We start from the raw sequence: 461373 nt of genomic DNA on the forward strand, positions 1-461373 counted from the left end.
TATTTGATATATTTTAAAAGAAATGCTTGGTAATAGAACATATAGTATAAATATTTATATTAAAATGGTTATTTTTAAGTGTAATCTTGTAAATTCCAAAACATAATCAAAATTTTTTATTAAAATATTAAAAACTTATTAAATTAAAAGTTAATAAGAATTTTTGTTGTGTATTTATATTAAATGTTCTTATTGATTTTTTCAATATTTGTATTTTAATTGAAATTAATTTAATTTAGTAGTAAAATGTATTTACAATTGCATATAATTACAGTTATTTCTTGTCTATAATTTGAAAGAAATGTTTAAAAAGTAATTATATCCTCCGTTTTTGTTACCGTCCCAAATGTTAATAATTCCTATTATTAGAAATTCAATTGAACAACATGAGCAAAGCCTAGGCTTATTAGGTGATAACTTATCTATTATTAAATTGAAAAAATCTAATAATAATTCTATTTTAAGTTTTCGCGAGGAAGATATTAGTTATGCTGATCTTAATCGTGCAACTTGAATTAAAAACTTTAGAATTGGTGATGAATACTTAATCAACGGAGAACTTCGTGTCTTAAATGAAACTGAAATTTATGATTTATCTTTTAGAGTAAAAACATTACCAATATCAAGTCTTAATACAATTGCCAATATTGGTATTAATAAAAATTTAAATTTAAATAATAAAATTGTAAGTTATAGTGACAATACTTTGAAAGAATAATTTCTTAAAACAATTAAAAATATAAAAATTCTTAATATTAAATTTCTCTCTCTTTTAAAATTAAAAAATAATAAAGAATTGTCTAAAGTATTTTAAAATTCAAAAATTAGATAAATATTCTTTATTTTTTTATTTTTACATTATTTCATTGGTTGGTCTAATAATAATTTCATTTCAAGTAGCATCAGCGGGTAATTCAATTGCTTGTTTTATTGTTAGTGCTATTCGTTCGGCAGATATGCTATAAGTTTTATAATATTCTTTAAATTCAGAACTAAATTCTTTATCAGTTACTCTATTCAATAATTCAGTATTGGTGGTTAGCCCTAATTACTGGACCATATTTTGATAGATATTTCTAAATTTTTATTTGTAATATTGGTGGTTTTAAAAATTTAGAATGTATTCTTTCATAATTATAAAACATAACATATTGATTTACATCATTAATAGCTTCATTGATTGTTAAATATTGATTTGAGTCTTTAGGCAATCATTCTTGAGATAAATGTGAAAATCAATTTTCAGATATGACATTACCGCCAATATCATATGGTTGTTTTTTGCTTAAAATTATTTGTTTGTTTTTTGCTCATTTTGTAATTTCTTGACAATAAAATTCGTTGGCGTTATCTGAATGTAAAATAACGTTTTTTATTTGATTTCAAGAAAATTGGTTGTTTATTTTTTCAAGTGCAGGAAGAATTAAATCTTGATATGATTTATTTGAAAATGTATTATAACTAACAACATTATTTGAATAAAAATCAATAATTACAAAAAGATATAGTCAACCTTCTTTGGTGTTTATTTGTTTAGTATCCATTGATCAAATTTGATTTGAAGCGGTTGTACTTTTGTAATCTTTGTTTACTTTATCCATTGTAGGTATTCACTTATTTGGATTTTTTTTGTTTTTAGGATAGTTATTTTTAGTTTGTTTTAATCCTTGAATATTGTGTTTTTTCATAATTTTTCGCATTTGTTTTGTTGATAATTCTATATTTAAAATGATATTTTTCTCTTGTTTTAATCACTCTTTAAAAGCTGAAAAAATTCTTAAATATCCATAAATTCTACCTTTTCTTGTAGAATGAAATTCGATTAAAAGTTGGCATAATTCTTGATATTTATGATTGCAATTAATAATATGATTTTTTTCTTTTTTAATAAGTTTTTGTTTATTTTTTAAAAAGTAATATGTTGATCTGTTTAATTGAAGATATTGACATAAGTTTCTAATTGAATATTGATTTTTGCAATCATCGATAATTTTAATTTTTTCTTTGATATTTAATTTGTTAATTATTAATGCTATTTGTTTAATTTTATCCATTAATAAAAATCCTTTCAGGTCAAAATTAGTGTTCATTATATAACACAATTGTTTTTAGAATACATTCAGATTTTTTAAATTAATGGTCTAGTAAAAAGGGCTAAGTGGCCCATCCAATTTATAATAATGTGAAAGTGATATTAGATAAAAATATTTTTTGTAAATCTTAATTTAAGTCTATAATTGAAAAAAAGAATATACAATAAAAAAATAATGCCTGCATAAAAATATAAATTTTTCTAATATTTTATTTTAATAATGTTTAAAAGAAAACTAAGTAAAAACAATTATTTTTTAAAATATTATCAATATTATCAATATTATCAATAGTTAAATTTGTATATTATAATGATTTTATATATTTATGTTATAATCAAGAAAATTATCATTACTATTAAAAATAAATCAATATTGGAATTTTTTAAATATTAATTTGTGGGTGCTTTAATGACAAGAATGGAAAAATATAAAAGTTTACGTGAACAAATTGCTAAAGAAATTAAAGAAAATAGTAAGCTTTGAGAACAAGAACAAAAAATAGAAAATTATTATCAGCAACTAATAAAAATTGATAAATCATATTTTGAGCCAATTTTTCAAAAATTAAATTCTGATTTAAATTTAGTTAATTTTGAAAATTATTTTATTAAAAATAATGAACAACATTTAGATGATAATGATAAATTAATATTGGAAAATATGTTAGAAAATATTAATAATATTTTAAAAAAATATAGTGAAAATATTGATTTTGAAATAGTTGATGTGCCATTAATAAGTACTAACTTAGAATATCAAACGTTAATTAATAGTATGCATAATAAAATAAATGAATTTCAAAAAGACTTAGAAAGTAAAATTCATGATGTCAAAAATTTTGTTAAAAATTTAGAATTTAAATATAAAAAGTATAAAATAAATAATAGTGATCTTAATAAAGAACTAAAAGAAATTAATCAAGAACATAATAATTTTCAAGATGAATTACAAAAAGTTAAAATTAAGAATAACTATAAGTGAAGTTTAACAGTATTTAGTATTATCATTATTTGTTTAATTTTAATAGTCGTGTTAGTATTATCATTAATATTATTTATTAAGTAGAGAATGGAGAAAAACAATGTACCCAAAGATTAATATTGCAATAGATGGTCCAGCAGCTAGTGGTAAATCAGCAGCTGCATATTTGCTTTCTAAAAAAATTGATTATCAATTTATGGATACAGGAATTATGTATCGTAGCTTTACTAATTATTGTTTAAAAAATAAAATTGCTTTTGAAAGTGAAGATTTAATACTTGCAGCATTACAACTTTTTGATATAAGATGAGTTAATGGTCATTTTTTATTTAATGATCAACCACCAACAGAAGAAATTTATGATAAAAATGTTACTAGTAAAGTACCAATAATTGCTTCGTTATCTGAAGTTAGAAAAGTTATGGTTGCTAGAATTCAAGAAATGGTTAGAAGTCAAGGCTTTATTGTCGTTGGCAGAGATATTAGTAGTGTTGTTTTACCTGATGCTCAATTAAAGATTTTTTTAACTTCTAGTTTACACGCTCGTAGTGAAAGAAGATATAAACAGTATATTAAAGAGGGTATTAATATTACACAAGAACAAGTATATAACGATATGGTAATTCGTGATAATGTTGATAAAACTCGTAGCACTGGTCAACTAGTAATTGTTGAAGATGCAGTTATTTTAGATAATAGTGATTATAATTTACAAACGACCGTTGATAAATTAAAAGTTTTATATGATAATTACTTTAGTCATAAAAAATAATATTTTAAATATAAGGATTTGAATAAAATGAATAAGTTACCAAAAGTAGTAATTGTAGGACGCCCTAATGTTGGTAAATCTTCAATTTTTAATCGTATATTACAAAAAAAAGTAGCAATAATTGAAGATATGCCTGGAGCAACTAGAGATCGAATTTATGGCATTGGTGAATGATTAACACAAAATTTTGTGATTATTGATACGGGTGGTATTACTAAAACGATTACTAATTTTACTCAACAAATCAATCAACAAGTTAATATTGCTTTAGCTGAAGCTGATATTGTTTTATTTGTTTGTTCTTATCAAGAAGGTTTAACTCACGAAGATGAAGATATTGCCAAATTATTATACAGAACTAAGAAACCGGTTATTATTATTGCAAATAAATATGATAATGTTCAAAACGATAATGATAAAATTTATGATTATTTAAAAGTTGGCTTTGGCGAACCAATTTTAGTATCTGCTAGTCATGGTGTTGGTTTTGGTGATTTATTAGATATGATAATTACTAAGTTACCAAAAGAGGTTCATACAGAAAAGAAAGAACATATTAATTTAGCAATTATTGGTCGTCCCAATGTTGGTAAATCAAGTTTAGTTAATACTATTCTTCAAGAGAATAGAGTTATTGTTTCACCAATAGCAGGAACAACAACTGATGCTATTGATAGTAATTTTGTTTATAATAAAAAACAATATTGTGTTATTGATACTGCTGGAATTCGTAGAAAAGGAAAAATTACTGAAGATTTAGAAAAATATAGTTTAATTAGAACTACTAATGCTATTGAACGTAGTGATATTGTTTTGTTTTTATTAGATGGTAGTGTTGAAATTCAAGAACAAGATTTAACAATAGCAGGAATGGCAAAAAATTTAGATAAGCCAGTTATTATTATTGTTAATAAATGAGATTTAGTTAAAAAAAATGAAAAAACAATGCAAGAGTTTACTAAAAAAATAAAAGAAAAATTTAAATACCTTGAGTATTCTTTTGTTGTATATTTATCTGCTTTAGAAAATACTAGAATTCATACTTTATTTGCTACTATTAATGAAGTATTAGTTAATATGAATTTAAGAATTAAAACAAGTATTCTTAATGAAATAATTAATAAAGCTCAATTAATTAATGAGCCGCCCTACTTTAAAGGTGGTAGATTAAAGATATATTACACAACACAGGTTGAAAAAAATCCGCCTACTTTTATCTTAATGGTCAATGATCCACAACGATGTCATTTTTCTTATGAACGTTTTTTAATTAATCAAATTCGTGAACGATTTGGTTTTCAGGGTGTACCAATTAAATTAAGATTTAGAATGCGTAAGTCATTGTATAATAAATAATAAAAAAGTGTAAAATTTTGTGATTATATTTATTTAAGAAAAATTTATTGTATAATAATATTTATTAAGATAAAAAACTAATGATTAGAAAGTGTAAATGATTATGCTAAATTTTTTAACATTAGAGTCGCACAATAAAAGTTTATCAACATCGGCAATGTGAATAATGTTTATCATTGGTTTGATTTGTATTGGTATTATTTTTCTTGTGTTTTTTTTATTTAAAAGAAAATTACGTAAAGAAAGGAGCCTGATTAACGAGCAATTTTTATTTAAACCAAAAAAAGTTACATATCAAGTTTTTCATTTTTGAAATAAAGCTCTTTATATATTTTTAATGTTTTGTGCAACAGTTGGTGCCATTGTGCTATTATCAGTTTCAATAAGTTCAATGTTTTAATTTTGAAAAATTAAGAAAAAGTTTTAGGAAGGGGTTAAAATATGGGTTTAGTTTTCTGAAAAAAACATAAAGAGAAAAATCAAACAAAAAATAGTAATATTGAATTAAAAACCTCAAAAGAAAAAAGTCCTTGAAATAATGTTTTAAAATTTTTACAAGACTTAGGTAAAGCATTACAATTTCCAATTGCAGTATTACCATTCGCTGCTATTTTAAACAGATTTGGAGCATTAGGGCTTACATTTACTACTACAACTGATGCTGGTGTTATGCATGTTACTAATGAAGTGGGTTATTGAATTTCATATATTATTCAACAACCAGGAAAAATAGTATTTGATAATTTACCATTATTATTTGCTTTAGGTTTAGCATTTGGTTTAGCTAAAGATCATCGTGGTGAAGCTGCATTAGTTGGAGCAGTATTTTATTTGGCAATATCTGCAATGACATCAATTGAACATTCATTACCAGAAATGTTATATAAAAATGTTTTAACTTTTACATCAAGTAAAGGTGAAAAATTTTCGTCATTATTTTATGTAGAAGAATTTGGAACAGATGGTAAAACTATTATCGGTGGTATTTATGTATTAAACATTGGTGTTTTTGGTGGAATTGTAGCGGGGTGTTTATCTGCAGTTTTATATAATAAATATAAAGAAATTAAACTTCCTTAAGCATTATCATTCTTTGGTGGTAGAAGATTTGCACCAATGGTGGCTTTAGCAATAACTATTCCCACTGCTTTGGCATTTGCTATTGTTTGACCATGAATTCAATTAGTATTAATGAAATTTGGTCAATTAGTTGCTAATCCAAATAATCCAGCAGTTGCTATTCCAGGAACAGCAGTTTATGGAATATTAAATCGTTTATTATTACCTTTTGGATTACATCAAATCTTAAATACTTTTTTTTGATTTCAATTACCAATTAATGGTCAGATAATATCTCCAATTACAGGTGCTGCATCTGGAACAACGGAATGAGTAAATGGAGACATTAATGCTTTTACTAGAGGTATTGAAGGATCTGGATTTTTTCAATCAGGTTTCTTTCCTATTATGATGGGTGGTATTCCCGCTGCTGCCTTAGCTATGATTATGGCAGCTAAAAAAGAAAATAGAAAAATGGTATCAGGATTTTTAGGAGGAGTTGCTTTAGTTTCTTTTATTAGTGGAATCACTGAACTAATTGAATTTTCATTTGTATTTATTGCTCCATTATTATTAGTAATTCATGCCTTATTAACAGGGATATTTATTGCAATAACGACAGCATTACATATTCAAGTTGGTTTTGGTTTTAGTGCTGGAATTATTGACTATTGCATTTCTTTTGCTCAATCATGAGGATTTGCTAATCATGCTACAGGTGCTTATCATATTACTTCAAATCCACTATGAGTATTATTATTAATTGTGGCTGCTGGTGGAGTTTATTTTATTGTATTTTATACATTAATTACTAAAATGAATATTGAAACACCAGGAAGAGAAGAAGATTTTGGTGTTGAAGAAAATAAAGTAACAACAAAATCAGAGTTAAGCAATAAAAATCTTAAAAGTGATAAATATACATTAATGGCAACAAAATTAATTGAAGCAATTGGTGCAGATAATTTTGTTGAAATTGATAATTGTGCTACTAGGTTACGTTTGATTGTTAAAGATACATCACGTGTTAATTTGGCAAAAGTTAAGGCCGCAGGAGCATTTGGTACTAAAATTTTGAATAAAGAAGCTTTGCAAATTGTTATTGGTACCGATGTTGAACATGTAGCCAATGCAATAAAGGCACAGTTACAAAATTCAGCAACTTTGAATATTAAAACTAAAGTTAATCTATAATTAAAAGTGATTATTACAATATAATATTAAAGCTACTAAAGCTCATATAACCATTTAATGGCTATATGAGCTTTTAATTGATTAAAAAAGATAGGAGTAAAAATAATGGCAGTAGGTAAACATTTAATTACTAACATTTTACAAAAAATAAAATCACAAGTACCAACATTAACTAAAGAAGACATTATTACTGCGCTTAATATTATCTATATAACTTGTGCAGAATATAATGCTATTGATAGTTCTATTAGTAATATTGCCAAATATTATCAACAAGAAGATGAAAAATTTGATAGTCAATTGTTTAGAAAAAATTTGCATAGTTCTTTGCAATATATTGATCAAGACAATTTATACAGTTTGAAAAGTTTGATTTCAATTATTTTAATAATTAATGTTTTTAATCATCCTTTATTATTTAGTGATTTTAGTGATTTTATTAAAAAAGATATTACTAATATTGAATTTATGAAAACAAAAATAGAAATCCTGAAAAATGATAATATTTTTTTATTAAAAAAATTAGTTCGTGCAAGGACTTAAATAAGCTAAATAAATTAAGAGAGCAATTAAATAATAATTTTGAAATATTAAAAAATTTTAAAACAATTTGTGAAAATCATCAATTAGGTGTATTAAATATTTATAACTTTATTGCTAATCAATCAAAATATTTTGTTACTGATGAAGATTGTGATAATAAAATTAGTTTAACAAGTAATGAATATGAAAAAATTAAGGAGATAATGTCAAGAGAAAATAAATTTAAGGATATTTTAGTTAAAGATAGTAATTCTGAAATTCCATATAAATTAAATATTGAAGAACTTGATAAAATTTTTAAAAAGGAAGTTGTAAATTTATTCGATGAATATGAAAATAAAATTTGTGATTTTAAAAATAATAAATCTAAAAAAAATGAATTAAAAATTAAGGGAATTAAATTAAAAATTCAAAATATTTTTGATTTGTCAAAAATTATTTTTGAAATGTTTCAAAAACCAGTTACTTCTTCATTGCCTTTAACGAAAATTGTAAATCAAATTTTTGATGAAAATGATTCAATGCAATATTTAAGCGAAATTGAAAAAAATATTGATAGTAATATTGAAATGATTAAAAAGTTAAAACAAAAATTGCAAGAAATTTTAAACGATAATGATGTTTCAAAAAAGGAAACGTTAATGCAAGTAGAAAGTTTTAATAATTCTCATAAAACAGAAACAAAGAAAACAAATGTTAAAAAAAGAAAAAATAAGAAAAAAGACAACAAAAAAAAATGAACATTTAAAATTTATTAATACTAATGAAACAGATAATTCAGAATCATCTACAACAAGTAGTTCAACGTCTTTACTTGAAAAAGATATTACTAAAATTAATGCTATTTTAGAAGAAAAGGACATTAAAGAACAAAGTATAAAACAAGAAAATGATGCAAAAGAAGAAAAAACAGAAATTTTAAGTCAAGATCAAATTTTACAAGCAAAAATTAATCAATTAGAAGCACAATTAAAGCAAACACAAGAAGAATTGGATAAAACAAAAGTTAAATCTGCAGAAGAAACAGCAATATTAGAACAACAATTAATAGCAGAAAAGCAAAAAGTACAACTATTAATTGATGAAACTAAATTTTTAGTTTCTAAAGTTGCTACTTTAGAAAGAGAGAAAACAAAGTTAGAAAAAATTAAACAACAAAATAGTGTAAAAATAAATCAAATAGGTAATAATTTAGAAAAAGTGCAAAAAAAATTGAGAAATATTCGTGATCAAAAAAATAAAAGTATTGAAAGATTAATAAAAAAAGAGTTCGCGTTAGTTTCAGAAAAAGAAAGATTAGAAAGTAGAAATTATAAAAATAACCAAGATTTAGAAAAATTAAATCAAGAATTATCAAAAACACAACAAACATTAATAACAGTAGAAGATAAAAATCAAAAATTGGTTACGGAAGTTAATCAATTAAAGGAAGAAAAAATAAAACTAGAAACTATTCAACAAGAAAATGGCATGCAAATAAAGGAGAAAGAAAAAAATATTTCTTTACTAGAAGATAAATTAACAAAGATTGGTAATCAAACAACTGAAAAAGTTCAAAAACTACTTAAAGAAAAAAAACAATTAGTTTTAGAAAAAGAAAAGTTAGAAACTTTAAATAAAAAAGGTAGTCAGAAGTTAACAAATTTAAATAAAAAAATACAAGTGTTATCACAGTATAATCAAAATTTAGTGGCATTTACTGATAGTTATGATATAAAATCTTGTATTCATATTAACCCAGTTATTGAAAAAAAATAGTATCAAAAACATTAGTAGTTAGTGAAATGATGGAAGTAGTTGCACCAGTATCAGTTTTAGTACCTACAGGTCAACAATTTTCAGTTTCAACTGAAAATTGAGAAGACGTTCATATTGCTAATGAATTAACACCAGGATTTTGTTTACAACCAAAATTATTTACAATGTAATTAGTATTATTATTTCGTATAAATAAGAATCATTAAAATTATGTTATAGTTTATATAGAGGTGACCATATAGTGAACAATGAGGTACTAAAAACAATTTTATTCAAGAAAGAAATAACTATCAAAGATAGAATATTATTTAAAACAATTTTTGAGGTTTTAAGTACTCTTTTTACTAATGAAGATGGTGTATCAATATTAAAAAGTGGTTATAAAATAAATGATTATCAACAAGTTTGATTTTTAACGATTAGTCCAAATAGCGAAAAAGAAGAAGTAATTAAAACAGGATATGCAAATTTTTTGTCAGAAGATTGAAATGTTATTTATCAATTTAATAGTACCAGTACAAGTGAAAAAAGAAAACAATTGGGTGAAAAATATATTAAAGATAAAGTAGAATTTGTTACTTTTGTAAAAATAAAAGAAAAATCAAAAGGCATTGGTTATCATTTTATAGGTATATTTGTTTTTGATGATTATCGTAACAAAGATTATAAAACAATGGTTTTTAAAAAAATTAAAGATATTTATAAAGATATATGTTTAGTTTGATTTTCACTTTCTTCTTCAAAAATAGTAATATTATTAAAATTAATTTCTTGTATCTTTTTTTTCAATGGTTTTGAAATAATTTTTCTATTTGAAAAAACTGTTGATGTATTTTTAGTTGGTTGTTCAACAGCTATTATTTTAGTAGTAGATGTAGTAGTTTGATAATTAGTAGTGGGGTAGTACATATAGTTTGAATCCATAGGTTGTAAATATTGATATTCATTATCAAAATTATTACTAAAGAATTTAATACAGCAGTTTCATAACATTTTCTTTTTTCCTTTTCTTTTTGAATATTTGAACACTATCTAAAACTAAATAATTGCATTATTTAATTTTAATAGTTTATAATTATAATAATAACAAAGTTTATTTAAAGGTGAATATAATGTTACGTAGTAGTAATATTTTAAAAATTAATAGTATTAATAATTTTGAACAATTATTTATTTTTTTTGGTTTACCAGTTCTTTTTTTACTTTTAATTATGAAATTAACTTTTTTAATTACTATTAATTTTCATAAAAATAGTATTAATAATAAAAAAATATTTAATAAAACAAAAATCATTATTCTTCAATTTAGTTTATGATTTTTAGCACAATTTTGTTTATTTTTATTACCAGTTCAAGAAATGGTAATTAATATAAATTTTTTAGATTTAGAAAGTTTACCAATGCTATCATTGATTTCGATTTTACATTTATTTATTTGTTTTAGTTTTTTAAGCCGTAATAATAATCAAATTATGAAAGTGATGCGTTTTACTATTTTGTGAATTATTATAATTGCTATTATTTTACAATTTAATTTTACTATGATTAAAATATCATTACCATCAATAAATAACTTTATTTCAGTACTAATTTTAGTGTTCTTTTACTATTGATTAGGTTTCTTTTCATGAAAAATGTTTAGTGATAATTTATTTACAATTTTTAATTTAATTAAAAAAACTTGAGTAACATTATTTAGTAATTCTTCATTACCCAATATTATTAATAAACAATTTCCAGTAAAAGCATATACTAAAACTAAAATTATCATTTTAACATGGCAATTTAAAAAACAAATGTTTACTAATTTTGACTACCAAGTTTCTATTACTGATAATAATAAAAAACTTTTAATTGCTATTTTTAAGAAGAATTTAACTTATTTTTTAAGTGCCCAATTAACACTACTTATTACTAAAACTATTCAAGATTTAAAAACTTTAATTAATGGTTGAAAAATGGCTTTAATTCAATAACTTTTTTTGTTTTAAAATTTAAAAGAAAGGAAGAACGAATATGAAAAAACAATCATTTTTGCTTTTTAAAAATGCGTTTAAACAAGCATTTCGTAATAAAATTCAATTAGTTGGTTTAATTGTTTTAGTATTATTATCATCAACTATTTTTTCATTAATGCAAACAAGTTTAGCAAGAATTTCTGATGAATATTCAACATTAGTTGCAAAATCTAATTTACATGATTTTGTTATTGATTTATCTAATACTACTCCAAAAACTGTTTCTAATAAAATCTCAACATCAACAACTGCTGTTGATGAAAAGAATGATTTTGATATTAACAATATTGCAAATGATGCTGGTAATGAATTTATATGAGATCGTGTTGAAGGCAGAACTATGCAATTAGATAATAATAGTAATCCTAGAATTTTAAAAATATTAACTTATAATCAAGATGCTCGTATTGATAAATTAATCATTAGTGATGGTTATCAAATAGGAGATAGTAATAATCCAGATAAAACTCCAAGTTGAAAACAGGTAATTATTAATAAAGAATTTGCTCAAAAAAATAATTTGCATATTAATGATACAATTCGTGTGCAATCAGATCAATTAGGAAGTAGTTTAAAAGTTTCAGGATATGATTTAAATGATGCTGCTTATAGTAGTTATAATTGATTAAAAATTGTTGGATATGGTGTATCTGCTGATTTCACAACCCCAATTATTGATCAAACTACACCAATTCCAAATAAAACTCGTGAAGGTTTATTATACGTTGATCCAATGCAATTTGGTTTAAGTAAAAGGTTAGAAAAAAATAATTATATTTGATCATATGATAAAGCTAATGAAAAAATCACAATTTCTTCTGATAATGATCGCGAAATTTATTTTGTTGGAAAATCAACAATAGGTAAAATTAATGATATTAAATTAATTTCACAAAGTTTAAGAAGTAAATATATTAATACTATTGATTCTGATGCTGCTTTAGTATATAAGTTAGGAAATAATAAGTATACGTTTAATAATCGTACTGCTACTTTGAATGCAACTATTATTGGATTTAAAAGTTTATTAATTGGTTTATTGTTAATTGTTTTAATTATTACAGGAATTACAGTAATATTAATTACTTATAAAAATATTGATAATTCACGAACACAAATTGGAATTTTAAAATCATTAGGTTATAGTAATATTAAAATTTTAATTACATCTTTAGCTTATCCAATGGTAGCAGCACTTATTGGTACTATTTTAGTGTTTTTACCAGCAAGTGGTTTACAAGTAATTATAGTTCAAACATTTGCCAACTATTTTAATCTAGATTTTGGTCATTTTATTTTTAATGGTTTAGGATTTATATATTGTTTAATTTTAATATTTGGTTTTTTATCAATTATTGCATGAGTTATTAGTGCTTTAACAGTTATTAAAAAACCAATAGATTTAATTAAAAACGAATCAGCTACTATTAATTCTCGCTTTAGTCGAATTATTAAAACAAAAAGTATTAATCGTGGATTTTTAACAAGATTCCGTTTATCACTATTTACATCATCAATTGGAAAAATGGCAGCAGCATCATTAACTATGTTTTTAGGAACAACTTTAATGACAACATCTATTATTGGTCCAAAAATTATGGCTGATAATAAATTACTTTCTTTTACTGGTATGAATTATCACTCCTTAGTTGAATATGACATTCCGACTTATAATTCTCCATATAGTTTTTATAAAACTTATAATCCAAATAATAAAGATGATTGAACTTATACTTCTACTGTTGATAGTACTACTGGTGATACATATTGACATCCACCACGTTTTGATAATTCTGGACCATTAAATGATACTTTTGTTAAAGAATTATTAGAAAATAATATTAATGCTGAAGCATATGCTCCAATGTCAGATGAATTTAATCCCAGTGCTGCTATTAGTGATTTAGGATATACTGGTTTAACGTATTTAAATAGTAAAATGCTTACTAAAAACTTTTTAAATGGATTAGATTCTAGTGATATTAAAGATGCTTCTGTGATTGTTGGAATTATGGTACAAATGGCTTGACCAAATGCATTACCAATGTATGACACAGTTTTAAAAAATACTAATATTAACAGTTTTTATAGTGAGAATACTTATAATATTATTAGAAAATTTTATCAAAACTATCGAACAACAGTGGCAATGAATATTAGTGGTACGATTTCGAAGACTGGTAAGATTAGTACTAATCCTAATGATTTAGATATTACAAAATTCAAAGATTGAGCAAATAGTAATATTCCTGCTTACAAAAATGCCTCAAGTAAGGGTCCTACTTTTATTAATGATATTGATAATTTAAGTTTTGATACTAACGATAAATTATATCCGTGACATTTAACTAATGAAACACAATTATTGAATAATAATGCATCTGAAATTAGTGACAAAGAGCGTGATAGTTGAATTAATAAAGTTGGAATTTGATTTGGTGCTTTATTTTATAATAGAATGGGACAAACTGTAGTGCAAGGTGCTTATACTAAAAGCCCATATTTTATTCGTCAAAATATTGCCAAAGCTTATAGTGATCCCAATGCTCCTTTTAATGTTGCTTTTAATGTTGTGCCTTTTGATAAAGAAACTGATGAATTAGGAACTTACTTTATTGGTACTCCTGAAAAATTATTTAAACAGAACAAATATTTAATGAAAGTTTATGGTTTACAAAATCAACAACAGTTAGGCAAACCTTCAATGATGCAATTATATGATGCTGGAGGTTCTTCATTAAATCCACTTTTAGAACAAGAAAATAGTGATGATAGTATTAGTCTTGTTATTAATCAAACAATTGCTAAACAATTAAATTTAAAAATAAATGATGAATTTAAAATGAGTAGTAATGGTAATACTATGAAATTTAAAGATAATAATAAATTGAAACCTTTTGATTTGGATAAAATTAATATTGATAACGTTGTTGGTGATAGTAAAAATGTTAATAATATAACATTATTAAAACAACAAACTGGTTATACACAAGTTGATGAGTTAAAGGATGAGGCTTATGTTAATGCGGGTATTAATGCTACAAATATGTTAAAAGAAGTTGCTGCTGGTAAGGTTGTTAATTCTTATAATGATAAGATAAGTTCTAAAACACCAACGTATAAAGTAGTTGGTATATATAATGGTTATGGTCAACCTAATGCTTATATTAGTAAAACTAATGCTGATAAAGTTTTATCATTTAATAAAACAAAAGAATTTTTATTTTTATTATTTAAAAAAGAATGAGAAGACAAAAAAACAACTTGTGATGTTGATTTTGGTAAATTAAAATCATTTAATGAATATCAAAATTTTCTTAATCAATTAAATGATCCCGTTATTTATAAACTTAATCAAATATTTGAAAATGAAAATCCAATCTTTAATTTTAAATTTTCAAATTCGCAATCATTACCAGATATAACTAATTCATTTTCAACTTCGCAAATGTATGGAGATTACAGTGCTTTTGGTTTAAATGGTGGTACTGATGGTTCTGGTACTTATCAAGGTTATGGTGCAGGTAGTGCTGTTAATATTACGCCACAAGATATCCATCATCAGTTGTTAAATCAAATTACTGCTTTAGTTGATACAGTATTGGTTGCATTTATTATCTTTTCATTAATCATTTCGTTCTTTATTATTTTATTAACAAGTAATTTAGTAATTTATGAAAATCGTAAAACAATAGCAACAATGAAAACACTTGGTTATAGTGATGCAAAAATAACTAATATTGTTATTGGTATGTATTTACCAGTGATTGCTGTTATGTTTGTTATTGGTTTTCCTGTAGGATGAATAATTGTTAAGTTTATTCTTAACTATTTAGCTGCTAATACAACATGGGTTTTACCATTATTCTTTGTTTGATGATTACCGCTTGTGGTTGGTTTAATTGTCTTTGGTATTTATGCAACAACCTTTATTATTGATTGATATGCCATGAAGAAGATTAATCCAATTAAAACTTTAAATGAAATTGATTAAAAGCAGAAAGGAATAAAAACATGAAAAATGATAAAAAAAACACTAAAAATTCAAGTGAACAAGTAACTAAAAATAAGTTAGAATCTAGTTTTACAAAGAAGTCAGTATCTAAAACCGAAGGTACAATACCACCAGTAACTCATAAATCTCATGATAAACCAGAATCAAAGGAAGAAATAGAAGCTAATAAAGCTAAATTGCAAGCTTTTAAAGATAATCAAAAAGCAATTAAAAAATTAACAAAAACTCATTCAAAAGAAATTTTAGCAGGTAAAATTATATCAATGACTAATAATACTCCTGATACTCAAACTAATGTTATTGAATTATTTGATGTTAAAAAATCTTACTTAACTGGAGACTTAGAATATGAAGTATTAAAAGGAGTTAATTTAAAAATTAAATTAGGTGATTTTGTTGTTATCTTAGGACCATCGGGAAGTGGTAAGACAACATTATTAAATATTATTTCGGGATTGGATAAACCTAATACTGGTGATGTTTTTGTGGCGGGATACAATTTATCTTTATTAAAAGATAGTCATTTAACTAAATTTAGACGAGATAATGTTGGTTTTATTTTTCAACAATACAATTTATTAACTAACTTAACTGCTCGTGAAAATGCTGAAGTTGGTGAAAATCTTGCTAAAAATAAAAATAAAAATATGAGTATTGATGATATTTTTCAAGTTATTGAAATGGATGAACATATGAATAAGTTTCCAAGTCAATTATCAGGTGGACAACAACAAAGAGTATCGATTGGTAGAGCACTAGCAAAAAATCCGACAATTTTATTTTGTGATGAGCCAACAGGAGCACTTGATGAGGAAATGGGGCGTAAGGTGTTAGAAATTTTATTGGATGTTAATCGAGAATATAAAACATCAATTATTATGGTTACTCATAATCCTAACTTCCAATATGTTGCAAATACTGTTATTAACGTTAAAAATGGTAAAATTATTAGTGTAAAGAATAATGAAAAACCAATGAAACCAAATGAAATAAATTGATCATAAGAAAAGGATATAGATGGGGGTTGATTTAATAAATATAAGAAAAATGCATAAAAATATGCATTTTTCTTATATTTATATAGAGTAAATACTTGTATAAAGAAAAAAATATTAAATTATAAGAATCTAATAGAAAATACTATATTTTATTTAGTTTAATTATTTTTTAGAAAGAAAAAGGTGCAAGGTAATGAGTATTGGTTTAATTACATTTATTATATGAATATGTTTAGTAATTTGAATAGTGTTTTTAATTTGAGGTATAACTTTATGTAATAGTAATAATGCATTAGGCATCATATTATTATTTTTAACATTAAATTTAATTGGTTTAATAATAGGAATTTCTTTATTATATAATAAAAATAAGCAAAATGTAGATAACAAAAAAAATATTAATAGTAATATTAAAATAGAAGAACTAAGTTAAACATTCCTTTTTAGAAATTTTAATATTAAATTAAAAAATCATACCTTAATTTAATACAATTAAAAATAAAATAATAATAAATATTATCATATTAAAGTATGACTTAAAAATATTTAAATGAAACTTGCAAAAAAAGTAATTATTTTAACAATGATTGATAAATTATTCAGATATTTTTGTTGAAGATAAATCATAAAATTTACCTTTAATAATATATACTATTGTTTCACAAATGTTAACTAAGTGATCACCTAGTCTTTCAATATATTTCAACTGTTGCATTGTTGATGTATATTGAGAGAGTTGATCATTATTTTTGTTTACTTTTAACATATTGACAATGTTTTTCATTGATTCACGAAAACGATTATCAATATCGATATCATATTCTGCTGCTTGATAAGCTTTGTTAATATCATTTTCATTTATAGATTCACCAATTAAATCCATCATTTTAAATACTTTTTTCATTAATCCTGATAATTGAGATGTTAATTTAATTTCTGGTTTATATTTGACATTAAATTTGGATAAATTTTTAGCATAATTTGAAATACGTTCTAAATCACGAATAATATTCATATAGCCAATAATAGTACGTAAGTCAGTAGCAAAAGGATTTTGTTGAGCAATACTTCAAATTGCAGTAATTGTTAAACTTTCAGCGACTGTTCTAATTTCTTTATCGGTTTCAACAATTCTTTTTGACATATCAAAATCTTGTGTTTCCATTGCTATTAAAGCGTCTTTATGTTCTTTTTTTACTTCTTTTAATAAAGTTAATAAGTTTTGTTTTAAATTTATGATATCTAAATCAAATCTACGGTTAATTATTTTCATTTTTTCCTCCTTTCTCTATAATTAATTATATATATTTTTAACCAAATCTGCCGGTAATATAATCTTCTGTTCTTTTATCTTTTGGTCGTGAAAATATTTTTTTAGTATTATTATATTCAATGACTTCTCCATTTAAGAAAAAAGCAGTTTTATCAGAAATTCGTGCTGCTTGTTGCATTGAATGAGTAACAACAATAATTGTAAAGTCTGATTTTAAATCATTCATTAAGTCTTCAATTTTAGATGCGGCAATCGGATCTAGAGCTGAAGTTGGTTCATCCATTAATAGTACTTCTGGTTTTAGGGCAATAGCACGAGCAATACATAAACGTTGTTGTTGGCCACCTGATAATGATAATGCTGAATCAAATAAGTGTTGAGCAACTTCATCTCATAAAGCCGCTTTTTTTAAAGCATCTTCGACAATTTGATTTAGAATCTTTTTGTTTTTAATGCCTTGATTTTTTGGACCATATGCAACATTATCATAAATTGACATTGGAAAGGGATTAGGTTTTTGAAATACCATTCCAACTTTAGTTCGTAATGAAATAATATTTTTTTTATTTTCATAAATATCTTCATTATTGAATAATATTTGTCCATTAATTTTAACACCATCAATTAAATCATTCATTCTATTTAAAGTTCGTAGTAATGTTGATTTGCCACAACCACTTGGTCCAATAAAAGCGGTTACTTGATTACGACTTATTTCTAAATTTATATTAAATAAAGCCTGTTTTTTACCATGATTATAGAAGAAATTTAAATTTTTAATAGTAAAAACATAATTACTTTTTGGAATATTTTCTATATTTGATAAATTATTTGATTTGTTATTTGGTTTTTTCTTAAATTTATCTTTCACTTTTAAAAAGTAAGGTTTAATCACATTTACTTTTCTTTTTTTATTGCTATTCGCTGATTCTTTCTTGCTTTCATTTTTTCTTTTAATAATTCAATTGAGCATTTTGTTTTCACCCCGATTCCTGTTGTTAAACTTTTTTCAAAATGTTTTGCTATAAAATTTAAAATAAATATTAGTATAACTGTTATTAGTGCTGTTTGGTACATCATTCCTAATTTATTAGGGTCATTTGATTCTTTATTAACTAATAAAATATGGGTTGTTAAAGTTTGTCCTGAACTTAAGAAACCTTTATTGGGAAAAGCAACAGTGCTTCCTAATGTTAGATAAACTGGTGCTGATTCACCAATAATTCTACCCATTGATAAAATCATACTAGTAATAATGCCACCAATGGCAGCTGGAATAACTACTTTTCTTATTGTTTCAAATTTACTAGCACCTAGTGCTAATGATGCTTCACGATATTCAATAGGTACTGATTTTAATGTATCTTCTACTGCTCTAATAATAAGTGGTAAAATAACAATTGTTAATGTTAAACTAGCAGCAATTGCTGAGAAACTTATTTGTAAGAAAGTAATAAAAAAAGTAAATCCAAACATACCAAAGATAATTGATGGCGTAGAAGCTAAGGTATTTAGCACAAAACGTAATATTGAAGCAAATCAACCATTTTTGGCATATTCGTGAAGATAAATTGCGCCAATAATACCTAATGGCATAGCAATAGTAATTGTTGTTAATACCAATAAACATGTCATTGTGATAATTGATAAGTAACCTTCATCACCGATTGTTCAAATTAAAGCCGCAAAATTAAAATTGAAAACGCTACTACCAGCATTACCACTAATGTTGAAGATACCATTAATAATAATATCACCAATAATTCAAATAATTAATCCCATAGTAATAAAACAAGCTAGCCCCATAAAGAATAATCGAAAATAGTCTTTAAAGTGTTTTCAGCCTTGATTTTTAATAGTTTTTTCACTAATAGTTAACATTAGTTGATTATCAGATAGATTTATTTTTTTTAAATTATAATTTCGTGGTTTTTTATGACCTTTTGCTTTTTTATCACTACGTTTATAAATTATTAAAACAATAAAGTTAATGATTGAAACTATAATAAATAAAAATAAACCAATTCCATATAATGCTGATATTTGTTGAGAACTAACTGCTTCTCCAATTTCTAGTCCAATTACTCCCGCTAAAGTAGAAATTGAACTAAATAAAAATGCAAGTGGACCATGTGCAAAATTGGGGGTTAGAGTACTATTACCAGCAATCATGACAACGGCCATTGTTTCACCAATGACTCTTCCAAATCCAAAAATTATTGCACCAATGATTTTGGTTTTTGCCGCTTTAAAAATGACTTTAAAACTAGTGTCAGTCCTGCTAATACCTAGTGCTAATGATGCATATAGATAAGATTTTGGTACTCTAGTAATAGCATTAACAGATAATGAAATAATTGTTGGTAATGCCATCATTGATAAAATAAAACTTGCTGTCATCATATTTTCTTTGGTTGGTGCTCCCATTTTTACAAAAATAGGACCAATGGTCATTAAACCAAAAGCACCAAAAACAACTGAAGGAATACCAGATAATAATTCTACTAAAGTTAATGTTGTTTTTTTTAATTTTGGTGGTAAAAATTCACATATAAATAATGATGTTAGTAAACTTAAAGGAACAGCAAGTATCATTGAAAATAGCGCAACTCAAAAAGTGGCAACAACAAAGGCAATAATACCAAAACTATTAGCACTAGGTAATCATTTACTATTTCCTAACATTTTAAATCAATTAAGAAAACTCATATTACTAAATGTTTGGCCGATAATAAAACCAATTAATAATGAAGCGGCAATTAGTGCTAATGAAGATATAGACAATACACAAATTTTAGCAATCAAATCATAAGTATGTTTTTTTTGTTCACTAATAAAAACATTTTTTGGATCATGATTTTTATTAAAATGATTAAAAGTTATTTTATGTCAAAACTTTTTAAAAGATTTGGATTTCATTTATTAATACTCCTTTATGGAAAATTGTTTAATCACTGATTTAAATCATGATTTAATTTGTCAGTTAATGGTACTGCTGATTGTGCGTATTGAGCTTCTGAAAAAGCAGGAACTACGTATTCGTTATGACCTGGATAGCCAGGAATAAACAAGAATTTTAGAAATTTAACTAAAGTATTAATTTGTTTAAAATTTTTATTTATTAAACCTGTAAATGGTCGTGATAACTGATAAGTACCATTTTTAATGGTATCTAAACTTGGAGCAATTTTTTCTCAATTAGCAATATGAATATTAGTGAATTGTTTATTTGAATCTAATTGTTTTTTATCTGAATATGAACTATAACCAACACCACCACTAGACATATTAAACATTTGTGTACTTGAATTAACGGTTATTGCTTGTGGATAATATGCTTTTGAATCACCCAGAACTTTTTCATTAAAAACATCTCGTGTTCCTGAACCATTTTCTCTAGTATAAGGTAAAATTTTGAGGTCACAAGTTGGTTTGATTCAACCTTGATTTGGTTCTGAAGTATTTTGTGGAAATAAATCTCTTCAGAAAATAGACGATTTTAAATACATTTTTTTTACTTTATCTTGTGTAAAATTTAGAGGTTTATCATTACCTAAGCAATCTTTTGGTAAATTATAAACTAAAATCATGCCATCTTTTGATAAAACAAAAGAAATTAAATTATTATTAGGAGTTGTATATTCCTTTGAAAGTCAGCCAATACCAAACATATTTTTATTAACGGGAATTACTGCTGCATCTGAACCTAAACTGTTATAAGTAAAATCTGCTTCTTTATGATTATCAGGATAGTCTTCCATTAATGTATGCATTAAAGGTGCTACTGAAGTTGAACCACCCATAATAAAATAGGGTTTATGACTAACTAAAGTTACAATAAAAATACTAATCATTGTGATTAATCAAAATAATGACAAAATTCTTTTTTTTAGCATATAAATCCACCCAACTGAGAGTTTTCTTTATCATACACGTATTATAACAATATAATTGATAAAAACTAGAAAAATTATTTCATTTTTATAAAAAATGTAGGTTCTAGACTATATTATTAATATTTTTTAGTAATTAAAAAATGGTATTAAGTTAACTTAATACCATTTTATTAAATATTTTTAATTTAATATAAAAAAATAAAAGAAAAGTATTTCTTTCTTTTATTAGTATTCTTTATTTATATAATTCAAAAGATAAAATAACTTTATTTTTTATTATCTAAAGCATTATTTTTCTTTAAAGTTTTTAAAGTACGAGCACTAATCATTAAAGTTTTTCCACCAATTTTTACTGGTTGTAAGTTTGGATTTCATTTTCTTCTAGAAGAGTTCATCGCATGCGAACGGTTGTTACCAGCTAGTGGACCAATACCACTTAAAGCACATTTTCTTGCCATAGTTATTTTCTCCTTATTAATGTTTTAACTAATAAATAATACCATATTTATTTATTTATTTTAAAAAAAATTAAAATTTATTTATAAAAAATTGAATATTTACTAGGACATTATTTTAATAAGAAAAATTTAAATTATATATTTTTTTTAAAAAAATAAAAAATATGTTATAAATAAACTATATTATACAAATTTTTAAGAAATCTTGGAGGAAAAAAATGAATTGTATTATTTATGCTGTGCAAATTGATGATGAAAAAAAGATTGGTTTACATGCACGACCAATAGCCAAAATTGCTGCTGCTATTAGTAAGTATAAAAATATTGAGGTAGAAGTCATTAAATTACCTGATAATGCAGATATTACGAAGCCAGTAAAACTTACTGGTAATGAAACTAAAGTTAAAGCTAAGTCAGTTCTTAATTTTCTAGGTTTACAAGCAAAAAATTTTAGTAAAATTGCTTTTATTATTACAAAAATGGATGAGAAAGAAGAAGATAAAAAACTTGAAGAAGTTAAAACAGAAATTATTTCTTTATTAAAAGAAGAAAAATTAATAAAGTAAATGGTTTTAAAAAAAGTATTCTTTTGAATACTTTTTTTAAAACCATTTATCCTTATGATATAATTATTTACGTTCTTAAAATATTAAATTATATAAATGGAGGCATTTAATGAGCGAAATTAACAAAAATAAAGAAATAATAATTTCAGAACAAGGTTTAGAAAAGTTAAAAACTGAATTATATAAACGAATTAATGTTGAACGTGAATCGATAAAAGAACGATTAAAAGCAGCTAGGGCTGATGGTGATTTATCAGAAAATGCTGATTATACTAGTGCGCGTGAAGAGCAAGGTAAAAATGAAGCACGCATTCAAGAACTTGAAACGATTATTACTAGTGCTGTTATTCTTGAAGAACAAAAACAACGTAAAAATAGTAATATCAAAGCAGTTCGTGTTGGTAGTTGAGTAACAATTGTAAAAATTAAAGATGGTAAAATTGTTTCTGATTCAGAAGAAAAATTTAAAATTGTTGGAAGTATTGAAAGTAATCCATTTGAAGGATTAATTTCTAATGAGTGCCCATTAGCAGTATCAATTATGAATTGTGTTGTTGGTGATATTGTTGATATTAAAGGTATTAAAGAAACATATAGGGTAAAAATTATAGAAGTAAAAAATCAATTATAAATAATTTAATTAAAAATGACCACTAATAAATAGTGGTCATTTTTAATTATTTATTAATTTATAATTGAACAGAATGATAATTATAAGTTTTGTTTTCTTTAGTATCTAAATTACTTTGTTGTTTGATTTTTTCAAAATTATTATCTGGGATTTTTAAACAATCATTTAGTAATTCTTTTATGTTAGAATTTTCAATATTAAAGTTTTCACATATTTCTTTTAAAGAAAGTTTAGTTTCAAAGTATGTTTCATCATTTTTAATAGTTATACCTTCTTTAATAATTTTATTTTTTAAGTCATTAATTTCAGTTATATATGATGAATTTGGTAAATTAAAAGTTGCTGTTATTACTCATGGGATATCTATTTTTTTAGATGCAACTGCATTATGGTAAGCATTTTTTAAAAATTCTTGTAATTCTTTAGAAAAAATGGTTGCTTTTGAACTATTGTAAATTGAGTGTTGAACATTAATTAGATCTTTTTGATTATAATCAATCATTATTTCTAAATTTAAACGTTTACTTTTTAATTTAAAAGCTGATAAATCAATTTTTACTTATATTAATTATTTTTTACATTGTTTTTATAATTTCATATGACTTTGGCATATAAATATCCTTTCTTTTTTTAACTTATTAATAATTATTTAATACTAAATTAATTATATATTATGTTGGATTTTAATGTAGTAATAGGAGTTTTAAATAACATTATAAGTTTAATTTAAAAAGATATTATTAAAATATTATTATTTTAGAATAATAAGTTATTTGGTGTACGAGGAAAAGGAATAACATCTCTAATATTATTAATACCAGTAATAAACATTAAAAATCTTTCTAGACCTAAACCAAAACCAGCACTTGGTGCATATCCATATTTTCTTAAATCAAAATATCATTGTAGATCATTACCCTCAATTTTGAATTGGGTTTTATTTTTTAGTAATTGTTCATAATTATCTTCACGAACAGAACCACCAATTAATTCACCAATCCCTGGCACTAATAAATCCATAGCTGCCACTGTTTTTTGTTGTGGATAATTACTATCAATTGGATTAAGTTTCATGTAAAAAGCTTTGATGGTTTGTGGATAGTTAATAACAAAAGTTGGCTGTTTAGTTATTTCTTCACATAAATATCTTTCATGTTCTGATTGTAAATCAATTCCTCATTTAATTTCATTAAATTCAAATTTTTTTCCTTTTTTTTGTGCATTTAAAAGTAATTCAATTACTTCTGTATAAGTAATAACTTTAAAATCAGATTTAAAATCGGCAATTTTTTCTAATTTTTCAATTAGTGATTGTTCATTTTTAGTTTCTTGTTTTTGTTCTAAAAATTTTAATTCAGAATTACAATTATTTAGAACATCTCTAATAACAGTTTTTATTAGTTTTTGGGCTAGTATAATATTATCTTGTAGATTACTAAAGGTAAATTCTGGTTCTACCATTCAAAATTCTGCTGCATGACGTGTAGTATTAGATTTTTCAGCACGAAATGTTGGTCCAAATGTATAAACTTTTTGTAAAGATTGAGCGTAGGCTTCAGCATTTAACTGACCACTAACAGTTAATGAGGCTTTTTTCCCAAAAAAATCCTTTTCATATTTATCATTAGTTATAGTAGTAACAATAAAATTTTCACCAGCACCTTCAGCATCATTAGCTGTAATAAGAGGACTATGTAGGTAAATAAATTGATTATTATGAAAAAAATTATGAATAGATCATGATACTTGAGCACGAATTCTAAATAATGACAAGAAAGTATTAGTACGAACACGTAAGTGTGCATGTTCACGAAGAAATTCATTTGTATGTTCTTTTTTTTGGATTGGATAATCATTAGCGCATATGTTGTAGACAGTAGCAGTAATTACTTTTAGTTCAAATGGTTGTTTCGCATTTGGTGTTAAAATTAAATTACCAGTAATAGTAACAGCACTACCAGTAGTAACATTAGTTAAATTGTTAGTATTTTCTAAATTTGGATCATATACTACTTGTAAGTTATTAATTGAAGAACCATCGTTTAAATCTAAAAACCCAACTTTTTTACTATTTCGATTAGAACGAACCCAACCGTTAACAGTTACTTGTGTTGGTATTTTTTTAGTTTTATCGTTACTATTAATAAATAAATTATTAATTGTGTAAATCATTATTGTTCCTCCTATTTATTTTTATATAATAAATAAATTATATATTAACTATTATCTTAGTAGGGAATTATTTATGATTTTTTTCATTAATATTTGGGATAAATTTTATTTTTAGTTAGTATAAAATTTCAAATTGAATTTTAAGTTAATGTTATAATATTACTTATAGTAAAGGGGGTTTATTATGGGCAAATTTTTAAAGTTAATTACTAATGGCTTTATGACAGGTGTTAGTGAACCATGATGTAATAATGAAGGAGTTGCAGTTTTACCTGGATGGGGCCACTTACAATTGAATTAAGCAATTTAGTAATTCAGGAAGTTTTAAAACTAAAGATAATCGTTCTTTTGAAGAAAATGAATTAATTAAATTAAGAAAAGAATTAAAGCAATTACGAATGGAAAATGATATTTTAAAGCAAGCAGCACTAATAATAGGCAGAAAATAGAAATTATTGTCAAAAATAAAGCTAAATATAAAATTCGCACAATGTGTCGTTTTTTAAAAATATCTAAATCAACATATTATTTTAATTTAAAGAAAAAAGAAAATAAAATCAAAAATAATATTTATGATGAAGCTGTTATTAGTGCTTTTAAAGAAAATAAAGAAGTTTATGGTACTAGAAGATTAAAAAAAATTCTAGAAAACCAAGAAATTTATTTATCGCGCAGAAAAATTAAAAAAATTATGAATGAACATAATTTAATATCAAAATATACTAAATTATCATTCAAAAATCATAATAACAAAGTTAACGATAGTCAAATAACTAATCTTGTTAATAGAAAATTTAAGAATAGGATTAAAAATGAAGTTATTGTTAGTGATTTAACTTATGTACAAGTTAATGGTAGGTGAAACTATATTTGCCTATTAATAGACCTATTTAACCGCGAAATTATCGGACATAGTGTTGGAGTTAAAAAAGATGCATCATTAGTACATCAAGCATTTATGCAATCAAATCGCTGTTTAAAAGATATTCAAATATTTCATAGTGATCGCGGTAATGAATTTAACAATAAAATTATTGATAAACTTTTACTAGCATTCAACATTAACCGTTCTTTAAGTAAAAAAGGTTGTCCTTATGATAATGCTGTTGCTGAAGCAACTTTTAAAACTTTTAAAACCGAATTTATTAATGATAAAAATTTTACATCATTAATCCAATTAAAATTAGAATTATTTGATTACATCAATTGATATAACAATATAAGAATTCACAGCACTTTAAACTACTTAACTCCAGTTAAATATCAACAACAAATGTCTACCAAAAAATAGTCCTAAAAAGTGTTGCCATTCCAATATTTATAGACTTGGTAGTTACTATGCTAATAAAACTTCAATAAAAATATGACATTTTTATGCTGTTGATTTATCTAGTTTGAATTTAGATTTAAAGTTAAGTTATTTTGGTAAAGGTGATGGTAGTATTGGTGAAAATGGTATTAATGGTATTTTCATTAATGAGAGTGAACTAGATAAAGTTAATGATGCACTTACATTGGCAATTTATGGAAAATTACGATTGAATAATACATTAGTGAACATAAATAAATAAATAAATTTAAAAGGAAGAAAATATGTTTAAAGATATAAAATTTAGATTTATAAAAAGAAAGAAAAATATAAAAGAATTTTTATTATCAATACCCAAAGATCTTAATAAAATTCCATTTTCTGCTAAAGTAGCTATTATTTGTTTAGGGATTTTTATGTTATGAAATACATTTTTTGATTTGAATCATTTTATTAATCCTAATTTATATCCTTCGGTTTGAACTATTGTAAATCGTCAAGCTTATCATCCTTGACAGCAAGTATTATTATTCTTAAATGGTATTGCTGCTTTTACTAATGTTATTTGTATAATTTTAATTTCATTTGGTAAAATTTCTAATTTTTTTTGAGGCTTTTTTGCTGTTAGTATTTATGGTTGTATTGCTTTAGTTTGAGATTATGTTGGTGATATGCAGTTGAATTTATTTTTCTTTTTGCCTTTTCAATTTATTGGCTATAGTTTATGGAAATTTCATTTAGATTCACAACAAGAAATAATTTCTAAACGTTTAAATTTAAAAACAAGTATTGTTACTATTTACTTTGCAATTGTTTTATCAGTATTTTTTTATTTTGAAATTCCTGAATTTTCACGTGTAATTTTAGGGAAATATGATTTTGATGGTAATACTTTTCAACAAGTTTTACCACATATTCTAGATTCATTAACTAATTCTTTAAGTATTGTTGCGCAAATACTAATGTTATTACGTTTTCGTGAACAATGAATTTTTTGAATAATTGTTAATATTTTTCAAATAGCTATGTATTCGGGAGTTGCTCATAATCGTTTGGATGTAAATCTTTTATTAATGTGAATTGTTGCTCTTGGTAATTCTGGTTTTGGTTTTTATCAATGATTTTTTGTAAGAAGTAAAGAAAAAGTAGTAGTTAAAAAAGAAACATATGAGCAGTAATAACTTTTAAATAAGAAAAATAATAATTTAGAAAATAAGTTATTATTTTGTATAATAGTTTGTAAAGTATAAAATAATTATCAAAGAAGGTTATTATGAAAAAAAAAGTATATATATTAAAAAATTTAGATGACACTAATACTCTTGCCAAAATAATTGCTAAAATTGCTAAACCAAATTTAATTTTATTATTAAATGGTCCGCTTGGTAGTGGTAAAACGCAAATTACTAAATTAATTGGTAATTTACTTGGAGTTAAAAATATTATTAATTCACCAACTTTTATTATTTGAAATAAGTATCAAACTAAATATGAATGAAATTTAATTCATATGGATGCTTATCGTTTAATTAATCCTCATTTAGAAGAATATTATGAAATAATGATGAATAATTTTATGATAATTGAATGATCAGAAAGATTAAAAATTAATTTTAATAATTATTCATATATTGCTATAGATTTTAAAATTATTGATATTAATAGTAGACAGATAGTTATTAATACTAATCTTCTTACAAAAGAGGAAGAAAAGTATTTATTTGATGCATTAAAAAAAATATAGAATTTTTTTTATACTTGTATGTGAAAGTAATTAAGCATAATACTATTAATAGTACTTTGACTAATTAGACCAAGTTTTTGATATTGTTTTAATACTTCTAAAGTATAATTATTATCATCAACAGGATAATAATTATTTAAACCCCAAAGTAAACCAGCAAATAATACTAATGAACCAATAGCAATTGGACTAAAAGCATAATACACAGTTATTTTACGATTATGATATCCGATTAAAGAAGCAAATAATCATCCTGTGACAAAAGCAATCATTCAATATAATAATGTCACTACTTGTTGATCAGTTATAAATCAAAATATTAACATTAATAAAATAGTTGTAAAGAAACGACTCATAATTGGAGTTTTAAATAATTTATAATTTCAAATGAAAGGTAACATTGCTCCTAATGAAATTACAGGAAAAACTCAAAATCCTGACATGATATTAATATTATCAACAACACTTTGTAAAATACCGGTTAGAATCATTGCACCAATTCAAATGAAAATTGCTTTTCATCATCCATAAAATCCTTCAACAAATCTACCAACACGATAAAACATTCAAAGTGAAAATATTAAATTAATAGGAGCTGAAGGATTTATATCATTACCAGCAAATGGATAAATTAATCACCTTCAATATTGATAAGCACCAAATATTAAGTTATGATAATTGGCACCAAAAAGCAAATGTTGTTGTTTATAATCTAATGCTAATCAATCATCTTGACTAAGATTTATAATTACTAGAAAAACAACAAGTGTAATAATAGGAATTATAAAAAGAAATCAGGTAACTGCCAAATTAGCATTAGTACATTTTTTTAATGTTTCGCTTAAGTAACGACGGTTTTGAAAATTAACTTTTTTTCAATTATCACTTAAAGTTCCAGTACCATTATCTTCATTAGTCTCTTCATTATTTTCGGTTTCAGTTTCAAGTTGGGGTAAGTCTACCTTAATAAATTTAGTAATACTAGGATAAAATTTAGATAATTCTTGAACAATTTTGTCACTAGTAGCAATAATAACATCAACCGCTGGTGACATTCGATTTTCGTTTTGGTTATCATCATTTAAAATAACCATTAAATAACGAATATCTTTAACACCTTCATCTGCTAATTGTTTATGTAAAATTTCATAAACTTCATCTTTATTTTTTAAATGGTGAGGATTAAAATTATTTTCTTTAATAATTTTAATGATATGATAAGTATTACTATCTTTATTAGTTAGATATACTTCACCTTTAACATGTAGTTTTAATTCTTTAGGAACATTAAATGGTCGATAATCTTGATGACTAATAAAATAATCAACTAATTGTAAACCTAAAATATCTAGAATATTATCATCCATTATTTAACACTTTCCTTTCGTAATAATTGTAATTTATTTTCAAAAAAATCAGGTAAATTACATTCAAAAGTCATAACTTTTTTAGTTGTGGGATGAGTAAAAGTAATGACTTTAGCATGTAAGTATTGTCCAATATTAGCATTTTCCAATTTAAACTTGCTGTATAAAGGGTCATTTACAATTGGATGTTCAATTCACTCAAAATGAACACGAATTTGGTGTGTTCGACCAGTTTCTAATTGACATTGAACTAAAGTATAGTCTTTAAATCGCTCAATAACTGTAAAATGAGTAGTTGCTTTCTTACTATTTTGTTCATTGACCATCATTTTTAGACGATTATTATTGCTTCTAGCAATAGGCGCTTTAATGGTTCCTGATCTACCTTTAATTGTACCATGAACTAATGCAATATAAATTCGTTTAATTTCATGTTTTTGTAATTGTTCTGCTAAAATATGATGACTAATTTTATTTTTAGCTACTAATAATAACCCTGTCGTTTGTTTGTCAATACGATGAACAATGCCTGGACGTAAATTATTTTCATCAATATTTTCAATTTTAGATTGGAATAATAATCCGTTAACTAAAGTATTATCTCAATTACCTGCTCCTGGGTGGACAACCAAATTATTAGGTTTGTTAATAACAAGAATTTCATTATCTTCATAAATTATTTCAAAATCAATTGCAGTTGCTTTTAAAGTGTTCTCTTTTTCATTTTTAATAATAATATTTATTTCATCATTATTTTTTAATAATAAGTTAGCTGATGAAATAGTTTTATTATTAACTATTACTTGCCCATTAGTGATTAAATTTTGGATAAAATTTCGTGAATAATGATGTTCTGTTAATATCATTGCTAAATATTTGTCGATGCGGATATTTTTGTTTTGATGATATGTTAGTTTTATCATCTTTTGATTTTCTATCATTGATGATTGTTGTGAATGTTCCGTTGTTGACTTCATTATTGTGTTCTCCAAACTTTTCTTGATAGGCATTAATTATGGTTCCAATAATTATTTGTAGAATAATAATTGTGATACCAATGGTAATAAATATATCCGCAGTATTAAAAATAGTATATGGTGGGAATAGTTGTCATAATAAAAAGTCAATAACACCACCATTATGTAAAAATCTATCGGTTAAATTACCGATTGTTCCTGCAATAACAAAACTGAGACCTAGTGCTCTGTTAATAGATTTAGTAAATAATAGTCAGGTGCTACTAGCAATTGCTACTAGAAAAGCAAAAGTTATTAGAAAGATTTTTTGATTTTGAAAAAAACTAAAAGCAGAACCATAATTAATAATAAATTTTAAATTAATAAATCCGGGTATGAATTTATATTCTTCACCAACTTTTATTCCATTTTGTACTGCTAATTTTATCATTTGATCAGTGACAATTAGAATAATAATTGCACAAAAACAAATTATTTTAGTTAATCATTTTCAATCACGTGTTTTTAAATGATTTTTAATTGCTAATCAAGAAAATTCCATAATTACTTCTTTCTAAACTAATATTAGTTATTTACATTATTAAGGATAACACTTCAAAACAACGATTACAAACATCTTCTTTTGTTTCATTAACAATTAATCAACAGCGAGGACATTTAGTACCCTCTTTTGTTTTAACATTAATAGTTCAGTCATTAACGTTGCTATTATTATAATTAATATTAACTTCACTAACAATTAATAATTGTGCTAATTCTTTTTCATCAATTGTTGATAAGATATTATGATTATCTTTAAAAATAATAGTCACTATTGTTTCTAAGGCTGTTTTAACAATTTTGTCTTTTTTAGCTTGTTCAATAACTTTATTAACTTCATTTTTAAAGTTAATAAAATATTCTCATTTTTCCATTAGTTTTGTTGGTTTGTTTAAATTTCATGGTTGTGGAAATTTTTTTAAATGAATAGAATCACTGCTTGTGTTTAAATCTTTTTTAGTTAAACTTTGGAATGCTTCTTCAGTAGTGTGTGGTAAAATAGGGGCTAATAAACCAATTAAAGTTTTTACTATTAAAAACATTGTCATTTGTACTTGTTTTCTTCTAATGTCATTTTTGCTATTAACATATAAAATATCTTTAGTAAAATCACAATAAAAAGCAGACAAATCATTAGTAACAAAATTTAAAATTAAATGATAGATAGTATTAAATTGGTAAGTTTGATAATTTTCATTAATTTTAGTCACTAATCCGTTTAATTTATTTAAAATATATTGATCAACTTCTGATAAACTATTAATAATTTCTTCTTCTGTTTTATTTTTAATAGTTTTGATATCTAAATCAAATAAATTACCTAGTAAGAAACGAAAAATATTTCTGATTTTACGATAGTTTTCACTAACTTGTTTTAAAATTTCAGTACCAATTCTTGTATCATCAGTAAAATCAACACTGGCTACTCATAATCGTAAAATATCAGCACCATTAGTATCACAAATTGATTTAACACTAATAACATTACCAATTGATTTTGACATTTTATTGCCTTTAGCGTCAGTTACAAAACCATGTGCCAGCAAGTTTTTATAGGGACTACTATTATTAGTAATAGTTCCTGTTGTTAAACTTGAATTAAATCAACCACGAAATTGATCATTACCCTCCAAATATAAATCTGCTGGTCAAGGTAAATTATTATTTTTAATAACTGCCAAGTGGGAAACGCCACTATCATATCAAACATCCATGATGTCTTGTTCTTTATAAAAAATACCATTTGGACTATCTTTATGTTGATATTTAGGTGGTAATAAATCTTTTGCTTCTTTTTCGAATCAAATATTTGAACCATGTTTAGCAAATAAATCAGCAACATGATTAATAAGGTTTATATCCATGATTGGTTCTTTTTTTTCGGTGTAAAAAATTGGAATTGGTAATCCTCAAGCACGTTGACGAGAAATGCATCAATCATAGCGATTATTTGTCATTAATAACATTCTTTTTTTTGCTCATTCAGGAACAAAATTTACTTTATTAATATTTTTAGTAAGTAATGGTTTGATTTTTTCAATAGCGATAAATCATTGTAAAGTAGCACGATAAATAACGGGTTTTTTAGTTCGTCAATCATGTGGATATTGATGTTTAAATCATTTCATACCAATTAATGTACCATTATTTTTTAAGCGCTCAACAATAATTTTATTAGTATCATCATAAAATTTATTGACTAATTGTTCATCATTGATTTCTGCTGTAAATTGACCTTGATCATTAATTGGACAAAGAATTTTGATATTATGTTTTAATCCTAAATCAAAATCTTCTTCACCAAACGCTGGAGCAGTATGAACAATTCCAGTTCCATCATTTATAGTAACATGAGAACCATGAACGATTGGAGTTTTTCTTTGATATAATGGATGTAATGCTGTTAATCCAATTAAATCTTTACCAGAAATTGTTTTAACAATTATAAAATCGGTGATGTTGTTTGCTTTAGTAAAAGAATCAATCAATGGTTGTGCAATAATATATTGTTGTTCATTAGTTTTAATAATACTATATGTAAATTCTTCATTTACTGCTAACATTTGATTGCTAGGAATGGTTCATGGTGTTGTTGTTCAAATTATTAGTGAGGTAGGTAAGTTAAATATTTTTTTTTCATCATTTAGTAAAAAGGCAACATAAATAGCAGCACTAGTTTTTGTTAAATATTCAACTTCAGCTTCAGCTAAGGCACTTTCGCTTGATGGTGATCAATATACAGGATATAAATTACGATATACTAGTTTTTTTTCTACCATTTTAGCAAAAACTTTAATTTGTTCAGATTCATATTTTTTATCATAAGTAACATAATGATCTTCAAAATCTGTTAATAATCCTAATGTTTTAAATTGATTAATTTGATTAGCAACTTGCAGTTCTGCATATTTTTGACATTGTTTTCTAAAATCTGATACTGCTATTGTTTTACGATTAATTCCCGAGTTAGTAACTGCTGTTTCAATAGGTAAACCATGCGTATCTCAACCTGCAATATAGGGTGCATAATAATTGCTACTATTATAATAGCGAACAATAATATCTTTTAAAATTTTATTTAATGCATGTCCTAAATGTAGATCACCATTAGCATATGGAGGTCCATCATGAAGAATAAAAGTTTTCGTAGATTTTTTATTTTTGTTAATTAGTTGTTGATATATTTTTTGGTCTTGTCAATATTTTTGTAGTTGTGGTTCTTTTATAGTTAAATTAGCACGCATTTCAAAGTTAGTTTGAGGCATTAATAATGTATCTTTATAGTTTTTATTCATGTATATTATTCTCCTTTAAAATAACAAGTTTTATTTGTACTAATTATTCTTTTTTATTCTTAAATCATTATACTAGTAATTACTTGAAATTTGTATAATATTTACTTTATTTTAATAATAAGAACCTGTTTGGAATCTTTTATAAAATAACGTAAAATGACTATATATTTTAAGATAAGGGGTATATATGCATAAAAATTATCCAAGTCATGTTACTAAAGAACAATTTGAGAACATAAGATCAATTTTAGAAAATAACAAAAAGAAAACAAAACCAAGAAATTTAGATTTATATGAAGTATTTTGTGCAGTTTTATATGTATTAAAAAGTGGATGTCAATGAAGAATGTTACCAAAAAATTTTCCAAAATGACAAACTGTATATTATTATTTTCAAATTTGAAGTAAAAATAGTGATAAAGAACCTAGCACTTGACAAGTAATTTTAAAAAAAATTAGTTAGAAAAGTTCGTATCAATAATGGTAGAAAAGAACAAACTAGTTTTTGTATAATTGATTCACAAAGTGTTAAAAACACAGATACTGCTAAAAATAAAGGTTATGATGCTGGTAAAAAAATTTCAGGAATAAAGCGTCATATTGCTGTTGATTCTCAAGGCTTACCACATGCAATTTACATAACCACAGCAGAAAAAACAGATCGTAACAGTGCTATAATAATGATTGAAAATGAAAAAGAAAATTTATCTAAAGTTCAAAAAATACTAGTAGATGCTGGTTATACTGGTGAAAAATTTGCTTTTAAAATCAAAACAATCATAAATGCAAATGTTGAAGTTATCAAACGTAATGAATTACATTCTTTTGTAGTATTGCCAAAAAGATGAGTTGTAGAACGAAGTTTTGCATGATTAGAAAAATGCAGAAGATTATGAAAAAATTGTGAAAGAAAATTAAATACTAGCTTACAAATGGTTGTTCTCTCATTTATTTCAATTTTATTAAAAAGATCCTAAACAAATTCTAAGATTTTATAAAACTTAAAAGTTAAAAATATTACTTTTAGTGAGTATTATTTTATAATAAAGTATAAACTTATTAAAGTTTATAAAAAATATTTTTAAAATTTTAAAAAAGAGGTTAATGAATAATGTTAAAAAATTTTGGGAGCGTGTCGAAGATGTCGGTAACTAAAAAGTTTTAAAAATAGCTCCTTTCTTTTTTTTACCCTTGAATTAAAAATAAATGACAAAAGACGAGAATAAAAATCTTGTCTTTTTTTGTAATTGTAAAATTTTAAAATTTTTAATAACCGTCTTTAGCACTATTATCAACACGTGTTAGGGAACTAAAAAAGTGAACTACAACACAGTTGTTAAAAATAGTAGCTAGCATGTGGACTTGCATGGATAAATAAAAAGTGGAGTGATACCTAATAAAATATACTAACCAGTAATGGTAATTCTTGGGGTGGGAGCGAATTGGAAACTAGTATATATAGACCTGTTGTAGGGACCTATTGTATTAATTCTATTCTTTATTTAACCAACCTTGCCACTCCCCAGTGAGCAAGTGTTGGTTTTATTTTTTATTTTTTTTTGAAAATTTTTTTGGGCGAGAAAATAAATTTCAAACTTGTAAAAAAAATTGAGCGGTGCCGGTTCAATTAAAATATTAATTTGTTAAACACAAATTAAATAAATATTGAATCGAATGCCTCAATGTTTTTTAAAATTTCACAATTTATTTTTGAGCCCAGTTTTCATTGAATGAATAAAACGAATAGTAGTATTATTAATAATCTAAAAATCAAAATATATGTTCTTTATGCTAGAAGCAACAGAACATATTAGGAAAGGATTATTATGCAAATAGAATTTAAAAAAGAACAAATTGTTAAAGATAAACCACAATCTATTCTTATTGATTATGTTGAATATAAATTATCACTTCCAAAATGAATGATTAAAAATAATTCTTTTATTATTGATAACAGTTACACATATTGAGTTTTTAATTTAGAAAATATTAAAAGAGAACTAAATGGTAATGAATTAATAAAATTATTAGAACCATATATTAAAGACCAAAAAATAACTGTTAATAAACCAACGGCTCCAAAAGAATATTATCTTAATGATATAAAACTTGAACCACGCCACTTAGCCCTTTTTACTAGACCATTAATTTAAAAAATCTGAATGTATTCTAAAAACAATTGTGTTATATAATGAACACTAATTTTGACCTGAAAGGATTTTTATTAATGGATAAAATTAAACAAATAGCATTAATAATTAACAAATTAAATATCAAAGAAAAAATTAAAATTATCGATGATTGCAAAAATCAATATTCAATTAGAAACTTATGTCAATATCTTCAATTAAACAGATCAACATATTACTTTTTAAAAAATAAACAAAAACTTATTAAAAAAGAAAAAAATCATATTATTAATTGCAATCATAAATATCAAGAATTATGCCAACTTTTAATCGAATTTCATTCTACAAGAAAAGGTAGAATTTATGGATATTTAAGAATTTTTTCAGCTTTTAAAGAGTGATTAAAACAAGAGAAAAATATCATTTTAAATATAGAATTATCAACAAAACAAATGCGAAAAATTATGAAAAAACACAATATTCAAGGATTAAAACAAACTAAAAATAACTATCCTAAAAACAAAAAAAATCCAAATAAGTGAATACCTACAATGGATAAAGTAAACAAAGATTACAAAAGTACAACCGCTTCAAATCAAATTTGATCAATGGATACTAAACAAATAAACACCAAAGAAGGTTGACTATATCTTTTTGTAATTATTGATTTTTATTCAAATAATGTTGTTAGTTATAATACATTTTCAAATAAATCATATCAAGATTTAATTCTTCCTGCACTTGAAAAAATAAACAACCAATTTTCTTGAAATCAAATAAAAAACGTTATTTTACATTCAGATAACGCCAACGAATTTTATTGTCAAGAAATTACAAAATGAGCAAAAAACAAACAAATAATTTTAAGCAAAAAACAACCATATGATATTGGCGGTAATGTCATATCTGAAAATTGATTTTCACATTTATCTCAAGAATGATTGCCTAAAGACTCAAATCAATATTTAACAATCAATGAAGCTATTAATGATGTAAATCAATATGTTATGTTTTATAATTATGAAAGAATACATTCTAAATTTTTAAAACCACCAATATTACAAATAAAAATTTAGAAATATCTATCAAAATATGGTCCAGTAATTAGGGCTAACCACCCACTAACATTTTATGAACAGCATAATAGTTGATTTATGGGTGAAATAACTGATAACAAAACTAAAATTACTAATCCTTGTTTTAAATATAACATTACGTGAGAAGAAAACAGAAAAGGTTTTAAAATAAATAATCCATATAATCATAATGATTTACCAATTAATTATATAGTTACTTCGTATAAGGAAATTTCAACTCATAATGAAAAAGTATTTTTGTTGAACATGTAAACAACATAAATTAGATTATTTATTCTTTAATACTAATGATATAAAAACAAGAAAATATTTTTTAAGAGATAAAAATAGTAAAGCAATTTGTTATGACTGTATTTTAAATATTAGGTTAAGTAGGAGATATAAGTATGGATAAAGAAAAACCATTTTCTTGCAAAGACCAAGAAATTATTAATGAATATAATAAAAAACGTAATCAAGAAATAATAAAAGAACATTTAAATAATATAAAAAAATTAAGAGAAAATTTTAAAAAAGAAATAATTAATGAATATAAAGAAAAATTAATTACATATTTAGAAAATAAAATTGAAAATGATGGATATAGAAGTGCAAATAATGATGCCATATATTATTCATTAATTAAAAAAATCAATAATGGTGAGTTTGATTAATAATGCAATATGAATTAATTATTGGAATTGACCCTGCTGGAATTGGTAATAATGGAATTGTTATTTATTCAAATGAAACTAATAATATTGTTTTTAATGAAACATTTAAAACTAAAACACTTTTAGAAAGCAAAAATATGTATAAAGAATACTTCTTATTAACTAAAAAACATTTTATTAATAGCAACAAAATATTAGTTATTGTAGAAAATTTCTTTTTAAATTCAAAACAATTATTAACTAATCCATTAGCAACTCCTAAAATTATTGGTGCATTAATGGTATTAGTACAAGATGTTATGAATTGAGATTATCAAGAAAGTGAACCAAAAAATAAAAATAAAATTGAAAATTATAAAGGAAATATAAAATTATCAAAACATGAACAAGATGCATATAAGCATATTCAATATTATTTAAGGAATTATAAAAATGAAGGATAAAGCAAATTATGTCAAATTAACATTAAAACTTAGTAATACTATTGAAGCAAAATATTACGAAAAAGGTAATAAAGAATTATATTATAGTGTTCGTGGTCAATGAAATGGATTAAACTATGTTACTTTAATTTTTAATAAACCAAAACTTTATAACCGATGTATTTTATTAAACAAAAATGATGAAATTATAGTAACTGGTGAAATCTTTAATAATTGAAATATGAATATAAATCGTGCATTTTGTTCAATTAATGTTAAATGATTTAAAAAATGAAAAGAGTAAAAAATGATATTATGAAAAATTTTATTAATAGTACCAATATTAATAACAAGTATAACACTAATAATAATTTTAATATTTATTATTAAAGAATTAAAAAATGAATATAAAATATTAAAAATATTAAATGAAATTGCTAATCAAATTGAAAATAAGGAAAGTAAATAATGAAATGTTTTCTTTGTATGGATGGAGAAATATATTCTCCAAAAACCTTATATAAAATAAAAAAACTGAAAAATTTAATTTATAAAGATAGAGATATTGATAGTGAAGATTTTAAAAAAAGATATGAATATCTTTTAAAAAAATTAGGTGACATTGATAAACAAATAATTTTAATAAATTTATTAATAAATCAAGAAAAAAAATATAAAAAGGAAAGTAAATAATGAATAAAGAAAATATACCATGTTGTTTTAGTGAAGTTAATGAAGTTGGTAAACATATAACTAATTGTAATAATTTACCAACAAAATTAGATAAAGATAATGTACAAGTAAGATATTTTTGTGAAGAACATATGATAAAAGTTGAAAATATAAGAAGAAAAATGGCTCAAAAATATATTAATGAATATAAAGAAAATTTAATTAAATATTTAAAAAATGAGTATGAATGAATTATTAAAAATACCAATGAAATAAATGATGATTATTGACACGGATATGCACAAGGAAAATTAAATTTTATATCTTTATGAGATGAAAATATTAAAAAGGGTGAATTTGATAATGAATAAAGAAAAATTACTTAAATATATGAAAGATATAATTAAATGAACTAAAAAAATCAATTATACAAACTCTAATTTTGACAAAAATATTTTAAATTTATTAATTGAAAAAATAGAAAATGGAGAATTTGACTAATGATAATATTACCTACTTTGTTTGAAAATAAAGATGAAATTGAAATATTATCACCATTTCCCAAATCAATTCATACAAGTAATGATATTAGAGCAATTATTTTAAGACAATATCCAAATGTTAAATCAAAACACATAATTGTTTCTGACCCCGAAGGTAATGTTGCATTAATAGTTGGTGATAATGATGTTTATCAAGGTTGAATTAAAGTAACAATTAAAAAATTAGAAAATTAAGGGAGAACAAATAAATGCAAAAGGAAAAAATTAAAATTAGAAATTATGAATTTGAATTAAATTCTTATGTAGTAGATTCCTTATTAGATGTTATAAGAGAATTGATAAAAACAAATAAAGGAGAATAAAATGCCAAACGAAAATACACAATCAAATTATACTTTAACTAAATTAATTAGAACGGTAATGTTTAGTAATCTGTGTAACTTACAAAAATAACTATGTTTAATTAGTTCTAGTAAATATAATTAATTTTCTAGAAAGAGTGAGTTACAGATGGCTAAAAAGCAAAATATTAATAACAATGATCCAATATCACAAGCAGTAGATTTATTATTAGAAAATACTGAAGATTTAACAACAGTTTTTAAAGAGGGAGGATTATATAAAGAATTAACAAAAAGATTAGTAGAAAAAATGTTGAATTCTGAGATGCAAAATTATTTAGGATATGATAAGAATCAACATAGTAATAGTGACAATGCTCGTAATGGTATAAGTTCAAAAAAATTAATAACCCAACAAGGTAAAATTGAAATTGATGTACCAAGAGATCGTAATAGTAATTTTAATCCTGTAATAGTTGCAAAAAGACAAAGAAGATTTGATGGTTTTGATCAACAAGTTCTTTCTTTATATGCAAAAGGTATGACATTATCAGATATTAGAATGCAATTACAAGAGTTATATCATGGTGCTGATATTAGTGAAAGTGTTATTAGTCAAATTACTGATGATGTTATTGATGACGTCAAAGCATGGCAAAATCGACCATTAGATAGTGTTTATCCGATTGTTTATTTTGATTGTATAGTAGTTAAAGTACGACAAGATAAACGGATTATTAATAAATCAGTTTATATAGCTTTAGGAGTTGATTTAGAAGGTAAAAAAGATGTTTTAGGTTTATGAATTAGTGAAAATGAAGGTTCTAAATTTTGATTAGCCAATTTCACAGAAATGAAAAATCGTGGCTTAAATGATATTCTGATTGCTTGTAGTGATAATTTAACAGGCATGTCAGAAGCAATACAATCAGTTTATCCTAAAACCGAACATCAATTATGCATCGTTCATCAAATTAGAAATAGTTTGAAATATGTCTCATATAAGCATAGAAAATCTCTAGTTGCAGATTTAAAACCAATTTATACTGCATGTAGTGAAGAACAAGCAATGCAAGCTTTAGAATCATTTGAAAATAAATGAACTAAACAATATCCACAAATTGCTAAATCTTGATATAAAAATTGAGATAATTTAATGGTTTTTATTAGTTATCCTGCAGAAATAAAAAGGGTAATTTATACCACAAATGCTATTGAATCTGTTAATAGTCAATTACGAAAAGTCATCAGAAATAAAAAAGTTTTTCCTAACGATATGTCAGTTTTTAAAATATTTTATTTAGCAATTGACAATATAACAAAAAAATGAACAATGCCCATTCAAAATTGAAATACAGCAATTGCTCATTTTATGATAAAATTTGAAGACAGAATTAATCTGAATTAGTAACTTTGTAAAACAAAGAAACACAGATTATTAAAAAGCCTCATTAGAACTGGTATAAGTCCAATTTGTGCAATGATTGGTACAAGTGCTTATTATGGTCAAGTAATTTCAAATCCAGTATTAGGTTCAATTAATAGTTTATTATTTGGTAAAAAATTAGGTTTAGATATATGAAATTTAAATCAAAGACCAAATACTAAAACTAAATTAATTAATAGTAGTAAAAAAATATTACTAGGTTTAGGAACAATTGGTTTAGCAAATTATAGTAAATGAACAGAAAATAATATTACTCCAATTATTCCAACAACACCAACTCCAATAACTACTACAACTACAACTGAGGGTCCACCATGATTATTATTAGATAGACAAGAACATCAGTCATTAATGGATTGAGATACATATATTAGTTTAAATGCTTATGGTATTTCAAATCTTATTAGTGGATTAACTGAATTAATACCTAATAGATTTGAAAATATAAGAACCTGTTTAGAATCTTTTTAATAAAATTGAAATAAAGGAAAGAACAACCATTTGTAAACTAGTATTTAGTTTTCTTTCACAATTTTTTCATAATCTTCTGCATTTTTCTAATCATGCAAAGCTTCGTTCTACAACTCATCTTTTTGGCAATACTACAAAAGAATGTAATTCATTACGTTTTACAACTTCAACATTTGCATTTATGATTGTTTTGATTGCAGAAGCAAATTTTTCACCAGTATAGCCAGCATCTACTATTATTTTTTGAACTGTAGAAAGATTTTCTTTTTCACTTTTAATCATTATGATAGCACTATTACGATCTGTTTTTTCTGCTGTAGTTATGTAAATTGCATGTGGTAAACCTTGCGTATCAACTGCAATATGACGTTTTATTCCTGAAATCTTTTTACCAGCATCATAACCTTTATTTTCAGTAGTATCTGTATTTTTAACACTTTGCGAATCAATTATACAAAAACTAGTTTTTTCTTTTCGATGATTCTTAATACGAATCTTTTTAACTAATTTTTTTTAAAATTAATTGCAATACACTAGGTTCTTTATCATTGTTTTTACTTCAAATTTGGAAATAATAATATACAGTTTGTCATTTTGGAAAATTTTTTGGTAACATTCTTCATTGACAACCACTTTTTAATACATATAAAACTGCACAAAACACTTCATATAAATCTAAATTTCTTGGTTTTGTTTTCTTTTTGCTGTTTTCTAAAGTTGATTTTATGTTCTCAAATTGTTCTTTAGTAACATGACTTGGATAATTTTTATGCATATATACCTCTTATTTTAAAATATATAGTAATTTTACATTATTTTCTAAAAGATTCTAAACAGGTTCTTACAATTATAGAAGATCAAAAGATAAGTAAACTTAGAGAAGAAATTTTTAATTTTACAAAACAATTAGAAGATGTCAAAAGAACAAATGATGATTTAAATAAAAAATTAACTATTATTAGAGAAAATCTTTTTGAATTAGAAATTATTCAACTTAATCCATTACTTGATGATTTAAAACGTAAAGAAAGAAAAATGGAAATGAATAAAACTAAGAAACAAAATACAACCGATAGTGAATTTAGAGAATATTTTGCGCTTAAAGAAACAATATCAGATAAAGAATTAGAAATTGAAGAACAAAGAAATATAAAAAAAGAATTGAATAATAATATTGAAAAAAATAATTCTAAAATTGAAGAATTAGAAAATACTATAAGCAATTTAAATAATCAACTAGATAGTTATAGTGATGATTGGATGCCGTTATCATTAAAAGAAAATATTAATAGAAGAATAGAACTACAAAGAAAAATTGATGAAGAAAATTTAACTGAAGAGCAAAAACTAGAAATATTTTCTAATATTTCTAAGTTAAAAAAAGAAATAAAAAAAGAATGAAATATTAAAAGTCAAAATGTTCAAAAAATTTATGAAGAAATTTTTCCAATTGAAGATAAGATATTTTATATAACAACTGTAGTTTATAATGATGAATCAATTTTTGAAGAAATAATATATTTTGATAATAATGAAAAAAATGAGGTTGAAGTTTGAAAACAAACTAAAAAGTACCAGAGTATTGAAGAATATAAAAAAAGCACTTGTTTAATTGATAAAGAAAATGCAAATAATATTAGTACAATGCCAGTTAAAGAATTATTAAAAGAACAAATGGAATTAAAATCAAAGCCATCTAAAACGGAGTGAAAAGTTTGGGTTATTATTTTAGTCATTACTATTGTTATTGCTGTTCTTCCAAATTTGCTTTCTGTGATTTTAGCTCCTTATTTGGCTGCTGCAGTAGTGGCAACAATTAAGATTGATATTGCTATTGCTTCAGTTTTTATTAGTGGAGGTTTTAAAGCAATTACATCAGTTTTTTCAACTGCATCAAAAAAAGTTGAATCATGAATTTATAATAAAATATTTAAAAATAATAAAGATAAAAAAGAAAAAGAAAAAAAAGAAGTTAAATCAGTATCTAAGGATTTAACAAGTGATAAATTAGAAACTAAGTTAGAAACACAATTTAATATATTAAAACAAGAACTGGATGGTAGAAAACTTAAAACTATAAATGAACTAATGAATGATAAAACAATAATAAATTTTGAAAATAATATAATTCCAGTTGAAAATCAGTTTGATGTAGATAAAGCTAATTCTATGGACAATATGCAACCTCCTACAAATGTAAGACAACGACGTTATTCATTTTAAAATATAACGATAATTAGTTTAATTATTCTTACTTAATTAAGTAAGAATAATTTTTTATATATTTTTATATATATTTTTAATAAAAAATATATAATTTTATTGAGTATTTAAAGGTAGAAAAAATATTCAAAAAGTGAAAGGAATAATAAATTAAAACAAGAAGCACATGCTAAAAATGCTGATAAAATAAATAAAGCTTGAGGAGAAAAAAATGAATCTGAAAGAAGAGAAAGAGTTTGTAAAAATCTTGAGTTAGATAAATCAAAAATAAATAGTGAATCTTCTTCAAGTGAAAGTAAAAACTCTAGTAGTAAAAACAGTAACCAGTTATAAAAAAAACAATTTTTTTAATTAAAATAAACTTCAATATGAAGTTTATTTTAAATTTATTTTTTTAATCTTAATTAAGATATTGATGAAATTAGCATTTATGTTATTAAAAATAGTGTTTATAACTTAAAAGATATATAATAAAAAATTATTTATTTAATCTTTTGTAAATTTTTCTTGATTTTAATATATATATATCATATAATATACAAGCTAGAATAAGCCAAAGACAGCAACGGACTTTTGTCTTAATTATGTTGCTCAGGTAATTTCCATCATTATATATGCATGTGATTTACTCGGTTTTGCTCCGAGTTTTATTTACTACTTATTGCTAGTTATTTCAGAATAATAAGGAGGTGTACTTATGCGCCCAGCAATGGTTGAAAAACAAAAAACTATTGATTTAATTGCTAAGCAAATTAATGATTCAAAAACAACAATTGTTGTACAATATCAAGGTATGAATGTTGAAGAAATTAGTTCTTTACGTAAGGAATTAAGAGCTAAAGGTGCAACATTCACTATTTATAAGAATAATTTAGTTGCTCGTGCTTTAAAAAAAGAATATTCATCGCTTGAAAGTAGTTTAGTTGGCCCAAATGGTTTTATCTTTGGATTTGAAAACGACTTAGAAACAGCTAAAATAGTTTCTAATTATGCTAAAATTAATAAATTATTAGTATTAAGAGGTGGCATTTTTGAAGGGAAAGTTATTGACCAAAGTGAGTTACAAAAAATAGCTTCATTACCATCAAAATTAGAATTAATTTCAATGTTAGCTTCTTGTTTACAAGCACCAGTTCGCAATTTGGCTTTAGCAATTAAAGCAGTAGCCCAACAAAAAGAAAACGCATAATTAACACTTATTAAATAAAAAAAATATGGAGGAAAAAATAATGGAAAATATTACAAATAAACAAATTATTGAACATGTTAAAACAATGACAGCAGTTCAATTAAAAGAATTAGTTGAATTAATTGAAACAACTTTTGGAGTAACTGCAGCAGTTGCTTCTGCACCAGCAGCAGCTAAAGAAGAAGCAACAAAACCATCAACAGTTTCTGTAATCTTAAAAGAAGTAGGAGACAAAAAAGTTGATGTTATTAAAGCAGTTAAGGCAATTGTTGGTGGTACAATGTCTTTAATGGATGCTAAAAAAATGGTTGATGCAGTAGCAACAGGACCACAAAAGATTTTAGAAAATATTGATACAGCAAAAGCAACAGAACACGAAGCAACGTTAAAAGCCGTTGGTGCTATTGTTGAAGTTAAGTAGTTCAAATATTAAAAATTTATATGAAAACCAGTTTTAATTAATACTGGTTTTCTGTTTGTTATTTAACTAAAAATTATCAACTTAAAACTTAATATTTTATCAAACTAATTAGTAATTTAATACTAATTAACTGAAATCAAATTATTTGATTTTAATAAATTTTTAAAATTGGAGATGAACCAATGTCATATACTACAAAACAATTTGGTCATTATGCTAAAAGACGTGACTATACTAAAGTATCAGGAAATTTAGAACTTCCTGATTTAATTTCAATTCAACGTGATACTTATAAATGATTTATTGATACAGGAATACAAGAAGTATTTAATGAAATATTTCCGGTAACTGATAATGATAATCGTATTATTTTATCATTGATTGATTGAGAATTTCGTAAACCAAGAAGAACATTAAAAGAAGCAAAAGATGAGTCAAAAACTTATGAAGCACCAATCTATACAAAATTATCTTTATCAATTCATGAAAATAATCGTAATTTAACTATTGCTGCTAAAGATAATATTTTAGATTATTTAATGCGTTGAATTAAAGACCAATTTGGTATTAAAAACATTAATGAACCAAAAGTTAGCGATAATATATATTATTTTGAAGAAAAAAATGTTCATGCTAATAGTGAATTTTCAACTATTGAAGTTACTATTAAAAGTAGAGAAGAAGATGTTTTAATTGTTGATTATACATTAACTCGTGAAGGAGATGTATTTTTAGGTGATTTTCCATTAATGACACAAAAAGGAACCTTTATTATTAATGGAAGTGAAAAGGTTGTTGTTTCACAATTAGTTCGTTCACCAGGTGCATATTTTAAAATTGAAATTGATCCAAAAACCGGATTATATAAATTTTTAGGTGATTTAATTCCATCACGTGGAACTTGACTAGAATTTGAAACTGATTCTAAACGTAATAAATTAGTTCGTAATAAAAATGCAATTAAAGATATTATTCAAGTTAAAATTGAAAAATCACGTAAAATTGCAGTAACCACTTTACTTACTGCCTTAGGATTAACTAAAGATGATGTTATTAATATAATTGGTAAAGATGATGTTTTATTAAATACTTATGAATATGATGAACATCAAAATTGACCAGCAGCAGTACAAGAAATTTATAAAAAAATTAAAGCCGGAGAAACTGCCAGTGTTGATGGTGCTGCAAAATTTTTAACTGGATTATTATTTGATTCAAAAAAATATGATTTAACAAAAGCAGGAAGATATAAGTTAATTCAAAAATTAGCTATTACAGATCGTGTTTTAAATTACACTCTAGCTGAAGATATTAAAGATATTAGAGGTAAAGTTGTTTTATCCAAAAAAACAGTAATTGGTAAATCACAATTAGAAATTCTAAAAACAGTATTAGAAGAAGGAGCATGTTTAGTACCTTTAAAAACATCAATTAGTGATAGTGAACCAAAACATTATGTGCAGTTAATTAAAGTTTATAATGATAAAGAAAGATTAAATGAAGTTATTAATGTTGTTGGAATTAATCCTAAATGTAAAGAAGTAATTATTACTATTGCTGATATTTTAGCAACTCTTTCTTATATTTTAAATTTTGTTCATGGTATTGGTAATGCTGATGATATTGATCACTTAGCAAATCGTCGTATTCGTACAATTGGTGAATTACTACAAAACCAATTTCGTATCGGGATGGGACGTATTGAAAAAAATGTTAAAGAAAAAATGTCAACTACTGATAGTGATAAAATGAAACCAGCAAATATTATAAATAATAAACCATTAACAGCTGTTATTGGTGAGTTTTTTAACTTATCACAATTATCACAATTTATGGATCAAACTAATCCATTAGCAGAATTGGCTAATAAAAGACGTTTAACTGCTTTAGGACCTGGTGGATTATCACGTGATCGTGCTAGTTTAGAAGTTCGTGATGTTCACTATTCTCACTATGGAAGAATTTGTCCAATTGAAACTCCTGAAGGACCTAATATTGGTTTAATCAATAATTTAGCCACTTATGCTCGTATTAATGAATACGGTTTTATTGAAACACCTTACCGTCAAGTAATTGCAGGTAAAATTACTAATGAAATTAAATATTTAACTGCCGGTGAAGAAAAGAATTATATCATTGCACAAGCTAATATTGAATTAGATACTAATAATGTTATTAAAAATAATAATGTTATTGCTCGTAGTAATGGTCAAAATATTATTGTTGGACCAAACGAAGTTGAATATATTGATGTTTCACCAAAACAAATTGTGTCAATAGCTACAAGTTGTATTCCCTTTTTAGAAAATGATGATGCTAACCGTGCTTTAATGGGTGCTAATATGCAACGTCAAGCAATTCCATTATTAAAACCACAAACACCAATTGTTGGTACGGGTGTTGAGTATGCTGTTGCTCGTGACTCAGGATTAGCTATTGTTGCTAATTTACCGGGAGTTGTACAATATGTTGATTCTCATGAAATTATTATTAAATCAGAAGATGAAATAACAACTTATGAGTTAAGTCGTTTTGAACGTAGTAATCAAGGAACAGCAGTAACTCATGTGCCATTAGTAAAAGTTGGTGATAAAGTTGAAGTTAATCAAATTTTAGCAGACGGACCTTCAATGAAAGATGGTGAACTTGCATTAGGACAAAATGTAATTATTGCTTTCATGACTTGACATGGTTATAACTATGAAGATGCTATTATTATTAGTGAACGTTTAGTAAAAGATGATGTTTATACTTCAATGCATATTGAAGAATATAATTTAGAATGTCGAAAAACAAAACAAGGTAAAGAAGAAATTACACGTGAAATCCCTAATACTTCTGAACAATCAAGACGTTATCTTGATGATGAAGGAATTGTTTTAATTGGAACTGAAGTTAAAGAAGGAGATATTCTTGTTGGTAAAGTTACACCAAAAGGTCAAACACAATCAACTGCTGAAGAAAAATTATTAGCAGCTATTTTTGGTGAAAAATCACGTAATGTTAAAGATAATTCATTACGAGTACCTAATGGTGGTGCTGGAATTGTTCAAGGTATTAAACGTTATAAACGTGAAGATGATTTTGACTTACCTTCAGAAGTAGAAGAAGTAGTTAAAGTATTTATTGTACAAAAACGTAAAATCCGAGAAGGAGATAAAATGGCTGGAAGACACGGAAATAAAGGTGTTATTTCTAAAGTCTTACCAATTGAAGATATGCCTTTCCTAGAAGATGGAACACCAGTTGATATTATGTTAAATCCATTAGGAGTACCATCGCGGATGAATATTGGACAAATTCTTGAATTACACTTAGGAATGGCTGCTAAAACTTTAGGAATTAAAGTAGCAACCCCTGTTTTTGATGGTGCAAAAAATCAAGACTTGTTAGATATTATGAAAGAAGCAAAATATAATGACTTTGATAAATTAACATTATATGATGGTTTAACTGGTGAAAAGTTTGCCAAGAAAATTTCAGTTGGTGTTATGTATATGTTAAAACTATCACACATGGTAGATGATAAATTACATGCTCGTAATGTGGGCCCATATTCATTAATTACTCAACAACCATTAGGTGGTAAGGCACAAAATGGTGGACAAAGATTTGGAGAAATGGAAGTTTGAGCATTAGAAGCTTATGGTGCTGCTCATACTTTACAAGAAATCCTAACTATTAAATCTGATGATATTAAAGGTAGAATTAAAACTTATGAAGCGATTCTACGTAATAAACAAATTCCAACGCCAGGTATCCCTGAATCATTTAATGTTTTAACAAAAGAACTACAAGGTTTAGGAATAAATATTGTGTTAATTGACGAAAAAGGTCAAGAACAAAAAGTTGTAACTTACGATGAAGAAGTCGAAAGTTATCTTGAGGATTAGAAAAGGAGTAATAAATATATGCAAATGCAAAAAAATTCAAAACATTATACTGCCATTAAAATTTCTCTTGCTTCTCCCGATCAAATTCGCTCATGATCACATGGAGAAATTACAAAGCCAGAAACAATTAATTATAAGTCATTAAAACCTGAAAAAGATGGATTATTTGATGCACGAATATTTGGACCAACTAAAAATTATGAATGTATTTGTGGTAAATATAAGAAAATAAAAAATAAAGGTAAAGTTTGTGAACGTTGTTTAGTAGAAATTACTGAAGCAATTGTTCGACGTGAACGTTTAGGACACATTGAGTTAGAAGAGCCAGTAACTCATATTTGAATGTTAAAGGCTTCTCCTTCAAGAATTGCGTTAGCATTAGATATGAAAGCTAAAGACTTAGAAGAAGTAGCATATTTTGTTTCTTATATTGTTTTAGATCCAGGGACTGCTAAAGGTTTAAAACAAAAAATGATTATGGATTTAGGTAATGCTAAATCTTCAACTGATACTCGTAATCGTTTACGTAAAGTATTTGCACAAATTTTAGAACAATTAGAACCTTCTTCTTTTGCTTATACTCGTGCTCAAATGTTAACTGATACTTTAGCAGATACTTCACGTCCATTTTCAATGGATGAATGTGCTCAATTTATTACTAAACATACTGGAACAAAATTTGGAATTGGTGCTTCAGCTATTGAGTATTTATTAAAAAATATTAATTTAGAAAAAGAATTTCTTGCCATTAAAAAACAATTGACAAACAAGAAATCACAAACTGATCGTAGAAAACTAGAACGTCGTTTAGATGTTATTGATTCATTTGCTAAATCAGGAAATAAACCAGAATGAATGGTATTACACGCTATTCCGGTGATTCCACCTGATATTCGTCCAATTATTCAGTTAGATGGTGGTCGTTTTACAACATCAGAAATTAATGATTTATATCGAAGAATTATTATTCGTAATGAACGCTTAAAAAAAGTAAAACAAATGGGAGCACCAATCTTAATTATTAATAATGAAAAAAGAATGTTGCAAGAATCAGTTGATGCTTTATTTGATAATGAACGTAAAGCACGTCCAGTAACAGGAAGAGATAAACGTCCATTAAAATCTTTAACTTCAACATTAAAAGGAAAACAAGGACGTTTCCGTCAAAACTTATTAGGTAAGCGTGTTGATTATTCAGGTCGAAGTGTTATTGCTGTTGGTCCGGAATTAAAAATGTATCAATGTGGTATTCCTCGTGATATGGCAATTATTTTGTTCAAACCTTTTGTTGTGCAAAGATTAGTTCATCAAGAATTAGCTTTAAATATTAAAATTGCTGAAAAATTAATTGAAATTCAAGATGAACGAATTTGAGATGTTTTAGAAGAAGTAATTAAAGATCGTCCTGTCTTATTAAACCGTGCTCCAACTTTACACCGTTTAGGAATTCAAGCATTTGAACCAATTCTAGTTAAAGGGAAAGCTATTCGTTTACACCCACTAGTAACTCCTGCTTTTAATGCTGACTTTGATGGTGACCAAATGGCTGTTCACGTGCCAATTACTCAAGAAGCAGTAGCTGAAGCAAGAAGTTTAATGTTAGGTTCAAAAAATATTTTAAGTCCTAAAGATGGTAAACCAATTGTTACGCCAACTCAAGATATGGTTCTTGGTAATTATTATTTAACTATTGAAAAATTAGATGAATTAGGTCAAGGTTCAATTTTTAAAGATGTTAATGAAGCAATTAAAGCTTATGATACAAAACAGGTTTCATTACATGCTATTATTGGAATTCGTGTTGCTAGTTTAGGTGCAAGTAAATTTGCTGCTACCGATCAAAATAAATTTTTAATTACTACTATTGGTAAGATTATTTTTAATCAAATGTTTTCAGAAAGAATGCCATTTATTAATCGCCCAAATATTATTAATTTAACTGAAACTCATAATGAAGATTTAGTTGCAACTGATGTTGATTTTCGTGAATTTATTAAAAAAAGAGTTATTGTTGAACCATTTAAGAAAAAAGCTTTAGCAGATATTATTCATAAATATTTTAAAACTTTTGGAACTCAATTAACTGCACAAATGTTAGATAAAATGAAAAATCTTGGTTTTAAATTTTCAACAATTTCAGGAACAACAATTTCTGCAGGCGATGTTGTATCTTATTCAGGTAAAACAAGATTATTTAAAGAAGCAGATGAATATGTTAAAACAATTAACAAGTTTTATAAACAAGGTATGTTAACTAATCGTGAGCGTCATTACCATATTATTAATAAATGAAGTGGTATTAAAAACAATATTCAAGTTGAACTAGAAACAGTTTTAAGAAAAGATATTGAAAATCCAATCTTTATGATGTGAGATTCAGGTGCTAGAACTAATATTAGTAACTTTACTCAATTAGTAGGGATGCGTGGTTTAATGAATAATCCAAAAGGAGAAGTTATTGAATTACCAATTAAATCTTCATTCCGTGAAGGATTAAATGTTTCAGAGTTCTTTATTTCTACCCATGGTGCTCGTAAAGGAATGGCAGATATGGCGCTTAAAACTTCTGACTCAGGTTATTTAACAAGAAGACTAGTTGACGTTTCACAAGATATTATTGTTACTGAAGAAGATTGTAATACCGGTAATGGCTTTATAATTAGTGACGTTGTTGACCAAAAACGTAATAATATTATTGTGCCGTTACGTGACCGTTTATTTGGACGTTTTGTTCAAGGTGATGTTGTTGATAGTAAAAATAATGTAATTGTTGCAAATAATGAATTAATTACTGAAAAATTAGTAGAAACAATATTAGAGGCAAAAATTACAAAAATAAATATTCGTTCAGTTTTAACTTGTGAAGCAAGTTATGGTGTTTGTCAAAAATGTTATGGTATTAATTTAACAACAGGTTCTATTGTTGCTATTGGCGAAGCAGTTGGAATTATTGCGGCGCAATCAATTGGTGAACCAGGAACTCAACTAACGATGAGAACTTTCCATACTGGAGGAGTTGCTGGTGGTAGTGATATTACCCAAGGATTACCAAGAATTAAAGAATTATTAGATATTACTAATCCCAAAGGTGCTGTTGCTATTATTAGTGAATTTGATGGTAAAGTAACAGATATTCGTGAAGAGCAAGGAATTTATACAATTACTGTAAAGTCAAAACTTGACTATAAAGAATACAAAACTCAATATAATGCGCAGGTAAGAATTAAAATTGGTGATAATGTTAAGATTGGCCAAAAACTAACTGAAGGTGCAATTAATATTACACAATTACTAGAAGTAGCAGGAATCATTGAAGTTCAACAATATATTTTAAAAGAAGTACAACGTGTTTATCGTTTACAAGGAATTGAAATTTCTGATAAGTATATTGAAATTATTGTAAAACAAATGTTGAATCGTATTTTTGTAGTTGAAGGTAATGATTCACCATTATTGCCTGGAGCGATTGTTGATATCAAAGAATTTAAGAATGTTAATGCCAAAATTATTGTTGCTGGTAAAAAACCTGCTTTTGGTCATCCAATTATTTTAGGGATTAAAAAAGCACCATTAGAATCAGAATCATTCTTGGCTGCTGCTTCTTTCCAAGATACAACAAGAGTATTAACTAATGCTGTTATTAAGTCAAAACAAGATAATTTACGTGGTTTAAAGGAAAATGTTATTTTAGGAAACTTGATACCGGCCGGTACTGGTTTAATGCCAACTGAGAAGTTAATAGGTATGGGTAATTCTTCACTTGAAGAAGAATACTAAATTAAATTAAAATAAAAAGTGAGAATAAAATTCTCACTTTTTATTTTAATTTAATTTTACTAGTTGTATGGAGGCTTTTTAATAATCTGTGTTTCTTTGTTTTACAAAGTTACTAATTCAGATTAATTCTGTCTTCAAATTTTATCATAAAATGAGCAATTGCTGTATTTCAATTTTGAATGGGCATTGTTCATTTTTTTGTTATATTGTCAATTGCTAAATAAAATATTTTAAAAACTGACATATCGTTAGGAAAAACTTTTTTATTTCTGATGACTTTTCGTAATTGACTATTAACAGATTCAATAGCATTTGTGGTATAAATTACCCTTTTTATTTCTGCAGGATAACTAATAAAAACCATTAAATTATCTCAATTTTTATATCAAGATTTAGCAATTTGTGGATATTGTTTAGTTCATTTATTTTCAAATGATTCTAAAGCTTGCATTGCTTGTTCTTCACTACATGCAGTATAAATTGGTTTTAAATCTGCAACTAGAGATTTTCTATGCTTATATGAGACATATTTCAAACTATTTCTAATTTGATGAACGATGCATAATTGATGTTCGGTTTTAGGATAAACTGATTGTATTGCTTCTGACATGCCTGTTAAATTATCACTACAAGCAATCAGAATATCATTTAAGCCACGATTTTTCATTTCTGTGAAATTGGCTAATCAAAATTTAGAACCTTCATTTTCACTAATTCATAAACCTAAAACATCTTTTTTACCTTCTAAATCAACTCCTAAAGCTATATAAACTGATTTATTAATAATCCGTTTATCTTGTCGTATTTTAACTACTATACAATCAAAATAAACAATCGGATAAACACTATCTAATGGTCGATTTTGCCATGCTTTGACGTCATCAATAACATCATCAGTAATTTGACTAATAACACTTTCACTAATATCAGCACCATGATATAACTCTTGTAATTGCATTCTAATATCTGATAATGTCATACCTTTTGCATATAAAGAAAGAACTTGTTGATCAAAACCATCAAATCTTCTTTGTCTTTTTGCAACTATTACAGGATTAAAATTACTATTACGATCTCTTGGTACATCAATTTCAATTTTACCTTGTTGGGTTATTAATTTTTTTGAACTTATACCATTACGAGCATTGTCACTATTACTATGTTGATTCTTATCATATCCTAAATAATTTTGCATCTCAGAATTCAACATTTTTTCTACTAATCTTTTTGTTAATTCTTTATATAATCCTCCCTCTTTAAAAACTGTTGTTAAATCTTCAGTATTTTCTAATAATAAATCTACTGCTTGTGATATTGGATCATTGTTATTAATATTTTGCTTTTTAGCCATCTGTAACTCACTCTTTCTAGAAAATTAATTATATTTACTAGAACTAATTAAACATAGTTATTTTTGTAAGTTACACAGATTACTAAACATTACCGTTGTATGTTTTAAAGATACGATAAATATATTTCTGGACATTCTTGTGTATAATTAATTTTACCAGAATTTATAAATTTTTTTGTTTTTTTATTAAACTCTTGCATTGTTTTTTCAGATTTTTCTTTTGCTTCACATTCTTCTGAATTATCTTTTTTATGGAGATGTATTCTTTTAAAATTTTCGTCTTTCAGTATACTTATTTCTTGTCGTTCACTACCAATTCCACTATCTTTACTATTATGTTTTAAAGATAATTTTCTTAAAAGATTACTTTTATTATCATCTTTAGTAAAGTCCATTGTAATTTCTTGTAGTAATTGATTGTTAATTTCACTATCTTGACTTGAAGTTAATATTACATTATTTATTTTTTCCTCTGATTTAGAAGCTACTACAATATTACTATCATCATCTTTGTTAAAATCATTATCTTTATTTGAAGTTAATTTTGCATTATCTATTTTTTCCTCTGATTTAGAAGCTACTACACTATCACTATCATCATCTTCGTTAAAACCACTATCTTGACTTGAAGTTAATTTTGCATTATCTATTTCTTCGTCTGATTCAGAAAGTATTTCAATATCACTATCTTCTTCTTTAAAACCATTATCTTTATTTGAAGATAATATTGCATTATCTATTTCTTTTTTTTCATTAAAAACAGTATCTTTAGTATTATCTTTTAAAACAGTTGGTTTTAAAAAACTAGGGCTGATAACATTTTGATAAAACATTTCTTCTTTTTTATGATTAGATTGAACTTTATCAAGTAAATTTTTAAGAATTATTATATCTGAAAAGATTTCATCATAAGTAGCAATAATTGCATGTTTATTTATTACGGTTTCATATATTCTTTGACCAGCATTTTCTTGGGTGATTAAAGAAGAATAATCACAAGTGTTATTAAAATTACAATTTGTTTTTGCTTTTTTAATAAAATCAGCAGTTAAAAGTATTATAAAACTATTTATCTTCTTTCTTCTATTTAAACTTCCATATTTATTTAATGAAGCTTCAATTTCTCAGTCAATATGTTGTCTACATTTTGTATGTATTCCTAGAATAAGAATAGTAATAGTTGTATCTTTTAAATGATTTTCTCTAATAGTTTTAGCGATTTTATTATTTGATCATGTGGTATCAATATCCCCTATTTCTACAGACATGTCTTTTATATTTAAATAATTAGCATACTTTTTAATTAACTCTGCTAATTGGTTTTTTTCTTCTTGTTCTCTTAGATGATGATATGAAATAAAAATTTTTCTCACTGTTTAACTCCTTTTTTTTAACATTATTAAAAATTATGTTTTATAATTTTTTTGATTATAAAACATAAGTCTTAATAGGTAATTTTAAAGATATTGTTTTAAAAATTTAAATTTGTTTTTTACTTATATTTTATTTAAACATTTAATATTTTAATCTGTGTAGTTTAATAATTTTTTGATTTGTTCATTAGTTGCAGTTGAAAGTGAAAGTATTGAAATAAAATATAAGTATTTGTTTTCTATTAAATCTTTTCTAACTTTATCAATTTGTTTTCAAAAATCTTCGATTTCTTTTTTGCTTAAATTTTCATCATTAATGATGAAATTACCATTAGTGTCTATTTTTGTTAGTGATCTACTAGCAATTAAGATTGGTCTGATTTTTAAATTAATAATTTTAAAAATTACATCTGTTACTAAGTTATTGTTATCGGAAGTTAATAATATTTGTTTACTTTCATCAAAAGTATTTTTAATACTTTTAATTGCTTCAGAAACTCTTCCTTCGGATTTATTTACTAATATTGAACTTGTCAAAATTATAAAAAAATTTCAGGCAATTTTTGTTGGTTTTTTATTAACTCCACTTTCTGATTTTAGAAATTTTTTAAATAAATTTATATCAACATCTCTAATAAATATTTCTTTAAAATATTTTCTTAGTTTTATTTTTAATTCTTTTTTCGTTCCTATGATTTGACTAAAATCATTTGAAGAAAGTATTCTTTTAACTTTGTTTTTTTGTTTATAATTTAATAAAAATTTTATTAGTAAAAACATTAAAAGTAATATGAAAAAAATAAGTAAAGCGATACTTGAAATATAAGCTATTCAATTAAATATTTTAGTTGTAGTCAATTTGCTTTTCCTTAGTTTTATCCATAAAATGTTAAACATAATAGTATAAAAAATACATAACTTTTATATTTATAATTTGGGGTATTAGTTTAAAAAAATAAAAAGATTTAGTATTATAATTTTTTAATTAAATAGTTACTTGTTTTCTGTTAGTTATTAATTTTATTTTAGATTCTTATTAATATTTGTTGAAAATTATTATGATATTAATAATAATATTCCATTTTAATTATATACATATATAATTTAAAAAATCTATTAAAAAGCAACATAATATAAGAATTTTTTAAAAAAATTATTGTTATAATGCTTCTTTTTTATGTATTTTATACTGATTTGTGTAGTTTAATAATTTTTTGAGTTGTTCATTAGTTGCAGTTGAAAGTGAAAGTATTGAAATAAAATATAAATATTTGTTTTCTATTAAATCTTTTCTAACTTTATCAATTTGTTTTCAAAAATCTTCGATTTCTTTTTTGCTTAAATTTTCATCATTAATGATGAAATTACCATTAGTGTCTATTTTTGTTAGTGATCTACTAGCAATTAAGATTGGTCTGATTTTTAAATTCATAATTTTTAAAATTACATCTGTTACTAAGTTATTGTTATCGGAAGTTAATAATATTTGTTTACTTTCATCAAAAGTATTTTTAATACTTTTAATTGCTTCAGAAACTCTTCCTTCGGATTTATTTACTAATATTGAACTTGTCAAAATTATAAAAAAATTTCAGGCAATTTTTGTTGGTTTTTTATTAACTCCACTTTCTGATTTTAGAAATTTTTTAAATAAATTTATATCAACATCTCTAATAAATATTTCTTTAAAATATTTTCTTAGTTTTATTTTTAATTCTTTTTTCGTTCCTATGATTTGACTAAAATCATTTGAAGAAAGTATTCTTTTAACTTTGTTTTTTTGTTTATAATTTAATAAAAATTTTATTAATAAAAACATTAAAAGTAATATAAAAGAAATAAGTAAGCTAGAACCAGAAATAACACCTATTCAACTAAATACTTCATTTTGACTCAATTTAATTTTCCTTTCAAATAACATGAAATATGATATTGATATTTAATCTTAATTATACATATACATAATAAAAAATAAATATTTATTAAGTGTATTTTACAAATTTTTGAATATGTGAAAGGGTCACCCCTAAGTTGCAAAAAACAATGCTTTAAGAACCTGTTTAGAATCTTTTTAATAAAATTGAAATAAAGGAAAGAACAACCATTTGTAAACTAGTATTTAGTTTTCTTTCACAATTTTTTCATAATCTTCTGCATTTTTCTAATCATGCAAAGCTTCGTTCTACAACTCATCTTTTTGGTAGTACTACAAAAGAATGTAATTCATTACGTTTTACAACTTCAACATTTGCATTTATGATTGTTTTGATTGCAGAAGCAAATTTTTCACCAGTATAGCCAGCATCTACTATTATTTTTTGAACTGTAGAAAGATTTTCTTTTTCACTTTTAATCATTATGATAGCACTATTACGATCTGTTTTTTCTGCTGTAGTTATGTAAATTGCATGTGGTAAACCTTGCGTATCAACTGCAATATGACGTTTTATTCCTGAAATCTTTTTACCAGCATCATAACCTTTATTTTCAGTAGTATCTGTATTTTTAACACTTTGCGAATCAATTATACAAAAACTAGTTTTTTCTTTTCGATGATTCTTAATACGAATCTTTTTAACTAATTTTTTGGGAGCGTACCGATGTTGTCAATAATATTCAAATTTGTCTTAAAATTATAAAGTTAGACGAGAATAATTTTGAATTCAATATGCAATTGTATGTTAATCTTAACACTTGAAAAATATTAGTCAACAATAATACTTACTTTGTCATTATTTAGTGATAATTTCCTATTAGTTATCGAGTGAAAATTTCCCAAAAAGTGAGGTTAAATATACTTGGTGATAAATATGGAAAGAAGCATGACTATGAAAGAAAAATATAAATATAAAATTATAAATGACATTATTATTAATAAATTATCTAAACATCAGGCCAAGAATAAACTTAACCTAACTATTAGAAGAATTAACCAATTAATTAAAATTTTCAATAGAGAAGGTAAAGTTGGTTTTATTCATAAATCTAGAAATAAAATTTCTAATAAAGTAACAAAAATTGAAATCAAAAATAAAATTATAAACTTATATAAAACAAAATATTATAATTTTAATTTTCAACATTTTCATGAAAAAATAATTAGTGAAGAAAAAATTAAAATTTCATATAGCACACTTTATACTATATTAATCAAAGAAAAAATTATTTCACCAAAAAGACATAAAAATAAAAAAAATAACTTACATCCAACTAGAAATCGTAGAACAAATTTTGGTGAATTAATTCAAATGGATGCAAGTAATCATCATTGATTTGGTAATGATAAACCAAAAGCATTTTTACATGCTGCAATTGATGATGCTACAGGAAATATTGTTGGACTATGATTTGATCATCAAGAAACATTAGATGGTTATTATAATGTTTTTTATCAAATTTTAACTAAATATGGCATACCAAAAACATTTTATACTGATAACAGAACAGTTTTTGGATATAAGAAAAAAATTGATGCAGGAAATATAAATACAGAAAATGATACTTATACTCAATTTCAAAAGTGCTGTAATGATTTAGGTGTTGAAATAATTAGAACTTCAATTCCACAAGCTAAAGGTAGAATCGAACGCTTATTTGGAACGCTTCAAAGTCGATTAATTAGTGAACTTAGACTTAATAAAATTAAAAATTTAAAAGAAGCTAATCAATTTCTTAAAATATACATAAGTATTTTTAATAAACAATTCGGTTTTCCTATTGATGATAATAAATCTGCTATGATTAAAGCTCCTATACAAGAAGAAATAAATATTTATCTTTCAAGATTTTCTAAAAGAAAAACAGATAGTGGTTCAACTATAACATACTATGGTAAAAAGTATTTTTCTTATAAAAATAATAAAGTTCAATATATACAACCCAGAACTGACGTAATTGTACTTAAATCGTTTATTAATGAGTTATATCTTAGTTATAATAATCAAATATATCAACTAAAAGAAATACCACTAAAGCCAATTATCAAAGAAGATTTGATAAAAACTAAAAAAGTTTATATACCAAATAAAGACCATCCTTGAAGATATGGTTATTAATAATACATAATTAAAATTAGGCAAAAAATAGAATTCTATAAGAGATTTTATTTTTTGAATACTAAATCATATAAATTTTTAAATCATTTGTATATGAGCAAATTTGGTGTCTTAAAATTAATTTTAAATATATAAAGATATTACAATTGTAATATCTCGTTTTTAAATTTGTGGCAAGCTTGGTTTATATCCGCTTGTTGAAGATTGAACTTGTAAATCTGTTGAATTTATTTCTGAAATATTTAAATTTGATTCCATTTTGTTATTTAGATTTAATTTTCCATAAATTGCTAAACTTAAGACATCATTACACATATCTAAAATAGTTTTATTAATAAATTTAGCAAAACTTTTTTCTTCTGCAATAGAACCATCACCACTTCCCTTATAAGTTGCATTCAAATCTAAATTCGTATTTGTCAAATCAATTCCATATAAATATCATTCTTTGGTGCTGATTTTGTTTGCATAATGTTTTCCTAAATAGTAAATTTTGTCTTTTTTGTTAGTAACATTAATGCCAGTTTCTTCTCACATTTCATCAATAACTGTTTGATAATGAGTCTTATTTTCAACTCCACCAGTTATAGTGCTATATTCACCTATTTGCTTATTTTTAAATAATGGATTGTATTCTTTATTTAATAAATAATGATATTCATTATCTTTTAAAACATAGGGCAAAATGGCAACTCCTTTATTATTATTTCAAGGTTCTTCAACACCACAGTAAAAGTCTTCTTTAATTAATTTTACAAAAGTAGTTCCTCCATTTGTACATGTACCATTAAAAAATTCTAAATTTTCTAAACCACCATTAACATGTCTTTTTTTATTATACTTTTTATGACGATGTTTATGATTAAAAATTTCAGGTTGTTTTAAATTAATTGGTAGTTGTTGTAAATTAGTTAATGATTCTTGTAAAGTTATTGAGTTAGTTAATGATTTTATTGGCATAGATTGTACTTTTTGTTTTTCATTATGAAATAAAGGAATACTTAATATTCATAATTTAAATAAATAACTTGGATTAAAATATTTCATTTTAATACCTCTTTCAAAATAAGAATTAATAAAAATATATCTAAAATTATATATTGATTTTAACATTTTTTTTAATTTTGTAGAAAAATAGTGATATTGATAAAATTTAATTTTAATTAATGATTTTGGGAAATTTTTACTCGATATTGACACAATAATACTTACTTTTATAAGTCAAAAATTCTTATTAAAGTTTACTTTAATAAGTTTTTAATATGTTATAATGTAATAAAGTCCTTTAAGATAAACCGTATACCGTTATGATTACTAAGCGTATGTAAAGTACGTGGTCTCTTAGGCAAATCCCTTAATTAGGGATTTTTATTTTATAATAATTGTACTGCTGTGTTTATTTGATAGCATTTAAAATTAACCATTTTTGTATACATATCAATGTTATAAGTTCTATCACCAATCATATGCTTTAAAATTTGTTTAATATTAGTTTCAGTAAAGCAACCAATATTTTCAACTAATGCTTGGTTTAATACACCATCTTTGGCATTAATAAAATAACCAACTTTTAATTTTTTATATTTTAAAGTTAATAACTGTAAAAATTCAATTAATTCATAATATTGACCTTTTGCAAATAAATTTATTGCATTTTGATAGTGTAAATTAGCAATTTTATCTTTTTTTCTTCCTGCCATTATCCCAAGAAATAAAACATGAAAAGCATGGAATTTATCTAAAATAAATTTAGCATTTAAAATTATAGCAGTTTTTCTAATTCATTTTGCACTATCGCCACAAACTATTAAATTTGCTTGGTCAAAGTTTTCAAAATATAAATGACCATATTTTTGAATAAATTTAGCTGTTTTTTCTGCGCCAATTTCTGTTTTTGATACTCTTATTTTACAAACTGCTCTTTTATTAATTAATTTTCCATTTTTCTTTTTACCAGTACAAAATACTAATAATCTCATAGAACATTTTTTACAATTTTTAGTATTGTGTTTTTCATTAAACTTAAATTTTCTATGTCCATCATCAATATTTATAGCTAACGAAAGTAATGTTTACTCATAAATAATGTAAAATAATAATATGTAATTTAAACAATTCTTGCACTTACAAGTATAATTCAGCAATAATTAAAATAGATTAGGAAGATTAAATTATGCCAAAACCATACAGTGAGGACTTACGAAGAAAAGTAATAGAAGTTTATGAAAGTAAAAACATGAAAATTAAAGAAATTTGTAAAGTGTTCAATATCACTAGAAAGACTTTATTTTTATGAAGAAAAAGAAAGCAAAAAACCGGAAATATAAAACCAATTTTGAATTATCAAAAAGGACATAGCCACAAAATAAAGGATTTAGATGAATTAAAAAATTATTTAGCAGAAAATAAAGATGTTACAGTTCAAAAAGTAATTGAAAAATTTGGTGATATGACAAAAGAAACAGTTTATAACTATTTCAAAAAACTAAATTATACATATAAAAAAAACTTTTCTATATGAACAAAGAGATAAAAATAAACAAGAAGATTTTTTAAAAGAAATAGCGAAAATAATGAATGAAGATTTGGTATATATTGATGAATCTGGAATTGATGATAATGAATTTTATAAATATGGTTGGTCTGAAAAAGGTAAAAGATTATTTGATAATAAACCTGCATATAAAATAAAGAGAATGAGTATAATTGGTGCACTAAATAAAGGTAAATTAAAAGCTCTATGAGCATTTGAAGGACATTGCAATAGTAAAATTTTTGAATCATATGTTAAAAATATACTAATTCCAGTATTAAAGTGTGGACAAATTATAGTTTTAGATAATGCGACGTTTCATAAATCTAAAGCAACAAAACAATTAATTGAAAATGCTGGATGCAAACTATTATTTCTTCCACCATATTCTCCTAATTTAAATCCAATTGAACATTTTTGATTTGCTATAAAACATAATATAAGAAAAATATTACCAAATTATTGACCAAATATTAAAAACGCGATTGATTTTGTTTTTCAAGATATGAGTAAACATTACTTTAGTTAGCTATATATATAAAGTTTGATTTGGTTGCAATAGTATTTTAGGGATATTTGCTTTTGGTAATTCAAATTTTTGATATGTTCTACAAACTGTACTATTACTTATTAAATCTTCAATAAAAGTATCACAAACATCACGATATTTTTTATCATCAGCAAAATATTTTAAAATTTGTTTAATAACATCTGGTGCTAATTTACTATACTTTTTAACACCAAGATAGTTATCTAGCAATGAAACAAATTCCTTTTTTTGTGTTTTTGGGTTATAATGTATACAAATACGTCGTTTATAATTTAATAAACCTTTTTTTGTTTTTAATTTTCTTTTTCTAAATCTATATGATTTATATTCAGATTTATCACATATACTTCATAAATAATCATCTATTTTTGCAAATAATTCTTCTGTTTGTTGTAAATTTAATTCATCTTGATTAAAATAGTGTTTGTCTCAATCAAAATGATTAGGGAATGGTAATATAAAAATTTTTAATGTTCCTTTCTTTTTTAAATAATTTAATTTTAACTTATATATGTTAATTAAGGAGTAAATATGGCTTTTATCACTAGTTATGCACAATTAAATAAAAAATATAATCTTAATTTTAGTGATAATAATTATGGTTTTAGTTGAGATATTTTTAAAGCATTTGTTGGTGATGAATGAGCAGAATATTTTACTACTAATTGTTTTTATCGTTTTATACCAACAGCACGTGGAACAAGAAAAACTTGAAACTGCTTAGCATTTGATTTATTTATATGTTGTAATTTTAGTGATAGTAGTGTTCAAGAAGTAAGACGCTATGAAAATACTCATAGTGAAACTACAATTGGCGCTTTAATGAATGTTTGTCAAGTTTTATTAGATACATATAATCTTAATTTATTACCTAATAATCCACATGGTATTAAATGAAAAATAACTAAGGATGGTGGATGTATTATTTTTCCTAATAATCAACAAATTGACTTTATTGGTTATGCTAATGGTAATAAAATTTTTGGAAAAGAAGCCGGTGGTTCAAGTTTTTTAGGTTCAAGAACAGATGAAATTATTATGGCAGAAGAAAAAGAAACATTAACTGATAAAGAATTAACATATCGATATGAACGTTTACAAAACTCTATGTTTAGAAGTAATCGTATTAAAGTATCAAATGAACCTATTAAAGAATGAAGTTGAACTTTTATTGATAAAAATATATATAGTCCTACTTTTGGAAAATTAATTACTCGTTATTTTTATAAAAGTTTCTTTATTACTTTTACATGTAATCCTTATGATAAATATCATCCATTTTATTTAAAATACTGTACGCCATTTTTACCATTAAATGATGAAATAATTAAAAATCTTAAAAAAGTTGGCAAAATTTATTATGAAAATCAAGATATGTTTAGTGGTTTAGGTTTATTTGTTTTAAGATTTACTATTCAACCATTTTGAAATAAATTACCAGATATTCAAAAAAGAACATTATTAGAAATGAAAAAAAGTAATCCTGATGAATTTAATACTGTTTTTTATGGTTTTGAATTTTTAGATAGTGATGCAACAATTTTTCCATTTCAAAAAGTAGTAAAATATTGAAAAAAATATGATTTAAAACAATTTTATAATCAAGAAAAAGATATGTATAAATTTGATTTTTATAGTGTTGGTATTGATTGAGCTACGGGACCAAAAGACCATACTGTATTTATGATAATTGGTTTTAAAGAATATAATAATACTGGATATTATGACGCTTATGTTATTTGTGAATTAGTAGTTACTCCAAATGATTTTATTAATGAAAATGAAAAAATTAATGCTTATGTTAATGAAATTTTAGGATTAATGGATAATTTTGAAAATTTTGAACAAGCAATTTATTTTTATGATGATAAAGCAAGAACAGCAATGGATTGATTAAATCAAAAATTAATAGATGAACATAATATTATTTTAATAACACAAACTGCTATTAAACATGCTTCAAATTTAAATCAAGAAGCAGGATTAACTAATAGAGTAGTTTGAATGAGAAATATTATGAGTTATGGAAACTTTTATGCAAATAAAGATGATTTACCAAAAACTACTCAATGTTTAGAAGAATTACGTTATGATGAAACAAAAACTAACATTCCAGACAAAAATATGTACCAAGACCCATATGATGCTTTGTTTTATGCACTGTATCCATATAAAAATGTAATTAGGGGTAAAAATAATGCTACTGTGAAAAAAAGTATCTTCACATTTGCAATATAATAAACAAGTGACCTATAATTAATATTATAGGTCACACAAAATAAACGCCTTTAATTTAGGCGTTATTTTGCATTTAAAAGTATATTTGTAAAAATGATGAAAAACAGTATAATTTAAAAGTAAAATCAAGGAAAAAAGGAGAAATTTAATATGAAAACATGAATAAAAACAAATTTAAGTAAAATTACATTAGCATTAGCACTAACTGGTGCTACAACTGGAACAATAGGATTAATCATGGGGGGGTGCTTACTCATAATATAGGTACTAATGTTAAATCCTATTTAGAACCAAATGGAGAAGTAGTATTAGGAACAACAACTATTTGATGAAATAAATGGGATAGTCCTAATAAAACTGAATTATATTTTGCTAAAGTTAAACATCATGATGAAGATATAAAATGAGATGGTACTTATACAGATAATTATTTTGAATAATTATATCTCTAAATTTATATAAGAAATGTTTTCATTATATTTATCAAATAAATTAATATTTTGTAAGTTTATTTCTTGTTTATCTGTTATTAAAATTAAATTATAATTACCAGCACCAAATATCCCACTAATTTCAATCCGATTTAAATTATTAATGGGATTTTCAATTTGTAATTCAAATTCAATATTATTATCAATTTTTAAAATTTCTTTATAAAATTCTAATTTAGAAAATAGTCGAGATTTATTTGAACCATATAAATTTAAAGCATTTTCAATTTTATTATTACTAATAATTGTTCTTGTAAAGTATTTTCCATATTCACCATTAGCTAATGTTCAATCAGCAGGAATTAATGAAGGTATATTATTACTTTCTAATTCGTTTGTAATTGATAATCAATTAAATTGATTATCATCAAGTTTAAATAATTCATTTTGACTAATATCATTATTTTTTAATTTGATATTATTAATATCGGTCAAATCAAAATATGAAGATTGTAATATAACTTTTATATCTTTATACTCTCAAATTTTATCTTCATTTTGATGTATTGGTTTTGATTTTAATTTGAAAAAATAAGGTAATAAAATTTTATTATCATCATTTAAACCTTTATTAATTGACATACTTGAATAAATATATTTTGATAACATTATAAATATTTGTTTAAATATTTTAACTTGTAATAAATTTATATAATTTGGATAATCTAATTCTCATTGTTTAAACAAATTAGTTATTACTTCATCAGGTTTTTGTCCTTCAAATTTTGCTCTTAATTTTGCTATATCATTATCGGGCTTACCAGTTTTATCATTATATTTAGCACCTTCAAAATTTCTATTATAATTATAGGTATAACTTAGCATATCTAATAATAATTGTTGTAAACTATCAATTGGTGGTTTGTCACTTATTTCAACTTCAATATCATCAAATTTATCATATGTAGCAATACTTGTATATTCATTTCCAATTGGACCACTATGAAATTTCCATACTTCTTTATCTTTAAGTTCTTTCTTTTCTTTTAATGGTCATTCTCCAAAAGAGTAAGAACTTAAAAAATATCCTAATCAAGCGTGTGTAACTCTTGCATTTTTGATAATTTCTTTTCTTGTTTCTTTACCTCCACCAATAGCAATTAAATCTAATACTGATTTTTCTTGGCCTATAAATTGTTTTGCTAAATTTCAAGGTAATATTTGTTCACTAAATCATTGTTCTAGTATTCTAACTTTTGGTTGAGTTTCAATAGGCATTGATAATAGCGGAAATGCTATCTTATCTTTGACAAATAACTTTGGGTATACTTCCATATTGTCAACTTCACCAAGTACCTTTATATTGCCAAAAATCATGCTTCTAGGAGCTTTAATTTTTAAACCAGTTACTTTTGTATCTTTATCTAATGGTTTTTGTAATTTAATAATGATTGGATAACCATCTCTTGTTTTAAAATCTTTAATTTTAATAATAGTAATACTTTTAGTACTTCTAGTTTTTGGATTTTGATAAGGTTGAGAATAATTATTAATGATATATAAATTATCAATATTATTTTCACTTAAAGGTTCATTAATTGAAACTGCATATAATTTAAATTGATTTAATAAATTTATTTCTTGAAATATTAAATTTTTAATATCAGTCATACTATATTCAATTGTATTATCATTAATATTTGTGCTAGCTCTTTGATTTAATTGCATAGTAAAGTCTGATGTTTCAGCAGCAGTAGTTTTTAATACCTTATCAATATCAATAAAACCTATTTTAATAGTATTTGCTGAAAATTTTAAAGTATTATTTTCATTATTTTTAAATAAACGTTCAATTTCATAAATATATAAAGTTCTTAGTTTAAATTCATCATATGCTCTTTTAAGCTCAGGGTCACCTTTGCTACTCATAAGATTAGTAAAGTCATAAGGAATATTATCAATTAAATAATCATTTTCTACTTCTGCTTGATTAAGTTTAGTTTGTTTCTGTGGAAACTTCGTTTGTGGTTTGTTGTTGTTTTCCATTGTTCTCTCCTATTAATTGGTTATTTTCGGGATTAAATAATTTTAATTTAACTATTAAATTATTAATTTCTTGGTCATCATTAATATTAAATGTTTTACTATTTAATAAATCTTTATCTAAACGTACTAATATTTGAATAAATTTAAGAATATCAATATTAAATTGTCATAATTTTTGTTCAATATAATTAATGGTTGAAATATTTACTGCTGTACTTTCGGGTACTGATTGTTGTGCAGATTTCTTTTGACTTGGTATATGAATACCACAACGTTTAAATATTTCATTAACATTTCAATCATATATATCAGTTAAGTTTTTACCTTTAAAGTTGCTATTTGTCATATTGATATTTTCGTTTTGTTCATTATTATCTCCACCACTTTTAAATATGTAGTTTTTAGTAACCAAAGTTCTTACTGCTTCTTCTAATGCTGATTGAACATTACCATAAGTTTGACTAAATATAAATTTAGGTGAATTTAAAATGGTATCTAAAACAATTTGTTCATAAATAACATCTAATGCTTTAATTTTATCCATTACTTTATCACAATCTGCTAACTCATTTGCTTTATTTCGCATAATTGCTATTGGTATATAGTTAATATTTAGTGTTTGTTCTTGTGCTAAATTAGGATTATTACTATATGTTCTAAAATCTAATGGAAATTGTTTTTTATTATCACTAATACTATAAATTGCACGATTAATAGTTACTTGTTCATTATTTAATGTATAAACTTCAAATAATCTTACAATTTGTGCATTTTGTTGATAACTATCATAAAAAATAGTACATTGAATTAATTTACCAGTAATATCATAAACTCTTTGTTGGATATCTACTACTTGAAAATATAAATCATCATTAGCAATAAAAATTAAATAACCACTAATTCCTAATTTACTTAATTTAAAAATAGAATTTCAATTTTTTCTATAAAACTCTTGTTTAATTAAATATTGTTTAATAGTTTCATTATTAATATCTAATGGAGCATTATATAAATTAGCATTATTTTCTGCTACAAAATCAGTAAAATAAGTTTCATGATTAAAATCATTAAAACCAAAATAATTTAAAATGGAAGCATGTGTACTTTTATTTTTATTATTTAAAAATTTTACTTTTTCATTTTGATTATCACTAATATTACTTTTTTCTTTTCTCTTAAATGGATTTAACATAATATTCACCACCTTCTTTAAAATATTTGATTAATTTTTAATATGATTTTTACAATGATAAATATAATTAAACCCGCTGTTGCTGACGATAGAATTACTCCTATTAAACCTAAAATAATTTTTATAATTTTAAAAAACATAATATTATTCCTGTAATTCTTCTAATTTTCATACATTACCTTTTAAATTACCTTTTCCAGTATAAATAGTAATCCATTTTGCATGTTGAACTGATAAAATTACTATATTAGCACTATCATTAAATGTTTGTATTTGTACACCAGCAATTTTGTTATCCGTTATAATAAATTCTTGAATAGTATAAACTGGATTATATATACTTCAAGAATAATAAACTCTATAATGTTTATTCTCTTGAAAATCATAAGTAATTTGTCAATTATCTCATTTATTTTTTTCTCTTGTTCCTACTTCTTTTCATTGTGGAATATATGGTGTTGGATTATTTTTTAATTCAATATCAAAAGTATTTTCTGCTAATTCATTTATATTTAAAGAATTAGAATTAATTTTTAAAGGTTTTTCTATATCAATTTTTTCAGGTGCAATAATATTTAATGTATTACTAGTAATTTGATAAGTATTTTCTTTTAATTCTTCAAAACTAAATATAGCACCACCATCAATTTCACATTTAATAAATAAACTTCACTTATTAGATTTAGTATAATCAGCATTAAGAATTAAAGAAGCATCTTTATTATCAATTTTACCAATTAAAAGAGTTCATGTACCAGTTCCAACTGCTTTTGCTGATTTAAACAATAACATTAATGGATAACCATTTTGCTCAGGTGCATTTCTGTGTCATGTTATAAATACACGATATGTTTTATTAAGGTCAATATTAAAATTATCTCATGTTCTATTATCAACTTTCTTTCCTATTACAACTCAATTTTCTTTATCTTGCTTTTTATCTATTTTATCATCTATATATTTTTTATTTGGAATATCTAAATCATCAGTTATAACTGGATTATTTCTATAAATTAAAGTTTTACCACCAACATTAGTTTTAATAATTTCATTAACTAATCTTCTAGTACTATCTTTATCATCTTTATTATTAAATATCTTATCTTGTAAATTATCTATTTTATCTTGTTTTTTATTTACACTTTCACTAATTCATTGTTTAATAACTTTATTAGGTGGTATTCCTAAATCATCACCAAATTGACCAGTTGGTAATTTATTATATTTTAATTCCCCATATGTTATATTTTCATTTATTAATAATAATTTATCTTGTTTTTTATCATGTTTTTCATCAACATATCTTTTATTTACAGCATCTTGTGGTTGTGTAGGGTCTGCTATATCAACAATTCTAGTATTATTTGAAGTAATAATTCTTTTGTCTTTTGGTTGAATAATATTAGATGAATTAGGGTTTACTTCTCATAATGATTCACCACTACCACCCGTAGCACTAATAGTATTAGTTTTTTCATCAATTTTAATATTTTCACCAGCAATTAATTTATTTTGTTTTTTATTTAATAAATTATTAGTTTCTAGTTTTGTATAATAATCACGTTCAGTACTTTCTTCTGCTATAAATTCAGTTGGTGTACCAGTTCCTTGATATTGATATATATTATGAATTATTGGTGTATACTTTTTTTTACTATTAGTAGCAATAAACTTTATTAAATCAACATCATATAATAATGTTACTTTGTCAATATTTACATCAATATTTTCAATTATTATTTGTTTTTGTTCTATTTGAATATTAGTAATTCTTATATTAGATTTAGTTAATTTATTATTACTTATAATAAGTTGATTACTATCGACAAAATAATATGTTCAATCAATAATATATCATGTATCTATTTTAATATTTTCATTTTTAACTTTTTTTCATAAAGGACTAGTTTCAATATTAAATCAATTATTTTTAACATCATTAATATTTTCGTTTGCTTTAATTAATTCACTATTTAATTTGGTAATTTCATTTTCATTAGTAGTAATTCGTTTTTGTTGTTTAGCAGAAAAATCACAAGTTGGTGCATGTGTATAATCACCAATTTGTGGATTATTTTGTAATGCTTCTGGTGGTAATGTACCAATTTCATCAGGTCAATCTAAAGTCATTGTTTCAGTTTCTTTATCGTAATCTGTTGCAACATAACCTTTATTAATAAATTTACTAACAGGACCTCTATATATTTCATTTTCATTATCATCAACTAAATCATCATATAATTTAATTTGTTTTGATAATGTAAATTCTTTTTGTTCATTAATTAATTCATCAACTTGATTTCTAGTATAAAATGCTTTTAAATCAATTTTTTCAATATCTATTTCATCATCATTATAATTTGATAATATTTGTTTTAATTCTGTTAGTCTTGCCAATATTTTCATTCTACTTGGTGCTAAATCTCAAACATTAATTGTAGGAATACTATTTGCACTAAATTGACTACCATTATTAAACTGAATAGTAGCATCAACATTAAATTCAATTGGTGTACGATTAAATACTCAATGTTCAGCGGTTACAAAAACCATATCTCTTAATGTTTCTTTAATTAATTCATCTTTAAAACTATCAAAAGGAAATTTAGATAAAATAAAACCAAGATAAGCATTAATATCATTTTGAGCACGAATAGCAAAAGTTTTAAATCAATCATTAACATTTGGTCATGTTTGTATATATTGCTGTGGTGTTTCTGTAATTTTTCCAGTTAATGGATATCAGTTATTATAATTTTCTAGACTGACACCAGTTCAAAGTTTATTAATCATATTTTATCATTCCTTAAAAAATGCTTTTTTATAATGTTTAGTTTTTGTTTTAGTTTTTCTATGTGATATATGTATAATTTCTTTTTGTAATTTCTTTTTACCTTTTTTTACAACTTGACTATATGCAAATTTTTCTAAATGATGTAATAATCCAGTACCAAATACAGTATTTACTGAAAATTTTAAACCAACACTTTTAAATGATTTATTAATATTTTCAATAGGATTATTAATAACATTTGCTACTTTATGATAAGTTCTTACGATTCTAAATATTTCTCTATATACTTTAAAACTATCTCTAATTATTTGTTGAACAACCGGTGGAGCAAATGCTATTGCTTTTAATCATTTATTTTGATTAACTCCATAACCAATGTATCAACCACTATATCAACGATATCAATGGAATGGATGTATTTGAGTAACAAAAGTTTCTGCCTTAAGAATACTATCAACAACTGTAATTGGTTTATATTTAGGATTACGATGATAAATAGTAATTGCACATTTATCTAATGACAAAGGTTGAATTTTACAACCCATAAATACTGGTGAATTTAATGGAATTAATTGTGCATGTCGAATTGCTCTTTTTTCTGCACTACTAAATAAATCAGTTGCTTTTTCTTTTAATTTATTAATTTTTTCATATGCTTGTTTTTCTAACTTTTCAAATTTTTCTTGTAATTTATATATACTTTCTCGTAATTTTTCAAAATATGGTGTATTTTTTCAAAATTTATTTAAACCTTTTTTAAAATAAAATCTAATATCAAAATATTTAAAAAATTTATTTGCATTTAAAACAAACTTATGGATTGAACTTTTTTTAAAATTAAATTTAATAGCATTAGCACGAATTTTTTGTAAATCTAAGATTAAAGTTTTTCCATATCTATTTTCTGCATGTATTGTATGAACTAAATTTAATCAATCATGTTGGTTCATAAATAGTACTTTTTTTAAATCAGTATTATATTTTTTTAAAAAGTTATTTGCTTTTTCAATATCTTTAATTTTAAATTTTGGAGTTAATTGAGGACTTAATTTTATTAATGTATTTTGTAATAATAAATAATCTTTTAATTCTTCTGCTTCTAATTTTTGAAAATTATTTTTATATTCTCTTTCAGCAACAAATCCTAAATTTTGTATTATTGTTTCACGATTAGGAGCAAAACTATAATTCATTAAATAACGTTTATTACCAATAATTTTATCTGTTAAAATTTCTTTTCCACTTACTTGACTAATAATTTCTTGTAAGTTTTTTGCTTCTTTAACACCAATTTGTTCTAATGTTTTAGTTTTTTGTGCTAACTTAATAAATTTAGTTGTACGATAACCACGACTAATTTTATTAAGTCCAGCAAATGCAGGTAGTATATTAAAGAAAGTATTTAATGGTGTTACATTTCCTTTTAAATAATCATAAACTTGATTAATAGTAAAATCAGTTAAAAATTCTACACCAACAGCACTAATACTAGCAACTAAATCACTTGCACCTAACCCAAGTGCTACGCTTTCACTTAATCCACCAGTAAAAGGAGCAAGTGCTACTGCTATTACTTGTACACCAATCATTTCTAAAATTTCTCATCAAAAACTTTTATTTTCTTGTTGTTTACTTGTTCTAGTATGTTTTGATTTATTTATGTTTAAAAGTATTGCTGTATTAGTTGTACCGATTGGCATGATATTAATGTCCTTTATTTAAGAGTTATTTTAATTGGATTTGTTGTTCCTTTATAATTTAAGTCATTAACATTTGCAGTAATAGTTATATATAAGTCACCTGCTTTTTGTTTTTGATTACTTACATTAGTTTTTCCTTGTGCATCACTAAAATATTTAATAGTTGGATTTGTTAAATTAGGATTTAATGATTTAAGTTCATTAGTACTTTTTATTTGTGTATTTAATTCACTATTATTGTTATTAACATTTGCAGTAATATCAGTTGTTAAACTTGTAATTTTAGTTTTTAAATCAGTTTTATCTGTTTTAATAATTCCGCATAACATTCATCTTGATGTTGTTTCATTATTGGAAATATAAGGTATTGATTCTCCAACAACTTCACCAGCAACTTTATATGCTCTTCCTGCTTTATCATCTTTAATAAAATCTACATAAATAACTGTTCTTTCTAACATATATCTTTTCATTGCTCTTGGTGTTGCTAAAACAAAAGTCATTAATTGTTGTTCATTTTTATCATTAGTAAAAATCATATAATCATCAAGAACGATTTCACATAATACACCCTTTACATATAAATTATTTCCATTTAAACGTAATTGTTGAGCTAACTGATTATCGGTAATTAAACCTTTATTATCTGCTAAATAAACTAAACTATCATAAAGACCATTAGTAATAAAAAATTTACTATTTGCAATGTTTCTAAATTGAAATAAAGTATTTCAAGCAGATAACATTGATTTTAAATATCCTATTGGTGTTGTATCTTCAATATCTATTTTAGTAGCAGATTTTGCAATTGCTTGTGTATCATCAATTGCTAATTTATCTGCTAAATCATTTGCAACTTCATATTGCATACTATCTAATAAATTTTGTCCATTATTTGCATTTAAATCTACATCTGCAATAATTTCTCCTGCAAGATATTTTTTAGTTATTTTTTTACTAATTTTATCTGTATCAACATATGGTAATTCATATCTTTTACTTTTATCATCTCAAGCAATAATTTTCACTTCTGGTTTTTTTGGTTTTTTAACAATAAACTCAATATTTACTGAGTCAACAATTTCAGTAGGGAAAAAGTTTGCCCATGGACTATTTGAAATTTTAAAAAACTCTATAAATTCTGGTGCTTCTACTAATCTCTCTGTATTGTCTAAATTTTGATTAAATGGTACTGACATTTTATTTCTTCCTTTCGTTTATAAATAATTTTTCTTTTTATAATTAATTAAAAAATTTTCTTTATCATTTGTTTTATTATTAATAATTATTTGTTTATTGCCACCTGTATTAATTATTTCTTTAAATACTGGTTGTTCTTTAATCATTTTTTTAATAGTTTCTTCAATTTTTGAATTTTCTAAATTATTAGTTTTAAATTTTAAATAATCATAAAATTCAGTTTTAACTTGATATTTTTTAAATATATTAATAATTTCTTTTTCTTTAATTTCTTGATTAAGTTTATTTAACTTATTTTCTGCTTCATTAACTTTATTTTCTATTTCTTGTGAAGAAGCATTGTTTTCAATTAAAGGTTCAGTTGTTTGTTGAACATTATTTTCATTTTCTAACATTTAACATTCTCCTAATCTTATCCCAATAATCAATCTTTAACTAATTGTGGCATTTCACTTATTAGTTTTTTATAATCATTAACAGCATTTTCTAATATATCAATATCAGAAAATTTAAAACAATTTCCTATATCTAAATCAAAATCTCTATCAATTTTGATATTATCTTTTCTATATTTTTCATTAAATTCAATTTTTGTCATATTATTTTTCTCCTTTATTAATTTTTTCGTTTAATTTTGCTAATTTTTTTTGATGTTTTATAATTTTGTTATTTGCTCTAACATGTTTTGGAGTTGTGATAAATCTTTTTAATAAAACAATAATTTCTCTGCAAATTAATGTTCCAACACTTGTTCCGATAATTATTAATTCATGTAAAAATTCTTTCATTTCAAATTTTCCTTTCAACTATTTATTTTCCATTTCACTTTCACTTTTTAAAATAAATCTAATAAGATTATCAATTTTTTTATTTAATTTGTTACTTAATTCTTGTTGGTTTGAAGTTGCAATACCATCATATCTATTAACTAATTTATTTCTTAAATCTAATGCTTCATTTAATCTTTCATAACCAAATTTAAGCGTTTCTCTTTTCTCTTTTATAATTTTTAAATCTTTTTCCATATCTTTATTCATAAATTACTCACCTCCTTTATAAACTCATGTGATTATAATCTCAATTTAATGAAGCATTATCGTGATTTAATGCTACTTCGCTCATATTATCACTACCGTATTGACTAGTTGTTTCACTATTAATTGTGAATCTATTATCATTTACTAATCTTGCAGTTTCATCATTAAATGATGTTTCTTGCATTTCTTGAATATGATTTGTAGTTTCCATAGGTAGTAAATTATGGATTATTTCACTTGCACCAGCAATAATAGTAGGTACTGCATAAGCATTATTAAAATCATTATTAATTCCCATTGCTACACCACTTGATATTAAACATCCACCAGTTGCCATATTACAAATCTTTCTTATTGTTTCAAATTTATTAGGTATTAACTCAGTTAATCCACTAATAAGATTTGAAATACCATAAGCATTTAAACTAATATATGTATCTCAGTCCATTAATGACTGATTTTCTTGTTTATTTAATAGTAATCATGGAGGACCTTCTGTTGTAGTTGTAGTAGTTATTGGAATTGGTGTTGTTGGAATAATAGGACTAATATTACTTTCTGTTCATTTACTATAATTTGCTAAACCAATTGTTCCTAAACCTAATAATATTTTTTTACTACTATTAATTAACTTAGTTTTAGTATTTGGTCTTTGATTTAAATTTCAAATATCTAAACCTAATTTTTTACCAAATAATAAACTATTAATTGAACCTAATAGTGAATTGTTCATTACTTGACCATAATAAGCACTTGTACCAATCATTGCACAAATTGGACTTATTCCAGTTCTAATTAATTTAGTTAAAGTATAATTATTTGTTTCCATTTTTAGTCTCCTTGTTTTTAATTTTTTCCCATTTTTGGTCATTTTCATCTCATTTTTCAAATTTTTTATTTATTAAGTCTAATTTGAATATTGGCATTTTCTATTCTCCTTTAATTTGTTTTTATCAGTTCTCTTATAACATCTAATAAGGAATCTACTACATAAGAATTTAATTCAAATTCATAATTTCTAATTTTAATTTTTTCCTTCTGCATTTATTTATTCTCCTTTAATTTGTTTTAAATCATTTAATAGTTCTATAAATTTTTTCATCTCTTTTGAATGATAATCAATGCTTCAATAATCATCATTTCAATTAAAAATTATATGTGTATCTGAATGTAAAAATTCAACATTATCAATAAAAAATAATTTTTCATCTACATTTCATTTAATTAAAAATTCGCGTTTAGTCATATTTAATCTCCTTTAATTTTCTAATTTTTTAATTGTTACTTTAATTCAACCTTGATAAACATCATTATCACCAACTATTAATGCAACATTACTTTCGGGGTCAGAAACAATTATGTGTTTTGATTTAACATTTGGGTATTGTCTTAAAATAATTGCTCTAATATCATTACTTGTATGAATTGCTTTTGGAAATGGTGATAATATTTCAATTTCATCTTTATTTTCAAATAAAGTAGGCAATATTATCATTAGTCAAATTCACCTTTTTCTATTTTTTCAATTAATAAATTTAAAATATTTTTGTCAAAATCATAGTTTGTATAATTAATTTTTTTAGTTCATTTAATTATATCTTTCATATATTTAAGTAATTTTTCTTTATTCATTATCAAAGTCTCCCTCATTAATATAAATCTGAAGATTAAATAAAACACTTTCTTTTCCTATTTTAAATAAATTACTAGAATTAGATTCTTTATTTTCTTTTAGAGTTGTTATAATAAAATTAATTAATTTTTCTTTATTAATACAATTTTTATGTCTTGATTTATTAATTTCATCAACTTTAATTCTATGTTCTTTACAATATGCTCTTCCATATTCATCAAATTGCTCATCTGTCATATTTTCACATTGTCTTTGTCTTTGTTCATTTTTAATTTCATCATAATATGGTTCATGAATAAATTTTTCAAATGTTATTGTTTCAGTTCATGTACATCTATTCATTATTTATTCTCCTTATTTGATTATTTTTTTTCTAAATTTTTTGCAATTGAATTTAATAATTTTAAAACTTTATATTCATTTTTTAATTCTTTAATAATAAATATTAAAAATATTATTAGTGTTATGCTTGTTATTAATATTGGTACTATTAATAAAATTTTTCATAATATCATTTTTTACTCTTTTCATTTTTTAAATCATTTAACATTAATTGAACAAAATGCACGATTTTTTTTAATATTTAAAGTATTAAAGATTTCACCAGTTACTATAATTTCATCGTTTTTGTTTAATAAAATACAGCGTCTATAAAGTTTTGGTTTATTAAAAATTAAAGTAACATAGTTTAATCCATTTCATTGACCACGAACACTATAATATAATTCTTTATTACCTTTTTCGTAATATTTTGCTTCAATAGTGTTACTAAGTTTTACTGTTAATTTGACATAATTTGTTTTATCTTTCATTTTTATAATTTCCTTAAATAATTATCAAAAATTAATATTTTTTTATGATTTTTTAAATAATATTGAATATGTTTATAAGCATCTTGTTCATGTTTTGTTAATTTTATATTTCCTTTATAATTTTCTATTTTAGTTTTATTTTTTGGTTCACTTTCTAGATAATCTCAATTCATAACATCTTGTACTAATACCATTAATGCACCAATAATTTTAGGGGTTGCTAATGGATTAGTTAATAATTGTTTTGAACTTAAAAAGAAATTTTCTACAATAACTAATATTTTTTTATCAATAAATTTTTCTTTAATTAATTGCAATTTTTCTTTATACATATTTTTAGTTCATAAAACAGTTAATGTATTAAATGTTTCATTAAAAACAATATTATTAGTTTCACTTGAATATATAACCATTCCATTATTACCAATTCCAGCAGGGTCAATTCCAATAATTAAGTCATATTGCATTATTAATCAAAGTCTCCATTTTTAATTCTTTTAATTAATTCATCAATACCTTTTATATTTGGGTCTCTATTTGAAGATAATAAAAATTGTTTTCCATTATAAGCATTTGCTCTATTATTAATTAAATATTTAATTAATTTTTCTTTATATTCATTAATTACTTCTTTTTTAAAAACTTCTCTTAATTTTTCTATATTATTTAAATGTTCTTCTGTTATTTCTTTACTACTTTTTTTATTATATTCATTAATAATTTCTTGGTCTTTAACAGCAAATGGTTTTTCTTTATTCATTATTTATACCCCCTACTTAACTTAACATTTAAGATACAGTCATAACAAATTGCTTTACCGTTTTTGTCTCTTAAAAAGTTTTTTCTTGTTTTTATATCATTAGTATTAAAGAATAAATAATCTAATTTATGTTGTTTACATGTTCAACAAAAATACTTTTTCATAATAGTTCTTTCTAATATATTCTTTATGCTACAAGCAACAGAATATATATTTTTATTTTTATATTATTAATACTATTAGTTTTATTCATTCCAGCAATTCTGGGCTCAAAAATAAATTATGAAATTTTAAAAAGAAATCGAGGCATTCGATTCAATATTTATTTAATTTGTGTTAAACAAATTAATATTTTAATTGAACCGGCACCGCTCAATTTTTTTTACAAGTTTGAAATTTATTTTCTCGCCCAAAAAAATTTTTCAAAAAAAATAAAAAATAAAACCAACACTTGCTCACTGGGGAGTGGCAAGGTTGGTTAAATAAAGAATAGAATTAATACAATAGGTCCCTACAACAGGTCTATATATACTAGTTTCCAATTCGCTCCCACCCCAAGAATTACCATTTCTGGTTAGTATATTTTATTAGGTATCACTCCACTTTTTATTTATCCATGCAAGTCCACATGCTAGCTACTATTTTTAACAACTGTGTTGTAGTTCACTTTTTTAGTTCCCTAACACGTGTTGATAATAGCGTTAAAGACGGTTATTAATTATTAACTTTCTCCTACTTGGTCACTGCGTGTAGTAGATATTTAAAGAATGTTAATAATAAAAATTTTAAAATTTTACAATTACAAAAAAAAGACAAGATTTTTATTCTCGTCTTTTGTCATTTATTTTTAATTCAAGGGTAAAAAAAGAAAGGAGCTATTTTTAAAACTTTTTAGTTATCGACATCTTCGACACGCTCCCAATTTTTTTTAAAATTAATTGCAATACACTAGGTTCTTTATCATTGTTTTTACTTCAAATTTGGAAATAATAATATACAGTTTGTCATTTTGGAAAATTTTTTGGTAACATTCTTCATTGACAACCACTTTTTAATACATATAAAACTGCACAAAACACTTCATATAAATCTAAATTTCTTGGTTTTGTTTTCTTTTTGCTGTTTTCTAAAGTTGATTTTATGTTCTCAAATTGTTCTTTAGTAACATGACTTGGATAATTTTTATGCATATATACCTCTTATTTTAAAATATATAGTAATTTTACATTATTTTCTAAAAGATTCTAAACAGGTTCTAAGTTAGTAAGGAGACTCTTTTTATGACAAGATATAGTAAGGAACTAAAATTAAAAATAATAGAACAATATTTTGCTGGTAAATCTGCCACAACATTAAGCCAAGAAAATAAATTTAGTAGAAAGATAATTTATATTTGATTTATAGCACCTAATTTACTAAAACAATCTGATGATAGCATTAGTTTTATTTTTAATAAACCATTAGAAAAAATTGCTTTAGATATTAGTGAATTTAAAATGGTGGTTAGCCCTAATTACTGGACCATATTTTGATAGATATTTCTAAATTTTTATTTGTAATATTGGTGGTTTTAAAAATTTAGAATGTATTCTTTCATAATTATAAAACATAACATATTGATTTACATCATTAATAGCTTCATTGATTGTTAAATATTGATTTGAGTCTTTAGGCAATCATTCTTGAGATAAATGTGAAAATCAATTTTCAGATATGACATTACCGCCAATATCATATGGTTGTTTTTTGCTTAAAATTATTTGTTTGTTTTTTGCTCATTTTGTAATTTCTTGACAATAAAATTCGTTGGCGTTATCTGAATGTAAAATAACGTTTTTTATTTGATTTCAAGAAAATTGGTTGTTTATTTTTTCAAGTGCAGGAAGAATTAAATCTTGATATGATTTATTTGAAAATGTATTATAACTAACAACATTATTTGAATAAAAATCAATAATTACAAAAAGATATAGTCAACCTTCTTTGGTGTTTATTTGTTTAGTATCCATTGATCAAATTTGATTTGAAGCGGTTGTACTTTTGTAATCTTTGTTTACTTTATCCATTGTAGGTATTCACTTATTTGGATTTTTTTTGTTTTTAGGATAGTTATTTTTAGTTTGTTTTAATCCTTGAATATTGTGTTTTTTCATAATTTTTCGCATTTGTTTTGTTGATAATTCTATATTTAAAATGATATTTTTCTCTTGTTTTAATCACTCTTTAAAAGCTGAAAAAATTCTTAAATATCCATAAATTCTACCTTTTCTTGTAGAATGAAATTCGATTAAAAGTTGGCATAATTCTTGATATTTATGATTGCAATTAATAATATGATTTTTTTCTTTTTTAATAAGTTTTTGTTTATTTTTTAAAAAGTAATATGTTGATCTGTTTAATTGAAGATATTGACATAAGTTTCTAATTGAATATTGATTTTTGCAATCATCGATAATTTTAATTTTTTCTTTGATATTTAATTTGTTAATTATTAATGCTATTTGTTTAATTTTATCCATTAATAAAAATCCTTTCAGGTCAAAATTAGTGTTCATTATATAACACAATTGTTTTTAGAATACATTCAGATTTTTTAAATTAATGGTCTAGTAAAAAGGGCTAAGTGGCAAGTGGCGGATAAGGTAAATTAAAATTATCCAATTCTTTTCTATCATTAAATATAAATCCATTTTTTAAATAAAAACTGTATGGAATGGCAACCTTTTTTAGGACTATTTTTTGGTAGACATTTGTTTTTGATAATTAATTGGAGTTAAGTAGTTTAGAGTGCTATGAATTCTTATGTTGTTATATCAAATGATATAATCAAATAATTGTAGTTTTAATTGGATAAATGATGTAAAAATTTGTTATTAATAAATTCGGTTTTGAAAGTTTTAAAATTTGCCTTAGCAACAGCATTGTCATAAGGACAGCCTTTTTTGCTTAAAGAGCGGGTAATGTTGAATGCTAGTAAAAGTTTATTAATAGTTTTATTATTAAACTCATTACCGCGATCAGTATGAAATATTTGAATATCTTTTAAACAGCGATTTGATTGCATAAATGCTTTATGTACCAATGATGCATCTTTTTAGTACCTACACTATATCTCCAATAATTTCACGGTTAAATAGGAAAGGGTCGCCCCTAAGTTGCAAAAAACAATGTTTTAACTTAGTAAGGAGACTCTTTTTATGACAAGATATAGTAAGGAACTAAAATTAAAACTTAGATAAAAAAATATTTTTTGTTAAAATATAATTGATTTAATTTGATTTATGAAAGAGGTAATGATTATGAAACAATATTTAGATTTATGTCAATATGTTTTAGAAAAAGGATATAAAAAAGCTGATAGAACAGGCACTGGTACTGTTTCTACTTTTGGTTATCAAATGCGTTTTGATTTACAAAAAGGTTTTCCCATATTAACTACAAAAAAAGTTCATTTTGCTTCTATTGTTCATGAGTTATTATGATTTATTGCTGGTGATACTAATATTGAATATTTAGTTAAAAATAATGTTAGAATTTGAAATGAGTGACCTTATAAGAAATTTATGGAAAGTAAAAAATATCAAAATGAAACTTTAGAAGAATTTGTTGAAAAAATTAAAACTGATCATCAATTTGCTCTTGAATTTGGTGATTTAGGACCTGTTTATGGTAGACAATGACGTAATTTTAATGGTGTTGATCAATTGCAGGAGTTAATAGAAAATTTAAAAAACAATCCTTTTTCACGAAGACACATTTTATCAGCATGAAATCCTGCAGAAATTAAAAATATGGCACTACCACCATGTCATACTTTAATTCAATTTTACGTTTCTGATGATAAAAAATTATCTTGTCAATTATATCAACGTAGTGCAGATATTTTTTTAGGAGTTCCTTTTAATATTGCTTCTTATGCATTATTAACAATAATGTTAGCACAAATATGTGGCTATCAGCTAGGAGAATTTATTCATACTTTAGGTGATGCTCATATTTATAGTAATCATTTTTCACAAATTAATGAACAATTAAGTAGAAAACCAAAATCATTGCCAATTTTAGTTATTAATAAAAATATTACTAATTTATTTAATTTTAAATTTGAAGATTTTAAATTAGAACAATATGATCCATATCCGTTGATTAGAGGTCAGGTTGCAGTATAATGGTAATTTTAGTTTGAGCAATGACCAAAGAAAAGGTAATTGGTTTTAATAATAAATTGCCCTGAAAAATTAAAGAAGAAATGCAATATTTTCAGAGCATTACTTTAAATAAAAATGTATTAATGGGTTCAAAAACTTTTGAAAGTATTGGCAAACCACTAAAAAATCGTTACAATATAGTTGTTACTAATCATCAAGAACGTTATCAACAATTTCTAAATGATAATAATATTACTTTCACAAATGATATTATTTCATATTTAAAACAATATCAAGGTAATAAAAAAAGAGATATTTGTATTATTGGTGGTGCTGAAATTTATAAGCAGGCATGAGATTATGCTGATTATTTATATGTTTCAGTCATTAAAAATTTATATAATGGTGATCTTTTATTTCCTGTTAGTAATTTTTCTGATTTTAAATTAATCAAAACAACAGAATTTGCAGAATTTGTAGCGAATGTGTATCAAAGAAAGGAAAAAAAATAATAATGAACATTTGAAAAGCAATTTTAACTTGACCTTATTTATTACAAACTTATAGTAAATCAGGTTCAATGACAAGAAAGGTATTAAAAGACCCAAGTTTAGTTTCTGAAGCAAAACGATATATTTGATTGAAAAAACGTGTGCGTTATATTAAATGATTATATAATATTAAATTAACCGTTCATAACATTGAAAATTGACCAAAAAGAAAAGGTTGTGTAATGGTTGCCAATCATCAATCAAATTTTGATCCATTATTAGTATTATCGGTAAATGATTATAGTTTATATGCACCTTTAGGTTTTATTGCAAAAGAAGAATTAAAAAAAAGACATTTGGCACGAAGATTTATTTTTTTAATTGATGTTTTATTTATTGATCGTAATAATCCACGCACAGCCATTACGACTTTTCAAGAAGCAAAGGAATTAATTAGAATTCCGCGTACAATGATGATTTTTCCAGAAGGAACAAGAAGTCATCAACAAGAAATGCAAGAATTTAAAGCAGGTGCTTTTAATATGGCATATCAATCTTATGTACCAATTATTCCTGTTACTATTATTAATTCTTATCAAATTTTTGATCGAAAATATAAGGGCAAAAAAGATATTCATCTTATTTTTCATAAGGCAATTGAACCAAGTGAATTTATTAAATTATCTACTGATGTATTATCAAAGCAAGTATTTAATATTATTAAAAAAGGAATTGATGATTTTAGCAATAATAAAATTTAAGTAGTAATAATAAAAGGTTGTTAGTTAACAACCTTTTATTATGTTTAAGAGTCAATAATTAATTTCTGATGTGATTTTTGTTTTTTATAATTACGTAAATTTTTTACTGATGTAATTATTAGTGAAGAAGATGTATATCAAATTATTACGATAATTAATCATAGTAGGATATTAATAAATTGTTCTTTATTTAAGCCAAGACTATTTTGTAATAATAAAAATACACTTAAGTAAGCACAAATAACACCAATTGATCCACCTAGTGTGAAAGCAATTGGTGGTTTAATTTCATAGTTTTTATCTTTAATAAAACGTGTACCAGCAACTGGCATTAAAAAAGCTGCAGATCCCATCATAATTGGAAAAGCACATTCAGCGTTAAGACCTAATAAATAAGTAGTTGCCATTGCTGGAGCATAAATACTAATGCCTAATGCCATGAAAGCACCAAGGATAAAGAATATACTAATACCAACCAAATATTTTCATCAAATATCAAGACTATTATTATTACCCGCTGTTGGCATAATTCCAATTTGTTTTTGACCTAAAAGCATGATAATTGAAACAATAAATAATAGAACACCAATAAATAATTGTGATCAACTAAGTTTAATTTTATTTGCGATAATGGCGCCTAAATAGGCACCTAATGTTGCAGCAGAAATTAATGAAACTAGTGTTGGTCATGCTACTTGAATTAAAGCAATAAAAATAATTGCTTCTAAGCAAGTAGGAATACTATGACCAACATTCATAATTCCTAAAATTTTTTTATCATTACGTACCTGTTTTGTTAATTTTAATAAAATAATACTTACTGCAAATGAACCAATACGAATTGTGTCACAAAAATCAGCAATAAAACCAATTATTCCTAGTTTTCAAAATCGTTGTTTAAAATTATCTTCAAAATTATGGATATGTTCTTTATCAAATTGTGAATAACTATTTTTTATAAGATATCATGTAAAAATTGCTACTATTATTAACAAAATAGTAATAAAAATAATAGCAACAATTGAGGGTTTTCAAATATTTGTTAAAAATAAAGTAAGTAATAATACAAATAAAGAAATAGGAATTATTAATAAACTATAGTATATTGTTTTTTTATTCATAGTTTTGTTCCTTTTTCTTTTAAATTTATTTTTGTGTTATTTAGAATTTTATCATGAAAAAATAGAAAAAAATATTATTATTTTTTAATTTTTATATTTCTATTTTTAAAAATTATATTTTTAAAGAATTTGATTTATCACATTTATTTGGTAAAAGATGATTTTGTAAATCTGTAGAATTTATTTGTTCTTTTCAAGAATTTGATTCATTAATTATTTTTTGTATTTCTAAATGTCCATTTCTAGTAGCTCATGTTAAAGCACTATCACCATTAGCATCTAAATGACTAATATCTACACCATTTTTTATTAAAGTGTTAACTACATCTAGGTGTCCTTCTTTGGCAGCTCATATTAGAGCATTATCACCAAAGTAATTAATATGATTAAGGTCAATTCCATTTTTTATTAAAGTGTTAACTACATCTAGGTGTCCTTCTTTGGCAGCTCATATTAGAGCATTATTACCAAATTTAGTTATATGATTAATAATATCACTATTTTTTGTTAATAAAGTATCAACTATTTTTGTGTGTCTGTTTCTGGAAGCTCATATTAAGGCATTTTCACCAATATTATTTTCATGATTAATGTTAATATCATTTTTTATTAAAATTTTAACTATATCTAAGTGTCCATTTTTAGCAGCTATTATTAAAGCAGTATTATTAAATTTAGTTCTATGTAGAATTACATCAGAGTTTATTTTAATTTAAGTATCAACTATTTCTGTGTATCCGTTTCTGGTTGCTATTATTAAAGCACTATCACCATTACCATCTATGTGATTAATATCAACATTTTTTGTTTTTAGGAAATTGATAACTATTTTTGTGTGTCCGTTTTCAATAGCTAATATTAAAAACGTGTTTTTATTTTTGTCTATATAATTAACATCAGCATTATGTTTTAATAAATTATTAATTATTGCTATGTGTCGATTTTCGGTGGATATTGTTAAAGCAGTATCACCAAAGTCATTTATATAATTAATAATATCACTATTTTTTGTTAATAAAGTATCAACTATTTTTGTGTGTCTGTTTCTGGCGGCACATATTAGAGCAGTATCATCATTTGTATCTTTATGATTAATATTAGCACCATGTGCTAGTAAAGTGTTAACAATTTTTGTATAACCATTTTCAGCTGCTCATATTAGAGCACTATCATTAAAGTTATTTGTATGATTAAGGTCAATTTCATTTTTTATTAAAGTGTTAACTACATCTAGGTGTCCTTCTTTGGCTGCTCATATTAGAGCACTATTTTTGTTTTTATCTACATTATTAATGTTAGCACCATATGCTAGTAAAATTTTAACTATTTCCAAATAACCTTTTCTGGCGGCTATTATTAAAGCAGAGTCACCAAGGTTGTTTACATGATTATTAACGTCATTATCTTTTGTTATTAAAACTTTAACTGTTTCTGTGTGTCCGTTTTCAGTAGCTCATATTAGAGCAGTATCACCAAATATATTTGTATCATTAATATAAGCACCATTTTTTAATAAAGTTTTAATTGTATTTACATGCCCATTTTGTGCTGCTGATATTAGAGCAGTATTACTAATTCAATTTTTGTGATTAATAATCTTACTATTTGTTGCTAATAAAGTGTTAACTACTTCTGTGTGTCCATTTTTAGCAGCCATTCTTAAAGCATCATCACCAAAATCATTTATATGGTTAATATTAGCGTTATTTTTTAATAAAGTTTGAACAATTTTTAAATTACCATGTTCAGCAGATATTGTTAATGGACTATTACGATGTTCATCTACATAATTAACATCAGCGTTATTTTTTAATAAAGTTTGGGTTAATTCTAAATCATCATGTTTAGCGGCTTTAATTAATTTTTCATTTTTATTAATATTTATAGTTGTATTTAATTTAGATATTTCTTTTAAATTAGACATTTTTTTCTCCTATCAAATTAAAAAACCTATTTATTTTAAAACTAAAATAAATAGGTAAAAACTTATATTAAGTTTGAAAAAATTATAGCATAAGATTTATTTCTATAGTAAATATAGATAATTGCTATTTAAAATTGCAAACTTTAAGATTAATTAGCTGTTATAATCATTTTTTAAATACTTTAATATATCCCATTTTTATTAATTGACTTAGCACACAATAAGTCATGATTATTCCTAAAACAATTGGAATATAGACTGGCGGTGGTCCTACCATATTCATTTGATGACCAATGTAAGTATAAGGTAAACTTAATCCAATGGTACAAATAACAATTGCCATTATATTTACTGGTCAAGTACCACGACTTTGAATAAAAGGAATTTTTTCAGTTCTAAACATTTGTACTATTAATGTTTGCGTTAATAAACCTTCAATAAATCATCCTGAGTTGAACATATTAATATTTTCTGCAGAAGTATTAGCAAAGACACCAAATCCAAATCCTAAAATTGCAAAAGTAGAGATATCAAAAATGCTACTTATAGGTCCATTAATAAAAGCAAATGGTAACATTCCTTTTGGATTTCAGCGTTGTGGTTTTAATAAAAATGATGGATCAACACGATCAAAGGCAATAGTAAATTGTGAAATATCATATAATAAATTTTGAAATAATAATTGTACTGGTGACATTGGTGCAAAAGCAAATCATGCTGATGCTACTAGCACACTAAAGACATTACCAAAGTTAGAAGCAATCGTAATTTTAATATATTTTAAAATATTACCAAAAATGCGACGACCTTCAATAATCCCTTTTTCTAAAACTAATAATGATTTTTCTAATAAAATGATATCTGATGCTTCTTTTGCAATATCAGTAGCATTATCAACAGAAATTCCAACATCAGCATTTCTTAATACTAAAGCATCATTAATACCATCACCCATGAAACCAACGACGTGATCATTACTTTTTAAAGTTTGAATAATCTTTGCCTTTTGTAATGGGTTTAGTTTAACAAAAATATTATTATTTTCAACAATTCTTTTTAATTCATATTCAGTTAGGCCAGTTAATTGTTCACCAGAAATTAATCCTTTAATTTCTAGATTAACACGATTACAAATTGCTCTTGTTACTAATTCATTATCACCAGTTAATATTTTAAGATCAACACCATGTGTTTTTAGCAATTTGATCATTTTTGTTGCTGTAGGTTTTGGTGTATCAAGAAAAGTTACAAAACCAAGAAAAATTAAATTTTTTTCGTTTGTTTCATTATATTTATTATTAGTAAGATTTGTATCTTCATATGAGACACCTAAGACACGTAATCCTTGTTCATTTAATTTTGTTATTTTTTTATTAATCATTTTCATTAAATCAGAATTTAATGGTATTACTTTATCTTGATAAACTATACGATTACATGTATTAATAACTTCTTCAATTGCACCTTTACAAATTAATTTTTTATTATTTAATTTATCTTCTAAAACAACTGTTAATTTACGACGATTAAAATCAAAAGGAATTTCATCAATTTTTTGATAATAATTACTTATATTTTTTAATTTATTTTTTTCTCCAAATTCAAGTATTGAATTATCCATTGGATTTTTTATTCCTGTTTGAAAATAACTATTTAAATAAATAAACTTAATTAAATCATTATTTGTTTTATTGTCCAATGTTATATGGTTGACTACTTCAATATTATCATTAGTTAAAGTTCCTGTTTTATCAGTACATAAAATATCAATTGCACCTAAATTTTGAATAGCAGCTAGTTGTTTAACAACTACTTTTTGTTTACTCATTTTACTAGCACCTCGTGCTAGATTAGAGGTAACAATCATTGGTAGCATTTCAGGAGTCAAACCAACAGCAACCGAAATTGAAAAAATAAATGCTGCAGGTCAATCGTTTTTTAAAAGGCCATTGATAATTAACACAATGGGTACCATTACTAGCATAAAGCAAATTAACATTAAAGTAACGCGTTTAATTCCTTTGGAAAAACTGCTTAATGGACGTTGTTTATTTATTGTATCAGCAATAGTAGCGAAGTAAGTGTTAGTAGCTGTTGCTATAACAATAGCAATTGCACTTCCAGAAACAACACTTGTTCCCATAAAACAAATATTTTGTAAATCAAATAAGTTTTGATATGCAGGATCGTTAATAGCGTGTTTTTCAGTAGGTAGTGATTCTCCTGTTAATGATGATTGATTAATAAATAAATCGTTGCTTAATAAAATTTTTAAATCAGCAGGAATTAAATCACCAGCTGATAAATAAATTAAATCACCAGGTAACAATTCATTAACATTTATTTCTTGTGCTTGTTTAATTATTTTAATTGAGTTTTCTTTAGTAATTTGATTAATGTTTATATTACGAATAACAGTAGTTGTATTTTTGACCAAAATTGTTAAATGTTTAGTAATAAAAAAAGCTCGTATTGATTGAATGTAAATTAGGGTTCCGCTTAATAAAATCATAGTTCCAACAATAATAGCGGCAACCAATGAATAAATTGAAGTATCATTTGTTGTAAAATATGAGAATAAATTATAGATAGTAATAATTGCTAAAATTATATTGAATGGTCCAAAATATGCTTTTAAAAATTCTAAAATTCAATTAAATTTTGTATTTTTTAAAGTATTAATACCATATTTTTTTCTTCTTATTTCAATTTGGTCTGTTTTAAGACCAAAATTATGTAAATCTAAATTTTTTAGTAATTGTTTTTGGTTAAATTGTGCAATTTGTTTAATATAATCACCATTTGTGTAAACTAATGGTTTTTTAAAACTAAATTGTAATTTAAAATAAATTTTGTTTAAAAAAATCTTCATAATTTCTTTACCTCCTTATTTTTCTTATTTTAAGACTTTTAAATAAGGATTTAGAAATTTATTAACACGCTAAAAAAATATTTTTTTAGTAAAAATACTAGGAGAATATTTGACTGAATCTTTATTTAAAAGTACACTTTTAAAATTACTAATTTTTAAATTAGTATTATTTTTATTATTATAAATGGAATCGCTGTCAGTCATGATATCACTCTCCTTTATCCTTTGACATTTTAACATGTTTCTCTTTAAAAAGATAACTTTTTTTAATTTATATAATTTTAGGAAAAAGATGATTACTATAAAATATTCAAATTTATTTTATGTTATTATTAATTAATGTTACGTGTTACTTTAATAATTAAAATAATAGGAGGTAAACATGAATACATTTGTAATAGTTGGTATTATTATAATAGCTATTGCTATTATTAGTTTTATGTTATTATTTAAAATTATAAAATGACTTGCTATTTGTATTATTGTTGGTGGTATCATTTTGGCTGCATTATTTTTTGGTTTTTGTATATGACCATTAGATAATATTCATTTTACTAATTTTATTAATATTAATAAAAATTAAAATAATAAATAATAATTAGTTTAAATTTTAATTATTGACTATAATATATTTTTGAATAAGAGGTAAAAAATGGAACGAATTAAGCAAGCACAATTTTTAACTAGTGCTATTAAAGAAGAACAATGGCCGCAGGATGAAATTCCTGAATTTTGTTTTGTTGGTCGCAGTAATGTTGGTAAATCAACATTTTTAAATACAATTTGTAATAATGGTAAGTTAGCTAGAGTTTCACAAACACCTGGTAAAACACAAATGCTAAATTTTTTTACAATTAATAATAATATTTGTCGCTTTGTTGATGTTCCTGGCTATGGTTTTGCTAAAGTATCAAATGAAAAAAAAATCCAATTTGCGACAATGATGGATGAATATTTTCAGTCACGAAAAAATTTAAAAGCAGTTTTTTTATTATTAGATTTAAGACATGCACCCAGTAAAGATGATATTGATATGTTGGAATATTTACAACATTATCATTTAAAAATTCATTTAATTGCTACTAAAGTTGATAAAGTTAAAAATAGTCAATTAGTAAAAAATAAAAAATTAATATTATCAACTTTAAAACTTAGCACTAATACTCCTATTATTTTATTTTCTAGTATTAGTAAACAAGGAATTGATTTAGTAATTAGTAAATTAGCAGATGATGTTAATACTGATGAAGTTGAAGTAGAAACTTAATAGTATAATATTTGTTGCTATAAAAAAAGATAAAAGTTGTTTAATATGTATATATTCTTATCTATAGCTAACGAAAGTAATGTTTACTCATAAATAATGTAAAATAATAATATGTAATTTAAACAATTCTTGCACTTACAAGTATAATTCAGCAATAATTAAAATAGATTAGGAAGATTAAATTATGCCAAAACCATACAGTGAGGACTTACGAAGAAAAGTAATAGAAGTTTATGAAAGTAAAAACATGAAAATTAAAGAAATTTGTAAAGTGTTCAATATCACTAGAAAGACTTTATTTTTATGAAGAAAAAGAAAGCAAAAAACCGGAAATATAAAACCAATTTTGAATTATCAAAAAGGACATAGCCACAAAATAAAGGATTTAGATGAATTAAAAAATTATTTAGCAGAAAATAAAGATGTTACAGTTCAAAAAGTAATTGAAAAATTTGGTGATATGACAAAAGAAACAGTTTATAACTATTTCAAAAAACTAAATTATACATATAAAAAAAACTTTTCTATATGAACAAAGAGATAAAAATAAACAAGAAGATTTTTTAAAAGAAATAGCGAAAATAATGAATGAAGATTTGGTATATATTGATGAATCTGGAATTGATGATAATGAATTTTATAAATATGGTTGGTCTGAAAAAGGTAAAAGATTATTTGATAATAAACCTGCATATAAAATAAAGAGAATGAGTATAATTGGTGCACTAAATAAAGGTAAATTAAAAGCTCTATGAGCATTTGAAGGACATTGCAATAGTAAAATTTTTGAATCATATGTTAAAAATATACTAATTCCAGTATTAAAGTGTGGACAAATTATAGTTTTAGATAATGCGACGTTTCATAAATCTAAAGCAACAAAACAATTAATTGAAAATGCTGGATGCAAACTATTATTTCTTCCACCATATTCTCCTAATTTAAATCCAATTGAACATTTTTGATTTGCTATAAAACATAATATAAGAAAAATATTACCAAATTATTGACCAAATATTAAAAACGCGATTGATTTTGTTTTTCAAGATATGAGTAAACATTACTTTAGTTAGCTATATTTATTTATATTGATTATAAACCAGTATATTTATAAATTGTATATGATAGTTTGTAATTATTAAAAATATCAATATTCAGTATAGAATAGAATATAATAATAATTAAATTTAATATAAGTTTTTAACTCATTATTTTGATAAAAATAAATGAGTTTTTATTTGAAAGGAAGATTAAAAGAAATGCCTATAAAAAATGAAATTTTACAAAATCTTGAAGCAAAATCAGAAGAAAATGTAGAACAAAAACCTACAAAATGAAAAGAGTTTAAAACAAAACATCGAACAACCGCAAAAATTATAAAAGTCACTAAAGGTGTTGTTGCTGCTGCTGGTGGTGCCTTATATATTAATCCTATTGCTCAAATGAGCGCTTTAGTTACTGCTACTGTTGCGGGTGGTGTTAGTGTTGTTAGTGACCGTTCTGAAGAACAATTAGAAACTGATATGATAACTGCTGCTAGTGCTGGTGCTGTTGGTGGGATTGTCAATGCTGTAATATTACTTGTTTGTATTCCTGTTGGTGCTGTTGGTGGTGCTATTACTTTTGGCATAGATGCAGCAAAAAAATTTGATGAAAAACAAAGAAGACAAATTGAAGTTGACAATGATAAGTTTGCAGATAAAAAAACCGCTATAAATAATATAGATTCACAAATTGAAGTAAAAATAGAATCAAAGAAAATCGCCAGTTTATAATTAATTTTTAGATTTAAGATAGTCTATGTTATAATATAAATATATTACTTTTTAAGGTAATAAATCGCCAATCATGTTATTGGGGATTTAGTGTTTTTAATATTTTTTAACATTAAAATGTGTATAATTTATTTTTGTATATATTGTGTGTTAAAAAATAATAAAAAAGATTAAAATATTAAAATTTGAGGAGATGAAGTTAATATGAATAATACAAGTGATATAAATGATAATTTTGTTATTAGTAGAGCAGTACTGTCAGATGTTTCATGTACCTCTTGTGCTAGTGTCATCAAAAGACATTTTACCAAAGAAGATGGTATTACTGTTAGTATCAATTTTGCTACTAAAAAAGCACAATTTAGTTATGATCCTAAGTTTTGAAATGAAAAAAAATTAAAAAAGCAATGCATCATTTAGGATATGAAATTTGTAAGTTTGAAACTGAGATTAAAGATATAAAAACGAGTCACCAAGTTGATATGAAAGATATTACAGATGATCATAGTAGTCATAGTCATCATAGTAGTCATAGTCATAGTAGTGAACAACATCAATCTCATATGTCAGAACAACATCATAATCATCAACATAATGTTAAATTACGTGATTTAATTGAACTTATTATTGGTTGAATATTGTTACTACCATTATTATTAATTATGATACCTAATACTTCATTTTTTGATAGTTTACGTAATCCTTATGTCCAACTTGCACTAGCACTTCCAATTCAATTTTATTTTGGTCGTAAATTTTATATTGGTATTTATCGAGAATTAATTAAACAAAAATGACCTGGTATGCATACTTTAGTAGCACTAGGAACAACAACGGCATTTATTTTTTCTATTTATTTAATGATAATTAATAAAACCGAACACTTATATTTTGAAGTTAGTGCTTCAATTATTATGATTGTTTTACTTGGTGATTTAATTAGTGCTGTTGCACAGAAAAGGGCTACTAGTGGCTTAGAAAGTTTAATGTCATTAAAACCAAAATCAATCTTAAAATATGATTATAATACCAAAACAGAAACTTTTATTAATATTGAAGATGTACAATTAAATGATATTTTAATTATTCGAAAAGGTGAAAATATTCCTACTGATGGTCAATTAATTAGTGAAGAAGCATTTATTAATGAATCAATGTTAACTGGTGAATCGCAAGTTATTACGAAACAAGTTAACCAAAATTTAATTGGTGGAACTAATAATGTTGGTGATAGTTTTAGGATGAAAGCAACTAAAATTGGTAAAGACACAGTATTAGCAAGTATTATTAAGGCAGTTGAAGATGCACAATCTCAGAAACCAAAATTACAAAAATTGGCTGATAAAATTTCTGGGTGATTTACACCAACTGTTATTTTAATTGCCATTTTAGTTTTTCTTATTCGTTATTTTGCAGTAGGTAATGGTGTGCAAGAATCATTAGAAATTGCAATTGCAACTTTAATAATTGCTTGTCCTTGTGCATTAGGGATTGCAACACCATTAGCAGTTGCTGTTGGAATTAATAAAGCAGCAAAAATAGGAATCATTTATAATAAGGCTAGTGCTTTTGAAAAAATTACTAAGATTGATACCATTTGTTTTGATAAAACAGGAACATTAACTACTGGTAATTTGGTTATTACTAAAATTTATGGTCAAGAAAAACATGTTAATAAGGCAATTGCTATGGAAAAACATTCAACACATCCTTTGGCTTTAGCTTTTTCTTTATATGCTAATACTAATAATGTTGGACAATCATTGACAATTACCGAAGTTAAAGAACAAATTGGTTTTGGTATTAAAGCAAAATATCAAACTGAAGAATTACAAATTTCATCACTTGAAAATTTACAAAAAGCAAAAATGCCATTTAGTCCATTTCTAAAAACATTTGATTTTGAAACAGTTACTCCTAGCCAGAAAGTATTGGCATTGGCAATTAATAAAGTTGTTACTAATATTTTTATTTTAGAAGATGAATTACAAACAAATGCATTATTAACAATTGAAAAAGTTAAAAAACAGGGAATTGAGGTTATTTTAATTAGTGGTGATAATGAATCACAAACACTTGCTATTGCTAATCGCGTTGGGATAGAAACATACTTTGCTAATGTTACACCACAAGGTAAATCACAAATTGTTGCTGATTTACAAGCAAAAGGGAAAAAAGTAGCGTTTGTTGGTGATGGTATTAATGATGTTATTGCCTTAGAACAATCTGATTTAGCAATTGCAATGGGATCTGGTAGTGATATTGCTAAAAAAATTGGTGATATTACTATTCTTGATAATGATATTAGTATTGTTTATAAGGCTATTGTTTTAACTAAAAAAACTAAAAATAATATTTGAATGAATTTTATTTGAGCATTTAGTTATAATATTATCATTATTCCATTAGCTGCTGCCGGATTTATTATTCCACCGTTGGCTGCAATTGCGATGGCTCTTTCTGATATAACTGTTGTTGGAAATTCATTAATTTTTAAATGAAGAAAATATAAATATTAGATAATATATAAATTAATAATAAATAAAAAAGTACTTTATTTTTTTGAAAGGGGAAATTTAAATGGCTAGACAAAATGAAGAAAAAAGAGCAGAGCTTGATCAAAAGATATCTATTTTACAGGAAATGATACGTATTATAGAAGAAAAAAATAATGTTGAACCAAACCCTGATGAAAAGTTGATTAGAATTAATCAACTGATAATTGATGATTATAAGAACAAACTTTCTCTATTAGTAAAAGAAAGAGAAAATAATGATTGAGAAACAATTAATTTAGAAGATATTGATAAACCTTCAACAAGTCAAAATAAATGAAATTTATCAAAAATATAAAAAAAGTTACCAATTAAGGTAACTTTTTTTATATTTTTAAAAATTAAAAGGTAATGTTTAGTAATCTGTGTAACTTACAAAAATAACTATGTTTAATTAGTTCTAGTAAATATAATTAATTTTCTAGAAAGAGTGAGTTACAGATGGCTAAAAAGCAAAATATTAATAACAATGATCCAATATCACAAGCAGTAGATTTATTATTAGAAAATACTGAAGATTTAACAACAGTTTTTAAAGAGGGAGGATTATATAAAGAATTAACAAAAAGATTAGTAGAAAAAATGTTGAATTCTGAGATGCAAAATTATTTAGGATATGATAAGAATCAACATAGTAATAGTGACAATGCTCGTAATGGTATAAGTTCAAAAAAATTAATAACCCAACAAGGTAAAATTGAAATTGATGTACCAAGAGATCGTAATAGTAATTTTAATCCTGTAATAGTTGCAAAAAGACAAAGAAGATTTGATGGTTTTGATCAACAAGTTCTTTCTTTATATGCAAAAGGTATGACATTATCAGATATTAGAATGCAATTACAAGAGTTATATCATGGTGCTGATATTAGTGAAAGTGTTATTAGTCAAATTACTGATGATGTTATTGATGACGTCAAAGCATGGCAAAATCGACCATTAGATAGTGTTTATCCGATTGTTTATTTTGATTGTATAGTAGTTAAAGTACGACAAGATAAACGGATTATTAATAAATCAGTTTATATAGCTTTAGGAGTTGATTTAGAAGGTAAAAAAGATGTTTTAGGTTTATGAATTAGTGAAAATGAAGGTTCTAAATTTTGATTAGTCAATTTCACAGAAATGAAAAATCGTGGCTTAAATGATATTCTGATTGCTTGTAGTGATAATTTAACAGGCATGTCAGAAGCAATACAATCAGTTTATCCTAAAACCGAACATCAATTATGCATCGTTCATCAAATTAGAAATAGTTTGAAATATGTCTCATATAAGCATAGAAAATCTCTAGTTGCAGATTTAAAACCAATTTATACTGCATGTAGTGAAGAACAAGCAATGCAAGCTTTAGAATCATTTGAAAATAAGAGGCTTTTTAATAATCTGTGTTTCTTTGTTTTACAAAGTTACTAATTCAGATTAATTCTGTCTTCAAATTTTATCATAAAATGAGCAATTGCTGTATTTCAATTTTGAATGGGCATTGTTCATTTTTTTGTTATATTGTCAATTGCTAAATAAAATATTTTAAAAACTGACATATCGTTAGGAAAAACTTTTTTATTTCTGATGACTTTTCGTAATTGACTATTAACAGATTCAATAGCATTTGTGGTATAAATTACCCTTTTTATTTCTGCAGGATAACTAATAAAAACCATTAAATTATCTCAATTTTTATATCAAGATTTAGCAATTTGTGGATATTGTTTAGTTCATTTATTTTCAAATGATTCTAAAGCTTGCATTGCTTGTTCTTCACTACATGCAGTATAAATTGGTTTTAAATCTGCAACTAGAGATTTTCTATGCTTATATGAGACATATTTCAAACTATTTCTAATTTGATGAACGATGCATAATTGATGTTCGGTTTTAGGATAAACTGATTGTATTGCTTCTGACATGCCTGTTAAATTATCACTACAAGCAATCAGAATATCATTTAAGCCACGATTTTTCATTTCTGTGAAATTGACTAATCAAAATTTAGAACCTTCATTTTCACTAATTCATAAACCTAAAACATCTTTTTTACCTTCTAAATCAACTCCTAAAGCTATATAAACTGATTTATTAATAATCCGTTTATCTTGTCGTACTTTAACTACTATACAATCAAAATAAACAATCGGATAAACACTATCTAATGGTCGATTTTGCCATGCTTTGACGTCATCAATAACATCATCAGTAATTTGACTAATAACACTTTCACTAATATCAGCACCATGATATAACTCTTGTAATTGCATTCTAATATCTGATAATGTCATACCTTTTGCATATAAAGAAAGAACTTGTTGATCAAAACCATCAAATCTTCTTTGTCTTTTTGCAACTATTACAGGATTAAAATTACTATTACGATCTCTTGGTACATCAATTTCAATTTTACCTTGTTGGGTTATTAATTTTTTTGAACTTATACCATTACGAGCATTGTCACTATTACTATGTTGATTCTTATCATATCCTAAATAATTTTGCATCTCAGAATTCAACATTTTTTCTACTAATCTTTTTGTTAATTCTTTATATAATCCTCCCTCTTTAAAAACTGTTGTTAAATCTTCAGTATTGGAATGGCAACACTTTTTAGGACTATTTTTTGGTAGACATTTGTTGTTGATATTTAACTGGAGTTAAGTAGTTTAAAGTGCTGTGAATTCTTATATTGTTATATCAATTGATGTAATCAAATAATTCTAATTTTAATTGGATTAATGATGTAAAATTTTTATCATTAATAAATTCGGTTTTAAAAGTTTTAAAAGTTGCTTCAGCAACAGCATTATCATAAGGACAACCTTTTTTACTTAAAGAACGGTTAATGTTGAATGCTAGTAAAAGTTTATCAATAATTTTATTGTTAAATTCATTACCGCGATCACTATGAAATATTTGAATATCTTTTAAACAGCGATTTGATTGCATAAATGCTTGATGTACTAATGATGCATCTTTTTTAACTCCAACACTATGTCCGATAATTTCGCGGTTAAATAGGTCTATTAATAGGCAAATATAGTTTCACCTACCATTAACTTGTACATAAGTTAAATCACTAACAATAACTTCATTTTTAATCCTATTCTTAAATTTTCTATTAACAAGATTAGTTATTTGACTATCGTTAACTTTGTTATTATGATTTTTGAATGATAATTTAGTATATTTTGATATTAAATTATGTTCATTCATAATTTTTTTAATTTTTCTGCGCGATAAATAAATTTCTTGGTTTTCTAGAATTTTTTTTAATCTTCTAGGGTGGTTAGCCCTAATTACTGGACCATATTTTGATAGATATTTCTAAATTTTTATTTGTAATATTGGTGGTTTTAAAAATTTAGAATGTATTCTTTCATAATTATAAAACATAACATATTGATTTACATCATTAATAGCTTCATTGATTGTTAAATATTGATTTGAGTCTTTAGGCAATCATTCTTGAGATAAATGTGAAAATCAATTTTCAGATATGACATTACCGCCAATATCATATGGTTGTTTTTTGCTTAAAATTATTTGTTTGTTTTTTGCTCATTTTGTAATTTCTTGACAATAAAATTCGTTGGCGTTATCTGAATGTAAAATAACGTTTTTTATTTGATTTCAAGAAAATTGGTTGTTTATTTTTTCAAGTGCAGGAAGAATTAAATCTTGATATGATTTATTTGAAAATGTATTATAACTAACAACATTATTTGAATAAAAATCAATAATTACAAAAAGATATAGTCAACCTTCTTTGGTGTTTATTTGTTTAGTATCCATTGATCAAATTTGATTTGAAGCGGTTGTACTTTTGTAATCTTTGTTTACTTTATCCATTGTAGGTATTCACTTATTTGGATTTTTTTTGTTTTTAGGATAGTTATTTTTAGTTTGTTTTAATCCTTGAATATTGTGTTTTTTCATAATTTTTCGCATTTGTTTTGTTGATAATTCTATATTTAAAATGATATTTTTCTCTTGTTTTAATCACTCTTTAAAAGCTGAAAAAATTCTTAAATATCCATAAATTCTACCTTTTCTTGTAGAATGAAATTCGATTAAAAGTTGGCATAATTCTTGATATTTATGATTGCAATTAATAATATGATTTTTTTCTTTTTTAATAAGTTTTTGTTTATTTTTTAAAAAGTAATATGTTGATCTGTTTAATTGAAGATATTGACATAAGTTTCTAATTGAATATTGATTTTTGCAATCATCGATAATTTTAATTTTTTCTTTGATATTTAATTTGTTAATTATTAATGCTATTTGTTTAATTTTATCCATTAATAAAAATCCTTTCAGGTCAAAATTAGTGTTCATTATATAACACAATTGTTTTTAGAATACATTCAGATTTTTTAAATTAATGGTCTAGTAAAAAGGGCTAAGTGGCCCCATCCAGTATTTTCTAATAATAAATCTACTGCTTGTGATATTGGATCATTGTTATTAATATTTTGCTTTTTAGCCATCTGTAACTCACTCTTTCTAGAAAATTAATTATATTTACTAGAACTAATTAAACATAGTTATTTTTGTAAGTTACACAGATTACTAAACATTACCGAAAATAAATGAACTAAACAATATCCACAAATTGCTAAATCTTGATATAAAAATTGAGATAATTTAATGGTTTTTATTAGTTATCCTGCAGAAATAAAAAGGGTAATTTATACCACAAATGCTATTGAATCTGTTAATAGTCAATTACGAAAAGTCATCAGAAATAAAAAAGTTTTTCCTAACGATATGTCAGTTTTTAAAATATTTTATTTAGCAATTGACAATATAACAAAAAAATGAACAATGCCCATTCAAAATTGAAATACAGCAATTGCTCATTTTATGATAAAATTTGAAGACAGAATTAATCTGAATTAGTAACTTTGTAAAACAAAGAAACACAGATTATTAAAAAGCCTCAATTAAAACTTACCTTTCTCTATAACCCTACTAGGTAAGTATTTTGATTATACTTTATCATTGTTGATTTGTATAGCAATTTTAGTGTTTTTTTAAAATTTTAATATTTTTTTATATTTAAAAGAGTCAGATTTAAAATCTGACTCTTTTAAGGAATTATCTATCTATCTATTTTTTTTTAGGATTTTCTTTAGCATTAGCTCATAATGCTGCTGCTTTTCCAAAAGCCTCAGTGTGTTTTAATTCTGGGTGTTCTGCTTTAACTTTTGGCAATGTAGCTTTCATAAAAATATTAAAAACAGTAGGTTTTTTGCTGCCATATTTTCCTTCTCCTTTCACTTTTCTTATATTATTATTATTATAATATATTTTAATTATTAGTGTGTTAATAAACTATAAGAGTATATTTTTAAAAATATTAAGTTTTTATTTTTTAAAAACATAATTATTAATAATATATCCAACTCCATGTTCATCATTATTTGGAGCAATAGTTTTACCATATGGTTTTAAAGCAATATTAGCATTTTCCATTACTATTGGATGACCAGATACTTCAAACATTGGTAAATCATTAAATCCATCACCAATCGTTAATGCATCTTTAGTGTCAATATTTAAATGATTACATAATCATTGTAGTGCTGAACCTTTATTAATGTTTTTATTACCAATTGAAAAAACATTTGTATGATATTGAACAATTGTTAAATCCGGAAAGTTAGTTTCAAAATTATTAATGAATTTTGTAATTTCATTAGCCTTTCAATATTTTTCTAAAATAACCATTACTTTTGAAATTGGCATTTTAATATCAGTACTATTAGTTAACTTAATAATTTTAATTTGCAGATTTTCAACTCATGTACTTCAACTATTAGCCGCATGGTTAACATACAAAGTATCAATACTATTAAAATGTAAAATCATTTGTTTATTATATTTGGTTAATCATTCATAAAGTTTAATTGTTGTTTCTGAATTTAATTGTTGTAAATAAATTCATTTTTGTTTAGTATATGATCAAATTTCAGCGCCATCATTACCAATAATATAACCATCATATTTTTCAGCATTAATCATTTTACCAACACGAATAGCATTTTCACCATATCTACCTGTATTAATTACAACTTTAATATTATTTTTTTGAGCTTTTAAACAAGCATTAAGATTAATTTCACTTAAGGCACTGCCACTATCAAATAAAGTACCATCTACATCAGTAAAAATTATTTTTACCATCAATCATTTCCTGCTTTCTTTTTTCTATTATTTTATTAATATTATAAAGATAAAATAATAAAATACTATATATTTCCATAGAATAAAATTTCTTAAATTAAAATAAAATATTATATTTTAAATATAATATTTTATTTTAATTTTTATATAATAAAAATTTCAAAAAAGAAAAAACCTTTAATGAAAAACATAAAGGTTAATAAAATAATGTATGGTGCGGAACAAGGGACTTGAACCCTCATGCCTTTCGGCGCCAGAGCCTAAATCTGGTGCGTCTGCCAGTTTCGCCAATTCCGCATTTTTGGTGTCCCGTATAGGCCTCGAACCTACAACCCTCAGATTAAGAGTCTGATGCTCTGCCAATTGAGCTAACGAGACATCTAGGGGAATAAAAAACAAGTAATTATAATACTTGCAGTCTAAATATTAATTAATGGTGACTCGTACGGGGATCGAACCCGTAATGTAGGAATGAAAATCCTATGTGTTTACCAATTCACCAACGAGCCGTAGAAAACAAGAGTTTAGAATAATGGCGCCCAGTATAGGATTTGAACCTATGACACTTCGATTAACAGTCGAATGCTCTGCCGCTGAGCTAACCGGGCATTTACTAAACCTTAATTATTATATTGAAGAAAAGTATAATTTGCAATAACTAATAAAGTTTTTTTTATTTTTTTCTTGATTACGGCAATGTATATGATTTATTAATCATTTTTTTAAATTAAATATAATAATAACTTAAGTATTATTTGTAATAATGAATACTATTAATGATAAAATTAATTAGAAAGAAGTAAACATAGAAATCATGTAGAATTACATTATTAATATAAAGGGGTTTTAATTTATGAAGTTATTATTAGCAACATTAAGTTTTTTAACATTTGGAACAACTGTAGGAACTTTTGGAAATGTATTAAGTACGAATCTAAGCAAAATAAATAATAGTATTAAAGAAACTTATACTATAATTCCTAATTCATTTAGTTTGAAAAGTGAATTAAGAAAAGAAAAAATGAATACTGATAATATTGATATTGATATGTTAGATGGAATGACAAAGGCTATTATTCGTTATATGCCAGATACAACAGATTTACCTTTTTTAGTTAAAGAGGTTAATTTGCTTTGACTAAGTAATGATATTAGTCAAATAATAACTAAAAAAGCATTGCCTTATAGTAAAAGTTTTGAAAAAAACGGAATAGTTGATAAAGATTTAATTTTAGAAGCAATTAATATTATGAATGGTACTAAGTTTTCTAATAATGATTTAGATATACTAATTAATCAAGATAATAAAAATATTTCTTTAATAGCAAAAAGTAATAGTCACTTTCAAGGGAAAATAGATATTTTAAATAAGCCAGTAGAATTTTCGGATATTTTTTATGAACAAAATCTTGGAAAAATTTATTTTAATACTGATATGTATGAAAAAAGCACATTCTTACATCCAACAAGTCAATTTGGGAGATTTGCAACAGTTATGGAATATTTGGGAAATCGTAATAAATTAATAAAATTTTATGAAAATGAGATTACATCTGCTTTAACTAGTTCAGCATTAAAAATATATGAGTTAAGTTTTCCCAATTTTAATAATGAAGGAAAGATTGAATTTAGTTTTGCAATTGAAAATATTATGAATTATTCATCATTTAAAGCAAACTTTTTACCATTACCAACAGAAAATAATCGATTTTTTATTAACTACCAAGGTAAACAACCAAAAAATGATGAAGAAATTGACATTAAGTTAGAAGGATTATATACAGAAAATAATAAAAATAAATTATTTTATGATGTTGTAGTAAAGACACTTGGTAAAAAAATTGCTGATAAGTATAAAGATATTTTATATAATGAATTTCTTATTGAGAGTTTTAATAAAAAATTAAAAACTGCAAAAATAACTCCTAAACCAGGATCAAAAATATTTGCTTTTTCAACAAAAGTATCAGAAAGTTATACAGAAATACCTTATTATAAGTTAAATATTTCATGATAGCATAATTAAATTAATATAAATCCCTAATTATTTAAATATAGATTCAGGAGATAAAGTTATGAGAAAAATAATTAGATTTTTTTTAAATTATATTTTGGTTAGTGCAACAACAATAAATGTTATTGCTTGTAGGTGAGGTTGTACTAATAATGATTATGATTTAGCTGATGAAAATGAGCAAGATATTTCTGGTAATTATATTGTTCCTGATATCAATAAGAGAATTAATAAAGTAGTAAGTGATCGCATAAATTTTATTGAAGGTGAAGATGCTGCCAGTTTAAAACAATGATATTTAAAAAATCCGCAAAATTGATTTAATAAAACTAGTAAAAAACTAAACTTTGTTACTAATTTAGAAGAAAAAATTCAATATCAGGCAAAAAAAGAATCGATTAATGAATTTAACTTGTTAGCAAATAATAAGAGTAATTTTACAGATTTTTCTGATTTACAAAATCAAATTAATACTACTAATCTTGGCAAAACTTATACAAATGTTAATTGGGATACATTAATTAATTCATCTACAATAAATGCTAATGAAAAAGCAGAGATAAAAGATAAATTAGTTCGATTTTATAATATATTTGCACAAATTTATGGTAAAAAAAATGTTCTTAAACTTTTATATCGAGTGGCTAAAATTAATAAAAATGGCTTATTTGGTTTTGTTAAATCTGGTTATGTTTATGATTCACAATTTCAAAATTATTCATTAGTTCAAGTTATGGCAATAAATCCAAATTCTCTTAGTAAAAGAACTCAATATTGGCAATATGTTAGTGGTTATAAAGCTTCAAAAAGTATTATTAGAACAATTGTTCATGAATATGGTCATGCTTTAGGCTCTTTTATTCGTTTAAATTTTCAAGGAAAACAAAGAATAAATTCACTTGCAGATAATGATCCTAAAAAATGATGAAATAATTATTTTAATTCATCTTATTTATTAAAAGATAATCTAGAAAAAGGAGAAATAACTGATGAAACTAATTATATGATTTCATCATTAGCAAATGGTACAAAAATTAACGATCCAATTTATCAAAAACTTTTAGCATATGGTATTGTGAGAAGTGAATATGGCCGAGAATCACATCTTGATTTATTTGCCGAAGCCTTTGATCAGTGAATAGATACTGAAGAAAGTCAACGTAATATTGCATGAGAAAAATTATATAATTTTTTTAGAATTGATTTGCCTAGAATATTATAAAAAATATGAATCTAAAATTTAAGTTCAAATTAATAAAAGAAAAAATAAAATATCTTATTAGAAACAATAAGAATTTATATAAAATAAATTTTATAATTTTCTTGAATTATTCTTAATTTCACTACTTAAAGTTTCATTATTTAAATTATATTTATTTATTTCTTTTGAATTAAAACTTTTAATTTCTTCTTTTCTTAATAAAAGTTGTGGTGAATTTTTAATTTGTTCTTCTGTAAATAACTCAATTTGTGTGCGTGTAAATGCTTGTATTTGTTTTTCATTAAAATATGGAATTTGTCAATCTGTAAATCAGGGTATTTTGGAATGGGCCACTGGTGGTTAGCCCTAATTACTGGACCATATTTTGATAGATATTTCTAAATTTTTATTTGTAATATTGGTGGTTTTAAAAATTTAGAATGTATTCTTTCATAATTATAAAACATAACATATTGATTTACATCATTAATAGCTTCATTGATTGTTAAATATTGATTTGAGTCTTTAGGCAATCATTCTTGAGATAAATGTGAAAATCAATTTTCAGATATGACATTACCGCCAATATCATATGGTTGTTTTTTGCTTAAAATTATTTGTTTGTTTTTTGCTCATTTTGTAATTTCTTGACAATAAAATTCGTTGGCGTTATCTGAATGTAAAATAACGTTTTTTATTTGATTTCAAGAAAATTGGTTGTTTATTTTTTCAAGTGCAGGAAGAATTAAATCTTGATATGATTTATTTGAAAATGTATTATAACTAACAACATTATTTGAATAAAAATCAATAATTACAAAAAGATATAGTCAACCTTCTTTGGTGTTTATTTGTTTAGTATCCATTGATCAAATTTGATTTGAAGCGGTTGTACTTTTGTAATCTTTGTTTACTTTATCCATTGTAGGTATTCACTTATTTGGATTTTTTTTGTTTTTAGGATAGTTATTTTTAGTTTGTTTTAATCCTTGAATATTGTGTTTTTTCATAATTTTTCGCATTTGTTTTGGGGCGCATTGCAAACTTGGATACGGTTTAATAAGAAATTAAATGAGAGATAAAACTCTCATTTTTAATTGTTGAACAATTATAATTAATTATTTTGATAAATCTGTACTTTATTAAAGTAATTAATTATTACATAACTAAATAAAAATTATTAAAGGCTATAGTGCAGATATAACTAATAGTAATTTTTGTGTTGCTCTTTTAAAACTTGATATTTTTTGGTTCCCTTCCCCTAGAACCCCTACCCTCCAAGGCTTTTGCTACCTACAGTAGCAATAAGCCTATACGTATAGTAGTAGAAGTATTTAGTTAGTAGTATATAAGCCTTTTATCACTGTAGGTGATAAGGCTTATACATAGAAAGGATTCGTAATGATTAATGTTAATTTAGATATTAAAAATAAAGTAAGAGAAACAACTAAAGGTATGTTATTAGAAATTGGTGAATATGAAACATGATTTCCAATTAAAGATACTATTATTAATCAAAATAATAAAAAAATAACATTAAAAATAATTGAAGATTTTAATTATAAATTAGGTAAAAAATCAATTACAAAAGATATTGAAAGTATTAAAGGTAGTGAAATTTTAAAATATATAAAAAATATTTCAGATATTACTACAAATGAAAATAAATTAATATCTTGTGAATTTTATGAACAATATAATGGTTATTATATTTTTACAAATGATAAAAATCAAGAATGTTTTAAATATAACATTACATGAGAAAAAGATATGAAAAGTTTTAAAATAAATAATCCATATAAAGATAATGATTTAGTAATAAATTATATTGTTACACCAATGAAAGATATAAATACTCATAATGAAAAAATATTTTATTTAAAGTATTAAAGGAAATTAATATGTTATTAAATGTTGAAAAAATAGAATTAATTAAAAATTTATGTAATGAAAAATTACTTAAAAATAAAAAATATATTGAAATACAAGAAATATTAAAAATTATAGAAAGAGAGAATTAATTTATGTTGAATTTAAAAGAAGATAAAAGAATATATTTAAAATATGAAGAAATTGAAAAAATATTTGGTTCATGTGATATTTGTCATAAAAATTCATCATTTGCAAATAGAACTTGTAATAAATGTTTTTATAAATTAATTGGTGAAAAAAATGAAATGTAATATACATAATGAAAAATATATATGATTTAGTGAAATTGAAAATACATATTATTGTAATAAATGTATTGATGAAATGATTGAAAACGATATGTTTTTAACATCAAATAATTGAGATTCTTTATATGAATATTATATTAATGAATTACAATTAGAAAATTTTAAAGGAGTGTAAATATGAATAGATTAGAATTAGAAAATGCAAAAAAATTAATAGAAAAATTTGAAGAATTACAAGAAGAATTTAATAGTAAATATGAAAATTGAGAAATTACAATTGATGATGATGGTGATTTAAAAATTTATAATGATTATTTTATTTATGAAGATGTAAACAAATTAGAACAAGCAATTATTGATTATAAAAGAATTTTTAAAGGTTAAAGGAGATGAATAAATATGACAGCAGCTCCTAAAAAGAAACCAGAAGATTTAATTATTAAACAAATTATTATTAGACTTACTAAAAGTGACCATTATGAATTAAAAAAACTTTGTGTAAAAAAAGAAATTACAATTAATAATTTTGTAAGGGATTTAATTAAAAATGCAATAAATAGAAAGAGTGATAAAAATGAATAATAATTTATATAAAAAAATACTTAAATTACAATTAGAAATTGGTAGTACACCTAAAAATGGTTTTAATACTCATGGTAATTATAAATATTGATTATTAAGTGATATTTTTAATAAAGTTAAATTATTATGTAAAGAATTAAATATTGTTATTACACATGAAGATATATTAACAACTGATAGAAAAATAAATTATTTAGAGACTAAAGAAGTAGAAATAACTTATTTTAAAAGATATACAATTATTGATTTAGATAATGATAAAGAAATTAAATATTTTGATATATTAGCATGTGCTAAAAATAAAGATGTAGCAAAAGCAAAAGGTAGTGCAGAAACTTATGCTTATAGATATTTTTAATGAATTTATTGTTATTAAGTGAAGATGAACTTGACCCAGATAATGATAATGTTAATTTAATACAAAATAATAAACAACAAAATAATTATATTAATAATAATGTAAAAATACAAAATGAAAAATGAGAACCAAGTGAAAAACAATTAGATTATTTTGAAAAATATATGATTACAAATACAGTTTTATTTGATGAATGTATCAGAGAAGATATGGAAAGATTAAATCCAAGTAATAATAAAGATTTTTTAATATTAATGGGTGAAAATTATTTAAAAACTTTATTTGATAAATTTAAAGAAATTCGTGAAAGATTTAAAAATTTAAAAAATAATAATAAAAATGAGTATAGAAATTATGAATAAATGTAAATATTGTAATAAAAGAATTTGATTAACTAATTATTGATGTATGAATTGTTTAGAAATATTAATTATGAATTTAAATAAAAATAAGGAGAATAAATAATGGGATATTAAACAAAGTATAAATGTGTTTTTTGTGGAGAAATAATGATTGGTGATGAAGAAAATATTGAACATGTAAGAGAACATAGAAAGGGTATTAGATAATGAAAAAAGTTGAAATTAATAAAGAAAATAATGAAAAATGTGGATTTGAATTAAATCATCAAGGTAAAAGTGTATTTCCACCACAAGAACCAATACCATGTTGTTTTAGTGAAGTTAATACTCTAGGTAAACATATAACAAATTGCACTAATTTACCAACAAAATTAGATAAAGATAATGTACAAGTAAGATATTTTTGTGAAGAACATATGATTAAAGTTGAAAATATAAGAAGAAAAATGGCTCAAAAATATATTAATGAATATAAAGAAAAATTAATTGAATATTGTAAAAGATGTGATTATCAATTTAGTAATTCATGATATACACAAAAATATGATGATAATATATGTACTGATTGTTTTGCTGAAGAAGGTGAATGAAATGAAGAATTAGAAGGAAATGATGATGAAGATGATGAATAATTATTTACTTTCAATTGACCCAAGTATAAAAAATACTGGATTTACATTATGAGAAAAAGAAAATATAAGTAATAATTTTATAATAATTTGAAAACCAATATTTGTTAAAAGTTATAGTTTTAAAAATTATAAGGGAAAAAGAAGTTTTTATTGAGCTATAAATGCAAATAATGATGAATTAGATTTAATTATAGAAAGTGGTTTTCCTAATATGAAAGGTTCTGAAACACAAGACCATCTTCGTGGTTTTATTGCTGGACAATTTAATAAATTATTAACAAAAGATATGTTAATAAGTCCTAAAGAATGACAAAATTGATATTTAAAAGAATTAAGATATGAAGAAGATGATTTATTTAAAGATAAAAAGTGAAATAAAGAAAAATCATTATATATAGTTGGTGGTTTAATTAGACAACAAAATTGAAATATAAAAATATCAAATCATGATGAAGCAGATAGTTTATTAATTGGTTGATATTATTTAAATAAGGAGAATAAATAATGAGTAAAGATGATTTAAAACCATGTAAACATTATATATATTATAAAGTACAAAATTATTATTTTGGAGAATGTGATATGTGTGATGAAGAAAAGGAGAATAAATAATGCAAAAAGAAAAAATTAAAATTAGAAATTATGAATTTGAATTAAATTCTTATGTAGTAGATTCCTTATTAGATGTTATAAGAGAACTGATAAAAACAAATAAGGAAGTAAAATAATGCAAAAACAAAAACAAGAAAAAGTATTACTTAAATGTATTGTTAAAGATTGTAATAGTAAAGTATTAGTTACTTTAAAAACTGTAAATATTGAAGATAGTGCTGTTCAATTTTTTAATATGTGTTATTTTCATAAAAAACAATTTAAAAATAAAGTAAAAGAAATAAAAAATAAGGAGTAAATAATGATAATGATAAATTGTACAATAGATGAATTTTTAAATAAATGAAAAAAAGAAAAAAAATATGATGTAAGTGTTGGGCATTTTTCAGTTGAAGGAGATTTTACTTTAAATTTTAAACAATTACATATTGATAAATATAATATTGAAGAATTTAAAGAATTAATAAATGATTATGAAATAAATGTAAAAATGTGAAATATAAAAGAAAAATGTAAACAATGTCATCATCATAATTCTCAAATAGAAATTGATGATGATGAAGATGAATAATATAACTAAATTAGCTATATTTAATATAGAAAATATGATATAATATAAACATAATGTTATAAGTCTTCATTTTAAAAGTAATGAACTCAGTGGGTTAGCCCAGCTTATAACATTTTATATAAAAAAAGTTACCTTATTGGTAACTTTTTAATTAGGTGCCAACCTAATTATAGAATAGAAATGAAATAAATTGATATCTATAACTTACACTAATGTAAGTAAATTCATATTATACATTAATATTTAAGATTGTGGGGAAATATTATTTTGATTAGTCATTATCAATTTCTTTATTTTCTATTAAAATAATATCGTCGTTAGTTTCTACATTATTATTAATTTCAATAATAGTTTTTTTGTCTAATCTATAGTACTTATTAATAATACGATGTATTTGCTTAATTTTATTCTCAGACCTATTTATATATGCTTTATTAAGAGTATATTTATTATGTCTTAAATCTATTATTGCAGTTTTTATCTCATTTTTCATTTGTTGATATAAATTACTATTTTTAAAAATATAATTTATATCATTTTTTTTGAACAAAAAATCTTTTATTTCTTGTTCAATAGCACTATTAACTGTATCTAGTCTAGAACTGTTATCAATTGAAATAGCTATACAATATATAATAACTCCTATTACTATAACTATTATAGGTAAACCTATAACCATAAACATTAAAGTATCGTTATTAATTTCATTATTATACATTTTTTGAATCTTTTTCTTTTTCTTGTTTATCTAAATATTTATTTATCTTATCATATAATGTTTTTTTTCTTTATATCTTAAATTCGAAATAATACAGTATCCTAAAATTAAACCAAAAACATTTAATGCAATAAAAAGTAATAAAACACCATATGTATTATTTTTAAAACTTAACTTTAATCCAAAATAAATAAATGCAGTTATTATCGGTAATATTATAGCAATTAGTAAAGCAATCATACTAGGTAAATCCATTTTTAACTCCTTTGTAAATAATAATAAAATTATAACAAAGAATATCAAATTATCTATTATTAAGTATCAATTTAGTAATTTTTAAATTTGAACTTGAAATATATCTTTTAGCATATCCAACCTTTTGACCAACTGCATCTCCATAAATTGATTCTATTTTTCCAAGATTTACGTATATATTAAACTTTCATATTAAAGTATTATTGGAACTTATGTTTAATATATTAATTCCACATGCACTATCTGTAGTTAATTCTTCTTTTATACCATAATAACTTTCAGTTAATGTAAATGTATAACCAGCAAGATTATAATTAGATAATAATTTTGAATTATAAGCATATCCAAATGCAGAATATGGTTGAACATTAGGAACCAATTTTCAATCTTTAACATTTTTTTCTTGTGAATTTGAAAATATTAAATCTTTTAAATCAATAGTTATACTTGTATTTTTTACTTCTTTTGACGGGTTAAAACTTTCTGTTGTATTAAAATTTATTGCCTGTTCATTATGTTTATTTTCAATTGTTTCAAAATTATATTCATAATAAATAGTTAAACTTTTATAATATCTTTTTAAATCATTAAAATTATAAATTAATAATGTTGGGTCTAATTTTGATGTTAAATTTAAAATAAAGTCATTAGTTTTAATTTTATTATTATTAAATCATTCATTAGTATTATCATAAGGATTATGAGAACTATTAAAACTAATTAAAGATATATCTATTCCATTATTATTTATATTAAAATTTTCTGGATTAATAATTATTGATTTTGCTATATTTAGTGGGTCGGGTGGTAATATATTTGCTGGATAACTGAATGTTGTTTCTTCACTTTCTTCATATTCATCATGATTTAATTTATATTGTGTTGTTCAATTAAAAGTATTTCCAGTTAAAGCACCATTATTATTATATCTAAACTGAGCAATTGATATTTCATTATAATCACCTTGATAAGTAAAAGGATTATCACTATAAAATGTATGTCTTTCTTCACCTTGATGTAAACTTTGACTTATTATATCAGTAATAATATAAGCATAATTAGAACCATCAGCAATACCATTACTTGTAGGATTTCATTGACATTCAGTATCTTCATTTGTAAATGGACTTGCTATATCTAAAAATTCTGTATCTTCTGCTAAAATATAAACTTTATTATTTTTCTTTTGTGATAAATCAACAGTTGATATTTGTTCTTTTACTGTTAATTTTTGTCCAGTTTTAGCATCTCATGGATAAACACTTATTCTATCACTTAATTTCATAGTCATAGCAGTTGTACTAACATGTGAACCTAACATTTTACCTAATGCAAATTCACTTGAATTACTAAATACATTTAAAGGTATAAATCAATTATTATCATTATTACCAATAATACTTGATAAATTTGAAGCAAAAAAAGCAGACATAAATCCATTAAAAAATGCCATTTTTTTATATTGTTGATAATTTTGAGTTTTAATTCAACCAATTGGAATACCTAAAGTTAAAGCATTTAACATTTTACCAATTAAAGGATAAAAACCTGTTTAGAATCTTTTTAATAAAATTGAAATAAAGGAAAGAACAACCATTTGTAAACTAGTATTTAGTTTTCTTTCACAATTTTTTCATAATCTTCTGCATTTTTCTAATCATGCAAAACTTCGTTCTACAACTCATCTTTTTGGCAATACTACAAAAGAATGTAATTCATTACGTTTTACAACTTCAACATTTGCATTTATGATTGTTTTGATTTTAAAAGCAAATTTTTCACCAGTATAGCCAGCATCTACTATTATTTTTTGAACTGTAGAAAGATTTTCTTTTTCACTTTTAATCATTATGATAGCACTATTACGATCTGTTTTTTCTGCTGTAGTTATGTAAATTGCATGTGGTAAACCTTGCGTATCAACTGCAATATGACGTTTTATTCCTGAAATCTTTTTACCAGCATCATAACCTTTATTTTCAGTAGTATCTGTATTTTTAACACTTTGCGAATCAATTATACAAAAACTAGTTTTTTCTTTTCGATGATTCTTAATACGAATCTTTTTAACTAATTTTTTTTAAAATTAATTGCAATACACTAGGTTCTTTATCATTGTTTTTACTTCAAATTTGGAAATAATAATATACAGTTTGTCATTTTGGAAAATTTTTTGGTAACATTCTTCATTGACAACCACTTTTTAATACATATAAAACTGCACAAAACACTTCATATAAATCTAAATTTCTTGGTTTTGTTTTCTTTTTGCTGTTTTCTAAAGTTGATTTTATGTTCTCAAATTGTTCTTTAGTAACATGACTTGGATAATTTTTATGCATATATACCTCTTATTTTAAAATATATAGTAATTTTACATTATTTTCTAAAAGATTCTAAACAGGTTCTAAGAACTATATGCTACTGGTAATCATTGATTTGAATCATAAGGCATTTGTATTAATGGAGAAAATACTACACTATTAAAATTTAATATTGCTGACATATATTTTTGTGATATTTTACTATAATCAACAGTTGGACTTCCTATAATTAAATTAGTATCTGGGTCTTTATATTTAAAATTACTTGACATATCAACATTATAATTGCCAGTTAAATTATTTATATTTCATTCTGAATCTCAAAAGAATTTTGCTTCTCCAATTGATTTACCATTACTATTAATTGCTAAATTTTTATTACATGCTAATAATCCTTTAAAATCTTTTTCTGCTAACATATCAAATCTTTTTGCTTCTAAAAATTTTTGTCAATTATCATAATTAGTATATCCAGTTGGTCTTGCATCCATTATATTATAAAATGTAGTTTCTGGGTGACTACTTGTAGTTATTTGGTCATTAATACCAGCAAGTAAACCACCATTATTTTTAACTTCAGTAGTACTATAATCATTATTACCAGCAATAAATAATCTTCTTGAAGCAAATATTTTACTTTCAAATATTTCTTCATTATTTTGTTGTATTGGTTCTTGACCTTGAATTATTGGTCTTCCATAATAATAACAACTTGATAATAATTCTAATCCATAACTTTGTCTATGACTATATCTTACTCCTATATCACGCATTAAAGTACGATTTAATGTTACTTTTCCTTGTTGAATAGTAGGGAAAGCATAACCACTACCAGGACTTGCATATTGTACAAAATCAAGTGTATTTTGACCACTTGCAACTACTCTATCATTTAAACTACTAAAAGTTAATACTTGCATACTAAATGCACCATTATAAGGACTATAATAATTTGTTACATTTGAAATATATAATAATTGTCTATCTTGATTTTTACCACTATTACCACCAATATTTTCATTTTCATCATTAAATACACAAAAAAATTGTAAATAATCATCAATTGTAATATGTTCTTCAAACATTACTAAAGTATATTGTCTTTTTGTTTGTACTGTTTTAAATATTTGATTATTTGGTAAATTACTAAAATCAACACCACTTGTATCATCAATTAAATAAGCATTTCAATAATCACCTATTTTATATTGTTTTGTATAAAATTCATCTTGACCATTAACTTTATGTGTTTCTTCATTAATTTTACCTTTATTTTTTTGATATATTTTTGTACTATTTTTTCAAATACATACAACTGGAGTAGTACCAGTTAATATTAATTCATATTGTCCAAAATCACTTATTTTACTATTAATAGGTTTATAACTCGTTTCAGTTAAAGGAATTGCTCCATTATTTATAACAAATGGAAATATTTTTCAATAACTACATCTCTTTATTAATTGTTGAGTTTGCTTTAATGCTAGATGTGCTTGTTTCATTAATTGAATTCTTACTGCGTTGTTCATTATCATTTGTATTATCTCCTAAATTTTTATTTAAAAATTTATTTTCATTAATAATATGTTCTAATTTTTGTTTTGCCATTAATGTATCAATATTTTCATATAAACTAATTGCTTCAACTATTGACATTGTTCCATTATTTAATCTACTATTAATTAATTCATCTTGTACTAATTGGTCAACCATAGCAATTGGTATAAATTCAAAACTATAAGGTCTTTCACCTTTACCATTTCAATATACTTTTCCATTTTCATCTTTAGAAGAAGTTACTAACATATCAAACATTCTATATAAATAAGTTGAATAATGTGTTATTTTAACTTCTGTTGTTTGCATATCAAATTTATTATTCATTAATGTTTTAGTTTTATTTTCATAATTAATACCATTAAATTCATCATAATCATAACCAGCACCATTAAATATTTGTTTTGCTGTACCATTATAATCAAGTCAATATTCACCAAATTTTGGATTACCTTGTACAATATCAACTCCACCATTACCACCTTTTACATAATTTGCAGTAGTAATATTTAAAAATGCATCTTTAATAATTGATTGAAAATCATCACTTAAATTTAAAGCTTTAAATTTTTCATTATCAATAATTCCATAAAATCTAGTTAAATTTAATATTCTTTCTTTTCTTTTTTGTTTAATAATATGTTGTAAATCTCATATTAAATTTCATACTGGTGCACAATCTGGATATGCATTCATTTGTGTACTATTACCATAAAAATGAATTTGTGGTAAATTTGTAATTTCAACAATTGGTAAATAACCAAATGGATTTTTTAATTCATATTTTTGTTTTAATTGACTTTCTGGTTTAATTTTTGATTTTGTACTACCTAATAAAATTTCTCTATTACCATTAAATATTTCAACTTTTACTTTTGAATTTTCTATTGTTACTCATGTTAAACTACCATTATCACTTTGTTCATTCATAAAAAATAATTCTGCTGATTGTTCTTGTTCATTAAATTTAGCAACACGTGACATAAAACTTGGACTTGGTAAAGTTAAACTTAATTCACCATTTTTAGTTAACATTCATATTAAAAAACATTTACCTAATAATGAATTTTGAATACCAAATTGATATAATTTTTCATTTCATTTATCTTTATCTTTTAATTTATTTAAAAAATTTAATAAATCTTTATCTTCACTTTTAAATAATAAACCTTTACCTAATCATAACATTGTACTTTTATTTGCAATAATTCTAGGTATATCTAATTCTCAATTATCTTCATGTATACTAAAATATTCTGTTGGACTATAATTCATATTATCACTCCTTATTATTAATAAAACTATATTGTTTACCAAATTCAAATTTAGTTTTATTAATTAATAATTCATTATTTATTTGTTCAATTAATCATTTCATATCATTCATTAATGCATAACAATCACTATCTCAAGTATCATCATATAAATCTAACATTTTAGGTTCATTATTTGAATTTTCTATTTTAGATTTAGATAATCATTGAATTAAACTATATTGTCTTTTAGTTTCTGGACAATTATTTCAATCATAACTTAATATATTTTTAATTAATCCAGTAGTAGTAAAATCAATTCTATCTTTTAAATACATTACTGATTTATCTACTGGTTCAAAATTTAATCAATTCATATTTCTTTTATTTTTTTCTACATTTAAAACATCAATAAATGCTTGACCACCATTACCATAATCAACATAACAAATAAAACCTTTAAACATAGCAAAATATTTTTGTGCTTCAATTAAATAATAATCAATAATACTATTTGCTAATTCATAAGTATTTTTAAATTTCATTGTAACATTACTATGATAAAATTCACTTACTTTATGTGCTCTTCTTCCATTATGATTTTCACCAATAAATCATAATGAAGTAGCAGTTGGATGACCACTACTACTTGTTGCCATACCTATATCTAATCCACCAGTTATTTTAGAAACTTGAAAATCTAATTCAGTATTTACTTTATCTAAATATCTTGCAAATATAGCCCCTTGTAAAACACTAGGAACTCCATAATATCAACTTTGTGCTTTTATAGGGTCTAATATTTTTAATTCTTCAAGATTATTAATCTTATCTTGTTTTAAATTATGAGAATTTACTTTTCAATTTGAATAATGAAATAATTTAAACATTTGATTTTCTTCTATTGATTTTATTTGTTCATTATTACATTTCATAATTTCTAAATTAAAAGGTACACGTTCATTCATATAAGTAATAAAATATTGATAAATATTATCTGGATTACAACTTCTAATTTTAATAGTTTTTTTAGCATTACCTAATGCAAATGTTATTGCTTGAAATTCTGCTTGACTAAATTCATTTGCTTCTTCACATCATTCAATTGCTAAATCAAAACCTTTTATTTCACTACGAGAAAGCCCTTTAAGTGGTATTCTATCATTTGAATTACTATATACACCCATAACTCTAATAAATGATTTACTACCTTTAAAACGAAAATCTGCTTGTTTATTAGGATATTTTAAATTAAAATCTTTATAATCAAAACCAATATTAATTAATGCTTCATCAATTTCTTTTGTTAATTCATTAATATCTTTATTTAATTTTCTAAAACAATATATAGCAATTGATTTATTTACTTTAATTGAAATAGCAATTAATATTGCTAATTCTTCTGCAATACTATATGTTTTACTTGAATATCTACTACCACTTAAATTATATTCACTATGAGTAAAATCACTTTTATTTAATAATCAATAACTAATTTCATGTAAATAAGTAAATTCTTTATTCATAATTTTATTCCTGTAATTCTTCTAATTTTCATACATTACCTTTTAAATTACCTTTTCCAGTATAAATAGTAATCAATTTTGCATGTTGAACTGATAAAATTACTATATTAGCACTATCATTAAAGGTTTGTATTTGTACACCAGCAATTTTTTTATTAGTTATAATAAATTCTTGAATAGTATAAACTGGATTATATATACTTCAAGAATAATAAATTCTATAATGTTTATTCTCTTGAAAATCATAAGTAATTTGTCAATTATCTAATTTATTTTTTTCTCTTGTTCCTACTTCTTTTCATTGTGGAATAGTTGGACTTGGTGTTGGAGGATTATTTTTTAATTCAATATCTCAATTATTTTCTTCTATTTCATTTGTTTCTAAACTTTTTGAATTAATTTTTATAGGTTTATCTATATTAATTACACTTGGTGAAGTAATATTTAATGTATTACTAGTAATTTGATAAGTATTTTCTTTTAATTCTTCAAAACTAAATATAGCACCACCATCAATTTCACATTTAATAAATAAACTTCATTTATTAGTAGATTTAGTATAATCAGCCTTAAGAATTAAAGAAGCATCTTTATTATCAATTTTACCAATTAAAAGAGTTCATGTACCAGTTCCAACTGCTTTTGCTGATTTAAACAATAACATTAATGGATAACCATTTTGCTCAGGTGCATTTCTGTGTCATGTTATAAATACACGATATGTTTTATTAAGGTCAATATTAAAATTATCTCATGTTCTATTATCAACTTTCTTTCCTATTACAACTCAATTTTCTTTATCTTGCTTTTTATCTATTTTATCATCTATATATTTTTTATTTGGAATATCTAAATCATCAGTTATAACTGGATTATTTCTATAAATTAAAGTTTTACCACCAACATTAGTTTTAATAATTTCATTAACTAATCTTCTAGTACTATCTTTATCATCTTTATTATTAAATATCTTATCTTGTAAATTATCTATTTTATCTTGTTTTTTATCTAATAAATCATCTACATATACTTTATTTGTAGCATCAGTTAAAAATGTAGGTGTACCAACATCAATAATTCTTTTATCATTAGCACTAATACCTTTATCATCTTTGGATTTAATAAAATTAGGATTATCTATATTAATTTCTCATAATGAATTACCACCAGTAGCACTAATAACTTTCTTTTCTTGACCTTCTTTACCATCAACTAATTTCATAGTATCATTACTAAAATATTTAGTAAATAATTCAAGTGTTGTTAAATTATCAAATGATTTAATACCCCTAGTATCAATATCAACTACTGAACCCATAATATTTTTTGGATGAGTAATAGTAATTTTAGTTCTATCATCACTACTTTTAATATTAGTAAATTGTACATAAATTTCTCATGGATTTTGTTCACCACCATTACCCATAAATTTTTTAAATCAATTTTGTTTTGAAGAAACATTAAGATTAAAACCTTGCATAATTGGATATTCATTTATTTCTTTTAAATAATTAAATACTTGTGGAACAATATAATAAGGGTCTTCTGGATTATTTTGTGAATAAGTAATACCACCTTGACCAATACTTGCTTGACCACGTGCATATTCAACACCTTTACCTAATAAAAAATTAACATAATGAGTAGTTGCAGTTTGAATATTATCTGTAAATTTTGTTGGATTTATTTCTGGTCATTTTTTTGAAATAGTAAAACCACTTAAAAAATCAATATTACTACTTGCAATTTCTATTGCATATCTAATTTCACTATCTGGTGTTGTAACTTCATCAAATAATGATTTATTAAAACCTTTTCAATTTTTAAATTCTTCAATTGTTATAAACATTAATGGGTCTTTAATAGCCATAATAATTTACTCCTTAATGTAAAATAAAGGGTATTTAAACCCTTTAAATTCCAACTTTAGTTGCTTTTTTCTTATCTTTTTCTGATAATTCTTTACGTTTTGCTCTTTGACTAATAATAGTATTTTTAAATACTTCATCTTTTTCAATATCATTATTAAAACTATCAAGTAATTTTGCAACTGATGTTGTTTCTAATTGTAATTGAGAATTTATTTGCTTAATATTTTCAATAATAAATTGAATTTCTTTATCTCTTTTTAATTCTTTTGATATTTTGTTTTGTTTTGATTTTTTAATAAATTTAGATAAGAAAAGTAAAACAATAGTAACTATAATTCCGGTAGTTATTGCTCCACTTAATACTGCTGTTATTAATTCTTTTGATAAATTCATTTTTTATTCCTCCAATTGTATTTTATTTGAATGTTGTTTACATAAATGACATTCTTTTTTATGTTTTCTAATATGTTTATATTGATATATTAAATATGGACTTGTAATAATAATTGGTATAGTTATTAATAAATATTTAATTAATTTTCCATAATTACCTAATTTAGTAATAAGATTTAATCCAATATGACCAAACATAGGAAATAACGTTAATATTAAATGGTCAGGTCAAGTAAAATTATATTGACTTGTATAACTTCCAATTCCCATTTCTATTGGTATTTTCGGTATTAATCAAGGTGTTATTGTAAAAAATAATGTTATAAACATACCAAGACTATGACTAGTTATTTTTAAAATATTTGATATTAAAATTTTAATTTTATCTATATGAGTACTATTTTTATTAAATCAAATCTTATTTAATCTTTTATATTCTTTATTATCTTTTGATATTGGATTAATAGTATTTCATATACCAATTGGTTTAATTGGTTTATCTAATTCAATAATAATTATCACCTACTTTCATGTTTTATAAAAATTAGAATTTCTTTTAATTTTTATATATTTATTTGTATGTAAAGAATTTTTTAATAATTGTTTTCTTTCATATCTTCATTGATTACTTCCTATTTCATTTTTAGATAAAGTTTTATATTCTTTTAATTTAAAAAAACCTTTTTCTAATCTATTAATAAAATTCATAGTTTTTTGTACATTAATATTATTAGGATAAATTACACTAGTATCTTGTGAACCATAATATTTACCTTTTTTTGCTAATTCACTTTTAACATATTTTCTTAATTGACTTGGTAATCATTTTCTATTTCAAAATTTTCAAAATATAGTTCCAGCACCAGAACCATTTTTACCTTTAGCTTGTGTCATTAATATTCATATTTCTTGTGGAAATGTTGGATAAGTATATGGACCATATCATATTTGTCTTTTATCATTATCACTTTGAAATAATGTTGTTAAAGTTCCAATTTTTAAATTTTTATTATCAACAATAAATCTTCCTTTTTTAAATCATGAACTTGATAATACTTCTCATGAATTTTCTGGTATTTCTTCTTCATTTTCTTTAAATAAATTATTAAATTTATTAACATAATTTTTAACAGTTCTAATTTCTGTTGGCATAATAGATTTTTTAAAACTATTTATTGGATTTTTAAATTTATTAATTTCATTTTGTAATATAGATAATTCACTTGGTTTTAATATACTTGTTAATTTTTTAAGTATATTTGGATTAAAAACACTATATGGTTGATGTATTTCTTTTTCACTAATATTTTCACTATCAAATATTGCTTTTAATGATTGATTTTTATAATAAGTTTTTAAAGCATTTATTAATGCTAATTTAATATCATTACTTGCTAATGCATAATATATTCATTCAATAATTAAAGGTAACATTATAAACTCATATGATTATAATCTCAATTTAATGAAGCATTATCATGATTTAATGGTACTTCGCTCATATTATCACTACCATATTGACTAGATGTTTCAGTATTAATAGTAAATCTATTATCATTAATTAATCTTGCAGTTTCATTATTAAATGGTGTTTCTTGCATTTCTTGAATATGATTTGTAGTTTCCATAGGTAGTAAATTATGGATTATTTCACTTGCACCAGCAACAATAGTAGGAATTGCATAAGCATTATTAAAATCATTATTTATACCCATTGCTACACCACTTGATATTAAACATCCACCAGTAGCCATATTACAAATCTTTCTTATTGTTTCAAATTTATTAGGTATTAACTCAGTTAATCCACTAATAAATTTGAAATACCATAAGCATTTAAACTAATATATGTATCTCAATCCATTAAATGATTATCAGTCCTATTATTACTAAATAATAAATCATCTGGAAAAGGATTAATTGGTGTTGTATTTGGAAATGGATTAGGAGTTGGATTCGGATTAATATTTGTATTAGTAAATTTAGCATAATTTGCTAAACCAATTGTTCCTAAACCTAATAAGATTTTTTTACTACTATTAATTAATTTACTTTTAGTTGTTGGTCTTTGATTTAAATTTCATATATCTAAACCTAATTTTTTACCAAATAATAAACTATTAAATGAACCTAATACTGGATTATATATTACTTGACCATAATAAGCACTTATACCTATCATTGCTGATAATGGACTAATTGAAGAACGAATTATTTTTAATAAAGTATAATTATTTGATTGTACAATGGTGTCATTTGGCATTTTCATTAACTCCTTTTACATTAGTTTGTTTTTCTATTTTAATTATTACTTTACCTTCACAATGTATATTATTTCCAACACATATTGCATAACTATCATGTACATCACTTACTATAAAATAATCATTTCTTAATTTAGGATATTCATCTAATAAAATTGCTCTAATATCATTACTTGTAGTTAAATCTTCTGGCTTTGGTGAATAAATAGTAATATGTGCTTTTTCATTAAAATATTTATAAATATATTCCATAATTATTTTTTAGAAAATTTTAATTCTATTTCTTCAATATAATCTTTATCATTACCAGTCATAGTAGCACTTGTTGATGTAATATTACTAAATGTTGCTTTACCTTTTTCATAACCATTATTACCAGCATTTATTATTGCAGTTTCTAATTCATCATTAGTAGGAGTTATTCCTGTCATAGTTATTTTTCCTAAATTTTTAAAATAAATTAAATCATTTAAACTAATTCTAAAATCATCAAAATCAGCAATTTTAAATGTTACTGGTGATTTTTCTCTTTCTGCTGGAGTTAATTTAATTCAATTAGTTCAACAACGTTTTTGTGCTTCTTTAATTTCATCAGCAGTTGGCATTTTTTCCATAATAATAAATGATAATCAACCACGAATTGCTGTTGTTATACCATAAAGTGCTTTACCTAATGTTTTTTGATTTAATGTATTATTATCAATTAAATTTACTATTTTTTGAAAACTATTAGGTTGTGCAAATGCATTTCTATGCACAAAAACTCCTAATACTTTTTTTAAATCAAATGTTTTTTCTAAATGTAAACCAGTTTTAGTATCTTTAACCATATCTTTATTTAAAAACATATGTTTATATAAAAACATACCAAATACTGATTGTTTATATAATTGACCACTTGCTACAGTATCTGCTGCAATTTGACCATAATTTAATCTTAAATATGCTTTTGTTAATTGTAACATTGGAGTAAATCCTAATGCACCAATAAAATCACTTACATTTGTACCAATTTCAGTTTCAGTTATATTTCCTAATAATTCATTCATTTTATCACCAATTTGATAAAATGCTGATTTTGCTGTATCTTCTGTCATTTCTAACATATTAATAGGAATTACTTGTGATTTAGCAATACAATAATCTTTAATACCTTGTAAAAAAATACATTCTTGAATAAATAAATAATTTCTTAATGCACTTTCTGCTCATATTGATAACATATTTGCTTTTAATGGAATTGGACTTGACATAAATCTATTCATATCAAAATCTTCAGTTCTTCAATCAATAACTAATATTTGGTCTAAAATAACACTAGTTGTTCTTAATGTTGTTCATTGTTTATTTGTACCAGTCATAACATCATATTTTGAACCTCAACGTAAACGTTCAGCAATACGATAATATGCTTCTACTGCTCCAGGTATTTCACTTATTTGTTCTGCAACTGCACTTGCTTTTAAAAACATCATACTTTCATCATTATAAAGTATACCTTTTACTTGTGCTTCCATAGCAGTTAACATTGCTTTATTTCCATTATTACCACCAGTAATTAAACCAGTTGGAACTTGTGGAATAGCCATAATATCTCTCCTTTTGAGAAATATTTAATTATTTACTAAATAAAAATTCTAAAAATTTAATCATTTCTTGTTTAGTTTTTGCACCAACAACTTCTGTATTTTTTAATAATTCTTCATTTTTAGATGTAATATTATTATCTAATTCAAAAAGTGTTTTTGGATTAAAAAACTCTTGTTTAGATTCTTCATTTTTAATAATTTCTTGTTTTTTAATTTCTTTATTATGTAAATTATTATTAAATATTTCTGCATAATCTTCTTTTATTTTATTTAAAGCAGAATGTTTATCAAGGTCTTTATATTCAGTATTAATTAATGATTTAACTATTTTTAATTGTTTATCATTAAAACCATTAAACAATTCTTTTTCTTGATATTCATTAACTTTATTTTCATATTCTTTTATTTTTATTTCATATTCACTTAATTTAGGTTCTAATTCAGTCTTAGTAGTTTTATAAACAAAATTTCGGTGTTGTTCTAATAAACTTTCTAATTCTTCACTATTATAATTTTTATTTTTATCTCAGTTAAAGCTTTCCATATTTAACTCCTATTCTCACAGAATGGCTACTGTTTCCTTATGTAAATTATATCATTTTTCCCCTTTAAAATAAAGAAAAAAACCTATATTTATTATAGGTTTTTAATCATTATTTTCTATTTTTCTAGGTTCACAAATATTAATAATAATATTACTATTATTTGTTTCTATATCTTGATTATCTATTAAATCATCAAACATCTCTCTATGATTTGTTCTTAAATAAGCTCATTCATATTGAGGTACTTGTGTAACATTTTTTAATCTTGCTATTCCTATTTTAAGACATGCTTTATCATATTCTTTAATAAAATCTTTTTGTCATTTTGTCGACCTTCTTCGGCAATCAAATATATATTTATTATCCACATTTAAAATATAATTTAATTCTTGTTTAGTACATTTTTTTAAATTATCTTTATTTTCTCTTAAATATTCTTGTATCTTTTCTTTATAATTACCTAATTCTTTTCTTTGTTTTGGCATATTATATCACCTATATTCAATATTTATATATTAGACTTCTTGCGAGACTTATCTATTAAAATTTTCATTTTTAAAATATAATTAAAATTAAAAAAAGATAGGTAATTTATGATGTTTGATAAATTAAAAGCTATTAAAAATGCAGAACTATTAAGATTAACTGGTATAAATGAGATTGTTTTTAAAAAAATGATAGAAATTTTAAAAAAAGAAGAATTAAAAAAGTTTAAAAATGGTGGTACACCTAATAAATTAACTTTAGAAAATAGATTATTAATGACGTTAGAATATTGACGTGAATACCGAACATATTTTCATATTGCTAAAAGTTATGGAATTAGTGAAAGTAATTGTTATAGAAATATCAAGTGAATAGAAAATACTTTAATAAAACATCCTGATTTTCAGCAACTTAATGGAGCAAAATCATTGTTAAATAATAATTTTAAAGATAAAACAGCTATTATTGATGTTACTGAAAGCGCTATCCAACGCCCAAAAAAAGACAAAAGAAATATTATTCAGGAAAAAAGAAAAAACACACAATAAAAACACAAATTATAATTGAACAAGATAGTAAAAAAATTATAAGTTCTTATTTTTCTTGTGGTAAAAACCATGATTTTAAAATTTTAAAAGATTCAAAAGTTAAATTTTTATCACAAACAACTATTTTAGTGGATTTGGGATATCAAGGAATACAAAATATACATCCTAATGTTTTAATTCCAAAAAGAAAATCAAAGAAAATTCCTTTAACTAGAGAAGAAAAGAAAAATAATAAACAAATTTCAAAAATGAGAGTTGTTATAGAAAATATTTTTGCTATACTGAAAAAATTTAAAATTATTAGTGAAAAATATCGAAATAGAAGAAAAAGATTTGCTTTAAGATTTAATTTAATAGCTTCAATTTATAATTTACAACTTTTAAATTAAAAATCTTCAAAAATTTAATATTTTAAATTTTGTTATTTTAAATAATAATTTTTGTTCTATTTTAATGAAGAAAAAATAAGACATATTTTGAATAATAATTTTTAATAAATATTAAAAGTGTTATTAAAATAAAATTTTAAATTTAAAAACTATGATAATAATCACAGTTTTGCAAGAAGTCTATTAATTATAACATTTTAACTAAATCATTTTACAACACTCACGAGTTAATTATTGTTATACTCAAAGTCATGTATTTAGAAAGGCAAAAGCATTATGATTTTACTATCTGAAAAACTTGACAACTATCAACATAAAATTAATCATGAAAAACAAATGTTATTAGATTATGATAATAAAATATTAAAATATGATAATAATTGATTTTTAAATGAATATGATAGAAATAAATATAAATTAATAAAACGTAGAAAACATTTAATAAAAAGTGAATTTGGAATATCTTATTTACCATTAAGAACATATAAAAATAAATTAACAAATGAAATTATAACTCCAACAAGAATATATATTGATATTGATAAATATAAAAATTATACAAATTGAGTTAATAAATTAATAATAATTAATGCAGATTTAAATAATATTACATATCCTATAATTAAACATAATTTAAAAATAAATATATCTTTATCAACTATTTGTAGAAGATTAAAAGAAACTATTATATTTGTTCAAGAATTACCAAAAGAAAAAAGACAAATATTACCATCTGATTATATTTATATACAATCAGATGAATCATATAATAATTTAATTGATAATAAGCAAAAAAGAAAATTTAGACACAGAACGGTAAGTATTAGTTTAGGTTTTGATTTAGAAAAATCTACTGATAATAGACATGTTTTAGAAAATAAATATATTTTTGTTATTTCAACTAGAAAAGGTCAAAGAATTACTAAAAAAGAATTTGGTAAATCAATAATAACTAATTTAGATAATATTTTTATTGGTTATACTAATGAAAATTTAAAATTAACTGGTGATGGTGCAACTTATCTTAAATCTACTGCTAATTATTTAAAAATTGATTATGCTGTAGATAAATGACATCCATTACAAAAATTAAAACAAGTATTTATTGTAGGAAAAGGTAAAAGAACAAAAGAAAATAATAAAAAATTAAGTTATGCATATTATGAATTATTTTTAAATGGTTGTTATTATAAATTATTAGATTATTTAAAAGAAAATAATGCTGATGAAAAAATATATGAATATTTTAAAAATAATAAAGAAGGTATTAGAAATCAAAATGCTATTTGAAATATAGGTTGTAGTGCTGAAAGTGATGTTTATCATTTAATAAAATCTATATCTAATAATAATGCAAAAATTTATTCAAAAGAAGCATTTTTTAATTTATTAAAATTAAAACAAGCAAGAATTAATAAATTAAAAGTATTTGTTTAAATTTATAAAATTTAATAAATCTAAACCTAAGTAGTTAGGAATTTTTAAATTATTTTAATAAAAATAAAACACTAAAATACTTTATTTATTAAAAATAATATGATATAATTATATCAACAATTAATAATTTATTTTATCTTTTATTTAAAGAAAATTAAATTATATCCACATTTGAAATACGTCCGTTGTTTTGTTGATAATTCTATATTTAAAATGATATTTTTCTCTTGTTTTAATCACTCTTTAAAAGCTGAAAAAATTCTTAAATATCCATAAATTCTACCTTTTCTTGTAGAATGAAATTCGATTAAAAGTTGGCATAATTCTTGATATTTATGATGGTAATGTTTAGTAATCTGTGTAACTTACAAAAATAACTATGTTTAATTAGTTCTAGTAAATATAATTAATTTTCTAGAAAGAGTGAGTTACAGATGGCTAAAAAGCAAAATATTAATAACAATGATCCAATATCACAAGCAGTAGATTTATTATTAGAAAATACTGAAGATTTAACAACAGTTTTTAAAGAGGGAGGATTATATAAAGAATTAACAAAAAGATTAGTAGAAAAAATGTTGAATTCTGAGATGCAAAATTATTTAGGATATGATAAGAATCAACATAGTAATAGTGACAATGCTCGTAATGGTATAAGTTCAAAAAAATTAATAAGCCAACAAGGTAAAATTGAAATTGATGTACCAAGAGATCGTAATAGTAATTTTAATCCTGTAATAGTTGCAAAAAGACAAAGAAGATTTGATGGTTTTGATCAACAAGTTCTTTCTTTATATGCAAAAGGTATGACATTATCAGATATTAGAATGCAATTACAAGAGTTATATCATGGTGCTGATATTAGTGAAAGTGTTATTAGTCAAATTACTGATGATGTTATTGATGACGTCAAAGCATGGCAAAATCGACCATTAGATAGTGTTTATCCGATTGTTTATTTTGATTGTATAGTAGTTAAAGTACGACAAGATAAACGGATTATTAATAAATCAGTTTATATAGCTTTAGGAGTTGATTTAGAAGGTAAAAAAGATGTTTTAGGTTTATGAATTAGTGAAAATGAAGGTTCTAAATTTTGATTAGCCAATTTCACAGAAATGAAAAATCGTGGCTTAAATGATATTCTGATTGCTTGTAGTGATAATTTAACAGGCATGTCAGAAGCAATACAATCAGTTTATCCTAAAACCGAACATCAATTATGCATCGTTCATCAAATTAGAAATAGTTTGAAATATGTCTCATATAAGCATAGAAAATCTCTAGTTGCAGATTTAAAACCAATTTATACTGCATGTAGTGAAGAACAAGCAATGCAAGCTTTAGAATCATTTGAAAATAAATGAACTAAACAATATCCACAAATTGCTAAATCTTGATATAAAAATTGAGATAATTTAATGGTTTTTATTAGTTATCCTGCAGAAATAAAAAGGGTAATTTATACCACAAATGCTATTGAATCTGTTAATAGTCAATTACGAAAAGTCATCAGAAATAAAAAAGTTTTTCCTAACGATATGTCAGTTTTTAAAATATTTTATTTAGCAATTGACAATATAACAAAAAAATGAACAATGCCCATTCAAAATTGAAATACAGCAATTGCTCATTTTATGATAAAATTTGAAGACAGAATTAATCTGAATTAGTAACTTTGTAAAACAAAGAAACACAGATTATTAAAAAGCCTCTTTATGATTGCAATTAATAATATGATTTTTTTCTTTTTTAATAAGTTTTTGTTTATTTTTTAAAAAGTAATATGTTGATCTGTTTAATTGAAGATATTGACATAAGTTTCTAATTGAATATTGATTTTTGCAATCATCGATAATTTTAATTTTTTCTTTGATATTTAATTTGTTAATTATTAATGCTATTTGTTTAATTTTATCCATTAATAAAAATCCTTTCAGGTCAAAATTAGTGTTCATTATATAACACAATTGTTTTTAGAATACATTCAGATTTTTTAAATTAATGGTCTAGTAAAAAGGGCTAAGGGTGGTTAGCCCTAATTACTGGACCATATTTTGATAGATATTTCTAAATTTTTATTTGTAATATTGGTGGTTTTAAAAATTTAGAATGTATTCTTTCATAATTATAAAACATAACATATTGATTTACATCATTAATAGCTTCATTGATTGTTAAATATTGATTTGAGTCTTTAGGCAATCATTCTTGAGATAAATGTGAAAATCAATTTTCAGATATGACATTACCGCCAATATCATATGGTTGTTTTTTGCTTAAAATTATTTGTTTGTTTTTTGCTCATTTTGTAATTTCTTGACAATAAAATTCGTTGGCGTTATCTGAATGTAAAATAACGTTTTTTATTTGATTTCAAGAAAATTGGTTGTTTATTTTTTCAAGTGCAGGAAGAATTAAATCTTGATATGATTTATTTGAAAATGTATTATAACTAACAACATTATTTGAATAAAAATCAATAATTACAAAAAGATATAGTCAACCTTCTTTGGTGTTTATTTGTTTAGTATCCATTGATCAAATTTGATTTGAAGCGGTTGTACTTTTGTAATCTTTGTTTACTTTATCCATTGTAGGTATTCACTTATTTGGATTTTTTTTGTTTTTAGGATAGTTATTTTTAGTTTGTTTTAATCCTTGAATATTGTGTTTTTTCATAATTTTTCGCATTTGTTTTGTTGATAATTCTATATTTAAAATGATATTTTTCTCTTGTTTTAATCACTCTTTAAAAGCTGAAAAAATTCTTAAATATCCATAAATTCTACCTTTTCTTGTAGAATGAAATTCGATTAAAAGTTGGCATAATTCTTGATATTTATGATTGCAATTAATAATATGATTTTTTTCTTTTTTAATAAGTTTTTGTTTATTTTTTAAAAAGTAATATGTTGATCTGTTTAATTGAAGATATTGACATAAGTTTCTAATTGAATATTGATTTTTGCAATCATCGATAATTTTAATTTTTTCTTTGATATTTAATTTGTTAATTATTAATGCTATTTGTTTAATTTTATCCATTAATAAAAATCCTTTCAGGTCAAAATTAGTGTTCATTATATAACACAATTGTTTTTAGAATACATTCAGATTTTTTAAATTAATGGTCTAGTAAAAAGGGCTAAGTGGCAAGTGGCCCCTCCAAAATAATTGTTGTATGTCCTGCTTCATGAATACAAGTAATGTCTTGATCATTAGATTGTGTACAATCTGCAATAGATATATTTTTAGGTTTTCAATCTTTAATAGTTTCTTTATTATAAATTGTTTTAGCATTAGTATTTTGTAGTTGATTATTAAAAACTGGTGTGATTAATAATCATAGTTTAAATCAATAGTTTGGATTAAAATATTTCATAATTTTTGTACTCTTTCTTTTAAAAAAATAAAAAACCCACATACTTTAAAAATAAAGTAATGAGTTAAAACTATAAGTTTAGTTTATGATTATTTTTATAAGAATCTGTTTAGGATCTTTTTAATAAAATTGAAATAAATGAGAGAACAACCATTTGTAAGCTAGTATTTAATTTTCTTTCACAATTTTTTCATAATCTTCTGCATTTTTCTAATCATGCAAAACTTCGTTCTACAACTCATCTTTTTGGCAATACTACAAAAGAATGTAATTCATTACGTTTGATAACTTCAACATTTGCATTTATGATTGTTTTGATTTTAAAAGCAAATTTTTCACCAGTATAACCAGCATCTACTAGTATTTTTTGAACTTTAGATAAATTTTCTTTTTCATTTTCAATCATTATTATAGCACTGTTACGATCTGTTTTTTCTGCTGTGGTTATGTAAATTGCATGTGGTAAGCCTTGAGAATCAACAGCAATATGACGCTTTATTCCTGAAATTTTTTTACCAGCATCATAACCTTTATTTTTAGCAGTATCTGTGCTTTTAACACTTTGTGAATCAATTATACAAAAACTAGTTTGTTCTTTTCTACCATTATTGATACGAACTTTTCTAACTAATTTTTTTTAAAATTACTTGTCAAGTGCTAGGTTCTTTATCACTATTTTTACTTCAAATTTGAAAATAATAATATACAGTTTGTCATTTTGGAAAATTTTTTGGTAACATTCTTCATTGACATCCACTTTTTAATACATATAAAACTGCACAAAATACTTCATATAAATCTAAATTTCTTGGTTTTGTTTTCTTTTTGTTATTTTCTAAAATTGATCTTATGTTCTCAAATTGTTCTTTAGTAACATGACTTGGATAATTTTTATGCATATATACCCCTTATCTTAAAATATATAGTCATTTTACGTTATTTTATAAAAGATTCCAAACAGGTTCTAACAAATTTTATAATTTTTGCATACAATATGATTTATTTTTTGATTTAGAACTTTAATGTTTTATATTAATTTAAAAAGTTAAATATGATTGTAAATAAAAAGGCTAAAATTGAAATAAATATTGAAATAAATCATGATCAATTTCTTTTTCATCAATTAGAATTTTTATATTTATAACCTTTAGTAGTAATTTCAGTTTCAGTTTCAACATATTTTATTGTAATTTCATGATTTCCTTTAAATAATAGTTCTTTTATTAAAGAATCTGATGAATTTCTAAAAGTAAAACGTAATTTTTCATTTAAAGAAACTTCTTTATTTAAAGTATCTTTATCTGTTCATCAATATCCAACATCGTTAAATTCTTCTCAATCTTTTTCAAAGGAAGAAATATTGAAATTATTTTTTTCTATTTTTGAGGTTCAAACTTTTACAACGTAAATATTATTTTTTGATATTAAATTATTTTTTAAAAGAAATAAGTTTTGATTAATTTTATTAATAAACTCATTAGTTTTTAAATTATATTCAGTGTTAATATTTATATATTTTTTACTTAAAATATAATCTCAAGCAAAATTATTCATTCCTTTTATTCAATCATCATATAATTTTTGTGTATTAACTTCTATTTTAAAAATAATAGTATTATTTTCATTATGTATTTGCTAATCTGAATAATTTTCTGGTTTTAAAAAATGTAAAGGACTATCAAAATAAACACTATTTGTTGAAATAGTTTCTTTTAAAAACTTAAATTTTAATAATTCTAAATTATTTTTTTCAATATTATTTAATCTTTTTTTAATCCAATTTTTCTTTAACAATTGATTCTCCAATTTAATTATATTTATTATTTAATTGATAGCAAATCATTAAATTTTCTAATAACATGGCAATAGTCATTGGTCCAACACCACCAGGCACAGGAGTAATTGCTGAAGCGGTATTTTTCATTGTTTCAAAATTAATATCACCAACAACTTTTTTTTCTTTACCTTGATAATTAATTGCTACATCAATAATAACAACATCACGTTTAACTTGACTACTATTAATAATATTATAGACACCAGTAGCACTACAAATGATATCAGCTTCTTTAGTATAAAGAGTTAAGTCTTTAGTTAATTTATGAACAATGCTAACAGTTGCTCCCATATTAGTTAATGATAAAGCCAATGGTTTACCAACAATATTACTATCGTTAATGATAGTAATATTTTGTTTAGAAATGGGAATTTGATAGTGATTTAGTAATTTTAAAATACCTTTTACTGTACAAGGCAACATTGCTTTTTTATCACCTTGTAATAATCTTCCGGCATTAATATTTGTTAAACCATCAACATCTTTATTAATAGTAATGCTATTAATAATTGCTAATGTATCTAAATGTTTTGGTAGTGGTAATTGTACTAAAATTCCATCAATATTATTATCACTATTTAATTGTTCAATTTTATTAATTATTTCTTTTTGTGTTACTACTGTTGTTAGTGAAAATACTTGTCCATCAATACCACATTCTTGACATGCTTTAATTTTAGTTCGTACGTACATTTGTGATGCTAAATCTTCACCAATAATTATTACTGCTAGTTTAGGTTTACGATTAGTAATAGTTGTTACTTGTGCTTTAATTTTTGCTTTAATTTGCTGGGCAATTATTTTACCATCTAAAATTTTTATCATATGTGTTCACCGTTTCTTAATTTATCCAATTAATACGTTTTCTTCAACTCTACTTATCGTTGGTTTTGATTTACGATCACTTCAAGCAAGAACAGTAGTTGATACTCCTAATTGTCCCACAAACATGACAAAAATTAAACTAAGTTGACTAAAAATACCTAATTTCGAATTATCAAATAATGAAAGTCCTGTTGTTCCAAAAGCACTTGAAACATCAAAAATTACTTGTGCAAAGGTCATATCAGAATTATCTGTTATAAAAACATTTTCAATTGTGATAATCATTACTGATACAAAAACTAAAATAAAACCAAGTGTGCCGACTATAAATGACATACGAACAGTTTGATTAGGAATTTTACGCTTGAATACAAAAACATCATTACGGCCACGGGCAATATTAAAAATTGTTAAAAGAATGATTGCTAAAGTTGTCGTTCTAATTCCTCCGGCAGTACTTGCTGGTGAAGAACCAATTCACATCATTAATGATTGGATCATTTGTGAGGCAAGGTGAAATTTATTTAAGTCAACTGTATAGTATCCAGCATTTCTTCTTGACATTGTATTAAAAAAAAACAGCCATAATTGCATCAGATGTCGATAAATTTTTAAAAATGGGCTCTTGCCTTGATGGAGTTATGACATTACGTGAAAAATATTCAATAAACATAACACTACTAACACCCAATATCGCAACTAAAAAATATGTTATTAATGTTAGTTTAGTAAATAAACTAAATCTAAATTTTTTACCATGAGTTTTATTTTTAATTCAATGATATAAATCATAATAAACAGGAAAACCAATACCACCAATTACAAATTCAATAATAAAAATTCACTGCACAAAATAATCACTCTGAAAAGGTTCTAATGAAGTTATACCAACTATATCAAAACCAGCATTATTAACAGCAGAAATCGAGTGGAAAATTCCCGATCATAATGCTAATAGTATGTGATTATAGTAACCTGTATTATTGTTTAGACCATATTCTATTCCTGAGATAGACACAAAATAAAAATATAAAAATAAAACAATTGCTCCCAAAAATTCAGTAATTGTCATAACAATAATCCCAATTTTTAATACATCAATAGTCGTTCCTAATTTATTAGAGCCACGTTCACCTTGCATTAGTAATCTTTCTCTTAAACTAGTATGTCGATTAAATACAAATAAGGATAATATTGCTAGTTTAACTGTAATTAAACCAATACCACCAAATTTAATTAAAATTAAAATAATAAATTGCCCAAAGAAAGTAAAGTCATTAGCAGTGCTTTTTACTGTTAAACCAGTATCAGAAAACGCACTACTAGCAGTAAAAAGGGCAGGCAAAAAGTTTCATTGTCCTTTTGTTGTGGCAATTGGTGTCATTAAAAGTATTGTTCCAACTAATAAAGTGAAAAAATATAAATTAAACATTTGTCGGGGACGAGTTTTACCAACAAAAATAATTTTAAAAATATTTTTTACACTACGATAATTAACCTTAGATAGCATCAAAAAACTCCTAAAATAACATTTTCTTTTATTATTATACTATACTATAGTCATTTCTATTAAATATTAGTTTTAAATTTAAAATACCAATATTTTAAGAATTAGTTTATAATTTAGTATAATATAACATATTTAAGTAAATTGGAATGGGGTGGTTAGCCCTAATTACTGGACCATATTTTGATAGATATTTCTAAATTTTTATTTGTAATATTGGTGGTTTTAAAAATTTAGAATGTATTCTTTCATAATTATAAAACATAACATATTGATTTACATCATTAATAGCTTCATTGATTGTTAAATATTGATTTGAGTCTTTAGGCAATCATTCTTGAGATAAATGTGAAAATCAATTTTCAGATATGACATTACCGCCAATATCATATGGTTGTTTTTTGCTTAAAATTATTTGTTTGTTTTTTGCTCATTTTGTAATTTCTTGACAATAAAATTCGTTGGCGTTATCTGAATGTAAAATAACGTTTTTTATTTGATTTCAAGAAAATTGGTTGTTTATTTTTTCAAGTGCAGGAAGAATTAAATCTTGATATGATTTATTTGAAAATGTATTATAACTAACAACATTATTTGAATAAAAATCAATAATTACAAAAAGATATAGTCAACCTTCTTTGGTGTTTATTTGTTTAGTATCCATTGATCAAATTTGATTTGAAGCGGTTGTACTTTTGTAATCTTTGTTTACTTTATCCATTGTAGGTATTCACTTATTTGGATTTTTTTTGTTTTTAGGATAGTTATTTTTAGTTTGTTTTAATCCTTGAATATTGTGTTTTTTCATAATTTTTCGCATTTGTTTTGTTGATAATTCTATATTTAAAATGATATTTTTCTCTTGTTTTAATCACTCTTTAAAAGCTGAAAAAATTCTTAAATATCCATAAATTCTACCTTTTCTTGTAGAATGAAATTCGATTAAAAGTTGGCATAATTCTTGATATTTATGATTGCAATTAATAATATGATTTTTTTCTTTTTTAATAAGTTTTTGTTTATTTTTTAAAAAGTAATATGTTGATCTGTTTAATTGAAGATATTGACATAAGTTTCTAATTGAATATTGATTTTTGCAATCATCGATAATTTTAATTTTTTCTTTGATATTTAATTTGTTAATTATTAATGCTATTTGTTTAATTTTATCCATTAATAAAAATCCTTTCAGGTCAAAATTAGTGTTCATTATATAACACAATTGTTTTTAGAATACATTCAGATTTTTTAAATTAATGGTCTAGTAAAAAGGGCTAAGTGGCCCCTCCAAAACATTACAACAAAAAAATAATGAATTACATGAAAAGATACAACAATTACAACAAAAAAATAATGAATCAAATTTGAATCAAAGAAATATTAATAATCAAACAATAACTATCCAATTAAATAAACCAGAATTGACAAATAAAACATTAGTTAATAATTTAACAATGTCATTACAATTTTTAAGACCAACAAGTAATTTTAATTAAAATTAAGAAAGTTACTTAAAAGAATAAAAATAAATATTTTATTAAAATATTCATTAATTGTTAATAAGACAAATGATGATTTAGTAATTAAAGGAAATTTAATTGAAAATATAGATTTTAAATAAAATATTAGTATATAAAATTGATAATAAAAATATTCAAAGTATAATATAAAAATTCATAATTAAAAATTGATTGAAACTAATTATAGTTTTCAATCAATTTTTTTAATATTTCTTTAGAAACTTGTGGATTTGCTTGTCCTTTAGTTAGTTTCATTAATTGACCCATAAAAAATTTCATTGCTTTTTCTGGATTGACTTTATAAATAGTAATCATGTTTTCATTTGCTTTTAAAATTGTGATTAATATTTTTTCTAAATCATTACTATCACTTACTAAAGTAATACCTAATGTTCTAATAAGATCGGTAGGGCTTTTTTCACTATTAATCATAATTGCATTTAATAACTGTTTACTTTGTTTATCATTAATTTTTTGCTCATAAACTAGACTAACTAATTGTGATAGATTATTAGCAGTAAGTTCGCTGTTTTTAATAGTAGTGTTATTAGTATTACAATAAGCTTGCACAGGACCTACTAAATAATTAAAGGTAGGTAATGCTAAATTATTAATGGCAACTGTTTGTTCAAAAATAGTTAATATTTCTACTTTGTCAATTAATAAATTAATATCTTTTGTTGGTAGATTGTATTGTTTTTTTAATCTTTCCATTATTTCTTTAGGCAATTCAGGAAGATTTTTAGCAATCATTTTGATTCATTTTTCGTCTAGTTGAATTGGAAAAATATTTGGTTCAGGAAAATATTTATAATCAATTTTATTTTCTTTGCTACGCATGCTAACGGTTTTATTAGTTTTTTCATCAAATCTTCTAGTTTCAAGATTAATTTTTTGTTTTTTATTTAAAATATTAGTTTGACGATTAATTTCATCATTTATTGCTAAAGTAATATTATGTGTAGAATTTAAGTTTTTAATTTCAACTTTGGTACCTAAAATATCACTACCATGTGGTTTTAACGATATATTAATATCACATCGTAATGAGCCTTCATTCATTTTAGCATCACTAACTTGTAAATGAATTAATAATTGACGTAGAGTATTAATATATGCTACTACTTGTTCACTTGTGTTAAAAATTGGTTTAGTAACAATTTCCAATAAGGGAATTCCCGCTCGATTATAGTCTAATAATGTTTTTTTATTATTATGAATTTGTTTTGCTGTATCTTCTTCAATATGTAAGCGTTCAAAACTAACAATAAATTCTTCATTATTTACAACTATTGGTAATTCACCATTTGTGCCAATTGGATGAAAAAATTGTGTGATTTGATAACCTTTAGGTAAATCGGGATAAAAATAACTTTTTCGATCAAAACGTAAGAGTGGATCAATATTCATTTTTAAAGCAGTACATGTTTGAATTGCCATTATAATAACAGCTTGATTAACTGTTGGTAATGTTCCTGGATATCCGCAATCAATGGCATTAATTTGAGTATTTGGTTTTTGACCAAAAGTATTGGCGGCGTTGGAAAAACATTTAGTTTTAGTTTTTAATTCACAGTGGATTTCAATACCCATTACAACATCATATTTATTATTCATGATCATCACCTAGTAGTTTATTATTAAAATTAATTTTTTTACTTAAAAATGAAGCAATATTCAATATAACTTGATCATTAAAAGGTGCACCATTAATATTAAAACCAATCGGTAAACCATTAACAGTAGTTAACGGAATATTAATGCTTGGTCCACCATTTAAATTAGAAAGTAGTAGTAAGTCTTCTAAATAATCATGTTCACTTTTAATAACTTTTTTCTGTTCTAATACATCTTTAATTTTTGGAGCTGGATTAATATTTGGCATAATAATGAAAGCATCATATTTTTTAAAGATAGTATTTAAATGTTCAACAATTAATCTTCTTACTTTTTTAGCTTTGTTAAATAATTCTTCTTGATGATTTTCAGATAAAGCATATGCACCAATAATGTATCTGCGTTTTACCATATCACCGAAACCAAATGTTCGTGAATTTGTCATAACTTCTTGATAATTTTTACCATTTTTACGAACACCAAAATTAATACCAGTTAGATTTGCGTGGCAACTAGTTGCTTCAGCAAAAGAAATAATCATATAGACTGGTAATAAAGATTGTAATAATTCTTTATTAAATTCAATTTGTTGAACTTTTGCACCACCATCAGTTAAATGCTTTATTGCTTCATCAAAACTAGATTTAACTATATCATTTCACTGATAATCATTATAATTTAAAATAGCAATATTTTTACCTTCTATATTTTGATTTAAGTTTTGAGTATAATCTTTTTCTTTACTTTGAACACTAGTAAAGTCTTGTTCATCAAATAAAGCAATACTATTCAAGACAATGGCAATATCTTCGACATGATTAGTAAATATACCAACTGTGTCTAAACTTGGAGCATAAGGAAAAACACCATTTCTTGAAATTAAACCATATGTTGGTTTAAAACCAACAATACCACAATAAGCGGCAGGTTTACGTATTGAATCACCAGTATCTGTTCCTAAAGCAAATGGTACAATTCCAGCAGCGACTAAAGCTGCACTGCCACTAGAACTACCACCAGTGATATGTTTTAAATTCCAAGGGTTTAAGACATGACCGGTAGCTGCATATAAACCATCTCCACCCATTCCTAGTTCATCAAGAGCAGTTTTAGCTATATTAATGGCTTTATTATTTGTTAATAACATATTAACAGTACTGTCATAATTAGGAATAAAATTAGCAAGAATTTTTGATGAACCTGTTGTTAAGAAATTAATAGTAGCAATATTATCTTTCATTACAAATGGAATTGCTGCTAATAAATTATCATTAATTTCTTGTTCAGTAATTGATTTTGTTTGTTTAATGGCATTTTGTTCCAGTGAAGTAACAACAGCATTTAATTTTTTGAATTGTTCTAATCGTTTGTATACTAATTTAGTTAATTGATCTGGAGTAAGTATTTTTGTTTTTAATAGTTCATGAAGTTGACGAATTGAAAGTTGGTGGTAATTAATTTTCATGATTAATCACCTGATTAATACTAATGTAATTATTTTCAACTTCTGGAGCAATATTTAAAACAGTTTTAGATGTTAAATGAGTTCCAACATTATCGGAACGTAATAAATTATTAATAATAGGAAATGGGTAATTTAAAGGTTCAATATCATTTGTATTAATATTTGTCACAATTTCCATTTGTTTTTCAATAGCTTTAAATTCTAGTAAAAGATTTTCACATTGTTCTTCGCTTAAATTGAACATAAGTTCGTTAGCAAATTCATGTAGCATTTTTGTTGTCATTTTCTTTTCAATTTTATCCATTTTTTGCTACCTCTTTCAATAAATTTTGTAATTGCTCTTCATTAATAATTTTAACATTAAGTTTGCGTGCTTGTGCTAATTTATTTCCTGGATTTTCTCCAACAATTAAATAAGAAGTATTATTACTAATAGTATTGGTAATTTTAGCACCATAGTTATTTAATAATTGAATGAATTCGTTACGACTTTTAGTTAAAGTTCCTGTTAAGACAAAAGTTTTACCATTCAATACTTGTGATTGGTTTTTTTGTAAATAATTAAAGTTAAGTTTAAAGTTTTGCAAGTTAGTAATTAGTTGTTGATTAGTAGGATTAAGGAAATAATCAATAACACTAGTAGCAATTGTTGGACCAATTTCATTAGTATTAGCTAGATCATCAAAGGTTGCTTCCATTAAGTTATTTAAAGTTAAATATTTTTTTGCAAGAATAATTGCTGTTTTTTGGCCAACATGACGAATTCCCAAACCGAATAAAAGTCTTTCTAAGGAATTTTGTTTTGATAGAATAATTGAATTAGCAAGATTAGTGAAAGATTTTTCACCAAAACGTGGTAATGATAGTATTTCTTTTCGTAAATTAACTAAATTGTAAATATCACTAATAGTTTTAATTCATTTTAAATCTAAAAAACGTAATAATATTTTTTCATTTAAACCAATAATATCCATAGCATTTCTTGAACAGAAGTGCATTAATGATTTAAGAATTCGTGATGGACAATCACTATTAATGCAAAATTGATCAACTTCTGGCGGAACTTGTTCCAATTTTGTTTTACACACTGGACAATGGATAGCTTTTTTAAAAATAATATTGTTTATTTGACGATTACTAATAATTGGGGCAATTACTTCTGGAATAATATCACCCGCTTTTTTAACACTTACTAAATCATTAATACGTAAATCACGATTAATAATATAATCACCATTATGAAGTGTGGCAAAAGTAACGGTAGTACCAGCAATTATCACTGGTTGTAATCTAGCATTATAGGTTATTTTTCCTGTTCTACCAACAGTTGGAAATATATCTAAAAGCTTAGTAACACTAGTAACAGCAGGAAATTTATAAGCTATTGCTCATTTTGGCGCCTTATTAGTTCTTCCTAACATATCATAACTGGTTAGATCATTAATTTTAATGACAATACCATCAATTTCATATGGTAATGTATTTCTTAACTTTTCATATTTCTGAATATAAGTTCATACTTCTTCAATATTTTTACATAACTGTCATTGTTCATTAATTTTGAAACCATATTTTTGTAAGGTAAATAATGCTTGTTCATGGGTTTTAATATTATCATTAGTAGCATTAATATAATAGTAAAGAAAACCATCTAATTTTCTTGAATTAACAATATTAATATCAAGTTGGCGAATAGTACCGGCTGCAGCATTGCGAGGATTAGCAAAGAGTGGTAAGTTTTGTTGTTGTTGTTTTTCATTAATGCGATTAAATTCTTCTTTACTTAAATATATTTCTCCTCTTACTTCTAATTTAGAATTAATTGGTATTGTTTTTGGTATTGTTTTAATTGTCAAAATATTATTGGTAATGTCTTCACCAGCAAGACCATCACCTCTGGTAGCAGCAGTTTTTATTTTTCCTTTTTCATAAGTTATAGAAATTGATAGACCATCAATTTTTAGCTCACAAACATATTCAATGTTATTTTCTGATAATGTTTTTTTAATTTGTTGATCAAATTTTAGTAAATCTTCATAGTTAAAGGCATTACCCAAACTTAGCATTGGTTGTTGGTGAAAAATTTTTGTTAAAGAATTAAGTGGTTTATTACCAACAGTTTTAGTTGGAGAATCATTACTATTAAATTGGGGATATTGTTCTTCTAATTTTATTAATCTATGATAGGCGCTATCATAAAGTTCGTCACTAACAGTAGGTTTATCTAAAACATGATATTCATAATTTCATTGTTTAATTTGGTTTCTTAATTGTATTATTTCATTTTTAATATCATTATTTTTGTTACTCATATTACTTTCTCCCCTAATTGGTTTGTTAATAAGACATAATTAATTATAAATGAATTATTACTTTAATTGTAATATTGTTTTATAAAAGTATAATTTAGTAATGTAAATAAAATAAATAAATAATAATATACATTTTTTTAAAAAAATGATTATAATAAAATTAGTATTAAAAAATAATGGCTAATTAAGTATTTAGTTTTTAAACTCCTGTTAAGTTTATTTTGACTTAAAGTTTTTTTTATATAACTAGACACATTTTTTAATATTAACCTTTGATAAGTTTTAAGTATAGTATTAAAACTAAAAATAATTACTTTAATTTTATATGAGTTAGGAGTAAGTTATGAAAGATACATATGCATCTGTTCGTTTAGCACAAAAGCCAGAAAATGCTTTTGCTTGTCATCGATGTGGTAGGGTTATTTTAATTGCCGAATTTTTAGAAGCAAAAAATATTCAATTGAATTGTAATCGATGTGGTTTTAAAAAGCATGTTGAAAAAATTAAAATAGAAAAAAAAGCAGAAATTGAAAAAACTAGAATTGCTGCTATTTCTTCGAAAAATTCTTCTAAAAAATAATTTAGATTAGATTAATATTAATAATATTATAAAAAAAGAACTCAATTGAGTTCTTTTTTACTTATTTTTTAGTTTTTTCATTTAAATACTCTTGATAATTGTTATTTACTTGTTCTCAATTGATAACTTTTAATAATGCTTGTAAGTATTTCTCTTGTTCGTTTTTATATTGTAGATAATGTGCATGTTCTCATACATCAATAGCGATCAATGGATACATATTCAAGAATCATGGATTGTCTTGATTAAAAGTTTTGTATAGTCTTAATGTACCATTATTGTCAATTACTAATCATGCTCAACCACTTCCAAAAATATCTATGGCAGTTTTTGTTAAAGCAGCTTCAAATTTTTCATAAGATTCAAAGCGATTAATTATTGCTTTACCAATAGCTGATTTTTCATTAAAACCTTTATTTTTCCCCAATAGTGAAAAGAAAAGATTATGATTAATTACTCCCCCACCAAATTGTCGAATGCTACTTTGTAATTTTTTTACATTACAAGTTTCTTTATCCTCACATATATCTTCTAATTTACAATAATTACTTAATAAACGATTTAGTTCCCCTTTAGTTTCAAGATTATAATCAGAAAAAACTTTCGGATGTTTATCCATCACTAATTTTAAAGAAGTTAAATATTTCTTATGAAGTTCTTCATAATGATGTTTCATTGTTTCTTGTGAAATATAAGGTTCTAAAGCATCATAATTATATGGTAAATCGATAATATTAATCTTGTATTTAGGCATTCTTTTCTATCCTCCTTTTCTTTTTAAACTCTTCACATATAAATATTACATTACATTATAATAAATTAATGTAAAATTACAAGTTTATTATATTACAAGATTTCTCACTATATGTTATACTAAAAATTAATATTAAATACTAATTTTACTAACAAAGGGTGAAAGTTTTCGTGCAGTACTTATACATGTTTAATAAAAAATCTAATCAAATTAATGTTTCTCACAACAATGATATCATACGTAGAATTAATGTAAACCAAACTGATAACATTAATAGTAATAATTTAGAAAAAAATGAACAAAAACAGTCATTTATTGATAAATTTACTTCAAAATCACTTAGTTGTGATGACACCAATAACTTTAATTTCAAAACAGCCAGTTGAACTCTAACAATAATTTATCTTATATCTTTTATTATAATTCCAATTCTTTATAGTTTAATCAAAACTTATGCTGTAAAAGATACTAGTCAAAGTTCATTTCTTAGTCTTTTTATTTTTAGTTTATTGCCAATTTTTGGGTTAGTTGTTTCACTTGGTATTGATTGAGAAACTATGATTAAAAAAGGTGGGTGGGCTGCTTATAGTCATAGTGTATTTGGTTTTATTAGTGTAGTATTTGTTCTTTTATTTTTTATTGCAACAAAAGTTATTAGTGGTAAAGATGATGATGTAACTTCGCTTGCTACTACATTTTTAATTCAACAATTATTTCAATTGTTAGGATCAATTTTAGTATTAATATTTTCTAGATCATTACGTGAGAGAATTATTACTACTTTAAAAGAAGCAAAATTAGATTTAATAACTTGAGTTACCATTTTTGCTGTTATTGGTACTATTTTAAATATTATTTTCAACATAATTCCTAAATTTAGTGAATTTAATATGTTAACAAGTAATAATACTTCAAAAAATCAAGATGTTTTAAACTTATTAATGAATAGTCCATATGGCATTTTTGTTTTAGTTCTTAGTACTATTTTTATTGCTCCAATTAATGAAGAAATATCATATCGTCATGGTACTTTTACCATTGTTCGTTATCGTTGGTTAGCATATGCTGCTTCATTAATTTATTTCCCATCAATGCATGTTATGGATAGTGGTGATTGAAATAATATTATTGGTTATTTAGGATTTAGTATTATATTACCCTTATTATTTATAATGACACGCGGTAATACTACATATACTATTGGTTTACATGCTTTTTCTAATCTAATTGCAACTATTTCTGGTTTTATTAATAAAAATTAAAAGGAGAAATTATGACTACCCTAACAATTACTGCCAATGATGCTGATCAAACTTTAATTAATTATTTAAAAAAAGTATTTAAAACACTACCACTGTCAAAAATTTATCGTTTATTTAGAACAAAAAAAATCAGAGTTAATAATAAAACTACTACTGATTTTAAATATCGCTTACAAGAAAATGATTTAGTAGTCATTTATGAAAGTAATTTAGTTGTTAACTATAAACCAGAAAAAATTACTAAAGAAGCACCAATTGAATTGTTTTATGAAGATGATAATTTTTTAATTGTTAATAAAGATCATAATATTGTTGTCCATCAACCATATGGTTCTTGCTTAGATAACATGGTAAAATATTATTTACAACAAAAATACCCGAAGAAGAAACGTGAGCAAACATTTAATATTAGTCATCAGTATCGTTTAGATAAACTAACTAAGGGTTTAATTATTTATCCGAAAAATAAAATGACACAAAATGCATTTCATAATGCTACCAAAAATAGTCAAATTATTAAAAAATATTTGGCTATTTGTTCTGGCCAATTAACTAAAAATTTAAATATTTCTGGTTATATTACTCATGATGAGTTAACAATGAAAATGAAATTTTCAATTGAACCAAGTGAACAAAGTAAAAGTTGTAGCACCATCTTTACACCAATATTTAATACTAAAGACTTTACTTTAGTTGAGTGTCAATTAGTTACTGGTAGAAAACATCAAATTCGTAGTACTTTACAATTTTTAAATTTACCAATTGTTGGTGACACTAAGTATGGGTCAACAATAGTTACTCCTAATAAAATTGCATTATTTGCTTATTATTTATCATTTAATGATTTAGAAGAACCATTTACTTATTTGAATGATCAAAATTTTATAATAAAAGATTTAAAAACAGATTTAATTAAACAGATTAAAAAAGAAAAATGATAAAATTAATCTATACTAATATATAGAATACATTTTTATTTTTTTGCTATTTTTTTTATTTTTAATAGTGATTAATAATATTGAACTTTTAATTTTGGGTTGTTAACATATTTAAGTAAAAAACAAAATTAGTTTTATTTATATAGATTGGGTGAAGTAATGACAACTAAAAAAGGTATTTTTAATACAATTGTTGGTGTTATCGTGACAATTGTTATCTCTATTTTACAGTTAACTTTTCTTTATGTTACTGGTTTAGCATACGGTGAAAAAATTAATGGTTTAATTCGTGTTATTATTTCTTTTTTGACTTACCTTAGTTTGACAGAAGGAGGACTTGGTTTAATTACCATTTTTTCTTTATATCGTCCTTTACAAAATGATGATTATGAAACCGTCAACGATATTATTAATACGACAAGAAAAAATTATCATCATTCAGGAAGAATATATTTAATTATTCTTGTCAGTGCTGGTTTTATTTTAGGATTAGCTAGTATTCATTTACCAGAAATTGGTTTAGATATGGAAATTCCTTTTTGACAAGTAGCACTTATTATTATTTCTTTAGGATCACGTGAATTAATCTTTTTTTATTTTAGTGGTGCTTATCAAAATTTAATTCAAGCTGATCAAAAAGGTTATTTAAATCGTTTAATTTTTATTTTTTCAGAGATTATTATGTATATTTTACTAATGACGTTATTAGTTATTAGAAAATCTGATGGTAAACCAATAGATATGTATATTCCTTTTTTTGCTTATTTTGTTTGTGGTGTATTAAAAGCATTTGTTACTTTTATCGTTATTAAAATTGAATATCCATGATTACAACATAAAAAATGAACACAACAAAAAAGGATGCTAAAACAATCATGATGAGTAGCCCTGAATCGTTTACCTGACATGATTATTTCTAACATTGATATTATTTTAATTACTTTATTTTTATCACTGACAACAACATCAATTTACACTATTTATATTATTATTGCCACAACAATGCGCTCAATTGCTTTAATTTTAATTAGTTCTTTTCGCGAAGTTTTTGGATATTGAATTGCCAAAAGTGGACGAATTAGATGAACTGTGTATACTAAATTTGAGTTATATGCTTATATGATTGCTGGTTTTTTATTTATTAATCAATTTATTATTACTCAATATTTAGTGTCTGCTTTAAGTATTACAAATATTAATAATTCTGATGGTAATTTTGATTCTTCAAAAAATCTTTTTATTAATTTATTTTTGTCACAACCATGATTTATTTTACTTTTATCTTTAAAAAATACAATTCAAGTGGCAACCGAACCAGGAAAAGTTATTGTAAATGCTACTGTAAAATACAAAGAAACAATTTGAGGTTCATATATTCAATCAATAATAAATCTTGTTTTAGGTGTTATTTTGGGTTGAATACTATCAAATTTAGGTTGAAAACATCAAAGTTATCAATATTTATCATTAAGTTTATATATGATTCTTTTATCAAGTTGTATTGCTTGGGTTTATCGTTTAATTTCAATCTGAGTTTATGTTTGAAAACATTTGACGTATAATAGTGATTTACGTTTTATTATTCAAAATACTTTAGTTTTAATTATTCCAATTTTAGCAGTAACATTATTTGGATGCCTTTATTTCTTTGACAAATATCCACCAACATATAATTTCACAGATTATAGTTTTGTATTACGAGTTATCGGTTATTCATTATTGTATTCATCAATTTTAATTTTTGGTTTAGCAATGACTATTAATTTTCGTCAGTTTTGATCAATTTTTAATTTTAAGAAATTCTTTACTAATTTATTTTCACGTAAACGTAAGCAAAAAGCATTTATGAATCAAGAAGTACAAGAATTTTTTAAAGATAGTAATAAACCCAAAAATAACTTTACTAATAAAACATTTGATTGAACTGCTACTTATCAAAGTACCAATATGAACGTTGATGACTTTATTGAACAAGAGTTGTTACGAAGAAAAAAAGAAGTAGATATTAAAAGTGAAACAAAAGAATCTGAAAATTCTTCTATTCGTGTTGGTATTTATAAAATTAGAGGTTAGTTTATTTAAGGAGTGAATTACATGTTATTAAATAAAGAATGATTTGCAGAAAATATTGTTGAAGAAAAATATTTAGAATTATTAAAGCGTAATTATCCTCAACATCAACTTAAAGATTTATTATTATTAAACATTGATTTACGTTTATTGTATTTAAAACATATTTTAATGATTGAAAATTCTTTAAAAAATGCTTTATTTCATCAATTTTTTAATGATAATGTTCAAAATTTAGATAATGCTACTTTTCTTAATCCAGAACACCTAGCTCAAATGAAAACAGCTTTACGTTTGATTCGTGCTGGTTATAATAAATATAATAGAAGTGGTGTTTTAAAATCACGAACAATACGCAGTTTAATAGAAGTTATGTCATTTGAATGAACAATGAAATTATTACAAACTTTAAATGATAAAAGTATCGCTAAGATTGCTCATTATTTTGGTATCAAAGAATTTAATGATAGTAAAATTTTATTAGAACAGTTAGAGTATATTAAAGATGTTCGTAATTATTTATCACATAATTTTAAAGTATTAGCAATTCAATTTAAGTATAAAGAACGGTTCGCTTATTATGAACAAACTTTAAATGCCAATAATGATCATCATTATTTGCACTTATTAATTATTCGTTTTTCTAGTAAAAACCAATTACTAGTGCCATTTAATGTTGATTATGAAAATTTATTTGATAGTTATGATGTTAAAATTCATGATTGTGTTAAGGAAGATAATCAAAGGATAATCCATACTTAGTATAGAAAAATTATTAAATTTTAGTAGATTTAATTTAATAAGTATATTATAATGATATCAATTAATTACTAGTGTAAAATAAACCATTGTCATTTTTTAAATGACAATGGTTTATTTTATTTAGAATTAATGAAACTTGAAGAAAGTAGGAAAAAAATGAAATCAGAGTATAATGAAAAAAAAGATTTAAATATTACAGAATTAAAACGACTTGATTTATTAAAAGAGTTATTTCCCGAAGAAATTATTTGGAATGCCAACACTTTTTAGGACTATTTTTTGGTAGACATTTGTTGTTGATATTTAACTGGATGGAATGGCAACACTTTTTAGGACTATTTTTTGGTAGACATTTGTTGTTGATATTTAACTGGAGTTAAGTAGTTTAAAGTGCTGTGAATTCTTATATTGTTATATCAATTGATGTAATCAAATAATTCTAATTTTAATTGGATTAATGATGTAAAATTTTGGACGGTTGTCAAAGGACGTATGAGATTAACCCTTAGAATTTTGACTAACATTAACAATATAACTGCAAATTCTATGATTTGTTAATTAAATTATAACATATATTTTAAAAATATTAAAATATATAATTTCAAAATTACATTTAAATAACACAAAAATCCTAATCTTAAAATTAGAAATAAAAAATATTAAGTTTTAACTTATTAAGTACTATTAAGATAACTTCTAGTATTTAAATAATTTGCTTTTGCTATTAACATATTATTTAATGTTTGATAATTATATATTTTTGCTCCATTAGTTAAAGATTTTAAAAAATGATATACATCACTTTCAGCACTACATCCTATATTTCATGAAGCATTTTGATTAATAATTCCTTGTTCATTATTTTTAAAATAATTATAAGTTTTTTTAGTAACTTTATTATGATTATTTTCTAAAATAGTAATTAATTGATTATAACTACCATTTGAAAAAGTAGTTGTTACATCTAAATAATTTGTTCAATCAAGTGCTTTCTTTTGATGTTTACCACGAACATTAACAAAAGATTTTCATAAATAACTATAAGCATGATATTTATCTAAAATATAATAACAACCCAATCAACTAGCCATTGCTCTAATTCATAATGCACCATCACCAGCAACTACTAAATTATAATTATTATATTCTCAATTAATAGCAAATATATTTAATTTAATATCATAATAATTATTAATAGTTTGCATTGTAAAATTATGTAATTCTTCTTGTTTTGGAGCATTATTAGTTTTAAATAACATAAATGAAGTTATTTTCTTTTCTAATTTATTTCTATATGAATAAATTTCTTTTCTTCCTAAATTATAAGTTAAAAGTCTACAACAATATTGTTGTTTTAAACCATTTTCATCTCAACAAGTTATATAAGCATCATCTGCACATATATTTAATTTTTCATTATCTAATACTTTAAATTTTTGTTCTGGTATAAATTTTTCAATTTTTACATTTTTAAAAATTCTTGAAATAAGATTTTTAGAAAAAGAAGTATATTTAAATTCTGATTGAATATTAAAATAACCTTTTTTACTTATTAAATTTTCAATTAAATTATCTAATATTGCAAAATATAAATCATTAGTAATTCTTGCTCTTTTTTTAATACCAAATTCTTCATAAATTGGATAATGATATTTTTGATTAATTTCATCTCAATAAACTCTTTGTTTAAAAGTATCCATTCCAATTGGAGTATTTACTGTTCTATTACATGTTCAAGCAACTTTATATTGATTTTTATCTCTATTTAGAAAAAAATACTCATCATAATCATGGATTTTTTGAAAATATTTTGCTAAAATATTAGTGATTTCAGATTTTAGAAATTCTTTAAAACTAAACATTTTTTAACACCTTTCTATTTATTTTTTTTCCTAACTATTCTAACAAATTTACTAAATTATTGTTGAAAAATGTTTGGTTTTAGAGTATAATATTAAAGAACGATAAAATAAACTGCAAATTCTATTTACGTTTAAAAGATAACTTTTATTAGTTATCTTTTCTTTTTTAATAAAATAATGTACAATAAAGAAAAATATAAATAGAAAAGGAAAATGAAAGTAAAAATGGATTTAGGATTATGAATATCTTTTGGAATAATAGGAGCAGTTATTTGAATTATATTAATACGTTTTGGAATTAAATATTGTCTTAAAAATAATGCTATGGGAGTAGTAATATTATTTATTACTTTAAATATATTTGGTTTAATTCTTGGATGAGCAATTTTATGAAATAATAAAAACTTTAGTACTAAAAAAGAAGAAGAAAAAACAAAAGAATTGGGGATTTATAATATTTTAAATGATGAACAGAAAAAAAAAGTTTGTGGAATTTGTTTTAAAGTAAAAGATAATCCAGAAACTATATGTACTAATTGCTTAAAAAAATTTTAAAAATAGCATATAAATGCTATTTTTTGTTATAATTATATTATAAAAATTAAATAAAAAAATATATGAAGTAATTAATAAAATTAATAAGTTATTGAGCCAAAGTTAACTTAAAGATTATATTAATTATATCATAATTTTTGTGTTTTTAAAGCATATGAAAGGAGATTTTTATGTGCAAGAAGAAAAAATAAAAATAAGAACAATTTTTAATGATGCAAAAGTCTTAAAACAAGAATTAGTAAATTATTTTACTCATTGTAATGATAATAAAGAAGTTCCTACTAAGTTAGGTATGTTAATTTATTTAGATATAACAGAAAGTACTATTAGGACTTGAAAACAAAAAAAGAGAAATACTTTTTTACAACAAATTAATTGAGCGCATTCTCAAATTGAACACTTAAATTTACAAAGATATTTAACTTCTAATGCTAATACTTCATCATGATATTTAGAAAGAGCATATGTTAATAAATATCATTTATCAACTAAAATTGATATAAAGAACAGTGATAACGTCGCCCCTATAGCAATTAGTTTAGAAAATAAAGGTAAGAATAAATGTTAAATAATTTTGGTTATTTATTAGATATTGCTAAAAGAATGTATTTAAAACAACCTTTAAATATTACTAAAATTAAACAATTAGGTAGTCGTAAATCTGGTAAAACATTTAGTGATATTGAATTTCTTGGTATTTTATTAATGTTAGATAATATTAATATTCATGCTTATTTAATTCGTAATATGTCAAAACAATTAAATGATAGTTGACAAGAATTAAAACAAATTATTAGAGCAACATATCCTAGTATTAATTTTATTATTAGTGAAACTAAAAAAACTATTGAATTTAATGGTAGTAAAATAACTTGTAAATATTTACATGCACAAGATAATAGTAATGTTAAATTAACTGGATTAGCAAGTAATTATTTATATGATTATGTAATTATATGAAGTGATGAAAGATATGAAATTACTGAAAATGATTATCAAGATTTAAAAGATGCTATTCGTGGAGCTAATCAATTATTAGAAATTGAGAGTTGTAATCCTTGAAGTATTTTAAATGAATTTATTAAGAAAACAGTAACAGCATGTCCACAAAATGAAAAGCAAATTATTAATGAATATGAACAATTTACTATTATTGATAATACTATTTATCATTATCAAAATTGAAAATTAAATAATCATTTAAAAGATAGTGATAAACAACAATTATTAGAAATTGAAACTCTTGACCCGATATCTGCAAGAGTAAGAAGTCATGGTTTAGTAGGTTATGAATCTGGTGGAATATATTCACATTTACTTCCTAAAATTAGTAGAGTAATACAACCAAGTTATAGATTTAGTGCTGGATTAGATTATGGGTTTAAAGATGATGCTATGGCATGTTTATTAATAGGATTTGATTATAATTTTAAATTTGTTAATGTTATTGATTGTTTAAAAATAGAAAATAAATTAGTACGTTATGATAATAAACAATTAGCAAGATTAGTAGTAGAGTTTTATATTAAATTAGCAAAAGAAAATAATTTGTTATATGAATATGGTTTAACAGTATATTGTGATTTTAGTAATTATACATTTATTGAAATGTTAAATGATACAGCAATTAAATATAACGTTAATTTATGGCTTTATTTTAAAGATTGTGTGAAATTAAGGTTAGAGTTTAGAATAGGTAAGAATGTGGCTTTAATGGCTTCAGAACGCTTAAATATAAGTATGAATGCACAAGAATTATTAGATGAATTTAGATTAGCAATATGAGATGAAAAAAGTATTAAACAAATACCTTTGCCGGGTAACGACCATTTACGTGATGCTTTTGATTATGCTATAGAACCATATATTAGAAATTTAAGTGCAAATATAAATCCTTATTTTGAAAGGAAGTAACATATGAATAATCATAATACTGAAATATTAACTGCTAAGTGATGTATGATAAATCTTCAAGAAATAATAGCAAATCATGCAAGTAAATTATTATGAGGTAATGGTTATACTTTAACAAGTGAACATCCAGAATATAAAAATGCTATTGAAAAATTAAAAGAATGAAATAATTTAGATTCATTATTTTATCAAGATTGTCATATTAAATCTGGTTATGGTTATAGTATTGTGCAAATTGATAGAAGTAAAACTGGAAGAATAGCATTAAATTTTGCTCAACCATATGCTCAATCAAGAGTAGCTAGAGTATTAGAAACTGAATATAGTGCATCAACATGGTCAAGAGTACAATATGATGACCAAAGTATTTATGTTAAAACAACATATACTCCAAATCAAATTATTAGATATTTTACTAGTGATACAGTTACTTTAGATGGTTTACAAGAAAAAATAAGTGAAGATTTAAAATTACCATTAATAGAAAATCATAATTTAGGTATTATACCAGTTAAATTTATGCAAAATTTACCTAAAAAGAATTTCTTTGGTGGAGTTATTGGTGATTATTATCCAGATATGACTGCTTGTAAAGGCTTACAAAAATTATTAAATCATACCTTTGAAATTATTTGAAAAGAACTTAAATATAATCGTTCAAGAGTATTTGCAGATATTACTCAACAAGAAATAAATCAAACTACAACTGCAATTGATATGAATGAATTATTTGGTGATTTTGTATTACAAGCAAATTTAAGAAGTCCGGGAAGTACTAGTGGTACACCACCAATTGCCATAATACAAGGTAATCCAGTATTAGATAAATATGCAGATTTTATACAATTTATTATTGATAAAGCGTTTGAAGGTAGTGGATATAGTCCAGTAAATGATACTACAAGTCAAAAAACAGAAGCAGAAGTATTAATTACAAATAGTAGAGATATGGAAACTACAAGAATTAAAAGAACTTTAAATCAAAGTGATTGAAATGAAATATTTCAAAGATGTTTTATTTTAATGGGATTAGATGGTGATAAATCTAAATGAACATTTGAAATTAAAGAAAATACTATTACAGATAGATTAAAATCACTTGAAATTGATGAAGTTGAATTAAGATTAGGAATTACTAATATTAAAAGAATTATTGTTAAAAGATATGGTGTTAGTGAAGAAGAAGCACAACAAATTATTGAAGAAAATAGAAAATATCAAAAAGAAGAAATTGAATTTAATAATACTTTTTTAGGAGAAACTAAAAATGATACCGAAAATAAATCATCAATTAATTAAAACAGTTTGAAAAAGTACAGGTGAAATTGAAAAAGATTTTACACAAAATAAAGATTTACAATTTCGTGTATGTCCTTTTACTATTATTTTAGGTGCTATAAATTCAACAAATGGTGGTTATAAACCACCAACTAGTATTCCTAATGATTATACTAGTTTTAGTAAGATATTCACTGGTAGAGAAGCAATACAAGCAGTTTGAGACCATTCTTATTATCCTATTCAAGATAAAGATAATCCAGATTTAGCATATAAACAATTACAAATTGGTGATGTATTTTATGGAAATATATTAAGTGACCAATTAGGTATTACTTATAGTGCTACACCAGCAAATAATGCTTTTATTCAAGAACAAGCAATTAAAAATGTAGTTATTAATATTCCAAATGAAAAAAAGAATTTTAATTTTATTAATAATATTGTTGCAAATTTATATAAGTTATATATGATTCCAGAAATTAATAAAGTTATAAATACTGATAAATCAATTAAAGTTGATAGACAGTGATATATTCTAGAAGTTGCTAGTAAAACTTATAATAATGAAAATAAAGAATTAGCATATATTCAATGTACTTTTAGTAGTTTAAATGATAAATTAGCAACAAGTGGATTAGCTATTAATCAATATGTACAATTAGGTGCACCTGGCGACCCAGTTGCATTACCAGCATTAGATGAAAATAATAATATTGTTTTGGATGGTAATTATTTAACTCCATTACCAGTTACTCATTGTCAAGTATCTTTTTATGGTTCAGTAAAACCTATTTCAATAGCATTATGAGGTAGAGATATTGATATTTCAGATAATACTAAAGAACATAAATATAGACAATATCCAACTAAATTATTATTTCCATGACAATATCAATGTTCAACTTATGACCCAGTAAGTTTTCAAGCATTACCAGAAACTAATTATGTTTTAACTGTACGTGGTGAAAGTACAATGGATAGTTATCAAGATTGACAAAAAGTAATTTCACCAAATTATGATGATGGTGCAACGAAGCATTATGAGGGACATTTAAGAACTAATGTTGAAAAAACTAAAAATACTAATAAAGTTGATGTATCAAATAGATTAGTAAATTATTGAGATAATAATTTTTTAAATGGTGCTGAAATTGAAGATTATAATTATGCAACTGCTGGTAATCCATATTTTCAATATTATAATAAAAATAATAAAAAATTTATTGGTAATACTCATTATAATATGAATAATAATAAATTTAAGCAATTAAATACTATTAATGCTTTACATTATTTTATTTATAATCCTATTAGTGAAATTCCTTTAACTCCAAGAGAAACAATTAAAATTAATCTTAATACTATTCCAGTATTTGGTTCATTTATGAATGTATTTGTTGGTGGTTTAGATATTGGTGCTAAATTATCAAGTAATTTATTAATACCTCAATTTCCTTATATAAATGGTTTAATATCTGCTGAATTATATAATTTTTATACAACATTATTATATAGTTCACAAAGTACTAATCCAGCATTAATTCCATTAGATGTATTTAGAAATGATACTCCAGATACTATTCAATCTGTATTAGGTACAGCAAGTCATATGACATCATTTACATTTAATTTAACTGATAAATTATCAATGGCAAGATTTGATATTAATAATCAATCATTTAATGATAATACTGTACAAGAAACAGTAAATTTAGGCCAATTAGATATTAAAAATAAAAATTTAGTTAATTTATTAGCAAAAGATGATATTGATACATCATTATTACAACCACCAAATTTTACTAATACTAATATAGTAAAATGAGCAATTGATATGATTGATATTAAAGTTGTAGGAAAAAGTAATTTTAAAATAACATTTTATTCAATGCCAGATAATAGAGATGGTGCTGTTAATGATAATTTTAGTATTTGAAGTGGTACTTATCAAACAGTAGGTAAAGCAAGTAATAATAGTAGATTAATTCAAAATACATTTATTTTAGCAAATAATACTTTTAAATTTGACAAACCATTTAATTATCCTCAAGCAATACAACCACCCCCAATAATAGAGAGAGCGCATCCTATATTTATTGATTTAAGTAATCAAAGTCAATATGGAATTAATAATAATATTTCTGAACCATTATCAAGTAAAGATTTACATTACTATAAAATGAAACCAAATTGAAGAGAAAATCAAGAAACCGGTAAATTTTTAAACTATATAGATATTAATGTTAAAGATTACGGATATGAGAACATTGAGAAATTTAAAGATGATTATGAAAGTATAACATTTAATTTTAATTTTAATATGAATGCAATATACTCAAATAAATATTTGGGATTAAATTATACTAATTCTAAAAACTGATTTACACCTATTACTATTAAATTAAATGAGATTGGTAATATCACTGATGGTCAAGGTTTAAATGCAAGTTTTCAAGATAATGATATTATTTATAATAATAATTCTGGTAATCACATAGATATGAATAATAATTGAACATTTAATATTAATAATATTTTTAAAGATAATAAATTTGACCAAATTGCTTCTTTAACTAATACTGAAAGATTAAAAAATATATATATCAATAATTTAATATCAACAAATGACAATCCAAGTAGTGGTGTTAAAATATTAAATTCAATTTGATTTAAAATAATGGCATTTAAAGGTGATAGTGATGATTGAATATCAATTCAATATCAATTTATTATTACAACTCCATTGACCAATCAAACAGTCGCTCCATTTTATGAAAAATTTGAAGAAAATTGAAATCTTCAAACTACATCATTGGTAATTAATCCAAAAAGTTCAACTTAGAAAGGTGGTGGTAATTATGTTAAATGAAAATGAAATGAAAGAAGGTAATACTATGGAAGAAAAAGATGAACAAGAAGAAACTAAGGAAGAAGAAATAAAATCAGAAGAAAATACCAAAAAAGAATCTGAATCTGAAGACAAAAAAGAACCAGAAAATGAAGAATCTAAAGAACCAACTTTAGAAGATAAATATAAAGAATTAGAAGAAAAATATAATACTTTATATAAAGAAAAAACTGATAAAGATAGAGAAATTAGACATTTAGAAAGTTATAAAAAATATGATTTATCACAAGAAAATGTAAATTTATTAAAAAGATATCTTGGAGATAAAGAAGATATTGATGAAGAATTATCAAATTTAAATAAAGATTTTCCACATTTATTTAATAATAAAAAAGATACAAATATTAGTAATTCTTTAGATGTAAAAGATAAATTTAAAGAAGATGAAGTAGATACTAGAAAAATAGGAATGGTAGGTTAAAAATATGGCAATTATTACAACACAATCAACAACAATTAATGACCCTAGTACACCTAGTGGTAAAGCGGATTTATCTGTAAAATATATTAAAAATTTAAAAGTTTTATTATCAAAGAGAGTAGCATTAATTAATGCAACAGTAGAAAATAGAGAACAATTAGATGCTGGTACTGCTGTTTATAATGTTACTAAAAGAAATCTTACAGAAGATTATACTGCTGGTGCTGGTGCTAATGATGTAACTGCACTTAGAACAGAACAAATTTTATTAAATAAAAGCAAACAAATTGGTTATGAAATTGAAACTCTTGACTTAAAAAGAATGGGAGCAAAATTTGAAAATGGTGGTATTACTATTGCTGATAGTCTTGCTAGTGATTGAATTGATGCAAAAGCAAAATCAGTAGAAGTATATTTAGTTGCTAAATTAATGCAATTAGCAGTTAAAACAGCACAAGATAATGACATTATTAAAATTGCATTACCACAAACTCCAAAAGTAGATGATTATAGATTATTATTATGATTAAAAATTTCAAATACATTAGCAACATTAAAATCAAGAATTAATGATGAATATATTGGTACTGATGAAGAAGATTATACATTATGAGTATCTAGTTTTTTTAAACCATTAATATTATTAGCAACAACTACATTAGGTAGTGATAGTGCAAGTCAAGCATTAAAAGATGGTAAAATTGTAGAAATTGGTGGAATTAAAATTGTAGAATGTCCATGATTAGGTAGAAATTATCCGGCTGGTAATACTATTGATAAACAAGAAGCATTTGATTTTAGAGGTTGTGATGCTGTATTAGTTCATAAAGAAGCATTAGCATTTCCATTTAATCGTGGTTTAGATAATACTTATTTATTACAAACAAATTCAAATGTTAAAAATTTTCATAAGTTTTTAGTTTCAGAAGGTAAAGCATTACGTCCAGATTTAGTTAAAGGATTTACAGTTAGTTCAAATGTAGATATTGCAACAGCAATTGAAAGAACTAAATTAGGAAAAATTGATATGGCGGGAGCAACACCAACTGCAGATGAAGTAGAAAAAGCAGTTATTGCTAAAAACCCTAATTATAGAAAAGGTAATGCTAATTTTTCAGATTTAACAGCAACAAGTGCTAATGTTGAAGGTAAAACTTTATATGATGGTTCTTTACAAGTAACTTTTACAAAGAAGTAATTTAAATGCCTATTATCTTACTTTTAAGAATAATATTAGAAACTGCTGTTAGTGATATTCAAACTGCTGAATTAATAGAAAAATTTAAAAAAAATAATAATTTATTTAATAGTTTTTTAAAAAATCCAGCAGGAATATTAAAAAATCAATTAATGTCAAAAGTATTAGGTCAAGGTAAATCACAAAAAGAATTATCTGAATTTCAACAAGTTTTACAAAAATTAACAAATTTACCAGTAATTCATAAAAAAATAATGACACATATTACTAATAATAATATTGCTAAATTACAACATATTCAAAAACAATATTTAAATGGTAAGTCATTAATGGATAAAGGTAAAGAAATTATTATTAATTCTTTAACTGAGCAAGATTATGATTCTATGATTGGAATTTATGTAAATCTTTCAAGTAGTGCATTAGCGGGTGGTATATGAACTCCAGTAATACAAGCACAATCTGGTACTTATGGCATTGCTACATTAACATATAGAACTAATTTAAGTAAATCATATGATTATTTTAATGTTTCAAGAGAAACTTGAATTGATATGTGTAAGTCTATGGGTGCTTATGGTACTGGTGCTAATAGTGTTTTTATAAGAGAATATTTAGGTGGAGTTAATAAAACTAGAAAAGAAATGAATGCTACTGTTAGAAAAAATGTTAATCAATTAAATATAGCAGTAACTAAACCTAATAAATCAGTTATTAGTACAGTTAATAAATCACAAGCAGTACAAGGATATGGAAGGTATAAAGATTATGGAAAACAAAAATAATATTGATTGAAATGTAAATTTAAATTATATTACAAAAGATGATTTAAAAACTATATATGGTTTTATACCAGATGCTGACCAAACTACTACTGATAATACTAAAACTGATTTTACTATTATGGCAATTGCTATATCAAGTGAAAGAATTAATACTATTACTGGTAATCAAATTGAAGTCATAGGATTTAAAAATCTTAATGAAACACAACAACAATTAGTTAAAAGAGCAACAGCAAGAATGACTATATATTATTTAACTGATGGAATGGCATTTATAAGAAGTAGTGTATCTATTAGTGGTAATGGTTTATCAAGTAGTATTAGTCCTCCAAGTGAACCAGATTATGTATTAATGGAAGTATATAATTTATTACAACAAGCAAATTTACATACACCAAGAAAAGCAATAAATAATAGTATTTCATGTAATACAGATAATTTTAATACACCTAATATTTTTGATGAAAGTGATAATAGAGTTATAACTTGAGATTCTGGTAATAAAACTTTTTTACGAAAAGAAGGAATTACTGCAGGAGTTGGTATAAAAATAGATGATATTAGTGATACTATTCCTAAATTAAAAATTCATGTTGATAGTAATATTGATTCATTATGAGAAGTTGATAAAGATAATCCTAATTTTATTAAATCCAAAGATAATAAAGGTATTGATGCTAATGGAAGAAGACTTATTGATGTTGGTACACCTACATTTTTAAGTGATGCAACCAATAAAGAATATGTTGATAAAAAACAAGATAAATTAACTGCTGGTGAAAATATTAAGATTGATGAAAAAACTAATACTATTAGTGCTACTGGTGGTAGTTCAGTTGATGAAAATAGAATATTTAATAATAAAGATGATAAAAATAGTACTACAAGATTAGTTAATGAAGTTATTAAAACTAATGTTGGAGGTAAAACTTTAATTTATAGAAATGAACCAGTTGTAACTGATGATTTAGATATTCCAAATAAAAAATATATAGATGATAAAATAGATAAAAAGCAAGATAAAGAAAATTGAGTTGTAATAGGAAAGAAAGTTGATAATAGAACATGAGATAATTTTAATATTGACCTTAATAAAACATATCGTGTATTTATAACATGACACAGAAATGCACCTGAACAAAATGGTTATCCATTAATGTTATTGTTTAAATCAGCAAAAGCAGTTGGAACTGGTACATGAACTCTTTTAATTGGTAAAATTGATAATAAAGATGCTTCTTTAATTCTTAATGCTGATTATACTAAATCTACTAATAAATGAAGTTTATTTATTAAATGTGAAATTGATGGTGGTGCTATATTTAGTTTTGAAGAATTAAAAGAAAATACTTATCAAATTACTAGTAATACATTAAATATTACTTCACCAAGTGTAATTAATATAGATAAACCTATAAAAATTAATTCAAAAAGTTTAGAAACAAATGAAATAGAAGAAAATAATTGAGATATTGAATTAAAAAATAATCCTCCAACACCAACTCCAAATATTCCACAATGAAAAGAAGTAGGAACAAGAGAAAAAAATAAATTAGATAATTGACAAATTACTTATGATTTTCAAGAGAATAAACATTATAGAGTTTATTATTCTTGAAATATATATAATCCAGTTTATACTATTCAAGAATTTATTATAACTAATAAAAAAATTGCTGGTGTACAAATACAAACCTTTAATGATAGTGCTAATATAGTAATTTTATCAGTTCAACATGCAAAATGGATTACTATTTATACTGGAAAAGGTAAATTAAAAGGTAATGTATGAAAATTAGAAGAATTACAGGAATAATATTATGTTTTTTAAAATTATAAAAATTATTTTAGGTTTAATAGGAGTAATTTTATCATCAGCAACAGCAGGTTTAATTATATTTATCATTTTAAAAATCATATTAAAAATTAATCAAATATTTTAAGAAAGGTGGTGATTAATATGGATACTACAACAATTATTATAGTTGCTAATTTATGTATTAATGGAGGTTATGTTTTAATTAAATTAGGAAAAGCATTCGTTGCTTTTGGTAAATCTTTAACAGACCCTAATAAAAAACAACTTAAAAAACAAAATAAAATTAATAAATTACAAAGTAAATTAAATTCTATTAATAAACAACAAGAAGTAAAAAGTATTTATTAATTAAAAAAATGCCTATTAAAGGCATTTTTACTTATTTATAAACTCATATGATTATAATCTCAATTTAATGAAGCATTATCATGATTTAATGGTACTTCGCTCATATTATCACTACCATAATATTGACTTGCAGTTTCACTATTAATAGTAAATCTATTGTCATTAATTAATCTTGTAGTTTCATCATTAAATGATGTTTCTTGCATTTCTTCATTATGATGTGTAGTTTCCATAGGTAATAAATTATGGATAATTTCACTTGCACCAGCAACAATTGTAGGTACTGCATAAGCATTATTAAAATCATTATTAATACCCATTGCTACACCACTTGATATTAAACATCCACCAGTAGCCATATTACAAATCTTTCTTATTGCTTCAAATTTATTAGGTATTAATTCAGTTAATCCACTAATAAGATTTGATATACCATAAGCATTTAAACTAAAATATGTATCTCAATCCATTAAATTATTAGGGTTATTATTTACTACAAATAATAAATCTGGTGGAAAAGGGTCAACAGTAGTAGTTGTTATTGGACTTTCTGTTGGATTTGGATTAATATCTACATTAGTAAATTTTGCATAATTTGCTAAACCAATTGTTCCTAAACCTAGTAATATTTTTTTACTACTATTAATTAATTTAGTTTTAGTATTTGGTCTTTGATTTAAATTTCATATATCTAAACCTAATTTTTTACCAAATAATAAACTATTAATTGAACCTAATACTGGATTACCTATTACTTGACCATAATAAGCACTTGTACCAATTATTGCACAAATTGGACTTATACCAGTTCTAATTAATTTAGTTAAAGTATAATTTGATTGTGTATTTTCGTTTGGCATTTTATTCTCCTTTTATAAATTTAAATTGCATATTTCCAATAGTATCTCTATTATTACCACAAATAATTAAATATCCAGTTTGATTATTTTCTAATATTCATGAATAATAAATATATTGTGGATATAATTTTGGATATAAATTTAATGCTAATAAATAACATAAAGCATCTTCTTTATTTTTTAATAGTCCAACTGTTGGACATTTTATCTCTTTAGGACTTTTTTCATTATAAAATCATTCAGTTCTAATGTTTCTCATTATTTCACATCCTTTTATGAACTCATCAGCACCGTAGTAAACGGTGGACTATAGAATTATAATGTTATCCAAATTTGTAATAATTCTATAGTTTCATTCTGTATAGATATAAAATTTTAATTAGGACTTACATTGACATATTAAATAAAATAAAGAAAGGAGCGGGTAAAAAGTATATGTCAAATGCCTAAATATTAATTATTTTCTTTAATTTCAATTATTTCTTTTCTAATTTCAGTTAGTTCTTTATTAATTGATAAAATTTCTTTAAATATACAATTTATTAGTTCTTGTTTATTACAAATTGCTTCTCAAATTTCATTATCTCTTTTCTTCATTATCAAAGTCTCCTAATTTTAATCTAACTATTAATTCTTCAATTTCTTGACATTGTTCATGTTCACATTTATTCATTATCAAAGTAACCTTTTTCTAAATATTCAATTATTAATTCCATATGTAAACATGAATGATTATTTAAATATTTAATTAATTTTTCTTTATTAATTTCAACTTTTTTCATTATCTAATACCCTTTCTATGTTCTCTTACATGTTCAATATTTTCTTCATCACCAATCATTATTTCTCCACAAAAAACACATTTATACTTTGTTCAATATCCCATTATTTATTCTTCCTTTTCTATAAATTCAAGTACTTTATAATAAGCAGTAAGTTTGCCGGCTTCTTTTAAAGAATCACATAAGCAAATACTAAGTTGTTTATTTAATCAAGTAATTAATTTCAGTCTATATTCATTTTTTAATATCATATTCATAAATTCGGTAGTAATCATTAGTTATTTCTCCTTATTAAACTTCAAAATTTTCTATTATTTCTTCTTCTTTTTCTAATTCTTTTATTTTAGATAAAGTAGAATTTAAGTCAGTATTATCAGTTGAATTAGTAATAGCATCAATAGTATCATGATATTCTTTAAACTTAGGATTTGAATCAATAATATCAATAATATGATTATTTGGATTATCAATATATATTTTTTCATTTTCAGTAATAATTGCTTGGTCATTTTCATAAGCAGTTTGCATGTCAACTGACATAATTCCCCATTTTCTTAATAATTGAGTTAATACAGTTTTTTTAGCCATACTATCAAAATCACTAACAATAAATTTTTTATTTTTTTTATATGTTTCACTATATTTATTAAAATGTTCTATTATCTGTTCACTTGTTCAATATAAATTTTTTTCAAAACCATTTTTTAATTTAAAATAAGCACAATAACCTACTATTTTTGATTTTAATCTTTCAATAGGATTTTCAATAAATTTAAATTTTATTTCATCTTTTAAATAATCAATCTTTTTTAATTCTCCTTCTCTAACTTCAATAACATTAATTTTTTTATATTGTTGACTTCTTTGCGCTAATTGAATATAACCTTTATATCCCATTTGAAACTGTGCTTCTTTAACAGTTATTCAATCACCTTTTTCATCTTTATATTTACGATTAAAAGGTACAACTCAACAATAACCAAAATTCTTTTCTAAAGGTAATTGTAATAATGTCGCTTGATAACATGCTTCTAATATTGTAGTTAAACTAGTTTTTGATAAACCTAATTGATTTTTAATTGCTAAAGCATTACTTTTAAATCTTTGTATTTCTTTATTATCAATATTACCTTGATTTTTTTTATTAAATCATTGTTCAATAGTTAATGAATTTTTATTATTAGTTAAATCATTACTCATTATTTTCTTCTCCTTTTTTATTTAATAATTCTAAAATTTCATCTAATTTTTTATTAATTTTTCCTAAATGTTTTAATAAAATTAAAATTGATTTATCCATAAGTTGCTTCCTTTGTAATTGTAATTTTTCCAAATATTAAACAATTTATAAATCCACTAATAAAAGTTAATATTCCACCAATGAAAGTAAATATAAAACCAATTATTAATAATGGAATAAACAATATTGCTATTGGTGATAATAATATCTTTGCTCATATTGGTAATTTTTTAGTCTTTTCTACTTTCATCTTTTAACTCCTTTAAATCTATTATCTAAATGTACTTCAATATTTTTACTAGGATTAATAACTAAATGACTATTAATCTCAATTCAATTATTTAGATTACTATCTAATTTTTTAGGTAATTTTTCAAATTCAATTGAATTACAAGAATAAATAGTTTTTTCTTTAATTGATTTTTCATTAATCATTTTTATTTCTTCTTAATCATTCTTTAATATTAGTTTTTAAAATATTTAGTTCTTTAATTTGACCTCTTAAAACATCTAATTCTCATACATTTATTTGACTTAAATTAATTTCTTCAATTTGATATTCTAAATATTCAATTCTGGCATTAATACTTTTCGTTAATAATTCATTAAAATTACATTTTTTATTTTTACAATATTCTAGTTTATATTCCATTTTGATTTTCTCCTTTAAAATAATTTATTTTTGCTTTTAATCATTCATCTGTTATTTCAATTTCAATTTCTTTTTGAATATTTTTATTTGTTAAATATATATAGGTTTTAGTCGATATATCTATATTACTTTTAAATAATATTCAAAAATAAGCACTTAATTGTAATTTAATTCTTTTTAATTTATCTTCATCAATACAAGCATATGTTTTATAATCAACTAAATAATATTTATTTTCTTTTTTATCTAAATAAACTAAATCTGGTGTTCCAGCAATTAAACTATCATTAATAGGTTTTTCTATAATAAATTCATAATTATTTTTATCTTTAAATTTTTCTTTTAAAAACATAAGTGATTTTTTACAATAAGAATAATTTATTGAATTTGTTATTGGTTTTAATTTTTTTAATAAATTATTAATAATATTTTCTTGATTAATATTTTGTAAATATAATTCATTAAGTTTATGAACTCATTTACCACGAACTGAAGCATTTTTTAATATTTCTGCTGAGATATGACTATATCCAAATCCTAAATAATTATCAATAATTCTAGAAACTGATATTAATTCTTTATCATCTAAAAAATATTGATGAGTTTCTTTTTTAAAAATTAATTTACTCATATTTATTTCTACCTATTAATAATCAAAAACATTTATTACATAATCTATTACCAATTGAAGATTGTTTTCTACATCTATCACAAGAACCAACCATTCTATATTCTCTACATTCCATAAATATTTTTACCTTTCATTAATTTAATTAAGTTTTTTATTTAATTCCTTATTATTTAAATTTATGTCTAATTCCATTACTAATATTTCATATTTTTCAATATAAGCATCTTTAATTAAATGATGTTTATAATTTCTATGAAAGTTAGTAGCATTTTCTACAGTTGAAAAAGCCTTATATTTTATTTGACCAGTATAATTAACTTCATATTTTAATAAGTAAACATATTTCATATTTATTTTTCTCCTTTATTTTTTTTATTGTGTTATGATATTGTTAATGAGGTATGTATTTATATATAACCCCCCTTACGGTGTAGTGATTTAAAATATAGATAAAACAGGGGTTGTTGGTTAAGTGCTTCCTTTTGCTTTTACAAATTAATCTCAATTAAATTCACTTAACAATTCTATTTACATCTTAAATGCACGCTTTTATCCTGATATAGAAGTATTTACATAAAGTACTCACCATTTGACTTCTACGACAGTTTTATGAAGTTTTAATCTTTTAACAAAAAAAGAACGATAGTTATATCGTTCTTTGTTATCCATTTATTAATCTAAGGGTTAAAGTGATGCGCCCTCAAAGGACGTATGAGATTAACCCTTAGAATTTTGACTAACATTAACAATATAACTGCAAATTCTATGATTTGTTAATTAAATTATAACATATATTTTAAAAATATTAAAATATATAATTTCAAAATTACATTTAAATAACACAAAAATCCTAATCTTAAAATTAGAAATAAAAAATATTAAGTTTTAACTTATTAAGTACTATTAAGATAACTTCTAGTATTTAAATAATTTGCTTTTGCTATTAACATATTATTTAATGTTTGATAATTATATATTTTTGCTCCATTAGTTAAAGATTTTAAAAAATGATATACATCACTTTCAGCACTACATCCTATATTTCATGAAGCATTTTGATTAATAATTCCTTGTTCATTATTTTTAAAATAATTATAAGTTTTTTTAGTAACTTTATTATGATTATTTTCTAAAATAGTAATTAATTGATTATAACTACCATTTGAAAAAGTAGTTGTTACATCTAAATAATTTGTTCAATCAAGTGCTTTCTTTTGATGTTTACCACGAACATTAACAAAAGATTTTCATAAATAACTATAAGCATGATATTTATCTAAAATATAATAACAACCCAATCAACTAGCCATTGCTCTAATTCATAATGCACCATCACCAGCAACTACTAAATTATAATTATTATATTCTCAATTAATAGCAAATATATTTAATTTAATATCATAATAATTATTAATAGTTTGCATTGTAAAATTATGTAATTCTTCTTGTTTTGGAGCATTATTAGTTTTAAATAACATAAATGAAGTTATTTTCTTTTCTAATTTATTTCTATATGAATAAATTTCTTTTCTTCCTAAATTATAAGTTAAAAGTCTACAACAATATTGTTGTTTTAAACCATTTTCATCTCAACAAGTTATATAAGCATCATCTGCACATATATTTAATTTTTCATTATCTAATACTTTAAATTTTTGTTCTGGTATAAATTTTTCAATTTTTACATTTTTAAAAATTCTTGAAATAAGATTTTTAGAAAAAGAAGTATATTTAAATTCTGATTGAATATTAAAATAACCTTTTTTACTTATTAAATTTTCAATTAAATTATCTAATATTGCAAAATATAAATCATTAGTAATTCTTGCTCTTTTTTTAATACCAAATTCTTCATAAATTGGATAATGATATTTTTGATTAATTTCATCTCAATAAACTCTTTGTTTAAAAGTATCCATTCCAATTGGAGTATTTACTGTTCTATTACATGTTCAAGCAACTTTATATTGATTTTTATCTCTATTTAGAAAAAAATACTCATCATAATCATGGATTTTTTGAAAATATTTTGCTAAAATATTAGTGATTTCAGATTTTAGAAATTCTTTAAAACTAAACATTTTTTAACACCTTTCTATTTATTTTTTTTCCTAACTATTCTAACAAATTTACTAAATTATTGTTGAAAAATGTTTGGTTTTAGAGTATAATATTAAAGAACGATAAAATAAACTGCAAATTCTATTTACGTTTAAAAGATAACTTTTATTAGTTATCTTTTCTTTTTTAATAAAATAATGTACAATAAAGAAAAATATAAATAGAAAAGGAAAATGAAAGTAAAAATGGATTTAGGATTATGAATATCTTTTGGAATAATAGGAGCAGTTATTTGAATTATATTAATACGTTTTGGAATTAAATATTGTCTTAAAAATAATGCTATGGGAGTAGTAATATTATTTATTACTTTAAATATATTTGGTTTAATTCTTGGATGAGCAATTTTATGAAATAATAAAAACTTTAGTACTAAAAAAGAAGAAGAAAAAACAAAAGAATTGGGGATTTATAATATTTTAAATGATGAACAGAAAAAAAAAGTTTGTGGAATTTGTTTTAAAGTAAAAGATAATCCAGAAACTATATGTACTAATTGCTTAAAAAAATTTTAAAAATAGCATATAAATGCTATTTTTTGTTATAATTATATTATAAAAATTAAATAAAAAAATATATGAAGTAATTAATAAAATTAATAAGTTATTGAGCCAAAGTTAACTTAAAGATTATATTAATTATATCATAATTTTTGTGTTTTTAAAGCATATGAAAGGAGATTTTTATGTGCAAGAAGAAAAAATAAAAATAAGAACAATTTTTAATGATGCAAAAGTCTTAAAACAAGAATTAGTAAATTATTTTACTCATTGTAATGATAATAAAGAAGTTCCTACTAAGTTAGGTATGTTAATTTATTTAGATATAACAGAAAGTACTATTAGGACTTGAAAACAAAAAAAGAGAAATACTTTTTTACAACAAATTAATTGAGCGCATTCTCAAATTGAACACTTAAATTTACAAAGATATTTAACTTCTAATGCTAATACTTCATCATGATATTTAGAAAGAGCATATGTTAATAAATATCATTTATCAACTAAAATTGATATAAAGAACAGTGATAACGTCGCCCCTATAGCAATTAGTTTAGAAAATAAAGGTAAGAATAAATGTTAAATAATTTTGGTTATTTATTAGATATTGCTAAAAGAATGTATTTAAAACAACCTTTAAATATTACTAAAATTAAACAATTAGGTAGTCGTAAATCTGGTAAAACATTTAGTGATATTGAATTTCTTGGTATTTTATTAATGTTAGATAATATTAATATTCATGCTTATTTAATTCGTAATATGTCAAAACAATTAAATGATAGTTGACAAGAATTAAAACAAATTATTAGAGCAACATATCCTAGTATTAATTTTATTATTAGTGAAACTAAAAAAACTATTGAATTTAATGGTAGTAAAATAACTTGTAAATATTTACATGCACAAGATAATAGTAATGTTAAATTAACTGGATTAGCAAGTAATTATTTATATGATTATGTAATTATATGAAGTGATGAAAGATATGAAATTACTGAAAATGATTATCAAGATTTAAAAGATGCTATTCGTGGAGCTAATCAATTATTAGAAATTGAGAGTTGTAATCCTTGAAGTATTTTAAATGAATTTATTAAGAAAACAGTAACAGCATGTCCACAAAATGAAAAGCAAATTATTAATGAATATGAACAATTTACTATTATTGATAATACTATTTATCATTATCAAAATTGAAAATTAAATAATCATTTAAAAGATAGTGATAAACAACAATTATTAGAAATTGAAACTCTTGACCCGATATCTGCAAGAGTAAGAAGTCATGGTTTAGTAGGTTATGAATCTGGTGGAATATATTCACATTTACTTCCTAAAATTAGTAGAGTAATACAACCAAGTTATAGATTTAGTGCTGGATTAGATTATGGGTTTAAAGATGATGCTATGGCATGTTTATTAATAGGATTTGATTATAATTTTAAATTTGTTAATGTTATTGATTGTTTAAAAATAGAAAATAAATTAGTACGTTATGATAATAAACAATTAGCAAGATTAGTAGTAGAGTTTTATATTAAATTAGCAAAAGAAAATAATTTGTTATATGAATATGGTTTAACAGTATATTGTGATTTTAGTAATTATACATTTATTGAAATGTTAAATGATACAGCAATTAAATATAACGTTAATTTATGGCTTTATTTTAAAGATTGTGTGAAATTAAGGTTAGAGTTTAGAATAGGTAAGAATGTGGCTTTAATGGCTTCAGAACGCTTAAATATAAGTATGAATGCACAAGAATTATTAGATGAATTTAGATTAGCAATATGAGATGAAAAAAGTATTAAACAAATACCTTTGCCGGGTAACGACCATTTACGTGATGCTTTTGATTATGCTATAGAACCATATATTAGAAATTTAAGTGCAAATATAAATCCTTATTTTGAAAGGAAGTAACATATGAATAATCATAATACTGAAATATTAACTGCTAAGTGATGTATGATAAATCTTCAAGAAATAATAGCAAATCATGCAAGTAAATTATTATGAGGTAATGGTTATACTTTAACAAGTGAACATCCAGAATATAAAAATGCTATTGAAAAATTAAAAGAATGAAATAATTTAGATTCATTATTTTATCAAGATTGTCATATTAAATCTGGTTATGGTTATAGTATTGTGCAAATTGATAGAAGTAAAACTGGAAGAATAGCATTAAATTTTGCTCAACCATATGCTCAATCAAGAGTAGCTAGAGTATTAGAAACTGAATATAGTGCATCAACATGGTCAAGAGTACAATATGATGACCAAAGTATTTATGTTAAAACAACATATACTCCAAATCAAATTATTAGATATTTTACTAGTGATACAGTTACTTTAGATGGTTTACAAGAAAAAATAAGTGAAGATTTAAAATTACCATTAATAGAAAATCATAATTTAGGTATTATACCAGTTAAATTTATGCAAAATTTACCTAAAAAGAATTTCTTTGGTGGAGTTATTGGTGATTATTATCCAGATATGACTGCTTGTAAAGGCTTACAAAAATTATTAAATCATACCTTTGAAATTATTTGAAAAGAACTTAAATATAATCGTTCAAGAGTATTTGCAGATATTACTCAACAAGAAATAAATCAAACTACAACTGCAATTGATATGAATGAATTATTTGGTGATTTTGTATTACAAGCAAATTTAAGAAGTCCGGGAAGTACTAGTGGTACACCACCAATTGCCATAATACAAGGTAATCCAGTATTAGATAAATATGCAGATTTTATACAATTTATTATTGATAAAGCGTTTGAAGGTAGTGGATATAGTCCAGTAAATGATACTACAAGTCAAAAAACAGAAGCAGAAGTATTAATTACAAATAGTAGAGATATGGAAACTACAAGAATTAAAAGAACTTTAAATCAAAGTGATTGAAATGAAATATTTCAAAGATGTTTTATTTTAATGGGATTAGATGGTGATAAATCTAAATGAACATTTGAAATTAAAGAAAATACTATTACAGATAGATTAAAATCACTTGAAATTGATGAAGTTGAATTAAGATTAGGAATTACTAATATTAAAAGAATTATTGTTAAAAGATATGGTGTTAGTGAAGAAGAAGCACAACAAATTATTGAAGAAAATAGAAAATATCAAAAAGAAGAAATTGAATTTAATAATACTTTTTTAGGAGAAACTAAAAATGATACCGAAAATAAATCATCAATTAATTAAAACAGTTTGAAAAAGTACAGGTGAAATTGAAAAAGATTTTACACAAAATAAAGATTTACAATTTCGTGTATGTCCTTTTACTATTATTTTAGGTGCTATAAATTCAACAAATGGTGGTTATAAACCACCAACTAGTATTCCTAATGATTATACTAGTTTTAGTAAGATATTCACTGGTAGAGAAGCAATACAAGCAGTTTGAGACCATTCTTATTATCCTATTCAAGATAAAGATAATCCAGATTTAGCATATAAACAATTACAAATTGGTGATGTATTTTATGGAAATATATTAAGTGACCAATTAGGTATTACTTATAGTGCTACACCAGCAAATAATGCTTTTATTCAAGAACAAGCAATTAAAAATGTAGTTATTAATATTCCAAATGAAAAAAAGAATTTTAATTTTATTAATAATATTGTTGCAAATTTATATAAGTTATATATGATTCCAGAAATTAATAAAGTTATAAATACTGATAAATCAATTAAAGTTGATAGACAGTGATATATTCTAGAAGTTGCTAGTAAAACTTATAATAATGAAAATAAAGAATTAGCATATATTCAATGTACTTTTAGTAGTTTAAATGATAAATTAGCAACAAGTGGATTAGCTATTAATCAATATGTACAATTAGGTGCACCTGGCGACCCAGTTGCATTACCAGCATTAGATGAAAATAATAATATTGTTTTGGATGGTAATTATTTAACTCCATTACCAGTTACTCATTGTCAAGTATCTTTTTATGGTTCAGTAAAACCTATTTCAATAGCATTATGAGGTAGAGATATTGATATTTCAGATAATACTAAAGAACATAAATATAGACAATATCCAACTAAATTATTATTTCCATGACAATATCAATGTTCAACTTATGACCCAGTAAGTTTTCAAGCATTACCAGAAACTAATTATGTTTTAACTGTACGTGGTGAAAGTACAATGGATAGTTATCAAGATTGACAAAAAGTAATTTCACCAAATTATGATGATGGTGCAACGAAGCATTATGAGGGACATTTAAGAACTAATGTTGAAAAAACTAAAAATACTAATAAAGTTGATGTATCAAATAGATTAGTAAATTATTGAGATAATAATTTTTTAAATGGTGCTGAAATTGAAGATTATAATTATGCAACTGCTGGTAATCCATATTTTCAATATTATAATAAAAATAATAAAAAATTTATTGGTAATACTCATTATAATATGAATAATAATAAATTTAAGCAATTAAATACTATTAATGCTTTACATTATTTTATTTATAATCCTATTAGTGAAATTCCTTTAACTCCAAGAGAAACAATTAAAATTAATCTTAATACTATTCCAGTATTTGGTTCATTTATGAATGTATTTGTTGGTGGTTTAGATATTGGTGCTAAATTATCAAGTAATTTATTAATACCTCAATTTCCTTATATAAATGGTTTAATATCTGCTGAATTATATAATTTTTATACAACATTATTATATAGTTCACAAAGTACTAATCCAGCATTAATTCCATTAGATGTATTTAGAAATGATACTCCAGATACTATTCAATCTGTATTAGGTACAGCAAGTCATATGACATCATTTACATTTAATTTAACTGATAAATTATCAATGGCAAGATTTGATATTAATAATCAATCATTTAATGATAATACTGTACAAGAAACAGTAAATTTAGGCCAATTAGATATTAAAAATAAAAATTTAGTTAATTTATTAGCAAAAGATGATATTGATACATCATTATTACAACCACCAAATTTTACTAATACTAATATAGTAAAATGAGCAATTGATATGATTGATATTAAAGTTGTAGGAAAAAGTAATTTTAAAATAACATTTTATTCAATGCCAGATAATAGAGATGGTGCTGTTAATGATAATTTTAGTATTTGAAGTGGTACTTATCAAACAGTAGGTAAAGCAAGTAATAATAGTAGATTAATTCAAAATACATTTATTTTAGCAAATAATACTTTTAAATTTGACAAACCATTTAATTATCCTCAAGCAATACAACCACCCCCAATAATAGAGAGAGCGCATCCTATATTTATTGATTTAAGTAATCAAAGTCAATATGGAATTAATAATAATATTTCTGAACCATTATCAAGTAAAGATTTACATTACTATAAAATGAAACCAAATTGAAGAGAAAATCAAGAAACCGGTAAATTTTTAAACTATATAGATATTAATGTTAAAGATTACGGATATGAGAACATTGAGAAATTTAAAGATGATTATGAAAGTATAACATTTAATTTTAATTTTAATATGAATGCAATATACTCAAATAAATATTTGGGATTAAATTATACTAATTCTAAAAACTGATTTACACCTATTACTATTAAATTAAATGAGATTGGTAATATCACTGATGGTCAAGGTTTAAATGCAAGTTTTCAAGATAATGATATTATTTATAATAATAATTCTGGTAATCACATAGATATGAATAATAATTGAACATTTAATATTAATAATATTTTTAAAGATAATAAATTTGACCAAATTGCTTCTTTAACTAATACTGAAAGATTAAAAAATATATATATCAATAATTTAATATCAACAAATGACAATCCAAGTAGTGGTGTTAAAATATTAAATTCAATTTGATTTAAAATAATGGCATTTAAAGGTGATAGTGATGATTGAATATCAATTCAATATCAATTTATTATTACAACTCCATTGACCAATCAAACAGTCGCTCCATTTTATGAAAAATTTGAAGAAAATTGAAATCTTCAAACTACATCATTGGTAATTAATCCAAAAAGTTCAACTTAGAAAGGTGGTGGTAATTATGTTAAATGAAAATGAAATGAAAGAAGGTAATACTATGGAAGAAAAAGATGAACAAGAAGAAACTAAGGAAGAAGAAATAAAATCAGAAGAAAATACCAAAAAAGAATCTGAATCTGAAGACAAAAAAGAACCAGAAAATGAAGAATCTAAAGAACCAACTTTAGAAGATAAATATAAAGAATTAGAAGAAAAATATAATACTTTATATAAAGAAAAAACTGATAAAGATAGAGAAATTAGACATTTAGAAAGTTATAAAAAATATGATTTATCACAAGAAAATGTAAATTTATTAAAAAGATATCTTGGAGATAAAGAAGATATTGATGAAGAATTATCAAATTTAAATAAAGATTTTCCACATTTATTTAATAATAAAAAAGATACAAATATTAGTAATTCTTTAGATGTAAAAGATAAATTTAAAGAAGATGAAGTAGATACTAGAAAAATAGGAATGGTAGGTTAAAAATATGGCAATTATTACAACACAATCAACAACAATTAATGACCCTAGTACACCTAGTGGTAAAGCGGATTTATCTGTAAAATATATTAAAAATTTAAAAGTTTTATTATCAAAGAGAGTAGCATTAATTAATGCAACAGTAGAAAATAGAGAACAATTAGATGCTGGTACTGCTGTTTATAATGTTACTAAAAGAAATCTTACAGAAGATTATACTGCTGGTGCTGGTGCTAATGATGTAACTGCACTTAGAACAGAACAAATTTTATTAAATAAAAGCAAACAAATTGGTTATGAAATTGAAACTCTTGACTTAAAAAGAATGGGAGCAAAATTTGAAAATGGTGGTATTACTATTGCTGATAGTCTTGCTAGTGATTGAATTGATGCAAAAGCAAAATCAGTAGAAGTATATTTAGTTGCTAAATTAATGCAATTAGCAGTTAAAACAGCACAAGATAATGACATTATTAAAATTGCATTACCACAAACTCCAAAAGTAGATGATTATAGATTATTATTATGATTAAAAATTTCAAATACATTAGCAACATTAAAATCAAGAATTAATGATGAATATATTGGTACTGATGAAGAAGATTATACATTATGAGTATCTAGTTTTTTTAAACCATTAATATTATTAGCAACAACTACATTAGGTAGTGATAGTGCAAGTCAAGCATTAAAAGATGGTAAAATTGTAGAAATTGGTGGAATTAAAATTGTAGAATGTCCATGATTAGGTAGAAATTATCCGGCTGGTAATACTATTGATAAACAAGAAGCATTTGATTTTAGAGGTTGTGATGCTGTATTAGTTCATAAAGAAGCATTAGCATTTCCATTTAATCGTGGTTTAGATAATACTTATTTATTACAAACAAATTCAAATGTTAAAAATTTTCATAAGTTTTTAGTTTCAGAAGGTAAAGCATTACGTCCAGATTTAGTTAAAGGATTTACAGTTAGTTCAAATGTAGATATTGCAACAGCAATTGAAAGAACTAAATTAGGAAAAATTGATATGGCGGGAGCAACACCAACTGCAGATGAAGTAGAAAAAGCAGTTATTGCTAAAAACCCTAATTATAGAAAAGGTAATGCTAATTTTTCAGATTTAACAGCAACAAGTGCTAATGTTGAAGGTAAAACTTTATATGATGGTTCTTTACAAGTAACTTTTACAAAGAAGTAATTTAAATGCCTATTATCTTACTTTTAAGAATAATATTAGAAACTGCTGTTAGTGATATTCAAACTGCTGAATTAATAGAAAAATTTAAAAAAAATAATAATTTATTTAATAGTTTTTTAAAAAATCCAGCAGGAATATTAAAAAATCAATTAATGTCAAAAGTATTAGGTCAAGGTAAATCACAAAAAGAATTATCTGAATTTCAACAAGTTTTACAAAAATTAACAAATTTACCAGTAATTCATAAAAAAATAATGACACATATTACTAATAATAATATTGCTAAATTACAACATATTCAAAAACAATATTTAAATGGTAAGTCATTAATGGATAAAGGTAAAGAAATTATTATTAATTCTTTAACTGAGCAAGATTATGATTCTATGATTGGAATTTATGTAAATCTTTCAAGTAGTGCATTAGCGGGTGGTATATGAACTCCAGTAATACAAGCACAATCTGGTACTTATGGCATTGCTACATTAACATATAGAACTAATTTAAGTAAATCATATGATTATTTTAATGTTTCAAGAGAAACTTGAATTGATATGTGTAAGTCTATGGGTGCTTATGGTACTGGTGCTAATAGTGTTTTTATAAGAGAATATTTAGGTGGAGTTAATAAAACTAGAAAAGAAATGAATGCTACTGTTAGAAAAAATGTTAATCAATTAAATATAGCAGTAACTAAACCTAATAAATCAGTTATTAGTACAGTTAATAAATCACAAGCAGTACAAGGATATGGAAGGTATAAAGATTATGGAAAACAAAAATAATATTGATTGAAATGTAAATTTAAATTATATTACAAAAGATGATTTAAAAACTATATATGGTTTTATACCAGATGCTGACCAAACTACTACTGATAATACTAAAACTGATTTTACTATTATGGCAATTGCTATATCAAGTGAAAGAATTAATACTATTACTGGTAATCAAATTGAAGTCATAGGATTTAAAAATCTTAATGAAACACAACAACAATTAGTTAAAAGAGCAACAGCAAGAATGACTATATATTATTTAACTGATGGAATGGCATTTATAAGAAGTAGTGTATCTATTAGTGGTAATGGTTTATCAAGTAGTATTAGTCCTCCAAGTGAACCAGATTATGTATTAATGGAAGTATATAATTTATTACAACAAGCAAATTTACATACACCAAGAAAAGCAATAAATAATAGTATTTCATGTAATACAGATAATTTTAATACACCTAATATTTTTGATGAAAGTGATAATAGAGTTATAACTTGAGATTCTGGTAATAAAACTTTTTTACGAAAAGAAGGAATTACTGCAGGAGTTGGTATAAAAATAGATGATATTAGTGATACTATTCCTAAATTAAAAATTCATGTTGATAGTAATATTGATTCATTATGAGAAGTTGATAAAGATAATCCTAATTTTATTAAATCCAAAGATAATAAAGGTATTGATGCTAATGGAAGAAGACTTATTGATGTTGGTACACCTACATTTTTAAGTGATGCAACCAATAAAGAATATGTTGATAAAAAACAAGATAAATTAACTGCTGGTGAAAATATTAAGATTGATGAAAAAACTAATACTATTAGTGCTACTGGTGGTAGTTCAGTTGATGAAAATAGAATATTTAATAATAAAGATGATAAAAATAGTACTACAAGATTAGTTAATGAAGTTATTAAAACTAATGTTGGAGGTAAAACTTTAATTTATAGAAATGAACCAGTTGTAACTGATGATTTAGATATTCCAAATAAAAAATATATAGATGATAAAATAGATAAAAAGCAAGATAAAGAAAATTGAGTTGTAATAGGAAAGAAAGTTGATAATAGAACATGAGATAATTTTAATATTGACCTTAATAAAACATATCGTGTATTTATAACATGACACAGAAATGCACCTGAACAAAATGGTTATCCATTAATGTTATTGTTTAAATCAGCAAAAGCAGTTGGAACTGGTACATGAACTCTTTTAATTGGTAAAATTGATAATAAAGATGCTTCTTTAATTCTTAATGCTGATTATACTAAATCTACTAATAAATGAAGTTTATTTATTAAATGTGAAATTGATGGTGGTGCTATATTTAGTTTTGAAGAATTAAAAGAAAATACTTATCAAATTACTAGTAATACATTAAATATTACTTCACCAAGTGTAATTAATATAGATAAACCTATAAAAATTAATTCAAAAAGTTTAGAAACAAATGAAATAGAAGAAAATAATTGAGATATTGAATTAAAAAATAATCCTCCAACACCAACTCCAAATATTCCACAATGAAAAGAAGTAGGAACAAGAGAAAAAAATAAATTAGATAATTGACAAATTACTTATGATTTTCAAGAGAATAAACATTATAGAGTTTATTATTCTTGAAATATATATAATCCAGTTTATACTATTCAAGAATTTATTATAACTAATAAAAAAATTGCTGGTGTACAAATACAAACCTTTAATGATAGTGCTAATATAGTAATTTTATCAGTTCAACATGCAAAATGGATTACTATTTATACTGGAAAAGGTAAATTAAAAGGTAATGTATGAAAATTAGAAGAATTACAGGAATAATATTATGTTTTTTAAAATTATAAAAATTATTTTAGGTTTAATAGGAGTAATTTTATCATCAGCAACAGCAGGTTTAATTATATTTATCATTTTAAAAATCATATTAAAAATTAATCAAATATTTTAAGAAAGGTGGTGATTAATATGGATACTACAACAATTATTATAGTTGCTAATTTATGTATTAATGGAGGTTATGTTTTAATTAAATTAGGAAAAGCATTCGTTGCTTTTGGTAAATCTTTAACAGACCCTAATAAAAAACAACTTAAAAAACAAAATAAAATTAATAAATTACAAAGTAAATTAAATTCTATTAATAAACAACAAGAAGTAAAAAGTATTTATTAATTAAAAAAATGCCTATTAAAGGCATTTTTACTTATTTATAAACTCATATGATTATAATCTCAATTTAATGAAGCATTATCATGATTTAATGGTACTTCGCTCATATTATCACTACCATAATATTGACTTGCAGTTTCACTATTAATAGTAAATCTATTGTCATTAATTAATCTTGTAGTTTCATCATTAAATGATGTTTCTTGCATTTCTTCATTATGATGTGTAGTTTCCATAGGTAATAAATTATGGATAATTTCACTTGCACCAGCAACAATTGTAGGTACTGCATAAGCATTATTAAAATCATTATTAATACCCATTGCTACACCACTTGATATTAAACATCCACCAGTAGCCATATTACAAATCTTTCTTATTGCTTCAAATTTATTAGGTATTAATTCAGTTAATCCACTAATAAGATTTGATATACCATAAGCATTTAAACTAAAATATGTATCTCAATCCATTAAATTATTAGGGTTATTATTTACTACAAATAATAAATCTGGTGGAAAAGGGTCAACAGTAGTAGTTGTTATTGGACTTTCTGTTGGATTTGGATTAATATCTACATTAGTAAATTTTGCATAATTTGCTAAACCAATTGTTCCTAAACCTAGTAATATTTTTTTACTACTATTAATTAATTTAGTTTTAGTATTTGGTCTTTGATTTAAATTTCATATATCTAAACCTAATTTTTTACCAAATAATAAACTATTAATTGAACCTAATACTGGATTACCTATTACTTGACCATAATAAGCACTTGTACCAATTATTGCACAAATTGGACTTATACCAGTTCTAATTAATTTAGTTAAAGTATAATTTGATTGTGTATTTTCGTTTGGCATTTTATTCTCCTTTTATAAATTTAAATTGCATATTTCCAATAGTATCTCTATTATTACCACAAATAATTAAATATCCAGTTTGATTATTTTCTAATATTCATGAATAATAAATATATTGTGGATATAATTTTGGATATAAATTTAATGCTAATAAATAACATAAAGCATCTTCTTTATTTTTTAATAGTCCAACTGTTGGACATTTTATCTCTTTAGGACTTTTTTCATTATAAAATCATTCAGTTCTAATGTTTCTCATTATTTCACATCCTTTTATGAACTCATCAGCACCGTAGTAAACGGTGGACTATAGAATTATAATGTTATCCAAATTTGTAATAATTCTATAGTTTCATTCTGTATAGATATAAAATTTTAATTAGGACTTACATTGACATATTAAATAAAATAAAGAAAGGAGCGGGTAAAAAGTATATGTCAAATGCCTAAATATTAATTATTTTCTTTAATTTCAATTATTTCTTTTCTAATTTCAGTTAGTTCTTTATTAATTGATAAAATTTCTTTAAATATACAATTTATTAGTTCTTGTTTATTACAAATTGCTTCTCAAATTTCATTATCTCTTTTCTTCATTATCAAAGTCTCCTAATTTTAATCTAACTATTAATTCTTCAATTTCTTGACATTGTTCATGTTCACATTTATTCATTATCAAAGTAACCTTTTTCTAAATATTCAATTATTAATTCCATATGTAAACATGAATGATTATTTAAATATTTAATTAATTTTTCTTTATTAATTTCAACTTTTTTCATTATCTAATACCCTTTCTATGTTCTCTTACATGTTCAATATTTTCTTCATCACCAATCATTATTTCTCCACAAAAAACACATTTATACTTTGTTCAATATCCCATTATTTATTCTTCCTTTTCTATAAATTCAAGTACTTTATAATAAGCAGTAAGTTTGCCGGCTTCTTTTAAAGAATCACATAAGCAAATACTAAGTTGTTTATTTAATCAAGTAATTAATTTCAGTCTATATTCATTTTTTAATATCATATTCATAAATTCGGTAGTAATCATTAGTTATTTCTCCTTATTAAACTTCAAAATTTTCTATTATTTCTTCTTCTTTTTCTAATTCTTTTATTTTAGATAAAGTAGAATTTAAGTCAGTATTATCAGTTGAATTAGTAATAGCATCAATAGTATCATGATATTCTTTAAACTTAGGATTTGAATCAATAATATCAATAATATGATTATTTGGATTATCAATATATATTTTTTCATTTTCAGTAATAATTGCTTGGTCATTTTCATAAGCAGTTTGCATGTCAACTGACATAATTCCCCATTTTCTTAATAATTGAGTTAATACAGTTTTTTTAGCCATACTATCAAAATCACTAACAATAAATTTTTTATTTTTTTTATATGTTTCACTATATTTATTAAAATGTTCTATTATCTGTTCACTTGTTCAATATAAATTTTTTTCAAAACCATTTTTTAATTTAAAATAAGCACAATAACCTACTATTTTTGATTTTAATCTTTCAATAGGATTTTCAATAAATTTAAATTTTATTTCATCTTTTAAATAATCAATCTTTTTTAATTCTCCTTCTCTAACTTCAATAACATTAATTTTTTTATATTGTTGACTTCTTTGCGCTAATTGAATATAACCTTTATATCCCATTTGAAACTGTGCTTCTTTAACAGTTATTCAATCACCTTTTTCATCTTTATATTTACGATTAAAAGGTACAACTCAACAATAACCAAAATTCTTTTCTAAAGGTAATTGTAATAATGTCGCTTGATAACATGCTTCTAATATTGTAGTTAAACTAGTTTTTGATAAACCTAATTGATTTTTAATTGCTAAAGCATTACTTTTAAATCTTTGTATTTCTTTATTATCAATATTACCTTGATTTTTTTTATTAAATCATTGTTCAATAGTTAATGAATTTTTATTATTAGTTAAATCATTACTCATTATTTTCTTCTCCTTTTTTATTTAATAATTCTAAAATTTCATCTAATTTTTTATTAATTTTTCCTAAATGTTTTAATAAAATTAAAATTGATTTATCCATAAGTTGCTTCCTTTGTAATTGTAATTTTTCCAAATATTAAACAATTTATAAATCCACTAATAAAAGTTAATATTCCACCAATGAAAGTAAATATAAAACCAATTATTAATAATGGAATAAACAATATTGCTATTGGTGATAATAATATCTTTGCTCATATTGGTAATTTTTTAGTCTTTTCTACTTTCATCTTTTAACTCCTTTAAATCTATTATCTAAATGTACTTCAATATTTTTACTAGGATTAATAACTAAATGACTATTAATCTCAATTCAATTATTTAGATTACTATCTAATTTTTTAGGTAATTTTTCAAATTCAATTGAATTACAAGAATAAATAGTTTTTTCTTTAATTGATTTTTCATTAATCATTTTTATTTCTTCTTAATCATTCTTTAATATTAGTTTTTAAAATATTTAGTTCTTTAATTTGACCTCTTAAAACATCTAATTCTCATACATTTATTTGACTTAAATTAATTTCTTCAATTTGATATTCTAAATATTCAATTCTGGCATTAATACTTTTCGTTAATAATTCATTAAAATTACATTTTTTATTTTTACAATATTCTAGTTTATATTCCATTTTGATTTTCTCCTTTAAAATAATTTATTTTTGCTTTTAATCATTCATCTGTTATTTCAATTTCAATTTCTTTTTGAATATTTTTATTTGTTAAATATATATAGGTTTTAGTCGATATATCTATATTACTTTTAAATAATATTCAAAAATAAGCACTTAATTGTAATTTAATTCTTTTTAATTTATCTTCATCAATACAAGCATATGTTTTATAATCAACTAAATAATATTTATTTTCTTTTTTATCTAAATAAACTAAATCTGGTGTTCCAGCAATTAAACTATCATTAATAGGTTTTTCTATAATAAATTCATAATTATTTTTATCTTTAAATTTTTCTTTTAAAAACATAAGTGATTTTTTACAATAAGAATAATTTATTGAATTTGTTATTGGTTTTAATTTTTTTAATAAATTATTAATAATATTTTCTTGATTAATATTTTGTAAATATAATTCATTAAGTTTATGAACTCATTTACCACGAACTGAAGCATTTTTTAATATTTCTGCTGAGATATGACTATATCCAAATCCTAAATAATTATCAATAATTCTAGAAACTGATATTAATTCTTTATCATCTAAAAAATATTGATGAGTTTCTTTTTTAAAAATTAATTTACTCATATTTATTTCTACCTATTAATAATCAAAAACATTTATTACATAATCTATTACCAATTGAAGATTGTTTTCTACATCTATCACAAGAACCAACCATTCTATATTCTCTACATTCCATAAATATTTTTACCTTTCATTAATTTAATTAAGTTTTTTATTTAATTCCTTATTATTTAAATTTATGTCTAATTCCATTACTAATATTTCATATTTTTCAATATAAGCATCTTTAATTAAATGATGTTTATAATTTCTATGAAAGTTAGTAGCATTTTCTACAGTTGAAAAAGCCTTATATTTTATTTGACCAGTATAATTAACTTCATATTTTAATAAGTAAACATATTTCATATTTATTTTTCTCCTTTATTTTTTTTATTGTGTTATGATATTGTTAATGAGGTATGTATTTATATATAACCCCCCTTACGGTGTAGTGATTTAAAATATAGATAAAACAGGGGTTGTTGGTTAAGTGCTTCCTTTTGCTTTTACAAATTAATCTCAATTAAATTCACTTAACAATTCTATTTACATCTTAAATGCACGCTTTTATCCTGATATAGAAGTATTTACATAAAGTACTCACCATTTGACTTCTACGACAGTTTTATGAAGTTTTAATCTTTTAACAAAAAAAGAACGATAGTTATATCGTTCTTTGTTATCCATTTATTAATCTAAGGGTTAAAGTGATGCGCCCTTGTCAAATTTACGAAATAATTAATTATTACATTAGTAACTTATTTCCAAAATTACCATTTAAAAATGATGATAGACAAATTAAATTCTCTTTTACCCTTAAATTTAAATTTATATTCGACGTATTTTAAAAAATATAGATTTTATAAGATAAAATAAAAATTATTCTCAAAGGAAAAAGACAAGAAATAATCTTGTCTTTTTTTGTGTAATTGTAAAATTTTAAAATTTTTTAATAACCGTCTTTAGCACTATTATCAACACGTGTTAGGGAACTAAAAAAGTGAACTACAACACAGTTGTTAAAAATAGTAGCTAGCATGTGGACTTGCATGGATAAATAAAAAGTGGAGTGATACCTAATAAAATATACTAACCAGTAATGGTAATTCTTGGGGTGGGAGCGAATTGGAAACTAGTATATATAGACCTGTTGTAGGGACCTATTATATTAATTCTATTATTTATTTAACCAACCTTGCCACTCCTCAGTGAGCAAGTGTTGGTTTTATTTTTTATTTTTTTTGAAAAATTTTTTTTGGGCGAGAAAATAAATTTCAAACTTGTAAAAAAAATTGAGCGGTGCCGGTTCAATTAAAGTATTAATTTGTTTAACACAAATTAAATAAATATTGAATCGAATGCCTCAATGTTTTTTAAAATTTCACAATTTATTTTTGAGCCCAGTTTTCATGGAATGAATAAAACGAATAGTAGTATTATTAATAATCTAAAAATCAAATTATATGTTCTTTATGCTAGAAGCAACAGAACATATTAGGAAAGGATTATTATGCAAATAGAATTTAAAAAAGAACAAATTATTAAAGATAAACCACAATCTATTCTTATTGATTATGGTGAATATAAATTACAATGTCCAAAATGAATGGTTAAAAATAATAGTTTTATTGCTGATGATAAATATACATATTGAGTTTTTAATTTAGAAAATATTAAAAGAGAATTAAGCGGTAATGAATTAATAAAATTATTAGAACCATATATTAAAGACCAAAAAATAACTGTTAATAAACCAACTATTCCAAAAGAATATTATATTAATGATATAAAACTTGAACCATTAACATTTTATGAACAGCATAATAGTTGATTTATGGGTGAAATAACAGATAACAAAACTAAAATTACTAATCCTTGTTTTAAATATAACATTACGTGAGAAGAAAACAGAAAAGGTTTTAAAATAAATAATCCATATAATAAAGATGATTTACCAATTAATTACATAGTTACTTCATATAAGGAAATTTCAACTCATAATGAAAAAGTATTTTTGTTGAACATGTAAACAAAATAAATTAGATTATTTATTCTTTAATACTGATGATATAAAAACAAGAAAATATTTTTTAAGAGATAAAAATAGTAAAGCAATTTGTTATGACTGTATTTTAAATATTAGGTTAAGTAGGAGGTATAAATATGGATAAAGAAAAACCATTTGCTGTTAAAGACCAAGAAATTATTAATAAATATAATAAAAAACGTAATCAAGAAATAACAGAAGAACATTTAAATAATATAGAAAAATTAAGAGAAGTTTTTAAAAAAGAAGTAATTAATGAATATAAAGAAAAATTAATTAAATATTTAATTAATAATAGAGCAAATGCTTATAATGGAAAACAATTTTTATTATCTTCAAATAGAGACCCAAATATAAAAGGTATTGATGAATTAATTAAAAGAATTAAAAATGGAGACTTTGATTAATAATGCAATATGACTTAATTATTGGTATTGACCCAGCAGGAATTGGTAATAATGGAATTGTTATATATTCAAATGAAACTAATAATATTGTTTTTAATGAAACATTCAAAACTAAAACAGTTTTAGAAAGTAAAAATATATATAAAGAATATTTTAAATTAATTAAAAAACAATTTATTAATAAAAAAATATTAGTGATTGTTGAAAATTTCTTTTTAAATTCAAAACAATTATTAACTAATCCATTAGCAACTCCTAAAATTATTGGCGCTTTAATGGTATTAGTAGAAGATGTTATGAACTGAGATTATTTAGAAAGTGAACCAAAAAATAAAACTAAAATAGAAAATTATAAAGGAAATATAAAATTTACAAAACATGAACAAGATGCATATAAGCATATTCAATATTATTTAAGGAATTATAAAAATGAAAGATAAAGCAAATTATGTCAAATTAACAGTAAAACTTAGTAACACTATTGAAGCAAAATATTACGAAAAAGGTAATAAAGAATTATATTATAGTGTTCGTGGTCAATGAAATGGTTTAAACTATGTTACTTTAATTTTTAACAACCCAAAACTTTATAGACGCTGTATTTTATTAAACAAAAACGATGAAATTATAGTAACTGGTGAAATCTTTAATACTTTAAATATTCAAAAAAATCGTGCATTTTGTTCAATTAATTTTAAATGATTTAAAAAATGAAAAGAGTAAAAAATGATATTATGAAAAATTTTATTAATAGTACCAATATTAATAACAAGTATAACACTAATAATAATTTTAATATTTATTATTAAAGAATTAAAAAATGAATATAAAGTATTAAAAATATTAAGTGAAATTTCTAATCAAATTAAAAATAAGGAGAATAAATAATGAATAAAGAAAAACTATTTTCTTATAAAGACCAAGAAATTATTAATGAATATAATAAAAAACGTAATCAAGAAATAACAGAAGAACATTTAAATAATATAAAAAAAATAAGAGAAGAATTTAAAAAAGATGTAATTAATGAATATAAAGAAAAATTAATTAATTTTATTATAACAACTCGAAAAGAAAATAAAGAATCTGATTCTAGTAATTTATTTAAAATAGGAAAAGAAAGTGGTTTATTTAATCTTCAGATTTATATTAATGAGGGAGACTTTGATAATGAATAAATTAAAGTTAAATTCTTTTGAGAAGTGAATAGAAGCAAACACTAAATTGTATTTTGATGAAAAAGAAGAAACATTTAAAAATAATGATTATAAAAATTAAAAAGAATAATAAATGTGGTTATGGTAGAGTTTTTGCTCATAAATGTAATAACTTATGTAAACAAAAACAAAATAAAAGAGTTAGAAAAGAAAGGTTAAATTATGAATAAAGAAAAATTAATTAAATATATTAATGATTTAATTGAATTAGAGCCAGCACGGAGAACGGATGTAACATTATTTATCTTAAATAAACTAATAGAAAATGGAGACTTTGATTAATGATTATATTACCTACTTTGTTTGAAAATAAAGATGAAATTGAAATATTATCACCATTTCCCAAAGCAATTCATACAAGTAATGATATTAGAGCAATTATTTTAAGACAATACCCAAATGTTAAATCAAAACATATAATTGTTTCTGACCCAGAAAGTAATGTTGCATTAATAGTTGGTGATAATGATGTTTATCAAGGTTGAATTAAAGTAACAATTAAAAAAAAGGAGAATAAAGATGACTAAACGCGAATTTTTAGTTAAATGAAATGTAGATGAAAAATTATGATTTATTAATAATGTTGAATTTTTAAATTCAGATACACATATAATTTTTAATTGAAGTGATAATTATTTAAGCATTGATTATTATTCAAAAGAGATGAAAAAATTTATAGAACTATTAAATGATATAAAACAAATTAAAGGAGATTAAAATGGGTTATAAAGAAAAAATTAAAATTAGAATTCATGAATTTGAATTATATGCTTATCAAGTAAATACTTTATTAGATATTGTAAGAGAAATGTTAAAAGCAAATAAAGGAGAATAAAATGCCAAACGAAAATACACAATCAAATTATACTTTAACTAAATTAATTAGAACTGGTATAAGTCCAATTTGTGCAATGATTGGTACAAGTGCTTATTATGGTCAAGTAATTGCAAATCCATTATTAGGTTCAATTAATAGTTTATTATTTGGTAAAAAATTAGGTTTAGATATATGAAATTTAAATCAAAGACCAAATACTAAAACTAAATTAATTAATAGTAGTAAAAAAATCTTACTTGGTTTAGGAACAATTGGTTTAGCAAATTATAGTAAATGAACAGAAAATAATATTAGTCCAATTATTCCAACAACACCAATGCCAATAACTACTACAACTACAACTGAGGGTCCTCCATGATTACTATTAAATAAACAAGAAAATCAGTCATTAATGGATTGAGATACATATATTAGTTTAAATGCTTATGGTATTTCAAATCTTATTAGTGGATTAACTGAGTTAATACCTAATAAATTTGAAACAATAAGAAAGATTTGTAATATGGCTACTGGTGGATGTTTAATTTCAAGTGGAGTTGCTATGGGTATTAATAATGATTTTAATAACGCTTATGCAGTACCTACCATAATTGCTGGTGCAAGTGAAATAATCCATAATTTACTACCTATGGAAACTACACATCATAATGAAGAAATGCAAGAAACATCATTTAATGATGAAACTGCAAGATTAGTAAATGATAATAGATTCACAATTAATAGTGAAACAACCAGTCAATATGGTAGTGATAATATGAGCGAAGTAGCATTAAATCACGATAATGCTTCATTAAATTGAGATTATAATCACATGAGTTTATAAAGGAGGTGAATAATTTATGAATAAAGATATGGAAAAAGATTTAAAAATTATAAAAGAGAAAAGAGAAATGCTTAAATTTGGTTATGAAAGATTAAATGAAGCATTAGATTTAAGAAATAAATTAGTTAATAGATATGATGGTATTGCAACTTCAAACCAACAAGAATTAAGTAACAAATTAAATAAAAAAATTGATAATCTTATTAGATTTATTTTAAAAAGTGAAAGTGAAATGGAAAATAAATAGTTGAAAGGAAAATATTGAAATGAAAGAATTTTTACATGAATTAATAATTATCGGAACAAGTGTTGGAACATTAATTTGCAGAGAAATTATTGTTTTATTAAAAAGATTTATCACAACTCCAAAACATGTTAGAGCAAATAACAAAATTATCAAACATCAAAAAAAATTAGCAAAATTAAACGAAAAAATTAATAAAGGAGAAAAATAATATGACAAAAATTGAATTTAATGAAAAATATAGAAAACAAGATATCAGTATTGATAGAGATTTTGATTTACATATTGATAATTGTTTTAAATTTTCTGATATTGAAATATTGGAAAATGCTGTTAATGATTATAAAAAACTAATAAGTGAAATGCCACAATTAGTTAAAGATTGATTATTGGGATAAGATTAGGAGAATGTTAAATGTTAGAAAATGAAAATAATGTTCAACAAACAACTGAACCTTTAACTGAAAACAATGCTTCTTCACAAGAAATAGAAAATAAAGTTAATGAAGCAGAAAATAAGTTAAATAAACTTAATCAAGAAATTAAAGAAAAAGAAATGATTAATATATTTAAAAAATATCAAGTTAAAACTGAATTTTATGATTATTTAAAATTTAAAACTAATAATTTAGAAAATTCAAAAATTGAAGAAACTATTAAAAAAATGATTAAAGAACAACCAGTATTTAAAGAAACAATTAATACAGGTGGCAATAAACAAATAATTATTAATAATAAACCAAATGATAAAGAAAATTTTTTAATTAATTATAAAAAGAAAAATTATTTATAAACGAAAGGAAGAAATAAAATGTCAGTACCATTTAATCAAAATTTAGACAATACAGAGAGATTAGTAGAAGCACCAGAATTTATAGAGTTTTTTAAAATTTCAAATAGTCCATGGGCAAACTTTTTCCCTACTGAAATTGTTGACTCAGTAAATATTGAGTTTATTGTTAAAAAACCAAAAAAACCAGAAGTTAAAATTATTGCTTGAGATGATAAAAGTAAAAGATATGAATTACCATATGTTGATACAGATAAAATTAGTAAAAAAATAACTAAAAAATATCTTGCAGGAGAAATTATTACAGATGTAGATTTAAAAGCAAATAATGGTCAAAATTTATTAGATAGTATGCAATATGAAGTTGCAAATGATTTAGCAGATAAATTGGCAATTCATGATACACAAGCAATTGCAAAATTTGCTACTAAAATCGATATTGAAGATACAACACCAGTAGGTTATTTAAAATCGATGTTATCTGCTTGAAATACTTTGTTTCAATTTAGAAATATTGCAAATAGTAAATTTTTTATTACTAATGGTCTTTATGATAGTTTAGTTTATTTAGCAGATAATAAAGGTTTAATTACCGATAATCAGTTGGCACAACAATTACGTTTAAATGGAAATAATTTATATGTAAAAGGCGTATTATGTGAAATCGTTCTTGATGACTATATGATTTTTACTAATGATAAAAATGAACAACAATTAATGACCTTTATTTTAGCAACACCAAGAGCAATGAAAAGATACATGATAGAAAATACAGTTATTTATGTAGATTTTATTAAAGATGATAAAGCAGGAAGAGCATATAAAGTTTGGGGCCACTTAGCCCTTTTTACTAGACCATTAATTTAAAAAATCTGAATGTATTCTAAAAACAATTGTGTTATATAATGAACACTAATTTTGACCTGAAAGGATTTTTATTAATGGATAAAATTAAACAAATAGCATTAATAATTAACAAATTAAATATCAAAGAAAAAATTAAAATTATCGATGATTGCAAAAATCAATATTCAATTAGAAACTTATGTCAATATCTTCAATTAAACAGATCAACATATTACTTTTTAAAAAATAAACAAAAACTTATTAAAAAAGAAAAAAATCATATTATTAATTGCAATCATAAATATCAAGAATTATGCCAACTTTTAATCGAATTTCATTCTACAAGAAAAGGTAGAATTTATGGATATTTAAGAATTTTTTCAGCTTTTAAAGAGTGATTAAAACAAGAGAAAAATATCATTTTAAATATAGAATTATCAACAAAACAAATGCGAAAAATTATGAAAAAACACAATATTCAAGGATTAAAACAAACTAAAAATAACTATCCTAAAAACAAAAAAAATCCAAATAAGTGAATACCTACAATGGATAAAGTAAACAAAGATTACAAAAGTACAACCGCTTCAAATCAAATTTGATCAATGGATACTAAACAAATAAACACCAAAGAAGGTTGACTATATCTTTTTGTAATTATTGATTTTTATTCAAATAATGTTGTTAGTTATAATACATTTTCAAATAAATCATATCAAGATTTAATTCTTCCTGCACTTGAAAAAATAAACAACCAATTTTCTTGAAATCAAATAAAAAACGTTATTTTACATTCAGATAACGCCAACGAATTTTATTGTCAAGAAATTACAAAATGAGCAAAAAACAAACAAATAATTTTAAGCAAAAAACAACCATATGATATTGGCGGTAATGTCATATCTGAAAATTGATTTTCACATTTATCTCAAGAATGATTGCCTAAAGACTCAAATCAATATTTAACAATCAATGAAGCTATTAATGATGTAAATCAATATGTTATGTTTTATAATTATGAAAGAATACATTCTAAATTTTTAAAACCACCAATATTACAAATAAAAATTTAGAAATATCTATCAAAATATGGTCCAGTAATTAGGGCTAACCACCTGCTGGTGAAGTTGTTGGAGAAGCAATCCCATATATTTCTAATAATGAAACAACATCAAGATGAATGTTATGTGGAATTATTAAAACAGAAAAAACTGATTTAAAAACTAAAATTACAGTTTTAACAACTGATATTAGTGCAAATGTTAATAACAATAATAGTGAATTAAATACACAAATAAAAAGTACTAATGAACTTAAATCATTAAATCCAAATTTAACAAATCCAACTATTAAATATTTTAGTGATGCACAAGGAAAAACTAATGTAAGTAATCAAAAACAAAAAGCGGGTGACTTATATATAACTATTACTGCAAATGTTAATGATTTAAATTATAAAGGTTCAACAAATCCAATTAAAATAACTCTTAAATAAAGGAAATTAATATCATGCCAATTGGTACAACTAGTACAGCAATACTTTTAAACATAAATAAACCAAAACATACTAGAACAAGTAACCAACAAGAAAATAAAAGTTTTTGATGAGAAATTTTAGAAATGATTGGTGTACAAGTTATAGCAGTAGCACTTGCTCCTTTTACTGGTGGATTAAGTGAAAGCGTAGCACTTGGATTAGGTGCAAGTGATTTTATTGCAAGTGCCATTAATTTTGGTATTTATGCTACAACTGATTTTACTATTAATCAAGTTTATGATTATTTAAAAGGAAATGTAACAAAATGAAATACTTTCTTTAATATACTACCTGCATTTGCTGGACTTAATAAAATTAGTCGTGGTTATCGTACAACTAAATTTATTAAACTAGCACAAGAAACTAAAACATTAGAACAAGTTGGAATTAAAGAAGCAAAAAACTTACAAGAAATTATTAGTCAAGTAAGTGGAAAAGAAATTTTAACAGATAAAATTATTGGTAATAAACGTTATTTAATGAATTATAGTTTTACTCCTAATCGTGAAACAGTATTACGAGATTTAGGTTATGTTGCTGAAAGACAATATAAAAATAATTTTCAAAAATTAGAAGCACAAGAATTAAAAGATTATTTATTATTACAAAATACATTAATAAAATTAAGTCCACAATTAACTCCAAAATTTAAAATCAAAGATATTGAAAAAGCAAATAACTTTTTAAAAAAATATAATACTGATTTAAAAAAAGTACTATCTATGAACCAACATGATTGATTAAATTTAGTTCATACAATACATACAGAAAATAGATATGGAAAAACTTTAATTTTAGATTTACAAAAAATTCGTGCTAATTCTATTAAATTTAATTTTAAAAATAATGTTATTCATCAACTTGTTTTAAAAGCAAATCAAAGTTTTAAATATTTTGATATTAGATTTTATTTAAAAAAAGGTTTAAATAAATTTTGAAAAGATACACCATATTTTGAAAAAATAAGAGAAAGTATATATAAATTACAAGAAAAATTTGAAAAGTTAGAAAAACAAGCATTTGAAAAAATTAATAAATTAAAAGAAAAAGCAACTGATTTATTTACTAGTGCAGAAAAAAGAGCAATTAAACATGCACAATTAATTCCATTAAATTCACCAGTATTTATGGGTTGTAAAATTCAACCTTTGTCATTAGATAAATGTGCAATTACTATTTATCATCGCAATCCTAAATATAAACCAATTACAGTTGTTGATAGTATTCTTAAAGCAAAAACTTTTGTTACTCAAATACATCCATTTCATTGATATCGTTGATATAGTGGTTGATACATTGGTTATGGTATTAATCGTAATAAATGATTAAAAGCAATAGCATTTGCTCCACCAGTGGTGCAACAAGTAATTAGAGATAGTTTTAAAGTATATAGAGAAATATTTAGAACTATTAGAACTTATCATAAAGTAGTAAATGTTATTAATAATCCTATTGAAAATATTAACAAATCATTTAAAAATGTTGGTTTAAAATTTTCAGTTAATACTTTATTTGGTACAGGATTATTACATCATTTAGAAAAATTTGCATATAGTCAAGTTATAGCAAAAAGTAAGAAAAAATTAAAAAAAGGTAAAAATAAAATACAAAAAGAAATTGAGCATATAACACATAAAAAAACAAAAAAACATACTCATCATTATAAACAAGCATTTTTTAAGGAATGATAAATTATGATTAATAAACTTTGAACTGGTGTCAGTCTAGAAAATTATAATAACTGATATCCATTAACTGGAAAAATTACAGAAACACCACAGCAATATATAAAAACATGACCAAATGTTAATGATTGATTTACAACTTTTGCTATTCGTGCTCAAAATGATATTAATGCTTATCTTGATTTTATTTTATCTAAATTTCCTTTTGATAGTTTTAAAGATGAATTAATTAAAGAAACATTAAGAGATATGGTTTATGTAATGGTTGAACATTGAGTATTTAATCGTACACCAATTGAATTTAATGTTGATGCTACTATTCAATTTAATAATGGTACTCAATTTAGTGCAAATAGTACTCCTACAATTAATGTTTGAGATTTAGCACCTAGTAGAATGAAAATATGAGCAAGATTAACAGAATTAAAACAAATATTTTCAAGTTATAATGATGATGAAATAGATGTTGAAAAAATTGACTTAAAAGCATTTTATACTAGAAATCAAATTGATAAATTAATTAAAGAACAAAAAGAATTTACATTATCAAAACAAATGAAATTGTATGATGATTTAGTTGATGATAATGAAAATGAAATATATAGAGGTCCTGTTACAAAATTTATAAATAAAGGTTATGTTGCAACAGATTATGATAAAGAATCTGAAACAATGATTTTAGATTGACCTGATGAAATTGGTACATTACCACCCGAAGCATTACAAAATAATCCACAAATTGGTGATTATACACATGCACCAACTTGTGATTTTTCTGCTAAACAACAAAAACGAATTACTACTAATGAAAATGAAATTACAAAATTAAATACTGAATTAATTAAAGCAAACGAAAATATTAATGATGTTAAAAATAATTGATTTAATATCGAAACTAGTCCCCTATGAAAAAAAGTTGAAAATAATAATATAGAAACATTTAAATGATATTTTATTAAAATCAGTTATCAATATTCAACAGAAAATGACTTTATGAAATTTTATAAAGTAATTAAAATTTATTTAAATAATGTTTTTAATGAATTTGAATTGTTAAATGTTGATTCCATGACTTATAAAGAACAAATCTCAAATAAAAATATTTTAAATATTGGAACTATTTACTATGACAATAGAAATAAAAAATTTAGTGGTGGAGGTAATTCTTATCCTGAACGTGGAAAAATTAATTTAATTGGTGATATAAAAGAAATATATCAATATCAAGGAATAGATACGCCAACTGAATTTATAGCAGAAGAAAGTACTGAACGTGATTATTATACAAAAATAGAAACTAATAATTTATTAGATAAAAAACAAAATAAATTAATTGCTGGTGAAAATATTAAGATTGATGAAAAAACTAATACTATTAGTGCTACTGGTGGTAAAGCAGATTTATCTGATTATTATAAAAAAGAAGAAGTAGATAAAAAAATAGAAGATACAAAATCACAATTTCCAATTGCTTTTCAAATAAATGCTGTTAGTAAAGAAATTCCTAATTTAGAAACTACTAATAAAACTGTTGCTGGTGCTATTAATCAAAATAAAAATAATATTGATAAAAAACAAGATAAAGAAAATTGAGTTGTAATAGGAAAGAAAGTTGATAATAGAACATGAGATAATTTTAATATTGACCTTAATAAAACATATCGTGTATTTATAACATGACACAGAAATGCACCTGAGCAAAATGGTTATCCATTAATGTTATTGTTTAAATCAGCAAAAGCAGTTGGAACTGGTACATGAACTCTTTTAATTGGTAAAATTGATAATAAAGATGCTTCTTTAATTCTTAAGGCTGATTATACTAAATCTACTAATAAATGAAGTTTATTTATTAAATGTGAAATTGATGGTGGTGCTATATTTAGTTTTGAAGAATTAAAAGAAAATACTTATCAAATTACTAGTAATACATTAAATATTACTTCACCAAGTGTAATTAATATAGATAAACCTATAAAAATTAATTCAAAAAGTTTAGAAACAAATGAAATAGAAGAAAATAATTGAGATATTAGACTTCTTGCGAGACTTATCTATTAAAATTTTCATTTTTAAAATATAATTAAAATTAAAAAAAGATAGGTAATTTATGATGTTTGATAAATTAAAAGCTATTAAAAATGCAGAACTATTAAGATTAACTGGTATAAATGAGATTGTTTTTAAAAAAATGATAGAAATTTTAAAAAAAGAAGAATTAAAAAAGTTTAAAAATGGTGGTACACCTAATAAATTAACTTTAGAAAATAGATTATTAATGACGTTAGAATATTGACGTGAATACCGAACATATTTTCATATTGCTAAAAGTTATGGAATTAGTGAAAGTAATTGTTATAGAAATATCAAGTGAATAGAAAATACTTTAATAAAACATCCTGATTTTCAGCAACTTAATGGAGCAAAATCATTGTTAAATAATAATTTTAAAGATAAAACAGCTATTATTGATGTTACTGAAAGCGCTATCCAACGCCCAAAAAAAGACAAAAGAAATATTATTCAGGAAAAAAGAAAAAACACACAATAAAAACACAAATTATAATTGAACAAGATAGTAAAAAAATTATAAGTTCTTATTTTTCTTGTGGTAAAAACCATGATTTTAAAATTTTAAAAGATTCAAAAGTTAAATTTTTATCACAAACAACTATTTTAGTGGATTTGGGATATCAAGGAATACAAAATATACATCCTAATGTTTTAATTCCAAAAAGAAAATCAAAGAAAATTCCTTTAACTAGAGAAGAAAAGAAAAATAATAAACAAATTTCAAAAATGAGAGTTGTTATAGAAAATATTTTTGCTATACTGAAAAAATTTAAAATTATTAGTGAAAAATATCGAAATAGAAGAAAAAGATTTGCTTTAAGATTTAATTTAATAGCTTCAATTTATAATTTACAACTTTTAAATTAAAAATCTTCAAAAATTTAATATTTTAAATTTTGTTATTTTAAATAATAATTTTTGTTCTATTTTAATGAAGAAAAAATAAGACATATTTTGAATAATAATTTTTAATAAATATTAAAAGTGTTATTAAAATAAAATTTTAAATTTAAAAACTATGATAATAATCACAGTTTTGCAAGAAGTCTATTGAATATATAGAACCTCCAACACCACGTATTCCACAATGAAAAGAAGTAGGAGAAGTTATAATAGATAAAAATAATAATAATCAAAATTATATAAAATATATATTTAAAGATAAAACACATTATAGAATATATATAAGTTATGGTGATTATACAACTAAAGAAAATAATAAAAATTATAGTTGACAAATAATTAATTTTTATTATCAATTAGATACAAGCGTTGTAAAAAGTAGTTTATGAATAGCAAATAATAACAATAACCAACAAACTGAAATTAATATTTATAACAATAGAATAATGTGGGGTATGGGTAGAGATTATATTTTTAAAAAATTAGAAGAATTACAGGAATAATATTATGTTTTTTAAAATTATAAAAATTATTTTAGGTTTAATTGGAGTTATTTTATCATCAGCAACAGCAGGTTTAATTATATTTATTATTGTAAAATTTATATTAAAAATTAATCAAATATTTTAAAAAAAGGTGGTGAATATTATGTTAAGTAGATTTTTAAGAAAAGATAAAAGTACTAATAATGAAGAAAAAACTAAATTAACTTTTTTAAAAGGTAAAAGTACGCATGCTTCTATTTTAAGTTATTTTGGTTTTAATAATTTTAATCATGAAACATATTTTACTGATTTTGTAGCAGAAAATAATGCTAATTTATATAATGCTCCATTAGATATTAATAATGAAACTATTAAACAATATTTAATTCAACAAGAATTTTATAGAAAAAATTGAAATTCTATTTTTAAGTTAAGTAAATTAGGGATTAGTGGTTATTTAATTTTTATTGCTAATGATGATTTATATTTTCAAGTAGTTGATATACAACAAAGAGTTTATGATATTACTGGTAAATTAATTCAATGTACTATTTTTTATGATAGTTATGAACAAAATGCACAAATTGTAAGATTATTTGAAGTTTATACATTAAATAATGAACAAGTAACTATTAATCGTGCAATTTATAGTGTTAATGATAGTAAAAAACAATTTCCACTAGATTTTAAATCATTCATTAATAACCCTAATTTAGCACAAGAACAAACACTAAATATTAACTATATACCAATAGCAATTATGAGAAATAAAGCAAATGAATTAGCAGATTGTAATAAAGTAATGGATAAAATTAAAGCATTAGATGTTATTTATGAACAAATTGTTTTAGATACCATTTTAAATTCACCTAAATTTATATTTAGTCAAACTTATGGTAATGTTCAATCTTTAATAGAAGATGCAGTAAGAACTTTGGTTACTAAAAACTACATATTTAAAAGCGGTGGAGATAATAATGAACAAAACGAAAATATCAATATGACAAATAGTAATTTTAAAGGTAAAAATTTAACTGATATATACGATTGAAATGTTAATGAAATATTTAAACGTTGTGGTATTCATATACCAAGTCAAAAGAAATCTGCACAACAATCAGTTCCCGAAAGTACAGCAGTAAATATTTCAACTATTAACTATATTGAACAAAAATTATGACAATTTAATATTGATATTCTTAAATTTATTCAAATATTAGTACGTTTAGATAAAGACTTATTAAATAGTAAAACATTTAATATTAATGATGAACAAGAAATTAATAATTTAACAGTGAGATTAAAATTATTTAATCCCGAAAATAACCAATTAATAGGAGAAAACAATGGAAAACAACAACAAACCACAAACGAAATTTCCACAGAAACAAACTAAACTTAATCAAGCAGAAGTAGAAAATGATTATTTAATTGATAATATTCCTTATGACTTTACTAATATGATGAGAGCAACTAGTGACCCCGATATTAATAGAGCATACGATGAATTTAAAAAAAGAACAATTTATATTTATGAAATTGAACGTTTATTTAAAAATAATGAAAATAATAGTTTAAAATTTTCAGCAAATACTATTAAAATTGGTTTTATTGATATTGATAAAGTATTAAAAACTACTGCTGCTGAAACATCAGACTTTACTATGCAATTAAATCAAAGAGCAAGTACTAACATTAATGATAATACAATTGAATATAGTATGACTGATATTAAAAATTTAATATTTCAAGAAATAAATTTATTAAATCAATTTAAATTATATGCAGTTTCAATTAATGAACCTTTAAGTGAAAATAATATTGATAATTTATATATCATTAATAACTATTCTCAACCTTATCAAAATCCAAAAACAAGAAGTACTAAAAGTATAACTATTATTAAAATTAAAGATTTTAAAACAAGAGATGGTTATCCAATTATTATTAAATTACAAAAACCATTAGATAAAGATACCAAAGTAATTGGTTTAAAAATTAAAGCCCCTAGAAGCATGATTTTTGGCAATATAAAGGTACTTGGCGAAGTTGATAATATGGAAGTATACCCAAAGTTGTTTGTTAAAGATAAGATAGCATTTCCACTATTATCAATGCCTATTGAAACTCAACCAAAAGTTAGAATATTACAACAATGATTTAGTGAACAAATCTTACCTTGAAATTTAGCAAAACAATTTATAGGACAAGAAAAATCAGTTTTAGATTTAATTGCTATTGGTGGAGGAACTGAAACAAGAAAAGAAATTATTAATAATGCAAAAATAACATATGCAAAAATTGGTAAATATGATGGACCATCACCAATACCGAAAAAATTAGCTGATTTTGAAATGAAAAAGAATGAACAATATTTATTATATAGTCATCGAGAACCAAACCCACCATATCTAAGTAGAAATATTGTTATTGAATTATCACAGAACTTTAATGATATTGAAATTGAAATAAATGATAAACCACCAATTGACAGTCTACAACAATTATTATTAGATATGTTAACTTATACATATAATTATAATCGTAATTTTGATGGTGCATCTTTAGTAACTCCTCCAAATAAAATGGATATATTGCGAGCAAAATTTGAAAATCAAAAACCAGATGAAGTAATTAGCAATTTGTTTAAACAGTGAAAACTAGATTATCCAAATTATATCAGTTTACCACAAGTACAAATATTAAAACAAATAATAATTATGTTATCAAATAATATTTATTCTAATATGTCTATTAATAAAGGTTTAAATGATGATAATAAAATATTGTTGCCTTATTATTTTGAACTAAAATCAAATCCAATACACCCTAATAAAGATGAAATTTGACAATTTAAAGATGCAAAAGTAATATTAAAATCTAATTATTTTGATTTTACAGATATTAATAATATTAAATTAAAAAACAATGATATTAGCCAAAATGAGTTATTTAAACTTGATGATAATCAATTTAACTGATTATCTATTACAAATGAATTAGAAAGTAATAATATACCTTCTTTAATTCCTGCTGATTGAACATTAGGTAATGGTGAATATGGAAAATATTTTACAAGAGCAATTATTGGAAAAATCAAAATTGAAAATGCATTAAATTTATATGGTTCAAATAAATCCCAATTATTTTCTAAATTGGAATTTTATAAAGAAATTTTAAAAATTGATAATAATAGTGAATTTGAACTACAAATTGAAAATCCGATTAATAACTTAAATCGGATTGAAATTAGTGGCATATTTAGTACTGGAAATTATGATTTAATTTTAATTACAGATAAACAAGAAATAGAATTAAATAATATTAATTTATTTGATAAATATAACGAAAATATTTCTTATATAAATTTAGAAATTTAAATTACTTACCATCTCATTTTATATCATCTTGATTTTTTGGATTAATTCCAAAATATAAATCTATTTTATATTCATCATTTCTTTTATGTTCCCAAATAGTTGCCCCCCCTATGTTCTTCATAATAATGGTCTAAATATTTTGGTAATTCATTATTTTGATAATATGTAACTGAACCTAATATTAAACCAATAGAACCAGTTATTACGGCAAATGATAATGCTATTTTTTGAAAATTTGTTTTTATTCATGTTTTCATAATAAATTTCTCCTTTTTTAAAATTTATTTAACTTTTTTTTGGAATTATACTTTTTATTTTTTTCATTTTCTTGATAAATAAATTGTATTGTTACTACATCAATAAACTGTTCATATAATTCAGGATTTTCTTTTCATTCTTCTACTATTTCATCTGAAATTAATTGGTCATCAAGAAAATTTGAAAACTTAATATCATGTTCACTACAAAAAACAGTAGGCTCATTAGTAACAGATATTATGTCATTCTGACATTTTTTTATAAAACATTTAATTATTTTTTTCATAGACTCTCCTTTTTCCTTAATTTTACTTTTAAATTGTACTATTTTTGATTATTTTTACAAGTATGCTTTTAAATGCAAAATAACGCCTAAATTAAAGGCGTTATTTTGTGATACCTATACTATTAATTATATTTTACTTGTTTATTATATTTTAAATATGAAAGTGGTTTTTTAAATATTTTTGATTTAATTTTAAATTACACTTATATATGTATATAATAAACAAGTAAATTAATTTTTTAAAAATATTTACAATAAATTTAGATTTTTTTAAAATAGTTAGGAGAAGTAAATGTGAATTTTAATTACAAATGAACTTATAAAGAACAATATCCTAAAATTGATAAATTAATTTTAGAACATATAACAAAGAAATGAGAAAAGTGAGATTGAAGAATAAAAAATACAAGAGATAAAAAGAAATATAAAATTGTTGATTTTCAATATCGAACAAGAAAAACAATGTATGGATTAGTAACTTATAAAAGAAGAATTTATGAATATTTTGATGAAAAATTACAAAAATTAGTTCGTGTTTGTTTAGTTGATGAAAAAATGGAACTTCCAAAATATAAAAGAATTGGTGAAGATATCGAAGATACTATTATTGAAAATTTTGCTGATGGAAAAAGATATCGTGATATTTGTGCAATTTGTAAAAAGGCAGGTATTAGTGTTAGTAGCGTTCATAGAGTTTTTAAAAATTTAGAAATAAATGAAGCAAATCCAGTAAAAGTAAAATTGGAAAAAAATCAACCTATTTTTGTAGCAATTGATGATGGACATCGAAAATTTTGAGATTTTAAACGTAAAGGTACAAAACACTCTATGAGATTAATAGTAACATATACAGATAATATTAATCATAAAGTACAAAATAAAAGAGTAAAAGCAATTATAAGAAAAACAAGAACTCCAATTGGAGTTAAAAAAACTGCTGAATTTGTTAAAGAACATTGTCAAAAATTTTATGAAAATATTGAACAAGCAAAAATTATTATTTGTGGTGATAGTGCAGGATGAATTAGAGAAGTTGCTGATTATTTAGGTGCACAGTTTGTTTTAGATAAATTTCATTTAATTAGAACATTATATCTTGGAATAATGGCTGGAAATAAAGAAAAATATTTAGAAGAATATAATCACTGTAAAAATTTAATTAATAATGGTCAATATGATGAATTAATTAACTATTTATATAAAGAATTAGATAATCATAAAAAATTAAAAAAACAGTATTTTAAAAATAATAAACAAGGTATTGAAAATCAAGGTGCAAAGTGAAATATAGGTTGCTTTACTGAAACTAATATTTGACATGTTTTAAAAGAAATGCTTGGTAATAGAACATATAATATTAGTATTTACATTAAAATGGTTATTTTTAAATGTAACAAAATAAATTTAGAAACATAATTTAATGAATATAGTAATTATTGATTATTTCGCAATTTTGAATAGCATCTCAAAAATTATTATTTTTTATTTTTATTTTTAAACCAATAATGAAAAAAATAAATAACATAGTTATAAAAAATAAAATTGGAACTAAAATTAAAACCAAAAAAATTCCACTTCGTAATTCAGTTCATTCATAATAATTTTCTTTAATATGATGAGTTCCAAGATTATAAAAATATTTTGCAGAATGCTCTATGATAAAACTTAATTGAAAATGTTTTAATATTTTAAATCCATTAATACAATTTAAATTTTTATCAAAATAAAAAAGATTAAAGTGACTAAAATCTATTAATATTAATCCTATAATTAAAGTTAAAATGCTTAAAATAAATAGTAATACAGTTATTAACTGTAATTTTTTAAGTGTTCTTATTTTCATCTTTAAAATCTCCTTAACTTTATTTCATAATTTTAACACTTAGTTAACTTAATTATAAGTATTTTAGTTGCAATATTTTAAAAAAAATTATATTATTTAAATACAATTTCATAAAAATCCAAATTATTTCTTGTCTAAAAGATAATAAGACTATAAGATTTAATTTATTCCGGATTTTTGACAATCTCCCAAAACCTAAATATAAAACTACTGGCAATAAAAATGCAAATATTATTGTTAATAATTTAATTATAAAATAAAATTTAAGTTTTTTTAATTCGTATTTATAATTTTCAGTTTGTTCATCATTTTCTTTTGAATTCAAATTATTTTCAATTTGAATATCACTTGTTTCGATAGTTTTTTACTTTTTGATCATTTTTATCATTTGTTTTTTGAATCTGTTTTTGTTTCATTTTATCCTCTTTTTTTAATTTATATAGTCATACACACTTATAGTATATCAAAAATAATAATTAAATAAGATAAAAAAAGTATAAATGTTTGTTTTTGCTTAATAAGCACTAAAAATTTACTTTTTATTAAGTAATTACAGAAATTATTTATAATGTAATTGGTTTATTTACTTCATCATCATATTCTTTTAAGAGTTGTTTTGAATCGTTTATAATTTGTTTTACTTCTGGTGAATATTGCTCCATTTGTGCTTGTGATACTTCGAACCTCCCTATTCTTATTAGTTCAAGTTCAATGTCTCTAGTGTTTTTTTCTTCTTTTGATTCAGAAGAACAAGATCATAATGATGATTGTTCATCTACAAATAGTTCTTTTTTTAATTTTTGGATTTCTTTTCAAATATTTTTTATTTTTTCTTCAATTTCTTTAATGTTCATTTTTTCTTTTTTACGTTCTTCATTTAAAATTAGTATGTATTCTGTAATTCCAAGTGGGTCATTATTAATTTCAAAAAATTTAATTAAAGATATTAATACCTTAATGCCAGTATTTTTGCTATTTTTTATTATTTGTGCAATATTTGGATATTCTGTTTTAAATTGTGTTCAGTTTTTTGATTCTTGTTTATTATCATTATCTTGTAATGGTTTTTCTTCCAACGTTTCGAATTCTTGAGATTGTTGAGGATTTTCCTCGTTAACTTTTGTATCATTATCTAAGATTATAGTTTCAAATATTTTTAATAAATATTCATCTGGTATTTTTTTGTTAATATTTTTTAATGCTTCTTTTTTTCTTTTTTCTCATTCCTTTTGAAATAGTTTTTTTTCTATATAATTTAAAGGCATATCTTTTAATCTTTTTCCTTTCTTTAATTTTAATTTAATAAAAAACCTAATATAGATAAATTTCTATATTAGGAATCAACTTTTATTAAATTATAAATAAATATTAGCATAAAAAATAATTATATTTATAAAGTTAATATTTAACACGAATAAATATAAGTAGTAGATTTATTAATGTATAAGTTGTATTAAAATTAAGATTAGCGTAGTCAATTTTCTTATTTTATGTAGAAGTAGTTATTTTATCAAACTAAGAATCCTTTACATTATTTATTGTAAAAATTAAAAATTATTAAGTTACAAAATGATAAAATTAATATATAAAAAGTAAAGGAGGAAGTAAATGGAAAAAATTGGTGCTGCAGTTTATTTACATTTAGCAAATTTAGAAGAAATTAAAAATTATACCGAATTATTAGCCAAGAATAATATTAAAACTATTTTTACAACTTTAATTAGTTTTAAAAAAACAGATTATGAAAATTTAAAAAAATTAGTAGTATTAACACAAATTGCTAAAAAGTATAATATGCATGTTTTTGCAGATATTAATATTGAATTTATTAATGAATTTAATCTGAATCTTAATAAACGACTTGATTTCATAAAGTTTTTTAAAATGTATGGTTTATCGGGTATTCGTTGCAACGAAGGAATTGATATTAAGCATCAAGCAAAATTAAGTCAAAATCGTTTAAATTTTAAAATATTTATTAATGGTTCATATGTTGTTAATGATATCAACTACTTAATATTATTTTATAAAGCTAATGTTAATAACCTTATTAGTTGTTATAATTTTTATCCACAAAGATATACCGCTGCTGATATTGACTTTTTTTGTTTAAATCAATCTGAAAGCGTTGTTAATAAAATTCCATTTGCCAGCTTTGTTACATTATTAGGAAAAGATAAAATTGGACCTTGAAAATATAATGATAATTTACCAACATTAGAACTGCATCGTGATTGACCATTGGTAACACAAATTCGTCATTATATTGCTTTATGCATTGATATGATAATTATTGCTAACCAGTTTTTAACAGAATATGATTTGAAAATGATAAATGAAATTGATTATAAAAATTTATCGTTAAAAATTGAGTTAAATTCTAATATTACTGATAGTGAACAACAGATTCTTTTTGACAAAAATATTCATAAAGTTAGATCTGATTTAGCACGTGATATAATTCGTAGTGTTATTTCTCGAGTTATATATCAAGAATTAGATATCCCTGCTAACAATACTAATCAATGATTAGAAAAAGGTGATGTTGTTATTCTTAATAATAAAGCACAAAATTATCGTGGTGAATTACATATTATTACAAATAAAATTAAAAATGATGGTATTCGTAACGTTGTTGGCAAACTTTCTAAAGAAGATTTAAATTTTATTCCATTTTTAGTATCAAATCGTTCATTTAGATTTATTTTATAAATAATTTTTTTGTTTTATTTATTAAAAACATAAACATTTAAAATATGATAAAATCATTAAGTATTATTAAATAATAGTTAGTAAGTGTGAAATTTTAAAAGATAATCTTACTTTTAATTTTTTTTAAAATAAAAAGTTTAATATTGTATAAAAATATTGATAATTTTTTAATTTACTAATATAATTGTTAAAGTAAAATAAAAAATAGGAGCTGACATGAATGCATTCAGTGAAAAAATCACCATCATCAGACAACAAAGAAAACGAAGAACGAACAAGTAGTGAACAAGAGTTTCAACGTCTTTTAAAAGGATTTAGTAAAAAGGCCCAAGAAACTAAAAGAGCAGAAAAAAGACATAAACATTTTCTTTCTGCGCGTGATGAAAAACGCGAAAAACAAAGCGCTGCTGCTAAAAAGAAAAAACATCGTAAGTAATAAAAAGGAAAAAATGGTAATCACTGTTAATTATTATTGGCGGTGATTTTTTATATGAAATATCTTTTTGTTCAACAAGAAACAGAAAATGATTGTGGTTTGGCATGTCTTGCTATGATATATAGGTTTTATTTTAAGAAGAAGTTATTAATTAATGACATAAAAAAAGATATATTTTTAACAAAATTGGGAATTAATCTTTTAGAATTAAAACAATTGGCTAGTAATTATAATGGAATGGGCCACTTAGCCCTTTTTACTAGACCATTAATTTAAAAAATCTGAATGTATTCTAAAAACAATTGTGTTATATAATGAACACTAATTTTGACCTGAAAGGATTTTTATTAATGGATAAAATTAAACAAATAGCATTAATAATTAACAAATTAAATATCAAAGAAAAAATTAAAATTATCGATGATTGCAAAAATCAATATTCAATTAGAAACTTATGTCAATATCTTCAATTAAACAGATCAACATATTACTTTTTAAAAAATAAACAAAAACTTATTAAAAAAGAAAAAAATCATATTATTAATTGCAATCATAAATATCAAGAATTATGCCAACTTTTAATCGAATTTCATTCTACAAGAAAAGGTAGAATTTATGGATATTTAAGAATTTTTTCAGCTTTTAAAGAGTGATTAAAACAAGAGAAAAATATCATTTTAAATATAGAATTATCAACAAAACAAATGCGAAAAATTATGAAAAAACACAATATTCAAGGATTAAAACAAACTAAAAATAACTATCCTAAAAACAAAAAAAATCCAAATAAGTGAATACCTACAATGGATAAAGTAAACAAAGATTACAAAAGTACAACCGCTTCAAATCAAATTTGATCAATGGATACTAAACAAATAAACACCAAAGAAGGTTGACTATATCTTTTTGTAATTATTGATTTTTATTCAAATAATGTTGTTAGTTATAATACATTTTCAAATAAATCATATCAAGATTTAATTCTTCCTGCACTTGAAAAAATAAACAACCAATTTTCTTGAAATCAAATAAAAAACGTTATTTTACATTCAGATAACGCCAACGAATTTTATTGTCAAGAAATTACAAAATGAGCAAAAAACAAACAAATAATTTTAAGCAAAAAACAACCATATGATATTGGCGGTAATGTCATATCTGAAAATTGATTTTCACATTTATCTCAAGAATGATTGCCTAAAGACTCAAATCAATATTTAACAATCAATGAAGCTATTAATGATGTAAATCAATATGTTATGTTTTATAATTATGAAAGAATACATTCTAAATTTTTAAAACCACCAATATTACAAATAAAAATTTAGAAATATCTATCAAAATATGGTCCAGTAATTAGGGCTAACCACCCCCATCCAATAGTTTCTCAATTTAAAGAATATTGACCAACCAGTATCTTTAGTGAAGAATTAGAAAAAAATTATAAATATTGAAAATTTAATTTAAGTATTGAAGAAACAAAATTAGAAATAAATAATTCAACTAAAAAAGGACTTACTAAAGAACTAAAAAATTTACTTTGTACAGCAATTGATACATGAGTTCAAATAGAGGATATTTTTAAGCAAAGACCAAATATTTTATTTTCTAGTAATCTAGAAAAAGACAACAATATATTATTTGAATATCCAATACAAACTGTTAAAAATTCTGAAACTTTAGATCCTACATTTAAAAAGATTTTAAACATGCTTGGTCAAAATACTATTATTGAAATTGAACAAATAATAGATTTATCAATATCTGCTTCTAATAGAACTTTGATTAGAAGTATTAAAGACAATATTACAAGAAGAGCTAAAGAATCTTTTAAAAAAATTTTTAAAAATTTTACTATTAATGTTATTCCAGAAATAATAATTGATGATCAACAATTTCAAATTGTTATAAGAGCAGATGAAAAAAGACATTATGCTACATCAGTAACCAAATATCAAAGTTCTGGATTTAAAGCATTTTTATGACTAGTTATAATGTTAGAAGTTGTAAAGAACTGAGAAAAAAATAAATTTGGAAGAGTTATTTTATTAGTTGATGAGCCAGACAAAAGTTTGCATATAATATTGCAGTATGAATTAGCTAAATATTTAAAAACTAACTTTACAAGTAAAAATGGTTTATTTATTTTGTTAACATCTCATTCTCCTTTTTTAATTCCTAATTTAAAAGAGAATATATATATTGCAGATATGACTGAAAAAGGTTATACTGAGTTAACAAAGGCTGAAAATATTAACAATATTAGAAATGCAGGAATTTTTCCTTTGATTACTTTATTCCATATGGAAAAAATACAAAAGGAAATCTTTTCAACTGGCGAAAATCAAGTTAGAATTTATTATGAACTTAAAATGGATAGATCTAAAGCAATTGAAGAAGCTTTAAATGAAATAATACAAAATAAATTTGAGTACAGTATAGTTCCCATAAATTCTAATGAACGTAAGCATATTTTTGATATTCGCATAAATAATTTCTTTTCAAAACATATATAGCTAACGAAAGTAATGTTTACTCATAAATAATGTAAAATAATAATATGTAATTTAAACAATTCTTGCACTTACAAGTATAATTCAGCAATAATTAAAATAGATTAGGAAGATTAAATTATGCCAAAACCATACAGTGAGGACTTACGAAGAAAAGTAATAGAAGTTTATGAAAGTAAAAACATGAAAATTAAAGAAATTTGTAAAGTGTTCAATATCACTAGAAAGACTTTATTTTTATGAAGAAAAAGAAAGCAAAAAACCGGAAATATAAAACCAATTTTGAATTATCAAAAAGGACATAGCCACAAAATAAAGGATTTAGATGAATTAAAAAATTATTTAGCAGAAAATAAAGATGTTACAGTTCAAAAAGTAATTGAAAAATTTGGTGATATGACAAAAGAAACAGTTTATAACTATTTCAAAAAACTAAATTATACATATAAAAAAAACTTTTCTATATGAACAAAGAGATAAAAATAAACAAGAAGATTTTTTAAAAGAAATAGCGAAAATAATGAATGAAGATTTGGTATATATTGATGAATCTGGAATTGATGATAATGAATTTTATAAATATGGTTGGTCTGAAAAAGGTAAAAGATTATTTGATAATAAACCTGCATATAAAATAAAGAGAATGAGTATAATTGGTGCACTAAATAAAGGTAAATTAAAAGCTCTATGAGCATTTGAAGGACATTGCAATAGTAAAATTTTTGAATCATATGTTAAAAATATACTAATTCCAGTATTAAAGTGTGGACAAATTATAGTTTTAGATAATGCGACGTTTCATAAATCTAAAGCAACAAAACAATTAATTGAAAATGCTGGATGCAAACTATTATTTCTTCCACCATATTCTCCTAATTTAAATCCAATTGAACATTTTTGATTTGCTATAAAACATAATATAAGAAAAATATTACCAAATTATTGACCAAATATTAAAAACGCGATTGATTTTGTTTTTCAAGATATGAGTAAACATTACTTTAGTTAGCTATACATGAAATGAATGAGTTACACCAATTGCTAATTCCAGATAATTATAAAAATAAAAAAGATATTTTTTTAACAGAAAAATTTGTAAAATCTTTATTATCAGATGATATTTTAGAAAATGTTAAAAGAAAGTAAACAGGTGTTATAAGATAATGATTGATAAAGAGTTAATGATTAAAAAATTAAAAAGTCAAATAAAAGATAATGAAGAAATTGCAATTGCTTTGGAATTAGCAATTGAAAAACAACAAAATAAAAAAAGACCAGATGAAAATTTCATTACAAATACAATCAACATATTAATTTGTAATGAAGCTGAAATTCATGTTTATAAAGATTTAATTAAAAGAATTAAAAAAGGAGAATTTGCTAAAAAACAAGTAAAGTTGAATTAAATATAAAAAAACACCTAGCTATTTCTAACTAGGAGATTTGGGAGATATACTCCCTTGCACAGCATTACCCGTACTAACAAATTAATTATATAATCATTTTATAAATATGTCAAATTTGAAAGTTGAAAAAATATGGAACAAAAATATTGATGAAAACTTAAAAAAGGTACAGGAATTCGTGTAAAAATTATTAATGATATTGATAAAGAAACGGGTAAGCAAAAGTATCATCCAGCAATAGTTATTAAGTCTTATCCAAGCCATGTAAAAGTGCAATTATTATCAACTCAACCTAATAAAGATGATTATTACAAAATAATTGCAAATAATAAAATTGCATATGTAAGACCTATATATTATGTAACTGTCTCTTTTAATTTAATTCAAAGTTTATGATTTGAAAAGGGGAAAATAGTATATATAAATCCTAATAGTGTTTTCTTTCAAAAAATTATTGAAATGGAATATAAAGAAATCTTTGATAAAGAATTAAATTTAAAAGAAAAAGAAAATAAAGATTTAGAAACTAAAATTAAAGAATTAGAAAACAAAGTTCAAGAACAAGACAAGGAAATTCAGGAATTGAAAAAGAAAATTTGTATGCAAACTTTAAAGTTGAAAAATCGTAATCATGGATAATTATTTACTTATTTATTGTACATAAGTAAATAATTATTTATTTTAATTGGTCAATAATTTGTTCAATTAAATTACTTACTGATATACCATTTTTTCTAGCAATTATTTTTAGTTTTTCAACTTTTTCATGATTTATAGATAATGATAATTGTACTTTTCTTACTTTTAACTGATTAGTATTAATTTTAAAACCACCTATGTTTTTTACATCACTATTGGTGATTTCGTTAGCAATTTCTTTACCAACAGTTTTTAATTTACTATTATTAAAAATATTATTATTTTCCATGTTATAAAACTCCTTTTTCTTCTAGTTCATTTACAATATTAAAATATGGATTTTCTAATTTTGATATTAATTTTATTGCTGGTTTTCCAGTTATTTCACTGTTTTTAAATTTTTGCTTTTTTCTTATCTCTTGTTTTAAAACAAAATTTTTAAAATTACTATATTCTAAATGTTTTTTAAAATCTTTTGAAATTTTATAATGATCAAAATTAGATAAAACAATCGCTTTTATATTATTTTTAATTTCCATTTTTTGACATAGATTAGTTCATACATCAAATACCATATCTATTGCTCTTAGAACCTGTTTGGAATCTTTTTAATAAAATTATGCTAAAACAAGGAATAATCATTTATAAATACTTATTTAATTTTCATTTTATTTTCTTTTTTAATTTCTGGTTAAAAATATTTTATAATTTAATCAGTTGTCAACTAAAAATTTATTTTTTTACTATAAAATAACATTTATAATATTAATTTAATTAAAAATTAGTCAAAAAAGATTCCAAACAGGTTCTTAGAGAAATGATTGCTAATAAAATAAAAAATCTTTATCCTAGCGCTGTTATTAATGAAGATTACAAAATTGAATTTGAAAATTTAAATACTAATGATATTGTACAAGGAAAAGAATTAAAAATAAAAATTAAACCAACAAAAAATAGTAAAGTAAAAGAAGAATTAAATTTTATAGTTAAAATTAATTATAAATATGATGCCGAAGAACAAAAAAGAGCAGCAACTGGTATTTTAAGAAAAGCAATACCCACAGAATTTTGAAATGATAGAAAAAAGGGAGCGTACCGATGTTGTCAATAATATTCAAATTTGTCTTAAAATTATAAAGTTAGACGAGAATAATTTTGACTTCAATATGCAATTGTATGTTAATCTTAACACTTGAAAAATATTAGTCAACAATAATAAGGTAATGTTTAGTAATCTGTGTAACTTACAAAAATAACTATGTTTAATTAGTTCTAGTAAATATAATTAATTTTCTAGAAAGAGTGAGTTACAGATGGCTAAAAAGCAAAATATTAATAACAATGATCCAATATCACAAGCAGTAGATTTATTATTAGAAAATACTGAAGATTTAACAACAGTTTTTAAAGAGGGAGGATTATATAAAGAATTAACAAAAAGATTAGTAGAAAAAATGTTGAATTCTGAGATGCAAAATTATTTAGGATATGATAAGAATCAACATAGTAATAGTGACAATGCTCGTAATGGTATAAGTTCAAAAAAATTAATAAGCCAACAAGGTAAAATTGAAATTGATGTACCAAGAGATCGTAATAGTAATTTTAATCCTGTAATAGTTGCAAAAAGACAAAGAAGATTTGATGGTTTTGATCAACAAGTTCTTTCTTTATATGCAAAAGGTATGACATTATCAGATATTAGAATGCAATTACAAGAGTTATATCATGGTGCTGATATTAGTGAAAGTGTTATTAGTCAATTACGAAAAGTCATCAGAAATAAAAAAGTTTTTCCTAACGATATGTCAGTTTTTAAAATATTTTATTTAGCAATTGACAATATAACAAAAAAATGAACAATGCCCATTCAAAATTGAAATACAGCAATTGCTCATTTTATGATAAAATTTGAAGACAGAATTAATCTGAATTAGTAACTTTGTAAAACAAAGAAACACAGATTATTAAAAAGCCTCAATTTTCTTTCACAATTTTTTCATAATCTTCTGCATTTTTCTAATCATGCAAAACTTCGTTCTACAACTCATCTTTTTGGCAATACTACAAAAGAATGTAATTCATTACGTTTGATAACTTCAACATTTGCATTTATGATTGTTTTGATTTTAAAAGCAAATTTTTCACCAGTATAACCAGCATCTACTAGTATTTTTTGAACTTTAGATAAATTTTCATTTTCATTTTCAATCATTATTATAGCACTGTTACGATCTGTTTTTTCTGCTGTGGTTATGTAAATTGCATGTGGTAAGCCTTGAGAATCAACAGCAATATGACGCTTTATTCCTGAAATTTTTTTACCAGCATTATAACCTTTATTTTTAGCAGTATCTGTGTTTTTAACACTTTGTGAATCAATTATACAAAAACTGGTTTGTTCTTTGCGATTATTGTTGATTCGAACTTTTTTAACTAATTTTTTTTAAAATTAATTGTAATACACTAGGTTCTTTATCATTGTTTTTACTTCAAATTTGGAAATAATAATATACAGTTTGTCATTTTGGAAAATTTTTTGGTAACATTCTTCATTGACAACCACTTTTTAATACATATAAAACTGCACAAAACGCTTCATATAAATCTAAATTTCTTGGTTTTGTTTTCTTTTTGCTGTTTTCTAAAGTTGATTTTATGTTCTCAAATTGTTCTTTAGTAACATGACTTGGATAATTTTTATGCATATATACCTCTTATTTTAAAATATATAGTAATTTTACATTATTTTCTAAAAGATTCTAAACAGGTTCTTAGAACCTGTTTAGAATCTTTTTAATAAAATTGAAATAAAGGAAAGAACAACCATTTGTAAACTAGTATTTAGTTTTCTTTCACAATTTTTTCATAATCTTCTGCATTTTTCTAATCATGCAAAACTTCGTTCTACAACTCATCTTTTTGGCAATACTACAAAAGAATGTAATTCATTACGTTTTACAACTTCAACATTTGCATTTATGATTGTTTTGATTTTAAAAGCAAATTTTTCACCAGTATAGCCAGCATCTACTATTATTTTTTGAACTGTAGAAAGATTTTCTTTTTCACTTTTAATCATTATGATAGCACTATTACGATCTGTTTTTTCTGCTGTAGTTATGTAAATTGCATGTGGTAAACCTTGCGTATCAACTGCAATATGACGTTTTATTCCTGAAATCTTTTTACCAGCATCATAACCTTTATTTTCAGTAGTATCTGTATTTTTAACACTTTGCGAATCAATTATACAAAAACTAGTTTTTTCTTTTCGATGATTCTTAATACGAATCTTTTTAACTAATTTTTTTTAAAATTAATTGCAATACACTAGGTTCTTTATCATTGTTTTTACTTCAAATTTGGAAATAATAATATACAGTTTGTCATTTTGGAAAATTTTTTGGTAACATTCTTCATTGACAACCACTTTTTAATACATATAAAACTGCACAAAACACTTCATATAAATCTAAATTTCTTGGTTTTGTTTTCTTTTTGCTGTTTTCTAAAGTTGATTTTATGTTCTCAAATTGTTCTTTAGTAACATGACTTGGATAATTTTTATGCATATATACCTCTTATTTTAAAATATATAGTAATTTTACATTATTTTCTAAAAGATTCTAAACAGGTTCTTAGAAATAAAGTAGTTTTTAGTAATTTAAATTTAATATTAAAACAAAGTAATATTATTATTGGTCCTTCTGGCATTGGTAAAACAACCTTACTATCATTATTAATTCAGAAATATGTGCCTTTTAAAGGTAAGATTTTAATTAATAATGAAATTGGATTAGATAATATTTCATATGAATTTTGACAAAAAAAATGTATTTATTTGCATTCAAATTCTATTATTCATAACGGTACAGTTTTAGAAAATATTTTATCATTTAATATTACAAAAGAAAAATTAATAAATTTTCAAAAATTAGGATTTAATGATCTCTTGGGCAGTTTAGGTTTAACAACATTTTATTATTGTCAAGAATATGGGGCTAATCTTAGTCAAGGTCAAAAACAAATAATTATTTTCTTAAGTTTATTTTTTTATGATTGAAAAGTAATTTTATTAGATGAAATTTTGAGTAACATCAATAATGATTTAAAAATAAAGTTAATAACTTTATTATTGAATCATTATAAAAAAATAATTATTATTTATGCAGGTCATGATTTAACACTAGTAAAATTATTTAAAAATGTAATTGATTTAAATAATTATAAAAGTATAGATGGTAATGAGTAATGATTTTTTTTAGAAAAAGTACTTATTTATTAGGAAGTAGTTCAATTTTTCTTTTTTTAGGACTCTTATTAGGTTTAAAAATTATTAATATTCCTCATGTTTATGCTGTTAATGGTCAAACTATTTTTATAAGTGAGACAAGATATGAAAATAAGGGACACTTTGCTTATTTATTAGATTTTAAAAGAGAAGAATGTTTAAAGTTTAATAGTTTTAATCAAATTACTATTTTTTTCTCTATTAATAAATGTTACTTAACAATTTTTTTTCCAAAATGAAATGATAATAATCAACTTTTAATTGAAGAAAACATTAATTCTAATACATATTTAAATCAAATGGTATTAATAATTATTGGTAAAGAAAGTTTGTTAACATTTATTTGAAATAATATTACAACATAAATGTAAATATTGATATAATTTAATCAAAAAGAAGTTAGGTAGATAAATGCCAGCAAAAATTAATATTGTAAATATTTACAATGATCATAACTATGACATTAAAAATTTTAATATTTTATCAGAAAATATTTTAAATGCAGTAGCTATTAAGTTAAAACAGAAAATTACATGGTGTATTGCTGTTATTTTTAATGACGAACAGACTAGTATTGAATTAAATAAAATGTATCGTCATAAAGATTATGTTCCTGATGTTTTATCATTTGGAAATAATGATGATGATTTTCCAAATATTAATATTGATATTAGAGATTTAGGCGATGTTTATATTTGTTATTCAAAGGCAGTAGCGCAAGCACAAGAATATGGTCATAGTTTAATTAGAGAATTATCATTTCTTTTTATTCATGGATTACTTCATACATTAGGATATGATCATCAAAATAGTGTAGAAGAAAAGGTTATGTTTGATTTACAAGATGAAATTTTAAATATTCTTGGTATTACTAGAAAATAAGGAGTGGTATAATGGAACAAGATATAGATTTATTAGTATTATTGAAAAAAGCAAAAGTAATACAAAAAAATGCTTATGCGCCTTATTCTTTATTTAGAGTTGCTGCAATAGTAATTTTGAAAAATAGTAAAGAAGTGTTAGGAGTAAATGTTGAAAATGCTGCATACTCAGTAGGTATTTGTGCTGAAAGAGCAGCTTTGTCACAAGTTATTGCTCAAGGTTATAAAAAAGAAGATATTATTAGTCTATTTTTAATTACTGATAGTGAAACGGTTGGTTTTCCTTGTGGTATGTGTCGTCAATTTATGATTGAAATTATGCCAGAAACATGCCCTGTTTATATTAGTAATAAAAATGAAAATAATGATACTAAAATAATTTGTAAAATATTAGTAAAAGACTTATTACCTTTAGCGTTTAAACCAAGTTCATTGAAAGGGAATTAATTTATGACTAATAATTTTAAATCAGGTTTTGTTAGTTTTATTGGTAGAAGTAATGTTGGAAAATCAACTTTATTAAATACCATTCTTCAAGAAAAAAAGGCAATTGTATCTAATAAACCACAAACAACCAGAAATCAAATTCAAGGTATTTATAATAGTGATGATATGCAAATCATATTTTTTGATACTCCCGGCATTCATAAACATAATAACCAACTTGGACGAATGATGAATCGCGATGCTAACCGTGCCACTAAAGAAACTAACATTATTTGTTTATTAGCGCCATGTAATGAATACATTGGAAATAGCGATAAACATATTATTAAATTATTATCAGAAAGGGTAAATACAACTATTCTACTTTTATTAACTAAGGTTGATTTAGTAACAAAAGAAAAATTAATGGATAAAATTAATGAGTGAAAAGATTTATTACCATTTAAAGAAATAATTCCAATTTCTGCTATAAAAGAAATGAACTTAGATATATTATTGAAAAAACTATATGAGTATTTACCAATTGGTGAAAAGAATTATTTAATTGAAAATAACGATGATGTTTCAGATAATACTTTAATTAAGGAAATTATTCGTGAAAAAATTTTAAATTTAACAGAAGAAGAAATTCCTTATAGTGTAGCAGTATTAATTGAAAGTATTAATTATAATCCAAATACTAATATTACTGATATTAATGCTGTTATTGTTGTTGAACGCGACTCACAAAAAGGAATTATTATTGGTAAAGGAGGTAGTATGATTAAAGAAATTGGAATAAGAGCTAGAACAGATTTAGAAAGTATTTTTGATTCTCATATTATATTAAAAACTTTTGTAAAAGTAATACCTGATTGAAGAAATAATCCTAGAAAATTAAAAGAGTTAGGTTATAGTTAAAATATGTTTAATATTGATACTGGTTTGATTTTAAACATTAACTACATTAAATCAATAAATAATGTTACCATTTTAACATCAAATTATGGTGTTAAAATAGTTTCTTTACTAGAAATAAAAATCAATTTAAATAAATATAGTCTTTTAGATTGTTGAATTTTTATCTTTAATCAAAATTATGATTGTTCAAACTTATGTATAACATATAAAAAAATAAAAAGTTTTAATAGTTTTATAAATGAAAAAAGTTATCAATTGATTAAAAGTTTTAACAAGATAATTATTAATTATTTAGAAAAAATTAGTATTAATAATAAAAATATCTTTTCTTTTTTATTTAATTTATATGAACAGTTAATGATAAATAGTAACTTTAAGAAAGTTTATGTTTTTTTCTTATTTCATAGTTTAATATTTCAAGGAATTCAGTTTAACTTTACTAATTGTATTAATTGTAATCAAATAACTAATTTGCATTTAATTAATTATGATTTGGGTGGTATTTTTTGTAAAAATTGTTCTTTAGAATTAGCTATAATTAATTTTGACATTGTTTTGTTTAAAAAAATATATCAACTTTATTTATTAAATTATCAAGATATTAATAAATGAAAAGTTGAAAAAGAAGAACTTAATAAAATTCTTAATATTTTAGAAAACCACTGTCAAAAATATAATAATAAATTAATAATTACATAAATATTTTAATAATTAGTTGTTATATTTTTTTTAATAATATATAACACTTATAATAGGTTGACAAAACCTATCTATGAACATATTATTAACAAGATTATTCTTTTTAGAGATTTTATGTATTATTTAAGATATTTAAGAAAATTTTTATGATTAATGGAGGGGCAATGATTAATAAAATTATCAATGATAAGTCAATGAAGGAAATAATTACTCATTTAAAAGAAAATGGTTTTATTTTTCAAGGATCAGAAATTTATTCAGGTCTTGCTAATAGTTGAGATTATGGTCCGCTTGGTGTAGCACTTAAAAATAATATTAAGAAAAGTTGATGAGTTTTTTTTGTCGAAAAAAATCCATACAATGTTGGGTTAGATAGTTCAATTATTATGAAATCTAAAGTTTGAGAAGCTTCAGGGCATTTGAGTAATTTTAGTGATCCATTAATTGATTGTAAAAAATGTAAGTCTCGATTTCGAGTTGATAATTTAATTAATCATTATTTTCCTAGTATTAATTGTGATAATTGAAGTAATGAAAAATTAGAAACATATATTAATCAAAATCATATTAAATGTATTAAATGCAATAATGAAGATTGAACTAAAGTTAGACAATTTCAATTAATGTTTGAAACATATCAAGGTGTTTTAAAAGAAGATAAAAATAAAATTTATTTAAGACCTGAAACTGCACAAGGAATATTTATAAATTTTAATAATGTAAGAAATAGTTATAATAAAAAAGTACCATTTGGTATTGGTCAAATTGGTAAAAGTTTTAGAAATGAGATAACTCCTAGTAATTTTATTTTTCGTACTAGAGAATTTGAACAAATGGAATTAGAATTTTTCTTTATTCCAAAGAATAAAAATGATAACACTTGATTTAATTATTGAGTTGATCAATGTAAAGAATTTCTCTCTCTAGTAGGTTTATTGAATTCAAAAAATATAAAATTTAAAAATCATGAACAAAATCAACTAGCACATTATGCATTAGCAACTACTGATATTGAATATAATTTTCCTTTTGGTATGAGTGAATTATGTGGTATAGCTAATCGCGGGAATTATGATTTAACAAAACATAGTGAGAATTCTGGTGTAAATTTTGAAATTCAAGATCCTAATGTTACAGTAAAAAGAATGGTTATTCCTTCAGTTATTGAACCTTCAATTGGTGTTGAAAGGCTTTTATTAGCTTTAGTTTGTGAAGCATTTACAAAAGAAGTTTTAAAAGACGATAAAGAACGGTTAGTGTTAAAATTAAATAAGAGTATTTGCCCTTATCAAGTAGCTGTTATGTCTTTAAATAAAACAAAATTGGGTAAAGAGGCATATGAAATTTTTGAAATGTTAAATAAAACACAATTAAGAGTAATTTATGAAGCATCATCAAGTGTTGGTAAATCTTATCGTTATCAAGATGGTATTGGTACTATGTATTGTGTAACAATTGATTATGACACAAAAACTAAAGGTACTGTTACAATTAGAGATCGTGATACTACAAATCAAGTTATAGTTAAAGTTGATCAACTTAAAGAATATTTATATGACAAATTAGACATTATTTGTTAGAATTGTGTGAAAAAATATGGATATCGAGTTTAATAAAAAAATTAATGAAGTTAAAGCAAAAATTAATATTGTTGAAGTTATGGGTAAATATTTAAATTTGATCCGTAAAGGCAATAATTTTTGAGCTATCTGTCCTTTTCACGAAGACTCTACTCCTTCATTATCAATTTCACAAGAAAAACAAATTTATAAATGTTTTTCTTGTGGTGAACAAGGAAACGTTTTTATTTTTTTACAAAAATATAAAAATATTAATTTTATTAATGCTCTTAAAGAAGCAGCAGATAATGTTAATTTAAATTTAAAAGAGTTTGATATTAATTTATCTGAATTTAATGTTGAAACTAAAAAAAATCCACTAAAAATTTTAAATAATATTGCAATGAATTTTTTTAGTTATCAGTTACTAACTGATATTGGTCAAGAAGCAATGAAATATTTACAAAATCGTAATATTACTACTGAAAATATTAAATATTTTAATATTGGTTATGCACCTATTAATAATGAATTAATAGATTATCTTAATGCACAAGGTTATAAAGATAATATTGAATTTGTAAAATTAGGACTTATGAAAATTAATAATAAGGATCAACTTCTTCCTACCTTTTCAAATCGAATTATGTTTGCTATTAAAGATGAAGATGGAGATTGTGTTGGTTTTTCTGCAAGAAATTATAATAGAGAAGATAAAAGTTATAAATATATTAATAGTCCAGAAACAGATTTTTTTAAGAAAAGTAAAATTTTATATAACTTTAATAATGTTAAAAATTATATTAAAAAAAATGAAGTTATTTATTTGACTGAAGGTTTTATGGATGTTATTGCTCTAAATAATCAAAATATTAAAAATGTTGTTGCTTTAATGGGAACAAATTTAACAAAAGAACATATTTTACTTTTAAAAAAAATTACTATTAATATTATTATTTTTTTAGATGGTGATTTACCAGGAAAAATAGCATCTTTAAAAATAGCTAGTGTTTTATTATCAAATAATTTTAAAGTACAAATTATCAATAATGATACTAAATTTGATCCTGATGAATTAATAAATAAATTTCCTCAAAAATTTTATGAAATAATAAAAAAAACCATTCATCCTTTTGAATTTGCAATTAATTTATCATTAACTAAATATAACATTAAAAAAGATAGTTATGAACTTAATGAATTTTTAAAATCATTAGTTCCAATTTGAACAAAAATCAATGATGTTATTACTAAAAAGTTTTACTTAAATATGTTAGCAAAAATAACTAATTTATCCACTGAAGACTTAATACAAATTTTAAATATTGATAATAATTTAGTAACTACAACTTTTAGTATCAAAAATAAATCTAAAATAGAAGTAAAAAATATTTTTTTTGAAGCACAAGAACAACTTATTTTTTTAGTAATGTTATCAAAAAATGTTTATTTAATTTTAGAAAAAGAAAAATTTATTTTTCCAAATCAAGATTTTATGAATTTATACTTTTTAATTAGTCAAAAATATCAAAATAATCAAATAGAAGCAATTAATTTTGATTTAATTTTAGAAGAACTTAAAGGTAATTCACTTTTAAATATTTTAGAAAAACTTCTTGATAAATATAAAAATAAAAAGTTTGATTTAAAACCTCAAATTATTAATGATTACTTAAAAATTATTAATAATCAACTAATTGATTATGAAATAAAAATGATCAATGATAAATTGAAATCTGAAAAAAATATTGAAAAACAAATATTGTTATTAAAAGAAATATCAGTATTAAAAAATAAAATAAAGAAAAAATAAGTATGATGATAAATTAAGGATAAGGTGAAAATATGGCTGTTATACAACAAAAAACGAAATTGAAAAAACTTTTAACTTTAGAGGAAGTAGAAAGTAATTTAATTAAAAAATTAGAAAAGAGTCAAACAAAAGAATTAAAACAAGAAGATGTCATTAAAGAGTTTGCACATTTAAAATTAGATGATGATACGATTGAGGAAATTTTTGATCGGTTAGAAAAAGAAGGAGTAGTCTTTACTGATATTTTGATGGATGAAGTTGAAGATGATGCTAATTTTACCGATATTGATGATGAACAATTACCTGATGATTTAGATATTGATATTTTAGTTAGTGATTTGAGTTTTAAAAATACAATGGGGATCTCTAATGATACAAGAAGAAAAGATGGAATTAAGTCTTATTTTAATATTTTGGAAACAAGTCAAATATTGAGTCAAGGTGAGGAAATTAAATATGCTAAAATGTTAGAATCAAAAGATGTTGAGGAAAGAACATATGGTCGTGAGCAATTAATTAAATCAAATTTAAAATTAGTAGTTTCTGTTGCTAGAAAACATTTAAATCGTGGTTTAGATTTTGCTGATTTAATTGAAGAAGGTAATATTGGTCTTATTAAAGCAGTTGATAAATTTGATTATCGCCGTGGTTTTAAATTTTCAACTTATGCTACTTGATGAATTAGACAATCAATTACACGAAGTTTAGCTGATCAAGGTAAAATGGTTCGTGTACCTGTTCATATGGTTGAAAGAATTAATAAGTTAACAAGAATTGAAAGAAACTTAACACAAGAATTAGGTCGTGATCCTACTCATGAGGAAATTGCCAATAAAATGGGACAAAACATGACAGCCGATCGTGTTCGTGAAATTAAAAAACTTGCTATTGAACCAGTATCTTTAGAAAAACCAATTGGTGAAGAAGATGATACACATTTTGGTGATTTTATTAAAGATAAAAATATGCTATCTCCCGATGAATATGCTGAAAGACATTGATTAAGAGAACAATTGGATCGTGTTTTTGCTGAAGTATTAACAAAACGAGAAGAAAAAGTTATTAGAATGCGTTTTGGAATTTTACCAACAAAATTAAGAAGATTATTAGAACTTTGTGAAGATGAAAAAGAAATTACTGAATTAAAAACAGTAGTTAATAATTTACAGTTACACTATGATACTAGTTTAGATAAAACAGAATTGTTAAGTGATAAGGTTGTTCATCGTCATATTACTAAGTACGATTCTCCAAAAACTCTAGAAGAAGTTGGTAAAGAATTTATTGTTACAAGAGAAAGAATTAGACAAATAGAAGCAAAGGCAATTAGAAAATTAAAACATCCGTCTAAATCTAAACATATTAAAGAATTTTATAAAGGATAATAGTTAAAATGTTAACTATCAATAATATAATTAATGTTTTAGAAACATATTTTCCTTTAAAAGATGTTTGTGAATGAGATTTTTCAGGAATACAAATTAAATCAAAAACAAAGACCAATATTAATAAAATTTTAGTTTGTTTGGATGTTACTAATGAAGTTTTAACTGAGGCCATTAATAATAATATTGATTTAATAATTTCTCATCATCCATTAGTTTTTGCCAAAGATATTAATCAATCTAATATTTCAAATTGAAAAAAAGAATTATATAGTAAAATACTAATAGCAGATATTAATGTATATTCATTACATACTAATTTTGATATATCATTAGTAGGTATGAATATGTTGATGGCTAAAGAATTAAAAATTAAAAATATTCATTTTATTAATGAAGAAAAGTTAGCAATAGTTGGTAAATTTGATAGACAAATGCCATTAAAAGAATTAATTAATAACTTAAAAAAATATTTTAATGTTGCAAATATACAATTGGTTAATAATAAATTGAGTGATAACAATATAGTGACTGTTGCTTTATCTGCTGGTGCTGGTGGTGATATTATTAGTAATTTATCTAACAATATTGATTTATTAATTACTGGAGAAATGAAATGAAACTATATTATGGAAGCTAAAGATAGAAAAATTAATGTTATTTTGGTTGGTCATTATATGGAACAAAAATTATCAACAAAAGTTAAAATTTTTAAATATAATTTAGAAAATCCTATTACTTTTTTTTAAACTTATAAAATTTAAAAAGGAAAAAACTATTTTTTAAATAAAAATAAGTTTTAGGGGGTTGATAAATATGATTTTAGAAGATTTAGAACCAATGACTGATCAAGAGTGTCAGGCAGTTAGTGGTGGTTTTGCTCAATTTTTAATGGGTGCCATGTTAGCAGGGATAGCAATTCCTGTTATTAAAAATTTATGAAATAGTGTTTCAGGAAGTATTAAGTTACCAGGTGGTATTGAAAGTAAATGAGATAGTTCTAAAGATGATAGTAAAGATTTAACAAAAATTAAAGATGAATTTAATAAATTTCAAGAAAAATTAACACATTTAATACCACCTTTTTATGAATTTTAAAGAACTTAATAATACAAAAAAACCAAGAGAAAAAGCCATTAAATATGGCTTTGACGCTCTTAGTGATAATGAATTATTAGCAATTATTTTGCGAACAGGAACTAAAGAAAAAAATGTATTATTTTTAGCGCAAGAAATAATTACTAATTTTAATGGTCTTGAAAATTTAAATAAAGTAACTATTAAATCTTTGATGAGTATTAAAGGTATTGGTGTTAGTAAGGCTTTAGAAATTTTAAGTTGTTTAGAAATAGTAAAAAGAATAAGAACTATTGAAAGTCAAAAAAAATATTTTAAAATTATTATTCCCGAAGATGTTTTTAATTTAGTTAATGCATATTATCAAAATTTAACGCAAGAACATTTTTATTTATTATTATTAAATAATCAAAATAAATTAATTCATCAAAATTTATTATATAAGGGTACTAATGATACTATGAAAATTGATGTTAAAGATATGTTGCATCTGGCATTTATTCATAAATCAAGTAAAGTAATTTGTATTCATAATCATCCTAGTGGTAATAGTGAACCCTCACTATCTGATTTATATATCACCGAAGAAATTAAAAAAAATTTTCAGGTTTTTAATATTACCTTAGTTGATCATATTATTATTGGCAAAGGTAATTATTTTAGTATAAATTTAAATAAAAAATATTATAAGTTTAAATAAAAACTTAAAAAAATACATTACTTAAATTTAAAAATATAGTAAAATTATTATGGTTTAGTGTGTAAATAATATTTAACTTACCAAGAATGGACTAGTTATTAAACATAGTTTGTTATTAGATATTGATAAGAAAGGAGAAAATTATGTCAACAATTAAACCAAGCAATGAATCATTTACTGCCCAACCGTCACTATTTGGAAAAATTATGGTTTATTTATCTTTTGTTTTAATATTTCCAATAATTTTATTTATTGTTTCTCGTAATAATTTTCTAAGATTACAACAATCAATTGAAGAAACTGCTTCTGATATTGATGTGCAATTAAAGCGTCGTTTTGATTTATTAACAAAATTAGTAGATGCTACTAAAGGTTATATGAAATTTGAAAAAAGTACATTAACAGATGTTGTATCTTTACGAAGTGGAAAAATGGAAACAATGAGTGATCTTTCAAAAGCAGATAGTGGACTTAATGCAGCTTTTGGAAAATTTAATGCTTTATTAGAAAATTATCCTGATTTAAAAGCAAATACTACTGTTTTACAATTACAATCAGGTGCCAAAGATTGTGAAGATAATATTGCTGCTGCTAGAAGATTTTATAATGCTAATGTTAAGGTGTTCAATAGTAAAATTAAAACCTTTCCAAGTAATGTTGTAGCATCAACATTAAATTTAGTTTCAAAAGATTACTTTCTTGCATCAGATAGCGATCGTCAAGATATTAAAATTGATTTATAAAATTAAATTTATTTTTGAAAATATATTTAAATTAGTTATTTACCCCTTTCTTTAGACAAATAAATTGTTTTGAATAAACATTTATGATTTGTTTAAAGAAAGGGTATTTTATTTAAAATTAAAATTTATATTAATTAGATTTAATTCTTTTATTATTTATTTCATTTTTTATTTAAGAAAAATTATATTTTGGTATAATCTAACTCATTAAGTAAGTTCTTAATAAATATTAAAGAAAGTAGTAAAGTAATATGAATATTTTTTTTCAAATTTTTTCAAATTTTTCTTTTTTAATGTTTTTATTATGAATTTTTTTGTTTGCATATTTATTTTTTAAAATTATTAAAAATAAATTAGTTATTAATTATAAAATATTAAATTTTCAAAGAAAACATGTTTTTGGTAATATTAGTTATCAAAAGATTTTTTATTTATTATTATTAATGTTTTTATTAACGCAAGTTTTACCATACAATATTGTTTTTAATAATAGTTTACAAGTTACTCAAGTTTATCGTTTTCAAAATTTTATGATGTTAAATTATTTCATTTCTATTTTTACACTTTTAACTTTTTATTTTTTTATTTTTAGTTTCTTTTTAGGAATTAATAATAATATGGAAAAAAAATATACTTTACAATTTATTAGTTTTTTGTTTCTTTTTATAAATTTATTTTTCAATTTAGTTGCTATTCCTAATCAAACATTGAATTTATTAAATGCTATTAATATTTTTTCTGTTATTCCTTTTATTTTTATATATATTTTAGTTTTTCGTTTATTTTTAAATCTTTTTAAATGTTTTTTTACTTTTAGTATTACGCAAATAATTAAGTTAACTTTATTTATTTTTAATTATCAAGGTATTAAAGCTATCTTCATTAATAATGAAAATAAAATTAATATTTTAGTTTTTTTAAAACAATTATGAAGTATATTTTTATTACTTGCCGAAAATGAAGAAAACTATACTTTGTTGTTAAATACTACTACTAATAGTAGTAATTCAAAATTATTAGTTTCTGATATTTCTATAATCAATTCTAAAGTTATTAAAAGAAACATAAGTTTTAATAGTAAAAATAAAAAGGTTTTTTTAAAAGATAAAATTTTAAAAGACTATATAGTTGTTAATGGTTGAAAAATGAGTTTAATTCAATAAATTTAAAACATAATACATATAATAAAAATTAATTTCATTTTACAATTAGTAAAAAAAATATAGTGATGAAAATAAGTACGTTCTTATTAAAATATTTGGGAGCATACCGATGTTGTCAATAATATTCAAATTTGTCTTAAAATTATAAAGTTAGACGAGAATAATTTTGACTTCAATATGCAATTGTATTGTAATTTTAACACTTGTAAAATATTAGTCAACAATAATACTTACTTTTATAATTCAAAAATTCTTATTAATAGTTACTTTAATAAGTTTTATTTTATTTTTAGTTTTTTAAAATCTTTAATTTTAATTTATAATAACTGGATGGCAGTATTTATTTGATAGCATTTAAAATTAACCATTTTTGTATACATATCAATATTATAAGTTCTATCACCAATCATATGCTTTAAAATTTGTTTAATATTAGTTTCAGTAAAGCAACCAATATTTTCAACTAATGCTTGATTTAATACACCATCTTTTGCATTAATAAAATAACCAACTTTTAATTTTTTATATTGCAAAGTTAATGATTGTAAAAAATCAATTAATTCATAATATTGACCTTTGGCAAATAAATTTATTGCATTTTCATAATGTAATTTAGCAATTTTATTTTTTCTTCTTCCAGCCATTATACCAAGATGGATGGGGCCACTTAGCCCTTTTTACTAGACCATTAATTTAAAAAATCTGAATGTATTCTAAAAACAATTGTGTTATATAATGAACACTAATTTTGACCTGAAAGGATTTTTATTAATGGATAAAATTAAACAAATAGCATTAATAATTAACAAATTAAATATCAAAGAAAAAATTAAAATTATCGATGATTGCAAAAATCAATATTCAATTAGAAACTTATGTCAATATCTTCAATTAAACAGATCAACATATTACTTTTTAAAAAATAAACAAAAACTTATTAAAAAAGAAAAAAATCATATTATTAATTGCAATCATAAATATCAAGAATTATGCCAACTTTTAATCGAATTTCATTCTACAAGAAAAGGTAGAATTTATGGATATTTAAGAATTTTTTCAGCTTTTAAAGAGTGATTAAAACAAGAGAAAAATATCATTTTAAATATAGAATTATCAACAAAACAAATGCGAAAAATTATGAAAAAACACAATATTCAAGGATTAAAACAAACTAAAAATAACTATCCTAAAAACAAAAAAAATCCAAATAAGTGAATACCTACAATGGATAAAGTAAACAAAGATTACAAAAGTACAACCGCTTCAAATCAAATTTGATCAATGGATACTAAACAAATAAACACCAAAGAAGGTTGACTATATCTTTTTGTAATTATTGATTTTTATTCAAATAATGTTGTTAGTTATAATACATTTTCAAATAAATCATATCAAGATTTAATTCTTCCTGCACTTGAAAAAATAAACAACCAATTTTCTTGAAATCAAATAAAAAACGTTATTTTACATTCAGATAACGCCAACGAATTTTATTGTCAAGAAATTACAAAATGAGCAAAAAACAAACAAATAATTTTAAGCAAAAAACAACCATATGATATTGGCGGTAATGTCATATCTGAAAATTGATTTTCACATTTATCTCAAGAATGATTGCCTAAAGACTCAAATCAATATTTAACAATCAATGAAGCTATTAATGATGTAAATCAATATGTTATGTTTTATAATTATGAAAGAATACATTCTAAATTTTTAAAACCACCAATATTACAAATAAAAATTTAGAAATATCTATCAAAATATGGTCCAGTAATTAGGGCTAACCACCGTCAAAAATAAAGCTAAATATAAAATTCGCACAATGTGTCGTTTTTTAAAAATATCTAAATCAACATATTATTTTAATTTAAAGAAAAAAGAAAATAAAATCAAAAATAATATTTATGATGAAGCTGTTATTAGTGCTTTTAAAGAAAATAAAGAAGTTTATGGTACTAGAAGATTAAAAAAAATTCTAGAAAACCAAGAAATTTATTTATCGCGCAGAAAAATTAAAAAAATTATGAATGAACATAATTTAATATCAAAATATACTAAATTATCATTCAAAAATCATAATAACAAAGTTAACGATAGTCAAATAACTAATCTTGTTAATAGAAAATTTAAGAATAGGATTAAAAATGAAGTTATTGTTAGTGATTTAACTTATGTACAAGTTAATGGTAGGTGAAACTATGAGGCTTTTTAATAATCTGTGTTTCTTTGTTTTACAAAGTTACTAATTCAGATTAATTCTGTCTTCAAATTTTATCATAAAATGAGCAATTGCTGTATTTCAATTTTGAATGGGCATTGTTCATTTTTTTGTTATATTGTCAATTGCTAAATAAAATATTTTAAAAACTGACATATCGTTAGGAAAAACTTTTTTATTTCTGATGACTTTTCGTAATTGACTATTAACAGATTCAATAGCATTTGTGGTATAAATTACCCTTTTTATTTCTGCAGGATAACTAATAAAAACCATTAAATTATCTCAATTTTTATATCAAGATTTAGCAATTTGTGGATATTGTTTAGTTCATTTATTTTCAAATGATTCTAAAGCTTGCATTGCTTGTTCTTCACTACATGCAGTATAAATTGGTTTTAAATCTGCAACTAGAGATTTTCTATGCTTATATGAGACATATTTCAAACTATTTCTAATTTGATGAACGATGCATAATTGATGTTCGGTTTTAGGATAAACTGATTGTATTGCTTCTGACATGCCTGTTAAATTATCACTACAAGCAATCAGAATATCATTTAAGCCACGATTTTTCATTTCTGTGAAATTGGCTAATCAAAATTTAGAACCTTCATTTTCACTAATTCATAAACCTAAAACATCTTTTTTACCTTCTAAATCAACTCCTAAAGCTATATAAACTGATTTATTAATAATCCGTTTATCTTGTCGTACTTTAACTACTATACAATCAAAATAAACAATCGGATAAACACTATCTAATGGTCGATTTTGCCATGCTTTGACGTCATCAATAACATCATCAGTAATTTGACTAATAACACTTTCACTAATATCAGCACCATGATATAACTCTTGTAATTGCATTCTAATATCTGATAATGTCATACCTTTTGCATATAAAGAAAGAACTTGTTGATCAAAACCATCAAATCTTCTTTGTCTTTTTGCAACTATTACAGGATTAAAATTACTATTACGATCTCTTGGTACATCAATTTCAATTTTACCTTGTTGGGTTATTAATTTTTTTGAACTTATACCATTACGAGCATTGTCACTATTACTATGTTGATTCTTATCATATCCTAAATAATTTTGCATCTCAGAATTCAACATTTTTTCTACTAATCTTTTTGTTAATTCTTTATATAATCCTCCCTCTTTAAAAACTGTTGTTAAATCTTCAGTATTTTCTAATAATAAATCTACTGCTTGTGATATTGGATCATTGTTATTAATATTTTGCTTTTTAGCCATCTGTAACTCACTCTTTCTAGAAAATTAATTATATTTACTAGAACTAATTAAACATAGTTATTTTTGTAAGTTACACAGATTACTAAACATTACCGAAACTATATTTGCCTATTAATAGACCTATTTAACCGCGAAATTATCGGACATAGTGTTGGAGTTAAAAAAGATGCATCATTAGTACATCAAGCATTTATGCAATCAAATCGCTGTTTAAAAGATATTCAAATATTTCATAGTGATCGCGGTAATGAATTTAACAATAAAATTATTGATAAACTTTTACTAGCATTCAACATTAACCGTTCTTTAAGTAAAAAAGGTTGTCCTTATGATAATGCTGTTGCTGAAGCAACTTTTAAAACTTTTAAAACCGAATTTATTAATGATAAAAATTTTACATCATTAATCCAATTAAAATTAGAATTATTTGATTACATCAATTGATATAACAATATAAGAATTCACAGCACTTTAAACTACTTAACTCCAGTTAAATATCAACAACAAATGTCTACCAAAAAATAGTCCTAAAAAGTGTTGCCATTCCATAATTTTTCTTTATTAATTTCAACTTTTTTCATTATCTAATACCCTTTCTATGTTCTCTTACATGTTCAATATTTTCTTCATCACCAATCATTATTTCTCCACAAAAAACACATTTATACTTTGTTCAATATCCCATTATTTATTCTCCTTATTTTTATCTTTCTTTTTTCTCTAAATCTTTAGCAATTAAATTTAATGATTTAAAAATTTTATAATCATTCTTTAAATCAATTATTAAAAAGGGATTTTATATTATTCATTATCAAATTTTCCTATTTCAATAAATTCTAATAATTTATGTGTAAATATTCATGATGTACCTTTTATATAATCTTTTTCAAAAATTTTTATAAATTTTATTAATTTTTCTTTATATTCATTAATATATTTTTGAGCCATTTTTCTTCTTATATTTTCAACTTTAATCATATGTTCTTCACAAAAATATCTTATTTGAACATTATCTTTATCTAATTTTGTTGGTAAATTAGTACAATTTGTTATATGTTTACCAAGTTCATTAACTTCACTAAAACAACATGGTATTGGTTCTTGTGGTGGAAATACACATTTACATTGATTATTTAATTCAAATCCACATTTTTCATTATGTTTATTTTCCATTATTTATTCTCCTTATTTTTATCTTTTTTCTCTAAATCTTTAGCAATTACATTTAATGATTTAAAAATTTTATAATCATTCTTTAAATCAATTATTATAAATATTAAAAATATTAAAATAGTTATACTTGTTATTAAAAGTGATATTATTATTAATAAAATTTCTCATCATAACATATTATTTTTTCCTTTTTATTTTCTTTATTATTATTTTTTGATTACAATTTTTACATTTAATTATTTTTTCTTTAACTATAATATCCATTAATCTAATTCCAAATTATCAATAATATTTTGTTGTTCTTCAAAATTAAAATTAGTTGGAACTGTATATTGTGTATTACCAATACCTAATAATGATTCAATATTATCTTTAACTTTTTCATTTTTTAAATTTAGTGTTTGTTTTTCATCATTAAATGTTTTATTATCATTATCTAAATCTTTTAATTTTACTTTTTGATTATCATTATTTGGATTATCAATATAAGATATTTCTTCTTCATTAATTACTGATGATTGGTCAATTTGCATTGCTCTATCTAATAATTGTTGATTTTCTAATTTAATACTAGGGTCTTTATTAATATCTCTAATTATTGCTTTAATAACTGTTTTTAAAGCCATAGCATTAAAACTAGTATTTCAAGGACTATTATTATTTGCTTTACTATATTTTTGTTTTCATTCTAAACATTCTTTAATTGTCATACCTTTATAAAAATTAATTATTTTACCATTAATATTTTTAATTGAAATAAAACCATAATAACCAATAATTTGTTTTTCTTCAAAAATTTTACTTGGGTCTAATTCTCATTTTTTATTTTCTTTATTAAAAATATGTTTATTAGTTATAATTTCTCTTTGAAAATCAATTACTAAATTACTACGTTGTAATAAAGTTAAAAAACCATCTTCTTGTATTTGTACTTGTAAATCATTACCATATGGAATTAATGCAATTTCTTTTTTAATTGGATTATTACTTAAATCTAATTCATATATAGTTGCTAATGTATTTATTAATGATTGTGGATTTAATGTAGATAATTTTTTATCATTTAATTTTGTTAATTCATAATATTGTTTAAATTGTTGTATTTTATTAGAATTAATACTTTTAGGTAATATTATTGATGCCATTTCAATTTTCCTTTCATAAAAACATAGCCATTTCTCATTCATGTAATTTTTCTTTAGTAATTTTTATTGATATTGTTTGTAATTTATTTTCATTAATTCAAATAATATAATGTGTATTAGTTAACTTAAATCCATTTTGTTTTAATAATCAATAATATGCAGTTAATTGTAATGTTGCTTTTTCTTTTAATTCTTTTGTCATTACTTTATAAGTTTTAAAATCAATAATTGAATATAAATCTAATTCAGTTTTAAATATTAAATCTGGTGTTCCAGCAACAATATCTGCATAATACATTTGTTCACTAATATAATATTCTTTATCTTTTTTAAATTTTTGTTCTAAAAAATCTAATAATGTAAAACAATATTCAAGTATTTTTTCAGTAAATACTGATTTATTTTTAATTTTTGTTTTTATTTCATTTACTACATTTTGATTATTTTTATATTTAAAATATAATTCTGCTACTTTATGTACACAATTACCTCTAATAATTGCTTTTTCTAATTTTGCTTTTGGAATTTTGTCATAATTTGAACCTAAATAATTATCAAGTATTTTAGAAACTGAAAATAATTCTTTATTATTTAAAAAATATTGATGTGTATCTTTTTTAAAAATCAATGACATTATTAAGTAATTTTCTAACTAAAGCAGATATTTTTATATTTTTAATTTCACAAAATTCTTTTACTTTTTTAAATTCATTTTCAGTTAAATATACATTAAATCTATGTTTTAATACTTTATTAATATCTTTAGGAGTTCTATATCTTTTTGTTTTCATTTTCATACTCCTTTTGTTCTTCTTTTTTATGAAATCTACATAAATATAATTCAGTTATTTTTGAATATCATGTAGGTCATGATTTACAATTATTTATTTCACATCTAATATCATGAGTAATTTTTTTTAAATAATTAATAGCCATTATTTACTCCTTAATAAGAATCAAGTTGTAATTCATTAATATAACTAACATATAAACTATCTCAATTAGTAGAAGTTAATCTAATATCTTCTTCAATCATTTCATTAATACAAGAATTACAATAAGTTAAATTTTCAATATTACTAAATCAAATAAATAATTCTTTATGTTTTGTACATTTAATTATTGTGTTCATTCTAAAATACCATTACCTTTCACACGATTATCTAAATGAATAGCAATTAATTTATTTTTATTAATCATTAAATGAGAATTAATAATTGTTCAATTATTTCAATTATTATCAAAAGTTTGTCATGCATTTTTATAAATATTTTGATTACAACGATAATATTTTTTATTCATTAGTCATACTTCCTTTACTTATAAAATCATATAAATTTTGTAATTTATTATCTAAATCAATTCAATCTATTACTGGTTGTTTTAAATTATCTAAATAATTACTTCATTGTTCTAATTCTTTTCAAGAATAATTAGTTTTATTTAACATTTTTATATTCTCCTAATTTTACATAGTATGTTCCTTAGAAAAGTAGCACTATAATTATTTCTTTCACTCATCCGCCCCTTGTGAACCATTTTTAATTAAGGAATTATAGTTTTTCGGACATCCCGACAGTTAAGATATGATGATTTGAAATTAATCTCACATATAATCATTTCCCGTTTGAACCAATCAGCGTAAATATTTAACTTGTTCAAGGTTAATATCTCTTTTATAGTGATATAGAAGTATTTACCTTTCGTACTCGCTATTTGACTTCTATGACACTTGTATTAAGTTTTATAAATATAGATTTTGATTTATTATTAACTTTCTCCTAACATGGTCACAGCGTGTTATTAGATATTTAAAGGTGCTAATAATAAATAAGAACGATATTTCTATCGTTCTTATTATTTATAAAACTATCCATCAACTTTATGCGCCCATGTTTAAAAATAATTTGTTTAAAATATAAAAAATATGCTACAATATACAGGCTTAATTTAATGAAAATAAGCAACACATTTGTGAATTCATTGCCTAGTGCTTTTTAATTAAAAAGTGGCCAATGTTAGAAATAAATGGAAGAAAAACAAATTAGAAGGAGACAATATGTCAGTTGTAACACGTGAACAACTCCTTGAAGCAGGAGTTCAGTTTGGTCACCAAACTAAAAGATGAGATCCAAAGATGCGTAAATATATTTTTGGTCAAAGAAATGGTATTCATATTATTGATTTACAAAAATCAATGCGTAAATTAGATGAAGCTTGTCACTTTGTTAAAGAAACTAGTGAAAATGGTGGTAAAGTTTTATTTGTAGGTACAAAAAAACAAGCCAAAGAAGCTGTGCAAGAACTTGCAATTAGTTGTAATTCACCTTATGTAACAGAACGTTGATTAGGTGGTAATTTAACTAATTTTAAAACTATTAAATCAAGTATTAAAAAGTTAATTGATATTGAAAATAAAGAAAAAAGTGGAGAAATTAAACTTTTAACAAAAAAAGAGCAAATGTTAGTAATTAAAGAAAAAGCACGTTTAGAACGTAACCTTGGTGGTATTAGAAATATGTATAAATTACCAGAAGCTATTTTTGTTACTGATACTATTACTAATAAAATTGCTGTCGAAGAAGCAGTTAAACTTGGTATCAAAATTATTGCGATTTGTGATAGTAATTCAAATCCAGATAATATTGATTATATTATTCCTGGTAATGATGATGCTACAAAATCAATTACTTTAATTACAAAGAAAATTGCTGAAGCTATTAATGAAGGACAAAGTGTAAAACCAGTTATTGATAAAAAAGAAATAGTAGTAGAAGAAACTATTAGTCTTGATGAAAATAAAACTGAAAATGTAATTGAAAAAAATAAAGAATAAAGGAGAATAGTTTATATGTCAGAAGTTAAAGTAGATGTTAAATTATTGAAAAAATTAAGAGATACAACCGATTTACCAATTACTGATTGTAAAGAAGCTTTGATGGAAAAAAATAATATTTTTGAAGCAGCACTTTCCCTATTAAAAATTAAAGGTTTAGCAAAAGCAGAGAAAAAAAGTATTAATAAAGCTACTGAAGGGGTTACTAAAGTTGTTATTAGTGGTAATAATGCAATTATTGGTGAATTAAATTGTCAAACTGAACAAGTTGCTGATTTAGAAGATTTTAATGATTTATTTACTAAAATTTTAGAAACAATTTTAAAACATCAACCTAAAACTATTGAAGAAGCTTTAATGTTAAAAGCTGATGGAAGTAGTGAAAGTTTAAATGATGAGATAAGATTTGCTATCGCTAAATTAGGTGAAAATATTGTTTTAAATCGTTTTCAATATTTAAGTAAAAATAGTGATGAAGTTTTTGGTTCATATGTCCATGGTGGTGGTAAATATAGTGGTTTAGTTATTATCAAAGGTGTTGATAAGGAAAGTGATATTCCAAATAATGTTGCTATGCAATTAGTATCAGCAGATGCTAAATACATTGATATTGATCACATACCTGCAACAGTTCGTGATAAAGAATTATCAATTATTAGTGAAAAAACAAAAGAAGAAGAAAAATTGAAAGCAAAAAAACGTCCTGATAATATTCTTGAAAATATTATAAGAGGTCGTTTTGAAAAAGTATTATCTGAATTAACTATTGTTGATCAACTTTATATTAAAGATAATACAATTAAGGTTAAAGAGTATTTAACTAAAAATCATGCTACAATTATAGCTATGATACGTTATCAATTAGGTGAAAAAATTGATAGTTCTGCCAAATAAACATTTAGGAGGTAAATAAAGTGAATTTTCAAATTATATATTATATTGCATTAGTAATGTTTATATTATTATTAGTTATTCTTGGTTGAGGATGATATAGTTTTAATAAACCAAAAACAACTATTAAATTTTTGAATTTAAAATTATTAGTAGCAACATTAATAGTTGGTGTAATTGGTTTAGTTATCTCGATTGTTCCAATTGGAATGCAAGTTTGAACATTTGAACCAGAATATATTAAATCTGATCCTGCTTTTTTAACTTTATTAATAGTAGAATATATATTTTTAGTTATCATGTTAGGATTAGCATATATTTTTAGTTTTGATTTTGGTATCGCAGTTGATGAACATAATATTTATTTCTTTGGACAAAGCGTTAATACTAGTAAAATTGTTGCATTGGAACAAAAGAAAAATGTTTTAAAAATTGTTTATGAACAGGGTATTAAAAAAATTAAAAAACGTTTAACAATTATTACTCCACAAGCACAACTTTTTGTTAAAGATCATTTAGCACAAAAAGTTATTGCTAACGTTGAATTAGAAACTGTTGCTGAAAGCGCAAATAATGATTCATTATCTAGTGATAACAGTAAATAAATAAGAAGCCACAAAGCAATCTGTGGCTTTTTATAATATTAAATTTAAGGAGGATGATCAAAAATGGAACAATTTAAATATAAACGAATATTATTAAAAATTAGTGGTGAAGCTTTAGGTGATGGTAGTAATGAATTATATAATAATGAAAGTATTGATAATGTTTGTCAACAAATTCAAACCCTAGTTAAGGCAAAAGTAGAAGTTGGTTTAGTAATTGGCGGTGGTAATATTTGACGTGGTGCTAAACAAGGAGAAAAGATTGGTTTAAAAAGAATTAATGCTGATTATATGGGAATGTTAGCGACTATTATGAATGCTTTGGTAATTGAATCAAAGTTAAAAGCGCTTAACGTAAAAGTTATTGTGCAAACATCATTAGAGATTAATCAAGTTGCTGAACCTTTTTATTACAAAAAAGCTATTAGTAGTTTTGAAAAAGGCTATGTTTGTATTTTTGCTGGTGGTACTGGTTCACCATACTTTACAACGGATACTGCAGCAGCACTTCGTGCTACTGAAATTAATGCGGATATATTATTAATGGCAAAAAATGGCGTTGATGGTGTTTATGATAAAGATCCAAACATTAACAAAAATGCTATTCGTTATTCACATTTATCATATCAAGATATTACTAATAAACAATTAAAAGTAATGGATTTAACTGCTTCAACGATGTGCATGGAAGCTAACTTGAAAATTATGGTATTTGATATTAAGGTTGAAAACAATATCATTAAAGCAGTACAAAATAAAGCAATTGCAACTATTATTAGCAATCAAAATTAACAAATTAAAGGAGAGAAGATAATATGAAACTATTAGATTTTATTTTATCTATTTTACAAAAAAGCAAAACACCAATCAGAATTTTATTTCCAGAAGGAGATAATGAAAAAGTACAGGCAGTAGCTTTAAAAATTATTAATGATAATTCACCTGTTAAAAATTTTATTACACCAGTTTTATTATTTAATAATGATAAAGAAATTCCTAGTAATATTAAAAATTCTAATATTAAAACATTATCTATTGAAGAAAATCAAGTAACAAATTTTACTAATCAATTATATGAATTAAGAAAAGCAAAGGGTTTAACTTTAGCAGCAGCTAATAAATTGGTATTAAGTCGTAATTACTATGGAATGATGTTATTAAATAATAAAGAGGTTAATGGTTTTGTTGGTGGTATTACTTTTACTACTGCTGATATTTTACGTCCAGCTTTGCAAATTATTGGACCAAAAGCAGGTACTAAAACTGTTTCAAGTACATTTATTATGAATAAAAATGAAGAAATATTTTTATTTAGTGATGGTTCAATTAATTTAAATCCAACAGCTGAACAACTAGCAGATATTGCAAAATCTACAATTCACTTTGGTGAACTTTTAGAATTTAATCCAATTAAATTAGCAATGTTATCTTATTCTACTAATACTAGTGGTAGTGGTGAAAGTGTTGATAAAGTACGTAATGCTACTAACTTTGTTCAACAATTAAAATTAAAAAACGTGCAAGTAGCAGGACCAATTCAATTTGATGCTGCTTGAGATCAAGAAGTGCGAAATAAAAAATTCCCAGAATTAACAATTAAAAATCATTGTAATGCATTTATTTTCCCAACTTTAGATGCTGCTAATATTGGTTATAAAATTGCCCAAAGATTAGGTGATTATAAAGCTATTGGTCCTATTGTTTTGGGTTTAAATCAGCCAGTTAATGATCTTTCTCGTGGTGCTACTATTGATGACATTTATTACACAGCATTGATCACTGCTATTCAAACATTAATTAAAAATTAATAAGGAGATAAAACAAATATGTCAGAACAAAATAAAATTTTAGTTATTAATGCCGGAAGTAGTTCTATTAAATTTCAACTTTTTAATGCTATTAATAATGATAAACAACCTCATTTTACTATTCTTTGTAAAGGCTTAGTTGAAAGGATAGCTATTAAAAATAGTAATTTTATTATTGAAATTGCTAATGGTGATAACTTTATTAAACATGAAGTAACAAAAGATATTGCTGATCATGTTATAGGAGCGCAAACAGTAATTGATGCATTAATTGAGTATAAGGTCATTAATAATTTTGATGATATTAAACGAATTGGTCATCGTATGGTTCACGGTGGTCAAAAATTTAATAACTCAATTGTTATTGATGAGAAAGTCATTGCTGGTATCAAAGCATGTATTCCTTTAGCACCATTACATAATCCACCAGCTTTAAAAGGATTATCATCTTTTCAAAAATTAGTTCCACATGCTAAACATGTGGCAGTATTTGATACTTCATTTCATAGTACTATTCCTGAAGAAAAATATCTTTACTCAGTTCCATATGATTGATATAAAACATATGAGGTAAGAAGATATGGATTTCATGGTACTAGTTATCGTTATATTTTAGATAAATTAACTAATATTTTAAATAAACCAAAAGATAAGATTAATGCTATTATTTGTCATTTAGGTAATGGTGCTAGTATTTGTGCTATTAAAAATGGTAAAAGTTTTAATACTAGCATGGGATTAACACCGTTAGATGGTTTAATTATGGGTTCTAGAAGTGGTATCATTGACCCTTCTATTCATGGTTATATGTGTAATGTTAAAGCAGAAGCAACTATTGAAACCGTTACTAATGATTTAAATAAAAGTTCGGGTTTATTAGGAATTAGTGGACATTCTTCTGATTTACGTGATGTTCTTGCAAGTAGTAATGATAAAAACCATAAGTATCATTTACAATCACAATTAGCAATAAAAATGTTTGTGCAAAGAATTGCTAATTATATTGTTCAATATGGTAATGATTTAGATAGTAATATTGATGCATTAGTATTTACTGCAGGTATTGGTGAAAATTCTGCAATTATTCGTCAATTAGTTATTGAGGAAATTAAAGTGTTTACTTTAAAATTAGTAACTAATAAAAATAATGATAAGTATAATGATTACTTAGAAATTAGTGATAAACAATCAGAAGTTCCTATTTTTAAAATTAGAACAAATGAAGAATTAATGATTTGTCAAGATACATATAATTTATTAAAAAATATTTAAAAAATAAAAAAATATATTAAGGTTTTTTATTTTGATATATAATGTTTAAATTAAGTGAAAATACTTAATAATTATCAAATTTTAATTAAAAATAAATACTTTAAAGATTCAAGGAGAAAAAAGTATGGAATTTAAATACATTAAAGAAAAAAATAATCATAAAATTAGTGAGGAAAATCAATATAAAAATTTTGATAAAAATATGATAAATGAAATTAATAAATTAACTAAGAAGTCATCATCAAGTCGTAGTAGGGTTACTTGTCGTGATTGAAAAGAAGAAAGTAATAAAGATAATTATCATGATGGAAATTGACCAATTGCAATTTTAGGTTTTTAAAATGAATGGTATATTGTCTACCGAAAGAAAGAGTTGTAACTATTAAATAAAAAGTGATAAAATAATATATATTTGTATTTGTGATTACACAATAAAAGAAATTGAAAAAAAAGTAATAAGTAAGAGAGGATTTTAGCATGGAAAGAAAACAAAAGATAGTTGTTATAGGTGTTAATCATGCCGGAACAACAGCACTAAAGGCAATTATGAGGTCTAATCCAAATAGTGAAGTAGTAGCATATGATCGTAATGATAATATTTCATTTTTAGGATGTGGAATTGCGCTTTGAGTTGGTAAAGAATTTACTGATCCAAAAGGATTATTTTATGCCACAATTGAAAAGTTAAGAGCATTAGGTGTTAAAATTAAAGAAAAACATGAAATGATTAAATATGATAGTAAAGCCAAAATTGTTACTATTAAAAATTTAGATACTAATGAAGTATTTACTGAAAGTTATGATAAGTTAGTATTAGGAATTGGTTCATGACCAATCTTAAATCCAGGTGGTAAAGAAATTCCTGGTTTAATTGCTCATAAAGATGGCGTAGTTGTTAAAGATACTTTAAATGGTGTTAAATTAACAAATGGCATTCATTTATCAAAACTATATCAACATGCTCAAGAAATTATTTCTGATTTGAGTAAACCAGAAGTAAAAAAAGTAGTAGTAATTGGTGCAGGTTATATTGGTATTGAATTAGTAGAAGCTTTTTATAAAGATAAAAAAGAAGTTACTTTAATTGATTTTGAAAATCGTATTATGCCTCGTTATTATGATGAAGAATTTACAAATGATGTTGAAGCAGATATGAAAAAAGTAGGAGTAAAATTACAATTAGGAGAAACTTTACAAGAATTTATTATTAAAGATGATAAAGTGAGTGAAGTAAAAACTAATAAAGGAACATATAAAGCTGATTTAGTAATTATGGCTGTTGGTTTCTTACCAAATACTGCTATCTTGAAAGATGAGAATGGTAAAGTTCAACTTAACTTAGATCCTCGTGGTGCAATTGAAGTTAATGAATATTTTCAAACTTCAGATCCTAATGTTTATGCAATTGGTGATTGTATTAATATTCGTTCAAATGCTTGAAATAAAAATGTTAATATTGCCTTAGCAACTAATGCTGTACGTAGTGGTTTAATTGCTGGATTAAATGTTGCAAAAACAGATCCTAAAACAAGAATCGCCTTTCCTGGTGTTCAAGGAACAAATGCAATTGCTGTTTTTGGTTGAAAACTGTGTGCTACTGGTTTATCAGAAGTTTCTGCAAAAGCAATTTTAGGATCTAATAATGTAGAAGCATATTTTTATCAAGATACAGTGTTTCCACCTTTTATGAGTGAAAATCATGAAGTAAAAATTAAAATTATATGAGAAAAGAGTTCTCGTCGTATTGTTGGAGCTGAAATTGGTTCAACTCATGATCATACAGAAACAATTGCAATGTTTTCATTAGCAATATTGAAAAAGGTTACTATTGATGAAATTTCATTAATTGATATGTATTTCTTACCACACTTTAATAAGCCTTATAACTTTGTTACTGCGGCAGCACTTTTAGCAACAGGAATTTTAACAAAAGAAGATGTTACATATCCAGATCCATATTTAAAAGGTAAGAAAAAATAGATTGCCTTATCAAATTAATTTTGAGAGGAATAAAATATAATGGTTAGTAATGAAAAATATTTAAAACTTAGAGCAAGAATGACTTTACCAGTTAAAGAAAGTAAATATAAAATTGCTTGATGATTAAAAATTATTTTGATATTTACTTTTCCGTTATGGATTATTCCTTTTTTAATTACTAATTTTTTTATTGGTTTGATTATGCGAAATGTTATGGAAAATTTTCAACGAATTGGACGAAGTACTAATCCAAATTTTGCTAAAATTGATCTCAATACTTTGAGTTTTTATAATCGAGATATGGAATTACAAAATTCTCTACAACTAATGATTGATGATAGTAATTGGGATATGATGGAAGCACAAGATATGACGATAACTACTTATGATAATCGCTTGTTATCAGCTTTTTTCATTAATAATCATCAATCTAATAAAAATCATAAATGAATAATTGCAACTCATGGTTGACAACAAAATCGCTATAGCATTTTATATTTAGTTAAACATTTTTATGAACAGGGATATAGTATTGTTACTTATGATACAAGAGGTCATGGTAGTAATAATATCCATGATGCAATTACTTTTGGTAATAAAGAAGCAGATGATTTATATGCTGTTATTTTAAGTCTTAATAATTATTTAGCAGAAACAGATTTTAAACAACCTCCTAATATTACTTTAATTGGTAATAGTATGGGTGCCAGTACTGTTTTGGAAACAATATCTCGATTTGATACTGGTAAATTTGGTGTTAAATGTGCAATTTCTGATTGTGGATTTGATAGTTTTAGTCATATTATTAAAATTATGGGTAAACAATACTTTAACCTTCATTGATTTTGATTTTATTATGGTGTTAAATTTTTCTTTAGGTTAAAAGATAAATTTAATATTAATAGTATTGATCCTATTAATAAATTAAAATATTGTTCTTCAATTCCTGTATTATTTATTCATGGTAATGATGATGAAACTGTACCAGCAACAATGGCACAAAAAATGTATGAAGAGAAAATAAATTATGAAGAAGAAACAATAAGTGAATTATTAATTATGCCATCTGCTAAACATATAAGAGCCGTCACTACCGATTATGATACATATTGCAAAACTACTTTAAAATTTGTTAATAAATGAACAAATTTTAAAACCGAAGATAAAGGAGATTAAATTAATAATGATTTATTATATTAATAATAGCAAAGACCCATATTTTAATTTAGCAGCCGAAGAATATTTGATTACTAATCCTTATATAAATGATGAAATCTTATTATTATGACAAAATAATAATACTATTGTTGTTGGTAGAAACCAAAATACAATTGAAGAAATTAATAATGAATATGTGAGAACAAAAAAAGTTAATGTTGTACGAAGATTATCTGGTGGTGGAGCTGTTTATCAAGATTTAGGAAATTTAAATTTTACTTTTATTCTTGATAAAAATAAAGATAATGCTCGTAATTATGGTCTTTTTACAAAACCAATAGTTAATGTTTTACAAAATCTAGGTTTAAATACTCAATTTAGTGGTAAAAATGATATTTTAGTTGATGATAAAAAAATATCGGGTAATGCCCAATATACATATAAAAATCGAATTTTACATCATGGTACTATTCTTTTTAATGTTGATATGCAAATGTTACCAAAAGTATTAAAACCTGATTTGGATAAATTAAAATCAAAAGGTATTAAATCAGTACAAGCACGAGTAACAAATATTTTACCATTATTAAATCCACCAATAACAATTGAAGAATTTCAAAATTTAATTATTGAACAATTAAAAAGTACAAAAAATACAAAGATTATGGAATTTTCTGAAAAAATGATTGCTGATATTGAATCATTAGCAAATACTAAATATCGAACTTGAGATTGAGTTTATGGTAAATCTCCAGATTTTGATTTAAAACATAAAACACTTTTTCCTAGTAAAGGAACTATTCACGTTTGAATGAATGTTAAGGCAGGAATTATTGAAAATATTAAAATATATGGTGATTTCCTAGGGTCAGCAGGTACTACTAGTTTAGAAAAAAAACTAGAAAAACAAAAATATAATGTAGCAACTATTACTAATATCATTGAAAATGCTAATATTAACGAAATTTTTGGTGAAAATTTTCTTGCTGAAGAAATCATAAAAAGTATCATAAAATAATGAATAAAATTCTTATTTATGATATCCTTACTTTTATAACTAATATTAAAGAGGAAATATGAAGAAATATTTATGGATTTTATTTATAATGTTTATTTTTATAACACCAATTAGCAATGTTATTACATTTTTAGTAAATAATAGTTTTGATCAAACAAATAGTATAAATGATATTCTTTATCCAACACGTGGTTGACCAAAAAAAGATAGAAATCAATTAAATGTTTGACAATTTTTATATCAAGATGCTATTGATAAAGTAGGTAAAACTAATGATAATATTGTTAATGGTTTTAATAATTTTTATCTTGCTGAATTTGATAAATACCGTGATTCAGCAAGTAAAAATGCTGGTAAACCTGGCTATGATGAAATTGGTATACCAACAGCAGATATTAATGATTATATTAATAATAAAATTATTCATTCACAATCAATGCAAATATACATGGCCTTAACATTGCGAACATATTTTATTGAGTTTACTATTAATAAAATTAATGATCCAAGTAGTAATTATATTAATGCAAATGAATATTTAAACTTATGAGTTATGAAGTATTTTGAAGCTGGTTTTTATTTTCAATGAGTAAAAATTTGAATTCAAGATTTAGGTAGAACAATTGAAAAATCAATTGATATTGATTTTTACACTTTTGATAAATATGTGGAACGAAATAATAAAGGTGAATATATGTGAAATAAACCACCCAGTGACAAAACAGTAAAGCCACTATTAATTTTGGATTCTGATATGAAAAAAATGTTTAATCAATTATATGAAGAAATTTTAAATAATAATTTACAAGGAAAATAAAAATGATTATTCTAGAAAATATAAGTAAAAATTATGGTAAAAATCAGGTTTTAAAAAATATTAATTTAGAGATACCTGCTTCACAATCACTTGCTATTTTAGGTGCTAATGGTTCTGGTAAAACTACTTTGGTTGAAATTATTTCACAAGTTTTAAAACCAACATCAGGTAAAGTATTATTTCTTGATGATGTTGGTAAAAAGGTTAGTTGGAAAATTGGTGTTCAATTTCAATAAGGTTATTGACCAGTTGGTACACGAATTATTGATTTAATTAAATTTTATAAAAATAAAAAATATATTAAAAGTGAAGAAGGCAAAGGATTAATTGATGTTTTTGAGTTAAATGATATTTTGAAAAAAGAAATTTCTTTACTTTCGGGTGGTCAAAGACAAAGATTTAATTGTTTTTTATCAATTTTAAATGATCCTGAAATTTTAATTTTAGATGAGTTAGTTACAGGTTTAGATTTAAAAATGCAAATTAAACTTGTTAATTTTATTAAGTCATGAAAAGAAATTAAAAAAATTAATTTATTAATTGTTTCACACACCAGAAGAAGTTGAATTACTTTGTGATCGGGTAGTAATTTTAAAAAATGGTGAAATTTATCAAGACCAAAGTATTGATGCAATTATAAAAAAATATGGTAGTTTACGTAAAATGATGGTGGAGTATTATCAAAATGAAGTTAATGGTAACTAAAGAATTATTCAAACAAAGTACTGTTTCTAAATTTTCAAGACTTTTTTCTTTAATTTCAAAAGTAATTTTTGGAAATCCTAGAACTTATATTTTTGTATTTTTATTAGGTTTTTTAATTTCTGCATTATCATCGTGATTATGAAATAATTATAGTTATTATCAAATTTTACCCCCCATTTTGTTAAATTTTTTATCAATATCAGTTTTTATTTCATCTTTTTATTTAGGAATATTTATGATTGAATGGCGAAAGAAAAACTTTTTAAAAAGAATAAAAATAATTGGTATTAATGAATATTATATTATTTTAACAATTTTTTTATCAAATTTAATAATGGTATCATTATCAGTAAGTATTAATATTATTTGTTATAATATTTATTCTTTAATTTCAATATTTAATTTTCATCTAAATTTACTTTCTAATATTAGATGATTTATTTGAATTTTCTATATATTTGCTATGATATTATTAACATTTTTTTAACAGTTGCTAACATATTTATTACAACATTTTTTCCTAAGTTTAATTTATCATTTGTAATGCTTGCTATTTTTACCATATTTTTCATTATTTTTTCGGATGTTTTAATTCAACCAACAGTAACTAACAATAATTTAATATTTATTGTTATTGGTTATTTATGTCCAACTAAATATTTTATTTGGTTTAATATGTTGATTACTTCATATCAATTTTTAGATTCACTAGGAATAAGTCAAATTATTCAAAATTATAATGAAATATCATTTGTTGTTTTTACTAGTATTTGGCAAACATTAATTGGAATCTTGATATTTACTATGTTGTTTTCCTATTTATCAAAAAGATTTTTTAATTGAGGAATGAAAGGATAAAAATTGATGAAAAAAATATTATTACTTTTTGGTGTTTTTAGTTTAATTTCTGCTCCTGCTAGTTTAGTAGTTACTTGTAATATTGGTAGTTTAGATGGTAGTGATTATTTAAATGGTTTACCAAATTTTGACTGAACAAATTCAGATTATGGAGATGGTATTAATTTTGATAATACTAACTCGCAAAATATTATTAATAATATTGGTAATATTAATGATTTGGGAAATGTTAAACCAAGCAATACTGGTCATTATTTAAATTATTCAAAATTTAATACTGGTTTTCAATGAACACAAAACATTAAAAAACAAGCAGTGACTGGCATTCCTTTAAATAAAGGTTTTATGCCTAATGGTAATTATGCTTCTGATTTTGGAATAACTTCTTCAGCTCGAAAATATTTAAGAATGAATTCAATTTTAGATTGGAATCCACAAAAAGACTATGATGCAAAGTATAATCGAGCAACAGTACCTTTACAGAAACGTCAATTTGTAGCAACATACAACTCAAGTAACCAAGATGAAAATATTAATTATAATCAACTAGGATTTTCAACACGAAAACATCGTACTTTTGATAATACAATAGTGGGGACAAAAAATCCATTTGAAAATACACCATTAAATTGACGGTGGTTAGCCCTAATTACTGGACCATATTTTGATAGATATTTCTAAATTTTTATTTGTAATATTGGTGGTTTTAAAAATTTAGAATGTATTCTTTCATAATTATAAAACATAACATATTGATTTACATCATTAATAGCTTCATTGATTGTTAAATATTGATTTGAGTCTTTAGGCAATCATTCTTGAGATAAATGTGAAAATCAATTTTCAGATATGACATTACCGCCAATATCATATGGTTGTTTTTTGCTTAAAATTATTTGTTTGTTTTTTGCTCATTTTGTAATTTCTTGACAATAAAATTCGTTGGCGTTATCTGAATGTAAAATAACGTTTTTTATTTGATTTCAAGAAAATTGGTTGTTTATTTTTTCAAGTGCAGGAAGAATTAAATCTTGATATGATTTATTTGAAAATGTATTATAACTAACAACATTATTTGAATAAAAATCAATAATTACAAAAAGATATAGTCAACCTTCTTTGGTGTTTATTTGTTTAGTATCCATTGATCAAATTTGATTTGAAGCGGTTGTACTTTTGTAATCTTTGTTTACTTTATCCATTGTAGGTATTCACTTATTTGGATTTTTTTTGTTTTTAGGATAGTTATTTTTAGTTTGTTTTAATCCTTGAATATTGTGTTTTTTCATAATTTTTCGCATTTGTTTTGTTGATAATTCTATATTTAAAATGATATTTTTCTCTTGTTTTAATCACTCTTTAAAAGCTGAAAAAATTCTTAAATATCCATAAATTCTACCTTTTCTTGTAGAATGAAATTCGATTAAAAGTTGGCATAATTCTTGATATTTATGATTGCAATTAATAATATGATTTTTTTCTTTTTTAATAAGTTTTTGTTTATTTTTTAAAAAGTAATATGTTGATCTGTTTAATTGAAGATATTGACATAAGTTTCTAATTGAATATTGATTTTTGCAATCATCGATAATTTTAATTTTTTCTTTGATATTTAATTTGTTAATTATTAATGCTATTTGTTTAATTTTATCCATTAATAAAAATCCTTTCAGGTCAAAATTAGTGTTCATTATATAACACAATTGTTTTTAGAATACATTCAGATTTTTTAAATTAATGGTCTAGTAAAAAGGGCTAAGTGGCCCCATCCAAATCATAATGTTAATGATACTAGAGCTTATTTATTTGCGACACAAACAACAAATTTATTTAATAATATTCAATTTTCAGGAACAAATACTTTTATTAGAAATAATAATATTGGTATGCAAGCAAATAATAATGCAAATGATTATCAAGGTTGAAATGCAAGTGATAATTATCAAGAGGCAGCATTTATATCGGATCCTAGAATAAAAACTGCAGTTACTAAAGGAAAACCAAATCCATTTGTAAAAGATACTATTTATAATTATTTAACTAATAATGGTTATAACTCATCAAGTTATGGCATTGGTGATTTAGTTAAAGAACGAACTACTTTATTTGATGATAATCAAATTTTAAATAAGAAAACTAATTTTTCAATGGGTAGTGGTATTAAATTTGTTAATCATGATCAAAATGGTAATAGTATTGTTGCTAATGATTATCCATGAACAAATCGTAGATTAACTGATATTTTACCAACTTATCAATGAAAAATTTATGATGATGCTCATCCAGAATAACCATTAGATATCTCTAAAATTTCTGGTTTTTATGATTATGATCAAGTGTATGAAAAAGGAAATTCAATTGCTATTGGTTCGGGTTTTAATGAAGAAGGTAGTATAGTTAATGGCGATTGAAATACAAATAAAGTTTATGATTGAGATATTATGGGAACTAATTTAATTAAAAATGACCATCAAATTAGCTTTATTTATAATACTAATGGTGATAATAATGCTAAAGTTAATTTTTTAGTTACTACTACTGATCAAAAATCGTTAATAGCAAACCGTCAAACTTTTTCACCAAATAATGAAGAAAAGTTACAAGGTGGTTGAGTTAAAATTACTTTAGATTTAAAGAAAATTGGTGGTATTAATACTTTTAATCGTATTTCTAAATTAGGATTACAAATTAAAGCAACTAATAATAATTTTAAGTTTAATGTTGGTGAATTTGAAATAAATAGTCCAACAACTAATAATCAAATCAAAGAAAATACAGTAATTTCAAATCCAAAATCAGAATATGTAATTAATCGAACAGTTAATAATCAAATATTATACAATGCTCGTTTTCAATGAGATGCTGTTAATATTGAAAATTTAAGTTATTATGCTATTTATTATTTTGATGAAAAAAAATGATATCGTATTGGCGAAACTAGTCAAAACTATTATTTTTTAAAAAATTTAAAATCTATTCATAATCAGTTAAAATTAATGATTAAACCAGTTTATAACAATAATGTTATTTCTCAACAATCATTTGTGTTTAATATAGAAATTTAAAGGTGAAATATGAAAAATAAAAATAGTATAGTAATTTTTAGTCATTGTATAAGTTATATGTTTAAAACGATTTTAAAAACATTTAGAACTTATATTTACTTTTTAATAATGCCTGTTATTTTACTTAGTTTAGTTTATTTTTTAACATCACAGTCAATTATTAAATATAATCGTTATATTATAGTTTCTAGTTATATTTTATTACCAATATTATTTAATATTTTTTTAATTGGACATATTATTTGTCAATGACGCGAATCAGTTTTTTTAAAACAATTACACAATTTTGGTATCAATAAGATTGCATTTATTTTAAGTTTATTAATTGTTATTTTTGTTATTTCTTTTTGTACAGTATTTATATTACTTGGATATTTATTTTTTCTTGATCAGTTACAAGGAACTAATATCATGACAGTATGAATATTAGCAATGAAAACTTTTTCACAATGATTTGGTCTTATATTTAGTATTAGTCTAAATATTATTGTTATTTTTTTCTTGGCTTTATTAATTTCTGGTTCTATAAAAAATCCTTATATAATTCAAATAATTAATATAATTATTTTTTTAACTTCTATTTTATTTGGTGACTTTTTTATTGATATGACATATACAATTTCAACACCAACCATTATTATTGGATATTTTGTACCACAAAAATATATAACTTGAATTAATTTTATTTTTTATAGTCAAAGTGATAAAAATTATTATAATTTTTTTCAGATTGTTCCTTCAGTTGATTATAAACTATCATTCACCAATATTTATCAACCAGTATTTTCTTGCCTAACATTTATTGGTTTGTTTGCTGTTGGATCATATTTTTCTTTTTTACATGGTACTAGAAAATAAGCAATTAAACAAAATATATTCTTATTTTTTAATTTTTAAATATTCAATAAGTGTATTTAAATATTGAATAATATATTATTTTTATAAATTTAAAAATAGATCTTGAAAAAAAATATTTTTTAAGGAAAATTAGATTGTAACAAAAAAAGGACACAGTATATAAAAAATAAAACTAGTTATTTTTTTAATCAAATATGGATTTGATACAAATTTGTTAGATAGGAGAGACTGGGAAATGAAGGTAATAAATGATTCTGTTAGTGACGAAATTTTAATGAATGGTTATCAAAAATTTTGTTATTCTTTTAGCAAAATTTTATTAGTTATTTTATTATTTCCTTTTGTTTATTTTTATTCAAAAAAATATCAAAAACAATTTTTTAAATTTTGTTTTACTTATCAAAAAGAAGGAAATGTTAAAATTAATGATGATCAATTAGTTGATATTAATAGTTTTGATTATCATTATTATGATTGTAAGATTAAAGAACTTAATAAATATGGTTATCCAATTGATTGAAAAAAAGAAAATTATCAAGAATTTGTTATTAAAAATAATAATAATGAAGATATTAGTTGTTTAGCTGTTATTCAAAAAAATAAAAGCAACAAATGAGTTATTGGTTTTCATGGTTGAACTTAAAATAAATATTTAGCTTTAAGGTTAGTGTCTTGATTTTATGAAGAAGGATATAATATTTTAACATTTGATAGTGTTGCTCATGGTAAAAATTATGGTCAATATAGTGATACTGGTCTTACTTGTGCGCAAGATGTTAATTGTTTAATTAATTGATTAAAGACTAATTATCAAGTTGAAACAATTGGTTTAATTGGTAATAGTATGGGCGCATCAACAATTAATTATTATTTGTTGAATTATGCACCAATCAGTTCAATTAATTGAGCAATTACTGATTGTGGATTCTCTAATCTACTTGTTCAATTTCGTTACGTCATGCAATATCGTTATAAAAAACCTTGATGATTAATTAGTAATGGTATATCTAAAAGATATCAAAAATTTACAAATACAAATATTTTAGAATATGATTTATTAAAAAAACTAAAAACAGGATTTAAAGTTCCTACCTTATTAATTCATGGTAAAAAAGATGATTTTGTCCCATTTTTCATGGCTAATGTTATTCATAATTTTCAAATTAAAGGTAATAATAAAAATTATAATTATTTATTTTTAGAAAATATTGGTCATGTTGAAACTTTGCCAAATGCTCATCAAACTTATATTAATGAGATAAAAAAATTTATAAATAAATATGAAATGAATAATAATTAGATAGAGTTAAGAAAAATTACTATAGTCTTAATTTATTCATTGAACATTTCTTATTTTATTTTAGGGGGTAAAAATGAAAAAAAATGCAAATTGTTTAATAATAGAAAAAAGAGATAATATATACATAATTAGTCCTACACCCAAATTACAAGATGATATGGGTATGGCGTGTTATGTTAAATATAATACAGAAAATGATGTAGTTAATAAAAATGATTTAGTATTAACAGTAGAGGCTTCAAAAGCTATTTTGCATGCGCGCAGTCCACTAACAGGAAAGGTTTTGGAATATAATCAAAGAGCAATTGAAAATCCAACTCTTTTCAATTCAAAAAAGTCTAAAGATAATTGAATTTTGAAATTAACAGATGTAGTTGAAAAAGAATTTTTAGAACTTGAAGATAATTAAAATTGATTTACAAATTTAATAAAATTGGAGGAATATTATGATTTTAATTGAACCTATAAGAAATGGTAAATATATCAAAGATGGAGCTTATGCTTTAGCGATTCAAGTATGAGCACTACATAATTTAAAAGTAAAAAACAAAACGATAATATTTCCTTTTATTTGTGATCCTCATATTCAATTGGGATATTTTCAAAATCCAGAGGTTGAAGTTAATAAAGAATATTTGGATAAAAATAATATTCCAGTTGTGCGTCGTGATACTGGAGGAGGAGCTATTTTTATTGATTCAAATTCAGTAAATTTTTGTTTTTTAATTCCATTAAATTCTAATACTAATTCGATTTATGCTAATTACCAAGAATTCTATAAGCCAATTATAAAAGTGCTTAAAGATATGGGGATTAAAAATATCATGCAAAGTGGAAAAAATGATTTGGCAATTAATGGTAAAAAAGTTTCTGGAGCAGCTATGTTAAAAGAAGATAATATTATTTATGGTGGTTATTCATTACTTTATGATATTGATTTGGATGCTATGATCTTGGCACTTAAACCAAGTCGTAAAAAAATTGAATCAAAAGGAATTAAATCAATTAATCAAAGAGTAGATAAATTAAAAAATCACCTTAATGAACAATTCAAAAAATTAACTATTTTTGAGTTTAAAGATGAAATTATTAAACGATTGATGAATGTAGAAAAAATAGCAGATGTTGAACGATACGTTTTATCAAATGAGCAATGACTAGAAATTGACAAGTTAGTTGATCAAAAGTATAAGAATTGAGAATGGGTTTATGGTTTAAGTCCTCGCTATCAATATAATCGTGAAGCACGTTTAGAAATTGGAACAATGAATATTTCATTAATAATTGATAATGGTAAAATTAAAAGTTGCAAAATTAGTGGTGATTTTTTTGCTACAAAAGATTTAACTATTTTTGAGAAAGGTCTTGAAGGTACTAAAATGATTAAACAAGATTTAAAAATAAAATTACAAGAATTGGATATTTCTTCATATTTTTTAAAGAAAATAGATAATGACCAATTTTTAGAATTAATTTTGAGTTAACATGAATAAAAAATATTCTAAGTTATTTTCACCAATCAAAATTAAAAATTTTGTTTTTGATAATCGGTTTGTGCTTTCACCAATTACCTTAAATGTTTCTAGTTATGATGGTTTTGCTAGTAAAGAAGATATTGATTATGCTCTTAAAAGAGCTCATAGTGCATACTTAGCGATATCTAGTGCTGCTTATATTAATTTAGAGGGACAAATTTTTGAATTTGGTTTTTCTGCTGCTAATGATGAACATATTGATTCATTAAAACAAGTTGCTAATGCTATGAAATCAAAAGGTGCAAAAGCTATTTTACAGTTAGCACATTCAGGTCGTTTTTCTATAATTAGTTTAAATCGTTTAGGTTATGTAGTTGGACCTTCTAAGCAATCTTTTATGTATCCTTTTCCACATGAAGTTCAAGAACTGAGTATTAAGCAAATCAAAGAATTAATTAAAGATTATCAAAAAGCTACCTTAAGGGCTATTGAAGCTGGTTTTGATGGTGTCGAAATTTCTTCAGCACAAAAACTTTTAATTCAAGCTTTTTTTTCAGTAATTAGTAATCAAAGAAATGACATTTATGGTAATCAAAATTTAGAAAATCGTTCACGTTTGGGATTAGAAATTTTACAAGCAGTAAGAGAAACAATTAATAAGCATGCTAGTGAAAATTTTATTTTAGGATATCGAGCTACAGCTGAAGAAACTAGAGGTCAAGAAATAGGTTATCCAATTGAAGATTTTTTACAATTCATGGATCAAGTATTAATAAACATTAAAATTGATTATTTAGCACTAGCTAGTTGGGGAAGAAATATATATAAATATAAAGTTCAATCTCAGGGGGAATATTTTAATCAATTAGTGAATAAAGTTGTTTATCAACACATTAATCAACGTATTCCTGTTATTGTTAGTGGTGGTATAAATAGTCCTGATAAATGTTTAGAAGCCTTAGAATATGGAGATATGATAGGATTATCTTCTGTTTTTGTAGCCGAACCTGATTTTGTTAGAAAAATAAAAACTATGCAAATTGATAAAATTAATTTACATATTACTAAAAAAGATATTGAAAAATTAGCTATTCCTAAAGCTGCTTTTAAGGAAATGGTTAAACTTATGGATTATGGTGAAAGTTTACCTAAAGATACTAGGGATGAGTTAAGAAAGTTAGAAAATAATTATTCAACTAAAAATTAATATTTTGTTTAGAAAAAGGTAATAAAAATATGAAACAAAAATGAAAAATTAAAACTATTAATGAGTTAACTACTTTACAATATGAGGTCATTATAAATTCAGTAACGGAACTTCCTTTTAAAAATAAATATTGAGATAATAAGGAAAAGGGAATTTATGTCGATATTTTATCAGGTGAACCATTATTTGCATCATCAGATAAATGTAATTTTGGTCATGGCTGACCAAGTTTTACAAGACCAATTAGTGAAATAGTTATCCTTAAAAAGGAAGATAATACTAACCTAATGTTGCAGCGTACTGAAGTACGTTCTAAAAAAACTGATATTCATTTAGGGCATGTTTTTAAGGATGGTCCACAAAAAGAAGGCGGTTTACGCTATTGTATTAATTCAGCAGCTTTACGTTTTATTCCGTTATCAGAAATGATTACAGAAGGATATGAAGAATATTTATCTTACATTAAATAAAAATATTTTTATTGTATATTTATTATCTTGATAATGTTTTATGATTATAAATTTTATTATAAAGTCCTAATTTTATTAGGACTTTATGTTGTAAAAAATAAATAAACAATGATATTATGATTTAAATTATTTTTTCTGTTTTGTTTATTGTTAGAATATATTTTTCATTTTTACATGATAATAGGAAATAAAAAAAATAGTATATTAATAAAACCGGAGATAAATTAATATTTTAGTACAAATTATCTTGAACCAACAATTATTAGTAGTATAATGAAAAGGTATGTTCATTCATTATTTTAAAAATTAGTATAATTAAAAGTGTAACTGCAATTAACTAAAATATTTAGGAGGAAAATTTAAATGTGAGTTGAGAAATTTGATAATTCCCAAAAAGAAATTTTTCAAATATTAAATGAAAAAGGAGTAATTAATCCTAATTTTGTTGATTATTTAAAAAAATTTGATAGTAAGGTTTTATTAAAAGCATATGAAAACATGTGTTTTTCACGAATACAAGAACAAATGCAAATGGAATTAAACTATGAAAAAGATGAAAAAGGACAAGTTAAATTAGTAAATGGAATTCCAAAAGTAATCGGAAAAGTTATTAACTTTTTATCTTCAAAAGGTCAAGAAGGTGTTGAAGTTGCTTATGCTAGTTGCTTACGACCAGGTATTGATTGATTAGTACCAGCTTATCGTAATAATGCAGCATGAATTACTGCTGGATATCCAGTTGAAAAAGTAATTCAATATTGATTAGGAAATGAAATGGGAAGTCAAATGCCGAAAGATGTTAATATTTTACCAGTTAATATTCCAATTGCTACTCAATATTCACATGCAACAGGTATTGCTTTTGCTGAAAAATATAAAAAAGATAAAGGAATTGTTATTACTACGATTGGTGATGGTGGTACTTCTGAAGGTGAGTTTTCTGAAGCAATTAATTTTGCTGCTATCCATAAATTAGCTGTTGTTTTCTTTGTTGAAAATAATCAGTGATCATTAGATACACCAACTGCTAAAGCAACAATGAGTCCAACTTTTGCACAAAAAGGAACAGCATTTGGTGTACCTAATATTCGTGTTGATGGTAATGATTTTTTTGCTGTTTATTATGCTACACAAGAAGCAATTGAAAGAGCAAAAAAAGGTAATGGTCCTTCATTAATTGAAGCTGTTACTTATCGTCAAAATGCGCATTCTGCTTTTGATATTAAAAAAGATTATTTTTCTGCTGAAGATTATAAAATTGAACAAGAATGATTAAAAAAAGATCCAATCGATCGTATTAGAGAATATTTAAAATCAATTAAACTTTGAGATGACAACAAACAAGCAGAATTAGATAAACAAATTACTAAAAAGTTTAATGATGCAATTACTTGAGCATTAAAAAATGAAAGTGTTTCAATTGATGAAATATTTGATTATACATATGAAAAATTAACACCACAATTAATAGAACAAAAAGCAGAAGCAAAAGCTTTCTTCAATGAAGGAGAGAAAAAATAATTATGAAAAGAAATAATGTGCAAGCTATTACTTTAGCCTTAGAATTAGCAATGAAAAAAAATCCTAATGTTGTTGTTTATGGTGAAGATGCCGGTAATGTTGGTGGTGTTTTTCGAGCAACTAAAGGTTTACAAGCAAAATTTGGCGTTAATCGTTGTTTTGATGCACCAATTGCTGAAGCAGTTATTGCTGGTAGTGCCGTTGGAATGGCAATTAATGGTTTAAATCCAATTATTGAAATGCAATTTTCAGGATTTGCTTTCCCTGCTTTTCAACAATTGTTATGTCATGCTGCACGAATGAGAAATCGTTCTCGTGGTAGATTCACTTGTCCAATGGTAGTACGTATGCCTTCATATGATTGAAATAATGGTAATAATGGTGCTTTGGAGCATCATTCAGAAGCAATTGAAGCTTTATTTTGTCATATTCCAGGTTTAAAAGTAGTTATGACTTCAAAACCTAATGATACTAAAAAATTATTATTGGCAGCAATTGAAAGTCCAGATCCTGTTATTGTTTTAGAATGTTTAGGAACTTATTTCAATAGTTATACTAGCAATAATTATACATATGATGTTAGAGAAGAAGTTAGTGATGCTTATGAAGTGGCTGTTCTTGGTAAAGCTAAAGTTCTTAAAGAATATAAGGCTGAAGAAAAACCTGATTTAACGATTGTAACTTATGGTTCAAAAGTTTATGATTGTGAAGCTGCTGTTAAAATTTTAGAAGAAAAAGAAAATTTTAAAATTGAATTAATTGATTTACAAACATTACAACCATGAGATGAAGAAACAGTTGTTAATTCTGTTAAAAAAACAGGAAGATTATTAGTTGTTTCAGAAGCGGTTCGTTCATTTTCAGTTGCCTCAGAAATTATTACCGTTGTTAATGAAAAGTGTTTTGAATATTTAGAATGTCCTCCAACAAGATTAACGGGTTATGATATTACTGTTCCACTGTCTAAAGGTGAAAAATGATTTATAATTAGTCCAGATAAAATTATGGAAAAAGTTAAACTAATGATGAATTATCCAGTTTAGTTAGTTGTTTAAAGAAAGGAAAGTGAAAAGATGGAATTGAAGTTTAAAGATATGGATGGAATCGATGAAGTTACTGTAACTCAAATTCATGTTAAAGTTGGAGATAATGTAAAAAAAGGTGATAATGTTGTTGATATCGAAGCAGATAAAGCTTCAGATAGTATTAAAGCCGAAGCAGATGGTAAAGTTTCTAAGATTCTTGTTAAAGAAGGAGATAGTATTAAGTCAGGTGCTGTTATTGTTGAGTTTGGTGGGACAATTAGTGATAATAAAAGTCCTTCATCAACAAATTCTTCACCAAAATCTGAATCAGTTGCTAGTACATCTACAGTATCACCAGTTGAATTACCAAAACAAAATGTGCAACCTATTCAACAAACGGGTAAAGTATTAGCAACACCATTAGCACGTAGAATGGCTCGTGACTTAGGTGTTGATATGGGAACAATTAAAGGAACTGGTCCTCGTGGTAGAATTTTAAAAGATGATTTATTAAATGCCAAGAATGGTGGTACAACAACTAGTGCTACTGCATCAACAACACCTATTAATTCAATATCTTCAGTTTCTGCTACAACTATTAGTTCACAAGGTATTAATGTTACTAAAATCGAAAGTTTTGGTAATGTTGAACATTTACCATTATCAGGAATTCGTAAGGCTGTTGCTAATCAAATGTCATTATCAGTTTATACAGCACCACATGTTAGTTTAATGATTAATGTTGATGCTGAAAACTTAGTACAATTACGTGCAACTTTAAAAGAACCAGCGGAAAAAGATCCAGATGGTAGTGCTAAATTAACATTTATGCCATTCTTTGTAAAGGCTGTTGCTAAAGCGTTAAAAGAAGAACAATTTAAATTACTTAATTCAACTTTGAACATGGCTAATAATGAAATTCTTGTTAAAAAATATTATAACATTGGTATGGCAGCTGATACTGAAAAGGGTTTAGTAGTTCCTGTTATTAAAAATGCTGATCAACTTTCATTATTTGAAATAGCAAGACAAGTTAATTCATTGGGTGATAAAGCTCGTAAAGGGCTATTAAAAGGTGATGAAATGCAAGGTGGATCATTTACTATTACTAATTTTGGTTCAGCAGGAATTGAAATGGGAACACCAGTTATTAATTATCCAGAAGTAGCAATTCTGGGTCTAGGAATGATGCAAAAAAAACTAATTATTGCTGATGGTAAAATTGTTGAACATAAGTTCTTTCCATTATCATTTTCAATTGATCATCGTGTTATTGATGGTGCACCTGCTGGTTATTTCCTTTCTCGACTTAAAGAGTTATTAGAAAATCCAACATTAATTTTAGCTTAAGGAGAAAATGTAAAAGATGTCTAACTATGATTTTGATTTAATAATTATCGGGGCAGGTCCTGGTGGTTATGTAACAGCGGCTCGAGCAGCAAAGATGGGTTTAAAAACTGCAATTGTTGAAAAAGATAACTGAGGTGGAGTCTGTTTAAATGTTGGATGTATTCCTACTAAGACGTTACTAAAGGGCGCAAAAGTTTTTCATTATATTGAAAATGCTGATAAATATGGTGTTGCTATTAAAGATAAAAAAAATATTGAAATTAATTGAAAAGTAATGCAAGATCGTAAAGCTGGTGTTGTTAAAGGTTTAACTGGTGGTGTTGGCTTTTTAATGAAATCTAATAAAGTTGAACAATTATTAGGAACTGGAAGTGCTATTGATAAAAATACGATTTTAGTGAAAGCTAAAGACGGTAAAGAAAAGAAATATACTACTAAATATATGATAATTGCTACTGGTTCAAAAGTAAAAATGTTTGATAATCCTAATGGTCCACAAGGTTTAAGTGAAAAAGATTTAAAAACAAACCAAACATTATTAACTTCGACTGAAATTCTTTCTTTAAAAGAAGTTCCAAAAACACTAACTATTATTGGTGGTGGTGTTATTGGAATTGAATTTGCTTGTTTATTTAATACACTTGGTACTAAAGTTACTATTATTGAATATTTAGATCGTATTTTAGCATTACTAGATGAAGATATTAGTACAACTTTAACTAAAATTCTTGAAAAAAATGGTGTTAATATTATTACTGGTCATAGTGTTAATGAATTAAAGGATAAAACTTTAACTTATTATGCTGCAACCGATAAAGAACATAAAAAACCATTAACAGTAACTAGCGACTATTGTTTATTAAGTACTGGAAGAACGCCAATTACTGAAGGTTTTACTAATTTGGGAATTCAAATTAAGCCTAATCAAGCATTTGCCGTAAATAATAAATTGGAAGCTTTAGATGCTAACAATAATGTTATTAATAATATATATGTAATTGGAGATGCTAATGGTCAAAGAATGCTTGCTCACGTTGCGTCAACACAAGGATTAGCAGCACTTAATAATATTTTAGTTAAAGAAGGTAGAACGGATGCTGATAATCAGCCATTGAAAGAGCAAGAAGTAGATTATAATAAAATGCCTAGTTGTATTTATTCATTCCCTGAAGTGGCAAGTGTTGGTTTAACTGAAACTGAATGTAAATCTTTAGGTAAAGAATATTTGATGAAGAAAATACCATTTACTATTAATGGTAAGGCATTGGCTGATGGTGAGACTGATGGTTTTGTTAAAATAATTATTGATAAAAAATATGGAGAAATCCTAGGTGCTCATATTTTATGTTCAACGGCTACTGATATAATTGCTGAATTTGTTAATATTATGCAAACGGAAGGTACTATTGTTGAATTAGCCTCTTCTTGTCATCCACATCCAACAATGTCAGAAGTAGTTATGGATGTTGCACAAGATTTAGAATTAGAATGATACAAAGTTAATAAAAAATAGAAAATAATAAAAATGTACCTAAAAATTTAAAGGTACATTTTTATTGTAAAATTAATATAATATTGATTAAAAAGTATTGCTTCTTCTTTTTTTATCAAAAAAATAATTAGTGGTATTACTGTTAATTTCTTTTTGTAAATATTTATTTCGGTAATGTTTAGTAATCTGTGTAACTTACAAAAATAACTATGTTTAATTAGTTCTAGTAAATATAATTAATTTTCTAGAAAGAGTGAGTTACAGATGGCTAAAAAGCAAAATATTGGAATGGCAACACTTTTTAGGACTATTTTTTGGTAGACATTTGTTGTTGATATTTAACTGGAGTTAAGTAGTTTAAAGTGCTGTGAATTCTTATATTGTTATATCAATTGATGTAATCAAATAATTCTAATTTTAATTGGATTAATGATGTAAAATTTTTATCATTAATAAATTCGGTTTTAAAAGTTTTAAAAGTTGCTTCAGCAACAGCATTATCATAAGGACAACCTTTTTTACTTAAAGAACGGTTAATGTTGAATGCTAGTAAAAGTTTATCAATAATTTTATTGTTAAATTCATTACCGCGATCACTATGAAATATTTGAATATCTTTTAAACAGCGATTTGATTGCATAAATGCTTGATGTACTAATGATGCATCTTTTTTAACTCCAACACTATGTCCGATAATTTCGCGGTTAAATAGGTCTATTAATAGGCAAATATAGTTTCACCTACCATTAACTTGTACATAAGTTAAATCACTAACAATAACTTCATTTTTAATCCTATTCTTAAATTTTCTATTAACAAGATTAGTTATTTGACTATCGTTAACTTTGTTATTATGATTTTTGAATGATAATTTAGTATATTTTGATATTAAATTATGTTCATTCATAATTTTTTTAATTTTTCTGCGCGATAAATAAATTTCTTGGTTTTCTAGAATTTTTTTTAATTTTCTAGTACCATAAACTTCTTTATTTTCTTTAAAAGCACTAATAACAGCTTCATCATAAATATTATTTTTGATTTTATTTTCTTTTTTCTTTAAATTAAAATAATATGTTGATTTAGATATTTTTAAAAAACGACACATTGTGCGAATTTTATATTTAGCTTTATTTTTGACAATAATTTCTATTTTCTGCCTATTATTAGTGCTGCTTGCTTTAAAAGGTGGTTAGCCCTAATTACTGGACCATATTTTGATAGATATTTCTAAATTTTTATTTGTAATATTGGTGGTTTTAAAAATTTAGAATGTATTCTTTCATAATTATAAAACATAACATATTGATTTACATCATTAATAGCTTCATTGATTGTTAAATATTGATTTGAGTCTTTAGGCAATCATTCTTGAGATAAATGTGAAAATCAATTTTCAGATATGACATTACCGCCAATATCATATGGTTGTTTTTTGCTTAAAATTATTTGTTTGTTTTTTGCTCATTTTGTAATTTCTTGACAATAAAATTCGTTGGCGTTATCTGAATGTAAAATAACGTTTTTTATTTGATTTCAAGAAAATTGGTTGTTTATTTTTTCAAGTGCAGGAAGAATTAAATCTTGATATGATTTATTTGAAAATGTATTATAACTAACAACATTATTTGAATAAAAATCAATAATTACAAAAAGATATAGTCAACCTTCTTTGGTGTTTATTTGTTTAGTATCCATTGATCAAATTTGATTTGAAGCGGTTGTACTTTTGTAATCTTTGTTTACTTTATCCATTGTAGGTATTCACTTATTTGGATTTTTTTTGTTTTTAGGATAGTTATTTTTAGTTTGTTTTAATCCTTGAATATTGTGTTTTTTCATAATTTTTCGCATTTGTTTTGTTGATAATTCTATATTTAAAATGATATTTTTCTCTTGTTTTAATCACTCTTTAAAAGCTGAAAAAATTCTTAAATATCCATAAATTCTACCTTTTCTTGTAGAATGAAATTCGATTAAAAGTTGGCATAATTCTTGATATTTATGATTGCAATTAATAATATGATTTTTTTCTTTTTTAATAAGTTTTTGTTTATTTTTTAAAAAGTAATATGTTGATCTGTTTAATTGAAGATATTGACATAAGTTTCTAATTGAATATTGATTTTTGCAATCATCGATAATTTTAATTTTTTCTTTGATATTTAATTTGTTAATTATTAATGCTATTTGTTTAATTTTATCCATTAATAAAAATCCTTTCAGGTCAAAATTAGTGTTCATTATATAACACAATTGTTTTTAGAATACATTCAGATTTTTTAAATTAATGGTCTAGTAAAAAGGGCTAAGTGGCCCCATCCAATATTAATAACAATGATCCAATATCACAAGCAGTAGATTTATTATTAGAATCTGTTTAGGATCTTTTTAATAAAATTGAAATAAATGAGAGAACAACCATTTGTAAGCTAGTATTTAATTTTCTTTCACAATTTTTTCATAATCTTCTGCATTTTTCTAATCATGCAAAACTTCGTTCTACAACTCATCTTTTTGGTAATACTACAAAAGAATGTAATTCATTACGTTTGATAACTTGAACATTTGCATTTATGATTGTTTTGATTTTAAAAGCAAATTTTTCACTAGTATAACCAGCATCTACTAGTATTTTTTGAACTTTAGATAAATTTTCTTTTTCATTTTCAATCATTATTATAGCACTGTTACGATCTTTTTTTTCTGCTGTGGTTATGTAAATTGCATGTGGTAAGCCTTGAGAATCAACAGCAATATGACGCTTTATTCCTGAAATTTTTTTACCAGCATCATAACCTTTATTTTTAGCAGTATCTGTGTTTTTAACACTTTGTGAATCAATTATACAAAAACTAGTTTGTTCTTTTCTACCATTATTGATACGAACTTTTCTAACTAATTTTTTTTAAAATTACTTGTCAAGTGCTAGGTTCTTTATCACTATTTTTACTTCAAATTTGAAAATAATAATATACAGTTTGTCATTTTGGAAAATTTTTTGGTAACATTCTTCATTGACATTCACTTTTTAATACATATAAAACTGCACAAAATACTTCATATAAATCTAAATTTCTTGGTTTTGTTTTCTTTTTGTTATTTTCTAAAATTGATCTTATGTTCTCAAATTGTTCTTTAGTAACATGACTTGGATAATTTTTATGCATATATACCCCTTATCTTAAAATATATAGTCATTTTACGTTATTTTATAAAAGATTCCAAACAGGTTCTAAGACAATTATATTTATATTTATTTAAAACATTACTATCATTATTTGCTTCATTTAAACTATTTTCACTTCTAGAAGATTTTATTGCTAAACCTCCATGTCTTTTTTTTATAGAACCATCGGTTTGAGCAAAAATATTTTCTGGATTATTTTCCATTATTCGCTGAAATGTTGTTGATTTTCTTTTATCATTATCACGCATTTTATACACCTTCTTAGTAAAATAAAACCTATTTACTTACAAACAAAGCAATGGGTTAAAAACTATATTTAGTTTTACACTTATTTTTTACCAAATTTTAGAAATTTTTACAATATTTTTTATTTTCATATTATATAAATAATTTAAATATTATTAAATTTTGAGGTATATAATAATTATTTAAAATAAAAGAGTTACCAATAATGGTAACTCCTATTCACTGTTAGGTGCCAACCGCAATGAATATTTACTTACCCTTAACTAAGTAAGTATTTTTATTATACTACTAAAATAAAGTTTTTTTAGTTTTATTTACTAAAAAAATTAAAACCTTTTTAATTTTATATATTTTTGATATTTATAATTAACTACTAATATACATCTGTATTCTTATTGGTATTCAATTATTTATTTTTTTCTAATTAAAAATATTATTTAAAACAACATTCTGATTACATAAAATTTTCTTAAATAATTGATAAAAAAGTATATTTTTTAATTTTTAACCTTAATAATAATATTGAAAATCTTTTAAAAGATTTTCACAACTAAAAAGTTTTTCAAAATAATGTTCGTTATTATTAACTTCAGTTTTAACTTTTTCAAAAAATCATTTTTTTGATTTATGTTTTTGTGAAAAATAACAATTTAGTTTATTTTTAGATTTTTTTGGACAATTTTCTACATTTTCTTCAAATAAATTTATTTCTTTGAAAAGTTCAACGTTTTCTTTCAATTTTTCAGTTTTAACTTTTTCAAAAAATAATTTTTTTGATTTATGTTTTTGTGAAAAATAACAATTTAGTTTATTTTTAGATTTTTTTGGACAATTTTCTACATTTTCTTCAAATAAATTTATTTCTTTGAAAAGTTCAACGTTTTCTTTCAATTTTTCAGTTTTAACTTTTTCAAAAAATAATTTTTTTGATTTATGTTTTTGTGAAAAATAACAATTTAGTTTATTTTTAGATTTTTTTGGACAATCTTCTATATTTTCTTCAAATAAATTTATTTCTTTGAAAAGATCAAAGTTTTCTTTCAATTTTTCAGTTTTAACTTTATCTTGACATTTATCAAGTAATTTTTTTAACTTTAAAGGATTTGAAACTACATTTGAAAAACTTTCAACGATTGCATAGTTATTTATTACATTTTCATAAATTCTTGGAGTAGAATTTTGTTCATTAATTAAAGTTTTGTAATCATTATCATTAAAATCACAATTTTTTTTTGCTTTCTTAATAAAATCATCAGTTAAAAGTATTAATAAACCATTTTTTCCCCTTCGATGGAGGCTACCATATATTGATAATGAAGATGCAATTTCTCAATCAATATGTTTTCTACATTTTGTATGTTGCCACTTAGCCCTTTTTACTAGACCATTAATTTAAAAAATCTGAATGTATTCTAAAAACAATTGTGTTATATAATGAACACTAATTTTGACCTGAAAGGATTTTTATTAATGGATAAAATTAAACAAATAGCATTAATAATTAACAAATTAAATATCAAAGAAAAAATTAAAATTATCGATGATTGCAAAAATCAATATTCAATTAGAAACTTATGTCAATATCTTCAATTAAACAGATCAACATATTACTTTTTAAAAAATAAACAAAAACTTATTAAAAAAGAAAAAAATCATATTATTAATTGCAATCATAAATATCAAGAATTATGCCAACTTTTAATCGAATTTCATTCTACAAGAAAAGGTAGAATTTATGGATATTTAAGAATTTTTTCAGCTTTTAAAGAGTGATTAAAACAAGAGAAAAATATCATTTTAAATATAGAATTATCAACAAAACAAATGCGAAAAATTATGAAAAAACACAATATTCAAGGATTAAAACAAACTAAAAATAACTATCCTAAAAACAAAAAAAATCCAAATAAGTGAATACCTACAATGGATAAAGTAAACAAAGATTACAAAAGTACAACCGCTTCAAATCAAATTTGATCAATGGATACTAAACAAATAAACACCAAAGAAGGTTGACTATATCTTTTTGTAATTATTGATTTTTATTCAAATAATGTTGTTAGTTATAATACATTTTCAAATAAATCATATCAAGATTTAATTCTTCCTGCACTTGAAAAAATAAACAACCAATTTTCTTGAAATCAAATAAAAAACGTTATTTTACATTCAGATAACGCCAACGAATTTTATTGTCAAGAAATTACAAAATGAGCAAAAAACAAACAAATAATTTTAAGCAAAAAACAACCATATGATATTGGCGGTAATGTCATATCTGAAAATTGATTTTCACATTTATCTCAAGAATGATTGCCTAAAGACTCAAATCAATATTTAACAATCAATGAAGCTATTAATGATGTAAATCAATATGTTATGTTTTATAATTATGAAAGAATACATTCTAAATTTTTAAAACCACCAATATTACAAATAAAAATTTAGAAATATCTATCAAAATATGGTCCAGTAATTAGGGCTAACCACCGTTTTCCTAAAATAACTACAGTAATATCTGAATCTTTTAAATACTCTTCTCTAATAGTTTTAAATATCTTTTTAGGAGGCAATTGCGGATCAATATCACCTAGTTTTACAGATACGTCTTTCACTTCAAAATATTCTCCATAACATTGCGAAATTAATTCTGATAATTCATCCTTTGCTTTTTGTTCTCTTAAATGATGATATGAAATAAAAATTTTTAACATTATTCATTAACCTCTTTTTTAAAATTTTAAAAATATTTTTTATAAACTTTAATAAGTTTATACTTTATTATAAAATAATACTCACTAAAAGTAATATTTTTAACTTTTAAGTTTTATAAAATCTTAGAATCTGTTTAGGATCTTTTTAATAAAATTGAAATAAATGAGAGAACAACCATTTGTAAGCTAGTATTTAATTTTCTTTCACAATTTTTTCATAATCTTCTGCATTTTTCTAATCATGCAAAACTTCGTTCTACAACTCATCTTTTTGGCAATACTACAAAAGAATGTAATTCATTACGTTTGATAACTTCAACATTTGCATTTATGATTGTTTTGATTTTAAAAGCAAATTTTTCACCAGTATAACCAGCATCTACTAGTATTTTTTGAACTTTAGATAAATTTTCTTTTTCATTTTCAATCATTATTATAGCACTGTTACGATCTGTTTTTTTCTGCTGTGGTTATGTAAATTGCATCTGGTAAGCCTTGAGAATCAACAGCAATATGACGCTTTATTCCTGAAATTTTTTTACCAGCATCATAACCTTTATTTTTAGCAGTATCTGTGTTTTTAACACTTTGTGAATCAATTATACAAAAACTAGTTTGTTCTTTTCTACCATTATTGATACGAACTTTTCTAACTAATTTTTTTTAAAATTACTTGTCAAGTGCTAGGTTCTTTATCACTATTTTTACTTCAAATTTGAAAATAATAATATACAGTTTGTCATTTTGGAAAATTTTTTGGTAACATTCTTCATTGACATCCACTTTTTAATACATATAAAACTGCACAAAATACTTCATATAAATCTAAATTTCTTGGTTTTGTTTTCTTTTTGTTATTTTCTAAAATTGATCTTATGTTCTCATATTGTTCTTTAGTAACATGACTTGGATAATTTTTATGCATATATACCCCTTATCTTAAAATATATAGTCATTTTACGTTATTTTATAAAAGATTCCAAACAGGTTCTAAGACAATTATATTTATATTTATTTAAAACATTACTATCATTATTTGCTTCATTTAAACTATTTTCACTTCTAGAAGATTTTATTGCTAAACCTCCATGTCTTTTTTTTATAGAACCATCGGTTTGAGCAAAAATATTTTCTGGATTATTTTCCATTATTCGCTGAAATGTTGTTGATTTTCTTTTATCATTATCACGCATTTTATACACCTTCTTAGTAAAATAAAACCCATTTACTTACAAACAAAGCAATGGGTTAAAAACTATATTTAGTTTTACACTTATCTTTTACCAAATTTTAGAAATTTTTACAATATTTTTTATTTTCATATTATATAAATAATTTAAATATTATTAAATTTTGAGGTATATAATAATTATTTAAAATAAAAGAGTTACCAATAATGGTAACTCCTATTCACTGTTAGGTGCCAACCGCAATGAATATTTACTTACCCTTAACTAAGTAAGTATTTTTATTATACTACTAAAATAAAGTTTTTTTAGTTTTATTTACTAAAAAAATTAAAACCTTTTTAATTTTATATATTTTTGATATTTATAATTAACTACTAATATACATCTGTATTCTTATTGGTATTCAATTATTTATTTTTTTCTAATTAAAAATATTATTTAAAACAACATTCTGATTACATAAAATTTTCTTAAATAATTGATAAAAAAGTATATTTTTTAATTTTTAACCTTAATAATAATATTGAAAATCTTTTAAAAGATTTTCACAACTAAAAAGTTTTTCAAAATAATGTTCGTTATTATTAACTTCAGTTTTAACTTTTTCAAAAAATAATTTTTTTGATTTATGTTTTTGTGAAAAATAACAATTTAGTTTATTTTTAGATTTTTTTGGACAATCTTCTATATTTTCTTCAAATAAATTTATTTCTTTGAAAAGATCAAAGTTTTCTTTCAATTTTTCAGTTTTAACTTTATCTTGACATTTATCAAGTAATTTTTTTAACTTTAAAGGATTTGAAACTACATTTGAAAAACTTTCAACGATTGCATAGTTATTTATTACATTTTCATAAATTCTTGGAGTAGAATTTTGTTCATTAATTAAAGTTTTGTAATCATTATCATTAAAATCACAATTTTTTTTTGCTTTCTTAATAAAATCATCAGTTAAAAGTATTAATAAACCATTTTTTCCCCTTCGATGGAGGCTACCATATATTGATAATGAAGATGCAATTTCTCAATCAATATGTTTTCTACATTTTGTATGTTTTCCTAAAATAACTACAGTAATATCTGAATCTTTTAAATACTCTTCTCTAATAGTTTTAAATATCTTTTTAGGAGGCAATTGCGGATCAATATCACCTAGTTTTACAGATACGTCTTTCACTTCAAAATATTCTCCATAACATTGCGAAATTAATTCTGATAATTCATCCTTTGCTTTTTGTTCTCTTAAATGATGATATGAAATAAAAATTTTTAACATTATTCATTAACCTCTTTTTTAAAATTTTAAAAATATTTTTTATAAACTTTAATAAGTTTATACTTTATTATAAAATAATACTCACTAAAAGTAATATTTTTAACTTTTAAGTTTTATAAAATCTTAGAATCTGTTTAGGATCTTTTTAATAAAATTGAAATAAATGAGAGAACAACCATTTGTAAGCTAGTATTTAATTTTCTTTCACAATTTTTTCATAATCTTCTGCATTTTTCTAATCATGCAAAACTTCGTTCTACAACTCATCTTTTTGGCAATACTACAAAAGAATGTAATTCATTACGTTTGATAACTTCAACATTTGCATTTATGATTGTTTTGATTTTAAAAGCAAATTTTTCACCAGTATAACCAGCATCTACTAGTATTTTTTGAACTTTAGATAAATTTTCTTTTTCATTTTCAATCATTATTATAGCACTGTTACGATCTGTTTTTTCTGCTGTGGTTATGTAAATTGCATCTGGTAAGCCTTGAGAATCAACAGCAATATGACGCTTTATTCCTGAAATTTTTTTACCAGCATCATAACCTTTATTTTTAGCAGTATCTGTGTTTTTAACACTTTGTGAATCAATTATACAAAAACTAGTTTGTTCTTTTCTACCATTATTGATACGAACTTTTCTAACTAATTTTTTTTAAAATTACTTGTCAAGTGCTAGGTTCTTTATCACTATTTTTACTTCAAATTTGAAAATAATAATATACAGTTTGTCATTTTGGAAAATTTTTTGGTAACATTCTTCATTGACATCCACTTTTTAATACATATAAAACTGCACAAAATACTTCATATAAATCTAAATTTCTTGGTTTTGTTTTCTTTTTGTTATTTTCTAAAATTGATCTTATGTTCTCAAATTGTTCTTTAGTAACATGACTTGGATAATTTTTATGCATATATACCCCTTATCTTAAAATATATAGTCATTTTACGTTATTTTATAAAAGATTCCAAACAGGTTCTTAGAACCTGTTTAGAATCTTTTTAATAAAATTGAAATAAAGGAAAGAACAACCATTTGTAAACTAGTATTTAGTTTTCTTTCACAATTTTTTCATAATCTTCTGCATTTTTCTAATCATGCAAAGCTTCGTTCTACAACTCATCTTTTTGGTAGTACTACAAAAGAATGTAATTCATTACGTTTTACAACTTCAACATTTGCATTTATGATTGTTTTGATTGCAGAAGCAAATTTTTCACCAGTATAGCCAGCATCTACTATTATTTTTTGAACTGTAGAAAGATTTTCTTTTTCACTTTTAATCATTATGATAGCACTATTACGATCTGTTTTTTCTGCTGTAGTTATGTAAATTGCATGTGGTAAACCTTGCGTATCAACTGCAATATGACGTTTTATTCCTGAAATCTTTTTACCAGCATCATAACCTTTATTTTCAGTAGTATCTGTATTTTTAACACTTTGCGAATCAATTATACAAAAACTAGTTTTTTCTTTTCGATGATTCTTAATACGAATCTTTTTAACTAATTTTTTTTAAAATTAATTGCAATACACTAGGTTCTTTATCATTGTTTTTACTTCAAATTTGGAAATAATAATATACAGTTTGTCATTTTGGAAAATTTTTTGGTAACATTCTTCATTGACAACCACTTTTTAATACATATAAAACTGCACAAAACACTTCATATAAATCTAAATTTCTTGGTTTTGTTTTCTTTTTGCTGTTTTCTAAAGTTGATTTTATGTTCTCAAATTGTTCTTTAGTAACATGACTTGGATAATTTTTATGCATATATACCTCTTATTTTAAAATATATAGTAATTTTACATTATTTTCTAAAAGATTCTAAACAGGTTCTTAGAAAATACTGAAGATTTAACAACAGTTTTTAAAGAGGGAGGATTATATAAAGAATTAACAAAAAGATTAGTAGAAAAAATGTTGAATTCTGAGATGCAAAATTATTTAGGATATGATAAGAATCAACATAGTAATAGTGACAATGCTCGTAATGGTATAAGTTCAAAAAAATTAATAACCCAACAAGGTAAAATTGAAATTGATGTAGCAAGAGATCGTAATAGTAATTTTAATCCTGTAATAGTTGCAAAAAGACAAAGAAGATTTGATGGTTTTGATCAACAAGTTCTTTCTTTATATGCAAAAGGTATGACATTATCAGATATTAGAATGCAATTACAAGAGTTATATCATGGTGCTGATATTAGTGAAAGTGTTATTAGTCAAATTACTGATGATGTTATTGATGACGTCAAAGCATGGCAAAATCGACCATTAGATAGTGTTTATCCGATTGTTTATTTTGATTGTATAGTAGTTAAAGTACGACAAGATAAACGGATTATTAATAAATCAGTTTATATAGCTTTAGGAGTTGATTTAGAAGGTAAAAAAGATGTTTTAGGTTTATGAATTAGTGAAAATGAAGGTTCTAAATTTTGATTAGCCAATTTCACAGAAATGAAAAATCGTGGCTTAAATGATATTCTGATTGCTTGTAGTGATAATTTAACAGGCATGTCAGAAGCAATACAATTAGTTTATCCTAAAACCGAACATCAATTATGCATTGTTCATCAAATTAGAAATAGTTTGAAATATGTCTCATATAAGCATAGAAAATCTCTAGTTGCAGATTTAAAACCAATTTATACTGCATGTAGTGAAGAACAAGCAATGCAAGCTTTAGAATCATTTGAAAATAAATGAACTAAACAATATCCACAAATTGCTAAATCTTGATATAAAAATTGAGATAATTTAATGGTTTTTATTAGTTATCCTGCAGAAATAAAAAGGGTAATTTATACCACAAATGCTATTGAATCTGTTAATAGTCAATTACGAAAAGTCATCAGAAATAAAAAAGTTTTTCCTAACGATATGTCAGTTTTTAAAATATTTTATTTAGCAATTGACAATATAACAAAAAAATGAACAATGCCCATTCAAAATTGAAATACAGCAATTGCTCATTTTATGATAAAATTTGAAGACAGAATTAATCTGAATTAGTAACTTTGTAAAACAAAGAAACACAGATTATTAAAAAGCCTCTTTATTTCATGTAGTTATTTGTTCAAATTGTATATTTTCTAAATTTTCATTACATAAATTATTATTTTCTGACGTTCTTTTTTTAAATAGTGTTTGAAATGTTTTTACTTTATTTTGTTGCATTTCTGTTTTATCTTTATCTTCTAATAATTTGCATATAATAGTATTTTTTTCTGTTCGGCATTTAATAAAAATATTTTCTTTACATTTTACTGCTTGTTCTCAATTTTTATCTTTTTCAATATCAAAATCATATTTATTTGTTGACATTTTATTATTGTTCCTTTCGAGATAAAAAATGTTAATTATGTCACTTTGGATAAAAAACCAATAGTAGTGACAAGTTAATTTTATAATGATATTTAAAAATATTTATATATGATCTATAAATAAAAAAAGTGTAAAAAAATTACTTTAATTTTCTAAGTAAAAAATTAAAGTAATCATTATTTTTAAATAACCTTATTAATTTGATTTTTTGTTTTATATTCAATAAATATTTTTTGAAAAAGAGGATCTGTTAAAACATTATTTAATACTAGTTGTTCATATGTTTCATAGTTGTGATTTCTTTGCACATAATATGTTTCATAAGCAAATAAGTGCATAATCATATTACCAATGGTAGGATTACTTTCTTTATTATTTTTTCAAAGTATTTCTTGTAGTTTAATACCGTGTTTTTTAAATAACATATTCATTGAATGTTTTATTTTATGTGGTCTAGTTAATATTAATTTTTCAATAGCACTACTAATATTAAGACCATTAGCAAATATATCATCTAAACTATGAATAAAATTTCTCAATTGAATTAATTCGAGATCTTCAAATAATTGTTCATTATCTTGCAAAATTTTTTTCATTAATAACATTTTAACATGACTATCATTTTGTTCAATATAAATAGGAATTTTAATCATATTAGTGAAACTTCTAATGATTGGAATTAATTCTTGTTTAAATTGATAGCCTAAATGGTAGTGAATTATAAAAAATAATAATAAAAGATTTTCATATATTTTATTTAAATTCAAAAAGGTAAGTGATTTTTTATGTTCATCTATTGTTTTAATAAATGACTGATGGAATTGAGTGATAATATTAATAATATCTTGTGAAGTATTTTCCAAACATACGTTTTTAAAATTGGTAAGTATAGTTTTTTTATATATAAGATTTGCATTATTAAATTCTTTTAAAGCATTTTTATAATAATCTGTTGTGAATGTTTCTGAAAGTTCTTTTTGTAAACTATTAATTTTTTCTTCATCACAAAGAATAACTGCATCTTGATAGTTTAAAAATAAAACAATTCAATTTATACACATTTTTTTTTGATCAACAGTTAAATTTGTATCAACGAAACATTGGAATAAAGCACCGCCAGTTTCAATTATACACTCATCAGCTGTTTTGTTAATTAACATTATTTGGCACCTAACTTTCTTTTTTGTAGTTTTAATAATTTAATTAAAAAGTGTTTTAAGGTCAACTATCTTCTTTAATATTCTATCATTATAAATGACTTTTTTAAATTTTAGTAAAAATTATCAATTTTAATAATTTTTTTTAAACAAGTTAAAAAATGACTATTAACTTTAGATTTTTAAATCACTTGAAAAAATATTTAAAAATTTTTTAAATCATTAGATAATCAAATGTATTTTTTTGTTCAATAGTTAAGTTTGCATCAATGAAACATTGAAATAAAAAACCTCTATTTTAATGATGCAATTATTAGTTGTTATATTAATTAACATTATTTGGCACCTAACTTTCTTTTATAATTTGATAACTTTTAATTAAAATATATTTTAAAATTCAGTTATCTCTTTTAATCTCCTATCATTATAAATGACTTTTTTAAATTTTAGTAAAAATTACCAATTTTAATAATTTTTTAAATAAGTTAAAAAATATTATTAACTTTAAATTCTAAAATGTTATTTTTAAAATTATTTAATGATTTTAAAGTAGGTTACTATTATTATATTTATATAACATCAACATATACTTTAAAATTGAAGTAATGCTCATATTTTATCTCAAATTCTTTATACAAGGGAGTCTAATAATTTTTAAATAAGTATAATTTGTTATGCAAGTTTTTTATAAACTTTTATATTTTTTCTAATTTTTTAAATATTAATTTTATAATCAAAAACTTAGTTAAACACTTATGGGACAAGATGTGATAGTGTGAATCTTGTATTCTTATTCTAACACATAATATTTGAAACTTCTTCTTTTTGGAAATTATTATTAATTGTAATAAAAAACTTTAGTATTAGCGATAATTATTAATTAAAAGCATTTTTTACTATAAATTAATTATAAAATAGATTATTAAAATTATAGTATTTTGACTTTAATAAGAGTAAAAAAAACTAATTTTATGAAAAATAAATAAATTTTGTAAAACAAAAAATAATATGTACAATATAATTATTAAGTTTAATATAAGTTTTTAACCCATTGCTTTTTTTAAGTAAATGGGTTTATTAATAAAAAAAATAAGAGGTAAAGAAGAATGATAAATGATTTAGTTAATATAAATAAGTTTATAAAAACTTTAAATACAAATAATATTAATAGTATAGATTTGATGCAACAATATTATTATCATGAAATAAGAGAAAATATAGAAATATATAATGAATTAATTGAAAAATTAGACAATATTTTTTCATTATTTAATATAACTATAGAAGAAGAACAAAAATATAACAATTTTTTTATTTTTTTAAAAGAAGAAATAATAAAAACTAAGAAAAAATATCAGGAAAATTATAAATATGAAATAGAACAAATTGCCAAAATTTTAGATCAAAATCAACAGACTATTGATAATTATTTAGTAGTCAATAATAAATATAGTATTATTATTGCAAGTTTAAATAATAAAAAAATTACTAAATGAAAAAATAATTTTTTAAAAATTATTACTTTTGGTTTTTGAGATTGAAATAAAAAAATAACAGTTCAACAAGAAGAATTAGAAAATTATAAAATTAATAATGAAGAATTGATAAAAGGGAAAGAATTAGAAAATGAAAAACTAAAACAAGAAAAAACTACTATTTTGATTGAAAAACTAAAGAAAAATATGTTTGAAATAACTAGTGTTCTTGCAGAAGTTGACATTTTAGAAGAAGAATTTAAAAAAATGCTCAGTGAAAAAGCTAATAATGAACCTGAATGTGAAATTGCAGAGGAAGCAATTGAAGTACTAAGTAAAAAAAGAAGTTCATTTTGTTCACAAGATAGTGGTTTTGATTCAAATGCAAGTAGCGATAGTGAAGAATCTTCTTATCCAGAAAAATTAAATCCATTTATTAATGATGATGATGTAAGTTCTCAATCAACCAGTATTTTTAGTAAACCAATTTTGCCAAAAATGTAAATAGATAAATATAGTTATTAAAATAATTGTTAATTTTAATAATTAAATATTAATAAATAAATTATTTAAATACTTACATCAGTAAGTGTTTTTAATAGAAAAACTTATTTATTTAGAAAAAATATGTAACTTAGTAAAACTAAAGAAATTATTATTTTAAAATCTTTTTATCTGTTAAGTATTTTAACTTGACATCATTATGTGAATAAGATATTATTAAAAAGGTTTATTTGCCACAAATTAATAGAAGGAGGTAATTTATGGTTAAATTACGCTTAATACCAACAGGAAAAAGTAAATCAGTGCAACCTAGTTACAGAATTGTTGCGATTGATGCAAGAACAAAACTTAATGGTAGATATATTGATAAATTAGGTACTTATAATCCAACAAGCAAAGAAAAACAAGTAACTATTGATGAAGTAAAAGCATTAAAATTTTTATCAAATGGTGCTCAACCAACAGAAACTGTTCGTAGTTTATTATCAGCAGAAGGAATTATGACTAAATTTCATAATTTAAGACAAGAGAGAAAAAGTAGCAAACCTAAAAAAATAACAAAAAAAGTTACTGTAAAAAATAAAAAAACTGCTACTACTGATTCTATTAAAAAAGAAGAAGCACCCGCTACTTAATATTAAAATATGCTACAAGTGATTAATTAATATGTATGTAACATTGTTAGAACGTTTAATTGAACCAATTTTACTTGATAAAATTTGTGAAGTTGAGATTCGCGAATTAGTAGAAAAAAATCACTATGATTTAATATTAATGGTACCAAAATCATTAATATCAGTATTGATTGGTAAAAAAGGAAATACTATTCGTGCATTATCAACAATTATTGAAAGCAAAGCATATTTAGAAAACAATACTATTAAATTAGTAATTAATGAGTTTTAAGATGAAATATTTAGAGTTAGGTACTATTGTTAATACTCATGGTCTTATTGGTGAAGTTAAGGTTTTATGTAATTATTATGGTAATAAATTTTCATGAAAAGAAAAAACAACAGTTTATTTAGAAGAAACTAAACAACTAACACCTTTAATTATTTCAAGAGTAAGAAATCATAAGCAGTTTTTATTATTAACATTTGAAAATTATAATACTATTGAGTTAGTAGAAGGTATGAAAAATAAAAATTTAGTTATTAATACTGAAGAAATAATTAATGACAACTTACCTTGATTTTATGAAGATATTCTAAATTATGAAGCATTTGATGCTAATAATAATGCTTTTTTAGGAAAAGTTATTGCTTTCTTAGATAATAATCATCAAGGTTTATGAGAAATAAAAATGACTAATAAAAAAACCTTTTTTATTCCTAATAATAAAGTATTTATTAATAAAATTAATAAAGAAGAACAAAAAGTTTATTTTAATATTATTGAAGGATTAATTAATAATGACTAAAAACCAATTCACAATTATAACTTTATTTCCCAATGCTTTTAATGATTTTATGCAAACATCAATCATCAAACGAGCTATTACTAAAAAACAAATTAGCATTGATATTATTGATATTAGAAGTTTTGCTAATAATAAACACCAACAAGTTGATGATGCTCCTTATGGTGGTGGCAATGGTATGGTTTTACAAGCAATGCCAGTAATTAATGCTATTAATAGCGTAAAACTTAAATATCCTGAGGCTAAAACAATTTTACTTAGTCCACAAGGTCAACAATGAAATCAACAATTAGCTTATAAATATAGTCAAAAAAATATTAATTATATTTTAGTTTGTGGTCATTACGAAGGTATTGATGAACGCATTATGTCTTATATTGATGAAGAGATTTCAATTGGTGATTATGTATTAACTGGTGGTGAATTACCAGCAATGGTTATTATTGATTGTATTACTAGGTTAATTCCTAATGTTATTCAACATCAATCTCATCTTAATGATTCTTTTAATAACTCATTATTGGATTATCCAACATATACAAGACCAGAAGAAGTACTAGGTATGAAAGTTCCAGAAGTTTTAATTGGTGGTCACCATGAAAAGATAGCAGAATATCGTCATCAACAAGCATTAATTAATACTTATAAAAAAAGAATTGATTTATTTAAAAAATATCAATTATCTGCAAAAGATAAAATAATAATTGAAGAATATAAATCTTCAGTTAAAAAAAATAAACGAAAGGAGAAATAAAACATGCAAAATGCAATTATTAAATTAGTTAGCGAAAGTCAACTAAATCATAATCTTCCTAATTTTAAATCTGGAGATACAATCCAAGTTTTTTCTAAAATTAAAGAAGAAAAAAAAGAACATATTCAAATGTTTGAAGGAGTAGTTATTGCTCGCAAAGGTTCAGGAATTACGCAAAATGTTATTGTTCGTAAAACTGTTGGTGGTAAAGGTGTCGAAAAAACATTTGCTTTACATTCACCATTAATTGATAAAATTAACGTTATTCGTAAGGGTAAAGTAAGAAGAGCACGTATTTTCTACTTACGTAAATTAAGCGGTAAAGCTGCTAGAATTAAAGAAATTAAAACAGTAAAACCCGTTAAATAATAATTAAACCACCGTTATTAAAATCAATGGTGGTTTTCTAAATTGATATAAAATAATAATAAAATGTATTAAAGGAGTTAAAAAAATGCCTAATGAAAGTACCCATAATCAAATTCATTGATTCCCTGGTCATATGATGAAAGCCATTAAAGCAATTGAAACTAAGTTACCAATTATTGATGTTGCAATTGAAGTTTTAGATGCACGAGCACCATTAGCAACAAAAAGTACTTTATTAGATCGTTTATTAGAGAAAAAAATAAGAATTATTGTTCTTAACAAAGTTGATTTAGCAGATGATAATTTTACTAAAGAATGAGTTACTTTTTTTGAAAGTCAAGGTTTTTCTGTTTTATTGGCAAAATCATTAACTACAAAAATGAAACCGCAGTTGTTAAATTTAATTACTAAATTAATGGAACCACAAATGGAAAAAGAATTGGCAAAAGGTATTGTTAATCCAAAAATTAAGGTATTAATTATGGGATTACCAAATACGGGTAAATCAACATTTATCAATAATTTATTACAACGTAAAGTAACACAAACTGCTAATATACCTGGTGTTACTAGAGGTCAACAATGAATTAAATTAAATCCAACGATTGATTTGTTAGATAGTCCTGGTATTTTACCACCAAAAATGAATGATCAAAAAGTAGTAATGATTTTAGCTTTAATTAAAGCAATTCCTGTTAAACATTTATTTTTAGAAGAAATGGCTAATTTTGCTTTAACATTTTTACTTGAGAATTATTATGAAAGATTAGTAAAATATTATAATATTAATTTTGAAATTAAAAATATTAATGATGAAACATTATTTCTTTATTTTAAGAAATTAGCACAAAAATATCATTTAAAATTGGCTAATGATGAAGATAATACTCATCGTGCCATGAATTTATTTATTAATGATTTACAAGTAGGGAAACTAGGATTAATTTCATTTGAAATACCACCTAAGAACCTGTTTGGAATCTTTTTTGACTAATTTTTAATTAAATTAATATTATAAATTTTATTTTATAGTAAAAAAATAAATTTTTAGTTGACAACTGATTAAATTATAAAATATTTTTAACCAGAAATTAAAAAAGAAAATAAAATGAAAATTAAATAAGTATTTATAAATGATTATTCCTTGTTTTAGCATAATTTTATTAAAAAGATTCCAAACAGGTTCTAAGATTTTAAAACATGAAAAGTAGTTTACGATACGAAATTGATAATTATTCATCAGGAACATTAATTGCTGGTTTTGATGAAGTGGGAAGGGGAGCTATTGCAGGACCAATTGTTGTTGCAAGCGTTATTCTTAAACCAAACTTTAATCATCCTTTAATTAAAGATTCAAAACAATTATCAGCAAAACAACGAATAGCAATGTATCAAATTATAATTGATAATGCACTAACAGTTGCTGTTAGTATTAAAAGTCATCAATTTGTTAATATTCATAATCCTAAGCAGACTAGTATTTTAGCAATGATAGAAGCATTTAATAAATTAAAAATAGTACCTGATGTGTGTTTAGTTGATTTTGAAAAACCGCAATTTCCTAATTTTCTAGGAAAAGTTGAAGCAATAGTTAAAGGTGATCAAAAATCACTTAATATTGCTAGCGCTTCGATTATTGCTAAAGTAGTAAGAGATAAAATTATGATTGATTATGATACTCAATATCCTAATTATGGGTTTAAAAATCATAAAGGGTATTATACAAAAAATCATCAGATAGCATTACAAAATTATGGTATTTGTGATATTCATCGTATTAGTTGTGCGCCCGTTAAAAAATATAGCGGAATTATATAATAGAGAAACTTTTATTATTACAATTATTTACTGGTAATAAGTTATTATCTAATTTATTTATATCTGTTGCTAATATTTTATTATTTTGAATATTAAAAATTTCTTTAATTGGTTTAGTTCCTTGATTTATCAAAATATTTTTAAATGATTGAAGTCCATGTTTTTGTAAATTCTTTTCTAATTGGCTTGTAGGTGTTGTAATATTATAGGCAACTTCTAAATAAAAGAATCTTTTTTGAAAATCATGGTCAAAATCTTGATATTTTTTATAGATTTTTTCTATTTTATTTATTATATTTTTATTTAATATTTTTTGAAAGGCATTATTGTTAATAATGCCTTTGCTAATATTTTCTAATAAATAGTGTAGTGGAAATAATTCAGTAGAATAACTAGTAACATTTTTATATGGTAATAATAAGTCGAGGCTTTTTAATAATCTGTGTTTCTTTGTTTTACAAAGTTACTAATTCAGATTAATTCTGTCTTCAAATTTTATCATAAAATGAGCAATTGCTGTATTTCAATTTTGAATGGGCATTGTTCATTTTTTTGTTATATTGTCAATTGCTAAATAAAATATTTTAAAAACTGACATATCGTTAGGAAAAACTTTTTTATTTCTGATGACTTTTCGTAATTGACTATTAACAGATTCAATAGCATTTGTGGTATAAATTACCCTTTTTATTTCTGCAGGATAACTAATAAAAACCATTAAATTATCTCAATTTTTATATCAAGATTTAGCAATTTGTGGATATTGTTTAGTTCATTTATTTTCAAATGATTCTAAAGCTTGCATTGCTTGTTCTTCACTACATGCAGTATAAATTGGTTTTAAATCTGCAACTAGAGATTTTCTATGCTTATATGAGACATATTTCAAACTATTTCTAATTTGATGAACGATGCATAATTGATGTTCGGTTTTAGGATAAACTGATTGTATTGCTTCTGACATGCCTGTTAAATTATCACTACAAGCAATCAGAATATCATTTAAGCCACGATTTTTCATTTCTATGAAATTGGCTAATCAAAATTTAGAACCTTCATTTTCACTAATTCATAAACCTAAAACATCTTTTTTACCTTCTAAATCAACTCCTAAAGCTATATAAACTGATTTATTAATAATCCGTTTATCTTGTCGTACTTTAACTACTATACAATCAAAATAAACAATCGGATAAACACTATCTAATGGTCGATTTTGCCATGCTTTGACGTCATCAATAACATCATCAGTAATTTAACTAATAACACTTTCACTAATATCAGCACCATGATATAACTCTTGTAATTGCATTCTAATATCTGATAATGTCATACCTTTTGCATATAAAGAAAGAACTTGTTGATCAAAACCATCAAATCTTCTTTGTCTTTTTGCAACTATTACAGGATTAAAATTACTATTACGATCTCTTGGTACATCAATTTCAATTTTACCTTGTTGGGTTATTAATTTTTTTGAACTTATACCATTACGAGCATTGTCACTATTACTATGTTGATTCTTATCATATCCTAAATAATTTTGCATCTCAGAATTCAACATTTTTTCTACTAATCTTTTTGTTAATTCTTTATATAATCCTCCCTCTTTAAAAACTGTTGTTAAATCTTCAGTATTTTCTAATAATAAATCTACTGCTTGTGATATTGGATCATTGTTATTAATATTTTGCTTTTTAGCCATCTGTAACTCACTCTTTCTAGAAAATTAATTATATTTACTAGAACTAATTAAACATAGTTATTTTTGTAAGTTACACAGATTACTAAACATTACCAATAAGTCATTGATTATTTCTTTTTTAATATTGTATTTTTCTCTAATTTTATTAGAAGTTTTAATTATATTTATTTTAAAACAAAATTTATTATCTTTATTATCAATTACTAACATAGTTGAAAATATTTCTTTATATATTTTTTTTAACATTTTATTTTTCCTTTTTTATTTGGATATTTAATTTAATAAAAATCCTAATATAGAAAAATAGCTATATTAGGTATATACATTTATTAAATTAGAATAATTATATCTAAAAATATGAAATAATACTATTTATTTTTACTATTTATTTTTTATTATTGCTTTTCTTAATAATTATGGACAAATCTTATTGAGATTTTTAATTTAATTTTTTTGAAATAAACTTATATGTTTATTAAATTTTCTAGTTCTGTTATAATTAAACTATATTAATTTAAAGTAAAATAGTTTTTAATTTATAATTTAAGATAGTCAGGGGAATTATAATGACAAAGAGATTCGGTTATAATTTACTAGCATTTGTATATTTTTCAAATCAACGTCGCGGTACTGCTAAATTAGTTTTGAAAAAAAGTACATGTAAACGTATTATTAAAATTTACAAGAAAAATAAAAATTTACAAATAAGTGATAAGGTAAGATTATTATCTAATTTTTTAAGTAGTAATATTGTTTCTAAAATTTCAGCTTTAGCAGAAGAATCTTCAATGCCATATACTTTGATTGATGAAATAGTTTTTGTTATTCTTGAACAATGAGAACTATTTTTACAATGAAGTAAAAAAATAACAAATGCTCTTATTATTACTGTTAATAAAAATCTAGAATTTAGCGCTGATTGAGTAGGTAATGAGAATATTTTTGCAGAGTTAATAACCGAATATACTATTAATTATAAAGAATTGGGAATGAACACCATTATTTTTAATAATGGTTTTTCTTACGAAAGAGATGGTATTAAGTATAGTGCTAATGGTATTGCTAAAATTATTTGGGAGCGTGTCGAAGATGTCGGTAACTAAAAAGTTTTAAAAATAGCTCCTTTCTTTTTTTACCCTTGAATTAAAAATAAATGACAAAAGACGAGAATAAAAATCTTGTCTTTTTTTTGTAATTGTAAAATTTTAAAATTTTTAATAAACCTCTTTAACGCTATTATCAACACGTGTTAGGGAACTAAAAAAGTGAACTACAACACAGTTGTTAAAAATAGTAGCTAGAGCATGTGGACTTGCATGGATAAATAAAAAGTGGAGTGATACCTAATAAAATATACTAACCATTTAATGGTAATTCTTGGGGTGGGAGCGAATTGGAAACTAGTATATATAGACCTGTTGTAGGGACCTATTGTATTAATTCTATTCTTTATTTAACCAACCTTGCCACTCCCCAGTGAGCAAGTGTTGGTTTTATTTTTTATTTTTTTTTGAAAATTTTTTTGGGCGAGAAAATAAATTTCAAACTTGTAAAAAAAATTGAGCGGTGCCGGTTCAATTAAAATATTAATTTGTTTAACACAAATTAAATAAATATTGAATCGAATGCCTCAATGTTTTTTAAAATTTCACAATTTATTTTTGAGCCCAGAATTGCTGGAATGAATAAAACTAATAGTATTAATAATATAAAAATAAAAATATATATTCTGTTGCTTGTAGCATAAAGAATATATTAGAAAGAACTATTATGAAAAAGTATTTTTGTTGAACATGTAAACAACATAAATTAGATTATTTATTCTTTAATACTAATGATATAAAAACAAGACAAAACTTTTTAAGAGACAAAAATAATAAAGCAATTTGTTATGACTGTATTTTAAATATTAGGTTAAGTAGGAGGTATAAGTATGGATAAAGAATATTTAACTAAAAGAGGAACGATTTGCATAACGGATAGTGATGATATTGAATATAGAGTAGGATTAATTAAACTTATTGATAGTTTACAAAAAGATAATTTAGTTTGTGGTCATAAAGAATTTATTGAAGAATGTAAATATTGTTGATGTAATTGTGATTTAGAAATTATTAAAACAGTTATTAGAGGTTAACTTAATTAATGCAATATGACTTAATTATTGGTATTGACCCTGCTGGTATTGGTAGTAATGGAATCGTTATATATTCAAATGAAATGAATAATATTATCTTTAATGAAACATTTAAAACAAAAACTGTTTTAGAAAGCAAAAATTTGTATAAAGAATACTTTTTATTAATTAAAAAACATTCTAATAATAAAAAAATACTAGTTATTGTAGAAAATTTCTTTTTAAATTCAAAACAATTATTAACTAATCCATTAGCAACTCCTAAAATTATTGGTGCTTTAATGGTATTAGCAGAAGATATTATGGAATGAGATTATTTAGAAAGTGAACCAAAAAATAAAACCAAAATAGAAAATTATAAAGGAAATATAAAATTTACAAAACATGAACAAGATGCATATAAACATATTCAATATTATTTAAGGAATTATAAAAATGAAAGAGAAAGCCAATTATGTCAAATTAACAGTAAAACTTAGTAACACTATTGAAGCAAAATATTACGAAAAAGGTAATAAAGGATTATATTATAGTGTTCGTGGTCAATGAAATGGATTAAACTATGTTACTTTAATTTTTAACAACCCAAAACTTTATAATCGATGTATTTTATTAAACAAAAATGATGAAATTTTAGTAACTGGTGAAATCTTTAATAATTGAAATATGAATATAAATCGTGCATTTTGTTCAATTAATGTTAAATGATTTAAAAAATGAAAAGAGTAAAAAATGATATTATGAAAAATTTTATTAATAGTACCAATATTAATAACCAGTATAACATTAATAATATTTTTAATTTATATAATTAAAGATTTAAAAAATGAATATAAAGTATTAAAAATATTAAATGAAATTGCTAATCAAATTGAAATTAAGGAGAATAAATAATGGGATATTGAACAAAGTATAAATGTGTTTTTTGTGGAGAAATAATGATTGGTGATGAAGAAAATATTGAACATGTAAGAGAACATAGAAAGGGTATTAGATAATGAAAAAAGAAAATAGAGTTAATAAAAGTGTATTACGTAAATATATAACAGATTTAATGTTTAAGTATAAAGATAAAGCAGATTCAATATTAGTTTTACATGAAATATTTTTATGATTAAATGAAAGTTGAGTTGATAATAATGAATAAAGAACAAATACCATGTTGTTTTAGTGAAGTTAATACTCTAGGTAAACATATAACAAATTGTACTAATTTATCAACAAAATTAGATAAAGATAATGTTCAAATAAGATATTTTTGTGAAGAACATATGATTAAAGTTGAAAAAATAAGAAGAAAAATGGCTCAAAAATATATTAATGAATATAAAGAAAAATTAATTGAATATTGTAAAAGATGTGATTATCAATTTAGTAATTCATGATATACACAAAAATATGATGATAATATATGTACTGATTGTTTTGCTGAAGAAGGTGAATGAAATGAAGAATTAGAATATGGAGAATTTGACTAATGATAATATTACCTACTTTGTTTGAAAATAAAGATGAAATTGAAATATTATCACCATTTCCCAAAGCAATTCATACAAGTAATGATATTAGAGCAATTATTTTAAGACAATACCCAAATGTTAAATCAAAACACATAATTGTTTCTGACCCGGAAGGTAATGTTGCATTAATAGTTGGTGATAATGATGTTTATCAAGGTTGAATTAAAGTAACCATTAAAAAATTAGAAAATTAAAGGAGAATAAAATGGATTATAAAGAAAAAATTAAAATTAGAATTCATGAATTTGAATTATATGCTTATCAAGTAAATACTTTATTAGATATTGTAAGAGAAATGTTAAAAGCAAATAAAGGAGATTAAATTATGTTAGATGAAATTTTACAAGTCATTTTTGATAAAGCAGATAAAAAAGAATTAATTAATATGATAGAAAGATTAATTATTTGTACTAATAATCATTCAGAAACAAAAAAATGACTTATTAGAGATTTTGATAAAACTAATTATGTTTTAGAAAAATTATTAGAAATAAAAGGAGAATAAACATGGAAACAAATAATTATACTTTAACTAAATTAATTAGAACTGGAATAAGTCCAATTTGTGCAATGATTGGTACAAGTGCTTATTATGGTCAAGTAATAGGTAATCCAGTATTAGGTTCAATTAATAGTTTATTATTTGGTAAAAAATTAGGTTTAGATATATGAAATTTAAATCAAAGACCAAATACTAAAACTAAATTAATTAATAGTTCTAAGAACCTGTTTAGAATCTTTTAGAAAATAATGTAAAATTACTATATATTTTAAAATAAGAGGTATATATGCATAAAAATTATCCAAGTCATGTTACTAAAGAACAATTTGAGAACATAAAATCAACTTTAGAAAACAGCAAAAAGAAAACAAAACCAAGAAATTTAGATTTATATGAAGTGTTTTGTGCAGTTTTATATGTATTAAAAAGTGGTTGTCAATGAAGAATGTTACCAAAAAATTTTCCAAAATGACAAACTGTATATTATTATTTCCAAATTTGAAGTAAAAACAATGATAAAGAACCTAGTGTATTGCAATTAATTTTAAAAAAAATTAGTTAAAAAGATTCGTATTAAGAATCATCGAAAAGAAAAAACTAGTTTTTGTATAATTGATTCGCAAAGTGTTAAAAATACAGATACTACTGAAAATAAAGGTTATGATGCTGGTAAAAAGATTTCAGGAATAAAACGTCATATTGCAGTTGATACGCAAGGTTTACCACATGCAATTTACATAACTACAGCAGAAAAAACAGATCGTAATAGTGCTATCATAATGATTAAAAGTGAAAAAGAAAATCTTTCTACAGTTCAAAAAATAATAGTAGATGCTGGCTATACTGGTGAAAAATTTGCTTCTGCAATCAAAACAATCATAAATGCAAATGTTGAAGTTGTAAAACGTAATGAATTACATTCTTTTGTAGTACTACCAAAAAGATGAGTTGTAGAACGAAGCTTTGCATGATTAGAAAAATGCAGAAGATTATGAAAAAATTGTGAAAGAAAACTAAATACTAGTTTACAAATGGTTGTTCTTTCCTTTATTTCAATTTTATTAAAAAGATTCTAAACAGGTTCTAAAAAAATATTACTAGGTTTAGGAACAATTGGATTAGCCAATTATAGTAAATGAACAGAAAATAATATTAATCCTATTATTCCAACAACACCAACTCCAATAACTACTACAACTACAACAGAAGGTCCACCATGATTATTATTAAATAAACAAGAAAATCAATCACTAATGGATTGAGATACATATATTAGTTTAAATGCTTATGGTATTTCAAATCTTATTAGTGGATTAACTGAATTAATACCTAATAAATTTGAAGCAATAAGAAAGATTTGTAATATGGCTACTGGTGGATGTTTAATTTCAAGTGGTGTAGCAATGGGTATAAATAATGATTTTAATAATGCTTATGCAGTGCCAACAATAGTTGCTGGTGCTTCTGAAATTATTCATAATTTACTACCTATGGAAACTACTAATCATATTGAAGAAATGCAAGAAACAGCATTTACAAATGAAGTTTCAAGATTAATAAATGATAATAGATTTTCAATTAATAGTGAAACAACCAGTCAATACGGTAGTGATAATATGAGCGAAGTATAGCTAACTAAACTAATGTTTACTCATATCTTGAAAAACAAAATCAATCGCGTTTTTAATATTTGGTCAATAATTTGGTAATATTTTTCTTATATTATGTTTTATAGCAAATCAAAAATGTTCAATTGGATTTAAATTAGGAGAATATGGTGGAAGAAATAATAGTTTGCATGAGGCTTTTTAATAATCTGTGTTTCTTTGTTTTACAAAGTTACTAATTCAGATTAATTCTGTCTTCAAATTTTATCATAAAATGAGCAATTGCTGTATTTCAATTTTGAATGGGCATTGTTCATTTTTTTGTTATATTGTCAATTGCTAAATAAAATATTTTAAAAACTGACATATCGTTAGGAAAAACTTTTTTATTTCTGATGACTTTTCGTAATTGACTATTAACAGATTCAATAGCATTTGTGGTATAAATTACCCTTTTTATTTCTGCAGGATAACTAATAAAAACCATTAAATTATCTCAATTTTTATATCAAGATTTAGCAATTTGTGGATATTGTTTAGTTCATTTATTTTCAAATGATTCTAAAGCTTGCATTGCTTGTTCTTCACTACATGCAGTATAAATTGGTTTTAAATCTGCAACTAGAGATTTTCTATGCTTATATGAGACATATTTCAAACTATTTCTAATTTGATGAACGATGCATAATTGATGTTCGGTTTTAGGATAAACTGATTGTATTGCTTCTGACATGCCTGTTAAATTATCACTACAAGCAATCAGAATATCATTTAAGCCACGATTTTTCATTTCTGTGAAATTGGCTAATCAAAATTTAGAACCTTCATTTTCACTAATTCATAAACCTAAAACATCTTTTTTACCTTCTAAATCAACTCCTAAAGCTATATAAACTGATTTATTAATAATCCGTTTATCTTGTCGTACTTTAACTACTATACAATCAAAATAAACAATCGGATAAACACTATCTAATGGTCGATTTTGCCATGCTTTGACGTCATCAATAACATCATCAGTAATTTGACTAATAACACTTTCACTAATATCAGCACCATGATATAACTCTTGTAATTGCATTCTAATATCTGATAATGTCATACCTTTTGCATATAAAGAAAGAACTTGTTGATCAAAACCATCAAATCTTCTTTGTCTTTTTGCAACTATTACAGGATTAAAATTACTATTACGATCTCTTGGTACATCAATTTCAATTTTACCTTGTTGGGTTATTAATTTTTTTGAACTTATACCATTACGAGCATTGTCACTATTACTATGTTGATTCTTATCATATCCTAAATAATTTTGCATCTCAGAATTCAACATTTTTTCTACTAATCTTTTTGTTAATTCTTTATATAATCCTCCCTCTTTAAAAACTGTTGTTAAATCTTCAGTATTTTCTAATAATAAATCTACTGCTTGTGATATTGGATCATTGTTATTAATATTTTGCTTTTTAGCCATCTGTAACTCACTCTTTCTAGAAAATTAATTATATTTACTAGAACTAATTAAACATAGTTATTTTTGTAAGTTACACAGATTACTAAACATTACCGTTTGCATCCAGCATTTTCAATTAATTGTTTTGTTGCTTTAGATTTATGAAACGTCGCATTATCTAAAACTATAATTTGTCCACACTTTAATACTGGAATTAGTATATTTTTAACATATGATTCAAAAATTTTACTATTGCAATGTCCTTCAAATGCTCATAGAGCTTTTAATTTACCTTTATTTAGTGCACCAATTATACTCATTCTCTTTATTTTATATGCAGGTTTATTATCAAATAATCTTTTACCTTTTTCAGACCAACCATATTTATAAAATTCATTATCATCAATTCCAGATTCATCAATATATACCAAATCTTCATTCATTATTTTCGCTATTTCTTTTAAAAAATCTTCTTGTTTATTTTTATCTCTTTGTTCATATAGAAAAGTTTTTTTTATATGTATAATTTAGTTTTTTGAAATAGTTATAAACTGTTTCTTTTGTCATATCACCAAATTTTTCAATTACTTTTTGAACTGTAACATCTTTATTTTCTGCTAAATAATTTTTTAATTCATCTAAATCCTTTATTTTGTGGCTATGTCCTTTTTGATAATTCAAAATTGGTTTTATATTTCCGGTTTTTTGCTTTCTTTTTCTTCATAAAAATAAAGTCTTTCTAGTGATATTGAACACTTTACAAATTTCTTTAATTTTCATGTTTTTACTTTCATAAACTTCTATTACTTTTCTTCGTAAGTCCTCACTGTATGGTTTTGGCATAATTTAATCTTCCTAATCTATTTTAATTATTGCTGAATTATACTTGTAAGTGCAAGAATTGTTTAAATTACATATTATTATTTTACATTATTTATGGGTAAACATTACTTTCGTTAGCTATATATAAAAAATAAGACCGAATAGTCTTATTTTTTGCCAAAGCTTTTTGTTGTATTTTTTTTATAAAGTTTTAAAATCTTAACAGATGGTTAAAGATTGATAAAATAAAAAATTTATAAATTTTTAAACTGATTGCTTTGTTTTGAAAGTAAATATAAAAATATTTACTTTCAAAGGAGAACAATGATTATGAAATATTTTAATCCAAGTTATTGATTTAAATTATGAGTATTATCTGCACCATTATTTAATGATAAAACAAAAGGTATTAATGCTAAGTCAATTGATAATAATCAAAAGATTAAAGATTGAGTTAACAAAAATACTACAAATTTAGAATCAATAAACCAAGAAATAAGTTTTACAAACTCAACTACTAATTATCAACCATATAATTTAAGTCAAACAAGTCAAAATATTGACCCATTTTATCAAACATATTTATATTCACTAGGAAGTCAAGAACTAGAAATAAGAACTCATAAGCATTATCATGAAAAAAGCAGAAATAGACATAAAAGACAACCAATTCCAAAAAAAGATAATTATTATATACCAATTAATGAATTAAGAATTTCAAGTGATTTTTCTGAATATGAAAATAGTTTTCAACAAATCATTGATGAATTAATAGAAAAAAATATACTAATAATTGTACTAGCAGATCCAAATCGACAACAAAATCACCAACAAATTTTAATTTTAAACCGAAATTCGGACTATGGTTATATTAGACTTAGAGTAAATCTTGTGATAACTAGAATGATATCTTCAAGTATAGAATTAATCTTAAGAACAGATAATTTATATTTAGAAGGATTCACATTTCAAGATTCTAGTACACGTACTTATAATTATTATTATTTTAATTTTGATAATATTAATCAAAGTAGACAACCACTAAATGTTCGACAAGGTTTAGTTCCTCATTTTACTCAAATGATTGGATTTGATAATATTAGACTTAATAATATTGGCCCTGATTATAGATATAGCTAACTAAAGTAATGTTTACTCATATCTTGAAAAACAAAATCAATCGCGTTTTTAATATTTGGTCAATAATTTGGTAATATTTTTCTTATATTATGTTTTATAGCAAATCAAAAATGTTCAATTGGATTTAAATTAGGAGAATATGGTGGAAGAAATAATAGTTTGCATCCAGCATTTTCAATTAATTGTTTTGTTGCTTTAGATTTATGAAACGTCGCATTATCTAAAACTATAATTTGTCCACACTTTAATACTGGAATTAGTATATTTTTAACATATGATTCAAAAATTTTACTATTGCAATGTCCTTCAAATGCTCATAGAGCTTTTAATTTACCTTTATTTAGTGCACCAATTATACTCATTCTCTTTATTTTATATGCAGGTTTATTATCAAATAATCTTTTACCTTTTTCAGACCAACCATATTTATAAAATTCATTATCATCAATTCCAGATTCATCAATATATACCAAATCTTCATTCATTATTTTCGCTATTTCTTTTAAAAAATCTTCTTGTTTATTTTTATCTCTTTGTTCATATAGAAAAGTTTTTTTTATATGTATAATTTAGTTTTTTGAAATAGTTATAAACTGTTTCTTTTGTCATATCACCAAATTTTTCAATTACTTTTTGAACTGTAACATCTTTATTTTCTGCTAAATAATTTTTTAATTCATCTAAATCCTTTATTTTGTGGCTATGTCCTTTTTGATAATTCAAAATTGGTTTTATATTTCCGGTTTTTTGCTTTCTTTTTCTTCATAAAAATAAAGTCTTTCTAGTGATATTGAACACTTTACAAATTTCTTTAATTTTCATGTTTTTACTTTCATAAACTTCTATTACTTTTCTTCGTAAGTCCTCACTGTATGGTTTTGGCATAATTTAATCTTCCTAATCTATTTTAATTATTGCTGAATTATACTTGTAAGTGCAAGAATTGTTTAAATTACATATTATTATTTTACATTATTTATGAGTAAACATTACTTTCGTTAGCTATATATGATGCCAACTCAAAATACTAATATTACTTGACAAGACATTTATAATTCTTTTTATAGATTAACTGAAAATATAAACGCTAATCTAGAACCATCATTAGGTAACTTAGCTAGATCTTTATGTAATGTTATTTTAGTAACTTCAGAAGCAATGAGATTTAGTCAAATTAGGTCTATAATAAGAGAAAATTTAAGTGATAGTGAAAGATATATTACTATAGGATTTAACCACCAAAACCGTATTTATAATATGTTAATTAGTTGAGGTAGTGAAACAAGACTTTTGAACCATGAAAATAGTAATTTTCAAAACATAATAGATAGAATTAGAGACTGAGCAGAACTACTTCGAAGAAGCGATGATGAATTTGCTGATTGAACTTTTCCTATATCAACAAATGAAATGACAAATCTTTTTGAAGTAATTAATACTAGGATTTTATTATATTTTTTTGCAATAAATTTAAACCAAAATTTAAATAATTGTGTTAGAAGACAACCGCGAAAAATAAATAAAAATTTTTGACATCAAAAATTTTGTGAGTTAAAACCAGAAATTGACAAAATTCAGGGAAAAGTAAATACAATAAAAATTATAGAAAATGATAGTATTAAAAATTGATCAATTAAAAAAGGTGATTTGTTTATTGGAACAGATAGCGGTTTTTATACAATTAATCAAAATGGTAATGTTATAAAAAGAATGTCAACTATAAATAATGTAAAAAATATTATCATTAATAATGAGAATAGTGCTTATGTAACTAATGAAAAATGTGAAATATATAATTTAAAATTTAAAGATTGAAGTTATGAAAAAACAATTATGGAAAGTTGTGATTTAAACAAAGAATTAAAAATATATTATTATAAAAATAAAGAAAATCAAATATATACACTTACTCCAACATTAAATAATGTTAACAAAACAGAATATCAAATTTTAAATTTAGGTTCAATTTCTTCTTTAAACTATGAAAAAATAGAATTTTTGGGCGATATTGATAATAATTGTTGAGGAACAATGGTAAATTGAGGAGATTGAGTTTATACAAATAATTGTAACGCAAATTGAGGAACTGTTCATAAATTAAAAGGAACAACTATTAAACAAAAATTACAAGACAAAAATAATAAATTTCATGATATTATTGAAAATACAAAAGGTGAGCTTCCAAAAAACAAAGAACAATATTTACAATCATTCGATGATGAAAGTGGACTCGCTAAAATTACAGTTAATCAAAGATTTGGTCTTACTTGATATTGAGAAAATGAAAATTATTTTTTAAAAGTATATGCATTACAAAATTGTGAATGATGAACAAGTTATGCAAATTTTGATTGTCATATAAAAATTGGAAATGGTATTAGATTATATAATAATGAGGAAGTTGAAACTCAAATTGCAATTCCTAATTATAGAAAAAGAAGAGAAATTTTTGATATAAATAATTTAAAAGAAAAGAATGAATGACAAAACACAACGCAATGAGATAAAAATATTACCAATCTTATAAATCATGAACAACATTTACCAATTGCTAATCATACTAATGTGGATGGGCCACTTGCCACTTAGCCCTTTTTACTAGACCATTAATTTAAAAAATCTGAATGTATTCTAAAAACAATTGTGTTATATAATGAACACTAATTTTGACCTGAAAGGATTTTTATTAATGGATAAAATTAAACAAATAGCATTAATAATTAACAAATTAAATATCAAAGCTGAATTATACTTGTAAGTGCAAGTAAATAAAATTGCAAAAAAATTCTCATATAAAAATTTCATAATGCTAAATTTATTTTATAAAAAAAGTAAGGAGTTTTTATATGAGTTATAAACATATTGGCATAGATGAAAGAATTTATATTGAGAATCAATTAAAATTTAAAGTTAAAATTAGTGAAATAGCTAAAAATCTTAACAGAAGTATTAGTACTATTATTCGAGAAATTAATAGAAATCAAGATAATAGTAATTATTTTTCATTGATTGCACAAAATAAAGCTGAAAATAGAAAACAATCACATATTTTTTTTCATAAGTTTAAAAATAAAGATTTAGTAAAATATGTGCAACAAAAACTATTATTAGGCTGATCACCTGAATAAATTTATGGCAGAATTAAAAATTTTCATAAACAATGAGTTATTAGTTTTAAAACAATTTACAATTGAATTTATTCTGGATTGCTTGATCAAGTTACTAGTAAAAATTTAAGAAGAAAAGGCAAAAAACGCAAATCTCAAGAAAATCGTGGCAAATTCAATGGCAAATCAATTAAAGAAAGAGATCTTAATATTAATGATCGTATAACACTTGGTCATTGAGAAGGAGATACTATAGTATCATCACGAGGCAAAAGTAAATCATGTTTAATAACTTTAGTTGAAAGAGTATCGCGATTTACTTTAGCAATATTAGTTAAAAACAGAACTACTAAAGTTATTAACAAAAATATTAGCCATTATTTATCAATTCTTCCTAAAAATATTGTTAAAACCATTACTTTTGATCGTGGTAAAGAATTTGCTAATTGACAACAACTTGAAAAAAATTTAGATGTGAAAATTTATTTTGCCAATCCATATTCACCTTGACAAAGAGGTACTAATGAAAATACTAATGGTTTAATTAGAGAAAAATTTCCTAAAAAATTTAATTTTTCAAAAACTACTAAAAATGAAGTTCATAAATTTATATTTTCTTTAAACCAAAGACCAAGAAAAATACTAAACTATCTTTCACCAATCGAATATTTGGATAGAAAAATAATTTAGTTGCACTTACCTTTACAATTTAGCAATAAGAATTTTAAAATTCCTGAATATAGAAAATGATTACAAGAATAAAGAAAAAAATATTGCAAAATCAAAACATCGCTAAAAACAGCAAATATGAGCCAAATAAAGTCATTTATCTAAAAGGAGTACAAAACAATGGGTGAATTAGAAAAAATACTATTTATTATAAACCGTTGGGGATATTTAAATGCAGAACAAATTGCTTTGTTATTAAATAAAAATATTCAAACAATTGAAACTCAAAAAAAGAAGCTATTAAAATTAAAAATGCTTAATATAGATACATTACCAAAGAAAAATTATTTTACTTTAACAAGTAAAGCACAAAGCCATTTAGGAAAAGAAAATAACAAATCAAAACTAAATTTAAACCAACTTGCTCACCAAGACTTAATGATTAAATGACTTTGTAAACAAACTGACATACTTTCTTATAAAACTGAACGTGAACTAAAAATAGAAAATGGAAATCTTAATGCTTATCCTGATTTAATTATTACTAAAAATGATAATACTGAAATTTATATAGAACTTGAATTAACTAGAAAATCACCAGAACGCTTTAAAACAAAATTAATTAATATACGTCAATGACTTGTTGATGGTGGTAAAATTCACTGAATTACAAATTCACAAACACTTGTCAATTGAATCGAAAATCAAATCAACATCATTGAAGCTTACTCTAAACAACACAGCTATGAAATTTTAACATAGATACCTACCAAAGTAGAAACTGCAAGCATACTTAATAAGTATTTCATTTTATTTGTTCTCCTTTAATTTATAATTATTTAACACAATTAATTATCTCAAACAATAACTTCTTCATTAAAATCCAAATCGTTATTTTCATATAAATTTTCAATGCCTGAATTATTTAAAGTGTAATTAACATTTTTAAAAGCGCTATCTAAATCAATTTTCTTATCAGTTTCTATTAGTGAATTATCTATATTAGAATTATTTAAATTATTTTCTTTCTTACGATAATCTAAAAAAGTAACATTTTCTGCAACTACTTCAGTAATATATTGTTCTTTTCTATCTTGATTGATTATTTTTCTTACTGACAGTCTTCCTGATATCGAAATCAAAGACCCTTTTCCTAAATATTCACACATTTTTTCAGCAACTTTATTTCAAGCAACACATGAAATAAAATCAGCTTGATTTGAAATATTATTAACTGCAATAGTAAAAAAAGTAAAAGGTTTTTCACTTTGAGTTTTATATAATTTTAAATCACGAGCAAGTCTGCCTATTAATATAACTTTGTTCATTTTTTTTATTCTCCTTTTAATGTATTTTTGATTTGTTATTAACCATTACTTTTTGTTCTTTTTGTAAATTTATTAAAACTTTATAAAAATTATTAACTAATTTGTATCATTTTTGACTACTAGCTTTTATATCTTTTAATTCTTCTTCTAAATCACCAAGAATGAAACCATTTATATCAAAATCTATGTCTGGATATTCATGATAAAAACTGGCTTCAGGAGTAATTCTAAAACCAAGACCAATAACATTTTCTGATTTATCTAAATAAACATCATATATTTGAATTCAAATATTTTGTTTAATTTCTTTAAATCTTTTGAATAATTCTAATTGTTCATTTTTTCACTTAATTTTTTTAAATTTACCACCACGCTTGACTTCTTTATTATCAATATAAAGGTTAAACTCTTCATTTTCTGGTTCAAAAAATACTTCTGCTGCCATTTTTTCTTTTACTCCTTTTTAGGTATATACCTTTATTTGGCTCATATTTGCTATTTTTAGTGATGTTAAGAATATGAATGGTTTTGTATTCATATTCTTAAATTCAACGCTTTTAATTATTCAAACACTATATTATTATACATTGTTACATGTTGTTTACAAACTTGACTTTTCTTTAAAAGTTTTTATTACAAAATCTTTTTCAATTTCTAAAATTTCTTTTAAAGAAAAATATTTATTAAATTTTTCACCTAAATTTTTAATATAAAACTGTCATTTTTCTTTATCTGTTTTTAGTCAAATTGTTTCGCTTATAATTTTTTCTAAATTTCACACTTGAAACACCAACATTGAAGTTTTAGAAATAAAATAAGCATTACAATTACCACTTAAATTATTTTTCTTTAATCAATTTTGATACGTGGATAGAAGTTTTTGTTCTTTATTTGTTAATTGCATATTTTTTCAACTCCTAATCTTTTCATGAACTTTGATCAGAATTATTATTACTACTTTTTTGTTCATTTAAAATTTGTAAAATCATATCTAATTTCTGATTTATGCTGTTATCAAAGCTAATAAGATTTTTTAAAGTTAATTTGCTATGTGTAGCTAGACTTAAAGCGTCATTAGATTTATTTAATTGCTTTGAATTAACAAATCTTGCACTAATTTCTTTTTCACCAATGGTATTATCACCAGTACCTTTGTAAGTAGCAGTTAGATCTAAATTTAGATTTGTTAAATCTATACCATAGAAAAATCACAATTTTGTACTCGACTTATTTGCATAATGTTTACCTAAGTAGTTAATATTTACTTTTTTGTTTTTAACATTGATACCAGTTTCTTCAATCATCTCATTAATAACTGTTTGATAATGGTTATTATTTTCTAGTCCACCAGTGATAGTACTGTATTTGCTAATCTGTTTATTGTTAAATAATGGGTTATATTCTTTAGTTAATAAATAATGATATTCGTTATTTTTTAAAACATAGGGTAAAATAGCAACTCCTTTGTTATTACATCAAGGCTCTTCTACTCCATACATAAATTCATCTTTAATAATTTTTAAATATTCTTTATTCATAAAAATATCTTCCTTTCAAATAAAATTTAGAAATAAAAAATTGTAACAGCATAGGTTACAACTCGTTTATTTTTAAATATTATTTATTTAAAATAAAGATAAAAAAAATTAGATAGGTCATATTTTAGTCTGGTTGTACCTATATTTACTATTCAATTTTATAATTTAAATTTATCATATTTAATTTAAGATTGCAATTATAATCTTTAAATTAAATAAAATCGTTACTAGTACCAACCAGACTAATGACCGCACTAGTAACTAGATAATTGTACAATAAATATATTAATTTGTGAATTGTAAATCACAAAAAAATGTAAATTATTACAATATATTCATATAGGTATATGTTGTAATTTAAATATATAGCTAACTAAAGTAATGTTTACTCATATCTTGAAAAACAAAATCAATCGCGTTTTTAATATTTGGTCAATAATTTGGTAATATTTTTCTTATATTATGTTTTATAGCAAATCAAAAATGTTCAATTGGATTTAAATTAGGAGAATATGGTGGAAGAAATAATAGTTTGCATCCAGCATTTTCAATTAATTGTTTTGTTGCTTTAGATTTATGAAACGTCGCATTATCTAAAACTATAATTTGTCCACACTTTAATACTGGAATTAGTATATTTTTAACATATGATTCAAAAATTTTACTATTGCAATGTCCTTCAAATGCTCATAGAGCTTTTAATTTACCTTTATTTAGTGCACCAATTATACTCATTCTCTTTATTTTATATGCAGGTTTATTATCAAATAATCTTTTACCTTTTTCAGACCAACCATATTTATAAAATTCATTATCATCAATTCCAGATTCATCAATATATACCAAATCTTCATTCATTATTTTCGCTATTTCTTTTAAAAAATCTTCTTGTTTATTTTTATCTCTTTGTTCATATAGAAAAGTTTTTTTTATATGTATAATTTAGTTTTTTGAAATAGTTATAAACTGTTTCTTTTGTCATATCACCAAATTTTTCAATTACTTTTTGAACTGTAACATCTTTATTTTCTGCTAAATAATTTTTTAATTCATCTAAATCCTTTATTTTGTGGCTATGTCCTTTTTGATAATTCAAAATTGGTTTTATATTTCCGGTTTTTTGCTTTCTTTTTCTTCATAAAAATAAAGTCTTTCTAGTGATATTGAACACTTTACAAATTTCTTTAATTTTCATGTTTTTACTTTCATAAACTTCTATTACTTTTCTTCGTAAGTCCTCACTGTATGGTTTTGGCATAATTTAATCTTCCTAATCTATTTTAATTATTGCTGAATTATACTTGTAAGTGCAAGAATTGTTTAAATTACATATTATTATTTTACATTATTTATGAGTAAACATTACTTTCGTTAGCTATATATAAAAATATAAAAAAACATATTATTTAACACTTTTATATGTAAAATATATATTTTTAATATATTTTTTTAATGAGAAAATATATTTTTTGACAATTTATTATATATTATTAATACTTATTATATATTATAGGATGTAAAATTATCTATATTAGTTATAGATAAAAACATATGAATTACAACATATACCTATATGAATATGTTATAATCATTCTAGTCATGAAATATGTGTAAGGGGTAAATTATGGCAATAGAATTAAGTAAAGAAAAAAACAAGTTTATTAAAAAATCTAATGTAATTGTAAGAACAATTACAAATGATACATCAGGTTTATTAACTCAAAGATTATTTAATTTTGCTATTTCTTCAATTAAATTCAATACCAATTTTAATGGAGTTATTAAGGTAAATTTAAATGATTTTTGTATTTTTCATAATATTAATAATACAAATTTATATGAAAAAGTTATTCATAAAAAAAAGGAAATGACGATTATTGAAAAAGAAATCGATAATATTACTAGTTTAAAATTTTGATTACAAGATGAAAATAAAGAAGAATATAGTTTTATAAATCTTTTTGAAAGAGGCACTTGATTTAAGAACCAAGGAATACTTGAATTTAAAGTTGTACAAGATTTAATTAAAAAACATTATATTGATTTAAAAAAAGATTATACAAATATTTATTTACCTTATACAAAAACTGTTACAAGTAAATATTCAATGCGTTTATATGAATATTTACGTAGTTATTTGTATATGAACGCTAAAACTAAAATAACACCAAATTTTAATCATGAATGAGATTATGAAAAACTTGCTAAGATTTTAAATTTAAATTTAAAAAGTAGTTATTTTAAACAAATTAATATGTTAAAAACTAGAATTTTAGAACCAGTAAAAAAAGACTTAGAAAAAACTGATATTATTTTTACTTATGAGTTGATAAAAGTTGGACGAAAATATAGCAGAATTATTTTAAATACGCATTTAGATTTAGAAAAATTTAATGCTCAAAATCCTGAACTTGAAAAAGTACTAACTAAAAAAGAACAAATAAAGAAAGAAAAATCTTTGTCATTTTTTACTAGTAAAATTAAAAAAAATCAAAATATTGAACAATCAATTTTAAGTGATGATGAAATTAAAAAAATTATGCAGGATTTTGACAATCATTAAATTAATTTTGCAAGAAGTCTAATCTAATTCACGTTTAAATTCTAGAAAAAAATTCTAGAATTTTTATATTTTAATATTTATTATAAATTAAATTAGAAAATATATTACAAAATAAATTTATTTTTAATTATATTTTATAAATTAAGTTTAATTTTAAATTATAATATATAATATAATTATAGTTTAAGGAGGTATAGTCTTTATGAAAATTATTACAGTAGCAGCTCTTAAAGGTGGGGTTGGTAAAACTAATTTTGTTTTTAATCTTTCAACTGTTTTATCTTTAAAAAAACAAAAGGTTTTACTTATTGATTTAGATCCTCAAGGAAATTTAAGTAGATATTTTAAAATTTCAACACAAGAATCTAAATCTAAAAAATTATTTTTACAAAATATTAAAATTTTAAATGATGAAATAATAGTTTCTTGAAATTATAAAGACATAAATATTGACATTATTCCAACTAATATTTCAATGACAACTCTTGAAAAAGAATTAATTGGACGTTCGGCAGTGGATTCAATTTTACAAAGAACATTTATTAAAAATTTAGATTTTTTTGAAAAATATGATTAGACTTCTTGCGAGACTTATCTATTAAAATTTTCATTTTTAAAATATAATTAAAATTAAAAAAAGATAGGTAATTTATGATGTTTGATAAATTAAAAGCTATTAAAAATGCAGAACTATTAAGATTAACTGGTATAAATGAGATTGTTTTTAAAAAAATGATAGAAATTTTAAAAAAAGAAGAATTAAAAAAGTTTAAAAATGGTGGTACACCTAATAAATTAACTTTAGAAAATAGATTATTAATGACGTTAGAATATTGACGTGAATACCGAACATATTTTCATATTGCTAAAAGTTATGGAATTAGTGAAAGTAATTGTTATAGAAATATCAAGTGAATAGAAAATACTTTAATAAAACATCCTGATTTTCAGCAACTTAATGGAGCAAAATCATTGTTAAATAATAATTTTAAAGATAAAACAGCTATTATTGATGTTACTGAAAGCGCTATCCAACGCCCAAAAAAAGACAAAAGAAATATTATTCAGGAAAAAAGAAAAAACACACAATAAAAACACAAATTATAATTGAACAAGATAGTAAAAAAATTATAAGTTCTTATTTTTCTTGTGGTAAAAACCATGATTTTAAAATTTTAAAAGATTCAAAAGTTAAATTTTTATCACAAACAACTATTTTAGTGGATTTGGGATATCAAGGAATACAAAATATACATCCTAATGTTTTAATTCCAAAAAGAAAATCAAAGAAAATTCCTTTAACTAGAGAAGAAAAGAAAAATAATAAACAAATTTCAAAAATGAGAGTTGTTATAGAAAATATTTTTGCTATACTGAAAAAATTTAAAATTATTAGTGAAAAATATCGAAATAGAAGAAAAAGATTTGCTTTAAGATTTAATTTAATAGCTTCAATTTATAATTTACAACTTTTAAATTAAAAATCTTCAAAAATTTAATATTTTAAATTTTGTTATTTTAAATAATAATTTTTGTTCTATTTTAATGAAGAAAAAATAAGACATATTTTGAATAATAATTTTTAATAAATATTAAAAGTGTTATTAAAATAAAATTTTAAATTTAAAAACTATGATAATAATCACAGTTTTGCAAGAAGTCTATTATATAATTATTGATACAAGTCCTAGTCTAAATTTAATCAATAGAAATGCTTTATTAATAAGTGATGAAATAATTTTAATTAGTGATAATTCAATTTTTAGTTTGGATGCTATAAGTATGTTATTTTCAAATTGAAGTGCTATTTGTGAAGATTTAGGAATAAAAAATAATATTAATACTATTGTTTTAAATAATTTTGATCATTACAAAATTTCAAAAGATTTTACTGAATATATTACTAATAGTAGTTTTAAAAATAAAATTTTAAAAACAAAAATTCCACGTAAACAAGTTCTTAAAAAATCAGAATTCACAGGAATTCCTTCGATTTTACTAGGAAAGATTGAAAATCATATTTATAATACTTTATTTAATGAATTAAAAGATAAGGAGATAATTTAATGAAAAATGCAAATAATTCTAATTTACTTTTTAATTATGATGCAGAAGGTACTATCCCTAGCATAGATATAATTAAAAATGTGGATGTTAAATCTAAAAATAAAGTTGAAAAATTAATTAAAAATAATATTGAAGTTCAAAGCGATATCAATGATTTTTCTATTAAATTTCAAAAAAAAGAAAAAATGAAAAAAGAATATAAAACAATTTATATAAAATCAGATTATGTAAAAAAAATTAAAAAATTAGCAAAAAGTACTAATCGTAGTTTTGCAGAAGTCATTGAATTATTAGTTGAAGAATTTGAGAAAAATGAATTAATAACTTTATAATTTTAAAATTAAAAATTTCAGTAGTATTTGAATAAATTTTTATTATTTACATTAAATAATAAATATAGGAATAATTTATTAATGAAATATTATAAATAGAAATAAAAAAAACGCTTAATCAAAAATGATTAAGCGGGTGGGGAGATATACTCCCTTGCACAGCATTACCTGTACTATGTAATAATTATATCATATTTTATAATAAATAAAGCATACAATTAAAATTTTACGGGATTATGAAATTTTATAATAAAAATAGTTAGGAAAAAATATATGAAAAATCATTATTGAATTTGATGAAAATTAAGAAAAGGTATGGGTATTAAAGTACAAATTCCTAATGATATTGATAAAGAAACCGGTAAGCAAAAGTATCGTCCAGCAATAGTTATTAAATCATATCCAAGCCATGTAAAAGTGCAATTATTATCCACTCAGCCTAATAAAAATAATTATTACAAAATTACTGTAAATAATAAGATTGGTTATGTACGAGCGATATATCACATTACTATTTCTTTTAATTTAATTCAAAGTTTATGGTTTGAACGTGGTCAAAAAGTTTTTATTAATTCTGATAGTGTTTTCTTTCAAAAAATTATTGAAATGGAGTATAAAGAAATTTTTGATAAAGAGTTGAATTTACACCAATTGCATGAAGAAATTCAGGAACTTAGAAATGAAATTGAATTATTAAGAAATTCTAAATTAAAAAATCGTCATCATGGATAATATTTATTACTAAACATTACCTTAGAACCTGTTTAAAATCTTTTGAAAGATTATAAATACAATTTTTTAGTTTTAATTTATGTTAAAAATAACATGATTAAATGTATTTTATTTTTTGATTTTTACTATTCAAAACATTTTATAAGTGTTTTTTAAATAATTTGTCTTTATCTTGTTAATATTTTTGAACATGAAAAAAAGATTTTGAACAGGTTCTAACATTTATTATTGGCAATAATTTCTATTTTCTGCCTATTTGAAATTGCAATATCTTTATATCTTTTACATCTTTGGTCAACTTGGTTTATGTTTTTTATAATTTTTATTTTCAAAATTATTAATTTTAATTTCATTTACTTTTTCTATTGTACATGCAATATTTGCTAATAATTCTAAATTATTATATTGTTCATTTAATGATTTTTTTCCTTCATTTTGTAATGGAATTTGTGCATTAATATTAGTACTTTTTTCAATTAGTAAATTAACAATTTCTCAATTATTTTTTAATGTAATTTGTAAAGGTGTGCATCCATTTTCATCTTTAATATTAATATCAGCACCATTTTCGGAGAATAAGTTAATTATTTTTCAATTAGTATGTTGATTTTTTAATGCATAATGTAAAGCAGTACATCCATTTTCATCTTCAATATTAATATTAGTGCCTTTTTTAATTAGTAAATTAATTAAATTTATATCATAATTTGCAATTATAGCATAATGTAAAGCAGTACATCCATTTTCATCTTGTGCATTAATATTAGTACTTTTTTCAATTAGTAAATTAATTATTTCTCAATTAGTATGTTGATTTTTTAATGCATAATGTAAAGGAGTACATCCATTTTCATCTTGTGCATTAATATTAGTACTTTTTTCAATTAGTAAATTAATTATTTCTCAATTAGTATGTTGATTTTTTAATGCATAATGTAAAGGAGTAAACGCTTCATTATCTTGTGCATTCACATCAGCACCATATTCAATTAGTAAATTAATCATTTTAATATCCCTTTTTTTTATTGCAATATGCAAAGCATTTATTCCAAATATATCTTTAATATTTGGATTTGCATCATTTTCAAGTAATAAATTAATTACTTCTCAATTAGTATGTTGATTTTTTAATGCATAATGTAAAGCAGTACATCCATTTTCATCTTCAATATTAATATCAGTGCCTTTTTCAATTAGTAAATTAATTAAATTTATATCATAATTTGCAATTATAGCATAATGTAAAGGTGTGCATCCATTTTCATCTTTAATATTAATATCAACATCATTTTCAAGTAATAAGTTAATTATTTTATAATTAAAATGTCCTTTTTTTAATGCATTTTGTAAAGGTGTGCATCCATTTTCATCTTTAATATTAATATCAGCACCATTTTCAAGTAATACATTAAAAGAATTAAGATGTCCATTATTTGCAGAATAAAATAAAAGTTCTTGAATATAATGATTTTTAATATCTATATCAATATTTGGCTGAATTAATAATAATTTTACTACTTCAATTTTATCGTTTTTAATTGCAATATCTAACAAATTGTCATCATTTTCATCTTCAATATTAATATCAGCACCTTTTTCAAGTAAAAATTTAATAAAATTGACATTATTATTAGGACTTGCTATAGCAATTTGTAAAGGTGTGCATCCATTTTCATCTTTAATATTAATATCAGCACCATTTTCAAGTAATCATTTAGTTATTTCGAAATATCCATTATCTATTGCATAATGTAAAGGAAATCCAAATCAATTTTTATTATCAAAATATTCTTTATTAAAAAGTTCTCTTAAATCTATTTTTTTGTTAAAACCCTGTTTTATTTTTTTTGGATCTATAACATTTTTAAAAAAAATTTTATTTTCTTTTTCTTTGTATCTTCTAATTAAATCTCATTTTCCTCAAATACTACTAGATATATTATCAATAGAACCCGATAATGTAAAACTATTAACAAACTTAGCATGAATTCCTTTTTCAAATTCAGTTCCATCGCCACTTTTTCCATAATAAGTTTTGGTGATATCTAAATTTAAATTAGTCAAATCAATTGCATATAAAAATCATTTTTTATCACTTGATTTATTTGCAAAACTATAATTAAATCTGTCAATTATTACATTTTCGCTAATATCAATGCCAGTTTCTTCAAACATTTCATTTAAAATAGTTGTATAAAATTGCTGATTTTCAAGTCCACCAGTGATAGTACTATACTCACTAACTCTATCTTTTTTGTGAGCTGGGTTATTTTCATTATGAAGTTGTAAAAAATAATATTCATTATCTTTTAAAACATAAGGTAAGATACCAACACCTTCATTATTACATCAAGGCTCTTGAACACAAAAAAAACCATCTTTTATTTCTACTTTTATAAATTTAGAATTCAATAATGTTTTATTGATATTTTTATTTAACATAATTTATTTTTACTTCCTTTAATTATTAAATTTATTCTTATAATTATCTTTTATAATAAATTTTGAATATTTTTCAACCTTTTTTTGATAAAAAATCATATGTGTGTGATTTAGTTTTATCTATTGTTGCCATTTTAATATCTCCTCTTAAACATTAAAACCCATTTACTTTTAAAAATAAAGTAAATGGGTTAAAACTTATATATTGGATAACAACTACATGTTATCAAATTTTGTGTATTTTACAATTAGTTAAGTTTTAACCAAAATTGAGTTATGAAATATCGATATTTTTGAATATTTCTATGTGATGTTGTTCTAATTTTCAGTTATATTCTTTTATTTGTTCATCAACGAATTTTTTCATATTTTCATTTGGAACAAGTCATTTGATGTGAATGTTTTGTAATAAATAACTACGTAAGTTATTTAACTTTAATTTGAATTTATCTTTTGATTTTCGTGTTCGTTCAAATTCAATAATCATTTCTTTGTTTTCATAATGAACTAGTAAGTCAGGGTAACCTTGTTTGCTTTTAGTATTTCCTCAAACATCTTTTATTAAATGACCCTCTGCTTTAAGTTCTTTTTCAGTTTGATAGGAAATTATGTCATTTTGTTGTGATAGTCATTTGATGAGTAAATCTTGATGGACAAGTTCGTTGTAATTGATTTTAATTGGTTTATAACTTTGTCCTAGTTTTTGATTTCCTAGACTTGATAGCATATAATAATTTTTTCTTGTTAAATTATCAATTCTAATTAACTTTTTAACTGTTAAAGATTTTAATAAAGTTCTAGTAGTATTTATATTTTTATTTAATAATAAGGCAATTTGTTCTGTGTTTAGATATCCTCAATGATTTATAATGTTAAGGATTTTTACTTGTTCCATTTTGCTTCAACTCCTTAATGGTTAATGTGATAACTTTTTGCAAAAGTTTTCTTTTTGGGAAGCGTTTTTCAAACGCGGACTTTTTCTTTTTTAAAAAGAAAAAGTCTTTTTTTCTCTCCCACCCGTAACATCTGACCACTCTCTTTCATAAGGTTACGTTGGGAGAGAGTGGTCAGATGTTATAAAGGTTGATAAATCCTTTAAAGGGTGGGAGAAAATCAATTAAAAGATATAATATTAAGTTATTATTTATTTATTAATAATTTGTTATATTAAAGTTATTATTTTTTATTTTTCTTTTTCATAATTTTTTATTTCAATTTTCTTTATAAATTGATTTGCATTTGTTAATAATAACTTGCAATATGCTTGACCAGTTTTCAGACGTTTTAAATCATTTGGATGAACAATATATTCTTCAACTTCGCGAATTGAACCCTTTGAACTTTTTTTATTTTTGATATCATATTGCTTAGTAATTTTTTCTACTGTTCTTGTTCCAAAAACTTTTGCTATATATTCAGGACTTTCAACATCACTTACTTTATGAGCAATTATATTTCCAACATTTCCAAAAATAGTATTTAAAAGTTTTTTCTTGTCTGTTGATAAATCATCTGTAACTTGAAAACATAGAAAACATTGATAGTTAAAACTTCGAGTTTTATTAATTAAATTGATAATGCTATCACTTGCAAAAACATTAAATTCATCTAAAAGCAAATTAATATTCTGATTTTGTGGTTTTATAGAAGCAAATTCTTTTAAATCTTGAACTAGTAATTTACCTATGTTACTTGCAAGCTCGGGGTATGATAATGAATTTAAAGAAAACAAAATAACTTTATGATTTTTAACAATTTTTGTTAAGTTATTTTCTATACCAATGCTTTTTTTTAATTGTTCATTATAAACACTTAATCGATAGTAAAGCCCTTTAATATCATTTAATTTAAAACTTGAAAATAACTCTAAATTTTCTTGATTATTGATATCAATAATGGTTCCAAGTTTTGATAATGAAAAATAATTAATAATGTTTTCTAATGTTATTTGTATATTATTTTCCATTAATGAATTTATTAAAAGTAAAATATAACGATGTGCAACTGCTTGGTAATGAGGTTCACTAAAATCAAATAGTGACATTATTTTATCTGCTAAAACAATATGATTTTTTGAAGCAAAAGGATTATATTGATTATTACCATTTATTGTTCAAATAAAAGCATTATTATCAATAGCCTTTAACTTTGTTTATTAAGTCACTGTCACCTTTTCCATCAATTATGATCACAGTTTGGTTTAATTTATATACAAGTTGATTTATTATTGATAATGCTGTTGTAGTTTTACCCGAACCAGTTGCTCCAATTAGTAAAGTGTGTTGATTTAATTTTGATTTAACTAAACCAACTTTTTTATTTAGATTTATTAAATTTGTAGAGCCTAATTTTTTAAATTCTTTTACTTGAGATTTTGTTTCATTTTTTAACTTTGAATTTTTGGGATTTCATTTTTCAAAATTTATATAAAAATAATAAAATAGACACCCCATAAAAATTAAAAAACTAACACCAAATGAAGTTTCTGTAACTCAATTTGTAAATATACTTGAAATTCAATTTTTGAAATTGACACTTGGATAATAATTTCAAGCATATAATATTGCACAAATGAAAGCTACTGTCATTCATAATGCAAAAAATATCAAAATTCATATCACTGCAAAAATTCAAATTTTATGAAAAATATTTTCTTGTCACTTGTCTTTTATTCAATTTATCATCATTTTTTACTCCTTTTTAGGTATATGCCTTTAAATCGCTTATATTTGCTGTTTTTAGCGATGTTTTGATTTTGAATATAAAACTATTAATCAATCATTAGTTATGAGACTTTTTTTCTTTTTTATCTTGATAATCATTACTACATCACAAATCGAGTTCATCATATAAAAACTGCAAAGATTTTTCTTTAATAAGTTTTGCTTTAAATTGGTTTCACTTGTCTTGTTCATTTTTAAAAATTATTTTTTTATATTTTTTGCTTTTTGGTTTAGTGCGTTTAAAATTTATTTTTTCATCTCAACATTTTTGATGAAACATTTCATAAATTTCAATTTCATTATTTTCATTTGTAATAACACTATTATCATAATCATCATGACAATGTATTTTTATGATGTTTTGTTCATAATCATAAACTTTCTTTTCACATCACGAACAATTATCACCAGTTAATGTACAAAAATTTATTTTATTTTTTTGCATTATTTTCACTCCTTGAAATTTTTTGTTTTAGTTTTAATGCTTTGTATTCTTTTTAAAATTACTATTTATCATCAACAATGCTCAAAACGGAAATAAAAATATAAATAATAATAAAATTTCAATTACTTTACTTATTGGATTTAAAAATAATTTTTCAAATAATTTCATATTTACTTTCTCCTTTCAATTTTTATGTATGTCCAACAATTTCCGCTTCATCATCAATTTGTAAAACTTGAATGGGCAGTTGTTCTTGTTTTGAGATTTTAAATCAAAATTTACCTTGGCTTGCTTTTGCAATGTAAGTTTTAATAGCTTCACTAAGTCCACCTGATTGTTTATACATATCATTCAAATTATTTAAGTCATTTGGTTGCATGCCACCAACTAAGGTATATTGAACATTATTGATAATGCCAGTAAATTTCTTTTTGACATTTTCACTGCCAGTAAAATCCGCAATATTTTGTGTTGCAATAATTAATGAGCTTTTGCATTTTCTAATTCTTTTCATTGTGTGAAATAAAAAGTCTAGTGCAACACTATTATTTTCGTTAGCTAGTAAATGTGCTTCATCAACAGCAATAATAATTCTCTTTCAATCTTTTTCTTGTTTATTTTCGTTGTATGACTGAACTGCTGAAAGTTCAATTCCTAGCATTCGTAAAATCAACATCATTTGTAAATTAATTATTTTTTTATTACTATTTTCAAAAAGTTCTCTTAAATCAAAACAAACTATATTTGCTTTGCTTCATTGAAATTTAGTATGGCCATTTCAATATTTAGCATAGGTACCTTGTGTTAAAGCTGTTAACTTAGATTTTAAATTATCTAACTTTAAAATATTTGCTGATGATTTTTCATCTTTAATTTTTTGACAAATCAAATTATATAAATCAGTAAATATTGGATAATCTGTTGCTTTTATTTTTTCAAAATCAGTACTTGGTAAAATATGGTTTTGAAAATATACTTCTTTAATCAATTCTATTAATAAGTTTGTAGTTATGTCATCATCATTTAAATTTGGATATAACATAACAAAAAATGATTCTAATAATGATAGTTGACTATTAAATGTATCTGCATTATCATGACTATTGTCTAATTTATAAATTTCTAGTGGATTTATAATATTACCTTTAGCCCCTGAACCATTAACAACTTCTCCGTTTAAGTAATTAGTTAAATTACTAAATTCACGTTCAGGGTCTAAAATAAATATTTTTCGATTATTTTTATATGCTTGATTTAAAAGAATTTTTTTAGTAGTAAATGATTTACCACTTCCACTTTCTCCCAAAATAACCATATTATGATTTATGCGTTGAGAATTTTTTTTAAATAAATCTCAAATTACTGGTTTTCCAGAATTAGTTTCTGCAAGTAAAAATCCTTGTTTATCAGTTAAAGGCATATCAGGAATTGGAAAACTTGTTGCAAAAGTATCACAAGTCATTTCAATATCAGTTATTTTAGCAATATGATTTATTCATGTATAACTTGCCAAAAGACTATCTTGTTGTAAAAATAATAAAGTTTCATATTTTCAATTAGTAGTGCCTGCTAAAAAACTTAAAGAATCAGAAATATTCAAAGCCGTTGAAAATAAATTATGTTCAATTTGAGAAAATCCTTACTATTGACGCCAAAAACAAGCATATGAAGAACTTATTAAAGAAATAATATAAAATTAAAGTAAAATTATAGTAAGAAAAAATATTAGGGGGTAAATATATGTCAAATAAAGTTAAAAGACCGATGAATGCTTATATGCTTTTAAAAAAAAATAAAAAAAAATTTTTTATTATCTTTTTATTATCTATTTTTTTAATTGGCGGAGTTATTGCAATTTATTTTTTGGTTAATTCAGAAACAAAAATAATAACAATTAAAACACAACAAAATACAATTTATATTGACATGAATGATAAACAAATAACAACTAGCGAAAGAGATTTATCAGATATAGATACTAAAGAAGTTATTCAAATTGGATTTTATAAAAATGAGCAAGAAGCAATTCAAGTTGTCAAAATGCCAAAAACAATTGAAAAAGTACCTGATCAATTACCAACAGAAATAACTTCTTTAGAAGATATGTTTAAAACAGCTTCATCATTTAATCAAGATATATCAAATTGAAATACTTCAAATGTAACAAATATGTATTGTATGTTTTATAGAGCAAGAAAATTTAATCAAGATATATCAAATTGAAATACTTCAAATGTAACAAATATGACAGGTATGTTTGAAACAGCTTCATCATTTAATCAAGATATATCAAATTGAAATACTTCAAATGTAACAAATATGACAGGTATGTTTGAAACAGCTTCATCATTTAATCAAGATATATCAAATTGAAATGTTTCTAATGTAACAAATATGAAAGGAATGTTTTATTATGCTATTTCATTTAATCAAGATATATCAAATTGAAATGTTTCTAATGTAACAAATATGACAGGTATGTTTACTAGAGCAAATGATTTTGATCAAGATTTATCAAAATGAAATGTAGACAAAGTAACAGAACATGATAACTTTGCAAACTATTCAGGAATTACTAATCCTAATAAATTACCAAAGTTTCAACCAAAATCTATCTATAAACAAACAATTAAATCAGCAATTATTCAAAAAGAAACTGAGGTAAAAACAAATGTTTAATAAATTAAAAGAAAAATTTAAAAATAGAAAATGTAAAACTGGTTCATGTGAAAATAACAATAAACCAGTTGCAAAGTCAGAATTTGAAAATAAAAATGAAACTGAACATAAATAAATATTTAGTTTTTTAAATATTTTAATTCATTTAAATACTAATTTATTATACAATTATCTAGTTACTGGTGTGGTCTGGCGATGGCACTGGTAACGATTATATTTAATTTGAGATATTTAATTGTAATCAAAAATTAAATGTGATATATAGCTAACGAAAGTAATGTTTACTCATAAATAATGTAAAATAATAATATGTAATTTAAACAATTCTTGCACTTACAAGTATAATTCAGCAATAATTAAAATAGATTAGGAAGATTAAATTATGCCAAAACCATACAGTGAGGACTTACGAAGAAAAGTAATAGAAGTTTATGAAAGTAAAAACATGAAAATTAAAGAAATTTGTAAAGTGTTCAATATCACTAGAAAGACTTTATTTTTATGAAGAAAAAGAAAGCAAAAAACCGGAAATATAAAATCAATTTTGAATTATCAAAAAGGACATAGCCACAAAATAAAGGATTTAGATGAATTAAAAAATTATTTAGCAGAAAATAAAGATGTTACAGTTCAAAAAGTAATTGAAAAATTTGGTGATATGACAAAAGAAACAGTTTATAACTATTTCAAAAAACTAAATTATACATATAAAAAAAACTTTTCTATATGAACAAAGAGATAAAAATAAACAAGAAGATTTTTTAAAAGAAATAGCGAAAATAATGAATGAAGATTTGGTATATATTGATGAATCTGGAATTGATGATAATGAATTTTATAAATATGGTTGGTCTGAAAAAGGTAAAAGATTATTTGATAATAAACCTGCATATAAAATAAAGAGAATGAGTATAATTGGTGCACTAAATAAAGGTAAATTAAAAGCTCTATGAGCATTTGAAGGACATTGCAATAGTAAAATTTTTGAATCATATGTTAAAAATATACTAATTCCAGTATTAAAGTGTGGACAAATTATAGTTTTAGATAATGCGACGTTTCATAAATCTAAAGCAACAAAACAATTAATTGAAAATGCTGGATGCAAACTATTATTTCTTCCACCATATTCTCCTAATTTAAATCCAATTGAACATTTTTGATTTGCTATAAAACATAATATAAGAAAAATATTACCAAATTATTGACCAAATATTAAAAACGCGATTGATTTTGTTTTTCAAGATATGAGTAAACATTACTTTAGTTAGCTATACCATTAAATAATGATAATGCTTCATTAAATTGAGATTACAATCATATGAGTTTATAAAGGGAGTGAAAAGTATGAATAAAGATATAGAAAAAGATTTAAAAATTATAAAAGAAAAAGAAACAACGCTTAAATTTGGTTATGAAAGATTAAACGAAACATTAGATTTAAGAAATAAATTAGTTAATAGATATGAAGTTATTCCCACTCCAAAACAACAGGAATTAATGGAAAAAATAAATAAAAAAATTGATAATCTTATTGAATTTATTTTAAAAAATGAAATAGGAAAATAAATAATTGAAAGGAAAATATTCAAATGAAAGAATTTTTACATGAATTAATAATTATTGGAACAAGTGTTGGAACATTAATTTGCAGAGAAATTATTGTTTTATTAAAAAGATTTATCACAACTCCAAAACATGTTAGAGCAAATAACAAAATTATCAAACATCAAAAAAAATTAGCAAAATTAAACGAAAAAATTAATAAAGGAGAAAAATAATATGACAAAAATTGAATTTAATGAAAAATATAGAAAACAAGATATCAGTATTGATAGAGATTTTGATTTACATATTGATAATTGTTTTAAATTTTCTGATATTGAAATATTGGAAAATGCTGTTAATGATTATAAAAAACTAATAAGTGAAATGCCACAATTAGTTAAAGATTGATTATTGGGATAAGATTAGGAGAATGTTAAATGTTAGAAAATGAAAATAATGTTCAACAAACAACTGAACCTTTAACTGAAAACAATGCTTCTTCACAAGAAATAGAAAATAAAGTTAATGAAGCAGAAAACAAGTTAAATAAACTTAATCAAGAAATAAAAGAAAAAGAAATAATTAATATATTTAAAAAATATCAAGTTAAAAATGAATTTTATGATTATTTAAAATTTAAAACTAATAATTTAGAAAATTCAAAAATTGAAGAAATTATTAAAAAAATGATTAAAGAACAACCAGTATTTAAAGAAACAATTAATACAGGTGGCAAACCACAAACAATAATAACAAATCAACCAAATTCAATAAAAAGTACATTATTGGATTATAAAAATAAAAATAAATTATAAGGAAGGAAAATAAAAAATGGCAGTACCATTCAAACAAAATTTAGATAATACCGAAAAATTAGTAGAAGCACCAGAATTTATAGAATTTTTTAAACAATCAAATAGTCCGTGGGCAAGTTTTTTTCCTATCGAAATGGTTAATTCAACAAGAATTGAATTTATAGTTAAAAAACCAAAAGACCCAAAAGTTAAAGTTCTTCAATGAAATGATAAAAGTAAAAGAATAGATGTTGGATATGCTGATACAGATAAAATTATTAAAGAAATTACAGAAGAAGCCGTTGCTGGCGAAACAATTGCAGCAAAAGATTTATTAGCAGAAAATGGTCAAAATTTATTACAAAGTATGCAATATGAAGTTGCTAATGATTTAGCAGATTATTTAGCTAATAACAATACTAATGTAATTGCAAAATATGCAATTAAATTTATGATTGAAAAATCAACAGAACCAAAAGCACAAGCAATTAAATATGTAGAAGCAATGTTGGGGGCATGAAATACATTATTTCAATATAGAAATATTGCAAATTGTAGATTCTTTATTACTAATTCTCTTTATGATAGTATAGTTTATTTGGCAGATAATAAAGGTTTAATTACTGATAATGAAATTGCACAACAATTAAGATTAAATGGTAATGATTTATATATTAAAGGTGTTTTATGTCAAATTGTAATGGATGACTATATGACTTTTAAAAATGATAAAACTGATGATGAAATTATGTCATTTGTTTTAGCAACACCAAGAGCAATGAAAAGATATATGTTAGAAAGAACAGTTATTTATGTTCAAGAAGTGGCAGATGGTAAAGTTGGAAGAATGTATTTAGTTGGTGGAGAAGTTACAGGTCAAGCCATACCTTATATTTCTAATAATGAAACAACATCACGTTGAATGGCATGTGGAATTATTAATACTGATAAAACTGATTTAAAAACTAAAATTACAAATTTAACAACTGATATTACTGCAAATGTTAATAACAATAATAGTGAATTAAATACACAAATAAAAAGTACTAATGAACTTAAATCATTAAATCCAAATTTAACAAATCCAACTATTAAATATTTTAGTGACGCACAAGGAAAAACTAATGTAAGTAATCAAAAACAAAAAGCAGGTGACTTATATATAACTATTACTGCAAATGTTAATGACTTAAATTATAAAGGAACAACAAATCCAATTAAAATAACTCTTAAATAAAGGAAATTAATACCATGCCAATTGGTACAACTAGTACAGCAATACTTTTAAACATAAATAAACCAAAACATACTAGAATAAGTAAACAACAAGAAAATAAAAGTTTTTGATGAGAAATTTTAGAAATGATTGGTGTACAAGTAATAGCAGTAGCGCTTGCTCCTTTTACTGGTGGATTAAGTGAAACTTTTGCACTTGGATTAGGTGCAAGTGATTTAATTGCTAGTATTAGTGCTGTTGGTGTAGAATTTTTAACTGATTTTACTATTAATCAAGTTTATGATTATTTAAAAGGAAATGTAACAAAATTAAATACTTTCTTTAATGTATTACCTGCATTTGCTGGACTAAATAAAATTAGTCGTGGTTATCGTACTACTAAATTTATTAAACTAGCACAAAAAACTAAAACATTAGAACAAATAGGTGTTAAAGAAGCAAAAAATTTACAAGAAATTATTAGTCAAATAAGTGGAAAAGAAATTTTAACAGATAAAATTATTGGTAATAAACGTTATTTAATGAATTATAGTTTTACTCCTAATCGTGAAACAGTATTACGAGATTTAGGTTATGTTGCTGAAAGACAATATAAGAATAATTTTCAAAAATTAGAAGCACAAGAGTTAAAAGATTACTTATTATTACAAAATACATTAATAAAATTAAGTCCACAATTAACTCCTAAATTTAAGATTAAAGATATTGAAAAAGCAAATAATTTTTTAAAAAAATATAATACTGAATTAAAAGAAGTATTAAAAATGAATCAACATGATTGATTAAATTTAGTTCATACAATACATACAGAAAATAGATATGGAAAAACTTTAATTTTGGATTTACAAAAAATTCGTGCCAATGCTATTAAATTTAATTTTAAAAATAGTATTATTCATCAACTTGTTTTAAAAGCAAATCAAACTTTTAAATATTTTGATATTAGATTTTACTTAAAAAAAGGTTTAAATAAATTTTGAAAAAATACACCATATTTTGAAAAAATACGAGAAAGTATATATAAATTACAAGAAAAATTTGAAAAGTTAGAAAAACAAGCATTTGAGAAAATTAAAAAATTAAAAGAAAAAGCAACTGATTTATTTACTAGTGTAGAAAAAAGAGCAATTAAACATGCACAATTAATTCCATTAAATTCCCCAGTATTTATGGGTTGCAAAATTCAACCTTTATCATTAGATAAATGTGCAATTACTATTTATCATCGCAATCCTAAATATAAACCAATTACAGTTGTTGATAGTATTCTTAAAGAAGAAACTTTTGTTACTCAAATACATCCATTCCATTGATATCGTTGATATAGTGGTTGATACATTGGTTATGGTGTTAATCATAATAAATGATTAAAAGCAATAGCATTTGCTCCACCAGTGGTACAACAAGTAATTAGAGATAGTTTTAAAGTATATAGAGAAATATTTAGAACTATTAGAACTTATCATAAAGTAGTAAATGTTATTAATAATCCTATTGAAAATATTAATAAATCATTTAAAATTGTTGGTTTAAAATTTTCAATTAATACTTTATTTGGAACAGGATTATTGCATCATTTAGAAAAATTTGCATATAGTCAAGTTGTAGAAAAAGGTAAAAAAAAGTTACAAAAAGAAATTATCCATATATCACATAGAAAAACTAAAATAAAAACTAAGCATTATAAAAAAGCATTTTTTAAGGAATGATAAATTATGATTAATAAACTTTGAACTGATGTCAGTCTTGAAAATTATAATAACTGATATCCATTAACTGGAAAAATTACAGAAACCCCACAGCAATATATACAGACATGACCTAATGTTAATGATTGATTTAAAACTTTTGCTATTCGTGCTCAAAATGATATTAATGCTTATCTTGATTTTATTTTATCTAAATTTCCTTTTGATAGTTTTAAAGATGAATTAATTAAAGAAACATTAAGAGATATGGTTTATGTAATGGTTGAACATTGAGTATTTAATCGTACACCAATTGAATTTAATGTTGATGCTACTATTCAATTTAATAATGGTAGTCAATTTAGTGCAAATAGTATTCCTACGATTAATGTTTGAGATTTAGCACCTAGTAGAATGAAAATATGAGCAAGATTAACAGAATTAAAACAAATATTTTCAAGTTATAATGATGATGAAATAGATATTGAAAAAATTGACTTAAAAGCATTTTATACTAGAAATCAAGTTGATGAATTAATTGAACAACAAAAAGAATTTACATTATCAAAACAAATTAAATTATATGATGATTTAGTTGATGATAATGAAAATGAAATATATAGAGGTCCTGTTAGTAAATTTGTTAATAAAGGTTATGTTGCAACTGATTATGATAAAGAAACTGAAACAATGATTTTAGATTGACCAGATGAAATTGGAACATTACCACCCGAAGCATTACAAAATAATCCACAAATTGGTGATTATACACATGCACCAACTTGTGATTTTTCTGCTAAACAACAAAACGAATTACTACAAATGAAAATGAAATTACCAAATTAAATAGTGAATTAATTAAAACAAACCAAAATATTAATGATGTTAAAAATAATTGATTTAATATTGAAACTAGTCCCTTATGAAAAAAAATTAAAAATGAAAATATTAAAACAGATACATGATATATTACTGATTGAACATATTATTTTATCGATAGTAAACAACTTATTATAAGTAATAATAAATTAACTAAATCTAATATAAGAATTACTAATGGCCAAATAGAACAAAAGCAAATAATAATTGAAAATATTGATGTTAATATTGATAAAGTAACATTATTATATGATGTTGATTTAATAAAGTTTATTGCTACTAATAGTACAAAAAAGTATACACCAATAATTCATAATATATATCAATATCAAGGTACTGGAACACCAATTGAATTTATAGCAGAAGAAAGTATTGAACGTGATTATTATACAAAACTAGAAACTAATAATTTATTAGATAAAAAACAAAATAAATTAATTGCTGGTGAAAATATTAAGATTGATGAAAAAACTAATACTATTAGTACTACTGGTGGTAAAGCTGATTTATCTGATTATTATAAAAAAGAAGAAGTAAATAAAAAATTAGAAGATACAAAAGCATTATTTCCAATTGCTTTTTCTATGAATGCTATTGGTCAAGAAATTCCTACTTTAGAAACTGAACATAAAACTATTGTTGATGCTATTAATCAAAATAAAAATAATATTGATAAAAAACAAGATAAAGAAAATTGAGTTGTAATAGGAAAGAAAGTTGATAATAGAACATGAGATAATTTTAATATTGACCTTAATAAAACATATCGTGTATTTATAACATGACACAGAAATGCACCTGAGCAAAATGGTTATCCATTAATGTTATTGTTTAAATCAGCAAAAGCAGTTGGAACTGGTACATGAACTCTTTTAATTGGTAAAATTGATAATAAAGATGCTTCTTTAATTCTTAAGGCTGATTATACTAAATCTACTAATAAATGAAGTTTATTTATTAAATGTGAAATTGATGGTGGTGCTATATTTAGTTTTGAAGAATTAAAAGAAAATACTTATCAAATTACTAGTAATACATTAGATATTACTTCACCAAGTGTAATTAATATAGATAAACCAATTAAAATTAGTTCAAAAAGTTTAGAAACTAATGAAATAGAAGAAAATATTTGAGATATTGAATTAAAAAATAATCCAACACCAATTCCAAGTGGTTCAAATTGAAAAGAAGTAGGAACAAGAGAAAAAAATAAATGAGATAATTGACAAATTACTTATGATTTTCAAGAGAATAAACATTATAGAGTTTATTATTCTTGAAGTATATATAATCCAGTTTATACTATTCAAGAATTTATTATAACTGATAAAAAAATTGCTGGTGTACAAATACAAACCTTTAATGATAGTGCTAATATAGTAATTTTATCAGTTCAACATGCAAAATTGATTACTATTTATACTGTAAAAGGTAATTTAAAAGGTAATGTATGAAAATTAGAAGAATTACAGGAATAATATTATGTTTTTTAAAATTATAAAAATTATTTTAGGTTTAATTGGAGTTTTATTATCTTCTGCAACAGCAGGTTTAATTATATTTATTATAGTAAAAATTGTATTAAAAATTAATCAAATATTTTAGAAAGGTGGTGAATATTATGTTAAATCCATTTAAGAGAAAAGAAAAAAGTAATATTAGTGATAATCAAAATGAAAAAGTAAAATTTTTAAATAATAAAAATAAAAGTACACATGCTTCCATTTTAAATTATTTTGGTTTTAATGATTTTAATCATGAAACTTATTTTACTGATTTTGTAGCAGAAAATAATGCTAATTTATATAATGCTCCATTAGATATTAATAATGAAACTATTAAACAATATTTAATTAAACAAGAGTTTTATAGAAAAAATTGAAATTCTATTTTTAAATTAAGTAAATTAGGAATTAGTGGTTATTTAATTTTTATTGCTAATGATGATTTATATTTTCAAGTAGTAGATATCCAACAAAGAGTTTATGATATTACTGGTAAATTAATTCAATGTACTATTTTTTATGATAGTTATCAACAAAATGCACAAATTGTAAGATTATTTGAAGTTTATACATTAAATAATGAACAAGTAACTATTAATCGTGCAATTTATAGTATTAGTGATAATAAAAAACAATTTCCATTAGATTTTAGAACATATAGTAATAACCCTAATTTAGCACAAGAACAAACACTAAATATTAACTATATACCAATAGCAATTATGCGAAATAAAGCAAATGAGTTAGCAGATTGTGATAAAGTAATGGATAAAATTAAAGCATTAGATGTTATTTATGAACAAATTGTTTTAGATACCATTTTAAATTCACCTAAATTTATATTTAGTCAAACTTATGGTAATGTTCAATCAGCATTAGAAGAAGCAGTAAGAACTTTGGTTACTAAAAACTACATATTTAAAAGTGGTGGAGATAATAATGAACAAAACGAAAATATCAATATGACAAATAGCAACTTTAAAGGTAAAAACTTAACTGATATATATGATTGAAATGTTAATGAAATATTTAAACGTTGTGGTATTCATATACCAAGTCAAAAGAAATCTGCACAACAATCAGTACCCGAAAGTACAGCAGTAAATATTTCAACCATTAATTATATTGAACAAAAATTATGACAATTTAATATTGATATTCTTAAATTTATTCAAATATTAGTACGTTTAGATAAAGATTTATTAAATAGTAAAACATTTAATATTAATGATGACCAAGAAATTAATAATTTAATAGTTAAATTAAAATTATTTAATCCCGAAAATAACCAATTAATAGGAGAGAACAATGGAAAACAACAACAAACCACAAACGAAGTTTCCACAGAAACAAACTAAACTTAATCAAGCAGAAGTAGAAAATGATTATTTAATTGATAATATTCCTTATGACTTTACTAATCTTATGAGTAGCAAAGGTGACCCTGAGCTTAAAAGAGCATATGATGAATTTAAACTAAGAACTTTATATATTTATGAAATTGAACGTTTATTTAAAAATAATGAAAATAATACTTTAAAATTTTCAGCAAATACTATTAAAATAGGTTTTATTGATATTGATAAGGTATTAAAAACTACTGCTGCTGAAACATCAGACTTTACTATGCAATTAAATCAAAGAGCTAGCACAAATATTAATGATAATACAATTGAATATAGTATGACTGATATTAAAAATTTAATATTTCAAGAAATAAATTTATTAAATCAATTTAAATTATATGCAGTTTCAATTAATGAACCTTTAAGTGAAAATAATATTGATAATTTATATATCATTAATAATTATTCTCAACCTTATCAAAATCCAAAAACTAGAAGTACTAAAAGTATTACTATTATTAAAATTAAAGATTTTAAAACAAGAGATGGTTATCCAATCATTATTAAATTACAAAAACCATTAGATAAAGATACAAAAGTAACTGGTTTAAAAATTAAAGCTCCTAGAAGCATGATTTTTGGCAATATAAAGGTACTTGGTGAAGTTGACAATATGGAAGTATACCCAAAGTTATTTGTCAAAGATAAGATAGCATTTCCGCTGTTATCAATGCCTATTGAAACTCAACCAAAAGTTAGAATATTACAACAATGATTTAGTGAACAAATATTACCTTGAAATTTAGCAAAACAATTTATAGGAAAAGAAAAATCAATTTTAGATTTAATTGCTATTGGTGGTGGTACTGAAACAAGAAAAGAAATTATTAATAATGCAAGAGTAACTAATGCTAAAATAGGTTATGATGTTACTAAAAATTCAAAAGTATGACCATTATCTGATGAACTAGAATTAAAAGATACAAAATTAGAGTCATGATTTTTAGTAGGTAACAATAATCTATTTATTTCTACAACTAATAAATTTCATGATGTTGAATTAGAAATAAAAGATAGACCACCAATTGATAGTTTACAAAAAGTATTATTAGATATGCTAACTTACACATATACTTATAATAGAAATTTTGATGGTTTTAAACCAGATACTTTAAATACAAAAATAGCGGAATTACGTGCTAAATTTGAAGGACAAAAACCAGAAGAAGTTATTACAAATTTATTTAAACAATGGGAATTAGATTACCCGAATTATGTAAAATTACAACAAGTACAAATTTTAAAAAAAATAATAAATATGCTTTCAAAATATATTTATTCTATTATTTCAATTAATAAAGGTTTGAATGATGATTGTAAACTTTTATTGCCTTATTATTTTGAATTAAAATCAAATCCAATTCATACAAATCCAACTGATGTTTGAGAATTTAAGGATGTAAAAGTAGTATTAAAATCTGAATATTTTGATTTTACAGATATTAATAATATTAAACTAAAAAATAATGATATTAGTCAAAACGAATTATTTAAACTAGATGATAACCAATTTAACTGACTATCTATAACTAATGAACTTGAAAGTAATAATATACCTTCATTAATTCCTGCTGATTGAACACTTGGTAATGGTGAATATGGTAAGTATTTTACAAAAGCAATTATTGATAAAGCAAAAATTGAAAATGCTTTAAATTTATATGGCTCAAATAAATCTCAATTATTTTCTAAATTAGAATTTTATAAAGAAATATCGCAAATTGATAATGATAATGAATTTGAATTACAAATTGAAAATCCGATTAATAACTTAAATCGGATTGAAATTAGTGGTTTATTTGGTTCTGGTAATTATGATTTAATTTTAATTACTGATAAACAAAACATAAATTTAACTAATATTAGTTTGTTTGATAAGTATAATGAAAATATTTCTTACATAAATTTAGAAATTTAGATTTTTTTATTGAAATATCCATCTGGATAAATTCCATCTCATTTTATATCAACATTAGGATAAGAAGGATTAATAGATAAATATAAAGTTATCTTATGAATATCATCTGTTTTTCTTTCTCATATCGTCGTACAAGCCCCCCCAGTGGACATTACCATCATAATCTAAATAATATTGCAAATCATTAGTTTTATTATGTGCTATTGAACCAATTATTAAACCAGTTACTCCACTTACTGCACCAGTTAGTGCTAATGCTAATGTTATTTTACTTAAATTTGTTTTTATTCATGTTTTCATCTTAAATTACTCTTTTTTTCCTTGATTTTACCTCTAAATTTTACTATTTTTGATTATTTTTACAAGTATGCTTTAAAAAGTGTCATTATTTAGTGATAATTTCCTATTAGTTATCGAGTGAAAATTTCCCAAAAAGTGAGGTTAAATATACTTGGTGATAAATATGGAAAGAAGCATGACTATGAAAGAAAAATATAAATATAAAATTATAAATGACATTATTATTAATAAATTATCTAAACATCAGGCCAAGAATAAACTTAACCTAACTATTAGAAGAATTAACCAATTAATTAAAATTTTCAATAGAGAAGGTAAAGTTGGTTTTATTCATAAATCTAGAAATAAAATTTCTAATAAAGTAACAAAAATTGAAATCAAAAATAAAATTATAAACTTATATAAAACAAAATATTATAATTTTAATTTTCAACATTTTCATGAAAAAATAATTAGTGAAGAAAAAATTAAAATTTCATATAGCACACTTTATACTATATTAATCAAAGAAAAAATTATTTCACCAAAAAGACATAAAAATAAAAAAAATAACTTACATCCAACTAGAAATCGTAGAACAAATTTTGGTGAATTAATTCAAATGGATGCAAGTAATCATCATTGATTTGGTAATGATAAACCAAAAGCATTTTTACATGCTGCAATTGATGATGCTACAGGAAATATTGTTGGACTATGATTTGATCATCAAGAAACATTAGATGGTTATTATAATGTTTTTTATCAAATTTTAACTAAATATGGCATACCAAAAACATTTTATACTGATAACAGAACAGTTTTTGGATATAAGAAAAAAATTGATGCAGGAAATATAAATACAGAAAATGATACTTATACTCAATTTCAAAAGTGCTGTAATGATTTAGGTGTTGAAATAATTAGAACTTCAATTCCACAAGCTAAAGGTAGAATCGAACGCTTATTTGGAACGCTTCAAAGTCGATTAATTAGTGAACTTAGACTTAATAAAATTAAAAATTTAAAAGAAGCTAATCAATTTCTTAAAATATACATAAGTATTTTTAATAAACAATTCGGTTTTCCTATTGATGATAATAAATCTGCTATGATTAAAGCTCCTATACAAGAAGAAATAAATATTTATCTTTCAAGATTTTCTAAAAGAAAAACAGATAGTGGTTCAACTATAACATACTATGGTAAAAAGTATTTTTCTTATAAAAATAATAAAGTTCAATATATACAACCCAGAACTGACGTAATTGTACTTAAATCGTTTATTAATGAGTTATATCTTAGTTATAATAATCAAATATATCAACTAAAAGAAATACCACTAAAGCCAATTATCAAAGAAGATTTGATAAAAACTAAAAAAGTTTATATACCAAATAAAGACCATCCTTGAAGATATGGTTATTAATAATACATAATTAAAATTAGGCAAAAAATAGAATTCTATAAGAGATTTTATTTTTTGAATACTAAATCATATAAATTTTTAAATCATTTGTATATGAGCAAATTTGGTGTCTTAAAATTAATTTTAAATATATAAAGATATTACAATTGTAATATCTCGTTTTTAAATTTGTGGCAAGCTTGGTTTATATCCGCTTGTTGAAGATTGAACTTGTAAATCTGTTGAATTTATTTCTGAAATATTTAAATTTGATTCCATTTTGTTATTTAGATTTAATTTTCCATAAATTGCTAAACTTAAGACATCATTACACATATCTAAAATAGTTTTATTAATAAATTTAGCAAAACTTTTTTCTTCTGCAATAGAACCATCACCACTTCCCTTATAAGTTGCATTCAAATCTAAATTCGTATTTGTCAAATCAATTCCATATAAATATCATTCTTTGGTGCTGATTTTGTTTGCATAATGTTTTCCTAAATAGTAAATTTTGTCTTTTTTGTTAGTAACATTAATGCCAGTTTCTTCTCACATTTCATCAATAACTGTTTGATAATGAGTCTTATTTTCAACTCCACCAGTTATAGTGCTATATTCACCTATTTGCTTATTTTTAAATAATGGATTGTATTCTTTATTTAATAAATAATGATATTCATTATCTTTTAAAACATAGGGCAAAATGGCAACTCCTTTATTATTATTTCAAGGTTCTTCAACACCACAGTAAAAGTCTTCTTTAATTAATTTTACAAAAGTAGTTCCTCCATTTGTACATGTACCATTAAAAAATTCTAAATTTTCTAAACCACCATTAACATGTCTTTTTTTATTATACTTTTTATGACGATGTTTATGATTAAAAATTTCAGGTTGTTTTAAATTAATTGGTAGTTGTTGTAAATTAGTTAATGATTCTTGTAAAGTTATTGAGTTAGTTAATGATTTTATTGGCATAGATTGTACTTTTTGTTTTTCATTATGAAATAAAGGAATACTTAATATTCATAATTTAAATAAATAACTTGGATTAAAATATTTCATTTTAATACCTCTTTCAAAATAAGAATTAATAAAAATATATCTAAAATTATATATTGATTTTAACATTTTTTTTAATTTTGTAGAAAAATAGTGATATTGATAAAATTTAATTTTAATTAATGATTTTGGGAAATTTTTACTCGATATTGACAGTATGCTTTAAAAAGAAAAATAACGCCTAAATACAAGGCGTTTATTTTGTGATACCTATACTATTAATTATATTGAAATTGTTTATTATATAGCAAATGTGAAGATACTTTTTTTCACACTAGCATTATTTTTACCCCTAATTACATTTTTATATGGATACAAGGCATAAAACAACGCATCATAAGGGTCTTGATACATATTTTTGTCTGGAATGTTAGTTTTTGTTTCATCATAACGTAACTCTTCTAAACATTGAGTAGTTTTTGGTAAATCATCTTTATTAGCATAAAAGTTTCCATAACTCATAATATTTCTCATTCATACTACTCTATTAGTTAATCCGGCTTCTTGATTTAAATTTGAAGCATGTTTAATAGCAGTTTGTGTTATTAAAATAGTATTATGTTCATCTATTAATTTTTGATTTAATCAATCCATTGCTGTTCTTGCTTTATCATCATAAAAATAAATTGCTTGTTCAAAATTTTCAAAATTATCCATTAGTCCTAAAATTTCATTAACATAAGCATTAATTTTTTCATTTTCATTAATAAAATCATTTGGTGTAACTACTAATTCACAAATAATATAAGCATCATAATAACCAGTATTATTATATTCTTTAAAACCAACTATCATAAATACAGTATGGTCTTTTGGCCCCGTAGCTCAATCAATACCAACACTATAAAAATCAAATTTATACATTTCTTTTTCTTCATTATAAAATTGTTTTAAATCATATTTTTTTCAATATTTTACTACTTTTTGAAATGGAAAAATTGTTGCATCACTATCTAAAAATTCAAAACCATAAAAAACAGTATTATATTCATCTGGATTACTTTTTTCCATTTCTAATAACGTTTTTTGTTGAATTTCAGGTAATTTATCTCAAAACAATTTAATAGTAAATCTTAAAACAAATAAACCTAAACCACTAAATATATCTTTATTTTCATAATAAACTTTGCCAATTTGTTCAAGATTTTTCTTTATTTTATCATTTAATGGTAAAAATGGTGTACAGTATTTTAAATAAAATGGATGATACTTATCATAAGGATTACATGTAAAAGTAATAAAGAAACTTTTATAAAAATAACGAGTAGTCTTTTTCCCAAAATTAGGACTATATATATTTTTATCAATAAAAGTTCAACTTCATTCTTTAATAGGTTCTTTTGATACTTTAATACGATTACTTCTAAACATAGAGTTTTGTAAACGTTCATATCGATATGTTAATTGTTTTTCAGTTAATGTTTCCTTTTCTTCTGCCATAATAATTTCATCTGTTCTTGAACCTAAAAAACTTGAACCACCAGCTTCTTTTCCAAAAATCTTATTACCATTAGCATAACCAATAAAGTCAATTTGTTGATTACTAGGAAAAATAATACATCCACCGTCCTTAGTAATTTTTCATTTAATTCCATGTGGATTATTAGGTAATAAATTAATATTATATGTATAGCTAACTAAAGTAATGTTTACTCATATCTTGAAAAACAAAATCAATCGCGTTTTTAATATTTGGTCAATAATTTGGTAATATTTTTCTTATATTATGTTTTATAGCAAATCAAAAATGTTCAATTGGATTTAAATTAGGAGAATATGGTGGAAGAAATAATAGTTTGCATCCAGCATTTTCAATTAATTGTTTTGTTGCTTTAGATTTATGAAACGTCGCATTATCTAAAACTATAATTTGTCCACACTTTAATACTGGAATTAGTATATTTTTAACATATGATTCAAAAATTTTACTATTGCAATGTCCTTCAAATGCTCATAGAGCTTTTAATTTACCTTTATTTAGTGCACCAATTATACTCATTCTCTTTATTTTATATGCAGGTTTATTATCAAATAATCTTTTACCTTTTTCAGACCAACCATATTTATAAAATTCATTATCATCAATTCCAGATTCATCAATATATACCAAATCTTCATTCATTATTTTCGCTATTTCTTTTAAAAAATCTTCTTGTTTATTTTTATCTCTTTGTTCATATAGAAAAGTTTTTTTTATATGTATAATTTAGTTTTTTGAAATAGTTATAAACTGTTTCTTTTGTCATATCACCAAATTTTTCAATTACTTTTTGAACTGTAACATCTTTATTTTCTGCTAAATAATTTTTTAATTCATCTAAATCCTTTATTTTGTGGCTATGTCCTTTTTGATAATTCAAAATTGGTTTTATATTTCCGGTTTTTTGCTTTCTTTTTCTTCATAAAAATAAAGTCTTTCTAGTGATATTGAACACTTTACAAATTTCTTTAATTTTCATGTTTTTACTTTCATAAACTTCTATTACTTTTCTTCGTAAGTCCTCACTGTATGGTTTTGGCATAATTTAATCTTCCTAATCTATTTTAATTATTGCTGAATTATACTTGTAAGTGCAAGAATTGTTTAAATTACATATTATTATTTTACATTATTTATGAGTAAACATTACTTTCGTTAGCTATATCTAATAAAACTTGACAAACATTCATTAAAGCACCAATTGTAGTTTCACTATGAGTATTTTCATATCGTCTTACTTCTTGAACACTACTATCACTAAAATTACAACATATAAATAAATCAAATGCTAAACAATTTCAAGTTTTTCTTGTTCCCCGTGCTGTTGGTATAAAACGATAAAAACAATTAGTAGTAAAATATTCTGCTCATTCATCACCAACAAATGTTTTAAAAATATCTCAACTAAAACCATAATTATTATCACTAAAATTAAGATTATATTTTTTATTTAGTTGTGCATAACTACTAATAAAAGCCATATTTACTTCTTATTAACATATATAAGTTAAAATTAAATTATTTAAAAGAAAGGAAAATTAAAAATGATAAAATTACCATTTCCTAATCATTTTGATTGAGACAAACACGATTTTAATCAAGATGAATTAAGTTTAAAACAAACAGAAGAATTATTTGCAAAAATAGATGAACAACTATGAAATGAATGTAATAAATCTGAATATAAATCATATAGATTTAGACAACGAAAATTAAAAGCAAAAAAGGTTTATTAACTTATAAACGACGTATTTGTATATATTATAACCCAAAAACACAAAAAAAGGAATTTGTTTCACTGCTAGATAATTATCTTGGTGTTAAAAAATATAGTAAACTTGCACCTAATGTTATTAAACAAATTTTAAAATTTTTTGCTGATGGAAAAAAGTATCGTGATGTTTGTGATACTTTTATTGAGGATTTAATAAGTACTAGTACAGTTTGTAGAACATATCAAAAATTTCAATTACCAAAAATTAATATCCCTAAAATAGTATTGCAACCAAATCAAACTTTATATATAAATATTGATGATGGGCATAGAAAATTTAAATTTAATGAAAAACATAATACTAAAAATTGTAAAAAATGTTCTATGAGATTATTAGTATTTTGTACTGGTAAAAAGAAAAATGGAAAATTAATTAATAAAAGAGCAGTTTGTAAAATAAGAGTATCAAAAACAGAAATTGGTGCAGAAAAAACAGCTAAATTTATTCAAAAATATGGTAATTTATATTTTGAAAACTTTGACCAAGCAAATTTAATAGTTTGTGGAGATAGTGCAAAATGAATTAGAAAAACTGCTACAATTTTAAATGCTAAATTTATTTTGGATAAATTTCATGCTTTTCATGTTTTATTTCTTGGTATAATGGCAGGTAGAAGAAAAAATAAAATTGCTAAATTACACTATGAAAATGCAATAAATTTATTTGCAAAAGGTCAATATTATGAATTAATTGATTTTTTACAATTACTAACTTTGCAATATAAAAAATTAAAAGTTGGTTATTTTATTAATGCCAAAGATGGCGTATTAAACCAAGCACTAGTTGAAAATATTGGTTGCTTTACTGAAACTAATATTAAACAAATTTTAAAGCATATGATTGGCGATAGAACTTATAATATTGATATGTATACAAAAATGGTTAATTTTAAATGCTATCAAATAAATACCGCCATCCAGTTATTATAAAATAAAAACTTAAATTTAAAAATAACTAAAAATAAAATAAAATTTATTAAAGTAACTATTAATAAGGATTTTTGAATTGTAAAAGTAAGTATTATTGTGTCAATATCGAGTGAAAATTTCCCAAAAATATTTATTAAAAAATTAAATTATTTTGGAAAATTACAGTGTTAAATAAATACAAATTTCAAATAATGCTTAAAAATTTTAGTTCCTTGTTTTCATATAGGAACTTTTTTTGTATAATTTAATTAAACTTAATATAAGTTTTTAACTCATTATTTTATTTTAAAATAAATGAGTTTTTTTATTTGAGAGGAAGATTTTATGAATAAAATTATATTTCGACAAATGTATAAAAATACTTATAAAGTAATATTTAAAGAACTAATAGAAACTAAAAAAATGATTGATTTTATAGAAAAGTCTAAATTTAAGTGTAACGATAAGGGAGAACCAGAATTTGATGGTCTTGATAAAGAAGCTCTTAAAGAGTTATTTGGCCTTATGTGAAAAGATAGATTAAGTGATGAAAAACAAAAATTTGTTAATTTAGGTGCAAATTATATTAATCAATCACCTATTTTTCAAAATAAAAAACAAGAAAGAAAATTTTTAATTAATAAAAGTGAAATACTAAAACAGATGAATTTATTTTCAAATAAACCTTGTTTAATAACAGGAAACATTTTTAATCCTAAATTTCTAAAATCAAACGAAACTTTTTCATTGAATTGTAAAAATGAAATAAATTCTATAGATTTGCAAAATCAACTTTCAACAAGTAGTACTAAATTAAACTCAGTAAAAATTTAAATTATTAAGGACTGAACTTATTATCAAAAAGAAAATGAATCCAGAATGAGAAACAATGTTTTTAGAAAATAAAGAACAAAAACAAGATAGTATTGAATTAAAAAGAATAAATACTAATAAAAATGAAATTGGTATTGAAGCCTTTGATTATTTTAAAGATGAAATTAATAAATCGAAAAAAAGAAATGACAATTTATTTATAGAAAATATAAATCAAAAAGTAAATTATTTAAATAAAAAAAATAACAATCTTATAGTTGAAAATAAACAAATTAATGAAAGATTAAAACATTTAGACAAAAAACTTTTAAATCTTAAAAAATGGCGTTGGAAATTAACCAAATAGAAAATAAAATATCAAAAAATATTAAATATTTAACAAGTAGCACTAAACCAAGCTCACCAAAAATGTAAAAAATAAGATATTGTAATTACAATATCTTTTATATTTAAAATCAATTTTAAGATATCTAATTTGCTTATATACAAACGATTTAAAAATTTATATGGTTTTGTATTCAAAAAATAAACATCTCTCATTAGAGATGTTTTAAATTAAACATTTGGTAGTATAAAATAACTTTACTTTTGGGAAATTTTTACTCGATAATCAATGGGAAATTATCACTAAATAATGACAAATTAAAGATTGTATTGTCAATATCGAGTAAAAATTTCCCAAAATCATTAATTAAAATTAAATTTTATCAATATCACTATTTTTCTACAAAATTAAAAAAAATGTTAAAATCAATATATAATTTTAGATATATTTTTATTAATTCTTATTTTGAAAGAGGTATTAAAATGAAATATTTTAATCCAAGTTATTTATTTAAATTATGAATATTAAGTATTCCTTTATTTCATAATGAAAAACAAAAAGTACAATCTATGCCAATAAAATCATTAACTAACTCAATAACTTTACAAGAATCATTAACTAATTTACAACAACTACCAATTAATTTAAAACAACCTGAAATTTTTAATCATAAACATCGTCATAAAAAGTATAATAAAAAAAGACATGTTAATGGTGGTTTAGAAAATTTAGAATTTTTTAATGGTACATGTACAAATGGAGGAACTACTTTTGTAAAATTAATTAAAGAAGACTTTTACTGTGGTGTTGAAGAACCTTGAAATAATAATAAAGGAGTTGCCATTTTGCCCTATGTTTTAAAAGATAATGAATATCATTATTTATTAAATAAAGAATACAATCCATTATTTAAAAATAAGCAAATAGGTGAATATAGCACTATAACTGGTGGAGTTGAAAATAAGACTCATTATCAAACAGTTATTGATGAAATGTGAGAAGAAACTGGCATTAATGTTACTAACAAAAAAGACAAAATTTACTATTTAGGAAAACATTATGCAAACAAAATCAGCACCAAAGAATGATATTTATATGGAATTGATTTGACAAATACGAATTTAGATTTGAATGCAACTTATAAGGGAAGTGGTGATGGTTCTATTGCAGAAGAAAAAAGTTTTGCTAAATTTATTAATAAAACTATTTTAGATATGTGTAATGATGTCTTAAGTTTAGCAATTTATGGAAAATTAAATCTAAATAACAAAATGGAATCAAATTTAAATATTTCAGAAATAAATTCAACAGATTTACAAGTTCAATCTTCAACAAGCGGATATAAACCAAGCTTGCCACAAATTTAAAAACGAGATATTACAATTGTAATATCTTTATATATTTAAAATTAATTTTAAGACACCAAATTTGCTCATATACAAATGATTTAAAAATTTATATGATTTAGTATTCAAAAAATAAAATCTCTTATAGAATTCTATTTTTTGCCTAATTTTAATTATGTATTATTAATAACCATATCTTCAAGGATGGTCTTTATTTGGTATATAAACTTTTTTAGTTTTTATCAAATCTTCTTTGATAATTGGCTTTAGTGGTATTTCTTTTAGTTGATATATTTGATTATTATAACTAAGATATAACTCATTAATAAACGATTTAAGTACAATTACGTCAGTTCTGGGTTGTATATATTGAACTTTATTATTTTTATAAGAAAAATACTTTTTACCATAGTATGTTATAGTTGAACCACTATCTGTTTTTCTTTTAGAAAATCTTGAAAGATAAATATTTATTTCTTCTTGTATAGGAGCTTTAATCATAGCAGATTTATTATCATCAATAGGAAAACCGAATTGTTTATTAAAAATACTTATGTATATTTTAAGAAATTGATTAGCTTCTTTTAAATTTTTAATTTTATTAAGTCTAAGTTCACTAATTAATCGACTTTGAAGCGTTCCAAATAAGCGTTCGATTCTACCTTTAGCTTGTGGAATTGAAGTTCTAATTATTTCAACACCTAAATCATTACAGCACTTTTGAAATTGAGTATAAGTATCATTTTCTGTATTTATATTTCCTGCATCAATTTTTTTCTTATATCCAAAAACTGTTCTGTTATCAGTATAAAATGTTTTTGGTATGCCATATTTAGTTAAAATTTGATAAAAAACATTATAATAACCATCTAATGTTTCTTGATGATCAAATCATAGTCCAACAATATTTCCTGTAGCATCATCAATTGCAGCATGTAAAAATGCTTTTGGTTTATCATTACCAAATCAATGATGATTACTTGCATCCATTTGAATTAATTCACCAAAATTTGTTCTACGATTTCTAGTTGGATGTAAGTTATTTTTTTTATTTTTATGTCTTTTTGGTGAAATAATTTTTTCTTTGATTAATATAGTATAAAGTGTGCTATATGAAATTTTAATTTTTTCTTCACTAATTATTTTTTCATGAAAATGTTGAAAATTAAAATTATAATATTTTGTTTTATATAAGTTTATAATTTTATTTTTGATTTCAATTTTTGTTACTTTATTAGAAATTTTATTTCTAGATTTATGAATAAAACCAACTTTACCTTCTCTATTGAAAATTTTAATTAATTGGTTAATTCTTCTAATAGTTAGGTTAAGTTTATTCTTGGCCTGATGTTTAGATAATTTATTAATAATAATGTCATTTATAATTTTATATTTATATTTTTCTTTCATAGTCATGCTTCTTTCCATATTTATCACCAAGTATATTTAACCTCACTTTTTGGGAAATTTTCACTCGATAACTAATAGGAAATTATCACTAAATAATGACAAAGTAAGTATTATTGTTGACTAATATTTTACAAGTGTTAAAATTACAATACAATTGCATATTGAAGTCAAAATTATTCTCGTCTAACTTTATAATTTTAAGACAAATTTGAATATTATTGACAACATCGGTATGCTCCCAATTATTTTAACACCATGTTTATGAAAACAATTAGATAAATTAAATAATAGTTTTGAGATATCGCAATATTTAAGAAATGAACAAATATTTTGTTATCTTTCTTTAGAGCCAAATTCTGATAAAATTTTAAATTATGCTTTTGAACAATTGGCAGTTTTAATTTTTAATAATAAAAAATATGTTAATGATGCTTTTCTTAAGTTTAAAGTAGGTGTTGTTTTAGAATTTGAAGCAGTAGTGCATGAACAATTTCAATTAAAACAAATTTCGGCAATGAAAGTTAATAGCGAAGAATTAAAATAATATATAGCTAACTAAAGTAATGTTTACTCATATCTTGAAAAACAAAATCAATCGCGTTTTTAATATTTGGTCAATAATTTGGTAATATTTTTCTTATATTATGTTTTATAGCAAATCAAAAATGTTCAATTGGATTTAAATTAGGAGAATATGGTGGAAGAAATAATAGTTTGCATCCAGCATTTTCAATTAATTGTTTTGTTGCTTTAGATTTATGAAACGTCGCATTATCTAAAACTATAATTTGTCCACACTTTAATACTGGAATTAGTATATTTTTAACATATGATTCAAAAATTTTACTATTGCAATGTCCTTCAAATGCTCATAGAGCTTTTAATTTACCTTTATTTAGTGCACCAATTATACTCATTCTCTTTATTTTATATGCAGGTTTATTATCAAATAATCTTTTACCTTTTTCAGACCAACCATATTTATAAAATTCATTATCATCAATTCCAGATTCATCAATATATACCAAATCTTCATTCATTATTTTCGCTATTTCTTTTAAAAAATCTTCTTGTTTATTTTTATCTCTTTGTTCATATAGAAAAGTTTTTTTTATATGTATAATTTAGTTTTTTGAAATAGTTATAAACTGTTTCTTTTGTCATATCACCAAATTTTTCAATTACTTTTTGAACTGTAACATCTTTATTTTCTGCTAAATAATTTTTTAATTCATCTAAATCCTTTATTTTGTGGCTATGTCCTTTTTGATAATTCAAAATTGGTTTTATATTTCCGGTTTTTTGCTTTCTTTTTCTTCATAAAAATAAAGTCTTTCTAGTGATATTGAACACTTTACAAATTTCTTTAATTTTCATGTTTTTACTTTCATAAACTTCTATTACTTTTCTTCGTAAGTCCTCACTGTATGGTTTTGGCATAATTTAATCTTCCTAATCTATTTTAATTATTGCTGAATTATACTTGTAAGTGCAAGAATTGTTTAAATTACATATTATTATTTTACATTATTTATGAGTAAACATTACTTTCGTTAGCTATATATTATTTTGAAGTAAAAAATAAGGTAATACTAGTCTAGTATTACCTTAATTAATATATTTTAGAAAAGTTGAATAATGATTTATACTAATCATATCATTATTATTTTACTATTAATTGTTTATTCTTATTATTATTGTTGACTTTAAAGAAATAGTTTCTTGGTTTTTTACTAAAGCAATAGAAAGTGTTAGTTCATCTCCGTCTGTTAAATTATTTGGACGAGGGAATGCTCCCCTTCTTTCAAAACTTATAACATTAAATTTTGCTTTTCAACCAACTAATTGTTCAAAGTTATTAAATTTAATAGCTTTTTCAGTTCTGCTTTTGCTTATTAATGGTACTTCTGTTTTATCTTTTAATCATTTATTAACAGTTTCTTCTAATTTATAACCCGCTTGGAAATACTCAATAGAACTTCCTTCATAAACAAATTCATTATAACTTAACTTAGCAGGACTATCACTTGCAAAAATATTAAATAAAGCATCAGTTCCAGTCATTACTTTTACTGTATATTTATCCCCTAAATTTGTTTTACCATCTTCTTTAAAGAATTGTAAATTATATGTCCCATCACCAACTACAAGTTTTTCATCATCATTTGGTTCTACAAATTTACTAGTAGAAACTTTTATATTAGATATTTTATTTTTAATTTTAGCAACTTCCGCTGCATCAAAAGTACCATCTTCAGGTGTTGTTCCTGATGTTAATTTCTGTTGTAAAACAGATTTTAAAAAATAGAAACTGTCTTTATCTTTAGCTTTGGCTTGACCAGTAGTTGCCTCTTTTTCTAATAATTTAGTAACCAAAATATCGGAATTATCAATTAAGAAAAAGGATGTATCTTTTTCTCAATCAAGTCTAATAGTTTTTAAACCGTTTCCTTCATCATTTGTTAAACCTAAATTTATTGATACTTGATCTAGTAATATTTTTACCTGATCTTCTTTGTTGTTACCACAAGCTATAACAGTAGTTACTGGTACTGTTGTTATGACACTAGCACCTAATAACTTTAATAATGTTCTCATATTCCTCATTTTTCTCTTAATCTCCTCAGTTAAATCTAGAATAGATGTGAGAAATTATCTTCAATAATCTTATGTAAAACATATTATTTTAAATAACTCACTAACACTATTATAATACATAAAAAAAATTTTATGGTTTTTTTACATCTTTAAGAGTGTATTTATAAATTATTAATAGTAAAATTAAATAAAAAACACTTATAATTTTAATTTTTAATATAATCAAAATATATTAAAAATATTTAAGATTTTAATTAAAAATTAAAATTATATTAGTATTTATTGTTATAAAGTAATATCTGAAAAAAATAAAAATAATAAAGTATAATATTTCTATAAATAAAAAAATATAAGTTTTTGACCTATTGTTTAAGTTTTAAGCAAGTAGGTTTTTTATTTTGAAAGGGGAAAAATATGAATTTAAAATTTTTACTATCTGAAATAAAAGTTGATTATAAAGAAATTATAGAAATTTTTAGAAAAATAGAAGCAAAAAAGGAAAATATTAAATCATTATGAGATGAATTAAGTAAGTATAAACAGCAATTACAGAAAGAAAAAAGTGATGATAATATTAACCAAAAATTATTAATTATTTATAAAGTTTCTGCTTTTGTTGAAGAAATGTTGTTAAATTCTTATCAATCAACAGAATATGATCCTGCTACTAGAAAAATAATTAGAGACAGTAAAATGGGTGAAAATTTTGTAAATGATTGAAATAATATTAATAAAATATTAGAACAAATTTTTTTACCAGAAGATGAAGTTGTAGAAATTTCAGAATTAGCAGATGATCAATTAAGTCTACTAAATAATGAACAAACGCAAACAAATCGTGAAAGTGAATGTTTTCCCAAACGATGTTTAATTTTATAAAAATGAAATAAAAATTAAAAAACTTTTCTCTAATTAGAGAAAAGTTTTAATTAACATAGTGCTTTAAATTTTACTAAAATATTGATTGAGGTAATAAAGTTCCAATACTTAACATTATTAAGGCAAAGACAGTAATACCAATAGTATATGGTCAGATTGCTCGATAAAAACTTGTTAGGGGAACTTTAGCAATGGCAAGTCCTGCCATCATTACACCTGCACTTGGTGCAAATAAATTAATTCAACCACTAGCCATAACAAAAGTAGTAATCATTCCTGAACCTAATCCTAAAGGAATTACTATTTTTGAAACAATAGGGAAAACAGCTTTTGCAAATCCTGATGTTGAAGGAATAACAAAGGCAATCAAAAGAAAAGCAAAAAAACCAATAATAACAATAGCAAATCTTGGCAATTTATCAATACTTTGCAATTGACCAACAACAACATGTTGCATTCCTGAATGTTGTAATGATCAGCCAATTCCACCAGCAACAGCAATTATTAAAGCAACACCTAATAATTCTGAAGAACCACTAATAAAATTACGAACATATTGTTCTTCGCCTTTTCAATCAATTGCTGCAATGATAATTGAAACAAAGAAAAATAAGAAAGCTAACATTTCAATATTTCAGTCACCAAATGCATTAATTTGACTTGTGAAATATGGAAAATATTTAATTAATGTATTGTGAAAATCATCAAAAATAGTTGTTCCTGTAATTTTACCTCATGGAATAATACAAAGCACCATAATTAAAAATGTTAATCCAAATAGTGCTAAAATAATTTTACGACGTTTAGTAAATTCAGGTATTTCTTCTTTATTAATAAATTCTTCATGATGCTCACTATGTAAGTGAAAAACAACTGATTTTTCAGGATTACGTTTAACACGGATTGCATATCACATAACAAAAGCAATAGTACCGATAGTTGCTAAAAATCAACAAATTAAACGTCAGATGATTCCATCACCCGGATTTAAACCACTAGCTTGTGAAGCTGTGGCAATAGCAAAGGGATTAAGTGTTGAAAACATAACACCAACACCAGCACCCAATAAAATCATTAATACAGCTGTAACAACATCAAAACCAGCAGCTAACATTGCTGGAATAATAATTAAATAGTAAGGAATAGTTTCTTCACACATTCCTTCAACTGTTCCACCAATCGATAGGATAGTCATAATTGAAGGAATAATTCAAATTTCTTTTCCGTTTAGACGTTTAACTAAACGACCAATTCCTGCATCTAGTGCACCTGATTTCATGACTATGCCAATATATCCACCAATTACTAAAACAAAAACAATAATATCACTGCTACCAATGAAACTTTTAATTGGAGCCAAAAATAAGTCCATGATACCTAATGGCCCACCGTCTTGTCAGGGGTTATCAGTGCTTACAGGCTTTGATTCATCTTCTAATCATTTACCTGTTGTTCCTGGAATCCAAGAAATAATAATAATTAGAGCAATAATAAAGAATAAGACTGTAATTGCTGTTGGCATTTTAAATGGAAATAAACGAAATTTTTTCTTTTTGGTAATTCCCATATATGATTAATACCTCCTTCTTTATTTTTTTAAAAGTATTATTATATAATACACTATTTATCATGTAGAATAAAAGATGTTTAAGCTTATTTTTTAAAATAACTTATTAAAAAAGTAGTATTTTTATTTAAGTAACATTATTATAATAATAGTTTTTAAAAAAATGTTATTTTTTTATTAGTATTATTTGAAAATTTAATTAAATATTAGTAGTATTTTAAAATAAAATTAGTTATTATAAATTACATATATTTTTTTATTTTTTTGATTTTATTGACTATTTCATTAATTAATGAAATCACTTTAAAGGTATATAATTATTATAATTGAAAGGAGAATATTATGTTAAAACTTTTTAAGAAAAAAGAAAGGACAAATCATAAATTAACTTTATCAGAATTAGTCTGGTTTGGTTTTAATTATACTGTTGGAATTACTTTTACTGCTAACTTTGCAATTTTAATTAATAAAGATAGTTTAAATTTAGGTTCTCATATGATTTGAATTTTTTTAGTAGAAGGATTAATTGCAGGAACTTGTGCTTGAGCTTTCTCAAGACTTTCAAGAGTACATCCGGGTAATAATGGTGCTGCTTATATTTATGTTAGAAGTAGTTATGGTCGCTTCTGAGGTTGATTAATTTCTTTTTTACAGTATGCTACTTTACCTGTTATAGTTAGTTCACAAATTGTATCAATGATTAGAATTAACTTTACTGATCCATCTTCTTTTTTATATGCTAATTGAGGAGTATGACAACATTTAGGATTAGATTTGATTGGAATTCTAATTTATGGTTTAGCTTCTTGTGTATTATTTTTAGGAATGGCTGCATTTAAAAAATTTGTGAATATTTCTAGTTATTTAAAATGAGGAACAACTTTTTTATTAATCATAGCAACTATTATATTATTTGTGATGGCAGGAACTTCAAATTGAGATATGACTACTTCTCATCAACAATTAACTGCTAATAACTTTTCACAAGCTTTTGCCATGTGTTTCTTTTTCTTTTTAGGATTTGAAACCTATTCAACAATTGGTAAAAATGTTAGAAATCCTGAAAAAAATATTAGTCGTTCATTAGTTATTGTTATGATTTTATCTACTATTTTTTATATGGCAGTAACAATCCTTATGATTGGTGCTGTTGCTGGTAATTTTTCAGATAATCCCAACTTAAGTATTTTTAAAATTTTAGGTGATAAAGCTCATGCACAATGATTAGGAATAATTGGTATCCTTGTAATGTTAATTTGTACTATTTCATTAAAGTCTAATGCTGGAATGCAAAATGCTTTATATAGTGGTGCTATTTTAGAACCATTATCTGTTGAGGGGTATATTTCACCTAAATATAAAGAATTATCAAAAGATAACATTCCATTTAAAGCTTCTAGATTAAATTTAGTTATTACTTTTTCTTCAGCTTTTGTATGATTAATTTTACCTGATATTATTGGAGTAATAGTTGATACGTTGCATCCTGTTTATAAGGATGGACAATTAGTTTTAAGTTCGATTGTTAATTATGGAACATTAACTGCTGAAGCCGGTATTATTATGGTTATTATTTATGTTTTTGTACTTTCCATTGCAATTAAACTGTCTATAGAAAAGAAATTGAAAAAAAATATTTTTGAAATTATTATTTGACTTGCAGCAACACTTTTCTTAGTTTGACAATTTGAAGAATGATTAAGATCTTTAATCAATGGTTTAATTTCGGGTGCAAGTCTTATTGGTAAAGGTGGAACTGATACTACAAAAGGAATATCTGATATAACTTCTAATGTTTTACAATTAATTTATTTAATTGCTAGCATTGCGTTTGCTCTAATTTGATACTTTGCTTATTATAAGCCAATGCAAAGAAAAAGAATGCTTACAAATCCTAAATTACAAGAAGAATTGGATAGCGAATTTAGAGTGAAAGATGATTGACCTTTTGTTGCAAAAAATCTACAAAATGAAATTGAAAATTATTTAGTACGTAATGTTTTAATTAATGGTGATGATAAAAACCCTAATTATACAATTGCTAAAAATGTACGTAAAGAATTATTGATGTCAGAAGGCGAATGGCGTGAAGACGAAGAATAAAAAAAGTTTAAAAATGTATTGGTTATTATAACTAATACATTTTTAGTATTTATTATTTTTGATAAATTTTTATAGTAATATTAAAGGTGTTAATAATGAATATTTTTTTATATTATTATAAAGTATATTGATGGTAGAAAGTAAAATATGATGTATAATGTTAATTGGATTCATTTCAATATTATGTTTAGAAGTAATTCTAAATTGTGGTTATTGTATTTGTAGTTCAAAAGTCATATTATTGGAGGTACTATATATGAATATGAAAAATATATTAAGATTAATGGGTGCATTAACATTAACAACAGCAGCTACTACTTCAGTTGTTGCTTGTGGTGATAAAGCTGGTGTAGCCATGAACGTAGAAGTATCAAAACAATTAGGGTTAACAGATGAAAAAGGAGAAGGTGTACAAACAGCTTCACTTGATACAACTGTCAAGGATAATGTTAGTTGAGTTGTTGCTGAAGCATCAGCAATTAAAGCTAGTAAATTATTAGGAGAGGGAGATAAAGCGGCAAATCAATCATGTTTTGATTTTATTACTAATGTATTAAAAGTTAAACCAAAAGAGGGAACTACTTTTGCTGATGGAGTTTTTGATAAAGCTGTATTAGACGCAATAACTGCTGAAGTTACTAATATTAAAGCAGAATTAGCTAAAATGGATGATAGTAAAGATTATGCTATTACTGGTGGTACTTTTAACTTCCAATTTAAAAAAGGTGAAGAGGCACTTGGTGATGTTTATGGCATTAAGTTAAAAGCTGATAAAACAAAAGGTGTTATTGCTGCTGGTCTTGCTGCAATAGCTGGTAAAATTGAAATAGTAGATACTGATGTTGTTACAAATTCAAATATTTTATTTGTAAAAGATGGAAATATTCCACCAGGTGCTAAACAAGGAGCAGCAATAAGTATTGTTGATAAAACAGATAATGGAAAACAATTTATGGCTTTAAATACGTTAACTGGCTTAAAAATTTCTGCGCAAATGGAATCGACTGATGCTGAAGGAACATGAGCAGAAGGTAAAAAATTAGAAATAAGTTATAAAACAGGTGATGTTAATTTTGATCCTACTACTGTAAAAACTACATTAACAGTTGCATAATTTTATAAAATAAAAATAAATTACTCCTTTTAATTTAAAAGGAGTAATTTATTTTTAAAAAATGTTTATTTTTCATATTTTTAAACATTATAAACATATAGTATATAATAAATATTGGAGAACTTATTATACGATGTTATATTAAAAAAAGTAACTAAGTTATTGATTTATAGTTATTATAATAAGTTTAAAGAATATTATTGGAGGTATATGTGAATATGAAAAATATATTAAGATTAATGGGTGCCCTTGCATTAACAGTAGGAGCAACTCCTTCAGTTGTTGCGTGCGGTAATAATGGTTCAAATATTCCTAATAATCCGCAATTAAATGGGAAATATGCAGAATATTAGGATGATATAGTGATGAAAATACAAGTATAATTGATGAAGTAATAAATTTTGATAATCTTGGAACTTGTATTATCACTGCTGACTCTACTAATCTTATTAAAGATAATTTGTTTAAAGAAAAGTTATTAGTTGAAGGTTCTACTGATGGTAAATGGAAAGCAAAAGATGCTGATGCTGCAACCTTTTTAAGGGAATTGGGATTTACATCTGGTAATCAAGATAATGATTATTCAGAATCCGATGTTGATGCTATTACCAATTTAATTGTAACAATTAAAACTGCTGCTCCAGGTGAAATATCAGTTGCTGACACAACTGACTTTAAAGTAGCGGATGGTATTTGTCAAATTGATATTATGAGTAGCAAAACTGCTGCTAAGCTTGTTAAATCTTATAATATTAATATAAAGGCAGCAAATTTAAATGTTTCAAAGGTAATAACAAGTAATATTATAAAAGAACCTTTAACTGATTTAAAACTAACTGCTGATCAAGGATTCAAGGCCGATCAGCCAACTTCTGGTTTTAAATTAGAGTTTACTGATGAATTAAACAAAACAAAGTTTGAGTCTTTACTTAAAGTATTAAATACATCTTTTACAACTCATTTTTTTAGTTCACCTACCGGCACAGAAGAAATAAAAACTTTTAATGATGGTGAACCCGCATTTTTACAGTTACATTTTTATAGTGTTATTCTTGAAAAAAAATGGCTGTTGGAACTCCAGGCAAATAATAAATTTTCTAATTAATATAAATTAAATTTAAATCTATAATAAAATAATATATTTTATTATAGATTTACTTTATTTCTAAATAATTTAGTTGTAAAATTAAATAAGAACTAATACTTGATTTTTTAAATCTCTTTTCATTTATTTAAATTGAAAAAGGATTTATTTTATTTAAAGGTGGTAATCAAATGGCAAACAAATCATATTATGTTAATGATAACAATCAATTAAAAAATTATAAATTAGAAAAATATAAAATTGATAATGATTTAAAAATTTTATATAAAGTAACAACAACTTATAATGATACTGAACCTAAAATTTTAAAAGCATTACCAATTGAAGAGTTGGATAATAATACTATTGATTCTTTTTTTATGTTGATCAAACAAAATCAATGTGATAATTTTGCTGTATATTATGAAAATAATTATGATATTAAAAAAATTAATGATTTGATTACTAATCAAGAACTAAATTTTACATTTGAACAATTAGATTTTTTAAAGCAATTTTTTATTAGTATTAAAAATGTTGCTATTACTATATTTGATATGCGTATTAAGCCAATTATAAATAATACTGTTGATAGTAATAGTAGTAATAATGGTATTAGTAATACTTTTCAATCTAAACCACGAATTTTAAATTAATATTTTTTTCAAAATAATTTTAGAAAAAAATATCAAAATAAAAACTAAATATTACTTAATTATAATTAGGTTTTACTGATTAAATATTCCCATATTATCATTTTTATCTCATGATCCAATTCTATTTGTAATAATTTTTATACCTTGGCCTTGTGATAAAGTTTTAAAAAATTGATTAATTTCTTCAAAATGTTCAATTATTATTGAAATTGCTGTAGTATAATCTGATTCTAAAATACCACCAGCAAACCCAGTCTCATCTTTTTTAGTAAAATCGATAATAATGTTATAAAATAATTTTTGAAAATTACTTTGATTTTCATCATTATATATTTGTTCCATATTCAAAAAAATATCATAACTAATTTTTATAATTATTCAATCGTGAGCAGCAAAACGATATGTTACTTCAAATTGATTTTCATCATTGAATGTTTGTGGAATGGGCCACTTAGCCCTTTTTACTAGACCATTAATTTAAAAAATCTGAATGTATTCTAAAAACAATTGTGTTATATAATGAACACTAATTTTGACCTGAAAGGATTTTTATTAATGGATAAAATTAAACAAATAGCATTAATAATTAACAAATTAAATATCAAAGAAAAAATTAAAATTATCGATGATTGCAAAAATCAATATTCAATTAGAAACTTATGTCAATATCTTCAATTAAACAGATCAACATATTACTTTTTAAAAAATAAACAAAAACTTATTAAAAAAGAAAAAAATCATATTATTAATTGCAATCATAAATATCAAGAATTATGCCAACTTTTAATCGAATTTCATTCTACAAGAAAAGGTAGAATTTATGGATATTTAAGAATTTTTTCAGCTTTTAAAGAGTGATTAAAACAAGAGAAAAATATCATTTTAAATATAGAATTATCAACAAAACAAATGCGAAAAATTATGAAAAAACACAATATTCAAGGATTAAAACAAACTAAAAATAACTATCCTAAAAACAAAAAAAATCCAAATAAGTGAATACCTACAATGGATAAAGTAAACAAAGATTACAAAAGTACAACCGCTTCAAATCAAATTTGATCAATGGATACTAAACAAATAAACACCAAAGAAGGTTGACTATATCTTTTTGTAATTATTGATTTTTATTCAAATAATGTTGTTAGTTATAATACATTTTCAAATAAATCATATCAAGATTTAATTCTTCCTGCACTTGAAAAAATAAACAACCAATTTTCTTGAAATCAAATAAAAAACGTTATTTTACATTCAGATAACGCCAACGAATTTTATTGTCAAGAAATTACAAAATGAGCAAAAAACAAACAAATAATTTTAAGCAAAAAACAACCATATGATATTGGCGGTAATGTCATATCTGAAAATTGATTTTCACATTTATCTCAAGAATGATTGCCTAAAGACTCAAATCAATATTTAACAATCAATGAAGCTATTAATGATGTAAATCAATATGTTATGTTTTATAATTATGAAAGAATACATTCTAAATTTTTAAAACCACCAATATTACAAATAAAAATTTAGAAATATCTATCAAAATATGGTCCAGTAATTAGGGCTAACCACCATGCTAAGGTAGTTAATATTGTTAATATTTTTTTCATTAAAAATCTCCTTTTTGTTTTTTTCTATAACTTTTATAATAATAGGTTATTTTATATTTTAAAAACGTAAAAAAGAAAATGCAATAAAAGTATCTAAAAACTAAAAAAATAGTTTAATAGTAATTTTTGAATCTTGAAAATTATAAAAAAATATGTAATTAAAAATTTTATTATTTATATTAGTTTTTTAATAATTGATTAGCGAAATATTTGGTCAATAACTCCACCACCAAGACAAATATCACCATCATAAAAAACAGCGGTTTGACCGGGCGTAATAGCGCGTATCTTTTCTGAAAATTCAACCTTAATTTCATCATTATTAATAAAATTAATAATAACAGCAATATCAGATTGACGATAGCGAAATTTTGCATTACATTTTAAAGAGTTTTTTAATGTACTATTATTAATTCAATTCAATGATTTAACAGTACAACTGCTATTCATTAGTCATTTATTTTCATTATCATTAGCAACATAAAGGATATTATTAGTAACATCTTTTTCAACAACAAAATATGGAACTTTCATTCCTGAAAGATTAATACCTTTTCTTTGACCAAGTGTATAGTAGTAAACACCATTGTGATTACCAATAGTAGTTTTGGTATTAATATCAACAATTTTGCCAGGATTAGCTGGTAAATAATTTGTTAAAAATGTTTGAAAATTACGATTACCAATAAAACATATGCCAGTAGAATCTTTTTTTGTTGCTGTTGGTAAATTATATTTTTTTGCTAATTCCCTAACTTCAGTTTTAGTTTTATTACCTAAAGGAAATAAACTATATTTTAATTGTTTTTGTGTTAATTGACATAAAAAATAACTTTGATCTTTATTATCATCAATTCCTTTTAATAACTGATATTGTTTAGTAATTGGATTGTAGTTAATTCGTGCATAGTGCCCCATTGCAATATAATCTGCTTTTAAATTTTTTTGTGCATATTTTAAAAAAGCATCGAATTTAATATATTTGTTACATAGAATATCGGGATTAGGAGTACGACTTTTTTTAAATTCTTCAAGAAAATAAGTAAAAACATTATCTCAATATTCCTTAACAAAATCAATTCTTTCTAATTTAATATTTAATTTTTGGCAAACAGCTAAAGCATCAAGATAATCTTGTTCTTGTGGACAAATATCTTGATTATTGTTACCTTGTAAATCATTATTTAAAAGTGAATCTCAATTACGCATAAAAAGACCAATAACTTCATGGCCTTCTGCTTGTAAAAGTGCTGCTGTTACTGATGAATCAACACCACCACTCATACCAACAACAATGCGTTTTTTTTCTGTCATTTTTTACTCCTTAATACTTTTCATAAATGCTTAATAATTGTAACAAATATATAATAAATACCCAAATAAATATTTTTAAATTATTGAATTTATATATTGATTATTAAGTGATAATCCTTTATACTAATGTTAAAACACATAAAAGCAATTTAACAAAATATGGTTTATAACCACTTTTGTAAAGTTTGTTACTAATGTGTTTTTTATGTTTTAATAAAGAAATAGAGAGAAGAGAAAAAATGCCACAAGAAGAAGAGTTATTAATAAATAATGATATATAGCTAACTAAAGTAATGTTTACTCATAAATAATGTAAAATAATAATATGTAATTTAAACAATTCTTGCACTTACAAGTATAATTCAGCAATAATTAAAATAGATTAGGAAGATTAAATTATGCCAAAACCATACAGTGAGGACTTACGAAGAAAAGTAATAGAAGTTTATGAAAGTAAAAACATGAAAATTAAAGAAATTTGTAAAGTGTTCAATATCACTAGAAAGACTTTATTTTTATGAAGAAAAAGAAAGCAAAAAACCGGAAATATAAAACCAATTTTGAATTATCAAAAAGGACATAGCCACAAAATAAAGGATTTAGATGAATTAAAAAATTATTTAGCAGAAAATAAAGATGTTACAGTTCAAAAAGTAATTGAAAAATTTGGTGATATGACAAAAGAAACAGTTTATAACTATTTCAAAAAACTAAATTATACATATAAAAAAAACTTTTCTATATGAACAAAGAGATAAAAATAAACAAGAAGATTTTTTAAAAGAAATAGCGAAAATAATGAATGAAGATTTGGTATATATTGATGAATCTGGAATTGATGATAATGAATTTTATAAATATGGTTGGTCTGAAAAAGGTAAAAGATTATTTGATAATAAACCTGCATATAAAATAAAGAGAATGAGTATAATTGGTGCACTAAATAAAGGTAAATTAAAAGCTCTATGAGCATTTGAAGGACATTGCAATAGTAAAATTTTTGAATCATATGTTAAAAATATACTAATTCCAGTATTAAAGTGTGGACAAATTATAGTTTTAGATAATGCGACGTTTCATAAATCTAAAGCAACAAAACAATTAATTGAAAATGCTGGATGCAAACTATTATTTCTTCCACCATATTCTCCTAATTTAAATCCAATTGAACATTTTTGATTTGCTATAAAACATAATATAAGAAAAATATTACCAAATTATTGACCAAATATTAAAAACGCGATTGATTTTGTTTTTCAAGATATGAGTAAACATTACTTTAGTTAGCTATAGATACCAATATAGAAGCAAATACTATTAATAATAGTTGAAGTAGTTTAATATGATCAGATACTAAAAAAATAATTGGAACAGCTAGTTTATTAACAGCAGCAGTTGGTTTGAAAACTGTACAACGAGTATTTCAGGTAGCAGTTACTAGTATTGGAACATTTGATTGAAATAAAGTAAATCCTTTAAATAATTTAGTTGATTTTGGAGTAACTCCAGTACAATTGGTAATTAGTACACAAGCAATGAATTTATGAAAATGGGGCGCAGAAAAAATTTGACAAGAGGGAAGAACAATATTTAATAGAACTGCTGATCAAGAAATGAGTCCGCTTTTATCTTTATATCCCGAAATTGGTGTTGAAGAAGGTTATTCATGTCTTTCAAAAACAGCTATCTTTGGAAAAATGCTAATAGCAAAAGCTGGATATTAAATTTCGAATCATTTTATGATTACGGCTTCTAGTATGTATTCAGTTGGTTCTTTAACTAGTTTAGCTGAATATTGAAGTAAAATTATTTATGGCCCAAATATTTATCGGTAATGTTTAGTAATCTGTGTAACTTACAAAAATAACTATGTTTAATTAGTTCTAGTAAATATAATTAATTTTCTAGAAAGAGTGAGTTACAGATGGCTAAAAAGCAAAATATTAATAACAATGATCCAATATCACAAGCAGTAGATTTATTATTAGAAAATACTGAAGATTTAACAACAGTTTTTAAAGAGGGAGGATTATATAAAGAATTAACAAAAAGATTAGTAGAAAAAATGTTGAATTCTGAGATGCAAAATTATTTAGGATATGATAAGAATCAACATAGTAATAGTGACAATGCTCGTAATGGTATAAGTTCAAAAAAATTAATAACCCAACAAGGTAAAATTGAAATTGATGTACCAAGAGATCGTAATAGTAATTTTAATCCTGTAATAGTTGCAAAAAGACAAAGAAGATTTGATGGTTTTGATCAACAAGTTCTTTCTTTATATGCAAAAGGTATGACATTATCAGATATTAGAATGCAATTACAAGAGTTATATCATGGTGCTGATATTAGTGAAAGTGTTATTAGTCAAATTACTGATGATGTTATTGATGACGTCAAAGCATGGCAAAATCGACCATTAGATAGTGTTTATCCGATTGTTTATTTTGATTGTATAGTAGTTAAAGTACGACAAGATAAACGGATTATTAATAAATCAGTTTATATAGCTTTAGGAGTTGATTTAGAAGGTAAAAAAGATGTTTTAGGTTTATGAATTAGTGAAAATGAAGGTTCTAAATTTTGATTAGCCAATTTCACAGAAATGAAAAATCGTGGCTTAAATGATATTCTGATTGCTTGTAGTGATAATTTAACAGGCATGTCAGAAGCAATACAATCAGTTTATCCTAAAACCGAACATCAATTATGCATCGTTCATCAAATTAGAAATAGTTTGAAATATGTCTCATATAAGCATAGAAAATCTCTAGTTGCAGATTTAAAACCAATTTATACTGCATGTAGTGAAGAACAAGCAATGCAAGCTTTAGAATCATTTGAAAATAAATGAACTAAACAATATCCACAAATTGCTAAATCTTGATATAAAAATTGAGATAATTTAATGGTTTTTATTAGTTATCCTGCAGAAATAAAAAGGGTAATTTATACCACAAATGCTATTGAATCTGTTAATAGTCAATTACGAAAAGTCATCAGAAATAAAAAAGTTTTTCCTAACAATATGTCAGTTTTTAAAATATTTTATTTAGCAATTGACAATATAACAAAAAAATGAACAATGCCCATTCAAAATTGAAATACAGCAATTGCTCATTTTATGATAAAATTTGAAGACAGAATTAATCTGAATTAGTAACTTTGTAAAACAAAGAAACACAGATTATTAAAAAACCTCATTTTATCAACAATTATACGAGCAGAAGTTTTATGTTATACTTCTATCTTAATAGATAAGGGTATAGAATATTTAACAAAAACACATATGTGGTTTGCTTTCAAAAGATATTTTAACTGTTTAAATAATAATAATGAAAATGATGAGTTAGAATCATTACTTTCTCAACAATCAAAATGTATGAGTCTTTTAAAAAGTGGTGGTTATTTAACAGCAATGGTAATAGCAACTATAATAGATAATGCAATTAAAACTGCAGCTGTTATGTATACTGCTGATAGATTACCAGAATTTGAATCTACATTTTTTCAAGTTCCAATGTTTGCTATTATGTTTGGTTTAATTATCAATGATACTATTGGTAATAAAGTATTAAATAAATATGCTAAAAAACAATGACAGAAATTTTTTACGTCTACTCCAAATAATGAATTAGAGGAAATAGTAACTAATAGTAATTATATGAGTATTAATAGTAGTGATGAACGACAATTAAGTAATAACTTTAATGATGAATTGGTAAGTGTTATTAATAGTATTAATGGTCCTGCTTTTGTTGGTTGTCCTAGAACTCTTTCAATTGCATAAAATTTATTTGAATGAAAATATAAAAAGTTAGAATAAACTATTCTAACTTTTTATATAATTTACCAATTTCTAAACTTCCCAGTGTACTAATAGCACGTACATAAATTAACATTGATTTTCATAATTCGTCAACTTTAATACATTCATTATATTGATGTTCAGTTGAGTTAGTATGATCAAATATCGCACCAAATGCTACACAATTTGGCATTGCTCTAGCATAAGTTCCACCACCAATTGCAATTGGTTTTGCTTTTTTATCACCAGTAACTTCTTGATAAATTTCCATTAATTTAATAACAATTGTTGATTCTTGTGGCATATATAATGGTTTATCATAATGTTGTTGTTTTATTGTTAAATTATAAGGTTTTAATATTTTTATTAATCTATTTAAAATTTCTTGTAAATCAGTTTTAACTGGAATACGGATATTACATCCTAATTTTGAACTTTTGCTATTAATTTCAACAATGCCAACATTAATAGTAAAACTTCCAGATTCATCATCTAAATCACCAAAATATTTTGTTAAAGCAGTATCTTCTTGTAAAATATCACCAACAAATTTAATTAGATTATGTTCAACTTTAAGTTCATTTAAAATTAATAAACTTCTTAATCCTGCATTAATTCCTTCATCTGGTCGTGACCCATGTGCTGGTTTACCATGAATGGTAATTTGTTGATTATTATTTTCAATTCGATATTTCTTATTTTTCCCAATTTTAACAAATGATTCAATATCAACACCATTAATATTACTAGTAGAACAAGTGACATTGTAAGCATCACCTGCATTAATAACAATGGATTTATGACCTGTACCAATAATATCTAAGTTAATAATTCCTTTTTCAGCATATACTAGCGGAAACATACCATCAGGAGTAAAACCAAAAGTTGGAGTACCTTCTTGCTTCATATATGTGTTAATTGAATCTCATGTTGTTTCTTCAGTTAAACCAAAGATAACTCTAATTCGACGATTTGGTTGATAGCCATGATCTTTTAAATATTTTAAACAGTATAGAATAATAATTGTTGGACCTTTATCATCTAATACACCTCGTCCATATAAAATATCATTAATAATTTCTGGCGAAAAAGGTGGAATTTTTCATTCTTCTAAATTACCTGGTGGTACAACATCAAGATGACCTAACATGGCAAATATTTCTTTACCATCACCATATTCTAAATATCCATACTTATTGTTTTTATCACGATAAGTTTTAAAACCTAATTCTTGTCCTAAATTAATAGCATAATCTAATACTTCCTTAACACCAGGCCCATAAGGTGCTGCTGTTGTGGGTGGTTGAGCATATGATTGAATTTTAACAATTTCTTTTATTTTTGTTAATGCTTGCGGAAAATATTTTTCTTTTAGCAATTTTTCATTGAATTCCATATTTATTCACTCCTTGATATATAAATTTAAATAGTAGTATTAGTTATAATATCAACTATTAAATCATTTAACAATAATCAGGAACTATTTGTGCAAGATAAATGATTATTTTTTATTTTTATTTGTTTATTTTTGATTAATTTACTAATCAGTGGCTGCTCTAGAATATTATCATTTTTGTTAAATTTTATTCCCTTTTTTAGTAATAAACCTTGTATTAATTTTTGGATTAAAATTTCATTTGTTGATAAAATACTATTTTTTTGATTGTTATTATTAATGTTATTGCTATTAGTAATTATTATTGCTTTATCTTCTGTTTTAATATATGAAACAGCATTTGGACCAATTCCATAATAGTTTTCTAATAAACAATATGCAATAATATATTTTGATTGATTATTAGTATTTTTACTATAACTATAGTATTCATAGTTATCATATTTGTGCTTTTTTAAGAAATTATTAATGTATCTTTTAATAGTAAGATTTTGTTTGTGATTATAACTATCATAGCTAATATGAGGTGTTTTTAATTGCATACATATTTGTAAATCATTATTAACATCAATTACTGTTTGATGAGGAAGATTATATTTTAAATCAATTGAGAAATTATTAATTTTTAAGTTAATAGCATCATTAATAATTTTTATACTTTGTTGACAATTAAATTTGTTATTTAATTGATTTTGAAAACTAATTATTTTTCAAATTAAACGATTAATTTGAAATTTGGAAAATAATTGTAGAGTTGTGAAATTGGTATTATTAATAGTACATTCAAAGTTGTATTCTTTGATAGTGGTTGTTAATGGTTTAAGTATTATTAATAGTTGTTCTAAAAAATTAATTGGTAAAACTGACTTATTTTTGTTAGCAAGATAAATTGTTTTTAACTTTAATTGGTATTTATTTATTATTTTTGTTAATTCTTTTTTAATGCTTTCTATAAAATAAGAATAGTTAGTATTTACTTCATGTTTAAAATTAGGTATTTCTATATATAAATGTTCAATGATAGTTTGTGTATTCATAAATAAATGATACTATATTTATTTTAAATTACTATTAAATATTAAATATTAAATATAATAAAAAAGATTTATTTTAAAATAAATCTTTTTTATTATATTTATGTTCGTGCTTTTCAATGTTGTTCTTTTGCAATATTTTTATTTCCTTTTGAAGAAATTTTAGTTTTTCAAGAAGGGTAATTTTCACCTTTACTTTTTGCATTAACAATATTCATTGGATCTAGATTATATAATTCAGTTGTTCCTTGTTGACTAGTAGGACGATGTAGAACAATAGTTCAAGAGTAAGTTTCTAAGTTATCTGCTGCGCTATAATCAGTGGTAAATGAATCACGAAACATTCAAGCACCACCATAATCTTTACGATATAATTTATCACTAACACCATCAATTATTTCCGCTTTTTCTCAAACAGCTTCAATTTGTTCTAATGTTCAATGGTGAGTAGTAACTTTTTGCACTTCGATTGTTTCTTTTTTTGTGTTTGTGTTTGTTTTCTCTATTATTGGTTGTGTTTCTTCAACAGTTATTGTTGTTGCTTGTTCATTAAAATTAGATATTTCAGATTCAGAATAACTACTGTCTTTAACATCAAAACCACCTTGATTTTTTGGTTGGTAATTAGTTTCGCTATTAATATTACTTTCTGTTGTTGGTGATTTTGAATATATTGTTGTATCTTCTACACTTGTTTTTTCAACTGTTGGTTCTGAATATATTGTTGCATTTTCGATATTATCATTTATTTCTTCTTCATTTGTAATAGATTCGGATTTAAGATTAGTAAGAGTACCTGGTGTTGGTGAAACAGTTTCGGCATGATAAGCACCTTGCGTTGGTGTTTGTGATAGTTCATGATTAGTATAATGGACAGTTGCTGTTGAAGGGTTAGTGATTATTTTTTCTTGTGTTAGATCTTGCTTAAGAACAGTATTGTTAGTTTCTTGGTTTGCTACTTGTTGTTCTTCATTATTTTGAGGTACTGGTATTGGTACGACGTTAGGAAGCGTTATCGTATCATCAACTTCTTGTTTTGCTATTACTGTTTCTTGTTTTGCTTTTGGTTTAGCAATAGGCATTAATAGTGTATTTGATTTGTATTTAGAGGTAATATTAATAATTAATCAGAGACTGTGGATTAATAAAAGTATTGCAAATAGTTCAGCCAACATTCATGGTAAAAAAGCTATTAGAAAGTTACCAGTTGTATTTATTATTTCGCCGTCTTTTTTATTAGCTAAGAAAGTAAAAGTTTTAAATCTAAAAATAAAAAATACAATAAGAAAGATAACAAATATTGCTGAAAAAATAAAACTTATTAAACAAAAAAGTGCTGATACACTATTTTTAGTTTTTAAAAAAATAAAAGGTACGACTACTAATGCTAAAGATAAACCAGAGACTATGAAAACAATAATACTTATTATATTGAAACTAATTTGTAAATTAGAATTAGGTTGTTGTGGATTATTGAATCATTTAATATAGTTATCAATTGCATCTCGACCAATAGTTGCTCATAAAGCCCAACCTATCATTAAACTCGTAGTAATTAGAAGGCCATTAATAAGAATTGTTAATTTGCTATATAGACCAATACGATAAATTTTTGGTTCTTTCACTGAACTAGAATTTATTTCCTCTATCATAAAAATACCCCAATCTATTTTTAATATACTTACTCTTTTTATAATTATATCAAATTAAAAATTAAGATAGTGTCGTGTAATTAATTGGACTGGAAAAATGAATAATATTAATATATTATTCTATTAATATTGGTTTTTTAAATAAAATGAAAGTCTTTTTATTAAGATGATAATATTTACTTACATTTTATAGTGTTAATAAAATTAGTAATAAGCATATTTATTGATAGACTAAAAAAATAAACTATAATTTTAATTACTAATTTAATAAAGTTAATTCCTAATATAGAAATTTATCTATATTAGGAATTTTTATTAAATTAAAGTTTTAGAGAAAAGGAAGATAAAAAGATATGTTAAATAAAACAGTAAAATAAATAAAAATAATAATTTTCGAATAACTATGTTATTTAAATAATGAATTTATTAATAGTTAAAATATTAGGTATTAATGGAGAACTTGGTCATATAATAAAATTAAATAAGATTATTAATTTGAATGGAGAAAATTTATGAATAAAGAAAAAAGTCAAACAAAGATTAGTCATTTAGATAGATTAAAGTTAAAAACATCACCTAATAAAAAAGCGGCTGCGTTAAAAATACTTTGAGTAGTAGCAACACAAGTATTTCGTAAAGAATTAACAACAGAAATAACTATTTCAAAGCAATTATTAGGATTAGAAAAAGAATGGTTACAATCAGTAGTATTGAACTGTATTAATAAAGATTCTAAGCAAATAATTTGAACTAAAAATATTTCTTTACCCCTTGATGAACTATGTTTATCATTTGGTATGTATAAATTAAGTGTTACTTTGAAAAATCCAAATAAAGAGGAATCTAATTATTCTGGTTTATTAAATACAAATGATAAATCTGAAGAAACAATAGTATATGAATTATTATTTGATGGAAAATGATTTAAAATAAATGATATTGAAAGTTCCAATATGAATTTGGCAGAAAGATTAAAATACAAAATTAATGAATTAGAAAGTAATTTAGAATGTGATAGTGATTTTGATGACATCGAAAAAAAAGAAATTAGTGAAATTGATTTACAAACTCAATCATCATCAGTTAAATCTAAATTAAACTTACCAAACTTGTAAAAAATATTAAAAAGTTTATTGCATAATTTTAAAACTTTAGCAAAAATAAGTGTAAACTAAATAAACCTATTGTTTTTTATTTTTAAAATAATGGGTTTTTATTTAAATAAGGGGGAATCAAAATGAGTTTACAAACAAAAACTATTATTGAAGAAGAATTAAGAAATGTAGCAAATTTAACATGATTTACTAAAAATTTTATTAGGTGTCATAAAAATTGACATCATGGTGAAACATGTAAATTTGAAAATCATTTTGATGAAAAAGATAAAAAATGTTTTCAATTTAGAACAATTATCGAAAAACCAAATAATGAAAACTATTTTATTTATGATGAAATAGTAAAAATAAAAGATAAAACCTTTTTTTTATTAAGATTACATGATGATAAAAGAAAAAAAGTTTGAGAATTATTAATTTATTTTGAAAATAATGAAATTGTTCAACAAATTAGACATTTACGTTATAAGCAATTTGTAAATGAAATTAAAAATAATGAAGAGCTTATAAAAAAAGAATCTAAACATACAACTATCATTAGAACACCATTTTTAGAATTTGTAAGAACTATTACAAATCAAAAACAAGAAAATATTATAGAAGAGGTACAAGATAAATATTGAATTTTTAAAAGGTTTATATGAAAGATTTTTCATGGTTTAATTTTTTTTATTGCGTGGGGTGCTACATCTCCTATTGCTAAAATAATTATCACACCAATAATTAGTACATTTATTGTGTCAAGTGCTATTATGGGTTGATTACCTTTTACTATTGCTGGTATTGTTGCTGGTATTTGTTACAAAATTTTATGTGAATGTGCTAAAAAATTAAGAACAGTAATGTTTTCAAATGTAAAAGACAAGTATCAACTTGAATTAGAACAGAAAATAAAAGAATTAGAAAATAGAACAAATAATTTAGAAGAAGAAGTTCAATTTTTAAAAAACATATCTTTAAATTCAAAAGAAGTAATAGAAAAAAGAATTTTAAATTGTTTGCAACAAACTAGAGAAAAAAATGAACCAAAAACTTTTAAAACTTTAAAAAAAGAATTAAATCGAAAGTTTAAAAGAAATAAGTTTTCAAAAAAATATTACCAATCAATTAATCAATGAAACGAAAAATGACAAGAAAATATTGCATTTTCAAAATATCTAGAACCTAAACATATAAAAAAAATAAAAGATGTTTTTACTGAAAATAAAAAAGAAAAGTATCAAATCGAATCCGAAGAAAAAACAAAAGAAATATGATCAGAATTTCAAGAATGAAAAAATAAGCTAAAAGAGTTAGAAAAAGAAGCTAGTGAAACTAGAGTAAATGGATTTATTCCAGAAGAAGATAATAGACAAAAATCACCAGCTAGAACTATGAAAAGAACGGGTCTATAACTTTAAAAAAATGTTACAACTTTAATTTACCAAATTTATTACTCTATACACAATATTGAAAATTTGGTAAATTAGTTTTATTTTTTATTTGAAAGTTATATAATAACACATAAGTAGTTACAAAATACTTAGATTTTAGAGAAAGGAGAAAGTATTAAAGAAGAGAGAAATAGAAAGAAATATGCAATTTTATTTACAAGCTGATGTTGGTCAAGCTGTTATAAATACATTAAAAGCTTGAGGATTTTGAAGTGCAATTTTAGCAACGATATTTGTAATTTTTTTAGGTTGATTTTTAACGAAGAGAGGGACATTTAAAAAAGACTGAGAAGCAGTTTTAATTAAAATTGTTATGGTTGTTGGTTTACCATCTTTAGCTTTTGATGGTTTTATGACAAATACAACAACAGAGCAAGTTAAAACGCAAGTTGCAATTTTACTAGTTGGTTTTTTATTCTATATGATACTGGGAATAGTTGCTAAATATTTTTATTTTAAATATGATAAGGATATTCAAGATACATTAGCAATGTGTACTGTATTTGCTTCAACAACATTTTTTGGAATTCCTGTAGTAACAGCACTATTTGATAATGGAGCTGCCACCTTACCGTCTAATATTTTTAATATTCCATATCGAATATTTTTATATTCATTAGGGTTTATTGTAATGAGCAAACCTATTAAAGCAGCAGTAGTAACAAAAGGACAAACTGGTGCTGATTTTATTGTTGATACAAAACTAAATACTGATGGATATGCACAAATTAAATCAGAAATGAAAGTAATAAAAAGAGAAAATTTAATAAAGAATGTAAAGCAGATTTTTTTAAATCCAATTTTAATTGCAACTATGGTTGGATTTATTTTTTGAGTTACACAATTAATTCCTGGAATTGCTATTGTTCCCGATCAAAATGATATTACTAGTGGTCAATATTTTTCACCATTACGATTAGATAATACATTTCCACCATTGTTTAAAGTAACAAAAACTTTAGAGGCATTATGTACGCCATTAGCATGATTGGCAATTGGAATTACTTTAGCAAAAGGTAATTTTAAAGATGCTGCACAAGATAAAAAAGTATGATTTGGAATGGTAATGAAAATTATTTTTGCACCATTATTTGGATTAGCATTAGTTTGTGCAGTTGCGGCAATTGGAAAAGAAACCGGAGCATGAAAATTAGATACTGTTGGATTAGGCGTTATTGTAATTATGTTAGCAGCCCCCCCAACATCAGTTATTGTTGCCTATTCAATTGCTTACAAAAAACAGCCATTGTTAACAAGTAATTTAACATTAATTGCTACATTATTTTCAATTATTTCATTACCATTTTGAGTAATTATTACTACAGCGATTGGCGCAACACCGTTATTTAGTTAAAATATAAACAAAAGAAAGGGAATAAAAATATGGCAAAAAAAATTAAAATGGTTTGTTATGGTGTTCGTAAAACAGAAAAGCTTTTTTTTGAAACATTAAATAAAAATTATGGATATGATTTAACGTTAATTGAAGAGTATTTAACAAAGGATAATATTGAAACGGCAAAGGGACATGAAGCAGTAATGGTTCGTGCTAATTGTGACTGTTATGAGCAAAATTTATTAAAAATGAAAGAATATGGCGTTAAATATTTATTAACTAGAACTGTTGGTTATAATCATATTGATTTAAAAAAAGCTCATGAATTAGGTTTTGAAATGGCATATGTACCTGGTTATTCGGCCAATGCTGTTAGTGAATTAGCAGTAAGTATGGGAAACGGCTTACTTCGAAATTTATTTTATAGTGCTAATCATCAACAAAATCATAATTTTAAAATTGATGATTTTATGTTTGCCAAAGAAATTCGTAATTCAACAATAGGAATTATTGGAACTGGTCGTATTGGTTATCAAGCAGCTAAGGCATGACATGGAATGGGAGCAAAGGTATTAGGATATGATATTTATGAAAGTGATCAAGCAAAAAGTATTCTAACTTATTGTGATTTAAAAACTTTACTTAAAGAATCGGATTTAATTTCATTACATTGTCCATATATTAAAGAAGAAAATTACCATTTAGTTGACAAGAATTTTTTAGCAAAAATGAAGCCTGGATCAGTTTTAATTAATGTAGCTCGTGGTGAATTAATGGATTTACAAGCAGTTTATGATGCAGTTAAAAGTGGTCATTTAAAAGGTGCTGGTTTGGATGTTTTAGAAAATGAAAGCAAAGTTTTTTTTAAAGATTTTGCTGGAAAACCAACTCCCGATAATATTACAAATAAATTATTATCATTATATCCACGTGTTATTGTGACACCACATATTGGATCGTATACTGATGAAGCTGTTAAAAATATGATTGAAATTACTTATGAAAATTTAAAAGTAATTTTATCTGGTCAAGAATGTAAAAATAAAATTTAATTTAATAATTGATTATAGTTATTTTACATATTGTATATGAAAAAGATAATATGAATTTTAATATATACTGATGTATTATGTTATAATAACATCAAACTTAATATAAGTTTTTTACCTATTTACTTTATTTTAAAGTAAATAGGTTTTTTATTCTAAATTTCAAATAAGGAAGATTAAAAGATATATCCATTATATAAAAAAGAGAAAAATTAAATAATAAAGTAAAAAATAATGTTACTCCCATTGAACTTATTGCAGCGGGTAGTACTATTGGAGTTGTTACTGGTGCTGCAAAAGTTGTTGGTATTGGTGTTGCGGCTGTTAATTTAGTTGCTTCTACGGTTGCTACTATTGTTACTGGTGATGATGGGGGTGATGCTGCTAATATTGTTACTAATGTAGCCTCTATTACTTGTGCAGCCGGAGGGGTTGCTATTCTTGGTACTCCTACTATTATTGGTTTGGTTGCTGTTGGTGCCATTAGTGGTGCTATCGATGGTGGTTTTGAAATAAGTCAAATGTTAGCAAAAAAAGATGATAAAAAACAAGAAGAGCAAAAATTAGATTTTGAAGGTTCAAAAAAAATTATAAATTCAAATTTAGAAAATTTCTATTCTTCAACAAGTGTATACAATTCTAATACATCAACAATGTAAAAGGTAATTTATTAAAACACATCAATTTCTTCTTTACTAAAAAAAATAAAATATATTTTTTAAATTTATTACTTTATTTTAAAGTAATAAATTTTATTTTAATTTTATAGTAGAAAAATGAAAAAAATATTCTTTTTATTACACATTTTTACACTAATAATTTTATATTTATTTTATTTATTAAAAATAAAATAAATAATTGTTTTTTTAAAAAAATATTATATAATTTTATTTGTATTATTTAACTTAAAGTTTAGTATAAATAAACAAAAGGAGAAAATAATCAATATGAAAATTGGAAGAAAGTTAAAAACTTTAAGATTGAAACACAATTTAACTATGGAAGAGTTAGGGAAACGTTGTGATTTATCAAAGGGATTTATTAGTCAGTTAGAGCATGATGTTTCTTCACCTAGTATTGAAACACTAAAAAGTATTTTAGATATTTTTGATTGTCCATTATCAACCTTTTTTGCTGGTGAAGTTAAAGAAAAAATAGTTTTTAAATCACAAGATGTTACTGTTAGTGACGAAGAAGATTATCAAATAAAATGAATTATTCCTAATGCTCAAAAATTAACATTAGAACCAGTAATTTTAACTTTAAAACCATTTGGTAATTCAAATAAAATTCCGCCATTTCAAGGTCAGATCTTTGGATATGTATTAAGTGGCACAGTATTTGTTCATTATGGTGCAACTAGAGTAAAAGCAGTAGCTAATGAAGCATTTTATATTAAAGGTAATGAAAAACATTATTTAGAAAATCCCAATAATTCAATTGCAACTATTTTATGAGTTTCAAATCCACCAATTTTTTAAACCATTTAAAGGAGGAAATTATGAGTGTAAATATTTTAGAATTACGTAATATTACCAAAGAATATGATGGTAAAGTTGTTTTAAAAGGAATTAGTTTAAATATTCATGAAGGTGAATTTCTTACCATTCTTGGTCCTAGTGGTTGTGGTAAAACAACATTATTAAGGATTATTGCTGGTTTTGAACAACCAAACAATGGTCAATTATTGTTTAAAGGTAAGGATTTAACTAAAATTCCAATTCATAAAAGAGAAATAAATACTATTTTTCAAAATTATGCTTTATTTCCACATTTAAATGTTTTTGATAATATTGCTTATGGTTTAAAGTTAAGAAAAATTGATCGTGAAAAAATCAAAAAAGAAGTTAAAAAAACTTTAGATTTGGTTAAATTAAATGGTATGGAAGATAAAGATGTTAATGATTTATCTGGTGGTCAAAAACAAAGAGTAGCAGTAGCTAGAGCATTAGTTCTTAATCCTAAAATTTTATTATTAGATGAACCTTTTGCTGCTTTGGATTTGAAATTACGTCAACAAATGCAAGTAGAATTAAAAAAAATTCAAGAAGAAATTAATATTACTTTTATCTTTATTACTCATGATCAAGAAGAAGCATTTATTATGTCAGATCGGGTAGTTGTTTTAAATCAAGGTCAAATTCAACAAATTGGGACACCACAAGATATTTACAATGAGCCTGAAAATAAATGAACATCACAGTTTGTTGGTAGCTCGAATGTTATTGAAAATGGTGTATTTGTTAATGATTATTGTGTTCGTTTTGACGGTAAAAAATTTGCATGCTCTGATACTGGTTTTGGTGAACAAGAACGTAATATTGATATTGTTATTCGACCAGAAGATATTGATTTAGTTAATGCAGGTAGTGGTTTTTTTGATGGAACTATTAAAACTATTGCTTTTAAAGGATTATTATGAGAAATTGAAATTATTGCTAATAAACGCAAATGGATAGTTCATACTACTGATAATTTTGAAGTAGGTAACCGTGTTGGTTTAAAATGAAATGTTGAAGATATTCATGTTATGTGAAAGGAAATTGAAGAGTAAAATGAAAAATTTGTTTAAACGTAATATTAAAACACAAATTTTAAAATCACAAGATATGTTAGTTAATAATTCAAATCCAGAAAAAATCATTGATAATCAAAATAAAAAAAAGTATAGATTTAAAAAATGGTTTAAACTTAAAAAAAATAATGTTTTTTTACAAGAAGTAGCAAAAAATAAATCGAAAATGAAACGAGTAAAAAAGAAAAAAGCATTGTTATGTTGAAAAAAAACAAATCAAAAAATAAGTTTTATTAAAAATAAAATCAAAGATAAATCAGTAAATTTTGGTTTTAAATCATGAGTTACGCTTGCTTATCCATATTTATTGGTGATGGTAATTTTAATTGTATTGCCATTATTAATTGTAATTTTATATTCAATTATTAAAGCAACTAATAATGCTTGAATATTTCGTTTTACATTTAGTAATTTTAATGATTTTTTTAAAGAAAATAGTTATGTTATGGTTTTATTACGTTCAATTGGTTATTCATTTGTTGCCACTTTAATTGCTGTTATTTTTGGTTATCCCATTGCTTATATTATGGCTTTTATGTCAACAAAAATTGCTTCAAAAAATATTTGAGTTTTAGTTACTTTACCAATTTGAATTAACATTTTATTACGTACAATTGGATTACAAATTATTTTTAGTATTTTAGGTCCTAATGTTTTATTAGGAACTCCAATTGGTATTATTTTAGCAATGGTTTATATGTTTATGCCTTTCGTTATTTTACCAATTTATAATTCTTTAGAAAAAACAGATCGCAATTTATTAGAAGCAAGTCAAGATTTAGGAGCTTCTAAGATGAAAACATTTTGAAAAGTTACCTTTCGTTTTTCAGTGCCTGGTATTGTTTCTGGTTTTACTTTAATGATGTTAAGTGCTATGACTTCACTAGTAGTAGTTAAATATATTGGTGAAGGAAAAACTATTTTAATTGCAAATATTATTGAATCATATTTTTATCGTGGTGCTAATTTTGCTTATGGTGCTGCTATTTCTGTTATTTTAGGTATTATTGTTTTAATTATTATTTTTACTTTAAAAGCGATTGGTAGTTGAGCTACTGGTAAAAAAATAGGAGGTATTAATTAATGAGATCTTTTTTTAAAAATAGTTATTTAGCTATTATCTTTTTATTATTTTATACTCCAATTTTAGTTTTAATGATATTCTCTTTTAATGGTGGCGATTCAGTTCGTAGTTGAAATTCTTGATCATTGCAACCTTATTACGATTTATTTCAACAAAGTGAACTTTGAGAATCGGTTAGTGTAACATTAATTGTTGCTTTTATTTCTACTTTTGTTGCTGTTATTATTGGTACGTTTGCTGCTTTGGGTTTAAGTAAAACAAAAAAAATAACACGTAATATTACTTTAGGGATTACTAATATTCCTTTAGTTAATGCTGATATTGTTACTGCTGTTTCTTTAATGTTATTATTTATGGCATTTGGTTTTAGTTTTGGTCTTGGAACATTAATTTTCGCTCATATTTCTTTTAATATTCCTTATGTTATTATTACTGTTTTACCAAAAATTAGATCAATAAATATGTCACAATTAGAAGCAAGTCAAGATTTAGGTGCGACCCCTTGATATACGTTACGCAAAATTGTATTACCAACAATTAAACCAGCAATTATTGCTGGAGCAGCTATTGCGTTTGCTATGAGTTTTGATGATTTTTTAATTTCTTATTTTACTGGCGGTAATACTTCTAACGTTTCAACTTTTATTTATTCTTTAAAACGAATTAAGCCTTATATTAATGCTTTTTCAACAATAATTATTTTATTAATTGCAGTACTTATTATTTCTTGAAATACTTATGTTCTTTGCAAAAAACAAATTAAACAACGTAATGAAAAAATTGATAAAGGTATTTATCATGATAAAAAAATTATTAAAACTGAGAAGTTGTTAACTAAATATTATTTACAATTAAATAGTTTTAACTATAAAAAGGTTAAGAGTAAAGGTAGAAAACGTAAATCATTATATAGTGATGGTAATTTTGAAATTGTAACTGAGCAAGATATTATTAAAATTCAGGATTATATTAAAAATCACCCGAAACTTATTAATCAAATTTCTAAACTTGAAGCAAAACTTGAGATGGAATCAATTTGAATTGAACATATAAAGAATAAGATTAAAAAAAAGAAAGAGTTAAAAGAAGAACACTCAAAATCAAGAAGAGAGAAATATCGTTTTTTACTATGACCGTGAAAATTAATTATGATTAGTATCATCTTATTATCAAGTTTTATTAGTTTGGGTGCTTTCTACATTTATACTAATGTTTATGATTTATCAATTGCTAATTGAGGCGAGTATATGAATCCCAATATTTTAAAAGAATTTGAAAATAAATATCAAGTTAAAATAAAATATTCAACTTTTGATGATAATGAATCATTGTATGCTAAATTGTATACTACTAGTTATGATGTAATGGTTCCTAGTGATTATATGGTGGCTAAATTAGCAAGTGAAGATAGACTTTTTCCAATTGCATCAAAAAATTCTGCAGGTGATATTGAGTATGATAGTAGAATTGATTTTAATCCCAAAGAAGATATTAATCATGATTTATATGAATTAATGAATAATTATCGAGTTGAAAATAGTGATGGAATTTTAAATGAATTTGGTTTAAATAGTTATAGTATTCCTTATTTTTGAGGTGATGTTGTATTAGTAATTAATACTACTAATACAAATAATCTTAGTGATCTTGGTATTAAAGCTGATGGTTCAAATGTTCAATGAAGTGTTTTAACAGATGCTGCAAAATTAGGTAAACGTATCGTTTTAAATGATGATATGCATAACTTATTTATGACTGCGCTTACTGATTTACACTATAAAAATAAATGAGGAGAAAATAACGGTTCAGGTCAATATAATCAAGTAGGAAATGAATTTAGTGATAATATTAATGCTCATAGTCCAATTGAAATTAAAGATGCAAGCGACTGGTTAGAACCAGTTATCAAAAATAAAAATACAAAATTATTAAATGATGATATTGTTGATGAAATTAGTAATGAAAATAAGTGGGATGTAGCAATGATGTATAATGGTGATTTATTATCTGCAATTGCTGATGATCCTGATTCTTATAATGGTAAGTACCTTGTTGTTAGACCATATATGGGGACTAATGTTTGAAATGATGATATGGTAATTAGTAAAGATTCTCCTCATAAAGATTTAGCTTTTAAATTTATTAATTATATAATGCAAAAACAAACACAAGTTGATTTAAGTAGTGAATTTGGTTATACCTCACCTTTACAAGCAGCCATGGATGAAGTTAGTACTAATTTTTCAGCAGAAATTTGAAAGCATGTATATATTCCAAAAAATGGCCAATTACCTGATCCATTAGATCCAAGTAAGCATCATGAAGGATATTTTAACGGTTTATATACTCGTAGTTTTGACCCACAAATGCAAACCGCTTATAATAGATTATTAGCACGTTAATAAAATAAATTGTAATATTAAGTTTAAAAAAATATTGTAACTTATAGTATAATTTAATACGAAAGGGGTTAATTCATTGTGGCACGTCGTAAAAAGTGAGAAAAAGAAGACAAAGAAAAAATATGAAACTATTCTATTCAAAAAATGGAGAAATATTTTAAAGGATTATCTGAATTTTGAACATTGAATGTGCAAGCTCCTTGTCCGTGGTGTTGTTTGCCAATGATAAAAGGTGCTTATCAAGGTGAACAACCAACTTCAGCATTTGCTTGAAATATTGATCACATTGATGGTGATCCAAATAATAATAGTTTAGAAAATTTACAACCAATGCATGTTGAATGTAATATTAAAAAAAATTAATCATAATTTAAAAATTCAATGAATATTTAATTTAATCATTGAATTTTTAATTTAATTTTTATCTTAATTAAGAAAAATTATTTTGAAAATTATTTTACTATTAGTGTTCTTTTTAATTAAAAATATTCAATCTTTTTTTAAAAAGAATATTGTCTTTTTTTATAATAAGTGTAATATTATTTTTAAGGACAGAGTATTTCTTTCCTTATAATTTTAATAGGTGTATAGCAAAGTTTATATAATTATTAAAATTATTAATATTAAAATATAAAAACTAAATTTAATTGGTTTACTTTAAACCTTAGTTTTATTTTATTAAAACTAAGGTTTAAACTATTTTAATATTTTTTCCTATTTTAATATTTTAGTTAAAAATAGCAAGTTAAAGCGTTAAGCTATATTTTTCACTTTAGATTATTTTAAAAATAATGCTAGGAAAGGATTGTTAAAATGAAATATAAAATAAATAGTAATAGCCCGAGTAAAGATATGGTTAATCAGGATAAACATAAAAAGATAAAAACAGGATCTAATTCAATATATACAATTAATGTTAAAAAAAATAAGAAGAAAAGAATCTTATTATTTTCGTTGTATTTATTAGCATTTGGTTCTACAACAGTTACTACGATATTACTCTTACATACTACTGCTGCTTTCAATAATTCTGAATTTAATCCGAATTCTAATAATAAATTATGAGATGAATATTATCAAAAACATCATCGTAACTCTGGACCTATTAGTTTAGATTCTACTATTGCTTATTTTGGTAAATCAACAAATATTGTTAATTTTAATGTTATTGAAAATGCTGCTGATAATGGTAATATTGATTTTACAAATGTTTTAAGTAGTATTGATAATAATTTACAAAAAACTGATCCTAAAATTGAAAGTGATGTTGATAATGATAATTCAACTTTATTACCAATTAATTTTTTCTTAAATGCTAATTATAATCCAGCAGTTAACTTTACTGTTGGTAAGGATAAAAAGCCGATAACTAATACTTCTTTTACTTTGCCAAAGAATTTTAATGAGTCTAAAAGTTATGTTTTAAATTTAACAACTAATGATCAAGCATCAATTTTTGGTATTAAAAATACTAACGTTAATATCGAAATTAATATTAATATTATAAATCAAGTTGCAATTAATATTGCTAGTTTACCAGTTAACTTTCTTAATAAAATTATTAATATTACTAATCCTGAAAATGCTACTATTGATTCAATAAAAGATAAATGATTAATTCCAACAATTCAAGAACAATTTGAAACAATTTTAAGTAAAGCATTAAATGTAGCCAAAAAAGAAATTAAACCTAGTTATTACAAAATTGAATTTCAAAATGGTTCAGAACCACAAAACTTTACTAAAAGTGTTCCTGTTCAATTTTCAATTACATCTTTAGATAATAATCCTTGAAACTTTACAGGAAAAAAAGATAATTGCACTATAAATGTTAAAAATGATATTGCTGATTTAAGTACTATGAAAGAATTAACTAATGAAATTGAAACACAATATAATAATGATAAAGATAATAAAAACTTTCAAATTACTTTAGATAATCAAAAAGATAAAAATGGTAATTTTATTAATGCCGATAGTAAATTATCAGAAGAAGATGTTAAATTTGTTAATAGTCAAATTATTGAGAGTGTAAAGAAGATTTGTCAATCTTATTTCCAAAAAAATTATTCAGATCTTAATATTAAAGATAGTGATTATACAATATCAACAAATTTAAAAGTTGGTTATAATATTTTTAATAATAAATTAGGTAAAAATATTGAAATAACAATAAAAGCTGCTGATAATAGTTATAAATTAGATGGTTCTTTAAGTGCTAAAGCTATTGTTCATGGTCATAATAAAAATAATATTACTGGTAATTATCCTTCGCCAAAAGATTTTGCATTAAAAGGTATTTGATTAAAAGATGGTCAAGATGCAAATATTTTACAAGAAGGTCAACATTTTTATGAACAAGATAATTTATTAGGTAATTGAATTACTAATAAAGATAGTTTATTAAATACAATTAATAACAATTCTTATCATCCAGTTGAGAATGCATTTACTGGACAGTTCACTATGAATTATTTATTAGATGGTGAGACAAAACCAAATGGTATGTCAGTTGATATTAGTAAAGAAATTAAAGGTGGTAAGGCAAATAATTTTTGAGATTTAATTACTAAAACAAAAAGTATTTTTTTAGAAACCGATGTTGCAGTAACAACAAAATCGGGTTGAGAGTTAAATAATGTAAAACTAGTATTTACTGACAGCGAAACACAACCAACTAAAGATAATACACTTTATACTCTTGATTTATCAGAAAGGTTTGCTGGCAAAACTATTAGTGATCGTGCTACTTTAACATTCCCTGATTTTAATTTTAATTTTAATTACCAGTTAGTAAGTTAAAAAAAGGAAAAAGTAATATGAAACAATTATTAATCATTTTAAGTACATTAACAACATTAACTTTGGCAAGTAATAGTATTATTAATACTATTGATGATACTAATACTACCATTAATAAATTATTAGCAAATAAATCATCAATAACTGATTCTGTAACTTCATTATTTAATAATCAATATGGCTATTTAAATGATAGTGATATAATAACTAATCAATCAATAATAGATCATAAATATTATAGTTATGATACTAGTCATGCCAATTATTTATTAAGTGATGGTAAGACATCAGCACGAACATTATTTATTGTTAATGATAAAGGTGAATTAGTTTATAAAAAAGATGCTATAATACCAGCAAAAGATAAAGTTGATGTTAATAATACTAAACAAGAAATGATTAGTCATAAAAAAATTGATAGTATTAATAATATTTATAATCCATATAGTAAAAGTGAATATTCTAACAAATATTTTAGTGGTGATAATACTGATTGACAATATATTCAATTTGGTGGAGTTGAAAAACATATTGATATTTGCCAACAAGTAGCTGCTGATAAAGTTGAACATAGTAGTAGTTTAAGTGAAACATTAGGTTTATATTATATTGCAAAAGCAGCATATCAAAATAAAATTACTAAAGCAGTGGCTGTTAATTTAGGAACATATTTTATGAGTCAAACAATTATTAAAGATAATTTTAATAAAGATTTAACTAGTAAAATTATTAATTTAATTAGTAGTAATAATAATATTTTTAATTTTATATATAGTTCACCAATGAACATAAATGATAAAAATTATTCAATAAATTATATTTTTGATAGTAATAATAATATAATTTCTATTTATTATACAAAATGAAATAATGATAATCTTGTTTCAAATATCAATGTTAAAACTTATGAAAGTTATAGTGGAAATAATGATTATGGTATGTGATATTATGGACCTACAACTGTTATTAGTAATTTTACGCAAGATGGTAAGATTGCTAGCTGAAAAGATTTTATTACTATATATCCAACATTAACTTTTAATGATAATTCATTTTTTTCTGTTTATTGTCAATATGGTAAGGAGCAATATAGTGGTTCAAAATTAAGCATTGATACTTCTAAAATTGATACTAGTAACAATTTTAATCATAACTTTTGATCAGTAAGTGTTAATCATGATGGAGGAATATTTGGGGCTCATGTTGAAATAAAAGCTGATGCACAAATTTGACATGATGATCATAATATTTATATTAGTTATAGATGATATGAATATTCTAAATTTGCAACGGAAGGTGCTTTTTTCTCAACTACACTAAATCAATCATCTTTTATTAACATTATGAAATAAAATTTATAAAATGTTATATCTATTATTATAGATTAATAAGATATTTTAATTTATAAAAAATATTATTTTAGGATACTAAAAATAGAAAGGAAAAATACAATGAAACAATTATTAATTACTTTAAGTACATTAACAACATTAACTTTGGCAAGTAATAGTATTATTAATACTATTGATGCTACTAATACTACCATTAATAAATTATTAGCAAATAAATCATCAATAAGTGATTCTGTAACTTCATTATTTAATAATCAATATGGCTATTTAAATGATAGTGATATAATAACTAATCAATCAATAACTGATCATAAGTTTTATAGTTATGACACATCAGCTTTAAAAAGTTATACTTTTGCTAATGCAAGAGATGTTTTTTTAGTAAATAATGAAGGAACTTTAATTTATAATCCTGATGTTATTATTCCTGCTGATCAAAAATTAAATATTGAAAATACGATGCAAGAAATGATTAGTCATAAAAAAATAACTACAGTTAAAGCAAATTACAATTCTTATAGTAATAGTCAGTATTCATCTACTGATTTTAGTGGTGATAATACTGATTGACAATATTTGCAATTTGGTGGAATTGAAAAACATATTGATATTTCACAACAAGTAGGTGCTGATAAAGTTGAATATAGCAATAGTTTAAGCGAAACATCAGGTTTATATTATATTGCTAAAGCAGTAATTGAAAATAAGATTAGTCAGTCAGTTGCTATTAATTTGGGAATATATTTTATAGCACAAAGTAGTTTAAAAGGAAAAATTAATAATGAATTAATTACTAAAATTATTGATTTAATTATTAATAATAAATACGTTTATAATTTTATGTTAAATATGCCATTTTCAAATGATGATACAAGTTATGTCATTAGTTATATTTTTGATCATAATAATAATATTATTGAGTTAAATTATAATCATTATAGTTACGAAAAAAGTAATACAAGTAATTTTGAAACTCATGTTAGTCCTGGTCCTTTTGCTTCAGTTGATTATACAGGTGATATTTATATTAATTATCAGGATTTATATTATTTAATTAATAATCAAAATAATTGAGATGTAATTTATAAGTATTTTATTAATGGAAACTTATTTGATTATAGTAATATGAAGCATGAAATTGGTGATAATTGAACTTTTAAAAATTTTTGAAATTCTATATTTAAAGATAATTTAACAAAATTTTTAAATAATGTGGGTGTTAATGGAATAATAATTCATATTGACTGTTATGGTACAGATATATGACATCCTTCTTTAATTAATACATTTTATATTAAAAGTATTTCTCAATGAAATTAAGTACTTACATACTAAATTTAGTTTTTAAAATAAGCATTTTATTAATCTTCTTAAATAAAATTAATAAAGTGTTATATTTAGTATAGATTAGTCAGATATTTTTTATAAAATAATTTTTAGTAAACTTAAAACGAAAGGAGAATGTAACATGAAACAATTACTAATAACATTAAGTACATTAACAACATTAACTTTAACAAGTAGTATTATTAATACTATTGATGTTACTAACACTACCGTTAATAAACTATTAACAAATAAATCATCAATAAATGATACTTTATCTTCAGTGTTCAATAATCAATATGGTTATTTAAGTAGTAGTGATTGAATTACTAATCAAATAGATAATAACTATTATAGTTATGATACTAGTCATGCTGATTATTTATTAAGTGATGGTAAGACATCAGCACGAACATTATTTACTGTTGATAATAAAGGTGAATTAGTTTATAAAAAGGATGCTGTAATACCACCAAAAGATAAAGTCGAAGTTGATGCTACTAAACAAGAAATGATTACTCATAAAAAAATTACCACAGTTAAAGATAAATATAATCCATATAGTAAAAGTGAATATTCTCACACATATTTTAGTGGTGATAATACTGATTGACAATATATTCAATTTGGTGGCGTTGAAAAACATATTGATATTTCCCAACAAGCAGGTGCTGATAAAGTTGAACATAGCAATAGTTTAAGTGAAACATTAGGTTTATATTATATTGCAAAAGCAGCAAAAAATAATTTAATTGATAATACTATTGCTAATAAAATAGGTCAATATTTTATGACACAAAGTAGTTTAAAAGGGCAAATTAATGATAATTTAATTAATATTATTATTAATTTAATTAGTAGCAATAATAATATTTTTAATTTTATATATAGTGCACCAATGAACGTAAATGATAAAAATTATTCAATTAATTATATTTTTGATAAAGATAATAATTTAATTGAAGTTTATTATACTGAGTTTGATAAATCAAATATAGAAAATAACTTAAATTATAAATGAAATGACTCATATAATTGATTTAGTTCAAATTATAGTGATTATTCTAATACATATACAATAGTAAAATGAACTGACTATGCAAGCGATTGAAATACTTTTACTAATAAATATCCAACTTTTAATTTTGATGCTAATTCATATTTAAAAGTTTCAACGGGAAGTGGTAAAGAAGACTATAAATCTCTAAATTCTCAAGTCACAACAACAAATATAAAAACTAATCAACAAAAAGATATTGATAATTCAATTTTTCAAGTTAATATTAGTACGTGACCACCATATGATCCAAATTACCCAGGAGGTGTAGGAACTGCCATTGATATTTATTTAGAACTTTGACATGATGATAATAATATTTATTGAAAATGACATATAATGACAGCTACTTTTTTAGGATCAACTTCATATTCTGATATTAAATTAAATAATATAACATTTAATAATATTATGAATTAAATAAATATGTTTTTTTCAAATTAATTATTTATTATTAAATTTAATTATGATTTTAAAAATGGTAAAAAGTAAAAGAAGGTATTGTAAATGAAACAGTTTTTATTAACTCTAAGTACAGTAACAACATTAACAATAGCAAGTAATACAATGTTTAATAGTATGATGATAGTAGTTCAAAAAAATAATATTGCTAGTAAAAAGAAAATACTACCTGTCATTCCAATAGATCAAAATAAATCATTATTTAATAATCAATATGGTTATTTAAATAATAATGATTGAATTACTAATCAATCAATAATAGACAATAAATATTATAGTTATGATACTAATCATGCTGATTATTTATTAAGTGATGGTAAGACATTAGCACGAACATTATTTACTGTTGATAATAAAGGTGAATTAATTTACAAAAAAGATGCTATGATACCAGACAAAGATAAAGTTAACGTTAATAATACTAAACAAGAAATGATATTTCATCGTAAAGTTGCTACTATTAATAATCCAACTAACAGTTATAGTGGTAGCCAACTTGATATTAATTATTTTGCTGGTGACGGTATTAATTGAAAATATGTTCAACAAAGTGAAGTGGAAACTCATATTGATATTTCACAAAAAGAAAATGCTAATAATGTTGAAAATAATAATAGTTTAAGTGAAGGTTTAGGGCTATATTATATTGCTAAGGCAGTAAGAACCTGTTTGGAATCTTTTATAAAATAACGTAAAATGACTATATATTTTAAGATAAGGGGTATATATGCATAAAAATTATCCAAGTCATGTTACTAAAGAACAATTTGAGAACATAAGATCAATTTTAGAAAATAACAAAAAGAAAACAAAACCAAGAAATTTAGATTTATATGAAGTATTTTGTGCAGTTTTATATGTATTAAAAAGTGGATGTCAATGAAGAATGTTACCAAAAAATTTTCCAAAATGACAAACTGTATATTATTATTTTCAAATTTGAAGTAAAAATAGTGATAAAGAACCTAGCACTTGACAAGTAATTTTAAAAAAAATTAGTTAGAAAAGTTCGTATCAATAATGGTAGAAAAGAACAAACTAGTTTTTGTATAATTGATTCACAAAGTGTTAAAAACACAGATACTGCTAAAAATAAAGGTTATGATGCTGGTAAAAAAAATTTCAGGAATAAAGCGTCATATTGCTGTTGATTCTCAAGGCTTACCACATGCAATTTACATAACCACAGCAGAAAAAACAGATCGTAACAGTGCTATAATAATGATTGAAAATGAAAAAGAAAATTTATCTAAAGTTCAAAAAATACTAGTAGATGCTGGTTATACTGGTGAAAAATTTGCTTTTAAAATCAAAACAATCATAAATGCAAATGTTGAAGTTATCAAACGTAATGAATTACATTCTTTTGTAGTATTGCCAAAAAGATGAGTTGTAGAACGAAGTTTTGCATGATTAGAAAAATGCAGAAGATTATGAAAAAATTGTGAAAGAAAATTAAATACTAGCTTACAAATGGTTGTTCTCTCATTTATTTCAATTTTATTAAAAAGATCCTAAACAGATTCTAAGAGAATCAGATGGTTCTTTTAAAGAACAAGATGCTGATATTTTAGCACACTATTTTATTACTCAAAGTAGTCTAAACGGTAGTTTAAGTGATGTTTTAATTGACAAAATTATTCATTTATTGATTACAAATGATAATGCTTATGATTATATGACTAATGTTCCGTTTTTAACTAATGATAATAGTAAGTATACAATTAATTACATTTTTGATGAGTTTAACAATATCATTCAAATTTATTACAGTTATTATGATAAAGCTTTTGATCTTTCAACTTTGTGATTAATAATTCCACAACAAGTAATATCAGTAAAAACACCAGAAGCAACTCCAATTACTGATATAAAAGCTAATTTAGTTAGTAAAATTCAAACAGAATTTAAACAAAAATTAAGTCAACAATTAAAAATTAATTCAGAAGAAATTAATGATAAATATTACAATATTTTTATTAAAGATAATAAAGAAAATCAAGATTTTACTAATGCAGTAAATATTGATTACAAAATAACTAGTTCTTGAAAAAATGCTAATCAATTAAATTTTGCAGGTACTTATCAAGGACAAGTTAGTGTAATTAATAAGTGCGTTGATTTAAGTAATGAAACAGATTTAAAAAATATTATTGAAAATGCTTACTATCATCAAAATGATAAATCTAAATGATTAAATGTTGATGTTGATAATACTATTGATAATAAAAATGTTGACACTAAATTAACACAAACTACTTTAGATTTAATTAATACTAATATTAGTACTACTATTAAAGTTATTGTTCAAAATTATTTTAAAACTCATGATACTGAACTTATTATTGATGAAACAGATTATGATGTAACAACTACTTTAGCGGTGGGTGATAATATTTTAATAATAAATTAGGTAAAGATTTTACAATTAGCATTAAAGATAACGGTTCTACTTATAAATTAAAAAATAGTTTAGATAATATTAACGTTACTATTCATGGTCATAATAAAAAAAGTATTGCTGGTAATTTTTCAAGAACACCTTTTGATTTGGATGGTATTTGGTTAAAAGATGGTAAAGATACAAACGTTTTACAGGAAGGTCAACATTTTTATGAACAAAACAAATTATTAGATAAATGAATTTCTAATAAAGATAGTTTATTAAATACAATTGTTAATAATTCTTATTATCCAATTGCTGATAGTTTTGGTGGAAACTTTATTATTAATTATATATTAGATGGTAAAAATAAAGGTAGTATGACAGCTGATATTAGTAAAGATATTACTAGCGATAAGGTAACTAATTTTTGAGATTTAATTACTAAAACAAAAAGTATTTTTTTAGAAACTGATGTTTCAGTAAGTTCAGATTGAGCTTTAAATAATGTAAAATTGATATTTACTAATGATGAAATACAACCAACCAAAGATAATACACTTTATATTTTTGATTTATCAGACAGATTTAAAGGTGAAACTGTTAGTGAACGCGCTACTTTAACATTCCCTGATTTTAATTTTAATTTTAATTACCAATTAATGAGTTAATAAAGAAAAGAGAATATAAAATGAAACAATTATTAATAACTTTAAGTACATTAACAACATTAACTTTAACAAGTAATACTATTATTAATAGTATTAATGATAATACTGTTATTAGCAGTAGATTAACAAACAAATCATCAATAAATAATATTTCAACTTCATTATTTAATAATCAATATGGTTACTTAAGTGATGATGATTGAATTACTAATCAATCAACAATAGATCATAAGTATTATAGTTATGATACTAGTCATGCTGATTATTTATTAAGTGATGGTAAGACATTAGCACGAACATTATTTACTGTTGATGAGGTGGTTAGCCCTAATTACTGGACCATATTTTGATAGATATTTCTAAATTTTTATTTGTAATATTGGTGGTTTTAAAAATTTAGAATGTATTCTTTCATAATTATAAAACATAACATATTGATTTACATCATTAATAGCTTCATTGATTGTTAAATATTGATTTGAGTCTTTAGGCAATCATTCTTGAGATAAATGTGAAAATCAATTTTCAGATATGACATTACCGCCAATATCATATGGTTGTTTTTTGCTTAAAATTATTTGTTTGTTTTTTGCTCATTTTGTAATTTCTTGACAATAAAATTCGTTGGCGTTATCTGAATGTAAAATAACGTTTTTTATTTGATTTCAAGAAAATTGGTTGTTTATTTTTTCAAGTGCAGGAAGAATTAAATCTTGATATGATTTATTTGAAAATGTATTATAACTAACAACATTATTTGAATAAAAATCAATAATTACAAAAAGATATAGTCAACCTTCTTTGGTGTTTATTTGTTTAGTATCCATTGATCAAATTTGATTTGAAGCGGTTGTACTTTTGTAATCTTTGTTTACTTTATCCATTGTAGGTATTCACTTATTTGGATTTTTTTTGTTTTTAGGATAGTTATTTTTAGTTTGTTTTAATCCTTGAATATTGTGTTTTTTCATAATTTTTCGCATTTGTTTTGTTGATAATTCTATATTTAAAATGATATTTTTCTCTTGTTTTAATCACTCTTTAAAAGCTGAAAAAATTCTTAAATATCCATAAATTCTACCTTTTCTTGTAGAATGAAATTCGATTAAAAGTTGGCATAATTCTTGATATTTATGATTGCAATTAATAATATGATTTTTTTCTTTTTTAATAAGTTTTTGTTTATTTTTTAAAAAGTAATATGTTGATCTGTTTAATTGAAGATATTGACATAAGTTTCTAATTGAATATTGATTTTTGCAATCATCGATAATTTTAATTTTTTCTTTGATATTTAATTTGTTAATTATTAATGCTATTTGTTTAATTTTATCCATTAATAAAAATCCTTTCAGGTCAAAATTAGTGTTCATTATATAACACAATTGTTTTTAGAATACATTCAGATTTTTTAAATTAATGGTCTAGTAAAAAGGGCTAAGTGGCCCCATCCAATGCTTTAGATACTCAAGAATGATTAAATGTTAAGAAGATAAATGTAAGTGATAGTTGTCAACAAGGTACAATAAATAGTAAATTAATGCCTCTTATCATTATTTAAAAAGTATTACAATAATATTATAATTTTTCAAAAATAGTATTTTTTCTTTTTAGTTATAAGATAAGGAAAAAAGTTTTTAAAATTATTTAAAAGTTCTATGCTATAATGTTCGTGTAATTCTATTTTGTGAAAAAAAGTAGTATTTTATTTTAATTTCAAGGAGGAAATTATTTTTCATGAAAAAACTGATTTCTACCATTGCAACATTTGCTTTAACGAGTAGTGCTGCTTTGCCATTAATCGCGTGTTCACCAGATGATTCATTAAAAATTGCTTTTGTACCTTCAAAAGATGCAATTAAAGTAATGAATATTGTAAAACCATTAGAAGGTTTATTGAAAAATAAAATTAAAGAATTAGACCCAGAATTTAATCGAAGTGTTAAGATTACAACAACAACTGATTATCAAGCAGCTGGACAAGCTTTACAGGATGGTAAAACAGCATTAGCATTTTTACCAATGGGTACTTACATTGATTATCGTGGTAGAGCAATTAATCCTGGAAACTATGCTGATGCAGCGCCATTAGTAATTGCACAAAGAAATGCAATGAGACCAGAAACTAATAATAAAACAAGTGAGAAAAGAATTATTGACACTAATGAACAAATGTCAATTGTTAAAAATTATAATGAGATTGCTGCTAAGGGTATAGAAAGTCATGAGGATGCTTATAAAAAACTTTATCATCAAACTGATGAGCATAAATCAACCTCATTTTACCGTGCTGAAATTATTGTTAATAACAATTTTTTAGTTAGAGAAAAAAGTAAAGTTGATATTGACCATTTATTTGATGATGCAACTACTTATAAAACAAAAATTCAACAGTTAATAAAAGATGCTAAAGCCGAAGGAAAAGACAAAATTCAATTATTAACATCTAATACATCAGGAGCAGGTGTTATTTATCCTGTACAATGAATGTTAGATAATGGTGTTGAAAAAACAGAAATTGCTGATATTTTAAAAAATCAATCTCGCGTTGAATCTTTTACTGCAGCAGCACAAAATGTTGCTAATGGTGCTTCTGATATTACTTTTGGTTATACTGATATTCGCGCTGATGCAGAACAAGTAAAAAAAGATTATGAAAATACAACAATGATTGGTTTAACAAGTGGTGTTCCTAATGATGGAATTAGTTATTCTAAAAAAGCAATTAAAGATCAAAAATTACTTGCTGCAATTCGTGAAGCATTTAAAGAGTTAATTAATGATCCAAAAAATGCTGAAATTTTTGATGTTTATTCACACACTGACTATATTACTCCAAGTAAAGATGCAACTCCAGAGCAAGCAGCAACTTGAGAAACTGAGCAAAATGATAAGTATAATCAAGCAACTAACGAAATAAAAGATGCTATTGATTTGATAAAAGCTAGTCAATAAATGATAAATTTTGAAATAAAGTAGATTAGTACTTTATTTCTTTTTATTACATATAGCTAACGAAAGTAATGTTTACTCATAAATAATGTAAAATAATAATATGTAATTTAAACAATTCTTGCACTTACAAGTATAATTCAGCAATAATTAAAATAGATTAGGAAGATTAAATTATGCCAAAACCATACAGTGAGGACTTACGAAGAAAAGTAATAGAAGTTTATGAAAGTAAAAACATGAAAATTAAAGAAATTTGTAAAGTGTTCAATATCACTAGAAAGACTTTATTTTTATGAAGAAAAAGAAAGCAAAAAACCGGAAATATAAAACCAATTTTGAATTATCAAAAAGGACATAGCCACAAAATAAAGGATTTAGATGAATTAAAAAATTATTTAGCAGAAAATAAAGATGTTACAGTTCAAAAAGTAATTGAAAAATTTGGTGATATGACAAAAGAAACAGTTTATAACTATTTCAAAAAACTAAATTATACATATAAAAAAAACTTTTCTATATGAACAAAGAGATAAAAATAAACAAGAAGATTTTTTAAAAGAAATAGCGAAAATAATGAATGAAGATTTGGTATATATTGATGAATCTGGAATTGATGATAATGAATTTTATAAATATGGTTGGTCTGAAAAAGGTAAAAGATTATTTGATAATAAACCTGCATATAAAATAAAGAGAATGAGTATAATTGGTGCACTAAATAAAGGTAAATTAAAAGCTCTATGAGCATTTGAAGGACATTGCAATAGTAAAATTTTTGAATCATATGTTAAAAATATACTAATTCCAGTATTAAAGTGTGGACAAATTATAGTTTTAGATAATGCGACGTTTCATAAATCTAAAGCAACAAAACAATTAATTGAAAATGCTGGATGCAAACTATTATTTCTTCCACCATATTCTCCTAATTTAAATCCAATTGAACATTTTTGATTTGCTATAAAACATAATATAAGAAAAATATTACCAAATTATTGACCAAATATTAAAAACGCGATTGATTTTGTTTTTCAAGATATGAGTAAACATTACTTTAGTTAGCTATATATAAAAATAAGGAGTTTATAAATAAATGATTAAATTTGAAAATGTCAATAAAGTTTGACCTAATGGTGTTCATGCTTTAAAGGATGTTAATTTACAAATTTACCCTGGTGAATTTGTAGGTGTTATTGGTCTTTCTGGTGCTGGTAAAACCACATTATTAAGAACAATAAATAAAATGAATACTATTTCTTCAGGAAAAATTACGATTGAATTATTAGATAATAATAAAGAAACTAAAAAATTTGTTGTAAATAAATTAATAGGTCGTAAATTAAGAAGATTAAGAATGAGAATTGGTTTGATTTTTCAAAGTTATAATAATATTGGTACACAAAGTGTATTAAAAAATACTTTAAATGCTAGAGTTGCAAAATTACCATTTTTTTATCGATTCTTTGGTTTTTTTTCTAAAAAAGATAAAATGATTGCCTTAAGTGCTTTAGAACAATTAGATATTTTAGATAAGGCATATGTTCGTTGTGGTAATCTTTCTGGTGGCCAACAACAACGTGTAGCGTTAGCTAGAACTTTGACTCAACAACCTGATTTAATTATTGCAGATGAGCCTGTTTCAGCTCTTGATCCAATTTTAGCAAATCAAGTTATGTTGGATTTTAAAAAAATTAACATTAATAATAATTTAACAGTTATTATTAATATTCACCATGTAGAGTTGGCGTTAAAGTATGCAACTAGAATTATTGGCATTAAAGATGGTCAAATTGTATATGATGGTTCTTCAAAAGATGTTACACCAACAATTTTAAAAAATATTTATGGGAATAAATATGAGAAAGTAGATATTAAAAATGATTAGAAAATTAAGTGGCCTTACTTCAAAAAAACCATTTGTTATTAATAATCATCATTCTAGTCCTCCGAAAAAGATTTTCTTTTGATCATTTTTAATAGTTGTTATTACATTAGTAATTATTGCTTTTAACTTTATTAATCCAGATTGAAATGAGTTTTTTAGTGGTTTTAGTACTTTAGGAGATAGAATTAAACAACTTATAAATTTAAATTTTAGTGAATTTAATTCTGTTCCTTTTCCTGATATTGAACCTCATAGTTTTATGTACTTATCATTTGCAAGTATTTGACAAACTTTTATTATGACCTTTGCTGGTACTATTATTGGAACAACAATTGCTTTACCAGTAGCTATTTTTGCTTCAAAAAATATTTTTCATAATAAAATAATTAATGGTATATTAAAAACTATTTTAGCAATTTTTAGAACAATTCCTGCGTTTGTTTTTTCATTGTTATTTGTAGGTATCTTTGGACCCAATATGTTAACAGTAACAGTTGCAATTATTATTTTTACTTTTGGTATGACAGCAAAAATGATTTATGATCGTATTGAACAAATTGATATGGGACCCTATGAAGTATTATCAGCAACTGGCGCTAATAAATTTACTTGTTTTCAAGCGGCCGCTTTTCCACAAGTAATGAAACACATTGTTTCAACATGATGATATGCATTAGAAGTTAATATTCGTTATAGCGCTATTATTGGATTAGTAGCAAAAGTTGGTATTGGTTCTATGATTAAAAATAAAATTGATAGTAAACAATGACCACAAGTTGGATGATTATTATTTTTATTAATTATAACAATTGTTATAATTGAATTAGCATCCTTTATTACTAAAAAATGAATTATGAATGATAATGATAAAATTCTTGATAAAAAACAATTACAGAAATTTACTAAAAAAACTATTTTATTAAATAAATTACCTAATTTTTTTTATTGAAAAACACAAATTATTTTATCTGATTGAAAACAACAAAATCGAGAATTAAAATTAAAATTACAAAATACTAATAATATTTCTGAAAGAAATGATATTATTAAACAATTAAACTATTTAAAAACACAAAAAAAAGTAATATTAAAAACAAAAGTTAAAGAGTTAAAAAATAATATTAAAAATGATAAATTAGTTTTTAAAAATGCAAAATTAAATAATCAAGATACATATATTTTTGATCAACAATTATTACAAAAAATTAGATTAGATAAAGTAAGCAAAATTCATTATCAAGTTATGATTACTAATACTAAATTGACAACTTTAAAAGAAAAACAAAATCTTGCTAATGAATATCATCAACAATTTAAAAATAATTTAACAGTGAATGAGGTTTATAAAAGAAAACCGTTATCTTATATTAAAAGAATTATTTTTGTAATAATTATTTTAGGATTTTTTATTTACAGTTTTTCACAAATTGATTTTGTTTTAGCAAATAATGCTCAAATTAGCGATACATGACAACATATTAAAGATATGTTCAATATTTCTTGAAGTTCTTTATTTACAACTACTGGTTGAAATGGCAATTCTATTCCTTTTTCTGTTGTATATTTGATATTTGAAACTATAATGATTGCTATTGTTGGTACCTTTTTAGGATTTATTTGTGCTTTTATTTTAGGAATGTTAAGTTCAAATAAAGTTACAAATAAATACATTGCTAATTTTTTCTGAATGATTGCTACAATCATTCGTCCAATTCCTTCATATATTTATGCTATTATTTTGATTTCTCTAGTGGGACTTGGTCCCTTTACAGGTGCTCTTGCCTTAGCTATTGCAACAACGGGAATGCTTTCTAAATATATTCGCGAGTCATTTAATGATATTGACACTACAATATTAGAAACATTAACAGCATCTGGTGCAAATTATTTACAACGTTTCCGTTATGGAATATTACCACAAGTTTCAGCAAATATTGTTTCATGAGGAATTTATCGTTTTAGTATTAATATTACTGAGGCAGCAATTTTAGGAGTTGTTGGTGCTGGTAACTTTGGTTTTGTTTTAAGTGGATATTGAACAGGTTCTTATTATCATGAATTTGGTGCACTATTATTTGGTATGATATTTATAACTGTAATTTTAGAATTGATTATTAATATGTTAAGAAATAAAATTAAAAATGGTTTGGATCCACGTTTTATTTATAAATTTAATAAACTTATTAAAAGATATCAATCACCTTGGTATGTTATTAATGGTCGAGTTTTAGACAAAAACACAGTTAGTATGTCATTTGAAGAATTAAAAGCATTATTTAAATATACAAATGTTATTATATTTAGAACAAGTTTTAAAAAATGAATAAAACAATGTTATAAATTTAAATCTAAAAGTAGAATTTCATGGAGTGAAACCTATGCAAATAACTATTGTCACTATTTTAATTTAACTACTGATAATTCAATAATAACAATGAAAGAACATAATTTACAATATGTTGCAGCAGTTAGAAATTTAATTGAAAGTCGTAAAAAATATTTAAAAAAATCTGCAAAGAATAACGTTTTAAAAATAAAAACATTAAAAAAAGAATATAAAATTGCTTCTAAAAAACTAAAAAAAGATTACAAATTATTAAAAATAAAACTTAATAATGAAATTATGCAACTTAAAAAAATAAATAATACTTTAAATACAAATGAACAATATAATAATAAATTAAGAATTGATAATTTAAAAAAAGAATATGGATTTTTACTTAAAAAAAATAAAAATGATCAAAAGATTTTAAAAGTTGATTTTAATAATGATATTAATATTGTTAAAAATTTATGAAAAAGTGTAAAATTACGTCATGAATAATAAAAGTGGGGAATTAAATATGGAAGTATGAAAGTCAATTATTGCTGCTATTAAAGCAAATGATATCATTATTTTACATCGTCATATTTTACCAGATGGTGATGCTATTGGTTCGCAATTAGCATTAAAACAATTAATAAACTTAAATTTTCCAAAGAAAAATGTTTATGCTGTTGGAACAATGGTGGAATACTTAACATTTTTAGGTACTATGGATGTTATTAATGATGATCTGTATAAAGATGCATTAGTAATAGTGACTGATACAGCCAATACAGAAAGAATTGATGATCAACGTTATAATTTGGCCAAAACAATAATTAAAATTGATCATCATCCCAATAATGACGAATATGGTGATTATCAGTGAGTAGATACTACTTATCCTGCTGCTTGTGAAATGATTGCTGATTTTATGTTTGCTAATAATTTAATTTGTAATGAATTAATTGCTAAGTGTTTATTAACTGGAATAATTACTGATACTACAAGATTTATGTTAAGACAAATAAGTAGTCGTACTTTTCTTATTACTAGCAAATTACTAGAAAGCTATAAACAAAATATTACTACTATTTATGAAAAACTTGATTATAAAAATAGTAATGAAGTTGAACTTTTAAAATATTGTTATAGTAATTATCAAATATCACCGCAAGGTATTATTAATTTGGTTATTAGTAATAAATATTTAATTTATTTAAATATTAGTGCTGATAAAGCGGCTTTTTATGTAAATATATTTAATAATGTTATTAATCATCCAATTTGGGTTGTTGGTATTGAATATCCAGATCAACATATTAGATGTGAATTAAGAACAAGTGATAATATGATTAAAGTTAATACTGTTGCTCAACAATTTGCTGGTGGTGGACATAATAGTGCTGCTGGATGTAAAGTGTGAAGTCAAAATGATTTTAATAAACTAGTAAAAGCTTTAGAAAATTTATTATAAATATTAAAGGATTGAAAAAATGAAAATTATAGATCAAATTTGAACAAAAATTAAAGAGCATAAAAAAATAGTGTGTTTAGCACATATTAATCCTGATGGTGATGCTTATGCTAGTTCAATTGCTTTATATTTGTTAATAAAAAAAATGTTTCCCAAGAAAGAAGTTTATTGTGTTAATGAAAAATCAAAACGTTTTTCATGATGAAATCAATATCTACATCAAGAAACAGTAAATATGATTACAGATAGTTTAGTAATTGTGACTGATACTGCAACATTTTCTAGAATTAATAGTGAATTTAAAGAGCAAGCACACTCCATTATTAAAATTGATCATCATCCTAATAGTGATAAGTATGGTTCGTTAGAATGAATAGATGAAAAAGCAAGTTCAACATCAGAAATAATTGCTTTTTTAATTAAAATTTTAGAATTAAAAATTGATGAAACAATTGCAGAAATTCTTTATATTGGTATTGTTAGTGATACTAATCGTTTTCATTATCCAGTTGTAAATAGTACTACTTTCCAAGTATTATCATTTTTAAGTAGTTATAATATTAATTTAACTAGTATTTATAATAAATATTATGAACAAACAGTAGATACTTTAAAGTTAAAATCATTAATATTTAAAAATTATATTTCAAATAATAAAGTAATATCTTGTTGTTTAAAAGCAGAACTATTAAAACCACTAGTAGTATCTGCTTTTACTGCTAATGAACATGTTGATTTATTAGCAAATATTAATGATAGTAAAATTTGAATGATGTTTTCACAAACTGAAATTAATGGGCCAATTATTGGTATTTTTCGTAGTAATTATATAAAAGTTAATACTGTTGCTCAACAATTTGTTGGTGGTGGACATGATCATTATGCAGGAGCTACTTTTCAAGATTGAATACAAGTTAATGAAATTATTGAAATGTATAATTTGTTAGTAAAATAATAATAATAATAATATATTGCAAAAGTTTAAAAATATGTTAATTTTAATAAAATTATTTATTTAATATAAGTTTTAATTTAACTCATTACTTTAATTTTAAGGTAAATGAGTTTTTTTGTTAGGAGAAATATAAAATGGCACTTAAAAATGAATTTTTAAAAAATGAAAAAAACTCACAAAGTAGTACTGATAATGATATTATTAGATATGATAGGGATTTTGATTATTTAATTAATAAAGGTGTTCCCTTAGATATGCAAAATCAAAATAAAGAAACATTATTACATATCGCTGTTTGAAAAGGGCAAATAAGAAGTGTTAAAAAGCTGATTTCACTTGGTGCAAGATTAGATATTGAAGATATAGATGGTAATACCCCTTTACATTTGGCAGTTATAAAACAAGATATTGAAATGGTAAAACTACTCATTAAAGCAAGTGGTATTAGTACTAGTATAGATATTAAAAATAAAAATGGTGATACTCCTTTAGAAATTGCCGAAAAGAAGGATCATAAAGAAATAGTATTTATAATTTCTTTATTATTATCATTATTTAGTTTTGAAAATATAAATAGTGCTAATAGAGAATTATATAAGCAATTTACAAGTAAATTAGAGGAACTTGAAAAATTAGAATATTCAATTTTTGTTAGAAATTCATTCAATAATGAATTTAAAAGTTGTATTGATAACTTATCAAAATTAGAAAAAGACATTAATGCTTTAGTAATTGAACGTAAATCATTAGAAAATGCAAGAAAAAGTAGAAAATGATTAAACATTTTAACATTTGGTTTTTACAAGAGAAAAATTACTAAAAAATTAATGAATAATTTTGAAATTAACTTTAAAAAAGTTGTGCAATTATCAACAGAAAGAGATAAGATAAAAAATCATATTCAAGAACTTGCAAGAATGATTGATAAAGAAAAAAATTTACGAACAGAAAATGAAGTATTAAGAAATGAAACTAAACAATTAAAAAAAGAGTTACAAAGTAAGGAAAAAAATTTGCAAGATATGAACGAAAAATATGAAAAAATAAAGCAAAAAATAGATAAAAATAAGACTAAGATTAAAGAATTGGAACAAATTTTAGAAAAAAATGAAGAGAGAATTAAAGAATTAAATTTTGAAAATAACGAATATAAAAAAGTTCAGAATGAACATAATGAAAAAAATGTTAGTAAGTTTACAACTTTAGATAATATGCTAAGAGCCAAGGAACAAGAAATTGATTTTTTTAAAGAAAAAATTAGTATTTTAATAAGAGAAAATGCAATTTTAGAAAAAAAACTAAGAAATGTAAGGAGGCTTTTTAATAATCTGTGTTTCTTTGTTTTACAAAGTTACTAATTCAGAGAGGCTTTTTAATAATCTGTGTTTCTTTGTTTTACAAAGTTACTAATTCAGATTAATTCTGTCTTCAAATTTTATCATAAAATGAGCAATTGCTGTATTTCAATTTTGAATGGGCATTGTTCATTTTTTTGTTATATTGTCAATTGCTAAATAAAATATTTTAAAAACTGACATATCGTTAGGAAAAACTTTTTTATTTCTGATGACTTTTCGTAATTGACTATTAACAGATTCAATAGCATTTGTGGTATAAATTACCCTTTTTATTTCTGCAGGATAACTAATAAAAACCATTAAATTATCTCAATTTTTATATCAAGATTTAGCAATTTGTGGATATTGTTTAGTTCATTTATTTTCAAATGATTCTAAAGCTTGCATTGCTTGTTCTTCACTACATGCAGTATAAATTGGTTTTAAATCTGCAACTAGAGATTTTCTATGCTTATATGAGACATATTTCAAACTATTTCTAATTTGATGAACGATGCATAATTGATGTTCGGTTTTAGGATAAACTGATTGTATTGCTTCTGACATGCCTGTTAAATTATCACTACAAGCAATCAGAATATCATTTAAGCCACGATTTTTCATTTCTGTGAAATTGGCTAATCAAAATTTAGAACCTTCATTTTCACTAATTCATAAACCTAAAACATCTTTTTTACCTTCTAAATCAACTCCTAAAGCTATATAAACTGATTTATTAATAATCCGTTTATCTTGTCGTACTTTAACTACTATACAATCAAAATAAACAATCGGATAAACACTATCTAATGGTCGATTTTGCCATGCTTTGACGTCATCAATAACATCATCAGTAATTTGACTAATAACACTTTCACTAATATCAGCACCATGATATAACTCTTGTAATTGCATTCTAATATCTGATAATGTCATACCTTTTGCATATAAAGAAAGAACTTGTTGATCAAAACCATCAAATCTTCTTTGTCTTTTTGCAACTATTACAGGATTAAAATTACTATTACGATCTCTTGGTACATCAATTTCAATTTTACCTTGTTGGGTTATTAATTTTTTTGAACTTATACCATTACGAGCATTGTCACTATTACTATGTTGATTCTTATCATATCCTAAATAATTTTGCATCTCAGAATTCAACATTTTTTCTACTAATCTTTTTGTTAATTCTTTATATAATCCTCCCTCTTTAAAAACTGTTGTTAAATCTTCAGTATTTTCTAATAATAAATCTACTGCTTGTGATATTGGATCATTGTTATTAATATTTTGCTTTTTAGCCATCTGTAACTCACTCTTTCTAGAAAATTAATTATATTTACTAGAACTAATTAAACATAGTTATTTTTGTAAGTTACACAGATTACTAAACATTACCAATTCAGATTAATTCTGTCTTCAAATTTTATCATAAAATGAGCAATTGCTGTATTTCAATTTTGAATGGGCATTGTTCATTTTTTTGTTATATTGTCAATTGCTAAATAAAATATTTTAAAAACTGACATATCGTTAGGAAAAACTTTTTTATTTCTGATGACTTTTCGTAATTGACTATTAACAGATTCAATAGCATTTGTGGTATAAATTACCCTTTTTATTTCTGCAGGATAACTAATAAAAACCATTAAATTATCTCAATTTTTATATCAAGATTTAGCAATTTGTGGATATTGTTTAGTTCATTTATTTTCAAATGATTCTAAAGCTTGCATTGCTTGTTCTTCACTACATGCAGTATAAATTGGTTTTAAATCTGCAACTAGAGATTTTCTATGCTTATATGAGACATATTTCAAACTATTTCTAATTTGATGAACGATGCATAATTGATGTTCGGTTTTAGGATAAACTGATTGTATTGCTTCTGACATGCCTGTTAAATTATCACTACAAGCAATCAGAATATCATTTAAGCCACGATTTTTCATTTCTGTGAAATTGGCTAATCAAAATTTAGAACCTTCATTTTCACTAATTCATAAACCTAAAACATCTTTTTTACCTTCTAAATCAACTCCTAAAGCTATATAAACTGATTTATTAATAATCCGTTTATCTTGTCGTACTTTAACTACTATACAATCAAAATAAACAATCGGATAAACACTATCTAATGGTCGATTTTGCCATGCTTTGACGTCATCAATAACATCATCAGTAATTTGACTAATAACACTTTCACTAATATCAGCACCATGATATAACTCTTGTAATTGCATTCTAATATCTGATAATGTCATACCTTTTGCATATAAAGAAAGAACTTGTTGATCAAAACCATCAAATCTTCTTTGTCTTTTTGCAACTATTACAGGATTAAAATTACTATTACGATCTCTTGGTACATCAATTTCAATTTTACCTTGTTGGCTTATTAATTTTTTTGAACTTATACCATTACGAGCATTGTCACTATTACTATGTTGATTCTTATCATATCCTAAATAATTTTGCATCTCAGAATTCAACATTTTTTCTACTAATCTTTTTGTTAATTCTTTATATAATCCTCCCTCTTTAAAAACTGTTGTTAAATCTTCAGTATTTTCTAATAATAAATCTACTGCTTGTGATATTGGATCATTGTTATTAATATTTTGCTTTTTAGCCATCTGTAACTCACTCTTTCTAGAAAATTAATTATATTTACTAGAACTAATTAAACATAGTTATTTTTGTAAGTTACACAGATTACTAAACATTACCTGTTTTCCTTCTCTTGTTCCAATTCAAATATTTTCTTCTTTATCTATTAGTATTGCACGTATTGTATGAACATTAGGGTTTTCATATGGAATCTTTTCTGGACATTTAATAAAAATATTTTCTTGATTTATTTTGAATAGTCCTTGTGTTGTTCCTGCATAAATATTATTGCTTTCATCTATTGCTAATGATCATACCGCACCTGATGTTCCTTTTATTTCAGAAAAATCATTATTTCCAATTTCTAACTTATAAACTCTACCAGTTTCGGATAAATCTTTTCCAGTGCTTCTATTTCAAGTTCCAACATAAATATTATGATCATTATCAACTTCAATTACATTAATAATTTCATTAAATTGTTTTATTTTAGTAAATTCTTCTTCTTTTGTATTATATTTATAAATTGTTCCATTAGTAGTACCAATAAAAATATTATCAAAACCATCATGTTTAATAGTAAAACCATCAGAATCTATTTTGCCGATTGTTTCTACTTTTTTATTTTTTTTCACTTTAAATACCATATTACTTTTTCCAACACAATAAACATTACCATTATTATCTTCTGTGATTGAATAAATCCCATTTTTGATTTCTGGAATTGATACTATAATATTTGTAGTTTGATTATTATCACACGGCTCATCGTTTTTATTTTTTTTAATTGTTTCTAACTCTTTTTCTAATTGTATAATTTTTTGATCTTTTATTTTTAATTGTTCATTTGCCTTTTTTAATTGTTGTTCAAGTTCTTCTCTTTTTACTTTACATTCTTTAAATTGATTTTCTAATTCTTTTCTAATGTTTTTGCAATTATCTAGTTGTTGTTCAAGTTCTTGTTTTGTTTTTAATTCTTGTTCTAGTTTTTTTTGATAAATTGTTATACTATCGTTTTTTTCTTTTTTTAGATTTTCTAGTTGTTGTTCAAGTTCTTGTTTTGTTTTTAATTCTTGTGCTAGTTTTTCTTCAAGTTCTTTTAATTGTGAGATGATTTTTTTTCTTTGTTGTTATTATTAATAATTTGATTTTTTTCATCAGTAAGTTTTTCAATTTCTTCAATTAAGTTTTTAATTTTATTTTTTATTTTTTCATTATTTGGATCTTGATTTAGTTCTTTTTCTAATAGACAAATTTGATGATTATTATTAAGCATTTTGTTATTAATATCTTCAATTTTTGATATTTTTTCTTTAATTTCTTTAGGAATAATGTTATTTTTATCTTTTTTTAGATTTTCAATTATTTTATCTATGTTATTAATTTGATTAGAAATTTCATTTTCTTTTATCTTTTTTTGTCATTGATAGATTTCATCGATTTTTATCATTTTATCATTTTCATTTGTAACTAATTGTGCTAGTTTTTCTTTTATTTCTTTGCAACAATTGTTTTTTTCTTGATTACAATTCTTAGTGCTTTTTAATAGATTGATTCTTTCTTGAGTTTTTAATATTTCATTATTTTTAGCATTTATTAAATTTTGATAAAATTCAATTCCTTTATTTTCTTTATCACAATTATTTTTATTATTTTTAAGGTCTTCAATTTTCTTTTGATATTCATTAATAGTATTTTCGGTTTCTTCTAATAATTTTAGTAGTTGTTTTATTTCTAATTGTATTGTTTTATCAAATTCTTGTTCTTGTTTATTATTATTTTTTTGATTAATTTTTTCTATCATTTCATAGTTAATTTTGATTGAATCTTTTATATCATTTAATTGTTTTAATAGGTTTTGACAATTAATTAGACGTATTCTATTTTTTTCTTCTTCAATTAACTTATTTATTTGATGTTTAACATTTTGAACTTGTTTTTCAATAGCTTCTTTTTCTTCAATATGATAATCAATGTTTTCTATTGTATCTGGATTATTTTTTATTTCTTCAATTTCTATTTCTTTGATTGTTAGTTTTTTTTCAAGTTCTTTTAATTGTCTTTTAAGTAATTCTATTTTTTCATTACTTAGTTTTTCATTTTCATTAGTTAATTCTTTCATATTAGTTTTTTCTCCTTTATGAAAAATAAGTTGATAAAACACAAGATTAAACTAAATATTTAATTAATTCTAATAGTAAATAAAATCTCATAGTTATTAGTTTTTCTTGTGTTTTATCTTTAGTTTTTTGTGTTATATTTTTGATAAATTTTCTTATACTAATCTTTAAAAATCTTATTTTAAATATTTTTATTTCTGTGTTAATTGTTGTTCTAATTCTTTTTTTCTATTTGTTTTTTGTTCTAGTTTTTTTTCAATTTCTTTTAATTGTGTAAGAACCTGTTTAGAATCTTTTTAATAAAATTGAAATAAAGGAAAGAACAACCATTTGTAAACTAGTATTTAGTTTTCTTTCACAATTTTTTCATAATCTTCTGCATTTTTCTAATCATGCAAAGCTTCGTTCTACAACTCATCTTTTTGGTAGTACTACAAAAGAATGTAATTCATTACGTTTTACAACTTCAACATTTGCATTTATGATTGTTTTGATTGCAGAAGCAAATTTTTCACCAGTATAGCCAGCATCTACTATTATTTTTTGAACTGTAGAAAGATTTTCTTTTTCACTTTTAATCATTATGATAGCACTATTACGATCTGTTTTTTCTGCTGTAGTTATGTAAATTGCATGTGGTAAACCTTGCGTATCAACTGCAATATGACGTTTTATTCCTGAAATCTTTTTACCAGCATCATAACCTTTATTTTCAGTAGTATCTGTATTTTTAACACTTTGCGAATCAATTATACAAAAACTAGTTTTTTCTTTTCGATGATTCTTAATACGAATCTTTTTAACTAATTTTTTTTAAAATTAATTGCAATACACTAGGTTCTTTATCATTGTTTTTACTTCAAATTTGGAAATAATAATATACAGTTTGTCATTTTGGAAAATTTTTTGGTAACATTCTTCATTGACAACCACTTTTTAATACATATAAAACTGCACAAAACACTTCATATAAATCTAAATTTCTTGGTTTTGTTTTCTTTTTGCTGTTTTCTAAAGTTGATTTTATGTTCTCAAATTGTTCTTTAGTAACATGACTTGGATAATTTTTATGCATATATACCTCTTATTTTAAAATATATAGTAATTTTACATTATTTTCTAAAAGATTCTAAACAGGTTCTAATAATTTTTTCGTTTTCATTGTTTTTATTAATAATTGTATTTTTGTCATCAGCAAGTTTATCATTTATTTCTATTAGATTTTTAATAAAATCTTTTATACTTTCATTATTTGGATCTTGATTTAGTTCTTTTTCTAATAGACAAATTTGGTGATTATTATCAAGAATTTCATTATTTATATTTTCAATTTTTGATATTTTTTCTTTAATTTCTTCAGGAATAATATTTTCTTTTTGTTTTTTTAGTTCATCAATTGTTTTTGCTAGTTCATCAATTTCTTTTCAAATTTCTTTTTCATTTTCATTTTTTTGTCATTGATAAATTTGATCAATTTTTTTCATTTTTTCATCTTCTATATCAACCAATTGTGCTAGTTTTTCTTTAATTTCTTTGCAACAATTAATGTCATTTTCATTATTATTACAATTTTTAGTATTTTTTAATAGATTAATTCTTTCGTGAATTTTTAATATTTCATTATTTTTATCATTTATTAAATTTTGATAAAATTCAATTCCTTTATTTTCTTTATCACAATTATTTTTATTATTTTTAAGGTTTTCAATTTTCTTTTGGTATTCATTAATAGTATTTTCATTTTCCACTAATATTTGTAATAATTGTTTAATTTCTTGTTGTATTGTTTCATCAAACTCTTGTTTTGATTTATCATTATTATTTTTTTGATTAAGTTTTTCTATCATTTCATAATTATTTTTTATTGAATCTTTTATATCATTTAATTGTTTTAATAGATCTTGACAATTGATTAAATGAACTCTATTTTTTTCTTCTTCAATTAATTTATTTATTTGATCTTTAATATTTTGTATTTGTTTTTCAATTGCTTCTTTTTCTTCAATATGATCTTCAATATTTTCTATTGTGTCTGAATTAGTTTTTATTTCTTCAATTTCTAGTTCTTTTTTTGATAATTTTTTTTCTAATTCTTCTCTCTTTTTAATATTTTTTAGTTCTTCATCACTTTTTTTACCATTAATCTGTTCTTTTAGTTGTTCGATTTCTTTGTTAGCTTCTTCTAACTTATTTTTTAGTTCTTGTATTTTTTCAATTTCGTTTAATAATGCTTGAATTTCTTTATTGGCTTCATTCAACTTAGTTTGCATTTCTTCTTTTGCTTTGTTAGTTTCTTCTATTTTATTTTTTAGTTCTTGTATTTTTTCATTATCGTTAGTGTTTTCAATTTCTTCTTTTAGTTGTTCAATTTCTTTGTTAGCTTCTTCTAACTTAGATTCTATTTCTTCTTTTGCTTTGTTAGTTTCTTCTAGTTTATTTTCAAGTTCTTGTATTTTTTCATTATCGTTAGTGTTTTTGCTTTCTTCTTTTAGTTGTTCGATTTCTTTGTTAGCTTCTTCTAACTTAGATTCTATTTCATTTAATTTATCTTCAATTGCTTTTTTTTCTAGTTCTGTATTTTCTAGTTTATTTTCAAGTTCTTGTATTTTTTCATTATCATTAGTGTTGTTGCTTTCTTCTTTTAGTTGTTCGATTTCTTTGTTAGCTTCTTCTAACTTAGATTCTATTTCTTCTTTTGCTTTGTTAGTTTCTTCTAGTTTATTTTCAAGTTCTTGTATTTTTTCATTATCGTTAGTGTTTTTGCTTTCTTCTTTTAGTTGTTCGATTTCTTTGTTAGCTTCTTCTAACTTAGATTCTATTTCATTTAATTTATCTTCAATTGCTTTTTTTTCTAGTTCTGTATTTTCTAGTTTATTTTTTAGTTCTTGTATTTTTTCATTATCGTTAGTGTTTTTGCTTTCTTCTTTTAGTTGTTCAATTTCTTTGTTAGCTTCTTCTAACTTAGATTCTATTTCTTCTTTTGCTTTGTTAGTTTCTTCTAATTTAATTTCTATTTCTTTTTTTGCAACTTCTGTGTCTGCTAGTTTTTTTTCTAATTCTTCTAGTTTATTTTTTAGTTCTTGTAGTTTATCATTATCGGTAGTGTTTTCAATTTCTTCTTTTAGTTGTTCGATTTCTTTATTGGCTTCTTCTAACTTAGATTCTATTTCTTCTTTTGCTTTGTTAGTTTCTTCTAATTTGGAGGGCCACTTAGCCCTTTTTACTAGACCATTAATTTAAAAAATCTGAATGTATTCTAAAAACAATTGTGTTATATAATGAACACTAATTTTGACCTGAAAGGATTTTTATTAATGGATAAAATTAAACAAATAGCATTAATAATTAACAAATTAAATATCAAAGAAAAAATTAAAATTATCGATGATTGCAAAAATCAATATTCAATTAGAAACTTATGTCAATATCTTCAATTAAACAGATCAACATATTACTTTTTAAAAAATAAACAAAAACTTATTAAAAAAGAAAAAAATCATATTATTAATTGCAATCATAAATATCAAGAATTATGCCAACTTTTAATCGAATTTCATTCTACAAGAAAAGGTAGAATTTATCGATATTTAAGAATTTTTTCAGCTTTTAAAGAGTGATTAAAACAAGAGAAAAATATCATTTTAAATATAGAATTATCAACAAAACAAATGCGAAAAATTATGAAAAAACACAATATTCAAGGATTAAAACAAACTAAAAATAACTATCCTAAAAACAAAAAAAATCCAAATAAGTGAATACCTACAATGGATAAAGTAAACAAAGATTACAAAAGTACAACCGCTTCAAATCAAATTTGATCAATGGATACTAAACAAATAAACACCAAAGAAGGTTGACTATATCTTTTTGTAATTATTGATTTTTATTCAAATAATGTTGTTAGTTATAATACATTTTCAAATAAATCATATCAAGATTTAATTCTTCCTGCACTTGAAAAAATAAACAACCAATTTTCTTGAAATCAAATAAAAAACGTTATTTTACATTCAGATAACGCCAACGAATTTTATTGTCAAGAAATTACAAAATGAGCAAAAAACAAACAAATAATTTTAAGCAAAAAACAACCATATGATATTGGCGGTAATGTCATATCTGAAAATTGATTTTCACATTTATCTCAAGAATGATTGCCTAAAGACTCAAATCAATATTTAACAATCAATGAAGCTATTAATGATGTAAATCAATATGTTATGTTTTATAATTATGAAAGAATACATTCTAAATTTTTAAAACCACCAATATTACAAATAAAAATTTAGAAATATCTATCAAAATATGGTCCAGTAATTAGGGCTAACCACCTAGTTTATCATTATCGGTAGTGTTTTCAATTTCTTCTAATAGTTTTTGGATCTCTTTACTAGCTTCATTCAATTTAGTTTGCATTTCTTCTTTTGCATTTTGAGTTTTTTCTAGTTTATTTTTTAGTTCTTGTATTTTTTCATTATCGTTAGTGTTTTTGTTTTCTTCTTTTAGTTGTTCAATTTCTTTGTTAGCTTCTTCTAATTTAATTTGTGTTTCATTTAATTTAGATTGAATTTCTTCTTTTTCTTTATTGGTTTCTTCTAATTTAATTTCTATTTCTTTTTTTTCAAGTTCTGTCTCTGCTAGTTTTTTTCTAATTGTTCTATTTTTTCAATATTTTTTAATTCATCTTCGGTTTTATTTTCTTTTAGTTGTTCGATTTCTTTATTGGCTTCTTCTAACTTAGATTCTATTTCATTTAATTTATCTTCAATTGCTTTTTTTTCTAGTTCTGTATTTTCTAGTTTATTTTTTAGTTCTTGTAGTTGTTCACTATCTTTACTGTTTTCAATTTCTTCTAATAGTTGTTCGATTTCTTTGTTAGCTTCTTCTAATTTAATTTGTGTTTCATTTAATTTAGATTGAATTTCTTCTTTTTCTTGTTTAATTTTTTCTAATTCTGTGTCAACATTTTCTTCTTCTTTTTCTTCTTCTTTTTCTTCCTCTTCAGTTTCTTCAAATTCATTTATTGTATTATCTATTTCATTATTATTTAGTTTACTTGACATAAAATTTGTCTCCTTTTTATTTATTAATTTGATTTATTTTTGGACTCCTTTTATAGTAATATGTTAATAAAACACAAATTTAGAGTAGAAATTAAATTATTTTTTTGTTTTTTGAAATAATAAATAAATTCAGTTGTTTAAAATTTCATTTTTAAAAAATGAATAGTAATTTAATAGTTATTGTTCTTACAAAGATTAATTTTAATAAATTAATAAAATTTTTAATGCTAGATTTAATTGTAAAATTTCAATTAATTATCATTTTTATTTTTTATATTCAAGATTTACTTAAAATATTTTTTTGTTCAAAATTATAGATTTAAAAATATAAAAAATGCATTAATATATTAAATTAGTTACTATATTAAATAGTAAATAATATTGAATTAAATGAATTAATTTTATATAATTTAATAATAAATTTTATTTTTTAAAAATTACTCTAAGCAAATCTTAACTAAAGTTTATATCTGAAAAAATGAATATACAATAAAAAAAATACCAGTTAAATTATATTTTTGATTAAATAGAAAAAATCTTTCTTGTAATTTTTATTCTATAAAGTTAATAATTAATATTTTTTTTCTTTTTAATTTATAAAAATATTTCATAATTTTATCTTTTTGCTTGTAATAACTAATATTTATGGTTAATATTAAAATTGAAATTAATATTTATATTAATCTAAATTAGATAAGTATAATTAATAATAATTAGTTTTTAGCGAGAGTGAATAGTGTAAGCACTTAACCATTATTAATTAGAAGCTCCTAATTTAACAATTTTAATCATTAATTAAGTGCATTTACTTTGTAAGTGAATTAGGATGGTACCGCGTTAAAAAACGTTCCTATTTTGATAGGAATTTTTATTATTTTGAGGAGAAATTATTATGTCAATAAAATGAACAACAGATAAAGTTAGAACAACTTGATTAAATTTTTTTAAAAGTTATGATCATCACATTTTAGAAAGTGCATCACTTGTTCCAAATGATGATCCTTCACTATTGTGGATTAATTCTGGAGTTGCTACATTAAAACCATATTTTGATGGACGACAAACCCCAATTGCTAAAAGATTAGCAAATTCACAAAAAGCAATTAGAACTAATGATATTGAAAATATTGGTATTACAGCAAGACATCAAACTTTTTTTGAAATGTTAGGTAATTTTTCAATTGGTGATTATTTTAAAAAAGAAGCTATTGTTTGAGGATGAGAATTTTTAACTAGTAAAAAGTGATTAAATTTAGATGCTAATTTATTATATGTAACAGTTTTTAATGAAGATGAAGAAACATATAATTTATGATTAAATATTATTAAATTACCAAAAGAACGTATTATTAAAGGTACAAGATCTACTAACTTTTGAGATATGGGTCAAGGTCCTTGTGGTCCTAATACTGAAATTTATTATGATCGTGGTATTAAATATGATCCTAAAAATATTGGTATTAAATTATTAAAAGATGATATTGAAAATGATCGTTATATTGAAATTTGAAATATTGTTTTTTCACAATTTAATAATGATGGCAAAAATAATTATACTGATTTACCAAGAAAAAATATTGATACTGGTGCAGGATTAGAAAGACTAGTAGCAATTTTACAAGATGTGCCAACTAACTTTGATACTGATTTATTTCAAAATATTATTCATGAATGTGAAAAATTGACAAATTTTCGTTATGATATTAATAATTATTTTACACAAGAGATTAAGCAAAAAACTATTAATACTGCATTTAAAATTATTGCTGATCATATTCGTTGCTTAGTTTTTGCAATTAGTGATGGTGTTTTTCCTAGTAATAAAGATCGTGGTTATGTATTACGAAGATTGATTAGAAGAGCTGTTGTATATGGACAAAAACTTAATATTAATGAACCATTTTTGTTTAAGTTAGTTTCAATTATTATCAAAGTTATGGGTCAACATTATCAAGAATTACATAAAAAAGTCGATTTAGTAACTAATATTATTAAAAGCGAAGAATTAAAATTTTGAACAACATTGATAACAGGAAAACAATTATTATTACAAGTTATTAAAGATAATAAAAAAGTAGATGCAACTGCGGCTTTTAAATTATTTGATACCTATGGTTATCCTATTGAATTAACATTAGAGATTGCAAATGAAGAAAATACGACTGTTGATTTAAAAGGTTTTCAAAAGTTATTGGATAACAGTAAAGATAATACAAGAAAAGTAAGAATTAATCATCAAGCATTAACAATTCAATCTTCATTACTAACTAATTTAAAAGTTCCTTCAACCTTTGTTGGTTATGATAAAGAACAAATAAATACAAATATTGTTTTTATGTTTAAATCAGAGCATGAGGTAAAATTTTTAAAAAATGAAAAAGGTTATTTAATTTTAAATGAAACACCTTTTTATGCAGAAAAGGGGGGGCAAGCATCTGATGATGGTATTATCAAAGGAGAAAATGGAACGGCCTCTGTTATTGATGTACAACAAGGACCACAAAAACAGCATATTCATCAAGTAGAAGTAAAAGGTGAATTAACACAAACAGAAATTGTTGAAGCACAAATTAATAGTTCACATCGTTTTTATACAAGAAAAAATCATTCAGGAACTCATTTATTACATGCTGCTTTAAAAAAATTATTAGGTTTACATGTTATGCAATCTGGAAGTTTTAATAATTATCAATATTTACGATTAGATTTTAGTCATTATGAAATGTTAACTTTAGAACAAATTATAAGTATAGAACAACAAGTAAGTAAATGAATTAAAGGTAAATATCCTTGTGAAATTATTTATTGTACATATGAAGAAGCAATCAAAATTGGAGCTTTAGCTTTTTTTGGTGAAAAATATGAAGAAAAAGTTCGAGTAATTAAGTTTGGTGATTTTTCAATTGAACTTTGTGGGGGTACTCATTGTTATAATTCACAAGAAGTAGAACAGTTATTAATAACTAATGTTGAATCAAAAGGATCTGGTTCTTATCGAATTCATGCTTTAACATCATTAAAAACTATTAATGAATACTTAACACAACAAATAATGATGATTAAAGAACAAAGCAATAGTTTATTTATTCAATATCAAAAAAATAAAGATAACCGTATGCAAGAAGAAATTGAAAAAATATATGATGCTATTAATAATTTAAAAGTGGTAGCTGCTGATTGAAGAAAAGGAAAAATGTTATTACTAGAATTACATAGTTTATTTAAAAAATGACAAATTAATTTTGAAGAATTAAATCGTCAGAAGATAGTGAAAAAATATTTAACTTTAGTTCCAAAAAATGAAAATAATTATAAACTATTAATTGCAAATTTTGAAAATTTAGATATTAAAACATTAAGAGAAATAATTGAACATTATCGTAATCAATATCAAAATATTATTATTATTTTTATTAATAAAATTAATAATCAAGAATATTTAGTATTAGTTGCTTCAAGTAAAGAATTGCATAATAATAAACAGTATCAAAGTAATAATATTTTACAAAAAATATTAAAAACATATAATGGTAAGGGTGGCGGTAGCCCAATCTTAGCGCAAGGGAAGATTGATAAGTTTATTACAGAAAAAGAAATTAATAAAATTATATATTAAACTTAATGCTTATATGTATTAATTTATATAAATATTATATGATATACAATAATATATTGGATGGGGCCACTTAGCCCTTTTTACTAGACCATTAATTTAAAAAATCTGAATGTATTCTAAAAACAATTGTGTTATATAATGAACACTAATTTTGACCTGAAAGGATTTTTATTAATGGATAAAATTAAACAAATAGCATTAATAATTAACAAATTAAATATCAAAGAAAAAATTAAAATTATCGATGATTGCAAAAATCAATATTCAATTAGAAACTTATGTCAATATCTTCAATTAAACAGATCAACATATTACTTTTTAAAAAATAAACAAAAACTTATTAAAAAAGAAAAAAATCATATTATTAATTGCAATCATAAATATCAAGAATTATGCCAACTTTTAATCGAATTTCATTCTACAAGAAAAGGTAGAATTTATGGATATTTAAGAATTTTTTCAGCTTTTAAAGAGTGATTAAAACAAGAGAAAAATATCATTTTAAATATAGAATTATCAACAAAACAAATGCGAAAAATTATGAAAAAACACAATATTCAAGGATTAAAACAAACTAAAAATAACTATCCTAAAAACAAAAAAAATCCAAATAAGTGAATACCTACAATGGATAAAGTAAACAAAGATTACAAAAGTACAACCGCTTCAAATCAAATTTGATCAATGGATACTAAACAAATAAACACCAAAGAAGGTTGACTATATCTTTTTGTAATTATTGATTTTTATTCAAATAATGTTGTTAGTTATAATACATTTTCAAATAAATCATATCAAGATTTAATTCTTCCTGCACTTGAAAAAATAAACAACCAATTTTCTTGAAATCAAATAAAAAACGTTATTTTACATTCAGATAACGCCAACGAATTTTATTGTCAAGAAATTACAAAATGAGCAAAAAACAAACAAATAATTTTAAGCAAAAAACAACCATATGATATTGGCGGTAATGTCATATCTGAAAATTGATTTTCACATTTATCTCAAGAATGATTGCCTAAAGACTCAAATCAATATTTAACAATCAATGAAGCTATTAATGATGTAAATCAATATGTTATGTTTTATAATTATGAAAGAATACATTCTAAATTTTTAAAACCACCAATATTACAAATAAAAATTTAGAAATATCTATCAAAATATGGTCCAGTAATTAGGGCTAACCACCATACAGCAATTGCTCATTTTATGATAAAATTTGAAGACAGAATTAATCTGAATTAGTAACTTTGTAAAACAAAGAAACACAGATTATTAAAAAGCCTCTTACTTATTTTTTCTTGTGCTGGTTTAGCGCCTAATCTTCAATTATCAGTTCTTTCTGGTCATACCATTCAACATTGTTGATGTTCTAAAAATTCAGGAATAACATAAAAATCATCACTATTTGGTGTTGAATAAATTTTTTGTGCCATTAATAGTAGCTTTCCTTTCTTACTTAGTAGCTACTGAATAATTCCCTTATTTTATTGATGATTCCTTTTTTATTATACTAATAATTTTATTTTTTTAAATAGTGTTTTATAGTAATTATTTAATAATTACTATAAAAAAATTTTAAATTTAAAAAATTAAAATGAGATTTATAATCTCATTTTAATTCTTTTTATTCATTTGAAGAATTATTATTTTTGATATTTTTTAATATTTCTTCAATGTTTTTAACTCTAGTGTTGGTATTATCATATTTAAAGCGTAATTCTGGAACTTTATATTTATTACTTGTTTTGGCAAGTGCGCTTCGACAAAAACCTTTCGCTTTTTCTAAAGCATTACTAATGGTTTTAATATCTAAATTATCTAAGTAAACTGTTCAATAAATGGTAGCATAACTGTTATCTTTTGTTATTTTTACATTAGTAATAGTGATATCTTTGAAAAGAATATTTTTTGATTCTTTTTTTAATATATTAGTAATTTCTTTTTTTAAGAAACTTTCTTGTTGTTCAAATTTAATGATAGACATCCTATTTTGTCTCCACTTCTTCTACTAAATATGATTCAATAATATCATTTTCTTTTAAGTCATTAAAATTTTTAATAGTAATACCGCATTGAGTTTCTTTTTTAGCAATTTTTAAATCATTTTTTTCATGTTTTAAACCACTGATTTCACCGTTATAAATAACAACATCATCACGAATGATATGAACTTTGCTATTACGTTGAATGAAACCATTAATGACAACACAACCAGCAATTGTTCCTACTTTTGAAAAATGAAAAGTTTTAATAACTCGTGCTTGACCAAGAATTTTATCTTCATAAGTTGGTTCTAATAAACCTTTAGCAGCCAATTCTAATTCTTCAGTTATTTTATAAATGATATTATGTAATCTAATTTCAACACCGGCATTGTTAGCAGCTTCACGAATAACATGATTGGGACGAACATTGAAACCATAAATAATACTTCCTGAAGTTTGAGCAAGTTTAATATCTGATTCACTAATACCACCAATAGTTGCTCTAATAAACTTAACAGTAATATCATTAACATTAATTTTATTTACTGCTTGAACGATTGCTTGCACTGAACCTTGAGTATCTGCTCGTAAAATAACATTAATTTGTTTTAATTCACCTGTAGCAACATCTTGTGTTAAATTACCTAAACTAATTTGTCGATTATTTCTAATTTTATTTGTTTCTTCTGTTTGTCGTACTAGTGCTACTTTTCTTGCTAATTTATCATCATTAAAAACAATAAAAGATTCACCAGGAGTAGGGGCTGTTTCAAATCCTAAAACTTGAACAGGCATTGAAGGTCCAGCTTTAGTAATTATTTTACCAGTATCATTAATAAGGCGTTTAATTTTTCCTTTAACGCTACCCGCAACTACAATATCAGTAACTTTTAGTGTTCCACCTTGTATTAATAAAGTACAAATTGAACCAACATTTTTATCATGATGAGATTCGATAACAGTTCCATTAGCAAAACGATTTGGATTAGCATTTAGTTCTTTTAATTCAGCAATTACTAATATGGCTTCTAATAATTCATCAATTCCTTGATTTTTTAAAGCACTACCATAAACAAAAATAGTATCGCCACCTCATTCTTCACTAGTTAAATCACAATTAGCTAGTTCATTCATAATGCGATCAGTATTAACATTTGGTTTATCCATTTTATTAACAAAAACAATAATTGAAACACCAGCTACTTTTGCATGGTCAATTGCTTCACGAGTTTGTGGCATCACACCATCATCACCAGCAACTACTAGAACAACAATATCAGTAATTTTAGAACCACGTGAACGCATTTCAGTAAATGCTTCATGACCTGGGGTATCAATAAAAGTAATTAATTTATTATTAGTTTTAATTTGATAAGCACCAATATGTTGAGTAATACCACCGTGTTCTTGATTAGTAACTTTAGAATTACGGATAGTATCTAATAGTGTTGTTTTTCCATGATCAACATGGCCCATAATTGTAACAACAGGTGGTCGAGTTACTAAATTTTTTTTATCATCTTCGAGATTAATATTTTCTAATAAGTTTTCATATGTTACCACTTTAGCTTTTTCAAAATCAATATTTCATTCCAAACAAAGTTCAAACATTAATTCTTGAGTTAATATTTGATTTTGATTAAATAGTTTGCCTTGTTTCATGAAGTATTTAATAATGTCAGTTACTGGATGATGCAATGCTTTAGCAAATTCTGAAATAGTTAAAGGTTCGTTATATAAAAATACTCCTTTTTCATTAATTTGAGATGTTTTTTGTTTTAGTTGTTGATTAATATTTTGTGTTTGTTGAGATATTCGTTTTTTTGCCATTTGCATCCCGCCTTTCGCTTGGGAAAATTAATCTCAATTTTTTTTAATTTCATTAATTAGTTGTTCATAAAATTCATTTGGAATTTTTGTTTTTAATGCTCTTTCTAATGCCTTATTTTTAATAAGCAAAGGTATTAATTCAAGTTTAGGTTGGATGTAGGCACCTCGACCATTTTGTTTGCCAGTTTTATCAATGAATAATTGTCCTTCTTTATTAATAACAATTCTAATTAATTCACGTTTAGGTAAAATAGTATTTGTAACTATACATTTACGCATTGGTATTTTTTTACGTTGAATTAAAGGTATTTTATTCATAACGACCTACTTTATTGTTTATTGATTTTTATTTTTTCATTGTGTTTTTTTTAATAATTCAGATATAAACTTTTCATATTTACTTTCTTTAATATTACCATTTCAAGTAAATTTAATATTATTTTCATTTGCTTGTTCTAATGAAGTAATATTAATATTTCAGTGAGTTACACCGGCAACTAATTTAGCAGCCATACCATTTTTACCAATAGCTAATGATAATTGTTCAGTAGGAACAATAATATTTGCTTGTTTTTCTTCTTCATTAATATCAATTGAAATAACTTTAGCTGGTGTTAAAGCGTTAATTATATATTCTTTTATATTAGGATTTCAGGCAATAATGTCAATTTTTTCGCCACTTAATTCTTGCGTAATTAATTTTGTTCTTTCGCCTTTTGGACCAATACATGCACCAATACCATCAATGCTTGGATCATGACTAACAATTGCAACCTTAGCTCTAATTCCAGGAATACGAGCAATATCTTTAACTTCGATTACACCTTGTGCTATTTCAGGAACTTCTAATTCTAGTAAACAACGTAAAAAATTAACGTGAGTTCTTGATGCTAAAATTTGACCATAGTTTTTATTTTTAATAATATCTTCAACATAAAATTTGATGTAAGTATTATTAGCGATTGGTTTATTTTTTGGTAAAATCTCACTAGGGATTTGATTTTGTTTTGGTAAGAAAGCATAGGCTCTACCAATTTTAATTAACATATAAGTTTCTTCAACGCTTTCAATAGTACCAATTAATATGTGATCTTTTTTATCAATAAATTCATCATAAATTGATGTTTTTTCTGCTTCACGAATTGATTGTTTCACTACTTGAATAGCTTTAAAAATTGATAAACGAGAGAATTGATCACTAGGAATTATTTGCGTATATGTATCACCAATTGTTAAGCCGGGATTCTTTGTTTTAATAGTTGAAAGTGCAATTTCTAATTCAGGATCTTCAACTTTTGGAACAACAATTAAATCCTTTAAAATTTTAATAGTACCTTTATTTTGATCAATTTCAATTCTGATATTTGTACTATCATCACGATGACTTTGATATTCATATGCTTTTTTTAGTCCTTCTTTTAAAGCTTCAATGATATCTTCTTTTGCTATTTGTTTTTCTTCAGCAATTTCATTTATGGCATTTAAAATGATTTGACTAATTTCTTTGTCCACTTTTTCTCCTCCTTGTTTTTTATAAACATTGTTGTTTATTATTTAATAGTATTTGAAATAGATTTATTTCAAAATGAAAATATACTTAAATAAAAAAATAAAATATATTACACTAGAAATAATAAAGACAGCTGGTAGCTGTCTTGCTATAATTCTAATTCATTGTTCATTATACAATATTATTAATTTGAAAACAATAGAAATTTATTAAATGATAGAGTTTTATTATCGTAGATTATATTGTATAAATATCTTTCATTATATTAATGGTAATTTTCAAGTTTTAAACTGATCAAATATAATTATTTATATAGTAGTAATTGTTTTTGTTCTATTATCATTGAAAGATATAACATTCATTTTAAAGTTTCTATTTTTTAAAATCAATGGGAACTAAATTGCTTTTCAATACTAATTTGTTCTTATATTGATATCAATATCGTATATATTCTACTTTTAAAATTAAGTATTAGTAATTTTACTAACTAAATAAAAGTAATTAATTACAAGTTAAGTTAAAAATTAATTATTTATAGCTAACTAAAGTAATGTTTACTCATATCTTGAAAAACAAAATCAATCGCGTTTTTAATATTTGGTCAATAATTTGGTAATATTTTTCTTATATTATGTTTTATAGCAAATCAAAAATGTTCAATTGGATTTAAATTAGGAGAATATGGTGGAAGAAATAATAGTTTGCATCCAGCATTTTCAATTAATTGTTTTGTTGCTTTAGATTTATGAAACGTCGCATTATCTAAAACTATAATTTGTCCACACTTTAATACTGGAATTAGTATATTTTTAACATATGATTCAAAAATTTTACTATTGCAATGTCCTTCAAATGCTCATAGAGCTTTTAATTTACCTTTATTTAGTGCACCAATTATACTCATTCTCTTTATTTTATATGCAGGTTTATTATCAAATAATCTTTTACCTTTTTCAGACCAACCATATTTATAAAATTCATTATCATCAATTCCAGATTCATCAATATATACCAAATCTTCATTCATTATTTTCGCTATTTCTTTTAAAAAATCTTCTTGTTTATTTTTATCTCTTTGTTCATATAGAAAAGTTTTTTTTATATGTATAATTTAGTTTTTTGAAATAGTTATAAACTGTTTCTTTTGTCATATCACCAAATTTTTCAATTACTTTTTGAACTGTAACATCTTTATTTTCTGCTAAATAATTTTTTAATTCATCTAAATCCTTTATTTTGTGGCTATGTCCTTTTTGATAATTCAAAATTGGTTTTATATTTCCGGTTTTTTGCTTTCTTTTTCTTCATAAAAATAAAGTCTTTCTAGTGATATTGAACACTTTACAAATTTCTTTAATTTTCATGTTTTTACTTTCATAAACTTCTATTACTTTTCTTCGTAAGTCCTCACTGTATGGTTTTGGCATAATTTAATCTTCCTAATCTATTTTAATTATTGCTGAATTATACTTGTAAGTGCAAGAATTGTTTAAATTACATATTATTATTTTACATTATTTATGAGTAAACATTACTTTCGTTAGCTATATATATGAAATAAATCTGAAATAAAATTTTAAAAAATTAAATATTTAATAAATCTAAGATAATAAGAAGGTTTTCTCTAATATTTTTTCTTTTTCCTCATGTGAAAAAATAGAATTTATTGAGTCTTTTATATATCATAAAATAGGTCTTTCTCAAGGTTTCATTGGATTAGTTCCAAGAGGACTTAAAAAATATGAAATATTGTACAAAAGAACAAATAATATTAAAAATTTTTGTAATAATATTATTTTATTTAAAATTTCTTCATTTTTTTTAGGATTTTGCTTAATTAAAATTTCTCAAATATAATTAGTTGAATATATACTTTCATTTCCATGTAAAAATGTTGAAAAAAACTTTTGATCATCTTTTAAATCTTTTCTTATAATATTTAATATATAAAATACATTATCAATTGATTCAATATCAGTTTTAAACTCTTCATCAAAAAAAACTAATATTTTTTGAACATTTACATTTTTATTTAAATTATTTATTTTATTTTGACCATCTTTATCTATGCCACCATACATATAATTTTTAAAAAGATGATAATGCTTGTTATTAATGTCATTGCCATATTTTCTATCAACATATAAAAAATAAATGAAAATGAAAATATTATCCTTAAATTTTCTTGTTAAAGAAAAAACATCTGATATTGCAATTTTATTTAATAATAAATCTATAGAATTTAATGTTTTTATTAAATTCTTTAATATCCATAAACATGATGAATGGATTGTAATATCTTCATAATGCAAAATATATTTTTTAACTTTGGGTTCAAGAACTTTTTCAATTAATTTTATAAAATTAATTAATGATTTAAATTCATTATATTTTTCATTCATTTTATTATTTTTTCCTTATCTTTTATATTAAAAACTATCTTAACATTAATAATGTTAACATATTTTCAAAGTAAAAAAAATATCAATTAACAGAGGTTAACTAACTGAAGATTGATTTGTATAGATGAATACTTTAAGTTCATTATGAATAGCGTTAAAATATTAGGTTTTTTTATCTTAATTTTTAAATATAAAAAGACCTGAAAAATTTTCAGGTCTTTTTACATTATATTACTCAATAATTTTGGAAGTACTGTAGAGTATATATAAAAAATAATAAGAATGTTCAGTTAATGAACAATTTAATCCTAACATTTTTGAAATTATTTTCTTAAAAAAAGCAAAATAACACTTAATAATGAAAAATATTATAAAAAGAGCACCAAATAAAAAAGAATGTATAATTAAGAGCAGAAAATAGTTTATATTTTTCAGAAAAATTATCTAAGGAGGAAAAACAATATGAGAAACATGAAAACATTACTACGACTAATGGGTGCTGCTGCTTTAACAACAGTTGCAGCAAGTTCGGTTGTTGCATGTGGAACTCAAACAAAAGCGCCAGCATTGAATGGCAAATATGCAACATTACTAGGATGATATAGTAATGAAAATACAAGTTTAATTAATCAAGAATTAAAAAAGGATGATACTGCTGGTAAAGAAAGTTATTCAATTTCTGTTCCTGCTGCTGATAATACAAAAATTACAGCAACTAAATTTAACGAAAAATTATTAAAAGCAGGTACTGGTGCTGATTCTGATAAATTTCAAGCAGTAAGTGATGATGCTGCAGCCTTTTTAAAGGATTTAGGATTTACACCTGATAGCAAGAAGTTTTATTCAGCTGATGATGTTAAAAAGATTACTGCTTTATCTGCAAAAGTTGAAAGTACTGAAGCAGGTAAAATTGAAGCTGCTGGTACAACTGATTTTAAAGTTGAAGCTGGTACTTGTCAAATTAATATTATGGATAAGGCAACTGGAGATGATGCCAAATCTGTAAAAAAATATACTATTAATACTCTTAAGAAAGATGCATTAGGTGTTCCTGCTGCAGTATATACGCTTGTAGAATTAGCAAAATTGGATTTAACTAAAGCTAACGGATTTGAACAAGGCAAAGATGTACTTAAGTCTTTACCTTGAAAAGCTGCTAATTCTAAAGAAAAAAATCTATATAATTCTTTAGTTAATTTATTTAGCAAAGATAAAGTATCATTAGTTTGAACTTCTGATGATCAAGGTCAAACAGTGGTACCTAAGTATACAGATCAAAAAGTATACTTAACCGTAAAATTTGGAGAAGTAAAAGTTATAAATACTCTAGATTTTGGAACTCCACAAGCTTAAATATATTTTAAAAGATTGCAATTGCAATCTTTTTTAATTTATATTCTTTTTTATCACTTAAAAAATTTTATTAATTTATTAAAATTATAAAAATAATTTCAATTTAAGAATAATAATAAATAGCAGAAAATAATTTATATTTTTTAGAAAATTATCTAAAAGGAGAGAAAACATTATATGAAAAATATAAAAACATTATTACGATTAATGGCTGCTACTGCTTTAACTACAACTGCAGCAAGTTCAATTGTTGCCTGTGACTTTGAAACAAAAGCACCAATATTAAATGGTAAATATGCAAAATTATTAGGCTGATATAGTGATGAAAATACAAGTTTAATTAATCAAGAATTAAAGAAGGATGATACTACTGGTAAAGAGAAGTATTCAATTGAGGCTGATGACACAAAAATTATAATGACTAATTTTAAAAACAGTTTATTAAACGCAAACGAAATTAGAAATCCAAATCAAGCAAAAGATGCTGATGCTGCAGCATTTTTGAAAGAATTAGGAATTACAAGTGGTAGTGAAAATGAAGAATATTTACCTGATGATATTAAAAAAATTACTACCTTATCTGCAAAAGTTACAAGTACTGAAGCAGGTAAAACTGAAGAAAATAATACAGGAACTGATTTTAAAGTTCTTGCTGGTACTTGTCAAATTGATATTATAAGCAAAGATGATGATAGTGTAGTAAAATCTTATACTATTAATACTGCTAAAAATGATGGATTAAACATTTCAAATATAGTTATTACTGAACTTATTAGTGATAAAAATGGTTTAAAATTAACTGCTGCTCAAGGATTTAAACAAGGTGAGTCTGTTGATGATTTTAAATTAGTAATAAAATCAGAAAGTAAACAAAAACAATTTGATTCTCTAGTTCAACTATTAAATACAAATGTTAGTACCCAGTTTCATGCTAGCGTTGCTGATGGTCCATTAGTAACAGGAAATTTTAGAAATTTAAAAGTTTATTTAGCAATATATTTTGGTGATGTTCATCTTTTACCTAGAATAGACTGTGGTATACCATCAACTGTTTAAATCATTAAATATTTTAAAAAATATAATGACAGTTGTTGTTAATTATCATATTTTTTTGTTACTATTAATATAAATGAAAATTATTAATAATTAGACATTTGAAATTAATAGTAATTAAAGTGATAACATTTATAAGTTAAAAAACTAAACTTTAAGTGAGGACACAATTGTATATTTCAATTTTATTAAGTGATATTATTAATTATAAAAATTAAAGAAGGAGAAAAAAATGTTAAAAGCAGGAAGTATATTAATATTTATTGTTTTTATTTTAGAATCAATATTTATAATTCCTTTATTATGAACAATACCCGGTTTTATTTTATACAAAAAAGTAAGTAAAGGTGAAGCGACTACTGATCAAAAAATTGCTTTAGCAATATTAGGAATTATCTTTGGTGCTGCATTAGGTATTATTGGTGGTATTTTTATATTAGTTGATTTAAACAATGATGAAAATAAAATCCAAAGATATTAATAAAAAACATCATTAATTAATGATGTTTTTTATTTTTTTAAATAGTTTTCCATTGGTTTTAATAAAAATTATTATATAATTTTTATAGTTTGATTTAAAAACAACTTAAAATTATTAACTAGGAGGAAAACAAATATGGAAGTTATTATTTTAGAAGCCACAAATCTGATGAATGAAATAATTTTACGTTATAAAAATGAAATTAACAAAATTCGCACCGGAAGAGCTAATCCTAATATCTTAGAAGGAATTAATGTTAGATGTTATGGTGATGTTGATAGTTTAAGTAATATTGCCCAAGTTAAAGTAGCAGAAGCACATCAATTATTAATTAAACCATATGATCGTAGTTTAATTAAAGACATTACAGAAGCTGTTACAAAAGCTGATTTGAAATTACAAATTAAAAGCGAAGCAGAGAATATACGTTTAATTTTCCCACAATTAACAGAAGACGTTCGTAAAACTTTAGTTAAAGATTTGAGTAAAAAAACTGAAGAATATAAAGTTAAAATCCGTAATTGTCGACGTGATGCTGTTCAAAATCTGAAAAAAATAAAATTACCAGAAGATCAAGAAAAGCATGCAGAAACTACAATTCAAGATTTAACTGATAGTAAAATTAAAGAACTTGTATTAATAGAAAACAATAAAAAAGCCGATTTAATGAAAATTTAGCAATAAAGCAATAAATAGTTAGGGGTTAAATATTGTGAAAAAAAAGATAATAAATAAAGAAAATATAAAATCTAAAGTTTCTTTTTTTGCAAAACTTAGTAATTTTTTTAGAACCTATCGAAATCGTATTCTTACAAGCTTTATGTTAATTGCTTGTGGTGTATTATGAATGTTTATTGGGGCAGTTTATTTAGAACCAATTTTTGGTAATAAACCACAGTGATCAGCCTATACATTTATGATAATTAATACTTTAATTTTTATTGGTTGTTTATGAGAAATTATTAATTTAAAAAAAGAATCAAATTGATCAATTGTACTTAAAATTTCTATAATTTTAACAGGAGTCATACTTTTATGAGTTCCGCTTGGTAAAGAAACTTTTGGTCCATATATTTATAATCATTATTGATTTGAAACTTGAATGACTTTATTAATTTTATTATTTTTCATTTGTATTTTTATTTTAATTGCTTGACGAAGTAAAAATTTTCAATTAAGTGATGTTATTTTTATTTTTACTTGAATTATTTATTTAGTGTTTATTGTTAAAGCTGTTAATTTTTTAATGTTATCAGAAATTAAACTTTCAAAACTAGGATGACCAACATTATTGTTTTTATTCATTATTGTTATGTCTAATGATGTTGGTGCTTTTATTGGTGGTATAATTTATGGTAAAACAAAAATGGCACCAAGTGTATCACCAAATAAAACTTGAGAAGGTGCTATTACTGGTTTAATAACAGCAATTATTTTAAGTATGATAACAGTAACTGTTTTTTTAGAAACAAGTAATTATAATCCCTTACCTTTTTTAGAAGTTAATAGTAAAGCACCAATCTATATTGCTTATTTTGCTACTAGTTTTATTCTTTCAATTGCTAGTCAAATGGGTGATTTATTATTTTCTTATTTGAAACGTAATTATCATGTTAAGGATTTTTCAAATATTCTACCTGGACATGGAGGATTATTAGATCGTTTAGATTCATTTTCAACAGTAGTTATTTTTGGTTTTCTAATTACTCTAGCAGCTATTGCTTAATATATAAAATTTAAGGATGAAGTTATGTATATATTTTTAGCCATTTTAATTGGTTTATTTACAATATTATTTTTAATTACCTTGCATGAATTTGCTCATTTTGTAATTGCTAAATTATCAGGAGCATATGTATATGAATTTGCTATTGGTATGGGACCAAAACTTTTGCAGTGAGGTAAAAAAGAAACACGTTATACTTTAAGACTATTACCATTGGGTGGTTATGTTTCTATTGCTTCAGAAATTGCTGATGCTCCTAAAGGACGAGAAGATGAAGTAATTGATAGTAAACGAATGATGGAAAACTTGCAACGTGGTAAAAAAGCAGCTTTCATTAGTGCAGGTGCACTAATGAATTTATTATTAGCTTTTATTTTATTAATGATTGGATATGGAATTTATCCACATAAATATGATCCTAACTTGCCACCAACCTATGCAACAACAGGACCATTATATGAAGCTGTTCAAAAATATAATAAAGATAATCCAAGTTTACCAATTTTAGATACTGATGCTATTACTAGTATTTATAATACTGGTGATATTGAATCTAAACAATCAATTAAATCATATTATGATTTACAAACATGATTAAGTAAATATAATAAAAAGACTACTAATGGTACAGTTATTGCTGATTACAAAATTACTTTTGATAATAAAGACGATAAAACTGTTACTTTTAAACCTGTAGAACAAAAAGGGGTGCTATTCATTGGTGTTAGTCAAGGTAGTTATTATTTAAATGCAGGGCAAGTTATTAGTAATGGTATCATTGATACTTTTAAAGATAGTTACAGTCTTTTACAAGCATTAGGACAATTAGTTACTTTTCATTGACAAAATTTATCAGGACCTGTTGGTATTGTTAAATCAACTAATAGTTTTTTAAATCCTGATTTATCATCAACACAAGCAGCAAGTACATATTTTCGTTGAGCAGCATTATTATCATCTAATTTATTTTTATTAAATATGTTACCAATTCCGCCATTGGATGGTTATAAATTTGTTGAAAATGCAGTTGAAGCGGTAACAAGAAAAAAATTAAATGAAAAATATAAAATTATTGTCAGTATTGCTGGAGCTATATTATTTTTAGTTATCTTTATTGCTATTACTATTAAAGATATATTTTTTTAATCTTTACTTTATAATAAAATCCTATTATAAATAGGATAATAAATTTGAATGAAAAAGTTTTGAGCAATTTTCTTAATTATTTATATTTTAAAAAAATAAAATAGTAACTATTTTAAGTGAACAATATTGTTCACTTTTTATTTTGAAATAAAATCTATAAGTATAAAAACTAAAATTTATATCGATTATTTGCTCCTAAGAGAATTATTTTTTCTTCAACAAATTTCTGAATAGCTATCATTGCATTTTCTATTAAGGTATTAATATTAGATAAATTAGAGTTAGTTTGCAAACTTTTTTTTAGACTTTCAACATAAATCTTTCTTAAATCACTGCTAATATTAACTTTAGTAATACCAGCTTTAATTGCTAGAGCTAATTGTTCATTATTAATAGTAACATTATCATGTAATACTAAAAAAATTTCAGGCATTTTAATAGCAATTTCTTTAATTAGAGAAATTTTTAAATCTTGTCTATTATCTTGATGATGACTATTGATAGCAGTAAATACAAGACCATTAATATTAGTTTTATTTCTAAATAATATTGCTTGTTCAATTAAATTAATATCATTAGTAATATCTCCTTTTGTATTATTGTAAAAAATCTCTGATTCAACAACAATACCCAAAGGAGCAGCAAAATGAACAATATCTTTAGTTTTTTCAATATTTTCTTTAATTGGATAGTTGCTGTAATTTAACATAACTGAACTAAAATCAGATGTAATTTTAGTTTTAATAAAGTGTGGATCAAGACAGTGGTCTAGTTGTAAAAAAATTGGTACTTTTGCACGATTAATAACATTGTTAGTAATAGCAAGTACATATTTTAAATCAATACAATTAATAGTGTTAGGTGTTATCATTAAACATATTGGTGCTTTTTGTTTTTCGGCTGCATTAGTAATTGCAATTAACATTTCTAAATTATCAAAGTTAAAACTTGGGATTGCGTATTTGTTAATTTGTGCATGTTTTAACATTGTTTTCAAGTTAATTTTCAATTACAATCACCTAACTTTTCTTTTTTATTTAATTATATCAATAATATTTATCATGTAAGGAATATAAGATATGTTTTAAATTTTTACTTTTTTCTTTTCTTTTTAATTTTGCTTTTCTTTTTTTTTATTAAGTTGACGTAATATTTTTTGATAAAAATCATATAAACGATGTTCAGAAGTTTGATAACGTTTGAACATTAAGTTATTAATTCAAATATAAAAATATTGTAAACTGAAAACTAAACCAAAAACAAAAACAACGGCACTAGCAGCGATTAATCATCCATATTCACCATTTGAATAATCAAAGAAAAAATATGGATATCATGTATCTCTTGGTGGATGACCAGTTTCTATAAAATCTAAATAACGTAAATGACCTCTAATTAGAATAACAATACAATAAATTGCTGGATAAATAACAATTAATCATAAATATATTTTATGTTGTTGTTTCATATTAATATATTGATGACCTGATGTAACAATAAAGCTAGTAATCATAATTATTGGCATTAATAAGTGTAAAATTAATGTTGCAATTCAATTATAAGCACTGTATTGTTTTGGATCTTGCTCAGCAGTAAAAATACCTATTCAAAATACTAACATCGTAATAGTAATATAAACAGTTACTGCTAATCGAGTTTGAAAACTTGGTTTAGTACCACGAAAATAAGAATCAAATAAATAAACACAAAAATAAATAACAACCATATAATTACTCTCAGTAGTAAAAAAAGCATAGTACTTACTTACTCGTTCACCATATCCTAAATCTTCAAATTTTTCCATTGGATAATATATTGCACTAATTAAATCAATAATTAAAAATAAAATTATCATTATTAATGCAGATAAACGTATATAAAAGTTGGCTTTGTTACTTAATTTATACATAATAATCCCACATCTTTTCTTTTTTCTTTGTATTATAATTCTAACATTAATTGTGTATTTTCTTCTAAATGTTCTAATACTCCTAACTCATTTAATAGTTGATAATTAGTTTTAGTAATATTAGTTCGTAGTTGTAAATCATTTTTTGAAGTAATTGCTTGTTCACTCCTTGCTTTAACAATTGAATTAGCCACAATTTCACCCAATCCATCTAAAGTAACAAAAGGTGGTAGAATTTGTTTTTCACCATTTATTATTTTAACTTGAAAAAGTTTAGCATCAGAATGTTCTAAACTAATATTGCTAAATTTAATATTTCTAGCATTCATTTCTAATGCTACTTCTAATAATGGGATTAAATCTTTTTCTTTAGTAGTAACTGTATTTTTTTGACCATCATTTTTTCTTAATCTGTTATTAATATCTTTTAATTTATTAGTAATAGCACCAATGCCTTGTAACATAGTTTTAATATCAAAAATTTCACATCTTGTTGTAAAATAAGTAGCATAATATTCATGCGGATAATAAACTTTAAATCAAGCTACTCTTCATGCCATTAATACATAAGCAGTAGCGTGTGCTTTAGGAAACATATATTTAATTTTTTTGCAAGATTGAATGTATCAATTAGGAACTTTCTTTTCTTGCATTAACTTTTCATATTCTTGTTTAATGCCTTTTCCTTTACGGACATCTTCCATAATGTTAAAGGCAATTTTTGCTGGTAAGCCTTGATATACTAAATAAGTCATAATATCATCACGACAACCAATTACATCTTTTAGTTTTAAACCTTGTTGTGAAATTAATTCATCAGCATTATTTAATCAAACATCAGTACCATGTGATAAACCAGATATTTGTACTAATTCAGAAAATGAAGTAGGTAATGTATCACTTAACATTTTACGAACAAAACCAGTACCAAATTCAGGGATACCAATTGCTCCTGTTTTTTCGCCAAGTAAATCATCACTAGTAATATTTAAGGCACTTAAATTAGAAAATAATGATAAAACTTTTTCATCTTGATTAGGAATAGTTTTTGGATCAATACCAGTTAAATTTTCTAACATTTTTAATGCTGTTGGATCAACGTGACCTAGAATATCTAATTTTAATAAATTATCATGAATAGCATTAAAATCAAAGTGGGTAGTTTTTCATGTAGAACTAGTATCATCAGCTGGAAAATTAATTGGTGTAAAATCGTTAATATTATATTCTTTTGGTACAACAATAATACCGCCAGGATGTTGACCAGTTGTTCTTTTAATACCAACACATCCTTGACTTAGTAACTCTAGTTTTGCTGCACGCATATCTGATTGACCAATTTTTTCTGCATAAGCTTTAACATAACCATAAGCTGTTTTATTGGCAATTGTTGAAATTGTTCCAGCACGAAAAACATTTTCTTCACCAAACATTTCTTTAGTAAAATCATGAGCTTTATTTTGATATTCACCAGAAAAGTTTAAATCAATATCAGGTGTTTTATCACCATCAAATCCTAAGAATGTTTCAAAAGGAATATCATGACCATCAGTAATTAAATCAATATTGCATTGTGAACATATTTTTTTTGGTAAATCATAACCACACTTATAAGAACCATTACTAATAAATTCACTAGTTTTACATTGTGGGCATAAATAGTGTGGTTGTAGTGGGTTAACCTCAGTAATATTAGCAAAAGTAGCTACTAAAGATGAACCAACTGAGCCACGACTACCAACAAGATAACCATCTTGTAAAGATTTTTCTACTAATTTGTGTGCAATTCAATAAACAACAGCAAAACCATGAGTAATAATTGCATCTAATTCGCGAGTTAAACGTTTTTCTACATATGTTGGTAATGGATTACCGTAACGATTTCATGCTTGTTCATAACAAAGATTACGTAATTTAGTATCAACATTAACAATACTTGGTGTAAATAAGCCATCTTTAATTGGTTTAACCATTTCAAATTGTTTTGCTAATTGCAAAGGATTATTAATAACAATATCATTAATTAAATTAGGGTCATCTAAAAAGTTAAATTCTGTTAACATTTGATTAGTAGTTCTTAAATGTTGATCGGGATATGATGTAACTTTACCTTTACGATCAAATAATGGGTGTAACAAACCACCAATTGCTTTACTATTAATAATAACATCACGATACATTTTTTCATGGGGATGTAAATAGTGGGCATCGCTAGTAGCAATTACTAATTTATTTAATTTAAGAGCATTATTAATAATTTTTTTAATAGTATCATGTAATTGTTCTTTAGTAATATTTCCTAACTGTATTAAGTGTTTATAAACAGCAGGTGGTTGGATTTCAATAAAATCAAATCATTTCATTATTTTAATTAGTTCTTCTTCACTTTTATTTAATGCTGTTTCAAAAACAGCACCATTTATACAACTACTACCAATTAATAATTCTTTTCTATTTTCATTAATTGCTTCTGATATGATTTTTGGTGTTTTATAAAAATACTTTGTATGAGATAGTGAAACTAATTGATATAAATCTTTTAATCCTAATTGATTTTTTGCAAAAATAGTAATATGTTCACCACGAAGTTTAAAATTAATTTGTTCATTAATTAAGTTATTAATTTCTTGTAAATTAATACAATTAAATTCTATTTTTAATTGTTGTAACATTTTTAAAAATACTTGTGCTAATACATTAGCATCATAATCAGCACGGTGGGCAATTTCATCATCATATTTAATGCCATAAGTACGACAAATAGTACCTAATCGATAATATTTTAGTTGTGGTAGAATTGCTCTAGATAATTGCAAAGTATCAATGACAGGATTATTTAAAGGCATAAAACCCAATTGTTTCATTGCTGCTTGTAAAAAACCAAAGTCAAAGTTAGCATTATGAGCAACTATTGTTTTATTGCCAATTATTTCAATAATTGTTGGCAATATTTGTTGTAATGTTTGTTTATCTTTTAACATAACATTGGTAATACTAGTAAGTTCAGTAATATGTTCAGGTACGGGATTATTCGGTTTAATTAAAATTGTATCTTGTTTTAAAATCATATTGTCTTTAACAATTGTATAACCAAATTCAATAATTTCGTGGTAATTGGTTGATAAACCAGTTGTTTCTAAGTCAAGAACAATGTATTCTAAATCTAATAATGGTGTATTAATATTATTTTTAGTAATACTAATATTATTGGGGATTAAATCCATTTCAACACCATACATTACTTTTAAGTTTGGATGTTTTTTAGCGGCATTAGCAATATCTGGGTATGCTTGTACATTTAAGTGATCAGTAAAACCAATTGCTTGGTGTCCTCATTTAGCTACTTGATTAATATAATCACTTGCTGAAGTAATACCATCCATAGCACTCATTTTAGTATGAGTATGAAATTCAATTCTTTTAGTTTTAGCATCATCATTATTGTTAGTATTTTTATTATTTAAATCAATAATTAAATCATCAATTCATAGTACTTGTTCTTTACTATAATTATCATAACGACTATTAGCATTAATTTTTATTCAATCATCAACTTTAATATTATCAAATTTCTCATCTGGTTGATCGCTATTAATAAATGCTTTGCAAGTAATTGCATCACTATAATCAGTAATTCAAAATGAATAAAATCATTTTTGAGTTTTAGTTAAAAATTTATTAATTTTAAAAACTTTACCACTAATAATAATATTGGGTTCATCGCCAATGATATCTTTAATGCTATGAGTTGGGTCTGTTATTTCTAAATTAACTTTTGCTTTTTTGCGATAAGTAGTTGTATTAAAATTTTTACTTATATTGTTGTTAGGAATTTTAGTTTTTAAATTGTTAGTAATTTTGCTAATTTCTACTTTAGATTCATTTTCATAACTAATAAATGGTTGCTCTGCTTTATTTATTTTAGTTTTTAATTGAATTTTTTTAAAACCATATTGTTGAAAGTAGTTAATAAATTGTAAAAATTCATTAGTTATTAATTTTTCTTCAATACTATTATGAATAGTAATGGTAATAATATTATTTTTATAATTAATTGCTGAGTCGGGTAAAGAATAATAAATGCCAGCTAATAGTTGCAATTTATGAGTTTTAATATAATGAAAATATGTTAATACAGTTGATTCATCAGCAGTAAGGGAAACATTAAAATCGACACTAATATTCGAAACAGGTAATTTTTCAAAATGTTGTTCAAAACTTTTTAAAGTAGTAGTTGTTAGAAAATTAGGTAAGTTGATGGTAATTATTACTTGTTGATTATGATGAAAATATTGTACTTTTTTAATAGTAGCATGATTAAATTCATTATTAACATCATTAAAATCCATTTCATGGAAAAGTTTTTGCAAATCTTGATTCATATATTTTTCCCTCTCTTAATACTAAATAATTGACAATAATAACTATATTTTAATTAAAATATATTAAATCATTATTCTAATGTTTAATCAAATTTCATATTTTAATTATAACTTAATTAAAATTCTTATTCTTATTCTTATATAAAAAAAGTATGAAATTTTAGTTATAAAAAATAAAAACAAAATAATTTAATTGCAATAAAAAGTAATGCCTAATATTTAGGCATTACTTTTTATCATGAAGGTATTATTGGATTATTTGTTTTAGGTAATGATTCGGTTTCAAAAATAGCATTTATATTATTCACATTAAAATTTGAATTTAATTGTTGATTTCTTGTTTGTATAGATGGTTTATTAAAAGCTTTTTTTTGTTCTTTTGTAAAAACTTGTATTTGTTCTTTGGTAAATGCTGCCTTTTGATTAGAAGTAAATCATTTTAATTGTTTTGGAGTTAATGATTCAATTTGAAATTTAAATTCATAAAAATCATATTCTATTGTTAATTGATTATTAATTGTTTTTAATGCTTTTCTTATTCCTTTTTCTAGTAGCGAAAACTTATTATAACTGAAATTTTTTATTTGTTCTGTTGTAAGTGCTTTCATTTGTTTTTTTGAAAAAGCATAAAGCAGTAAATTATTTTTTGTAAATAAGGGAATTAAGTTGGTGTTAATTGTTGAAACTTGATATGGACTTAATAGTTGCAATAATTGTCTTCAAATTGGTAACCCATTATTATCATTTGCTTTAATGATACTTAAAATAAATTTATCAATTTCTTGTTTATTGACAGTGTTTATAAATGATTGTATTTGTGTTTTAGTAAGCTCTTTAAGTTCTGCTTTGCTAAATAATATTTGATTTTTTGTAGGCATATCTTTTAATCTTTGTCCTTTTCATTTAAATTTAATTTAATAAAAATCCTAATATAGAAATTATTTCTATATTAGGTATGAACATTTATTAAATTATAAAGTAATTATAATATAAATTAATTATTTTTGTTATATTATACATTTTATGAATTATAATTTAATATTTTTTAAATGAATATGTAATTTGTTTTCTTTTTAGACAGAAGTTACTGTTAAACTTCTGGTTCTCATAACTGGTTCTTTTGATGAATTTGCTAGTTCATTAGATACTTTAATGTAATCAGGAGTAATATTTGCTTTTGATACTCTTTTTGTAGAAACAAAACCACTTAATCTTAAAAATTCGTTAAATCGTGATTCTTTAATGTCATTAGGATTAACATTTTCTTTTGATACTCTTACTGTGGGGATAGTAGGATTTGTTCTTAAAAATTTGTTAATTCTTGATTCTTTTCTTCCAAAATTTGTAGTAGTAGCCATTCCACTAGCTATTAAAGTTGTACCAACAGCAATTCCACCAATAGCAGCTGGTAATAATAAAGCACCACCAGTTATAGGTGCTGCAGCAATACAAGCTGCTGTTATTCCTGCAGTTGTTGTTAATGTTCCTGTAGTTATTGTGACACCAGCAATTACTTTTCTTTTTGTACTTATTTCACTAGACATAATATTTTTTTTCCTTTTCTTTTTCAATATTTAATTTAATAAAAATCCTAATATAGAAATAATTTCTATATTAGGAATGAACAATTATTAAATTACAAAAATTATTATAATATAAAAAAATGAAAATATTTTATTTTTTTAAAAAAAATTATTGCTTAAAAGTACATAATGAAATATCAAAATAATATTAAATATAATAATATTATTTTTTTATTGAAAAGTAACCAATTAATAATTGCATTTTTTAATCAAACAAGTTAAGATTACTTATGGTAAATGTTATGCCCACGTAGCTCAGTGGATAGAGCACCGCCCTTCTAAGGCGGGGGTCAGAAGTTCGAATCTTCTCGTGGGCGCCATTAAATTTTAAAATACTAAGAAGGTTTAACTAAATAATGATAAATCATGACAATTATTATCAAGACATTATTGGTAAAATTAACCACCTCATTAGTGAAAATAAATGAGATCAAGCAATGAAGTTGGTCAAACATGAATTAGAGATGCCTTATATTCCTATTCATCATGAAATTACATTACAAGAGTTACATCATAATATTACTACTCATATTAGATTAAATAGTAAAAATGAAAGTCATGAGTGAAATTTAGAGAGAATAAGTCGTGTATTAATGAATCCATTTGATGAAGATCTTCATCCGGTGGCATTTTATTATTTACAAAGTCATAATGCTAGGTTAATTTTGCCAACAATTAAGATTTATCTTACAAATAAAAATATAAATAATATAAATAAAACACAACTATTATTTATATTAAATAATCAAGGTATTGATGAAGAAATAGAAGTAATAAAAGGTCATGATACATTTAAAATTAATCCAAAAAAAATAACACAATGACAGGAATCACTCGTTTATTTAAAAATTACAAAAATATTTGAAGATGAAGTTCATATTGATAATCCAGGTATTTATGGTATTTGCTTGTTTTTATTGGATAGTTATTTTGAGAATTTGTTTCCAACATTACCTAATAAAAATCAAGCAGCAGCATTAGCAGCTGCTTTGTATATTCGTGCTTGTAGTTTACAGTTTATTAGTGTAAAATTGGTAGAAAGTGCTAAAAAATTTAAAACTACTACTACTTTAATAAAAAAATACTTAAGTATTATGATTCAACAACAAATTACATAAGGAGAGATTTGAAAAATGACATTAAATATTATAAAAGATGAAAAAAATGGTCTTGGAAAATGACATGTTACCATTGATACTAAAACTTGAAAAGATCAATTGGCAAAAGCTGAAAATAAATTGATTGCACAAGTAGAAATTCCTGGATTTCGTAAAGGAAAAGTTCCTACTAAAATGGCTAAAAAACATGTAACTGAAGAACAAACTTTACAAACAGCAACTAAAGCAGTTATTACTATTGCTTATGATTTTGCCTTAAAACAAAAACCTAACTTAATGCCTACTAATCAACCCGAAGTTAATGTGGAAAAATCTACTATTAAAGAGTGTGAAATAATGTTTGTATTTGATTTACCAGCAGAAATTACTATTGGTAAATATCGTGGTATTGATATAGTAAAACCTGTAGCAACTGTTAATCAAGAAGAAATTGATACTCAAATTAAACTATTACAAGATCGTTTTGCTATTTTTAATCCAAAAGAAAAAGGAAAATTAGAAAAAGATGATACTGCAGTTTTTAATTTCACTGGTTTTTTAGACGGTAAAAAATTCCCTGGCGGTGAAGCTAAAAACATGGAATTAGAAATTGGTTCTGGTAAATTTATTCCTGGTTTTGAAGAAGGAATGATCGGTATGGAACCTAAATCTAAAAAAACTATTGAAGTAACTTTCCCAGAAGATTATCATGTTCCAAATTTAAAAGGTCAATTAGTACAATTTGAAATTGAATTAAACGAAATAAAAACAAAAGTTATTAATGAAGATTTAGAAGAATTAGTAAAAGATGTTAACATTCCAGATGTTACTACTACTGAACAATTATTAGAAAATATTAAAAAACAAATTGAAGTACAAAAAACAATGACAATTAAGGAACAATTTATGGAAGAACTTATTGCTAAAATTGTTAAAGATTCAAAAATAATAATTCCAAGTTTTGCTGTTAAAAATGAAACTGAACGTTTAGAAAATGAATTTAAAAAACAATTAGCTAATCAAAACTTTACAATTGAAAACTATATGGCAGCAACTGGTTTATCTCATGAAGAAATTATTAATGAAATAAAAAAGGATGCAATTATGCAACTTCAGAATTTTTTAGTTATTGAAGAAATTATTAAACAAGAAAAAATAGAAATTACCGAAGAAGAAGTTCAAAAACAATTAACAACATTTGCCGACCAATTTAAAATAAGCATTGAAGAAGTTAAAGCAAATATTAAAGATTTAAGTTTAGTTACTACTACCCTAAAACGTAATAAAGCCTTTGATTTATTATGAGAAAGTAACGGTAAAAACCAAAAGCAAACAACAAGTGCTTAATTTAATTTGATAATTATTATATAACCTAATTACCAATTTAATAATTAGGTTATTTTATCGTTTATTTTTTTCAAAAAGTAAAAATTATCAAAAAAAAAATAAATGTAATAAAATACTACTAGTATAAATTAAATATGAATTAATAAGTGCTGCTGTAATAGTATAGTATAAATCAAAAATTAGATATTTTAGCAATTAACTATTGCAAGTGCTAATGTTTTATATTATAATCCAGTTAATACATTATTTGAGGTGAGACAATGAAGATAAAAAATATTACTAATATTCCACTACTAGTAACAAGAGGAAGTTTTGTTTTCCCAACAGTTGAAATAGAACTAGAAGTTGGCAGACATAAATCAGTAGCGGCAATTAATGAATCGGTAGCTAAGTTTAATTCAGAAATTATTTTAGTTTCGCAAAAGGATCCGAAAGTAGATAATCCGCAATTAAGTGAAGTCTACAATCATGGTACTTTGTGTAAAGTGCAAATTCAAAAAAGTCATAATGATGGTACACTTACCGTATCTTTTTATGGACAACAAAGAGTTAAAGTTTCTAAGTTTTATGATGATAAATTTTATACAGGAGATGCTGAAACTTTAGTTAGTCCTAATGTTTCAAAATCATTAGAAGAAGAGTTGATTCAAAGAATTGTAAATAATTTACAACAGATTTTAGATGTTCATGGTTCAATTCCACAAGGTGTAATTAGTCAAATCACCGATGGAATGAAAGCTAGTGAAATTATTGATAAAATGGCTCAATTTTTACCATTTTTAACTATTAATAAACGCCAAGAAATTTTACAAGAAACTGATATTAATAAACGTTTAGATTTATTATTGAAAGATGTTGGTGGTCAAAAACAAGTTGGTGCCATTGAAAAGGATTTAACAGCTAAAATTAAAGATCGTATTGATGAACAACAACGTGAATATTATTTACGAGAAAGATTGCGTGCTATTAAAGAAGAATTAGGCGAAATTGATGGTAAGTCTAATGAAATGAAACGTTATTTAGAACGCTTAGAAACAGAAGAGTTTCCTGAAGCAATCAAAACGCGTGTTAAAGAAGAAATTAGTCGTTATGAAGATATGCCGCAAGCTTCAAGTGAATCAAATATAATTCGTACATACATTGATTGAATGATGACTTTACCTTGATTTCAAAAAAGTGAAGAAAAATTTGATTTAATTAATGCAAAAAAAATTCTTGATAAATATCACTATGGTTTAGAAAAAGTTAAAGAAAGAATTATTGAATATCTTGCTGTTAAAAAAATGGCTAAGGCAATGCCAGGACAAATTATTTGTTTAGTTGGCCCTCCTGGTGTTGGTAAGACTTCTTTAGCTAAATCAATTGCTGAAGCGATGGGGCGTACTTTCGTTAAAGTTTCACTTGGTGGAGTTAAAGATGAATCTGAAATTCGTGGTCATCGTAAAACTTATATTGGTGCGATGCCAGGAAGAATTATCCAAGGTATGAAACGTGCTAAAGTTATTAATCCATTATTTTTATTAGATGAAATTGATAAAATGTCATCTGATTATCGTGGTGATCCAGCTAGTGCTATGTTAGAAGTATTAGATCCTGAACAAAATGCTAATTTTTCAGATCATTATATTGAAGAAAATTATGATTTATCACAAGTTATGTTTCTAGCAACAGCTAATTATATGGAAGGTATCCCTGAACCATTAAAAGATCGAATGGAAATTATTGGACTTTCTTCATATACAGAATTAGAAAAACTTGAAATTGCAAAAAAATATTTAATTCCTCGTGTTATTGAAATTACTGGTTTAAATAATAAAATGTTAAAATTTAAACCAAATTCAATTGAAGAAATAATTAAATATTATACAAGAGAATCAGGTGTTCGACAGTTAGAAAGATTATTAAATAAAATTGCTCGTAAATTTATTGTTAAACTTTTAAATAAAAAAATTAGTACTGAAGAAATTGTTGCTGATAATGTTAAAGATTATTTAGGAAAACAAATTTTCGATTATACTAAAAAAGAAAATGAATCACAAATTGGAGTGGTAACTGGTCTTGCTTATACTCAATATGGTGGTGATATCTTACCAATTGAAGTAAACTACTTTAAAGGAAAAGGTAATTTGGTATTAACTGGTAAATTAGGTGAGGTCATGAAAGAATCTGCTACTATTGCTTTAGATTATATTAAAGCAAATGCTATTACTTTCAATATTCCTGATACTTTCTTTGCAGAACATGATATTCATATCCATGTTCCTGAAGGAGCAGTGCCAAAGGATGGTCCAAGTGCTGGTATTACTTTAACAACTGCAATTATTTCTGCTCTGACAAGTAGACCTGTATCAAAAGATATTGGTATGACAGGTGAAATTACACTTCGTGGTCATGTATTACCAATTGGTGGATTAAAAGAAAAATCAATTTCTGCTCATCGTAGTGGACTAAAAACAATTTTAATTCCAAAAGCTAATATAAAAGACTTAGAAGATATTCCAGAAGAAGTAAAGAAAAAATTAAATATTGTTTCAGTTGAATTTTATTCTGAAGTATATGATTTTATTTTTAATAAACATAAAGCAAAAATTCACTCACCTATTAATAATATTAAACCAACTTCAAGTATTATTGATGAAGGTTAAAATCTAATTAAATTATTAATAACTATAACTTTAAAAAAAGTAAATACTAAAAACAAGTATTTACTTTTTTTATATAATTTTTTTTATATTTGTGATAAATTTGATTTACTTTTATTTGTTACAGAAAAATTAATTTCTGAATTTACATTATTAATTATATTTTTTTTGTTAATTCGTAATATTAGTTCATTTATTTTTACTAAATTTTGTTCTTTAATTTCTTTGATTTTTGTTAAAATAGTTATTTTTGTTTCTATTTTTTTATTTCAATTAAATAATCCAATAGTAAGTACTTTTATTATTTTATTTATTTTTTTATTTATTTTTTTATTATTTAATTTTTTTGATAGGTTATTTATTGAATTTATAAAATTATTTTCTAATTTTTTTAAAGATTCTAAAGTTTTTATTTTTTTATTTAAAAATTGATGATGATTTTGAGTATTTTTTTTATTATTTTGTCAAAAGTCAAAAATATCATTGTAATCTTTACTATAAGTTTCAATTGGAAAATGTAAATAAAGATTAATAATATGATAATTATCTGCTATAAAGTTAACTTCTCTTTCTAAATCATTAATATCCATTTTTTAATGTCTCCTCTTTTAAAAAATAAAAAATCTTTTACTTTTAAAATAAAGTAAAGGGTTAAAACTTTGATTAAGTTTGTTTTTATATTATATATTATTTTAATTTTATAATTCAAAAATTAAATTATAAATAATAAAAGTGTTGTTATTAATAATTATTTAAATTTTTATATAAAAATATTTAAAATTAGAAAATTGTGCATGGTGGACAACATTTTTTACCATATTGCATATTAATTAATTCTTCTGAATTTATACTATTTATATCATCATTAGTTATTAGAAAAGTACTATCTTTTAAATATTGATCTTCATTATTTAACTGTTGGATGTTAAAATTAAATTCTAGATTTCCATTTTCAATTTCATCTAAATCTTCTTCATAATCTACTAATAATTTTTGTTTTAAGTTAATAATTTTTTCATTGATTAAAGCAATTTCTTTTAATACCTTTTCTTTATTATTAAGACTAAAATTTTTGTTAAATGGATTCAAACTTTTTTCTAATTCTTTTTTCTCTTTTTTTAATTTTTTTATTTCTTTTTTTTGTGCATTTTTTTTCATAATTTTCTCCTTTTTTAAAAATAAAAACTCATTTACTTTTTATGAAAATAATGAGTAAAAACCTAATGAAGTTTACATTATATTATATAATATTTTAATTTTTATATCTTAAAAAACAAGTAATATTTATGTAGTAATTATGATAAAATTATAAAGTTATAGGAAGGAAGTAATTATGATTAAAGATAAAAAAAATAATGTTGAAATCATTAATGTCAGTAAAAACTATGATAGTAATGAAGTCATTAAAAATGTTAGTCTGAATATTGCTATTGGTGCCAAAATTGGTATTGTTGGCCCCAATGGTACTGGAAAAACAACATTATGTGAAATGATTTCCCAACTTCGTAAACCAACAACGGGTACTATTAATATTAAATCTGATTTAAAAATAGGCATGCAATTACAAGAAACTAAATTTCCTCGTGGTTTAACTGGTTGAGATATGGCCCAATATTATATGAGAGCTTATCGTTTAAATAAGTCTGTTGAAGACATTCAAAAGTTATTGTACTATTTGGACGCCGAAGCATTTATTAATAAACCTATTATTACTTTATCGGGTGGTCAACAACAAAAAATAAATATTTTATTAGCATTAATTGTTGAACCGGATTTATTAATTTTAGATGAATTAGCTACGGGATTAGATTTAGAGGTACGTGAGCGAATTTATGAATTACTAGAAAAAGAAGTTTTTATTAAACCTAATCTTTCAGTATTAATTGTTTCACATAATATGCAAGAAATTGAACGTTTTTGTCAACAAATTATCTTCATGTTTGAAGGTTCAATTATTAGTATAAATGATGTTAAAACTGTTGTTAAAGAATATGGAAGTATTGAAGAATATGTTAAAACTAAATTTAAAGAATATAAAATAGGTATGTATGATAGCGAAGCGTTATTAAAAAGATTAGGAGGGGAAAATAATGAAAAATGAGCTAAGTCTTGAAAAAAAACCTTAAAAAACAAAAATAACGATTGATCTCTTCTTAATTTATTTTGAAGTTATTTAAAACGTAATCGTTCAATTATTATTTTTTCAGTTTTTGTTTCACCATTGATTTTTATTGGTGCATCAATTGGTGGAAATAATCAAATATTATCATCACCTGCTGGTAAAAACATTGGACGATTTATTTTGATGATTATTTGATTGACACAAACTGCTTCCTTTTCAATTCAAACTTTTTTAGCTATTTTATTAGATTTAAAACAAAGCGTAGTTTATCGACGCATTGGTTTAACAAGAATTAGCAAAACCAAGTTTATTATTATAACATCAATATTTAATTTAGCTTTAGTTTTAATTTCTGATATTATTATTTTTATTGGTGTTATGATTATTGGTTATGTTGTTCCTTTATCTGGAATGATTAGTTCCATTTTTAATTGACAATTATTAATTATTATTTTATTTACATTATTTTTTTCTATTACTATTACTAGTATTGCTTTGCTAATGTCAGTTATTATTAAAAGTCGTACTGGACAAGCAATTGTTAGTTTATTTACTAGTTTATTAATTGTTGCACCATTAATTATTTTAACTTACTTTTTAGCTAGTCTTATTGATGAAGGATTAGTTTCAAGTATTGGTGTTGGTGCTGTTGTTGGTATTTTAGTAGGTATATTTATTGCTTTAAATCTTATTAGTTGTGGCATTTATTATTTAACTTGAAAACTATTTAAATGATTTGATTAATTTTTATAAAAGTATGTAATGAATTATAAAATAACAAAGGAGTGAAAATATACAATGCCTAAAAATATAAGAAATTATGTTATTGATGAACAACCAATTAATTATTTTGATAAAGTTAAAGCATGATTAGATAATCAAAATAAATTTGAAAATTTAGAACTATTGTCAGAAGTTGCATCTCAACAAAACTATTTAAAACAAAGTGATAAGTTAAATACTAAAGTAATAAATCAATTAGAAAATAAATATTTGGCAAATGTTTCAAATTTAAATCAAAAATTGAAAATGTTTTAATATAATAACTTACTTATTTTTATTAATTTATAATCTAATTATTTTTTATAAATAATTAGATTTTTTATATATTAACAATATTTTGAAACAATAGGTTTATTAAAAATACTCCTTTAAAAATAAATTTAAAGGAGTATGAATATTTAAAAAAATAAATTATGAGTATAATCGAAAACCGTTTCCTAAAATTGTTTTAATTTGTCCTCCACTTTCAGATCCTCATGTTTCACCATAATGAGCAATGATGATTTGAAAAAATCATTTTCCATTTTCTTCATAAAAAGTTAACCCTAATTTAATAGTTATTAATAAACTGGCAAGTAGGAAATTTTCTTTATTATTACATATGATAATATTACAAAAATTTGCTGGGTTAATAGGTCCATTTTTTGTTACTTTTGCATTTATTAAATATTTTTGAAAATTTAGATTTTTAACAACTTGATTAATGTTAATAGTTGGATATCCTGTATCACCTCAACTATAAGATGAATCTACATAATCTTCTGTACCATTTCATTAAAAAAAGTAATATATCGATAATCAATTGGTAAACCATATTCTGTATTTCATTCAAATGTATGGATAAATGAATTATTTCTAGTTTGTTTTCAATAACTTATATCAGTTAGTTTTCCGTTATTAAAATGAAATTCTGTTGTTTTTCATCATATTTTTGTCATTTTTTTAAATTCTGTTTGTTCTACTGGACATTTATAAATGCCATTAATAGTTAAAACATAAATATTTTTATTACTATCAAAAGTAATATTACTAACATCATATGTATCATTATCAATTACTTTCATTTCAATAAAATTTGATTGTAAAAAATCAAATTTATAAACTTTATTTATTACAGAGTTATTATTAGTTATTATATAAATATTTTTATTATTTATTATTATTTTTTTGATTATTCCATCTATTGATGAATTATTTATTTTCTTAAAGTCTTTTTGTTTTACTGAATACTTATAAATATTATTATTATCTGCAATATAGATAGTTCCATTTTCATCTGTTACTAAAATAGCATTAACAGGTAGTCCTCAATGTTCACTTATTATTATAAATTCTGTTTGTTCTGCTGGACATTTATAAATACTATTATTTGCAATTATATAAATGTGTCCGTCTTTACCAGTTGTTAAAAGAGAAATTTGTAGTGTTTCTTTATTTGTATCTATATTTAATTGTTTAAATTCGTCGTCATTTTCTAAACACTTATAAATACTATTCGCAAAAGGAACATGAAGAGTATTATTAGCAGTGATATAAATATTTCCATATTTATCAATACTTATGTGACTCAGAAAATTAATATTAGTTGGTAATGTCATTTTTTTAAATTCTCATTCTCCCGCTAAACATTTATAAATATTATTATTAGCTATTATAAAAACATTTCCGTCTCTCTCATTAATTTTTAAAAATCTAATATTTTCTAATTCTTTAGGTATTATCATTTGTTGAAAATATGTTTGAGTTGCAAGACATTTATAAATATTATTATTAGTTGCGACATAAGTATTTTTATCTTTATCAGTTTTTATAAATTTACCATTAGCAAATTCTTTAGGTACTATCATTTGTTTGAACTCTGTTTGTTCTGCTAAACATTTATAAACAGTATTATTAGCAAGTGCATAAATATTTCTATTTCTATCAGTTGTTAAAGACTTAATTTCATTTATTTTTCAATTATTATTTTCATTTTTAATACTTGTTTTAATTTTATTATTTGTGTTATTGATAAATAAGGTATTTAAACTGTTTGTACTTTCTGTTGCTAAAATTGTTGTTGCAATTAGTGTTGACATCTTTTTCATATTTTAAAAACTCCTTTTTATTTTTTCCCAATAACTTCTTATTTTTAAGAAGTGAATATATTTTATTTTTTTTCAAATAAATTTCAAATAAAAATAGAGCAAATTTTAATTTAAACTAAAAATCATAAAAAAAATATATTTTATATTTAAAAAAATATTTTGAATGTTATAATAGTAGTAAATATGGATTAATTTGCATATATTATATAAAGCAGGGGTGGCATTGCCTGAGAAATACCCTATAACCTGATCTAGTTAGTACTAGCGGAGGGAGACTTTATTTTTTATATTTTAAAAAATGATAACTCCTTTTTTGTTATGTAAGATAAATTAAAGGAGTTATCATTTTATTATGTTTAAAGAACAACTATTAACAACTATCAATTATAATAAAGTTAAAAGCAAACTGGAGGTAGGAATGTTAATTAAAGCATCAGCCATTTTTAGTTTAATTACTCTTCTAACATTAACAGTTATTATTAGTATTTTACCTGCTAGTAGTATTAATCACTTTTTTAAAGTTACTACTATTACTGGTTGACAATTTTATAGCAGTAAAATTTATTTAATATTAATTCTTTGTTTATTATTAATTTCATCAATTTTATTATCTGTTATTACATGAACAGTTAAAATAGAAGATATTCATAAAAATATTGTTATTGTTACATTACTATCAATTTTTAGTATCAATCCCATTGCATTAATTTTTAATTTAATTAAACATTATCAATGACAAAAAGAAGAAACTTTTTCCATTTTAAAAACAAGATGATGAACTAATTTTAAATTTGCATTTGGTATTAAACGATGATTAGTTATTGATTATACAATTATTGGTTTATTTACTGGTGTAACTATTGCTTGTGCTTTTATTGAACAAAATTTATTACCAAAAATGCCATACGGCGGCGGTATTGCTATTAAATATATACCTTTAATGGTTATTAGTTATATTATTGGCTTTGCAGGTGGATGATTAACGGGTATGATTAGTGCTTTAATGTCATTATTATTTATTAGTGGTGGTTATGTTATTAGTGCTTGAAGTTATTTATTAGATTATTTTTTGCCAATGACAACACCCGCTATTATTTCATTATTACGTTTTAATTTAAAAGCTGATAAATCAATTTTTACTTATATTAATTATTTTTTACATTGTTTTTTAGTTTGTTTAATTATTTATTTTTGACAAACAATAGCAGGATATTTTATTTGATCACAAATTACTAATGCTGATGGAAGTAAAAATATTTGATCAGGATTTAATCCTCTTTTTTACTCATTAGTTTACAATTTTATTCATATTTTTTTGTTTACTTATCCAATTATGCAATTAACAATACCTTTTATTTATCGTGGTTTAGTTAGTCACTATGTAGAAAGATATCGTTAGAATAGTAATTCCAATTACTATTTCTTTTTTTAAATAGCGTTATAATATTAATTGATAGAAAAGGTGATTATAATGAAAAATGATGAAATAATCAAAGAAGATATTATTATTATGGATGGTAATATTAAATTAATGAATAAAGCATTAAATGAGAAAAAGGTTGTATTAGCAGCAATTGAATTAGGAAAACATGCTCAACATACAATTGATATTGGTTGATCTGAACATTTTCAAGCATATGCTAAATTAAAAAGTACAACTACTACTGGTACTTGTTTTTGTAAAAAACCAGCAACTCATTTAGTTTATTTTTGACGATAATAAGATATGGATGGGGCCACTTAGCCCTTTTTACTAGACCATTAATTTAAAAAATCTGAATGTATTCTAAAAACAATTGTGTTATATAATGAACACTAATTTTGACCTGAAAGGATTTTTATTAATGGATAAAATTAAACAAATAGCATTAATAATTAACAAATTAAATATCAAAGAAAAAATTAAAATTATCGATGATTGCAAAAATCAATATTCAATTAGAAACTTATGTCAATATCTTCAATTAAACAGATCAACATATTACTTTTTAAAAAATAAACAAAAACTTATTAAAAAAGAAAAAAATCATATTATTAATTGCAATCATAAATATCAAGAATTATGCCAACTTTTAATCGAATTTCATTCTACAAGAAAAGGTAGAATTTATGGATATTTAAGAATTTTTTCAGCTTTTAAAGAGTGATTAAAACAAGAGAAAAATATCATTTTAAATATAGAATTATCAACAAAACAAATGCGAAAAATTATGAAAAAACACAATATTCAAGGATTAAAACAAACTAAAAATAACTATCCTAAAAACAAAAAAAATCCAAATAAGTGAATACCTACAATGGATAAAGTAAACAAAGATTACAAAAGTACAACCGCTTCAAATCAAATTTGATCAATGGATACTAAACAAATAAACACCAAAGAAGGTTGACTATATCTTTTTGTAATTATTGATTTTTATTCAAATAATGTTGTTAGTTATAATACATTTTCAAATAAATCATATCAAGATTTAATTCTTCCTGCACTTGAAAAAATAAACAACCAATTTTCTTGAAATCAAATAAAAAACGTTATTTTACATTCAGATAACGCCAACGAATTTTATTGTCAAGAAATTACAAAATGAGCAAAAAACAAACAAATAATTTTAAGCAAAAAACAACCATATGATATTGGCGGTAATGTCATATCTGAAAATTGATTTTCACATTTATCTCAAGAATGATTGCCTAAAGACTCAAATCAATATTTAACAATCAATGAAGCTATTAATGATGTAAATCAATATGTTATGTTTTATAATTATGAAAGAATACATTCTAAATTTTTAAAACCACCAATATTACAAATAAAAATTTAGAAATATCTATCAAAATATGGTCCAGTAATTAGGGCTAACCACCTCTTGCCTTGCTAAAGAATATAATGTTACAAGAGCAGCTACTTACAATTGAATTAAGCAATTTAGTAATTCAGGAAGTTTTAAAACTAAAGATAATCGTTCTTTTGAAGAAAATGAATTAATTAAATTAAGAAAAGAATTAAAGCAATTACGAATGGAAAATGATATTTTAAAGCAAGCAGCACTAATAATAGGCAGAAAATAGAAATTATTGTCAAAAATAAAGCTAAATATAAAATTCGCACAATGTGTCGTTTTTTAAAAATATCTAAATCAACATATTATTTTAATTTAAAGAAAAAAGAAAATAAAATCAAAAATAATATTTATGATGAAGCTGTTATTAGTGCTTTTAAAGAAAATAAAGAAGTTTATGGTACTAGAAGATTAAAAAAAATTCTAGAAAACCAAGAAATTTATTTATCGCGCAGAAAAATTAAAAAAATTATGAATGAACATAATTTAATATCAAAATATACTAAATTATCATTCAAAAATCATAATAACAAAGTTAACGATAGTCAAATAACTAATCTTGTTAATAGAAAATTTAAGAATAGGATTAAAAATGAAGTTATTGTTAGTGATTTAACTTATGTACAAGTTAATGGTAGGTGAAACTATATTTGCCTATTAATAGACCTATTTAACCGCGAAATTATCGGACATAGTGTTGGAGTTAAAAAAGATGCATCATTAGTACATCAAGCATTTATGCAATCAAATCGCTGTTTAAAAGATATTCAAATATTTCATAGTGATCGCGGTAATGAATTTAACAATAAAATTATTGATAAACTTTTACTAGCATTCAACATTAACCGTTCTTTAAGTAAAAAAGGTTGTCCTTATGATAATGCTGTTGCTGAAGCAACTTTTAAAACTTTTAAAACCGAATTTATTAATGATAAAAATTTTACATCATTAATCCAATTAAAATTAGAATTATTTGATTACATCAATTGATATAACAATATAAGAATTCACAGCACTTTAAACTACTTAACTCCAGTTAAATATCAACAACAAATGTCTACCAAAAAATAGTCCTAAAAAGTGTTGCCATTCCATTGTTATATTAGTTGTAAATCCCAACATTTGGTTGTAATTAAAACTAATTCCAATTAAATCCGGAATTATTAGCATAATAATACAAATTATAATTGTAATTATAAAATTAATAGTATTACCATACATTGCAATATTTTCTTTATTTAATTTGGCTATTTTTTCACTAATGTATCCTTCTTTCGCTAATGGTTGTAGCATAGCTCCAGAATATAGCGCTACTTGTATTACACCATTCAATTTAATTGATAAAGTACAAATAACTAGTAAAATGATACCTGTTGTACCAGCAATCCCAGCAATAACATTATTTGGATTATAATTATTATCACCATTTGCTCATCCGTTATTACCATTAGGTCCTTGTGAACTGATGGCACCAATAATTAAAATTGTAATAATTAAATAAAAAAAAGTTGTCAAAAATAAGACAATAATTGTTCCCCTACCTAAATTTTTATTAGGATTTTTAACATTTTTTCCAATAACAGTAAAGGTCTCAAAACCAAGGAAAAAGTAGAAAAAATTGCTAAAAGCATTATTAAAAATATTAATTGTAAAATGAAGATGTTTAGTACCAACAAATGCTTGTTGATAAACTATAGTGCCATTTTTGATTACCAGAATAATGGCACAAATAATCAAAAAACAAGTTGACAGTCATTTAATGATTCCTGAAATATTAACAAATCAACGAAAACCTCTTAATCCAAAATAGATACAACTTGTAACCAAACAATAAACTATAATTCCTAAACTATCAATAAATAAATTAGATCATCTATCAGGTAATCATGAAAAAAATGATAATTGGTTTAAGTTAATTCTAAACATTGAAATAATACCACCAATAACAGTAGATGGTAAAATGATATATTGCATAAAGCCGATTATTCATCCTCAAAAACGACCAAAAGTTGCCCTAACATAAATATATGCTCCAACCATTATTACCAGCATAAACTTTACTACATTTTAAAAAAGCACATGCACTAATACTAGCCATTATAGCACCTAAAATCATAATTCAGATTAGATGTAATCCAACTCCGCCATTATTTCAATAATATATTCCTATAAAAGACATAGGAAAAGCTATTGTGCAAGTATAATTAAATCCAAAGTCACACCAGTTCTCCTAAGCCTATTTTTTGCTGCTTTGTTTTTTGTTTTAAAGACTTATTTAAAACTTTTTGTGTGTTCATAGAATCCTCCTTTGAATTTATTTAATATTAACGATAATTATATAGTATATTTTATTTGAAATACAATAAAAACTATTTCATTTTTGTAGAAAATAAATATTAGTAAATAGTTTAATAACATTGATTGATAATTAACAAAATATTTAAAATATAATTTAATCAATAAGTAAACATTGCAACTTGTTAAATGATTATGATATTATGGTTTTATGATTACTTTACCTGAACATATTAAAGGAGAAAAACATGAGTTATAATCACCAACAAATAGAAAAAAAATGACAGCAGTATTGATTAAAAAATGAAACTTTTAAAACAAATATTGATGATAATAAAAAACCAAAATCATATATTCTTGATATGTTCCCTTATCCTTCAGGATCAGGTTTACATGTTGGCCATCCTAAAGGTTATTGTGCTACTGATGTTATTTCACGAGTTAAAATAATGAATGGTTTTAATGTTTTGCATCCAATTGGTTGAGATGCTTTTGGTTTACCAGCTGAACAATATGCCTTAAATACAGGTAATAATCCAGAGACATTTACTAAACAAAACATTAATAATTTTCGTAAACAATTACAAAGTATTGGTCTAAGTTTTGATTATAATAAAGAAGTTAATACTACAGATACTCAATATTATAAGTGAACACAATGAATTTTCATTAAACTTTATGAACAAGGGTTAGCTGAAATTAAAGATGTTGAAGTTAATTTTTGTGAACAGTTAGGAACTGTTTTAGCTAATGAAGAAATAATTAACATTAATGGTCATATGGTTTCTGAACGTGGTAATTTCCCAGTTATTAAAAAACCAATGCGTCAGTGGGTTTTAAAAATTACTAAGTATGCTGAAAAATTATTAAAAGGATTAGATGATTTAGACTGACCAAATAGTGTTAAGGAATTACAACGTAATTGAATTGGTAAAAGTCTTGGAACACTAGTTGATTTTATAGTTGAAAATAATAAATGTAAGGTTTCTATTTTTACTTCAAGGGTTGATACTATTTTTGGTGTTTCATTTTTAGTACTTGCCCCTGAACATCCATTAATTCATGATTTAACAACTAGTGAATATTCGCAAGCAGTTACTCAATACTGTTTAGCTGCTAAAACTAAAACAGATTTAATGCGTCAAGGAGATGATACTTTAAAATCTGGTGTTTTTACTGGAAGTTATGCTATTCATCCTTTTACTAAAAGTAAATTACCAATTTGAGTTGGTGATTATGTTTTAAATCATTATGGGACAGGAGCAATTATGGGTGTTCCTGCACATGATAGTCGTGATTTTATTTTTGCTAAAAATAAAAAGTTACCAATCAATTTTATTATGAAAACTAATAATAAAAATGAACCATTTTTGGGTACTAGTGAATATATTAACTCTGATTTTATTAATGGTAAGGATTTAGAAACAGCTACTAATTTAATTGTTAAAAAATTACTAACTTTAAAACAAGGAAAAGTACATACTGCATATAAGTTACGAGATTGACTTTTTTCTCGTCAACGTTATTGAGGTGAACCTTTTCCGATAATTTATTGAGAAGATGGTACAATATCAACAGTAGATGAACAACAATTACCAGTATTATTACCAAAAATGACTAATATTAAGCCATCTAATTCGGGGAATGCACCTTTAACTAATGCACCAAATTCCTGATTACATGTAACTAGAAAAGATGGTGTAAAAGGAAAAAGAGAAATTAATACAATGCCACAATGAGCAGGTAGTTGTTGATATTATTTAGCATATATTTTAAAAAATGATGATGGTACTTATTGTGATTTTAATAGTGCTATTGCGCAAAAACGTTTTAACTATTGATTACCGGTTGATTTATATATTGGTGGTCAAGAACATGCTGTTTTACATTTATTGTATGCTCGTTTCTGACATTTAGTGCTATATGATTTAAAGTTAGTTAATGTTAAAGAGCCATTTTTAAAATTGGTAAATCAGGGTATGATTCTTGGTGAAAATAATGAAAAAATGTCTAAATCACGCGGTAATGTTGTTAATCCAGATGATATTATTAATGAATATGGTGCTGATACTTTGCGAATATATGAAATGTTTATGGGGCCATTAACAGCATCTTTACCGTGATTAAATAGTGGTTTGGTTGGTTGTTATAAGTTTTTAATGCGTATTTATCGTCTTGTTAATAAAGATGAGTATAAAATAAAAATTACTACTAAGAATGATAAATCATTAGATACAATTTATCATCAAACTGTAAAAAAAGTAACTAATGATATTAATGATTTAAATTTTAATACTGCTATTGCACAACTTATGATTTTTATCAATGCTTGTTATAAAGCACCAACTATTTATCAACAATATTTAGTTAATTTTTTAAAATTATTAAATCCATTTGCTCCACATATTGCTGAAGAATTATGATTTCAATTTGGTAATAAAGAAAGTATTAATAAAAGTCAGTTTCCAAGTTATGATGAAAAATTTTTGATTACTAGTGAAGTTACTATTGCTATTCAGATTAATGGTAAAACGAAAATAACTTTAGTAGTAAAAGAAAATTTAAATAATCAAGAACTTTTAAAAGTAGTTAATAATGAAGAAAAAGTAAAACATTGATTGCAAGATAAAACAATTATTAAGACAATTTGTATACCAAATAAGATTGTTAATTTTGTTGTTAAGTAAAGGAGGAATAATGAAAGTTGCTATTATTTTTGCAGCAGGAATTGGCAGTAGATTACAACCTATCTCAAATAATGTTCATAAATCGTTAATTAAATTTAAAGGTTTAACTTTAATTGAACATATAATTAATCATTTAATTGAAATACATGATTTAAAAAAAATTATTGTCATTACTGGTCATTTAAAAGATGAATTTAATTTTCTTACTCATAAATATTCAAAATTAATCTTAATAAATAATCAACATTTCCTTGATTATAATAGTGGTTATGCTTTGACATTAGTATCATCATATTTTAATGGTCAAGATGATATTTTTATTATTTCTGGTGATATGATTAGTACAAAAAATATTTTTTTAAATAATTTTTCAACTAATATGATGGCCGCTATTAAGCGTGATCATGATAATATCAAAGAAGATTGAAGTTATAAATTAAACAAGAATGGTAATATTATTGATATTATTAAAAGTAAAAAAAAGGATAGTTTCTTGGCGGGAGAATGAAGTTATATTACTAAAAAATGAGCAAAAGTTCTTGGTGAAGATTTAATAAATCCACAACAAGAACTTGTATTGCAAACAACAATGGTTGGTAAATATTTAATTAGTAATAGTATTAAACATAATTTTGAATTAAAACCTTATGTTTTATCATTTGATTGTCATTGGGATGTTGATAATATTATTGATTTAGAACGAACTAATAAATATTTTAAATAATTTAAGTAGTTAATTTTTTTCCAGAAGTTGTTGTTGAAACTACTGGAATTTCTTCACGATTACAACTATGTGCAACATTTTGGAATGGATTAGTAGTATTACCATTTAATTTTAGTGCTTCTGCTGTTGTTTCTGCTACTGATTCATTTTCTGGATCTAGTGCATCTACTTCTTTAAAACTAACTTGTCCATTACTATTTGTAGAAACATTATTTTTTTGATTAACATTATCTTTATTTTTAATAATATTAACTGATTGATTTAGTTTAGGCTTTTTAGTTCGATTATTAAATAGTGAAACTAAAAGTTTTTTTAATCATATGTATGGAAAAAAAGAAATATAAGCGACATCTTTTGCAAATTTTACAATTCAACCAGAAGAAGTTGCTTTTTCTTTTTTATTTTTTTCACCTTGTAATTTATCAAAAATTTCTTTACTTGGTTGTTGCTGTTGTTGTGCTGACATAATTTTCACATCCTTTTTTATTTAAAAATAATTAGGTTCCACTTATCTAATAAAAAGAATAAGTCGAACCTAATGGTCTTTAATAATTTAGTTTATTATGATGTTAGTATAACATATTTTCAATTTTTAAGCACAATAATTAAAAAAATAACATCCTTACTTTTGAGTTAATAAATCATAATTTTATTTAAAAGAAAGGGAGAAAAAATATTATGAATGAAAAATAAAAAACTTAGTAAAATTATTACATGATGCAGAACAAGAAAGTAGAAAACTTGATTTATTACTTGCAAAAGCTAAGAAACAAGAAGAGACATTAAAAAAAATTGAAGAAGAAAAACAAATAAACAAACATAAATCAAGAAATCCGAAAATTTAAATGTACATTATTTAATTTTAGATAAAAACTCATGTAATAAAATTGTAATTTTATATAGTTTTAATATATTTCTAAATTTATTATTTTTTTATTTTAAAAAGAAATATATTGAAATTAAAGGTTATTCAGAAAAATTAAATAACATTGATAAATTCAAAAAATATCCATAAATTAAAATAATTAAAAGCTTAGTACTATGTTAATATACTTACTGACAACAGATATTTTTCATAAATTAAATAAATATTAATTTAAATAAAATATTGTAAATTATATAATATTTGATAAAATGTAAATATTAAACATATAAGTTTTTTACCCATTGCTTTATTTTAAAGTAAATGGGTTTTTTAATTAAAAGGAGATATCAAAATGGCTTTACCAATAAAAAACAATTCTTGCAGAACAATTCAAAACTGCAGAAAGTGAGTTCACTAATAAATTCAAGAAAAATAATGAAAATTGACATAATGGTGAAACGTTTATGTTTGAAAATCAATCAGGTGAAGATAATGAACTAAAATATCTTCAATTTGAAACTTCTATAGTAGAGGGAGGTAAAGAGTATTTTGTTTATGATGAAATAATAGAAATTAATAATAAACCAGTTTTATTATTAGAAATTCATGATGATGAAAAAAAAGAAATTTGACAACAACTAATTTATCTTGAAGCAGATCAAGTAATTAAACAAATTAGACATTTAAGTTATGAACAATTTTCTAATGAAGTAAAAAATGATGAAAGTTTTATTAAATTAGAAGAAAATAAGGATACAACTATTATTAGAATACCATTTTTTGATTTCATTAATAACCTTAATGAGAAACAAAAAGAAGAACAAGTAGATATAAAAAATAAAAAAGTAAGAAAAGTTTTATGAAAAGTATTAAAAGGGATAATATTTGTAGTTGCTTGGGCTGGTATTGGTATTTTAAGTAGTTTAGTGGTTACTACATTAGTAGCTCCTGTTGTAGCAACTTTTTATGCACCGTCAATATGTGCTTTAATTTCTGGAGTTATTGTTGGTGGAGTTGTTACAGGATGAGAAAAGTATAAAGAAAAAATAAAAAAATTCTTTTTGCCTAATTGAAAATCAAAAAATGAAATAAATATAGAAAATAAACTACAAGAACAAAGATTATTTGGAGGGCCACTTAGCCCTTTTTACTAGACCATTAATTTAAAAAATCTGAATGTATTCTAAAAACAATTGTGTTATATAATGAACACTAATTTTGACCTGAAAGGATTTTTATTAATGGATAAAATTAAACAAATAGCATTAATAATTAACAAATTAAATATCAAAGAAAAAATTAAAATTATCGATGATTGCAAAAATCAATATTCAATTAGAAACTTATGTCAATATCTTCAATTAAACAGATCAACATATTACTTTTTAAAAAATAAACAAAAACTTATTAAAAAAGAAAAAAATCATATTATTAATTGCAATCATAAATATCAAGAATTATGCCAACTTTTAATCGAATTTCATTCTACAAGAAAAGGTAGAATTTATGGATATTTAAGAATTTTTTCAGCTTTTAAAGAGTGATTAAAACAAGAGAAAAATATCATTTTAAATATAGAATTATCAACAAAACAAATGCGAAAAATTATGAAAAAACACAATATTCAAGGATTAAAACAAACTAAAAATAACTATCCTAAAAACAAAAAAAATCCAAATAAGTGAATACCTACAATGGATAAAGTAAACAAAGATTACAAAAGTACAACCGCTTCAAATCAAATTTGATCAATGGATACTAAACAAATAAACACCAAAGAAGGTTGACTATATCTTTTTGTAATTATTGATTTTTATTCAAATAATGTTGTTAGTTATAATACATTTTCAAATAAATCATATCAAGATTTAATTCTTCCTGCACTTGAAAAAATAAACAACCAATTTTCTTGAAATCAAATAAAAAACGTTATTTTACATTCAGATAACGCCAACGAATTTTATTGTCAAGAAATTACAAAATGAGCAAAAAACAAACAAATAATTTTAAGCAAAAAACAACCATATGATATTGGCGGTAATGTCATATCTGAAAATTGATTTTCACATTTATCTCAAGAATGATTGCCTAAAGACTCAAATCAATATTTAACAATCAATGAAGCTATTAATGATGTAAATCAATATGTTATGTTTTATAATTATGAAAGAATACATTCTAAATTTTTAAAACCACCAATATTACAAATAAAAATTTAGAAATATCTATCAAAATATGGTCCAGTAATTAGGGCTAACCACCCTACTTAACTCCAGTTAAATATCAACAACAAATGTCTACCAAAAAATAGTCCTAAAAAGTGTTGCCATTCCATATTATTAAAAAGAGAACAACAAGAAGAATTATTTTTAAGCTTACCTCCAGAAGCAAAACAACAAAGAATTTTGAATAGTTTTCAACAAATTTGAAATAATAATAAAAATAAAAATTTTATGGATATGCAAAATGAATTAAGTCAAAGATTTGAAGAAAATAAAAGAGAATTAAAACAGCAAAATTTGGAAAATATTTATAAAAGAAAAGATGAATTACAAGAACAAGTAGAAGCAGCAAAAAAAGATTTAAGTGCAGAGCAAAATGGAGCAATACAAAATAAATTAGAAATGATTACTTTTGTGGCAAGTGAAATTAATAAAGAAAATCAAAAACCTCAACCTGATGAACACGATTTAAGAATTTTTGAGAAAGAAGTTGTTGCTTTTACCAATGAAATAGAAGAAATTTTGAAAAATAATAAAAAAAGTGATAATCTTGTGAGAGAAGATGTTAGAGAAAAGTCACCAAGTAGAAAGATGAGACAAATATCTTTATAATCTAAAAAGGAGATAAAGTTATGAATAAAGAAGAAAAAGAAAAATCTGAAAAACAAAATAAGACTTCAAAAAGTCGTAGTTGATTTTCAAAATAAATAGTTTTTTAAAAGTCTACTGATAAATACAAAAAAGTTAGGTAATACTTATTTTAAAAATATTACCTAACTTTTTTTATGTTAAAGTTTTAATAAATTTTAGAACTTCATCATAGTTTGGTTCTAATGTTACTTCTTTAACAATTTGTAAATATATAACTTTATTATTTTTATCAACAATGATAATAGTACGTGCTAATAATTGGATTTCATCAATTAATAAATTAGTAGTATTACTAAAATTATTTTCATTATTACGATAATCACTTAAAATATGAAAATTATTATTCATTTTTAGTTTTTCACAAAAGCGACTTTGAGCAAATGGTAAATCTTTGGAAATAGTAATGATAACTAAATCTTTTAATTTAGTAGCCTCTTTATTAAAGTGTATAGTTTGTAAAGCACAAGTTTTAGTATCAATGCTTGGTACACTAGAAATAATCTTAAATTTATTAGTGAATTGTTCTAAATTCATATTATCCATTGTTTTATTAACTGCAGAAAATGATAAAGTATCTCCAACTTTGATTATTTCATTTTTAATATGAACGGGTTTACCTTTAATTGTTAATTGCAACATAATATTTTTTTCTCCTTTTTTATCAAATGTATTTATAATATTATTATAACTAAATTTATTAAAGATAATCTATTAAGGAGTAACAAAGTGTTAAAAATTTTAAATAAATTTAAAATTGCTATTCAAGAATTTAAAATGGTTTTTAAAGCAGTGGGGACTAAACACATTTATAAAAATAAAAGAACAATTATTAAAAGTATTGCACTATGTTTTATTCCATTTTTATATGCTTTTATTGCTTTATGAGCTTTTTTTAATCCATTGGGAAATATTAATCGTTTACCAATTGCTTTAGTTAATAACGATAGTTCTGCAGTAGGAATTAATCGTGTTATTAATCGACATAATTTAAATTTGGATAATGAAAATCCTAATAGTAGTGGTGCTTATGAATTTAAAATTAATGATTTACAAATTAACAATGAGAAAAAAACATTTACTGTTTATTATTATGATGATTGAAAAAGTTATTATCAACATCAAAATGACAAAACTTTTTTAACTGAAATTATTATTGATAGTTGTTTTACTAAGGATTTTAATGATTTTTTTAAACAAGCTTTTAAAGTAGTTATTGATAATATTAAAACTCCAGAAAGAATTTGGAATCTTATTAATCAAATTACTATTAGACCAAAAATTAGTTTACAAGCTTCATATAAAGTTAGTCCGATTTTAGGTGAAATTAATGATTTTGCTTTAAATGCATTAAAAGATAATATTTTTAGTAAGTTTTTACCTGTTGTTATTAGTGATCAAGTATTTGATTATTGAGATAAAGATGCTTCTGATTCAGGTTATCACCATTTACAACCAATTTTAAAAGAAATTTATGGTATTCTTTCAATTGTTGTTCCTGGTTTAGGTCCTCATGCCGAACAATTTAATGATAATATTGATAGTGTAACAAGAAACGAAGAGATTAAACATATTAAAGTTTTAGAACATGATTATTGAATGAATCATACTTTATTGGCACCTATTAACTTTATTAATTTTAATATTAATATTGAAGGTCAAGATAAATCTCCTTATGGATTTGGTTTGGGTCCATATTTCATGTGTATTGGAATGTGAGTAGGTACTTTATTATTAACTTTTACTTTTATTAGAAATAAAGATATTCCAAAAACTAAATTTTGATCAAACTATTTAGCTAAATCAGCATGAATGATTATTTTTGGTTTAATTCAGTCAACAATTTTAGTAACTTCATTATTACTATTATTTAATAATATTGATTTATGACAACGATTTTGACAAATGTTTTTATACATGTGATTAATAGCAATTATTTTTGATTTGGTTGTTCAATCAATTGCTCACATGTTTCGTAATCATGATTTGGGTAGATTTTTAATTGTTATTCTTTTAATACTACAACTTTCTTCATCAAGTGGTACTTTTCCTGTTGAATTAGAACCCAAGTTTTTTCAAGTAATGTATAATTTTTTACCATTTAGTTATGCAATAAAAGGATTAAGAGAAATTCTTATTAATCCTAATCCAATGACTATTTTATGAAGTATTGGTTGTTTATTAATATTTATTATTATTTTAGTACCATTATCGTTGTTACTTAATTGATGACATGATCATAAAGATGCAAAAAATGAAGTTGGAAATAAAAAAAATAAATTAGTTGTTAATAATTCTTCATCATTAAAAAATAAAACTACTACTGATGAGAACTAAACATTATATTTTTAGGTGTCCTTTTTATTAATACTTTCTAATAAAAATAGAGTACTTAAAAGAATGTTGTATATTATTTTTTTCAATTATAAACTTAAATTAATATCTACAAAAGATATATCTTTTGTAGATATTAATTTATAAAATAAAAAACATAAATATTTAAAAAAAATAATAAAAAAGTAAAAGAGGAAAAAAACTTATGCATTTTAAAAAATAATAAAAAAGTAAAAGAGGAAAAAAACTTATGCATTTTAAAAAATTATTAACAATGTTTACTATAACATTTTTTGCTAGTTCAGGGACTATGCTTTCAATTAATACTCATGTTTCTAATAACAAATTAATTAAAAATTGTTTGGTTAATAACCATGAAACATTTTCAAAATTGGAAGGAACTAGTGGTGTAATTCAATCAATAACTAGTGATCAAAAAGGCAATGTTTATGCTGCTAATGATGAAGGTATTATTTATTATATTAGTGAAAATAATAAAGATATTAAACCAATATTTAAAAGTGAAGGTATTATTCAAGCAATAGCAACTTCTAATAATGGTAATGTTTATGTAGCTATAAAAGAAACAAAAAATGAAACAAAAATTTATATAAAAAATAATGATAGTAATAATTTTAAACTACTTGAAAAATTTGATTTTAACTTATTATCAATGATAGTCTATACTTCTAATGATGGTGAAGAATATCTTTATATGGGTACAGATAATGATGTTAAAGCATATTATCAATCATTTGGACAAGAATGATTGCAAACTATTCCTGGAACTAAAGGAAAAATTTCTGCAATAATTAAAGATAATAATAATGATAAATGTATTTACGCTGCTACTACTGATGGTCAAATTTATAAAAATATTGGTGGTGATCAAAAATTTAAGGAACTTCTTACTACTGGTAGTAAAATTACTGATTTAACATTTGATAATTTAGGTAATGTTTATGCTACTGAGATGTCAGGGCAAGTTTGAAAAAAAGATAATAATAAGAATTCTTTTTTTAGATTTCAATTACATCCATTATCAAATTGTTTAACATCTATTGTCATTAATAATGATAACTGTATATATGTTGGTGATAATACTGGTAATCTTTGAAAAAGTTATGGATCATCAACCTTTGATAAACTTCAATTTAAAGTTAATATTAGTATTAAAAAATTAATATTCAATGGTGCAACTAAAAAAATGTATATTGGAAGTAGTAATGGTGTTTATTATTCAGATTAAGTAAATTAGATATTTTTATTATTACTATTATTTTTGCAAAAAAATAAAAGAAATAAGTTATAGATGAAGAAAAATTATTAATTAAAAAAGAATACTAATATTAATGTTAGTATTCTTTTTTAATTAATATATAGTTTTCTAGTATTTTATTTATTAATAATATATTCATCATTTCTATATTATTTTAGAAAAAGTAATAAATAAAGTTTAATATAATTTTTGCTAAAAGTTTTTAAAAAAGAATAACTTTAATATGTGTAGAAATATATGATATATTCATATAGTTTAAAGATAATTTTATGATGATTGTTAGTTGTTTAATAGTAAAAATAAAAGTACTTTAATTATTAATCAAAGTGAAAAATTTTCTTAGACCACACTTTATATATAATTTGATAAAATAGACTTAGAAAATATTAGAGTTAGGAGTAGAAAATGAAGAAAATTATTTTAAATCCAAATATTTGTGCTGATGAGATTGAACTTACTATTAAAAAACAAGGTTGAGAAATTATTGATAAAAAATATGATTTTTATCAACCATACGTTAGTATTTTTGATAATTTAAATTATGAAGCAAAAGTAGATTTATATATTGCTTTTAAAACTGCAGGTAACTTTGTTCATAAGGTATATTGCTATTTTTTAGAATTTGATACAAATAATATTTTTAAAATATCAGAAATTAAATCACCAGAGCATCCTAAGGGACAAATGACAACACGAGTTGCTGATTTTAAGTATTATAAAACTACTGGTAATCTAGGTTTTACTCCTTATAAAAGCCCAATATCTGGTCAACCATATAACTTAAGTCATAATTATCACAGTTTTTTTAATTCATTAATTGAATCAGAAGCAAGAAATGAATTAAACTATGTTTGTATTTTATTAAAATATGATAATCATGCTCGAAGCAAGAAAAGACTTCGATATTTTGTTAATTCGTATAAAAAGTTTATTAAATCATTTCTTTTTAAATTTGAAAAATTTGAAATTAGAAAAACACGTGCTTTATTAAGAGCAGAAATATTAAAAGGACAAAAAAAGAAAAAAGTTAGCAAGCCCGCAAAACGAAACGTTATTAAACCTAATAATACTGAAACTGTTATTATTGAAGGTAATTTAAAAACTATTTTTGATCATAAAAATATGACTGTTAAAGTTATTAAAGAAACAGATAATATAGAAAAATCTACTTTAGTATCTAAAAATAAACTTAAAAATAGTAATCAAAAAAATAAAAAATAAATGTTGATAAACCTTCACTTAAAATTGTTAAAGAAGTGTTATAATTATTTATAAAAGAGAGGAAATATTTATTATGCTACTAAGTTTTATTTTATATACAACTTCATTTGAATCCGAGCACTTAGATTCTTTTTTATCAAAGATTTTTGTAAATAAAAAAACTAATTTTGAAGTTGTTGTTGTTGATGATGGCATTAACAATGAAAATTTGGAGATATTTAGTAAATATTTTAAATTATATCCACAAAATTTAAAAATGATTACTAATTATCAAGTATCAGGTATTGCCATTAGTCGTAATCTTGGCCTTAAATATATTTTCGGACAATATGTAGTTATTTTAAATCCAACTGAAATTCTTAGCGTTAATTTTGTTGAAACAGTTAATAAAATTTTAGATAATAATAAGGATTTAGATTGTATTGAATATTGTGTTCGTTATGAATTTGATATAAATAATGTTTTTCATTCAACAATTAGAACTGAAGTTAATAAAATATATAATTTAAATACAACACAAGGAAAAATAGTCTTTGCTTTAACAACACCAGTTTTAACAACAAAAATCATGAAAGTTAGTATTATTAATGAATATAATTTACAATTTCGTAAAGAAATCCAATTTGATAGTTTATTTTTATACTCATTTTTAGCACATTGTAAAACATATTATGCAATTAATGAAACATTATTAACGTCTAAAAATAACACATTGGAAAATGATAATATTTTTGAACTAATGCACCAATGAATACATATTTTAAACTATTATAATAATTATAAAATTAAAAAAGTTTTATATGAAGAGTTGGAATATGCTTTTGTTAGATACTATCTATATACTCTTTTAAGATTTATTAGTATTTCTAAAAAACCTGCATTAATTGAAAAAACATATAATCGTGTCAAAGAAATTATTGAATTTAAATTTAAAAATTTTAAAAAAAATTCTTATTTTAATACTATTAATCCAAATGATAAATTTACCACTTATGCTCCTGATCTAAGTACTTATTTTAAGAAATATTTTAAAGATAATAATATTAGAGATGATTCAAAATATTGAGAGTAAAAAAATGAATATTAAAAAATTAGATACAACCGAAACATATATAATAGCTAAAACATGAAAACGTATTATTGCACGTATTTTTGACGTGATTTTTGTTAGTTTAATCCCATTAATAATTGGATTAGCAATTCATTATTTAGATAATAAAGGTAATCAAGAATCATGACAATTAATAATTATTTTTATTATTAATATAATTGTTGTCATTATATATTTTGTTATTATCCCATGAAAATGTAAGGGTCAAACTTTGGGAAAATTAATTTTTCAAATAAGATTAGTAAATGAAAAAAATCAAGATTTAAAGTTAAAACATTTTTTTTATCGTGAACTATTTTTAGTTTTTATTCCTCTATTATTAACCACTTCAATAATTCTTTTTATGAAATTGACTTTTAATGAAAACATTGCTACTATTAATAGTAATAGTACTTTAAATTCTTGATTAAATATTCTTATTCGTTCTGTAGTTAGTTTTGATTTTGCTTGGTATTGTGGGATTATGATCGTCACTAAAATTGATAAATATCATCAGCTATTCTTTGATCGTTATCATAAAACTTTTGTCATTAACAAGAAACCACTTGCAACTAATAAAAGGAAGATATCAACTAACGTTAATGATCCACATATTCATTTAGTTTATTCTCAACCAGGAAATATTAATGATGACGAATTAGAAAATATAAATAGTCTTTAATAGTATATACTCTTACTAACTTAAGGATAAATAACATGGATAAAACAAAACTTTTAGAAAATCTAAATGAACAACAACTACAAGCAATTATTAATGTTGATGGCCCATGTCGTATTATTGCGGGGGCTGGAGTTGGAAAGACGCGGGTTATAACATATAAGATTGCTTACTTAATTAATGTAATTAAAATTGCTAGTGAAAAAATATTGGCATTAACTTTTACTAATAAAGCAGCACGTGAAATGAAAGAACGAATAATGCAACTTTTAAATGATACTAACATTAATGTTAATATTGTTACTTATCATGCATTATGTGCCAAAATATTAAGAAGAGATATTCATTATTTAAATATTAATAATAATTTTAATATTATTGATCAAGAAGATCAACGAAAAATATTAAAAGATATTTTTCAAAAAGAATTTTCACATAAAGCTGAATTGCAGGAGTTAAGATTATTAAGTTCTAATATTTCTAACTGAAAAAATAATTATCTTTCTCAAGATCAATTATTAGCTGATTATCAAAATCAAGATGAGTGAATTTTACGTATCAAAGTTTTTGAATCGTATAAAAAATATCAATTTATTAATTCATGTTTAGATTTTGATGATTTATTATTATTAGTTGAACGTCTATTTAAAGAATTTCCACATATTTTAACAAAATGAGAAAAGAAATTTGATTTTATTTTAGTTGATGAATTTCAAGACACTAATGATATTCAATATAATATTTTATTATCACTTGCTAAAAATCATAAAAATATTACTGTAGTTGGTGATCCTGATCAAACTATTTATAGTTGAAGAGGAGCAAATATTAATTTAATATTGAATTTTACTAAACAATTTCCTAATACACAAACATTTATTTTAAATCAAAATTATCGTTCAACAACTAAGATTTTAAATACAGCTAATAGTTTAATTAAAAATAATGTTCAACGTATTGAAAAAGAACTGTTTACTAAAAATGATCTTGGTAATGATATTGTTATGTATCATGCTAGTAGTAGTGATCAAGAAGCACATTGAGTTGCAACAACTGTTAAAAAAATTCATTTAAAATATCATTTAGATTTGAATAAAATTGCTATTCTTTATCGTAATAATTATTTATCAAAAGATTTAGAACAAGCTTTGATTAATAATAATATAAATTATAAAATTTTTGGTGGTTATAAATTTTTTGAACGTAAAGAGATTAAAGACATTTTGGCGTATTTAAAAATTATTGTTTGAAATGATAATATATCAATGATTAGAATTTTAAATGCAACACCTAAAATTGGACCAAAAGCTATTGATAACTTATTATTACTTGCTAATGAACAATCACTAACTTTAAATGAATACTTATTTAAATTTCAGTATGGATTACCAAAAAATTATCGTCAACATTTACAACCTTTAATTAATTTAATTAATGAGATGCAAACTAATATCAAAGATGTTACTTCTTTACATAACATGGTTGAAAATTTATTAAATAAAACTAATTATTTAAAAAAACTAGAAGATAATCTTGAAAAAGAAAGAATTGAAAATGTTCAACAATTATTAGAACAATTGCTTGAATATGATAGTAGTAATAATGAATTACAAGGCGAAGAATTATTAACGTCATTTTTACAAGAAGTAAGTTTATATACTGATTTAGATGAAAATAGTACTAATAAAGCCGTTAATTTAATGACAATTCACAGTGCTAAAGGTCTAGAATTTGATGTTGTTTTTATAGTTGGCATTAATGAAGGTATTTTACCTGGAATAGGTAAATTTAGTATAGAAAACTTAGATAAAATTGAAGAAGAACGACGACTTTTTTATGTTTCAATTACTAGGGCAAAAAAATGATTATTTTTATCTAGTGCCAGTGGATATTCATATATCTTGGATCGTATGAAACAACCATCTCGTTTCTTAAAAGATTTAGATCTTAAATATTTAAAAATCATTAATAACGAACACCAAGAAATGGCAGCAACTTATCAAAATCGTAATCATTCTAAATTTAATTACTATAAAGCTGATAATAAAGATAAGGTTGAAATAACTAATAATTGAAATGTTGGAGATATAATTATTCATGAAATTTTTGGAAAAGGTATTATTACTAAATTAATTGGTGATAAAATTCAAGTTGCTTTTCATAAAAATCATGGTGGTATTAGAATTATTAGTTCTAATCATATTGCTATTAAAAAATTTGTATAAATTTATTTTTATTAAAAATGTCTATTTTTTGGACATTTTTAAGTATTTTTAAAAAATTTCTTATAAAAAAATATTTTTTTATAAGAAATTTTTTATTACATATTAATTTTTTCAAGTATAAAATTAGAATTAAGATTTATTTTAATTTAATTTTCCTAATAACATTTTAAAATTGGTGCTAAATTGCCAATTATTTTTTATTTTGAAATAACTTTAGAAAAATTAATATTTTAATAAATCTTATTATTTTAATGAAAGGAAAAAAGTAATTATGATAAAAATAAATTTAGAAGCGTGAAAAGGTTTAATTCGTAATTGAATTGAAGTTAACCCCAATCGTGATGGTCAATCAGTTACTAATAAAGTTAAACAACATGCTAACTATTTATTCCAACCTTATTATGATGGAGGATTATGAATAGGAACAACTCCTAGAGACTTAATTAATGGTAAAGAAATTATATTACATGATGGTAAAAAAGTTTTTAATAAAATAAAAGATTTAAAATCTATTACTTTGTCTTTTGTTCAGCAAGCAATTGCAATTAAAGATAAGTTAGAATTAACTATTGCTGGACAGTCTTTGGGCGCTGGATATGATTATTGAGTAGAAAATAAATTAAAACCAGAAGTGCTTAAACCTTTAGTAAAGAATGATGGCTTTAATAATATTGTTGTTGCATATGGTGGAGCTGCTTCAGCGGTTGGATATAATCCATGAGATGTTGCATATGGGCTATCTAATAAAGATATTAATAAAGCAGTAGCAATGTTACAACCAGCTTTTATTGAGTATCAAGAACGAATTACTAAATTTGCAGGTTTTGAAACTAAAGATATGCCGTTAAATTTAGACTTAGATATTGAAGGTATAAACTTTGATAATGATCATATTAATGGAATGAAGGTTTTATTTACTACATTAACAAAAATGAAAAGAAATAATCAAAATTGAAACTTTAGTGTTACATTACCAGTAATGCCAACGGGGCTAGTTGGTAGAGATATTGAGAATGTTATTAAAATAGCTTTAGAAATATATCAAAAAGCAGATTTAAAAGTTGAAGATTTATTTACAATTAACATTATGGCTATGGATTATGGTGAAATTGTTGGACAAGAAGTAATTGATAAAGGTTTAACTTTTTTTGATATTGCTAAACAAGCAATTAAAAGTACTGCTAACCAATATTTTGAATTAATAAAACAATATTTTCCAAAGTCTAATTTATTACTTACTGATGTTTATCAAAAACTAGGTATTACACCAATGATTGGTATTAATGATGTAAATAATAACTATTTTACTTTAGAAGATGCTAAAGATTTATATAATTGAGCACAAACAAATAAATTAGCAAACATTAGAATATGATCACTAAATCGTGATAGTAATGGTAAGATAGATGAAGTTTGAGGAACAAATAATCACGGATTAAAATATTTAAATGAAGGTGATTTTTCAAATGTTTTTACTGGTAATTGAACTTATTGAGTAAAAAGTCCAGTTCGTAAAGTTTAATGTTTTTTTGATAATTATTATAAAAAATATCAAAATTTAAATAAGAAGAAATTAAGTTTTTTTACTCATTATTTAGGGAAAATTAAAAGTAAAATAATTAGTAACTATTTATATAACAAATTATAATAATATAATTTGTTATATTTTATTGTTTAATTTGCTAATCACTTTAAAACTACTTTTGTTCTAATATCATAAAATTTGATAATTAAAAAATAAAAATATTTTTTTTAAGTTATAATTAAAAATAATTTATTTTTTGAAAGGAATTACTAATTGAATGTTTAATTTAAAAAAATTAAAATTTTGAGCAAAATCATCTCGTGCTAATAATGAAAAAATTAGTCTTAATGAATTAATATGAATTGGTTTTAACTATACTTGTGGTATTGCATTTCCAATGGCATTAATTGGCATTTATTATTGAAATAATGGTGGCGTTGGTTTACATATGCTATGAGTTATTTTATTATGTGCTTTAATTGCTGCGGGAACTGCACTTGCTTTTACTAAATGTAGTCGTGTTTATCATGACACTAATGGTGGTGCTTATGTTTATGTTCGTGGAGTTTTTGGTCGTTTTTGAGGATGAATAATTGGTTTTATTCAATAGACTTCTTGCAAAACTGTGATTATTATCATAGTTTTTAAATTTAAAATTTTATTTTAATAACACTTTTAATATTTATTAAAAATTATTATTCAAAATATGTCTTATTTTTTCTTCATTAAAATAGAACAAAAATTATTATTTAAAATAACAAAATTTAAAATATTAAATTTTTGAAGATTTTTAATTTAAAAGTTGTAAATTATAAATTGAAGCTATTAAATTAAATCTTAAAGCAAATCTTTTTCTTCTATTTCGATATTTTTCACTAATAATTTTAAATTTTTTCAGTATAGCAAAAATATTTTCTATAACAACTCTCATTTTTGAAATTTGTTTATTATTTTTCTTTTCTTCTCTAGTTAAAGGAATTTTCTTTGATTTTCTTTTTGGAATTAAAACATTAGGATGTATATTTTGTATTCCTTGATATCCCAAATCCACTAAAATAGTTGTTTGTGATAAAAATTTAACTTTTGAATCTTTTAAAATTTTAAAATCATGGTTTTTACCACAAGAAAAATAAGAACTTATAATTTTTTTACTATCTTGTTCAATTATAATTTGTGTTTTTATTGTGTGTTTTTTCTTTTTTCCTGAATAATATTTCTTTTGTCTTTTTTTGGGCGTTGGATAGCGCTTTCAGTAACATCAATAATAGCTGTTTTATCTTTAAAATTATTATTTAACAATGATTTTGCTCCATTAAGTTGCTGAAAATCAGGATGTTTTATTAAAGTATTTTCTATTCACTTGATATTTCTATAACAATTACTTTCACTAATTCCATAACTTTTAGCAATATGAAAATATGTTCGGTATTCACGTCAATATTCTAACGTCATTAATAATCTATTTTCTAAAGTTAATTTATTAGGTGTACCACCATTTTTAAACTTTTTTAATTCTTCTTTTTTTAAAATTTCTATCATTTTTTTAAAAACAATCTCATTTATACCAGTTAATCTTAATAGTTCTGCATTTTTAATAGCTTTTAATTTATCAAACATCATAAATTACCTATCTTTTTTTAATTTTAATTATATTTTAAAAATGAAAATTTTAATAGATAAGTCTCGCAAGAAGTCTAATATATTACTTTACCTTCAACAATTATTGTAACTATTATTTCTATGTTTCGAGTGAATTTAGATCAATTATCAATTTTTAATTGAGTTCCTGAACGATGATCGAGTTTAATGATTGATAGTATTGGTATTTTTATTTATGCTGCTGTTGCTAGTTGCATGTATTTTGGAATGAAGGGATTTCGTTGATTTGTTAATATTTCTGGTATTATTAAATGAGGTTCTGCTTTGTTTTTAATTGTTTGTGCTATTATTTTGGTAGTAACTAATAAAGGTTTAGCATTTTCACAAGCGGCTGAAGGAACAAAAAACATTAATTTAACTTTACCAAAAATTAATAATGCATTTAGTGGTTTCTTCTATTTCTTTATTGGTTTTGAAACTTTTATTGTTGTTGGAAAAAATGTTAAAAATCCAACTAAAAACTTTGGTAAAGGCATTTTAATAGTTTTATTATTATCAACTATTTTTTATTTAGCTGTATCAGTATTAGTATTTGGTGCCATTACTATTGACGGTACAAATGGCCAAAATGGTTGATCTGGAGCTACTAATGAATATAATCCAAATAATGTTATATCAGGAATTGCTGGTATTACTGGTATGATTGTACTAGTTATTTCTACTTTATCATTGAAATTAAATGGTGCTATGCAAAATTCTTTATATTCTGGTGGTATGATTCAACCATTAGCCAAAGAAGGATATATTACCGAAAAATTAGCCAAATTAAATAAAGAAAATATTGCAATGCGTGCTAGTACAGCTAATTTAATTATTACTATTATTGCTTGTATTATTATGTTAATAATCCCAGATTTAATTGGTGCACCTTTTGATTTTAATACAGTACTAGGATTTTCTACTAACATTACTATTGCTGTATATATTTTTGTGTTAGCTGCCACGTGTGTTATGGGTTATCGTAAACAAATTAAAATTAAAATTTGAGAATGAATTGTTTTTGTTGCTTGTGGTTTATTTTTACTTAGTCAGTTTGTTGTTTTTAACTATGGTATGATTAATGACATGATTAATAAAAGAGGGGAAGTATTAATAGCTGTTATTATTGAATTCTTAATGTTTTGAATGTTTATTGTAATTGCTGTTATTTGATATTTTATTTATTATCAACCAAAATTAAAAATGCGTTTAGCATCAAATTTAGATTATCAAAATCAATTAGATCAAGAATTCATACCAATGACTGAAGAAGAAGCAATAAAATATTTACTTAATGAACCCGAAACAGAATTAGAACGAATTAAAATTCATGAAAATGAAGCCAGATCAGTTACAACTTAATTTCTTTAAATTATATTTTAACTTTTAAGAGTAATCATTTATTAATGATTACTCTTTTTCATATGCTCTTATCATTAATATCAATATTTTTAATTATATTTTAAAGAAATTAAAATCTATCATAAAATAATTATTACTGTAATCTATTTTATTTTTTGTTAAAAAATGATTTAATTACTATTATATTTGGAGGAAAAAAAATGATAAATACACAAGTATTGATTTTAGATTTTGGAAGTCAATATACACAATTATTAGCAAGAAGAGTAAGAGAAGCAAATGTTTATACTGAAGTTTTATCTTTTAATATTAGTTATCAAAAAATAAAAACATATCCCAACTTAAAAGCAATTATTTTATCTGGTGGACCATCAAGTGTTTATTTACAAAATGCTTATAAAATTGATCAAGCGATTTTTAATTTACCAGTTGCCATTTTAGGAGTTTGTTATGGCATGCAATTTTTAACAAATCATTTTAAAGGGAAAGTAGAATTGGCAGATGAACAAGAATTTGGAAAATCAATTTTATATCTTGATCAACCAAATAATAAATTATTTAAAAAAGTTGCTAATCAATCAAAAGTATGAATGAGTCATGCTGATCATGTAACAAAAATTCCAAAAGATTTTATACAAATAGCTCATTCTGATTCTTCAATTTCAGCAATTGCACATTTGACTAAACCAATTTATGGTATCCAATTTCATGCTGAAGTTACCCATTCAGAATTTGGTAAGCAAATAATCGAAAATTTTTTATTTACAATAGCAAATTGTACAAAAGATTGAAGTTTAGATGATTTTATTAGTAATCAAATTTCAGAAATTAAAAATAAAGTCGAAGATAAACAAGTTATTTTAGGTTTAAGTGGTGGAGTTGATTCTTCAGTTGCCGCTGCCATTATTTCTAAGGCAATTGGTAAACAGTTAACTTGCATTTTTGTTGATACAGGTTTATTGAGAAAAAATGAAGCAATTGATGTCATGGAAATTTATAAACAAAATTTTAAACTTAATCTTGAAATGATTGATGCAAGTAAACATTTTTTTACTGCTTTAAAAGGTGTTAAAAATGCTGAAGAAAAAAGAAAAATTATTGGTAAACAATTTATTGATGTATTTACAACAGCAGCAAGAAAATTTAAAACGGCTGATTTTTTAGCACAAGGAACAATTTATCCGGATATTATTGAATCTTCAAGTAAACATGCAAGTTCAAAAACAATTAAAACTCATCATAATGTTGGTGGTTTACCTGATGATTTACAATTTAAATTGTTAGAACCATTAAAAACCTTATTTAAAGATGAAGTAAGAGAAATTGGTTTAAAACTTGGATTACCTGAAACATTAATTAATCGTCATCCTTTCCCTGGTCCTGGATTAGGAGTTAGAGTTATAGAAGAAGTAACAAAAGAAAAATGTTTAATTTTACAAGAAGTTGATCATATTTTTATTACCAAATTGAAAGAAAAAAATATATATAATCAAGTATCACAAGCATTTGCCACTTTGCTACCAGTTAAAACTGTGGGCGTAATGGGTGATAATCGCACTTATGATTATGTTGTTAGTTTAAGAAGTGTTAATACAATTGACTTTATGACAGCAACAAGTTCACATTTACCATGAGAATTTCTAGATGAAGTTGCAAATGAGATTATTAATAAAGTAGATGGTGTTAATAGAGTAGTTTATGATATTACATCAAAGCCACCAGGTACTATAGAATGGGAGTAAACTATGAATAAAGATTTAAATCAAAAAATAATATGTGAAGGAATTACTTTTGATGATGTATTATTAGTTCCAGGATATTCAGAAGTTTTACCAAATCAAGTTTCTTTAAAAACTAAATTAACAAATAAAATTGAATTAAATATTCCAATTTTATCTGCTGCTATGGATACAGTTACTGAATCTGATCTAGCAATTGCCATGGCAAGAGTTGGTGGTATTGGCATTATTCATAAAAATTTATCAATTGCTGAACAAGCTTTAGAAGTACAAAAAGTGAAAAGAAATGAGTCAGGTTTTATTACTGATCCAATTACTATTGGTGTTCAAACTTTAATTAGTGAAGCAAAATCAATTATGAGTACTTATCGAATTTCTGGATTGCCTGTTGTAAATGAAGAAAATCAACTAATTGGAATTGTTACTAATCGTGATTTAAAATATCTTGATAATGATAATGCATTAGTTAAAAATATTATGACTACCAAAAATTTAATTGTTGGTGATAAAACAACAACAATCGAACAAGCAAAACAAGTTATGTTAAAAAATAAAATTGAAAAACTACCAATTGTTGGTTCAAATAATAAATTGATTGGTTTAATTACAACAAAAGATATTGATAAAGCTATTGATTATCCAAATGCTTGTAAAGATGATCAAGGACGATTAAGAGTTGGTGCTGCTGTTGGTGTTGGTGAAGACACTTTAGCAAGAGTTGAGGCATTAGTTAAAGCAAAAGTTGATGTATTAGTTGTTGATTCAGCACATGGTCATAGTTTAGGGATTTTAAAAACAGTTAAAGTAATTCGTAAAACTTATCCAAAATTAGATATTATTGCTGGAAATATTTGTACTGCAGCTGGAGCACAAGCACTTTATGAAGCTGGCGCAAATTGTATTAAAGTTGGTGTTGGTCCTGGTAGCATTTGTACTACTAGAATAATAGCAGGAGTTGGTGTGCCACAAATTACTGCTATTAATGATGTTTATAATTGAGCAAAAAATAAAAACGTAACTGTCATTGCTGATGGTGGTATTAAATATTCTGGTGATATTGTAAAAGCAATTGCTGCTGGTAGCAATTGTGTAATGTTAGGTAGCATTTTAGCTGGAACAGAAGAATCACCAGGTGAGGAAATTATTGTCAATGGTAAAAAATATAAAAATTATGTTGGTATGGGTTCATTAGTTGCCATGAAACGTGGTAGTAGTGATCGTTATTTTCAAAAAGGAATTAAAAAATTAGTGCCAGAAGGAATTGAAGCACGTGTTCCTTTTAAAGGGAAAGTACAAGATGTTGTTTTTCAATTAGTTGGTGGTATTAGAAGTGGCATGGGTTATGTTGGTGCTAAAAATATTTTATCTTTAATCCAAGATTCTAAATTTGTAAAAATTTCAAGTGCTGGTTTAAGAGAATCACATCCTCATGATGTTGAACTAACAAAAGAAGCACCAAATTATAATAAATAAAAAAATTGTATATTTAAAAAAACTAAGTTTTAATAAAACTTAGTTTTTAATTTTAATTAATATTTAATTTTTTTATTAATAACAATTTCATCATTTTGTTGTACGTTATGACGTTTAATTGTAATTTCTTTGTTAGTTTTATTTATAGAAATTTCAGAATAACCACCAAAAAGTGCAGTACCACTTAAAACATCATAAATTGTTTTTTTACCAACATTAACTGCAATTATTTTTTCATCATATTTGGTTGGTACAAAGTGTTGATGTCCAGTTAACATTAAAATAACATTATATTTTGCTAAAATTTCATTTTCAAATTCAGTTCTTTGTTCTTTACTTCATCATTCTTGATCAATTGAAAAATCATCATATCCATAATGAAAAGTTAAAACAATTGGCATATTACTCAAACCAACATTTATTTCTAAATCTTTTTGTAATTCAGTTAATGCTGGCCCAGGATCACTTCTTCCAAAATTTCAACCTGAAGTATCTTTATTAATTGGCGCTAAACTGCATTGAACAAAATGTATACCTAATGAATTTCAAGAATATACAGGAACTTCATTTTTTGAAGTATAATAGAGTAAGTGAGCTGCTGTCATAGCATTTTGTTTAACAATATTTTGGTTAAGTCAAGTTTGGTTAACTTTACAAGTAGTATCAGAATCATGGTTACCAAAACCTGCTAAAAGATGATTAGAGATTGATGCTAACATTAATTTATAAGAAAATAAATTTCCTGTATATTTAACATAACCTGTTAAATCACCAGAAATAATAACACCTCTATTATTATTTTCTGGTAAATGTTTAGCAAGGGCACTAATTGTTTTGTCACTAACTGATTGAGGATATCCAGCATGAATATCTGCTGTAGCTAAAAAATTAATTTCATCACTACTTTTTAGTGTACTTGTTAAATTTGAATTAATATTATAAGAAAAATTACTATTGGTCATTGATAAAGTATTACTTATTGCAAGTAGTAATAATATTTTTTCATATCTTTTCCGCTCCATATTAATTATAAACTTGCACTTATTGCTGGATTTAATACTAATGGTGGTTCTACTTCATTATTATTTATTGAATTTATTTGTGTTTGTGATAGTAAAGGTGTTGTTTCATCAATTTCTCTAGTATTTGTTTGTCTTCTATTTTCATAAAGTGTTTTTACATATTCAACAGTTTTTACACTAACAGTTGAAGTTATTGCCATTGTTACTGCTGAAATTAAACCTCATATTAAAACACCTTTAACTGTAGAACGATATTGATTAAAATCATTGTTTATATAATTATCAATAAAATCATATTCCATAATATCTAATCATTCAGCAATCATTGTTGGGATTGAATATCATCCAGCAATATTTCCTATAACTTCACCGAAAATGGTTGAACTTAGTATAATTTTATTTTGTATTTTCATTTTTCTTTTTATCTCCTTTTTAAAATATAAAAAACCATTTACTTTTAAACTAAAGTAATGGTTAAAATTTAAAACTTATATTAAGTTTACAATTAAGTACTATATCAGAAAAAATAAAAGATATAAGAAATTAGATATATGTGTAATAAATTAATAAAATTGGTAAATTTGGTTTATATTCTTTTACTGTATGTTGTATATTTTGTAAATTATCTATTTTTTCATCATTTGCCTTATTTTTTATATGATTAAAATTATTATTAAGAATGGTAGGTATTTTATCTAATTTTTGGTTAAGTATTATTTCTAATTCATTAATTTCTTTTTCCAAAATTTGGCATTCTTCTTTTAATTTTA

The 461373-nt window shown here is 23.4% G+C and carries 511 protein-coding genes, 5 tRNA genes, 13 pseudogenes, 1 riboswitch and 1 other annotated feature (1 of these 531 only partly in view); of the genes and pseudogenes, 313 read left to right on the forward strand and 216 right to left on the reverse strand.

The annotated features are described in order from the left end of the window. Positions 1-331: 331 nt before the first annotated feature. The gene (locus AACL11_RS05615) at positions 332-718 is read left to right on the forward strand and encodes a hypothetical protein (RefSeq protein ID WP_338986618.1); all 387 of its coding nucleotides are present in this window, start codon (positions 332-334) and stop codon (positions 716-718) included. 135 nt (positions 719-853) lie between these two features. Here AACL11_RS05615 and AACL11_RS05620 read toward each other — a convergent pair whose 3' ends face one another. Next, positions 854-1021, reverse strand: coding sequence for a hypothetical protein (locus tag AACL11_RS05620; RefSeq protein WP_338986620.1), 168 nt, complete (start codon positions 1019-1021; stop codon positions 854-856). A gap of 55 nt (positions 1022-1076) precedes the next feature. Next, positions 1077-2090 carry an IS3 family transposase gene (locus AACL11_RS05625; protein WP_338986622.1) on the reverse strand — a complete coding sequence of 338 codons (1014 nt, stop codon included), beginning with the start codon at positions 2088-2090 and terminating at the stop codon, positions 1077-1079. A gap of 411 nt (positions 2091-2501) precedes the next feature. Here AACL11_RS05625 and AACL11_RS05630 point away from each other — a divergent pair, with 411 nt between their 5' ends. The 14 genes and pseudogenes from AACL11_RS05630 to AACL11_RS05695 all read left to right on the forward strand — a co-directional run bounded on the left by AACL11_RS05630 (position 2502) and on the right by AACL11_RS05695 (position 17220). After that, on the forward strand, positions 2502-3158 hold the full coding sequence (locus AACL11_RS05630; RefSeq protein WP_252320708.1) for a hypothetical protein: 657 nt from the start codon (positions 2502-2504) through the stop codon (positions 3156-3158). 16 nt (positions 3159-3174) lie between these two features. Next, positions 3175-3846, forward strand: coding sequence for a (d)CMP kinase (gene cmk / locus AACL11_RS05635; protein WP_252320710.1), 672 nt, complete (start codon positions 3175-3177; stop codon positions 3844-3846). A 27-nt stretch (positions 3847-3873) separates the two neighbouring features. Further along, positions 3874-5202 carry a ribosome biogenesis GTPase Der gene (gene der / locus AACL11_RS05640; protein WP_338986624.1) on the forward strand — a complete coding sequence of 443 codons (1329 nt, stop codon included), beginning with the start codon at positions 3874-3876 and terminating at the stop codon, positions 5200-5202. Positions 5203-5643: 441 nt separating this feature from the next. Next, positions 5644-6849: pseudogene (locus tag AACL11_RS05645) on the forward strand (PTS transporter subunit EIIC); the annotation flags it as partial. Between the two features lie 228 nt (positions 6850-7077). Continuing rightward, on the forward strand, positions 7078-7455 hold the full coding sequence (locus tag AACL11_RS05650; RefSeq protein ID WP_338988493.1) for a glucose PTS transporter subunit EIIB: 378 nt from the start codon (positions 7078-7080) through the stop codon (positions 7453-7455). Positions 7456-7560: 105 nt separating this feature from the next. Further along, positions 7561-7998: a hypothetical protein gene (locus AACL11_RS05655; RefSeq protein WP_338986627.1), complete on the forward strand. Its 438-nt coding sequence runs from the start codon at positions 7561-7563 to the stop codon at positions 7996-7998. Between the two features lie 203 nt (positions 7999-8201). Beyond that, entirely contained in the window at positions 8202-8756 is a 555-nt protein-coding gene (locus AACL11_RS05660) for a hypothetical protein (protein ID WP_338986630.1), read from the forward strand. After that, positions 8692-9756, forward strand: a complete 1065-nt coding sequence (locus AACL11_RS05665; protein WP_338986633.1) for a hypothetical protein — start codon at positions 8692-8694, stop codon at positions 9754-9756. The genes AACL11_RS05660 and AACL11_RS05665 overlap by 65 nt, the downstream gene beginning before the upstream one ends. A gap of 26 nt (positions 9757-9782) precedes the next feature. Further along, complete coding sequence (locus AACL11_RS05670; protein ID WP_338986635.1) at positions 9783-9926, forward strand: hypothetical protein; 144 nt, start codon at positions 9783-9785, stop codon at positions 9924-9926. A gap of 71 nt (positions 9927-9997) precedes the next feature. After that, on the forward strand, positions 9998-10645 hold the full coding sequence (locus AACL11_RS05675; protein ID WP_338986636.1) for a hypothetical protein: 648 nt from the start codon (positions 9998-10000) through the stop codon (positions 10643-10645). A gap of 223 nt (positions 10646-10868) precedes the next feature. After that, entirely contained in the window at positions 10869-11732 is an 864-nt protein-coding gene (locus tag AACL11_RS05680; RefSeq protein WP_338986637.1) for a hypothetical protein, read from the forward strand. A gap of 40 nt (positions 11733-11772) precedes the next feature. Beyond that, complete coding sequence (locus AACL11_RS05685; protein ID WP_338986638.1) at positions 11773-15768, forward strand: ABC transporter permease; 3996 nt, start codon at positions 11773-11775, stop codon at positions 15766-15768. A 20-nt stretch (positions 15769-15788) separates the two neighbouring features. Beyond that, complete coding sequence (locus tag AACL11_RS05690) at positions 15789-16793, forward strand: ABC transporter ATP-binding protein (RefSeq protein WP_338986639.1); 1005 nt, start codon at positions 15789-15791, stop codon at positions 16791-16793. A 187-nt stretch (positions 16794-16980) separates the two neighbouring features. Further along, complete coding sequence (locus AACL11_RS05695; RefSeq protein ID WP_252319631.1) at positions 16981-17220, forward strand: hypothetical protein; 240 nt, start codon at positions 16981-16983, stop codon at positions 17218-17220. A 162-nt stretch (positions 17221-17382) separates the two neighbouring features. On the opposite strand, the gene phoU is transcribed toward AACL11_RS05695, so the two are convergent. The 5 genes from phoU to rpmB form a co-directional block, all read right to left on the reverse strand. Then, a complete protein-coding gene (gene phoU / locus AACL11_RS05700) occupies positions 17383-18060 on the reverse strand; it encodes a phosphate signaling complex protein PhoU (protein WP_174480791.1) in 678 nt (225 codons plus the stop codon). Positions 18061-18097: 37 nt separating this feature from the next. Next, entirely contained in the window at positions 18098-18877 is a 780-nt protein-coding gene (gene pstB, locus AACL11_RS05705; protein ID WP_400255247.1) for a phosphate ABC transporter ATP-binding protein PstB, read from the reverse strand. 80 nt (positions 18878-18957) lie between these two features. Continuing rightward, on the reverse strand, positions 18958-20979 hold the full coding sequence (pstA, locus tag AACL11_RS05710; protein ID WP_338986642.1) for a phosphate ABC transporter permease PstA: 2022 nt from the start codon (positions 20977-20979) through the stop codon (positions 18958-18960). Positions 20980-20993: 14 nt separating this feature from the next. After that, on the reverse strand, positions 20994-21956 hold the full coding sequence (locus AACL11_RS05715; protein ID WP_252320663.1) for a PstS family phosphate ABC transporter substrate-binding protein: 963 nt from the start codon (positions 21954-21956) through the stop codon (positions 20994-20996). Positions 21957-22222: 266 nt separating this feature from the next. Then, on the reverse strand, positions 22223-22414 hold the full coding sequence (rpmB, locus tag AACL11_RS05720) for a 50S ribosomal protein L28 (RefSeq protein ID WP_252320665.1): 192 nt from the start codon (positions 22412-22414) through the stop codon (positions 22223-22225). A gap of 218 nt (positions 22415-22632) precedes the next feature. On the opposite strand from rpmB, the gene AACL11_RS05725 reads away from it, so the two are divergent. Continuing rightward, positions 22633-22980 (forward strand): HPr family phosphocarrier protein, encoded by a 348-nt coding sequence (locus tag AACL11_RS05725; protein WP_252320667.1) that lies wholly within the window; start codon positions 22633-22635, stop codon positions 22978-22980. A gap of 109 nt (positions 22981-23089) precedes the next feature. Beyond that, positions 23090-23611 carry a transcription elongation factor GreA gene (gene greA, locus AACL11_RS05730; protein ID WP_252320669.1) on the forward strand — a complete coding sequence of 174 codons (522 nt, stop codon included), beginning with the start codon at positions 23090-23092 and terminating at the stop codon, positions 23609-23611. A gap of 58 nt (positions 23612-23669) precedes the next feature. Here the strand turns inward: greA and AACL11_RS05735 are convergent, their stop codons facing one another. Further along, the gene (locus AACL11_RS05735) at positions 23670-24113 is read right to left on the reverse strand and encodes a hypothetical protein (RefSeq protein WP_338986645.1); all 444 of its coding nucleotides are present in this window, start codon (positions 24111-24113) and stop codon (positions 23670-23672) included. A gap of 254 nt (positions 24114-24367) precedes the next feature. Continuing rightward, positions 24368-25786, reverse strand: coding sequence for an asparagine--tRNA ligase (gene asnS, locus AACL11_RS05740; protein WP_422397945.1), 1419 nt, complete (start codon positions 25784-25786; stop codon positions 24368-24370). Positions 25787-26034: 248 nt separating this feature from the next. On the opposite strand from asnS, the gene AACL11_RS05745 reads away from it, so the two are divergent. From AACL11_RS05745 to tsaE, 5 genes are all read left to right on the forward strand, one after another. Then, complete coding sequence (locus AACL11_RS05745) at positions 26035-26232, forward strand: hypothetical protein (protein ID WP_338986649.1); 198 nt, start codon at positions 26035-26037, stop codon at positions 26230-26232. Between the two features lie 32 nt (positions 26233-26264). After that, positions 26265-27074 (forward strand): IS3 family transposase, encoded by an 810-nt coding sequence (locus AACL11_RS05750; protein ID WP_338988473.1) that lies wholly within the window; start codon positions 26265-26267, stop codon positions 27072-27074. Between the two features lie 103 nt (positions 27075-27177). Beyond that, positions 27178-27354: a hypothetical protein gene (locus AACL11_RS05755; RefSeq protein ID WP_338986651.1), complete on the forward strand. Its 177-nt coding sequence runs from the start codon at positions 27178-27180 to the stop codon at positions 27352-27354. Between the two features lie 22 nt (positions 27355-27376). Next, the gene (pnuC, locus tag AACL11_RS05760; protein WP_252320370.1) at positions 27377-28270 is read left to right on the forward strand and encodes a nicotinamide riboside transporter PnuC; all 894 of its coding nucleotides are present in this window, start codon (positions 27377-27379) and stop codon (positions 28268-28270) included. A gap of 95 nt (positions 28271-28365) precedes the next feature. Next, positions 28366-28836: a tRNA (adenosine(37)-N6)-threonylcarbamoyltransferase complex ATPase subunit type 1 TsaE gene (gene tsaE / locus AACL11_RS05765; protein WP_252320372.1), complete on the forward strand. Its 471-nt coding sequence runs from the start codon at positions 28366-28368 to the stop codon at positions 28834-28836. A gap of 8 nt (positions 28837-28844) precedes the next feature. On the opposite strand, the gene AACL11_RS05770 is transcribed toward tsaE, so the two are convergent. From AACL11_RS05770 to ileS, 4 genes are read right to left on the reverse strand one after another with little or no spacing between them, the layout of a single operon-like run. Then, complete coding sequence (locus tag AACL11_RS05770) at positions 28845-30203, reverse strand: rhomboid family intramembrane serine protease (RefSeq protein ID WP_252320374.1); 1359 nt, start codon at positions 30201-30203, stop codon at positions 28845-28847. Continuing rightward, on the reverse strand, positions 30203-31126 hold the full coding sequence (locus tag AACL11_RS05775) for an RluA family pseudouridine synthase (RefSeq protein ID WP_338988495.1): 924 nt from the start codon (positions 31124-31126) through the stop codon (positions 30203-30205). The genes AACL11_RS05770 and AACL11_RS05775 overlap by 1 nt, the downstream gene beginning before the upstream one ends. Continuing rightward, positions 31014-31721, reverse strand: coding sequence for a signal peptidase II (gene lspA / locus AACL11_RS05780; RefSeq protein ID WP_338986655.1), 708 nt, complete (start codon positions 31719-31721; stop codon positions 31014-31016). Before lspA ends, AACL11_RS05775 begins: the two co-directional genes overlap by 113 nt. 31 nt (positions 31722-31752) lie before the next feature. Beyond that, on the reverse strand, positions 31753-34515 hold the full coding sequence (ileS, locus tag AACL11_RS05785; protein WP_338986656.1) for an isoleucine--tRNA ligase: 2763 nt from the start codon (positions 34513-34515) through the stop codon (positions 31753-31755). A 187-nt stretch (positions 34516-34702) separates the two neighbouring features. Between ileS and AACL11_RS05790 the strand changes: the two genes are divergently transcribed. The 14 genes from AACL11_RS05790 to AACL11_RS05855 all read left to right on the forward strand — a co-directional run bounded on the left by AACL11_RS05790 (position 34703) and on the right by AACL11_RS05855 (position 42250). Then, a protein-coding gene (locus AACL11_RS05790; RefSeq protein ID WP_422397922.1) for an IS5 family transposase occupies positions 34703-35492 on the forward strand; the annotation gives its coding sequence in 2 pieces (ribosomal slippage) (positions 34703-34971 and positions 34970-35492; 792 coding nt in all). Between the two features lie 849 nt (positions 35493-36341). Beyond that, positions 36342-36668 (forward strand): hypothetical protein, encoded by a 327-nt coding sequence (locus AACL11_RS05795; protein ID WP_338986659.1) that lies wholly within the window; start codon positions 36342-36344, stop codon positions 36666-36668. A 38-nt stretch (positions 36669-36706) separates the two neighbouring features. Beyond that, positions 36707-37720: an IS3 family transposase gene (locus tag AACL11_RS05800; protein WP_338986622.1), complete on the forward strand. Its 1014-nt coding sequence runs from the start codon at positions 36707-36709 to the stop codon at positions 37718-37720. 78 nt (positions 37721-37798) lie between these two features. Further along, positions 37799-37993 (forward strand): hypothetical protein, encoded by a 195-nt coding sequence (locus tag AACL11_RS05805; protein ID WP_338986661.1) that lies wholly within the window; start codon positions 37799-37801, stop codon positions 37991-37993. A gap of 134 nt (positions 37994-38127) precedes the next feature. Continuing rightward, a complete protein-coding gene (locus tag AACL11_RS05810; RefSeq protein ID WP_338986662.1) occupies positions 38128-38394 on the forward strand; it encodes a hypothetical protein in 267 nt (88 codons plus the stop codon). 2 nt (positions 38395-38396) lie between these two features. Further along, positions 38397-38837, forward strand: a complete 441-nt coding sequence (locus tag AACL11_RS05815) for a hypothetical protein (RefSeq protein WP_338986663.1) — start codon at positions 38397-38399, stop codon at positions 38835-38837. Continuing rightward, on the forward strand, positions 38827-39120 hold the full coding sequence (locus AACL11_RS05820) for a hypothetical protein (RefSeq protein ID WP_338986666.1): 294 nt from the start codon (positions 38827-38829) through the stop codon (positions 39118-39120). The genes AACL11_RS05815 and AACL11_RS05820 overlap by 11 nt, the downstream gene beginning before the upstream one ends. A 3-nt stretch (positions 39121-39123) precedes the next feature. Then, the gene (locus tag AACL11_RS05825; RefSeq protein WP_338986669.1) at positions 39124-39285 is read left to right on the forward strand and encodes a hypothetical protein; all 162 of its coding nucleotides are present in this window, start codon (positions 39124-39126) and stop codon (positions 39283-39285) included. Positions 39286-39302: 17 nt separating this feature from the next. Continuing rightward, the gene (locus AACL11_RS05830; protein WP_338986671.1) at positions 39303-39509 is read left to right on the forward strand and encodes a hypothetical protein; all 207 of its coding nucleotides are present in this window, start codon (positions 39303-39305) and stop codon (positions 39507-39509) included. Next, complete coding sequence (locus tag AACL11_RS05835) at positions 39509-39859, forward strand: hypothetical protein (RefSeq protein ID WP_338986673.1); 351 nt, start codon at positions 39509-39511, stop codon at positions 39857-39859. Before AACL11_RS05830 ends, AACL11_RS05835 begins: the two co-directional genes overlap by 1 nt. Further along, complete coding sequence (locus AACL11_RS05840; RefSeq protein ID WP_338986674.1) at positions 39852-39989, forward strand: hypothetical protein; 138 nt, start codon at positions 39852-39854, stop codon at positions 39987-39989. The genes AACL11_RS05835 and AACL11_RS05840 overlap by 8 nt, the downstream gene beginning before the upstream one ends. Next, on the forward strand, positions 39989-40225 hold the full coding sequence (locus AACL11_RS05845) for a hypothetical protein (RefSeq protein WP_338986677.1): 237 nt from the start codon (positions 39989-39991) through the stop codon (positions 40223-40225). Before AACL11_RS05840 ends, AACL11_RS05845 begins: the two co-directional genes overlap by 1 nt. 276 nt (positions 40226-40501) lie before the next feature. Then, on the forward strand, positions 40502-41740 hold the full coding sequence (locus tag AACL11_RS05850; protein WP_338986680.1) for an IS256 family transposase: 1239 nt from the start codon (positions 40502-40504) through the stop codon (positions 41738-41740). 72 nt (positions 41741-41812) lie between these two features. After that, entirely contained in the window at positions 41813-42250 is a 438-nt protein-coding gene (locus tag AACL11_RS05855; protein WP_338986682.1) for a hypothetical protein, read from the forward strand. Here AACL11_RS05855 and AACL11_RS05860 read toward each other — a convergent pair. Continuing rightward, a protein-coding gene (locus tag AACL11_RS05860; protein WP_281747819.1) for an IS5 family transposase occupies positions 42236-43025 on the reverse strand; the annotation gives its coding sequence in 2 pieces (ribosomal slippage) (positions 42236-42763 and positions 42765-43025; 789 coding nt in all). The genes AACL11_RS05855 and AACL11_RS05860 overlap by 15 nt on opposite strands. Between AACL11_RS05860 and AACL11_RS05865 the strand changes: the two genes are divergently transcribed. The 5 genes from AACL11_RS05865 to rpoC all read left to right on the forward strand — a co-directional run bounded on the left by AACL11_RS05865 (position 43007) and on the right by rpoC (position 53753). After that, positions 43007-44473: a hypothetical protein gene (locus AACL11_RS05865; protein WP_338986684.1), complete on the forward strand. Its 1467-nt coding sequence runs from the start codon at positions 43007-43009 to the stop codon at positions 44471-44473. The genes AACL11_RS05860 and AACL11_RS05865 overlap by 19 nt on opposite strands. 535 nt (positions 44474-45008) lie before the next feature. Continuing rightward, positions 45009-45134: a sequence feature (ribosomal protein L10 leader region), on the forward strand. Positions 45135-45170: 36 nt separating this feature from the next. Continuing rightward, complete coding sequence (gene rplJ / locus AACL11_RS05870) at positions 45171-45662, forward strand: 50S ribosomal protein L10 (protein WP_252320296.1); 492 nt, start codon at positions 45171-45173, stop codon at positions 45660-45662. 40 nt (positions 45663-45702) lie between these two features. After that, positions 45703-46083, forward strand: a complete 381-nt coding sequence (rplL, locus tag AACL11_RS05875; RefSeq protein ID WP_252320298.1) for a 50S ribosomal protein L7/L12 — start codon at positions 45703-45705, stop codon at positions 46081-46083. Between the two features lie 182 nt (positions 46084-46265). Then, a complete protein-coding gene (locus AACL11_RS05880; protein WP_338986686.1) occupies positions 46266-49976 on the forward strand; it encodes a DNA-directed RNA polymerase subunit beta in 3711 nt (1236 codons plus the stop codon). A 24-nt stretch (positions 49977-50000) separates the two neighbouring features. Further along, the gene (rpoC, locus tag AACL11_RS05885; protein ID WP_338988496.1) at positions 50001-53753 is read left to right on the forward strand and encodes a DNA-directed RNA polymerase subunit beta'; all 3753 of its coding nucleotides are present in this window, start codon (positions 50001-50003) and stop codon (positions 53751-53753) included. Between the two features lie 112 nt (positions 53754-53865). Here rpoC and AACL11_RS05890 read toward each other — a convergent pair whose 3' ends face one another. The 5 genes and pseudogenes from AACL11_RS05890 to AACL11_RS05910 form a co-directional block, all read right to left on the reverse strand. Next, positions 53866-55104, reverse strand: a complete 1239-nt coding sequence (locus AACL11_RS05890; protein WP_338986689.1) for an IS256 family transposase — start codon at positions 55102-55104, stop codon at positions 53866-53868. A gap of 104 nt (positions 55105-55208) precedes the next feature. Next, positions 55209-56477, reverse strand: a complete 1269-nt coding sequence (locus AACL11_RS05895; RefSeq protein ID WP_338986691.1) for a TIR domain-containing protein — start codon at positions 56475-56477, stop codon at positions 55209-55211. Between the two features lie 150 nt (positions 56478-56627). Continuing rightward, on the reverse strand, positions 56628-57257 hold the full coding sequence (locus AACL11_RS05900) for a hypothetical protein (protein ID WP_338986693.1): 630 nt from the start codon (positions 57255-57257) through the stop codon (positions 56628-56630). A gap of 379 nt (positions 57258-57636) precedes the next feature. Continuing rightward, entirely contained in the window at positions 57637-58374 is a 738-nt protein-coding gene (locus AACL11_RS05905) for a hypothetical protein (protein WP_338986695.1), read from the reverse strand. 163 nt (positions 58375-58537) lie between these two features. Continuing rightward, positions 58538-59065, reverse strand: a pseudogene (locus tag AACL11_RS05910) (IS5 family transposase); the annotation flags it as partial. A gap of 222 nt (positions 59066-59287) precedes the next feature. Here AACL11_RS05910 and AACL11_RS05915 point away from each other — a divergent pair. Next, positions 59288-60532 carry an ISNCY family transposase gene (locus AACL11_RS05915; protein WP_252319108.1) on the forward strand — a complete coding sequence of 415 codons (1245 nt, stop codon included), beginning with the start codon at positions 59288-59290 and terminating at the stop codon, positions 60530-60532. A gap of 162 nt (positions 60533-60694) precedes the next feature. Here the strand turns inward: AACL11_RS05915 and AACL11_RS05920 are convergent, their stop codons facing one another. Next, a complete protein-coding gene (locus AACL11_RS05920; protein WP_338986545.1) occupies positions 60695-61579 on the reverse strand; it encodes a hypothetical protein in 885 nt (294 codons plus the stop codon). A 326-nt stretch (positions 61580-61905) separates the two neighbouring features. Continuing rightward, positions 61906-62511, reverse strand: a complete 606-nt coding sequence (locus tag AACL11_RS05925; protein ID WP_338986699.1) for a hypothetical protein — start codon at positions 62509-62511, stop codon at positions 61906-61908. Positions 62512-62705: 194 nt separating this feature from the next. On the opposite strand from AACL11_RS05925, the gene AACL11_RS05930 reads away from it, so the two are divergent. Beyond that, positions 62706-63065 carry a helix-turn-helix domain-containing protein gene (locus AACL11_RS05930; RefSeq protein WP_338973555.1) on the forward strand — a complete coding sequence of 120 codons (360 nt, stop codon included), beginning with the start codon at positions 62706-62708 and terminating at the stop codon, positions 63063-63065. 28 nt (positions 63066-63093) lie between these two features. Further along, positions 63094-63594: an IS630 family transposase gene (locus AACL11_RS05935; protein ID WP_338988468.1), complete on the forward strand. Its 501-nt coding sequence runs from the start codon at positions 63094-63096 to the stop codon at positions 63592-63594. Here the strand turns inward: AACL11_RS05935 and AACL11_RS05940 are convergent, their stop codons facing one another. Further along, positions 63595-64173 carry a hypothetical protein gene (locus tag AACL11_RS05940; protein ID WP_338986701.1) on the reverse strand — a complete coding sequence of 193 codons (579 nt, stop codon included), beginning with the start codon at positions 64171-64173 and terminating at the stop codon, positions 63595-63597. On the opposite strand from AACL11_RS05940, the gene AACL11_RS05945 reads away from it, so the two are divergent. Continuing rightward, positions 64147-65853, forward strand: coding sequence for a hypothetical protein (locus AACL11_RS05945; RefSeq protein WP_338986704.1), 1707 nt, complete (start codon positions 64147-64149; stop codon positions 65851-65853). The genes AACL11_RS05940 and AACL11_RS05945 overlap by 27 nt on opposite strands. A gap of 245 nt (positions 65854-66098) precedes the next feature. Then, positions 66099-66293, forward strand: coding sequence for a hypothetical protein (locus AACL11_RS05950; protein ID WP_338986707.1), 195 nt, complete (start codon positions 66099-66101; stop codon positions 66291-66293). On the opposite strand, the gene AACL11_RS05955 is transcribed toward AACL11_RS05950, so the two are convergent. The 19 genes and pseudogenes from AACL11_RS05955 to AACL11_RS06045 all read right to left on the reverse strand — a co-directional run. Continuing rightward, entirely contained in the window at positions 66294-68330 is a 2037-nt protein-coding gene (locus AACL11_RS05955; protein WP_338986708.1) for a hypothetical protein, read from the reverse strand. Further along, on the reverse strand, positions 68281-69522 hold the full coding sequence (locus AACL11_RS05960; protein ID WP_338986711.1) for a hypothetical protein: 1242 nt from the start codon (positions 69520-69522) through the stop codon (positions 68281-68283). The genes AACL11_RS05955 and AACL11_RS05960 overlap by 50 nt, the downstream gene beginning before the upstream one ends. Before the next feature lie 144 nt (positions 69523-69666). Further along, positions 69667-72315 carry a hypothetical protein gene (locus AACL11_RS05965; protein ID WP_338986713.1) on the reverse strand — a complete coding sequence of 883 codons (2649 nt, stop codon included), beginning with the start codon at positions 72313-72315 and terminating at the stop codon, positions 69667-69669. A 3-nt stretch (positions 72316-72318) separates the two neighbouring features. Continuing rightward, positions 72319-74016 carry a hypothetical protein gene (locus AACL11_RS05970; RefSeq protein WP_338986714.1) on the reverse strand — a complete coding sequence of 566 codons (1698 nt, stop codon included), beginning with the start codon at positions 74014-74016 and terminating at the stop codon, positions 72319-72321. A gap of 14 nt (positions 74017-74030) precedes the next feature. Next, positions 74031-75215, reverse strand: coding sequence for a hypothetical protein (locus AACL11_RS05975; RefSeq protein WP_338986717.1), 1185 nt, complete (start codon positions 75213-75215; stop codon positions 74031-74033). Positions 75216-75233: 18 nt separating this feature from the next. After that, complete coding sequence (locus AACL11_RS05980) at positions 75234-75611, reverse strand: hypothetical protein (protein WP_338986720.1); 378 nt, start codon at positions 75609-75611, stop codon at positions 75234-75236. Positions 75612-75628: 17 nt separating this feature from the next. Next, complete coding sequence (locus tag AACL11_RS05985; protein WP_338986722.1) at positions 75629-75814, reverse strand: hypothetical protein; 186 nt, start codon at positions 75812-75814, stop codon at positions 75629-75631. Between the two features lies 1 nt (position 75815). Beyond that, positions 75816-76004 carry a hypothetical protein gene (locus AACL11_RS05990; RefSeq protein WP_174481134.1) on the reverse strand — a complete coding sequence of 63 codons (189 nt, stop codon included), beginning with the start codon at positions 76002-76004 and terminating at the stop codon, positions 75816-75818. An 18-nt stretch (positions 76005-76022) separates the two neighbouring features. Next, positions 76023-76253, reverse strand: a complete 231-nt coding sequence (locus AACL11_RS05995) for a hypothetical protein (protein ID WP_338986724.1) — start codon at positions 76251-76253, stop codon at positions 76023-76025. A gap of 16 nt (positions 76254-76269) precedes the next feature. Then, positions 76270-77082: a hypothetical protein gene (locus AACL11_RS06000; protein ID WP_338986726.1), complete on the reverse strand. Its 813-nt coding sequence runs from the start codon at positions 77080-77082 to the stop codon at positions 76270-76272. 219 nt (positions 77083-77301) lie between these two features. Then, positions 77302-77499 (reverse strand): hypothetical protein, encoded by a 198-nt coding sequence (locus tag AACL11_RS06005; protein ID WP_338979823.1) that lies wholly within the window; start codon positions 77497-77499, stop codon positions 77302-77304. Positions 77500-77511: 12 nt separating this feature from the next. Continuing rightward, positions 77512-77748: a hypothetical protein gene (locus AACL11_RS06010; RefSeq protein WP_174480108.1), complete on the reverse strand. Its 237-nt coding sequence runs from the start codon at positions 77746-77748 to the stop codon at positions 77512-77514. Beyond that, the gene (locus tag AACL11_RS06015) at positions 77748-77885 is read right to left on the reverse strand and encodes a hypothetical protein (protein WP_338986728.1); all 138 of its coding nucleotides are present in this window, start codon (positions 77883-77885) and stop codon (positions 77748-77750) included. Before AACL11_RS06015 ends, AACL11_RS06010 begins: the two co-directional genes overlap by 1 nt. Then, positions 77878-78228 carry a hypothetical protein gene (locus tag AACL11_RS06020; RefSeq protein WP_338957301.1) on the reverse strand — a complete coding sequence of 117 codons (351 nt, stop codon included), beginning with the start codon at positions 78226-78228 and terminating at the stop codon, positions 77878-77880. The genes AACL11_RS06015 and AACL11_RS06020 overlap by 8 nt, the downstream gene beginning before the upstream one ends. Positions 78229-78248: 20 nt before the next feature. Further along, complete coding sequence (locus AACL11_RS06025) at positions 78249-78401, reverse strand: hypothetical protein (RefSeq protein WP_338957299.1); 153 nt, start codon at positions 78399-78401, stop codon at positions 78249-78251. A gap of 3 nt (positions 78402-78404) precedes the next feature. Further along, a complete protein-coding gene (locus AACL11_RS06030; protein WP_338986729.1) occupies positions 78405-78698 on the reverse strand; it encodes a hypothetical protein in 294 nt (97 codons plus the stop codon). A 2-nt stretch (positions 78699-78700) separates the two neighbouring features. Further along, entirely contained in the window at positions 78701-79165 is a 465-nt protein-coding gene (locus tag AACL11_RS06035) for a hypothetical protein (RefSeq protein WP_338986731.1), read from the reverse strand. 2 nt (positions 79166-79167) lie between these two features. Beyond that, positions 79168-79458, reverse strand: coding sequence for a hypothetical protein (locus AACL11_RS06040; protein ID WP_338986733.1), 291 nt, complete (start codon positions 79456-79458; stop codon positions 79168-79170). 920 nt (positions 79459-80378) lie between these two features. Next, a pseudogene (locus tag AACL11_RS06045) lies at positions 80379-80648 on the reverse strand (transposase); the annotation flags it as partial. A 90-nt stretch (positions 80649-80738) separates the two neighbouring features. On the opposite strand from AACL11_RS06045, the gene AACL11_RS06050 reads away from it, so the two are divergent. Then, a complete protein-coding gene (locus tag AACL11_RS06050) occupies positions 80739-80993 on the forward strand; it encodes a hypothetical protein (RefSeq protein ID WP_338986735.1) in 255 nt (84 codons plus the stop codon). Positions 80994-80999: 6 nt separating this feature from the next. On the opposite strand, the gene AACL11_RS06055 is transcribed toward AACL11_RS06050, so the two are convergent. The 3 genes from AACL11_RS06055 to AACL11_RS06060 all read right to left on the reverse strand — a co-directional run bounded on the left by AACL11_RS06055 (position 81000) and on the right by AACL11_RS06060 (position 82522). After that, on the reverse strand, positions 81000-82013 hold the full coding sequence (locus AACL11_RS06055) for an IS3 family transposase (protein ID WP_338986622.1): 1014 nt from the start codon (positions 82011-82013) through the stop codon (positions 81000-81002). A 177-nt stretch (positions 82014-82190) separates the two neighbouring features. Further along, entirely contained in the window at positions 82191-82325 is a 135-nt protein-coding gene (locus AACL11_RS10550; protein WP_422397947.1) for an IS3 family transposase, read from the reverse strand. After that, positions 82301-82522, reverse strand: a complete 222-nt coding sequence (locus tag AACL11_RS06060; RefSeq protein WP_338986737.1) for a hypothetical protein — start codon at positions 82520-82522, stop codon at positions 82301-82303. Before AACL11_RS06060 ends, AACL11_RS10550 begins: the two co-directional genes overlap by 25 nt. 235 nt (positions 82523-82757) lie before the next feature. Here AACL11_RS06060 and thyA point away from each other — a divergent pair, with 235 nt between their 5' ends. From thyA to AACL11_RS06075, 3 genes are read left to right on the forward strand one after another with little or no spacing between them, the layout of a single operon-like run. After that, positions 82758-83627 carry a thymidylate synthase gene (gene thyA, locus AACL11_RS06065; RefSeq protein WP_252320867.1) on the forward strand — a complete coding sequence of 290 codons (870 nt, stop codon included), beginning with the start codon at positions 82758-82760 and terminating at the stop codon, positions 83625-83627. Beyond that, entirely contained in the window at positions 83627-84118 is a 492-nt protein-coding gene (locus AACL11_RS06070; protein WP_252320865.1) for a dihydrofolate reductase, read from the forward strand. Before thyA ends, AACL11_RS06070 begins: the two co-directional genes overlap by 1 nt. 2 nt (positions 84119-84120) lie before the next feature. Further along, positions 84121-84858 carry a lysophospholipid acyltransferase family protein gene (locus tag AACL11_RS06075; protein WP_252320863.1) on the forward strand — a complete coding sequence of 246 codons (738 nt, stop codon included), beginning with the start codon at positions 84121-84123 and terminating at the stop codon, positions 84856-84858. A gap of 44 nt (positions 84859-84902) precedes the next feature. Here AACL11_RS06075 and AACL11_RS06080 read toward each other — a convergent pair whose 3' ends face one another. The 4 genes from AACL11_RS06080 to mgtA form a co-directional block, all read right to left on the reverse strand. Next, positions 84903-85979 (reverse strand): TSUP family transporter, encoded by a 1077-nt coding sequence (locus AACL11_RS06080; protein WP_338986740.1) that lies wholly within the window; start codon positions 85977-85979, stop codon positions 84903-84905. Between the two features lie 112 nt (positions 85980-86091). After that, positions 86092-86691, reverse strand: a complete 600-nt coding sequence (locus AACL11_RS10555) for an ankyrin repeat domain-containing protein (RefSeq protein WP_422397948.1) — start codon at positions 86689-86691, stop codon at positions 86092-86094. Next, positions 86692-87903: an ankyrin repeat domain-containing protein gene (locus AACL11_RS06085; protein ID WP_338986741.1), complete on the reverse strand. Its 1212-nt coding sequence runs from the start codon at positions 87901-87903 to the stop codon at positions 86692-86694. A gap of 160 nt (positions 87904-88063) precedes the next feature. After that, positions 88064-90775 carry a magnesium-translocating P-type ATPase gene (gene mgtA, locus AACL11_RS06090; RefSeq protein ID WP_338959504.1) on the reverse strand — a complete coding sequence of 904 codons (2712 nt, stop codon included), beginning with the start codon at positions 90773-90775 and terminating at the stop codon, positions 88064-88066. Between the two features lie 382 nt (positions 90776-91157). On the opposite strand from mgtA, the gene AACL11_RS06095 reads away from it, so the two are divergent. The 9 genes and pseudogenes from AACL11_RS06095 to AACL11_RS06135 all read left to right on the forward strand — a co-directional run. Further along, entirely contained in the window at positions 91158-91358 is a 201-nt protein-coding gene (locus tag AACL11_RS06095) for a hypothetical protein (protein WP_338986743.1), read from the forward strand. A gap of 69 nt (positions 91359-91427) precedes the next feature. After that, the gene (gene yihA, locus AACL11_RS06100) at positions 91428-92042 is read left to right on the forward strand and encodes a ribosome biogenesis GTP-binding protein YihA/YsxC (RefSeq protein ID WP_338986744.1); all 615 of its coding nucleotides are present in this window, start codon (positions 91428-91430) and stop codon (positions 92040-92042) included. A 184-nt stretch (positions 92043-92226) separates the two neighbouring features. Next, entirely contained in the window at positions 92227-92586 is a 360-nt protein-coding gene (locus tag AACL11_RS06105; protein WP_338973555.1) for a helix-turn-helix domain-containing protein, read from the forward strand. Between the two features lie 28 nt (positions 92587-92614). Further along, positions 92615-93115: an IS630 family transposase gene (locus AACL11_RS06110; RefSeq protein ID WP_338988468.1), complete on the forward strand. Its 501-nt coding sequence runs from the start codon at positions 92615-92617 to the stop codon at positions 93113-93115. A 186-nt stretch (positions 93116-93301) separates the two neighbouring features. Beyond that, the gene (locus AACL11_RS06115; protein ID WP_338986745.1) at positions 93302-93817 is read left to right on the forward strand and encodes a hypothetical protein; all 516 of its coding nucleotides are present in this window, start codon (positions 93302-93304) and stop codon (positions 93815-93817) included. A gap of 204 nt (positions 93818-94021) precedes the next feature. Further along, positions 94022-94237, forward strand: coding sequence for a heavy metal-associated domain-containing protein (locus AACL11_RS06120; RefSeq protein ID WP_338986747.1), 216 nt, complete (start codon positions 94022-94024; stop codon positions 94235-94237). Then, entirely contained in the window at positions 94198-96336 is a 2139-nt protein-coding gene (locus AACL11_RS06125; RefSeq protein ID WP_252320821.1) for a heavy metal translocating P-type ATPase, read from the forward strand. Before AACL11_RS06120 ends, AACL11_RS06125 begins: the two co-directional genes overlap by 40 nt. Positions 96337-96397: 61 nt before the next feature. Next, positions 96398-96670, forward strand: a complete 273-nt coding sequence (locus AACL11_RS06130; protein ID WP_252320819.1) for a hypothetical protein — start codon at positions 96398-96400, stop codon at positions 96668-96670. A gap of 143 nt (positions 96671-96813) precedes the next feature. Continuing rightward, positions 96814-97743, forward strand: a pseudogene (locus AACL11_RS06135) (IS256 family transposase); the annotation flags it as partial. A gap of 41 nt (positions 97744-97784) precedes the next feature. On the opposite strand, the gene AACL11_RS06140 reads toward AACL11_RS06135, so the two are convergent. Genes AACL11_RS06140 through AACL11_RS06150 form a run of 3 tightly spaced genes read right to left on the reverse strand, consistent with a single transcriptional unit; the run spans position 97785 to position 100704 of the window. Next, positions 97785-99008 (reverse strand): IS256 family transposase, encoded by a 1224-nt coding sequence (locus tag AACL11_RS06140; RefSeq protein WP_422397949.1) that lies wholly within the window; start codon positions 99006-99008, stop codon positions 97785-97787. Next, positions 98980-99663 carry an IS3 family transposase gene (locus AACL11_RS06145; RefSeq protein WP_338988499.1) on the reverse strand — a complete coding sequence of 228 codons (684 nt, stop codon included), beginning with the start codon at positions 99661-99663 and terminating at the stop codon, positions 98980-98982. Before AACL11_RS06145 ends, AACL11_RS06140 begins: the two co-directional genes overlap by 29 nt. Before the next feature lie 27 nt (positions 99664-99690). Then, the gene (locus AACL11_RS06150; protein WP_338986622.1) at positions 99691-100704 is read right to left on the reverse strand and encodes an IS3 family transposase; all 1014 of its coding nucleotides are present in this window, start codon (positions 100702-100704) and stop codon (positions 99691-99693) included. 246 nt (positions 100705-100950) lie between these two features. Between AACL11_RS06150 and AACL11_RS06155 the strand changes: the two are divergent. Further along, positions 100951-101268, forward strand: a pseudogene (locus tag AACL11_RS06155) (transposase); the annotation flags it as partial. A 468-nt stretch (positions 101269-101736) separates the two neighbouring features. Here AACL11_RS06155 and AACL11_RS06160 read toward each other — a convergent pair. From AACL11_RS06160 to AACL11_RS06180, 5 genes are all read right to left on the reverse strand, one after another. Continuing rightward, positions 101737-102555, reverse strand: coding sequence for a Cof-type HAD-IIB family hydrolase (locus tag AACL11_RS06160; RefSeq protein ID WP_252320908.1), 819 nt, complete (start codon positions 102553-102555; stop codon positions 101737-101739). Between the two features lie 212 nt (positions 102556-102767). After that, positions 102768-102852, reverse strand: a tRNA-Leu gene (locus AACL11_RS06165). Between the two features lie 5 nt (positions 102853-102857). Next, positions 102858-102933: transfer RNA gene (locus tag AACL11_RS06170), tRNA-Lys, on the reverse strand. A gap of 56 nt (positions 102934-102989) precedes the next feature. After that, positions 102990-103064 (reverse strand) — tRNA-Glu (locus AACL11_RS06175). A gap of 24 nt (positions 103065-103088) precedes the next feature. Continuing rightward, positions 103089-103163: transfer RNA gene (locus AACL11_RS06180), tRNA-Asn, on the reverse strand. 245 nt (positions 103164-103408) lie between these two features. Between AACL11_RS06180 and AACL11_RS06185 the strand changes: the two genes are divergently transcribed. After that, on the forward strand, positions 103409-104572 hold the full coding sequence (locus tag AACL11_RS06185) for a hypothetical protein (protein ID WP_338986758.1): 1164 nt from the start codon (positions 103409-103411) through the stop codon (positions 104570-104572). A 58-nt stretch (positions 104573-104630) separates the two neighbouring features. Further along, entirely contained in the window at positions 104631-105791 is a 1161-nt protein-coding gene (locus AACL11_RS06190; protein WP_338986760.1) for a hypothetical protein, read from the forward strand. Between the two features lie 90 nt (positions 105792-105881). On the opposite strand, the gene AACL11_RS06195 is transcribed toward AACL11_RS06190, so the two are convergent. Next, the gene (locus AACL11_RS06195) at positions 105882-106124 is read right to left on the reverse strand and encodes a hypothetical protein (protein ID WP_338986762.1); all 243 of its coding nucleotides are present in this window, start codon (positions 106122-106124) and stop codon (positions 105882-105884) included. 44 nt (positions 106125-106168) lie between these two features. Then, a complete protein-coding gene (locus tag AACL11_RS06200) occupies positions 106169-106813 on the reverse strand; it encodes a DDE-type integrase/transposase/recombinase (protein WP_338986765.1) in 645 nt (214 codons plus the stop codon). Positions 106814-107171: 358 nt separating this feature from the next. Between AACL11_RS06200 and AACL11_RS06205 the strand changes: the two genes are divergently transcribed. The 11 genes from AACL11_RS06205 (at position 107172) to AACL11_RS06255 (ending at position 111067) form a co-directional block, all read left to right on the forward strand. Next, the gene (locus AACL11_RS06205) at positions 107172-107660 is read left to right on the forward strand and encodes a hypothetical protein (RefSeq protein WP_338986766.1); all 489 of its coding nucleotides are present in this window, start codon (positions 107172-107174) and stop codon (positions 107658-107660) included. 134 nt (positions 107661-107794) lie between these two features. Beyond that, positions 107795-107953, forward strand: coding sequence for a hypothetical protein (locus tag AACL11_RS06210; RefSeq protein WP_252318925.1), 159 nt, complete (start codon positions 107795-107797; stop codon positions 107951-107953). Next, positions 107943-108125, forward strand: coding sequence for a hypothetical protein (locus tag AACL11_RS06215; protein ID WP_338986767.1), 183 nt, complete (start codon positions 107943-107945; stop codon positions 108123-108125). Before AACL11_RS06210 ends, AACL11_RS06215 begins: the two co-directional genes overlap by 11 nt. A gap of 2 nt (positions 108126-108127) precedes the next feature. After that, the gene (locus tag AACL11_RS06220) at positions 108128-108334 is read left to right on the forward strand and encodes a hypothetical protein (protein ID WP_338986769.1); all 207 of its coding nucleotides are present in this window, start codon (positions 108128-108130) and stop codon (positions 108332-108334) included. Positions 108335-108349: 15 nt separating this feature from the next. Next, complete coding sequence (locus tag AACL11_RS06225; protein ID WP_338986770.1) at positions 108350-108532, forward strand: hypothetical protein; 183 nt, start codon at positions 108350-108352, stop codon at positions 108530-108532. After that, complete coding sequence (locus tag AACL11_RS06230; RefSeq protein ID WP_338986772.1) at positions 108525-108890, forward strand: ERF family protein; 366 nt, start codon at positions 108525-108527, stop codon at positions 108888-108890. Before AACL11_RS06225 ends, AACL11_RS06230 begins: the two co-directional genes overlap by 8 nt. Beyond that, positions 108890-109252: a hypothetical protein gene (locus tag AACL11_RS06235; protein ID WP_338986774.1), complete on the forward strand. Its 363-nt coding sequence runs from the start codon at positions 108890-108892 to the stop codon at positions 109250-109252. The genes AACL11_RS06230 and AACL11_RS06235 overlap by 1 nt, the downstream gene beginning before the upstream one ends. 206 nt (positions 109253-109458) lie before the next feature. Continuing rightward, a complete protein-coding gene (locus tag AACL11_RS06240) occupies positions 109459-109884 on the forward strand; it encodes a hypothetical protein (protein WP_338986776.1) in 426 nt (141 codons plus the stop codon). Continuing rightward, on the forward strand, positions 109874-110389 hold the full coding sequence (locus AACL11_RS06245) for a hypothetical protein (RefSeq protein ID WP_338986777.1): 516 nt from the start codon (positions 109874-109876) through the stop codon (positions 110387-110389). The genes AACL11_RS06240 and AACL11_RS06245 overlap by 11 nt, the downstream gene beginning before the upstream one ends. A 222-nt stretch (positions 110390-110611) precedes the next feature. Next, entirely contained in the window at positions 110612-110794 is a 183-nt protein-coding gene (locus tag AACL11_RS06250; protein ID WP_338986779.1) for a hypothetical protein, read from the forward strand. Positions 110795-110797: 3 nt separating this feature from the next. Next, on the forward strand, positions 110798-111067 hold the full coding sequence (locus AACL11_RS06255; RefSeq protein ID WP_338986782.1) for a hypothetical protein: 270 nt from the start codon (positions 110798-110800) through the stop codon (positions 111065-111067). Positions 111068-111338: 271 nt separating this feature from the next. On the opposite strand, the gene AACL11_RS06260 is transcribed toward AACL11_RS06255, so the two are convergent. The 17 genes from AACL11_RS06260 to AACL11_RS06340 form a co-directional block, all read right to left on the reverse strand. After that, positions 111339-111785 carry a hypothetical protein gene (locus tag AACL11_RS06260; RefSeq protein ID WP_338986784.1) on the reverse strand — a complete coding sequence of 149 codons (447 nt, stop codon included), beginning with the start codon at positions 111783-111785 and terminating at the stop codon, positions 111339-111341. A 42-nt stretch (positions 111786-111827) separates the two neighbouring features. Beyond that, positions 111828-112040, reverse strand: a complete 213-nt coding sequence (locus tag AACL11_RS06265; RefSeq protein ID WP_338986787.1) for a hypothetical protein — start codon at positions 112038-112040, stop codon at positions 111828-111830. A gap of 49 nt (positions 112041-112089) precedes the next feature. Then, positions 112090-113565, reverse strand: a complete 1476-nt coding sequence (locus tag AACL11_RS06270) for a hypothetical protein (protein WP_338986788.1) — start codon at positions 113563-113565, stop codon at positions 112090-112092. A 27-nt stretch (positions 113566-113592) separates the two neighbouring features. Further along, positions 113593-114382, reverse strand: a protein-coding gene (locus tag AACL11_RS06275; protein ID WP_338986592.1) for an IS5 family transposase whose coding sequence is annotated in 2 segments (ribosomal slippage) — positions 113593-114120 and positions 114122-114382 — 789 coding nt in all. Because the reading frame shifts where the segments join, the coding sequence is not laid out codon by codon here. Positions 114383-114447: 65 nt separating this feature from the next. Next, complete coding sequence (locus tag AACL11_RS06280; protein ID WP_338986791.1) at positions 114448-115899, reverse strand: hypothetical protein; 1452 nt, start codon at positions 115897-115899, stop codon at positions 114448-114450. Next, the gene (locus AACL11_RS06285; protein WP_338986793.1) at positions 115811-117196 is read right to left on the reverse strand and encodes a hypothetical protein; all 1386 of its coding nucleotides are present in this window, start codon (positions 117194-117196) and stop codon (positions 115811-115813) included. The genes AACL11_RS06280 and AACL11_RS06285 overlap by 89 nt, the downstream gene beginning before the upstream one ends. Before the next feature lies 1 nt (position 117197). Then, positions 117198-118700, reverse strand: coding sequence for a hypothetical protein (locus tag AACL11_RS06290; RefSeq protein ID WP_338986795.1), 1503 nt, complete (start codon positions 118698-118700; stop codon positions 117198-117200). A 4-nt stretch (positions 118701-118704) separates the two neighbouring features. Beyond that, positions 118705-120570: a hypothetical protein gene (locus tag AACL11_RS06295; RefSeq protein ID WP_338986796.1), complete on the reverse strand. Its 1866-nt coding sequence runs from the start codon at positions 120568-120570 to the stop codon at positions 118705-118707. A 43-nt stretch (positions 120571-120613) separates the two neighbouring features. Further along, a complete protein-coding gene (locus tag AACL11_RS06300) occupies positions 120614-120964 on the reverse strand; it encodes a hypothetical protein (RefSeq protein ID WP_338986798.1) in 351 nt (116 codons plus the stop codon). A gap of 3 nt (positions 120965-120967) precedes the next feature. Beyond that, entirely contained in the window at positions 120968-121486 is a 519-nt protein-coding gene (locus AACL11_RS06305) for a hypothetical protein (protein ID WP_338986801.1), read from the reverse strand. Beyond that, positions 121487-122398, reverse strand: a complete 912-nt coding sequence (locus AACL11_RS06310) for a hypothetical protein (protein WP_338986802.1) — start codon at positions 122396-122398, stop codon at positions 121487-121489. Next, positions 122398-122718 (reverse strand): hypothetical protein, encoded by a 321-nt coding sequence (locus tag AACL11_RS06315; protein ID WP_338986804.1) that lies wholly within the window; start codon positions 122716-122718, stop codon positions 122398-122400. Before AACL11_RS06315 ends, AACL11_RS06310 begins: the two co-directional genes overlap by 1 nt. A 47-nt stretch (positions 122719-122765) precedes the next feature. Beyond that, the gene (locus AACL11_RS06320; protein ID WP_338986806.1) at positions 122766-123227 is read right to left on the reverse strand and encodes a hypothetical protein; all 462 of its coding nucleotides are present in this window, start codon (positions 123225-123227) and stop codon (positions 122766-122768) included. Beyond that, positions 123196-123480, reverse strand: a complete 285-nt coding sequence (locus tag AACL11_RS06325) for a hypothetical protein (RefSeq protein WP_338986808.1) — start codon at positions 123478-123480, stop codon at positions 123196-123198. Before AACL11_RS06325 ends, AACL11_RS06320 begins: the two co-directional genes overlap by 32 nt. A gap of 2 nt (positions 123481-123482) precedes the next feature. Further along, the gene (locus AACL11_RS06330) at positions 123483-124817 is read right to left on the reverse strand and encodes a hypothetical protein (protein WP_338986809.1); all 1335 of its coding nucleotides are present in this window, start codon (positions 124815-124817) and stop codon (positions 123483-123485) included. Between the two features lie 28 nt (positions 124818-124845). Continuing rightward, positions 124846-125361, reverse strand: a complete 516-nt coding sequence (locus AACL11_RS06335; RefSeq protein WP_338986811.1) for a hypothetical protein — start codon at positions 125359-125361, stop codon at positions 124846-124848. A 102-nt stretch (positions 125362-125463) separates the two neighbouring features. Continuing rightward, positions 125464-125847 (reverse strand): hypothetical protein, encoded by a 384-nt coding sequence (locus tag AACL11_RS06340; protein ID WP_338986814.1) that lies wholly within the window; start codon positions 125845-125847, stop codon positions 125464-125466. 108 nt (positions 125848-125955) lie between these two features. Between AACL11_RS06340 and AACL11_RS06345 the strand changes: the two genes are divergently transcribed. The 3 genes from AACL11_RS06345 to AACL11_RS06355 all read left to right on the forward strand — a co-directional run bounded on the left by AACL11_RS06345 (position 125956) and on the right by AACL11_RS06355 (position 129895). Further along, positions 125956-126785 (forward strand): IS5 family transposase gene (locus tag AACL11_RS06345; protein ID WP_338986605.1). Its coding sequence is split into 2 segments (ribosomal slippage): positions 125956-126352 and positions 126352-126785, totalling 831 coding nucleotides; the frame shifts between segments, so codons are not numbered across the junction. Positions 126786-127061: 276 nt separating this feature from the next. Then, the gene (locus AACL11_RS06350) at positions 127062-128222 is read left to right on the forward strand and encodes an Mbov_0401 family ICE element transposase-like protein (protein WP_338986816.1); all 1161 of its coding nucleotides are present in this window, start codon (positions 127062-127064) and stop codon (positions 128220-128222) included. Between the two features lie 434 nt (positions 128223-128656). Further along, entirely contained in the window at positions 128657-129895 is a 1239-nt protein-coding gene (locus tag AACL11_RS06355; protein ID WP_338986819.1) for an IS256 family transposase, read from the forward strand. Positions 129896-129925: 30 nt separating this feature from the next. On the opposite strand, the gene AACL11_RS06360 is transcribed toward AACL11_RS06355, so the two are convergent. The 10 genes from AACL11_RS06360 to AACL11_RS06405 all read right to left on the reverse strand — a co-directional run bounded on the left by AACL11_RS06360 (position 129926) and on the right by AACL11_RS06405 (position 136986). Continuing rightward, positions 129926-130180: a hypothetical protein gene (locus AACL11_RS06360; RefSeq protein WP_338986822.1), complete on the reverse strand. Its 255-nt coding sequence runs from the start codon at positions 130178-130180 to the stop codon at positions 129926-129928. A gap of 112 nt (positions 130181-130292) precedes the next feature. Continuing rightward, entirely contained in the window at positions 130293-131306 is a 1014-nt protein-coding gene (locus tag AACL11_RS06365) for an IS3 family transposase (protein WP_338986622.1), read from the reverse strand. 64 nt (positions 131307-131370) lie between these two features. Further along, positions 131371-131607: a hypothetical protein gene (locus tag AACL11_RS06370; protein WP_338986824.1), complete on the reverse strand. Its 237-nt coding sequence runs from the start codon at positions 131605-131607 to the stop codon at positions 131371-131373. Between the two features lie 109 nt (positions 131608-131716). Next, positions 131717-132506 (reverse strand): IS5 family transposase gene (locus AACL11_RS06375; RefSeq protein ID WP_422397923.1). Its coding sequence is split into 2 segments (ribosomal slippage): positions 131717-132239 and positions 132238-132506, totalling 792 coding nucleotides; the frame shifts between segments, so codons are not numbered across the junction. Positions 132507-132639: 133 nt separating this feature from the next. Continuing rightward, the gene (locus AACL11_RS06380) at positions 132640-133161 is read right to left on the reverse strand and encodes a hypothetical protein (RefSeq protein ID WP_338986830.1); all 522 of its coding nucleotides are present in this window, start codon (positions 133159-133161) and stop codon (positions 132640-132642) included. A gap of 81 nt (positions 133162-133242) precedes the next feature. Continuing rightward, positions 133243-133401, reverse strand: coding sequence for a hypothetical protein (locus tag AACL11_RS06385; RefSeq protein WP_338986833.1), 159 nt, complete (start codon positions 133399-133401; stop codon positions 133243-133245). A 13-nt stretch (positions 133402-133414) separates the two neighbouring features. Next, positions 133415-134269, reverse strand: a complete 855-nt coding sequence (locus AACL11_RS06390; protein ID WP_338986835.1) for a bifunctional 5,10-methylenetetrahydrofolate dehydrogenase/5,10-methenyltetrahydrofolate cyclohydrolase — start codon at positions 134267-134269, stop codon at positions 133415-133417. 21 nt (positions 134270-134290) lie between these two features. Beyond that, the gene (locus AACL11_RS06395; protein ID WP_338986837.1) at positions 134291-134863 is read right to left on the reverse strand and encodes a potassium transporter TrkG; all 573 of its coding nucleotides are present in this window, start codon (positions 134861-134863) and stop codon (positions 134291-134293) included. Further along, a complete protein-coding gene (locus tag AACL11_RS06400) occupies positions 134838-135779 on the reverse strand; it encodes a potassium transporter TrkG (RefSeq protein WP_338986838.1) in 942 nt (313 codons plus the stop codon). The genes AACL11_RS06395 and AACL11_RS06400 overlap by 26 nt, the downstream gene beginning before the upstream one ends. Before the next feature lie 193 nt (positions 135780-135972). After that, on the reverse strand, positions 135973-136986 hold the full coding sequence (locus AACL11_RS06405; RefSeq protein ID WP_338986622.1) for an IS3 family transposase: 1014 nt from the start codon (positions 136984-136986) through the stop codon (positions 135973-135975). 154 nt (positions 136987-137140) lie between these two features. Here AACL11_RS06405 and AACL11_RS06410 point away from each other — a divergent pair, with 154 nt between their 5' ends. Then, positions 137141-137272, forward strand: coding sequence for a hypothetical protein (locus AACL11_RS06410; protein ID WP_338986839.1), 132 nt, complete (start codon positions 137141-137143; stop codon positions 137270-137272). 201 nt (positions 137273-137473) lie between these two features. Here the strand turns inward: AACL11_RS06410 and gatB are convergent, their stop codons facing one another. From gatB to ligA, 4 genes are read right to left on the reverse strand one after another with little or no spacing between them, the layout of a single operon-like run. Further along, on the reverse strand, positions 137474-138913 hold the full coding sequence (gene gatB / locus AACL11_RS06415; protein ID WP_338986841.1) for an Asp-tRNA(Asn)/Glu-tRNA(Gln) amidotransferase subunit GatB: 1440 nt from the start codon (positions 138911-138913) through the stop codon (positions 137474-137476). Beyond that, positions 138906-140378 (reverse strand): amidase family protein, encoded by a 1473-nt coding sequence (locus AACL11_RS06420; protein ID WP_338986843.1) that lies wholly within the window; start codon positions 140376-140378, stop codon positions 138906-138908. Before AACL11_RS06420 ends, gatB begins: the two co-directional genes overlap by 8 nt. Beyond that, positions 140368-140682 (reverse strand): Asp-tRNA(Asn)/Glu-tRNA(Gln) amidotransferase subunit GatC, encoded by a 315-nt coding sequence (gene gatC, locus AACL11_RS06425; RefSeq protein WP_338959780.1) that lies wholly within the window; start codon positions 140680-140682, stop codon positions 140368-140370. Before gatC ends, AACL11_RS06420 begins: the two co-directional genes overlap by 11 nt. Further along, the gene (gene ligA / locus AACL11_RS06430; protein ID WP_338986844.1) at positions 140675-142690 is read right to left on the reverse strand and encodes an NAD-dependent DNA ligase LigA; all 2016 of its coding nucleotides are present in this window, start codon (positions 142688-142690) and stop codon (positions 140675-140677) included. The genes gatC and ligA overlap by 8 nt, the downstream gene beginning before the upstream one ends. A gap of 343 nt (positions 142691-143033) precedes the next feature. Between ligA and AACL11_RS06435 the strand changes: the two genes are divergently transcribed. Further along, complete coding sequence (locus tag AACL11_RS06435) at positions 143034-143270, forward strand: hypothetical protein (RefSeq protein WP_252319187.1); 237 nt, start codon at positions 143034-143036, stop codon at positions 143268-143270. Positions 143271-143331: 61 nt separating this feature from the next. Here the strand turns inward: AACL11_RS06435 and AACL11_RS06440 are convergent, their stop codons facing one another. Next, positions 143332-144024 carry a superoxide dismutase gene (locus tag AACL11_RS06440; protein ID WP_338959788.1) on the reverse strand — a complete coding sequence of 231 codons (693 nt, stop codon included), beginning with the start codon at positions 144022-144024 and terminating at the stop codon, positions 143332-143334. 185 nt (positions 144025-144209) lie between these two features. Here AACL11_RS06440 and AACL11_RS06445 point away from each other — a divergent pair, with 185 nt between their 5' ends. The 4 genes from AACL11_RS06445 to AACL11_RS06460 all read left to right on the forward strand — a co-directional run bounded on the left by AACL11_RS06445 (position 144210) and on the right by AACL11_RS06460 (position 149056). Continuing rightward, a complete protein-coding gene (locus AACL11_RS06445; RefSeq protein WP_338986846.1) occupies positions 144210-145286 on the forward strand; it encodes a type II CAAX endopeptidase family protein in 1077 nt (358 codons plus the stop codon). 11 nt (positions 145287-145297) lie between these two features. Continuing rightward, positions 145298-146227 (forward strand): RluA family pseudouridine synthase, encoded by a 930-nt coding sequence (locus tag AACL11_RS06450; RefSeq protein WP_338986848.1) that lies wholly within the window; start codon positions 145298-145300, stop codon positions 146225-146227. A 156-nt stretch (positions 146228-146383) separates the two neighbouring features. Beyond that, the gene (locus AACL11_RS06455; RefSeq protein WP_338986850.1) at positions 146384-148297 is read left to right on the forward strand and encodes a hypothetical protein; all 1914 of its coding nucleotides are present in this window, start codon (positions 146384-146386) and stop codon (positions 148295-148297) included. Positions 148298-148318: 21 nt separating this feature from the next. Continuing rightward, positions 148319-149056 (forward strand): Abi family protein, encoded by a 738-nt coding sequence (locus tag AACL11_RS06460; RefSeq protein WP_338986852.1) that lies wholly within the window; start codon positions 148319-148321, stop codon positions 149054-149056. A 335-nt stretch (positions 149057-149391) separates the two neighbouring features. Here the strand turns inward: AACL11_RS06460 and AACL11_RS06465 are convergent. Both AACL11_RS06465 and AACL11_RS06470 read right to left on the reverse strand, forming a co-directional pair. Next, positions 149392-149523 (reverse strand): annotated as a pseudogene (locus AACL11_RS06465) (IS3 family transposase); the annotation flags it as partial. A gap of 207 nt (positions 149524-149730) precedes the next feature. Next, positions 149731-150918: an Mbov_0401 family ICE element transposase-like protein gene (locus AACL11_RS06470; RefSeq protein WP_338986853.1), complete on the reverse strand. Its 1188-nt coding sequence runs from the start codon at positions 150916-150918 to the stop codon at positions 149731-149733. Positions 150919-151131: 213 nt separating this feature from the next. Between AACL11_RS06470 and AACL11_RS06475 the strand changes: the two genes are divergently transcribed. The 11 genes from AACL11_RS06475 to AACL11_RS06525 all read left to right on the forward strand — a co-directional run bounded on the left by AACL11_RS06475 (position 151132) and on the right by AACL11_RS06525 (position 162147). Continuing rightward, positions 151132-151473, forward strand: coding sequence for a hypothetical protein (locus tag AACL11_RS06475; protein ID WP_338986856.1), 342 nt, complete (start codon positions 151132-151134; stop codon positions 151471-151473). Between the two features lie 172 nt (positions 151474-151645). Further along, complete coding sequence (locus AACL11_RS06480) at positions 151646-152041, forward strand: terminase small subunit (protein WP_338986859.1); 396 nt, start codon at positions 151646-151648, stop codon at positions 152039-152041. Then, a complete protein-coding gene (locus AACL11_RS06485; protein WP_338986862.1) occupies positions 152035-153387 on the forward strand; it encodes a phage terminase large subunit in 1353 nt (450 codons plus the stop codon). Before AACL11_RS06480 ends, AACL11_RS06485 begins: the two co-directional genes overlap by 7 nt. 3 nt (positions 153388-153390) lie before the next feature. Next, complete coding sequence (locus tag AACL11_RS06490; protein ID WP_338986865.1) at positions 153391-154686, forward strand: hypothetical protein; 1296 nt, start codon at positions 153391-153393, stop codon at positions 154684-154686. Next, entirely contained in the window at positions 154655-157510 is a 2856-nt protein-coding gene (locus tag AACL11_RS06495; RefSeq protein ID WP_338986868.1) for a hypothetical protein, read from the forward strand. The genes AACL11_RS06490 and AACL11_RS06495 overlap by 32 nt, the downstream gene beginning before the upstream one ends. 16 nt (positions 157511-157526) lie before the next feature. Next, entirely contained in the window at positions 157527-157997 is a 471-nt protein-coding gene (locus AACL11_RS06500) for a hypothetical protein (protein ID WP_338986871.1), read from the forward strand. A 4-nt stretch (positions 157998-158001) separates the two neighbouring features. Further along, entirely contained in the window at positions 158002-159195 is a 1194-nt protein-coding gene (locus AACL11_RS06505; protein ID WP_338986874.1) for a hypothetical protein, read from the forward strand. 5 nt (positions 159196-159200) lie between these two features. Further along, on the forward strand, positions 159201-159980 hold the full coding sequence (locus AACL11_RS06510) for a hypothetical protein (RefSeq protein ID WP_338986877.1): 780 nt from the start codon (positions 159201-159203) through the stop codon (positions 159978-159980). Beyond that, a complete protein-coding gene (locus AACL11_RS06515) occupies positions 159964-161796 on the forward strand; it encodes a hypothetical protein (protein ID WP_338986879.1) in 1833 nt (610 codons plus the stop codon). The genes AACL11_RS06510 and AACL11_RS06515 overlap by 17 nt, the downstream gene beginning before the upstream one ends. A 4-nt stretch (positions 161797-161800) precedes the next feature. Next, positions 161801-161923 carry a hypothetical protein gene (locus AACL11_RS06520; protein WP_338986882.1) on the forward strand — a complete coding sequence of 41 codons (123 nt, stop codon included), beginning with the start codon at positions 161801-161803 and terminating at the stop codon, positions 161921-161923. Between the two features lie 17 nt (positions 161924-161940). Further along, positions 161941-162147 (forward strand): hypothetical protein, encoded by a 207-nt coding sequence (locus AACL11_RS06525; RefSeq protein WP_338986885.1) that lies wholly within the window; start codon positions 161941-161943, stop codon positions 162145-162147. A 35-nt stretch (positions 162148-162182) separates the two neighbouring features. Here the strand turns inward: AACL11_RS06525 and AACL11_RS06530 are convergent, their stop codons facing one another. From AACL11_RS06530 to AACL11_RS06585, 12 genes are all read right to left on the reverse strand, one after another. Continuing rightward, positions 162183-163007, reverse strand: coding sequence for a hypothetical protein (locus AACL11_RS06530; protein ID WP_338986888.1), 825 nt, complete (start codon positions 163005-163007; stop codon positions 162183-162185). Between the two features lies 1 nt (position 163008). After that, the gene (locus AACL11_RS06535) at positions 163009-163266 is read right to left on the reverse strand and encodes a hypothetical protein (protein ID WP_338986890.1); all 258 of its coding nucleotides are present in this window, start codon (positions 163264-163266) and stop codon (positions 163009-163011) included. Between the two features lie 194 nt (positions 163267-163460). After that, positions 163461-163604, reverse strand: a complete 144-nt coding sequence (locus AACL11_RS06540) for a hypothetical protein (protein WP_338986892.1) — start codon at positions 163602-163604, stop codon at positions 163461-163463. Positions 163605-163896: 292 nt separating this feature from the next. Then, positions 163897-164064: a hypothetical protein gene (locus tag AACL11_RS06545; protein WP_338986895.1), complete on the reverse strand. Its 168-nt coding sequence runs from the start codon at positions 164062-164064 to the stop codon at positions 163897-163899. A gap of 16 nt (positions 164065-164080) precedes the next feature. After that, positions 164081-164989 (reverse strand): recombinase RecT, encoded by a 909-nt coding sequence (locus AACL11_RS06550; protein ID WP_338986898.1) that lies wholly within the window; start codon positions 164987-164989, stop codon positions 164081-164083. A gap of 92 nt (positions 164990-165081) precedes the next feature. Continuing rightward, a complete protein-coding gene (locus AACL11_RS06555) occupies positions 165082-165279 on the reverse strand; it encodes a hypothetical protein (RefSeq protein ID WP_338986901.1) in 198 nt (65 codons plus the stop codon). Further along, complete coding sequence (locus AACL11_RS06560) at positions 165270-165464, reverse strand: hypothetical protein (RefSeq protein WP_338986904.1); 195 nt, start codon at positions 165462-165464, stop codon at positions 165270-165272. Before AACL11_RS06560 ends, AACL11_RS06555 begins: the two co-directional genes overlap by 10 nt. Further along, positions 165457-165681 (reverse strand): hypothetical protein, encoded by a 225-nt coding sequence (locus AACL11_RS06565; protein ID WP_338986906.1) that lies wholly within the window; start codon positions 165679-165681, stop codon positions 165457-165459. Before AACL11_RS06565 ends, AACL11_RS06560 begins: the two co-directional genes overlap by 8 nt. Beyond that, entirely contained in the window at positions 165671-166312 is a 642-nt protein-coding gene (locus AACL11_RS06570; RefSeq protein ID WP_338986907.1) for a PD-(D/E)XK nuclease family protein, read from the reverse strand. The genes AACL11_RS06565 and AACL11_RS06570 overlap by 11 nt, the downstream gene beginning before the upstream one ends. Then, on the reverse strand, positions 166305-166427 hold the full coding sequence (locus AACL11_RS06575) for a hypothetical protein (protein ID WP_338986909.1): 123 nt from the start codon (positions 166425-166427) through the stop codon (positions 166305-166307). Before AACL11_RS06575 ends, AACL11_RS06570 begins: the two co-directional genes overlap by 8 nt. Positions 166428-166450: 23 nt before the next feature. After that, the gene (locus tag AACL11_RS06580; RefSeq protein WP_338986911.1) at positions 166451-166660 is read right to left on the reverse strand and encodes a hypothetical protein; all 210 of its coding nucleotides are present in this window, start codon (positions 166658-166660) and stop codon (positions 166451-166453) included. A gap of 545 nt (positions 166661-167205) precedes the next feature. Further along, the gene (locus AACL11_RS06585) at positions 167206-168393 is read right to left on the reverse strand and encodes an Mbov_0401 family ICE element transposase-like protein (protein WP_338986853.1); all 1188 of its coding nucleotides are present in this window, start codon (positions 168391-168393) and stop codon (positions 167206-167208) included. Between the two features lie 213 nt (positions 168394-168606). Here AACL11_RS06585 and AACL11_RS06590 point away from each other — a divergent pair, with 213 nt between their 5' ends. The 11 genes from AACL11_RS06590 to AACL11_RS06640 all read left to right on the forward strand — a co-directional run bounded on the left by AACL11_RS06590 (position 168607) and on the right by AACL11_RS06640 (position 179622). After that, positions 168607-168948, forward strand: a complete 342-nt coding sequence (locus tag AACL11_RS06590) for a hypothetical protein (protein WP_338986856.1) — start codon at positions 168607-168609, stop codon at positions 168946-168948. Positions 168949-169120: 172 nt separating this feature from the next. Beyond that, the gene (locus tag AACL11_RS06595) at positions 169121-169516 is read left to right on the forward strand and encodes a terminase small subunit (protein ID WP_338986859.1); all 396 of its coding nucleotides are present in this window, start codon (positions 169121-169123) and stop codon (positions 169514-169516) included. Beyond that, positions 169510-170862, forward strand: coding sequence for a phage terminase large subunit (locus tag AACL11_RS06600; protein WP_338986862.1), 1353 nt, complete (start codon positions 169510-169512; stop codon positions 170860-170862). Before AACL11_RS06595 ends, AACL11_RS06600 begins: the two co-directional genes overlap by 7 nt. A 3-nt stretch (positions 170863-170865) precedes the next feature. After that, on the forward strand, positions 170866-172161 hold the full coding sequence (locus AACL11_RS06605) for a hypothetical protein (RefSeq protein WP_338986865.1): 1296 nt from the start codon (positions 170866-170868) through the stop codon (positions 172159-172161). Then, the gene (locus tag AACL11_RS06610) at positions 172130-174985 is read left to right on the forward strand and encodes a hypothetical protein (RefSeq protein WP_338986868.1); all 2856 of its coding nucleotides are present in this window, start codon (positions 172130-172132) and stop codon (positions 174983-174985) included. The genes AACL11_RS06605 and AACL11_RS06610 overlap by 32 nt, the downstream gene beginning before the upstream one ends. Before the next feature lie 16 nt (positions 174986-175001). Then, positions 175002-175472, forward strand: a complete 471-nt coding sequence (locus AACL11_RS06615) for a hypothetical protein (RefSeq protein ID WP_338986871.1) — start codon at positions 175002-175004, stop codon at positions 175470-175472. A 4-nt stretch (positions 175473-175476) separates the two neighbouring features. Next, a complete protein-coding gene (locus AACL11_RS06620; RefSeq protein WP_338986874.1) occupies positions 175477-176670 on the forward strand; it encodes a hypothetical protein in 1194 nt (397 codons plus the stop codon). Positions 176671-176675: 5 nt separating this feature from the next. Beyond that, the gene (locus AACL11_RS06625; RefSeq protein ID WP_338986877.1) at positions 176676-177455 is read left to right on the forward strand and encodes a hypothetical protein; all 780 of its coding nucleotides are present in this window, start codon (positions 176676-176678) and stop codon (positions 177453-177455) included. Further along, entirely contained in the window at positions 177439-179271 is a 1833-nt protein-coding gene (locus AACL11_RS06630) for a hypothetical protein (RefSeq protein WP_338986879.1), read from the forward strand. Before AACL11_RS06625 ends, AACL11_RS06630 begins: the two co-directional genes overlap by 17 nt. 4 nt (positions 179272-179275) lie before the next feature. Next, positions 179276-179398 (forward strand): hypothetical protein, encoded by a 123-nt coding sequence (locus AACL11_RS06635; RefSeq protein ID WP_338986882.1) that lies wholly within the window; start codon positions 179276-179278, stop codon positions 179396-179398. Positions 179399-179415: 17 nt separating this feature from the next. Next, the gene (locus AACL11_RS06640) at positions 179416-179622 is read left to right on the forward strand and encodes a hypothetical protein (protein ID WP_338986885.1); all 207 of its coding nucleotides are present in this window, start codon (positions 179416-179418) and stop codon (positions 179620-179622) included. A 35-nt stretch (positions 179623-179657) separates the two neighbouring features. Here AACL11_RS06640 and AACL11_RS06645 read toward each other — a convergent pair whose 3' ends face one another. The 11 genes from AACL11_RS06645 to AACL11_RS06695 form a co-directional block, all read right to left on the reverse strand. Next, positions 179658-180482: a hypothetical protein gene (locus tag AACL11_RS06645; protein ID WP_338986888.1), complete on the reverse strand. Its 825-nt coding sequence runs from the start codon at positions 180480-180482 to the stop codon at positions 179658-179660. A gap of 1 nt (position 180483) precedes the next feature. Further along, positions 180484-180741, reverse strand: a complete 258-nt coding sequence (locus tag AACL11_RS06650; RefSeq protein ID WP_338986890.1) for a hypothetical protein — start codon at positions 180739-180741, stop codon at positions 180484-180486. 194 nt (positions 180742-180935) lie between these two features. After that, positions 180936-181079: a hypothetical protein gene (locus AACL11_RS06655; protein ID WP_338986892.1), complete on the reverse strand. Its 144-nt coding sequence runs from the start codon at positions 181077-181079 to the stop codon at positions 180936-180938. A 292-nt stretch (positions 181080-181371) separates the two neighbouring features. After that, on the reverse strand, positions 181372-181539 hold the full coding sequence (locus AACL11_RS06660) for a hypothetical protein (RefSeq protein WP_338986895.1): 168 nt from the start codon (positions 181537-181539) through the stop codon (positions 181372-181374). 16 nt (positions 181540-181555) lie between these two features. Next, complete coding sequence (locus AACL11_RS06665; protein WP_338986898.1) at positions 181556-182464, reverse strand: recombinase RecT; 909 nt, start codon at positions 182462-182464, stop codon at positions 181556-181558. 92 nt (positions 182465-182556) lie between these two features. Beyond that, positions 182557-182754 carry a hypothetical protein gene (locus tag AACL11_RS06670; protein ID WP_338986901.1) on the reverse strand — a complete coding sequence of 66 codons (198 nt, stop codon included), beginning with the start codon at positions 182752-182754 and terminating at the stop codon, positions 182557-182559. After that, positions 182745-182939: a hypothetical protein gene (locus AACL11_RS06675; protein WP_338986904.1), complete on the reverse strand. Its 195-nt coding sequence runs from the start codon at positions 182937-182939 to the stop codon at positions 182745-182747. Before AACL11_RS06675 ends, AACL11_RS06670 begins: the two co-directional genes overlap by 10 nt. Beyond that, on the reverse strand, positions 182932-183156 hold the full coding sequence (locus AACL11_RS06680; protein ID WP_338986906.1) for a hypothetical protein: 225 nt from the start codon (positions 183154-183156) through the stop codon (positions 182932-182934). Before AACL11_RS06680 ends, AACL11_RS06675 begins: the two co-directional genes overlap by 8 nt. Continuing rightward, positions 183146-183787 carry a PD-(D/E)XK nuclease family protein gene (locus AACL11_RS06685; RefSeq protein ID WP_338986907.1) on the reverse strand — a complete coding sequence of 214 codons (642 nt, stop codon included), beginning with the start codon at positions 183785-183787 and terminating at the stop codon, positions 183146-183148. The genes AACL11_RS06680 and AACL11_RS06685 overlap by 11 nt, the downstream gene beginning before the upstream one ends. Continuing rightward, the gene (locus tag AACL11_RS06690; protein ID WP_338986909.1) at positions 183780-183902 is read right to left on the reverse strand and encodes a hypothetical protein; all 123 of its coding nucleotides are present in this window, start codon (positions 183900-183902) and stop codon (positions 183780-183782) included. Before AACL11_RS06690 ends, AACL11_RS06685 begins: the two co-directional genes overlap by 8 nt. A gap of 23 nt (positions 183903-183925) precedes the next feature. Further along, the gene (locus AACL11_RS06695; protein ID WP_338986911.1) at positions 183926-184135 is read right to left on the reverse strand and encodes a hypothetical protein; all 210 of its coding nucleotides are present in this window, start codon (positions 184133-184135) and stop codon (positions 183926-183928) included. A 1144-nt stretch (positions 184136-185279) separates the two neighbouring features. Here AACL11_RS06695 and AACL11_RS06700 point away from each other — a divergent pair. From AACL11_RS06700 to AACL11_RS06805, 22 genes are all read left to right on the forward strand, one after another. After that, complete coding sequence (locus AACL11_RS06700; RefSeq protein WP_338986913.1) at positions 185280-185798, forward strand: hypothetical protein; 519 nt, start codon at positions 185280-185282, stop codon at positions 185796-185798. A 134-nt stretch (positions 185799-185932) separates the two neighbouring features. Continuing rightward, complete coding sequence (locus AACL11_RS06705; protein WP_338986915.1) at positions 185933-186223, forward strand: hypothetical protein; 291 nt, start codon at positions 185933-185935, stop codon at positions 186221-186223. A 2-nt stretch (positions 186224-186225) separates the two neighbouring features. Beyond that, on the forward strand, positions 186226-186663 hold the full coding sequence (locus tag AACL11_RS06710) for a hypothetical protein (RefSeq protein ID WP_338986916.1): 438 nt from the start codon (positions 186226-186228) through the stop codon (positions 186661-186663). Continuing rightward, on the forward strand, positions 186653-186946 hold the full coding sequence (locus AACL11_RS06715) for a hypothetical protein (RefSeq protein ID WP_338986919.1): 294 nt from the start codon (positions 186653-186655) through the stop codon (positions 186944-186946). Before AACL11_RS06710 ends, AACL11_RS06715 begins: the two co-directional genes overlap by 11 nt. 3 nt (positions 186947-186949) lie before the next feature. Then, a complete protein-coding gene (locus AACL11_RS06720; RefSeq protein WP_338986922.1) occupies positions 186950-187111 on the forward strand; it encodes a hypothetical protein in 162 nt (53 codons plus the stop codon). Further along, positions 187111-187401 (forward strand): hypothetical protein, encoded by a 291-nt coding sequence (locus AACL11_RS06725; RefSeq protein WP_338986924.1) that lies wholly within the window; start codon positions 187111-187113, stop codon positions 187399-187401. Before AACL11_RS06720 ends, AACL11_RS06725 begins: the two co-directional genes overlap by 1 nt. A gap of 320 nt (positions 187402-187721) precedes the next feature. Further along, positions 187722-187967, forward strand: a complete 246-nt coding sequence (locus AACL11_RS06730; RefSeq protein WP_338973882.1) for a hypothetical protein — start codon at positions 187722-187724, stop codon at positions 187965-187967. Continuing rightward, positions 187960-188157 carry a hypothetical protein gene (locus AACL11_RS06735; RefSeq protein ID WP_338986925.1) on the forward strand — a complete coding sequence of 66 codons (198 nt, stop codon included), beginning with the start codon at positions 187960-187962 and terminating at the stop codon, positions 188155-188157. The genes AACL11_RS06730 and AACL11_RS06735 overlap by 8 nt, the downstream gene beginning before the upstream one ends. Positions 188158-188276: 119 nt before the next feature. Then, a complete protein-coding gene (locus tag AACL11_RS06740; protein ID WP_338986927.1) occupies positions 188277-189101 on the forward strand; it encodes a hypothetical protein in 825 nt (274 codons plus the stop codon). Between the two features lie 16 nt (positions 189102-189117). Beyond that, the gene (locus AACL11_RS06745) at positions 189118-189348 is read left to right on the forward strand and encodes a hypothetical protein (protein WP_338986929.1); all 231 of its coding nucleotides are present in this window, start codon (positions 189118-189120) and stop codon (positions 189346-189348) included. 19 nt (positions 189349-189367) lie between these two features. Continuing rightward, positions 189368-189556 (forward strand): hypothetical protein, encoded by a 189-nt coding sequence (locus AACL11_RS06750; protein WP_174481134.1) that lies wholly within the window; start codon positions 189368-189370, stop codon positions 189554-189556. Between the two features lies 1 nt (position 189557). Continuing rightward, positions 189558-189743, forward strand: a complete 186-nt coding sequence (locus AACL11_RS06755; RefSeq protein WP_338986930.1) for a hypothetical protein — start codon at positions 189558-189560, stop codon at positions 189741-189743. A 17-nt stretch (positions 189744-189760) separates the two neighbouring features. After that, positions 189761-190138 carry a hypothetical protein gene (locus tag AACL11_RS06760; protein WP_338986934.1) on the forward strand — a complete coding sequence of 126 codons (378 nt, stop codon included), beginning with the start codon at positions 189761-189763 and terminating at the stop codon, positions 190136-190138. Positions 190139-190156: 18 nt separating this feature from the next. Then, positions 190157-191002: a hypothetical protein gene (locus tag AACL11_RS06765; RefSeq protein ID WP_338986937.1), complete on the forward strand. Its 846-nt coding sequence runs from the start codon at positions 190157-190159 to the stop codon at positions 191000-191002. A 38-nt stretch (positions 191003-191040) separates the two neighbouring features. After that, positions 191041-192054, forward strand: a complete 1014-nt coding sequence (locus tag AACL11_RS06770; protein WP_338986622.1) for an IS3 family transposase — start codon at positions 191041-191043, stop codon at positions 192052-192054. 107 nt (positions 192055-192161) lie between these two features. Further along, a complete protein-coding gene (locus AACL11_RS06775; RefSeq protein WP_338986939.1) occupies positions 192162-192476 on the forward strand; it encodes a hypothetical protein in 315 nt (104 codons plus the stop codon). Between the two features lie 14 nt (positions 192477-192490). Further along, positions 192491-194209 carry a hypothetical protein gene (locus AACL11_RS06780; RefSeq protein ID WP_338986941.1) on the forward strand — a complete coding sequence of 573 codons (1719 nt, stop codon included), beginning with the start codon at positions 192491-192493 and terminating at the stop codon, positions 194207-194209. A gap of 3 nt (positions 194210-194212) precedes the next feature. Further along, entirely contained in the window at positions 194213-196264 is a 2052-nt protein-coding gene (locus AACL11_RS06785) for a hypothetical protein (protein ID WP_338986943.1), read from the forward strand. 49 nt (positions 196265-196313) lie between these two features. After that, positions 196314-197143 (forward strand): IS5 family transposase gene (locus AACL11_RS06790; RefSeq protein ID WP_338986605.1). Its coding sequence is split into 2 segments (ribosomal slippage): positions 196314-196710 and positions 196710-197143, totalling 831 coding nucleotides; the frame shifts between segments, so codons are not numbered across the junction. A gap of 543 nt (positions 197144-197686) precedes the next feature. Continuing rightward, positions 197687-197809 (forward strand): hypothetical protein, encoded by a 123-nt coding sequence (locus tag AACL11_RS06795; protein WP_338986945.1) that lies wholly within the window; start codon positions 197687-197689, stop codon positions 197807-197809. A gap of 18 nt (positions 197810-197827) precedes the next feature. After that, positions 197828-199060 carry a hypothetical protein gene (locus AACL11_RS06800; protein WP_338986948.1) on the forward strand — a complete coding sequence of 411 codons (1233 nt, stop codon included), beginning with the start codon at positions 197828-197830 and terminating at the stop codon, positions 199058-199060. Further along, complete coding sequence (locus AACL11_RS06805) at positions 199011-201044, forward strand: hypothetical protein (RefSeq protein ID WP_338986951.1); 2034 nt, start codon at positions 199011-199013, stop codon at positions 201042-201044. The genes AACL11_RS06800 and AACL11_RS06805 overlap by 50 nt, the downstream gene beginning before the upstream one ends. 83 nt (positions 201045-201127) lie before the next feature. Here AACL11_RS06805 and AACL11_RS06810 read toward each other — a convergent pair whose 3' ends face one another. Both AACL11_RS06810 and AACL11_RS06815 read right to left on the reverse strand, forming a co-directional pair. Then, positions 201128-201301, reverse strand: a complete 174-nt coding sequence (locus AACL11_RS06810) for a hypothetical protein (RefSeq protein ID WP_338986954.1) — start codon at positions 201299-201301, stop codon at positions 201128-201130. Between the two features lie 17 nt (positions 201302-201318). Further along, positions 201319-201588 carry a hypothetical protein gene (locus AACL11_RS06815; RefSeq protein ID WP_338986957.1) on the reverse strand — a complete coding sequence of 90 codons (270 nt, stop codon included), beginning with the start codon at positions 201586-201588 and terminating at the stop codon, positions 201319-201321. A gap of 294 nt (positions 201589-201882) precedes the next feature. Between AACL11_RS06815 and AACL11_RS06820 the strand changes: the two genes are divergently transcribed. Next, entirely contained in the window at positions 201883-203004 is a 1122-nt protein-coding gene (locus AACL11_RS06820) for an Mbov_0401 family ICE element transposase-like protein (protein ID WP_338986959.1), read from the forward strand. Between the two features lies 1 nt (position 203005). On the opposite strand, the gene AACL11_RS06825 is transcribed toward AACL11_RS06820, so the two are convergent. Continuing rightward, the gene (locus AACL11_RS06825) at positions 203006-203431 is read right to left on the reverse strand and encodes a hypothetical protein (protein ID WP_338986961.1); all 426 of its coding nucleotides are present in this window, start codon (positions 203429-203431) and stop codon (positions 203006-203008) included. A 563-nt stretch (positions 203432-203994) separates the two neighbouring features. Continuing rightward, positions 203995-204696: a hypothetical protein gene (locus tag AACL11_RS06830; protein WP_338986964.1), complete on the reverse strand. Its 702-nt coding sequence runs from the start codon at positions 204694-204696 to the stop codon at positions 203995-203997. A 343-nt stretch (positions 204697-205039) separates the two neighbouring features. Between AACL11_RS06830 and AACL11_RS06835 the strand changes: the two genes are divergently transcribed. The 10 genes from AACL11_RS06835 (at position 205040) to AACL11_RS06880 (ending at position 211137) form a co-directional block, all read left to right on the forward strand. Further along, positions 205040-206143, forward strand: coding sequence for a MupG family TIM beta-alpha barrel fold protein (locus tag AACL11_RS06835; RefSeq protein WP_338986966.1), 1104 nt, complete (start codon positions 205040-205042; stop codon positions 206141-206143). Between the two features lie 220 nt (positions 206144-206363). After that, positions 206364-206579 carry a hypothetical protein gene (locus AACL11_RS06840; protein ID WP_174480618.1) on the forward strand — a complete coding sequence of 72 codons (216 nt, stop codon included), beginning with the start codon at positions 206364-206366 and terminating at the stop codon, positions 206577-206579. Positions 206580-206633: 54 nt separating this feature from the next. After that, the gene (locus tag AACL11_RS06845) at positions 206634-206855 is read left to right on the forward strand and encodes a cysteine peptidase family C39 domain-containing protein (protein WP_338986968.1); all 222 of its coding nucleotides are present in this window, start codon (positions 206634-206636) and stop codon (positions 206853-206855) included. A 38-nt stretch (positions 206856-206893) separates the two neighbouring features. Continuing rightward, the gene (locus AACL11_RS06850) at positions 206894-207907 is read left to right on the forward strand and encodes an IS3 family transposase (protein ID WP_338986622.1); all 1014 of its coding nucleotides are present in this window, start codon (positions 206894-206896) and stop codon (positions 207905-207907) included. Positions 207908-208288: 381 nt separating this feature from the next. Then, positions 208289-209095 carry an AAA family ATPase gene (locus tag AACL11_RS06855; protein WP_338986970.1) on the forward strand — a complete coding sequence of 269 codons (807 nt, stop codon included), beginning with the start codon at positions 208289-208291 and terminating at the stop codon, positions 209093-209095. 117 nt (positions 209096-209212) lie between these two features. Continuing rightward, positions 209213-209572 carry a helix-turn-helix domain-containing protein gene (locus AACL11_RS06860; protein ID WP_338973555.1) on the forward strand — a complete coding sequence of 120 codons (360 nt, stop codon included), beginning with the start codon at positions 209213-209215 and terminating at the stop codon, positions 209570-209572. Between the two features lie 28 nt (positions 209573-209600). After that, complete coding sequence (locus tag AACL11_RS06865; RefSeq protein ID WP_338988468.1) at positions 209601-210101, forward strand: IS630 family transposase; 501 nt, start codon at positions 209601-209603, stop codon at positions 210099-210101. A gap of 11 nt (positions 210102-210112) precedes the next feature. Further along, positions 210113-210238 (forward strand): hypothetical protein, encoded by a 126-nt coding sequence (locus tag AACL11_RS06870; protein ID WP_338986973.1) that lies wholly within the window; start codon positions 210113-210115, stop codon positions 210236-210238. 17 nt (positions 210239-210255) lie between these two features. Next, positions 210256-210498, forward strand: a complete 243-nt coding sequence (locus tag AACL11_RS06875; protein WP_338986976.1) for a hypothetical protein — start codon at positions 210256-210258, stop codon at positions 210496-210498. A gap of 132 nt (positions 210499-210630) precedes the next feature. Continuing rightward, positions 210631-211137: a hypothetical protein gene (locus AACL11_RS06880; RefSeq protein ID WP_338986979.1), complete on the forward strand. Its 507-nt coding sequence runs from the start codon at positions 210631-210633 to the stop codon at positions 211135-211137. 37 nt (positions 211138-211174) lie between these two features. On the opposite strand, the gene AACL11_RS06885 is transcribed toward AACL11_RS06880, so the two are convergent. After that, a complete protein-coding gene (locus AACL11_RS06885; protein ID WP_338986981.1) occupies positions 211175-211426 on the reverse strand; it encodes a DUF6364 family protein in 252 nt (83 codons plus the stop codon). A gap of 1 nt (position 211427) precedes the next feature. Next, positions 211428-211712, reverse strand: a complete 285-nt coding sequence (locus AACL11_RS06890) for a hypothetical protein (RefSeq protein WP_338986984.1) — start codon at positions 211710-211712, stop codon at positions 211428-211430. 242 nt (positions 211713-211954) lie between these two features. On the opposite strand from AACL11_RS06890, the gene AACL11_RS06895 reads away from it, so the two are divergent. Both AACL11_RS06895 and AACL11_RS06900 read left to right on the forward strand, forming a co-directional pair. Further along, positions 211955-212248 (forward strand): hypothetical protein, encoded by a 294-nt coding sequence (locus AACL11_RS06895; protein WP_338986987.1) that lies wholly within the window; start codon positions 211955-211957, stop codon positions 212246-212248. Between the two features lie 202 nt (positions 212249-212450). After that, a complete protein-coding gene (locus tag AACL11_RS06900; RefSeq protein ID WP_338986990.1) occupies positions 212451-213074 on the forward strand; it encodes a transposase in 624 nt (207 codons plus the stop codon). Here the strand turns inward: AACL11_RS06900 and AACL11_RS06905 are convergent. Together AACL11_RS06905 and AACL11_RS06910 are read right to left on the reverse strand one after the other, a co-directional pair. Beyond that, positions 213071-213845, reverse strand: a protein-coding gene (locus AACL11_RS06905) for an IS5 family transposase (protein ID WP_422397924.1) whose coding sequence is annotated in 2 segments (ribosomal slippage) — positions 213071-213574 and positions 213576-213845 — 774 coding nt in all. Because the reading frame shifts where the segments join, the coding sequence is not laid out codon by codon here. The genes AACL11_RS06900 and AACL11_RS06905 overlap by 4 nt on opposite strands. 77 nt (positions 213846-213922) lie before the next feature. Continuing rightward, a protein-coding gene (locus AACL11_RS06910) for an IS5 family transposase (protein ID WP_338986592.1) occupies positions 213923-214712 on the reverse strand; the annotation gives its coding sequence in 2 pieces (ribosomal slippage) (positions 213923-214450 and positions 214452-214712; 789 coding nt in all). Between AACL11_RS06910 and AACL11_RS06915 the strand changes: the two genes are divergently transcribed. The 14 genes from AACL11_RS06915 to AACL11_RS06980 all read left to right on the forward strand — a co-directional run bounded on the left by AACL11_RS06915 (position 214694) and on the right by AACL11_RS06980 (position 226798). Next, positions 214694-215392 carry an ATP-binding cassette domain-containing protein gene (locus AACL11_RS06915; protein WP_338986996.1) on the forward strand — a complete coding sequence of 233 codons (699 nt, stop codon included), beginning with the start codon at positions 214694-214696 and terminating at the stop codon, positions 215390-215392. The genes AACL11_RS06910 and AACL11_RS06915 overlap by 19 nt on opposite strands. After that, on the forward strand, positions 215392-215796 hold the full coding sequence (locus tag AACL11_RS06920; protein ID WP_338957396.1) for a hypothetical protein: 405 nt from the start codon (positions 215392-215394) through the stop codon (positions 215794-215796). The genes AACL11_RS06915 and AACL11_RS06920 overlap by 1 nt, the downstream gene beginning before the upstream one ends. Before the next feature lie 46 nt (positions 215797-215842). Beyond that, entirely contained in the window at positions 215843-216313 is a 471-nt protein-coding gene (ybeY, locus tag AACL11_RS06925; protein WP_174480613.1) for an rRNA maturation RNase YbeY, read from the forward strand. Positions 216314-216324: 11 nt separating this feature from the next. Beyond that, positions 216325-216759, forward strand: coding sequence for a cytidine deaminase (cdd, locus tag AACL11_RS06930; protein WP_338986999.1), 435 nt, complete (start codon positions 216325-216327; stop codon positions 216757-216759). 3 nt (positions 216760-216762) lie between these two features. Next, positions 216763-217659, forward strand: coding sequence for a GTPase Era (era, locus tag AACL11_RS06935; RefSeq protein ID WP_252320259.1), 897 nt, complete (start codon positions 216763-216765; stop codon positions 217657-217659). Between the two features lie 3 nt (positions 217660-217662). After that, on the forward strand, positions 217663-218358 hold the full coding sequence (locus AACL11_RS06940; RefSeq protein ID WP_338987004.1) for a DNA repair protein RecO C-terminal domain-containing protein: 696 nt from the start codon (positions 217663-217665) through the stop codon (positions 218356-218358). 164 nt (positions 218359-218522) lie between these two features. Further along, a complete protein-coding gene (locus tag AACL11_RS06945) occupies positions 218523-219938 on the forward strand; it encodes a glycine--tRNA ligase (protein WP_338987007.1) in 1416 nt (471 codons plus the stop codon). Positions 219939-219954: 16 nt separating this feature from the next. Beyond that, on the forward strand, positions 219955-221730 hold the full coding sequence (gene dnaG / locus AACL11_RS06950) for a DNA primase (protein ID WP_252320271.1): 1776 nt from the start codon (positions 219955-219957) through the stop codon (positions 221728-221730). A 32-nt stretch (positions 221731-221762) separates the two neighbouring features. Further along, a complete protein-coding gene (locus AACL11_RS06955) occupies positions 221763-223115 on the forward strand; it encodes a sigma-70 family RNA polymerase sigma factor (protein ID WP_252320273.1) in 1353 nt (450 codons plus the stop codon). 8 nt (positions 223116-223123) lie between these two features. Further along, the gene (locus AACL11_RS06960; protein WP_338987010.1) at positions 223124-223864 is read left to right on the forward strand and encodes a Nif3-like dinuclear metal center hexameric protein; all 741 of its coding nucleotides are present in this window, start codon (positions 223124-223126) and stop codon (positions 223862-223864) included. 67 nt (positions 223865-223931) lie between these two features. After that, positions 223932-224213, forward strand: coding sequence for a hypothetical protein (locus tag AACL11_RS06965; RefSeq protein ID WP_338987013.1), 282 nt, complete (start codon positions 223932-223934; stop codon positions 224211-224213). Then, a complete protein-coding gene (gene radC, locus AACL11_RS06970) occupies positions 224203-224892 on the forward strand; it encodes a RadC family protein (RefSeq protein ID WP_338987016.1) in 690 nt (229 codons plus the stop codon). Before AACL11_RS06965 ends, radC begins: the two co-directional genes overlap by 11 nt. A 143-nt stretch (positions 224893-225035) precedes the next feature. Continuing rightward, a complete protein-coding gene (locus AACL11_RS06975) occupies positions 225036-225635 on the forward strand; it encodes a LemA family protein (protein ID WP_252319773.1) in 600 nt (199 codons plus the stop codon). 293 nt (positions 225636-225928) lie between these two features. Continuing rightward, on the forward strand, positions 225929-226798 hold the full coding sequence (locus tag AACL11_RS06980; RefSeq protein WP_338987019.1) for a hypothetical protein: 870 nt from the start codon (positions 225929-225931) through the stop codon (positions 226796-226798). A gap of 317 nt (positions 226799-227115) precedes the next feature. Here the strand turns inward: AACL11_RS06980 and AACL11_RS06985 are convergent, their stop codons facing one another. Beyond that, positions 227116-227442 carry a hypothetical protein gene (locus AACL11_RS06985; protein WP_338987022.1) on the reverse strand — a complete coding sequence of 109 codons (327 nt, stop codon included), beginning with the start codon at positions 227440-227442 and terminating at the stop codon, positions 227116-227118. A 91-nt stretch (positions 227443-227533) separates the two neighbouring features. Here AACL11_RS06985 and AACL11_RS06990 point away from each other — a divergent pair, with 91 nt between their 5' ends. Beyond that, positions 227534-228547 carry an IS3 family transposase gene (locus AACL11_RS06990; protein WP_338986622.1) on the forward strand — a complete coding sequence of 338 codons (1014 nt, stop codon included), beginning with the start codon at positions 227534-227536 and terminating at the stop codon, positions 228545-228547. Between the two features lie 76 nt (positions 228548-228623). Then, the gene (locus AACL11_RS06995; protein ID WP_338987025.1) at positions 228624-229013 is read left to right on the forward strand and encodes an IS3 family transposase; all 390 of its coding nucleotides are present in this window, start codon (positions 228624-228626) and stop codon (positions 229011-229013) included. A 30-nt stretch (positions 229014-229043) separates the two neighbouring features. Here AACL11_RS06995 and AACL11_RS07000 read toward each other — a convergent pair whose 3' ends face one another. Next, a complete protein-coding gene (locus AACL11_RS07000; protein ID WP_338986680.1) occupies positions 229044-230282 on the reverse strand; it encodes an IS256 family transposase in 1239 nt (412 codons plus the stop codon). A gap of 96 nt (positions 230283-230378) precedes the next feature. On the opposite strand from AACL11_RS07000, the pseudogene AACL11_RS07005 reads away from it, so the two are divergent. Further along, a pseudogene (locus tag AACL11_RS07005) lies at positions 230379-230807 on the forward strand (transposase); the annotation flags it as partial. Positions 230808-231083: 276 nt separating this feature from the next. Here the strand turns inward: AACL11_RS07005 and AACL11_RS07010 are convergent. The 9 genes from AACL11_RS07010 to AACL11_RS07050 form a co-directional block, all read right to left on the reverse strand. Then, the gene (locus AACL11_RS07010; protein WP_338987028.1) at positions 231084-231455 is read right to left on the reverse strand and encodes a hypothetical protein; all 372 of its coding nucleotides are present in this window, start codon (positions 231453-231455) and stop codon (positions 231084-231086) included. Beyond that, positions 231455-231631, reverse strand: a complete 177-nt coding sequence (locus AACL11_RS07015) for a hypothetical protein (RefSeq protein WP_338987031.1) — start codon at positions 231629-231631, stop codon at positions 231455-231457. The genes AACL11_RS07010 and AACL11_RS07015 overlap by 1 nt, the downstream gene beginning before the upstream one ends. Before the next feature lie 87 nt (positions 231632-231718). Continuing rightward, positions 231719-232600: a recombinase RecT gene (locus tag AACL11_RS07020; protein ID WP_338987034.1), complete on the reverse strand. Its 882-nt coding sequence runs from the start codon at positions 232598-232600 to the stop codon at positions 231719-231721. After that, positions 232578-233234 (reverse strand): PD-(D/E)XK nuclease family protein, encoded by a 657-nt coding sequence (locus AACL11_RS07025; RefSeq protein WP_338987037.1) that lies wholly within the window; start codon positions 233232-233234, stop codon positions 232578-232580. The genes AACL11_RS07020 and AACL11_RS07025 overlap by 23 nt, the downstream gene beginning before the upstream one ends. Next, on the reverse strand, positions 233218-233391 hold the full coding sequence (locus tag AACL11_RS07030; protein ID WP_338987039.1) for a hypothetical protein: 174 nt from the start codon (positions 233389-233391) through the stop codon (positions 233218-233220). Before AACL11_RS07030 ends, AACL11_RS07025 begins: the two co-directional genes overlap by 17 nt. Further along, entirely contained in the window at positions 233372-233536 is a 165-nt protein-coding gene (locus AACL11_RS07035) for a hypothetical protein (RefSeq protein WP_338987042.1), read from the reverse strand. Before AACL11_RS07035 ends, AACL11_RS07030 begins: the two co-directional genes overlap by 20 nt. Before the next feature lie 10 nt (positions 233537-233546). Beyond that, positions 233547-233732 carry a hypothetical protein gene (locus AACL11_RS07040; RefSeq protein ID WP_338987045.1) on the reverse strand — a complete coding sequence of 62 codons (186 nt, stop codon included), beginning with the start codon at positions 233730-233732 and terminating at the stop codon, positions 233547-233549. Then, positions 233720-233902 carry a hypothetical protein gene (locus AACL11_RS07045; protein WP_338987047.1) on the reverse strand — a complete coding sequence of 61 codons (183 nt, stop codon included), beginning with the start codon at positions 233900-233902 and terminating at the stop codon, positions 233720-233722. Before AACL11_RS07045 ends, AACL11_RS07040 begins: the two co-directional genes overlap by 13 nt. After that, a complete protein-coding gene (locus AACL11_RS07050) occupies positions 233895-234050 on the reverse strand; it encodes a hypothetical protein (protein ID WP_338987049.1) in 156 nt (51 codons plus the stop codon). Before AACL11_RS07050 ends, AACL11_RS07045 begins: the two co-directional genes overlap by 8 nt. Positions 234051-234659: 609 nt before the next feature. Here AACL11_RS07050 and rpsB point away from each other — a divergent pair. The 14 genes and pseudogenes from rpsB (at position 234660) to AACL11_RS07120 (ending at position 247229) form a co-directional block, all read left to right on the forward strand. Continuing rightward, entirely contained in the window at positions 234660-235436 is a 777-nt protein-coding gene (gene rpsB, locus AACL11_RS07055) for a 30S ribosomal protein S2 (protein ID WP_338987051.1), read from the forward strand. Between the two features lie 15 nt (positions 235437-235451). Then, entirely contained in the window at positions 235452-236330 is an 879-nt protein-coding gene (gene tsf, locus AACL11_RS07060) for a translation elongation factor Ts (protein ID WP_252319749.1), read from the forward strand. Between the two features lie 20 nt (positions 236331-236350). After that, complete coding sequence (locus AACL11_RS07065; protein ID WP_252319747.1) at positions 236351-236932, forward strand: hypothetical protein; 582 nt, start codon at positions 236351-236353, stop codon at positions 236930-236932. Positions 236933-236995: 63 nt separating this feature from the next. After that, a complete protein-coding gene (gene pyrH, locus AACL11_RS07070) occupies positions 236996-237724 on the forward strand; it encodes a UMP kinase (RefSeq protein WP_174481596.1) in 729 nt (242 codons plus the stop codon). A 23-nt stretch (positions 237725-237747) separates the two neighbouring features. Further along, entirely contained in the window at positions 237748-238740 is a 993-nt protein-coding gene (gene pta, locus AACL11_RS07075) for a phosphate acetyltransferase (protein WP_252319745.1), read from the forward strand. 18 nt (positions 238741-238758) lie between these two features. Beyond that, the gene (locus AACL11_RS07080) at positions 238759-240012 is read left to right on the forward strand and encodes an acetate kinase (RefSeq protein WP_252319743.1); all 1254 of its coding nucleotides are present in this window, start codon (positions 238759-238761) and stop codon (positions 240010-240012) included. A gap of 124 nt (positions 240013-240136) precedes the next feature. Continuing rightward, on the forward strand, positions 240137-240352 hold the full coding sequence (locus tag AACL11_RS07085; protein ID WP_174481599.1) for a hypothetical protein: 216 nt from the start codon (positions 240137-240139) through the stop codon (positions 240350-240352). A 137-nt stretch (positions 240353-240489) separates the two neighbouring features. Next, a complete protein-coding gene (locus AACL11_RS07090; protein ID WP_338987060.1) occupies positions 240490-241992 on the forward strand; it encodes an FAD-dependent oxidoreductase in 1503 nt (500 codons plus the stop codon). Between the two features lie 39 nt (positions 241993-242031). After that, positions 242032-243168 carry an alpha/beta hydrolase gene (locus AACL11_RS07095; protein ID WP_338987062.1) on the forward strand — a complete coding sequence of 379 codons (1137 nt, stop codon included), beginning with the start codon at positions 242032-242034 and terminating at the stop codon, positions 243166-243168. A gap of 7 nt (positions 243169-243175) precedes the next feature. Further along, positions 243176-244168, forward strand: coding sequence for a lipoate--protein ligase (locus AACL11_RS07100; RefSeq protein ID WP_338987064.1), 993 nt, complete (start codon positions 243176-243178; stop codon positions 244166-244168). A gap of 88 nt (positions 244169-244256) precedes the next feature. Continuing rightward, a complete protein-coding gene (locus AACL11_RS07105; protein WP_338987065.1) occupies positions 244257-244985 on the forward strand; it encodes a hypothetical protein in 729 nt (242 codons plus the stop codon). A 2-nt stretch (positions 244986-244987) separates the two neighbouring features. Beyond that, a pseudogene (locus AACL11_RS10560) lies at positions 244988-245377 on the forward strand (ATP-binding cassette domain-containing protein); the annotation flags it as partial. 148 nt (positions 245378-245525) lie between these two features. Next, positions 245526-245690 (forward strand): hypothetical protein, encoded by a 165-nt coding sequence (locus AACL11_RS07115; protein WP_338987069.1) that lies wholly within the window; start codon positions 245526-245528, stop codon positions 245688-245690. Between the two features lie 864 nt (positions 245691-246554). After that, complete coding sequence (locus tag AACL11_RS07120) at positions 246555-247229, forward strand: hypothetical protein (protein ID WP_338987071.1); 675 nt, start codon at positions 246555-246557, stop codon at positions 247227-247229. Here AACL11_RS07120 and AACL11_RS07125 read toward each other — a convergent pair. Beyond that, on the reverse strand, positions 247226-248239 hold the full coding sequence (locus AACL11_RS07125) for an IS3 family transposase (protein ID WP_338986622.1): 1014 nt from the start codon (positions 248237-248239) through the stop codon (positions 247226-247228). The genes AACL11_RS07120 and AACL11_RS07125 overlap by 4 nt on opposite strands. 195 nt (positions 248240-248434) lie before the next feature. On the opposite strand from AACL11_RS07125, the gene AACL11_RS07130 reads away from it, so the two are divergent. The 13 genes from AACL11_RS07130 (at position 248435) to lpdA (ending at position 260332) form a co-directional block, all read left to right on the forward strand. Continuing rightward, positions 248435-248839 carry a hypothetical protein gene (locus tag AACL11_RS07130; RefSeq protein WP_338987073.1) on the forward strand — a complete coding sequence of 135 codons (405 nt, stop codon included), beginning with the start codon at positions 248435-248437 and terminating at the stop codon, positions 248837-248839. A gap of 45 nt (positions 248840-248884) precedes the next feature. Next, entirely contained in the window at positions 248885-249613 is a 729-nt protein-coding gene (locus AACL11_RS07135; protein ID WP_338987075.1) for a hypothetical protein, read from the forward strand. 9 nt (positions 249614-249622) lie between these two features. Beyond that, positions 249623-250471, forward strand: a complete 849-nt coding sequence (locus AACL11_RS07140) for a hypothetical protein (RefSeq protein WP_338987077.1) — start codon at positions 249623-249625, stop codon at positions 250469-250471. Positions 250472-250706: 235 nt separating this feature from the next. Beyond that, positions 250707-251114 (forward strand): hypothetical protein, encoded by a 408-nt coding sequence (locus tag AACL11_RS07145; RefSeq protein WP_338987079.1) that lies wholly within the window; start codon positions 250707-250709, stop codon positions 251112-251114. Between the two features lie 24 nt (positions 251115-251138). Then, positions 251139-251771 (forward strand): alpha/beta hydrolase, encoded by a 633-nt coding sequence (locus tag AACL11_RS07150; RefSeq protein WP_338987081.1) that lies wholly within the window; start codon positions 251139-251141, stop codon positions 251769-251771. 73 nt (positions 251772-251844) lie between these two features. Further along, a complete protein-coding gene (locus tag AACL11_RS07155) occupies positions 251845-252180 on the forward strand; it encodes a hypothetical protein (RefSeq protein WP_338979568.1) in 336 nt (111 codons plus the stop codon). 37 nt (positions 252181-252217) lie between these two features. Continuing rightward, complete coding sequence (locus AACL11_RS07160) at positions 252218-253255, forward strand: lipoate--protein ligase (protein WP_338987083.1); 1038 nt, start codon at positions 252218-252220, stop codon at positions 253253-253255. Position 253256: 1 nt separating this feature from the next. After that, complete coding sequence (locus AACL11_RS07165; protein ID WP_338987086.1) at positions 253257-254453, forward strand: NADH-dependent flavin oxidoreductase; 1197 nt, start codon at positions 253257-253259, stop codon at positions 254451-254453. A 29-nt stretch (positions 254454-254482) separates the two neighbouring features. Next, positions 254483-254923 carry a peptide-methionine (R)-S-oxide reductase MsrB gene (gene msrB / locus AACL11_RS07170; RefSeq protein ID WP_338957257.1) on the forward strand — a complete coding sequence of 147 codons (441 nt, stop codon included), beginning with the start codon at positions 254483-254485 and terminating at the stop codon, positions 254921-254923. 363 nt (positions 254924-255286) lie between these two features. Next, positions 255287-256444: a thiamine pyrophosphate-dependent enzyme gene (locus tag AACL11_RS07175; protein WP_338987088.1), complete on the forward strand. Its 1158-nt coding sequence runs from the start codon at positions 255287-255289 to the stop codon at positions 256442-256444. 2 nt (positions 256445-256446) lie between these two features. Beyond that, positions 256447-257487, forward strand: coding sequence for an alpha-ketoacid dehydrogenase subunit beta (locus AACL11_RS07180; RefSeq protein WP_286642632.1), 1041 nt, complete (start codon positions 256447-256449; stop codon positions 257485-257487). 30 nt (positions 257488-257517) lie between these two features. Next, positions 257518-258819 carry a dihydrolipoamide acetyltransferase family protein gene (locus tag AACL11_RS07185; RefSeq protein WP_338987091.1) on the forward strand — a complete coding sequence of 434 codons (1302 nt, stop codon included), beginning with the start codon at positions 257518-257520 and terminating at the stop codon, positions 258817-258819. A 16-nt stretch (positions 258820-258835) separates the two neighbouring features. Continuing rightward, on the forward strand, positions 258836-260332 hold the full coding sequence (gene lpdA, locus AACL11_RS07190; protein ID WP_338987094.1) for a dihydrolipoyl dehydrogenase: 1497 nt from the start codon (positions 258836-258838) through the stop codon (positions 260330-260332). Between the two features lie 286 nt (positions 260333-260618). Here the strand turns inward: lpdA and AACL11_RS07195 are convergent. The 5 genes and pseudogenes from AACL11_RS07195 to AACL11_RS07215 all read right to left on the reverse strand — a co-directional run. Beyond that, positions 260619-261467 (reverse strand): annotated as a pseudogene (locus tag AACL11_RS07195) (IS3 family transposase); the annotation flags it as partial. 74 nt (positions 261468-261541) lie between these two features. Beyond that, positions 261542-262555 carry an IS3 family transposase gene (locus tag AACL11_RS07200; protein WP_338986622.1) on the reverse strand — a complete coding sequence of 338 codons (1014 nt, stop codon included), beginning with the start codon at positions 262553-262555 and terminating at the stop codon, positions 261542-261544. A gap of 136 nt (positions 262556-262691) precedes the next feature. Beyond that, positions 262692-263481, reverse strand: a protein-coding gene (locus AACL11_RS07205; protein WP_422397925.1) for an IS5 family transposase whose coding sequence is annotated in 2 segments (ribosomal slippage) — positions 262692-263214 and positions 263213-263481 — 792 coding nt in all. Because the reading frame shifts where the segments join, the coding sequence is not laid out codon by codon here. Positions 263482-263518: 37 nt separating this feature from the next. Then, positions 263519-263749: a hypothetical protein gene (locus AACL11_RS07210; RefSeq protein WP_338987099.1), complete on the reverse strand. Its 231-nt coding sequence runs from the start codon at positions 263747-263749 to the stop codon at positions 263519-263521. A 508-nt stretch (positions 263750-264257) separates the two neighbouring features. Continuing rightward, a complete protein-coding gene (locus tag AACL11_RS07215) occupies positions 264258-264791 on the reverse strand; it encodes a hypothetical protein (RefSeq protein ID WP_338987100.1) in 534 nt (177 codons plus the stop codon). A 390-nt stretch (positions 264792-265181) separates the two neighbouring features. Here AACL11_RS07215 and AACL11_RS07220 point away from each other — a divergent pair, with 390 nt between their 5' ends. Next, positions 265182-266195, forward strand: a complete 1014-nt coding sequence (locus tag AACL11_RS07220; RefSeq protein ID WP_338986622.1) for an IS3 family transposase — start codon at positions 265182-265184, stop codon at positions 266193-266195. Here the strand turns inward: AACL11_RS07220 and AACL11_RS07225 are convergent. The 6 genes and pseudogenes from AACL11_RS07225 to AACL11_RS07250 form a co-directional block, all read right to left on the reverse strand. After that, positions 266192-266461 (reverse strand): TIR domain-containing protein, encoded by a 270-nt coding sequence (locus AACL11_RS07225; protein WP_338987102.1) that lies wholly within the window; start codon positions 266459-266461, stop codon positions 266192-266194. The genes AACL11_RS07220 and AACL11_RS07225 overlap by 4 nt on opposite strands. 134 nt (positions 266462-266595) lie before the next feature. Beyond that, a pseudogene (locus AACL11_RS07230) lies at positions 266596-267386 on the reverse strand (IS5 family transposase). 37 nt (positions 267387-267423) lie between these two features. After that, entirely contained in the window at positions 267424-267654 is a 231-nt protein-coding gene (locus AACL11_RS07235) for a hypothetical protein (protein WP_338987099.1), read from the reverse strand. Between the two features lie 508 nt (positions 267655-268162). Then, on the reverse strand, positions 268163-268927 hold the full coding sequence (locus AACL11_RS07240; RefSeq protein ID WP_338987103.1) for a TIR domain-containing protein: 765 nt from the start codon (positions 268925-268927) through the stop codon (positions 268163-268165). Between the two features lie 134 nt (positions 268928-269061). Further along, positions 269062-269851 (reverse strand): IS5 family transposase gene (locus AACL11_RS07245; RefSeq protein WP_422397926.1). Its coding sequence is split into 2 segments (ribosomal slippage): positions 269062-269584 and positions 269583-269851, totalling 792 coding nucleotides; the frame shifts between segments, so codons are not numbered across the junction. A gap of 77 nt (positions 269852-269928) precedes the next feature. Beyond that, positions 269929-270718 (reverse strand): IS5 family transposase gene (locus AACL11_RS07250; RefSeq protein WP_281747819.1). Its coding sequence is split into 2 segments (ribosomal slippage): positions 269929-270456 and positions 270458-270718, totalling 789 coding nucleotides; the frame shifts between segments, so codons are not numbered across the junction. Between the two features lie 51 nt (positions 270719-270769). On the opposite strand from AACL11_RS07250, the gene AACL11_RS07255 reads away from it, so the two are divergent. Then, complete coding sequence (locus AACL11_RS07255; RefSeq protein ID WP_338988501.1) at positions 270770-271963, forward strand: IS256 family transposase; 1194 nt, start codon at positions 270770-270772, stop codon at positions 271961-271963. 30 nt (positions 271964-271993) lie between these two features. Here the strand turns inward: AACL11_RS07255 and AACL11_RS07260 are convergent, their stop codons facing one another. Beyond that, positions 271994-272275, reverse strand: a complete 282-nt coding sequence (locus AACL11_RS07260) for a hypothetical protein (RefSeq protein WP_338987105.1) — start codon at positions 272273-272275, stop codon at positions 271994-271996. Positions 272276-272457: 182 nt separating this feature from the next. Next, positions 272458-273435 (reverse strand): hypothetical protein, encoded by a 978-nt coding sequence (locus tag AACL11_RS07265; RefSeq protein WP_252320580.1) that lies wholly within the window; start codon positions 273433-273435, stop codon positions 272458-272460. A 1103-nt stretch (positions 273436-274538) separates the two neighbouring features. Between AACL11_RS07265 and AACL11_RS07270 the strand changes: the two genes are divergently transcribed. The 8 genes from AACL11_RS07270 to AACL11_RS07305 all read left to right on the forward strand — a co-directional run bounded on the left by AACL11_RS07270 (position 274539) and on the right by AACL11_RS07305 (position 279775). Continuing rightward, positions 274539-275411 (forward strand): hypothetical protein, encoded by an 873-nt coding sequence (locus tag AACL11_RS07270; protein ID WP_252319438.1) that lies wholly within the window; start codon positions 274539-274541, stop codon positions 275409-275411. Between the two features lie 260 nt (positions 275412-275671). Further along, a complete protein-coding gene (rpsP, locus tag AACL11_RS07275; protein WP_308699597.1) occupies positions 275672-276046 on the forward strand; it encodes a 30S ribosomal protein S16 in 375 nt (124 codons plus the stop codon). Positions 276047-276077: 31 nt separating this feature from the next. Next, positions 276078-276317: a KH domain-containing protein gene (locus AACL11_RS07280; protein WP_174481612.1), complete on the forward strand. Its 240-nt coding sequence runs from the start codon at positions 276078-276080 to the stop codon at positions 276315-276317. Position 276318: 1 nt separating this feature from the next. Next, positions 276319-276834: a ribosome maturation factor RimM gene (rimM, locus tag AACL11_RS07285; RefSeq protein ID WP_252319423.1), complete on the forward strand. Its 516-nt coding sequence runs from the start codon at positions 276319-276321 to the stop codon at positions 276832-276834. Continuing rightward, positions 276827-277588 (forward strand): tRNA (guanosine(37)-N1)-methyltransferase TrmD, encoded by a 762-nt coding sequence (gene trmD / locus AACL11_RS07290; RefSeq protein ID WP_252319421.1) that lies wholly within the window; start codon positions 276827-276829, stop codon positions 277586-277588. Before rimM ends, trmD begins: the two co-directional genes overlap by 8 nt. Before the next feature lie 3 nt (positions 277589-277591). Further along, entirely contained in the window at positions 277592-277957 is a 366-nt protein-coding gene (gene rplS / locus AACL11_RS07295; RefSeq protein WP_338987109.1) for a 50S ribosomal protein L19, read from the forward strand. Between the two features lie 85 nt (positions 277958-278042). Then, positions 278043-278951 carry a ribosome biogenesis GTPase YlqF gene (gene ylqF / locus AACL11_RS07300; protein ID WP_338987110.1) on the forward strand — a complete coding sequence of 303 codons (909 nt, stop codon included), beginning with the start codon at positions 278043-278045 and terminating at the stop codon, positions 278949-278951. Positions 278952-279157: 206 nt separating this feature from the next. After that, positions 279158-279775, forward strand: coding sequence for a ribonuclease HII (locus AACL11_RS07305; protein ID WP_252319415.1), 618 nt, complete (start codon positions 279158-279160; stop codon positions 279773-279775). 466 nt (positions 279776-280241) lie between these two features. Here AACL11_RS07305 and AACL11_RS07310 read toward each other — a convergent pair. Together AACL11_RS07310 and AACL11_RS07315 are read right to left on the reverse strand one after the other, a co-directional pair. Further along, a pseudogene (locus AACL11_RS07310) lies at positions 280242-281480 on the reverse strand (IS256 family transposase). A gap of 57 nt (positions 281481-281537) precedes the next feature. After that, a complete protein-coding gene (locus tag AACL11_RS07315) occupies positions 281538-281726 on the reverse strand; it encodes a hypothetical protein (RefSeq protein WP_338987112.1) in 189 nt (62 codons plus the stop codon). A 320-nt stretch (positions 281727-282046) separates the two neighbouring features. Between AACL11_RS07315 and AACL11_RS07320 the strand changes: the two genes are divergently transcribed. From AACL11_RS07320 to AACL11_RS07375, 12 genes are all read left to right on the forward strand, one after another. Next, positions 282047-282583 (forward strand): hypothetical protein, encoded by a 537-nt coding sequence (locus AACL11_RS07320; RefSeq protein WP_338987113.1) that lies wholly within the window; start codon positions 282047-282049, stop codon positions 282581-282583. An 830-nt stretch (positions 282584-283413) separates the two neighbouring features. After that, complete coding sequence (locus tag AACL11_RS07325; RefSeq protein ID WP_286641513.1) at positions 283414-283617, forward strand: hypothetical protein; 204 nt, start codon at positions 283414-283416, stop codon at positions 283615-283617. An 8-nt stretch (positions 283618-283625) separates the two neighbouring features. Further along, positions 283626-284096 carry a hypothetical protein gene (locus AACL11_RS07330; protein ID WP_338987118.1) on the forward strand — a complete coding sequence of 157 codons (471 nt, stop codon included), beginning with the start codon at positions 283626-283628 and terminating at the stop codon, positions 284094-284096. Continuing rightward, positions 284053-284346, forward strand: coding sequence for a hypothetical protein (locus AACL11_RS07335; RefSeq protein WP_338987120.1), 294 nt, complete (start codon positions 284053-284055; stop codon positions 284344-284346). Before AACL11_RS07330 ends, AACL11_RS07335 begins: the two co-directional genes overlap by 44 nt. Positions 284347-284349: 3 nt before the next feature. Beyond that, a complete protein-coding gene (locus tag AACL11_RS07340) occupies positions 284350-284511 on the forward strand; it encodes a hypothetical protein (RefSeq protein ID WP_338987123.1) in 162 nt (53 codons plus the stop codon). 103 nt (positions 284512-284614) lie between these two features. Then, positions 284615-284764, forward strand: a complete 150-nt coding sequence (locus tag AACL11_RS07345; protein WP_338987125.1) for a hypothetical protein — start codon at positions 284615-284617, stop codon at positions 284762-284764. Then, complete coding sequence (locus AACL11_RS07350; protein ID WP_338987128.1) at positions 284757-285095, forward strand: hypothetical protein; 339 nt, start codon at positions 284757-284759, stop codon at positions 285093-285095. The genes AACL11_RS07345 and AACL11_RS07350 overlap by 8 nt, the downstream gene beginning before the upstream one ends. Then, on the forward strand, positions 285095-285331 hold the full coding sequence (locus AACL11_RS07355; protein WP_338987129.1) for a hypothetical protein: 237 nt from the start codon (positions 285095-285097) through the stop codon (positions 285329-285331). The genes AACL11_RS07350 and AACL11_RS07355 overlap by 1 nt, the downstream gene beginning before the upstream one ends. Before the next feature lie 131 nt (positions 285332-285462). Beyond that, positions 285463-285642: a hypothetical protein gene (locus AACL11_RS07360; RefSeq protein ID WP_338987130.1), complete on the forward strand. Its 180-nt coding sequence runs from the start codon at positions 285463-285465 to the stop codon at positions 285640-285642. Between the two features lie 2 nt (positions 285643-285644). After that, positions 285645-285881 carry a hypothetical protein gene (locus AACL11_RS07365; RefSeq protein ID WP_338987132.1) on the forward strand — a complete coding sequence of 79 codons (237 nt, stop codon included), beginning with the start codon at positions 285645-285647 and terminating at the stop codon, positions 285879-285881. 44 nt (positions 285882-285925) lie between these two features. After that, a protein-coding gene (locus tag AACL11_RS07370) for an IS5 family transposase (RefSeq protein ID WP_281747819.1) occupies positions 285926-286715 on the forward strand; the annotation gives its coding sequence in 2 pieces (ribosomal slippage) (positions 285926-286186 and positions 286188-286715; 789 coding nt in all). Between the two features lie 177 nt (positions 286716-286892). Continuing rightward, positions 286893-287270 (forward strand): hypothetical protein, encoded by a 378-nt coding sequence (locus AACL11_RS07375; RefSeq protein WP_338987135.1) that lies wholly within the window; start codon positions 286893-286895, stop codon positions 287268-287270. A gap of 211 nt (positions 287271-287481) precedes the next feature. On the opposite strand, the gene AACL11_RS07380 is transcribed toward AACL11_RS07375, so the two are convergent. The 3 genes from AACL11_RS07380 to AACL11_RS07390 all read right to left on the reverse strand — a co-directional run bounded on the left by AACL11_RS07380 (position 287482) and on the right by AACL11_RS07390 (position 289542). Continuing rightward, positions 287482-288720, reverse strand: a complete 1239-nt coding sequence (locus AACL11_RS07380) for an IS256 family transposase (RefSeq protein ID WP_338986680.1) — start codon at positions 288718-288720, stop codon at positions 287482-287484. 89 nt (positions 288721-288809) lie between these two features. Next, positions 288810-289142: a transposase gene (locus tag AACL11_RS07385; protein ID WP_338987137.1), complete on the reverse strand. Its 333-nt coding sequence runs from the start codon at positions 289140-289142 to the stop codon at positions 288810-288812. A gap of 40 nt (positions 289143-289182) precedes the next feature. After that, entirely contained in the window at positions 289183-289542 is a 360-nt protein-coding gene (locus tag AACL11_RS07390) for a helix-turn-helix domain-containing protein (protein ID WP_338973555.1), read from the reverse strand. Positions 289543-289851: 309 nt separating this feature from the next. Here AACL11_RS07390 and AACL11_RS07395 point away from each other — a divergent pair, with 309 nt between their 5' ends. Continuing rightward, positions 289852-290661: a hypothetical protein gene (locus tag AACL11_RS07395; protein ID WP_338987140.1), complete on the forward strand. Its 810-nt coding sequence runs from the start codon at positions 289852-289854 to the stop codon at positions 290659-290661. Here the strand turns inward: AACL11_RS07395 and AACL11_RS07400 are convergent. Both AACL11_RS07400 and AACL11_RS07405 read right to left on the reverse strand, forming a co-directional pair. Continuing rightward, positions 290658-291230, reverse strand: coding sequence for an IS630 family transposase (locus AACL11_RS07400; protein WP_338988471.1), 573 nt, complete (start codon positions 291228-291230; stop codon positions 290658-290660). The genes AACL11_RS07395 and AACL11_RS07400 overlap by 4 nt on opposite strands. After that, entirely contained in the window at positions 291187-291546 is a 360-nt protein-coding gene (locus AACL11_RS07405) for a helix-turn-helix domain-containing protein (protein ID WP_338973555.1), read from the reverse strand. The genes AACL11_RS07400 and AACL11_RS07405 overlap by 44 nt, the downstream gene beginning before the upstream one ends. A 123-nt stretch (positions 291547-291669) precedes the next feature. Here AACL11_RS07405 and AACL11_RS07410 point away from each other — a divergent pair, with 123 nt between their 5' ends. From AACL11_RS07410 to AACL11_RS07425, 4 genes are all read left to right on the forward strand, one after another. After that, positions 291670-293250, forward strand: a complete 1581-nt coding sequence (locus tag AACL11_RS07410) for a hypothetical protein (protein WP_338987142.1) — start codon at positions 291670-291672, stop codon at positions 293248-293250. A gap of 257 nt (positions 293251-293507) precedes the next feature. Then, positions 293508-293789 (forward strand): helix-turn-helix domain-containing protein, encoded by a 282-nt coding sequence (locus AACL11_RS07415; protein ID WP_338987145.1) that lies wholly within the window; start codon positions 293508-293510, stop codon positions 293787-293789. A gap of 54 nt (positions 293790-293843) precedes the next feature. Beyond that, complete coding sequence (locus AACL11_RS07420; RefSeq protein WP_338988503.1) at positions 293844-294458, forward strand: IS30 family transposase; 615 nt, start codon at positions 293844-293846, stop codon at positions 294456-294458. A gap of 159 nt (positions 294459-294617) precedes the next feature. After that, complete coding sequence (locus tag AACL11_RS07425; RefSeq protein WP_338987147.1) at positions 294618-295199, forward strand: hypothetical protein; 582 nt, start codon at positions 294618-294620, stop codon at positions 295197-295199. Positions 295200-295285: 86 nt separating this feature from the next. On the opposite strand, the gene AACL11_RS07430 is transcribed toward AACL11_RS07425, so the two are convergent. The 6 genes from AACL11_RS07430 to AACL11_RS07455 form a co-directional block, all read right to left on the reverse strand. Then, the gene (locus AACL11_RS07430; RefSeq protein ID WP_338987149.1) at positions 295286-295765 is read right to left on the reverse strand and encodes a single-stranded DNA-binding protein; all 480 of its coding nucleotides are present in this window, start codon (positions 295763-295765) and stop codon (positions 295286-295288) included. Between the two features lie 16 nt (positions 295766-295781). After that, positions 295782-296210 (reverse strand): hypothetical protein, encoded by a 429-nt coding sequence (locus AACL11_RS07435; protein WP_338987152.1) that lies wholly within the window; start codon positions 296208-296210, stop codon positions 295782-295784. 156 nt (positions 296211-296366) lie between these two features. Beyond that, positions 296367-296669 (reverse strand): hypothetical protein, encoded by a 303-nt coding sequence (locus tag AACL11_RS07440; protein WP_338987155.1) that lies wholly within the window; start codon positions 296667-296669, stop codon positions 296367-296369. A gap of 13 nt (positions 296670-296682) precedes the next feature. Next, the gene (locus tag AACL11_RS07445; RefSeq protein WP_338987157.1) at positions 296683-297303 is read right to left on the reverse strand and encodes a hypothetical protein; all 621 of its coding nucleotides are present in this window, start codon (positions 297301-297303) and stop codon (positions 296683-296685) included. Between the two features lie 369 nt (positions 297304-297672). Next, positions 297673-298245 carry an IS630 family transposase gene (locus tag AACL11_RS07450; protein ID WP_338988471.1) on the reverse strand — a complete coding sequence of 191 codons (573 nt, stop codon included), beginning with the start codon at positions 298243-298245 and terminating at the stop codon, positions 297673-297675. Beyond that, entirely contained in the window at positions 298202-298561 is a 360-nt protein-coding gene (locus AACL11_RS07455) for a helix-turn-helix domain-containing protein (protein WP_338973555.1), read from the reverse strand. Before AACL11_RS07455 ends, AACL11_RS07450 begins: the two co-directional genes overlap by 44 nt. A 366-nt stretch (positions 298562-298927) precedes the next feature. Here AACL11_RS07455 and AACL11_RS07460 point away from each other — a divergent pair, with 366 nt between their 5' ends. From AACL11_RS07460 to AACL11_RS07485, 6 genes are all read left to right on the forward strand, one after another. Then, positions 298928-299866 (forward strand): replication initiation protein, encoded by a 939-nt coding sequence (locus AACL11_RS07460; protein ID WP_338987160.1) that lies wholly within the window; start codon positions 298928-298930, stop codon positions 299864-299866. Positions 299867-300068: 202 nt separating this feature from the next. Continuing rightward, the gene (locus AACL11_RS07465) at positions 300069-300443 is read left to right on the forward strand and encodes a ParA family protein (RefSeq protein WP_338987162.1); all 375 of its coding nucleotides are present in this window, start codon (positions 300069-300071) and stop codon (positions 300441-300443) included. 74 nt (positions 300444-300517) lie between these two features. Further along, positions 300518-301347, forward strand: a protein-coding gene (locus tag AACL11_RS07470; RefSeq protein ID WP_338986605.1) for an IS5 family transposase whose coding sequence is annotated in 2 segments (ribosomal slippage) — positions 300518-300914 and positions 300914-301347 — 831 coding nt in all. Because the reading frame shifts where the segments join, the coding sequence is not laid out codon by codon here. Between the two features lie 151 nt (positions 301348-301498). Beyond that, entirely contained in the window at positions 301499-301933 is a 435-nt protein-coding gene (locus AACL11_RS07475; protein ID WP_338987164.1) for a ParA family protein, read from the forward strand. After that, positions 301933-302265, forward strand: coding sequence for a ribbon-helix-helix protein, CopG family (locus tag AACL11_RS07480; RefSeq protein WP_338987166.1), 333 nt, complete (start codon positions 301933-301935; stop codon positions 302263-302265). The genes AACL11_RS07475 and AACL11_RS07480 overlap by 1 nt, the downstream gene beginning before the upstream one ends. A gap of 273 nt (positions 302266-302538) precedes the next feature. Next, entirely contained in the window at positions 302539-302997 is a 459-nt protein-coding gene (locus tag AACL11_RS07485; protein WP_338987169.1) for a hypothetical protein, read from the forward strand. Between the two features lie 282 nt (positions 302998-303279). On the opposite strand, the gene AACL11_RS07490 is transcribed toward AACL11_RS07485, so the two are convergent. From AACL11_RS07490 to AACL11_RS07520, 7 genes are all read right to left on the reverse strand, one after another. Then, positions 303280-305439: an ankyrin repeat domain-containing protein gene (locus AACL11_RS07490; protein ID WP_338987171.1), complete on the reverse strand. Its 2160-nt coding sequence runs from the start codon at positions 305437-305439 to the stop codon at positions 303280-303282. A gap of 274 nt (positions 305440-305713) precedes the next feature. Further along, entirely contained in the window at positions 305714-306334 is a 621-nt protein-coding gene (locus tag AACL11_RS07495; RefSeq protein ID WP_338987172.1) for a hypothetical protein, read from the reverse strand. A 288-nt stretch (positions 306335-306622) separates the two neighbouring features. Beyond that, on the reverse strand, positions 306623-307483 hold the full coding sequence (locus AACL11_RS07500) for a TraM recognition domain-containing protein (RefSeq protein WP_338987175.1): 861 nt from the start codon (positions 307481-307483) through the stop codon (positions 306623-306625). 85 nt (positions 307484-307568) lie between these two features. After that, positions 307569-308126: a helicase HerA domain-containing protein gene (locus AACL11_RS07505; protein WP_338987177.1), complete on the reverse strand. Its 558-nt coding sequence runs from the start codon at positions 308124-308126 to the stop codon at positions 307569-307571. A gap of 94 nt (positions 308127-308220) precedes the next feature. Then, the gene (locus AACL11_RS07510) at positions 308221-308607 is read right to left on the reverse strand and encodes a hypothetical protein (protein ID WP_338987178.1); all 387 of its coding nucleotides are present in this window, start codon (positions 308605-308607) and stop codon (positions 308221-308223) included. Positions 308608-308640: 33 nt separating this feature from the next. Continuing rightward, a complete protein-coding gene (locus AACL11_RS07515; protein ID WP_338987181.1) occupies positions 308641-308775 on the reverse strand; it encodes a hypothetical protein in 135 nt (44 codons plus the stop codon). 22 nt (positions 308776-308797) lie between these two features. Next, positions 308798-310207 (reverse strand): VirB4 family type IV secretion system protein, encoded by a 1410-nt coding sequence (locus tag AACL11_RS07520; RefSeq protein ID WP_338987184.1) that lies wholly within the window; start codon positions 310205-310207, stop codon positions 308798-308800. A gap of 140 nt (positions 310208-310347) precedes the next feature. Here AACL11_RS07520 and AACL11_RS07525 point away from each other — a divergent pair, with 140 nt between their 5' ends. From AACL11_RS07525 to AACL11_RS07595, 15 genes are all read left to right on the forward strand, one after another. Then, on the forward strand, positions 310348-311286 hold the full coding sequence (locus AACL11_RS07525; protein WP_338987186.1) for a BspA family leucine-rich repeat surface protein: 939 nt from the start codon (positions 310348-310350) through the stop codon (positions 311284-311286). Next, the gene (locus AACL11_RS07530) at positions 311279-311401 is read left to right on the forward strand and encodes a hypothetical protein (RefSeq protein ID WP_338987188.1); all 123 of its coding nucleotides are present in this window, start codon (positions 311279-311281) and stop codon (positions 311399-311401) included. The genes AACL11_RS07525 and AACL11_RS07530 overlap by 8 nt, the downstream gene beginning before the upstream one ends. A gap of 267 nt (positions 311402-311668) precedes the next feature. Further along, on the forward strand, positions 311669-312028 hold the full coding sequence (locus AACL11_RS07535; RefSeq protein ID WP_338987190.1) for a helix-turn-helix domain-containing protein: 360 nt from the start codon (positions 311669-311671) through the stop codon (positions 312026-312028). A 28-nt stretch (positions 312029-312056) separates the two neighbouring features. Further along, on the forward strand, positions 312057-312557 hold the full coding sequence (locus tag AACL11_RS07540) for an IS630 family transposase (protein WP_338988468.1): 501 nt from the start codon (positions 312057-312059) through the stop codon (positions 312555-312557). 76 nt (positions 312558-312633) lie between these two features. Continuing rightward, positions 312634-312855, forward strand: a complete 222-nt coding sequence (locus tag AACL11_RS07545; RefSeq protein WP_338987192.1) for a hypothetical protein — start codon at positions 312634-312636, stop codon at positions 312853-312855. A 23-nt stretch (positions 312856-312878) separates the two neighbouring features. Beyond that, entirely contained in the window at positions 312879-313067 is a 189-nt protein-coding gene (locus tag AACL11_RS07550) for a hypothetical protein (RefSeq protein ID WP_174481134.1), read from the forward strand. 1 nt (position 313068) lies between these two features. Beyond that, positions 313069-313254, forward strand: coding sequence for a hypothetical protein (locus AACL11_RS07555; protein ID WP_338986930.1), 186 nt, complete (start codon positions 313069-313071; stop codon positions 313252-313254). A 17-nt stretch (positions 313255-313271) separates the two neighbouring features. After that, entirely contained in the window at positions 313272-313649 is a 378-nt protein-coding gene (locus tag AACL11_RS07560) for a hypothetical protein (protein ID WP_338987194.1), read from the forward strand. Positions 313650-313665: 16 nt separating this feature from the next. Further along, positions 313666-314865, forward strand: coding sequence for a hypothetical protein (locus AACL11_RS07565; protein ID WP_338987196.1), 1200 nt, complete (start codon positions 313666-313668; stop codon positions 314863-314865). Between the two features lie 14 nt (positions 314866-314879). Beyond that, positions 314880-316577 carry a hypothetical protein gene (locus AACL11_RS07570; RefSeq protein WP_338987198.1) on the forward strand — a complete coding sequence of 566 codons (1698 nt, stop codon included), beginning with the start codon at positions 314880-314882 and terminating at the stop codon, positions 316575-316577. 3 nt (positions 316578-316580) lie between these two features. Next, positions 316581-317399, forward strand: coding sequence for a hypothetical protein (locus tag AACL11_RS07575; protein ID WP_338987200.1), 819 nt, complete (start codon positions 316581-316583; stop codon positions 317397-317399). Between the two features lie 617 nt (positions 317400-318016). Then, entirely contained in the window at positions 318017-318910 is an 894-nt protein-coding gene (locus tag AACL11_RS07580; RefSeq protein WP_338987202.1) for a hypothetical protein, read from the forward strand. A 4-nt stretch (positions 318911-318914) separates the two neighbouring features. After that, positions 318915-319037, forward strand: a complete 123-nt coding sequence (locus tag AACL11_RS07585; RefSeq protein ID WP_338973392.1) for a hypothetical protein — start codon at positions 318915-318917, stop codon at positions 319035-319037. A 16-nt stretch (positions 319038-319053) separates the two neighbouring features. Then, positions 319054-320295: a hypothetical protein gene (locus tag AACL11_RS07590; protein WP_338986711.1), complete on the forward strand. Its 1242-nt coding sequence runs from the start codon at positions 319054-319056 to the stop codon at positions 320293-320295. Then, positions 320246-322261 carry a hypothetical protein gene (locus AACL11_RS07595; protein ID WP_338987204.1) on the forward strand — a complete coding sequence of 672 codons (2016 nt, stop codon included), beginning with the start codon at positions 320246-320248 and terminating at the stop codon, positions 322259-322261. The genes AACL11_RS07590 and AACL11_RS07595 overlap by 50 nt, the downstream gene beginning before the upstream one ends. 93 nt (positions 322262-322354) lie before the next feature. Here AACL11_RS07595 and AACL11_RS07600 read toward each other — a convergent pair whose 3' ends face one another. After that, positions 322355-322561 carry a hypothetical protein gene (locus AACL11_RS07600; protein ID WP_338987206.1) on the reverse strand — a complete coding sequence of 69 codons (207 nt, stop codon included), beginning with the start codon at positions 322559-322561 and terminating at the stop codon, positions 322355-322357. Positions 322562-322724: 163 nt separating this feature from the next. Between AACL11_RS07600 and AACL11_RS07605 the strand changes: the two genes are divergently transcribed. Continuing rightward, positions 322725-323969, forward strand: a complete 1245-nt coding sequence (locus AACL11_RS07605) for an ISNCY family transposase (RefSeq protein ID WP_252319108.1) — start codon at positions 322725-322727, stop codon at positions 323967-323969. A gap of 162 nt (positions 323970-324131) precedes the next feature. On the opposite strand, the gene AACL11_RS07610 is transcribed toward AACL11_RS07605, so the two are convergent. From AACL11_RS07610 to AACL11_RS07630, 5 genes are all read right to left on the reverse strand, one after another. After that, positions 324132-325016, reverse strand: coding sequence for a hypothetical protein (locus AACL11_RS07610; protein ID WP_338986545.1), 885 nt, complete (start codon positions 325014-325016; stop codon positions 324132-324134). 237 nt (positions 325017-325253) lie between these two features. Beyond that, complete coding sequence (locus tag AACL11_RS07615; protein ID WP_338987207.1) at positions 325254-326684, reverse strand: hypothetical protein; 1431 nt, start codon at positions 326682-326684, stop codon at positions 325254-325256. Then, a complete protein-coding gene (locus AACL11_RS07620) occupies positions 326647-327219 on the reverse strand; it encodes an IS630 family transposase (protein ID WP_338988471.1) in 573 nt (190 codons plus the stop codon). The genes AACL11_RS07615 and AACL11_RS07620 overlap by 38 nt, the downstream gene beginning before the upstream one ends. After that, entirely contained in the window at positions 327176-327535 is a 360-nt protein-coding gene (locus tag AACL11_RS07625) for a helix-turn-helix domain-containing protein (protein WP_338973555.1), read from the reverse strand. Before AACL11_RS07625 ends, AACL11_RS07620 begins: the two co-directional genes overlap by 44 nt. Positions 327536-327626: 91 nt before the next feature. Beyond that, positions 327627-327974 (reverse strand): hypothetical protein, encoded by a 348-nt coding sequence (locus tag AACL11_RS07630; protein WP_338987208.1) that lies wholly within the window; start codon positions 327972-327974, stop codon positions 327627-327629. A gap of 63 nt (positions 327975-328037) precedes the next feature. Between AACL11_RS07630 and AACL11_RS07635 the strand changes: the two genes are divergently transcribed. The 5 genes from AACL11_RS07635 (at position 328038) to AACL11_RS07655 (ending at position 331702) form a co-directional block, all read left to right on the forward strand. Beyond that, entirely contained in the window at positions 328038-328229 is a 192-nt protein-coding gene (locus AACL11_RS07635; protein WP_338987210.1) for a hypothetical protein, read from the forward strand. A gap of 20 nt (positions 328230-328249) precedes the next feature. Then, entirely contained in the window at positions 328250-329197 is a 948-nt protein-coding gene (locus AACL11_RS07640) for an Mbov_0401 family ICE element transposase-like protein (protein WP_422397950.1), read from the forward strand. A 324-nt stretch (positions 329198-329521) separates the two neighbouring features. Then, positions 329522-330010 (forward strand): hypothetical protein, encoded by a 489-nt coding sequence (locus AACL11_RS07645; RefSeq protein WP_338987217.1) that lies wholly within the window; start codon positions 329522-329524, stop codon positions 330008-330010. Positions 330011-330044: 34 nt separating this feature from the next. Beyond that, positions 330045-330356 carry a hypothetical protein gene (locus AACL11_RS07650; RefSeq protein ID WP_338987219.1) on the forward strand — a complete coding sequence of 104 codons (312 nt, stop codon included), beginning with the start codon at positions 330045-330047 and terminating at the stop codon, positions 330354-330356. A 461-nt stretch (positions 330357-330817) separates the two neighbouring features. After that, positions 330818-331702, forward strand: a complete 885-nt coding sequence (locus AACL11_RS07655; protein ID WP_338986545.1) for a hypothetical protein — start codon at positions 330818-330820, stop codon at positions 331700-331702. 162 nt (positions 331703-331864) lie between these two features. Here the strand turns inward: AACL11_RS07655 and AACL11_RS07660 are convergent, their stop codons facing one another. Further along, entirely contained in the window at positions 331865-333109 is a 1245-nt protein-coding gene (locus AACL11_RS07660) for an ISNCY family transposase (RefSeq protein WP_252319108.1), read from the reverse strand. Positions 333110-333323: 214 nt separating this feature from the next. On the opposite strand from AACL11_RS07660, the gene AACL11_RS07665 reads away from it, so the two are divergent. Next, the gene (locus tag AACL11_RS07665; RefSeq protein WP_338987220.1) at positions 333324-333635 is read left to right on the forward strand and encodes a hypothetical protein; all 312 of its coding nucleotides are present in this window, start codon (positions 333324-333326) and stop codon (positions 333633-333635) included. Between the two features lie 7 nt (positions 333636-333642). Here AACL11_RS07665 and AACL11_RS07670 read toward each other — a convergent pair whose 3' ends face one another. The 3 genes from AACL11_RS07670 to AACL11_RS07680 form a co-directional block, all read right to left on the reverse strand. Beyond that, a complete protein-coding gene (locus tag AACL11_RS07670; protein WP_338988471.1) occupies positions 333643-334215 on the reverse strand; it encodes an IS630 family transposase in 573 nt (190 codons plus the stop codon). Further along, positions 334172-334531, reverse strand: a complete 360-nt coding sequence (locus AACL11_RS07675; protein ID WP_338973555.1) for a helix-turn-helix domain-containing protein — start codon at positions 334529-334531, stop codon at positions 334172-334174. Before AACL11_RS07675 ends, AACL11_RS07670 begins: the two co-directional genes overlap by 44 nt. Positions 334532-334765: 234 nt before the next feature. Continuing rightward, positions 334766-335689 (reverse strand): hypothetical protein, encoded by a 924-nt coding sequence (locus tag AACL11_RS07680; RefSeq protein ID WP_338987222.1) that lies wholly within the window; start codon positions 335687-335689, stop codon positions 334766-334768. 414 nt (positions 335690-336103) lie between these two features. On the opposite strand from AACL11_RS07680, the gene AACL11_RS07685 reads away from it, so the two are divergent. Next, positions 336104-336568, forward strand: coding sequence for a hypothetical protein (locus AACL11_RS07685; RefSeq protein WP_338987225.1), 465 nt, complete (start codon positions 336104-336106; stop codon positions 336566-336568). Between the two features lie 73 nt (positions 336569-336641). Here the strand turns inward: AACL11_RS07685 and AACL11_RS07690 are convergent, their stop codons facing one another. Then, positions 336642-338135: a YfcC family protein gene (locus AACL11_RS07690; RefSeq protein WP_338987226.1), complete on the reverse strand. Its 1494-nt coding sequence runs from the start codon at positions 338133-338135 to the stop codon at positions 336642-336644. A 342-nt stretch (positions 338136-338477) separates the two neighbouring features. Between AACL11_RS07690 and AACL11_RS07695 the strand changes: the two genes are divergently transcribed. From AACL11_RS07695 to AACL11_RS07715, 5 genes are all read left to right on the forward strand, one after another. After that, a complete protein-coding gene (locus AACL11_RS07695; protein WP_252319387.1) occupies positions 338478-340238 on the forward strand; it encodes an APC family permease in 1761 nt (586 codons plus the stop codon). Positions 340239-340494: 256 nt separating this feature from the next. Next, positions 340495-341352, forward strand: coding sequence for a hypothetical protein (locus AACL11_RS07700; protein ID WP_338987230.1), 858 nt, complete (start codon positions 340495-340497; stop codon positions 341350-341352). Between the two features lie 212 nt (positions 341353-341564). After that, positions 341565-341705, forward strand: coding sequence for a hypothetical protein (locus AACL11_RS07705; RefSeq protein WP_338987233.1), 141 nt, complete (start codon positions 341565-341567; stop codon positions 341703-341705). A 107-nt stretch (positions 341706-341812) separates the two neighbouring features. Next, complete coding sequence (locus AACL11_RS07710; protein ID WP_338987236.1) at positions 341813-342457, forward strand: hypothetical protein; 645 nt, start codon at positions 341813-341815, stop codon at positions 342455-342457. Positions 342458-342627: 170 nt separating this feature from the next. Next, entirely contained in the window at positions 342628-343092 is a 465-nt protein-coding gene (locus AACL11_RS07715; RefSeq protein ID WP_252319384.1) for a hypothetical protein, read from the forward strand. 72 nt (positions 343093-343164) lie between these two features. On the opposite strand, the gene AACL11_RS07720 is transcribed toward AACL11_RS07715, so the two are convergent. After that, the gene (locus AACL11_RS07720) at positions 343165-343434 is read right to left on the reverse strand and encodes a hypothetical protein (RefSeq protein WP_338987240.1); all 270 of its coding nucleotides are present in this window, start codon (positions 343432-343434) and stop codon (positions 343165-343167) included. A gap of 177 nt (positions 343435-343611) precedes the next feature. On the opposite strand from AACL11_RS07720, the gene AACL11_RS07725 reads away from it, so the two are divergent. Next, positions 343612-344625, forward strand: a complete 1014-nt coding sequence (locus tag AACL11_RS07725; RefSeq protein ID WP_338986622.1) for an IS3 family transposase — start codon at positions 343612-343614, stop codon at positions 344623-344625. Positions 344626-344903: 278 nt separating this feature from the next. Here AACL11_RS07725 and mnmA read toward each other — a convergent pair whose 3' ends face one another. Beyond that, the gene (gene mnmA, locus AACL11_RS07730; RefSeq protein WP_338987243.1) at positions 344904-346019 is read right to left on the reverse strand and encodes a tRNA 2-thiouridine(34) synthase MnmA; all 1116 of its coding nucleotides are present in this window, start codon (positions 346017-346019) and stop codon (positions 344904-344906) included. 398 nt (positions 346020-346417) lie between these two features. Between mnmA and AACL11_RS07735 the strand changes: the two genes are divergently transcribed. The 5 genes from AACL11_RS07735 to AACL11_RS07755 all read left to right on the forward strand — a co-directional run bounded on the left by AACL11_RS07735 (position 346418) and on the right by AACL11_RS07755 (position 349812). Further along, the gene (locus AACL11_RS07735) at positions 346418-346777 is read left to right on the forward strand and encodes a helix-turn-helix domain-containing protein (protein WP_338973555.1); all 360 of its coding nucleotides are present in this window, start codon (positions 346418-346420) and stop codon (positions 346775-346777) included. Positions 346778-346805: 28 nt separating this feature from the next. After that, positions 346806-347306, forward strand: a complete 501-nt coding sequence (locus AACL11_RS07740) for an IS630 family transposase (protein ID WP_338988468.1) — start codon at positions 346806-346808, stop codon at positions 347304-347306. A gap of 113 nt (positions 347307-347419) precedes the next feature. Next, positions 347420-347743: a hypothetical protein gene (locus tag AACL11_RS07745; RefSeq protein ID WP_338987246.1), complete on the forward strand. Its 324-nt coding sequence runs from the start codon at positions 347420-347422 to the stop codon at positions 347741-347743. A gap of 200 nt (positions 347744-347943) precedes the next feature. Further along, entirely contained in the window at positions 347944-349182 is a 1239-nt protein-coding gene (locus tag AACL11_RS07750; RefSeq protein WP_338987249.1) for an IS256 family transposase, read from the forward strand. Between the two features lie 129 nt (positions 349183-349311). Continuing rightward, the gene (locus AACL11_RS07755) at positions 349312-349812 is read left to right on the forward strand and encodes a hypothetical protein (protein ID WP_338987252.1); all 501 of its coding nucleotides are present in this window, start codon (positions 349312-349314) and stop codon (positions 349810-349812) included. A 37-nt stretch (positions 349813-349849) separates the two neighbouring features. Here AACL11_RS07755 and AACL11_RS07760 read toward each other — a convergent pair whose 3' ends face one another. The 3 genes from AACL11_RS07760 to AACL11_RS07770 form a co-directional block, all read right to left on the reverse strand. After that, a complete protein-coding gene (locus AACL11_RS07760; RefSeq protein ID WP_338987255.1) occupies positions 349850-351226 on the reverse strand; it encodes a Sapep family Mn(2+)-dependent dipeptidase in 1377 nt (458 codons plus the stop codon). Between the two features lie 26 nt (positions 351227-351252). Then, complete coding sequence (locus AACL11_RS07765; RefSeq protein WP_338987258.1) at positions 351253-352263, reverse strand: hypothetical protein; 1011 nt, start codon at positions 352261-352263, stop codon at positions 351253-351255. A gap of 98 nt (positions 352264-352361) precedes the next feature. Beyond that, a complete protein-coding gene (locus AACL11_RS07770; RefSeq protein ID WP_338987261.1) occupies positions 352362-353885 on the reverse strand; it encodes a hypothetical protein in 1524 nt (507 codons plus the stop codon). A 539-nt stretch (positions 353886-354424) separates the two neighbouring features. Between AACL11_RS07770 and AACL11_RS07775 the strand changes: the two genes are divergently transcribed. The 4 genes from AACL11_RS07775 (at position 354425) to AACL11_RS07790 (ending at position 358848) form a co-directional block, all read left to right on the forward strand. Next, the gene (locus AACL11_RS07775; protein WP_338987263.1) at positions 354425-355027 is read left to right on the forward strand and encodes a hypothetical protein; all 603 of its coding nucleotides are present in this window, start codon (positions 354425-354427) and stop codon (positions 355025-355027) included. A gap of 122 nt (positions 355028-355149) precedes the next feature. Next, positions 355150-356421 carry a hypothetical protein gene (locus AACL11_RS07780; RefSeq protein ID WP_338987265.1) on the forward strand — a complete coding sequence of 424 codons (1272 nt, stop codon included), beginning with the start codon at positions 355150-355152 and terminating at the stop codon, positions 356419-356421. Between the two features lie 181 nt (positions 356422-356602). Continuing rightward, positions 356603-357814: an AEC family transporter gene (locus AACL11_RS07785; RefSeq protein WP_338987266.1), complete on the forward strand. Its 1212-nt coding sequence runs from the start codon at positions 356603-356605 to the stop codon at positions 357812-357814. A 29-nt stretch (positions 357815-357843) separates the two neighbouring features. Continuing rightward, positions 357844-358848, forward strand: coding sequence for an NAD(P)-dependent oxidoreductase (locus tag AACL11_RS07790; RefSeq protein WP_338987267.1), 1005 nt, complete (start codon positions 357844-357846; stop codon positions 358846-358848). A gap of 124 nt (positions 358849-358972) precedes the next feature. Here the strand turns inward: AACL11_RS07790 and AACL11_RS07795 are convergent, their stop codons facing one another. Next, positions 358973-359329, reverse strand: a complete 357-nt coding sequence (locus AACL11_RS07795; RefSeq protein ID WP_338987270.1) for a hypothetical protein — start codon at positions 359327-359329, stop codon at positions 358973-358975. Here AACL11_RS07795 and AACL11_RS07800 point away from each other — a divergent pair. From AACL11_RS07800 to AACL11_RS07870, 15 genes and pseudogenes are all read left to right on the forward strand, one after another. Then, entirely contained in the window at positions 359310-359504 is a 195-nt protein-coding gene (locus AACL11_RS07800; RefSeq protein WP_338987272.1) for a hypothetical protein, read from the forward strand. The genes AACL11_RS07795 and AACL11_RS07800 overlap by 20 nt on opposite strands. 288 nt (positions 359505-359792) lie before the next feature. Further along, entirely contained in the window at positions 359793-360326 is a 534-nt protein-coding gene (locus tag AACL11_RS07805; protein ID WP_174481534.1) for a helix-turn-helix domain-containing protein, read from the forward strand. Between the two features lie 20 nt (positions 360327-360346). Continuing rightward, a complete protein-coding gene (potA, locus tag AACL11_RS07810; RefSeq protein WP_338987275.1) occupies positions 360347-361399 on the forward strand; it encodes a spermidine/putrescine ABC transporter ATP-binding protein in 1053 nt (350 codons plus the stop codon). Position 361400: 1 nt separating this feature from the next. After that, positions 361401-362504: a spermidine/putrescine ABC transporter permease gene (gene potB / locus AACL11_RS07815; protein ID WP_252319987.1), complete on the forward strand. Its 1104-nt coding sequence runs from the start codon at positions 361401-361403 to the stop codon at positions 362502-362504. Next, positions 362504-364906 carry an extracellular solute-binding protein gene (locus AACL11_RS07820; RefSeq protein WP_338987277.1) on the forward strand — a complete coding sequence of 801 codons (2403 nt, stop codon included), beginning with the start codon at positions 362504-362506 and terminating at the stop codon, positions 364904-364906. Before potB ends, AACL11_RS07820 begins: the two co-directional genes overlap by 1 nt. A gap of 78 nt (positions 364907-364984) precedes the next feature. Further along, a complete protein-coding gene (locus AACL11_RS07825; protein ID WP_252319983.1) occupies positions 364985-365269 on the forward strand; it encodes an HNH endonuclease signature motif containing protein in 285 nt (94 codons plus the stop codon). A 450-nt stretch (positions 365270-365719) separates the two neighbouring features. Beyond that, complete coding sequence (locus AACL11_RS07830) at positions 365720-367708, forward strand: hypothetical protein (protein WP_338987278.1); 1989 nt, start codon at positions 365720-365722, stop codon at positions 367706-367708. Positions 367709-367725: 17 nt separating this feature from the next. Beyond that, the gene (locus AACL11_RS07835) at positions 367726-369060 is read left to right on the forward strand and encodes a hypothetical protein (protein WP_338987279.1); all 1335 of its coding nucleotides are present in this window, start codon (positions 367726-367728) and stop codon (positions 369058-369060) included. A 99-nt stretch (positions 369061-369159) separates the two neighbouring features. Continuing rightward, the gene (locus AACL11_RS07840; protein ID WP_338987280.1) at positions 369160-370380 is read left to right on the forward strand and encodes a hypothetical protein; all 1221 of its coding nucleotides are present in this window, start codon (positions 369160-369162) and stop codon (positions 370378-370380) included. A 148-nt stretch (positions 370381-370528) separates the two neighbouring features. Then, positions 370529-371863, forward strand: coding sequence for a hypothetical protein (locus AACL11_RS07845; protein WP_338987282.1), 1335 nt, complete (start codon positions 370529-370531; stop codon positions 371861-371863). An 87-nt stretch (positions 371864-371950) separates the two neighbouring features. Beyond that, on the forward strand, positions 371951-372595 hold the full coding sequence (locus tag AACL11_RS07850) for a hypothetical protein (RefSeq protein WP_338987284.1): 645 nt from the start codon (positions 371951-371953) through the stop codon (positions 372593-372595). A 37-nt stretch (positions 372596-372632) separates the two neighbouring features. After that, a pseudogene (locus AACL11_RS07855) lies at positions 372633-373423 on the forward strand (IS5 family transposase). A 130-nt stretch (positions 373424-373553) separates the two neighbouring features. Then, positions 373554-374318 (forward strand): hypothetical protein, encoded by a 765-nt coding sequence (locus AACL11_RS07860; RefSeq protein WP_338987286.1) that lies wholly within the window; start codon positions 373554-373556, stop codon positions 374316-374318. A 137-nt stretch (positions 374319-374455) separates the two neighbouring features. After that, a complete protein-coding gene (locus AACL11_RS07865) occupies positions 374456-374959 on the forward strand; it encodes a hypothetical protein (protein ID WP_338987288.1) in 504 nt (167 codons plus the stop codon). Between the two features lie 20 nt (positions 374960-374979). Then, positions 374980-375312 carry a hypothetical protein gene (locus AACL11_RS07870; RefSeq protein WP_338987290.1) on the forward strand — a complete coding sequence of 111 codons (333 nt, stop codon included), beginning with the start codon at positions 374980-374982 and terminating at the stop codon, positions 375310-375312. A 6-nt stretch (positions 375313-375318) separates the two neighbouring features. Here the strand turns inward: AACL11_RS07870 and AACL11_RS07875 are convergent, their stop codons facing one another. Then, entirely contained in the window at positions 375319-376332 is a 1014-nt protein-coding gene (locus AACL11_RS07875; RefSeq protein ID WP_338986622.1) for an IS3 family transposase, read from the reverse strand. Positions 376333-376696: 364 nt separating this feature from the next. On the opposite strand from AACL11_RS07875, the gene AACL11_RS07880 reads away from it, so the two are divergent. The 8 genes from AACL11_RS07880 (at position 376697) to AACL11_RS07915 (ending at position 385894) form a co-directional block, all read left to right on the forward strand. After that, the gene (locus AACL11_RS07880) at positions 376697-377914 is read left to right on the forward strand and encodes a PhnD/SsuA/transferrin family substrate-binding protein (protein WP_338987291.1); all 1218 of its coding nucleotides are present in this window, start codon (positions 376697-376699) and stop codon (positions 377912-377914) included. 173 nt (positions 377915-378087) lie between these two features. Beyond that, on the forward strand, positions 378088-378447 hold the full coding sequence (locus AACL11_RS07885; protein ID WP_338973555.1) for a helix-turn-helix domain-containing protein: 360 nt from the start codon (positions 378088-378090) through the stop codon (positions 378445-378447). A gap of 28 nt (positions 378448-378475) precedes the next feature. Then, positions 378476-378976 carry an IS630 family transposase gene (locus AACL11_RS07890; protein WP_338988468.1) on the forward strand — a complete coding sequence of 167 codons (501 nt, stop codon included), beginning with the start codon at positions 378476-378478 and terminating at the stop codon, positions 378974-378976. Positions 378977-379007: 31 nt separating this feature from the next. Then, positions 379008-379799: a phosphonate ABC transporter ATP-binding protein gene (phnC, locus tag AACL11_RS07895; RefSeq protein WP_338987292.1), complete on the forward strand. Its 792-nt coding sequence runs from the start codon at positions 379008-379010 to the stop codon at positions 379797-379799. After that, positions 379792-382623, forward strand: a complete 2832-nt coding sequence (locus AACL11_RS07900) for a phosphate/phosphonate ABC transporter permease (protein ID WP_338987293.1) — start codon at positions 379792-379794, stop codon at positions 382621-382623. The genes phnC and AACL11_RS07900 overlap by 8 nt, the downstream gene beginning before the upstream one ends. A 19-nt stretch (positions 382624-382642) precedes the next feature. Further along, a complete protein-coding gene (locus tag AACL11_RS07905; RefSeq protein WP_338987294.1) occupies positions 382643-383581 on the forward strand; it encodes a bifunctional oligoribonuclease/PAP phosphatase NrnA in 939 nt (312 codons plus the stop codon). Between the two features lie 19 nt (positions 383582-383600). Then, positions 383601-384536, forward strand: coding sequence for a bifunctional oligoribonuclease/PAP phosphatase NrnA (locus tag AACL11_RS07910; protein ID WP_338987295.1), 936 nt, complete (start codon positions 383601-383603; stop codon positions 384534-384536). A 134-nt stretch (positions 384537-384670) separates the two neighbouring features. Continuing rightward, positions 384671-385894 (forward strand): ankyrin repeat domain-containing protein, encoded by a 1224-nt coding sequence (locus tag AACL11_RS07915; RefSeq protein ID WP_338987297.1) that lies wholly within the window; start codon positions 384671-384673, stop codon positions 385892-385894. A 48-nt stretch (positions 385895-385942) separates the two neighbouring features. Here AACL11_RS07915 and AACL11_RS07920 read toward each other — a convergent pair whose 3' ends face one another. The 6 genes from AACL11_RS07920 to AACL11_RS07945 form a co-directional block, all read right to left on the reverse strand. Continuing rightward, positions 385943-387181, reverse strand: coding sequence for an IS256 family transposase (locus AACL11_RS07920; protein ID WP_338986680.1), 1239 nt, complete (start codon positions 387179-387181; stop codon positions 385943-385945). An 89-nt stretch (positions 387182-387270) separates the two neighbouring features. Continuing rightward, complete coding sequence (locus tag AACL11_RS07925; RefSeq protein WP_338987299.1) at positions 387271-388512, reverse strand: IS256 family transposase; 1242 nt, start codon at positions 388510-388512, stop codon at positions 387271-387273. A gap of 57 nt (positions 388513-388569) precedes the next feature. Further along, positions 388570-389121 carry a two-component regulator propeller domain-containing protein gene (locus tag AACL11_RS07930; RefSeq protein ID WP_338987300.1) on the reverse strand — a complete coding sequence of 184 codons (552 nt, stop codon included), beginning with the start codon at positions 389119-389121 and terminating at the stop codon, positions 388570-388572. A gap of 464 nt (positions 389122-389585) precedes the next feature. Beyond that, complete coding sequence (locus AACL11_RS07935) at positions 389586-390608, reverse strand: hypothetical protein (RefSeq protein ID WP_338987301.1); 1023 nt, start codon at positions 390606-390608, stop codon at positions 389586-389588. A gap of 283 nt (positions 390609-390891) precedes the next feature. Next, positions 390892-391681 (reverse strand): IS5 family transposase gene (locus AACL11_RS07940; RefSeq protein ID WP_281747819.1). Its coding sequence is split into 2 segments (ribosomal slippage): positions 390892-391419 and positions 391421-391681, totalling 789 coding nucleotides; the frame shifts between segments, so codons are not numbered across the junction. A gap of 37 nt (positions 391682-391718) precedes the next feature. After that, the gene (locus AACL11_RS07945; protein WP_338987303.1) at positions 391719-392876 is read right to left on the reverse strand and encodes a hypothetical protein; all 1158 of its coding nucleotides are present in this window, start codon (positions 392874-392876) and stop codon (positions 391719-391721) included. Positions 392877-392979: 103 nt separating this feature from the next. Here AACL11_RS07945 and AACL11_RS07950 point away from each other — a divergent pair, with 103 nt between their 5' ends. Further along, a complete protein-coding gene (locus AACL11_RS07950; RefSeq protein WP_338987305.1) occupies positions 392980-393846 on the forward strand; it encodes a hypothetical protein in 867 nt (288 codons plus the stop codon). A 38-nt stretch (positions 393847-393884) separates the two neighbouring features. Continuing rightward, a complete protein-coding gene (locus AACL11_RS07955) occupies positions 393885-394898 on the forward strand; it encodes an IS3 family transposase (protein WP_338987307.1) in 1014 nt (337 codons plus the stop codon). A 348-nt stretch (positions 394899-395246) separates the two neighbouring features. Here the strand turns inward: AACL11_RS07955 and AACL11_RS07960 are convergent, their stop codons facing one another. Further along, positions 395247-395672 carry a hypothetical protein gene (locus tag AACL11_RS07960; protein WP_338987308.1) on the reverse strand — a complete coding sequence of 142 codons (426 nt, stop codon included), beginning with the start codon at positions 395670-395672 and terminating at the stop codon, positions 395247-395249. An 892-nt stretch (positions 395673-396564) separates the two neighbouring features. On the opposite strand from AACL11_RS07960, the gene alaS reads away from it, so the two are divergent. Further along, complete coding sequence (gene alaS, locus AACL11_RS07965) at positions 396565-399288, forward strand: alanine--tRNA ligase (protein WP_338987310.1); 2724 nt, start codon at positions 396565-396567, stop codon at positions 399286-399288. Between the two features lie 138 nt (positions 399289-399426). Further along, entirely contained in the window at positions 399427-400440 is a 1014-nt protein-coding gene (locus AACL11_RS07970; RefSeq protein ID WP_338986622.1) for an IS3 family transposase, read from the forward strand. A 122-nt stretch (positions 400441-400562) separates the two neighbouring features. On the opposite strand, the pseudogene AACL11_RS07975 reads toward AACL11_RS07970, so the two are convergent. The 8 genes and pseudogenes from AACL11_RS07975 to AACL11_RS08010 form a co-directional block, all read right to left on the reverse strand. Beyond that, a pseudogene (locus AACL11_RS07975) lies at positions 400563-400730 on the reverse strand (agmatine deiminase); the annotation flags it as partial. 191 nt (positions 400731-400921) lie between these two features. Beyond that, on the reverse strand, positions 400922-401281 hold the full coding sequence (gene rbfA, locus AACL11_RS07980) for a 30S ribosome-binding factor RbfA (RefSeq protein ID WP_252320089.1): 360 nt from the start codon (positions 401279-401281) through the stop codon (positions 400922-400924). Position 401282: 1 nt separating this feature from the next. Beyond that, positions 401283-403112, reverse strand: coding sequence for a translation initiation factor IF-2 (gene infB / locus AACL11_RS07985; protein ID WP_338987314.1), 1830 nt, complete (start codon positions 403110-403112; stop codon positions 401283-401285). Between the two features lie 27 nt (positions 403113-403139). After that, on the reverse strand, positions 403140-403430 hold the full coding sequence (gene rnpM, locus AACL11_RS07990) for an RNase P modulator RnpM (RefSeq protein ID WP_338957115.1): 291 nt from the start codon (positions 403428-403430) through the stop codon (positions 403140-403142). A gap of 18 nt (positions 403431-403448) precedes the next feature. Further along, positions 403449-404624 (reverse strand): transcription termination factor NusA, encoded by a 1176-nt coding sequence (nusA, locus tag AACL11_RS07995; protein ID WP_338987315.1) that lies wholly within the window; start codon positions 404622-404624, stop codon positions 403449-403451. 536 nt (positions 404625-405160) lie between these two features. Continuing rightward, positions 405161-405733 (reverse strand): IS630 family transposase, encoded by a 573-nt coding sequence (locus AACL11_RS08000; RefSeq protein ID WP_338988471.1) that lies wholly within the window; start codon positions 405731-405733, stop codon positions 405161-405163. Then, positions 405690-406049, reverse strand: coding sequence for a helix-turn-helix domain-containing protein (locus AACL11_RS08005; protein WP_338973555.1), 360 nt, complete (start codon positions 406047-406049; stop codon positions 405690-405692). Before AACL11_RS08005 ends, AACL11_RS08000 begins: the two co-directional genes overlap by 44 nt. A 174-nt stretch (positions 406050-406223) precedes the next feature. Further along, the gene (locus AACL11_RS08010) at positions 406224-407024 is read right to left on the reverse strand and encodes a hypothetical protein (RefSeq protein ID WP_338987317.1); all 801 of its coding nucleotides are present in this window, start codon (positions 407022-407024) and stop codon (positions 406224-406226) included. Between the two features lie 462 nt (positions 407025-407486). Between AACL11_RS08010 and AACL11_RS08015 the strand changes: the two genes are divergently transcribed. From AACL11_RS08015 to AACL11_RS08040, 6 genes are all read left to right on the forward strand, one after another. Beyond that, complete coding sequence (locus AACL11_RS08015) at positions 407487-408377, forward strand: hypothetical protein (protein WP_338987319.1); 891 nt, start codon at positions 407487-407489, stop codon at positions 408375-408377. Between the two features lie 177 nt (positions 408378-408554). Further along, a complete protein-coding gene (locus AACL11_RS08020; RefSeq protein ID WP_338987321.1) occupies positions 408555-409433 on the forward strand; it encodes a hypothetical protein in 879 nt (292 codons plus the stop codon). 229 nt (positions 409434-409662) lie between these two features. Then, positions 409663-409911, forward strand: coding sequence for a hypothetical protein (locus AACL11_RS08025; RefSeq protein ID WP_252319735.1), 249 nt, complete (start codon positions 409663-409665; stop codon positions 409909-409911). Positions 409912-410046: 135 nt separating this feature from the next. Further along, positions 410047-410589, forward strand: a complete 543-nt coding sequence (locus AACL11_RS08030) for a ribosome-recycling factor (protein WP_338987323.1) — start codon at positions 410047-410049, stop codon at positions 410587-410589. 34 nt (positions 410590-410623) lie between these two features. Further along, positions 410624-411637 (forward strand): phosphatidate cytidylyltransferase, encoded by a 1014-nt coding sequence (locus tag AACL11_RS08035; protein ID WP_338987325.1) that lies wholly within the window; start codon positions 410624-410626, stop codon positions 411635-411637. A 24-nt stretch (positions 411638-411661) separates the two neighbouring features. Further along, the gene (locus AACL11_RS08040; RefSeq protein ID WP_252319729.1) at positions 411662-412783 is read left to right on the forward strand and encodes a site-2 protease family protein; all 1122 of its coding nucleotides are present in this window, start codon (positions 411662-411664) and stop codon (positions 412781-412783) included. A 169-nt stretch (positions 412784-412952) separates the two neighbouring features. On the opposite strand, the gene AACL11_RS08045 is transcribed toward AACL11_RS08040, so the two are convergent. From AACL11_RS08045 to AACL11_RS08065, 5 genes are all read right to left on the reverse strand, one after another. Then, the gene (locus AACL11_RS08045; protein ID WP_338987326.1) at positions 412953-413792 is read right to left on the reverse strand and encodes a class II fructose-bisphosphate aldolase; all 840 of its coding nucleotides are present in this window, start codon (positions 413790-413792) and stop codon (positions 412953-412955) included. Positions 413793-413894: 102 nt separating this feature from the next. Continuing rightward, on the reverse strand, positions 413895-414692 hold the full coding sequence (locus AACL11_RS08050) for a Pr6Pr family membrane protein (RefSeq protein ID WP_338987327.1): 798 nt from the start codon (positions 414690-414692) through the stop codon (positions 413895-413897). A 32-nt stretch (positions 414693-414724) separates the two neighbouring features. Next, positions 414725-419074, reverse strand: coding sequence for a PolC-type DNA polymerase III (locus AACL11_RS08055; protein WP_338987329.1), 4350 nt, complete (start codon positions 419072-419074; stop codon positions 414725-414727). 233 nt (positions 419075-419307) lie between these two features. Then, a complete protein-coding gene (locus AACL11_RS08060) occupies positions 419308-419952 on the reverse strand; it encodes a hypothetical protein (RefSeq protein WP_338987331.1) in 645 nt (214 codons plus the stop codon). A 195-nt stretch (positions 419953-420147) separates the two neighbouring features. Further along, the gene (locus AACL11_RS08065) at positions 420148-420618 is read right to left on the reverse strand and encodes a hypothetical protein (protein ID WP_338987332.1); all 471 of its coding nucleotides are present in this window, start codon (positions 420616-420618) and stop codon (positions 420148-420150) included. Positions 420619-420901: 283 nt separating this feature from the next. Between AACL11_RS08065 and AACL11_RS08070 the strand changes: the two genes are divergently transcribed. The 4 genes from AACL11_RS08070 to lon all read left to right on the forward strand — a co-directional run bounded on the left by AACL11_RS08070 (position 420902) and on the right by lon (position 425746). After that, a tRNA-Arg gene (locus tag AACL11_RS08070) sits at positions 420902-420977 on the forward strand. 36 nt (positions 420978-421013) lie between these two features. Beyond that, complete coding sequence (locus tag AACL11_RS08075) at positions 421014-421775, forward strand: DUF3196 family protein (protein ID WP_338987334.1); 762 nt, start codon at positions 421014-421016, stop codon at positions 421773-421775. Between the two features lie 15 nt (positions 421776-421790). Beyond that, entirely contained in the window at positions 421791-423101 is a 1311-nt protein-coding gene (gene tig / locus AACL11_RS08080) for a trigger factor (protein ID WP_338987335.1), read from the forward strand. A gap of 260 nt (positions 423102-423361) precedes the next feature. Continuing rightward, a complete protein-coding gene (gene lon, locus AACL11_RS08085; RefSeq protein WP_338987336.1) occupies positions 423362-425746 on the forward strand; it encodes an endopeptidase La in 2385 nt (794 codons plus the stop codon). A gap of 83 nt (positions 425747-425829) precedes the next feature. Here the strand turns inward: lon and AACL11_RS08090 are convergent, their stop codons facing one another. Both AACL11_RS08090 and AACL11_RS08095 read right to left on the reverse strand, forming a co-directional pair. Beyond that, positions 425830-426333, reverse strand: a complete 504-nt coding sequence (locus tag AACL11_RS08090) for a hypothetical protein (protein ID WP_338987338.1) — start codon at positions 426331-426333, stop codon at positions 425830-425832. 190 nt (positions 426334-426523) lie between these two features. Continuing rightward, a complete protein-coding gene (locus AACL11_RS08095) occupies positions 426524-426901 on the reverse strand; it encodes a hypothetical protein (RefSeq protein ID WP_252319699.1) in 378 nt (125 codons plus the stop codon). A gap of 175 nt (positions 426902-427076) precedes the next feature. Between AACL11_RS08095 and AACL11_RS08100 the strand changes: the two genes are divergently transcribed. Both AACL11_RS08100 and AACL11_RS08105 read left to right on the forward strand, forming a co-directional pair. Beyond that, positions 427077-428609, forward strand: coding sequence for an ATP-binding cassette domain-containing protein (locus AACL11_RS08100; RefSeq protein ID WP_338987339.1), 1533 nt, complete (start codon positions 427077-427079; stop codon positions 428607-428609). An 18-nt stretch (positions 428610-428627) separates the two neighbouring features. Further along, entirely contained in the window at positions 428628-428903 is a 276-nt protein-coding gene (locus tag AACL11_RS08105) for a hypothetical protein (protein ID WP_338987340.1), read from the forward strand. A 494-nt stretch (positions 428904-429397) separates the two neighbouring features. Here the strand turns inward: AACL11_RS08105 and AACL11_RS08110 are convergent, their stop codons facing one another. Then, a complete protein-coding gene (locus AACL11_RS08110) occupies positions 429398-430735 on the reverse strand; it encodes a hypothetical protein (protein WP_338987341.1) in 1338 nt (445 codons plus the stop codon). A gap of 203 nt (positions 430736-430938) precedes the next feature. Beyond that, positions 430939-431026, forward strand: a riboswitch (TPP riboswitch). Positions 431027-431087: 61 nt separating this feature from the next. Here AACL11_RS08110 and AACL11_RS08115 point away from each other — a divergent pair. The 4 genes from AACL11_RS08115 (at position 431088) to AACL11_RS08130 (ending at position 434646) form a co-directional block, all read left to right on the forward strand. Beyond that, positions 431088-432134, forward strand: coding sequence for an energy-coupled thiamine transporter ThiT (locus tag AACL11_RS08115; protein ID WP_252320883.1), 1047 nt, complete (start codon positions 431088-431090; stop codon positions 432132-432134). Between the two features lie 72 nt (positions 432135-432206). Beyond that, positions 432207-432455: a hypothetical protein gene (locus AACL11_RS08120; protein WP_338957041.1), complete on the forward strand. Its 249-nt coding sequence runs from the start codon at positions 432207-432209 to the stop codon at positions 432453-432455. 88 nt (positions 432456-432543) lie between these two features. Beyond that, on the forward strand, positions 432544-433557 hold the full coding sequence (locus AACL11_RS08125) for an IS3 family transposase (RefSeq protein ID WP_338986622.1): 1014 nt from the start codon (positions 432544-432546) through the stop codon (positions 433555-433557). Positions 433558-433836: 279 nt separating this feature from the next. Next, on the forward strand, positions 433837-434646 hold the full coding sequence (locus AACL11_RS08130; protein WP_338988473.1) for an IS3 family transposase: 810 nt from the start codon (positions 433837-433839) through the stop codon (positions 434644-434646). On the opposite strand, the gene AACL11_RS08135 is transcribed toward AACL11_RS08130, so the two are convergent. Next, positions 434602-435615, reverse strand: a complete 1014-nt coding sequence (locus AACL11_RS08135; protein ID WP_338987342.1) for an amino acid permease — start codon at positions 435613-435615, stop codon at positions 434602-434604. The genes AACL11_RS08130 and AACL11_RS08135 overlap by 45 nt on opposite strands. 503 nt (positions 435616-436118) lie before the next feature. Here AACL11_RS08135 and leuS point away from each other — a divergent pair. Further along, complete coding sequence (gene leuS, locus AACL11_RS08140) at positions 436119-438557, forward strand: leucine--tRNA ligase (protein WP_338987344.1); 2439 nt, start codon at positions 436119-436121, stop codon at positions 438555-438557. 10 nt (positions 438558-438567) lie between these two features. Beyond that, the gene (locus AACL11_RS08145) at positions 438568-439281 is read left to right on the forward strand and encodes a sugar phosphate nucleotidyltransferase (protein ID WP_338987346.1); all 714 of its coding nucleotides are present in this window, start codon (positions 438568-438570) and stop codon (positions 439279-439281) included. Between the two features lies 1 nt (position 439282). Here the strand turns inward: AACL11_RS08145 and AACL11_RS08150 are convergent, their stop codons facing one another. After that, positions 439283-439747: a hypothetical protein gene (locus AACL11_RS08150; protein WP_338987348.1), complete on the reverse strand. Its 465-nt coding sequence runs from the start codon at positions 439745-439747 to the stop codon at positions 439283-439285. A gap of 863 nt (positions 439748-440610) precedes the next feature. Here AACL11_RS08150 and AACL11_RS08155 point away from each other — a divergent pair. The 3 genes from AACL11_RS08155 to AACL11_RS08165 all read left to right on the forward strand — a co-directional run bounded on the left by AACL11_RS08155 (position 440611) and on the right by AACL11_RS08165 (position 442980). Further along, entirely contained in the window at positions 440611-441300 is a 690-nt protein-coding gene (locus AACL11_RS08155; protein ID WP_338987349.1) for a DUF1360 domain-containing protein, read from the forward strand. Positions 441301-441351: 51 nt separating this feature from the next. Next, the gene (locus AACL11_RS08160) at positions 441352-442365 is read left to right on the forward strand and encodes an IS3 family transposase (RefSeq protein WP_338986622.1); all 1014 of its coding nucleotides are present in this window, start codon (positions 441352-441354) and stop codon (positions 442363-442365) included. Positions 442366-442605: 240 nt separating this feature from the next. Next, a complete protein-coding gene (locus AACL11_RS08165) occupies positions 442606-442980 on the forward strand; it encodes a hypothetical protein (protein WP_338987350.1) in 375 nt (124 codons plus the stop codon). Between the two features lie 171 nt (positions 442981-443151). Here the strand turns inward: AACL11_RS08165 and tpx are convergent, their stop codons facing one another. Continuing rightward, complete coding sequence (gene tpx, locus AACL11_RS08170; RefSeq protein ID WP_338987351.1) at positions 443152-443658, reverse strand: thiol peroxidase; 507 nt, start codon at positions 443656-443658, stop codon at positions 443152-443154. A gap of 87 nt (positions 443659-443745) precedes the next feature. Between tpx and AACL11_RS08175 the strand changes: the two genes are divergently transcribed. The 8 genes from AACL11_RS08175 to AACL11_RS08210 all read left to right on the forward strand — a co-directional run bounded on the left by AACL11_RS08175 (position 443746) and on the right by AACL11_RS08210 (position 453979). Beyond that, a complete protein-coding gene (locus AACL11_RS08175) occupies positions 443746-445353 on the forward strand; it encodes a YhgE/Pip family protein (RefSeq protein ID WP_338987352.1) in 1608 nt (535 codons plus the stop codon). A 247-nt stretch (positions 445354-445600) separates the two neighbouring features. Beyond that, positions 445601-446599: a WD40 repeat domain-containing protein gene (locus AACL11_RS08180; protein ID WP_338987353.1), complete on the forward strand. Its 999-nt coding sequence runs from the start codon at positions 445601-445603 to the stop codon at positions 446597-446599. Between the two features lie 435 nt (positions 446600-447034). After that, entirely contained in the window at positions 447035-447850 is an 816-nt protein-coding gene (locus AACL11_RS08185) for a hypothetical protein (protein WP_252320214.1), read from the forward strand. A gap of 73 nt (positions 447851-447923) precedes the next feature. Then, positions 447924-448922, forward strand: a complete 999-nt coding sequence (locus AACL11_RS08190; RefSeq protein WP_338987354.1) for a glycosyltransferase family 2 protein — start codon at positions 447924-447926, stop codon at positions 448920-448922. Between the two features lie 4 nt (positions 448923-448926). Next, entirely contained in the window at positions 448927-449622 is a 696-nt protein-coding gene (locus AACL11_RS08195; RefSeq protein ID WP_252320210.1) for an RDD family protein, read from the forward strand. A 35-nt stretch (positions 449623-449657) separates the two neighbouring features. Next, positions 449658-451844 (forward strand): ATP-dependent helicase, encoded by a 2187-nt coding sequence (locus AACL11_RS08200; RefSeq protein WP_338987356.1) that lies wholly within the window; start codon positions 449658-449660, stop codon positions 451842-451844. A 271-nt stretch (positions 451845-452115) separates the two neighbouring features. Then, the gene (locus AACL11_RS08205; RefSeq protein ID WP_252320206.1) at positions 452116-453366 is read left to right on the forward strand and encodes a hypothetical protein; all 1251 of its coding nucleotides are present in this window, start codon (positions 452116-452118) and stop codon (positions 453364-453366) included. 280 nt (positions 453367-453646) lie between these two features. Then, positions 453647-453979 carry a hypothetical protein gene (locus tag AACL11_RS08210; protein ID WP_338987358.1) on the forward strand — a complete coding sequence of 111 codons (333 nt, stop codon included), beginning with the start codon at positions 453647-453649 and terminating at the stop codon, positions 453977-453979. Between the two features lie 180 nt (positions 453980-454159). Here the strand turns inward: AACL11_RS08210 and AACL11_RS08215 are convergent. Continuing rightward, positions 454160-454989 (reverse strand): IS5 family transposase gene (locus AACL11_RS08215; protein ID WP_338986605.1). Its coding sequence is split into 2 segments (ribosomal slippage): positions 454160-454593 and positions 454593-454989, totalling 831 coding nucleotides; the frame shifts between segments, so codons are not numbered across the junction. 129 nt (positions 454990-455118) lie between these two features. Here AACL11_RS08215 and AACL11_RS08220 point away from each other — a divergent pair. The 3 genes from AACL11_RS08220 (at position 455119) to guaB (ending at position 459581) form a co-directional block, all read left to right on the forward strand. Then, on the forward strand, positions 455119-456369 hold the full coding sequence (locus tag AACL11_RS08220; RefSeq protein WP_338987359.1) for an APC family permease: 1251 nt from the start codon (positions 455119-455121) through the stop codon (positions 456367-456369). A gap of 200 nt (positions 456370-456569) precedes the next feature. Then, entirely contained in the window at positions 456570-458111 is a 1542-nt protein-coding gene (gene guaA, locus AACL11_RS08225) for a glutamine-hydrolyzing GMP synthase (protein ID WP_338987360.1), read from the forward strand. Between the two features lie 3 nt (positions 458112-458114). Further along, positions 458115-459581 (forward strand): IMP dehydrogenase, encoded by a 1467-nt coding sequence (guaB, locus tag AACL11_RS08230; protein ID WP_256468400.1) that lies wholly within the window; start codon positions 458115-458117, stop codon positions 459579-459581. Between the two features lie 56 nt (positions 459582-459637). Here the strand turns inward: guaB and AACL11_RS08235 are convergent, their stop codons facing one another. The 3 genes from AACL11_RS08235 to AACL11_RS08245 all read right to left on the reverse strand — a co-directional run. Beyond that, complete coding sequence (locus AACL11_RS08235) at positions 459638-460603, reverse strand: metallophosphoesterase (protein ID WP_338987362.1); 966 nt, start codon at positions 460601-460603, stop codon at positions 459638-459640. A 5-nt stretch (positions 460604-460608) separates the two neighbouring features. Further along, positions 460609-461016 (reverse strand): hypothetical protein, encoded by a 408-nt coding sequence (locus AACL11_RS08240; RefSeq protein WP_338987363.1) that lies wholly within the window; start codon positions 461014-461016, stop codon positions 460609-460611. 130 nt (positions 461017-461146) lie between these two features. Further along, positions 461147-461373, reverse strand: partial view of a hypothetical protein gene (locus AACL11_RS08245; protein WP_338987365.1) — the 3' end only. Its footprint extends 307 nt past the window's final position; only the last 227 of its 534 coding nucleotides appear in the window; its start codon lies off the right edge, out of view; its stop codon occupies positions 461147-461149.

Origin of the sequence: Spiroplasma endosymbiont of Dasysyrphus albostriatus, from assembly GCF_964019495.1 — a bacterium.
Classification (GTDB): Bacteria; Bacillota_I; Bacilli_A; order Mycoplasmatales; family VBWQ01; genus Spiroplasma_E.